This is a genomic window from Mesorhizobium sp. USDA 3734, from assembly GCF_056279665.1.
Map to the genome: position 1 here is coordinate 4110094 of NZ_JBWCCW010000001.1, position 461373 is coordinate 4571466.

Below are 461373 nucleotides of genomic sequence, written 5' to 3' on the forward strand. Positions count from 1 at the left end.
TAGCCCGACCAGGTGAAATATTGCAGCTTGTCGCCGGCGAAAGCGACGGTCGACGACAGCGCTAGCGCGAACGCCGTCAATCCAACGCAAACAGTCTTTGCAGAGATCGATTTCAGGTCGAATGCCATTGCAGTTCTCCTCTCTTGGTTTGTTTTGGTTGTGATGGATCGGCGGGCGCCGGCGCGGACAGGCCGCGATGGCGCAGGATTTCGGCAGCTGCCGCGATGACGAAGGACACCGCCAGGATCGTCGTGCCCAGCGCCATGACCGTCGGCAGCGATCTCGGGAACCTGAGCTGGCTCCAGATGTAGAGCGGCAGTGTCGGCTCGGTGCCGGCCAGGAAGAAGACGACGATGAATTCGTCGAAGGAGATCAGGAAGGCCAGCATGAAGGCCGAAACGATGGCAGGCAGGCTGAGCGGCAGCATGACCCGCCGGAAGGTCGTCCAGTCGGAGGCACCGAGATCGAGAGCCGCCTCGCGAATGGTTTTCGGAATGGCGGCGAAGCGGCTGCGCATGATCACCACGGTCGTCGGCAGCGCCACCAATATGTGGCCGAGAACGATGGCGATGCGCGATGGACCGAGACCGATGAGGTTGATGAGGATGAGCAACGATATGCCGACGATCACGCCTGGGATCAGGATCGGCAGTCGGGCTATGGCGCTGATGGTGGCGGCCAGCGGCGAGCGGCCATAGAGGTCCATGTAGGACACGGTGATGCCGCAGAGCGTTGCGCCAGTGGCGGCAATGACACCGATGACGAGGCTGTTCAAGAGCGCACTGGTCAGCGCCGAATTGCCGAACAAGGTCGCGTACCATTGCAAGGTAAAGCCTTGCAGCGGAAACGCTGCCTGGATCGAGTTGTTGAAGGAAAACAGCGGGATCAGCAGGACCGGCAGATAGAGAAAGACCAGATAGGCAATAACGTAGGCGCCAAGCCAGCCGCCGCCTCGCTGTGTGTGCCGCCCCTCGCTCATGTGCGGCTGCCAAATCTGCGGTCGGCAAAGCGCGCGACCAGCACGACGCACAGGATGACCAGCATCACGGCGACGGAGAGTGCAGCCCCAAACGGCCAGTCATTGGCCTTGCCGAACTCAGCCTGGATCAGTGTGCCGATCATGGTGCTGGCCGGACCGCCGACGAGAGCCGGCGTGACATAGTCGCCGACCGTCGGCACGAAGACGACGAGGGCTGCCGCCAGCACGCCCGGCATCGAATTGGGCAGCACGACACGGCGAAAAGAGGTGAATGGCCGCGCGCCGAGATCGGAAGCGGCCTCGACCAGCGATTTCGGGATCGTGTCCAGCGCCACATAGATCGGCAGGATGGCGAACGGCGCATAGGCGTGCGCCAGCGTGACGACAACGGCGGCCGGCGTGTTGAGAAAGGCCAGTGTCGGCTCGGACCAGATGCCACTTTCGATCAGCGCCGAGTTCAGCACGCCATTATAGGCAAGCACGATCTTCCAGGCGAAGACGCGCAAGAGATAGCTGGTCCAGAACGGCAGCGTCACCAGGAACAGCAATAGCCCGCGCCGCCGGCCGGCGTGGAAGGCAAGGTAGTAGGCGACGGGATAGGCAGTAACGACCGTGGCCAGCGTGACCAGGGCGGCGATAATCAGCGAGCGCAGCGTCACCGTCCAGTACAGCGGATCGGACACCACAGTTGCGAAGTTCGCCACGGTGAAACCGGCGCCGAGCAGCGAACCGTCATTGCCGCGGAAGGCGAGGAAAAGCACGAGGCCAAGCGCAAACAGGATCAGCAGCAAGGTGACCAGCGCGCCCGGCAGCAGCATGGCAAACCGGAAGCCCTGAGAAGACCGGGCCTCTGGTGCTGATGCTGCAACTAGGGTCGACATCGACCTGCCTATCGAATTTTGAAATTTACTTAGATTTTTTCATATTCATGAAACTGTCAAGCGGAATCCCCAATCGGGTCCATTGACAGGAATCGCCCTGGTCAGCGCTCCAGCGCATCGAGCAGGCGATACCAGGCGATGGTCGCGGCGACGCCGACCTGGCGGAAGGCGTGAAACGGGATCGGCCGGATTGGCGAGACCGGGAAAGGCAATTGCCTGGCGTCGCCACCTTGGAGGTAGCCGGCGATGCGCTCGCCAAGCGCGGTCATCAGGCCGACACCGCGACCCTGGCAACCGACCACGGCCAGCAGGCCCTGCTCCGGCTCGTGGACGTGCGGCAGGTGGTCCGGTGTCATCGCCACCCGGCCGAACCAGCGCTTCTCGATGGTGACACCGGACAGCGAGGGATAGAGCCGTACCAGCGCACGCTCGAGATGCGCCCAGTCGCCAGCGCTCGTCGGCAACGCCATGCGGCCCCGTCCGCCGAGCACCAGCCGGCCGTCGGCACTCTTGCGGTAGTAGACGAGGATGCGACGGGAGTCCGACACCGCCTGCCCTTCCGGCAGGATCGTGGCCGACAGATAGGACGGCAGCGGCGCTGTGGCGATCTGAAAGGAATGTAGCGGCACGATCGTCTGGGCGAGACCAGGGACCAGACCATCCGTATAGGCGTTGGTCGCCAGCACGACTGCTTTTGCCTGCAATTCCGGGCCGTTTTCGGTCGAAATTCGCCAAATGCCGGCGGCATTGGTGAGCCGCACGACTTTTTGGCGCTCGGCTATCCTCACCCCAGCCGCGGCCGCGACACGGGCGAGTTCCGACGTGTAGGCGAGCGGATCGATGACACCAGCGCGGCGGTCGAGCCAGCCGCCGAGATAGCCCTGCGCACCGGTCCTGGCTGCGATCTCCGCCGCGCTCAAAAGCCTGACATCGGCGCCCCGCGCCCGCCATTGCCGGTCACGGGCCGCCGCCGCCTTCAGCGCGGCCTCGGTGTGCGCCGCCTGGATCCAGCCATTGCGAACGAACGGAACCGCCAGCTTCTCGTCGCGGATCAGTTCGAACACGGCATCGGCGGTCGAGGCGGCGAAATTGACGAGCGCCTCGCCGCGTTCCGGACCAAAATGCTCCAGCAGCCATTCCGGGTCATATTTCAGGCCGGGAATGACCTGCCCGCCATTCAGGCCCGATGCGCCACGGCCGATCTCGCCGGCCTCCAGCACCTGCACCGACATGCCAAGCCGGGCGGCATGCAAAGCCGTCGACAGACCCATGATGCCGCCGCCAACGATGACGACATCCGCCTTTTCACCGCTGGGAAAAAGCGATTGAAACCTGGAAGCTGCCTGCGGCTTGTGCCAGATCGGATCGGAGAATGGTCCGGGCAAGGGTCACCTGAATGCGCTGCATCGAATGAAAATTCTAGTGATAATTTCACAATTTTGAAAGAGCGTTTCAGTTTTCGGTTGTGGACTGCGGCCACAGACCATCGAGCAGAGACCATCGAAGAGCTGGAATCCCGATCGCCAGCGACGGGATAGACCTTTGACAGGAATCCGGTGAAAGTGCCGCGCCGATCCGACCAGCTCAATTTGTAGATCATTCAGAGGACCTAACGCCATGACGAACCCGACTCATCTGCCCAGTGATGGCCTTTTTGTCGGTCGCGTCAGCAGCGCCTCCCATCCCTTGGTGGTCACGGTCCGCGACGGCGCGGTTTTTGACATCACGTCGCGTACGGCACCGACTGTGCGTGACATCTGCGAGATGCCGGATCCTGCCGGCCATGTCCGCTCGGCCAAGGGCAAACCGATCGGATCGCTCGATGACATCGCCGCCAACAGTTTTGAGACCAGGCGCGATCCGGCGAAACCGTATCTGCTCTCCCCGATCGACCTGCAGGCGGTCAAGGCGTCGGGCGTCACTTTCGTCGTCAGCCTGCTGGAACGGGTCATCGAGGAACAGGCGCGCGGTTCGGCTGAAAAAGCCGACGCCATCCGCGCCGACATTGCCGGACTGATCGGCCACGATCTGTCGAAGCTGAAACCCGGTTCGCCCGAAGCGATGGAGATCAAGGCCAAGCTCATCGCGCGCGGCGCCTGGTCGCAATATCTGGAAGTGGGCATCGGCCCCGATGCCGAGATCTTCACCAAATGCCAGCCGATGGCCTCGGTCGGCTTCGGCGCCGATGTCGGCCTGCACCCGGTGTCGACCTGGAACAATCCGGAGCCCGAGATCGCCATGATCGCCGCCTCAAGCGGCAGGATCGTCGGCGCGACCATCGGCAATGACGTCAATCTGCGCGACGTCGAAGGGCGTTCGGCGCTGCTGCTCGGCAAGGCCAAGGACAACAATGCCTCGGCCGCCCTCGGTCCCTTTATCCGGCTGTTCGACGACACATTCTCGATCGACGATGTGAAGCGGGCCGTCGTGCGCCTGAAGGTCGAGGGCGAGGACGGGTTTTCGCTGGAGGGCGCAAGCTCGATGGCCGAGATCAGCCGCTCGCCGGAAGAACTGGTTGCCGCGGCCATGGGGCCGCACCACCAGTATCCGGAAGGGCTGGCGCTCTATCTCGGCACCATGTTCGTGCCTTCCAAGGATCGCGGCGAGAAGGGCAAGGGCTTCACCCACAAGGTCGGCGACATCGTCACCATCTCGTCGGAAAAATTCGGTGCGCTGGTCAACCGGGTGCGGCTGTCGCCCGACTGCCCGCCCTGGACCTACGGCGCCAGCCATCTGATGCGAGAGCTGGCCAAGGCCGATCTGATCTAGGGTTTGCCGATATTCAGGTGATGCCGGTCTGCGAATAGCAGTTTCCTGCGCTTCCGGTACTCGCGTACCCGAACGTACGCTCCGTTCCGGTTCTTGGAACCCACTATTCTCGACTCGGCCTGACCTGAATCTCAACAAACCCTATCCGCCCTCGCCTGGAAGGGATCGCCATCAACACAATTTTATGCGAAAGCCGGGTGACTAAGGACGCAATCCGCTCCAAGATCGCGGCGCGGTCGGGGGGCCGTCCGTATGTCCGATTCGCCGATACTGTTCGTGCGCAATGCTGCCAAGCGCTTTGGCGGCACGGTCGTGCTCGAAGACATGAACCTTGTGGTCGAGCGCGGCTCGATCCACGCGGTGGTTGGCGAAAGCGGCGCCGGCAAATCGACGCTGATCAAGGTGCTGGCGGGCATCGTCCGGCCGGACAGCGGCACCATCGAGTTTGACGGCAAGAAGGCGACGATCAGCAGCCCCAATACGGCGCGAAAGCTGGGCATCGGCGTCGTCCTGCAGCAGGCCGGGCTGTTTCCGGAGCGCCCGGTGTTGGCCAATCTGTTCGTCAACCGCGAACCGTTGCATAACGGACTGATCTCGCGGCGCGAAATGGAGGCGCGCAGCCGTGACCTGCTGCGCCAGCTTGGTCTCACTGTTGATGTCCACGCCCCGCTCGGCGAGCTTGGGCCGGGTGAGCGACAACTCATCGCGATTGCCCGCGCGCTGCTGGAAAACCCGAGACTGCTCATCCTCGACGATCCTCATTCGGCGCTCGACCGGCGTCAGACAGATCGGCTGTTCGCCGTGCTGCGAGGCCTGAAAGCCAAGGGCATGAGCATGCTCTACGCCTCGAACCGGCTGGAGGATGCGCTGGCCATCGCCGACCAGCTGACGGTCATCCGCAACGGCCGTGACGTGCTGTCAAAGGCGCGGCAGGAGCTGACGACATCGGAGGAAGCGATGATCGGCCAGTTGCGCCAGTCGCTGTTTCCGCTGCCGCTCAGGGCCATGCCGACGCTTGCCGGCACGCTGCGGCCGCAGCTCGCGGTTTCTGGGCTCGGCGGCGGCAAACTGAACGAGGTCAGCTTCACGGCGCGCGCGGGCGAGATCGTCGGCCTTGCCGGGCTTGCCGGCTCCGGCGTGTCGGAGGTGCTTGCCCTGTTGTTCGGAGCGAAAAAGGCGCGCGCGGGCAGAGTACGCTTCCCGGACGGGGACGGGTTGCCGAAAACCCGCACGGAAGCGGCGGGGCGCAACGTCTGCATGATTTCAGGTGAGCGCGGCAACGGGCTGATGCAACACAAGTCCATTGCCTTCAATCTGGCGAACGTCGTCGTCGGTGCACGCGACTGGGGGTCGCGCTGGTATTCACCCGTGATGGCGCTCGGTCGCGCCGCGCGGCAGATCGAGGCGCTGCGCATCAGGTCCGCTCCGGAGGCGCCGGCGGGCTCGCTTTCGGCCGGCGGCCAGCAGAAGGTGATCATCGCCAAATGGCTGGAAATCGGCCCGCAAGTGGTGCTGCTCGATGAGCCGGCGCGCGGCGTCGATATCGGCAGCAAGCAGGAGATCTATGCGTTGATCCGGCAGATGGCGGCCAGCGGCTGCATCGTTCTGCTGCATTCGAGGGAATTGTCCGAGCTGACCGGCTTGAGCGATCGCATCCTTGCCTTCCACCAGGGCCGGCTTGCGGGCGAGATCGCCGGCGCCGACATGGATGGCGGGAGGCTGCTGCAGCTGATTGCGGCGGGCGAGGCAGAGGGTGAAGGCCGACAGACCAAGCTGGAGAGCGTTGCATGAGCAGAGCCGATATCGCATTGCCCTTGGCCGGATCGGCGAACCGTAGGCCGGGGCGTCGCATTCGCCTGCCGGCTGAGACCGGTGCCGCCGTCGGGCTCGCCGTCCTGGTCGGGCTGCTCGGCTGGCTCCAGCCTTCCTTCTTCGATCCGGCCAATCTGTCGTCGCTGCTGGGGCAAGCCGCCCTGCCCGGACTGTTGGCGATCGGCATGGTGTTCGTGCTCACCATGCGCGACATCGACCTTTCGGCCGGCGCGGTGTTCCATCTCGCGGCGGCTGCCGCAGCCCTTTTGATGGTTGCCGGCATCGACCCCTGGCTTGCCGCCCTGGCCGGGATCGTGCTCGGCGCAGGCCTCGGCCTCATCAATGGGCTGCTGGCGATCACGCTGCGCCTGCCGGCCATGGTGGTGACGCTCGGCACCTGGTGGATGATCCAGGGCCTCTCGCTGGTGGCCGGCAAGGGACAGACGATAGCACCGCCGGCCGTTGACAGCGGCTTCTTCACGACGCTGTCGGGCAAGGCCTTCGCGGTGGTGCCGGCGGCCTGCATCGTTTTCGTCGTGCTGGCCTTGGCGATGCACGTCGTGCTCCACCGCACGCGCTTTGGCTACCGGGTGCAGGCCGTCGGCAGCAATCGACAAGCCGCTGCCTATGCCGGCATTCCGACGTCCAAGGTGCGACTGCAGACGCTCGTGCTGATGGGCGCGATGGCGGGGCTCGCCGGCGTGATCCATGTCGGCGCCAACGGCGCCATCGCCCCCGGCGACGGCAGCAGCTTCATGCTGCTGGCAATCGCGGCGGCCATCGTCGGCGGCACATCGCTTTCGGGAGGGCATGGCAGCGTCATTGGCGCGGCGATCGGCATCCTGCTTGTCCAGGTGATCCTGAGCGCAATGAGCTTGCTTGGCGTCGATGCCGCATGGAGCACCCTCGCCACCGGCGCCCTGACCGTGCTCGCGCTGGCGGTCGACCGGCTGTTCAGGCTGTGGCGCAACCGGCGCGCCGGACACGGCGAAGACGATCCGCTCGGCTGAGCCCTGACACCAATTATCCGACAGTCGGAAAATCACCTGAACTGATGCAATCTGATGGGAGCGTTGATGGCGCCCTGTCAGACGACAACTACATCTGCAGATGGAGGCTTGCCATCCGCCGAAAAAGGGAATGCTCTGACGCATTCAACCGGCGCTGGCAAAAGACGCAATCCGGCGGTCGCCGGAACACAAGGGACGGATTCGGAACTGACCATCTACAAACGGGAGGAAATCAAATGCTGACACGGCTAAGATTCGTTCTATACGGCCTGTTGGTGGCGCTGATGGTGATACCAGCAGCGGCACAGGCCAAGACGTTCTACTGGATTTCGCATGGCGGTCCGGCCGACCCGGTCTGGACCTACTTCCTGGCCGGCGCCAAGCAGTGGGCCAAGGACACCGGCAACACCGTCAACACCTCGTTCCACAATGGCGATGTGGCCTCGCAGCAGGAAGCGGTTCGCGCCGCGCTCTCCGCCAAGGCCGATGGCATCGTCACCACGAGCCCCGATCCGGGCAGCCTGATCGAGATCGTCAAGGAAGCGCGGGCGGCGAAAATCCCGATCATCAATTTCAACACGCCCGACCCGAAAGCCGACTTCAACGCCTATGTCGGCGGCGATAATGTCACCTTCGGCAAGCACTGGGCGCAGTATCTGGTCGACAAAGGCCTGGTGAAGAAGGGCGACTTCGTCTGGATGCCGGTCGAGATTCCAGGCGCCACCTACGGCGTGCAGGAAGAAGAAGGCATCAAGAGCGTCTTCGAGCCGCTCGGCGTCACCTATGAAATCACCGAAGCGACGCTCGACCAGGCCGAAGCCATCAACCGCATGGTCGACTACCTCACCGCCAACAAGGCCAAGGTCAAGGCGATCATCGGTCTCGGCGATCTGGTCACCGGCTCGATCAAGCGGGTGTTCGACCAGGCCGGCATCAAGGCGGGCGAAATCCCGGTCGTCGGTTGGGGCAACTCGCTCGACACCACCCAGGAAGTGCTGAACGGCTATGTCAATGCCGGCCAGTGGCAGGACCCGCAGGCGACCAGCTATGTCGCGCTTTCGCTGGCCAACATGGCGGCCAGCGGCATTCCTCCGGGCTTCAACGTGATCACCGGCGCGCTCTACGAAAAGGACACCGCGCAGGTCTACGACGACATCCTGTCCGGCAAGTAACATCCCAAGCTCAACAGTCGCGACCGCCCTGGCGGTCGCGACTGACCTTCCATTTTCGCCGAGCTCTTCGCACGCCAATGTGCAAGGCTCAGCCTTCCACTCATGTCGCGGATTGCCTGTGGAAAATCGTTCGCTCATCCAACGCCTGATCGCGCGGCCTGAATTCGGCCCCTTCGTGCTGCTCGTGGTCGAGATCGCCGTTTTCTGGGGCTTCAATCACGACTTCCTGTCGCCGCAGAACATCTCCAACACACTGGCCTTCACAGTCGAACTCGGCCTGATCGCGCTGGCGATGACGCTGCTGATGACGTCGGGCGAATTCGACCTCTCGGTCGGCTCGCTGTTCGGTTTCTCGCCGGTGCTGATGTGGACGCTGTTCAACAGCGGCCTCACTTCGCTTGAGGTCGGCTTTGTCGCAGCACTGCTGGTCGCCGCCCTCATCGGGCTGGTCAATGGCTGGTTCGTCACGCAGCTCAAGATCCCGTCCTTCCTGGTGACGCTAGGCATGCTGCTGGTGGTGCGCGGCACCGCGCTTTTCGTCACCGACGGTTTTCCGCAGCGCACCTGGAGCGCCGAAGGCAGCTGGCTGGCGGAGGCGCTGGTCGGCGACTTCTTCATCGGGCCGTTCCGCATCTACATGTCGCTGTTCTGGTTTATCGCCGCGGCGATCGCGCTTGGCTATGTGCTGACGCAAAGCCGCACCGGCAACTGGATCCAGGCGGCCGGCGGCAACCCCAGTGCGGCGCGCGCGCGCGGCGTCAATGTCAGCGGCGTCAAGATCGGCCTGTTCGTGCTGTCGTCGGTCATGGCCTCGCTTGCCGGCGTCATCTCTTCGCTGCGCACGTCCGCCGCCAACCCCAACAGCGGTACCGGCTACGAACTCGAGGTCATCGCCATGGTGGTGATCGGCGGCACCGCACTGACCGGTGGGCGCGGCACCATCATCGGCACCGTGCTCGGCATCCTGATCCTGCGCGTCATGCGCAACGGCATCGTGCTGATCGGCGTGCCCGGCCTTGCCTACAACATCTTCATCGGCGCGATCATCCTTGGCATGATGGCGCTGCATTCATGGCTGGAACGCCGGCATCAGGCGGGGACTTGAACCATGGCCGAGCCGCTGATCCGCATGCAGAACATCCGCAAGTCCTATGGCCGCGTGCAGGCGCTGGAGGATGCCAATTTCCACGTCAATGAGAGGGAGATCGTCGGCCTGCTCGGCGACAATGGCGCCGGCAAGTCAACGCTGATCAAGGTGCTTTCGGGGGCTGTTCCGCTAACCAGCGGCGACATCTTCATCCGCGGCAAGAAGGTGAGCCTGCGCAGCACCAGCGACGCCATCGCCCACGGCATCGAGACGATCTACCAGGACTCGGCCCTGGTCACGCAACTGTCGATCGCCCGCAATCTGTTCCTCGGGCGCGAGCCGATCAAGCCGCCGCGCTTCCTCAACCGGATGGACCAGGATGCCATGAACACGGTCGCCCGCGACCTGCTCAAGCAGGTCGGCATCTCGAAGAACATTCCGCCGACGACGCCGATCGGCTCGCTGTCGGGCGGCGAGCGCCAGGCGGTGGCGATCGCGCGCGCCATGCATTTCGACAGCGACCTGATCATCCTGGACGAGCCGACCAACAATCTCGGCGTCGCCGAGACACAGGGCGTGCTGAGCTTCGTGCGCAACGCCCGCGATTCCGGCCATTCCTGCATTTTCATCGCCCACAACATCCACCATGTCTTCCAGGTGGTCGACCGCATCGTCGTCATGCGGCGGGGCAAGGTGGTCGCCGACGATATCGACCCGAAGAAAACCAGCGTGGCGGAGGTCGAACGGATCATCACCGGCATGTCGGACAAGGAAATTCGCGATGCCATTGCCGATGGCAAGCCATCGCACTGAGAACAGGTGATGGGCGGCAATCATCCGTCACCTCAAATCGCATCGCTTGTCTGGCGCGGCATCGCATCGGCGCATAGGGTTGCGGCATGAAAGCCACCGTCTCGGATATCGCCCGCAGCTGCGGGCTGTCGACCGCAACGGTCGACAGGGTGCTCAACAACCGCGCGGGTGCGAGTGCGGCCAACCGACAGCGCGTCATGGAGGCAGCCAAGCAGCTCGGCTATCTGCCGGTCGCCGATCAGGTGACGCTGCCGTCGCGGCCCGCCCATCTTGAATTCCTGCTGCCGATCGGCAGCAACGCCTTCATGCGCGATCTCGCCGGGCATATCGAGGACTACGCCGCGCGCCTGCCGCTCGTCGCCTCGTGCCGGATCCACAACCTCGCCGGAATCTCGCCGAGCGCGCTGCAGAGCGCGGTCGAAAACCTGTCGCTCAGGGCCAATGGCGTCGGTGTCATCGCCGTCGATCATCCGCGCACGCGCAACATCCTGCGCGATATCGTCGACGCCGGCATGCGCCTGGTGACGCTGGTGTCCGATGTTCCGGCGGCGCCGCGATCGGCCTATGTCGGCATCGACAACCGGGTGGCGGGACGAACGGCGGCGCTGTTGATGGGACGCTTCCTTGGCGGCCGCACCGGCCATCTGGCGATGGTCGTCGGCTCGCGCTCCTATCGCGGCCACGAGGAACGCGAAATGGGTTTCCGCTCGGTGCTCAACGAGGAGTTCCCCAATCTGACGATCAGCAGCGCCGTCGAGATCAACGACGAGCCTGACGTCAGCTATGCCGAGACCATGAAGGCGCTGCACAACGAGCCGGAGCTGCTCGGCATCTATTGCGTCGGAGCCGGACACTCGGGCGTTGCAAGGGCGATCCGGGAAGCCAGGCCGAACCGCAAGCCGGTGTTCATCTGCCACGACTTGACCAAGGACACGCGGGGCCATCTCGTCGACGACCTGCTCGATGTCGTGATCGACCAGAATGCCCGGCTGATCGCGGAACAGTCGGTCATTCGCCTGCTCGGCTCGATTGCCTCCTCGGCGCCCTATCTGACGCGAAAGTTCATCGAGCCGCGCTTGATCTTCAGGGAAAACGTCCCGGTGCAGTAAGGCGGGGTGGCCTGGCAAAGCCTGTTTCCGGATTTGTAGGATAATTGATACGGCAAATCTGCACAGCAGCTATGCACAATTCATTGTTGCCGAATCATTGGGCAATTCGTAATTTCTGGTTGTCGGCCATCTACTCCTCCCAGATGCGATGCCGACGCTGAATGGGGTGCACCTCCTCCCGCGCCACATTCGAAATCGAGCCCGCTGCCACCTCCTCCCGGCAGCGGGCTTTTTTCGTTCAGCCATCGGAAATTTCAGTGCCGCCTGCGCGGGCGAGCGCTAGGCATCACCTCGGTCACAGATCGGTAAGCCGCCAACAGTCGTGGCGGATTTCAACCAGCAGCGGTGCCCCGGAAGGAAACGATCAGCCCTTCGGCCATGCGCACGAACTGCGTGCTCGGACCTTCGGCACCCACGGTCTGCACACTGACACGCGCGCCCTCGAACAACAGCGACAACGTATCGGCGAGCAGCTCGGCCTGACCAATGCCGGCATCTCGACATAGCGTCACAAGGCGCTGGCGCTGGACTTCCTTGAGCTCCTTGATCACCAGCCTGGCCGGATGGTCGGGCTCGGTCAGCTCAGCGGCGGCATTGGCCATGTCACAGCCACGGCCGTCAGCATTGAGCATGGCAGCCGCCTTGCGAACCCAGGCGTGCAGCTGTGCAAGCTTGTCACCAGGAAATTCGGCCTCGAATGCATCCCACATGGCGCCGGCCTTGGCCGCATTGGCGCGCAGGCATTCGATGACCAGCTCGTCCTTGGATTCGAAGTGACGATACAGCGTCATCTTGTTCGTGCCGGCAGCTTCGGTGATGGCGTCGACGCCGACGCCCTTGATGCCATGCTTGTGGAACATGTCACGCGCCGTCTCCAGGATTCGATCCCGGGGACGCGAGCGCTCCACGACGCCGTCTGTCATCATGATCTCCTTTCGTTTCCTAAAAACCACGGCCACCTCTTGACTAGGGTGTTACCGGTCTGTAACTATGCAAATGTTACTTACTGGTAACACCTATATCGCCTTCCGTCAATAACAAGGCCGTGAACTGGTCCTGCCAGATCGGAATGAGCGAAAAACTGCAATTCATGCGGCTCCGGCCGGTGAAGAGATGAAAAACGGTTCGCGAGCATGGGCTGCGAATCGACAGACAAGGAGCCGGCCAATGCCACAGCGCCGCGATCTTACCATAGATGAGGCCGTCCGGGATCCGATGATCCGGCTGGTCATGAAAGCAGATGGGGTCGACCCCCGCGCTTTCGAGAAGATGCTTCGCTCGCTTGCCGATGAGCAGCGTGGCGAGGTGCCGTTGCTGCGGTCACGGGAAGCCCCCCGTGACGGGCACGGCCAGTTGTCCAGGGTTGCCAGCGCCTTCGGGCGGGCAAGAGCAGCCGGGGAGGCTTGCGTCTCGTGGTAAACTTCTTCATCCACCGTCCGATCTTCGCCTCGGCGATCGCCATCATCATGGTGCTCGCCGGGACGATTTGTTATTTCCTGCTGCCCGTCTCGCAGTTTCCCGACATCACACCGCCGCAGGTCGTGGTCAGCGCCCATTATCCGGGTGCCAGCGCGCAAGTGGTGGCCGACACGGTGACGACACCGCTGGAGCAGCAGATCAACGGCGTGCAGGGCATGACCTACATGTCGTCGACGAGCTCCAATGACGGCTCCTCGACCATCACCATCACCTTCGATGTCGGTTATTCGCTGAGCACCGCTGCCGTCGACGTCCAGAACCGCGTCTCGCAGGCCGCCTCGTCGCTGCCGGCGATCGTCAACCAGGGCGGCGTGACGATCAAGAAGCAGAACCCGAATTTCGTCCTCATCGTCAACCTGACTTCGCCCGACAGTTCGGTCGATCCGGTGGCGCTGAGCAACCTTGCCTATCTGCAGGTGGTCGATCCGCTGAAGCGCTTGCCCGGCGTCGGCGACGTGCAGATCTTCGGCGAACGGCGCTATTCGATGCGCGTCTGGCTCGATCCCGACAAGCTCGCCAATCTCGGCATCACCGCGGTCGACGTGCAAAACGCCATCGCCGAGCAGAACGTCCAGGTGGCGGCCGGCAAGATCGGCCAGTCGCCGGCACCGGCCGGCACCGCCTTCGAAATGCAGGTCAACGCTGTCGGCCGGTTGAGTGATCCCAAGGAATTCGGCGACATCGTCGTGCGCGCCAACACGGACACCGGCTCGCTGGTCAGGCTACGCGACGTTGCCCGCATCGAGCTCGGCGCGCTGCAATATTCATCGTCGGCCTTCTTCGGCAAGGACCCGACCGTGGTGCTTGCCGTCTACCAGATGCCCGGCTCCAACGCGCTCGATCTGCAGCAGCGCGTCAAGGACAAGATGCAGGAGCTTTCGGGCCGTTTCCCGAAGGGCGTCGCCTATGCGATGCACTATGACACCACCCGCTTCGTGTCGGCGTCGATGCATGACGTGCTGATCACACTCGGCGAAGCGCTGGTGCTGGTCGTCGCCGTGGTGTTCATCTTCCTGCAGAGCTGGCGCACTACGATCATCCCGACCATCGCCATTCCGGTGTCGCTGGTGGCGACGCTGGTGGTCATGGAGATGCTCGGCTTCTCGCTCAACATGCTCTCCCTGCTCGGCATGGTGCTGGCCATCGGCCTGGTGGTCGACGACGCCATCGTCGTGGTCGAGAATGTCGAACGACAGCTGGAGGCCGGACTCAAGCCGCTTGCGGCGACCAAGGCCGCGATGGGCGAGGTCACCGGTCCGATCATCGCCACCACCGCCGTGCTGATGGCGGTGTTCGTGCCGGTCGCTTTCATTCCCGGCGTCTCCGGCAAGCTCTACAACCAGTTCGCGCTGACGGTGGCGATCTCCGTCGGCATCTCCGCCTTCAACTCATTGACGCTGAGCCCCGCGCTCAGCGCCGCCTTCCTGCGGCATCGCGGTGAGACGCAGTTCGCCCCGTTCCGCTGGTTCAACACCGGCTTCGACAAGCTGTCGCATGCCTATGCCAATGGCGTGCGCATTCTCATCCGCTTGCGCTGGATCATGCTTGGCCTGTTCGCGGCCGGACTGGTCGCCACCTACTTCGTCTGGCAGCGCCTGCCCTCGACCTTCCTTCCGGTCGAGGACCAGGGCTATTTCTTCGTCGTCATCCAGTTGCCCGACGGCGCGTCGCTGGAACGCACCGACGCGGTGGCGCAAAAGGCGCGCGACATCCTGCAGGCGACGCCCGGCGTCGACATCGTCGGCTCGATCAGCGGCCTGAACTTCCTGACCAGTGCCGCGCAGTCGAATTCGGCGGTCGAATTCGCCATCCTGAAGCCATGGGAGGAACGCGGTCCCGACCAGAGCGCCTCCAAGCTAGTCGCCGACGTGCGCGGCAAGCTGATGCAGATCCCGGAAGCCTTTGCGCTGAGCTTCGATCCGCCGTCGATCCCTGGTATCGGCACCACGGGCGGCTTCGAATTCGTCGTCGAGGATCTCACCGGTCGCGGCAGTTCAGCCCTCAACGATGCGACGCAAGCCGTGATCGCCGAGGCGCGCAAACAGCCGGAGATCAATCCGCAGCAGCTGTTCTCGCCGTTCTCGACCTCGACGCCGCAGTTCAACTACGATCTCGACCGCAGCAAGGCGAAACTGCTTGGCCTCAACCTGCCTGACGTGTTCAGCACGCTGCAGATCTATCTCGGCTCGCTCTACGTCAACGACTTCAACCTGTTTGGCCGCACCTTCCGGGTGACCATCCAGGCCGACAAGGATGCACGTGCGGGTGCCGCCGACATTTCGCGGCTCTATGTGCGCAACGCTTCCGGCGGCATGGTGCCGCTCTCGACGCTGGGCAAGCTCGTGCCCTTCGTCGGGCCTGAGACCGTGCCGCACTACAACAACAACGCCTCGGCCTCGATCAATGGCGGCGCCGCACCCGGCTTCTCCTCGGGCCAGGCGGTTGCCGCGATGGAACGAGCCGCTGCCACGGCGCTACCTAGGGATTTCGGTTTTGAATGGACCGGCATCACCTTCCAGGAGCTCAAGGCAGGCTCGATCGCGTCCGTCGTCTTCGGCCTCGCCATCGTCTTCGTCTTCCTGATCCTGGCGATGCAGTATGAAAGCTGGGCGATGCCGTTCATGGTGCTGCTGGCGGTGCCACTGGCCTTGTTCGGCGCCTTCGCGGCCTTGTTGCTGCGCGGCATGCAGATCGACGTCTACTCGCAGATTGGCTTCGTCATGCTGATCGGCCTGGCGGCGAAGAACGCGATCCTGATCGTCGAGTTCGCCCGGCGACGGCGCGAGGAAGGCCTCAGCATCGTCGACGCGGCGATGGAAGCGGCACGGCTCAGGCTACGGCCGATCCTGATGACGGCCTTCGCCTTCATCCTCGGCGTGCTGCCGCTGATGTTTGCGACCGGCGCCGGTGCGGCGAGCCGTCAATCGATCGGCACCACCGTGTTCGGCGGCATGGTCGCGGCGACCATCCTGTCGCTGGTCTTCGTGCCGGTCTTCTACGCGGTCATCGAACAGCTGCGCGAACGCCGCGGCCGCGACGAGCCGGCCTCTCAAGACAATGAACCAACGACTGAGCACGCTTTGCCGCCCCTGGCGGAAGCAGCCGAATAAGATTGGAGACTGATCATGCGTAAATGGAAAATCGCGTTGGGGACGGCTGTCGCGCTGGGTGCGATCTCGGTGGCCAGCGTCCACCTGCTCGACATGGGCAATCTCAGCCTCAATGCCGGCACGGCTGGTGCAGCACCCGCCCCGGCGGCATTCGTCATGCCGGTGCCGGTGGTCAGCGTCGTCAGGAAGACGATCCCGATCTACCTCGACTACGCCGCGCGGACAGAGCCGATCCGCAACATCACCTTGCAGGCCAGGATTCCCGGCTATCTGCAGGAGCAGAGCGCTGCTGACGGTGTCGATGTCCGGCAGGGCGACCTCCTCTACAAGATCTCCCCTGACGACTTCCAGGCGGCTCTCGACCAGGCGAAAGCCCAGGTGCAGCGCGACACGGCAACGCTCGACTATGCCCGTTCCAATCTCGGCCGCGGCACCGAGCTTGCCAAGAGCGGCTACCTCGCCAAGGACGGCTTCGACCAGCGCACCAGCACCTTGCGCGAAGCGCAGGCGTCACTGGCGGTCAACCAGGCCGCCGTTAGAACGGCCGAGCTCAATTTGAGCTATGCCGAAATCCGTGCCCCGTTTGGTGGACGCCTGGGCCGCAACCAGGCCTCGGTCGGAACACTGGTCAGCGTCGCCGGCACGGTGCTCAACACGCTGGTGCAGCTCGATCCGATCTACGTCACCTTCAATCCGAGCGAGACGGATCTGGCCGAGATCGAGCAAGCCCGTGCGAACGGCCCGATCGAGGTCGAAGTTCTGCTTCCTGGCCAGACCGAGGCCAGCCAGAAGGGCGAACTCACCTTCATCGACAATTCGGTCGACCGCTCGACTGGCACGATCACCGCGCGCGCCACGATCGGCAACGGCAAGTTCACGCTGCTGCCCGGCCAATATGTTCGTGTCCGGCTGCATGTGAGAGAGCAGGCTGACGCGCTGATGGTGCCGCAGACGGCGCTGGGCTCGAGCCAGCTCGGCAAATACCTCTTTGTCGTCGGCAAGGGCAACACGGTCGACCAGCGGCTGGTTTCGCTCGGACCGACGAGCGGCGATCAGATCGCCATCCTCAGCGGCGTCGCCGAAGGCGACCAAGTGATCACGGGCAATCTGCAGAAGATCGGCCCCGGAGCGCCTGTATCGCCGATACCGGAAAAGCCGGCCACCTGAACACCCCCGTCAGGACCCGGCTTCAGCGCGGCGCCCCGACCTTCCCACAGGTCGCGGGCGCCGCTCGACTGAGCAGCTCCACCAGACCGGCAACATCGGCGCGGTCGGCCTTGGCCGGCGGCATGAACGCGCAATAGGGATGGCCCAAGCGAACCGAGACGGAGGAGAGCGCGATCAAGCGGCCCGCCTCCAGATCGGCGCGCGCCATGACCCGCTGGCCAAGAGCGATGCCCAGACCCAGCCTCGCCGAGGCAATCGCCAGGCTGGACAGGCCGACACGCCGCCCGTGCGACGGGTCGGGCGAGCGACTGCCGCCGGAGGCCGCGAACCAGTCCGCCCAGGTCGGGTGCGATGCATAGTTCGGGCCCCAATTGGTGTGGATAAACTGGCTCTCATGCAGATCGGCCAGACCGGGATCGCCATTGCCGTGCCGGTGCCAGAATTCCGGCGCGCAGACCGGCAGCACGTCGTCATGGACGAGACGAACGAGTTTCAATCCGGGATAGTGATAGTCGCCATAGCTGATGCGCAGGTCGATGTTCTGGCGCATCAGATCGACCGGATCGTCCTCGACGCGGACGTCGATCGCCATCTGCGGAAAGGCATCGAGAAGTGCGGCCAGCCTCGGCGCCAGCCACAGTTCGGCCAGCGAGAATGGCACGCTGACGACCAGACGCGTCCGCACTCCTCCCTCCAGCATGCGCTGGCCTATGGCGGCGATGTCGCCCAAAGCCTTCGCGGTCTGCGGATAGATGGCGTGGCCGGCGTCTGTGAGCGCGATGCGGTTGCCGCTGCGCACGAACAATTGCTTGCCGAACCAGGTTTCGAGATTGCGTATCTGCTGGCTGACCGCCGCAGAGGATACGCCAAGTTCCGAGGCGGCCAAAGTGAAGCTACCGGCACGGGCGGCGACTTCAAAAGCCTTGATCGCATTCAGCGGTGGCAACCGTTCCACACCAGGCTCCATAAGTTTTTCTTGCTCAATCCTTATTATTTTCCGCGTTGAGAGAAAGATTTTTTTGCCGTCTCATAGGCTCGAAACCTCGGAGCCCATGATAATGAAAGACATCCTCGATCTCGACCGCTATCCGCTCGACCGCGAAGGCAGCGCCGAATGGCAGCGCCTTGTCGAACAATCCGTCGCCGCGCTCGAAGCCGACGGCATGTTCAATCTGGAAGGGTTTTTGCGTCCCGGCGTGGCCGAAAAAGCCGTGCGCGAAATCCAGCCGGTCATGGTCGCGCGCTCGCATGTACACAAGCGCATGCACAACATCTACTTCAAGCCGGACATTCCCGAGCTAGGGCCTGACCATCCGGCGCTGCGCAAGGTCGAGACAATCAGCCATACCGTCTGTGCCGACCAGATTCCGGACAGCGTCGTGCTCGCCATCTACGAATACGAGCCGCTGCTGCGCTTCCTGGCCGCAACGATGGGCAAGACCAGGCTGCATGTCATGCAGGATCCGCTGGCCCGCACCAACGTCATGGCCTATCGCGCCGGCGAAGCGCTGAACTGGCATTTCGACCGTTCGGAATTCACGACGACGCTGTTGTTGCAGGCAGCGGAGCGCGGCGGCGACCTCGAATACCGCACCGATCTGCGGTCTGACGACAATCCCAACTATGACGGCGTCGCCAGATTGCTTGAAGGGCGTGACCCCGATGCAAAGATCCTGCGTATGAAGCCCGGCACGCTGAATGTCTTCCGCGGCAAGAACACCGCGCATCGCGTCACCACCGTCGAAGGCGAGCGCGAGCGCATGATCGCGGTGTTTTCCTACTATGAGAAGCCCGGCGTGATGTTCAGCGCCGAGGAGCGCGTCGGCTTCTACGGCCGCGCGGCCTGAGGCTGAAGAGACAGCCATGCCAGCGGTCCCCGACCGGCCCCAAGAATCCGAAATTGACCTCTTGTTAGATTGTCGACAATCTGCTTGTCTTACTTTCGGTTTCCTTGGGAGTGGCCGAATGGGGAATGCGGATTTCAGTCCGATCGCGGACACGACGCGCCGCGCCGAGATCGTCGCGCTGCTGCGGCGCGCGATCCTGACTGGCCAGTTGCAACCAGGACAGAAGCTCAACGAGCTGCGGATTTCCGAGCAGATGCGGGTCAGCCGCGCGCCGCTGCGCGAGGCGATGCGCGAGCTGGTCCAGGAAGGCATCCTGACCAGCATTCCCTATGCCGGCACCTTCGTCATCGATGTCACCGCCAAGGACATCGACGATGCCTATTCGCTCAACCAGGTGCTGGACGAGTTCGCCATCGAACGGACTTGGCCACAGCGCGACCAGCGTTTCTTCGATGAACTTGACCGGCGCCACGAAGCGGTGAAGCAGGCGACCCGCAACCTCGACACCACCCGCCAGATCGAAACGGCGCTGCAGCTGCACGGCCTGATCTATGAATGGGCCGACAATTCGGTGCTGCTGGAGACCTGGCAGCGGTTGACCAGCCGGTTGCAGATGTATTTCGCGCTACACCAGCATGCGCGCAACGAACCGGTGCCGGCCGAAGACGTGCACGAGACCTATGTGCGGCTGCTGAAGGGCAAGGACATGCGCGCCGCCCAACGACATGCCCGAGAGCATATCCACCTCGACTTCGAACAGCTGCTTTCATACGCGCGCGGCCTCGAACAGCGCCCGTCGAAAGGCGTCTGACCCGTTCCTCACCACCGCAGACAATGGACAGACCGTGCAGATCGAGACCATCAAAGCCTACCATGTCGTGCAGCCCTTCGTGGACGGGCCCTATCGCATGTCGAAGGGGCGCGAGGCCGAAGCCTTCGACGCAGTCATCGTGTCGATCACCTCCGACAGCGGCCTCACCGGGTGGGGCGAAATGGCGCCGCTCGGCAACTTTTACTCGGCCGCCTTCCCGTCCGGCACCCGCGCCGGCGTGCCGGAAATAGCACCGCACCTCATCGGCCACGATCCGCGCGGGCTGGCCAGCATCGGCCGGCTGATGGACACGGTGTTCAAGGGTCATCCCTACATCAAGTCGGCGCTCGACATGGCCTGCTGGGATCTCGCGGCACGAGCCGCCGACGTGCCGCTGGTCACGCTGCTGGGCGGCAAGGAAAGCGACACCGCCGAGCTCTACAAGGTCGTCACCCATGGCAGCGTCGACGCCATGGCCGCGCTGGCCAAGCGCATCGTCAAGGACGGCTTTCACCGGCTGCAGGTCAAGGTCGGCGGCAATGTCCATGACGACATCGAACGCGTCACCGCGGTCGCCGCCTCGGTGCCTAAAGGCACTGTCATCTTCTGTGATGCCAATGCCGGCTGGACACCCTACCAAGCGCGCCAGTTCGCCGACGCCACACGCGCCATCGACTACACGTTCGAGCAGCCCTGCACGACGATCGACGAGAACATGTCGGTGCGCCGCATGCTCGACAAGCCGATGGTGCTCGACGAATCCGTCACCTCGCTCGAGGAAATGCTGGAAATCCATCGCCGGGGCGCGGCCGACGGGCTGACGCTAAAAATCTCGCGGCTGGGCGGCGTGACCAAGACCCGGCAGATCCGCGATGTTGCCGTCGATTTGGGCTTCATGATCACGGTCGAGGACACCGGCGGCGCCGAGATCGACACGGCGGCGATGGCGCATCTGTCGCTGTCGACACCGGAAGAGCGCCGGCTGCACGCCATCGCCTTCCATGAATGGGTGACGGTGCGCACGGCGTCGAACATGCCACCGGTCACCGGCAGCCGCATGGGCATTCCCGACGGGCCGGGCCTCGGCATCGATGTCGTTCCTGAACTGCTGGGCAAACCTTTCTTCGAGATCGGCCGCTGAGATGAAAATCCGCAGCATCAAAGCCACGCCGATCAATCTGCGCCTCGAGGCGCCTTACGCCTGGGTGTTCGGCGAACTCGACGGTTTTTCGCCGACCATCGTCGAGGTCGAGACCGAGGACGGCTTGATCGGCCTTGGCGAAGCGCCGACGCCGGCGGCGGCCGCGATCATCAATGATGTCCTGGCGCCAAGGCTGGCCGGCCGCGATGCCTTCGACATCGCCGGCGCCGAGAACGTCTGCCTGCCCTACTGGACCGGCGTGCAGTCGATCAACGACCGCACCCGCATCATGGCTTTCGGCGCCATCGAGATGGCGTTGTGGGATCTGCGCGGCAAGGCGTGGAACCAGCCGCTCTATCAGCTGCTCGGCGGGGCCGCGCGCAAGGACATCCCCTTCACCGACTATTTTTCGTTGCGTGGCGATGGACCGGATGTGAAGGGCGAGACGACGCCGGAAGAAGTCGCCGATTATTGCGTCGAACTGCATGAGACGCACGGAACGACCTTCTTCGAAGGCAAATTCTCGACCGAAGACCCGAAAATCTCGCTCAGGATGGTCGAGCTGATCCGCCGCAAACTCGGCGACGATGCCATGATCCGCATCGATTCCAACCAGGCCTATTCACTCAGCACCGCGCGGCGGCTGGCGCGGCCGCTGGAGGATCTCGGCGTGCGCAACTGGGAGGATCCGGTGGCGACCATCGAGGAGATGCGCGAATTGCGGCGCCATTGCTCGATCCCATTCTCGACCCACAACATCGACATTGCGCGCGCCATGGAAACCAAGGTGCCGGACGCTTTCGTCGGCAACCCGACGACGCATGGCGGCATCGGCCGGCTGCTGCGTTTCGTCGGCGCCTGCGAGCACGCCGGCATCGATTTCTGGTGCTACAGCGGCGACAGCGGCATTGGCAGTGCTGCCTATCTGCATCTGTGCGCGGCACTCGGCTGGATCAGGGAGCCGAACCAGTCGCTGTTTCGCATGCTGCCGATGGATGTCACCGAGGAAGGACCATTCTCCCCAAAGAACAATTTCGTTCGCGTGCCGGAAGGTCCCGGCCTTGGCGTCACCTTGTCGCGGGAGAACCTCGCCGCCTGTCACAGAGACTTTACCGAGAAAGGACCGTGCAACAAGTATCATGACCCGGCAAAGCCCGGAACCTATCGCCGTTTGCCGCTGAACTAGATGACGGCAAGCGGCCAAGACAAGTGGCCAAGAAACGAGAAGCCAGCCGCCACGACTTCAGTCGGGAAGGTCGGACAGGACGATAGAAGCAGTGCAGCCAACGATCCGGCGCGTCCACGCCACGACTGGATGGACCGGACAAAACCGCATGCTAAAGTTCCGGTCGACAGACCTCTCTGGCGGCCGGAAAATGGAGCAATCCACGAAATTTCGTCAACCATAAGAAATAGGGGAAAGGGTAAAAACCCATGAGCAAGAACTACAGCATTCTCGACCTGATCCGGCGCAATCGCACGCCGCTTGAAAATCACCTGATCGACGGCCTTGTCGACGGTCGTGTCAGCCGCCGCGACTTCGTGCGCCACGGCAGCCTGCTTGGCCTGTCACTGCCGCTGCTGGGCCGGATCGGCATGGCAGCCGGCCTCGGCGGCATGCCGTCGCTGGCGCGCGCCCAGGGCGCACCCGGCGCCACCATCCGTGTCGCCAGCAGCGTGCCGGCAGCGACGATCGACCCGGTCACCATCGCTGACGCAGGCGGTCTGCTGGTCATGCAGCAGGTTGCCGAGTTCCTGTGCGTCGACGGCCCCGATCTGGTGCTGCAGCCGGCACTTGCCGAAAGCTGGAAGCCGAACGACACCGGCACGGTGTGGACTTTCAAGCTGCGCAAGGGCGTAAAATTCCACAGCGGCGGCGAGATGAAGGCCGACGACGTCGTGGCCAGCATCGACCGCCTTGCCGATCCGGCAAACTCGTCCAACGCGCTGTCGGTGTTCACCGGCATCCTGCAGAAGGGCGCTTCAAAGAAAGTCGACGACTACACGGTGGAATTCCACCTCGACGCGCCGAACGGCAACTTCCCCTACATGCTGTCGTCCGACAACTACAATGCCGTCATCATCCCGGCGAGCTACAAGGGCGACTACGAGAAAAGCTTCGACGGCACCGGACCGTTCAGAATAGAGAAATACACGGCAAAGGTCGGTGCATCCTTCGTCCGCAATGAGGACTATTGGGGGCCGAAGGCATTGCCTGAGCGCACCGAGTTCACCTTCTTCACCGACACGCAGCCGCAGATCCTGGCGCTGCAGGGCGGACAGGTCGACATCATCAACCAGCTGCCGGTGCTGGCCGGCGTCGCACTGCTCAACGATCCGAACATCGACATCATCAGCCTGAAGTCGTCGGCCCATCAGCAACTGCACATGCGCTGCGACGAAGGCCCGTTGAAGGATGCGCGCGTGCGTCGTGCCATTGCGCTCTGCCTCGATCGCGACAAGCTGGCCGCCGGCCTGATGAAAGGACGCTCCGCACTGGGCAATGACAGCCCGTTCGCCGCCGTCTACCCTTCGACCGATACGAGCGTGCCGCAACGCAAGCAGGACATCGCCCAGGCCAAGCAGCTCATGGAAGCAGCCGGCCTTGGCCAGGGCTTCAAGATAACGCTGACCACCGAGCGCTATCTGGAAATCCCCGAATACGCCCAGCTCATCCAGAACTGGGTCAAGGAGATCGGCGTCGAGCTCGACCTCAACATCCTCGACCAGGGCGGCTATTACGGCGACGCGGTGTTCGGCAAATCGAACTGGCTGGATTCGGTGATGGGCATCACCGATTACGGCCACCGCGGCGTGCCGAACGTCTATCTCGCGGCACCGCTGAAGAGCGAAGGCACCTGGAACGCGGCACACTTCAAGAACAAGGACTACGACGCGCTGGCGACCAGCTACATCGCCGCCCTCGACCTCGAGGCGCAGAAGGCCGACGCCGGCAAGATCCAGAAGCTGCTGCTCGAGGAAACGCCTGTCATCTTCGGCTATTTCTACGACTATCTGACAGCGACGGCGAAGGGCGTGGCCGGCGTGCAGCCGACCGCGATGTCGCAGCTGTTCCTCGACAAGGCATCGAAGGCCTGAGCTAACTCGTTGTTGGAGCATGATCTTTTCCGAAAACCGGTACCCACTTTTCGGGATCATGCTCAGAAGGGAAAGCCAATCCTCTAACAGCCAGCTCCCGCATGGGGGCTGGCTCCACAAGGAGTCATAGCCATTCTCTCCTTCCTTGTCCGGCGTGTGTCGCTGTCGCTCGTCACGCTGTTCCTGCTCAGCATCATGGTGTTCCTGGGTGGCCAGGTGCTGCCCGGCAATGTCGGGCGCGCCATATTGGGGCCGTTCGCCGACCAGCGCGCGGTCGATGCGCTCAATCACACACTCGGCGTCGACCGCCCGCTGCTGACCCAGTACTGGGGCTGGATCTCCAACTTCGTCCAGGGCGACATGGGCACGTCCTACATCTTCCGCTCGCCGGTCGCGCCCTTCGTCATCGATGCGCTCGGCAATTCGATGAAGCTGGCGGCGGTCGCCTTCGTGCTGGTGGTGCCGATCGGCATCCTCGGCGGCGTCGTTGCCGCACTCAACCTCAACCGCCCGCTCGATCGCATCATCAGCCTTGGCGGCCTGTCGGTGACCGTGCTGCCCGAGTTCGTCACCGGCATCATCCTGATCCTGATCTTCGGTGTGTGGCTGCGCTGGCTGCCGATATCGGCCGCATGGCCGCGTAACGCCGGCTTCTTCACGCAGCTCTACTACCTGATCCTGCCTTCGCTGCCGCTGTTCCTGGTGCTGTTCGGCTACATCGCCCGCATGGCGCGCTCCGGCATGATCGAGGCGCTCGATTCCGACTACACGCGAACGGCCGTGCTGAAGGGCCTGCCGTGGCGTACGGTGATCTGGCGGCATGTGCTGCGCAACGCGCTGTTGCCGACCATCACCGTCATCGCGACGCAGACCGGCTATCTCATCGGCGGCCTCGTGGTCATCGAAACGCTGTTTCGCTACCAGGGCATCGGCTCGCTGATCTTCACCGCGGCGCGCGGCAAGGATTTCCCGATGCTGGAATCCGGCATTCTCACCATCGGCATCGTCTATGCCGTGGCCACCCTTGTCGCCGACTTCCTCTATTCCGTGCTCAATCCGCGCATCCGGCTGGGGTCAGACCAATGAGCGCTGTCCAAACCAGCTCCCCGACACCAGACGACACGCGTAAGCGCGGCCCGCTGGCCGAGGTCTTTTTCTCCCTGCTGCGCTCGCGAACGTTCCTTGTCGGTTTCGCCATCGTGCTGTTCTGGGTTGCCTGTGCGCTGTTCGGTGAACATTTCGCGCCCTACGACCCGCTCGCCGACGACATCATCAATGCGCTCGCGCCGCCTTCGGCCGAACACTGGTTCGGTACCGACCAGATCGGCCGCGACGTCTTCTCGCGCGTCATTGTCGGGTCGCGCGACATCCTCACCGTCGCACCGCTGGCGACCTTGCTGGCGACGGTGGCCGGCACGGCGCTCGGCCTCATCACCGGCTATTTTCGTGGTCTCGTCGACGATGTCGTCAGCCGCATCCTCGAAGCCTTCATGGCGATCCCGGTGGTCATCGTCGCGCTGCTGGCAATCGTGGCGCTCGGCACCTCCAAGACGACGGTCATCGTCGTCATCGGCCTGAGCTTCGCGCCGATCATCGCGCGCACCGTGCGCTCGGCCGTGCTGGCCGAGCGCGAACTCGACTATGTCGCCGCCGCACAGCTCAGGCATGAAAGTGCGCTGCATACGATGTTCGTCGAGATCCTGCCCAACGTCATCCCGCCGATCCTGGTCGAAACCACCGTGCGGCTCGGCTATGCCATCTTTGCCGTCGCCACGCTCTCCTTCATGGGTTTTGGCATCCAGCCGCCGTCACCCGACTGGGGGCTGTCGATCTCCAACAATTACGGCATGATCGGCGGTGGCTTCTGGTGGACGGTGCTGTTCGATGCGCTCGCCATCGCCTCGCTGGTGATCGGCGTCAACCTGGTGGCCGACGGCGTTCACGGAGCGCTCAATGACTAGTTCCGCGACCAAATCCGCCAAGGCCAAAAACGCGCTCGAACTCACCGATCTGTCGGTCGCCTACCGCGTCACTGGGCGCAACCGCGCGGTGCTGCGCAACCTCAGCCTCACCATCGGCCAGGGCGAGGCCTACGGGCTGGTCGGCGAATCCGGCTGCGGCAAATCCACCGTGGCGCTCACCGTCGTGCGCTATCTGCCGCGCAACGGCTCGATCACTGGCGGCGCCATCTCGCTCGATGGCCAGGACGTCATGAAGCTGGATGCCGAAGCACTCAGACGCGCCCGTGCCGAAAGCGTCTCCATGGTCTACCAGGACCCGGGCAAGGCGCTGAACCCGTCGATCCGCATCGGCCGCCAGTTGACCGAGATTTTTGAACTCGGCGGCGTCTCGGGACAGGCGGCTACCGACCGGGCGATCGCCATGTTGAACCGGGTGCGCATCTCCGATCCGGTCAGCGTCATGCAGCGCTATCCGCACCAGCTTTCCGGCGGCATGCAGCAACGCGTGGCGATCGCCATGGCGCTGGCCAACGATCCCTCGATGCTGATCCTCGACGAGCCGACGACCGGCCTCGATGCGACTGTCGAGGCCGAGGTGCTCGACCTGATCGCGCAACTGCGGCAAGAACTGTCGGCCTCGATCCTGTTCATCAGCCACAACCTCGCTGTCGTCTCCAACATGTGCGACCGGGTCGGCGTGCTCTATGCCGGCATGCTGGTGGAGGAAGGGCCGACGGATGTCGTGTTCAACGATCCGCGCCATCCCTATACCGTAGCCTTGCTGCGCTGCCTGCCGCGCGGTGGCCAACGCAAGGATCAGGGCCGCCTCGACACCATCCCGGGTTTTCTGCCCGGCATTGGAGCTGACATCAAGGGCTGCGCCTTCGCCGACCGCTGCGCGCTCGCCGACGATCGCTGCCGCAGCGAATTGCCGCCGCTCTACGATCTGAGTGACGAGCGCGGAAAACGCCTGTCGCGCTGCTTCCATCATGACAAGGCGCAGGCGCTGCCGCGCGCGACACCGAGCGATGTGGCGCCTGCACCAAAGACGACAGCCGCACCGGTGCTGCGGGTCGCCGGGCTGAACAAGACCTATGCCAGCCATGGCCATGCACTGCGCGCCGTCAAGGACGTGTCGCTTGATCTCAGGCCCGGCGAGACGCTTGGGCTGGTTGGCGAGTCCGGCAGCGGCAAGACGACCTTCGCCAGGCTGCTGCTCGGCCTGGTGCCGCCTGACGCGGGCGGTACCATCGAGCTCGAGGGCAAGGCCGTGGCGCCCAGGCTGGAGAACCGCAGCGACGACCAGATCAAGGCGATGCAGATCGTCTTCCAGAATCCGGACTCCGCACTCAACCGCTCGCATTCGATCCGCCACCTGATCGGCCGCGCGTTGAAGCGGCTGGCTGGCCTCTCCGGCAAGGCGCTGGAGGCCCGTCTCAACGACCTCGTCCGCTCGGTGCGGCTTACCGACCGGCATCTTGCCGTCAAGCCACGCCAGCTCTCCGGCGGCCTGAAGCAGCGCGTCGCCATCGCGCGCGCCTTCGCCGGCGACCCACGCATCGTGGTGTGCGACGAGCCGACCTCGGCGCTCGACGTCTCGGTGCAGGCGGCCATCCTCAACCTGCTCGCCGACCTGCAGTCGAAGGAAGACGTCAGCTACATCTTCATCTCGCACGACCTTGCCGTGGTGCGTTACCTCTCCGACAAGATCGCCGTGCTCTATCTCGGCCGCATCATGGAGCTCGGACCGTCGGAAGACGTCTTTTCCGGGCCGCATCACCCTTATACCGAAGCGCTGCTGTCGGCCGTGCCCAAGCTCGACCAGACCGAGACGGCGCGCATTCGTCTCGACGGCGAAATCCCCAGCGCCACCAACCCGCCGTCGGGCTGCGTGTTCCACACGCGCTGCCCGCGCAAGATCGGTGCGATCTGCGAACAGCAGGAGCCGCCACTCAGCGAGGCTCAGCCCGGTCATTCCATCCGATGCCACATTCCTTACGCCGAACTGGCCAAGCTGCAGAGGGCGGCCGTGACCGAGCCGGCATAGCGAGCATCGCTGTCGTTCGATGGCGTCGAAATCCCGAAGGAAGCCACGGCCGCGTCGAGCGGTTATTTCTGAGCATCGATGCCGCTTGCGCGCGGGCGCTTGATCGAAGCACGGCTCAGCGCATACCCTCCCTGAGGCAGGGAGGGCTATCGATGGATCTTTTCAAGCTGGACGGCGATGTCGCGCTGGTCACCGGCGCCGGCAGCGGCATCGGCCAGGCAATCGCGATCGGATTGGCCGAGGCAGGCGCCGACGTCGCCTGTTTTGGCCATGCGTCGAAGGGTGGGCTGGACGAAACCGCCCACCGGATCACGGCGCTCGGCCGCAAGGCGCTGGTGCTGACCGGCACGGTGACGTCGCAGAGCGATCTCGCGGCGGCGGTCGATCGCGTCGAGGCGGAACTCGGTGCCCTGACCGTCGCCGTCAACAATGCCGGCATTGCCGGCTCAGAGCCCGCCGAGACGATGCCGCTGGAAACATGGCAGAAGGTGCACGAAGTCAATGTCGCCGGCGTGTTCCTGTCCTGCCAGGCCGAAGCGCGCAAGATGCTGGCGCGGCGCAAGGGCTCGATCATCAACATCGCCTCGATGTCGGGCACTATCGTCAACCGGGGCCTGACCCAGGCGCACTACAACTCTTCGAAGGCCGCCGTCATCCATATGTCGAAGAGCCTCGCCATGGAGTGGGCCGATCGCGGACTGCGCATCAATGTCGTCAGCCCGGGCTACACGCTGACACCGATGAACAGGCGACCTGAGGTGGCCGAAGAGGTGAAGATCTTCAAGCGCGACACGCCGATGGGACGCATGGCGGCGCCGGAGGAGATGGTCGGGCCGACGGTGTTCCTGGCCAGCCGCGCATCGAGTTTCGTCACCGGCCTCGACCTGATCGTCGATGGCGGCTACGTCTGCTGGTAAGGGCTCAACTTCGCCTGCAGTTTGAATATATGCGTCCCGCGAGGCGTTAGACATTGCGCGGCATGAACCTTGGTATATATAATTTCATCTCATGAAACGGCCTTGGCGAGATGGGGCTTGGGCGAGATGGGGCTTGCCGGTCGACAGCCGAGAATATGGGACCTTGATGGCTCGCACCTTGCAGGGCGCCGCAGGACTGGCAATTGATCCGCAGATGACCGCGCCCGCAGCGGTCTGTCGGCAGCCATGACACTGACACTCCAGTCCTATTCCATCATCACCGAAATTGAGCACCATCTTGCCCGCGCTGGCCAAAGCCGGGGTAACAATTTGGCGCCGACGGCCTTGCGCAAAGACCAGCCTTTCCAACACAATCAAGAAAAGCCGCAAGAAGGGAACGAACGATTATTTTCACAGCTTGAAGGAGAACAAGCATGTCATTTCGCAGCCAGATTTCGAAACTGTCGATGGGCGCCGTCGCGCTCGCGACGTTAAGCCTGCTGACACCATCCGCCCAAGCCGCCGCACCGGAATCCAACGATCCGATCAAAATCGCGCTGTTCGACTGGACCAGCGTCAATCTGAACGCCAAGATCCTCGGCGGCATCCTGGAAAAACTCGGCTATACCGTCGAATATCCTACCGCCGACTACCTCTCCAGCCTCACCACGGGTCTCACCAATGGCGATCTCGATGTCGGCCTGGAGTTCTGGGACACGACCGCCGGCGAAGCCATGAAGGCCTCCGATGCGACCGGCCAGACCGAACGGCTGGGCAAGCTCGGACCCAAGGCCAAGGAAGAATGGTGGTTTCCCGAATACATGAAGGAAAAGTGCCCGGGCCTGCCCAATTGGGAAGCGTTGAAAGACCCGAAATGCGCCGAAGCATTTTCGACGGCTGAGACGGCACCGAAGGGGCGCTACCTCGGTGGCCCGGTGACCTGGGAAGGTTTTGACGACGAGCGCGTCGAGGCGCTGAAACTGCCCTTCACCGTCATCCATGCCGGCACCGATGCGGCGATGTTCGCCGAGCTGGACTCGGCCTACCAGCGCAAAGCGCCGATCATGCTGTGGATCTACTCGCCGCACTGGGCGCCGGCCAAATACAAGGGCGAGTGGGTTGAATTCCCCGAATACACGCCCGAGTGCTACAACGACCCGAAATGGGGCGTGAACCCCGATGCCAAATATGATTGCGGCAAGCCGCATGGCGAGATCTGGAAGTACTCCTGGTCCGGCATGAAGGACAAATGGCCGGTCGCCTACAAGGTGGCGAAGGCCTACACGATCGACACCGACGAACTCAACAAGATGAGCGGCGAGATCGATCTCGGCGGCAAGACGCCGGAAGACGTCGCAGCCGCCTGGATCGCCGCCCATGAGGCCGACTGGAAAGCCTGGGCGCAGTGATCGTTCCAACTGGAAAAATGAGACCCGGCTGCATGATCAGCCGGGCCTCACTTCTTGATGCTCCAGAAGGACGTTTGAATGACGGACAAGACTGACCAGGAGCCAAACGCGGCGGGCGCGCCAAAAGATGCCCGCCCGATAAAGCTCGCCTGCCGCAATGTCTGGAAGCTGTTCGGATCGAACGCGGCCCGTTTCATCCGCGAACGCGACGGCAAGGCCAGCATGGCCGAAGTCACCGCTGCCGGACTGGTCGGCGCGGTGCGCGCCGTCGACCTCGAAATCCGCCAGGGCGAGATCTTCATCATCATGGGCCTATCGGGCTCCGGCAAATCGACACTGGTGCGCTGCATGTCCAGGCTGGTCGAGCCGACACATGGCAAGGTCGAATTCGAGGGCAATGACCTCCTGAAAATCTCGGATGCAGCCCTCATCGAATTGCGGCGACACCGCATGGGCATGGTGTTCCAGAATTTTGCGCTTCTGCCGCATCTCAATGTGCTGGAGAACATCGCCTTCCCGCTCAGCATCCAGGGGCAGGACCGGTCGACGCGGGAAGCACGAGCCGGCGAGGTGATCGAGCTTGTCGGCCTGCGCGGCCGCGAGCACTTTTATCCGCGCGAGCTGTCCGGCGGCCAGCAGCAGCGTGTCGGCATCGCCCGCAGCCTGGCGACAAAACCGGAAATCTGGTTCCTCGACGAACCGTTCTCGGCGCTCGACCCGCTGATCCGCCGCGAGATGCAGGACGAGCTGATGCGGCTGCAAACCATGCTGCACAAGACCATCGTCTTCATCACCCATGATTTCGACGAGGCGATCCGGCTGGCCGACCGCATCGCCATCATGAAGGACGGCGAGGTTATCCAGATCGGCACGCCGGAGGAGCTGGTGGTCAATCCGGCGACCGACTATGTCGCCGAGTTCACCCGCGACGTCGACCGCGCCAAGGTGATTTCGGCGCGCAGCCTGATGCGCGCCTGCGACGGCTCGGAGCATGGCGGAACGGTTGCGCCCGAGGCCAAGATATCGAGCTTTTCCGCCAGCATCGTTTCGGCCAACAAGCCGTTCGCGGTGGTCAACGGCACCGGCAAGCCGATCGGCGAGGTGACGCCGCAAGCGGTGATCGATCTGCTGGCCGGCATCGATCGCTCAAGGGCCGGCGGATGACGGTGACCGCAAGCGCCAGCGAGCAGAGGTCGCGGCCGATTCAGATCTGGCTGCTGATCTGGGCGTTCGCGCTTGCCGCCGTGCTTGTCGTTTTCCTGCTGCAGGACAGGCTGCCCTGGGCGGTCAACTATCCGGCCAGCGCCGTCGTGCCGGTCGCCGACTGGGTCAGCGCGCTGATGCGCTGGATCAAGTCGAACCTGTCGTGGCTGACCCGCTCGATCACCGCGGTGCTCGGCGTGCCGCTCGACTTCGCGCTCAATCTCTTGGCCAAGAATTTCAAGATCGGTCACGGCACTGATGCCTATGTCCTGCCGCGCGTGTCCTGGGTCGGCGTCTGCGCTGCCGCCTTCCTCGCCGGACATGCCGTTGGCGGCAGAAAACTCAGCCTGCTGGTCGGTGGCTGTTTCCTCTACATCGCCCTGTTCGGCCAATGGACCAGCGCCATGCTGACGCTCGGGCTGATCTCCATCGCGGTGCCTTTCTGCATCGTCACCGGGCTGTTCGCCGGCATCTGGGCATGGCGCAAGCCCTGGGCGGAAAGGCTCATTGTCTCCCCTGCCCTTGACCTGATGCAGACGATCCCGACCTTCGCCTATCTGATCCCGATGCTGCTGCTGTTCGGCAACAGCCCGGTCTCGGCGATGATCGCAACCGCCATTTTCGCCACCCCGCCGATGGTGCGGGCGACGATGCTGGGCCTGTCGCGGGTGCCGTCGGAGATCGACGATTTCAGCGAAATGGCCGGTTGCACGGCGCGGCAGAAACTGTGGCGGGTGCTCTTACCCTCGGCGCGGCCGACACTGATGGTCGGCGTCAACCAGGTCATCATGCTGGCGCTGAACATGGTCATCATCGCCTCGATGATCGGTGCCGGTGGCCTCGGCTACGATGTGCTTCTGGCGCTGCGCGCGCTGAAGGTGGGCGAGGCGATGGAAGCCGGCCTCGCCATCGTGGCGCTCGCCATCGCGCTCGACCGGCTGAGCCAGGCCATCGCGCACAAGCAGGCAAAGGGCCATGTCCATCGGGAGACGAGCCCGAGCCTCTGGCGGCGTTACCCCAATCTGACGCTGGCCATCGCCATCCTTGTCGTCACCACGCTGCTCGGCCTGTTCGTTCCCGCCTTCGCGGCGGTGCCGAAAGCGATCACCTTCACCACGGCGCCACTGTGGAAGGCGGCGGTGAACTGGGTGACGATCAACTTCTTCGACACGATCGAGGCCTTTCGCGTGGCGCTCATCCTGAATCTGCTGAACCCGCTGCGCGCCTTTTGCGAGGGCTTTCCGTGGCTGGGCGCCGTCTTCCTGCTCGGTCTTGCCGGCTATCAGCTCTCCGGCCTGCGGCTGGCGATATTGGTCGCCGCACTGACCGCCTTCTGCGCCGCCACCGGCCTGTGGGAAAAGACCATGGCGACCGTCTATCTCTGCGGTATCTCGGCCTTCATCGCCTGCCTGATCGGCATCCCCATCGGCCTGATGGCCGCGCGCAGTGACCGCTTCGAGAAGATCGTCACGCCGGTCATCGACACGCTGCAGGTGCTGCCGTCCTTCTGCTTCATCATCCCGGTGGTGATGCTGTTCCGTGTCGGCGACGTCACCGCGATGATCGCAACGATAGCCTTCGCCGTGGTGCCGGCGATCCGTTACACCAATCACGGCGTCAGGCAGGTGCCTCCGGCGCTGATCGAGGCGGCCAAGGTGTCGGGCTGCACGCCGCGCCAGACCTTCTTTCGCGTTCAACTGCCGCTGGCGCTGCCGGAGATCATGCTTGGCGTCAACCAGACGATCCTGATGGCGCTGGCGATGATCATCATATGCGCCATGGTCGGCACCCGCGATCTCGGCCAGGAAGTGTTCATCGCGCTGTCCAAGGCCGATTCCGGCCGTGGCATCGTCGCCGGTCTGGCCATCGCCTTCATCGGCATCGTCGCCGACCGGCTGTTCAGCGCCTGGACGGCGAAGGCCAGGGCAAGGCTCGGGTAGGATTCTGCCGCCCCAACACAGGAGAGAAGTGATGACAGGCCGGACAGCTCGCTGCACCTGTGGTCAATTGCAGATCCGATGTCCGCAAGAGCCGGCCAAGGTCTCGCTTTGCCATTGCCTGGACTGTCAGCGGCGGACCGGCAGTCCGTTCGGGATCGCCGCTTTCTTTGCCGCCGCCGCGATCGAGATCAGCGGCTCGTTCCAGACATACCAACGCGATTCCGACAGCGGTTTTCCCGTCACCTTCCATTTCTGCGGAACGTGCGGCTCGACGGTCTTTTGGTATCCGTCACGGAGACCCGCAGCTGTGGCCGTTGCCGTCGGCTGTTTCGCAGACCCGTCATTCCCGGCGCCGACGCAGTCTGTCTACGGCAAGAGTCGCCACGGCTGGGTCGCGGCGCCGGCCTGACGGCAAGCCAACCCGTTATTCCGCCGCGACGCCCTTCACCTCGAGATAGCTCTCCATCGAATCGTCAAGCGCCTGCAGCCACGGCGTATGATGCAGCGGCGCCATGGTGCCGGTCATCAGCGAGCGGTAGGCGTGGTCGCGGAAGCTCATAATGTCTTCGCCCTTGTGGTGCTCCCACTCCATGAAGGTCTGGTTGACCGCCTCGACGTCGAAACCGGGATAGTCAGTCTGGTCCATCAATTCCTTGGTGTAGTCGCCCTGGAACCAGATCATCTGCTCGGCGTCTTCAAGCGTCTCCTCGCGCGCGCGCCATTTCGCGCCGTGCGCGGCCATCGCCTCGGCCGAGGGCAGCTTGATGCGACCCATGATGACGTCGCGCGCGAACCAGGCCTGCGCGTCGAACATGTTGAAGGTGTAGAACTGGTCCTGCATGCCGATATAGGAGAGCTGCGGGTTCTTCTCCCAGACGACGCCTTCATAGAGGTCGAGCGGCCACATGCGGTTGGCGGTCTTGAGCTTCAAATCTTCGGTGAGGAACGGGAAGGAATGCAGATAGCCGGTGCACAGGATGATGGCGTCGACATCCTTGGTGGTGCCATCCTTGAAATGCGCGGTCTTGCCGACGACCTTCTGCAGCAGCGGCACCTCTTTCCAATTGTCAGGCCATTTGAAGCCCATCGGCTTCGAGCGGTAGCTGGAGGTGATCGATTTGGCGCCGTACTTGTAGCATTGCGAGCCGATGTCCTCGGCCGAATAGGAGCGGCCGATGATCAGGATATCCTTGCCCTTGAATTCCATCGCGTCGCGGAAATCATGGCTGTGCAGGATGCGGCCGTTGAAGGTCGAAAAACCTTCGAAATAGGGCACGTTGGGCACCGAGAAATGGCCGGAAGCGACGACGACATTGTCGAACTCTTCGGAGTAGGTGACGTCGTTGGTGCGGTCATGCGCGGTGACTGTGAATTTCTTCGTCTCGTCCGAAAACGTCACCATGCGCACCGGGCTGTTGAAGCGCACCCATTTGCGCACGCCTGACTTTTCGACGCGGCCCTTGATGTAGTCCCACAGAACGGCGCGCGGCGGATAGGAGCCGATCGGCCGGCCGAAATGCTCCTCGAAGGTGTAGTCGGCGAATTCCAGACATTCCTTCGGTCCGTTGGACCAGAGGTAGCGATACATCGAGCCGTGCACCGGGTCGCCATGCTCGTCGAGGCCAGTGCGCCATGTGTAGTTCCACAGGCCACCCCAGTCCGACTGCTTTTCGAAGCAGACGATCTCGGGAATGTCGGCGCCCTTGTCGGCCGCCGACTTGAAGGCCCTGAGCTGTGCCAGGCCGGACGGGCCGGCTCCGATGACGGCAACGCGACTTTTCATGGCAGGCCTCCCGATCTGAATTCGACTTTATGTTTTGACGCAACTCCGGACGGAAAACCGTTTCACACTTTTCCTGGAATTGCTCTTACGAAACAAATTTCACTCACAGGGACAGTAATTGGCCCTTTCGTGCTGTCAACAGTCCGGTGCTGAAACTAGGTTCCGCCGCGGTGGATTTCCTGCGAAAAACCAGACGCGGCCAAACGCCGGATCGAGCGCATGCGCTTTCAGGCGACTTGCCGTCGCAGTTGCGCTGCTGTATCGGCACCTGACATGTTCACCTAGAGTGAAATAAATCTGCAGGAGTGCCGGGGGCGACATGGCGAAGAAAACTTCCGATTCCAAGGCTGGTCCCGCGGCCGCGAAAGCCAAGCCGCTGCCAAAGGTCTCGGCCGACGGGAAAACCATCCGCGCGCCGCTGACGCAGAACCCGCATGCCATTCGCGACACCCGCGAAAAAGTGCTGGAGGTGGCGATCGGCCGCGAGGTGCGCGCCTTCCGCAAGAAGCTCGGCATCACCGTCGCCGACCTGGCGGTCGCCACCGACATTTCGCTGGGCATGCTGTCGAAGATCGAGAACGGTATCACCTCGCCGTCGCTGACCACCTTGCAAGCGTTGTCACGCGCGCTCGGCGTTCCCGTCACCGCCTTCTTCCGCCGTTTCGAGGAAGAGCGCAGCGCCGTCTTCGTCAAGGCCGGCCAAGGTCTCGATGTCGAGCGCCGCGGCACCCGCGCCGGCCATCAGTACAATCTGCTCGGCCATATCGGCTCCAACACCAGCGGCGTCGTTGTCGAACCCTATCTGATCACGCTGACCGAGGATTCCGATGTGTTTCCGACCTTCCAGCATGAGGGCATGGAGTTCCTCTACATGCTCGAAGGCGAGGTCGTTTACCGGCACGGCAGCAACCTCTACCCGATGAAGCCCGGCGACAGCCTGTTCTTCGACGCCGACGCGCCGCATGGGCCGGAACAATTGACGAAACTGCCGATGCGCTATCTCTCGATCATCTGCTATCCGCAGAGCGCGAGTTAGTCCGGCCCAAAGCCTGGACTCGTCGGGCTCCCGTCATCGAGCTTCGACAGCCACTCGACCAATGCCGGGCGATAACGCGTCAGGCCCTTGTAGTTGGCGAGTTCGTCGGGCAGGTCGCGGATGACGCGATGCAGGCGCCGTGCCCATTTCGGCTGCGTCACCAGCTCGTCCATCTTGATCAGATAGCAGCGGATCGGGAAGACGATGCCGTTAGAGCGCGGCAGCCGCCAGAAGCTCTGCAGCTCGACCCTCAGATGCACCTTGTCGCCGACATTCTCCGGCGTCACCGTCGCCCGATCCGGGCCCCATTTGTGGTAGTTCTCCGGGCTGGTGTCGAGGCGCGGGTTGATGGTCATCGTCCAGTTCAGCCGCCGCGCCGGCTTGCCTTGCTGGATGTTGGTGAGGAATTTCAGCGCCCTGACGAAAATCCCCTTCTCATGCGCCAACGGCACCGGCGCGTGCCATTCGAAGAAGTTCATGCCGATGTCGAAGTCGAGCGACCAGTCGGCCTGGGTGGTGACCATGCCGGCATCCATCCACAGATTGCCGTCGCGCTGGTCGAGGATACAGAAGTCGCCCTGGCTCTGGCGGGTAATGTATTCCATCGGCCCGTAAGGCAGCGTCGAGGTGTCGCCGAAGGTGAAAGTGTCGTCGATGCCGAGCGGCCGGTTGATCCAGCGCCAGCGATCGCCGTCGCGGGTCAGCGTGAAATGCTCGGGATAGCCAAGCGCCTGCTGTTCCATCAAAAGCTCGAGCAGGTCCCAGCCGGCCAGCGTCATGTGCGGCAGCGACTGGCAGCGCAGCGGATCCTCGGCCAGCACCAGCGCGCGGTCCTGCATCTCGGCGACGTAGTGCTCGTCGACGTCGATCAGGTTTTCCAGCACGCTGCCCTTCGGCCCGACTACATGCGGCTCGATGTTGACCGCATACATGTAGGCGTCTTCGTGGAACGGGAACGGAAACCGCCTGATGTGCTCCGGGCTGTTCTTGAAGGTGAAGTCGTCGCGGAACGTTTCCTTGCGAAAGGTGATGCCCATGATTTTCTCCTACCGTTCCAGGACCAGCGACCGGCCCTCGAAGCGCGACACGCACGGCATGATCTTGCAGCCGGAGCGATGGTCTTCCTCGCTTAGCCAGTGGTCGTTGTGGATGAACTTGCCATCGTATGAGATGACGTTGGTTTCGCACTGACCGCAGACACCGCCGCGGCAGAGATAGGGAGGATCGACGCCGGCCGCCTCGATCGCTTCCAGCAGGCTCTGCTGTTCGCCGACGCGGATCCCCTTGCCACTGACGGCAAGCGTCACGTCGAACGGCAGCCCGGGCTGGGGTGCCGCGAAATGCTCGAAATGCACGGTTTCCGCCGGCCAGCCCAAGGCGGCCGCGCGATCGCGCACCCAGTTGATCATGCCGGCCGGGCCGCAGACATAGAGATGCGTGCCGAGCGGCTGCGTCGACAGCAACCGGTCGAGTTCGATGCGCTCGTCAAGGTCGTCGTGATAGAGCCTGACCCGGCGGTCGTAGCGCTCGCGCAGCACATCGGCATAGGTGCCGAGCGACGCAGTTCGGCAGGTGTAGTGCAGTTCGAAATTGCCGCCTTCGGCCGCCAGCTGCGCGGTCTGCGCCATGAACGGCGTGATGCCGATGCCGCCGGCCAGCATCAGGTGCTTTTTGGCGCGCAGGTCGAGCGAGAACAGATTGACCGGATAGCTGACCACCATCTCCATGCCGGGCTTGACGCTCCGGTGCATGAACAGCGAGCCGCCACGGCCGACATCGTCGCGGCGCACGGAGATCGTGTATTCGCGCGTGTCGAGCGGCGAGCCCATCAGCGAATAGGGATTGAGCCGGGTCCGCTCGCCGTCGCGCATCTCGACCACGACATGGGCGCCGCCGGAAAAAGTCGGCAAAAGCTCACCATCACGGCGGCGGAAATGGAAGCGGGTGACCAGATCGTTGACCGGGACGACATCGCTGACCACGACATCGAGTTTTGTCGTGCCGGTGCTCATCGAAAAACCTCCTCCATCGGAGGGACCTCCGAGCGGTCTTCCGCATTGATGCAGACGCCCTGGAAAGCGGCGATGCGCCTGGAATAGTGATCGCGCACCAGAAGCAGCAGGCCGCAATGAGCACAGGTCGCCGGCTGCGTCGTCACATTCTCGGTGATGCCCTTGCAGTGGACGCATTGCATGCGCCGCGCCAGCGAGCCACGATGCTCGGTCTGGATCGAGGTATGGTCGATGCCGGCTTCAAGCGCCACCTGCATCGCCTGGCCGATCAGGCCTTCGGTGCCCGAGAGATAGAGGCGCAAGCCCATATGCGCGTTGGCCAGTGTCTGCCTGAGCCGCGGTAGCAGGCTGGCGAAGGACGGCGCCTGGTGGAACTGTGCCGGCTTCAGTGCTTCGAGGGCGACGGCATGTTTGCCGTCAGGCCCAGGAATGAAGACGATTTCGGCGTCGTCGAGAAACCCGGGCGGCGCCCTCCCGGCCATCTCCGCTATTGCCAGCGCCCCTTCCGCATCCGCGATGAAAAGATGATGCTTGCCGGGTTGCGGAGACAAGGTTCCGTAAACGGGCCGGCTGATGATGCTTTTGGCTGCCATTTAAGTCTTCGTGCCTCGAACCCCTCGCCGGTGACTATGCCTCAACCTTTCGCCGTGCGCTTGGTCTTCTTGGGGTCGTCGAATGGCAATGGCTGGGCGGTGGCCTTGATGGCACCACTCTTGTTGCGGATTTCGAGCTTGGTGTCCTTGACCGCGCAGTCGACGTCGAGCCGGGCGATGCCCATCGATTTCTTGACCAGCGGCGAATACATGGCGCAGGTCACCACGCCGACTTGTCTGCCGTCGCGATAGACCGGAGCGCCCTCATCGGCCGGCTCCTTGCCGTCGAGCAGAACACCATAGATCTTGAAGCGTTCCTTGCCTTTCAGGCGGTAATGCTCCTCGGCGCCCCGGAAACCCGTCTTGCCGGGGCTGACGGTGAAGTCGAGGCCGAGTTCCCACAGCGTGTCGCCGGGGCCTTCATTGTTGAACGGGTATTTCTGCGAATTGTCGTAGGGGTAGAAAAGCAGATAACTTTCGACGCGCAGCATGTCGAGCGTGGTGAAGCGGCATGGAATGATGCCGGCGCTCTTGCCCTCGTCGAGGATCCTGTCCCAGATCGTGCCGGCGTCCTGGCCGCGGCAGAAGATCTCGTAGCCACGCTCGCCGGTATAGCCGGTTCGCGAGATCATGACGGGCAAGCCGAACAGCTGGGTCTGCATGTGATGGAAATAGTTGAGGTCGCGAATACCCGGCACGTGCTTGGCCAGATAGTCGACGGCTGTCGGACCCTGCAGCGAAAGATCGTGCAGATTGTCGTCGAAGCGCAGCGAGACATCACGCCCCATCGCTGCCCGCTGCAACTCCTCGTGGCCGGTGCCCGAACCATGCACGACCATCCAGGAATTCGGCCCGGTGCGGTAGAGGATGCAGTCGTCGGTGAATTTTCCCGCCTCGTTCAGCATGCAGGCATAGGCCGACTTGCCGGGGTAGATCTTTTCGACATCGCGCGTCGTCGCCAGGTCGATCAGGTGTGAGGCATGCGGCCCTGATATGTGGACCTTCTTGAGGCCGGAGACGTCCATCAGGCCGGCCTTGGTGCGGATGGCGATATACTCCTCGTCGGCATCCTTGTCGTAGGTCCAGGCGGTTCCCATGCCGCTCCAGTCTTCGAGCTTCGAACCGAGCGCGCGATGGCGATCCGCCAGGGTCGAAAATCTCCAGGATGCCGTCATCCGCTCGTCCTCCGTTTCGAAAATTCTCTAGCTGTTCCCTGCCCCCTGCGCAGCGGCGGGAGCTTTGGCCGAATATTGAACGTAAACCTCCGGGCGCCGCAATACCCATAAGCAATTAATTTCATTGTCAGGCAAAATCCCTCGCGCGAAGCAAACGGTTAACCCGACGTAAATCGCGCTTGACAATTGCGGAATTCGGACTGAATTTATGAAAAAAATTTCACTCTCTTGAAAGAGGGCAGCGGGCGGCCAATTCGGGGTCGAGCGTTGGAAAAAGGGGAAAACCGATGTCAGACATGCAGCAGCGCATCGAAGCGCTGTACCGTTCCGATGTGCGCGGATCCGCGCTCCTGATCGTCTGCCTGTGGGCGACGATCCTCTTCGTCCTCCTCATGACATGGCCCTACATCCCGCACGGCGGCATCAAGGCCGTGGTCGCGATCGCCGCCGCCGCCGTGCTGATCTTCAACACCGCGGCGATCCTGGCGATGGTCAAGCACTACAAGGAAGACAAGGAATTCATCTACGGGCTCGACATCAAGAACGCCGACGCGTTCCGCAACCGCAAGTCCTGAGGGGTAGAAGAGATGTCCCGCTACACGCCACCGGAGCAGAGCAAGGCCGGGCAGATATTCGATATCGTCGTCGTCGTGGTCGCCATTTTCGTGGCGCTGTGGCTGCCGCTCAAGATGGGCCTCGCCGGTGCGGCGAAATCCATCGACGCGCTCGACGCCAAGACCTGGGAAGCGCTTGGCCAGAACCCGACCATGGCCTCGATCTGGGAAAAGCTCGGCTACACGCCCGAGACCGCGCACGACATCATCCAGAACCGCTTCCATTATGTCATCGACTGGCCGACGCTGATCATCATGGCTGCGGTGCTGATCGGCTATTTCGTCTTCCTGTTTCGCGCATCCGACCGCGAATATCGCGACGTCATCAACGAAAAATTCGACGACAAATAAGAGTTTTGACGACAAGTAATCTGGGGACACGATCATGTGGGTGGCACTCTCTTACGCATGCTGGGGCATCTCGATCGTGCTCGCTTTGTGGATGCTCTACGACTGGTTCAAGGTCGACACGACCTTCTCCGAAGAGGTGCTGACCTCGTCGCGCGAAGGCGAGCTTGAAGCCGTTTCCGAAAAACACCGGATCTGAGTGGGGATTGAACAATGACGGTCACACTTGAACCGGCAATTCACGGGGACAGGGTTTCACTTCTCCGCGTGCTTGGCCCCGCCCATGTCTGGGCACTCGGCGTCGGCATCGTTCTCGTCGGCGAATTCACCGGCTGGAATTTTGCCGCCGACAAGGGCGGCGCGCTGGCAGCACTTATCGTCTGCTGGGTCGTCGGATTGCTCTACACCTCGGTCGCGATGATCGATTCCGAGGTCACATCGACCGTCGCCGCCGCCGGCGGCCAATATGCGCAGGCCAAGCACATTGTCGGACCGCTGATGGCGTTCAATGTCGCGCTGTTCCTGGTCTTTGCCTACACCATGCTCGAAGTGTCCGACGCCATCCTGCTCGGCGACACCATCGTGGCCAAGGCGGGGGTCGAGGGGCTCACCCACAACTCCTTCATCGCCGCCACCATCGTCGTGCTGGCGTGGCTGAACTATCGCGGCGTGCTGATGACGCTCAACGTCAACTTCGTCATCACCGCAATCGCCTATATCTCGATCGTCATCCTGTTCTTTTCGGTAAGCCCGTGGACGCAAGGCGCGGTGCTGAAGCTGAACGAGCTGGTTACTCCCGGCAACGCGCTCCCCTATGGCTGGATCGGCGTCATCGCCGCCTTCCAGTTCGGCATCTGGTACTATCTCGGCATCGAGGGCACCACGCAGGCCGCCGAGGAAGTGCGCTCGCCGGCGCGTTCGCTGCCTTACGGCACCATGGCCGGCATGATCACGCTTTTGATCGCCGCCGCCATGACCTGGTATGTCTGCGCCTCGATGATGCCGTGGGAATATCTGGGCATCACCTATTACCCGCTGTGGGACGCGGGCAAGCTGACCGGCAGCCCGTTGCTCGAGAACCTGCTGTTCGTCGCCACGCTGCTTGCCGCACTGGCCTCGGCCAATGGCTGCATCAACGACGCGGCGCGCGCATGGTTTTCGCTCGGCCGTGACCGCTATCTGCCGACCTGGTTCTCGGCGGTGCATCCGAAATATCGCACGCCCTATCGTTCGATCCTGTTCCTGCTGCCGATCGCGCTGGCCTTCGCCTTCATCGCCGACCTCAACCAGGCGATCACCTTCTCGATCCTGTCGGGTGTGCTGCAATACACGTTCATGAGCATCAACATCATCATGTTCCGCAAGAAGTGGCCGCTCGGCTCGATCCGCCGCGGCTACACGCACCCCTTCCATCCGATCCCGGCCATCGTGCTGTTTTGCCTGTGCGTGGTGACCTTCTTCGCCATCTTCCTCGGCTTCGGCTCGCAGCTGATCGCCATGGTCGCCTTCTATTTCCTGATCTCGCTGTGGTTCCATTTCTATCGCTACAAATTCGTGCGGCGCGGCGACCAGTTCACCATGCCGTGGCCGAAGCCGCAGGGCTATTGATGGGAGTGGGCCCGTCCGGATCCCGGGCGGGCCTGGCATGAGAAAATGTCCGAGGTGACATCAGCACTGCTTGCCGGGGCCATTGTCCTGGCTCTCGTCCTCCACCTTGCCTGGCAGGCGCGTGCCAGTCGCAACAGGGCATCGACGGCGCTCGCCTTCGAGCAGGACCGCATCCGCACAGTCATCGCCGACGCTGCCAATGTTTCGGACGGCACCGCCGGCGTCATCACCTGGGAAGGATCCTGGAACAGCCAACGCGTCCAGGTGCGCACCATCGTCGACACGCTGGCGACGCGGAAACTGCCGGCGCGCTGGCTCAGTGTTTCCCTCACCGAAGAGGTCGCGGTGCCAGCGACGTTCGACATGATGATGCGGCCGGGCTCGCCGACGACCTTCTCCAATTTCGATCACCTTGAGCATACGCTGCCCAAGGCCCCAGGATTTCCCGCCGAGGCGGTGCTGCGTACCGACCGCAGGGCGGCGCGCTTTCCACAAGGCCTCATCGCCAGCCATATCGAGATCTTCTCCGAGGGGCGCGCCAAGGAACTGCTGATCACGCCCAAGGGTATACGTATCGTCTGGCTGCTGGCCGAAGCCGAGCGGGCGCGCTATGGCGTGTTCCGGCAAGCCGAATTTGGCGACGCCACACTCGATCCCGCGCTGATCGAAAGACTGCTGGTGTCGGTGTCGGCGCTTCGCGACGCGATCAACAAAAGCGAACGGCAGGCCGCATGACCAATTCCGCCACTGCACCCACTCCCCCCGGCCCGTATCTGGTTCTCGGCGCGGCAATCGTGCTGCCGGCAAGCGGGCACGTCATTCTGGGCGTGCCGGTGCGCGGCCTGCAGTTCCTTTTCTTCATGGTGATCCTGGCATGGGTCACAGCCAAGATCGCGCCGCCGGACGCCAGCTTTGTCGGTCGTCACGCCGGCGGCTTCCTGATCTATGCCTTGTCGATCCTCGACGCTTACAAGATCGCCCGCATCCGCACCGCCAAATGGGTTCACAATGCCCAGCGAGACGGCGATAGTGCACAGAGCGGCATTGGGCCGCATACGTAACTAGAGGAAAAATTTTTTCATATGATTGAATTTATGGGACTCATTCGATACATCATCTCTTAGCTACAAACGATCTCTTAGCTTACAAATGCCGGGAGGCTGACATGTGTGGAATTGTCGGACTGTTTTTGAAAGACAAGTCGCTGGAACCCCAGCTTGGTGCGATGCTGTCGCAGATGCTGATCTCGCTCAGCGATCGCGGTCCCGACAGCGCCGGCATCGCCATTTATGGCGCGCCCTCCAAAAATGAGGCCAAGATCACCATCCAGTCGGCCAAGCCCGACCGCGATTTCCGCGGCCTCGAGGCGGAACTCGCCAAGGCCATCGGCACGCCGGTGACGATCGCGGTGAAATCCACCCATGCGGTCGTCAGGACCACGCCCGCCAAGATCGACGAGGCGCGCGAAACCATCCAGGCGCTGCGCCCCGACATCCGCATCATGGGTGCCGGCGACGTGGTCGAGATCTACAAGGAAGTCGGCCTGCCCGAGGCTGTCGTCGATCGCTTCGATGTCCGCAAGATGACCGGCACGCATGGCATCGGCCACACCCGCATGGCAACGGAATCGGCGGTGACGACGATGGGCGCGCATCCGTTCTCGACCGGCGCCGACCAGTGCCTGGTGCACAATGGTTCGCTCTCCAACCACAACAATGTCCGCCGCGAGCTGATCCGCGAGGGCATGAAATTCGAGACCGAGAACGACACCGAGGTCGCAGCTGCCTATCTCTCGTCGCAGATGGCGCATGGCAGGAATCTCGGCGAGGCGCTGGAAGGCACGCTCTCCGACCTCGACGGCTTCTTCACCTTCGTCGTCGGCACCAAGAACGGTTTTGGCGTGGTGCGCGATCCGATCGCCTGCAAACCCGCCGTGATGGCCGAAACCGACCAGTATGTCGCCTTCGGCTCGGAATATCGCGCGCTGACCAAATTGCCCGGCATAGACAATGCGAGGGTCTGGGAACCCGAACCCGCAACCGTCTATTTCTGGGAGCATTGAGTTCATGCCGGCAACCAAGCTTTCAAAGACTGCGGCGCACGACCACGCCTCGCGCATCTTCGACCTCGATGTATCGTCGCTGCGCGAGCTCAACCAGGCATTGCACAATCTCGCTCCCGGCTCGAACGAAACGGCATGGGAAGTGCTGCACCCGAAAGGCAGTCATTCGGTCGCCGTCGGTGTCGATCAGCCCATTACAATCGATGTGCGCGGCAGCGTCGGCTACTACTGCGGCGGCATGAATTCCGGCAGCACGATCACCGTGCATGGCTCGGCGGGCCCAGGCGTCGGCGAGAACATGATGTCGGGCTCGATCACCATCAAAGGCGACGCCAGCCAATATGCCGGCGCCACCGGCAAGGGCGGCCTGCTGGTCATCGAAGGCAACGCCTCGTCGCGCTGCGGCATTTCGATGAAGGGCATCGACATCGTCGTTCATGGCAATATCGGCCACATGTCGGCCTTCATGGCGCAGTCCGGCAATCTGGTGGTGCTGGGCGATGCGGGAGACGCGCTGGGCGATTCCATCTACGAGGCGCGGCTGTTCGTGCGCGGCAAGGTCGACAGCCTCGGCGCCGACTGCATAGCCAAGGAGATGCGGGCCGAGCATCTGGACTTGCTGCAAGGCCTGCTCGACCGCGCCGGCGTCACCGGCGTCAAGCCGTCGGAGTTCAAGCGTTACGGCTCGGCGCGCACCCTCTACAATTTCAATATCGACAACGCCGACGCGTATTGAGGCAGCATGACCTACAGGAACCCGCCGACGACGCCGCGCAAATCCGCGACCTTCGACGACTATACGCTCTCCGAGATCCGCCGTGCCGCGGCGACCGGCATCTATGACATCCGTGGCGCCGGCGCCAAGCGCAAGCTGCCGCATTTCGATGACCTGTTGTTCCTCGGCGCCTCGATCTCGCGTTACCCGCTCGAAGGCTATCGCGAGCGCTGCGACACCAGCGTCGTGCTGGGCTCTCGCCATGCCAAGAAGCCGATCGAACTGAAGATCCCGATCACCATCGCCGGCATGAGCTTCGGCTCGCTGTCAGGCCCCGCCAAGGAGGCGCTCGGGCGTGGCGCTACCCTGTCGGGCACCTCGACCACGACGGGCGACGGCGGCATGACCGAGGAAGAACGCGGCCATTCCAAGCAGCTGGTCTATCAGTATCTGCCGTCGCGCTATGGCATGAATCCACGCGATTTGCGCCGGGCCGATGCGATCGAGGTTGTCGTCGGCCAGGGCGCCAAGCCCGGCGGCGGCGGCATGCTGCTTGGCCAGAAGATTTCCGACCGTGTCGCCGAAATGCGCACATTGCCGAAGGGCATCGACCAGCGTTCGGCCTCGCGTCACCCCGACTGGACCGGACCCGACGATCTCGAGATCAAGATCCTCGAACTGCGCGAGATCACCGATTGGGAGAAGCCGATCTACGTCAAGGTCGGCGGCGCGCGTCCCTACTATGACACGGCGCTTGCGGTGAAGGCCGGCGCCGATGTCGTCGTGGTCGACGGCATGCAGGGCGGCACCGCGGCAACCCAGGAAGTGTTCATCGAAAATGTCGGTATGCCGACGCTTGCCTGCATCAGGCCGGCAGTGCAGGCGCTGCAAGACTTGGGCATGCACCGCAAGGTGCAGCTGATCGTCTCCGGCGGCATCCGCAACGGCGCCGATGTCGCCAAGGCGCTGGCGCTCGGCGTCGACGCGGTCTCGATCGGCACGGCTGCCCTTGTCGCGCTCGGTGACAACGATCCGCGCTGGGAGGCGGAGTATAACGAGCTCGGCACCACGGCCGGCGCCTATGACGACTGGCATGAGGGACGCGATCCCGCCGGCATCACCACGCAGGACCCCGAACTGATGAAGCGGGTCGACCCAGTAGCCGCCGGACGCCGGCTGGCGAACTACCTCAAGGTGATGACGCTTGAGGCTCAAACGATCGCCCGCGCGTGCGGCAAGAACAGCCTGCACAATCTCGAACCCGAGGACCTCGTCGCGCTGACGATCGAGGCAGCCGCCATGGCCGGCGTGCCGCTGGCCGGCACCAACTGGATACCGGGAAAGAACGGCTTCTAATCAACGAAGGGCCGAAGCCCGCACGCTCTGGGGCCAACAATCGACAAAAAAATGGGGAACTTCCGTGACAGCTGATCTTGCAGAATTCGCAAGGGCGAAAAACGTCAAATATTTCATGATTTCCTACACTGACCTGTTCAGTGGCCAGCGTGCCAAGCTGGTGCCGGCACAGGCGATCGCCGACATGCAGAAGGACGGCGCCGGCTTTGCCGGCTTCGCCACCTGGCTGGACCTGACGCCGGCACATCCCGACATGCTGGCGGTGCCGGATCCGGCTTCGGTGATCCAGCTACCGTGGAAGCCGGAAGTGGCCTGGGTCGCCGCCAACTGCATCATGGACGACAAGGAGGTCGATCAGGCGCCGCGCAACACGCTGAAGCGACTGATCGCGGAGGCCGCCAGCGACGGCATGCATGTCAAGACCGGCGTCGAGGCCGAGTTTTTCCTGATCTCGCCCGACGGCAAGACGATTTCCGACGAATACGACACGGCCTCAAAGCCCTGCTACGACCAGCAAGCGGTGATGCGGCGCTACGACGTCATCGCCGAGATCTGCGACCACATGCTGGCGCTCGGCTGGGGCGCCTATCAGAACGACCACGAGGACGCCAACGGCCAGTTCGAAATGAACTGGGCCTTCGACGACGCGCTGGCGACCGCAGACAAGCACTCGTTCTTCAAGTTCATGGTCAAGTCGATCGCAGAGAAGCATGGCCTGCGCGCGACCTTCATGCCTAAACCCTTCCAGGGCCTGACCGGCAATGGCTGTCATGCCCATATCTCGGTCTGGGACAAGGCCGGCAAGACCAACGTCTTCGCCGACAATGCGATGGAGCTTGGCCTGTCGGCCAAGGGCAGGAATTTCCTCGGCGGCATCATGAAGCATGCCTCCGCGCTGGCCGCGATCACCAACCCGACGGTGAATTCCTACAAGCGCATCAACGCACCGCGCACTATTTCCGGCGCGACCTGGGCGCCGAACACGGTGACCTGGACCGGCAACAACCGCACCCACATGGTGCGCGTGCCCGGCCCCGGCCGCTTCGAACTGCGCCTGCCGGATGGTGCTGCCAACCCGTACCTCCTGCAGGCGGTCATCATCGCGGCCGGCCTCGACGGCATCCGCTCGAAGGCCGATCCCGGCAAGCGCTACGACATCGACATGTACCAGCACGGCCATACGGTGAAGGGCGCACCGAAGCTGCCGCTCAACCTGCTCGACGCCTTGCGCGAGTTCGACAAGGACAAATCGCTCAAGGCGGCGCTGGGTGAGGAATTCTCGTCGGCCTACCTAAAGCTGAAGCACCAGGAATGGAATTCCTATGCTTCGCACTTCACGCAATGGGAGCGCGACCACACGCTGGACATTTAGTCGACCCAGCGACGCGAGCGACCTCGGAATGAACTGATGAAATATTCAATCTTCTCGCTCGCTCGCGCCGCCCTTTCCGGCCACAAGAACTGGCAACGCACCTGGCGCGATGCCACGCCGAAGGACCGCTACGACGTGGTGATCATCGGCGGCGGCGGCCACGGCCTGGCCACCGCCTGGTTCCTCGCCAGCGAGTACGGCATCAAGAATGTCGCCGTGCTCGAAAAAGGTTGGATCGGCTCCGGCAATGCCGGTCGCAACACCACCATCATCCGCTCCAATTATGGTCTTCCCGGCAACACTGGCTTCTACGAATTGTCGATGAAGCTGTGGGAAAGGATGGAGCAGGACCTCAACTACAACACGATGGTCAGCCAGCGCGGCGTCATCAATCTCTACCATTCCGACGCGCAGCGCGACGCCTATGCCCGGCGCGGCAACACCATGCGCATCAACGGCATCGACGCCGAACTGCTCGACCTCGCCGCGGTCAGGAAGATGATACCGTTCCTGAACTTCGACAACGCGCGCTTTCCCGTGCAAGGCGGGCTGTTGCAGCGACGCGGCGGCACGGCGCGGCACGATGCCGTAGTCTGGGGCTACGCGCACGCAGCGAGCGAACTCGGCGTCGACATCATTCAGAATTGCGAAGTCACCGGTTTTGTCAGAGACGCCAATGGCAAGGTGACCGGCGTCGAGACCTCGCGCGGCAAGATCGGCGCCGGCAAGGTCGGCATGGCGGTTGCCGGCTCCTCGTCGCGCGTGGCGGCGATGGCCGGCCTGCGCCTGCCGATCGAAAGCCATGTGCTGCAGGCCTTCGTCTCCGAGGCGATCAAGCCGCTCATTCCCGGTGTCATGACCTTCGGCGCCGGCCATTTCTATGTCAGCCAGTCGGACAAGGGCGGGCTGGTCTTCGGCGGCGACATAGACGGCTACAATTCCTACGCCCAGCGCGGCAACATGCCTGTAATGGAGGACGTCTGCGAGGGCGGCATGGCGCTGATGCCGATGATCGGCCGTGTGCGCCTGCTGCGCCAGTGGGGCGGCATCATGGACATGTCGATGGACGGCTCGCCGATCATCGACAAAACGCCGGTCGACGGGCTCTATATCAACGCCGGCTGGTGCTATGGCGGCTTCAAGGCGACACCAGGCTCCGGCTTTGTCTTTGCCCACCTTCTGGCGCGCGATGAATCGCACGAAGAGGCCGCACGGTTCCGCCTCGACCGGTTCCGGCGCGGTGCGATGATCGACGAAAAGGGCCAGGGCGCCCAACCGAACCTGCATTGAAGGCGGTCTAGAACAGCATGCGTATTGTCTGTCCCTTCTGCGGCGAACGCGAACTCGGCGAGTTCACCTATCTCGGCGATGCCAAACCGGTGCGGCCCGAGGCCGATGCCTCGGAAGACGAGGTCTTCGACTATGTCTATCTGCGCGACAATGTCGCCGGCGAGACCAGCGAATACTGGTACCATGGCGGCGGCTGCCGGGCCTGGCTGAAGGTCAGCCGTCATACGGTTACGCACGAGATTTCGTGGGTCGAACCGGCGGCGGGCGCTGGCGCCGCGAAGGTTGGTGCGTGATGGCCGCCACGCAGACACACCGGCTCGGCAATGGCGGTCTGATCGACCGTTCGGTGCCGCTGAACTTCCGTTTCGACGGCAAGGCCTTCTCCGGTTTCCAGGGCGACACGCTGGCCTCGGCGCTGATCGCCAATGGCGTCAAGCTGGTCGGCCGTTCGTTCAAATACCATCGCCCGCGCGGCATCCTGACATCAGGTTCGGAAGAACCCAACGCGCTGGTCGAGCTGCGCACGGGCGCAAGGCGCGAGCCGAACACCAAGGCGACGACGGCAGAGCTCTATGAAGGGTTGGAGGCCGCCAGCCAGAACCGCTGGCCGTCGCTGCGCCACGACGTGATGTCGGTCAACCAGTTGTTCGCGCCGATCTTCGTCGCCGGCTTCTACTACAAGACCTTCATGTGGCCGGCGAAATTCTGGGAAGCTATCTACGAACCGGCGATCCGCCGCGCCGCCGGCCTTGGCCGTGCCGCCGGCGTTGCCGATCCCGACCACTACGACAAGGCCTGGGCGCATTGCGATGTGCTGATCGCCGGTTCAGGCCCGACCGGTCTGGCCGCGGCATTGGCGGCCGGACGCTCTGGCGCCCGCGTCATCCTGTGCGAGGAAGATTTCACGCTCGGTGGCCGTCTGCTGTCGGACGGCGGCACCATAGACGGCCTGCCGGCAGCCGCATGGCTTTCGAAGACGTTGGACGAACTCGCAGCAATGCCCGACGTCCGCATCATGACCCGCACGACGCTGTTCGGCGTCTATGATGGCGGCACCTATGGCGCGATCGAGCGGGTCAACGACCATTTGCCCTCACCGCCCGAGCACCAGGTGCGTCAGCGGCTGTGGCGGATCGTGGCGAAGCGCTGCGTCGTCGCGGCCGGCGCCATCGAACGGCCGATCGTCTTTGCCGGCAACGACACGCCCGGCGTGATGATGGCCTCCGCCATGCGGACCTATGTCGCGCGCTATGCGGCGACACTGGCAAAGCGGATCGCGCTGTTCACCAACAATGAGGATGGCTGGCGCACGGTCGAGACGGCACTCAGTGCCGGCTTGCAGATCGCGGCGGTCATCGATGCACGGCCTGACGTATCGCCGGCGCATCGTTCGCTGGCCTCCAAGGGCGGCTTCCCGGTGCTGCACGGTTCCGTCAGCGGTGTCGATGGCGGCAAGGACGGCGTCAGGAAAATCGCGGTGTCGCTGACCGGCGGCGCACGCGCCGAAGTCGAAGCCGACGGGCTTGCCGTTTCCGGTGGCTGGAATCCGGCAGTCGGATTGACCTCCTTCCATCGCGGCCGACCGAGATGGCGCGACGATATCGCCGCCTTCGTGCCGGACGGCGCGCCTCCCGGTATGGTTGCCGCGGGTGCCGCCAATGGCGATTTCGGGCTTGGCGCCTGCCTGAGCCAGGGATTTGCCGCCGGCGCGGCAGCGGCACGTGACGCGAGGCACAACGACAAGGCGGGCATCGCACCTGTCGCCGACGACGAGGCTTTTTCGCTGACGCCACTCTGGCATGTCGCCGGCAAGGGAAAAGCCTTTGTCGACTACCAGCACGATGTCACCGCCTCCGACATCGAACTGGCGCAGCGCGAGGGCTTTGAATCGGTCGAGCACCTGAAGCGCTACACGACGCTCGGTATGGCGACCGACCAGGGCAAGACCTCGAATGTCGCCGGCCTCGCCATCATGGCTGCGGTCAGCGGCCGGTCGATCCCGGAGACCGGCACGACGATCTACCGGCCTCCTTACGTGCCCGTCGCCATCGGCGCCTTCGCCGGTCATCATCGCGACGAGACTTTCCATGCGACGCGGCTGACGCCGTCGCATCACTGGGCCGTGGAGCAAGGTGCAGTTTTTGTCGACACCGGTCTGTGGAAGCGGGCGCAGTGGTATCCGCGCGCCGGCGAGAAGGACTGGCTGGAATCGGTCACCCGCGAGGTCAAGGCGGTGCGCGGCGGCGTCGGCTTCTGCGATGTCTCGACGCTCGGCAAGATCGACGTGCACGGCCCGGATGCCGGTGCCTTCCTCGACCGCGTCTACATCAACACCTTCTCCAATCTTGCGGTGGGCAAGGCGCGCTACGGGTTGATGCTGCGCGAGGACGGCATCGTCTATGACGATGGCACGACATCACGGCTGGCCGAAGATCATTATTTCCTGACCACCACCACGGCCAAGGCCGGGCTGGTGATGCAGCATCTCGAATTCTGCCGCCAGGTGTTGTTCCCGGAACTCGACGTGCAGCTGACCTCGGTTTCGGATCAGTGGGCGCAATTCTCGATTGCCGGCCCGAAAACGCGAGACCTGCTCAGGGAAATCGTCGACCCGGCGGAAGACCTGTCGAACGAAGGCTTTCCGTTCATGGGCGCGCGCGAAGTCCGCTTGCGCGGCGGCCTCAAGGCGCGGCTGTTCCGCATCTCGTTCTCAGGCGAGATGGCCTTCGAGATTTCGGTGCCGGCCCGCTTTGGCGATGCCATGGCGCGCAATCTGATGCTGGCCGGCGCGCCGTTCGGCGTGACGCCCTACGGCACCGAGGCGCTCGGCGTCATGCGCGTCGAAAAGGGCCACATCGCCGGACCGGAACTGAACGGCACGACGACGGCGGCCGATCTTGGTCTGGGCAAGATGATGTCGACCAAGAAGGATTACATCGGCCGCGTCATGGCTGGTCGCGAAGCACTGGTCGCCCCGGACCGGCAGGTCGTCGTCGGCATCAAACCGGCCGACAAGGCACGCCGGTTGCGCTCCGGCGCACACATCATTCCGAAGGGCCAGACACCCGGCCCAGGCAATGACCAGGGCTACGTCACCTCGGTCTGCTTCTCGCCGACGTTGGATCAATGGATCGGGCTCGCGCTTGTCGAACACGGGCGCGAACGCATCGGCGAGATCGTGCGTGCGCATGATCCGCTGCGCGGCGAAGACTATGATGTCGAGCTGTGCAATCCCGTCTTCTATGATCCGGATGGAGGGCGCCAGCGTGGCTGAGTTTTCCTGGGCCCCTCGCAGTCCGCTCGAGCATGCGCTTGCCGCCGGCGCGCATGGTGCACGCGGCGTCGAGGCCGGCGTTTCGCTGACCGAGATCCGCAATTTCGACCTGATCCAGGTGATGGCGCGGCGCGGCAAAGGGGTCGAACTGGCGAAAGCGGCCAAGGCCCGTTTCGGCGTGGCGCCACCGGATGCACCGAAAGCGATCCAGGCCTCGGATGCCACATTGATCTGGTCAGGGCCCGATCAGTTTTTCGTGCTGTCGAAAAGCGGCAAGCACACGATGCAAACGCTTGCGCCGGCATTGTCCGGTCACGCCTCGCTGTCGGATCAGTCGCATGCGCGCGTCCTGATCAACATCTCCGGCGCCAAGGCGCGGACGATGCTCGCCAAGCTGTCGTCGATCGATCTGCATGCGGGAGCGTTCCCGATCGGCGCTGCTGCCGCGACGTTGATGGACCACACCAGCGTCACGCTCTGGCGCGGGAATGATCGGCCGGGTGGCCTGGCGGTGTTCAATCTGCTGGTGTTTGCGACGTTTGCCGAAAGCCTTTGGCATACGATGCTCGACTCGGCTGCGGAATATGGAGTTGCTATCAGCCACTCTGAGGAACTGGCGTAGAATTTTGCCAATGCCGGCAACGCGCTGCATGGCACCTCCGCCTTGCCAAACGCGATCGCACTGCTATTCTTGCTGCTAAAATAATTTCACGTACAGGCAAACTTGTTTCTCTAACCGCAAGGCTGAGATGAGCCAGTCGCCCTACCCCGCAATTGCAGCCGGACCACCGCGCCCGAGCCTCATCCTGAGGCCCGGCCAGATCGCGCTGCCACCGGGCATGGAGCGTTATACGATCCAGGGCAATGGCGCGCTGCTCATCGAGATCGAAGCCGGCGACACGATCACCGTGCGCAATGTCGAGGGTGGCCAGGCCTGCGAACTTCTGGCCTGGGACAAGACCGGCGCGACCGACCCCGGCATTTTTGGGGAAACATCGAACAGCAACGCAGCCGGCATCAAGACGCTGTTGGTTGAGGGCGACGACAGTCTCGCATCCCTGCGGGGCGGGCTCGCGCGCCGTCAGGTGCAACTCGATCAGGCCAAGGCGGTGCGCGTGTTCGGCGGGGCGACGCCGGCCGGCACCGAACAGGCCTTCACGATTGCGCGCGATGGCTCGATGGTCATCGCCGCCCCTGGTGGGCCGATGCTGGTCGACGGTCACGACACGGCAACGCCCCTCACCGTCATCGTCCGCCGCGCCACGATCCGTCCGGCGGCGAAATCGCAGCTGGCCGACCCGCTCGCCGATCCGGTGCTCGATTTGCGCGTCCATTCAGCGACGGCGGAATCCTATTTCGTCAAGGCGGGCGATTATCTGCAGATCATCGATGTCGACGGCCGCCAGTGCACCGACTTCCAGTGCTTTTCGGCGCGCAAGCTCGACAAGGGCCGCGATCATCCGCTCGACGTGACGACGACCCGCACGCTGATGGGGTCGAGCTATCCAATGCCCGGCCTGCATTCGAAATATTACGACCAGGACATGGAGCCGCTGGTCGAGGTGGTGCAGGACACATGCGGCCGGCACGACGCGTTCGCGCTCGCCTGCGCGGCGAAATATTACGACGACATCGGCTATCCCGGCCACACCAACTGCTCGGAAAATTTCAACCGTGCGCTGGCCGACAAGGGCGTCACGCCCCGCGCCGGCTGGATGGCGATCAACTTCTTCTTCAACACCGCGATCGACGCGCATGGCGTCATGGTGTCCGACGAGCCATGGTCACGGCCGGGTGACTATGTCCTGTTGCGCGCGCTCACCGACATTGTCAGCGTTTCCTCCGCCTGCCCCGACGACACGACGCCGGCCAATGGCTGGAACCCGACCGACATCCATGTGCGGACCTATTCCGGCCAGCACAAATTCTCGCGAGCGATCGCCAGACGCATGACGCCTGATTCGGAACCGAAGATGACCCGCGAGACCTCATTTCATTCGACCTTTGCCAAGCACACCCGCAACTTCGTCGAGTACAAGGGTTATTGGCTGGCTAATTCCTTCGCCAAGGACGGGCCGATCGCCGAATACTGGGCCTGCCGGCAGGACGCGGTCATTATGGACCTGTCGCCGCTCCGCAAATTCGAGGTCACCGGCCCGGATTCCGAGGCGCTGCTGCAGTACACGCTGACCCGCGACGTCAAGAAGCTTGGCGTCGGCCAGGTGGTCTATTCGGCCATGTGCTACGAGCATGGCGGCATGATCGACGACGGCACGCTGCTGCGGCTGGGCAAGGACAATTTCCGCTGGGTCGGCGGCGATGATCTGTCGGGCGAATGGCTGCGCGAGACGGCGACGAAACTCGGCCTCAACGTGCTCGTGCGTTCCTCCACCGACCAGATGCACAATGTCGCCGTGCAGGGGCCGAAGAGCCGCGACATCCTCAGGGAAGTGATCTGGACCTCGCCGCTGCAGCCGTCGATCGACGAACTCGAATGGTTCCGTTTCGCCGTCGCCCGCATCGGCGGCGGCAACGGCATTCCGGTCGTCGTCTCGCGCACCGGCTATACAGGCGAACTCGGCTACGAGATCTGGTGCCATCCGCGCGACGCCGAAAAAGTGTTCGACGCCATCTGGGAAGCCGGCCAGCCGCATGGGCTGAAGCCAATGGGGCTGCAGGCGCTCGACATGGTGCGCATCGAGGCCGGGCTGATCTTCGCCGGTTACGAATTCTCCGACCAGACCGACCCGTTCGAGGCCGGCATCGGCTTCACCGTGCCGCTAAAGAGCAAGACCGACGATTTCATCGGCCGCGAAGCGCTGATCCGCCGCAAGGAGCACCCGCAGACAAAGCTGGTCGGCCTCGAGATCGACGCCAATGTCGCTGTCGGCCATGGTGACTGCGTGCATGTCGGCCGCGCCCAGATCGGCGTGGTCACCTCGAGCACGCGCTCGCCAGTGCTGAACAAGAACATCGCGCTGGCCAGACTCGACGTCACCCATTCGGCCATTGGCACCGAGGTCGAGATCGGCAAGCTCGACGGCCATGCCAAGCGACTGCCGGCGCGCGTCGTTGCCTTTGCGCATTACGATCCGCAGAAGACCAAACCGCGCTCCTGACGGCCACTTTCGCGACGAACAGACCGGTCGGTCGATGACGTCGCCGAGTGTGTGAGTCCGCGTGCTCACAAGCGTGATGTGCACGGCTTCACAAAACGCTTGACCTGAAAGCGCGCCGGATCAATCTTCACTGTTAAGAAAAAAATGCGACTGAGTGGAAACACCGGCAGCCGCGCAAAGCATGCGTCGATGATGAAGCCTCGCGAAGTCGCGGCCGTCACGAACGGGGAACATCAAAATGGGGAACAAAGACACATGAGCACAATTGCGACTGCACTGGAGCAGCCGGCGGAAAGCAAGCTGCACCGGAATATCGACTGGCGCGGCGCCTTCTGGGTGGCGAGCGGCGTGCCTGCCCTCGTCCTGTTTTCGATCGGCGGCATTGCCGGCACGACCGGCACGCTGGCCTTCGGGATCTGGATCGCCTCCATGATCATGGGCTTCCTGCAATCCTTCACCTATGCCGAAATCGCCGGCCTGTTTCCGAACAAGTCGGGCGGCGCCTCGATCTACGGCGCCACCGCCTGGCTGCGCTATTCCAAGTTCATCGCGCCGCTGTCGGTGTGGTGCAACTGGTTCGCCTGGTCGCCGGTGCTGTCGCTCGGCTGCTCGATCGCCGCCGCCTATATCCTCAACGCATTGGCGCCGGTGCCGCTGTTCATCGATGCCTCGCCGGATGTCGTCGCCTATATAGCCGCGCATGCCGGCACCAGTGCCGCCGACGCCATCACGGCGGTGACTGCCGCCGCAACGCCGGCGATCCGCAACTGGACGCTTTACAGCCACACGCTGGGACCGGTCTCCTTCACATTCAACGCGACCTTCTTCATCGGCGCGGTGCTGATGCTGATCATCTTCGCCATCCAGCATCGCGGCATCCTAGGCACGGCCAATGTGCAGAAATATATCGGCCTGCTGGTCATCATCCCGATGCTGATCGTCGGCGTCGTGCCGATCGTCACCGGCCAGATCAACTGGGCGAATTTCTCGCCGCTGGTGCCGCTGGCTGCAGCCTATGCGCCTGAGCCCGGTGCCTGGAACATTGCCGGCTGGACACTGGTGCTTGGCGGCATGTTCATCGCAGCGTGGTCGACCTACGGCTTCGAGACTGCCGTCTGCTATACGTCCGAGTTCAAGAACCCCGGCACCGACACGTTCAAGGCGATCTTCTATTCCGGCCTTCTGTGCATGCTGCTGTTCATCCTGGTGCCGTTCACCTTCCAGGGCGTGCTCGGCCTGAACGGCATGCTGGCGACACCGATCGTCGACGGCTCCGGCGTCGCCGATGCCTTGGCCGGCATGGTCGGCGGTGGCGCACTGATCCACAGCCTGTTGGTGATGCTGATGATCCTGGCCTTGGTGCTGTGCATCATGACGGCGATGGCCGGTTCCTCGCGCACGCTCTACCAGGGCTCGGTCGATGGCTGGTTGCCGCGCTATCTCAGCCATGTCAACGAACATGGCGCACCTACGCGGGCAATGTGGACCGATCTGGTCTTCAACCTGATCGTGCTGGCCATCGCCTCGGCCGACGCGACGAGCTTCTTCTTCATCCTCGCCGTGTCGAACTGCGGCTACATCATCTTCAACTTCCTCAACCTCAATGCCGGCTGGATCCACCGCATCGACAATGGCCATATCGCGCGGCCGTGGAAGGCGCCGAGCTGGCTGCTCGGGATCGGAGCGATCTTCGCTTATGTCAATGCGATCTTCATGGGCGCCGGCGCCAAGGTGTGGAACCCGATGGCGCTGTGGGCCGGCCTGATCACGGCGGCACTGATCATCCCGGTGTTCTGCTTCCGCCACTATATCCAGGACAAGGGAAAGTTCCCCGACCATATGCTGGCCGACCTCGGCATGGCAGGCGCCGACCTCTCGGTCAAAAAGGCGGGCATGCTGCCCTATCTGACGCTGGTCGCCGGCGTGGTGGTGATGCTGCTCGCCAACTGGTATTTTGTCATCTGACGTATTCTTGAAATGTCGGCAGGCTGAGACCCGCAACAGAAAAGACAATCGGCCGGTCGAGATTCGACCGGCCGATATCGTTCATTCAGCAGCCAGAGCGAGTTGGGGCCTTTCGGCTTCTTCGCTTGATGCCACATCGTCTTCCTTCTCGACGACCTTCTTGGGCTCCCGGCCGAAGAACAGGGCATAGCCCGCCGGCAGCACCAGGATGGTCAGTATGGTGGCGACGACGATGCCGCCCATCATGGCGTAGGCGAGCGGCCCCCAGAACACGGCGCGCGAGATCGGGATCAGGGCCAGCACGGCCGTCATCGCCGTCAGCACGATCGGCCGGAACCGGCGCACAGCCGAGCCGATGATCGCTTCGGAGCGTTCCATGCCCTTGGCAATGTCCTGATCGATCTGGTCGACCAGGATGATCGAGTTGCGCATGATGATGCCCAGCAACGCGATGACGCCGAGAATGGCGACGAAACCGAACGGCGCGCCGCTGATCAAAAGGGCCGCGGCAGCACCGATGATGCCGAGCGGACCGGTCGCCAGCACCAGCATCGCCTTGCCGAAATGCTGCAGCTGGATCATCAGGAGCACGACGATGATGGCCAGCATGATCGGCGCCTTGGCGGCGATCGAAGCCTGGCTTTCCGCCGAATCCTCCGCACCGCCCTGGATCTCGACCTTGTAGCCGGGCGCCAGCCCGTCACGCAGGCCCTGCATGTCCTTGTAAAGCTTGGTGACGACGTCGTTGGATTGCACGCCGTCGGGCAGAGTTGCCCGCACGCTGATCGTCGGCAAGCGGTCGCGGCGCCACTCGATGCCTTGCTCCAGCACCGGGACAACCTTGGCCACTTGCGACAGCGGCACGAAGCCGCCGAAGTCGGTCGGGATATAGACAGAGTCGACCGAGGACAGCAGGCTGCGGCTGGCATCCGGCTCGCGGGCGACGATGGACACCGTCTCCTCGCCGTCGCGGAAGTCGTCGAGCGGGGCGCCGGACATCGATGCCTGCAGCATCTGGCGGATGCGCTGCGAGGTGACGCCGAGCGCGCGGGCGCGATCCTGGTCGATAACCAGTTTCATCGCCGGCACGGGTTCGAGCCAATCGTCATGCACGGCGCCAAGCAGCGGATCCTCGCGGAACTTCGCCTTCACCTGGTCGGCAATGCGGCGCACCTCCTGCCGATCCGGCCCCATGACGCGCATCTGCACCGGCCAGCCGGTCGGCGGACCGAGGAACAGGCGGTCAACCTTGGCGCGGATCGACGGGAAGTCTTGCGCCAGGACGGTGCGCAATTTGACGATCAGCCGCTCGCGGGCCGGTTCGTCATTGGCCATGACGAGCAGCTGGGCGAAATTGGGATTGCGCAGCTGCTGGTCGAGCGGCAGGAAGAAGCGCGGCGCGCCTTCGCCGATATAGGTGGCGATGAAACGCTTGTCCTTGTCATCCATCATCTTGTTTTCAAGCGCCTTGGCCTGCGCCTCGACTTCCTTGATGCTGGTGCCTTCCGGCAGCCAGAGGTCGACGAGGATTTCCGGCCGCGACGATTGCGGGGAAAAAGTTCTGCGGGATGAACTGGAACGCCCACAGGCTGGTACCAAAGGTGACCAGCGTCATCACCAGGACGATGATGCGATGGCGCACCGCCCAGCCCACCGTAGCGCGAAGCCGGCGGTAGAAGCGCGTGTCGAAGACATCATGATGGCTACCGGCATGCTTGCGCTGCTTGAGGATCATATTGCCGAGCCATGGCGTGAAATAGACCGCGACGAACCACGAGACGATCAGCGCGATGCCGACGACGTAGAACAGCGTGCGGACATATTCGCCGGCCGTGGACGCCGCGAAGCCGACCGGAATGAAGCCGGCGGTGGTGATCAGCGTGCCGGTCAGCATCGGGAAGGCGGTCGAGGAATAGGCGAAGCTCGCCGCCTCGACCTTGACCAGCCCCTCCTCCAGCTTGCGCTCCATCATCTCGACGACGATCATGGCGTCGTCGACAAGCAGGCCGAGCGCGATGATCAGCGCGCCGAGCGAGATGCGCTGCAGATCGATGCCGATCTCGTACATGATGGCAAAGGTGGCGGCGAGCACCAGCGGAATGGCGATGGCGATGACCAGGCCGGAACGCCAGCCGATCGACAGGAACGAGACGACGAGCACGATCAGCAGCGCTTCGCCGAGCGCATGCATGAATTCGGCGACCGCATCCGTGACGACGCCCGGCTGGTCGGAAATCTGGTCGACCGAAACGCCATAGGGCAGCGTCTCCTCGAAGCGCTTGTAGGTGGCCTCGACGTCCTTGCCGACATCGGTGACCTTGAAGCCCTTGGCCATGACGACACCAAGCTGCACGCTGTCGTGGCCGTTGAAGCGGTATTTGCGCTGGAACGGATCTTCAAGCCCCGATGTCACCGTGGCGATGTCGCCCAGCCTTGTGACCTGGCCGCCGGCGCGCAGGCGCAGGTTCCTGATGTCCTCGACCTTGCTGACATCGCCCTCGACGGAAATGCGCACCGAATTGGTACCGGTGTCGACGGAGCCGGCCGGATCGACATTGTTCTGTCCCTTGATCGCGTTCTGCAGATCGGTCAGCGTCAGGCCGCGTTCGGCGAGCGCCTTGGACGAGACGTCGATATAGAGCTTTTCCGGCTGGTCGCCGATGATGACCGCCTTCTCGACGCCCGGCGTCGTCAAAAGCATGTCGCGTGCCTGGATGGCGAATTTCTTCAGCTCGGGATAGCTGAAGCCATCGCCGCTGATCGAATGCAGGGTGATGAAGGTGTCGCCGAACTCATCGTTGAAATACGGGCCGAGCAGGCCTTGTGGCAGGTCGCCCTGGATATCGCCGACCTTCTTGCGCACCTGGTAGAAGGCGTCCGTGACTTCGGCGGCGTTGGTGTCGCCCTTGATCTGCACCGTGATGATGGCGCTGCCGGCGCGGGTGAAGGAGCGCACGAAGTCGAGATGCGGCGTCTCCTGCAACTTGCGCTCGATCTTGTTGACGACCTGGTCTTCCATCTCCTTGATCGAGGAGCCGGGCCAGATCGCCTGGACGACCATAACCCGGAAGGTGAAATCGGGATCTTCCTTCTGGCCCATGCGCATCAAGCCGAGCGCGCCGGAAATGATGATCAGACCGAACAGGAACCGCGCAATGGACGGATGGCCGATCGCCCAGCGCGACAGGTTGAAGGGCCGCTTTTCTTCCGTGGAATTGGTCATCAGTGGTCGTCCACTTCGTTTGATCGTCAGCGCGCCGATGCCAATGTCCTGGCGCGGAACAAAATCGAGGTCCGGTAGTGGCTTCCGGGCGGCAAGGCTCTCCGAACGGAGAAACGCTCATCGCGGTGGGACGCGAAAATCGATGTGGGGGTTACATCAATCGAGCGCCTCGGTTTGGGCGCTTGCCGCCCGGAAACCAGCGGCTGCGGGAACGCGCAGCCGGTTGTCTGTCGTCAGCGCACCTGCTTGGCGTCGCCGTCTGCCGCGGATGCGGACTGCAGTGCCGCATCGCCGGCGAGTTTCACCTTCAGATTCTCGGTCATGAACTGCGTGCCGGCAGCGACCACGACGTCGCCGGGCTTCAGTCCCTCGGCAACACGCACGCCATCGGCGGCGAACGCAGCGACCTTGACCGGACGGGCATGAACGGTGTCGGCGCCGCGATCGACGGTCCAGACGATCGACTGCTTGCCTTGCTCGGCCAGTGCGCTCAGCGGGATCGACACCAGCTGCCGCTCATTGGCCGCCGAGGCTTCGATGCTGGCGGTCATGCCGAGAAGCACGCGCGGATCGTTGGGCAGGCTGACGCGGACCGCAAAGGTGCGCGACTGCGGATCGGCGCTGCCGGCGACCTCACGGACCTTACCGTCGAGCGCCAGGGCGTCGTCGGACCAGAAGCCCGCCTTGACGATCTTGCCCGGCTTGAATTCGGCGATCTCCATCTCCGGCACGGCGATCAGCACTTCCTTTTCACCGTCGACGGCAACGGTGACCACCGGCGCGCCGGAGCCGACAACCTGGCCGACATCGGCGCTGACCGCGGTGACGATGCCGTCCCTGTCGGCCTTGAGATCGGTATAGCCGACCTGGTTCCTGGCCTGGGCAAGCGCCGAGCGAGCGGAATCGCGGGTGGCGACAGCCTGATCGTAGCTCAGGGTCGCCTGCTCGAGCTGCGATTTCGGCGCGAACTTCTTGTCAAACAGCTGCTCGGCGCGCTTGCGGGATAGCTCTGATGTCTCGACCTGCCGATCGGCGGCATCAAGTGACGCCTGCGCACTCTTGACCGACAGGTCGTAATCGATGGGATCGATGCGGGCGAGCACATCGCCCGAGGCCACATGCTGACCGATGTCGACGAGGCGCTCGGTGATCTTGCCGTTGACGCGGAAAGCCAGTGCGCTTTCGGTGCGGGCGCGCACCGAGCCGGAATAGGAGAGCGTGCGGGTGTCATGCGCCTGGGCGATCTCGACGACCTTGACCGGGCGGATGATGTCCTTGACTTCGGCTTTCTCTTGGCTGCAGCTCGCAAGCCCGAGCGCGGCGACCATCAGGCCGGCAACCGGCAGCTTGCGGAGGATGGAACTGGACAAAGACATATTGGTACTCCCGACTGGAGATAAACGGTCGACACCGGCGTTCGGCGGCTATTACTTCAGAGCTCTGATCGCATAGTCGATCAGATCGTCGGGCATCGCCCGGTTGGTCTTGGCAAGGCATTGCGCCACCATCTGCGGATGGCACAGGATGACGGTCGCGGCGCCGAAGCAGCGCGACGCGATCACCGGATCCTGCTCCCTGAACTCACCGGCCTCGATGCCGTCGCGGATCACTTCCGCAAACAGGTCGTGAATGCTGTCGACATGCTTGTCGATCACGCCCCAGTCGCGTTCGAGGGCGACGATGACCATCTCGTGGACCTTCTGGTCGTCGAGCATGACCTCCATCGTCATCTTGTATTGCGCATGCACGTAGCGCCGAAGCCGCTCCTCGGCGCTGATCGGCAAATGGGTAATCTCGTAGGCCATCTTGTAGCTGGCGCCGAGCATCCGGCCGCAGACGGCCTGGTGGATTTCCACCTTGGAGGCGAAGAAACGATAGATGTTGGCTGGCGACATGCCGAGTTCACGGGCAATGTCGGCGACATTGGTCTTGCCGTAGCCATAGTGCCGGAACAGGCGCTCGGCGCAGTCGAGAATGCGCGTCACATTTTCCTGTCGGGCGACGTCGGCGACTATGTTGGCGGCTTCGGACATGATCCTCTGTCAACTTACGAGTGACGAATTTCGATTTTCATCAGTCGTAAATCGAAATGAGCGGCCTGTCAATGCGGATTCTGTGTACGCGTACGATTGGTGACAGATGGTGACAGAGAGGGCCTGCTGTCGGCCACCACGCGCTTCGTCATCCTAGGGCGAAGCAAGGAGCGGAGCGACGCGGCGCAGACCCTAGGATCCATGCCGCGACGTCGGTCAAAGAGTGTGACGGATCAATATGTTACGCCCGTCCGCGACCGGTCATCGATAGCAAGGCATTCTCGACTGCCGGAGCACGGCCGCAAGGTCACGGCGTGGATCCTAGGGTTTCCGCGACGTCGCTTCGCGACTGCTCCACCCTAGACTAGGATGACGAGTCGCGGAGGCTTTGCCTAACCGCAAAAGTCGTAACTAAAGGAGAGCAGCGACGAGGCCTAAGCCCCCTTCGCCATTTCCCGCAGCCGGAACTTCTGGATCTTGCCGGTCGAGGTCTTCGGGATTTCGGCGAAGATCACCGCCTTCGGCACCTTGAAGCGGGCGAGCAACCCCCGGCAGTGCTCGATGATCTCGGCCTCGGTCGCGGCCTTGCCGGGCTTCAGCTCGACATAGGCGACGGGCACCTCGCCCCATTTATCGTCGGGCCTGGCGACGACGCCGCAAGAGGCAACGGACGGGTGCTTGTAGAGCGCGTCCTCAACCTCGATCGAAGAAATGTTCTCGCCGCCCGAGATGATGATGTCCTTGGAGCGGTCCTTGAGCTGGATGTAGCCGTCGGGGTGCATGACGCCGAGATCGCCGGAATGGAACCAGCCGCCGGCAAAGGCCTCGTCGCTCGCCTTGCGGTTCTTCAAGTAGCCTTTCATGACGATGTTGCCACGGAACATGACCTCGCCAATGGTCTCGCCGTCGGCCGGTGTCGTCCGCATCGTCTCGGGATCCATGACGGTCAGGCCTTCGAGCGCCGCATAGCGCACGCCCTGGCGCGCCTTCTTGGCGCTGCGTTCGCCCTTTTCGAGATCGTCCCAGGCGCTATGCCATTCGTTGACGACCGCCGGGCCGTAAGTCTCGGTCAGGCCGTAGAGATGGGTGACTGCAAATCCGGCATCCGCCATACCCGACAGTACCGCTTCCGGTGGGGGTGCTGCGGCCGTGTTGAAGGTGACCGTCTGTGGAAATGCGCGCTTGTCCTCCTCCCCAGCATTGATCAGCACCGACATGACGACCGGCGCACCGCACAGATGGGTGACGCCGTGATCGGCAATCGCATCATAGATCGGCTTCGGCCGCACCCAGCGCAGGCAGACATGGGTGCCGGCCTGGACGGCGAGCGTCCATGGAAAGCACCAGCCATTGCAGTGGAACATCGGCAGCGTCCACAGATAGACCGCGTGCTTGGCCATGCCGGCATGGATGGTGTTGGTGTAGGCCATCAGCGCAGCACCGCGATGGTGGTAGACGACGCCCTTCGGATTGCCTGTCGTTCCGGACGTGTAATTGAGCGAAATGGCGTCCCATTCGTCGTCGGGCATCGACCAGGTGAAATCCTCGTCGCCGCCAGCAACAAACGCCTCATAGTCCAGAGTGCCAATCCGCTCGCCTTTCGGATAGGGCGCGTCAGCGGCGTATTCGGGATCGTCATAGTCGATGACCAGCGGCTTCACCTTGGCCAGTTCCAGGGCCTGCTTGACGACGCCCGCAAACTCGCGGTCGACGATCAGCACCTTGGTCTCGGCATGATCGAGCTGAAAGGCGACGACCGCCGCATCGAGGCGGGTGTTGAGCGAATGCAGCACCGCCTTGGTCATCGGCACGGCGAAATGCGCCTCCAGCATCGGCGGCGTGTTGGACAGCATGACGGTGACGGTGTCGCCCTTGCCGATGCCGCGCCTGTTGAGTGCCGAGGCAAACTTCAGCGACCGCCGCCAGAAGGTGCGATAGTCGATGCGCTGGCGGCCATGGATGATGGCGATCTGGTCGGGATAGGTCTTTGCTGCGCGCTCCAGATAGGTGAGCGGCGTCAGCGGCTGATGGTTGGCCGCGTTCTTGTCGAGATCCTGTTCGTAAGGATTGCCCATCCCATGCTCCCCGCGTTTTTCTTTTAGACCTTCTAATCACAGGCTCGGGCCGCGTCACCATCAACGATGCCACGATAGAGCCCATTTGGCACAATGATGATCCAGATTCGCTGGACGGAAGGGTATCGCATACCCCTTGCCCGGTTTGACTTTTGTCGAGAGCCGTGAATAATGTCAGCCGAGGAGACGGCATGGCGATCCGACCGGCAGAACAGCTCATCCACAAGGCCGCCTGGCTCTATTACGCCCATGGCCTGCGGCAGGACCAAGTGGCGAGCCAGCTTAACATTTCCCGTGCCTCGGTCGCCATGTATCTGCGCAAGGCGCGCGAGACCGGCATCGTCAACATCTCGACCTCGACCCAGCTTTTCACCGACGATGTGCTGGCGCGCAAGCTCGAGGATGCGTTGGGCCTCGACGCCGTCTGGATCGCGCCGGAAAACGACCATATCGCCGACCCGTCGACGGAAATCGCCGTGCTGGCGGCAAGCGTCTTTCTCGAGCTGGTCAAGAAGGGCGACCGCATCGGCGTCGCCTGGGGCCGCACCGTCTACATGATCGCCGACATCATGTCCTATGCCGACCTGCAGGATGTCACGGTGGTGCAGCTCTGCGGCAATCTTGGCGCGCCCTATTCCTACCGCCCCGACCAGTGCACGATGGAGATCGCGCGGCGGCTCAACGCCAAGGGGCTCAACTTCTACGCGCCGCTGGTGCTGTCGACGGAAGAGCTAGCGCGGGCGCTGCGTGCCGAGCCGGTGATCCGGGAGCAATTGTCGGGCGTGCGCGACTGCGATCTGGCGCTGTACTCGGTCGGCGCGGTCGACGCCGACAGCCATCTGGTCAAATGCGGCGCGCTCACTCCTGACGAAATGGCTGGCCTGCGCAGCCGAGGCGCAGCCGGCGTCATTGCCGGGCAGATCATCGACGCCGAGGGCAAGGTGCTCGACTGCAGTTATAACCGCCGGGTGATCTCCGCCGAGCTTGCCTCGCTGCGCGCCATCGCCAGGCGGCTGATGGTGGTGCAGGAGGACAGCAAGTTCGAACCGTTGCTCGCGGCGATCGCGGGCGGCCTTTGCACGCATCTTGTGGTCGGCGCGCGCATGGCGCAGCGACTCCTGGACCATGCGGCTGCCACGACGGAAAACGCCTCCTAGGAAACCACCATCTCCGCCGTCGGCGCATTGTCATCAAAGCGTCGCGGCATTCCTGTTTCACCATCAAAGACAGCAACCGGACGAAGCGAACATGAAGAATTTGTGGAATGACGATGCAGCCGAAAAGCTCGTTGCCGACTATGCGAAAAAGGGTGTCGGCCGGGACCTGGCGCTGCGCGTCTACACGACCCGGCTGCTGGGCGGCGAACCACGGCTGGTCCTGCATGGCGGTGGCAACACCTCGTGCAAGACGACGGCGACCGATCTTGTCGGCGACCAATGGGACGTGCTGTGCGTCAAGGGCAGCGGCTGGGACATGGGCGTCATCGAGCCGCAGGGCCTGCCGGCGGTCAAGCTCAAGCCGCTGCTCAAGGCGCGCGCGCTGAACAAACTGGCCGACGAGGACATGGTCGCGCTGCAACGCGTCAACCTCATCGATCCGTCATCACCCAACCCTTCGGTCGAGACCCTGCTGCATGCCTTCCTGCCGCATAAATTCGTCGACCACACGCACTCGACCGCCATCCTCGCCATCGTCGACCAGGAAGACTCGAAGCCGCTGGTGAAGACGGTGTTCGGCAGCAAGATGGGTTACGTGCCCTACATCATGCCCGGCTTCGACCTCGCCAAGGCGGCCGCCGATATCTTCGACGCCGATCCTGATGTCGAAGGCCTGATCCTCGACAAGCATGGCATCTTCACCTTCGGCGCCGACGCGAAACAGGCCTACGACCGGATGATCCATTATGTGAATGTCGCCGAAGACTACATTGCCAAGCACGGCAAGCCTCAGGCTGCAAAGGCAACCTTGCCGGCAAGGCTCGCGACACCCGCGTCCATAGCGCCGTCGCTGCGCGGCGCCGTTGCCGTGGCGCGCGGCGAAGGCCGCTTCGACCGCATGATCAGCGACTTCCGCACTTCGCCGGCAATCGTCGATTTCATCAATTCATCCGAGATTGCCGACTTTGCCGGACGCGGCGTGTCGACACCCGATCTGTCTATCCGCATCAAGACCGGGCCGATGGCACTGCCGGCGCCCGATGCCGACAAGGCCGGCGACTACAGATCCGTGATCAAGAGCCATGTCGACGCCTTCGCCAAGGATTACCGTGCCTATTTCGAGACCAATGATGCGCTCGACGACGTCAAGCGCACCATGCTCGACCAGATGCCAAGGCTGACTCTGGTGCCCGGCCTCGGCATGTTCGGCCACGGCCGCACGCTGAAGGACGCGAAGATCGCGTCGGACGTCGGCGAGATGTGGATCGAGGCGGTGCGCGGCGCCGAGGCGGTCGGCCGTTTCCATCCGCTCTCCAAGGCCGACCTGTTCCCGCTGGAATATTGGTCGCTCGAACAGGCCAAGCTCGCCTCCAACAAGCCGAAGCCGCTGACCGGCCAGGTGGTGCTGATCACCGGCGGCGCCGGCGCGATCGGTGCGGCGACGGCAAAACTGTTCGCCGACAATGGCGCCCATGCCGTCGTCGTCGATCTCGACGCCGAAAAGGCTGCCGAGGCCGCCAAGAAAGCCGGCAACAATTCGATCGGTGTCGCCGCCGACATCACCGACCCGGCACAGGTGCGTGCCGCCTTCGACAAAGCGGTCGCCGTGTTCGGCGGCGTCGACATCCTGGTGTCCAATGCGGGCGCCGCGTGGGAAGGCCGGATCGGCGAACTCGACGACGCGCTTCTGCGCAAAAGCTTCGAGCTCAACTTCTTCGCCCACCAGTCGGTGGCGCAGAATGCCGTGCGCATCATGCTCGAACAGGGCACCGGCGGCGTGCTCCTTTTCAACACCTCCAAGCAGGCGGTCAACCCTGGCCCGAAATTCGGCGCCTATGGCGTGCCGAAAGCGGCGACGCTGTTCCTCTCCAGGCAATACGCGCTCGACTATGGCGCGCATGGCATCCGCTCCAACGCCGTCAACGCCGACCGCATCCGCTCAGGGCTTCTGACCGACGCCATGATCGCCAGCCGTTCGGGTGCGCGCGGCGTGTCGGAGAAGGACTACATGTCCGGCAATCTGCTCGGCCAGGAAGTGACCGCGCAGGACGTGGCGCAGGCGTTCCTGCATCATGCACTGGCCGACCGGACCACCGCCGATGTGACGACGGTCGATGGCGGCAATATCGCGGCAGCGCTGCGGTAGAACTTTGCCTTGTGATCCCCTGCCGAATGGCGGGGGATTAAGACATGGATGCCAGAATCCTAACAAATATTGTTAGTTCTTGTGAAGTGTGATATAGAATCGGCATGAAAGCCGAACCGATGCGAACCCTCACCATCTCGCTCACCGCGAAGCAGAGTGCTCGCCTGCAAAGCGCCATCGAAGGCGGAGCATATGCCTCCAACAGCGAGATTGTCCGCGACGCTCTTCGCCTGTGGGAGCAGCGCGAGGAATTGCGTGTCCTGGAGCTCGAGCACCTGAAACGCGCCTATGCTGACGGCATGGCCAGCGGCAAGCCGGTGGAAATCGAACCCGCCGAGTTTCTACGCAGTCTGAAGGCAGAACGCCGCGCCCGTGGCTAGATATCGGCTACATCGCGCCTCGCAGGATTTGCGGGATATCTGGCACACAATCGCAATCGACAACGAAAAGGCAGCGGACAAGCTGCTATGCGCATTTTTGACAAGCTGGACCTGGCGGCGCAGCACCCCAAGATGGGCACGGCCCGACCGGAGTTGAGCGTGACGGCCCGTGTGCTCATCGAAGGCCGCTATATCGTCATTTACGAACCGCAGTCTGACGGCGTCCTGGTCGTGGCGATTGTCCACGGGATGCGCGATCCGGAGCATTGGCTGTAAACAGAGGCTTCGGGAGGAGACTTCAAATTTGAAAAGAGCGGCCCGAGAGCCGCTCCTTTCCTTCGTCTTCAGCTGAAACCTACTTCGCGTTCGGGTTCGGCATCCAGGCCGGCATCGCGACATCGGCATGGGCGAACTGCGGCAGCTTGGCCGACAGGTCCTCCATGTTCTTGATGTCCTTGTCGATGAGGTCCTTCTGGGTGATCAGCGTCGGCGGCACGACGACGTTGTGGCCGGGATCCTCACCGGCCAGCAACTGCGCCAGCGCACGCACCGAGACCTGGCCGACGACGGCCGGGTTGGTCGCGGCGGTCGCTGCCCAAGCGCTGTCGGGCTCGCGCATCGCTGATATATCGGACGTCGAGATGTCGGCCGAATAGATCTTGATGCCCTTGTTGAGGCCGGCTTCGTCGACGGCGATCTTCACGCCCTTGGCGAATTCGTCATAGGGAGCGAACATCACCTTGATGTCGGGATGCGCCGACAGCACCGAACGCGCCTGGTTGGCGACGGAGTTGGCGATCGGATTGTCGAGCGTGCCGAACATCGCGACTTCCTTGATGCCGGCATATTTCTTCTTGACGTCGACCCAGGTCTCGTTGCGGCGGTCGAGCGGCGCGATGCCGGCGACATAGACGTAGCCCGCATTCCAGCTCTCGCCATTGTCCTTGACCGCCTGCTCGAGCGCCAGGCGCGCCAAGTCGCGGTCGGACTGTTCGACCTGCGGGATCTTGGGGTTTTCGACATTGACGTCGAAGGCCACCACCTTGATGCCGGCATCGACCGCACGCTGGGCGGCGTCCTTCATCGATTCCGTCAGGCCGTGCTGGATGATGATGCCCTGCACGCCGAGCGCGATGGCCTGGTCGACCATGTCGGACTGAAGGGCGGCATCCTGGCGGCTGTCGAGGACGCGCAGGTCGATACCGAGCGCCTTCGACTGTGCCTCGACGCCCGAGAGATAGGCCTGGAAGAAATCGCCGGTCGAGAGATAACGCACCAGCGCGATCTTGACGCCAGGCTTGTCGAAAGGCGCCGGCTTGTCCGCGGCCAGCGCCGGGAACTGCATCAGCATGGTTGCGCCGGCCAGTCCGAGCGCCACCTTCCCTAGAAGTCTTCTTGTAATGCTCACCTTGTTTTCCTCCACTCTTGTTGAACCCAAAATCCTGTTCCGGTCGAAAGCTACCTCCTGCCCCTGCCCGAAAGCGCAAAGGTGAAGACAAGGGCGACGACCAGAACCACGCCCTTGACGAAATCCTGCGTGTAGTAAGGCGCGTTCATCATCGTCAGGCCTTGCAGCAAGATGCCGACGAACAGCGCGCCGATGGCGGTGCCGAAGGCGTTCGGCTTGGCAGCACCTAGCACCGCGTAGCCGATCAGCGCCGCGGCAACCGCATCGAGCAGCAGATTATTACCCGAGGCGATGTCGCCGCGTCCAAGCCGGGCAGCGAGCAAAATGCCGCCGATCGAGGCAAAAACTCCTGAAATAACATAAGCCCAGATCTTGTATGCCTTGACAGGCGCGCCGGCGAGTTCGGCGGCGCGCTCATTGCTGCCGACCGCGTACATCATGCGGCCGAAGCGGGTGTATTCGAGGAAGAACCAGATCAGCACGGCGAGCACGAGCAGCACGACGACCGACACCGGAATGAGGTTCGGGATGAAGAAGTCGAAGCGGTGGCGACCGAGCGCCAGGAAGGCATCGCTGAACTTGCCATTGGCGACCGAACCGTCCGGCATGGTCATGCCGGTGGCGATCGAACGGCCTTCGGTCGGAATGCGCTGCAGGCCGACGAGCAGAAACATCATGCCGAGCGTCGCCAGCAGATCGGGCACGCGCATATAGACGATCAGCCAGCCGTTGATCAGACCGACAATGGCGCCGATCAGCAGGCAAGCGACCACCGCGACAAGGGCGTTCTGCTCCAGCACCACCATGACATAGGCCGCCGCCATCATGGCCGATGTGGCGACCGAGCCGATCGACAGATCGAAGCCGCCGACGACAAGCGTGGCGGTGACGCCGAGCGCCAGCACGCCGGTGATGGCGACCGACTGGAAGATGAAAACGGCACTTTGCGGCGAAACGAAACCGTCGGCAGCGATCGAGAAATAAGCGACGAGCCCGAACAAGAGCACAATGAACCCGTAGCGGATGGCGTGGTCGCGCAGCGTCATTCAGCGCCCCCTCGCACCGCTGCCGTCTTTACCCAACTCGAACCCATGCTCTCTCCATTCCAATTCCTGTTGTCCGCGCGCTTCAGGCCGCGCTGTGCAACGGTCCGCCGGCGACCTCGGCCAGCAGACGATCGAGATCGACTTCGGCGTTGCGGTGCTCGCCGACGATGGTCTGCTCCGACATGACCAGGATGCGGTCGGCAGTCTCCAGCGCCTCGTCGAGCTCGGTGACGAACAACAGCGTGGCGCGACCGTTTGCACTCGCCCTGAGCTTGGCGGCGATGTCGCGCCGGGCCGAAATGTCGACGCCCTGAAACGGTTCATCCAGAATGAACAGCCTTGCGTCCTGGGCCATCCAGCGGGCCACCATCACCTTCTGCTGGTTGCCGCCGGACAGCTCCGACATGTCGTCCTTCTCGGAACGGCAGACGATGCCCAGTTCCTCGATCTGCCGCCGGGCCGTAATGCGTTCGAGGCGGCGCTTGAGCACGCCTAGATTCGACATCCGCTTCAGGAATGGCAGGCTGACATTGCGCTCGATGTTGAAGCCACCGATGATGCCGTTCTCGCCGCGGTCCTTGGCGACGAGGAACACGCCGGCGGCGATCGCCTCGCCCGTCGAATTCGGTGCATAAGGCTTGCCGTTCATCGTCATGGTGCCGGCGAGCGGCTTGCGCACGCCAAACAGGGTCTCGGCAAGCGCCGTCTTGCCGACGCCGACGAGGCCGGTGATGGCAACGACCTCGCCGTCGCCGAGCGTCAGCGAGATCGGCCGGGCGCCTGGTGCTATACGCAGGCCGTCTATCTTGATGACAGCATTGGCCGAGTCCCTGACAATGATCTGTTCCAGATGGATCTTGCGGCCGAGCATGGCGTTGACCGCGCCTTCATGGTCGAGCGGCTTCTTGTCGAAAATGCCTGAGATGATCCCGTCTCGCATCGAGATGATCCGATCGGCAAGCCGCCTGATGTCCGACATGCGATGCGAGATGTAGAGGATCGCCACGCCTTGCTCGCGCAGCCTGTCGATCAGCGCAAACAGCCGATCAGCCTCGGTGCTGGAGAGCGATGAAGTCGGCTCGTCAAGGATCAGCACCTTCGGTTGGTGCGCCAGCGCGCGGGCAATCGCCACCATCTGGCGATCGGCCAGCGAAAGATCGCTCACCCGCGCCTTCAAATCGATGGCCAGCCCCATGCGGTCGGCGACCGCCTTGGCCTCCCGGCGTACGCGTATTGGATTGAACAAGGTCGGCGCGCCGCTGCCGCTCAGCCGGTCCAGCGTCAGGTTGGTGGCGACGTCGAGATCGGCGACGACACCATCATTGATGTTCTGGTGCACGGTGACGACGCCGGCGCGGATCGCCTCGGCCGGGGTTTTCGGTGCAAAATCCTGGTCGGCGAGCGCCATAGTGCCGCCGCCGCGCTCATAGACGCCAGAGATGATCTTGACGAGGGTGGATTTGCCGGCGCCGTTGGCGCCCATCAGCACAGTCACTTCACCGGCATGCAGTTCCAGCGAGACGCCGCCAAGCACCTCGTTATGGCCAAAGGATTTCCTCAGTCCCTCTACGCGGAACACGGCATTGCCGACCATGCGTTCCTCCCTGACATGACGCTATGGGCTGCATCGGCAATTGTCAACACGATTGACAATTGCCAGACCGCTTCCTAGCTTGGCCCGGCCGCCATGCCTCCGTTATGTTCGGAGCGCATATGCGGGAGGATGACGATGACTGAAAAATTGCCGTTCGAAGCCCTGTCGGTCGAGACTCTGGCTGCCCGCCTTGGCGGCAACGAGGCGCTATGCGCGAAGATCGGCAAGGACACTGGCGCCTGGAAGGTCCGCGAGGTCGGTGACGGCAATCTCAACCTGGTGTTCATCGTGGAGGGTGCCAGCGGTGCGGCGGTGGTCAAGCAGGCCCTGCCCTATGTCCGCCTGGTCGGCGACAGCTGGCCGCTGCCCTTGAAGCGGTCCTTCTTCGAATATCACGCGCTGACAAGGCAAGAAGCGCGCGCGCCGGGCTCGGTGCCGGCGATCCATTACTTCGATGAAGGCCAGGCGCTGATCATCATGGAATATCTGGCGCCGCCGCACATCATCCTGCGCCGCGCCCTGATCGAAGGCCGGCAATTACCGAACATTGCCCAGGATATCGGCCTGTTCATGGCCCGCACGCTGTTTCGCGGCTCCGACCTGCACATGGCGGCCAAGGACCGCAAGGCCGATCTGGCGCTGTTCGCCGACAATGTCGAGCTTTGCGACATCACCGAAAGCCTGGTGTTCTCCGATCCCTATTTCGATGCCAAGATGAACCGGCATACCTCACCGCAGCTCGACGGCCTCGTCGCCGAACTGCGTGCCGACCGCGACCTCAAGGTCGAGGCGCAGCGGCTGAAGCACATCTTCGCCGCCAATGCCGAAACGTTGCTGCATGGCGACCTGCATTCCGGCTCGATCATGGTCACCGACACGGAGACCCGGATGATCGATCCGGAATTCGCCTTCTACGGCCCGATGGCCTTCGATGTCGGCATGCTGCTCGCCAATTTCTGGATGTCGTTCTTCTCGCAGCGCGGACATGAGCAGAAGGGCAAGCGCGACGCCATGCGCGCCTATCTGCTCGGGGTCACCAAAGAGACGTGGTCGGTGTTCCGCGCCGAGTTCTCGCATCTGTGGCGCACCGAACGCACCGGCATGCTTTACCAAAAGAGCCTTTTCGAGGATCAGGGCGACAGGTTGGGCGCGGAACAGGCGCTCGACCATGTTCTGCACCAGATCTGGACCGACCTGCTAGGCTTTGCCGGCATCGAGGTCCACCGGCGCATCCTCGGCCTCGCCCACAATGCCGATTTCGAGACCATTGCCGACGAGGATCTGCGCGCCAGTTGTGAGGCAAAGGCGATGAAATTCGGCCGCCATCTCGCCGTCAACCGGCGCCAGATCCACAGCATCGACGAGGTCAACCAACTGGCCGCGCTGATCGAACAGGAGAGCAGCATTTGAACGTCGGCGACCGCCACTATCGCACCATCTGGCTGAGCGACGACGGGCGTTCGGTTGAGATCATCGACCAGCGCTGGCTGCCGCATGATTTCCGCATCGAGACAATCGGCAGCGTTGCCGGCATCGCCACCGCCATCCGCGACATGTGGGTGCGCGGCGCGCCGCTGATCGGCGTCACCGCTGCCTATGGTGTCGCCATGCAGATGGCTGACGATCCGTCGGATGCAGCGCTCGACGCCGTGTGGGAGACCCTGCACGAAACGCGTCCGACCGCGATCAATCTGCGCTGGGCGCTGGATGAGATGCGGCGCTTCCTGCGGCCCCTGCCAACGGAACAACGCGCCTCAGCCGCCTATCGGCGCGCCGGCGAGATCGCCGATGAGGATGTCGGCCTCAACCGCGCCATCGGCGAGAACGGTCTCGCCATCATCAAGGCGATCGCGGCACGCAAGCAGAAGGGCGAGCCGGTCAACATCCTCACCCACTGCAATGCCGGTTGGCTGGCGACCGTCGACTACGGCACCGCCACCGCGCCTATCTATCTGGCGACGGAGGCCGGAATTCCGGTCCACGTCTATGTCGATGAAACACGGCCGCGCAACCAGGGCGCACAGCTGACCGCTTGGGAAATGGCCGAGCACGGCGTGCCGCACACGCTGATCGTCGACAACGCCGGCGGCCACCTGATGCAGCGTGGCGAGATCGACATGGTCATTGTCGGCACCGACCGCACCACCGCCGACGGCGATGTCTGCAACAAGATCGGCACCTATCTGAAGGCGCTTGCCGCCGCTGACAATGACGTGCCGTTCTATGTCGCATTGCCGTCACCGACCATCGACTGGACGGTGCATGACGGGCTGGCCGAAATCCCGATCGAGCAGCGCTCGGCCGACGAGGTCTCGCTGGTCTGGGGCAAGACAGCCGCCGGTGAGATTGCCCAGGTGCGCATTTCGCCGGAGACGACGCCCGCGGCAAACCCTGCCTTCGATGTGACGCCGGCGCGGCTGGTGACCGGCCTGATCACCGAACGCGGCGTCGCCAAGGCATCGCGCGAGGGCCTGAAGGCGATGTTTCCCGAACGAGCGTAGCGCGCTTCTAATACAGAGGCTCGTAATACAGAGGCTCGGCCATATGCTTGGGCGTCGGCCATGTCTCGGTGATGCCGGGCTGCACCGGCCGCTCTAGATAGGTCGATAAAACCACATAGCTGCGCGTCGAGGTGACGCCCGGCGTCTCGTAAAGGCGCGCCAGCAGCCCTTCGAGTGCCCTGGTGTCTTCCGTGCGGACCTTCAGCAGCATGCAGGTATCGCCGGCGACGGTATGGATCTCCTCGACTTCGGGATATTGCGAGACCGCCATCAGTTCCGGCGTCTTTCCCCAGCCCCTGGTGTCGATATGGACAAAGGCAAGCAAGGGCTTTTTCACCGCTCGGGGATCGATGATGGCGACTGTATTGCGGATGGCGCCGCTGCGCCGGAGCCGTTTGACCCGCTCATGCGCTGCCGGTGGCGACAAGCCCACGCGATCGCCGAGTTCTGCATAGCTGATCGTGGCGTCATCGACCAGGACGCCTAATATTCTTCGGTCTGTCGCGTCGAGATCGCGGGCCGCAGGCCTGTTCTGCGGAATACCATCTGTTTCTTCATCCATAGCGAAATTCCTGGTTCTCCGCAGAATAGAATACGGCCATTATGCTGATATGTCGAACATTGATCAAGTTGCACCATTGACTGTCCGAGCGCCGATCCCGGCGCTTGCCTACCTGCTGACGGGCTGCATCGCCGTCATTGGCTCGAACTCGCTCGTGCTGGGTCCGATCGCACCTGCCGTGGCCTTGTCGTTCGGCACCAGCGTGCCGGCCGTCATGATTGCGGCGGCCGCGTTCGGCCTGGGCACCTCCGCAAGCGCCCTGTTCCTGGCCCGCTACATCGACCGGCTCGGCGCACGCCGGATGCTGCAGGGCGCCTTGCTGTTGCTGGCGATAGCGCTGGTCGCAAGTGCCGCGGCACCCACAGTGATCATGCTGGTCGCGGCACAGCTGCTCGCCGGTATCGCTGCCGGCATCGCCATGCCCGCGATCTATGCCAGCGCGGCAGGCATCGCGCCGCCCGGTCGTGAAAGCGGCACCATCGGCGTCGTGCTGACCGGATGGACGCTCAGCATGGTGGCCGGCGTCTCGCTGTCGGCCGTGCTTGCCGATCTCGTGCATTGGCGCGCCGTCTTTGCCGCGGTCGCGCTACTGGCAATGCTTGCGTTGACCGGCCTCGCACTGTCGTCGCTGAGCGACGTCAGGAAGAGCGGCCCAGCGCCAACGCCACTAGACGCGCTCGGCATTCCCGGTATCGTCCCGCTTCTCATTGCCTGCGCCGCCTTCATGACCGCCTTCTACGGTGTCTATGGCTATCTCGGCGACCATCTTCATGTCGGGCTAGGAGAGCCGGTCAGCGCCAATGGCCTGGCGGCCCTTGCCTATGGCGTGGGTTTTGGCATGGCAGCACTGCTTGACGGTGTCATCGACCGGATTGGCGCGCGCCGCGTCATGCCCTTTGCCTATCTTCTTGTCGCCGCCGTCTATGTCGCGATTGCCGCGACGAGCAACAGCTTCAGCCTGATCCTGGCCACGGTGGCGATCTGGGGACTGGCCAATCATTTCGGATTGAACGTCCTGGTGATGCGCCTGTCGGCGCTCGATCCGTCGCGGCGTGGCACAATCATGGGCTTGAACAGCGCGGTGACCTATCTGGCGGTCTTTGTCGGCACCACCAGCTTCGGGCCGCTTTATTCAACCTTCGGCTTTGCTGTCTGCGCGATGGTTGCAGCACTGCTCATGCTGATCGCCGCATCGGCGGCGGCGTGGCGCACGACCTAAAGCGCATCGCGTGGAAACGGATCATGCGACGCGCTTTAGGTTTTTTTATGCATGTCGTCCCTTCAACCGAGGTCACCTTGGGCGGCATCCATCAGAGGGACATCAGGGCTCTCGGCGCGCTCTTGAGAGCCGCCTAGTCGAGTACGAAAGTGGAATGGATTCTTGCGTTCAGATGTGCGCGATAGCCCTCACAGCGCAGCCCTTGTCAGTTCCTCACTTTTCGCCCAAAGCTGCTTAGCTCTGGTGGCGTCGAGCGCATATGACCTTACGCCGTCTGCAAACGGGTTGGGCGTGTCATCGATTGGCGCGACCGCGCAATCTTCGAGATAGTGTCCGCCGATTTCGTCACTGTTAGCCACGACCGCGGCCCAGACCGTCGTTGCGGCTGCCTGTGGGATTTCTTTCAGTTCCGGTGGAGGAAGACCCGCTTCGGCGCGAGCTTTGCCTACGGTCTCGAAAAGACCCTGCAAGTTCTCCCGTGAGAGATGGCGCGGTAGGTCCGTGAGACTATTCCCGGGCATCACCGAGACAGCCCGGATGCCGCGATCGCGATGCCGCTTATCGAATTCCGCCGCGAAGAGAGAGGTGGCCGTTTTCGATCGACCATAGGCAACCCATGGGTCGTATACCTGTCGCTCGAAATTCGGATCGTCCAGATCGACATCAGCGACGCGATGAGCCTGCGACGACAGCATAACCAGGCGCCCGTTATCGGCGAGCAGCGGCTCGATCCGATTGATCAAGGCAAAATGACCAAGATGGTTCGTCCCGAACTGGACCTCGAAGCCATCGATCGTCCGACCGAACGGAGTTGCCATCACGCCAGCATTGGCGATGATAGCGTCGAACGGCTGGCCGTTAAGCAGTTCATCCGCACAGGCGCGAACGCTTTGCAAGGATGCCAGATCGAGCTCGATCAACTCCAGGCTGCCACCTGCTTGCGACCCGGCGTCACGGGCCGGAGCAATGGCCGGCTCGGCTTTAGCGAGGTTCCTGACCGCGCCGACGACGCTAGCGCCGTGAGAGACCAGTGAGCGGGCGGTTTCGAGCCCAATGCCCGACGATGCGCCCGTTACGAGAAACCGCTTTCCCCCGAGGTCGACGCCGGAAAGCACCTCGTCAGCTGTCGATTTTGCACCAAACTTATCGGTCATCTCTCTTCCTTCTGGGCGTGTAGGAGCTTTGATCTTCTTCGGCCTAATCTTCACGCTCAGATTCCGAGACCACCGGCAACATCGATGGATTCACCGGTGATGTAGCCCGCATGTGGTCCGGCGAGGAAGCAAACGATCTCCGCCACCTCTTCAAGGGTTGCAATGCGACGGATCGGATGCAGGTCCATGATGGCTTCACGGTCCGGAAGCTCACCGGCGACTTCAGAGGCCATGTCCGTGGGCATGATGCCCGGTTGCAAGACATTGACAGTGATGTTGCGGGGGCCGAGGTCGCGGGCGATACCCTTCGCGTATCCGGCGAGCGCCGCCTTCGTTCCGGCGTAGTCGGCGACCCCCTTGAAAGGCACGTAGGAGCCCAGCAAAGAGCCGATGAAGATGATGCGGCCACCGTCCGTCAGTTTGGACGCCGCCGCGCGAGTATTGGCGATCGAGCCCATGACATTGACTTGCCACTGTCGATTGTAGGCCTCTCCATCAAGGCCGGGATCGTCCACCAACTGACCCTGAATTGCGATGCCGGCATTGTTCACGAGGATGTCGAGCTTACCGAATTCAGCAATCACCAAGTCGATCAATGACTTGCCGGAAGTAAGGTCGGCTTGGTCGCTCTTTACCGCAATAGCGCGAACACCCTTTGCCTTGAGCTTCGCCACGACGGCTTCGGCTTTCTCGGCCGAGGCCGCGTAGCTGATCGCAACGTCTGCTCCATGATCGGCAAACGCTTCCGCCGTGGCGGCGCCAAGCCCGCGCGAGCCGCCCGTAATGAGCACGACCTTGCCCTTCAATATGTTCGACATGAGAAGTCCTTTCCGTGGGAGAATTATTTTTCATAACGTACGTTACTATAACGATTGGTATGAAATGTGGACATGGGCTGTCAAGTGGTTTAGTAATGCGCATTATGGAAAAATGGCTGAGTTGATCTGATGGGACGCCATCGCGAATTTGACGTGGAGAAGGTGCTCGACGCGGCGCTGTGTGTGTTCTGGCGCAAGGGCTACGAGGGTGCTTCCTACGCTGACCTGACTGAGGCTGCAGGCGTTGAGAGGCCCGCCCTCTATTCTGCCTTTGGCAACAAGGAAGCGCTCTTCCGCCAAGCCCTGGCTCGCTATACCGAGCGATACCTGGGTTACATTCCAGAGGCGCTTCAGCTACCCACGGCGCGCCAGGTTGCTGCGCACATTCTGTACAATGCAGCCGACCTCAATACGCGTTATCCCGACCATACTGGATGTCTCGGTATCAATGGGGCCGTGGCGGGATCGGATGAAGCGGAACCTGTACGACACGCGTTGATAGATTTTCGCGCGGCTGCCCAGGCGCAGATTCGTGATCGCTTCGACCGGGCGAAAGCCGAGGGCGACTTACCGGAGACGGCAAAATCCGAAGCGCTTGCCGCATTCGTGATGGCTGTCACGCACGGCATGGCGGTACAAGCCAAAGCCGGCTTTAGCCGCGACATGCTGGAAGCTGTTGCCGAGCAAGCGCTTTCCACATGGCCGACCGATCGCTCCACATTCTCCGGTACGTCATCCTGAACCTAGGTGGGAAGCGCTGGCCGTCGTCGCTGCCTCCACGCCCGGTGCTTGCGCTTTGAAGTCCGCAGTGCATTGCTCCGACAAACGTATCCTGGCCTGATTGACAGACTGTATCGACCAACGCCCATGCACGTGGTTGACAGCAGCACCCTGCCCTTCCATACAAAGCCGTTAATGTTCTCAGGGCGGGGTGAGAGTCCCCACCGGCGGTAAGGGCACCTTAGGTGCGCATGATACCTTTCCGAAAGCCGATTCCGGTTTTCGGGTCATGCGGCAGGCCCAAGCCCGCGAGCGCTTTCCGGCAAAATCGGAAAGGTCAGCAGATCCGGTGTGATTCCGGAGCCGACGGTTACAGTCCGGATGGAAGAGAACGAAACGGAATCCGGCCCGCTTTTTGCGGGCCTAATCCGTATCGTGCGTCCTGATTCTGGTTCGAAACGGAAGGATGGACCCATGAATCAGCATTCCCAGAAAGACTACGAAACGACCCGCATCGCCGTTATCAGGGCGCGCTGGCACGCCGATATCGTCGACCAATGCGTACAGGCCTTCGAGGCGGAACTGGCCGATATCGGAGGCGAGCGTTTCACCGTCGATGTCTTCGACGTGCCGGGCGCCTACGAGATCCCGCTGCATGCCAAGACCCTGGCCCAGACCGGCCGCTATGCCGCGATCCTCGGCACGGCCTTTGTCGTCAATGGCGGCATCTACCGGCATGAGTTTGTCGCCAGCGCGGTGATCGACGGCATGATGAACGTGCAGCTGTCGACCGGCGTGCCGGTGCTGTCGGCGGTGCTCACCCCGCACAACTACCATGACAGCGCCGAGCACCACCGCTTCTTCTTCGAGCACTTCACCGTCAAGGGCAAGGAGGCGGCCAACGCCTGCGTGCAGATCCTGGCGGCGCGGGAGTTAATCGCGGCGTAAGGTCGTCAAACGGGCCGGATTTCAGCCCTGCAACAAGAATTGCAATCGAGAAGGCCTGTGAAGGTTGCGATTGGCTCGAAATCCAGCCAGAAGCATCAAGGGCCGACCGCTAACCGGCCGGCCCGCGACGTTGCGCTTGAAACCAGATACGGGAGACTATTGGGTGGCTCGCATAACACTGAGACAATTGCTCGACCACGCCGCCGAATACGGCTACGGCGTACCCGCTTTCAACATGAACAATATGGAACAGGGCCTTGCCATCATGGAGGCCGCCGAGGAGACCAAGTCGCCGGTCATCCTGCAGGCAAGCCGCGGCGCGCGCGCCTATGCCAATGACGTCGTGCTGGCCAAGCTGATCGACGCGCTGGTCGAAATCCATCCCGACATTCCGGTCTGCATGCATCTCGACCACGGCAACAACGAAGCCACTTGCGTCACCGCAATCCAGTACGGCTTCACCTCCGTCATGATGGACGGGTCGCTGAAGGAAGACGGCAAGACCCCTGCCGACTACGCCTACAATTCCGGCATCACCAAGCGCGTCGTCGACATGGCGCATTGGGGCGGCGTGTCGGTCGAAGGCGAGATCGGCGTGCTCGGCTCGCTGGAGAGCGGCGGCGGCGAGCAGGAAGACGGCCACGGCGTCGAAGGCGCGATCAGCCACGACCAGTTGCTGACCGATCCCGAACAGGCGGTGGAGTTCGTCAAGGACACCCATGTCGATGCGCTGGCCGTGGCCATGGGCACCAGCCATGGCGCCTACAAATTCTCGCGCAAGCCGGACGGAGCGGTGCTGGCCATGAACGTCATCGAGGAGATCCACCGCCGCCTGCCCAACATGCATCTGGTCATGCATGGCTCGTCCTCGGTGCCGGAGGATCTGCAGGAGATCATCAACAAATATGGCGGCCAGATGAAGCCGACCTGGGGCGTGCCCGTCGAGGAAATCCAGCGCGGCATCAAGCACGGCGTGCGCAAGATCAACATCGACACCGACAACCGCATGGCGCTGACCGGCGCCATCCGCAAGGTGCTGACCGAAAATCCGAGCGAGTTCGACCCGCGCAAATACCTGACGCCGGCGATGGCGGCGATGCGCAAGCTCTGCAAGGAGCGCTTCGAACAGTTCGGCACCGCCGGCAACGCGCAGAAGATCAAGCCGTTGCCGGTCGCCGAAATGGCCAAGCGCTACAAGTCAGGCAGTCTCGACCCGAAATTTGGATGAACTGAACGCTTGAGGGCAGGAGCGCGACGGCGCTCTGCCCTTTTGCCAGATCCTACTGAAGCGTGCGCGCTGGCGGCTGGCCGGCGTGGTCGCGGGCGATGCCGGCATCGCCATCCTCTGCTCCAAACGCACGGTCAAGCCCCGTCGCCACCACCGAGACCCTGAAGCGGCCTTCCATGTTCTTGTCGAAGATCGCGCCGACGATGATGTCGGCATCCTCGTAGACTTCTTCGCGGATGCGGGTGGCGGCCTCGTCGACCTCGAACAGGGTCATGTCCCTGCCGCCCGATATCGAAACCAGCACGCCCTTGGCGCCTTTCATCGACACTTCGTCCAGCAACGGATTGGCGATCGCGGCTTCCGCCGCCTTCATCGCCCGGCCCTCGCCGGACGCTTCGCCGGTGCCCATCATGGCGCGGCCCATGTCGCGCATCACCGATTTCACATCGGCGAAGTCGAGATTGATCAGGCCTTCCTTGACGATGAGATCGGTGATGCAGCTAACGCCGGAATAGAGTACGCGGTCGGCGATGACGAACGCATCGGCGAAAGTGGTCTTGGCATCGGCGATCCTGAACAGGTTCTGGTTCGGGATGACGATCACCGTGTCGGCGCTCTCGCGCAGCCGCTCGATGCCCTCTTCGGCCATCTGCATGCGGCGCCTGCCCTCGAAGGCGAAAGGCTTGGTGACGACGCCAACCGTCAGGATGCCAGCCTTGCGCGCCGCCTGGGCGATGATCGGCGCAGCACCGGTTCCCGTGCCGCCGCCCATGCCGGCGGTGACGAAACACATATGCGTGCCGGCCAGGTGATCCATGATCTCATCGAGCGATTCCTCGGCCGCGGCGCGGCCGATCTCGGGAAGCGATCCGGCGCCCAGCCCTTCGGTGACGTGCGCGCCAAGCTGGATCAGCCGCGTCGCCTTCGACATGGTCAGCGCCTGCGCGTCGGTGTTGGCGGCAATGAACTCGGTGCCCTGAAGCTGCTCCGCGATCATGTTGTTGACGGCATTGCCGCCGCCGCCCCCAACGCCGATAACGGTGATCTTGGGTCTCATCTCGGAGATTTCGGGCTTCTTGAACTCGGCCATGCCTGTTTCTCCTTCGCCAAATTGCGCGCGCTTCACGACCCACCCGCAGACTGCCTTGGGGACATTGCAATCGAGCGGCATGACGCGAATCAGTCCGTTGCGATGGGTACCCCAAAAAGCCAGAGAGCGGCCAGAGGTGCAAGTGCGCGCAAGGTCAAGATTTGTGATGACGGTTTTGCACAGCGTGGCTCGGGCGCTGCGAGCGCCAGATTTGACCGCAGCGAGCTCGCCGCTCCCGCCGATAGCGACTGCGCGATGGTTTACCGGCTCGTGCTTGGCTTTCCGCCCTCCAGCCTCTATGTTGCGATCGCAGATCGCGCAATTGGTTTTGAAATGCCTCCCGACATCCCAGCTAGTGACTTGAAAAAATAAGGAAAAGCCTTGGCGACAGCCAGGTCTGTTTTCGAAAACTCACAAGCTATCTTTACCAGGGACAGTGCAGCCGATCAGGCTTGCGGGACCTTCAAAAACCAGAGGTTAGAAATTGAGCGATGCAATTGCGGACGTTTTGAACTGGCTTGAAAGCAGAACCGACATCCAGAGCCTGAGGGCCGCGGTGTGCGACCTCAACGGCATCATGCGTGGCAAGCGCATACCGGTCGAGCAGGCAAGGAAGGCGCTGGAAGGCAAGTTGCGCATGCCTTATTCGCTGATCGGGCTCGATATCTGGGGCGAGGACATCGAAGGCAACACGCTGGTTTTCTCGACCGGCGATGCCGATGGGCTTTGCCAATGGACGGGGCGCGGCATTCTGCCGGTCGCGTGGACGGCGCATCCGACGGCGCTCATCCCGCTCTGGCTCGCCGACGAAAACGGCGCGCCCTATCTCGGCGACCCGCGACGGGCGCTGGCCCGCATCCTCGATCGCTACAAGGCCTTGGGCCTGACTCCGGTCGCGGCGACGGAACTCGAATTCTACCTCGTCGATCCGCAGTCGCAGCGGCCGGTCGGTCCTGTCTCGCCGGTGACCGGGCGCCGTCTCGATTCCGACGCAGCGCTGTCGATCGACGAAATCGATGATTTCGAATCCTTCATCCATGACGTCTATGAGGCCTGCCGGACGCAAGACATTCCCGTCGACACGGCCATCGCCGAGAACGGCGTCGGTCAGTTCGAGATCAATCTGAACCATGTCGCGGACGCCTTGCGGGCGGCCGACGATGCGGTGCTGTTCAAGCGCACGGTGAAGGGCATTGCCCGCAAGCACGGTTTTGCCGCCTGTTTCATGGCCAAGCCCTATGGCGACCGGGCCGGCAATGGCTTTCACGTCCATTTCAGCCTGGTCGACGGCGAAGGGCGCAATGTCTTCGATGACGGCACCGATCAAGGCTCGGAGATCATGCGTCATGCGGTCGGCGGCCTGCTTGCGGCAATGGCCGAGAGCACGCTGGTGTTCGCACCACATTTCAATTCGTACCGCAGGCTGCGCCCAAGATCCTACGCACCGACCGCGGTCGCCTGGGGCTATGAGAACCGCATGGTCGCGATCCGCATTCCCGGCGGGCCGAGCGGCGCGCGCCGTATCGAGCATCGCGTTTCGGGTGCGGACGCCAATCCCTATCTGGTGCTTGCGGCCATATTGGGCGCCGCACTGACCGGCATTGAAAGACAGTTGTCGCCAGGGGATCCGATCGGCAGCGATGCCCAGGGCCTTCCGCCGGCAAAGCTGCCGCCGGACTGGGCGTCGGCGATCGCTGCCTTTGAAAGCGGGACGCATGTGGCGGAGATCTTTCCGGCAATCCTGCGCGACTCTTTCGTTGCCTGCAAACGGCAAGAGCTGAACACGTTCGCGCTCAATGTCAGCGATTTCGAGATCGAGACATACCTCGAAAGCGTTTAGGCCAACCGGCGCCTGATCATCGCCAACAGGGCGATGGCCGGGCCGGCAAAACAGTTCCGACCACATCACGCACTGGAGCCACGGCACCCGATCGTTTCTTCCTGGCCGCCTGCCGTGGCAAAGCGGGCCGGTTTGACATGACATAAAACTTGATAATTTTCATCATGAATATATGTTGCGGGACGATCGACACCACGAGGAAACAGGGTTTGAGCTTCGTCCCGCGCATGGAGAGCCGCATTCAGGGTTTTGCCGTCATCGGCGACCTGAAATGGCATGTCTGGGATGGCGTGGTCGCCGACCTCTGGGATGTTTCATGCGGCAACAGGGCCGAAGGCTATTATGTCTCTCCCGACCCCCGGCTGTTCGTTGCGCTCGATGTGGACGGCGACGGCGCCTTCTTCGTCGAAGGCGCCAAGGGCGAATTGCGCCGCCACGACAAGGCCTTCTCCATGGCCTACATACCGGCCGGCGTGCCAATCCGCGGCCGGGTCGAGGGACTGCGGCGGATCCGGCATCTCGACCTGCATTTCGAGGCGGCGACGCTGATGCGCCGCTTCGGCCGCAGCCTCGATCTTGAAGCCTTGCAGATGTCGCGTTTCCAGTTTCGCGACGACCGCGTCGCCATGCTTGCCGGCCTGATCGCCGCCGAGTGCGGCAGCGACCAGCCTTTGCATGACCTCTATGGCGAGGGCCTGCTCAACGCCCTGTTTGCAAGCCTGTTCCAGATCGACAAGCCTGATACCGCCAGGCGTCGGTCGCCGCTGTCGCGCCGCAAGCTACGGCTGGTCACGGATTACATCGATGCGCATTGCCTGGACAGGATCCGCCTCTCCGACCTCGCAGCACTGACCGGCCTGTCCGAAACCGCGATGAGCCACGCCTTCAAGGCTGCGACAGGCGTGCCGCCCGCATCGCTGGCAGATGCAGGCTCGAGTCGACAGGGCGAAGGCGATGATGGCGCGTGACGCCGCATCGCTCGGCGACATCGCCGAGGCGACCGGCTTTTTCGACCAGGCGCATCTGACACGCGTGTTCAAGTCGGTCGTTGGAGTGACGCCCGGCGCATGGGCGAAGAGCGCCCAGTGACATTTCCGCAACATGGCGTCGCGATGTCCCTCGTTTGGACAAGAATGGACAAACCGCCCAATTCCATCCAATGACCCGCAGATAAGTTGAGATAAATGATCAGGTATCTCAATATCGACAGGCGGGAACTTTCCTAATGAGCAAAATTTACCGGGTGAAAGCGCTTCTGGCGGCCAGTGTCGCCGCAGCCGCGATGTTCCCGACGATGGCCGCGTTCGCGCAGGCTGTGCAAACCAGCACCCAGCTTGAACCGGTTGTGGTCGAGGGCGAAGCCGGCGACAGCGCGACCGGACCGGTCAAGGGTGTCGTCGCCAAGAAGACCAAGACCGGCTCCAAGACGGCGACCGAGATCAAGGACATCCCGCAATCCATCTCGGTGGTCGGCCGGCAGGAGATCGACGACCAGGGCGCGCAGAAAGCCGACGAAGCACTACGCTACACCGCCGGCGTCTTCGCGCAGCCCTTCGGCCCGGATAGCGACACCAACTGGCTGTTCATCCGCGGTTTCCAGGCGACGGCCACTGGCACCTACATGGATGGGTTGCAGCTGTTCAGCTACGGCTTCGGCGGCTTCTATGTCGACAGCTTCGGGCTGGAGCGCATCGAAGTGCTGAAGGGGCCTGCCTCGGTGCTCTATGGCGGCAGCAATCCCGGCGGTCTGGTCAACTATGTCAGCAAGCGGCCGGAGTTCGAACGCAAGCGCTATGTCGAAACCGGCGTCAACGACGCCGGCAATGTCTATCTCGGCTTCGACATTGGCGACGTGGCCAAGGATGGCGCGGTCAGCTACCGGATGACGGGCAAGGTCGCCGGTGGCGACACCTACAGCGACCTGCAGAACGGCTGGTGCGGCTTCATCTCGCCAAGCATCACCTGGAAGCCGGACGAAGCAACCACGCTGACCATTCTGGCCAACTACAGCCACATCGACGAGAACCACAATGGCGGCAGCTTCCTGCCCTACGATGGCACCGTGGTCGATCACGTTGTCGGCGGCGTGAACTACGGCCGCATCGACCCGGATGCGAATTTCACCGAACCGAGCATCGACCTCTACAAGCGCGAACAGGGCTCCATTGGCTATGAGTTCGAGCACGAGTTCGACAATGATTGGACCGTTCGCTCCAACGCCCGCTTCACCGCTGCGGATATCAATGAGGTCAGCGTCTATCCGAACGGCTGGTCACTCGTCGGAGGGCCTACCGATCTAGCCCGGATAAATTTCGACCATGACACCACGGCCAAGACCTTCCTTGTCGACAACCAGATTGAAGGCAAGGTGGTGACCGGCCCCATCGAACATACGATCCTTGCTGGCGTCGATTTCAAATATTACAACATCGACCAGGTACAGTCCTCTGGCCTTTACGATCCCAACTATGACAACCCCATTGACGCCTTTCATCCGGTGTACGGCTCACCGCTGACCCCACGCGTCAGCTACCTCAACCAGAACCTGACGCAGAAGCAGCTTGGCTTCTATGCGCAGGATCAGCTGCGCTTCGGCGATGGCTGGCTGGTGACGTTGAACGGCCGCTACGATCGTGGCTGGCTCGACGCCGACAACGGCCCGACATACTACTCAGCGAGTTCCAGCTCACAGAGCAGCACCGTCGGAGACTTCTCCGGGCGCGCCGGCCTGGCCTACGAATTCGCCAACGGCGTAACCCCCTATGCCAGCATCGCCACTTTCTTCAATCCGATCATCGGCACCGACGCCAACGGCAATCTGTTCAAGCCGGAGGAAGGCACGCAATATGAGGTCGGCGTGAAATACGCACCGACCTTTGTCGATGGACTGTTCACCCTGTCGCTGTTTGACCTGACGCGTCAGAACGTCCCTTCAAATGTTACTCTCTTCACGCAGATGCAGACCGGCGAAGTGCGCTCGCGCGGTGTTGAACTCGAAGGCAAGGTGAACGTGACCGACGATTTCCGAGTCACGGGTGCATTCACAGCCTACGACATAGACATCACCAAGGACGCCAACCCGGCACTCATCGGCAAGACGCCCTTCATCGTACCCGAGGTTATGGCCTCCGCCTCGGTCGACTACACGTTCCGCGGCGGCTGGTACGACGGCATCTCGATCGGCGGCGGTTTGCGGTATCTCGGCTCCTCATGGGCAGACAATGCCAACACTGCGAAGGTGCCTGCGGTTACGCTGGCCGATCTGAAGCTCGGCTACGAAAAGGAGAACTGGGGTATCGATCTCAACATCACCAACCTCTTCGACAAGACCTATGTGTCGAGCTGCCAGACGACGCTGACCTGTTCCTATGGTGAAGGCCGTTCGTTCAAGCTTAAGGCGCATACGACTTGGTAGCCGCGAGCCAAATCCGCCAGCGATGATCCACCTGCCCAACAGACGGCAGGTGCTTGCGCTGGCGGCCACAGCTTTGCTGCCATCCGCCGCCGCCAGAGCTGCGGCAATACGTGTTGCCGCGATCGACTGGGGTATGCTGGAGACCTTGCTGGCGCTTGGCATCGCGCCGGTGGCGGCGACCGAACTGATCCAGTTCCGCAAGATCGCGGTCGAGCCGGCCATCCCCCAACCGGTGACCGATCTCGGGCTGCGCGGCGCGCCCAATTACGAACTGCTGCGCATCGTCGCACCGGATCTCATCGTCATCTCCAATTTCTACGAATACCAGCGCCCGATGCTCGAGCGCATCGCGCCGGTGTTTGCGCAGACGGTCTATGAGGCCGGTGTGCCGCCTTATGCGCTCGCCGAGGCAGCGACGCTGGCCTTGGGCGAAAAGCTTGGACCGCAGGCCGAGGCGAAGCGCTATGTGGATGATACGGCTGAGGAAATCGCGCGGCTTCGTGTCACCTTGCCGGCGTCCTCCGGGCGACCTATCTTCGCCATCAGCCTTGGTGATAGCAGGCATTTCCGCGCTTTCGGTCGCGATTCCATGTTCGGCGATGTGCTCACGCGTCTCGGCCTGGTCAATGCATGGACCGACGAGACAAGCTACAGTGCGGCAGCGCCAGTGGGGCTGGAGGCGCTGGCGCGCGTGCCCGAGGCATCGATCCTGATCGTCTCGCCGCTGCCGGCGGATGTTGGGCGCTCGCTTCCGACAAACGCCTTGTGGAACGCCCTGCCGGCCGTGCGCGCGAACCGCGTCGCGGTGCTGGAGCCGGTCAACCATTTCGGCTGCCTCCCATCCGCACGCCGCTTCGCACGGCTGGCCACGGCGGCACTTGCTGGACAGACCCATGGCTGAGCGCACAATCGATCGTCGCGCCATATCTGGGGCCACACTGTCGCCAATCGCCCTGTGGAGCTTCCTGGCGGCGATGGCAACACTTCTGTTTGCATGGCGGGTCGGCATGCAGTGGCCGGCCGCACTGCCGGGCGACGGCATTAACCTCGATCGTGTCATCCTGCTCTACAGCACGCTGCCGCGCGCCGCAGTGGCCGTGCTGGCGGGTGCTGTGCTCGGCCTGTCTGGCCTGCTCTTGCAGCATGTGCTGCGCAATCCGCTGGCCGAGCCATCGACGCTCGGCATTTCGGCCGGCGCGCAACTGGCCATGACGATCGCCTCGCTATACGCGCCATTTCTGATGGAGCGAGCGCAGGGACTGGTCGCCTTTGCCGGTGGCACCACGGCAGTGCTGCTGGTGCTGGCGCTGACCTGGCGGCGCGGGTTGGAGCCGGTGTCCGTCGTGCTCGCCGGCATGATGGTGGCGCTGACCGCGAGTTCCGTCAGTGCCGCCCTGATCCTCGCCAATGGTGAGTATCTGTTCTCGCTGTTCATCTGGGGCGGTGGTTCGCTGGTCCAGCAGGATTGGGGGCCGACCATCGCGCTGACGGTTCGACTGGCGGCCGGCGCCGTTGCGGCGCTGATGCTGCTGCGGCCGCTGACCGTCCTTGGCCTCGACGACGCCTCGGCGCGCGGCCTGGGCGTCGCCCGTCACTCAAGCCGCTTTCTCATCATCGCGCTTGCCGTGTGGATGGCGACGACTGTCGCGGCCGAGGTTGGCGTCATCGGTTTCATTGGCCTTGCCGCGCCAGCACTTGCCTCGCTTTCCGGCGCACGCACCTTGCGGCAAAAGCTGATCGCCGCGCCGCTGATCGGCGCCGTGCTGCTGTGGCTGACGGACGGGCTGGTGCAGCTCGCCGCCGGTTCCGGCGGAGAGCGCATTCCGACGGGTGCCGGCACCGCACTTCTAGGCGGCCCGCTGCTGCTGTGGCTGTTGCCCAGGCTGCGCCTGTTCGAATGGCCGCATCTCGTGGCCAATGGCACTGCACCGCGCAAGGCCAGCCGACCCTGGCTCATTATCCTGCTGCTGCTTGCAGTGACACTTGTCGCCGCCGCCGTGGCGCTCATCGTTGGGCGTGGCCCGACGGGCTGGTCGGTCGCCAGCGGTGACGTGCTGAACGACCTCGCCGCCTGGCGCGCGCCACGGATCGGCGTGGCGGCAGCCGCCGGTGCCATGCTGGCGGCAGCCGGCGTCGTCATCCAGCGGGTCACCGGCAACCCGTTGGCGAGCCCCGAAGTGCTTGGCGTCGGCACCGGTGCCGGTGCCGGGCTGACCGCCGTGCTGATGGTCAGCGCCACGGCCGATCTCGGCTGGCAACTCGCCGGCTCCGCCTTGGGCTCACTGGCGGCGTTGATTGCCATGCTCGCCCTTGCCGCACGAGCGAAATTTGGCGCCGAGCGGTTGCTGCTTGCCGGCATCGCCATGAGTGCGCTGAGCAGTGCGGCGATCACCGCGACGATCGCCATGGGCAACGCGCAGTCCTATCTCCTGCTGCGCTGGCTGAGCGGCTCGACCGGCCAGGCAACCCCCCTGGATGCAGGACTAGCACTCGCCTGTCTGTTGCCGCTGACGCTGCCGCTGTTTCTCGCCGCCCGCTGGCTCGACATCCTGCCGCTCGGACCCGACAGCGCGCGCGGGCTGGGCATTCCGGTCGCCGGCGGACGGCTGATGTTGATCATTGTCGCCGCGATGCTGACAGCGCTCGCCGCCATGGTCGTTGGCCCATTGAGCTTCGTCGGCCTGATCGGACCGCACCTTGCCCGGCTGGTGGGATTTTCCCGCGCACGCGTCCACCTTGCTGGCGCAATGCTTTTGGGCGCCTTGCTGATGATCGTATCGGACTGGCTGTCGCGCATGGCGGCCTTTCCCTACGAACTGCCGGCCGGCCTGTTCGCCTCGCTGCTTGGCGGACCGTATCTCGTCTACCTGCTTGCCAGGGGCGTGCCGCGCCAAGGCTGACGGTCTCGAACTATCAGCACCGCTCGGCCTTCAGCAGCAAGACCGCCGCTTCATACGGCTGGGCCAGTGCGACCGAGCTGGCGCGTATCGATCGGTCATGTCCCCGCGGCCGCGATACGGTCGGCAGGCCTCGGGCTTCTTGCGCACCGAAACCCAATCGGGTCAGACAGGCTCGCGCCAAGGCCGCATTGCTGTCGATGACGACCAATCCATTCACATCGGCGAGGCTGGCGGCGGCCACCGACAGTTCGGTGCAGCCGAGAAGGGCGGCATCAGCGCCAGCCGCTTGCGCGATGTCGAGCGCACGCTCGGTTTCGACCGCCGCATCCGCGATCGAACCAGCCTTGACGAAGCTGATTGCGCTGTCGACGCGCTCCTGAAACTCGGTGTTCGCGGGAAGGCAGAGCTCAAATCCCGCCGCCGACATCCTGTCCTGATAGAAGCCGGAGACCAGCGTGCCCTGGGTGGCGAGAATTGCAGCCCGACCCCGTTCCAGGCTACGACGCGTTTCCGCTACCACTGCGTCGCCGATATGGATGATCTCCGCGTGCGAATTCGCTGCCAGTTGATCGTACCAATGATGGGCGGTGTTGCACGGCATCGCGATACAGGCAACGCCGAGCGCATTGAGCGTCGAGACCGCGGCTTTCAGGGGCGCCAGCGGTCCGTCATGGCCGGCGAGGATCGCTTCGGTCCTGTCGGGTAGCTGCGGTACGCTGAGGATGACGGCAGGCACATGTTCGTTGTCCCGGAACGCCTGGGTCATTCGGGTCAGCTTGAAGTAAAAGTCAGCCGATGCAAGCGGCCCGAGGCCGCCGACAATGCCGAGCTGGGGACGGATGCTGTCGTCGATCATCGCACGGGCTCGGGTTCGAGCTGTCCCGAGACGGTTTCAGGTTGCGTCGCCTCCCTGTGGCTGGGAGCGATCATTGCCGTACTCGCCGCGACGGTGCAAACGCTGGCCAGCGTCATGAACGTGTCCACGGCCGCATCCACCGCGACGAACAGGGCGAACGCCGCCTCGAAGGGAAGCTTCAGGTAGCCGCACACGATGGACATCTGGGACAGGATGAGCAGGCTGCCCATGCCGCCGGTGGTGAGCGCGAGAAGCGCTGAGATGATGCCGACGAGCAAGAGGTCCGGGACTGCAAGCGGATGACCGTAGAGCTGAGCGATGAACAGCGCACCCGAAGTGTAGAGCAGCGCCGGGCCCGTCCGCAGCAATGCCGCCTGCAGCGGCACGAGCAGTTCGACGACCACCAGGCTGAACCTCAGGCGCTCGGTCAACAGGTTGATGACCCACGGCAGCGAGGCGACCGTGGAGCGTGTGGTGATGGCCACCATGAGAAGCGGCTGGCAGGTCTTGATCGTCGTCCAGTAGCTTCGTCGCGACCTGATGGCGATAATGGCAAAGGCGCCGGCAACGAATGTGAGGCAGGAAAGACCCATCACCAGCAGGTAGCCGCCCATCAGCGTGAGCGGCTTGGTTCCGGTCGACGCCGTCTGGTCCGCGATCAGGATGAAGGTTGCAAAGGGCAATCCCCAGATGAACCAGTTGGTGAGCACCGTGCAGGCCCGGTAGACCGCGTTGAGCGCCTGAGTGAGGCTCATCGACGAGGGCTGCGGAATCTTCCCCATTGCCAGCCCGAAAAGCAGGCAGAACAGCAGGACCTGGATGGTCTGGCCCGAGGCCAGCGCATTGAAGACATTGTTCGGCACGAGGTCGAGCAGGATCGAATGCCCGCCATTTGGGTCGCCATTGGAGGGCGGCGGCTGGAACGGGAAGGCGAGATCGGTGGATACGCTACCCTGGGAATTGATGAACTCGCCAAGCTCAATGCGCGACTGCGGGTTTTCGATCTGACCCGGCTGCAGGATCAGCGAATATGTGCCGCTCACCAGCACGCTCAGAAACGACACGACCAGCACGGCCATACCCACCTTGCCCAGGTAACGGACCGATTTCGGGTCCTGGACCATCGCCGTGATGGAGAAGATGACCGATGAGACCAGGTAGGGCAGAACGACCATCTTGAGGAAATTCAGGTAGAGCTGTGCGACAGGGCTGATCGCATGGGCAAACCCTGGATAGTAGAGGCCGCACAGGATCCCTGCCGCAATCATCGCCATCGTCGTCACGGGCGAGCGCAATATGCGCCTTGCCACCAGGCGCCAATCGAAAGGCAGGGGTCCGGCTACGTCGGAGATGGCCATCGTCAGGCTTTGCTCCCCAGGCGATAGCGGGCGATGATCTCGTCGGTGCTGAGAACCTGCTGACCCCGCGCGAGATCGAGATACAGGTCGACAAAGGCCGCGAGATGCGGATCGTCGGGCCGCACGCCGATTGCGATCGTGTCGACCTTGTCCGTCAGCGTGATCGAGCGCGCGACGACCGTCATCGACGGATCGTCGACCATCAGCTTCTTGATCTCGAAATCATCGCGATAGGCCATGTCGATCGTCCCGTTTCGGATCGCATCGACAATCAAATCCCAGCTCGCCAGGCGGTGGATTTGCGCGTGCGGGAAGGTTGTGGCCGCATAGGTGGCGAATGAAGAGCCCTCGATCACGCCGAGATCGCCCGAGAAATCGCGGATGATCTGTTCAGGCGGTTTGCCCTGCGCAATACGTGCCAGGCTGAGGCGGTTGGCGATCAGCCCCTGGCGCAGCATGGCGTAGGGCCGGGAATAGACGATAGATCGACCGCGCTGAAGCGTCCGGCTGAGCTTGCCAATCGCCAGGTCCGCCTGACCGGAACTTACCTGTTTCACCATGCCGTCGAACGTTGTGGCGGATCGGTCGAACACCGGCTCGACACCAAGCGCCGTAGCGATGCCGTGGGCCAGTTCCATGTCTATGCCATTGTCGCCCGATCCGTCGGCCGGGAAGAACGGATTGGAGGCGAAGCCCGGCATTGCGATGCGCAGCGCATTGCCGCTCGCAATAGGCTTTGGGGCGTTCTCCGCCTGCTCTCCTGGAGTGTTGGCCGCCCAGGCTTGCGAGATCAGCAACCCGCCGCTTCCGGCCGCAAGCAGCGTACGACGAGTAACCGACATGCGCCTTCTCAATTGGCCCAGGAAAGCCAGCAACATGCACAACCGAAGTTAAACAAACGTATATATTACACTATGCTTTTTTATATATTGGATAGACAGCATATCATTGCGAAATATGAGCATCTCCTAACGTATAGAAGTGGCGGAAGGATTGCGTTGCTTCCCCTGGGCGATTCGCTGGATCGTCAAAACGTCTCGACCCAGGGCCGCAGCTCAAGTTCCGAGCTCCAGGCGCTGCGATGCTGGCGATGGGTCGCGAGATAGGCCTCGGCGATAGCGTCCGGTGACAGGCGGCGGTCCGGCTGGTTAGGATCGACTGCCTGTCCGGGCGGCTCGATCTGGCCGTCGATGATGAAGTGGGCGACATGGATGTTCTTCGGGGCGAGTTCGCGGGCCATGGACTGCGCCAGGCCGCGCAGGCCGAATTTCGGCATGGCGAAGCCGGCCGAGCCGGAAAATCCCTTCACACTCGCGCTGGCGCCGGTGAACAGGATCGAGCCGGAACCTCGGACAAGCAGCCGGCGCGCCGCCTGCTGGCTGACCAGGAAGCCGCCATAAGCGCCGACCAGCAACGCCTGTTTGACCGCTTCGGCATCGAGTTCGGCGATCGGGCCGCGCGTGCGCCCGCTGGCGTTGAACACCGCAAGCGCCAACGGACCGGCCTTGTCGGCGGCATCGAACAGCCTGGCGACGGACGCAGCGTCGGCGACATCCGTCTCGACGGCCAGCGCACCGGTCTCGTCGACCAGGGCGCTCAGCTTCTCTACGTTGCGGGCGGCCAGAACCACGCGAAAGCCTTCCCGGGTGAGAAGGCGCGCAAGCGACGCGCTCAAGCCGGCGCCCGCGCCTGCAATGACGGCCACATCGGATGTCATGATTTTTGTCTCCTTGCGGATTTCGGCGGAAGCGTCGCCAGATCAGGCAGGGTCGCGCTTTCGCGGGTGACAGGCAAGAGATGGCTTTGCCGTAGTCGCCGAGCCAGACGGTCGTGGAACCGGCGTGCGCGGTCCAGTATCGCCTCTGGCGCTACGACGACCGTTCCGCCTTCAGCACCGAGACCGCCACTTCGCTGTTGTGGACATACTCGTTGGCATCCGGCTGCTTCTGCACCAGCAGGATGAACAACAGGTCGGTCAGCGTCAGTTGCGCGTCGCGCGCGGTGATGGAGGAGGATCGCGCACGCTCTTCGTCGGCGATGGTGTAGAGGCAGATGTCGGCCACCCGGCTCAGCGGATTGTCGTGCAGGCCGGTGACGGCGATCACCATCGTGCCGCGCTTGCGGGCAAGCTCCGCGATACGCAAGGTCTCGATGCTGGCGCCGGAATAGGAGAGCGCGAACAGCACGTCGCCGGGCCCGAGCGTCGAGACATTGGCCATCTGGATGTGGCTGTCGCTGTCATGCAGGACATTGCGGCCGAGCTTCATCAGCTTGTAGGAGAAATCGCGCGCCACGAGCGAGGAGGCGCCGACGCCGACCAGATGGATGCGGCGCGCGTTGTCCAGCAGTTCCAATGTCCTGGAGATGATGCGCTCGCTGTTGGCCTCGGCGGTCCGCTGCATCGACAGAAGCTTGCTGCCGATCAGCTTCTTCAGAATGACCTGGTAGTTGTCGCCGACCTCGATCGAGCCATGAATCACGCCGGCCGGCACCTGCCATTCCTGCGCCTTGGCCTCGCTGACGGCGAGCTTGAGCTCCTGATAGCTGGCATAGCCGAGCTTCTGGCTGAACTTGACGACGCTCGACTGGCTGCGACCGATCTCGGCTGCCAGAGCCGCCGTCGACAGGCGCAGCATCTGATCAGGATTGTCGACGATGTACTGGCCGATCTCACGATCGCCAGGCGCCATGCCGTCGAGTTTCGCATTGATCCTGTTCAGGACGGACACGGGATTTCCTCGCGCTTTTAGCTGCTGGGCCAAGGAATAAAATATTCCAATTCCGATTGACAGCCAAGAACGTAGAATTAATTCTCGAACTGGACCGGGCCAAAATCCGGGATTCGGATCAGCATCTCCAGAGAGAGCCGCCCGAGTGTGGCCGGCTTTTCGTCGCACAAGGTTTCAGCCCATGGACAGATTGCGGATCGTCGGCGGACAAAGACTGGAAGGCGCGGTCACCATATCCGGCGCCAAGAATGCCGCCCTGCCGCAGATAGCGGCCGCCCTGCTCAGCCCCTACCCGCTCGAACTGACCAATCTGCCAGATGTGACCGACGTCGAAAACATGCTCGGCGTGGTGCGGTTGCACGGTGCCGAAGTGACGCGGTCGGCGCATGCCGCGACGATCGACACCAGCGCCGCCGTTTCCAAGGAGACGTCCTACGACACGGTCAGAAAGATGCGGGCGACGGTGCTCGTTCTGGCGCCGCTGCTGGCGCGGTTCGGCCATGCCAGGGTTTCGCTGCCGGGCGGCTGCGCGATCGGCGCGCGGCCGGTCGACATGCATGTCGCGGCACTCGCGGCACTGGGCGCCAGGATCGCCATCGAGAACGGTTCGATCGTCGCCTCTGCCCCGAACGGGCTGACCGGCACGCGCATCGTCTTGAGCTCGCCATCGGTCGGCGCGACGGAAACCGCCATAATGGCGGCGACCACGGCCAAGGGCGAAACCGAGATCCTCAACGCGGCGCGTGAGCCGGAAGTGGCGGATCTCGCCGCTTGCCTCAACGCCATGGGTGCCGGCATCGAGGGCGCCGGCACGCACCGCATCCTGATTGCCGGCGATACGAGCTGGCATGCCGCCAGGCACGACATCATCCCGGACCGGATCGAGGCCGGCACCTATGCCATCGCCGCGGCGATCACCGGCGGCCAGCTCGAGCTGACCCATGCCCGGCTCGAGCACATGGCCTCGGTGGTGCAACTGCTGGAGGCCACCGGCGTCAGCGTCTGGCCCGGTGACCGCGGGCTCATCGTCTCGCGCGACCGGCCGCTCAGGGCCGTCGACCTCACGACGGAACCCTATCCCGGTTTTCCGACCGACCTGCAGGCGCAGTTCATGGCGCTTATGTGTTGTGCTGACGGCGCCTCGCTGCTGCGTGAAACCATCTTCGAGAACCGTTTCATGCATGTTCCCGAACTGATTCGGCTCGGCGCCAACATCAAGCTGCAAGGCACCACGGCGCTGGTGCGTGGCGGCGAGAAACTGCATGGCGCGCCAGTGATGGCCACCGACCTGCGCGCATCGGTGTCACTGGTGCTGGCGGCGTTGGTCGCCAAGGGCGAGACGACCATCAACCGGGTCTATCACCTCGACCGTGGCTATGAACAACTGGACCGCAAGCTGCGCCTGTGCGGCGCCGACATAGAGCGGCTGAGCGCATGAACGGCGGCGCGGATTATTTTCTCGGCGTCGACGGCGGCGGTACCGGTTGCCGGGCACGGATCGAGGACGCCCAGGGAAACGTGCTGGGACAAGGCCTGTCGGGTCCGGCGACAACGCGGCTCGGTATCGACGCCGCCTGGGCATCGGTCGCAAAAGCGTTTGGCACGGCGATCGAGGAAGCAGGTTTTGGATCGGCGGAGATCGCTCGTATCCACACCGGCATCGGCCTTGCCGGCATCGGCCGCAAGGGTGCGCTGGAGGCATTGCGGGCGGTCGTGCATCCGTTCGCCAGCATCGATTTCGTCAGCGACGGCGTCGGCGCCTGCCTGGGCGCGCATTCCGGCCAGGACGGCGCCATCGTCATCGCCGGAACGGGCTCGATCGGCCTTGGCTTTGTCGACGGCCGCGACCTGCGTGTCGGCGGCTACGGCTTTCCAATCTCCGACGAGGGCAGCGGCGCCGACCTTGGCCTGAAAGCCGTGCAACTGGCGTTGCGCGCCCATGATGGCCGGCATGAGCGGACAGCACTTCTGGCGGAGATGATGCAGCGCTTCGAGGGTGACCCGATGGAAGCGGTCGCCTGGATGGACCGCGCCAGTGCCACCGACTATGCCGCGCTCGCGCCGATGGTGATGCGCCATGCCGACCAAGGCGATCCGGCCGGACGGCGCATCGTGCAAAGCGCGGCCGAGCAAGTCGATACGCTGGTGCGGGTGCTGTTCGAAAAAGGCGCGCCCCGAGTGACCTTGCTAGGCGGCCTCGCCAGTCCGCTAGAACCCTGGCTCTCCCCCGATGTCCGGCGCCGGCTTAAGCCCGCTGACGGCGATGCCGTCTCCGGAGCGATCATTCTTGCCAAAAGGTCCCTCGACGGTCGGTAGCGCCTTATCGGAGAAGGAATAAAATATTCCAAATACCTGTTGACGGTATGAATATCCAATTCTAAAAAGTTAACGAAAGAAAACAGGGTAGCGACCTCGGACCCTTTGGTCCGTGTGTTAGCGCGCCGGTCGGCGGGCCATGCTCTTCCGGCTGTGCCGCATGGTTTTTGAAAGCACTGAAATGACTGAACAAGGGTTGATGTCCGAGCTGGACCGGCTGGTTTCCGAGGGCCGGAACCCGAGGACGATGGACATCGACCTGCTGCCGACGATCGATGTCCTGCGCAAGATCAACGATGAGGACAAGGCTGTCCCGGCGGCCGTCGAAAAGGTCCTGAAGGTCCTGCCGGACATCGCTGCCGCAGTGGACCGGATCGTGCTGGCCTTCCAGAAAGGCGCGCGGCTTGTCTATATGGGCGCCGGCAAGGTCCTGCCGGACATCGCTGCCGCAGTGGACCGGATCGTGCTGGCCTTCCAGAAAGGCGCGCGGCTTGTCTATATGGGCGCCGGCACCAGCGGGCGGCTTGGGGTTCTCGATGCATCGGAGTGTCCGCCCACTTTCGGCGTGCCCGAAGGCATGGTCGTCGGCCTGATCGCCGGCGGTCCCGATGCGCTGGTGCGGTCGACGGAAGGCGCCGAGGACGATCCGAAAATGGGCGCCAGGGCATTGCAGGAGATCGGGCTCACATCGGACGATGTGGTGGTCGGCATCGCGGTCAGCGGCCGCACGCCCTATGTCATCGGCGGGCTGAACTATGCCAAGCAGGTGGGCGCAACGACGGTTGCCCTGTCCTGCAATCCGGCGTCGACCATTGCCGGCATCGCCGACATTGCCATCTCGCCGGTCGTCGGCCCGGAAGTGCTTACCGGCTCGACCCGGTTGAAATCGGGAACCGCGCAGAAGCTGGTGCTCAACATGCTGACCACCGCCTCGATGATCCGCATCGGCAAGAGCTATGAGAATCTGATGGTCGATCTTAATCCGTCCAACAAGAAGCTGGTCGCCAGGGCGATCCGGATCGTCATGCAGACGACCGGCTGTCCCGCACAGCAGGCAAAACAGGTGCTCGGCCAGACCGGCAATGACGTGAAACTGGCGATCCTGGTGACGATCACCGGCATGGGGGTCGAGGAGGCGCGCGCAGCTCTCGGCAAGGCCGGAGGCTTCCTGCGCAAGGCAATCAGCGATACGACGGGCTGAAGCCCGGATGAGCAAGACGGCTAGAGCCGCTTTAGACAAGACGGCGTGAAGCCGCATAGACTGGGCCGATACTCCAAAGCGCGTGTGTCTTGGAAGCGGTCGGCGGAAACTGCAAGGCATCAAGTCAAATCAAAATGGGAGACGACAATGGCAAAGCACCTCACAAGAACACTGCTGTCGGGTATCACGCTGGCCGCGATGCTCGGCTTGGCTGTAGTTTCAACGCAGGCGAATGCGGCAACGCTGCACATGGCCTGGTCGCAGGACGCCACCGGGCTTGACCCGCACAAGCAGACGGCGTTTTCGTCGCTGCGGCTCTTGGAGCTGATCTATGAGCCACTGGTGCGGGTCGATGCCAGCCTGCAGATCATCCCGGCCATCGCCACCTCCTGGGAGTTTTCCAAGGACGGCAAGGCACTGACCTTCAAGCTCGATCCCAAGGCGAAATTCCAGGACGGCGCTGCCGTGACCTCGGCCGACGTCAAGGCATCGTTCGAGCGCATCCTCGACGAGAAGACGGGTGCTGCTGCCCGCGCCAACTTCCTGTCGATCGCCAGCATCGACACGCCGGATGCGGCGACCGTCGTGTTCCATCTGTCGCAGCCCGATGCGCCGATCCTGACGGCGATGAGCGACGTCAACGCGGCCATCGTCCCGGCAAGCGAAATCAAGGCCGGCTCGATCGGCACCAAGGCGGTTGGCTCCGGTCCCTTCAAGCTCGACAAATGGGACCCCAACGCCAAGGAAGTTCTGAGCGCCAACAAGGACTGGGCCGGCGGCGCGACCGGCGTCGACGGCATCGAGATCAGCGTGCTGCCGGACGAAGCGGCGATCCTCGCCGCCATGCGCACCAAGCAAATCGATTTCGCGCTGCTCAACGACCCGCTGGTCGCCACGCTGGTGCCGAAGGAGGCCAGCCTGCAGCTGAACCGCGTGCCGGTGCTGGCCTATCACGTGCTGCAGCTCAATCCGTCGCGCAAGCCGATGACCGAACTGAAGGTGCGTCAGGCCATCTCCTGCGCCATCGACCGGCAGGAAGTGCTCGACACCGCTTCGCTCGGCGAAGGCAAGGTCACCGGACCGCTGACCATCCCGGCGCTCGCGACCGACCCCAGCCAACTGTTCTGCTACAAGCGCGACGTCGAAAAAGCCAAGAAGCTGATGACTGAAGCCGGCTACGCCGACGGCTTTTCGGCGACCGTGATCGGCGCCACCGGCGAGCCGCCGACGGCGGCGGCGGAAGCCCAGGTCGTCCAGTCGCAACTCGCCGAAATCGGTGTCAAGCTCGACATCAAGATGATGGAGCTCAACGTCTATGTCGACGCCTGGCTGAAGGGCGATTTCGACATGGCGATCGCGCTCAATGGCGGCCGCGCCGACCCCTACACAATGTACAACCGCTACTGGACCAAGGCGGGCAACCTGCAGAAGGTGGCGAACTACATCGACGACACGCTCGACAGCCAGATGCAGCAGGGCCGTGCCGAGACCGACCCGGCGAAACGCAAGGTGATCTTCGCCGAGTTCGAGAAACACCTCGCGGAAATGTCGCCGTGGATCTGGCTCTACACCTCCTACAGCTATACGGCCCAGCAGAAGAACATCGCCGGGTTCGTGCCGACACCGACGGGCACGCTGTTCAGCCTGAGCAAGGTTACCATCCAGCAGTAGCCGCCGCAGGCTCTAGAGATAGAGCATGATGTCTGGACAAACGGGTATCCGTTTGTCCGAGAAAACCGCTTCACACTTTTCGGCATCACGCTCTAGACGAGAGGACTTCTTCGCGTGAACTATCTGATACGACGACTGGCTACGTTTCCTCTCGTCCTGCTTGGCGTGTCCATCCTGGTCTTCGTGGCGATCCGGATGGTGCCGGGGGATTCGATCACGGCGATGCTGGGCACCGAAGCCGGGCTGCTCACCCCGGCACAGCGTGACTCGCTCGCTGCCTATTTCGGCATCGACCAGCCCTGGTTCATCCAGTACTGGCGCTGGATCGGCGGTATCCTGCACGGCAATCTCGGCATTTCGGTCACCTATGGCCGGCCGGTGCTCGACGTCATCCTCGAGCGCTTTCCACTGACCCTCGAACTGGCCGTGCTGTCGATGATCATCGCGCTTGCCGTCGGCATGCCTGCCGGAATCTTTGCCGCCACGCACAATGAGAAACTGTCCGATCTGGGCGTACGCATCGTCGCGATGATCGGCCAGTCGACGCCGAGCTTCGTGCTTGGACTGCTGATCATCTACACACTGTCGGCCGGCTTCGGCGTGCTGCCGGCGATGGGCGAATTCGCGCCGCTCTGGCAGGATCCCTTGCGCAATCTCAGCCAGATGATCCTGCCCGCGATCACACTCGGCTTTGCCTTCGCGGCTTCGGTCACCCGCATATCGCGCTCGGCCATGCTCGACGTGTTGAGCGACGATTATGTCCGCACCGCGCGCAGCAAGGGCGCCTCGGCGCGCAGCGTCATCTGGCGACATGCCCTGCCCAACGCGCTGATCCCGGTCGTGACACTGAGCGGTATCGAGTTCGGCTATCTGCTGGGCGGCGCCGTCATCGTCGAGCAGATCTACGCCCTGCCCGGCCTTGGCCGCATGGTGCTCGACGCGATCCTGCAGCGCGACTACGCGCTGGTGCAGGGCAGCGTTCTGTTCATTGCCTTCAATTTCATGATCGTCAATCTCCTGGTCGACCTCGCCTATGTCGCGCTCGATCCGCGCATCCGGCTGGGAGAGGGCTGATGCGCATCCTGCGCGCCATCTTCAGCCACGGCAGCGGCCGCATCGGCGGCGTCATCGTCGGTGTCTATCTCGTGGTCGCCATCCTCGGCATGCTGGGGCTGACGCCGCACAACCCGATCACGCAATTCCGGGTCGACCGGCTGCATGCGCCCAACGGCGCCTACTGGATGGGCACCGACCTGTTCGGCCGTGACGTGGCCAGCCGGCTGATGGCGGGAATCGGCCAGTCATTTACGGTTGCCTTCTTCTCGGTCGCCTTCGCAACGCTTGCCGGCACCGTGCTCGGGCTGGCCGCAGCGTGGCTCGGCCGCCGCTGGGACGGCGTCGTGATGCGGATCATGGATGTGCTGCTGGCCTTCCCGGCAATCCTTTTGGCGCTGCTCATCGTCACCGTTGCCGGGCCGGGCACGTGGACCAGCATCGTTGCCATCGGCATCGTCTACACCCCGATCTTCACCCGCGTGGTGCGCGGCCCTGCTCTGTCGCTCAAGGCACGCGAATTCGTCGACGCCGCGCTCACTTTCGGCAGCAGTTCGAGCTACATCGTGACGCGCCACCTGCTGCTCAATCTGGTGGCGCCGTTGACCGTTCAGGTGACGCTGGCGCTGGCGTGGTCGCTTTTGACCGAAGCCGGTCTGAGCTTCCTTGGCCTTGGGACACAGCCGCCCGCCGCCTCGCTCGGCCTGATGCTGAGCGACAGCCGCAATTTGATGGAGACGGCGCCGTGGCTGATGATATTTCCGGGTCTGGCGATCATGATCAGCATCCTCGGCTTCAACCTGCTTGGCGACGCCTTGCGCGACATCCTCGACCCTAGGATGCGGAGGGCGCCGGCATGAGCCCGCTGCTGTCCGTCAGCGACCTGCGCGTCGGCTTCGGCCGCAATCCTCAAGCCAACGAAGTGGTGCGCGGCATAAGCTTCGACCTCGCCGATGGCGAAACACTTGCCATCGTTGGCGAGAGCGGCTCGGGCAAGTCCGTCACCGCGCTGTCGATCAACCGTCTCATCGATTTTGGCGGCGGGCGCATCACCGGCGGCGCCATGAAGCTGAAACGCGCCGATGGCAGCCTCTTCGACCTGATGACCGCGACCGAGGCGCAGCTGACCGGCGTTCGCGGCGCCGAGATCGGCATGATCTTCCAGGAGCCGATGACCTCGCTCAATCCGGTGCTGACCATCGGTTCGCAGATCGAGGAATCGTTCCGGCTGCATCGTGGGCTGACCGGAAGACAAGCCACGGCAGCGGCCAAGGATGCGCTCGACCGCGTCCGCATCCCCGATGCCGCGCGGCGGCTGAAATACGCGCCCAACCAGCTGTCGGGCGGCATGCTGCAACGGGTGATGATCGCCATTGCGCTCGCCTGCAATCCGCGCCTGCTCATCGCCGACGAGCCGACGACGGCGCTCGACGTGACTGTGCAGGCGCAGATCATGGCGCTGCTGGCCGAGCTGAAGCGGGAAACCGGCATGTCGATGATCTTCATCACGCATGACATCGGCCTGGTTGCTGGCATCGCCGACAAGGTGATGGTGATGCAGAACGGGCAGGCCGTGGAACAGGGCGAACTCAACCAGATCCTCGACAATCCGCAGCACCCCTACACGCAGCATCTGCTGCAGGACGTGCCGCATTTCACCAATGGCGGCACGACGCGCTCGGACGGACGGCGCGACAAGGACGCGGGCACGGAACCGGCCTTGAAGGTCGACGATCTCGTCGTGCGATTTCCCCTGAAGAGCAGTTTCTTCAGTCGTGCCACGGGCGCGGTGCATGCCGTCGACGGCGTCGACTTCGACCTGATGCCGGGCGAGACGTTGGCCATCGTCGGCGAAAGCGGTTCGGGCAAATCCACCACCGCGCGCGCCGTGCTGGGGCTGGTGCGGTCGACGCGCGGCAGCTTCACAGTTGGCGCTCGAAAGGCTTCAGCCGAGCAGAGCGCCCTGCCCGTGCAGATGGTGTTCCAGAACCCCTATGCTTCGCTCAACCCGAGGCTCAGCATCGAGAGCATCCTGGCCGAACCGGTGATCGCCACCGGCGGCCGCGTGGATGCCGGAACGCGGGTCAGGATGGCGAGCCTGCTGGAGCGCGTCGGCCTGCCGAAAAGCAGTCTGGAGCGCTATCCCCATGAATTCTCGGGCGGCCAGCGGCAGAGGCTGTGCATTGCGCGTGCGCTGATGCTGAACCCGTCAGTCGTGGTTCTGGATGAGGCGGTGTCCGCGCTCGATGTCTCTGTGCAGGCGAAAGTGCTGGAACTGCTGGTCGACCTGCAGCGCGAGTTTGGGCTGGCCTATCTGTTCATCTCGCATGACATGGCGGTCGTCGAGCGGATCGCCCACCGCATCGCCGTCATCTATGCCGGCCAGATCGTCGAGATCGGCGACGCGACCTCGGTGCTGTCGAAGCCGAAGCATTCCTATACGAAGAAGCTGATCGCCGCCGTTCCGACCATCGACCGCCGCCACGAGCATTTCGAACTCGATACGCGCCAGGTTCCCTCGCTGGTGCGCCCGCAAGGGTTTGAGCCGGCTCCGGCGAAATGGGAGCAGTTTGGGCGTGATCATATGGCGAGGGCGGAAGGGTGATGGCCTTGGGATATCCGAGGTTGGCGGGACAGCACCCCCCTCTGTCCTGCCGGACATCTCCCCCGCAAGGGGGGAGATCGGATGTCGCCACGGCTTTCGCCAATCTCCAATGTTGGAAGGTTGGCGAGACATCAACGCTGCCAATCTCCCCCCTTGCGGGGGAGATGTCCGGCAGGACAGAGGGGGGTGCGAAGGATCGCTGCCTTTCAGATGGAGGCCGGCATTGAGCGACCTCCCCCAACTCTTCGACCGTGCATTCCAGCCGCTGGAAGCCGCCGTAGTCACCAAGCGCATACCCGGCGGCGTGCTCGGCATCATCGACAAAAATGGCGACCGCATCGTCAGGTCGATCGGCTCGGCGCAACTCGTGCCTAAGCTGCGGCCCATGCAGGACAACACCTGGTTCGACCTGGCATCCCTAACCAAGGTTATCTTCACCACACCGCGCATCCTGGCGCTGGCGGAAGACGGCGTCATCGATCTCGATGCGCCGCTGGTCTCGGTGCTACCGGACCTTCGCCAGTATGATGCGGACGCCTGGGAGCGGAAGGTGATGTTTCGCCAGTGTCTCGGCCACCAGACGCCGTTTCCAGCCGTCGAGCCGATCTACACTTACGGGCGAGACCCCGAATTGCTGCGCGCCTTCATCCTGCAGCGCGAATGGCGGGCCCGCGACCCGGTCTATTCCGACATCAACTTCATCCTGCTCGGCTTTGCGCTGGAGCGGCTGTCGGGAAAGACGATCCGGGACATGGATCCCGGCCCCGGCTTTGCCTGGTCAACGGAGCCCGATGTCGCCGCAGCGACAGAGGACTGCACCTGGCGGCACCGCGTGTTGTCCGGCGAAGTCCACGACGACAATTGCTCGGCGCTGCAAGGTGCCGGGCATGCCGGCCTGTTCGGAACGGCGGCCTCGGTGCTCGATTTCGCGCAAGGGCTGCTGGATGGCACTGGCGCATCCGAGCGTTCCATCGCGCTGATGCGCGCGCCCTTGTCCGCCACCCGCACCCATGGCTGGGAACGCCCCTACGAGGGCTGGTCAGGCGGGACGCTGTGCAGCCCGGGAACCATTGGCCATACCGGTTTTACGGGCACCGGGCTGTGGATCGACTTCGACAGCGGCAAGGCCTGGACCTTGCTCACCAACAGGATCCATCCGACACGTCATTTCGACAGCGGAATCGTCGCCCTTCGCCAAGCGGTTGGCGATCTCATGAATGGAGCTCAATGATGGAACCAATCTGGGCCGTCGGCCTGATGACCGGCACCGTGCTTGACGGCAATATCGACGTCGCGCTGATCAAGACCGATGGCGAGCGCATCGACGATTTCGGCACCTATCGGCTGATGCCCTATCCCCCGTCGATCCGCACCCTGCTGGAAGAGACGCTGACGGAGGCACGGGCCTGGAATTTTGTCGGGCCGGAGCCGGCGATTTTTCGCACCGCGGAGGAAGCCCTGACGCGTGCGCAGTCGGCGGCGGTCAGGGAGTTGGTCGAAGCCTATGGGATGACGATGGCAGATATCGGCGTCGTCGGCTTTCACGGCCAGACCGTGCTGCATCGCGCGCCGCAGGTCGGACGTCTCGGCCAGACCCGGCAGCTCGGCGACGGCGAACTGATGCACACCCTTTTGGGCACCAAGGTCGCCTATGATTTTCGTTCGGCCGACATGCGCGCCGGCGGGCAAGGCGCGCCCTTGGCCGCCGCCTATCACACCGCGCTGATGCGCAGCGCCGGCGCCAGTGGCGAGGTGGCGGTGCTCAATCTCGGTGGCGTCGCCAACATCACCTGGTGGGACGGCGCCGACAATGTCGTTGCCTTCGACACCGGCCCCGCCAACGCGCCGCTGAACGATTTCATCAAGTCGAAGGGACTTGGCGAAATGGACCGCGACGGCGCGCTCGGCCGGGCGGGCACGGTCGACGAGGCCCGGCTCGCCAAGCTGTTGCAGCACCCCTATCTGAGCAAAGCCTATCCCAAATCGCTGGACCGTTTCGACTTCGGTGCCGCGATGGCGGATGGCCTGGACACCGAGGATGGCGCGGCCCTGCTCACCGCCTTCACCGCAGCCGCTGTCGGCAAGGCGCTCGACCTCTTACCAAGCCGGCCGAAGAAACTGGTCGTCAGCGGTGGCGGCCGTCACAACCCGACAATGATGGCAATGCTGGCCAGCCGCGCCGGCGTCGAGGTGGTGCAGGCCGAAAGCCTCGGCTGGAGCGGCGACGCGGTCGAGGCGGAGTGTTTTGCCTTCCTCGCGGTTCGCGTGCTGCGCGGCCTGCCGATCAGTTTTCCAAGCACCACCGGCGCACCGCAGCCAATGCGCGGCGGAAAACTCGCTGGCTGATCAAGTTCACAGTTTCTTTTGCAGGAAGATGCGGCTGCGGCCGACTGGGAAATCGGCCAGCGTGCCGAAGGGCTGATAACCCTGTCGCTGATAGACCTTGGCGGCGCTCGGATTGAAGGTATCGATCCAAGCATTGTTGCAGCCGCGTGCCGTCGCTTCCTGTTCGGCGGCATCGAGCATCTTGCCGGCCATATGCTGGCCGCGCAGCCGCTCATCGACCCACAGCCATTGCACGTAAAGCCAGCCCCAGGCGGTGTAGCCCGAAATGCCGGCAACGACCGCGCCGTGCTCGTCGCGCACGAACACGGCAAGCGCCTTCCTTTCGGAGGCGCCGACATCGCCGTCGTTGAACGCCGCAAGCCGTTCACCGAGAAAGGCAAGTTCTTCAGGCAGGGGATTCGCTGTCGTTTCAAGTGTCGTGTTCATGGATCTCCGAGATGGGCAGCTGGATGCGAGCCAAGCGTTACGAAGAGCAGCGCGCTTACGCAACGTCTATTTCTGGCCCCGAAATGGTTGCGTATCCGAGTCGCCGCCATTGCGAAATTCGGACGCGGCAATGCCGTAGCGCTTGAGCTTGTCGTAGAAGGTCTTGCGCGGCACGCCGAGCGCGTCGATGGCGCTGCGCACATCGCCGCCATGGTCGCGCAGCGCATCGCGGATGAGTTGCGCCTCATAGTGGCCGACCCGTTCGGGCAGTGTTGCTTCTGGCTCCGGCAATTTTGCGGACACCGCCCTCACCTCATCCTCCAGTCCGAGACCGAGCGCGACGCGATCGGCAAAATGGGCGAGTTCGCGCACATTGCCCGGCCAGGCATGCGACTGGAGATGATCGCTGACCGCCGCATTCACCTTCGCGACAGGCCGCCCGAACCGTTCCGCCGCCTTGCCGAGGAAATGCCCGAACAGCATCGGGATGTCGCCGCGCCGTTCGCGCAAGGGCGGTATGCGCAGCGTCACGACGTTGAGGCGAAAATACAGATCCTCGCGAAAATCGCCGCGCTCGTCTGGCCGGCCGAGATCGACCTTGGTCGCCGCGACGACCCTGAGGTCGATGCGCCTGATATCGTTCGAGCCAAGCGGGGTGAGGCTGCGCGTTTCGAGCACCCGCAGCAGCTTGACCTGCAGCGCCGGCGGCATGGATTCGATCTCGTCGAGAAACAGCGTGCCGCCGCTGGAATGCTCGATGCTGCCGATGCGCCGCCGCTGCGCGCCGGTGAACGCGCCCGCCTCGTGGCCGAACAGTTCGCTTTCTATGACGGTCTCCGGCAGCGCGCCGCAATTCAGCGCCACGAAAGGTTTTGCGCGGCGCCGGCCCCATCTGTGCAGGAGGTCCGCCACTACTTCCTTGCCGGTTCCCGTTTCTCCCTCGACCAGCACGTCGACATCCATGTCGGCGATCTGGCGCAAGGTCTCGCGCAGCCTTCTGATGGCAGGAGCCTCGCCGATCAGCGGCAGGCCATCGGCGGCCAGTGACGCGGCTTCGCGCAGGCGGCGGTTCTCCATCACCAGACGCCGTTTCTCCGATGCCCGTTTCAGTGCCTCGACGAGGCGATCGCCGGCGTAGGGCTTCGGGATGAAATCGTAGACGCCGTCCTTGAGCGCCGCCACCGCGAGATCGACATCGCCATGGCCGGTGACCAGGATCACCGGTATGTCGGGGTCGATCGCCTTGACGCGATCGAACAGCTGCAGCCCATTCATGCCTGGCATGCGGATGTCGCTGACGACCACGCCTTCGAAATTCCTGTCGACGACGGCAAGTGCTGCCTCGGCGGCGTCGAGTGCGGACACGGTGAAGCCAGCAAGTTCGAGCAATTGCGTGGTGGCGTGAAGCAGGTCCGCGTCGTCTTCGACGAGTGCGACCAGCCCTGATCCCTGCGTCATTCTATTCGCCTCAGATCGATGGTGAAGGAGGCGCCACTGGCGCTGCCGGGGGCACTGGCCCTGCCGGGATCGAGACGCAGCGTACCGCCCAACTCCTGGGCGATCTCCTGCGAGATCACCAGCCCGAGACCGAGCCCCTTCTCCTTGGTGGTCTGGAACGGCATGAACAGATTGCCGGCCGCCTCCGGGCCGAGGCCGGGGCCGTTGTCGCGCACCGAAATCAGCACCCTGTCGTCGCGCTCGGCAAGTTCGATCTCGATGCGGGGATCGGGCTGGTCCTTCATGGCGTCCAGCGCATTCTGCAGCAAATTGACCAGGATCTGCTCCAGCCGGATGCGGCTGGCCATGACCGCCGGCGACGCGCTGCCGCGCGGCTTGACGATGGTCACGCCGGAATCGCGGATACGCCCCGACAGCAGCGACAGCGCACCGTCGATCGCCTCGCGCACCGGCAGCGGCGAGGCGGCGACGCCTGGCCGGCGGGCGAAAGTGCGCAAGGTGCTGGTGATCGCGCCGATACGCTCGGTCATCGAAACGATCGACGTCAGATTGCCACTGGCCGGCTCGGTCTTGCCGCTGTCGAGAAAGCGGCCGGCATTCTCGGCATAGGTGCGGATCGCGGCGACCGGCTGGTTGATCTCATGCGCCACGCCGGCGGCGATCTGGCCGAGGATGGACAGCCGGTTGGCCTGGGCGAGATCGTCGCGCAGCCGGCGGACCTTGGCTTCGGCATTCTCGCGCTCGGCAATTTCGCCTGCAAGTGCGGTGTTGGAGCGCGTCAGCTCGGCCGTTCGCGTGCTGACCCTGCTCTCCAGCTCGGCATTCATCCGCGCCAGCGCCTCTTGTCGCAACCGGCGTGTGCGGCGGCGGCGGGTGAGCACGTAGGCAAGCAGGCCCGTCAGCAGCAGGCCGAGCAGCGTCGTCAGCTGCGCCGTGTTGGCGGCGGAGGAGAGAGTGGCGTCGGCGGGCGTGAGCAGCCAGAGGTGCCAGCCGGGAACCGCGCCGGGCAGATCCTGCACCACTTCGACGAACTGGCGCGATCTTCCGGCGCTGTCGATCGTCGCCAGACCGTCGCCAGTGCCGCGCCGCAACGGCAGCGGTTGGAAGGCAGCATCGGCCAACTGCAGTTGCTCGTGGGCAGCGGCGGCATCTTCGGCGGAGAGCGGCGCCAGTGCATGAAACCGCCATTCGGGCTGGCTGGTGGCCAGCACCACGCCGCGTTCGTCGGTGACGAAAACAAGGAACCCGCTGGAGCGCCAATTGGCTTCGACGCCGTCGAGTTCGACCTTCAGCACCACGACGCCAAGCGGCTTGCCGTTATCGTCGACGCGGCTCGAAAGATAAAGTCCCGGCCGGCCGCTGATCGTACCGAGCCCGTACTGGCTGGCGGCGCCCTTCGCCATTGCCTCGTTGAAGTAATGGCGAAAGTTATAGTCGATGCCGACAAAGCTCGTCGGCTCGCCGGCATTGCTGGCTGATATCGCGATGCCGGCCGTGTCGATGACATAGATGGCGGACGCCGAGGCGTCTCCGGCAATCGCCTTGAGCTTGTCGTTGAGGGCCGCTTCTTGCATCTTTCCGGCCCGGCGCAGAGCGCCGCGCACAGCATCGTCGCGGGCCAACACCAAGGGAACCAGGCGCTGCTTTTCGATTTCGCCGGTCAGCGTTCCCGCCGCCAGCGGCAGAGCGGCAAGCGCTGTGTCGCGCAGATTGTCGGCAGCCTGGCCGGAGGCGATGCGCCCGGCAATGGCGATCGCGCCGGCCAGGAAGGCAAGGGCGACGACCACGACGAGCCAGCGGCCATTGCGCAGCCGGGCCACTGCCTCGCGCAGCAACTCACGCCCGGCAAAACCCTGGGATTCGCTATCGGTGCCTGCCTGCAGCGTCTGCCCTCTCCTTTTTTGCTCGCAGCCTTGCGGCCAGTGTAATGCGAAAATCCGCCCAGGCAAACGCTGCCTGTGCGGAAATCCGCACAGGCATTGCCTGCATTGCCTCAAAGAAAGCCGGAAATGCCGGGATTCCAGCCTTTCCCCGATCTGGCACAGCCCTTGCAAAAATCCTGGCTAGCGGCGTGCGACCGGAGCGCCGCGATGGGAGAAGTCACGCAGGGCGGTGCATTTCCGCCCCATCCGGCAGGGAGAGTTCGATGCACATCGCAGACCAATCAGGCGCGTCTTCCGCGCAGCGCAAGCCTTTCTATGCCCAACTCTACGTGCAGGTGCTCGTCGCGATCACCGTCGGCATCCTGCTCGGCCATTTCTATCCGTCCGTCGGCGAGAGCATGAAGCCGCTCGGCGACGCCTTCATCAAGCTGGTCAAGATGATCATCGCCCCGGTCATCTTCCTGACCGTGACGACGGGCATTGCCGGCATGAGCGACCTGCAGAAGGTCGGGCGTGTCGCCGGCAAGGCGATGCTCTACTTCCTCACCTTCTCGACGCTGGCGCTGATCATCGGCCTTGTCGTCGCCAATGTCGTGCAGCCGGGCGCCGGCTTCAACATCGACCCGGCAACACTCGACGCCTCGACCGTCAACACCTACGCCGCCAAGGCGCATGACCAGTCGGTCACCGGCTTCCTGATGAACATCATTCCCTCGACCATCGTTGGCGCCTTCGCCGACGGCGACATCCTGCAGGTGCTGTTCTTCTCGGTGCTGTTCGGCATTGCGCTTGCGCTGGTTGGCGACAAGGGTACGCCCGTCCTCAACTTCCTGCAGGCGCTGACGACACCGATCTTCAAGCTGGTCAGCGTGCTGATGAAGGCAGCCCCCATCGGTGCTTTCGGTGCCATGGCCTTCACCATCGGCAAATACGGCATCGGCGCGGTCATCAACCTCGCCATGCTGGTCGGCACCTTCTACGTGACGTCGTTTCTGTTCGTGTTCGTCGTGCTGGGTGCTGTCTGCCGCTACAACGGCTTCTCGATCCTGTCCTTGATCCGCTACATCAAGGAAGAGCTGCTGCTGGTGCTGGGCACCTCCTCGTCTGAAGCCGCCCTGCCCTCGCTGATGGAAAAGATGGAGAAGGCCGGCGCCAAGCGCTCGGTGGTCGGTCTGGTCATCCCGACCGGCTATTCCTTCAACCTCGACGGCACCAACATCTACATGACGCTGGCGGCGCTGTTCATCGCGCAGGCGACCAACATCCATTTGTCGATCGGCGACCAGATCCTGCTGCTGCTGGTTGCCATGCTCTCGTCCAAAGGCGCCGCCGGCATCACCGGAGCGGGCTTCATCACGCTTGCGGCCACGCTGTCGGTGGTTCCGGCGGTTCCCGTTGCCGGCATGGCGCTGATCCTCGGCGTCGACCGCTTCATGTCGGAGTGCCGGGCGCTGACCAATTTCGTCGGCAATGCCGTCGCCACGCTGGTGGTGGCGCGCTGGGAAGGTGAACTCGACGAGGCAAAGCTGGCGAGAGCCCTGGCGGGCACTGCCGACGACAGCCTGCCGGCGGACGTCGTTCCCGCCGAGTAATCAGCGCGGTTCAATTCCCAATGCCAACGGCCGGAGGCTTGCTGCTTCCGGCCGTTGTCGTACAGGTCAAATCGATGTCAGGCAGTACGGGCTTTGACCAAAGGCGCCAGCGCCTTGCCGTCGGCTGCAAAGAGATGGCAGCGGGACGGATCGGCTTGCAGCGCTATAGGGCTGTGCAGCGGGGTCATATCCGTGCCTTCGGTCTGCACGACGAGCCTTGTCTTCTCGCCGATGTCGGCATGCAGGATGGTCAGGCCGCCGAGCCGTTCGGCCAGCACCGCCTGGCCCTTGAACGGGCCCGCATCTCCGATGCGGATATGTTCCGGCCTTATGCCGAGCAGCAGCTCGCTGTTGGGCGCAAGCGCGCCTGCCTCGGCCGGAACGACCACGCTGGATCCGCCCGGCAGGGCGACCGAGACGCCCTCCGCGTTGGCCGAGAGAACCCGCACCGGCAGCATGTTCATCTTGGGCGAGCCGATGAAGCCGGCGACGAAGACATTGGCCGGCCTGGCGTAGAGATCGAGCGGCGTGCCGACCTGCTCGATGGTGCCGGCATTGAGGACGACGATCTTGTCGGCCATGGTCATCGCCTCGGTCTGGTCGTGCGTGACATAGACGATAGTGGCGGCAAGCCGTTCGTGCAGTTGCATCAGCTCCAGCCGCATGTTGACGCGCAGTGCCGCATCGAGGTTCGACAGCGGCTCGTCGAACAGGAAGACTTTCGGCTGGCGCACGATGGCGCGGCCGATGGCGACGCGCTGGCGCTGGCCGCCGGACAGTTCCTTCGGCCGCCGCTCGAGCAGATGTGACAGCTGCAGCACCTCGGCAGCCGCCTTGACCTTGGCGTCGCGCTCGGCAACCGGCAGGCCGGCGATCTTCAGCGCGAAGCCCATATTGTCGGCGACCGTCATATGCGGATAGAGCGCATAGGACTGGAACACCATGGCGAGGCCGCGTTCCGAAGGGTCGACCTCGTTGATGCGCGCGCCGTCAAGCATGAGCTCGCCGGATGTGATCTTCTCGAGGCCGGCGATCATGCGCAGCAACGTCGACTTCCCGCAGCCGGACGGGCCGACGAAGACGACGAACTCGCGGTCGCCGACATCGAGGTCGACGCCCTTGATCACCTCGGCATTGCCGTAGGACTTGCGCACGCCGCGCAGCTTGAGCTCAGCCATTGAAGTCCCTCCTCGTATCCGGATATGTGCTTGGGCCGACAGGCATGCGGGCGGCAATCGTGCCGACATCATCGAACAGGACGAGGCTGGCGGCGCCGACCAGCCCGGCATGGCGGCCGAGCTGGGCCTGGACGACCGGCACGTCGCGATAGGCGCGCATGGCCCGCTGCCTGATGGTCGCCTCGATGGTCGGCAGCATCAGGTCGAGCCCATTGGCAATGCCGCCACCGACGACCAGCACATCGGGCGAATAGAGATGCAAGAGGTTGGTGAAGCCGACGCCCAGCCAGCGCGCTTCCTCGTCCAGCAAGGCCGAGGCAAGACCGTCCTGCAGCCGTGCCGCCTCAACGACATGGCGGCCGGTCACCTCCGTGTCCACTGAGAGGCGCCGCAAGGTCGAGCCGTCGCCGGCGGCCGTGGCGGCGGTGGCGCGGCGACCGAGCGCTGTTCCCGAGGCGATGGCCTCGAAGCAGCCGACAACACCGCACATGCAGCGTTCGCCTTCATTGGTGATCGTCATGTGGCCGATCTCGGCGGCAAGGCCGCGGCGGCCATGCAGGATGCGCCCGTCGACGACGACGCCACCACCGATGCCGGTGGAAACCGTGACGAAGACCAGCGAGCGAGCGCCGTGACCGGCGCCGAAACGCCATTCGCCGAGCGCCGCGGCATTGGCATCGTTCTCCAGCCGCACCGGCAGGCCGAGCCGCCGCTCGAGGATGTCGGCAAGCGGCACGTCCAGCCAACCGGCGAGTGTCGGCGGGCCGACGGCAATGCCGGCCAGCGGATCGAGCGGGCCCGGCGCGCCGACACCAACGCCGACAACGGCGAGCGCCGGCGCCTCGGCATGGACGGTCGCCGCCAGCGCCTCGATCTGGCCGATCACCACATCGGGGCCGGCCTGCGCCTGCGTCGGAACCGCCGCGAATGCCAGGATCTTGCCGTCGCGGTCGACCAGGGCGGCGCGAAGCTCCGTCCCGCCAAGATCGATCGCAAGGGCGGCTTCTATTGTCATGCCGCGACCTTCAACCCGTGCAGCCAGCCGATGCGGCCGGCGAGATCCTTGTCGCCGAAGGCGAGCGAACCGAGAACCACCGTTTCGGCACCGGCAGCACGCAGCAATGGCACGGTCTCGTGGCGGATGCCGCCGTCGGCGGCAAGAACCACCTGCGCCTCGCGGCCGGCCTTTCTCAGGATGGCGCGGGCAGCGCCCAGCCTGTCGCAGGCCTTGTCCGACAGGCTCTGACCCTTGACGCCGATTGCGGTTCCCAGAAGCGTAACGAACGCGACCTCCGGGACGAAAGGCGTCACCGCCTCGACCGGCGTTTCCAGCCTGAGCACGATTCCGGCCTCGGCGCCGAGCTCGCGGGCCTGCCGAACGGCGCGCAACCCCGCTTCACCATTCTCGGCATGGACGCTGATCATGTCGGCGCCGGCTTCGATGAACTGGCGCGTCTGCGCCTCGACGATTGCTTCATCGACCATCAGATGGACATGGATGGGCTTGGCCGTCAGCCCGGCGATGCGGGCGACGAGATCGGGGAAGAACAGGAAGGACGGCGCGAAATGCCCGTCGGCCACATCGATGTGATGAAGGTCGACATAGGTCTCGATACGCCTGAGATCGCTCTCGAAATTGGCGAGATTGGCCGACCACAGCGAGAATTCGGCGATCATGCGATCGCGCGGCAATGCGGCGATGGCGGCCGGGCCTGAGAGAGGTTTCGAGATCATGACTGGTCCTGGTTGTTGAAACGATCTTTGAGAAAGCTGCCGATGGCGGCGCGGATCTCGGCGAAATGCCGATCCTTGTCGGTGGCCTTCGGCGTCACCTCGACAAAGGCAGCGTCGGGGATGGCGTCTGCGAGGCTGTGAGCAGTCGCCAGCGGGTGGACGAGATCGATGCCGCTGCCGATGACGAGCGTCGGGATTGCAAGGGCGGCGGCCTCGGCCTGTGTCACGCCAGGCCCATCCTCTGCGATCGACTGCATCACCTCGGCGAAGACGGCCGCGTTGTCGCGCGCGAAGAAGCCAAGCAGGGAAGCAAGATTGTCCGGCGCTTCGGTACGAAAGCGTGTGGCAATCGCGGAAGCCGCGAAGATATCCCGCGCTTCATCCAGTGGACGGCCGCGAATGAGCTCCGCCACTTCCACGTAAGGGCGCATGTTTTGCGGCGCCGCATCGAAAGCCCAGGCAGGACGAACAAGCACCAAGCCCAGGATGCGATCCGGGTGCCGAGCGGCAAGCTGCAAGGCGATGGCCGCGCCCATCGAGATGCCGCCTGCGACGAAGCGGTCGAGGCCGGCCGCATCGGCGGCGGCCAGCACATCATCGGCGAACATCGCGATCGAAAAGGGCCTTGTCGTGCCGGCGCCAGAGCCGCCCTGCGCGCGGCATTCGACGGTCAGCCGGCGGTAAGACGGGCCATCGGGAAAGTTTTGCGCGACCTGCGCTGCGTCACCGCCGAGGCCATGCTGGAAGATGACGGGAAGCCTGCCCTGCCCTGTGTCCAAGACACGAAGCGCTGCATCGTCGCGAAGCAGGATCGCCGGCGCGGCGCCCATCAGAGCAGCCCTCGCAGAAAGGCGGCGACGCCGGGAGCTTCATCGGCGGACAGGCCGTGGGTGACGAGCGGGCCGTCGAAGCCCGCTGCCTTCAGCCGCGCGACGAAATCCGGAAAATCGACGACGCCTTGCCCTGACGTGGCAAAGCGGCCGTCAGCATGGCGGTCCTTGGCGTGCGCCATGGCGATGTGGCCGGCGGCCTCGTCGATCGCGGCGGCAACAATGGCGCGCGCCTCGCCAGGCGTCGCGTGTTCGAACAGGTTTGCCGGATCAAGGACGATCTTCAGATGCTTCGATCCCATCTCGGCGATCAGCCTGGTCGCGTCCCTGGCCGAGGTGACGATGTTGGCCTGCTCGGGCTCGATGCCGAGATCGACGCCGGCGCCTTCGGCCAGCGCCAACGCCTTCGCCATCTCGGCGGCCATGTCGGACCAGGCGGCCGGCGTGGCATTGTCGGGGTGATATGCCCACTGATCGGCGGCGTTGCGCGACCCGGTGCAGAGTGTGACCAGCGGGATGTCCAGGGCAGCAGCCGCCTCAATGACGACGGCCAGGCGCCGAAGGCCATCGTCGCGGACGACCTTTCCGGGATGCGCCATGTTGTAGGTGCCCGACAGTGCTGCAAGTGAAACGCCGGTCGATTGCGCGGCGGCACGGATGGCTGAAACGGCTGCATCAGGCACGGCATCCGGCATCGACGGCAGGCCGGCGCAGGCGAGATTGAACTGCGTCGTCTCATAGCCCGCCTGCTTAACCGCAGCCAGCACGGCGGCCGGGTCGGTGCCCGCAAAAGTCTTGGCGAAGATGCCGAGACGCATCACACCGCCCCCGAAACCGAGGCGAGTTCGACCCGCTCGCCCGTCTCGACCGAACGCGCGATGGCGACCATGGCGCGGATCGAGGCTATGCCGTCCTCGACATTGGCGCCGCGCATCGGCGCGCCCTCCAGCACCGTTTGGGCAAGACCTTCCAGCTGGCGGCGGAAGAAATGGCCATCGGCGCCGAGCGGCTTGTGGGCCTTCGCGGTCTTCTCGTGAAAGATCTCGACCTCGCTGGCGCGGAAGTACCAGGGGTTGAAGGTTTTCGCGATGACGGAGCCATTCTCGCCATAGAGCTGAAAACCTTCGTGCCAGTCCATGCGGACGGCGACGGTCAGGTCGAGATGGCCGAGCGCGCCGCTGGCGAATTCGGTCTCGACGAACCAGCAATAGGCGCCGAATTTCTCATTGAGCCGGGCGCGCACGGCGACGATATCGCCGCATAGAAATCGCGCCGTATCGACGAGATGCGAGCCATGCGCCAGCATGAAGTATTGCCTGAGATCGGCCTTCGGATTTCCCGCCGGCTTCTTCGCGAGCTTGCTGGTGACAGGCAGCGGCTGCACGGCATCGGTGTTGGTGTAGCGGTGGGTGGAATCGCAATACCACGCCTTCAGCGCCAGCACCTCGCCGATCTCGTCGCGGACGAAATCGCGCGCGGCCTCCAGCGCCGGATCGAAGCGCTTCATGTGGCCGACCTGCAGGACCTTGCCCGAGCGCCTGACCGCCTGCGCCAGCGCCTCGCCTTCCTCGACCGAGGTGCCGATCGGCTTTTCGCACAGAACATGCTTGCCGGCGTCGAGCGCCTTGATCGACATCGGCACGTGATAGGCATCCGAGGTGGCAACGATCACCGCTTCCAGCTCGGGATCGGCGAGCATGGCGTCATAGTCGGCGTACATCTTCTCCGGCTCGTAGGTGGCGCCCATGCGGGCGAGCAGATCGGGTGCCGCGTCGCAGATGGCGTAGAGGTCGGCATTGCCGGCCTTCACGCAGGATTCCAGATGCGCGAACTGCGCGATGGGGCCGCAGCCGAGCACGCCGACCCTGAGGCGTCTGTCCTGTTTCTTGATCATCGTCTCGTCTTCAGGCGCCGTAGCTGCGCATTGATTGGCGGTTGGTCTTGACCGCGCCTGCGGGATCGGCGGCGGCCGTTTCGGATTCCTCCTCCAGTACCAGCCAGCCGTTGAAGCGTGGCGCGGTGCCGGCGATCTCGATGACCGCAGGGGTGTCGCAGACGCCCTTGCCGAGCATGGCCCAGGTGCCGTTGGCATCGACGTCCTTCAAGTGGATGTAGCGGATGCGGTCACGGTGGGTGCGCAGGGTGTCAGCCATATCCTTGTGGCCGCGCAGGATATGGCCGGTATCCGGCACCCAGCCGACCAGGTCGGGGTCGAGCAAGGCAAAGATCGTGTCGTAGTCGGCGCGGTCGAACAGCAGCGTGTTGTGGTGCGAACTCGGATGCACCGCCACCTCGACGCCGGCCTTGCGGCCGAGTTCGCCGGCCTTGTTGTAGAACTCCGCCGCGATCTGGAATTTGTCGTCGCGCGGGCCATCAGAAACGACCGTCGCCGAACCTATCGACACCAGCGCGCCGGGAAATGCGGAGGCGAAATCGATCCAGCGCTGCGCCGCATCGAGGTCGGCGCCGATCTCCTCCTTCAACGTGAAGCCGCTCTTCGAGCCGAAGGCGAACGAGACAAGAGTAAGGCCCGATGACTTCAGTGCCGCGGCGAATTGCGACGGCCTGTCGGCATAGCGGCCGATCATGGCGTCCGTGATCTCGATGCCGGCATAGCCGCCATCGGCAATCGCCTTCAACAGATCGTCGGGGCCGCCGGTCCAGGCCTTGCCGAGCATTTCCCAGGTGAAGGTCTGGCAGCCGACCTTGAGCTTCGTGTTCGTCATGTCGTTCATTCCTTGACGCCGCCCTGGGTCAGTCCTTCGATGATGTGGCGCTGGAAGAACAGCACCAGAAGGATGAGCGGCACGGTCACCACGGCGGAGGCCGCGGCGATGTCGCCCCAGGGGACGTAATAGAGGTTGGTGAAGTTGGCGATGCCGACCGGGATCGTCTGCCGGTCGATGTTGGAGGTGAAGGCGAGCGCGAACAAGAATTCGTTCCACGCGGTGATGAAGGCGAGCAGGCCTGTGGTCACCAGACTGGGCAGCGACATCGGCAGGATGATGCGCCAGAGCAGGCCCGGAATGCTGACGCCGTCCATGCGCGCCGCCTCGTCGATCTCGCGCGGCAGCGTCTCGAAATAGCCGAACAGCACCCACGTCACCAGCGGCAGGCCGAGCGCCAGATAGGTGATGATCAGCGCAGTGTAGGTATCGAGCAGGCCGAGATTGGTGGCGACCAGATAGAGCGGTCCAACCAGCGCGATCTGCGGGAACATCGACACCGACAGGATGACCATGAGAATGCCGAAGCGGCCCTTGATGTTGAGCCGCGACAGCGCGAAGGCCGCGAGCGACCCGACGAACAGGCACAGGAAGGTGGTGGCCAGCGAAACCACCAGCGAGTTCCAGACATAGCGGTGAAGCTGCTTCTCGACGAAGGCGTTGTAATAGTGCTCCAGCGTGAAGGGATGCGGGATCAGCGACGGCGAGCCCGACGTCAACGCCTTGTCGAGCTGAAACGAGGTCGAGAACTGCCAGAGGAACGGACCGCCCGACCAGACGAGGATCAGCGCGGCGCCGGCATAGATGAAGAACGTCTGCAGCGGTGAGCGCGTGTCGTTCATCCCGCCCTCCTGATCTGGCGAACGAGATACAGGCAGAACACCAGCGCGATGAGCCCCTCCGTGACAAACATCGCCGTAGAAACGGCGGAGCCGTAGCCGAACTGCAGGGTCGAGAAGAGCACCTTGTAGGACAGCGTCGACAGCGTTTCGGTCGAGTCGGCCGGGCCGCCCCCGGTTAGCACATAGACGAGGTCGAAGACGCGGAAGGCGTCGAGCGCGCGGAACAGGCCGGCGATCAGCAAAGTCGGCATCAGCAGCGGCAGGCGGATATGCCAGAAGGTGATCCAGCCCTTGGCGCCATCCATGCGCGCCGCCTCGATCAGCGAATTGGGAACGGTCTGCAATCCAGTCAGAAGCAGCAGCGCCATGAACGGCGTCGTCTTCCAGACGTCGGCGATGATGATGGTGATCATCGCCGTGTCGGTGGAGCCGTACCAGTTGACGTTCTGGTCGATCAGCCCGGCATGCAGGAGGATGTAGTTGATGATGCCGTTCTGGCCGTCGAACAGCCAGCCGAACATTTTCGAGGTGACGACGGTGGGCATCGCCCACGGCACCAGCATGGCCGCGCGGACGAGCCCGCGCCCCTTGAAGGCTTCGCACAGGATGAGCGCCATGCCGAGCCCGATCACGGTCTCCAGCACCGTCGAGGCGGCGGTGAACCACATCGTGTGCCACCAGGCGTTCCAGAACTGTGGATCGCCCCACAGCTCGACATAGTTGGAGAAGCCGGTGAAATCCTGCTCCTGCGTGATCAACGAGGTGTTGGTCAGCGACAAATAGAGGCCGTTGACGATCGGGTAGAAGGAGACTGACGCCAGCGAGACAAAGGCCGGCGTCAGCAGGAGCAAGGCCCACATCGCGCTGGAAAGCGCCCTGCGCCGCGGTCGGCCAATACTGGGGACAGTGGCCGCCGCGGACATGGGTTAGCCGACGATCTTGTCGATTTGCGCGGCGAGTGCGTCCATCTCGGCCTGGACGTTGCCCGAAACCAGCGCCTTGGAGATGCCGGACTGCAAGGCCAGCGTCACCTTGGCGTATTCGGGCGTGATCGGCCGCGCCGTGGCGCCGGTGAACACTTTTTCGAGGCTGGCCATGAACGGCTGTTCCTTCTTGATCTGCGCATCCTGGAACAGCGCGGGCCTCGTCGGCGCGAGGCCGAAGTTCAGCGCGATGCGGTGCTGGGTCTCGGTCGACGACAGCCAGGTCAAGAGTTCGATCGCGGCTTCGCGCTGCTTCGAGTTGGCATTGACGCCGAGCTGGTAGCCGCCGAGGCAGGCCGAGCTCTTGCCGCCGGGGAATGACGGCAGGGGTGCTACGCCAACCTTGTCGACCACCTGGGAAGCCTTGGCATCCTGGGCGATCGGATAGACATAGGACCAGTTGCGCATGAACATCCCCTTGCCCGAGGTAAAGGGCTGGCGCGACGGTTCCTCGTCCCAGGACAACACGTCCTGCGGGCTGATCTTGCTGGTGGCGATGGTGTCGTGCAGGAACTGGATTGCCTCCACCGCGCCCTTCTGGTTGATCAGCGAAGACTTGCCGTCGGGCGCCAGGATCGCGCCGTTGTTGGAGGTGATGATCTCGACCGCGTCGCAGACCAGAACCTCGGCCTGCTTGCCCTGCCAGAGATAGCCGAAATCGATATCGCCGGCCTTCTGCGCGGCAGCCGCAATGGTCGCCATGTCGGCCCAGGTTTCCGGCACCTTGCCGCCATGCTTTTCCAGCACGTCCTTGCGGTAATAGAACATGCCCGAATCCATGAACCAGGGAAGGGCCGTGAGCTTGCCGCCATAGGTACAGGCATTGAGCGTTCCGGTGAAGTAGGCGCTGCGCTTGTCGGCCGGGAAATACTCGTCCAGCGGCAGGGCCCATCCGGCGGCGGCAAAGCCGGCGATCCAGATCACGTCCTGGCTGAAGACGTCGGGCGTGCCGGTGCGGCGGGCGAGTTGCTGCACCAGGCCCTGGTAGACCTCGGTCGAGGAGCTCGGCGGCGGCAGTTCGATGTTCTTGACCAGGACGCGGTCCTGCGATTCGTTGAAGGCCTTGATCAGGTCGCCGAAGGTCTCCTTGCCGAAGAAGGCGGCGCTGGCGAAGCTGATTTCGGCGCGCGACTGGGCGCGAGCACGCCCAATGCCAAGAGATGTCCCTGCCCCGAACGCCGCCGCGCCGAGAAGGCCAGCGGAACTAATGAGAAATTGCCGGCGATCGGCGATCGTCACATGACCCACAGGCTTAGGTGCGGCGGCCGGCCGTTTTTTCATGTCTGTCATTTTCTCCTCCTGGGGCTGGCAGCCTCCCGATATCGCGCCAGCATTTTCGCATGTTGTATAAAAATTTTACGCGCGTCAATATTTAAAATGTTGTATAGCCCTTTGGGAAAGCGATCCGTTACCTCTGGGCGGATCCGGCAGACCATGACCGCGTCGGGAGGTACGATCGAAAATGCACGGAAAAACAAAGACGAAACTCGGAATCGGCGTCATCGGATGCGGCAACATCTCGATGACTTACCTGCGCAATGCCGCCCTCTTCGGCGGCATCGAATTGCGCGCCTGCGCCGATATCTCGGCCGACATGGCGGCGGTGCGGGCAAAGGAATATGGCATAAGGGCGCTCGGCGTCGATGCGCTGCTGGCCGATCCCGAAATCGATCTTGTCCTCAACCTGACCATTCCGGCGGCGCATTTCGACATTTCGTTTGCCGCGCTTTCGGCGGGCAAGCACGTCTTCACCGAAAAGCCGCTTGCGACCTCGGCCGCCGATGGACGGCGCCTGGTCAACGAGGCGCGGTCGCGCGGCCTGCTGCTCGGCTCGGCGCCCGATACTTTCCTTGGAGCTGCCGGACGCCGCGCCCGCCGGCTGATGGACGAGGGCGCCATCGGCCGCCCGGTTACCGGCACCGCCTTCATGATGGGCCGCGGCATGGAGCACTGGCATCCCAACCCGCAATTCTACTACCAGCCGGGCGGTGGGCCGGTGTTCGACATGGGTCCCTATTATCTGACCATGCTGGTCAATCTGCTCGGTCCGGTCGAGCGCGTCATGGCGATGGCGACACGCGGCCAGGAGGAACGGCTGATATCAGCCGACGGGCCATTCAAGAACACCACATTCAAGGTCGGCACGCCGACCAACGTGCTGTCGCTGCTCGAGTTCCGCTCCGGCGCGACCGTCACCTTCGGCGCCTCGTGGGATGTCTTTCGCCACTCCAACCATCCGATCGAACTGCATGGCACGGAGGGATCGCTGCGCCTGCCCGACCCCGACACGTTCGGCGGCACCGTGTCGCTGTCCGAACGCGGCACCGAGTGGAAGGATTTCGCCAGCGAAGGCGACCTCTACGGCGCCCGCAACTGGCCCTATGTCGCGCCAGACCGCGCCAACTACCGCATGCTCGGCGTCGCCGATCTGGTGCGCTCGCTTCAAACCGGCAACGCGCCCCGCGCCTCCGGCAGCCTTGCGCTGCATGTGCTGGAGATCATGGAGGCGATCCTGCGCTCCGGTGAAACACAGGGCTCGGTCGCCGTCTCGGGCGATGTCGTCCAGCCGACCCTGCTGACCGAGGAAGAGGCAGGCGACCTGCTGGCCTGAGGTATGATCATGACGCTCGATCCGGATGCGCTGCGCGTCCTCGAAATCGGTCGTGCAGCCGGCAGCGAGCCGTTCGAGAACGGCAGCGTGGCGGCGGCGCGCGCCGCCTACAACGCCTCGTTCCCGACGCTGCAGGGCGAGCACGAGCCGACTGCTGCGACCTCAGAACAACAGATCGACGGCCCGAACGGACCTGTTGCGCTGCGCATCCATCGCGGCATCGGCGCGCCACAAAGCGGGGCGCCGGCGCTGCTCTATCTGCATGGTGGCGGCTGGGTCATCGGCAATCTCGATTCGCATGACGAGATCTGCCGCCTGATGGCCAATCTCGGTGGCGCCGTCATTGTCTGTCCCGATTATCGCCTGGCGCCGGAACACAAATTTCCCGCCGGGCTGGAGGATTGCGTGGCGACGCTCCGCTTCATGGCGGAGAACGCCGCCGATCTCGGCATCGACCAGACCCGCATCGCTGTCGCCGGCGACAGTGCTGGCGGCAATCTCGCCGCCGTGCTGGCGCTGCTTGCCCGCGATGGGCTGGCTCCAGCGCTTGCCGCGCAGATCCTGATCTATCCCAACACCGATGCGCGGCAGACATCGGACAGCTACCGGCGTTTCGGCGACGGCTTCGGCCTCACCGCAACCACCATGGCATGGTTCCGCGACCACTATGTGCGAACGCCCGACGACATCATGGACTGGCGCGTCTCGCCCTTGCTGGCGCCTGATCTTGCCGGCGTCGCGCCGGCATACGTCGCGCTTGCCAGCTGTGACATCCTCGCCGACGAAGCGGCCGCCTATGCGGCCCGCCTGCAAGCCGCGGGCGTGCCTGTGATCCTGCGGCAATGGCCAGGCCAGATTCATGGCTTCGTCTCGATGGGACGCCATATCGCCGCTGCCCGGCAAGCCGTGGCCGAGGCGGTGGCTGCCTGGCGCCACTTCGAGGGATCGACGCCGACCGGTTAGGCCGACTGACGCATCACCAGGGTGGCGCCGAGCTTGACGGTGCGCGCCAGGCCCTGCTTTGGCGGATCGGCCTCGTCCAGCAGAGCCAGCAGGATCTCGACGCTGCGCCCGGCCATGGCGGTGAAATCCTGCGCCATGGTGGTCAGCGCCGGACAGGTGTAGCGGCTCAGCGGATGATCGTCATGCGCCGCAACGCGCAGATCGCAATCGGGCTTGCGGCCGACCTTGAGGCCGCGCGAGTACGCTGCCGCCATCACGCCAAAGGCTAGACGATCATTGGCGCACAGGATGGTGCGGCCAGGCAAGGTGCCGGCCTCCAGCATTTTTTCCGTCTGCTCGTAGCCGATGCGTTCGAAGTCCCAGGTGTAATCGCGCGCGGCTTCGATGACGACCGGCTTGAAACCGGCGGTCTCCATCGCGGCGATGTAGCTTTCCTGGCGTTCGCCTGAGTTGTGGTTGACATGCGGAATGTCGAGATAGGCCGGCGGCTCGCCCGAGCGGCAGAGATAGTCGACGATGGTCGACACGCTCTGCCGGTTGTCGTTGCCGACGAACGGCGTATCGCCCTCGATATAGGTGTCGAAATAGACGATCGGAATGTCTTGCCCGAGCTTGTCGAAGACGCTGCGGTCGGAAGCCAGGCCGAGCGGAGCAATGATCGCGCCGGCGACCTTCAGTGACAGCAGCGTCCTGACCGACTCCGCTTCCAGCTTCGGCGAGCCATGCGACGAGATGACGATCGGCCAGTAGCCTTCGTCGCGGCAACGAAATTCGATGCGGCTGACCATCTCGGCGTAGAACGGATCGGTAATCGTCGGCACGACGATGCCGATGTTGCGGGTGCGCTTGCGGTTGAGATTGCGGGCGAAAAGGTTCGGCTGATAGTCCGAGGAGCGCAGCGCGGCTTCGATGCGCGCCCGCGTCGCCGGCTTCACGCTCGCCGGATCGTCGAAATATTTGGACAGCGTCGGCCGTGACACGCCACATGCCTGGGCGAAGTCATCCATCGTGCGGTGCGTCTTCTCCGCCATCGATATTTCAGGTCCCCTTGCCCATTCGCCTGCCGGGCCGATCCGACCGTAACAGTCATGCGGCCGTTGCCCGGGAGCGGCAATGCGTGAGCGAACTTATTCAGTCAAATTTTCGCAGTTCTCAATACAACGCAAAAACATTACGTACGTCAAATTATTTATTGACGCCCTGAAATCGACGGAAGCGCTGATGCAAGCGCTCGGCGTGGCGCCGTCAACACCGGGCTGGTAATGGCCGGCGCAACGCTTGCCGTGCTGCCGCCGCTGCTGCTGTTCGTCTTCCTGCAGCGCTTTTTCGTCGATTCCATCGTCGGCTCGGCGATCAAGGGATAGGCTGCAGAAGCTTGCCGCCCGGCCCACGGCCCTGCTTGCCAAATGCCGCCATGCCGCCCATACACGGCTTGGGCAATCGCCCACCGAGGTTGTGGTCCGCCTCTCCTTCGATTTTGCCAGGGATACTGTCCAATGTCCGCGACGCCGTGGTCAAAACCGTGACGGATCACTCCACGCCATCGCTCGCCAGCCTGGGCTGGACGGAATTTTTTGGCGACCAGCTCGAGCCCGGCGAAGCCAATCTTATCCCGACGCGGATCGCCACGGTCCATCGCGACCGCCTGACCGGTCTGTCCCAGGCAGGCCCGATCGATCTGACGCTGACGGCGCAGGCGAACACCGGCGACTATGCCGTCGGCGACTGGGTGCTGGTCTATGGGCATGACCACCTTGTGCAGCGCCGCCTGACCCGCAAGACGGTGCTGGAACGCCGCACCCAGGGCGGCAGGGTGCCGCAGCTTGCCGCGGCCAATGTCGACACGCTGTTCATCGTCACCTCGTGCAATGCCGACTTCAATCCCGCCCGGCTCGAGCGCTATCTGGCGCTGGCCAACGAGGCCGGAACGACGCCGGTGATCCTGCTGACCAAGGCCGATACAGCCGAAGACGCCGAGGCGTACCAAAGGCAGGCCGCCGCGCTGCAGCGTGGATTGGCGGTCGTGATGCTGAACCCCCGCACATCGGATGCCGCAACCGTCTTGGCTGCCTGGTGCGGTGCCGGCCAGACGGTGGCGCTGATCGGCTCCTCGGGCGTCGGCAAGTCGACGCTGGTCAACACGCTGGCCGGATCGGCGCAGCAATCGCCGCAACAGACCGGGGACATTCGCGAGCACGATTCCAAGGGACGCCACACCACCACGTCGCGATCCCTGCACGCCATTGCCGGCGGCGGCTGGGTGATCGATACGCCGGGAATGCGGACGCTGCAGGTCAGCGACGTCGCCTCCGGCATCGACACGCTGTTTGCCGAAATCACCGAGCTCGCGCCGCTGTGCAAATTCCGCGATTGCACCCATGTGCATGAGCCGGGCTGCGCGGTGCAGGCTGCCTTGAAGGCCGGGACGCTCGATCCCGAGCGCCTTGCCCGCTGGCGCAAGCTGTCCGACGAAAACCAGCACAACACGCCGGTTCAGAGCGGACCTCGCGGAGCCAAGTCGCCTGGCGGTCGCGGAAAGAGGCGTTGAGCGGCCGAGGCTGAGCTGGCTTCAGAGGCGCGCCGTACCGAAAATGCGATCCCAGAATGCCGACGTTACACCGAAATTGGCCGCTTCGTCGATGTGATGATGCACGGCATGGCGGCGCTTGAGCGTGTAGAGATAGCTGGGATGCGTGGGATGCCAATGATGAATCATGTGGTGAACGCTGATGTACCAGAGATATCCCAGCATCAGCCCGCAGCTTACCGCGCTCGCGGTTGCGAAGTCCGAGACCACCCAAACGGGCACAAACGCGACCAGGGCATGCACCCCGAGGCTGAGCCAGGTCGGCGTGCCTACCGAACTGCGCTCCTCGACATGGTGACGATCATGCAGGTCCTTGATGTAGGGGATGTGGTGAAGGACGAACCTGTGCAGCAGGTATTCGGTCAGCGTCCAGACCCCGAGACAGGCGAGGACCGTGCCTATCCAGCCTGGCGCACTCTCTTCGCCGGCCTCGAGCAACCCGGCCACTGCCAGCACGGCGATCACCAGCGGATACACCACGAAGTCGCTATAGTAGCCAATAAGACCGAGTTGCATCGTCACCTAGCCTTCGTGCCGCCAAATAAGCGATGGTATCAGATTGCCGGACTCGCGCGTGAGGTGCAATGCAGACGCGCCTGACATAGCGTCGCAATCCCTTGGTGCAAGGTTTGCGTCAACGATTCAAGGACCATCGGCAGGCTGCCGGCTTCGCAGACGGACGTATAAAATGGCAAAACGCAGTGCGGGATTGCTGATCTATCGCCGCAGCGACGACGATCTCAGGGTGTTGCTGGTTCACCCGGGCGGACCGTTCTGGGCGAAGAAGGACGATGGTGCGTGGTCGATCCCAAAGGGCCTTGTCGGCGACAACGAGGACGAGTTGACGGCAGCGCAACGCGAGACCGGGGAAGAACTCGGCGTCAAGGTCGATGGCTCCTTCGAGCGTCTCGGCGACTACAGGCAACCGGGCGGCAAGATCGTCTCGGCCTGGTCTGTCGAGGCGACCATCGACATCGATGTGGCCGCCATCAGGAGCAACAGCTTCACCATGGAATGGCCGCCACGGTCTGGATCCCTGAAGGACTTCCCGGAGGTCGACAGAGCAGGCTGGTTCACCTTACTCGAGGCCGAAGTGAAGATCCTCAAGGGGCAGCGGCCGATGCTTTTGGATTTTGCCAGGCAGCAAGGCGCCGGATGATCCGCAGCCCTCAGTAGGGCAGGCCGACATAGTTTTCGGCAAGCGCGGTCGATGCGGCACGCGACTGCACGAGGTAGTCGAGCTCGGCCTCCTGGATGCGCTGGCCGAAGTCGCCGGTATCCGGGAAACGGTGCAGCATCGTCGTCATCCACCAGGAAAAGCGCACCGCCTTCCAGACCCGTGCCAACGCCTTTTGCGAATAGCAATCAATGCCAGCCATGGTTTTGTCGCCGTAGAAGTCGCGCAAACCTGCGAAGAGATAGCGCACGTCGCTGGCGGCGAGGTTGAGGCCCTTGGCGCCGGTCGGCGGCACGATGTGGGCGGCGTCGCCGACCAGGAAAAGCCTGCTGAAGCGCATTGGCTCCGCAACGAAGGAGCGCAGCGGCGCGATCGATTTCTCGAAAGATGGGCCGGTGACGACGCTTGCGGCGGTCTGCTGCGGCAAGCGGCGGCGCAACTCGTCCCAGAAGCGGTCGTCGGACCACGCCTCGACGCGATCGTCCTGCGGGCATTGCACATAGTAGCGGCTGCGGTGCGTCGAGCGCATCGAGCACAGCGCAAAACCCCGCTCATGATTGGCGTAGACCAGTTCGTGATCGGCCGGCGGCACTTCAGCCAGCACGCCGAGCCAGCCGAACGGATACTGCCGCTCGAAGGTCTTCAGCGCACGCTCGGGCACCGATTTGCGGCTGACGCCGTGATAGCCGTCGCAGCCCGCAATGAAGTCGCATTCGACCCGATGCGTGACCCCATCCCGGTCATAGGTGGCGAAAGGCGCGTCGCCATCGAAATCGTGCAGCGCGACATTTGCCGCCTCGTAGATCGTGGTCAGTCCTGCGGCGTCGCGCTTGTCCATCAAATCGTGCGTCACCTCGGTCTGGCCGTAGACGGTGACATGCTTGCCGCCGGTGAGTGCGGTAAGGTCGATGCGGTGCAGGCGTCCGTCAAAGGCTAGCGAGATGCCGGAATGCGGCAGCCCTTCGGCATGCAGCCGTGCCGCCGCGCCGGCCTGTTCCAACAGTTCGACCGTGCCTTGTTCGAGCACCCCTGCCCGCACGCGACCAAGCACATGGTCGCGGCTTGCGCGTTCGAGAATGACCGTCTCGACGCCGATGCCGGCCAGAAGCTGCCCAAGCAGCAGGCCGGACGGTCCGGACCCGACGATGACGATTTGCGTGCGCATCAGCGCCCCAGACTTTCGACCTGTCCGGCCAGTTCGGCGGCAAGGCGCAGCGACGCGGCCGTTGCAACGACCATCTGCGGCAGCAGCAGCCATTCCAGCGTCCAGGCCGCGCCCGAGCGCTCCTGCTCATGCACGAGCGCCTGATGCATGCCGGAAAGCTGAGTGGCGTTGAAGCGGGCAAGCGCCACCAGTGCTTCGGCCTTCACCGGATTCTGCTTGTGCGGCATGGCCGACGAGGCGCCGCCACCGGAAAGCTCGATCTCGGTTCCCCCCTGCGCCATCAGCGCGATGTCCTGGCCAAACTTGCCGAGGCTGCCGGTCACTAGAGACATCAGGCCGGCAAAGTCGGCGAGTGCATCACGCTGGTTCTGCCATTGCGGGGCGTCGGCAAGATCGAGCTTTGCCGCGAGGGCCGCGCGCACCGCCGGGCCTTTGTCGCCTAGTTTTTCCAGTGTGCCAGCGGCACCGCCGAACTGCACCACCAGCAGGCGCCTCGATTGTTCGGACAATCTTTCCTGGTGCCGTTGCAGCGGCGCCCGCCAAGCTGTTACGCGATCCGCAACTTTGATCGGGATCGCCGGCTGCATGCGCGTCATTCCGGTCAGCACCCTGCCTCCGAAGCGCTCTTCGAGTGAGGCGAGGCGTATGACGGTTTCGGTCAGGAGCAGATCGAGATGCTCGACGACGGATTTCAGCCGAAGCATCAGGCAGGTGTCTATGACATCCTGACTGGTCGCGCCGAAATGCACTTTCGCGCCATGCGGTTCGCCGATAGCCGCCCTGATCTGGCGCACCAGTTCCGGCACCATGACGCCGTCCTTGGCGACACCAGCCCGCAGCAAGGCGGTGTCGGGCCGGAATGTGGCAAGTGTGGCCACGATCGCTGCGGCAACATCCTTGGTGATGATCCCGTTTTCAGCCTCCGCCTCCGCCAGCGCACGCTCGAAGGCCAGCATCGCCTCGATCTCCGCCTCGACGGAAAAATGCCGGCTGGCTTCCTCGTCGCCGAGAAGGGCGGAGAGCAGTGGATGGTCGAAGGGCGATACGGTCATGTCCTGCTCCTCCTGACCATCAGCTGTCGAAGAAGACCGTTTCCTTCTCCCCCTGGAGATGGACGTCGAAGACGTAGGTGTCGCCCTGGCGCTCGGCGATCAGCGTCGGCACGCGAACGCGGTGCTCTATGCGCGCCAGGATCGCATCCTCGGCATTGGCCTTTTCCTCGTCGGAGAAATAGAGCCGTGTGTGCAGGCCGAGATTGATGCCGCGCGCGACGATCCAGAGCGTGATGTGCGGCGCCATCAGGCTTCCATCCCTGAACGGCACGCGGCCCGGCTTGATCGTCTCGAACGTGCACAGGCCGGTGTCCATGTCGGTCGGGCAACGTCCCCAGCCGAAGAAATTCGGATCGGCGGCGCCGCGCAGTTCGGCCGGCGAATTGTAGAGCCCCTCGGCATCCGCTTGCCAGATCTCGATCAGCGCGTCCTTGAGCGGCGTGCCCGTGCCGTCGAGCACCCGGATGCGCAAGCCGATGCGCTCACCCTTGGTCTTGTCGTTGACCATGGTGGCGCCAAGATCACTGGGATAGACGCCACCGATGCCGCAGAAATTGGGCGTCAGTCCGATATGGACGTAGGGTCCCGCGGTCTGCGAGGGGCTTTCCCTGAGCCGGTCGAGCAATTGAGCCATCAATTGCCCTCCAGCCTGTTTTCGAACAGCGATGCGCGGCGGCCACGCAGAACGATGTCGAACTTGTAGGCGCGCGCGTCGAAGGGGATCGTCGCCTGCATGTCGAGTGTGGCGATCAGCGTCTCGATCGCTGCCTTGTCGGGGATGCCGCGCACGATCGGGCATTGCCAGATCAGCGGGTCACCCTCGAAATACATCTGCGTGATCAGCCGCTGTGCGAAGCCGTGGCCAAAGACCGAGAAATGGATATGCGAAGGCCGCCAGTCGTTGGGCCCGTTCGGCCAGGGATAGGGACCGGGCTTGACGGTGCGAAAGACATAGCCGCCATCCTCGCCTGATATTGCGCGGCCGCAGCCACCGAAATTCGGGTCGAGCGGCGCCAAATAGCCGTCCTTCTTGTGGCGGTAGCGGCCGCCGGCATTGGCCTGCCAGAATTCGAGCAGCGCACCGGGCACGCCAACGCCGCGTTCGTCGAGCACCCGCCCATAGACGATGATACGCTCGCCGATGGCGCTCTCGCCGGGTCTGGCGAAATTGTGGATCAGGTCGGCGTCGAGTTCGCCGAGCATGGCGTGGCCGAAGACAGGGCCTGCAATCTCCGACAGCGTGTTGTCGAACGACAACGGCGCCTTCTGCGGCGAACGCAGCACGGAGGTCTTGTAGTTCGGCGTCAGAACAGGCGGATGCCAGGTCCGGTCGCGCTGGAAGAAGGCGCCGGTCTCGGGTCTCCGGTTCGAGCCGGATTTAGCGGGCATTCTGGTTTCCGTCCATTTCCGAAAACACGTCCTTGGCGATCTTGAAGGCGCGGTTGGCGGCCGGCACGCCGGCATAGATGGCGACATGCAGGAACGCTTCGCAGATATCGTCGCGCGAAGCACCGGTGTTGACGGTGGCGCGCACATGCATGGCGACCTCCTCATCATGGCCGAGTGCGGCCAGCAGCGCCAGCGTGACGATCGAACGCTCACGCTTGGTGAAGCCCGGCCGCGCCCACACGGTTCCCCAAGCCGACTCGGTGATCAGTTCCTGGAAAGGCTGGTCGAAATCCGTCGCGGCGACCTCGGCTCGGTCGACATGCCGGTCGCCGAGCACGGAGCGCCGCACCGCGAGGCCGGTGCGATATCTGGCTGCGTTGCCGGGGACTTCATCCATGGGTTTCTGCTCCAGGGGCAAGCGATGCGATAAAATCGCGGATCAGGGCGATCAGCGCTTCAGGCTGTTCGACGCACGGAATGTGTCCGGCGTCGCGGATGATCTCGAAGCGCGCGCCGGGGATCAACTCGGCAAGCGAGCGGACAAGATCGGGAGGCGTCGAGCCATCCTGGTCGCCGGCGATGCAGAGCGTCGGCACCGCGATGCGGCGCGCGCTGTCGGTGAAATCCGCATCGCGAACGGCCGCGCAAGTCCCGATGTAACCTGCGAGCGCTTGCCTGGTCATCATGTTCCAATAGCCGTCCAGCTCGGCCAGACGCGTCGCGTGGAAGGCGGGCGTGAACCACACTTTGAGCACGCCATCCGCAATGGCCTGGATACCCTTGCTTTCGACCGTCGCGATGCGTGTGTTCCAGCTCTCTGTCGTGCCGATCTTGTGGGCCGTGTCGCACAGGATCATGGCCTCTACGATATCGGGGCGCCTGCGATAGAAGCCTTGGGCGATCAGGCCACCGACCGACAGTCCGCACAGCACGACCTTCTCCAACCCGAAATGATCGATGAGCGCCGAGAGATCGTCGACATGATCGTCGATCGACCTGATGTCGCCGATATCGGACAGCCCATGACCGCGCTTGTCGTAGACCAGAAGCGGCATTTCACCATCAAGCGCCGAGACAATTTCGTCCCAGATCCGAAAGTCGGTGCCGAGTGAATTGATGAATATGATCGGGCGCGCATTGCCGGTCGCCTTGATGTGGCGATGGTGCAGCGTGATGCCGCCGATGGTGACGAATGGCACGATTTCGGTCCTCCATCTCCACATTGCACAAGGCGTTTGGTTCGGTAAAATGATATTTTGCGCCGTTTCATTAACTCAGGGGTTATCAAATCCATGTCCGAGAGCCGCATCCGGTTCCGTCACCTGCAGGCATTCCTGGAAGTTGCGCGGCAAGGAAGCGTGGCGCGAGCGGCTGACCTGCTGCATGTCAGCCCACCGGCGGTGACCAAGACATTGCGCGAACTGGAGGAGGCACTGGGTGTTGCGGTGGTCGAACGCGACGGCCGCGGCATCAGGCTGACGCGTATCGGCGAAATCTTCCTTCGCCATGCCGGCACGGCGATCACGGCACTCAGGCAAGGCGTCGATTCCGTCCGCCAGGACGGCGCGGTCAACCGGCACCCGATCCGCATCGGCGCGCTGCCGACGGTGTCGGCGCGGGTGATGCCGCTCGCCATGACCTTGTTCCTCAAGGAGGGCACTGGTGCGGCGATCAAGATCGTCACCGGCGAGAATGCGGTGCTTCTCGAACAGTTGCGCACCGGCGCACTCGATCTCGTCGTCGGACGGCTGGCGGCGCCTGAAAACATGACCGGCTTCTTCTTCGAGCACCTCTATTCCGAACCCGTGCTGTTCGTGGTGCGAGCGGGACATCCGCTGCTCGATCCGGGACAGGATGTGTTCGCACGGCTCGACGAATTCCCGATGCTGATGCCGACACGGGAATCGGTCATCCGCCCCTTCGTCGATCGCCTGTTCATCACGAACGGCATGACCGCGCCGGCAACCGAGATCGAAACCGTCTCGGACTCCTTCGGCCGCGCCTTCCTGCGGCAAAGCAATGCTGTCTGGATCATTTCGGCCGGCGTCGTTGCCAACGAGCTCGGCAGCGGCGCCTTCGTCGCCTTGCCGGTCAACACCGAGGAAACCAAGGGGCCGGTCGGCCTGACGATGCGGACGGACACTGCGCCCTCGCCGGCCTTTTCCATCCTGCTGCAGACCATCCGCGAAGCGGCAAGCCAAGGCAGCTGACGCCTGAGAATGTCTGAAATTTGCTAACCCAGGGGTTAACGAAACACCACAAAATATCATTTTACCGAACCAAATCGCTGGTGCACTGTGGCGACCGAGGAGCACAGAGGGAGGAACGCATGACCCACGCTATAGGCAGCAAATCCAGTATTCGCGGCATTTCCCGGCGCCAGTTCATCGCCACATCGATCGCTGGTGGCGCGGCTCTCACGCTTGGCGGCCGCGGCGCCTTTGCCCAGGCTGGCGACACGCTCAAGATCGGCTTCGTCAGCCCGCGCACCGGGCCGCTCGCCGGCTTCGGCCAGACCGACGGCTATGTGCTCGACCTGGCCCGTAAGGCACTGGCCGGCGGTCTCGACATCGGCGGCAAGAAATACAGCGTCGAGATCCTCGACCAGGACACACAGTCCGATCCGTCACGTGCTGGCCAGCTGGCCAAGGACCTGATCAATAACCAGGCCATCGACCTGATGCTGGCGGTGTCGACACCGGAGGTGATCAACCCGGTGGCCGATGCCTGCGAAGCCGCCGGCGTGCCGTGCCTGTCGACCGTCATGCCGTGGGAAGCCTGGTATTTCGGCCGTGGCGCGAAGCCCGGCGCGCCCTCGCCGTTCAAATGGACCTATCATTTCGGCTTCGGCGTCGGCGAGTTCTTCAAAACCTACATCTCGCAATGGAACCTGATCGAGACCAACAAGAAGGTCGGCGTCATGTATCCGAACGATGCCGACGGCAACGCCATCCGCGCCAATCTGGCGCCGCTGCTGGCCAAGCAAGGTTTTACCATTGTCGATCCCGGCGCCTATGAAACCGGCACCACCGACTATTCCTCGCAGATCGCGCTGTTCAAGCAGGAAGGCGTCGAGATCTTCAACTCGTTCCCGATCCCGCCGGATTTCGCAGCCTTTTGGCGTCAGGCGGCACAGCAAGGGCTGATCAAGCAGATCAAGATCTGCCAGGTCGCCAAGACCGGTCTGTTCCCGTCCGACATCGAAGCGCTCGGCGATCTCGGCGTGAAGATTTCGAGCGCCGCCTACTGGCACAAGGCCTTCCCCTACAAGTCGCCGCTGACCGGCGTTTCAGGCACCGAACTGGCCGACGGCTACGAGGCGGCGAGCGGCAAGCAGTGGACGCAGCAGCTCGGCGCCTCGATGTCCTTGCTCGACGCCGGCTTCGAGGCATTGAAGTCGAGCAGCGATGCCAAGGACAAGGCGGCGGTGGCCAAGGCGCTCAGCACGCTCAAGACCGAGACCATGGTCGGCAAGGTCGACTTCACCAGCGGCCCGGTGGCCAATGTCTCGCCAGGCCCCATCATCGGCACGCAGTGGGTGGCCGCGAAGGAAGGCAGCAAGTTCCCGCTCGATTACGTCGTGACCGAGAACGCAACCGATCCGAAAGTGCCCGTCGAGGCCAAGCTTCTGCCTTACAACGGCTGATGGACCGCTGACGAGGATCGCCTGGTGACCCATCCGCAACAACAGGCTGTTCTCACCGCCGCCGGCATCCACAAGCGTTTCGGCGCGCTTGCGGTGCTGGATGCCGTCGATTTCAGCATGGAAGCAGATGAAGCGGTCGGCATTGTCGGCCCGAACGGCGCCGGCAAGACCACGCTGCTCAGCGTGCTTGCCGGGGCTTTTCCACCAAGCTCAGGTACGGTCCGCTTCAAGGGCGGCGACGTGACGTCCCTGCCGGCGACACAACGCTGCAGGCTCGGCTTGGTGCGTACGCACCAGGTGCCGAAACCGTTCAGCGGCATGACCACCTTCGAGAATGTCTTCGTCGCCGCGTCGCATGGCGCCGGCCTTGGCCGCGACGAGGCCTATGAGGAGGCGCTCGGCTCGCTGAAACTGTGCGGCATGCTCGGCGTTGCCAACCGGCGCGCCGAAACGCTCGGCCTGCTCGACCGCAAGCGGCTGGAACTGGCGCGCGCGCTTGCCGCAAGGCCGACGCTGCTGTTGCTGGACGAGATCGGCGGCGGGCTGACCGATGGCGAAGCCGGCGAACTGGTCGATACGATCAAGGAATTGCGCCGGCGCAAGATCGGCATCGTCTGGATCGAGCACATCGTCCACATTCTCCTGCAAGTGGCCGAGCGGCTGATCTGCATGGATGCCGGCAAGATCATTGCCGACGGCGATCCGCAAACGGTAATGGCCGACCCCGAAGTCGTGCGCGCCTATCTCGGCGGGGGCCCGAAATGAGCCTGCTTTCGGTCGAGAACCTGGTTGTCCGGCATGGCCTGCTGCAAGCGGTGCGCGGCGTCAGCTTCACGATCGAGCGCGGCGAAACGCTGGCGCTGGTCGGTGCCAACGGCGCCGGCAAGACGACGCTGCTGAGGGCAATCGCCGGCGCGCACCAGCCGGCGGCCGGACGCGTGCTGCTCAGCGGTGCCGATCTCACCGACATGCCATCGCACAAGCGTGTCGGCATGGGCATCGCGCTGGTGCCGGAGGGGCGAAAACTGTTCGTGCAGATGACGGTCGAGGAGAACCTTCTGCTCGGCAAGACCGCCGGCCGGCCGGGCGACTGGAGCGTCGACAAGGTGCTCGAGATGTTCCCCAATCTGAAGCCACGCCGCCACGCCAAGACGGGCCATCTATCAGGCGGCGAGCAGCAGGCGACGGCGATCGGCCGCGCGCTGATGAGCAATCCGGACGTGCTGCTGCTCGACGAGGTCTCGCTCGGCCTGTCGCCGCTGATCGTCGACCGCGTCTACTCCGCCCTGCAAGGGCTGATCGCCTCCGGCACGACCATCATTCTGGTCGAGCAGGACCTCAACCGCGCGCTCGCGGTTTCCGACAGGGTTATCTGCATGCTCGAAGGGCGTGTCGCGCTCGAAGGACCGAGCAAACAGGTTTCGCGCGAGGATGTGACGAAGGCCTATTTCGGCCTGCACCGGAAGAGCCCCGGGAACGTTCCCGCATGAGCAACCAGATCATCCAGGGCATCCTTCTCGGCGGCTACTACGCGCTGATTGCCTGCGGCCTGTCCTTCATGTTTTCGGTGATGCGCATCATCAACCTCGCCCATGGCAGCCTTGCCGTGTTCGCCGCCTTTGCGCTGTGGTGGCTGGCCTCGCGGTTCCATGTCTCGCCCTTTGTCGGCCTGCTCATCGTCCTGCCGTTGATGGCAGCGATCGGCTGGGCGCTGCAGCGTTTCCTGCTCGAACGCAGCGCGCGCGGCGGAGCGCTGCTGCCGATCCTGACCACATTCGGCCTGGCCATCGTCATCGACAATCTGTTGTTCGAGCAGTTCGGCGCCGACACGCGTTCACTGGCGCCCTATATCGGCAGCCTCTCCTATGATTCCTGGGAATGGCCGGGCAGCATCTATGTCGGCAAGCTCGCCGTGATCATGTTCGCCAGCGCCGTCATCCTGCTGGGCGGGCTGCAATTGTTCCTCACCCGCACAACACTTGGCCGCTCGATCCGCGCCACCTCGGAAGACCCTGATACCGCAGGCCTGGTCGGGGTCGATGCGCGCCGCGCCAATGCGATCGCCGCTGCCATCGCCATGGTCACGGTCGGCCTTGCCGGCGCGTTCCTCGGCATGCGCGCCACCTTCGATCCCTATGCCGGCGCGCCGCAACTGCTGTTCGCTTTCGAGGCGGCGGTAATCGGCGGCGCCGGGTCGCTGTGGGGAACGCTGATCGGCGGCATCGTGCTGGCGCTTGCCCAGACGCTCGGCGCGCAAGTGCATCCGCAAGGCTTTCTGATCGGCGGCCATGTCGCGTTCCTGATCGTGCTGTTCATTCGGCTCTCCACTTCGGGCCTCGGCCTGCGCGGCCTGCTGCGCTTGCCCACGAGGAAGCCAACATGAGCGCCTTTTCGACCTCCCCCGTCATCGAGCGCGGCACGGCGACGTCGCGCATCACCGCGATTGCGGTGGCTGTCATCATCGCGTTGCTGGCGATCGCGCCGCACTTCCTGTCGGCCGGCGCTGTCGACCGGATGACGGCTTTGTTCATCTATGTGATCCTGGCGGCGATGTGGAACGCACTGGCCGGCTTCGGCGGCTTGGTCTCGGTCGGCCAGCAGGTATTCTTCGGGCTCGGCGCCTATTTCGCCATCCGGCTGGCCGATGCCGGCCTCAACCCGTTCCTCGCGCTCTTCGCCTCTGGAATTATCGTTGGCGCCGTCTCCTGGCCGCTCTCGCTGTTCATGCTGCGGCTGAGGAATGGCGAGTTCGCCATCGGCATGTGGGTGATCGCGGCGCTGACGCATCTTCTGGTCAATCTCGACCGGCTGGTGCAGGGCGAAACCGGCACATCGCTGATCTCGCTCAATGTCTACGACGCGGGCGCCAGGCGGGCAGCGATCTACTGGCTGGCGCTGGCGTCGATGACCGCCCTGCTCGCCATCCTGTTTGGCCTGCTGCGCGGCAGCACCGGTGCGGCAATCCGGGCGATCCGCGACAATGAGGATGCCGCTGCCTCGGTCGGTGTGCGCGTCACCGGCACCAAGCGGCTGTTGTTCGTGCTTGCCGCCTTCGGCATCGGCATTGCCGGGGCGCTGTGGCTGGCGACCTCGATCACCTTCCAGCCCAAGACCTATTTCAACGTGCAGTGGACCGCCTACATGATCTTCATGGTGCTGGTCGGCGGCATCGGCACGTTCGAGGGCGCCATTCTGGGCGCGCTGGTGTTCTTCCTCATCGAGACATGGTTCGGCGGTACTGGCGTCTGGTATCTGGTCGGGCTCGGCGCCACCGCCGTGCTGTTTTCGCTTTTCCTGCCGCGCGGCCTGTGGGGGACGATCGAGGAACGTTTTGGGCTCCGCCTGCTGCCGGTCGGCTACCGCGTCAGGTTCCCTTCAGCCGCCGCCGATGGCGATGCAATGCCTTCGCCACAGCAAGCCACAACACATCGGGAGAAGGCATGACCATGCTTTTCGGCAAGACGATCCTTATCACCGGTGTCGCCTCCGGCATCGGTGCTCGCACGGCGGAACTCGCCGGCCAGCTTGGCGCCGACGTGATCGGCGTCGATGTGCGTGAGCCGGCGGCAGTGGTCGGCAGTTTCGTCAAGGCCGATATCTCGTCGAAGGCCGGTGTCGACGAGCTGATCGCCCGCCTGCCGCAGCGCCTCGACGCGCTCTGCAACGTCGCCGGCCTCTCCGGCAACACCGGCGCGGCGTCGACGCTGGCCGTCAATTTCTTCGGGCTGCGGGCGCTGTCGGAAGGCCTGGCGCCAAGACTTCGCGAAGGCGGCGCCATCGTCAACGTCGCGTCGATTGCCGGCTATGGTTGGCGCGCCAATCTCAACCGCGCCGCCTCGATGGTCAGCATCGAAGGTTTCCCCGATGTTGCCGACGTGGTCTGCACGCACGCGGTCAGGAACGAGGAAGGCTATCCCGTCTCCAAGGAGTTGCTGCTGTTGTGGACCTTCCGCGCGGCGCATCAGGAGCTGTTCAAACGCCGTGGCATCCGCGTCAATGCGGTGAGCCCCGGGCCGGTCGAGACACCGATCCTGAAACAGTTCCGAACCGTGCTTGGCGACGCCCGTGTCGACAGCGACATTGCCAGGGTTGGGCGCGCCGGCACGTCGGGCGATATCGCACCGGTGGTGCTGTTCCTGTGTTCGGACGGAGCGCGCTGGGTCAACGGCGCCAACGTGCCGGTCGACGGCGGCCTCGAAGCATCGATCAATGCCGAGATGTTCGGCTTCTAATCAAGAAGCTCCAGTCGGGGCGATGGAGACTACAATGGATATCGGACTTCTGATCGACGGCGACAAACGGGATGCGTCCGGCTCGGCCTCCTACGACCGCATGGACCCGTTCACCGGCAAGCTGGCGACACGCGCCGCCGCAGCCAGCATCGCTGATGCCAATGCCGCGATCGAAGCCGCGGCGGCCGCCTTCCCGGCCTGGTCGAAGACCGGGCCTGGCGAGCGCCGCGCTCTGCTGTCGAAGGCGGCGGATGTGATGGCCTCCAAGGTCGGCGAGTTCACCAGGCTGATGATGGAAGAGACAGGTGCCACCGGTCCCTGGGCCGGCTTCAACGTCATGCTGGCGGCCAACATGCTGCGCGAGGCGGCGGCGATGACGACGCAGATCTCGGGCGAGATCATCCCCTCCGACAAGCCGGGTACGCTGGCCATGGCAATCCGCCAGCCTGCCGGTGTCTGCCTCGGCATCGCGCCTTGGAATGCGCCGGTCATTCTCGGTACCCGCGCCATCGCAATGCCGATCGCCTGCGGCAACACCGTGGTGCTGAAAGCATCCGAAATGTGCCCCGGCACGCATCGGCTGATTGGCCAGGTGCTGGTCGAGGCTGGGTTGCCAAAGGGCGTGATCAATGTCGTCACCACGACCCCAAGGACGCCGCCGGTATTGTCGAGGCGCTGGTCGCGCATCCGTCGGTCAAGCGTGTCAACTTCACCGGCTCGACCAAGGTCGGCAGGATCATCGCCGAACTCGCCGTACGGCATCTGAAGCCGGCGCTGCTCGAGCTCGGCGGCAAGGCGCCGCTGCTGGTGCTGGACGATGCCGACATCGACGCGGCGGTCAACGCCGCCACCTTCGGCGCCTTCATGCATCAGGGCCAGATCTGCATGTCGACCGAGCGGCTGATCGTCGACGAAAAGATCGCCGACGAGTTCGTCTCCAAGCTGGCGGCCAGGGCCTCGAAACTGCCGGCCGGCGATCCGCGCGGCCATGTCGTGCTCGGTTCGCTGATCAGCAGCCAGGCGGCCGACAAGATGGAGGAACTGGTTGCAGATGCCGTCGCCAAGGGTGCCAAGCTGGTAGCCGGCGGCAAGCGTACCGGCACCGTGGTCGAGGCGACTTTGCTCGACCATGTCACGCCGGCGATGCGCGTCTACGCCGAAGAGTCCTTTGGGCCGGTCAAGCCGATCATCCGCGTCAAGGGCGAAGACGAGGCCGTGCGTGTCGCCAACGACACCGAATACGGGCTGTCGTCAGCCGTGTTCAGCCGCGACATCAAGCGCGCGTTTGCCGTCGCCGCGCGCATCGAAGCCGGCATCTGCCACATCAATGGCCCGACCGTCGGCGACGAAGCGCAGATGCCGTTCGGCGGCGTCAAGGGTTCGGGCTATGGCCGCTTCGGCGGCAAGGCCTCGATCGCCGAGTTCACCGATTTGCGCTGGGTGACGATCGAGGATCCCGGCCAGCATTATCCGTTCTGAGCCGGCCTAGCATTGGGCGGTTCGACTTGGGCGATTAGATCGCCTGCGAAGGCGTGAAGCGAACGCTTGCGGATCGCATCTGCCCGGGTGCCAGCAGGATGCAGCCGGTGTCGATGCCCGTGTCACCCCTGCGGTTGAAGGCATCGGTGATGTTGCTGACCGGCTCGGCGCAGAAGAACGGCTCGCCGGGCGGTGTGTAGAGCACGAGGAAATCGAGCGGGGCCTCGGCCTCGATGTCCAGCTGCCGCCCATGCTCCGGCCAGGAGATCCGAGCGCGGCGCGCCCATCCTGTGAAGACCGTGTCGAAGTCCGCCTCTGACACGTCGAAGCCCGTGGTCGGGTTGGCGCCAGCGGGCGGCAGGACGTGCCGGGTGGGCAGGATTTCCGCATCGGTCTCCCACATGCCGGAAACTCGCGCCTGGACATGCGTCCACGGTGTCGACGGGAAATAGGGATGCAGCCCGAAGCCGGCCGGCATCGGCGTGTCCGAGAGGTTGCGCAGCGAAAGGGCAATGATCAGCCGGCCATCGACCAGCGAGATCGCTTGCTTTGCTTCATAGCTCCACGGCCAGGAATCGGCGGCATGGCGATAGGATAGGACGGTGGTGCTGGCTTCGTGCCGCACGACCGTCCATGGCCGACGCCAGCCATGGCCATGCTCATGGTGCGGATCGTCGGAGCTGATCGGCAGTTCGACGGTACGGCCGGCGAGTGCGAAGCGGCCGTCCCTTATGCGGTTGGAATAGGGAACCAGCGGGAAGCAGGCCATGGCGCCGGCATCGCGGCTGTCGATCGCCGCCGGATCCGCGGGGCGCAGCCAATCCACGACGGATCCGTTTTGCCGCCAGCGATAAGACGCCAGCGCGCCGCCGGCGGCAGGGGCAATCTCTACAGTCGCAATGCCGTCGCTGATCGAGACCAGCTCTTGATGCTGCTCGGCAACGGCAGCGGAATTCTTTGTCATCGGCACTCCCCCATCCCTTGACTCCAATCGCAACGCCTATAAGACATATCATATGAATAGTATGAAGAATAAGAAATCTTTCAGCACGGCGCGAACGTCGAGGATTGCGGTGGCGGTCGCCAGCGGCTCCACCGCTCTGCATGCGACCGTCGTCGAGCAGATCGGGTTGCGCATCGTGCAAGGCGATTTCCTGCCCGGCGAGGCGCTGCCCAATGCCGACGATTCCAGCGAGATGCTGGGGGTCAGCCGCACGGTGCTGCGCGAGGCGATCAAGGTTCTGGCCGGCAAGGGGCTTGTCGAATCGCGGCCGAAGACCGGCACAAGGGTGCGTCCCCGCTCCGACTGGAATTTCCTCGATCCGGACGTCCTGTCGTGGCGCTACGCCAGCGGTGTCAGCGCCGACGATGTCCGGGCGCTGTTCGAGCTGCGCCGGGCCATCGAGCCGATGTCGGCCGCGCTCGCCGCCAAGCGCGCCACACCGGCACAGATTGCCGAAATCAATGCCGCGCTGGCCGAAATGGAAGCCGTGGTCGACGACGGCGACCGCTTCGCCAAACCTGACCTCTTGTTCCATCAGACCATCCTGCGCATGACCGGCAACGAGCTGATCGGCTCGCTGGCGGCACTGGTCGAAACCGCGCTGGTGATGAGCTTTCGCCTCTCCAACGACAATCCGGACGGGCAGCGCCATTCTTTGCCGCTGCATCGGGAAGTGGCCGAGAAGATTGCATCCGGCGACGCGGCAGGCGCGCAAAAGGCGCTGCTGGTGCTCATCGACAATGCCGAGGAAGACGTGCGCCGCAGCGTCGAGAACCGCAACAAGCGCCGCCAGGATCGGGAACAGACATCGTGACCGACACCAAACGCAAACTGCGGTCCGAGGCCTGGTTCGGCGGCGAAGGCAAGAACGCCTTCATGCACCGCAGCTGGATGAAGAACCAGGGCATCCCCGCCGACGCTTTCGACGGCCGCCCGGTGATCGGCATCTGCAACACCTGGTCGGAACTGACCCCATGCAATGCCCACCTGCGCGCGCTGGCCGATCACGTCAAACGCGGCGTCTATGAGGCCGGCGGCTTGCCGCTCGAATTCCCCGTGATGTCGCTGGGCGAGAGCAACATGCGCCCCACCGCCATGCTGTTTCGCAATCTGGTCAGCATGGATGTCGAAGAGTCCATCCGCGGCAATCCGATCGACGGCGTCATCCTGCTGGTCGGTTGCGACAAGACCACGCCGGCGCTGCTGATGGGGGCTGCGTCGTGCAATCTGCCGACCATCGCTGTTTCCGGCGGGCCGATGCTCAACGGCAAGTTCCGCGGGCAGGATATCGGTTCTGGCACGCATGTCTGGAAATTCGCCGAGGAAGTGAAGGCCGGCCGGATGTCTGTCGCCGACTTCCTCGCCGCAGAGCAGGGCCAGAGCCGGTCGGCGGGCAGCTGCATGACGATGGGGACAGCTTCGACCATGGCCAGCATGGTCGAAGCGCTCGGCATCGGCATGCCGGACAATGCCGCGATCCCGGCGGTGGATTCGCGCCGTGGCGTACTCGCCCAGATGGCCGGACGCCAGATCGTTGATCTCGTCCGCAGGGACGTTACGATCGCGCAGATCCTCACCAGGCAAGCGTTCGAGAACGCCATTCGCGTCAATGGCGCGATCGGCGGCTCGACCAACGCGGTGCTGCATCTGATCGCCATCGCCAACCGGATCGGTGTCGATCTCAGCCTCGAGGACTGGGACCGCCTTGGCCGTGACGTTCCAACCATTGTCGATTTGATGCCGTCGGGCCGGTTCCTGATGGAAGATTTCTACTACGCCGGGGGGCTAGCTGCGGTCATGGCGTCGCTTGATGAAGTGGGGCTTCTTCATCGCGACGCCATGACCGTCAGCGCCAAGACCATCGGTGAATTGATCGATGGCGCGCCCAACTACAACAGCGAGGTGATCCGGCCGCTGAGCCAGCCGCTGACCAAGGAAGGCGGCATCTCGATCCTGCGCGGCAATTTGGCGCCTGACGGGGCGGTCATCAAGCCGTCCGCGGCAACGCCCGAACTGATGCAGCATCGCGGCAAGGCGGTGGTGTTCGAGAACATCGAGCACTACTACGCCCGCATCGACGATCCGGAGCTGGACATCGACGCCTCCTCGGTGATGGTGCTCAAGAATTGCGGGCCGCGCGGTTATCCCGGAATGGCCGAGGTCGGCAACATGCCGCTGCCGGCGAAACTGCTGAAGCAAGGCGTCTCCGACATGGTGCGCATTTCGGACGCGCGCATGAGCGGCACCGCCTATGGCACCGTGGTGCTGCATGTGGCGCCGGAAGCAGCCGCGGGTGGCGCCCTGGCGCTGGTGCGCGACGGCGATCTTATCGAGCTCGACGTCGCCGGCCGCCGGCTGGAACTTTTGGTATCGGATGAGGAGCTGGCAATCCGCCGGCGTGACTGGAAGCCGCCGGCGCCACCGGAAGGCGGCTATCAGAGCCTTTATGTCGAGCGCGTTCTGCAGGCCGACAGGGGTTGCGATTTCGACTTTCTCGTCGGCCGGCGCGATGCCGGCATTCCTCGGCATTCGCACTAGAGAGGCGCGCGATGACGGATGAAATCGGCAGCTACGCGGCCTACCCCAGCCTCAAGGGCCGCAGCGTCTTCATAACCGGCGGCGGCAGCGGCATCGGCGAAAGCCTGGTGCGCCATTTCTGCGCGCAAGGCAGCCGCGTCGCCTTCGTCGACATGGCCGAGGAGCCTTCACGGCGTCTGGTCGACGCGATCGCGTCCGAGGGACATGCCGCACCGCTGTTCATTCCCTGCGACCTGCGCAACGTCGAAGAGTTGCAGGCGGCAACCGTCCAGGCGATGCAGCACAACGGCCCGATCCAGGCGCTGTGCAACAATGCCGGCAATGACGACCGTCACCAGACCAAGGATGTGACGGTTGCCTATTGGGACGACCGCATGGCGGTCAATCTGCGCCACCAGTTCTTCGCGGCGCAGGCGGTGCGTCCGCAGATGAGCACGCTGGGCGGCGGCTCGATCATCAATTTCGGCTCCATCACCTGGATGGTCGGCGATCCGGATTGCCCGGCCTATGTCACTGCGAAAGCCGCTGTTTACGGCATGACGCGGGCGCTGGCCCGCGAGCTTGGGCCAGAGCGCATCCGCGTCAACTGCATGGTGCCGGGCTGGGTGATGACCGAGCGCCAGATGCGCCTGTGGCTGAACCCGGCCGGCGAACGCCAGATCGCGGAAAGGCAGTGCCTGCCCGACCGGCTGCAACCCTCCGATATCGCGCGCATGGCGCTGTTCCTCGCCGCCGACGACAGCCGCATGTGCACGAGCCAGCAGTTCATCGTCGATGCGGGCTGGGTGTGACCCGTACGGCTTCAAAGGAAGAAGGTTAGTTCATGCGTCTTGTTCAGTTCAGAATGGCCGACGGCAGCAGACGGGTCGGCCGTGTCTCGGATGACGGCAATCATCTGCACCCGCTGGAAAAGACCAGCAGCGTGCTGGAGCTGGCCGAAGCGGCAATCGCCGAGGGCACGTCGATCGCAGCGCTGGTCGAGAAGCGGGCGGGCGCTGCAACGATCGACTACGACCAGCTGTTGCGCGATGGCCGCGTGCTCGCCCCGGTCGACCACCCGGAACCGGCGCGCTTCCTGGTCACCGGCACGGGCCTGACCCATACTGGAAGTGCCGCTGCGCGCAACCAGATGCATGTTCTGACCCATGGCGACGGTGCCGACGAATCCGATTCCTTGAAAATCTTCCGCATGGGGCTGGAGGGCGGCAAGCCTGGCGCTGGCAAGATCGGCATCCAGCCGGAGTGGTTCTTCAAGGGTGTCGGCACCTGCGTTGTGCCGCCCGGCGCGCCGCTGCCCATGCCGGCATTCGCGAAAGCCGGTGCAGAGGAAGCCGAGATCGTGGGGCTTTATGTCAATGGGCCGGACGGCCATCCCTATCGCATCGGCTATGCGCTCGGAAACGAATATTCCGACCACGTGACAGAGGGCGAGAACTATCTCTACCTCGCCCATTCCAAGCTACGTTCCTGCTCGATCGGGCCGGAACTGCTGATCGGCGACCTGCCCGACGAAGTGCGCGGCCATTCGCGCATCCTGCGCGACGGCACTGTCATCTGGGAGCAGGAATTCCTGTCGGGCGAAGCGCACATGTCGCACTCGATCGCCAATCTCGAACACTTCCATTTCCGCTACCCGATGCACCGCAGGGCGGGCGACCTGCATGCCTATTTCTTCGGCGCGGCGGTGATGAGCTACGCCTCCGGCATCAAGACGGCTTCCGGCGACGAATATGAAATCCAGGCACAGACATTCGGCAAGCCACTGCGCAACCGGATGGTGTCGGTGCCGGACGAGGGACTGGTCGCTGTCACCCAGCTGTGACGGCGAAGGTCCGGAAACTGCGGTCCACCAGAATGACAATGGGAGATTGAAAATGGGACTGAAAAAACTGTTTCTGAGAATGGCAACGATCGGGCTCGGCATCGGCCTGATGACGTCGGCGGCGCTCGCCGCGAACCTGCGGGTTCTGGCCTGGGACGGCTACGCCGATGCCGACTGGGTCAAGGACTTCACCGCTGCAACCGGCATCGGCGTCGATGTCGTCTTCATCGGCAGCGACGACGAGATCTGGGCCAAGATCAAGGGCAGCGAAGGCCAGGACTTCGACGTCTTCGCCGTCAACACCGCCCAGCTGCAGCGCTACATCAAGGCCGACCTGGTGTCGCCGATCGACGTGACGAAGCTCGCCAACCAGAAGGAAGTGCTGCCTCGCTTCCGCGATCTGACGGCGGTCAGCGGCGTCACCAAGGACGGCAAAGTCTACGGCATTCCGTTCTGCTTCGACTCCATCGGCCTGATCTACGACACCGACAAGGTCAAGCCGGCGCCGACCTCGATGTCGGTTCTGTGGGACCCGGCCTACAAGGGCAAGGTTCTGGCGTACGACAATGGCGAGCATAATTTCTCGTTCACCGCGCTGACGCTCGGCTACAAGGACCCCTTCAACCTCAATGAAGAGCAGATGGCGGCGGTCAAGGCCAAGCTGGTCGAACTCAAGCGCAACGTGCTGAGCTTCTACACCACCGCCGACGAGGCGCAGCAGATCTATCAGAACAATGATGTGGCCCTGATCTGGGCCAATTACGGCCAGCAGCAGGTCAAGGCGCTGCAGAAGATCGGCGCCCATGTCGCCTACGTCAACCCAAGCGAGGGCGCGCTTGCCTGGCTCGACAACTGGGTCATCTCCAAGGGTGTCCGCGACAATGCGGCGGCCGAGAAATGGATCGACTTCATGCTGAGCAAGAAGGTCAGCGGCGCGCTTTCCGAGCGCACCGGCTTCGGCAACACCGTGACGGAAACCGGCAGCGCCGGCGGCAACGACAAGCTGGTCTGGCTCAACAATGTCGAGGACCCGCTCAAACGTTCGGACATGTGGAACGAGGTCAAGGCGACGCCCTGATCTTTCCGCTCTATGCCTTCGAAGGACCGGCGGTCCGGAGGTTCCGGACCGCCGAAGCGTATGCGAGAGTATTTCATGAACCAGAACACCGACCTGCTGACGCTGCGGTCCGTCTCGAAATCCTACGGCACGGTCCCCGTGCTGCACGACATCGACCTGTCGATCCGGGACGGTGAGTTCCTTACCGTTCTTGGACCATCCGGCTCCGGCAAGACCACGGTGTTGCGGCTGATCGGCGGACTGGAGCCGCTGACGTCGGGCGAGATCCGCCTTGATGGGCAAGACATCAGCCGGATGCCGATCAACCGGCGGCCGTTCAACACCGTGTTCCAGGACTATGCGCTGTTCCCGCACCTGACCGTTTCCGGCAATGTCGGCTACGGGCTTTCGGTTCGCCATATCCAGCGCAAGGAAATCGCGCGCCGTGTCGCGGAGGCGCTGGACCTGGTTCAGCTCGGGCGTTTCGCCGACCGCTTTCCGGCACAGCTCTCCGGCGGCCAGCGCCAGCGCGTCGCGCTCGCCCGTGCGCTGATCTGCCAGCCACGCCTGATCCTGCTCGACGAGCCGCTGGCGGCGCTCGACCTCGAACTGCGCCGGCAGATGCAGGTGTTCCTGAAATCCATCCAGCGCGAAATCAAGACCACCTTCCTGTTCGTCACCCATGACCAGGAAGAAGCCATCGGCATGGCCGATCGGATCTGCGTCATGGAGGCCGGCCATATCCGCCAGCTCGGCACGCCGCACGACCTTTACTACAAGCCGAATTGCGAATTCGTCGCCCGTTTCTTCGGCGAGAACAATCTGGTGGCCGGGAAACTCGGACCAGTCCAGGGCGAGCTGCGATCGATCGAGACGGCGCTCGGGCGCCTCATCTGCTCGATCAGCGACCAGCCGCATTTGAAGGCCGCAGCGGACGGTGCCAGCGCTTACGCTGCATTCCGCCCCGAGGCCTTGCATCTTGCGGACACAAAGGACACCGACAACCGTTTTTCCGGCACCATCTCCGACATGGCGTTTGCCGGCTCGTCGACCGTCGCCACCATAGCAGCAGGCACCGACAATGCCGCGCAACGCTTGCGGCTGCGCGTGCCGAGCCGGGTCGACGGCAGCGCGCTCAAATCCGGCGAGACTGTATCGCTTTCGTTTGCGCCGCATGAAGGCCATCTGGTGCTGGCATGAGCGAAGCCGGATCGACACAGCCTGCGGAAAGACGGCTGTCGCTGCTGGTGACAGTGCTGGCGTTTGCCTTGCCGGTGGTCTTCGTCCTGGTGCCGCTGGTGATCTTCCTCGGCTACAGCTTCTTCAGCGTCGACCAAGGCACGATCGTCTACGGCTTGTCGCTGGGCAACTATGTCAGGTTCTTCACCGATCCGATCTTTCTCCCGGTGTTCTGGAACACCATCGTGCTGTGCGTCTCGGTGGCCATCATCTGCATCCTGCTTGCCTATCCCGCCGCCTACTTCCTGACGACGCTGAAAGGGCGCTGGCGTTATGCCTTGCTGATGTTGCTGCTGGTGCCGCTGCTGATGAGCTACGTCATCAAGATCTATGCGATCCGCAGCATCCTCGGCCTCAACGGCTTCCTGAACAAGGCACTGGTGGCGCTCGGCATCCTGCAGGAGCCGTCGACACTTTTCGTGTTCAACATGAACGCCATCCTGCTGACGCTGACCCTGCTCCTGATCCCCTTCGCCATCCTGCCGATCTTCCTGTCGCTGGAGCGGATTCCGCAGGTGCTGCTGCGTGCGTCCGACGATCTCGGCGCGAGCGGCTTGCAGACCTTCCTGCGCATCACCTTGCCGCTCAGCCTGCCCGGCGTCGCCTCGGCGGCGAGCTTCGTCTTCGTGCTGGCGATCGGCGATTTCCTGACACCGCAGATGGTCGGCGGGATCAGCGGCTTTACCTTCGGCCGCATCCTCTACAGCCAGTTCGGCACGGCCTATAACTGGCCGTTCGGCGCGGCGCTGTCGGTGGCGCTGGCGGCCGTGGTGATCGCGGCAATCCTCATCGGCGAACGCTTCGGGCGCAATCGGGGGACTTCGGTATGAGCGCCCTGCCCCGACTGTCCACCATCTTTCTGGCCGCGATCACGACTCTGGTCGCAGTGCTGCTCTACAGCCCGCTCTTCGTGCCGATCGTGTCGTCGTTCTTCACCATTTCGCGCGGCAATGTCGACTGGTCGTCGCCGACCCTTGCGACCTATGTCGCGCTGGCCAAAAATCACGACATATTGGCCGCCTTGCGCACCACGCTGATCGTCGGTGTCTGCACTGTCATCCTGTCGGTGGTCAGCGGAACGCTGCTGGCGCTCTACTATCACGGGCGCCGTTCCGGACGGTCTTTCCTGCAGTTCATCATCTTCCTGCCATTCCTGATGCCGCCGATCATCAGCGGCCTGGCGCTGCTGATCTTCTTTCGCGAAATCGGCCTCGAACGCTCGCTGCTGACGGTCGTTATCGGCCATACGGTTTTCGTGCTGGCGATCGTCTACCGCACAGTGCTGATGCGGCTGCAGTCGATGAGCCGCACACTGGTCGAAGCATCCTACGATCTCGGCGCCTCGGGCTGGCAGACGTTCTGGCGCATCATCCTGCCGAACCTGTCGAGCGCCATGGTTGGCGGCGCCATCCTGGCCTTCGCGCTGTCGTTCGACGAGACGATGATCACCATCCTCGTCACCGGCACCCAGAGTACGCTGCCGGTCAGGCTCTGGGCGATGATGCGGCTTGGTTTCTCACCCGACATCAATGCGTTGGTGGCACTGATCCTGATGTTCACCGTGCTGCTCTGCGTGCTTGCCGCCCGCTTTCTCATCCCCAGGCAAGTCGCGACGGAACGGACCTGAGCAACGGGCAATTATCATCGGGAGAAGGCGGTTGGGTTGAGGTCGAAGACCCGTCCCGGATTGAGGATGTTTCTGGGGTCAAGGGCTGTCTTCAGCCGCCGCATCGTGGCGATTTCGGCGTCGCTGCGGACCAGATGCAGCCACTTCTTCTTGTCGAGGCCGATGCCGTGTTCGGCCGAAACACCACCTCCAGCCGCGGCCACGCCGCGATAGACGATGTCATATGCCGCCGCCGTATCGACCGTGCGGACCTGGTAATGCAGATTGCCGTCGCCGAGATGGCCGAAGACATAGATGTCGGCGCCGGGATCAACGGCATGAATGGCGATATCCGCTTCCCGCAGGAATGCTCCCATGCGCGCCAACGGAATGCTGATGTCGACGCCGATCAGACCCTTGATCGAAAACAGGACGCGATTGGCGTCCTCCCGCACGTCCCAGAGAGCACGGAATTCGCGCGGCGACTGCGAGACGACCACATCGTCGACGACACCGTCTTCGACCGCCTGCATCAACACTTCGGCGAAGCGCTCGCCGTCGCGTTCGGGCTCGTTGCCCTGGATCTCGGCCAGCACATAGACGGGCGAGCCGGCCGGCAGCGGCGCCGGCATGGCCATGCTGGCGACCATGAGGTCATAGAGCGGTGCGAAGTTAACCTCATAGGCGGACAGGAGGGGCCCGAGCTTTTGCCGCAGCAGCCCAAGCAGCGCGATTGCCGCATCGAGCGAAGAGAGAGCGCAAAAGGCGTTGACCTCGGACGCCGGCTTGGGATGCAGCCTGAGCGCGGCGCGGGTGACGACGCCGAGCGTTCCTTCCGTGCCGATGAAGAGCTGGCTGAGGTCGTAGCCGGAATTGTCCTTGGGCAGGCCCTTGAGTGACGTCAGCACGCTGCCATCGGCAAGCACGGCTTCCAGCCCCAGAACCTGAGCGCGGTACATGCCGTAGCGCAGCACACGGATGCCGCCGGCATTGGTGGCGACATTGCCGCCGATCGTCGCTGAGCCCCGTGCGCCGATATCGACGCCGAACATCAGCCCGGCGCTGTCGGCTGCCTCCTGCACCGCCTGCAATGTCGCGCCCGCTTCGGCGACGATGCTGGCAGCCTGGCGATCCGGAACGGCAAGGCCGGTCATGCGCTCCAGCGACAGCACCACCTCGCCCGGCTGCACACGCGCTGCGCCTGCCAGGCTGGTGCGTCCGCCCTGCACGACAACCGGCTGGCCGAGATCGCTGCATGCGGCCAGTGCCACCGCCACGCTCTGGGTGTCTCGCGGGCGCAGCACCGCTTCGGGAAGCGCGCCCAGCTTGCCGTCGGGATCGTCGCGATAGCGCTGGCCCACCTCCGGACCGGCGAGCACGCCGCCCGCACCCAGCCTATTGTCGAGAGCGGATAGGAGCTGTTGGATTTCAGGCGACATCGGCCGATCCTATCCATGATCGCCTGCCGGTCAAACGCTCGTCCACGCAAAGCGACGTCGTCCGTGTCCGTGGCAATGCAAAACAGGACAACCGTCCGGTATCGACCACGATGGGACCGTGATCGATACCGGAGAGTAAGTTGTCTTACTGAAGTTTCGCCTGCAGGGCGTTGACGTCGTCGGTGGTCATTTCACCGTCGGTCGCCACCTTGCCGTCGACGATCTTCCAGAGGCGGAACGGGCCGGTGATGTCGCCATATTTGTCGAAGGCGACCGGGCCGATGACGCCTTCGTAGCGGATCGGCTTGCCATCCTTGATCAGGCCGAGCGCCTTGGCGAACTCTTCCTTGCCGGCAAAGATCGGCGTGCCGGCCGGATCGACGGCCTTGTACATCGCGTCCTTGATCTTGGCCGGATCCTCCGAACCGGCAATGGCAATGGCCAGACCAACGATCGCGCCGGCATCATAGGAACGGTCGGCTGCCGGATTGGTCGGCTCGATGCCGGAGAATTCCTTGTAGTTCTTGGTGAAATACTCCGTCGAGGCCGTCGGGCTGGTGCCGGACGACGTGCCGTAGGCTTCCTTCAGATAATCGGCACCGACGGACTCGATGAAATCAGGGCTGTTCATGCCGTCATTGAGCAGGAATTTCTGCACGCCGCCCTGCGAGATCCAGGTGCGGGCAACCGTGGCGCCGTCGACCGGCGTGCTGACGAGATAGAGCCCGTCCGGCTCGCCGGCCATCGCCGCCGTGACTTCCGAGGCATAGCTCGACTGCTTCTCGTTGTAAGGCGTATCGGAGACGATGGTGCCGCCGAGCGCTTTGTAGGCACGCGAGAATTCGGCCACCATGTTGACGCCGAAATCGTTGTTGACGTGGATGATCGACAGCTTCTTGAAGCCCTTGTCGACGGCATATTTGGCCGCGGCGACGCCCTGCAGCGCATCCGACGTGATGGTGCGGAAGAAGATGCCGTTGGTCTTGCCGTCGCGGCCGAGCGCGGTCAGCGTCGGCGAGGACGAAGCCGGCGAGACCTGGACGATCTTGGCCGGTGCCGTGACCGAGGTCAGGATCGGGATCGACACCGAGGAGATGATGCCGCCGATGATGACCGGCACCTTCTTGACCTGAACCAGCTGGGTGGCGGCGTCGACGGCAATGTTGCCCTGGCTCTGGCTGTCGCGCGTGTCGGTGACGAGATCGCAGCCGCGCACACCGCCGGCATCGTTGATGTCGCGGAAGGCCATCTCGACCGACTTGGCGCCGGCCTGACCGTATTCGCCGGCCGGGCCGGTCAGCTCCATGACGAGGCCGACGGTGATCTTGCAATCGGCGGCTTGCGCAGCACCCGCCATCGTGACGAGGGCGAGCGCGGTGGTGAGTTGGAGTATCGTCTTTGTCATTGTTGTTCCCCTTTCGTTACTCAACTGTATTTGATCTCTGGAGCCTGTTTCAGCGTTCCGGCACCTGCAGCCAGGTTTCATGCAGATGTCGCCATTCGACGCCGTTAGGCGCCGATGAACTGGTGGTGAAGACGGCGCTCGACTGGCGGCGGCTGTGCTTGCCTGCGCGCAGCTGCGCTTCGACATAAAGGACGACGATGGTATCGGCGTCCTGCCAGCCGGGCCGGATGTCCTCGATCGAAATGGCAAAACCGTCGTCGCAAGAGGCGCGGCTTGAGCGGACATGGTCGACGACCGCTTCGCGACCGAGGACCTGCCCGTCCGGTGCTACCATGCTGAGGTCTTTGCCCATGGCGCGTTCGAAGCGGCCGAAGTCCACCGTATTGGCTCGTGCGGCGACGAACCAATCGACGAAGAAGCGGTGCAGGTCGATGATTTCGGCGCTGGCGCGCGAAAACAGGGAGGGCTCGCCGCTCATTTCTTCCCCGCATTGAGGTTGTAATGCATGATCGAGCCGTGGCGGCCGTGACGGTCGCGCTCCAGCGTGTAGACGTCGCCTTCGAGACCGGTGCCTTGCGCGATGGCGGCCGCAATCCGTGCCCGGTCTTCGGCATTGAGCGCAACGTCCATGATCTTTGCATTGGCCAGCGCATGCGCCTGATTGCGGGCGCCGACGATGACGGCCGCCACTTGCGGCTGCTCCAGCACCCAGGCGCTGGCGATGGTGGCGATGTCGACGCCGTGGCGGTCGCCAACGGCCTTCAGCGCCTGAAGCAAGTGCTGAAACAGGTCCCAGCCGCCGAAATCATCGATGATCAGCTTGTATTTGACCAGCGAGCGGTTTTCGAGCGGCGTGGCGGGCTCGGCCGCACCGAGCCATTTGTCGCTGAGGAAGCCGCCGGCCACCGAGCCGTAGCAGAGGAAGCTGACGCCGTTTTTCGCGGCGAGGTCCGCCAGGCTGTTGCCGGGCCGCTGGTCGAGCACGGAATATTGCAGCTGCTGGCTGACAAGCGGGATGCCCGCCGCCAGAATTTCGGCCAGCCGCGGCGTGTCGAAATTGGTGGTGCCGAGATTGCGCACCTTGCCTTCCAGCCTAAGCTCGTTGAGCCAGCCCATCGCATCGACATAGCGCGGCTGGTCATAATCCCACCAATGGAACTGCACGAGATCGAGCCGCTCGGTCTTCAGCCGCCGCAGCGACTGATCGACGATGCCCCTGATGTAGTCGCGGCTGATGCTGGCCAGCCGTTCGAGGTCGGGCACCAGCTTGGTGTGCACCTTCATCCGGGCGGCGACGTCGAGGCCGCGCTCGCTGGCCAGCCGCAGACGCGCGGCGCCGATGAGCTCCTCGACACCGGTGTAGATGTCGGCGCAATCATAGGTCCAGATGCCGGCGTCGAAAGTGGCGATCAGATCGGCCACCGCTTGGCTGCGGTCGATGGCGCCGTGGCCGCCGGCCAGCTGCCAGCCGCCGCGAATGACGCGCGAGATGGTGTAGCCGGGGCCGAGGTCGAAGGTCTTGGCGGTCATGTCAGGTCATCCTCCTTCGGCAGCGGCACCGCCGTGGTCTCGGCGTGGCTGAACCGCCGCTTGGCCAGCCTGACGATCCGGAGCCGGCTGGCGCAATTGGGATCGGGACAAGCGATCTCGGCGTCCGAGGTCATCCAGTCGTTCGGGTGGGTCGGGCGCTGCTTGGCCGCCAGCAGCGGCAACACGGCGGCGAGCGAATAGATCGAAAACCCCTGCCCTGCCGGCATCGACAGCATCTCGCCCTTGAGCTCGAAATAGTCGCCGGCCTTGGCGCCGCAGTAGATCGGTTTGCCCTCGGGGATGACCGCCTCGACCCGAAGATCGAACAGTTCGAAACTGTCGTCGGCCATTTCAGACCTCCACCAGGGTGAAGGTGACATCGCAGGCGCCATTGCGGCGGATGACGCCACATGCAGCAGCGAACTGATCGCGCTCCCCGGCACGCACCTGCGCCACCACGCTGCCGGCCAGCCAGCCGATCGGGAACAACAGCCGCGCGCCCTGCCCGTAATAGAGGCCGATGTCGAAGATCGCATTGGGATTGCCGCCCCACATGCGTGGCGGCACATAGGACAGCACGATGTCGCCCGGCTGCGGGTTCAGCGTTGCGTTCTCGGCCGGCAGCGGTTTTGCATAGGCCTGGCCCTCGAGGTCGGCTGATGGAACCGGACAGGAAATCTCCGGCCCCGTCCACATCGCGTGGATGCCCGGAACAACGCGTGGCGTACCGAGATAGGCCAAGAGGAAGGCAGCGTTTTCCGGTGCCTTCTCGGGCAGCAGCAGTGCCGTAACGGAAAGCTGCGAGCGCGGCTCGGTGATCCTGATGGCGGTCATGTCTGGTCTTTCGCGGCGGCGGCCTGCAGCTTGCTGCGCAGGAAGGTGAAGGGGCGGCTGATGTCGGCGACCAGTGATTCACGCGCGGCCTGCGCATCTTGTGTGGACAGCGCCGTGACGATGCGGCGGTGATACTGGGCGGTGTCGACCTCGCCGGCTTCCGAGAAGGCATAGATGGCGACACGAATGCAGGGGCCCGATTGCAGCCACAGGCTCTCGATCATCGGGATCAGCACCGCCGAACCGCAGGAGCGGTAGATCTCGAAGTGAAAACTCTGGTTGAGCGTCACCTCGCGATCGACGTCCTTCTTGTGTTTCAGCGCCCGCATCTCGTCCCATTCGCCGAGAATGGTTTCGATGGTGGCGATCTGGCGGGGGGCCATGCGGGCGGCGGCCAGCGCGATCGCCTCGCCCTCGATCAGGATGCGAGCCCGCAGGAGATCATCGAGGCGTTCCAGCGTGATCGGCGGCACCCGCACCGAACGGTTGGGCAGCGCCTCCAGCGCCTTTTCCGTGATCAGCCGGCCGAGCGCCTCGCGCACCGGCATAGTCGAGGTGACCAGCGCATCGGCCAAGCCACGGATGGTCAGCACTTGGCTTGGTTCGAACAGGCCGCCAATCAGGGCGCGGCGCAGTTCGGAGTAGACGCGGTCCTGCACCGTTTCGCGGCCGACCGGCGCAAGCTGGGCCGCGATCGCCTCGTTGTTCTTTTCGATGGCAGCCTTTTGCATGGAATTCCGTTCTTGGCCGGTTTTCGGCTTGCGGAGGAAATTAAAGCCGAATAGCGTGATCAAAGCAAGTGTGATCACAAATCAATAATCAGGAGGCGGCAACGATCGTCTTCGGCCAGAGGGTTTGATGAGCGAGGCAACCAAACGGCAAGGGGAAACCCGCGCGCCGGTTCTGACGGCAAGAAATGTCGTCAGGCGGTTCGGCGGCCTTGTCGCGGTCAACGATGTCTCGTTTGACGTCAAGGCGGGTGAAATCCTCGGCCTGATCGGCCCCAACGGCGCCGGCAAGACAACGATGTTCGATCTGCTCGCCGGAAGCATCCTGCCGACCAGCGGCGATATCCTTCTCAACGGCACGCCTGTCTCGGGCGAAGCCGCACATCTGCGCATTGGTCGAGGCCTTGGCCGCACCTTCCAGATCCCGCGGCCGCTGCCCAATCTGACGCTGATCGAAAACATCATGCTGGCGGCACAGGGCCAGGCCGGCGAAAAGCTGCTCGCCAACTTCGTCACGCCATGGCGGGTGGCGGCGCAGGAAAAAGCCGCCAGGACAAAGGCGCTCGACCTTTTGGAACTGGTCACCCTCACCCACCTCGCGCATGAGCCGGCGCGCGTGCTTTCCGGCGGCCAGCGCAAGCTGCTCGAACTCGCCCGCGTCATGATGGCCGATCCGGCGATCATCCTGCTCGACGAACCGGCGGCGGGCGTCAACGCAACGCTGCTCGAAGTCATCATCGACCGCATCCGCGACATCAACGCGCGCGGCATCACCTTCCTCCTGATCGAGCACAACATCGACATGGTGACGCGGCTCTGTCATCGCGTCCTCGTCATGGCGAGCGGCCAGCTGCTCAGCGAAGGCACGGCCGAAGAGGTCGCCCGCGACCCGCGCGTCATCGAGGCCTATCTCGGAGGCACGGCATGAGCGAGACCGTCCTCGATGTCCGCGACCTCGAAGCCGGTTACGAGCCCGGCGTGCCGATCGTGCGCGGCGCCTCGATCACCGTCAAAAAGGGTGAGATCGTGGTCGTGCTGGGCCCCAACGGCGCCGGCAAATCGAGCTTCATCAAGGCGATCGCCGGTCTCGTCCCGATTACCGGCGGCAGGGTGTTTCTGGACGGCAAGGACATCACCGCCGCCCCTGCGCACACCATGGTGCGGCTTGGGCTGGCCTTCGTACCGCAGACCGAGAACATCTTCCCGCTGATGTCGGTCGAGGACAATTTGAAAGTTGCCTGCGGCATCCTCGAGCGGCGCGAAATCCCTGCCCGCATCGAGGAGATGTATGCCGCCTTCCCAGACCTCGTGCGCCAGCGCCGCACCGCCGCCGGCAATTTGTCGGGCGGGCAGCGGCAGATGCTCGCCGTCGCGCGGGCCCTGATCGTCCACCCCAAGGTGCTGGTGCTGGACGAGCCATCGGCCGGCCTGTCGCCGAAATTCGTCTCGATGGTGTTCGAGATGCTGGCCGGCATCCGCAAGTCCGGCGTCACCATCCTGCTGGTCGAACAGAATGCCAAGGCAGCACTCGCCATCGGCGATCGCGCCTATGTGCTGGTCGAAGGCAAGGACCGGCACGAGGGCATCGCCGCCGAACTGTGGAACGACCCGGTGGTCGCTGAACTCTATCTCGGTCAGCGCCCGCTTGGCGCAGAGAAGACGGGGCACGCCGGCAAAGGAGGCACGGCATGAGCCTGCAATTTGTCGTCGACGGATTGCTGACCGGTTCGATGATCGGCCTCGGCGCCATCGGCGTGACGCTCACCTATTCGATCCTGCGCTTCTCGAACTTTGCCCATGGTGACTTCATGGCCTGGGGCACTTACGCGACGCTGGCCGTCGTCAGCGCCATCGGCGCAACATTCGGCAAGGTGGCGCCAATCGCACCCCTGTCCTTCGGCTGGCCGCTCATTGTTGCCCTGGTCGTCGGCATGGCCTTCACCGCCCTCTTGGCGCTGCTGCTCGATAAGGTGCTGTTCGCGCGGCTGCGCTCGCAAGGCCAGGCGATCATCGTGGTGATGGCGAGCTTCGGCGCCTCGATGGCGCTGAGAAGCCTGCTCGAATTCACCTTCACCTCGCGGCCGACCTATTTCAGCCGGGCGATCCAGATCGCAATGCCGGTCGGCTTCGGCATCCGCATCACGCCCGACCAGATCGCCCTTTTGTTGCTGACCGCGGTGCTGGTGCTTGGCGTGCATCTGTTGATGACGCGCACACAGACCGGCCGCTCGATGCAGGCTTTGAGCCAAAACGCGGCGCTGGCCCGCATCGTCGGCATCGACGTCGCCAGCGTGGTGCGCGTCACCTGGGTCATTGGCGGCGCGCTGGCCTGCGTCGCCGGCGTGATGATCGGCATCCTGATGCAGATCCGCCCGTTCATGGGCTTCGACATGCTGCTGCCGATGTTCGCCGCCGCCATTCTCGGCGGCATCGGCAGCATCCCCGGCGCCGTGCTCGGCGGCCTGATCATCGGGCTGGCCGAAGCCGGTGCCGTGCAGTTGATCGGCGCCGAATGGCGCGCCGCCGTCTCCTTCATCATCCTGATGGCGGTGCTGTTCGTGCGGCCGATCGGCCTGTTTGGTGTGAGGGAACGCTGATGGACCTGCTCGGCTACGGCGCCTTCTTCCTGACCACCGCGCTGATCTTTTCGCTGGTCACACTGGGGCTCAACCTGCAATGGGGCCTGACCGGCCTGTTCAATGTCGGCCTCGCCGGCTTCGTTGCCATCGGTGCCTACACCTCCGCGCTGCTGACCACACCGGACGATGCCGCGCGGCTGGGCGGCTTTGGCCTGCCGATCCTTGTCGGCTGGCTCGGCGCCATGGTCGTCGGCGGCATCGCCGCGGCGCTTACCGGCGTGGCAACGCTGCGGCTGAGATCCGACTATCTGGCGATCACCACTTTCGGTGTCGCCGTTGTCGTGCAACTGGTCGCGCTCAATGCGCAGAAGCTGACGGGGGGCCCATTCGGCATCGGCTTCATCCCGCGACCCTTCGGCAGCCTCGCCGAGACGCCGCTGCTGTTCAACCTGTCCAACCTTGCCGTGGTTTCGGTGGTGACGCTGATCGCCTATCTCGCTCTGGAGCATCTGTCGCGCAGCCCGTGGGGACGTGTCTTGAAGGCGCTGCGGGAGGATGAGCGGGCGGCGATATCGCTGGGCAAGAGCGCGCGTTTCTATCGCGTCCAGGCCTTTGCCGTCGGCGGCGCCATCATGGCGCTGGCCGGCGCGCTGCAGGCGCATTTCACCGGCTTCATCGCGCCGGACAATTATTTACCGATCCTGACCTTCCAGGTCTGGGTGATGCTGATCGTCGGCGGCTCGGGCAGCAATCTCGGCGCCGTTATCGGCAGCATCCTGGTCTGGGCGATATGGGCCGGATCGGGCACGCTGACCAGCATCCTGTTCCCACCGGAGCAGCAGGCGCGCGCCGCCGCGCTGCAGATCGCCGCCATCGGCGTCATGCTCTGCGTCATCCTGCTGATCCGGCCGAACGGCCTGTTCGGCGACAGGCCGCGGCGGTCATGGTTCGGCAAGCGGGCGAAGGTGACCAAGAGCAACTCCGCCTCATGAATGCCGTGGTCCAGCAGGAAGCGCAGGGCGCTTCGCTCTGGCATGCGGTCAGCCGCAACCGCCGCGAGCGGCCGGCTCTGCAAGGCGGGCTCGATGTCGACCTGGCCATCGTCGGCGGCGGCTTTTCCGGCCTTTCAACCGCGCTGCACGCGGCGGGGAAAGGCCTTTCCGTCGCCGTTCTCGAAGCCGAATTCATCGCCTGCGGCGCGACCGGCAGGAATGCCGGCTTCGTCGTGCCGAACTTCGCCAAGATGGATCCGGTCGACATACTGGCCCACCTCGGACCTTCGCGCGGCGAAAGGCTGATCGATTTCGCCGCCGGCAGCGCCGATCTGGTTTTCCGCCTGATCCGCCAGCACGGCATCGACTGCGACGCGGTGCAGAACGGATGGATCCAGCCGGCGCATTCGCCTGCCGCCTTCGAGAAGGTCAAGTCACGTGCCGGGCAATGGGCACAGCGTGGCCGGCCTGCAGTCACATTGGATCGGCAGGAAATCGAGGCACTGACGGGCGTGCCAAGCTATGTCGGCGGCTGGATGGATCGTTCCGGCGGCGTGCTCAATCCGGTCGCCTATGCGCGCGGGCTCGCTGATGCAGCGGAGAAGGCCGGCGCGAAGATCTTCGAGCAGACGCGCGTCACCTCGGTTGATCGCATGGCCGATGGTTGGATGCTGAAAACGCCATCTGGCTTAGTACGCGCCGGCAAGGTGCTGATCGCCACCAACGCCTATGGCTGGTCTCTCAATCCGTCATTGCAGCGAACCTATTTCCCGCTGAAAGTCTTCCAGGTCGCGACAGCGCCATTGCCTCGTGAAGTCCGCAGCCGGTTGCTTCCCGGCGGGCAAGGTGTCGGCGACACCAGGCGCAATCTCTTCACCTTCCGCTTCGACGCCGAAAACCGGCTGATCAGCGGCGGCATGCACATCCTTGGCGCCGGTGCCGATGCGCGCGTACCGCAGACGATCTGGCGAAGGCTTGGCCGGCATCTCGGTCTGCCTGACTTGCCGCCGCTTGCCTACAGTTGGTCGGGAATGGCCGCGGTCGAACCGGATTTCCTGCCGCACCTGATCGACCTCGGGCCGAACCTGATCGCGGGTCGTGCCTGCAACGGTCGCGGCATCGCCATGACCACGGCGATGGGCAAGGTGCTGGCAGACTGGGCCTCTGGAACCGACGCCCGCGACCTGCCGCTGCCCTTTACGGCGCCGGCGCCGATCCCGTTCCATGCCGTGCTGCGGCATGCCCCCAACCTGCTGCTGGGCTGGAGCATGCTGCGCGACCGGCTGGACGGGACGAGCTAGGGTCGGCTACCTGACGGCGTCCAGGTTCGCCGACAGCACGGCGGCCGCCACGGCGATATCCTCTTCTATGAAAATCCGTACGGTGGGACCGCTGCGTTGCTCCAGTGCGGCGACAATCTTGCGATGCGCGTCGTTCGACTGCGGGACGTAGCGATCGGCCTGCATCAGCAGCTTGAGATAGGGCCCGACCCGCCCCCAGAGGTCGCGGATCATGTTGAGCAGGATCGGCGCACCGGCATGCTGGTAGATGGCGAAGTGGAATGCCTCGTTCAACGAGAGATAGGCCCTGGCGTCGCCGGCCTCGATGGCACGCTGCATGCCGGCGAGCGTCGCCTGGATGTTAACGAGCCCGCTCTCCGTCATCCGCGACGCCGCCATCTCGCCGGCCAGTCCCTCGACGGCGATGCGGATGCGCGTCAGCTCCTCGAAGGCAGGCGCGGACAGCAAGGGCACGATGACCGAGCGGTTGTTCTGCATCTCGAGCAGCCGTTCGGCGACAAGCCGCTGCAGCGCCTCGCGGATCGGTGTCGTCGAGATGCCGAACGTCTCGGCGAGCTTGCGGATGACCAGTGTCTGGCCCGGGCTGAAGCCACCGGAAATCAACTCCTGCTTGAGCGCGCCATAGGCGCGGTCATTCAGGGTCTGATGTTCGAGCTTCAGCATGCGCGGTCCGCTCCGATCACCAGTTCGACAGCGCGCGATCGAGCGTCTCAGCCAGTTGCTCGGCATTGTCCCTGGCAAACGGCAGTGGCGGCCTGATCTTCAGCACATTGCCGCGCGGACCGCAGGACGAGATCAGTACGCCGTCCTCGCGCATGGCTTCGACGACCGCCGATGTCTTGGTGGCGGCCAGCGCCTCGTCGCCATCCGCCGTCAACTCGACGCCGAAATAGAGGCCATTGTGCCTGACATCGGCGACCGCGCCATGCCGGCTCTGCAGGGTGCGCAGCAGATCAGCCGTATAGGCACCGACATTGCGCGCATTCTCGATCAGTCCTTCGCCCTCGATCACCTCCAGCACGGCGAGGCCGACGGCGGCCGCGACCGGATTGCCGCCGAATGTGTTGAAGTAGCCGGTGTTCGAACCGAAGGACGCGACAAGCTGCGGCCGCACGAGCACGGCCCCCATCGGATGCCCATCGCCGATCGGCTTGCCCATGGTGACGATATCCGGCTCGATGCCATAATTGGCGAATCCCCACATGCCCTGGCCGAGCCGGCCGAAGCCGGACTGGACCTCATCGGCAATGATGATGCCGCCGGCCTTTTTCACATGGTCCGCCGCCTCACGCATCACCGCCGCGTCGGGAAAGAAGATGCCGTCGCTGGAAAAGGCCGAGTCGAGAAGCAGCGCTGCCGGCCGGGTGTTTTTTGCGCGCATGTCCTTGATGGCAGCCGCGACATTCCTGGCGAAATCATGCGCAGCCCGGCCATGGTCGCGGAACGTGTCCGGCGCCGCCACAGTCCGGTGCTGCGCCGGCACGCCCTTTGCCCCGACCGCCGCCGGCGAAAGCTGCGCCGTTGCGATCGTGGCGCCGTGATAGGCGAAGTCGGTGATGATCACGCCGGTGCCGCCGCTGGAATGCTGGGCGATGCGGATGGCGAGGTCGTTGGCCTCGCTGCCGGTGCAGGTGAACATGGCGTGGCCGAGATGGGCCGGAACGGTGCCGAGAAGTTTCTCCGCGTAGTCGAGGATGATCTCGCTGAGATAGCGTGTGTGGGTGTTGAGCGTAGCGGCCTGCCCCGACAGCGCCTCGACGACGCGCGGATGGCAGTGCCCGACCGAGGCAACATTGTTGTAGGCGTCGAGGAACTTGCGGCCCTGTGCATCGTAGAGCCAGACACCGCTGCCTCGCACCAGATGGATGGGGTTGCGATAAAAGGCGCGGTAGGTCGGCCCGAGCAGCCTGCTGCGGCGTTCAAGCAGCGCGCGCTCCGATGCCGCGTCGGCATTTGCAGGGTAAGGCGAGGACTGGGACACGAGCATCTACTCCGGATTGGAATGGTCGAGAAAATAGCGGCTGGCATCTGCGGACGACAGGCCGTCCAGCCGTTCGAGTGAGGCCCAGACCTCGGTGGCGAGGCGCAGCACATAGTCGCGCTTGGCCGGAAAGCGCTCGGCCTGCCAGCTGGCGATGTTGACGATGAGCGCAAGGCGGGCACGGATCAGATCGAAAAGAATGCCGATCTCTTCGGCCTCCAATGGCTGCACCGATTGATAGCCGGCGACAAAGCGCGCGGCCGGCGCCAGCGGATGGCCTTGCGCCGGCCAGCGATAGACGGCGCCAATGGCCAGGTCGCAGATCAGCGGCGAATGGATCATGTCGCCGAAATCGAGAATGCCGCTGACGATCTCCGGCCGCGACGCATCCATCACCACATTGTAGGAGTTCATGTCGTTGTGGACGATCTGCGCGCGCAGCTTCGGAATGACCGGCGCCGCATGTTCCTCGAAGGAGTCGATCGCGCGTTCGACCATCGCTCGCCGGCCAACGTCAGTGATATGCGCCATCATCGGCCGTGTCTTGGCGACCTTGCGGATGTCCCAGAGCAGGTCGCTGCCGGCGGCCGGGTGGAAGAAGCCGCGCAGCGCCCGACCGAGGCGGGCGAGGAAGACGCCGAGATTGCGATCCTGCGCCGCTGACGCAGGCGAGCGCGACAGCAACTGGCCCGGCAGATAGGTGACCAGCCGGATGATGCGTGTTTCCGAACCCGCGACGCTGACCGTGAATTGCGCCTCCCCCTCAAGGCTCTTGCACACCGAGGGAACCGGCAAGGTGGGATCGACCGAAAGGATGTGGTCGAGCGCCTTGTTCTGGAAGTCGGTGAAGCCGGCCTCTTCCGCCGGATGGGAAATCTTGAGGACGAACTCGCCATCGCCGTCCGTCTGGATATGGAAGTTGTGGTCGCGCTCGCCAGGCAGCGGGCGCGCGCTGCCGGTCAGCCCGTAGTGCCGGCGCAGGATGGCAAGCGCGTCGCTCGCCGACACATCCGGTGCGTTCTCGGCGAGTGTTTCGCCGAACGCATCGGGGACGGCCGCATTCATGGCTTCGCCTCGATAGGTTCGAGGCCGCACCAGTCGGCGATGAACAGAGCGATCGTCTGGGTGACCTTGCGCACCGAGTCGAGATCGACGGCCTCGTCATAGCCATGCGGCATGCGGCAGATCGGGCCATAGACGATCGCCGGCGTGTCGGCATAGAGGCCGAAGAACCGTGCATCGGTTGTCGCCGAGGTGACGTGTTCCGTCAGCGGCTCGCCCCAGACGGCGACATGGCTGCGGCGCAGCACGGCTTCCATCTCGTCGGCGCCCTCCAGCACATAGCCCTCGGCCATGAAGCCGTTGTAGGTGAGGGTCGGCGGGCGATTGGCCAGGAACGGATCGGCGCGCGCCGCATCGGCGATGCATGCCTCGAGTTCGGCCCTGGCGTCCTCCAGCTTCTGGCCGGGATAGGTGGCGACGCGCATTTCGAAGACACAGCGCGCCGGAACGCTCGATGTCCACTCGCCGCCTTCGATCTTGCCGAGGTTGAAGCGGATCGGATGCGGATGATCGTGGAAATGCTTGTCATCGACCTTGCGCGCGTTCCAGACGATTTCGAGCTGCTTCAGTGCCTGGATGATGACGAATGCCTTTTCGATGGCGTTGGCGCCGGCCGAGAAAGCGCCCGACGCATGCTGCGGATCGCCGTCGACCTCCACCCGGAACCAGATCGGCCCGACCTGTGCGCGCATCAACCTCGGCTCCAGCGGTTCGGGAATGAAAGCGGCGTCGGCGCGGTAGCCGCGCTGCAGGCAGGCGAGCGCGCCATTGCCGGTGCACTCCTCTTCGACCACCGACTGGAGGTAGACGTTCGCGGCCGGCTGATAGCCGAGACTGCGCAACGCAGCCAGAGCATAGAGGCAGGCGGACAGGCCGGCCTTCATGTCGCCGGCGCCACGGCCATGCATCCAGCCATCCTCGATCACCGGATCGTAGGGATCGCTCACCCAGCGGTCGAGTGGCCCTGTCGGCACGACATCGATATGGCCGTTGAGGATCAGCGAGCGGCCGGTCGCGTTTCGCGGCGTGTGCGTGGCAACGACATTGAAGGCGTCATCATAAGAAACCACCACAGGTGAAAAGCCGGGCAGGTCGCGAATCGCATCGACATCCACGTGCCACATGTCGACTGCATAGCCATCAGCCTCGTAAGCAGCCGCCATGAACGATTGTGCGGCGTGTTCCTCGCCGCGCTGGGAGGGGAAGCGCACGAGGTCTTGCAGAAACGCGACCTGTTGCGCGAAGCCGTCATCGACCGCGCTGAGAATGGCCTCGTCCGCAATCCGCTCAGGCATCATATTTCACTTTCATCTGGATGGTGTATCATATCTCATATGCCATTCCTGTGAAATGCAAGAGGCATATGGGCCGAAACGTCAGGCCAGAGCTTGCCGTTCGATGCCGCCACGCCGCTGGGGAGTTGGCATCGGATGCAGCAAGCCGATACTGCTGTCTGGACAGACATGACGAGGAATGCGTTGACCAGCGAAGACACGATGCCGGCCGAAATCACCGATCTCGCCACTGGCTACCGGCGCCTGCCGGCGGGCAAGCTCGCCAATGCGGTGACCTGGATGGAGGCGCGCGCGCCGCAGCCCGGTCTCGCGCAACCCCTGGCGATGACCCGGATCACCACGCCCGACTGCGCTTCCTATCGGGCGGTCTTCCTCGAGATCGGCGCGCCCTGGCTGTGGGATCGCGTTTCCGAAATGTCCGATGCCGAGATCGCGGCGCATTTTGCCGACCCGCGCCAGCATCTCTACCACGGCCATGACGAAACCGGCGCCCATCTCGGCATGGTCGAATTTTTCGTCGCCGACAGCAACGAGATCGAGATCACCTATTTCGGCCTGTTTCCGTCCTTGACTGGGCGCGGTTTCGGCAAGCGGCTGATGGCTGGCGCACTGGATCTCGCATGGCGCCTCGACCCGGGCCGCATCTGGTTGCATACGAGTAGCTTCGATCATCACAGCGTCATCGGTTTTTACAGTGCCTGCGGGTTTGTGCCCTTCGCGACCGGATTTGAGATTGTCGACGATCCCCGGATCAAGGGTACCTTGCCGCGCGATGCCGCACCGCAGATTCCCCTGATCGAAGCGGAGTGGAGCAATGGCAAGGGAGCCTCGCTCTCCCCGGAGAACCGACAGGTTGCGCGGACCTAGATGAGAACAGCTCCACAATCCGTCAGCCAAACGTCGCCGCACCATCGACGATGGGTGCGCCGCGAGACCATTCTGTCGACGCTTGAGCGCCATATCGACACGCGCATCGTGCTGTTTGCCGCGCCGGCCGGCTTCGGCAAATCGACGACGATGGCGCAATGGGCTGCGGAAGTCGCGCGTCACGGCCGGCTGACCGCATGGCTGTCCTGCGAGATAACAGACAATGACGAGGGCGCCTTCCTGTCGCATCTGGTGGGCGCGCTACGCCATCTGGTCCAGAGCCCGGCAGAACTCGATCTTGCCTTCCAGTCGAGCCCCATCCCGCAGCTCGATGTCGTGCTCGCGGCACTTGTTCCGGGCCTCGCGGCGCGAGAGGCTGACATCACCCTGTTCTTCGACGACTACCATGCCATCGAGGCGACGACGGTGAGGCGGTTCATGGAGCGCCTGACCCGGCAGGCGCCGGCAAACGTCGCCTTCGTCATCGGCTCGCGCAGCCTGCCAGACCTGCAGCTTGGCAAGCTCAGGGTGCTGGGCGACGTTTTCGAAATCGGCCCCGACGATCTGCGTTTCGCCTCGTCCGAAGCCGAGGCGTTCTTCAACGAGAAACTGGGCCTGAGCGTCAGCAGCGGCACGGTGGAAACCTTGTGCTCGCGCACCGAAGGGTGGGCCGCCGGCCTGCAACTGGCCTCGCTGTCGCTAAGTGCCGCGAATGCACCAGAAACCGTCATCGGCAATTTTACCGGCGCCAACCGCAACGTCGCCGACTTCCTGATGGGCGAAGTGTTCCTGGAATTGCCGCCGGCAATCGCGAAGTTCCTGCTCTACAGCTCGATCTTCGAACGCTTCAGCGCCGAGGCCTGTCGGGCGGTGATGCGGGCGCCGGATGCCGAGGCGGCGATCACGGAGATCGAGACCCGCAACCTGTTCCTCGTGCCGCTCGATGAAGAACGGCGCTGGTTCCGCTATCATCATCTGTTCCGCGATTTCCTCAGCCGCGAAATGGAACGGCGCGAACCGGAGATGATCGCGCCGCTGCATCTGGCGGCCGCCGAATGGTTCGGCGAGCGCAAGATGCTGACCGAGGCGATCGGGCACGCACTGGCCGCCGGCGACCAGGCCCGTGCGGCGGTGTTCGTCGAAAACAACGCGCTCGACCTCATCGCCCAGTGCCAGCTTCTTTACGTGCGCCAGTTGCTGGCACTGCTGCCGAGAAAATTGATCGACCAGCGCATCCGGCTGCAGCTCGTCGTGCTGTGGCTGGCGGTGCACAGCAGCCAACCCGAGATTGCCCAACAGACGCTGAGCAATGCGCGCAAGCTGGTCGAGACCGGGCCGACCGACAGCCATGACCCAGGCACCATGACCGGAACCACGATCGAGGCCGAGCTCGTGGTTCTCGCCGCTGCCGTCCACAGCACGCTGGAGCAGTTCGATCAGGCGCGCGACACAGCCCTTGCGGCCCTGCGCGTCATCGCGCCCGATGCCTGGTTCATGGAGGGCGCGACCGCCAACGTCATTGGCTACAATCTCTATGCGCTGGGCGACCTCGAAGGCGCGCGCGCCGCGATCGATGCGGCGCGACGGGCGCATGAACGAAGCGGCAGCCTGCTCGGCGTCACCATCGCCAATTGCTACATGGCCGTTGTCGAGCGTTCGGCGGGCCGCCTGCCCGCCGCCGAGCGGCTGCTGCGCAACGCCATCATCGAGGCCAGGGCGCGGATCGGTGCAAACTCCTATGCCGAGGCCCTGGCCGGAACGCTACTTGCCGAGCTTGCCTACGAGACCAATGCGTCGGGCGAGGCGCTGACGCTGGTCGAGAATCTCGGACCGCAGATCGAAGGCGCGGCGGTCATCGTCTATCCCTTGGCCAGCGTGCCGACTTATGCCCGCGTGCTGCAGCTGACCGGTCGCACCGAAGCGGCGCTGGATATGCTGGAGCGCGTCTATCAACGCGTGCGCGGCACGGTGTATCGCCGCCTGGCATCGATGATCATGCATGATCGCATACGTGTGCTGCTCGACCAGAACCGTAATGCCGAGGCGCGCGCGCTGCTGGCCGAGCATCGTGAGGAAGAGACCGAGGCTTCGATGGTCATCACCACCGCCAACGAGTTCGAGTTCTTCGCCGAGGGCCGCTTGCTGACCGCCGAGAAATCCTATGCCGATGCCGCGCGGGTTTTCGACGCGCTGCTGGAGCGAACGAGAACCAGCGGGCGCATGCGCCGCCATATATTGGCGCTGATCCTGCGCGCCAAGGCAGCCAGCGCTGCCCACGATCAACGCGAGGCCGACCGCACTCTGCTCGACGCGCTGCGCCTCGCACAACCCTCTGGCTTCATCCGTTCCTTCGTCGACGAGGGAAGGTCTGTCGTCGAAGGGTTGATGCGGCTGCGTGCGGCTCAAGCGAAGACCGATCCCGCGCTGTCAGCCTATGCGACGCGCATCATCGATGCCGCGCAGACAATACCCGTGGCGACACGCAAGCTGGCCGCACCAGCCGCTGAGAAGGAACAGCTCACCCAGCGCGAGGCCGAGTTGCTGCGCTATCTCGCCGAGGGCATGTCCAATCGCGATATCGCCTTGGCGCTGTCGGTGAGCGAAACTACGGTGAAATGGCATCTGAAGAACATTTTCGGCAAGCTGGCGGTGACCAATCGGGTCCAGGCGGTGCGCGCGGCGCAAGGGTCCGCAGGCGCCCATACCCCTCCGAAAGGAGGGGCATAGATAACAGGCACAACCCCTCTTTCGGGTCGGGCCACATGATCGTTAGCCTGCTAGCGTCACCTGGTTTTCAGAGGACGCTGCGCATGGCGACAGGCTACGTTTTTCACGAACAGCTGATGTGGCATGACACCGGCTCCAGCGCCGACATGATGCCGCCCGGCCGTTTCGTGGAACCCGGCCGCCATCTGGAATCGCCCGGCTCGAAGCGCCGGCTGAACAATTTGATCCAGGTCAGTGGCCTGTCGCGCCATCTGGTGCCGATCATCCCCGAGCCGGTCTCGGTCGAAGACCTGCTGCGCGTGCACACGCAACGCCATGTCGACGACATCCGCATGCTCAGCGAGCGCGGCTCCGGTTTCGCCGGGCCACAGGCGCCGATCGGTCTCAACAGTTTCGACATCGCGCTGCTGTCGGCCGGCACCACCTATGCCGCCATGCGCGCCGTGCTGACCGGCCGCGTCGACAATGCCTACGCGCTGGCGCGGCCGCCGGGACACCATGCCGAACCCGACCAGGCGATGGGCAACTGCCTGTTCTCCAACATCGGCGTCTCCGTGCGCCGGCTGCAGCATGAAGGCCTGCTTGGCCGCGCGGCGATAGTCGACTGGGATGTGCATCACGGCAACGGCACCGAGACGGTGTTCTATTCCGACCCGTCGGTGCTGACCATTTCCGTGCATCAGGACAATCTCTATCCGACCGGGCGCGGTGCGCTGGCCGACAACGGCAAAGATGCTGGCGAAGGCTACAACATCAACATCCCGTTGCCGGCCGGTAGCGGGACCGGCGCCTATGAAGCGACCTTCGACCGCGTCGTCGCCCCGGCGCTGCGCGCCTACAGGCCAGATCTCGTCATCGTCGCCTCCGGCTTCGATGCGTCCGGCTTCGATCCGCTCGGCCGCATGATGCTCAACAGCGAATGCTTCCGGCGGCTCGCCGCGCGCATGGTGGCGTTGGCCGCCGAGACCTCGCAGGGGCGTCTGATCATGACCCATGAGGGCGGCTACTCCGAAGGCTATGTGCCGTTCTGCGGCCATGCCGTCATCGAGACGCTGGCCAATCATCGCACCGAAGTGGTCGACCCGCTGTCGGAGCATATCGACGAATGGGCCGGGCAGGATCTGCAGCCGCACCAGGCCGCGGTGATCGATGCCGCAGAGGGGCTGCTCGCCGGCCTGCGGCAACGCCTCGCCAGCGCGGCCTGACGCGATGGATTTTCTCATCACCACGCTCCTCAATGCGCTAACCCTGATCAGCATCCTGATGCTGGTCGGGCTCGGGCTGGCGATCAGCTTCGGGCTGATGAACGTCACCAATTTGGCGCATGGCGAGTTCGTCACCGTCGGCGCCTTTGCGGTCTATTTCGTCCAGAGCATGGGTGGCTCTTTCTGGCTGGGGCTGGCCGCGGCGCCCGTCGCCGGCGCGGTGGTCGGCTCCATCCTCGAATTCGCCATCATCCGCCATCTCTATTCCAGGCCGGTCTCGACGGTGCTTGCCACCTGGGGCGTCAGCCTGATCCTGCAGCAAGGGCTGGAACTGACCTTCGGCCTCGGCGCCAAGCCGGTGACGCCGCCGATCGAAGGCACGCTCGATCTCTTCTTCACCGTCTACCCAGCCTACCGGCTTATCCTGATCGGCATCGCCATGCTGACCCTGCTCGGCGTCATCCTGCTGATCAGCCGCACCTCCTTCGGGCTCGACATCCGCACCGTCATCCAGAACCGCGAAATGGCCGAGGGCGTCGGCATCAACACGCGGCGCACCTACGCCATCGCCTTCACCTTCGGCGCGGCCATCGCCGGTCTTGCCGGCGGACTGGTCGCGCCGCTGGCGATCGTGCTGCCGCAGATGGGGGTGAACTATCTCGCCAACGCCTTCTTCGTCGTCATTGTCGGCGGCGTCGGCTCGATCGGCGGCCTTGTCGCCGGCAGCGTCTTCGTCGGCGGGCTGACCAGCATCCTCAACTACCAGATATCGCCGTCGCTGGCGCAGGCGATCGTGCTGCTGGCGGCCATCGTCGCTGTCCGTCTGCGGCCCAACGGCCTGTTCAACGGGGCATCGCGATGATCGCCCGTGACCGCAACTGGCTGCTGATCTTTGCCGTCTGCGTGGCGCTCGCGGTCGTCTATCCCCTCTTCGCCGACGGCTATCAGCTGACGGTGATCCGCGATGCGCTGATCTTCGGCCTGTTCGCCGCAAGCCTCGACTTCTTCTGGGGCCGCACCGGAATCCTGTGTTTCGGCCACGCCGCCTTTTTCGGCATCGGCGGCTACATCATGGCGCTGATCACGCTCAACGACGCTATCCCGTTCGCCAGCCTGCTCGGCCTTGCCGGCGCGGTCACTGGTGCTGCTTTCGTCGCCGCGATCATCGGCTACTTCCTGTTCTTTGGCGGCATCCGTGGCAGCTACTTCACCATCGTCACGCTGGCCATGGGCGTCATCTGCCAGCAGGCCGCCGTCTCCTGGAGCTCGGTCACCGGCGGCGACAGCGGCCTGATCGGCATCCCGCCGATCGCGTTCGATCTTGGCGGGCTGCATGTCGATCTGAGCCAGGACCTGCCCAGCTACATCTTCGTCTCGGCCATCGTCGCGGTGACCGTGCTGGCGCTGTGGTCGATCAGCCGTGGCCGCTGGGGCACGGTGCTGACCGCCATCCAGGACAATGAAGTCCGGGCGGCAGCGCTCGGCCACAATGCGCCGTTGCGGCTGCTCGTGACCTTCGTCCTGTCGGCGGCGATCGCCGGACTTGCCGGCGCGCTCTATGTCTGCATGGCAGGGCTGGTGGCGCCCGATCTGTCCGGACTGCTGCTGTCGACGGAAGTCATCGTCTGGGTGGCGGTCGGCGGGCGCGGCACGCTGCTTGGGCCGGTGCTCGGCGCCATCTTCATCCAGCGCGCGCAGCAGACGATCAGCAGCTTCAACCCGAGCCTGTGGCCGCTATTGCTCGGCTGCGTCTTCGTCATCATCGTCTTCGTCCTGCCGGACGGCATCCTGTCGATCTACGCGCGGCTGAAAGGCCTGTTCAAAGGCGGGAGCCGCGCGCAATGAGCGACATCCTGCTCCAGGCCGAAAATGTCGGCATCCGCTTTGGCGGGCTGCAGGCGCTGGAAGCCTTGAACCTCACCGTGCGCGACAAGGAACTTTGCTGCATCATCGGGCCGAACGGCGCCGGCAAGAGCACCTTCCTTAATGTGCTGACCGGCACGCTGCGCCCGACCAGCGGCAGCGTGCGCTTCCTCGGCCACGACATAGCCGGCCTGCCGCTGCATCGCATCGCCCGGCTCGGCATCGCCCGCAAGTTCCAGATCCCGTCCGTCTTCCCGAACCTCTCGGTGGAAGACAATCTGAAGGTCGCTCGGTGGGGCGCGCCCTCGCCTGTGCGCCCGATTGGCGAATTGCTGGAACTGGTCGCGCTGACCAAACGCGCCGCCACGCTGGCGGGCGAACTCGCGCACGGCCAGAAGCAATGGCTGGAGATCGGCATGGCGCTGGCGATCGAACCGAGGCTTCTCTTGCTGGACGAGCCGACCGCCGGCATGACGCCGCAGGAAACGCTGGCGACGGCTGAGATGCTGTTGCGGCTCAAGGGCGAGTTCTCGATCGTCGCGGTCGAGCACGACATCCGCTTCGTGCGGGCGCTGAACTGCGAGACGCTGGTGCTGCATCAGGGACGCCGGCTGCGCAGCGGTCCTTTCCATGACATCGAGACCGACGAGATGGTCCGCGATGTCTATCTGGGGAGGCGCTGACCATGCTGCGGACACTTGCCGTCTCGGCCGGCTACGGCCTGCTCCCGGTGCTGAACGGCATCGACCTCAGCGTCGCGCCCGGCGAAGTCGTCGGCTTGCTCGGCCGCAACGGCGCCGGCAAGACGACGCTGCTGCGCGTCATCGCCGGGGCCTTGCGGGCTAGCGGTGGTGCGGTGGTTCTCGGCGATCAGGACCTTACCAATGCGCCGGCCTACCGCCGCGCGCGGGCAGGCATCGCGCATGTGCCGCAGGGCCGCGGCATCTTCAACCAACTGACGGTGCGGCAGAACCTGGAAGTCGGCACCCGTGCCGCCAAAGACCGTGGCGACGGCGGCGTTCCAGCCGACATCTTCGGTTATTTTCCGATCCTGCGCGAACGCGAAGCGCAGGTCGCCGGCACGCTTTCGGGCGGCCAGCAGCAGATGCTGGCGATCGGCCGCGCATTGTGCGGCCTGCCGTCGGTGCTGCTGCTCGACGAGCCCTCGGAAGGCATCCAGCCGAACATCGTACAGTCGATCGCCGAGCTGGTGCCGCGCATCGCCCGCGAGCGCGGCATCGCGATTGTTCTTGTCGAGCAGAATCTCGATTTGGTTCTCAAGGCATCGGACCGCTGCCTGGTGATGGAGAAGGGCAGGATCGTCCATGAAGGCACGCCGGAGGCGTTCGCCGACGAGACCCTGCTGAAGGACCTGTTGGCTTTGTAAGGCGTGCATGGGGCGCGCCTGGGACTGGAAGGGAACACAACAATGATAAGCAGAAGAACTGTTTTGACATCAGGTGGCGCTGCCGCCGCTTTCGCCATGGTTGGCGCGCCGTCGATCCTGCGCGCCGCCGACACCGTCAAGGTCGGCCTGTCGATCCCGATCACCGGGCTGCAGGCGATCCTCGGCGAGACGCTGCTGAATTGCTACAAGCTCGCCGCCGCCGAGCTCAACGCCGCCAACGGTATTGGCGGGCGCCAGGTCGAGCTCATCGTCGAAGACAACCAGACCACGACCAAGGGCTCCATCGACAAGGCGCGCAAGCTTATCAACGAAGACAAGGTCGACGTGATCATGGGCACGATCATTTCGCCCGAGCGGAGTGCTACGCTGTCGGTGACCTCGAAGGCCAAGAAGCTGTTCTTCTACCCGACCAATTTCGAAGGCGGCGAATGCAATCGCTACTTCGTCGCCACTGGCCCGATCCCGATGCAGCAGGTCGATCCGATGATGCCGTGGGTGGCCGAGACCCTCGGCAAGACCATCTATGTCATGGCCTCGGACTATGCCTGGCCGCAGAAGATGACCGAGGCGATCACGGCGGCCTATGAAAAGGCCGGAGGCAAGATCATCGGCGCCGATTACTATCCGTTCGGAACCACCGATTTCGGTCCGGCCTTCCAGAAGATCAAGTCGCTGAAGCCCGATGTCGTCTGGTCGATGGTGGTCGGCAACGACGCCGTCACCCAGCTCAAGCAGTATCGCAGCTTCGACATCAAGCAGCCGCTGATCGCGCCGCTCGACGAGGTCTTCAACAAGGACGCGTTGCCGCCCGGCGTGGCGGCCGAGACCTACGCACCGCAGCCCTACTGGATGGCGCTCGACAACCCGGTCAACAAGAAGTTCATCTCGAGCTTCCGTGAGAAGTTCGGCCAGGAGAAGATGGTCAACGGCATCGGCGAGGCCGGCTACAACGGCCTGCATCTCTACGCGCTGGCCGCCGAAAAGGCCGGATCGCTGAAGGACGACGATGTGCTGGCCGCACTGCCGACGATCGAGTTCGACGCGCCGCAAGGCAAGATCCGGGTCGACGCCACCAACAACCACACGCTGTGCCATTCCTATGTCGGCAAGGCGGCGGCCGACGGCATCGGCTATGAGATCGTCAAGGATTTCGGCACCATCGCCCCGGTAACACCCTACTGCAAGGTCTAGGGGCTTCGGCACCAGTTCCAGGCAATCCTGACGGCGGCATTGTTGCCGCCGTCAGGATGCCTGGGGCGCTGGGAGCCGCTCGCGCAACTCATCGACAAGCACCCTGATGTTCTCGGAATAATCGATGGGCACGACGACGAGATGCACGCCACCGCCGGTGAAGGCCTGTTCCAGCGCTGGCCGCAATTCGGCGATCGCGCCAACTCTGGTCCCCTTGGCGCCATAGGCCTCGGCGTATTTCACGAAGTCGGGATTGCCGAAGGTCATGCCGAAATCCGGAAACTCGTCGACCGCCTGCTTCCAGCGTATCATGCCGTAGGCGTGGTCCTCGAGCAGCAAGACGACGAGATTGAGCTTGAGCCTGACGGCGGTCTCCAATTCCTGGCTGTTCATCATGAAGCCGCCATCGCCGCAGATGGCCATGACACGGCGCTGCGGATAGAGCAGTGCCGCCATCATCGCCGACGGCAGGCCCGCGCCCATGGTGGCCAGCGCATTGTCGAGCAGGATCGTGTTTGCCATGCGGGTCCGGTAGTTGCGCGCGAACCAGATCTTGTACATGCCGTTGTCGAGGGCGAGGATCCCGTCGGCCGGCATCACGGCGCGCACGTCATGCACGATGCGCTGCGGGGTGAAGCGATCTTCGGTGGCGCGCGCGGCGATCCTGTTCAAAATACCTTCACGCAGCGGCAGCAAAGCCTGCGCATTGGGGATGTTGCCCTCGATGCGGTCCGCCAGCAGCTTGAGCGAAGGGCCGAGGTCGCCGACAATCTCGGCTTGCGGGAAATAGACCTGCTCGACATCAGCTGACTGGTAACCGACATGGATGACCTTCGGTCCGTTGGCGCCCATGATGAAGGGCGGTTTCTCGACCGTGTCGTGGCCGATGGTGATGATCAGATCGGCCTGCTCTATGGCCTCGTGCACATAGTCGCGCTCCGAAAGTGCCGCCGTTCCCATGTAGAGCTCGGTTCCGCCAGGCACGGTGCCTTTGCCCATCTGCGTGGTGAAGTAGGGAATTTGCGTGCGCAACACGAACTGCGCGAGATCGGAGGTCGAGCGCGGCCGCGACGCCGCCGCGCCGAACATCAACAGCGGACGCTTGGCTTCCATGATCATACGGGCGGCGCGATCAAGCGCGCCCGGGCTGGCCAGCGGCAGTTCGACCGGGTGCGTCGGTACGAGCGCGACCGCTTCGCAGTCTGCCGCTGCGATGTCTTCCGGCAGCTCCAGATGCACGGGGCCTGGACGCTCTTCCTGGGCGACGCGAAAGGCCTCGCGCACCAGCGACGGGATCATCTTCGGCGAGACGATCTGGCGCGACAGCTTGGTCAGCGGCTTCATCGCCGCGACGATGTCGACGATCTGGAAGCGCGCCTGCCGGGATGACAGGATGCCCTTCTGGCCGGTGATCATGATCATCGGCATCGCTCCGAGCAGCGCATAGGCCGAACCGGTCGAAAGATTGAGCGCGCCTGGCCCAAGCGTGGTGATGCACACACCCGGCTTGCCGGTGAGCCTGCCATAGGTGGCGGCCATGAAGGCGGCTGCCTGCTCGTGGCGGGTCAGGATCAGCTGGATCGAGGAGCGGCGGATGGATTCGACGATATCAAGATTTTCTTCGCCCGGAATGCCGAAAATCCGTTCGACCCCTTCGTTCTCGAGGGCCGCGACGAACAAATCCGAACCTTTGGTCATGACCACCTCTCCTGCAACATTCCGTCGGCCACCTTCATATGGCATCGGAACGCGACGCCTCAAAGAGGCGTCTTCAGCCGCAGGTCAGAGCCGCGTATTGCAGCTCGCCGCTTTCGGCGATGCGAAAAGCTCCTTCGGCGCGGACCACTGGCTGAGCGGCGCGCCGCGGGTGCCGGTGATCAGAGATCGCAGTTCCGACAGATAGGTCTGCACGAAGAACGAGGTCTGGCTTTCCAGCGGCGTGTAGGGTCCCGGCCGGTAGGCGCGCGACATGATGCCGTCGGCATTGTCCTCGGTGATCTTCTTGTCCTGCACCGTAGTGACGTCCCACATCCAGCTGATCGCATCGGCGTCGATGTCGCCGTCGGCATCCTTGTCGACAAGCCAGGTCAGGATGACATCGGTTTCCGTGGCGTTGCGCGGTATCATCTGGAACAGCGTGACATAGTCATTGGCAGCACTTGCAAACGACAGGCGCCCGAGGCGGAAGCCGCTTTCGCCGCCATCATAGGCGTGACGACCGCCCATCAGGCACGAGACCCCCTCACCCGTATTGGACAGCGTGTTGCGGCCGGAGCCGATCGGCTTGCGGTGCATGGCAAACGGCATCGTGTCGAGGTCGCCGGCCTGCCACGCGCCCTTGTGGAACTCGGCATCGCCGATGACGCTGTGCCAGGCCTCGATTTCGTTCTGCCACTCGACCGCCTTGTCGGCGTCGCGGGTCGCGGTCACTTTGACATGGCCGTTGACGCGGTAATATTCGGGATGAGCCGGCCGGCAGTGATAGCATTCGAGGAAGTTCTCGAGCACCAGCTTCCAGTTCGCCCTGGTCAGATAATTCTTGCGCGCGACGATGCGCGCACGGTCGAGGCCGTTTTCGCGCAAGCCGCCCGTCAGCCCGTCCGCGACAGGCTGGATGTCGGGCAGCGAATTGGCATCGAGGCCGCAGAACACGAGCCCGCCGAAACTCTTGCAGGGCACGCGATGCAGTCCCAGTGTTTCCGGATCGACGCTTGCCGGTAGATCCTGCCGTGACTTCAGTTCGCCGGTCAGCCTGAACGACCAGGCATGATAGGGGCAGACCAGAAGCTTGCCGCGACCGTCCTTGGCGCAGAGCCGCGAGCCGCGATGGGTGCAGACATTGTAGTAGGCCGCGATGTCGTCCTCGGCGTCACCGAAGCGCACGACGATGATCTCCTCGTCGAACAGCTGGCGCACGATGTAGCGGCCCTTTTCAGGCACCTCGCTGGCATGGGCGACAAGCATCCATTGGCGGGGAAACCACAAGTCCCGTTCCAGTGCGAAGATCGCCGGGTCCGCATAGAAGGCCTGTTCCAGCGACCAGTCCGGACGTTGCCGGTCGATCAGCCTGACGGTCTCGCTTCTGTCGATAGGCTGGCTGTTCGGTGTGTAGGCCTGCACGGCAAACACCTTTCTGCTCGCTGGCGTTAGGATGATGTTTCGATAGAGTGTGCGATGCGGAAAGGCTTGCGGCAAATACAGAAATGGTAGACCTTCATATCGAAAAGGCATGAAGGTAGATACAGGTCCGGATCGTGAAAACCCTCAAGACATCGCTTCCCTTGCTGAACGCAATGGTCGTCTTCGAGGCAGCCGCCAGGCATGGCGGGCTGACGCTGGCCGCGCAGGAGCTCAACATCGCACAATCGGCGGTCAGCAGGCATGTCGCCAATCTCGAGCGCCAGCTGTCGGTCGAGCTGTTCACGCGAAAAGGCAACCGCGTCGCTGTCACCGGGGCCGGCAACACGCTGGCCGAAGCGATCCGCGAGGGTCTCAGCACCATCAGGCAAGCGGTCGAGGATTTGACCGCGCACGACAGCGATACATTCGTGGTCGGCTGCAGCCACGACTTGGCGCAGGCATGGCTGATGCCGCGCTTCGGCCTCATCACATCGCAAATTGCCGATGGCCGGGTGCTGCTGCAGACATCCACCGACTACAGGGATTTCGACCAGCCTGAAGTGGCATTGTCGATCCGTTTCGGCGAAGCCGGGCAATGGCCCGAGTTCGTAACCGAAAGACTGCTCGACGGTGAATGGTTCCCGGTCTGCGCGCCGGCGTTCCTGGCGCGATATCCGGCGCTCGCCTCGGAAGAGCCCGAGGCTTTCATGGCCGTGCCGCTGCTGCATCAGGTGACGCCGCCGGGCGCGATCGACAGTTGGCAATCGTGGATCGGAACCGACCGGAAACTCGATGGACCTCGGTTCACCAGCTACATGTCGATGATGCACGAAACCATCGCCGGGCGCGGCGCGGCACTCGCCTGGGCGGGGTTTGCCGACGAGCATCTGCGTCGCGGCCAGCTCGTCCGGCTGGCTAAGACCTCGCGTCGCCACGCCGGCTCCTTCCACATCGTCATGAGGAAGAATGCCGGCCCGGTGGTCAGGGCGGTGGCGCAGGCGCTGCTGGCCAGCGTCGGCGACAGCTGACAAGTCAGCGTCTGGGACAGCTCCGATCAGGCCTCGCGGCCAAATCGCGACGCCTCATGACGCGCGCCCCAGGCCGGCATGGCGGCTTCGATCTCGGCTTCCGATTTGAAGGCATCGGATGCGTAGCGGTCGACACGAAACCGCTCGGCGGAAACGAACGGGGTCTGCCCGAGGACCAATTCGCAGGAGAGCCGGCCAAGACCCGGTCCATGGGTGACGCCGCTCTCATTGTCGCCGCCGACAACCACAACGTTGTCGCTGCCAGGGACCTTGCCGACGACAAGGCCGTTGTCAGGGGTGTAGCACGGCACACCTTGCGCCCAGCTCGCGATCGTCGAACCGCGCAGCGGCGGGAACACCGTCTGCAGCTCGGCAAGCTCCTGCTCGGAGGTCTCCTGCATCAGCTCGAGATTGTGCGGCTGGCCGGGTTCGATTTCGCTGTCGTTCGTCTTGTACAGGGGTTTGTAGTGCCGGCCGGTTCCCCACATGACAGCGCCGAACGTTTCGCGCAGCCACAGCCGCAACTCACGGCACTGGACGGTGGGAATGGTCGACGGCAGGCCGCGATCGTCGGTGACGATGCGCGTCGCGACGACGCGCAGCAGCGGCAACTGCCAGCCAAGGCCTGATATGACCTGGTTGTTCCAGGCGCCGGCGGCAACGATGACACCGTCAGCCTCAAGGCTGCCCTGGTCGGTCTCGATCGTCACCCGGTCGCCGGCATCACGGACGGCCGTGACGCGTGTGCTGCTGCGGAAGATGCCACCGAGCTCGCTGATCTGGCCGGTCAGCACCCCCATCGCCAGCTTGGTGTCGAGCTGGATGCCATGCGGATTGTAGGCTGCCGAATGGACCCGCGCCGGATCGATGAGACCCTGCATCTTCTGCCCGATCCGCGCGGCGTTCAGGTCCTGCATTTCCGGCGGCGCATAGGGAGAGTCCAGCACCGGGCGGACAAAACGCTCGCGCCCGTCCTCGGTCAGCGCCATGATCAAGGTGCCGTTCGGCCGATAACCGATCTCGACGCCGACCTCGTGCAGCCGGCGATAGAAATCGAGGCCATATTGCTGCAGCTGAAGGCCTTCTTCGCCAAGCGGAATCATGCCGGCGGACCAATGGGAGACGAAGCCCGCACCGGCGCTGGTGGTTGCAGCGCCCGGCTGACCCGCATCGATGACGGTCACCTGGCGCACACCGGACCGCAGCAGATGGAAAGCCGCGCTGCAGCCGATGATACCGCCGCCGATCACGGCGATATGCTTGTTATCACCCCTGCCATGGCTGCCGTTTGAACTCATCCCTGGTCTCCCTTTGCTGATGATCCGGCCGCACCGGCTGAACCGACATGCCTTTCCAGCCACCACAGAATGCGGGCGGCGCTGTCGATATATTCGGGGTAGCCACGCAGGCTGTGTCCGGCATTCGGATAGATGACGAGCGCGCTCGGCGCCCCCGATCTCAGCGCCGCGAAATGGCATTCCTCGGCCTGGCCGGGCGGTGTGCTCTTGTCGATGGCGCCGGCCATGATCAATGTCGGCACGATCTTCTTCTGTTTGTGGAAGGCAGGGCTTCGCGAAAAATAGTCGCCACCGGATTCCCACGGCGATGTCGTCAGCATGATCTCGTCGAATTCGGGGATCTGCGATGTCCGGTGCTGGCTATACCAGTCGCCGACCGGAGAGATCGGTATCGCCGCTGCGAAACGGTCACTTTGCGACGGCAGCCATGCCGACATGAAGCCGCCATAGCTGGTACCCGTCACGGCGACGCACGCGGGATCCACCAGGCCCCGCTCGATCAACGCGTCGACGCCACTAATGATATCCTGCGCGTCGGCGCCGCCCATGTCGCCCTTCACCGCGCGGGCAAAATCGTCGCCACGCCCGGCGCTGCCTCTGGGGTTCGGGAAGAGCACCGTCCAGCCGCGGCTGGCGAGAATGGCGCCGGCGCGCGACCGGCCAAGCCAGCGGTTGCGGTGCGCGGAGACCGGGCCGCCATGGACATCGACCAGCAGCGGCGTCGGGCCGGCGACCGCCCGTGGCCGCACCAGCCAACCCTGGATCTTCAGCCCGTCCGGCGCCGTCCATTCGATCGGCTCGATCGTGCCGCACGGTGCCGTGGCGCCGGCGGCACCTTGTGCTGCCAGCGAGGCCAGTTCGACAATCGTGCCGTCGGTCGCTTCGGCCAGGAACGGCGCGCGCGACCAGGATTCGGCGATGAACAGCGAGCCCTTGTCACCGATCGGACTGGACGCGGGCACCCACTCGCCATGGGTGAGTTCACGCGACGCCCAATGTTGCGTGGCAACCGACCGCCCAAGCGAGAAATCTCCGCTTGCCGTCTCGGCACCGCGCGCGCCGGCGAAATGGATCGTCGTCGTCGAGCGCCATTCGATCGACGTCACATCGATGCCCAGCGTGTCCGCCATCGCAACGTCGCCCGTCGTCACGTCGAGAATGGAAAGCAGGCCCGAAACCAGTCCGCGATCGCTGCAGAAGGCCTGCACGAACGCGACCTTGTCGCCGCTCGGGTTGCCTCTGACACAGCCGATCTGGTCCCGCGGCGTGTGAACGATCCGTGCCTCACCCGAGCCGGCATCGACCAATGCCAGCCGCGCCCTGTACCAGCTGCCTTCGCTGTGATCGTCACTGACCAGTGCCGCGATGCTGTCCTTGCCGGACCAGCTTGCTTCCCAGACATTCAACGGCGGCGCCGTGAGCTGGCGCGCAGCGCCCTCAAGATCCCATATCCACAGGGTGCGCCACAAATCCTCGCCTTCACCGAGCCGCACCTCGGGCAGCCAGGCCTCGGCTTCAGCGGGCTGCTTCTGGGCATAGCCGCCATGGATGCCGGCAAGGTCTGCGGCAGCGCCGGCAACCACGAGAAGAAGGCTTTTGCCGTCCGGCGACCAGTCGATCTGCTCGATGCGCCCACGCAAGGCGACGCTCGCGACAACGGCGCCGCCTGATCTCGTCTCGATCAGGTCCGTTGCGGGACCGTCACCCTGGCAGGCGAATGCCAGCAGTCTGCCGTCGGGCGACAAGCGGATCTGGCGCGCTTCCCTGTCGCTGAGGCGCTTGATCGCGCCACTGCCGCGCTCGACCTGGTAGAGCCTGCTGCTGGTTCCGCCCTCGATCGGTCCTTCGAAACTCTGGCCGAGAAAATAAAGCTGTCCAGCACCCTGATGACCACACAGCGAGCGGCCGCTGAAGACATGTCCGGGTGCGCCCAGAAGATCGCTGTAGAACCTGTGGACGGCTTCGAATTCCACTGACGAGCGAAAATCCCGTTGCATCGGATACCCTCACAAGGATGCGTTCAGGACCCGTCGCGCATCCATTCGCTGGAGCCGCGCCGCATTGTCCAAATGGCAGCGACGGCGACCATACAGGCTCATTCCGGACTGTCTAGACACATGTGTCTGTGGCCTGATACTTGATGCGCACTGCATCTGGATCACACGTCCGGAACGCCGCCTGATCCGGCCTTCCGTCGTATTGGTGTTGCCGAGAGAGCGAGGAAAAAGTGAACGTTTCGACTGCCGCCCAGGCCATTTTCGACAGTGAAATCATATGGGATGCGCATTCCGGCTTCATGCCGGACCCGGCAGCGGACCTGAACAATCTTCGGATCTGGCATGACGCCGGCATCAACTATCTGTCGATCGATGTCGGCTTCGACCTGTTGCCCTGGGAGCAGACAGTGCGGACGCTCGCAAATTTCCGCCACTGGATCCTTGCCAATCCTCAGCACTACACGCTGGTCTCCTCCGTCGCGGAAATCCGCAAGGCCAAGCTCGAGGGCAAACTGGCGATCACCTTCGACATCGAGGGCATGAACGCGCTCGATGGCCGCATCGAGATGGTGGAGTTCTATCACCATCTGGGCGTGCGCCAGATCCTGTTTGCCTACAACAGGAACAACCTGGCTGGCGGCGGTTGCCACGATGTCGAGACCAGCCTGACGGCGTTCGGCCGCCAGGTCATCGACGAGATGAACCGTCTCGGCATGTTCGTCGACGTCACCCACACCGGCTACCGCACCTCGATGGAGGTGATGGAGTACTCCAACAGGCCGGTCATCTTCTCGCACTCCAACGCCAAGGCCCTGTGCGGCCATGGCCGCAACATCACCGACGAGCAGATAAAGGCCTGCGCGCGCACCGGCGGTATTGTTGCGATCGTCGGGCTCAATCGTTTCCTGGGAGAAGGACGGACGGACTCGGACAGGCTGGCCGACCACATCGAATATCTCGTCGATCTGGTTGGCCCAAATCATGTCGGCATCGGACTGGACTACGCCTTTCCGGTTGACGTCAAAGGCATCGACCGCATCATTTCCGACAATCCGCAATTCTGGCCCAAGACCGAATATCCGGAAGGGGCGACGACCTATTCGGCTCCGGGTCAGATGCGCGAACTGACCGACGTACTTCTGCGCCGCGGTCAGTCCGAGCAGGCCGTGCGCGATGTCTTGGGCGGCAATTTCATGCGCCTGGCGGCTGAAATCTGGAAGTGATCGGCCGCGGAGAGGTGCATCTCCGCTCCAGCTCTTGATCCAAGTACCACCGAATGGCGGGCCAGGCCGCACCGTGTGGGCGATCACATTTCGCCCACCTGCTTGCCCAAGTCGACGCGCCGGCGGGGTCGGAACAGATGTCGAGATTTTCCGCAAGATCGTCCGTATCCAAGATTCGGACGTGCCGGCAAAATTTTCGCTAGACATACGTGTCTATTATTAGCAGTTTTAGCTGACCGACACATTCGGCCCGGCTTGGAGAATGGCCAGCGGCTCGAAAAACAAGACAAAACAGCAGAGGGGTAGAGCATGTCCATTCTAGCCAACACCAGGGTTTCCCGCCGCAGCCTGCTTGCCGGAGCCGGCGCTTTCGGCCTCGCCTCAATGGTCAATCCAAAAATTTCCTGGTCGAGCGACGGTCCGATCCTGAAGGTGCGCTCCTACGCCGACATCCAGACGCTCGACCCTTGCTTCCGACTGGCGGCGCCTGAAGGCGACATCACCAGCGTCATCTTCGCCGGCCTCGTCGTCACCACGCCGGGCGACAGCTGGGGCTGGCGGCCGATGGCGGCGGAAACGATCAAGCAGCTCGATCCGCTGACCGTCGCCTTCCAGCTGCGCGACAATATCGGCTTCACCGATGGCTACGGCCAGATGACGGCCGAAGACGTCAAGTTTTCGATCGAACGCATCGCCGACCCCGCCAACAAGAGCCCCTACTCCGGCGATTGGGCAACGCTCAAGGAAGTCGAAGTAAAGGACAAGCTGTCGGGGCTGATCCACCTGAAGCAGGCCTTCGCGCCGCTGTGGACGTCGACCTTGCCAACGCCGTCCGGCACCATTCTGTCGAAGCGCGCCATCACCGAGCTCGGTGGCAAGATGGGCGTCAAGCCGGTGGCCCAATCGGGGCCCTACATCCTGAAGGAATGGCTGCCCAAGCAGCGCACCGTGCTGGTCCGCAATCCCGACTGGAAGTACGAGCAAGGCGCCTTCGCGGAGATCCACATCCATCCGATCGAGGACGAGAAGACCGCCGAACTCGGCTATGAGGCGGGCGACCTCGACTACACCTGGACCGCGGTGTCCTCCATCTCGCGGCTGAAGCAGACGCCGCCGCCAAAGACGACGGTGGTGGAGAAGCCTTCGCTGGCCTTTGTCTGGCTCGGCATGAACCAGGATGTCGCGCCTTTCAACAATCCCAACATGCGACGTGCGGTGCAGTACGCCGTGGATCGCAAGGCAGTGGTCGACGCCGCCTATTTCGGCGCAGCCGCCACCGCCACCGGCATCATCGCGCCCGGCCTGCCCGGCCATCGCGAGAAGAACCTTTTCGATTTCGATCCGGACCGCGCCCGCGACATGATCGCCAAGGAGGGATTGGCCGGCACGACGATCACGATCGACATCCTCAACAAGACCGAGCGCCTGACCGCAGCGCAGGTCGTGCAGTCGAACCTGCAGGATGTCGGCCTCACTGTGGAGATCAAGCAGAATGACAGCGGCACCTTCTGGACGCTTGGCGCCAAGGAAGGCGACTATTGGAAGAAGCTGCAGATGATCATCAGCCGTTTTTCCATGCAGCCGGACCCGAGCTGGGCGACTGCCTGGTTCACCCGCGACCAGATCGGCGTCTGGAACTGGGAGCGTTTTTCCAGCGAGGAGTTCGACAAGCTCAATGCCGAAGGCATGGTCGAGCTCGACGCGGCAAAACGCGATGTCATCTACAAGAAGCTCCAGGATCTGATGGAGGAAAACGGCAACTACGTTTTCCTGACGCATGAGGTCACCGGCATCATGAATCGAGACACGCTGGTCGCCGGCCTGAAGCCGAACGGCGAACCCGTGTTCACCGATTTCAAACCGGCATGATATCGGCGGGCGGGGCTCGTCCCCGCCAAAGATCGTCCGGCAGGTACCGAAAATGATCCGCTACGCCCTCACGCGTCTGTGGCTTGGCGCCATCATCATCAGCGTCGCCATGATGATGATGTTCGCCATGGTTTACCTCATTCCCGGCGACCCGGCCTCCGTTGCGCTGGGCCCGCGCGCGACGCCGGAGATGATGGAGGCGCTGCGCGTGCGCATGGGCCTCGACCAGCCGGTGTGGCGGCAGTTCCTGCATTTCTACGGATCGGTCCTGCGCGGCGATCTCGGCACCGAGGTCCTGTCGAACCGGCCGGTGCTGGACGTGGTGATGGAACAGCTTCCGTTCACGCTGGCGCTGGTGGTCGGCGGCATCACCTGGTCGGTGGCGCTCGGCATTCCGCTTGGCTGCATCGCGGCGGTGCGGCGCGGCGGCTTTGTCGATCAGGTGATCGGGGTGCTGTCGGTGGCGATGATCGCGGTGCCGTCCTTCGTCGTCGCCATCTATTCGCTGTTGGTGTTTGCGGTCGCCCTGCAATGGCTGCCGGCGATCGGCGCCGGCGAACCGGGCGACCTCGCCAGCCGGCTCCAGCACCTCATCCTGCCGTCGCTGGCGGTCGGCCTTGGCTGGATCGGCTACATCTCGCGCATGGTGCGCGCCTCGATGCTGGAGACGCTGGAAGCCAGCCATATCCGCACCGCGCGCGCCTTCGGCCTGACCGAAAACCGGATCGTCTACATCTACGCGCTGCGCATCGCCGTGCTGCCGACGATCACCCTGCTCGGCGTCGGCATCGGCCACATGCTGTCGTCTTCCGTCTTCGCCGAAATCGTCTTCGCCCGCCCCGGCATCGGCAAGCTGGTCTATGAGGCGATCTCGGTGCGCAACTACCCCATCGTCTCGGGAGCCGTGCTGGTCACCACGGTCTTCTTCGTCCTCGTCAATGTAGCGGCCGACATCCTGGTCGGCCTATTGGATCCCCGTGTCAGATCAAGTTTCAACTGAGCTGTCTTCCGCAAGCAGCCGTCTCGGCATGATATGGCGCACCGTGCGCCGCATCATGCGCGAGCCGCTCGGCGCCGTCGGCCTGACACTGGTGACGGTGGTGGTGCTGTCGGCGGTCTTCGCCAGCCTCCTGACCAGCTATGCGCCGAGCAAGATATCACCGGCCGAACGCTTCGCTTCACCAAGCCTCCTGCATCTGCTCGGCACCGACCATCTCGGCCGTGATCTTCTGACCCGCGTGCTGTATGGTGGGCGCGTCGCGCTTTTGATAGCGCTCGGCGCGACAGCGGTGTCGCTGGTTGTCGGCGTCGTGCTGGGGCTGATCGCCGGTTATGGGCCGCGCTGGCTCGACAATGTGCTGCTGCTGATCTTCGACGCCGTGAAGAGCTTTCCCACCGTCATGCTGGCGCTGACCCTGGTCACCCTGTTCGGTCCCTCGCTCTATGCGGTGGTGCTGGTGGTGATCCTGGTCAATGTGCCGGGTTATGCGCGCATCATCCGAACGCAGACGCTGGTGCTGAAGTCAGCCGAACATGTCATGGCGGCGCGCTCGATGGGCGCCAGCGCCGGCCGCATCCTGCGTGTCCATATCCTGCCCAACATCATCGGCCCGATCCTGATCCTGATATCGATGGACATTCCCGTGGTGGTGGCGATCGAAGCCGGGATGAGCTTCCTCGGGCTTGGTGTGCGGCCACCGACACCAAGCTGGGGCGCAATCCTCAATGACGGCTTCGCCAACATCCGCGATTCCTATTGGATCGTGATTGCCGGCGGCCTGCCGATCGTGCTGACCACGCTCGGCTTCACCTTCTTCGGCGAGACGCTGCGCGACCTCTTCGATCCCCGGCTGAAGGGACGGTCATGACGGTTCTCGAGGTCAAGAATCTGAGCGTCGCCTTCCACACCGAGAGCGGCCGGCTGGAGGCGCTGAAGCAGGTGAGCTTTTCCGTGCCGGCCAACCGCAGCGTCGGTGTGGTCGGCGAATCCGGTTGCGGGAAATCGACGCTCATCAATGCCATTCTCGGCCTGCTCGCCGATAATGGTGAAATCACATCGGGCGAGATCATCTTCGAGGGCGACAAGGACCTGGCCCTGCTCGACCCGACCGCGATGCGCGGCCTGCGTGGGCTCAGGATCGCCACCGTGTTCCAGGATCCGATGGGCGCGCTCAACCCGGTGCTTTCGGTGGGGCGGCAGATGCGCGACATCCAGTATCGCTCGGGTCTGTCGAAGCGGGACAAGGATGCGCGCTCGGTCGCCATGCTGCGCATGGTCCGCATTCCCGATCCGGAAAGCCGGCTGACACAGTTCCCACACGAATTCTCCGGCGGCATGAAGCAGCGCATCGCCATCGCCATGGCGCTGATGATGGAGCCGGCGCTGCTGATTGCCGACGAGCCGACGACGGCGCTCGATGCGACGCTGGAAGTCGCCACCATCGAACTGCTCAAGGATCTGCAGCGCGACATCGGCTGCTCGGTGCTGTTCATCTCGCACCATCTGGGCGTGATCGCGGAACTCTGCGACGAGATGATCGTGATGTATGCCGGCGAGGTGGTGGAGAGCGGCACGACCCGCGAGATCTTCCACGACGCGCGTCATCCCTACACGCAGAAGCTGCTGGCCTGCGATCCCGCCCGGCTGTCGCAGCGTGTGCCCCGCCTGCCGACCATTGCCGGGACCTTGCCGGACCTGCGCCATCGGCCGAGCGGTTGCGTTTTCCAGCCGCGCTGCGATCGCGCCGACGCCCAATGCCTGACCGTGCCTCCCAGTGCTGTCATCGGTGGATCGCATATTGCCCGTTGCTGGCATGCGGATATTCCTCTGGGAGGGATGCACGTATGAGCTCCGACGACCTGCTCCGCGTCAGCGATCTGCGTGTCTCGTTCCGGGTCGGCGGCCTGTCCGCCAGGCTTGCCGGGCAGGCCACTGAAATCGAAGCGGTCTCCGGCGTCAGCTTCACGCTTCAACGAGGCAGCACCTTCGCGCTGGTCGGCGAATCCGGCTCGGGCAAGACGACGCTGGCGCGCACGCTCAACGGTCTTCAGCCCGTAAGGGCAGGCACGATCCAGTTCGAGGGGCAGGAACTGCAAGGCTTGTCCAACGCCGCCCTGAAGCCAGTGCGGCGGCGCATGCCGATGATGTTCCAAGATCCGGTTGGGTCGCTGTCGCCGCGGCTCAGCGTGCGGTCGCTGCTGTCGGAGCCTTTCGTCATTCACGGCCTGTCGGATCGCGATCTGAGCGCCGAAGTCACACGGCTTCTTGCGCTGGTCGGGCTGCCGCGCGATTTCGCCGACCGCTACCCGCACCAGCTTTCCGGTGGCCAGGCGCGCCGCGTCGGCGTGGCGCGGGCGATCGCGCTGGACCCGGTGCTGGTCGTCGCCGACGAGCCGACCGCCGGCCTCGACGTCTCCGTGCAGGGAGAGGTGCTGAACCTGCTCAACGATCTGCGCGACCGCATGGGCCTGTCGATGCTGATCATCACCCACAACCTGCATGTCGTGCGCCAGATCGCCGACCGTATGGCGGTGATGTATCTCGGACGCTTCGTCGAGCAGGGCGAAACCGAGGCGATCTTCCGCGCCCCGCACCATCCCTATACGGCAGCACTTCTGTCCGCCAATCCCGAGCCGGACCCAGATCGGGTTCACCAGCGCATCACGCTGCCGGCTGACGTTCCGTCCTTGCTGGCGCGCCCTTCAGGCTGCGAATTTCACACACGCTGCCCGCAGGCCCAGGGCCGTTGCGCGGTGGATGTCCCCGTCCCGGTCACAGTCGGCAACAGCCGCCTGACCTGCCATTTCCCGCTGAACACATAAGGATCGTCATCGGCACAAGTGTCGGCCGGGGCGTTGAGAGGAGCCACCATGCAAGATATCCGCGTCGTCACCGATTTCCCACGAAAGGTCCGCGAGATCGAGAACCTGTGGATTCCGATGCCTGACGGCGTCAAGCTGGCGGCGCGTGTCTGGCTGCCGGAAGACGCGGAGGCTGATCCGGTGCCGTCGATCCTCGAATACCTGCCCTATCGCAAGCGCGACGGAACGGTGGAACGCGATGCGCTGACGCACCCCTATTTCGCCGGTCACGGCTATGCCGGCGTGCGGGTCGACATGCGCGGCTCGGGCGACAGCGAGGGGCTGTGCAAGGGTGAGTACCTGAAGCAGGAGCAGGATGACTGCGTGGCGGTCATCGAATGGCTGGCCCGGCAATCCTGGTGCTCGGGAAGCGTCGGCATGATCGGCATCAGCTGGGGCGGCTTCAACGGGCTGCAGGTCGCCGCCCGCCGCCCGCCGGCGCTCAAAGCCGTCGTTTCGCTGTGCTCGACCGACGACCGCTATAATGACGACGTGCATTATCTGGGCGGCGCCATGATGTGCGACAATCTGATGTGGGGAACCACCGCCTGGGCGATCGCCATGACGCCGCCCGATCCGCTGATCGTCGGTGATCGCTGGCGCGATCTCTGGGAGCAACGGCTGAACGGCAACGGCATCTGGATGCAGGACTGGTTCGAACACCAGCGCCGCGACGATTTCTACAAGCACGGCTCGATCTGCGAGGATTATTCCGATGTCGAAATCCCGGTCTATGCCGTCGGCGGCTGGGCCGACGGCTATCCCAATCCGATCTTCCGGATGCTGGAGAAGTTGAGCGGCCCTCGCAAGGGGCTGATTGGGCCCTGGGGCCACAAATATCCGCACTTCGCCATGCCAGGGCCGCGCATCGGTTTCCTGCAGGAGTGCCTGCGCTGGTGGGATCAGTATCTCAAGGGCATCGACACCGGCATTGCCGACGAGCCGATGCTGCGCGCCTGGATTCAGGATTCCGCACGGCCGGCGGCGATCTATGACGAGCGGCCCGGCCGCTGGGTGGCGGAACCGTCGTGGCCGGGACCTGGCGTCGGCGAAAAGGTGCTGAACCTTGCGCCACACGTCCTGAGCGAGGCCAGGGGCGAAGACGCGATCCTGGAGATTTCGTCGCCGCAGACGGCCGGCCTGTCTTCCGGCGCCTGGTGCGGTTATGGCGTCATGCCGACCTTGCCGGTCGACCAGCGCACGGAAGAAGGCAATGCCCTGATCTTCGAGACCGCGCCCTTGACCGAAGCGGTCGAGATCCTTGGCTTCCCCGAATTCGAAGTCAGGCTCTCCTCCGACAAGCCCGTCGCACTTCTGTCCGCCACGCTGTCCCAGGTGTTTCCGGAAGGTGCTGCCTCGCGCATCAGCTACGGCATTCTCAACTTGACCCATCGCAACGATGATCTGGACATCGAGCCGATGGTGCCGGGCCAGGCTGAAACCGTCCGCATCAAGCTGCGCTGTTGCGGGCAGCGTTTCGAGGTAGGCCAGCGTATCCGCCTAGCGCTGGCGACATCGCACTGGCCGATTGTCTTCCCTACCGCCGAGCAGGCGACGCTGTCGATCCATTGCGGCGACAGCCGGCTGATCCTGCCGGTGCGCGCGCCACAGAAGCTGGACGACACGCTGGGGGCCTTCCTGGGACCGGAAAGCGCCAGGCCGATGGAGCAGGAGGTTCTGGTCAAGGGCGACGGCTTCCAGCGCTCGGTGTCGACGGACCAGGTCACCGGCGAGACCGTCTATCAGGTGGTCAATGATGGCGGCACGGTGCTACATCCGCATACCGGGATGGTTCTTTCGGCGAGGCATGTTGACCGGTTCACCATCCACCCCGACGATCCGAACTCGGCGGTTGGCACCTGCACCTGGGAAAAATCCTATGGCCGTGGCGACTGGCAGGCGCGGCTTTCGGTGAAGGCGACGGTAAGGGCACTGCGAACAGTCTGGCGGATCGAGACCCACATCACCGCCCATGATGGCGATGAACTGATCGTCGACCGCAGCGAGCTCAAGGAGTACCCGCGCGATCTCAACTGAGAGGCGGCTGCGGGCTGGCGATCAAAGCCCGCGATGGCAAACAAATCATTCTTGCGGGCAATATCACTCTTGAAGGCGCGGCACTGCATTCCTAACTGTCTGGTGCGGGCCGGGCCCCTCTGACTGTCGCTTTTGGCGACTGTGATGTCGGACCGCTTTAACGGGCCCGTTTCCATCCTTTCGGTCAAGCGGGCTTATTCCTTTCGGTTCGGAGCCCACATGACATCTTCCCTCCTTGGTATGGTTTGCCCCTCCTGCCGCGTCGCTCTCGTGATGAGCGAACGCCAAGGTATCGAGATCGATTATTGTCCCCAGTGCCGCGGCGTCTGGCTTGATCGAGGCGAACTCGACAAGATCATCGAGCGTTCCGGAAGGGAGGCTTCGCCCGCACCGCAGCCGCAGCCGGCAGTGTTCTCCCAGCCGCAACCTGGCCATGGCCGCGATGACGATTATTCCCGCTCGCAGGGTCACCGCTATCCAAAGCGGAAGAAATCATTCTTCGAAGAGTTGTTCGATTGACCGCATGACGCCCGGCACCCGTGCCGGCGTTTGCTGAAAATTCCCGAAAACCACATCGATAAAGGTCATCCCCGATGATGTCTCGCACAAGTCGATTCGCAGCCCTCTTTGCAGGACTGTTCCTCGCGTTCTCCATGGTCGCGATGGATCATGCCGAGGCCCGTCGCGGCGGCAGTTTCGGCAGTCGCGGAACGCGTACGTTCCAGTCGGCGCCGCCGACCAGAACCGCGCCAGCGCCGACCGCTCCGGTCGAGCGTTCGATGACGCCCAACACCGGCGTGAACAACGCTGCCCGGCAGCCGCAGGCCGGCCTGCAGAGGCCCGGCTTCATGAGCGGCTTCGGTGGAACAATGATGCGCGGCCTGCTGCTCGGCGGCCTGATCGGCCTGCTCGTGGGCCAAGGCTTCGGCGGTCTGGCCGGCATGTTCGGTTTCCTGCTTCAGGCGCTGCTCATCGGTGGCGCAATCATGCTGGCTATCAGGTTCTTTCGCTCGCAATCGGCGCGTGGTCCTGCCCCGGCGCTCGCCGGTGCCGGCAATGCCCAGGCTTCGCGATTTGAGAACCGCGCGACGGCACAGCAGCAGACTGCGCGCCCTTTCACGATTCCCGGTTTCGGCGGCGGTTCGGGCGGAGGCTCTCCGGCCGCCGCCTCTGAGGAGATCACGCTGGCCCAGACCGACCTCGACGCATTCCAGCAGCTGTTGACCGATGTCCAGGAAGCATTCGGGCGCGAAGACCATGCCGCTCTGCGCCGGGCGGTGACACCCGAAATGGTGTCCTATCTGTCCGAGGAACTGGCCGACAACGCCCAGAAAGGTCTCAGGAACGAGGTAACGGACATCACTTTGCTGCAGGCCGACGTCGCGGAAAGCTGGCGCGAGGATGACCGCGACTACGCCACGGCCGCGTTGCGCTACGAGTCTCGTGACGTGACGCGCGAACGGGCCAGCGGCAAGGTCGTCGCGGGCGACGAGGACCATCCGACAGAGACGACCGAGCTGTGGACATTCGTGCGTGAGAATGGATCGAACTGGAAGCTCTCTGCAATACAACAGGCTTGAGGCCCGGCCGGTTTTGTCCGAGGCTTCGATGCGGAGTTGCGATCGTTCAGCGCACGATCCTGACGCACATTGGCGTGCCGATCTCGATGGCGCGCCCGGTGTCGGTCAGCATGCCGCTGTCGGCGTCGCGGGCGAAGATCGAGATGCGGTCGGCATTCTGGTTGGCCGAGAACAGATGGCCGCCTGACGGCGTCAGCGCCAGATTGCGCGGCGTCGCACCGCCGCAAGGGACATAGCCGACGAGGCTCAGCGCGCCGGTCTGCTGGTCGACGGCCATGATGACGACGCTGTCATGGCCACGGTTGGAGCCGTAGACAAAACGGCCATCCGGCGCGATCTGGATATCGGCGCAATGATTGCTGTCGCGCGCCTCGGCCGGCACCGCTGGCTTGGCGTCGATGATCGAGAGCTTGCCGCTGGCTTCGTCTAGCGCCATCGAGACGATGGTCGAATCCAACTCGTTCATGACGAAGACGAAGCGTCCGTTAGGATGCAGTGCGAGATGACGGGGACCGGCGCCGGGTGGCAAGGCGGATTCGGCTGATTTGGCCAGATTGCCGTCGCGCTCGATGCGGTAGGACACCAGCCGATCGATTCCGAGGTCGGCGACGATAGCCATGCCGCCGGTAATGGTTTCGGTGACGCTGTGCGCATGCGAGCGTTCCTGACGCGCTGCATTCGGGCCGGAGCCGGAATGCGATACGCTGGCGAGCGGCGCCGACAGCGCTGCGTTGTTGTCGAAGCCATAGACAGCCACCGCGCGATCCGGACCGCCCTCGCCCATGCCGTAATTGGCAACCAGCAACTTCGTCCCGTCACGGGTAATGGTGTTGTGGGCGGTGATGCTGCCCAGCGACGGCTGCTTGTTCAGATAAATGAGCGCACCCGAGGCACGATCGAAGCTGTAGGCGGAGACGGTGCCCTCGCGCCAGGTGAAGACTTCCGAATTGGCATAGACATGCGAGCCGTCCGGCGTCACCGACAGGAATGTCGGATTGTCGACGTCATTGGTCTCGGCCAGTTTTCGTGTTTCCAACGTCGCCTCGTCAAAGCTGTAGACGCCGAGACCGACACCCCGCGCGCCCTGAAAATAGGGCGCCTCGCGGTTCAGGCTGCCGACAAAGACCAGACAGGCGTTGTGCATGATTTCCTCCCCTGCCCGCCTGCGCTTCGGCGCGCGGGAGCAGTCAAAATTTCGCCTGTTCACGCTTGCAACGCAACCCCATATGTGAAAATACTATTTACAAAAGAAGATTGACGGGAGGGAACGTTTTGCATTTCGACGCCTTGATGCGTTTTCCGACGGCTGCGGCGTGCCCCCTTCAGGACTGGCGGAGCCGGCCATGAACGATTTCGCGCCTACCGTCGGCGTTGCCTCGACGCATCCAAAAAACATGCCCGAGGACCATGCCGCGCTGCCGGTGTGGAACGCCGAGAACTGGTTCTACGAGGATTGGCCGGTCGGCCAGAAAATCCGCTCATTGCGCCGCACGATGGCGGAAGGCGACAGCCACCTTTTCAACACGCTGGTGCTCGACATCCACCCCTATGTGCAGGACCAGATGTTTGCCGAGAGCGAAGGGATTTTCGGCAAGCGGCTGATTGCCGGCGCCTTCGTCTTTTCGGCTGGCCTGGGGCTGGTCGCCACCAACTGCGTCAACGCCTTTTCCTACGGCTACGACAAGCTGCGTTTCATAAAGCCTGTCTTCATTGGCGACACGATCTATTCGATCCGCTCCAACCTCGACAAGAAGCCCCGCTACAAGGAAATGGGGCTGATCCGCGCCAGCTACGAGGTGTTCAAGGGTGAAGGCGAGCTCGTTCTCTATTGCGAGCATCTGCAGACGGTGAAGTACCGCAACCCGGCCGACTTCGTCGGCAAGACGGAGAAATAGCATGCCGGCAGCAGCCGAATTGCCGCTCGCCGGTCTCGTCGTCGTCGACATGAGCCAGTTCCTGTCCGGGCCCTATTGCTCGCTCAGGCTGCTCGATCTCGGCGCCCGCGTCATCAAGGTCGAGCGTCCGGATGGCGGCGACCTGTCGCGCCGGCTCTATCTCAGCGACACCGAGATCGGCGGCGATTCCACCATCTTCCATGCCATCAACCGGGCCAAGGAAAGTCTCGCGATCGACCTCAAGAACGAGGCGGATCTTGCGGTGCTGCGCGGCCTTCTGGCCAAGGCCGACGTGCTGATCCAGAATTTCCGGCCGGGCGTCATCGAACGGCTCGGCCTGGACTACGATGCCGTCCGCAAGATCAACCCGAGGCTCGTCTATGCCTCGATCAGCGGCTATGGCGAGGACGGTCCTTGGGTCAAGCGGCCGGGCCAGGATCTGCTGGCGCAGGCGCGCTCCGGCGTGATGTGGCTGAACGGCGACGAAGACCAGGGGCCGGTGCCGTTCGGCCTCGCCATCGGCGACATGCTGGCGGGTGCGGCCTGCGCGCAGGGCATCCTCGCGGCGCTGGTGCGGCGCGGCATCACCGGCCAGGGAAGCCATATCGAAACCAGCTTGCTGGAGGCGCTGGTCGATTTCCAGTTCGAGGTGCTGACGACGCATCTCAATGACGGCCGCCGCCTGCCCCGGCGCTCCAAATTCCGCAGTGCGCATGCCTATCTGTCGGCGCCTTACGGCGTCTACCCGGCCAAGGACGGCTATCTCGCCATCGCCATGACGCCGATCCCCAAGCTGGCCGATCTGCTGTCGCTCAGCGAACTCGCACCCTATCGCGATAAGCCTGCGTCATGGTTCACCGCGCGCGACGACATCAAGGCGATCATCGCACAAAGGATCGCCACCAAAACCATCGACGAATGGCTTGATATCCTCGAGCCCGCCGACATCTGGTGCGCCAAGGTGCTGACCTGGCCGGAAATGCTGGCAAGCGAAGGCTTCCAGTCGCTCGACATGCTGCAGACGGTGACGCGCGAGGACGACGTCTCGATCCTCACCACCAGTTCGCCGCTTCGGGTCGATGGGATCAGAGCCAAGGTCGATCGGGCGGCACCGCGCATCGGCGAGCACAGTGCGGCAATCCGCGAGGAGTTCGGCCTGTGAGCGTGCCCACACTCAAGGGCATGACCTGGAGCCATCCGCGTGGCTATGATCCGATGGTCGCGTGCTCGGCGCTGTGGCAGCAGAAGACCGGCATTGCCGTCGAATGGGACAAGCGCTCGCTGCAGGATTTCGAATCCTTCCCGGTCGAGGAACTGGCGCGCGCCTATGATCTCATCGTCATGGACCATCCGCATGTCGGCCAGATCACGGCGGAGGGTTGTCTCGAGCCTCTCGACGTCAACGGCCGCGGGACAGAGCTCGCCGCGCTCGCCTCAGGCAGCGTCGGCCAATCCTATCCGAGCTACAACTGGCAAGGTCGGCAGTGGGCGTTCCCGATCGATGCGGCCAGCCAAGTCCAGGCATGGCGGCCGGACGCGCTCGAGGCGCCGCCTGCGCGTTGGAGCGAGGTGCTCGATCTCGCCCGACAAGGCCGCGTGCTGTTGCCGTTGCGGCCGCCCCATGTGCTGATGGTGTTCTACACGCTGGCCGGCAATCTCGGACATCCCTGCGCAACCGATCCGTCCCAAGACCTCATTGATCTTGGACCCGGTAATAAAGTGTTTGAGACGATGCGCGAGATCGCCGCGCTGGTCGAACCTGCGTGTTTCGAGATGGATCCGATTGCCGTCTCGGAGCGCATGGCAGAGGCCGACTCCAGGATCGTCTGCGCGCCACTGATCTATGGCTATGTCTCCTATGCGGCGGCTGGTTTTCGTCTGAACCGGCTGGCTTTTGCGGACATTCCGGTCATCGGCTCCGGCGGTCCAGCCGGTTCGGCGCTCGGCGGCACCGGCATAGCCGTATCAGCCTTTTCCGGGGCCAGAGATGCCGCGATCGACTTCGCCTATTGGGTGGCCAGCGGCGATGTCCAGCGCGGGCCCTATGCCACAGCCGGCGGCCAGCCCGGCCATGCCGCAGCCTGGGAGGACCAGACCGTCAATGCGGCGACCGGCAATTTCTACCGGGACACACGCGCAACGCTGGAAGGGGCATGGGTGCGGCCACGCCATGACGGCTACATGGCGTTCCAGCAGGCGGCGTCCGACCGTATCCTTTCCGGCATGACCTCCCGGCACAAAGCCGCCGAGGTCGTTGCCGATCTCAATCGCCTGTTCCGGGACAGTTCTCCCGCACAGGTGTCCGGCGCTGCCGGTGGAGGAGCCTGAACGAAACCGAACGGAGGAGATCAAGATGACAAGAATGATAAGCGGCCTTATGGCCGCAACCGCGTTTGTATCCATCGCAACCGTTGCCCATGCCCAGGATGTGCAAGGCGTCATCGGCGGACTGCCGACCGAACTCAAGGCGCAGTATGACGGCGCGCCGCAGAAGGTGTTGCCTTCGGCCTGGGACAATTTCACCGCGCCACCGAAGCCGTGGAAATGGTGCCACTCTGAATCCTACCAGGGCAACCCGTGGCGGGTCACGGTGACCAAGGAGCTGAAGCGCCTTGTCGACGGGCTGATCGCAGACGGAACGGTGTCCAGCTTCGAGGTGTCGGATTCCAACAACGACGCCAGCCAGCAGATCAACCAGATCCGCGCCTTCATCGACAAGAAATGCTCGATCATCACCTCTATCCCTGGCTCGGCGACGGCGCTTGACGATGCGATCGACGCAGCCGCCAAGGCCGGCATTCCGTTCATCACCGCGGCCGGTTCGGTGACCAGCCCGAACGCCATCAATGTCGATTCCAACTATGCGCGCTGGGGCTATGACATGATGACGGCGATAGGCAAGGCGCAGCCGGACGGCGCCAGCATCCTTCTCGTCGAAGGCATTGCCGGCCACCCGATCGTGGTCCAGGAACGGCAAGGCGCGGACAAGGCGCTGGCCGAAAATCCGAAGCTGAAGATCTCGCGCAACGTCAACGGCAACTGGACGGCCAATGTCACCAAGACGGTGGTGCTGCAGGCGATCGCCACCAACCCGGCGCCGATCGATGCGGTGTGGACGACAGGCAGCGAAAGCCGTGTCGTCGCCGAAGCCTTCGCGGAAGCTGGCCGGCCGGCGCCATTGATCACCGGTTCGATCACGGGTGACGCATTGGGCTACTGGAAGGCCAACCCCGACAAGTACCGCTTCGAGGGCCATGCCGTTCTGCCGCACTGGACCGCCGAGACGCTGTTTCGTGTCGGCGAGCGCATGCTCGACGGCCAGAAGCCGAAGCTGAACACGCTGCTGATCCCGATCCCGCCGGTGCACAGCACCGATCTCGGCGCATGGTACAAGGACTGCATGACGACGGATGCCGTCTCGATCTTCCCGATCCCGCCGAAAGATCCGATGCCGGAGGAATGGCTCGATGCCTATTTCTCGAACCCGGCGCCGACCAAGGGCTGGGATTATTCGAAGGTGCCAGACGCCTGCGCAAAGTGACGCCTGCGCGACCTACTCTCTCAGCAAGCCGGTTCCCTTCGCGGAGCCGGCTCGCCAGCATCGAAACACGACATGCTTGAAATCAAGAACATATCCAAACGCTATGGCGAGACGGTCGCGCTTGCGGACGCCTCGATCGCGTTCCGGGCGGGAACCATCCATACCATTCTGGGCGAGAACGGTTCGGGCAAGAGCACCATGGTCAAGCTGTTGTCCGGCATCGTCCAGCCGGACAGCGGCGCGATCCTGCTGCAAGGCAAGCCGTTTTCAGGCGCCAGCCCGTCGGCGTTCCAGGCGCAAGGTTTCGCCACGGTTTTCCAGGAGGTGCTGATCGCGCCGGACCGCAGCGTGACGGACAACATCCTGCTCGGCCTCGACGGACTGGTCCAGCGCGTCGTTCCCCGCAATGAGCGCAGTGACAGGGCCGCCGCCGCACTGAAACGCTTCGCCGTCACCGAAGTGTCTCTCGACATGCCAGCCGGCCTGTTGCCGCTCGCAGCACAACAGCTTGTCGTTCTCGCGCGTGCGACCGTGCGCAACCCAAAGATCCTGATCCTCGATGAGGTCACCGCCGCGCTCGACTTCGCCGATCGCGAATCCGTGTTTTCCCTGATGCGCGCGCTGGCCGGCGAAGGTTGCCTCATCCTGTTCATCACCCATCGCATGGACGAGGTGATGTCGCTTTCGGATCGCATCTCGATCCTGCGTGGCGGTAGCGTTGTGCGCACCGAGGAGCGTGGCGCCTCGACGCCGGCTGAATTGCTGAAGGCCATGGCGCCACGCACCGCAGCGGAACTGGCACATGGCTGACCGCGCTGCCCTCACCGTTCGCGATCTCGTCATCGCGCCCGGCGCCAGCCCGATCACGCAGGCGATCGCTCCAGGCGAGATCGTCGGCCTTGCCGGCCTCGATGGTCATGGCCAGGAGCTGTTCCTCAAGATGCTCGCCGGCCTGGCGTCGCCGTATGGGGGCTCGATCGTGCTGGACTTGGCCGGTGAGCCCCGCAAAATCACCGGCTTGCGCAAGGCCGTCTCCAGCGGCATCGCCTACCTGCCGCGCGACCGGCGTGCGAACGGCATTTTTCCGACGCAGTCGGTGCTCGACAATTTCGCCGTCTCGACACTGTCGCGCGATACGCGGCTTGGGCTGATCAGCCCGGCGGCGCGCAAGGCGCGCTACGACATCTACCGCGAAAGATTGTCGATCGTAGCACCCCGACCCGATGCGCCGATCACCACCCTGTCGGGCGGCAACCAGCAGAAGGTGCTGCTGGCACGCGCGCTGGCCCTCGAGCCTGCGATCCTGCTCCTCAACGACCCGACGCGCGGCGTCGACGTGGCGACGCGGCATGTTCTTTACGATGTCTTTCGCGGGCTGGCGGCCGAGGGTATGGGGCTCGTCATTCTGTCCAGCGAGATCGAGGAGATTCTGCTTCTGTGCCAGCGCGTGCTGGTGTTTCGCGAAAATGAAGTCGCGGCTGAAATCACGGGCGAGGCGTTGACCACCGGCAGCGTGATCACTGCCATGTTCGGACGTGCGGCATGAGCCCTGTCGCGCGTCTCCTGTCTCTCGGGCGAAATGTCGGCTTCGCGGTCGTGCTTCTGGTCGTGCTGCTTGCGGTCAATCTCGCCCTCAGCCCAGGACGGTTCCAGCCGGGCTCGTGGGGCGCGCTGGTCGGACTGGCCGCACCCTTGATCGGTGCGGCCATCGCTTCGACGCCGGTGATCCTCGCCGGTCGCGGTGGCATCGACATTTCGGTCGGACCGCTGATGGGCTTCGTCAACGCTTTTGCCATCCAGGTGCTGTTCCTCGGCGCCGGCATCTCATCGCCCCTGGTGCTGGTACCGGCAGCATTGCTGGTCGGCGCACTGGTCGGCGCCGTGAACGGGTTTCTGGCGACTGTCGTGCGCATCCAGCCGATCGTCGCCACGCTCGGCACCTATCTGATCCTCACCGGTGTGACGCTGACGATCCTGCCGGCACCAATTGGCCCGGCGCCGGCCTGGCTCAAGGCACTGTCCGGTCCGCTGTCGATGCTGCCGCTGGCATTGATGTTCATTGCCTGGTGGTTGGTGCGGCGTACGCCATACTACGACCAGCTGATGGCGGTCGGCAGCGACGACCGGGCCGCCTACACCGCCGGCGTCGATGTCACGCGCGTGCGCTTCATCGCCTATGTCATGACCGGCCTTTTCAGCGGATGTGCCGGGCTGATGCTGACCGCGCTGATCGGCTCCGCCGACCCCAACATCGGGCCGACCTACACGCTGATTGCGATTGCCGCCGTCGCGCTCGGCGGTGTCAGCCTGGCCGGCGGCCGTGGCGGCGTCGCCGGCGCCGCCATTGGCGCCGTCGACATCTTCCTGCTGCAGAGCGTGCTGACGACGTTCAACGTCTCGACCTTCGTGCTGCAGATCGCCTATGGCGCCATACTGGTGCTGGCGGTGATGCTGACCGCGCTTCAGGAACGTCTTGCCATGAGAGGTCGCTGACATGGTTTTGCGCCAAAACCTCTTCGCGACAACCAACGCTCGCGTCGTCGGCGCCTTCTGCGTCGCCGCCCTTCTGCATCTCGCCGGCACGGTCCTCATTCCCGGCTATTCGGCGCCGTTTGCGATACGCGCCATGCTGGTGCTCGCCTCGCTGCTCGCCGTCGCCTCGATCGGCCAGACGCTGGTCGTCATCATGGGCGGCATCGACCTGTCGATCCCCTTCGTCATCGGCTTTTCCAATGTCGTGGCGGCACAGCTCTACGGCGATGGCTGGAATTTTGTCCTGGTCTGCGGCCTCGTCGGGGTGCTGGCGATCATCATCGGGGGGCTGAACGGGCTGATCTCGCGCAGCCTCGACATTCAGCCGCTGATCGTCACGCTCGGCATCGGCATGGTGGTGCAAGGGCTGGTGCTGTTGTGGACGGCAGGCTTCCCGTCGGGCTCCGCGCCGCAAGCGGTCTCCAGCTTCGTTTCGATCGGCGGATCGGCCGGACCGCTGCCGGTTCCGTGGCTGGTGCCGAGCCTGGTCGTGCTTGCCGCCCTCGTCGTCCTGGTGCTGGAGCGAACGCCCTATGGCCGCCGGCTCTATGCGCTCGGCAGCAATCCGGGTGCCGCACCGCTGGCGCTGATCGACCCGGTTCGCATGTGGGTGATCACCTATGCGGCAAGCGCCTTCTTCGCCGCCGTGGCAGGTGTGCTGCTGCTCGGCTTCACCGGTTCGGCCTATGGCGATGTCGGCCAGCCCTATCTGTTCCAGACCATCGCGGCGGTCGTAGTAGGAGGCGCAGCACTTGTCGGCGGACGCGGCAGCTATCTCGGCACGATCGCCGGCGTGCTGGTGCTGACCGAAATCAACACGCTGCTGATCGGCCTCGGCTTCCAGCCGTCCGCGGTGCAGGCCGCGCTCGGCTTCATCATCGTGCTGCTGGTCTCGCTCTACGGCCGCGAGCGGCACGTCTCGACGACGATCTGACGCGACGGTCAGACCCGCTTAGTCGAGTCGCCACAGCTTGCGCGCATTCGCGGATAGCAGCCCGTCGCGTTCCGCAATGCTGCAACCGGCAAGCAGCGCATGGGTCGCCGCCACCCAAGTCGACAGGCCGCCGCCAAGCGTGCAGACCGGCCAGTCGCTGCCCCAGATGACACGGTCCCATCCGAACGCACCGATTGTGTGTTCGACATAGGGCCGCAGCGTCTCGGCCGTCCAGCTGCCGGGATCGGCATAGGCGACGACACCGGAAATCTTGGCCACCACATTCGGCCGCCGCGCGATCTCGCTCATGTGTTCGCGCCACGGATGTTCGCTGTTGCCCTTGATGTCGGGCACACCGCAATGGTCGAGGACGAACGTCACGTCAGGCGCCAGGTCGGCCAGCGCGATCGCCTTGGGGATCTGGGGCGGCAGCACGACGAGATCGAAGGTTAGGCCGGTGCCGCCAAGCCGCTTGATGTTGCCCCGAAACAGCGCGCCTTCCGAGAGCTCGTCGGGCACGACATGGAGGACGCGGCGGAAGCCTTTGACGAATGGGTTTGCTCGCTGCGTTTCGAGATAGGCGGGAAAATCCGCTTCTTCAGGGCGGCAGGACGCGATCACTCCGGCCAGCATGCTGCCGGGCTGCCGTGACAGCCCTTGGATGCGAGCGGTCTCGGCCTCGATGTCGGCCGGATCGACATCGACCTCCATGTGCAGCACGCGCTCGACGCCGACACGCTGCGCCTCCACGGCGTAGTCCTCATAGGAGAAATCGCGGTTGAGCGCCGGCACGCCGGCGAGCCAGGGGTAGCGCAGGGCCGAGCGATCGATGAGATGCAGATGGGTGTCGATGATCATGGCTGGCTCCTCCTCCGGGCTTTTTCAAATCATCTCACGGAGGAATTCTTCATTCAAATAAGAATTTATGCCGATGAGCCGACTGCGGAGCCGGCGAGGTGCGACAGCTTTTCAGCCGTGACCAGCAGCAGTTCGATCGTCCTTGTGATGTCGGGCGCCGAAGGTGCGTTGACGACGGTGATGTAGGGTATCGACAGCGCGGCGATCGCCTTGCCATCGGAACTGCGCACCGGGGCGGAGAGGTTGAAGACGCCGGCGGTCTGCATCGAGGCCATCATCTCGTAACCGCGGTCGCGGATCTGGTCGAGACGGGTGAAGAACTCGGCCGATTGCGCCGTCTTGTCGGTGCTGCGGACGTGTTCCGATATCATCATCTGCCGCTCTTCCGGGGAGCGAAAGGCGAGCAGCACATGCCCCGAACCCGTGTCGAACAGGCTGATATGCGAGCCTACCCGGATCGAAATGCCCCAGTAGTTCGGCGCCTCCTGCTGACCGATGACGACGGCGGAACCGCGATCAAAAACAACGAGTTGGTTCGCCTGCTGCGAGGTCTCGGCAAGCTCGCGCATCAGCGGCGTCGCGTAGGAAACCAGCCGCCGCACCGGAGCATGCAATTGCGCCAGGCCAAACAGCTTGAGCGTCAGCGAATAGCGGTCGCCGTCGAGCCTGGTGACGTAGCCGCGCCGCACCAGCCGGTCGAGCATGCGGTAGAATTCGTTGGGGCTGCGGTCGAGTTTCTTGGCGATTTCGGCCTGCGTCAGGCCGCCGTCAACGCCGGCCAGCAGTTCGAGGATATCGAGCCCCTTGTCGAGCGCCGGCGCGCGATAGCGCTCGTCTTCGCTGTCGTCCATGGCCCATCCCTCCAGTGAATTTCACCCTTCATATACGCAGGAACAAGCCTGGCGGAAACAAATTTCGCCTTGACGTACCCATGAATGTTTTGTTTGTATATGAATGTAGCACTTCTTGTCATCAGACGAGTTGCGGTCGCCGCTGAGGCGCACCAAGGGAGGATACCAATGAACAGACTGCTTTCCGGCGTGTCCGCCGGCGTATTGATGCTTGCGTCAGGTGCAGGCGCTGCCCTTGCCGGCGACCTGCCCGGCAAGTTCGAAGGCGTGACCGTCGACGTGAAGCTGATCGGCGGCCAGCAATATGAAAAACTCTACGAGCGCATTCCCGAATGGGAGAAGGCGACCGGCGCCAAGGTCAACATCCTGACCAAGAAGAACGGCTTCGACATCGACAAGGAGCTCAAGTCCGACATTGCCTCGGGCAGCACCAACTGGTGCGTCGGCTGGAACCATTCGTCCTTCGCGCCGCAATATACGGGCCTCTACACCGACCTGAGCAAATTGCTGCCCAAGGCGGAGATCGACGCCTTCGTGCCGTCGACCATCAAGTCGGCGACCATCGACGGCAAGCTGGAGATGCTGCCGCGCGCGCAGTTCGACGTTTCGGCGCTCTACTACCAGAAGAGCCTCTACGAGAACGCCGACAACAAGACCAAGTTCAAGGCGAAATACGGCTATGATCTGGTGCCGCCAGACACCTGGAAGGAAGTCACCGACCAGGCCGAGTTCTTCGCCAACCCGCCCAATTTCTACGGCACGCAGTTCGCAGGCAAGGAAGAGGCGATCAACGGCCGCTTCTACGAGATGGTCGTCGCCGAGGGCGGCGAGTATCTCGACAAGGACGGCAAGCCGGTCTTCAACTCCGAGGCCGGCATCCGGGCGCTCGACTGGTTCGTCAACCTCTACAAGGCCAAGGCCGTGCCGGCCGGCACCACCAACTATTTGTGGGACGATCTCGGCCAGGGCTTTGCTTCCGGCACCGTCGCCATCAACCTCGACTGGCCGGGCTGGGCAGGCTTCTTCAACGACCCGAAGTCGTCCAAGGTCGCCGGCAATGTCGGCGTGAAAGTCGCACCCAAGGGCTCGTCTGGCAAGCGCACCGGCTGGTCCGGCTTCCATGGCTTCTCGGTGACCGAGAACTGCCCGAACAAGGAGGCCGCGGCTTCCCTGGTGTGGTGGCTGACCAACGAGGACAGCCAGAAGCTCGAGGCCGCCGCAGGTCCATTGCCGACCCGCACCGCGGTCTGGGACTGGGACCTGAAGCAGGCCGAAAACGATCCCTACAAGAAGGAGGTTCTTACCGCCTTCCAGGAAGAGGCCAAGCACGCCTTTGCCGTGCCGCAGACGCCTGAATGGATCGAGATCTCGAACGCCGTCTATCCCGAGTTGCAGGCGGCGATCCTCGGCGACAAGACCTCGAAGCAGGCACTGGATGAAGCCGCCGCCAAGGCGACGCAAATCCTCCAGGACGCCGGCAAGCTTTAGTAACGGCTCCCAAGGCCGCCTCCCCCATAGGAGATATGGGGGAGGCGATCGCGTCGCGCGATGCTCAGCGGTTTACGCCGCTCCTTCGTCCCCGTTTCCTGCACCGCCGTCCATGCAAACACCTCAAGGATTCCGATGAAGGGCTTCAAGCCATCCGCGCCATTCCTGCTGCTGCTCCCGGCCATGATCGTGCTGGCGGCGGTTGTCGTCGTGCCGCTGCTGTTGTCCCTCTACTCCAGCTTCACCCCGTTCCGCCTGACGCGGCCCGAAACGTTCTACGTCTTCATCGGCATCCGGAACTATCTTTCGATCCTGTCCAACACCGATTTCTGGTGGGCCTTCGGTCGCACGGTCCTGCTGCTGACCATCGCGCTCAATCTTGAAATGCTGCTCGGCCTCGGCCTCGCCATGCTGGTCGAGAAGGCGACGCGCGGCCAGCGCATCCTGCGCACGCTGATGATGTTTCCGATGATGTTCTCGCCGATCCTCGTCGGCTTCCAGTTCAAATTCATGTTCAACGACAATATCGGCCTGGTGAACAATGCCTTGCAGTCGCTCGGCATCACGCAGGACGCCATACCGTGGCTGATCGAAGGCCATCTCGCCTTCATCGCCATTTCGATCGCCGAGATCTGGTCGTCGACGGCGATCTTCGCCATCCTGATCCTCGCCGGTCTGCTCGCCATGCCCAAGGAGCCGATCGAGGCGGCGCGGGTCGACGGCTGCACGCCGTGGCAGACGTTCCGCTATGTGACGTGGCCGTTCGTCATGCCCTTCGCCTACATCGCCATGACCATCCGCTCGCTCGACGTCGCGCGCGCCTATGACATCGTCAAAATCATGACCGATGGCGGACCGGCGGGCCGCACGGAACTGCTATGGACCCTGGTGGCCCGTACCGCCTACAGCGACGGGCGCATGGGCATGGCCAATGCCATGGCCTATTTCTCGATCCTGCTGTCGATCGCCTTCACCGTCTACTTCTTCAACAAGCTCGCCGCGGCGCGCACGCAGATCGGTGCGGAGTGGTGATGGACGAGAATTCTTCCGCCCGCCTGAAGCGCCGGCTGCTTGGCGTCGTCTACCGCATCGGCCTGTTCCTGGCGATGCTGACGATCTGCCTGCCGGGTCTCTGGATCGTCATCTCGTCGCTGCGGCCGACCGTCGAGATCATGGCCAAACCGCCCGTGTGGATCCCACAGGAGATTTCATTCGACGCCTATGTCGCGATGTTCAGCGGTATCGGCAAGGGCGGCATCCCTGTCATCGAATATTTCCGCAACTCGCTGATCATTTCGGTGACCTCGACGGTGATCGCGGTCGCCATCGGCATGGCCGGCGGCTACGCTTTCGCGCGCTATCGCTTCCGCGGCAAATCCAGCGTCTTCCTTGGCCTGATGCTGACGCGCACGGTGCCCGGCATCGCGCTCTCGCTGCCGCTGTTCTTCCTCTACGTCCGGCTCGGCATCATCGACACGCATTTCGGACTGATCCTTGCCTATGTCGCGCTCAACGTGCCGTTCACGATCTGGCTGATCGACGGCTTCTTCCGCCAGGTGCCCAAGGACCTTGCGGAAGCAGCGCAGATCGACGGCTGCACGCGCTGGCAGGCTTTCTGGCAGGTCGAGTTTCCGCTTGCCGGACCGGGCATCGCGTCAGCCGCGATCTTCGCCTTCCTGACTTGCTGGAATGAGTTCGCGCTGGCCTCGCAACTGACGCGTTCGGTAAGCGCCAAGACGCTGCCAGTCGGCCTGCTCGATTACACCGCCGAGTTCACCATCGACTGGCGCGGCATGTGCGCGCTCGCCGTGGTGATGATCATTCCGGCGCTCACCCTCACCTACATCGTCCAGAAACACCTTGTCGGCGGCCTGACCTCCGGCGCGGTGAAAGGCTGATCCCATGGCAACCGTTACCCTCACCAAGCTGACCAAGCGCTACGGCAATATCGGGATCGTGCATGGCATCGATCTCGACATTGCCGACCGCGAGTTCATCGCGCTGGTCGGCCCGTCCGGCTGCGGCAAATCGACGACGCTGCGCATGATTGCCGGGCTGGAAGAGATCAGCGCCGGCTCGATCGAGATCGGCGGGCGCGTCGTCAACGACCTGCCGCCACGCTCGCGCAACATCTCGATGGTGTTCCAATCCTACGCGCTCTATCCGCACATGACGGTGCGCGAGAATCTCGGCTTCTCCCTGAAGATCGCGGGTGCGGCCAAGGAGGACATGGAGCGCCGCGTCGCCGAAGCCTCGGCCATCCTCGGCCTTGACACGCTGCTGGATCGCCGTCCGTCGCAACTCTCCGGCGGCCAGCGCCAGCGCGTCGCCATGGGCCGCGCCATCGTGCGCGACCCCGATGTGTTCCTGTTCGACGAGCCGCTTTCCAACCTCGACGCCAAGTTGCGCACGCAGATGCGCACCGAGATCAAGAAGCTGCATGCCAAGGTGCAGTCGACGGTGATCTACGTCACCCATGACCAGGTCGAAGCGATGACGCTGGCCGACCGCATCGTCATCATGCGCGACGGCCACATCGAACAGGTCGGCACGCCCGACGAGGTTTTCCGGCGGCCGGCGACACGCTTCGTTGCAGGTTTCATCGGCTCGCCGCCGATGAACCTGCACGAGGCGACGATCGATGACGGCCAGATGGTTTTCGCCAGTGGCGAAAAGCTGCCGCTGCCCGGCCAGTTCAAGGCCAATGTCGCCACCGGCGACAAGGTCGTGTTCGGATTGCGGCCGGACGACATCTATCCGACCGGACACGGCATCAGTTCCGGGGGTGCTGCCGATGTCCATCAGATCGAACTGCCGATCACGGTTACCGAACCGCTCGGCAACGAGACGCTGGTGTTCGTCGAATTCAACCGCGAAGACTGGGTGACACGCATGCTGAACCCGAGGCCATTGAGGCCGGGCGAGCGCATCGCCATGAGCCTCGACATGTCGCAGGCGCATCTGTTTGCCACTGAGACCGGAAAGACGCTGCGGAGCTGATCGACATGGCCAAAATCGAGAAAGTCGACCTTTGCATGGTGGACCTTGTGCCCAAGGTCAAGCGCACCGACGCGATCCAGAGCTTCGTCAGCCAGGAAACACCGATCGTCACGATCACCGATTCCGACGGCGCGGTCGGCACGGGCTACAGCTACACGATCGGCACCGGTGGTTCGTCGGTGATGCGGCTGTTGTCCGACCATCTGGTGCCGCGCCTGATCGGCTGCGACCCCGACATGATCGAGGCGATCTGGCACGATCTCGAATTCGCCACGCATGCCACCACGATCGGAGCGATCACGGCCATCGCCATCGCCGCGATCGATACCGCGCTGTGGGATCTGCGGGCGAAAAAGCAGAACCTGCCGCTGTGGAAGCTGGCCGGCGGCGCCAAGGACCGCTGCCCGCTCTACACGACCGAAGGCGGCTGGCTGCACATCGAGACGCAGGCGCTGGTCGACGACGCGCTGGCCGCCAAGGCGAAGGGCTTTCGCGGCTCGAAGGTGAAGATCGGCAGGCCGCACGGTTCGGAAGATCTTGCGCGCCTGTCGGCGGTGCGCAAGGCGGTCGGCGACGGCTACGAGATCATGACCGATGCCAATCAGGGTTTCTCGGTCGACGAAGCGATCCGGCGCGCCGCCAGGCTGCGCGAACTCGACCTCGCCTGGATCGAGGAGCCGCTGCCGGCCGACGATATCGACGGGCATGTGCGATTGTCGAACTCGACGCCGACGCCGATCGCCATCGGCGAGTCGCTCTACTCCATCCGGCATTTCCGCGAATATATGCAGAAGGGCGCCTGCTCGATCGTGCAGGTCGATGTCGGCCGCATCGGCGGTATCACGCCCTGGCTCAAGATTGCGCACGCGGCAGAGGCCTTCGACATTCCGGTCTGCCCGCATTTCCTTATGGAACTGCATGTCAGCCTGACCTGCGCTGTTCAGAACGGTAGATATGTCGAGTACATTCCGCAACTCGACCAGTTGACCGGCAAGCACATGCGCATCGAGGATGGGCAAGCGCTGGCGCCCGACGAACCGGGCATCGGCATCGACTGGGACTGGGACGCGGTCAAGGCCATGAGCATCGCCGAATTCACCACGGCGATCACCAGATAGGAGACGGGCATGCAGCGGATGGGAATGGTTCTGGGGTTGAAGCCGGAAAAGGTCGAGGAGTATGTCCGCCTGCATGCCGCCGTCTGGCCCGACGTGCTGACCATGATCTCGGCCTGCAACATCAAGAACTATTCCATCTACCTGAAGCGACCGGAGAACCTGCTGTTCAGCACCTTTGAATACCACGGCACCGACTACGTGGCAGACATGGCTAAGATGGCGGCCGATCCGAAAACACAGGAGTGGTGGGCAGTCTGCATGCCTTGCCAGGAGCCGCTGGCGACACGCAAGGAAGGCGAATGGTGGGCTGAGATGGACGAGGTCTTCCATCATGACTGAAGGCGGTTTCGACCCTGCCTTGCTCGTCCAGTCATGGCCCAAACCCTCCAAGCCCCGGCCGATCGTCACTTTCGGCGCCGGATCGATCGTCGGCGACGCACATTTCCCGGCCTACCGGAAGGCCGGCTTTCCCGTAGCCGGCCTCTACGACCCCGACCACGCCAGAGCTGAAAAACTGGCCAAGCAATGGGACGTGACAGCCTTTCGCTCCGCGGAGGAGGCTGCCGCCGTCGAGGGTGCGATCTTCGACCTCGCGACGCCGCCCTCGCGTCATGCCGATGTGCTGAAATCCTTGCCCGATGGCGCCGTAGCGCTCATCCAGAAGCCGATGGGCAGCAACCTTGCCGAGGCGACCACGATCCTCGAAATCTGCCGCGCCAGGAAGCTGCACGCGGCGGTGAACTTCCAGTTGCGCTTCGCGCCGATGATGCTGGCGCTCAAGGATGCCATCGCCAAGGGCTGGCTCGGCGAGATCGTCGACTTCGACGCCTGGCTGGCGCTGGCGACGCCGTGGGAGCTGTGGGAATTCCTGCTCAAGGCGCCGCGCGTCGAGATCGCCATGCATTCTATCCACTATCTCGATCTGATCCGGCAGTTGCTCGGCGACCCGCAAGGCGTTCACGCCAAGACGCTCGGTCACCCCAACCATGCCGTGGCGCAGACGCGCACCAGCGCCATTCTCGACTATGGCGACACCGTGCGCTGCGCCCTGTCGATCAACCACGACCACAAGTTCGGCCGTCGGCACCAGGCCTGCGAGTTCCGCATCTGCGGCACCGAGGGCGCCGCCTATCTCAAGCTTGGCCTCAATCTCGACTATCCCACAGGCGAGCCGGATATTCTGGAGATCCATCCGAAAGGCGGGACGGACTGGATCGCCGTGCCCTTGGCCGGCGAGTGGTTTCCCGATGCCTTCGTAGGCCGCATGGCCAATGTCCAACGTTTCGCGGCCGGAGAAGATGCTACGCTGATAAGCCCCGTCGAGGATGCGTGGAGCACGATGGCGCTGGTCGAGGCGGCCTATCAATCGAGTGCGGCACCGGCGACGCCGATCGCAGAAAGACCCTGATGGAACAGATCACCTATTTCGAAGACTACGAGATCGGCTCTTCGCGCCTTACCAGCGGCCGCACCATCACTGAGACCGACTTTATCGTCCATGCCGGCCATACTGGTGATTTCTTTCCGCACCACATGGACGCCGAATACATGAAGACGACGCCGTTCGGCCAGCGCATCGCCCACGGCACGCTGGTGTTCTCGGTCGGCATCGGGCTGACGGCAAGCATCGTCAACCCCGTCGCGTTTTCCTATGGCTACGACCGGCTGCGCTTCATCAAGCCTGTGTTCATCGGCGACACGATCCGCACACGCACCACCATCGCGGCCAAGGAGGACGATCCCAAGCGGCCGGGTTCAGGACGGGTGATCGAGCGCTGTGAGGTGATCAACCAGCGCGGTGAAGTCGTGCTGGCGGCCGACCACATCTACATCGTCGAACGCAGGCCGGCGCAGGGCTGAAGCCCATCGCAATGCCCATGAGCCACGCCGTCAGGATTTTCGCGACAGGCCATCTTCCCTGATCGCGCTGACCAGCGTCTCGCTTCCTTCGCGAAGATGCCGCCTCAGAATGCCTATGGCCTTGTCGCCGTCGCGCCGCCGACAGGCGGCCAGCAGGTTGCGGTGCTCCGTCTGCGAGCGGTTGCGATAGTCCAGGTTCGACAGCAGGATGCGGACGTAGCGATCCGCCGCATTGTGGTGCGCCTCGATCAGACCAAGCAATCGATGGTTGCCGCAGGCGTCGTAGAGAGCCAGATGAAAGGCGCGGTTCAGTGCCCCCCACCGGCCGACATTGCGCTCCGCGTCGATCTGATCCAGCACCTGTTCCGCCTCGTCGAGCTTTGCGCCGGCGAGGCTGGGTACCGAGAGCCGGAGCGCCTCGCTTTCGAGCAGCTCACGCAGCGCGTAGATTTCACTGATCTCGGCGCTGTCCATCCGGGCGACCTGCGCGCCCTTTGTCGGATGGATGGAAACGATACCCTCGGCTTCCAGCTGGCGAAGGGCATCGCGAATGGGCATCCGGCTGAAGCCGAACTGCTCGGCCAGCTCGTCCTGGCGCAGCGGAGTGCCTGCCTTGATGGTTCCATTGGCAATCGCCTCGCGCAGGACATTCGCGACCTGCTCGGCCACGGTCCGCGGCCCCTGCATCACGCTTTCCGCAAATCCTCGCAATCGATGCTCCCGTTAACGTGGTACCAGCGTAACTGAAGACTCCCCGTGTGGATATAAGTATGCCCGTATACGCACACATCGAGCATCATTTTCGCGACTTGCCCGACCGAACGTGGCCGCTGACCTGCACGCCGTCCTCGGCACGCAAATACAGGAAGCCGGGGATGGACAGCAGCGGGATGACCGCGGTGAGCAGGAACACCTGATGAAAGCGTTCCGGTGTCACGATGTGGGTTTCTCCTGCAACCAGGCCCAGCACCATGGCGGCGATCGAAACGCCCAGGGAAACGCTGAGCTGCTGCAGGACGCCGCCTAGGCTGGTGGCGCGGCTGAGCTTGTCGGCCGGCAGGTCGGCGTAAGACAGCGTGTTGGAGGTCATGAACTGCGCCAAACGGATGATCCCGAACACAAAGACGTAAAGGCCGATCATCCAGTGCGGCGTATCGGCCTCGATCAAGGCGAAGCCCGCCACGGCGGCGGAGCCGACGAGCGCGCTGCCGATCAGCACCACATTGAAGCCGAAGCACCGCAACAGCGGCGACAGCAGCGGCCGGATAAGCAAGGCGCCGAAGCTGCCGACGAATGTCAGTGAGCCCGATGTGACCGGGCTCATGCCGAAGCCGACCTGCAACATCAGCGGCAACAGGAAAGGTACGCCATTGAGGCCGACGCGGCACAGGCCGCCGGCCAGCGTGCCGACCCAGAACGAACGAAATCGAAACAGCGTCAGATCGACTGCGGGTGCGACGACGCGGCGTGCATAGCGCCCGAAGGCGAGCAGCAGCAGCACCGCCGCGGCCAGCACCAGCACCGTTGCCGAAACGGGGACGATCGGCCGGCCGATGCTTTCCAATCCGAACTGCAGCAGGGCCACGCCGCAGCCCACCATCAGGAATCCGGCGAAGTCGAAGCGTTGCACCGCTTCCTCGCGAAAATCGTCGACGAAGCGCAGCGCCGCCAGAATGCCAAGGCAGCCGAAAGGCACGTTGACGTAGAATATCCAGCGCCACGATGCATAAGTGGTCAACAGGCCGCCAAGCAGCGGCCCGATGACAGGCCCCATGATGGCGGGCAAGGTCATGTAGGTCATGGCGGTGATCAGCCCGCTGCGCGGAAAGCTGCGCAGCAGGATCAGCCGGCCGACCGGCGTCATCATGGCGCCGCCCAGCCCCTGCAAAGCGCGCATCGCCAGCAGCATGCCGAAACTGTTGGCCATGCCGCAAAGCGCCGAACCAAGGGTGAAGGTGAAAAGTGCCAGCGCGAACACTCTTCGTGCGCCGAACTTGTCGGCGAACCAGCCGCTGACTGGAATGAACACGGCCAGCGTCAGAATGTAGGTGGTGATCGCCAGGTTCAGCCTGACCGGTGTCGTGTCGAGGCTGCGCGCGATGGCCGGGATCGCGGTGGTGATGATCGTGGAATCGAGCTGCTCCATCAGAAAGGCGATGGCGACGATGATCGGAATAATCAGTCTCAGCCTCGGGTCGCGCTCGGTGGCAAATTGAGGCTGTTCCAATGCTGTGGCCAATTCCGTCATGCGGCGGCTGCTCTATCCCAAAGGCAGGATCGCCTTCTATGCGGCAAGCCAGCCGAGGCCTGATCACACGCGTGTCTTATGGTCCGACAAATAGGCAAGCGGTAGTCATTTCCTCTGTGATGGAAGTCAACAAATTTTGACTGCCAGTCCGGCGGAGAGGAGATCGGCAAAGTCAGCGGCGATCGGCGTCCGAACTGCCGTCGCCTGAAGGTGCATTTGCGTTTCAGCGAACGCCCGTCCCGATTTCGTGAAGGAACGTGTCGAGCAAGAGGCCGTTTTGTTCCCCATCTATGTCTCGCATGTACAGGAGGCATCCTCATGAAAAGGCAAATAGGAATCATCGGTTCCATCGTATTGGCGTTGGCCACGAGCGCGATCCCGTTTACCACCTTCGCTGATGCCGCGGTCGTCAGGCACCATAGTGTCCACCACGCCGCGGCCCATCACGGCAGCGCGCATCGGCACGCTGTGCGCGGCGGATACGGACACCGTGGCGATTGGATTGGCGGCGGTTGGACCGGCGACGATTGGGTTGGCGATGAAGGCTGGATAGACGGCTACTACAATGGTTACGGCAGCTATAACGGTTACGCCGGCGACTATTGCGGAACCATCCAGTGGACGCTCGACCTCTGCGGCCCCCATGGTCCGTGATCCCTGATCCGACCGCAGCCTTCCGACCGCCCCGCACAGCCGATCCGGATGTTTCGGGGCGGCTGCCCTGTCACTCAACTCCGCGCTGGCCTTGGAACTGCCGCCACACACGCTTGCGGCTTGACGGCGCTGCGAAGTTCGGCCACTTGTCGACTAGTATACAAGTGGTGAGTTCATGCTTGAAGTTCTCGTTCGCGCGCCGCAGTCGCTGGAAGTCCGGCAGGGTGGTGCCATGCCCGAGCCCGGCGCCGGCGAAGTGGTCGTTCACGTCAGCCGTGCCGGCATCTGCGGCTCGGACATTCACATCCTGCACGGCTCCAATCCGTTCGCCGTCTATCCACGTATCATCGGCCATGAATTCGCCGGCACCGTAACCGCGCTCGGACGCGATGTGACCGGCATTGCGGCGGGAGACCGCGTGGTGGTCGATCCCGTGGTGTCGTGCGGCCACTGCTATCCCTGCCGGGTCGGCCGCTCCAATGTCTGCGCCAACCTCGAAGTGATGGGCGTTCACCGCGATGGCGGTTTTCGCGCCTTCGTGGCGGTGCCGGCGGCAAACGCCATACCGGTTCCGGCCAACATGCCGTTTGGACTTGCGGCACTGGCCGAGCCGTTTTCCATCGCCGCCAATGTGCTTGATCGTACCGGCTGCGGCCCCGAAGACACGGTGCTGATCTATGGTGCCGGCACGGTCGGCGTCACCGTGCTGCAGGTCGCCAAGCTCAAGGGTGCCCGCTGCATCGTGGCCGATATCGATGAAGCGCGCCTCGAGCGAGCGCTTCGCTTCGGCGCCGACAGGTTGATCCACTCCGTCCGCGATCCGGTGCCGGCCGCGGTGCACGGCGAAAATGACGGTCTTGGCCCGACGCTGGTCATCGACGGCGCCGGTATTCCGGCCCTTCTGGACGAGGCTTGCCGTCTGGCCAGCCCGGCGGGCCGCATCGGCCTGCTCGGTTTTTCGGATGCCCCGTCCAATCTCAGCCAGCAGGAAGTCGTGCGCAAGGAACTGACCATTGTCGGCTCGCGCCTGAACCGCAGGCTGTTGCCGCGCGTCGTCGAATGGCTGGCCGACAAGCGGCTCGACCCGCAAGGCATGATCACGCAGGTGTTCGCGGCGACGGAAGCGCGTGCCGCCTTCGACCTGATCGAGAAGGAACCCCAGCGCACGCTCAAGGTCCAGTTGGACTTCTCATGAGCCGGAGTCAGCCCTCGATCAGCGCGATTGCGCGCAGCGGCGATCCGGTGCCGCCTTCGATCGCCAGCGGCAAGCTGATCAGGAAGCACAGCGGCGGCACTTCACCAAGCCGGGCGAAATTCTCACCGACCAGGATGCCGGCTGAAAGCAGCGTATTGTGCGCCGGGAAATCCTCGCTGCCGAAACAATCGATCGACAGGCAATCCGAACCGGCGATGCGCACGCCGCGCTCGACCAGCAATTGGCTCGCTTGCCGCGACAGGCCGGGCCAGTCGGCAAGAAACGCTGCCGGATCGTCCCAGAATCGGTCCCAGCCGAAATGGAAGAACACGGCGTCCCCGTGCCGTATGCGGCCATGTTCGGCCTCGAAAGCGAAAACGTGCTCCGGCTCGACCGCTTGCCGGGGCTGGCAGCCACGCGCATCGATCGTCACCATGCGGCCGAAGAAGCGTTCGACGGGAATATCCGAGATGGCGGCGCCGCGGCGGACGAAATGGACCGGCGCGTCGAAATGCGTGCCGGTGTGCTCGCTCATGGCCAGCGCGTGGTTGCAGGCGACGTCGCCGCGATCGTAGGATTCCACCATCTCCTGGCAGTAATGCGGATGCGTCGGCCACACCGGCATGCCCGGCTTCATCGGATGCGTCAGGTCGACGAAGGAAACCGCCTTGGTTTCGAACAGGTCGGCGAGGGTGTCGATGGCGGATGTCATCTGACGCGCGGCCTCGGCACGAGAGCGACGATCAGGATGATCAGCGCGCCGGTCAGAAGGAAGCGCACGCCGGCCTGTATGCCAAAAGTGTTGAGCATGGTGGACATCAGGTTGAAGAACAATGCGGCCCCCCATATGCCGATGGCATTGGCCTGTCCACCGGCGACGCTGGTTCCGCCAAGCACGACCACGGCGATCGATTCCATCAGATAGGCATCGCCCATGTTGAGTGCTGCCCCGCCGCTGAAGCCGGCAAGCAGGAAGCCGGCAAGTGCCGCGGCCGTGCCGCACAGCACATAGGCCATCAGCCGCACCCGGGCGACGTTGATGCCGGCAAGCCGCGCCGCCGGTTCGCTCTGGCCGGTGGCCAGCAATTGCCGGCCCCAGACCGTGCGTTTGAGGGCAAACATCGCAACGAGGGTCAGCGCCATCACGACTATAGGCATGATTTGCGCGCCGCCCAGGCTTAGCGAGGTGAATCGAGAAAGGCCGGCCGGCGGCTTCAGCGTCGCCTGGCCGCCGAGATTGAAGGCAAGCGACTGGAAGACGAAGCTCCAGGCAAGTGTGGCGATGATCGGCGGCAGCCTGAGCGCGACGATGGCAAGGAAGTTCGCGGCACCCGCGACGGCGCCGACAGCAAGTGCGGCAGCGAGGCCGGGCAGCAGCATGCCGTCGGACCCTTGCATGACCGTCATCGACACATAGGCGGCCAGCGTCAGCACGGATGGTACCGACAGGTCGATGTTGCCCGGCCCGGAGGCGACGACGAACATCTGCCCGGTTCCCACCACGACGCTGAAAGCCCCGAAGGCGAGCGCGCCCGAGAACGTGGCGCCGGCGCTGCCGATACCCGAATAGGCTGATGTCGCCACCCACATTGCAAGCGCAACGATGAAGCCGTAGGTCCACGGCGCGAGGCTCAATCTTCTGGTCATCGCGCCCGCTCCGACAAAAGCACGCGCCCGGCCAGCACGAGAAACAGGATGACACCCTGGGCGCCGATCTGCCATGTCGGCGGCACCTGCAGGAAGGACAGCAGCGAGCCCGCGAGCGACAGCGTCAGCGCACCGATCACCGTGCCGACCGGCGAGACGACGCCGCCGGTAAAAGCGCCGCCGCCGAGGATCACCGCGCCGACGCCGAGCAGCGTATAGGCCGGCGCGACATTGGCGTCGCCCGATGTGGTGAGGCCGGTGAGCGTCAGCCCGGCCAGACAGGCGAGCAGGCCGGCGGCGGCATAAACCGCGACGCGGATGCCGATAACGGACCAGCCGGCACGCTCGACGGCGCGCGGATTGCCGCCGGCGCCGCGCAACACCACGCCATAGGAGGAGCGCGATATGACGAGATGGCCGGCGAGCGCCGCCAATGCCGCCAGCCAGATCGACAGCGGCATCAAAGGCGGCTGCCAGCTCATGAACGCGGCAAGCCATACCGGCGCCGAGCCACCCGGCGCCGGCAGCAGGATGACGGCGATGCCGAGCCAGATGAAGGACATGCCCAGCGTCACGATGATCGACGGCAGTTGCCGTGAATGGATGAGCAGGCCGAAGCCTGCATAGGCGGCGATCAGGACCAGGTAGCACAGCGCCGCGAGCGCCGGCGCATCCCTGAGATAGAGCGCGGTGATGCAGGTGATCAGCCCGACAAAGGCGCCATTCGAAAGATCGATGTCGCCCAGCATGATCACCATCATCTGCGCCAGCGCGGCGAACACCAGCGGCACCGAGAGCTTGAACAACAGGTGGAAGCCGAAATAGCTCATCGCCGCCGGGCGGATGCTGAAGATGATGGCCAGCATGACCAGCAGCGCGATAGCCGGCAGGCCGACCTGCAAGGCATTGAGCAAGGCCGGGCGCGCCGTGGAGGAGGATCGGCCGGGAACACGGGCAACGGCGTCAGACATGCTCGCCTCCGAAAGAGGCCTGCAGGATGCGACCGGTCTCGATGGCGTCGCCTTCCAGCCTGGTCGCGGCGCGACCCTCGCGAAAGACATAGATGCGCTCGCAATTGGTCAGCTCTTCGAGCTCGGTCGTGTACCAGACGAAGGAACGTCCGTTCTCGGCCTCGGCGCGGATCAGCCGGTAGACCTCCTGCTTGGTGCCGACATCGACGCCGCGCATCGGATCGTCAAGGAAGATCACTTGCGCGTCCGACGCCAGAGCGCGGGCGAACAGCACCTTCTGCTGGTTGCCGCCGGACAGCGACAGGATCGGCGTGTCGATCGAAGGCGCCTTGACCTTGAGCCGTTCCGACCAGGTCTCGGCCAGCTTGCGTGCGGCACCGCTTGAAATCATGCCGCCCCGCGTCAGCGCATTCAGGCTGCGGATGGTCAGATTGTCGGCGATCGACCACAGCGAGAACACGCCTTCCGAGCCGCGGTCGCCGGCGACATAGGCGCCCGGCAAGGCCTCGCGCTGCCGGCGCGCGGCATAAAACATCGCGCGCAGCCGCTCGCGCTGGCCGTGGCCGTCGAGCCCGGCGAAGCCGATGATCTCGCCCTTGCCGACTTCGATGGTCAGATCGGTGGTGTCGCAGCCGGCATGCCGGATCACCGGGGCTTGTACCGAGGCCGCCTTGCCGGCGGAGCGGTCGCGCGGTCGTTCGATGCTGCCCATCAGCTCGACCAGTGCGGCGCGTGACAAGCCGGCGGTCGGCCGCTCGGCGACGACCTTGCCGTCGACCATGACGACGGTGCGGTCGCAGACGGCGAGGATCTCGTTCAGGCGATGTGTGATCAGGATGCAGGCGATGCCGCGCGCTGCCGCGCGGCGGATATGAGCGAGCAATTGTTCCGTCGCCTCGTGACCGAGCGCCGAGGTCGGCTCGTCGAGAATGACGGCGCGCAACCTGATGCCGGTCTGCGTGAAGGCACGCGCGATCTCGACCATCTGTCGCTCGCCGATCGGCAGGTCGGCGACTTTCCTGTCGAGATCGATGCCGTGGCCGGGGAATATCTCGTCCAGCACCGGGCCGATCACCTGGCGCGCGCGCCGCCGCCAGCCCACTCCGCGCAAAGGCCTGTGCACGATGCGGGTGTTTTCCGCTGATGTCAGGTTGGCGCAGAGAGACAGTTCCTGGAAGATGCAGCGCAGTCCGGTCTGCTGGGCGCTGGCCGCACTCCATGCGCCGATCTCACGCCCCCCGAGGCGAAAACTGCCGCTGCTGCGTTCGACCGTGCCGGCAAGCACGTTCATCAGTGTCGACTTGCCAGCACCATTGTGACCGACGAGGCCGACGACCTCGCCGGGTTTCAGATGAAAATCCACGCCGCCCAGGGCATGCACGGCATCATAGTGCTTGCGGACATCGCGCACCTCGATGAGCAGGCTGTCGGCATCGCCTGTCTCTGCTGCGTCCTTTTTGGGCGGCGTGGGATCGTTCATCATTCAGCCATGCTGCTCATTTCGGCGCGGGAACGCCCGGCAGAGGCTCCTTCTTTACGTTGGCGTCGATGATCTTGGCCACCAGCTCCTGCGGATATTCGGCATTGACGACGCCGCCCTCGGGAACCGTCTTCAGCCAGGCATCGAGGTCGGGCTGGTTGATCTGCAAGAGCGGCACCTCGACGAATTTCGGCACCTGCTTGCCGGCCAGGATCTGCTGCGCGACCCAGAATGCGACCTGCGAGACGCTTGGCGTCGCACCCAGCGAGAAGGTCTGGTAGCCGCTGGCGTCATGCTCCTGCTTCCACAGCGCCAGTTCGTCCTGGCGGTTGCCCATGATGATGATCGGCAGCGGCCGGTTGGCGGCCTTGAAGGCCTGCGCGGCACCATAGCCGTCGCCGCCCTGCGTCAGCACGGCATCGACCTGCGGCAGCGACGGCAGGATGCCCGACACTTCCTTTTGCGCCACGGTCGCCGTCCACTGGCCATAGACCTCGCCAACAGCCTTGTAGCTGGCATGCGCCTTCATCGCCTTCTCGACGCCTTCATGCAGGCGCTTGTCGAAGCCATCGCCGGCCATGCCGCGGATTTCGAGGATGTTGGCCGGCTTGTCGCCGAGCTTGCTGGAGATGAAATCCAGTTCGGCCTTGGCATAGGAATCGAGGTTGTAGTCGACGACATAGGCACAAGGCTCGGTGACGCCGCTGGCGAAGGCGACGACAGTGATGCCGGCATTGCAGGCATCCTTGATGGCGCCGTTGAGTGCAGTGTCGGAGCCGGCAAGCACGATGATCGCGTCATAGCCCTGGAGGATCAGGTTCTCGATCTGGCTCGCCTGCTCGGTCACCGAATTGTTCGAGCTGACGACGGCGGTGGCGGCGACCTGTTTGTCGGCCACGGCCTTGGCGCCCATCTCCTCGAAGCTTTTGATCATCACCTGGCGGAAGGAATTGCCGGCGTAGGAATTGCTGAAGGCGATCTTCTTGGCCGACGTGTCGCCCTTGGCGACGCCGTCGTCGGCGCGTGTCGTGGCAAGGGTCGTGCAGGAAAGCAGCGCCGCGATAAGGAAGGCTCTGCCAGCTGTTCTGGTTCTGCTCATTTCGTTCTCCTCCTGTTGAAAGTCATAGCGTCCTCCCACCGACCATTTCGAACGAAAAATTTCACCCCAGCCCGAGATCGGGCACGGCATCGTTCAAATGGTCGGCGAAATTCGTGTTGGGCAGCAGCGGATACCAGCCCGGACGGCCAGGATCGCGGTCGTAGGCATAGCCGCCCAGCGAGCGGTAGAGCTCGGCATAGGTTGCGAGCTTGTCGCGATCGAGTTCGACACCGAGGCCCGGCGCCTCCGGCACGGCGATCGCACCGTCCTCGTAACGCATCTTGCCGCCGACGATGATGTCGTCGGCAAGATGGTGGTAGTGCGCATCGGCGGTGAAGACGAGGTTGGGCAGCACAGCGCCAAGATGCAGCATGGTGGCGAGCTGGATGCCGAGCTCGCCTGAGGAATGCACCGCGATGCCGAGCCCGAACGTGTCGCAGATCTGCGCGGCGCGCACGCAGGCGCGGATGCCGCCCCAGAAGGTGGTGTCGAGCAGGATCACGTCGACGGCAGGGTCGCGCACATTGGTGGCGAGCTGTTCGAAATCGATGACGATGGTGTTGGTGGCCAGCGGGATGGAAAGCTTTTCGCGCAGCCGGCGCATGCCGGCAAGGCCCCAGGTCGGGTCCTCGAAATAGTCGTTCCTGAGGTCCGAGATGGCCTGGCCGAAACGCAACGCCTCTTCGACGGACAGGGCCGCATTCGGGTCGTAGCGCAGCGTGTCGGCAGGGAATTCCGCGGCGAGCGCCCTGAAGCACTCAAGTTCGTAATCGGGATGAAACACACCGGCCTTGAGCTTGTGGGCGGAAAAACCATGCTCGGCCTTGAGCGCGCGGGCATGATCGAGCAATTGATCGATGGTGCGGACCTCGCCCTTGCCGCTGCGGCGGTCGGCATAGCGGAAGAACAGATAGGAGGCGAAGCCGATCCGGTCGCGCACGCGCCCGCCAAGCAATTGATAGACCGGCACGCCGAGCTTCTTGCCGATGATGTCGAGGCAAGCGAATTCCAGCGCTGCGTGGAGCTGCGTGCGGTTGTTGTAGAGCGACGCCGTCGGATTGCAGATGGCGTAGCGCATGCGGTTGAGATCGAAAGGGTCGTGGCCGACGAGGTAGGGCTTCAATCCGGCGAAGGCCAGCTCGGCGCCCGCGCCGCCGCCGCCCATTTCGCCAAGGCCGAGAATGCCTTCGTCTGTCTCGACCTCGACCACGGTGCGGACAAAGCGCCCCCAATGCGCCCCGTTGCTGTGCCGCAATGCTGCTTCCAGCGGAACGGTGACGGTGGTCGCCTTGATGTCCGTGATCTTCATGCCGGCTCCTCTCCCCTGGCCGAGTGGCGTCATACACACTACCATGGTAGTATGTCAATGCTGCCTCGATCTTGCTTGCCGCTTGAGTTGCGGCCTGCGCAGTGTCATGACCGGAGCAGTGCAGTGCCATTCACAGCAACGGATTCGTCATGGGGACCAAGCTTTCGGGGGCGACCAGGTTGTCAGGCAATGCTGCCAGGCTGAAGAACGCCGGTCAGCGTGAACCGTCGCGGGTACTGGAGCCAGTCAACAACCGCATGCCGATCTCGCCGCAGATCTACGAGCGCCTGCGCCGCGCCATCACGACGCTGGCAATGTTGCCGTCGGAAGCGTTGAGCGAACAGGATCTCGCCCAGCAGCTCGGTGTCAGCCGCACGCCCGTGCGCGAGGCGCTGATCCGGCTCGCGGATGAAGGGCTGATCGACATCCTGCCGCAGCGCGGCAGCTTCGTCGCGCCGATCCGGCTGAGCGACGTCGAGGAAGCGCAGTTCATTCGCGAGGCGCTCGAAGTCTCCGTCGTGCAGAAGCTGGCCGGCCACGGCTCGAGCACCTTCATCGCGGCAGGCAGGGTGAACCTTGCCCAGCAGGCCAAGGCAGTGGCCGAGGGCGACCGCGAGCTGTTCCTCGAGCTCGACGAGGGCTTCCATCGCAGCCTGTGCGAAGAGGCCGGCCTGCCCAAGAGCTGGCGGGTGATCCAGGTGGTCAAGCTGCAGATGGACCGTGTGCGCTATCTGAGCCTGCCCGAGCCCGGCCACCTCGAAACGCTGCTCGCCCAGCATGTGGCGATCTTCGAGGCCGTGGAAACCGGTGAGGCAAAACAGGCAGGCGCGCGCATGGCCGCGCATCTGCGCGAAGTGCTGCGCACGGTGCAGCGGCTCAACGTCGCCCGCCCGGATCTCTTTGGCCAATAGTCTCGGTCAGAACTTCGCCGTCAGCGAACCGTAGAAGGTGCGCCCGGGTCCCGGCTCCGTCACCAGTCCAAGCGGATCGATATAATATCTGTCGAACAGGTTTTCGATGCGGGCGGTCGCGGTCAGGTTTTCGGTCAGCTTGAAGTCGGCGAAGACGTCGACCAGCGTGTAGGGATCCCACTTGACCTGCGTGATGAACTGGCTGAGCCCCTGGCTGGTGACCTGGCCGTGGCCGATGGCGCGTGGTCCGACATAGGAAACCCGGCCGCCGACCGTCAGCCTATCCTCGAACAGCTTCTGCATCAGCGTCAGGTCGACCGAATATTTCGGCGGCACCTGGTTGGTCGCGTAGTCGCCGTACATCGACTTGGCGTCGCAGACACCAGCGGTCTGGCAGAACTCGACATTGAGATAGTAGCTCGCCGACAGCTCGGCGGAGAAGTCGCCTCTCTCGTAACGGCCGGACAGTTCCAGGCCAGAGAATTTGGCGCGGTCGATATTGTAGACCTGCATCCCGTACCATGTGTAGCCATCGCCCTGGAACGCCCGGAACGATCGCGCGATATAGTCCTTCACGTCCCAGTTGAAGTAACCGAATTTGAGCATGCCGGTGTCATCGTCGGCGAGCAGCCCATCGCGGCGCAGATTGACGCCGGCCTCCCAGTTGCTTGACCGCTCCGGGCCGAGGTTCGGATTGGGAATGATGGTGAAAGCCGAGACCGATTCAAACAGGCTCGGAAAGCGCACGGCATTGGAGTAGTTCACATAGAACTGCGTCCCGTCGAATGGCTCCACGGTGACACCGAGGGACGGGCTGAAACCGCCGTCGCTGCGGTCGGGCCTGGAATTGAGCTGATCGGGGCTGTTGGCCTCCGTGCGCCGGTCATGCGACCAGAACTGCGAATAGCGCAGGCCGGCATTGAGCGTGAGCCAGTCCAGCGGCTTGTAGGCCATCTTGGCATAGCCCGCCGCCTCCTGCCGTTCAGCGTCGCGCAAATTGAGCCAGCCCTCGATCTTGTCGGTGAACTCGCTGGGGCTGGTATCCTCGTTGCGATAGGTCAGGCCGTAGGTGAAATCCAGCGGCCCGTAATCGGTGATGAATTTGGACTTGTTGGAGATCTCCCCGCCCCACATCACCGTGTCGGAGCCGGTGCGGAAATCCTTGGACAGGCCGAGCGTTTCCGGGTTCGTGCCATAGGCATTGCGCAGCGGATTGCGCAGTTCGAGGTTGGTCGCCCAGATATTGGCGGTGAGATCGAGGAGATCGTTTCCTTCCGGATTGAGGCGGTAGCGCAGCGTGCCGCTGTCAACCTTAGTGCCGGTGGTCTGCGCCTGCTGGGTCGCCTGTCCGGTGGTGCTGGCGAGCGCCGAGGCCAACCGATCGCCGGCCTCGCTGCGGAAGCCGGTATAGCCGAGTTGAAGGCTCTGGCCGTCGCCGAAGCGCCACGTGCCCTTGGTGATCCAAGACTGGGTCTGCAATTGCGTGTTGAGCACCTCCTCGCCGGCGCGGTAGTTCGCAATCCCCTCGTTTACGACATAGTCCCTGTAGAGAAGATACGATGGGCATACACCGCTCACATAGCAGTACGGCTGAGGACCTGTACTGACGGGATTGGCATGGGGGCCGTACTTGCCGGCGTGGTAGTTGCCCCGATCGCGATAGGCATAGCCGGCGAGAAAATCGAAGTCCTCCTGCTCGACGGCCGCGACGATACTGGCCGAGCCCTGCATGGGCGTCAGAAAGCCTGGCCGATCCAATCCGGTCCCAGAGGGCGCGATTACTCCGTAACCCGAATTTGGATCATTTGTGGAGCCGACCGGGTTGCTGATGAGATAGCCGGCCTTGTTGCCGGGTTGAGGCGTGCTGGTATTCGAGCCAAAGCCGCCTTTTAGCCGCACCCCGAATGTCTTGCCCTCCTCGACAATGTCGGATGGGTTCAAGGTCCTCATCGCGACGGTACCAGCAATGCCATAGGAAGCGGCATCGGAGCCCTTGGTGATGTCGACCCCACCCAGAAGGTCGGGATCGACGAAAGACCGGTTCGAGATGCCCTGGTAGCCCTGATAGACCTGCAACGAGTTTTCCGCCCCGTCGACGGTGACGTTGACGCGGCCCATGCCTTGCATGCCACGGATGTTCACGTCGATGGTCCCGGCGCCGTTGCGGGCCTCGCCTGACATCACGCCGGGCGTGCCGCGAAAAATGTCGGCCGGACTCGATCCGCGAAATCGCTCGATGGTTTCGCCCGATATGTAGGATGTCGGCGCCGCCGTCCGGTAAGGCTCTTCGGCCGGACTGCCGCCGCCAGCGACGACGGTGATCGGATCAAGCACCGTCGAACCGTCAGCAGTCGCCGCAGCCGGCGCGTGCGCCGCGGCGACGCGGTCGCTGATGGTCACCGTGGTGGCACCGGTGAAGGAATAGGTCAGGCCCGACCCCCGAAGGATTTGCGCCAGTGCGGCACCCGGCGCGACCGCGCCGGAGACGCCAGGCGAGCGCTTGCCCGTAGCAACCTCCGGCAGATAGGTGACCTGCAGCCTGGCCTGCCTGCCGAACGCGGCCAGCGCACTGGAAAGCGGGCCAGCCGGAATGCTGAAAGCTGCCTGCGCCGACTGCGCATGCGCGGCCCCCTGCATGGCGACCATCGCCATCCCTCCCGCCGATGACAGCAGGGCCGCGATCAGCAGCCTTCTTCCAAGTCCCCGTGTCGGAAAATTCTGCCCCAGCCCCATGGCCCAGCCACTCCATTTTCATTCTGTTTGGGAGGGAAGGCCTGTTTGGCGGCGGCTGACGGCAACCCCTGTGAGATGAAACGAACGGAGCTCTCGAATTTTCTCCCCTTGGCCGCAATTTTCTCAGATGGTCGAAATGACCGTCAGCCAAGGCGATATCTGCCGCACCTTGCCATTGTGCGGCTGGACGACCGCCTCGAGGGCGGCGAGCGGGTTGCCGAGGTCGAAGACGCCGCTGATGCGCCCCGCGCCAAGCCCGGGATCGGCGATCACCACGCGGCCGGCCTGCCAGCGCGCGATCCTGGCGACCACCGAAGACACCGTCTCGCGTTCGGCAACGATCAGTCCGTCGCGCCACGCCGCGACCTGCCCGGCCTCCCGCGTTCCGCGCTCTACAGCGAGCGTACGGTCGTCGAGCGCCAACCATTCGCCGCCCTTGAGCCGCTGCGCCCGCTCCAGCGGTGGTCCAGGCATCGCCACCTCGACCAAGCCGTGGGCAACCGACACCGTCAGCAATCCGGCATCCCTGCTGACATCGAAGGCGGTCCCGAGCGCCGTTGATGTGAGATTCTCCACCAGCACCTGAAAGGGCCGCGCGGCGTCCGCCTCGACCTCGAAGAAGGCCATGCCGGCCAGCAGTTCGACCCGTCGCATCGCCGGTGTGAAATCGCTGCGCATGGCACTGTCCGGACCGAGCGTGACGATGCTGCCGTCGGACAGGGTGATGCGGCGCAATTCCGCTGTCGAGGTGATGTGGTCGGCCTTCAAGCGCAGCAACAGATCCGGCCCGTAGAGGGCTCCGGTGCCGAGCACGGCGAGACCGGCAAGGCCCGTGAGAATGATCTTGCGCCGCGACACGCCGTCACCTGGCCGCTCGGCCTTGCGGCGGCCTTCGAACACCTTGCCGGCCATGCCGTGGATTTCGGCGATTTCGACCCAGGTCGCTTCATGCTTCGGACTGCGGGCGCGCCAGCGCTGGATCAACTCGCGCGTGACCGGATTGGCGGGCTCGTTCTGCAGGCGGATAACGAGATCGGCCGCCGCCTCGAAGAGCCTGTCATCGTCGCTCATGTCTTCAGTCATGCATCCGAAATCCCATGGAGCCTGCTCCCGACGGGAGCCATTCCTGCCTCACACCAATTGAAACGAACAGAAGCTGACAATTTTCTCCTGCCACAGGCGTCCGGGCGACAGGCATTACGGCGTATCGCCGTTGAGGCGCGCGCGCAGGTGCTGGTAGGCGCGGCGGATCAGCGTCCACGTCCGCGACGTCGAGAGCCCAAGCTCGATGGCGACTTCGCTCATCGTCTTCTCGCCCAGCCGGTGCATTTCGAAGGCATGGCGTGTCCGCTCCGGAAGTTCCAGCAACGCGTTCTCGATGATCGCGAGCCGTTGCCGGTCATAGACGACTGTTTCAGGCGACGGCGAATTGTCGGCGATCCGCTGAAACTCCTCGTCAGGCAAATTCACGTGCTCGACAATCCGCTCACGCCGCTGAAGATCGACCGACAGGTTGCGGGCGATCCGCCAGAGATAGGCCCGCGGATTGTCGTCCGACCCGTTTGGTGTCGCCGTCATCACCCGCACGAACGTATCCTGCGTGAGGTCGGCTGCCGTCTCGGGAGTGTGACCGCGGCGGCGCAGGAAACGGTCAATCTCACGTGCATGTCTGACGAAGAGACCGTGGAGATCCCACCTCATGGAGTCCCCGCAACGGACGATCGAGGCGAAGCCCCGTCACAGTTCAACGCAGGTCGAGCAGGCCCGCAGAAGAGCCAGATGGGAATGTGAGGAGAGCAAGCAGAGGTCATTGAAATTACGCGACAGCCGTGAGTTGACCCTGCATGTCGTCACCATGCGCAAGTCGTCGATCGCCTTTCCTATGGCCTCTAAATTTCTCCTGCAATGGCAACGGGTTAGTTTGATTTTTCAGGCAGCGCCTTCAAATCCGCGAGTGCCCAGCAAATAGATGACTATTTTTATCATGTTTTTCACGATGATAAGTCTGCCGAGGGCCAGCCGCGAGCCGGTTGCAGGCTGTTCGAACTCGCCTGAATTTCTCCGGATGTGTTGCCCAAATGCCGCAGGCGGCAATGGGGTCTAGGCAAGCTCTTGCCTCGCGACTGCCGCTTACATTGTCCGCATGCCCGGCAATCAGGGTGATGACCTGATGCGGCTGTTCGTCGACGACGAAATGGCCGCTGTCTTCACTAGCCCGAGCCTGAGGCTTCCGGGTGGCGGTGGACCTTTCACACGGCGCCGCCCCTGCTACTTCTCACGCGAGCCACTCCTTCACCGCCGGGCGGGCGCCTTTGTAAGCCGCCGCAGAAAGCGATCACGAATACCATTCCATCGAGGTGGCGGTCGCAACAACAGGCGATGCGTGGCAACGTCATTGCTGACACTTGCCTATTTGGTATGCTGGTATAATGTGTACCTGACATAGCGTGTCTCTGGAGGTTACGCTGTGCTCGTGTGGGCAAGCCAAGCCGATCGTGTTTTTGGGAGGAAATACCAGCCCTACCTCTTGCAGTCGATCGCCGCAGTGGTGCTCGCGGAACACTGATCTTCGGCGGCTCGGCAACCGCTGTCGGCACCCTGTTCGCCAGCATCCTTTTGATCTTGATCGTCACCACGATGCAGATCATCGGCCTGTCTCCGGGCGCCCAGGACATCGTGCAGGGCATCGTCGTCATCTTCGTGCTCGCGCTTGCCGGACGACAGGCGATGACGCGGCGAAAGCCGGCCGAGCCGACAGGCGGCGACGGCGACCCCGCAGTGCCGGCGGGAGACCGGCAGTCATGACCTGCACCGCATTCGCCATTATCGGATTGCCAAAATCTGGTAGTGTGATTATACCAGTTGATAAGTTGACGACGGGCGATGCCGTCGGCTGAAATCAGGAGTATGACCAGATGACAACGATTGCGCTGTTCGGTGCCGGCGGAAAAATGGGCTACCGCCTGTCGACCAATTTTCGCGGATCGCCCTACACGATACACCATGTCGAGGTCAGCGATGCCGGCCGCGAACGGCTGAAGACCGGACTGGGTTTCGATACGGTCAGCGCCGACGAGGCGCTCAAGGGTGCCGATGTGGTGATCCTGGCCGTTCCGGACACGCATATCGGCAAGGTGGCGACCAGCATCGAGAGCAAGCTGGCGCCTGGCACGATGGTGGTGGTGCTCGACGCGGCAGCACCCTTCGCCGGCCACCTGCCGAAGCGGCCGGACCTCACCTATTTCGTCACCCACCCCTGCCATCCGCCGATCTTCAATGACGAAACAGACATGGCCGCCAAGAAGGACTATTTCGGTGGCGTCAAGGCCAAGCAGCATATGGTCAGCGCCCTGATGCAGGGACCGGAAGAGGATTACGCCAAGGGCGAGGCGATCGCGAAAATCATCTGGGCGCCGGTCATGCGTTCGCACCGCGTCACGGTCGACCAGATGGCGCTGCTGGAGCCCGGCCTTTCGGAGACGGTGTGCGCCTCGCTGCTGGTGGTCATGAAGGAAGCCGTCGACGAGGTGGTGGCACGCGGCGTCGACAAACAGGCGGCGCTCGACTTCCTGCTCGGCCATATGAACGTGCTCGGCGCCGTCATCTTCGGCGAGACCAAGGGTGTTTTCTCGGACGCCTGCAACAAGGCGATCGAATTCGGCAAGCCGGTGTTGATGCGTGACGACTGGAAACGCGTGTTCGAACCAGAAGAGATCGCCGCCAGCATTCAGCGCATCACCTGAAACACGACAGGCGCTTGTCGCAGCGCCTTGATGCGTCGGCGTACCGTTGCCGACGCTCGGTTTTCGCCGCTCATCAGGTACATATCACCTGAATTTGTGGTTGACTCATCATACCAGTTGGCTTAGCTGTTCATGGCTCGGATCGACAGGGTTTCGCAGGGAGTTCGAAACCTGGGCGAATGGAGGATGGCTGGGGAGCAACGATCCATGGAGGGGAAGCCGGCAAACGGCTCTTTAGCCCGAAAGCGATCCGTCGCCCGCGCCGCCTGACAAATTCGGATGCCGATAGAAGCCTTGGTTGACCAAGGCAATTTTTCAAACGGGAGGACTTCATGAAACTCACACGCAGAATGACGCTTGCGGCTTTCGCCGGCATGCTGGCGCTTGGCACGGCCGTGCCCGCCTACGCGGCGGATCTCATCGCCATCATCACACCCTCGCACGACAATCCGTTCTTCAAGGCGGAAGCCGTCGGCGCCGAAGCCAAGGCCAAGGAACTCGGTTACGAGGCGCTGGTGCTGGTCCATGACGACGACGCCAACAAGCAGTCCGAGCTGATCGACACCGCGATCGGCCGCGGCGCCAAGGCGATCATCCTCGACAATGCTGGCGCCGACGCCACCGTCGCCGCCGTACAGAAGGCCAAGGACGCAGGTATTCCGTCCTTCCTGATCGACCGCGAGATCAACGCCACCGGCGTCGCCGTCGCGCAGATCGTCTCCAACAACTACCAGGGCGCCCAGCTCGGCGCGCAGGAGTTCGTCAAGCTGATGGGCGAGAAGGGCAATTTCGTCGAGCTGGTTGGCAAGGAATCCGACACCAATGCCGGCATTCGCTCCAAGGGGTATCACGACGTCATCGACGACTATCCGGACCTTAAGATGGTTGCTCAGCAGTCAGCCAACTGGAGCCAGACGGAAGCCTATTCCAAGATGGAATCGATCCTGCAGGCCAACCCCGACATCAAGGGCGTGATCTCCGGCAACGACACGATGGCGATGGGCGCCTATGCGGCACTTGCCGCGGCGAACCGCAAGGACGTCATCGTCGTCGGCTTCGACGGATCGAACGATGTGCGCGACTCCATCACGTCGGGCGGCATCAAGGCAACCGTGCTGCAGCCCGCCTTCGCGCAGGCGCAGATGGCGGTCGAGCAGGCCAACGACTTCATCAAGAACAAGAAGTCGCCGGCCAAGGAAAAGCAGCTGATGGACTGCGTTCTGGTCAATGGCGACAATGCCGCCAAGCTGGAGACCTTCGCGCTGACGAACTGAGCCCGCGCGCGATGAATAGCGAGGGGCGAACCCTAGGGTCGCCCCTCGCCGCCATTTTCCGTGGGCCGCCCACGATGCTGAACAACAGGCTGCCATGCTGAACACCAAGCCGAACTGGCCGATCCTTGCCGTGATGGTCGGCATCAGCCTGACCGCCTGCAAGATCCTGCCGACGAAATCGGGAGGCGGCGACAACGCTCCCGCCTTCAATCCGGACAAGATGGTCGAAGAGATATGGGCGGCAAAGGTCCTGCCCTATCTCCAGCAGAAAGCCGGACCGTTTCCAGAGGTTCACGCGTTGGCAACGACCGATGCCGCTTCTGCCGGCACCAAATATGGCAATCCGAACAAGCAGGCGAACTCGCCGTGGACCTTCGCGGTTCGCCTGGAAGGCAAGATCGTCGCGGCGAACACGCAGTCCCGCGCGGCGACGATCGACCTCGATGTCGACGGCGACGGCAAGGCCGATGCGCGGGTGCAGATCGGACCGGCGGTGCGCGGTACCGCGCTGCGCGACAGCCTGGATTTCATCCAGTTCAACGACTTCACCAACCAGATCGACTTCGCCCAGTTCGGCAAGGCGTTCAACAGCTACGTCGACAAGACGGTGCTGTCCAAGCTGCCGCGCGAGGCGCTGGAAGGCCGCAGCGCCAAGGTGCTGGGTGCCTATACGCTGGGCAGTGGCCAGGACCTGCCGCTGGTGACGCCGGCGGAGGCAGAGATCGGGCCGAAGCCATGAGTGCTGCCGCAGAGCGGGACATTATCCTCAAGCTGGAGGACGTCTCCAAGGTCTATTCCGGTACCGTCGCGGTCAAGCGCGCCAATTTCGAGGTGCGCAAGGGCGCGGTCAACGTGCTGGTCGGCGAAAACGGTGCCGGCAAGTCGACGCTGATGAAGATCATCGCCGGTGTCGAACGACCGACAGCCGGCCGCATCCTGCTGGAAGGCGAAGAGGTTTCCTTCTCGTCGTCCGGCGATGCAGTGAACCGTGGCATCGGCATGGTGTTCCAGGAGCTGAACCTGTTCGGCAACATGAGCGTCGCCGAGAATATCTTCGCCACCCGGGAGATCACCAACCGCTTCGGCAAGATCGACCGCAAGCAACAGGAAACCCGCGCGGCGGAATTTCTGGAACGCCTGCAAGCCGGCATCCGGCCCGACATGCTGGTCGAGGATCTGCGCATCGGCCAGCAGCAGTTGGTCGAGATCGCCAAGGCGGTCTCGCTCGACGCACGCATCCTGATCATGGACGAGCCTACCTCCGCGCTGAGCGCGGCGGAAGTCGAGATCCTGTTCAAGGTGATCGCCGACCTCAAGGCACGCGGCGTGGCCATCGTCTACATCTCGCACCGGCTGGAGGAGCTGATCCGCATCGGCGACTACATCACCGTGCTGCGCGACGGTCGCATTACCGGCCAGGAAGAGATGAAAAACGTCGACACGCAGTGGATCGTTCGCCAGATGATCGGCTCCGACGCCAAGGACTTCGCCAAGGCCGACGGCCATCTTCCGGGCGAAGAGATCTTCCGGGCCGAGGAGATCTGCCTGCCACGCGCCACCGGCGGGCTTGCCGTCGACCATGTCTCGCTGTCGCTGCGCGCCGGCGAGATCCTCGGCATCTACGGCCTGATGGGCGCCGGCCGCAGCGAACTGTTCGACTGCATCATGGGCCGCCACGGCCATTCGACGGGCGCGATCTTCATTGGCGGCATAAAGGTCAAGGAGCGCGACACGACGCGGCGCATCCGGCGCGGCCTGGCGCTGATCCCCGAGGACCGTCAGCGTGAAGGGCTGGTGTCGATCCTCTCGGTCGCCAGCAATCTGACGCTGGCCAGCCTGTCGCGCTTTGCGCGCCTGTTCCATATCCGTGGCGCCGACGAAAGGCAGGCGGTGACACAGATGGTGCGGGAACTGGCGATCAAGGTCGCCGACCCGGCGCAGGAAGCGTCGTCGCTGTCGGGCGGCAACCAGCAGAAGGTGGTGATCGGCAAGGCGCTGCTCACCGAACCCAAGGTGCTGTTGATGGACGAGCCCAGCCGAGGCATCGACGTCGGCGCCAAGGCAGACGTCTTCCGCACCATGCGCAAACTGTCCCGCGACGGATTGGGGATTTTGTTCGCCACTTCGGACCTCGATGAGGTGATGGCGCTGTCCGACCGCATCGCGGTGATGAGCAACGGAAAACTGACCGGCATGTTCGATCGCGCCGAGGCGACAGAGGCGGCACTCGTGGCCGCGTCGGCGCTTGGCCACGGACCGGCCCCACACACGGAGAGCACCGCCCATGACTGACATCCCAGCCAAGGCGGCCGCTCCCTCCGCTTCCAGCGGCTCCATGCTGCTGACGCTGATGAAGCTCAGGACGTTCATCGCGCTCATCGCCGTCCTGATCTTCTTCTCGATCGCTGCGCCGAATTTCCTGTCGACCGCCAATCTCATCCTGATGTCGAAACATGTGGCGCTTAATGCGTTCCTGGCGATGGGCATGACCTTCGTCATCATCACCGGCGGCATCGACCTTTCGGTCGGTTCGATCGTCGGCCTGTGCGGTATGGTGGCCGGCTATCTCGTGCTCAACGGTATCGACCTGCAGATCGGCTACACCCTCTATTTCAACGTCTTCGAGATCGCGCTGATCACGCTGGCGGTTGGCATATTGATCGGCGCTGTCAACGGATTGCTGATCACCAGGCTGAACGTCGCGCCGTTCATCGCCACGCTCGGCGTGCTCTATGTCGCGCGCGGCCTGGCGCTGCTGTCGTCGGATGGCCGCACCTTCCCCAACCTTGTCGGCAAGCCGGAACTGGGCACCACCGGCTTCGGCTTCCTCGGTGCCGGCCGGCTGCTTGGCCTGCCGGTGGCGATCTGGATCCTGATCGTCGTTGCCCTAGGGGCCGCCTATCTCGCCAAGTACACGCCGCTCGGCCGCCACATCTTCGCCGTCGGCGGCAATGAACGGGCGTCGCGGATTTCGGGCGTCCGTGTCAACATGGTGAAGATGTTCGTCTATATGTTCTCCGGTTTCTGCGCGGCGATCGTCGGCCTGATCATCTCGTCCGAGCTGATGGCCTCGCATCCGGCGACGGGCGAGAGCTTCGAGCTCAACGCCATCGCGGCGGCCGTGCTCGGCGGCACCTCGATGTCGGGCGGTCGCGGCACGATCGGCGGCACCATCGTCGGCGCCTTCGTCATAGGCATTCTTTCGGACGGGTTGGTGATGATGGGTGTGAGTTCGTTCTGGCAAATGGTGATCAAGGGCCTCGTCATCATCGTCGCCGTCGTCGTCGACCAGGCACAGCGCCGGCTGCAAAGCCGCGTGACACTGATGCAGATGGCAAAGGCGGGCTGATCATGGCGGAGTTGCGGGGAGCCCTGATCGGCTGCGGCTTCTTTGCCATTAACCAGATGCATGCCTGGCGCGACATAGCGGGCGCCTCGATCGTCGCCATCTGCGACCGCGATCCGGAACGGCTCAGGGTCGTCGGCGACCAGTTCGGTATTGCGAAGCGCTACGCCGACGCTGCGGAACTTTTTGCCGGCGAAAGCCTGGATTTCGTCGACATCGCCACCACCGCGCCCAGCCATCGTCCGCTTGTCGAAATGGCGGCCGCCCATCGTGTTCCGGTGATCTGCCAAAAGCCGTTCGCGCCGACGCTCGCCGACGCCAAGGCGATGGTCGGGGCCTGCGCGAAAGCCGGCGTGCCGCTGATGGTGCATGAGAATTTTCGCTGGCAGTCGCCGATCCAAGCGGTGCGCGCCGTGCTCGACAGCGGCGAGATCGGCACACCTTTCTTCGGGCGCATCTCCTTCCGCTCCGCCTATGACGTGTTTTCCGGCCAGCCCTATCTGGCGACGGGAAAGCGTTTCATCATCGAGGACCTCGGCATCCACATCCTCGACATCGCCCGCTTCCTGCTGGGCGACGTGTCTGTCATCACCACGCGAACGGTGCGCATCAACCCCGGCATCTCAGGCGAGGACGTGGCGACGATGCTGATGGATCACAACAGCGGGGCCACCTCGGTGGTCGATTGCAGCTACGCGACGAAGCTCGCCACCGAGCCGTTTCCCGAAACGCTGATCGAGATCGACGGCAGTGAAGGCACGATCCGGCTGGCGCAGGGATACCGGCTGACCGTCACCGGCAAGAGCGGCACGGCCGTCGCCGACGTTTCGCCGCCGCTGCTGCCATGGGCGTCGCGGCCCTGGCACAACATCCAGGAAAGCGTAGTCGCCATCCAGCAGCACTGGGTCGACTGCCTGGCAAGGGAGATCGAACCGGCGACCTCGGGCGCCGACAACCTCAAGACGTTCGCGCTGGTCGAGGCCGCCTATGCCGGTGCCGCGAGCCGTCAACCGGTGCAACTCGACGCCTTGCTGAAATGACGGCCGACGCGTTCCTCCTCTACGGCACGCGTGCGGTCGAGGCCGAGCCGGCCAGGCTCAGCGCAGGCGCGCTCAGCGCCGACTTCGTCAACGGCAATCTGCGCACCATCCGCCATGGCGGCACCGAAGTGCTGCGCGCTATCGCCTATATCGTCAGGGACCGCGACTGGGGCACTTACGAGCCAGCGTTGACGGACCTGATCATCGACCAGGGTGCCGACGCATTTTCGGTCAGCTATTCGGCAAGCTGCCTGGCCCCCGATGGAAGCCGGCTCGGCTTCCGCGCCACCATCAAAGGCTCCGCCAACGGCCGTCTGGTCTTCGACGTCAGCGCCCTCCCCGAGAGCGATTTCGAAACCAACCGCTGCGGCTTCTGCATCCTGCACCCCATCGCCGACCTCGCCGGCAGCCCGGTCACGGTGGAGCATACGGACGGCAGTATCATCGCGACGAAACTTCCCGAACTGATCGACCCCTGGCAGCCTTTCAAGGATATCCGCGCCATCACCCATCAGGTTCGGCCTGGCGTCACCGCCGAATGCCGGATGGAAGGCGACGTGTTCGAAATGGAAGACCAGCGCAACTGGTCGGATGCATCCTACAAGACCTATGTGCGCCCGTTGGCGCTGCCATGGCCCTATGTGCTGCCTGCCGGCCAACCCCTGCGCCAGACGATCAGCCTGCGCATCACTGGTGAAGGTAAAGCCCCGATTGCCGCCTTGGCCAGCGAACCGGTCCGCGTTGAACTCGGCGAGGCCGGATCAAGGCTGCCCGATGTCGGCGTGGTCATCTATCCCGAGGATGTCGAGACGGCGCTGGCGAACCTCCCGATGCTGTCGGCGCTCGGCCCACAACAGCTGCTGTTTCACTACGATGCGACGCGTGGCCATGGGCTCGACGCTTTGCGCGCTTTCGCCCGGCTCGCAACTGCCTACCCAGCTGAGACGACCCTCGAATGCGTCGTTGCCTGCGCCGGCGATCTCGACGCCGAGCTGTCGGCCGTCGCCGAAATGGTGCGCCAGGCCGGACTAAAACTATCGGCCATTGCGGTCTCGCCTTCGGTCGACCGGCAGTCGACGCCTCCGGGCAGCGCGTGGCCGGACTGCCCGCCGCTCGAAGAGGTCTATGCGGCGGCGCGGCGCGCCTTCCCCGACATCCGCCTCGGCGGCGGCATGTTCAGCTATTTCACCGAACTCAACCGCAAGCGCGTGCCCGCAGACCAGCTCGATTTCGTCACCCATTGCACCTGCCCGATCGTGCACGCCGCCGACGATCTCAGCATCATGCAATCGCTGGAGGCGCTGCCTTTCATCACCCAATCGGCACGGGCGATCTTCGGGGCAAAACCCTACCGGATCGGACCGTCGACGATTGCCATGCGCCAGAACCCCTATGGCGGCGCGACCAAGCCCAATCCCGGGGGACAGCGCATCGCCATGGCCGACAGCGATCCTCGCCATGCCGGCCTGTTCGCGGCGGCATGGGCGATCGGCTATGCCGCGCGCGTCGCGCCCGCCGGACTGGAACAGCTCACGCTCTCCAGCTTCACCGGACCGTTCGGCGTGCTGGCGTCATCCGGAGAACCCGTCGCGGAAGGATCGCCAAGGCCGATCTTCCAGGGGATCAAGGGGCTCTGCGAATTGGCTGGGCTTGCGCATGTGGCGGCAAGAACGAGCGATGAAACCAAGGTGCTGGCGCTGGCTGGGCGCTCCGCCTTGGGCAAGACCGTCGTTTGGCTGGCGAACCTGACGGCTGACGACGTGCAGGTCGACATTTCAGCTTTTGGCCGGGACCATCTCGTGATGATGCCCTACGGGATCGTTCGGATCGGCTGAAGTTACTTTTCGGAATTCATCACGTATAGGGCGCGCGAGCGTTCGAGATGCTTGATCATCGCCTTCTCGGCGCCGTCGGCATCCTTCTTCTCGATGCGGCCGATGATCTCTTCGTGCTCGGTGAGCGTGAACTTTTCCTTGCCGGTCCAGATCAGCATTTCGGTGTGGTATTCCTTGAGCCAGCCCAACATCGCCTCACTGACGGCGACATAGATCGGGTTGCCGGAGATCGCGGCAATCTGGGTATGGAATTTCATGTCGGCGGAGATGAAGGCTTCGGAGTCGCCCCGGAAGCCCCGTTGTTCGGCAACGGTTGCCCGCAGCCGCTGCACATCCTCGGCGGTGGCCTTTTCGGCGGCTTCCCTGACCATGCCGCGTTCGAAGAAGATGCGCGCTGTCTTCAGGTGCTCGAGCGTGTCCTTCGACGACGACAGGATGATCTTGGCGGCGCCATCGACCTGCTTGATGATCGACTTTGCGGTGAGCTGCAGCACCTTAGCGCGTTCGCCGTGCGAGATCGCGACGAGGCCCATATTGCTCAGTGCCTGCATCGCCTCGCGGATCGCCGGCCTGCCGACCTCGAAGCGCTCCATCAGCTCGCGCTCCGACGGCATGTCGTCGCCCGGCATCAGCTCACCACTGGTGATCAGGCGCTTCAGCCGCAAGAAGACCTCATCGGAAAGCTTGCGCCGGACAATCGGTTCCGAACGGTTCATCGTCGCGAATCACTCCCTTGACCCGGCCCTATCTAACACTGCCGCCACATTTCCTGGAAATTGCCGTCTGTCGATCTGCCTAAAACTTCCAGCCGGATATGCCTTGCAATACTTATGTACTCATTATACCAGATTTGGAACATCGGTGAACCTTTTTCGAACGCCACGGCCAGACCATGATCATCCTCACCTATCGCATCGAAACGCCTGGAAGCATCGAAGCGCTGGCGGCCAAGATCGCCAGCGACCAGTCGACCGGCACCTTCGTCGCGCTGCCCGGCGAGACCGAGGAGCTGAAGGCCCGGGTGGCGGCGCGCGTGCTGGCGATCCGGCCCCTGCCCGACGCCGAGCGGCCGTCGCTTCCCGATGACGGCGAGGGGCCGTTCAAGCGCGCAGACGTCGACATCGCCTTTCCGTTCGATGCCATCGGCACCGACCTTTCGGCGCTGATGACGATCGCCATTGGCGGCACCTATTCGATCAAGGGCCTCACCGGTATTCGAATCGTCGACATGAAGCTGCCGGAGGATTTTCGCGGCGCACATCCCGGCCCACAGTTCGGTGTCGCCGGCAGCCGCCGGCTGACCGGTGTGACTGACCGCCCGATCATCGGCACGATCGTCAAGCCGGCGCTGGGCTTGAGGCCACATGAGACGGCGGCAATGGTGGCGGAACTGATCGCCGCCGGCGTTGATTTCATCAAGGACGACGAGAAGCTGATGAGCCCGGCCTATTCGCCGCTGGCCGAGCGGGTGAAGGCGATCATGCCGCTCATCCACGACCACGAGCAGAAGACCGGCAAGAAGGTGATGTATGCCTTCGGCATCTCGCATGCCGACCCGGAGGAGATGATGCGCAACCACGATCTGGTGGCGAAGGCCGGCGGCAATTGCGCTGTCATCAACATCAATTCGATCGGGTTCGGCGGTATCGCGTTCCTGAGAAAGCGCTCCAGTCTGGTTCTGCACGCTCATCGTAACGGCTGGGACATCCTCACCCGCCACCCGGGCCTCGGCATGGACTTCAAGGTCTGGCAGCAGTTCTGGCGGCTGCTCGGCGTCGACCAGTTCCAGATCAACGGCATCGCCTCGAAATACTGGGAGCCTGACGACTCTTTCGTCGAATCCTTCAAGGCGGTGACGACACCGATCTTTTCTCCTGAGGACTGCGCGTTGCCGGTGGCGGGCTCCGGCCAGTGGGGCGGGCAGGCACCGGAAACCTACCAGCGGACCGGCCGGACGGTCGATCTTCTCTATCTCTGCGGCGGCGGCATCGTCAGCCATCCGGACGGGCCTGGCGCCGGCGTGCGCGCCGTGCAGCAGGCCTGGCAAGCGGCGGTCGACGGCATTCCGCTGGCGGACTTCGCCCTGAGCCATCCCGAACTGGCGCGGTCGATCGAAAAATTCGGCGACGGCAAGGCAGCCTGAAGCCATGCAGGATCTGCTTCTCAGCTACTACGGCGATGACCTGACCGGGTCGACCGATGTCATGGAGGCGCTTGAGCTCGGCGGCGTGCCGACGGTGCTGTTCATGCGCCGGCCGGACGAGGCCTTGCTGTCGCGATTCGCGCATTGCCGGGCGATCGGACTGGCCGGGACCAGCCGCAGCGAGACGCCGCAGTGGATGGACACGAATCTGCGCGAAGCCTTCGCCTGGCTGAAAACCTTCAACGCCGCGATCTGCCACTACAAGGTCTGCTCGACCTTCGATTCCAGCCCGATGATCGGCAGCATCGGCCGGGCCATCGAGATCGGCCGCTCGGTGTTCGCGCAGGACAGCGTGCCGCTGCTGGTCGGCGCGCCGCAGCTCAAGCGCTACACCGCTTTCGGCCATCTGTTCGCCGCCTATCGCGACCAATATTTTCGCATCGACCGCCACCCGGTGATGAGCCGCCACCCGACGACGCCGATGGATGAATCCGATCTGCTGATCCATTTGTCGCGGCAGACGACGCTGAGCTCCGGGCTGGTCGACCTTGCGACGCTGCAGTCCGCGTCGCGGTCGGCGGCATTCGATCGCCTGACCGGAAGCGGCACCGCCATCGTGCTTGTCGATGTCGACAATCCGGAAACGCAGGCTCTGGCCGGCAAGGAGCTGTGGCGCATTCGCAAGCCGGGCCGTTCCTTTGTCGTCGGCTCGTCGGGGGTCGAGTATGCGTTGCTGGCCGAATGGGCGTCGAACGACATCGTCAGCGCTGGGCCAGGTTTCACGCCGCCGGGGGCTGCCGACCGGATAGCCGTCGTTTCGGGCAGTTGCTCGCCAACCACCGAACGGCAGATCCGGAATGCCCTGACCGACGGCTTCGACGGTATCGAGGTCGATCCCGTCGACCTGGTTTCGCAGGCCTCACAGCAAGCGATCGCGCGCGCAATGGCAAGCGGCCGCGCCAGTCTGCAAGCCGGGCGCAGCGTCATCCTCTACACCGCGCTTGGCCCCACCGCCGACAGGGGCGCCGAAATCGACCGGCAGGAAGGCGCCCGCCACAGACTTGGCCGCGGCCTTGGAGAAATCCTTCGAGCGCTGACGATCGAACAGAGCCTGCGGCGCGTGGTCATTGCCGGCGGCGACACGTCGAGCCATGCACTCGGCGAGATGGGCGTCGATGCCCTGACAATCCGCATGCCGCTGCCCGCTTCGCCGGGTTCGCCGCTCTGCGTTGCCCATTCGCGCGTCAAGGAGATCGACGGACTGGAGGTTGCGCTCAAGGGCGGCCAGGTCGGAACCGATCGCTATTTCTCAGCCATCCGCGATGGCCTCGGCGGTTGAAACAGCCGATGGCTGGATCAGGTGCACTTCGATGCGCGAAATGCTCCTTGCCGGGTGGAAATCCCGGTAACACCCGGTATTATCTGCGAAAATACCGAAGTCGGGAGGATGCCGGGTGCAGACCAAGAAGATCATCAACGACGGCAACCGCGCCGTCGACGAGATGCTGGAAGGCATTCTCGCCGCGCATCCCCGCCATCTCAAAAGTGTGGACGGCAGTCCACGCTCCATCATCGCCCGCGACGGACCGCGCCAGGGCAAGGTGGGCCTCGTGATCGGCGGCGGCTCGGGCCATGAGCCGAGCTTTCTCGGCTTCGTCGGCAAGGGGTTGGCTGACGCGGCGGCCATCGGCAATGTCTTTGCCTCGCCGCCGCCAGATCCGATCCTTGAATGCGCCAAGGCGGTCAGCGGTGGCGCCGGCGTGCTCTTCATGTACGGCAACTATGCCGGCGACGTGATGAATTTCGACATGGCCGCCGAGATGGCTGCCATGGACGACATCGAGGTGCGCACGGTGCTGAGCACCGACGATGTCGCCTCGGCACCGCGCGACCAGATGCACAAGAGACGTGGCGTCGCCGGCAATTTCTTCATCTTCAAGGCGGCCGGTGCCGCCTGCGACCGGATGCTGTCCTTCGACGAATGCGAGCGCATCGCTGGCAAGGCCAACGACCATACTTTCACCATGGGCGTGGCGCTCTCGCCCTGCTCGCTGCCGCAGACCCGCCGGCCGAATTTCGAGATCGGGCCGGACGAGATGGAGATCGGCATGGGCATCCATGGCGAGCCTGGCATCGCGCGCGAAAAGTTGAAAACAGCCGACGAGATCACCGACGAGATGCTGGACAGGATCCTCGGCGAGATGGCGCCGGCGCGCGGCGACAAGGTCGCGGTGCTCGTCAATTCGCTCGGCTCGACGCCGCTGATGGAACTCTACATCATGAACCGGCGGGTGAAGCAGAGGCTCGACGACATCGGTGTGTCCATCCAAGCAAGCTGGGTCGGCAATTACTGCACCTCGCTCGAAATGGCCGGGGCCTCGATTACTTTGCATCGGCTGGACGGCGAGTTGCAGACGATGCTGGACCACCCTTGCGACTGCGCCATGTTTCGCGCCGGCTAAACCTGCTCCTCGTCAAGGGACATAACATGACGACCATCGACACCGCCCGCCTTGTTGCGATGTTCGCAGCGATCGCAACCGCCATGTCCGCCGACAGGGACCGACTATGCGCGCTTGACGGGGTTATCGGCGACGCCGACCACGGCATTGCGATGGAGCTTGGATTTTCCGCGGCACGCGATGCGGTAGCCGCACTGGACACCGGGGCGACCGATCCGACCACTTTGCTGAACACGGCGGCAAAGTCGTTCCTGAATGCCGTCGGCGCCTCCTCGGGTCCGCTTTATGCCACCGCGTTCATGCGCGGCGCGGCAGCCGTCAAGGGCAAGACAACGCTTGACGACGCGGACGTCGTCGCCCTGTTCCAGGCCATGGCCAAGGGCATTCAGGATCGTGGCAAGGCAGAGCCAGGCGAAAAGACGATGATCGATGCATGGGTCCCGGCTGCGCAAGCGGCGGGCGAAGCGCTGGCCTCCGGCAAGGATCTGGCGGGCAGTCTTGAGGCTGCTGCGCAGGCGGCAGAGGCAGGCGCGGAAGCGACCAAGGCGATGGTCGCCACCAAGGGCCGGGCCTCCCGCCTCGGCGAACGCTCGCTTGGCCACATGGACCCAGGTGCTGCATCCGCCGTCACCGTGATCGAGGCGATGCGGATCGCCTTGACTGACTGATCAGGACCTTCCGCGCCCTCAGCGCTTGGCGTCGAGCTTGTCGACGGCTTGCACGTTTGCGGCGGAGGGGCCATTCGGATCGAACTCGGAGGCCAGCCAAGCATCGGCGATCGATTTCGCCAGTTCCGGGCCGATGACGCGGGCGCCCATGGTGATGATCTGGGCGTTGTTGGACTTGGCGGCGCGCTCGGCGGAATAGGTATCGTGGGTCAACGCGGCACGAATGCCCGGCACCTTGTTGGCGGAGATGCTGACGCCAATGCCGGTGCCGCAAAACAGGATGGCCCGGTCGTAGTTGCCATCCAGGATTTCGTGGCCTACTGCGGCGGCGATGTCGGCGTAGAATCCGGCCTGGCTGAGATCAACGACCTGCAGCTCCGGCTTGGTGGCGAGATGCTTGGCGATGACGTCGAGCAGCGGCTTGCCGGCGCTGTCGGCTCCGAGTGCGATCTTCATGATGATGAACTCCTTTTCTTTCGTGTCGTAGCAGTCAACGCGCGATGGCGGCCGATGCCTTTTTCAGAATGTCGATATAGCCTTCCGCTTGCCACGCCGAGCGGCCGATGAACAGGCCGTCGACATGCGGCTGGCCGATCAGCTCGGCCGCATTGCCGGGATTGACGCTGCCGCCGTAAAGCACAGGCGGAGCAATCGGCAGCCGGTCGGCGGCAACCTGCTTGATCAGCGCCTGCTGCTTGTCGGCATAGTCGGCGCTGGCGGGAATGCCCTTCTCGCCGATCGCCCAGACCGGCTCGTAGGCAAAGAGGATTTCTGCCTTCAGTTGATCGCCGCTCAGCTCTTGCAGCGCGCCGAGAACCTGTGCCGTCAACACCGCCTCGGCGCGGCCGGATTCACGCTCAGCCAGCGTCTCGCCGACGCAGATCAGCGGCACGAAACCGTGCCTGACCGCGGCCGCCGTTTTCAATCCCACAGTCGCATTCGTTTCGCCGAAATGCTCGCGGCGCTCGCTGTGACCGAGTTCGATCACATCCAGCCCACAGTCTTTCAACATCACTGGCGAAATCTCGCCCGTCCAGGCGCCGGCATCGGCCCAATGCATGTTCTGGGCACCGACTTTCACGCGGGTGTTGGCCAGCGCCGCCTTGACCTGGCGCGCCGCGGTGAACGGCGGAATGACGAAGGGCTGTATCGCCTGATCGAAGTCAGGCACGAAGGCCGTCAACGCATCGGCGAAGTGCAGCGCCTCCGCCAGCGTCTTGTTCATCTTCCAGCTCGTGCCGACCCAGTATGGGGCCATTCTTTTTTCTCCTTCGATACCTTTGTGGCCGACATCGGCGCCGGCTTTCGGGCGACGTATTCGCTCAGGCTCGAGACTTGAGGCTGTCGCGGCCGCTGTCGACGTAAGGTGCCCAGAAATCCACCGACTCGCGGATCATCTCGACAACCTGATGGTCGACTGGTTCCCTCTCCCTGAAGGAAAGTTCAAGGCAAATCTCATTGTCGGTTCCGCCGCCCTGCCGAACCGCATCCAGCAGCTTTTGCGGAAGTATGCGGCCATCCTTGTTGTAGGCAGCCGTGAACGGCCAGTGCCCGCCCTTGTTCATGGAAGACTGCTTGATGTGGATGATCGGCGATTGCAATGGAAACGCTTTCGCCCAGGCATAGGGATCGGTATCGGCAGGATCGGGTGAGGTCACGTCGCCATGGTCGATGTCGACCATCATCTTCATCGGGATAGGCAGCTTGGCCGCATCGATGGCACCCTGCAATTCAACGCAGCTTTCGATCGTGTGGCCGAACTCGCGGCCCACCGACATCGGCTCCCAGAACAGATAGGACATGCCCGCCGCCTTGGCGTGCTCGGCCACCTCGCGCCAGCATTCGAGCGCGATGTCGAGAAGCGCCGCCCGCCGTTGCGGATCGTCAAAGTCCTTGTAGGTGAATATGGCGAACTGTGTGCCCATGCGTGACGCGCCGAGTTCGGCGGAAATGTCGGCGAAGGTCTTGAACCAGTCGACATAATAGCGCCGGACCTCCGCGTCCGGGTGGCCGAAATGATTGAGCCGACCATAGGGCCCGGTCATGCCGGAGGTGATCCTGACACCGGTCCGCGCCAGGGCGCTGTTGAACAGACGAAGGAATTTGGCAATCGTCGGTGCCGGCCAGCCCGGATTGACGAATTCGTGCGTCAGCTGCACGTCGCGGATGCCTATGCCGTAGGCGATCGCGTCGATCAAATCGTCCGGATCGGCGAAGCGGTTGACCAGTGGATTGGTGTTGAGGGAAAGGGTGAAGGCCATCAGTCTGCCGCCGCCATGATGTGACCGAACCAGTCTTCGAATGCCTGCCGCTCGGCTGCATTGAGATGCAGGCCATGTTTGGTGCGGCGTTCCAGTATATCGGCTGATGTGCCGGCCCATTCGGTCTCGACCAGGAACTTTGCCTCCCGTTCATACAGATCGGGCCCGAAGCGGCGGCCGAGATCGGCTTCGCCATGCGTGCCAGCGAGCAATTGCCTGGCACGGGTGCCGTAGCTTCGAGCGTAGTGCTTCACCAGCGACGGGCTGAGCCATGAAAACTCGGAATGCAGATCGCTCAGGAACTGCTCGAAGTCCGCATTGGGAAGGTCGCCGCCCGGCAAGGGAATTTTGGCCGTCCAGGCTTTCTTCATCGTCGGAAAGAACGGCTGGATCCTTTCCAGTGCATGTTCCGACAGCTTGCGGAAGGTGGTGATCTTGCCACCGAACACCGAAAGCAGCGGCGCGTTGCCATTGGAGGCGTCGAGTTCGAAAATATAGTCGCGCGTCACCGCGCTCGGATTGTCGGCATTGTCGTCATAGAGCGGACGCACGCCGGAGAAACTGTAGACCACGTCCTGTGGCGTCAGCTGTCGCTTGAAATAGCGATTGACCACCTTGATCAGGTAGTCGACTTCGCTAGCCTCAGCCGCTACTTCCTCGGGCCTGCCTTCGTAGGGAATGTCGGTCGTGCCGATCAGCGCCAGATCGTTCTCGTAGGGGTTGACGAAGATCACCCGCTTGTCGTTGTTCTGGATGAGATAGGCCTGCCGCCCCTCCCAGAATTTGGGCACGACGATATGGCTGCCTTTCACCAGACGAACATTGCGGGTGGAATTCTGCCCGGCAACGCGGCTGACAATGTCGTTGACCCACGGCCCGGCCGCGTTGACCAGCGCCCGCGCGCGGACTTTCGTGACAGCGCCCGTGCGGCCGTCCTGCATGTCGATCGACCACAATCCGTCTTCGCGCCGGGCCGCGATACAGGCGGTGCGCGTGAGCACTCTGGCGCCGCGCTGCCTGGCGTCCAGGGCGTTGAGCAGCACCAGGCGCGCATCATCGACCCAGCAGTCGGAATATTCGAAGCCGCGCTTGAATTCGTCCTTGATCGGCGCGCCTTCGGGCGCAGTCCCGAGGTTCAGCGTTCTGGTCCCCGGCAGCCGCTTGCGGCCACCAAGGTGGTCGTAGAGAAACAGCCCAAGCCGGACCAGCCATGCCGGCCTGTCCTGCGGGCTGTGCGGAAGAACGAAGCGCATCGGCCAGATGATGTGCGGCGCCGCCTCGAGCAGCACCTCGCGTTCGATCAGCGCTTCGCGAACCAGCCGGAATTCATAATATTCGAGGTAGCGCAGGCCGCCATGCACCAGCTTGCCGGAACGCGAGCTGGTGCCTTGAGCGAGATCGTCCTTTTCGCACAGGATGACGGACAGCCCGCGACCTGCCGCATCACGCGCTATGCCGGCCCCATTGACGCCGCCGCCGATCACGAAGAGATCGACGACATCTGTTGTTTTGCTCAAGATCTTGCTCCTGTGCGGTGCGCCATGCCCTTCCACACCGGCCGAAGCGCCTGACGCGCCGCAACGAAGGAGGGGAAGAGCGCATCGTAGGTTTGCGACAGCGCCTCGTCATAGGCATCGCAGTCGCCGAGAAGCGGTGTCACCCACTCGGCGGCGCAGTCTTGCATGGAGCCATAGACGCCGAGCCCGACCGCGGCCATCATCGCGGCGCCCGCCGCGCCGGCTTCCTGGCGGCTGCTGGTGCGCACCTGCGCCCGGGTCGCCGCTGCAATGATGCGGCGCAGAGACGGGCTGCGCGCGGCGCCGCCCGACAGGCGGATTTCGCTCGGCACGGCGCCCATCGCCTGGTAGCAATCACGCGCCGCGAAGGCCAACCCTTCGAGGACGGCGCGTGCCAGATCGCCAAAGCCGTGCTTGACCGAAAGGCCGATGAAGCCAGCGCGTGCATCAGGGTCGACGAATGGCCCTCTTTCGCCGGCCAGCGATATGTAAGGCTGGTAAATCAGCGATCCTGGCTCCGATGCTTCCACCCAGACATCGAGTGCTTTCAGCAACTCGTCATGAGAAGGTTTGCCGCCAGCCGTTGCGAGCACGTCGCGCGCAAGGCCCAGCAGCCAGTCTATGTTGAGCGTTGCCGCCATATTGGACTGCAATTGTGCAAAGCCACTGGGAATAGGCATGGCGATCGTGTAGCCGGAGCCATCGCCGTTCAGCACGACATCGTCGGGAGTGGCGGCAAAGCGCGTGTGTATGCCGGTCGAGCCGATGACCGTGCAGCCGACATTGCCTGAGGGATCATAGAGGCCGGCTCCGAGAGCCGTCATGACCATATCCACGTAGCCCAGCACAACCGGCGTGCCTTCGAGCAGCCCTGTCTCTGCCGCCGCCGATCGCGACAGCGGATGATGGTCGGTGGTGCCTTCGAGCATGGGCGGCAAAAGGCGGCGATGCGTCGTCAGATCCAGGATGTCGAGGGCTTCGTCGGAATAGGTGCGCGACCGAAAATCGCCGAAGGTGAAGGTTCCCTCGGAGGGATCCGTTGCGCGTTCGGCCGTCATCTTGAAGTAGAGCCAATCCTTGCAATGCAGCGCGGTCGCCGCCCGCTCCAGCAAGTCCGGATTGTTCCTTTTCATGAAGGCAAGCTGGGCGCCCTGCTGGCAGGAATTCAGCCCCGTGCCGGTCAGCTCGAACCGCCTGCGATCCCGGGGATCGGCGCGCATCTCGTCGACCAGATGTCCGGCGCGGGCGTCGAGCCACAGCCAGGCGCGCGAGACAGGCAGGCCGTCGCCATCGATCAGCCAGGTTCCGTCGCCCTGCCCGGTGATGGCAACCGCCGCGGTTCGTTGCGCGAGGTCGGGGATTTTGGCCGCGAGATCGCGAACGGTCCGCGCCATATCGCGCCATGTCTGGTCGAGGTCCTGCTCGGCGCCGCCGCCTTCCAGCGTGGCGAAGCTGTTGGGCACGGATGTCATGGCGAGCTGCCGCCCGGACAGATCGAAAGCGACCGATTTGATCACCGACGTTCCCGCGTCGATGCCGATCAGCAGGTCTTTCATGCCGCAAATTCCGGTTGGTTAAGAAGACAGGTCACGAAGGCAGTCTTTGTCATCTCGTAGAAGAGGCAGGGAGTGTCCGCAAGGACACCCCCTGTGCAGGTTTCATTCAGACAGCACGAAGGGTGCGGTGTACTTGTCGACATTGTCCTTGGTGATGAGAAGGCAATCGAACAGCTGCTTCTCGGTCGCCGCACCGGTGGCGCCCGTCTTGATGAACGAGTCTGCCTGCTGCACGGCCTTGGCCGAGAAGATGGCGACCGGCTGCAGCACGGTGTACTGCAGTTCACCCGACTTGATCGCCGCAACCGCATCCGGGGAGCCGTCGAAGCCGCCGACCTTGATACCGGCAAGCTTGCCGGCTTCCTTCAGCGCCGCAACCGCGCCGAGAGCCATTTCGTCATTACCGCTGATCACGGCGATGATGTCTGGATTGGCCTGCAGCATGCTCTGCATCTTGTCGTGGCCCTGGGTACGATCCCAGTTGGCGACCTGCGAAGCAGCCTTTTCGAGATCCGGATACTGGCTCAGCACAGTCGCGTAACCGTTCGAGCGCGTGGCGGCGTTGTTGTCCGACGGGGCACCGAGCAGTTCGACATACTTGCCCTTTTCACCGACTGCCTGCACCCACTGCTGGGCACCGAGAGCGGCACCCTGCGCGTTGTTGGAGACGAGCTGCCCCTTGGCGAGGCCTTCCTGGTTGATCTCGGCATTGACGAGGAAAACCGGGATGTTGGCGGCAATCGCCTTCTTCACCGCGCCGACAGAGCCGTCGGCGTTGGCCGGGTCGAGGATGATCGCCACCGACTTGTTGGTGATGGCGGTGTCGATCAGGTTGCTTTCCGTGTTGGTGTCGCCCTTGTGGGCGCCGACATTGGCCGTGTAGCCGAGTTTTTCGGCCTCAGCCTTGGCAACATTGCCTTCCGTCAGCCAATACGGGTTGGCCGGATCGTTGACGATGATCGAGATCAGGCCCGCGGCCGACGCGGCGGCCGTGAACCCGACGACCATCGCGGCGGCAAGCAGACTTTTCAGCATGGTTTTCATGTACATTCCTCCAATGATTACGCGGTGTTGCTGCCAGTCACCTGGCAGTCTTCCCTTGGGCAGGATTGGCCGTTTCGGCCTTCCCCCGTTTCTGAGAAGTCGGTTGGCCACCTGTCGCGCTTGGGAGCTTGCTGCGGCGGCGATACTGAACGGCATTGAGCAGCACGGCGAGCACGATGACCGCGCCGGTGAACACTGTTTGCCAGTAGGATGAGATACCGATGATCACCAGACCATCGGACAGGAAGCCGATGACGAAGGCACCGAGCAGGGTTCCGCGGATGTTGCCGCGCCCGCCGGTCAGCGCCGCGCCGCCGATAACGACGGCCGCGATGGCCGTCAGTTCGTAAGTGGTGCCGGCGGTCGGTCCGGCCGAGGTCAGCTGCGAGGACAGGATCAGGCCGGCAATGGCGGCGCAGATGCCCGACAGCACATAGACGGAAACCTGCACCGTCTTGACCGGAACACCGGAGAGTTCGGCCGCGCGCTCATTGCCGCCCGAGGCGTAGAGCCAGCGCCCAAAGGCGGTGCGGTTCAGGACGATGCTGCCGATAAACGCGATGACCGCGAGAACCACCACGCCGGTCGGCACGCCGAACAGCCGGTTGAAGCCAAGCGCATCGAAGCCGGTGTTTCCCAACTCCGGCTTGCCGCCGAGATTGTTGTAAGTCAGGCCGCTGGTCATCAGCAGCGCCAGGCCGCGCGCCATGTACATGACGCCGAGCGTCGCCACGAAGGCTGGAACCTTGAAGCGCGCGATGAGCACGCCGTTGATCAGCCCGACGCCGGCGCCCAGCATGCAGGCAATCACCGCGACCACCCAGACCGGCGGATAGAGAACGACGCCCAGCCAGGTCAGCGTCACGCCTTGCATAAGGAAGCCGGCAACAACGCCGGCCAAGCCCAGCGTCGACCCCACCGACAGATCGATGCCGCCATTGAGGATGACGAGAAGCATGCCGACCGCGAGAATTCCGAAGATGGCGACATGCGAGGCCATGGTCAGGAAATTCGCCACCGAGAGGTAGTAGGGAGACAGGATCGAAAAGACGATGATGATGACGATCAGGGCAAAGAAAGCCCGGCCCTCGAGCAGCAGCTTGGCGAGATCGAAGCCTTCGCTCGCGCTTGGACTGGACTGTTTTCTGGCCTGGCTGACGTCGGTCATGGTCTGGGCTCCGAAATTCCTGGTGATCAGGCGACCACGGCTTCGCCGGAGGCGGCCATGATCTGCTCTTTGGTGGCGTTGGCGCCGAATTCGGCTGAAATCCTGCCGCGCCGCATGACGACGATGCGGTGGGCAATGCTGAGGCATTCGTTGACCTCAGAGGTCGAGAAGACGACCGCCAGCCCCTGCGCGGCGCGTTCGCTCAGCAAGCGGAAGACCTCGGCCTTGGCACCGACATCGATGCCGCGGCTCGGCTCGTCGAGGAGGATAACTTTTGGGTTGGTCGTCAGCATCTTGCCGATGACCACCTTCTGCTGATTGCCGCCCGACAACGATCCGATCATGGCGTTGCCGCCGGCGGTCTTGATGGTCACCTTGCGGATCGAATCCTCGACCAGCCCACGCTCCCTGGAGCGGGACAGAAACAGTCCCTTGGCGAACGCCTCGATGCTGGCAAGCGAAAGATTGCGGCCGACGGTCATGGTCTGCACCAGCCCGTCGCGCTGGCGGTCCTCGGGTACGAGCACAAGCCCTCTGGCGATGCGCTGGGCAATGCTCAGTCCCGAGACGTCCTCGCCTTCCAGAAGGGCGCGGCCGCCCGCCATCGGCACCCGTCCGGCGACGGCTTCCAGCAACTCCGTGCGCCCGGCGCCCATCAGCCCGTAGATGCAGACGATCTCGCCTGCCCGCACGTCCAGCGACAGGTGATCGACGACGGCATAACCTGAGCCCGAAGTGTCGACGACGCTGACATCCTCGATCGACAGGGCGACCTCGCCGAATGCATGGCCGGTCGGCGGCGAGCCGAGATCGAAATTCTCGCCGACCATGTTGCGGACGATCCACTCGAGATCGATGTCCCTGGCTTCGGCCGTTGCCGTTATCGCGCCGTCGCGCAGGACAACGGCGTAGTCGGTGATCTGCAGGGCTTCTTCGAGGTGATGTGAAATGTAGACGATGGAGACGCCGCGGCTGGTCAGATCGCGGATCACCTTGAACAGCACCTCCACCTCTGTCGCGCTGAGCGCCGAGGTTGGTTCGTCCATGATCAGGATACGGGAATCGACCGACAGCGCCCGCGCGATCTCGACGATCTGCTGTTGCCCCAGGCGCAGATCCTCGACCAGGGTCATCGGGTCGATGTCCTCTTCGAGATCGGCCATCAGCGCGCGCGCCTGGCGCGACTCCTCGGCGAAGTCGAGGCCGGTCCTGGTGCGCAGTTCGCGGCCCATGAAGATGTTGTCGCGAACACTGAGATTCGGCGCCAGGCTGAGTTCCTGGTGGATGATCGAGATGCCGCGATCGCGCGCATCCGAGGATGAGGAAAAACTGACGAGGTTGCCGTCGAGCACGATGTCGCCGGATGTCGGCGTGACCACACCGGACAGGATCTTCATCAGCGTCGACTTGCCGGCGCCATTCTCTCCGAACAGCGTGGTGACCTTGCCGCGATGGATGTCAAAATTGACGCCCTTGAGCGCATGAACGCCGCCATACGACATGACGATGTTGCGCGCCGAAAGCACGGCGTCGCCGGTCACAGGTCCGGTGTCAGCAGCCAGGTTCATTTGACCTCCAGCCTCACGGGAGTGACGAGCCAGCTCTTCGGGTTGACCAGCTTGAACGCGCCGACCACCGATATGGTCTTGCCGGTCAAGGCGCTCGTATCGATCTTGGCCAGGACTTCCTTCTTCATCTCGTTGTTCAGCGCGGAACCGGCGTCCTGGTATTCGATCTGGTTGGTGAACTGGCCAAATGTGATCTTGCCGGTGGCGTCGCGCAGCTCGGTTCCGTTGATCGCCGGCCCGGTCTGCACGCGGATCATCAACGTATCCGGCACGCCGTCGACTGCGACCTTGTAGATGCCCGATTTTCCTTCGCCGACGACGCCGCTGAACTTGACCGAGATGACCGGTCCAACGCCCGCAGGCACGCCGTATTCCTTTTCTGCCGTTGCCCTGTCCTTGGCGATCGCCGTCGCCACCGTCACCGCGTCGGCGGCGCGTGCCTCGACATCGGCCTGCACCTTGGGAAATTCCGCCTTGCCGTAGTCGGCGGCGGAAAAAACGGCACTGCGGACATCGCCGGCGGAGCCGATCCTGACCACCTTGGTGTCGAGCGCCATGGCGCCGAGCAGGATGACGACCGCGGCGCAGGCAAGTGCCCGACGCAGGCCGGGCGAAGCCGGCCTGGTCGATGCGGTGGCGGCCTTCGCGCTCATGACGCAACCGCCAGCAAAGCTGATCTGCGCTTGTCACGCATTTGACGATCCTCCGTTCACATGGCGCTTCGCACCATTGGATTGGTTCTGTTCGACAAGGGCACGGGCGGTGGACTCGTCAGTGATCAGGCCGCTCAGATAACGGCTTTCGAGCACTGCCTTGATGGCACGCACTTTGATCTTGCCGCCGGCGACAGCGACGATTCGGCGGCCCTTCAACTGGTCCCGCGGAAGCGCCAAGATTCTTTCCGACAGCGCCGTTTCCACCGGGCGCCCCTTGTCGTCGAAGAAGTGGGCGAGCAGCTCGCCGACACCGCCATCGCGTTTGACCTCATCGATTTCGGAATGTTCGATCATACCGGTAGCGACCAGCGAAGCTTCCCGCTCGGCGGTCCCTATGCCGACGAACATCAGGTCGGACCGGCTCGCCAGGTCGAAGACATCGCTGATGCCGCGCTGTCCCAGCAGCACCTCACGATCCTCGGCGGTGTTGGCGACGAAAGGCACCGGCATCACATAGGCCTGCGCGCCGGTCCGCTCGGCCAGACGATGCATGACGTCGTGCGGGTTGGCCGCAAATTTACGTGTCACACCACCAAGCAGCGAGACGAAACGGATATGGGCGGCGGCAGTGCGCGTCAGATATTCGACGCTTGCCGCTAGGGTGCGGCCGTGGCCGACGCCGATCAGCATATCCTCGCCGCGATCGATCTCGCGCTTCAGAAACTGCGCGCCGGCGATGCCAAGCGCCTTCAACGGCAATTCGTCCTGATCGAGATCAGGAACGACCTCGCAATAATCGAGCCCGTAAGCATCGATCAGCCGCTGCTCGAGGTCGATGCATTCGCCGACGTCGCCGTCGATGATCACTCTGACCAGGCCATCCTGGGTGGCCCGCGTGATGAGCCGATGCGCCTTGAGGCTGGTCAGGCCAAGCCGCTTGGCCACCTGGGCCTGTGTGAGACCCCCGGCATAGTGAAGCCAAGCCGCGCGCGTGGCGAGGCTGGATTCATGGTCACGGTTAGCGGTTCCGCCGGATTTCAAGCCATCTCCTCCCCGAGATGATATTATTATCTTTGTGTGCAAAAATTTTCACATCCCTGCATCGCTGTCAATCCCTCGCTGGATTTGGCGCATGCGCCTGCGGGGAATTCACAGGCCTCGCCTCTTCCAGAAACGCCGGTCTGCCAGCGTTTCGGCAGGCAACATCGACCTATTAGGAGGTAAGCATGTTATTCGATCATACTGTGATGTTAATTTAACGTCAATCTGTGTTATTTCATGGTGACGCCAGCGGAATTGCGCTGATCATCGCCATCCTATTTTTCATCAAGTATTTGTTTTTGATAGATAATATTGATCGTAAGAAAAATCCCAATCTGCCTGTGAGTTGGGTGACTTGTGGATGCGTGCATCCATGAGCAAACCGATCGAATTGCCTTGGGAAGAGCATCGGCGACGGACTGATCAGTCCAACCGCATCAGGTTCCGGCTCTCGAGCTCCACAATTGCGGCCTCGACTTCCTCTGCAAGACGCCCAGCGCTCCAGCCCAGCGCCCGTCCGGCAATGGCCGCAATCTCCTGCAGGTCCCGGCCTGTCAGGGAGCCTGATATCGCCAGGGTGCTGCGGCGCATGACGATGTCAGCCAGATGTTCGACGAACTCGTTGCGGACGATATAGTCAATTTCCGACCAGCTGTAGCTTTCTGAATCCGGCAGCCGACCCTCATCGCCCGACCCATGCCTGGCGATCTGCGTGGCTCTGGTGCCATATCGCGATAGCAGCTCGTCGAGACGCCGTTCCTCAGCGCCCGTCTCCGAGTGAGCCAGCGCCAGCCAGGCTGCTCGCGCTGCCGCATCGGCGGGGAAATCCCTGCCGCCGCCGATCGGCATCATTTGCGTCGTCACCTTGCGGCTGCGCTGCAGGCGGCCGAGCACGGTGTCGGCGACTTCCTCGGCAAAGCCGCGAAACGTCGTCCATTTGCCACCAACCAGCGAGATGACCGCGAAAGGCCTGTTCCGGTCCGGCTCGGCTATCGGGGCTGAGTGATCGCGGCTGATCAGCCCGGGCAGCGATGCATCCGAAGCCGGCAGCGGCCTGATGCCGCTATAGGCATAGACGATCTGGTTGCGCTCGAACGCCATTCCCGGCAACAGCGTCCGTACGCTGTCCAGCAAATATTCGACTTCGTCAGGCTCGCAGCGCACCGCGTCGGGATTGTCGGCCTTGATGTCGGTGGAGCCGACCAGCGCCAGGCCGAGATAGTCGTAGACAAGGCAGATACGGCCGTCATCGGCCTCGAAATAAAGCATGCGCCCGGCAAGGCTTTTGACCAGTTCGTCGTGTTTCAACAGGATGTGCGAGCCCTTGGTGCCGCCGATCATCTTCGACGGCCCGCCTAGCAAATCGTTGACATCGTCGATCCACGGACCGGCGGCATTGACCACCAGCTTCGGCCGCACCGAAAAGGCCGCGCCGTTTCCCGGCTGGAAGGTCAGCACGCCATTGGCGGACTTCACCAGCGCCGTGTAGTTCGCGCTGGCCGAGGCCGCATTTGCCTGCAGCCCGTCGAGGATCAGTTCCAGCACCAGCCTTTCGGGGTGGCTTATCTTGGCGTCGTAATAGGTGCCGGTGGCGACGATCGAGGGATTGAGCGCCGGCATCTCACTGAGCGCCTGGCGCCGCCCGACCATGCGGTGGCGCGGCATGACCTGGTTTCGCGAGCCATAGAAATCATAGATCATCAGGCCGATCTTGATAAGGATGGCGCCGCGGCTGCGCGGCGCGCTGGTCGAGCCGAACAGCGTCCGCAGCGCCGCCAGCATGCCCTTGCTCCAGGAGAAGATCGGGATGACGGTCGGCAGCGGGCTGACATAGTGCGGCGCGTTCTTCAAAAGCAGATTGCGTTCAAGCGTCGACTGCGCGACCAGCCCGAACTCGCCGGTTTCGAGATATTTCAGGCCGCCGTGAATGAGCCGCGACGGTGCGGCACTGGTGCCGGAGCCGAAATCCGCCTTGTCGACGATCAGGCAGCTGACGCCTTGCGCGCACAGATCGCGAAACAGCCCCGCTCCGTTGATGCCGGCGCCAAGGATGGCGACGTCGACCCCGCCGGTCCCGGCCATGGCGGCCAAACGCCCGGCGGGGTTTTCCGCAAATGTTCCTTCAGCCAGGCTCATGGCGCTTTCGTCTTGACGATGCGCAGCTTCACGCCGGCCCGTTCGAGGGCTTGCGCCCGCGCATCGCCCAGGCCTTCGGTCGCCAGCACGACGTCGAAGCTGGTCAGATCGTCGAAGACATGCAGCGCGATCCTGTCGAACTTGGCATGGTCGATCAGAAGGATGCGCTTGACCGATGCGGCCATCATGGCCTGCTTGACCCGCACGACATTGGGATCCTGGATGAAGGCCGTGGTTCCGGTGATGGCCGAAGCCGAACAGATCAGCACATTGGCGCGCAGCTGCGCCACGGCGTTCTCGCAGACGATACCGATATAGGCGTTGTAGGTGTTGTGGTACTGGCCGCCGAGACAGATGAAGTCGAGTTCGTCGACATTGGTCAGCAGGGACGCCGTCGCCACGGAGTTGGTGATGACGGTCAGCGGCTTGACGTCGAGCAGCAGCGTAGCGACGGCATTGGCCGTCGAGGAATCGTCCAGCATCACCACCTGGCCGGCTTCGACATAATCGAGTGCTGCCCGCGCCAGCGCATCCTTCTCGGCCCGATTGACCGTCACCCGGTAGCGGAAAGCGCTTTCATAGAGGCCGGAAGGCTGAACCGTCACCGCACCGTGCAGCTTGCGCAGCACGCCCTGCTGCGCCAGCCGGTCGATGTGCCGGTGGATGGTCATGCGCGATACGCCGAAATGCTCGACCAGATCGTCGATGCGCACCTGGCCGAGCTTGATCACATAGTCGGCGATCTCTTCGCGTCGTTCGTCGGCCTTGATCATGCGCCTCCTCCAGTGTCTTGCCGCGCCAGCTTCTCGATCTCAGGCCAATGCGGTTCGAGCGCACCGGCTATGCGGCCATAGAGGGAAAAGCGCTCGTTGAACACGGCACTTGAGGCCGGCACAGGCTCGTATTGGCGTGCCGTCATGCCGGCCTGCCTGGCGCCCTGTTGCGGCGTCGCGAAGATGCCGACCGCGGCACCCGCGCAAAGGGCAGCACCAAAGGCCGCGGCCTCGTCGGTCGAGGTGACGGTGACCGGGGCATTCAGCACGTCGGCAAACATCTGGACGAAGGCCGGATTGCGCGAGCCGCCGCCGGTCAGGCGGATCTCGCTGATAGCAAAGCCCTCGCGCAAGGCTTCAACATGGGTGCGGTGATTGAAGGCTATGCCCTCCAGAACCGCCTTCAGCATATCGCCGCGGGTATGCCAGCCGTGCAGGCCGACAAAGCTGCCGCTGGCGACATCGCCAAAAGGGGAGCCGAACAGATAGGGATGAAACAGGATGGTCGAGGGCTTCTTCAGCGCTGCGTCGATCTCTGTTGCCAGAAACTCGTGGATCGAGCCGCCATCGACCGATGTCTTTTCCTGCTCCGAGCGGCAGAACGTGTCGAGAAACCAGTCATAATTCGCGGTCGAGGCCGGCGAGATCGCCATGTTGTTCCAGAGGCCTGCGTCGATGGCGTTGCGGCAGAACCAGCGCGGATCGACGCGCGGCTCTGACGAAACGACTTCGTTGATGGAATAGGTCCCGGCGACGATGGCGAGCACGCCCTCCTCATGGCCGCCCATGCCAAGCGCGGAGGCGGTCACGTCATGCAGTCCGCACGCGACCGGCGTTCCCTTGGCCAGGCCGGTCATTTCGGCGGCCTCGGCGGTGACGTGGCCGACGATCTCGGCGGAGTGCGCCATCGGCGGCAGCGCGTCGAACAGATCGTCCAGTCCGAAGATGCGCATCGCTTCCGGCGCGAAGGCCTGCGTGCGGAAATCCGTGAATGAGGTGCTGGCCTCGGTACGGTCGGTGCCGATCGTGCCCGACAGGCAAAAGCGCAGCCAGTCCTTGCAGGCCAGTATATGCCCGATGCGCCCATAGCGGTCGGGTTGGTTCTTCCTGATCCAGGCCAGCAGCGCCGACGGCGCCGAGACATGCGGCGCCTGGCCGGTGCGCGCCAACGCGTCTTCGAAGACCCGGTCCGCCGACCATCGTTCGACAATCTCGCCAGCGCGGCTGTCGAGCGACAGGATCCCGGGGCCTAGCGGCCGACGATCCTTGTCGAGCAAATAGAGACCGTCGCCATGCGCGGTCGCCGCCACCGCCCTGATGTCGTCCGCCGGGCGGCCACACAGCGCGATCGCTTCCTTGATTGCGTCGGCGGTCGCTTGCCAGAGACCGGCCATGTCGCGCTCCACCCAGCGCGCATGGGGCATCGATTGCGGGACCCGCCGACGCGCCACGGACAACTGCGTGCCATCGGCATCGAAGATCACCGCCTTGGTGACCGTGAGACCGTTATCGATTCCGAGCAGACTGGGCATGGTCACCGCCTCTTTCAGCGACTGGCGATGCGCACTGCAAGGCAATCCTGCAGGCTGGGACAGGGGCGACAGACATAGCGACGATCGACGAGCAGTGGTGATACAAAAGCAGTGGGTACCTTGCGGATCAAACGAACCATATCTTCATGTTAATTTAACGTCAAGATATGCGACAACTCTGTTGGCATCGATAAAATTTGGCTATCACTAGGAAACGGCTTTCTATCAAAATAACTGATTTTATTGATTTTTTTTTCGATTAAAATATCCCATTCAGATCGTTCATTCGGTCTGCGAGCACCATAGAACCGAAAGGCGCCGCGATGTTTTGGCGCTTGGCCATCGTCAGGGTAGACCAATCAGCTTGATGCCGGGAAGCAAAAGTCAGGCAGCCTTCGGACGGTGTCGGAAGCGGGCCCGAGAGCCGAGGGCGGCTTCGCAGATGCCCCCTGCTTCCCGTCAAAAGTCAGTTGCGCCTGTGAAAGTGGCTGAGGAGGTATAGGGCCCTCTAGAGTTGAGACTCGATCGGAAGACAGCGAACCAAAGTCGCCACGATACGGCGAAAAATTCCCGCTTCGGGTTCGTGGGTATAGTTCTGGAGTCTGCCTTCGTCGCACCCATGCCAGTGCAGCACATTGTTTTTCAGTTCGAGCCGATAGCTCGCTTCCGGCGATATCTCTGACTGGAAGCGGTGCCGCAGTTCAGCGACCATCTTCTCATCTTCGAAAAGCACGCCCATTTCCGAGTTCAAAGATACAGACCGCGGATCAAAATTGAAGGAGCCGACGAAGCCCGTCTTGTCGTCAATGCTGAAAGCCTTGGTGTGCAGACTGGCGCCCTTGGACCCGAATACTGAGATCTTCGGTTGCCGGCTGAAGGGTTGAAGCTCGAAAAGTTTGACGCCGTTCCTGAGCAATCGCTTGCGATAGTTCGCATAACCTCCATGCACCGCCGCGACATCCGTGGCTGCTAGGGAATTGGTCAGAACCGCGACGTCCACACCGTTGCCGACAAGGTCCGACAGGATCGCGCACCCCCTTTTGCCGGGAATGAAATAGGGCGAGACGATTTCCAGGCAAATGCGCGCCGACTGAATAATGGGGAGCAATTCCTTCATCAGCCAACTGCGACGTCTCCAGCCACGAACCTTCTCTGGGGGGTCGGAAATCACCCGAACGCGTTCCACCCAATGGACGTCGTTGCTGGCCGCGATGAACTCTGCGATGGACCCTCGATCACCAATTCCCTTCATGAGCGTTGACTCTGTACCGGCTTCGCTTCCTCCAAATAGATTGGCGCTGGTAATCTGCGTGGCCGAGCCGAGCTCAGCAATTGGCTTTGCGTCCTCGCAATTCCAAAAGGCCTCGAATATTTGGGCGGTTTGCGGCACGGCGGGACCTAGCATCAGCACGTCGAGGTCGCGGAAATTGGTTTCTGCCGCATCAAAATAGGCATCGCCAACGTTGCGCCCGCCGACGATGGCGAGGTTGTCGTCCGCGATCCACGCCTTGTTGTGCATTCTGCGAGTCAGTGCAAAAAGCCGCAGGAGAACTTCTATACTGCGCGCAATGCCGCGTGATCTGACGCCGCTCGGGTTGAACAGCTTCAGTTCGATATTTGGGTGGCTGCTCAACGCTAGATACGCAGAATCGCTCGTCCGCGGGTTGACATCATCGAGGAGCATTCGCACGTGAACACCCCGCTGAGCGGCGCGGAAAACTTCCTGCAGAAGCAGGCGCCCGGTGTGGTCGTCATGCCAGAGGTAGTACATGAGGTCGAGAGTGCGAACCGCGCTTCGTGCCGCCAAAACGCGCGCGGCGAAGGCATCATAGTTGTCCGAGATGAGCAGCAAGCCGCTCTTTCCTAACTTGGTATTGTCGTCCTTTGCTTGGGCGATGGAGACATCCATAAATTGGCTACCTGTTGACGGCGATCGAAAGCCGCCCTTGCTTAAAAAGCAAGAACCTCCGAGGGGCGATCTGGTTGCAAGGAAGCCTCCGGAGATCCTGGCAACATTCGCCTGGAGCTACTCAAAGGAATAGGTGAAGCCCTCCTTGGAGGCGCCAACCGTCACCTTCGTCATCTTTTCGCCCTCGAGCGACCGGTTCAGCACGCCGCGGCTCAATTCCGGCAGAAGCGTATTGGTCAAAATGGCATCGATCATCCGCCCGCCCGATTCGATCTCGGTGCAGCGGGCCTTGACCAGGTCCATGACGCCATCGCCGATCACCAATTCCGCATCGTTGGTCGCGCGCAGCCGGCGAGCGATCTTGGCGAACTGGTGGTGGGTGATCGCTTCGATCATCGAATCCGAGAGCGGATAGTAAGGAATGGTCACCACCCGGCCGAGAAAGGCCGCGGGGAAGACCTTTAGCAACGGGCTGCGCAGCGCGGTGTCGAGATCGTCGAGCCCTGCCCGCAGCGTGCCGTTCCTGGTCCGATCCATGATGACTTCGGAGCCGACATTCGAGGTGAGCAGGATCAGCGTGTTCTTGAAGTCGATCCTGCGGCCCTCGCTGTCGTCCATCATCCCCTTGTCGAAGACCTGAAAGAAGATTTCGTGCACGTCCGGATGCGCCTTCTCGACCTCGTCGAGCAGGATCACCGAATAGGGCTTGCGGCGGACCGCCTCGGTCAGGATGCCGCCCTTGCCGTAGCCGACATATCCAGGCGGCGCCCCCTTCAAGGTCGAGACGGTGTGCGCCTCCTGGAACTCGGACATGTTGATCGAGATCAGGTTCTGCTCGCCGCCGTAGAGCGTCTCGGCCAAGGCCAATGCGGTTTCGGTCTTGCCGACTCCCGAGGGGCCGCAGAGCAGGAACACGCCCACCGGCTTTTCCGGCGCGCCGAGCCCGGCGCGGCTGGTCTGCACGCGTTTGGCGATCATCTCCATCGCGTGATCCTGCCCGACCACGCGCTCGGACAAAGTAGCGGCGAGCTTGAGCGCCTTCTCGGTCTGGCTGGACAACATCCGTCCGGTGGGGATGCCGGTCCAGTCCTGAACGACCGCCGCCACGGCGTTGCGGTCGACCGACGGCAGAATCAGCGGCGTCTCGCCTTGCGCCTCGGCCAGTTCGGCCATCAGTTCGCGCAGCCGGGTGAGATCGGCGGTCGGATCGGGTGGAGGGGCATCGGTCGCCGCCGGTGCCTCCACATCGGCCTTGGTCGGTTTGGTCTTGGCCGGTTTGGTCTTGGGCGTTTCGCTCTTGGGCGGCAGAGCCTCAACTGCGTCCACACCTACCGTTTCGCTATTGGTCTCCGGCGCCTCCACCGCATCGAGGGGTACGCCTTCGCCGCGCAGCCTGGCGCGCAGTTCGAGTATTTCGGCAACGAGTGCCTTTTCCCGATCCCAACGCTGCTGCGCGGCGGCCAGCTTAACTTCGGTTTCGGCTAGCCCGGTGTCGACCCGCGCCTGGCGGTCAGTCACCTCGATACCGATAGCAGCCTCGCGGCCGATGATGCCGCGCTCGACCTCCAGCGCCTGGCGGCGGCGCATGATGTCCTCGACCTCGGCCGGCGTGGCGTGCTGCGATATGGCGACACGGGCGCAAGCGGTGTCGAGAAGGCTCACCGCCTTGTCAGGCAGTTGCCGCGCCGGGATGTAGCGATGCGACAGGCCGACCGCAGCCTCGATCGCCTCATCCAGTATCTGCACCTTGTGGTGCTGCTCCAGAACACCGGCCACCCCGCGCAACATCAGAACGGCCACCGCCTCCGAAGGCTCGTCGATCTTGACCACCTGGAAACGGCGGGTCAGGGCCGGATCTTTCTCGATGTGCTGCTTGTACTCGGCCCAGGTCGTTGCCGCGATCGTGCGCAGTTCACCACGCGCCAGCGCCGGCTTCAAGAGATTGGCCGCGTCGCCGGTTCCAGCCGCGCCGCCGGCGCCAATCAAGGTGTGGGCCTCATCGATGAACAGGATGACCGGCGTTTCGGACGATTGAACCTCATCGATGACCGCCTTCAGCCGCTTTTCGAACTCACCCTTCACGCTTGCCCCCGCCTGCATCAATCCGACATCGAGCATGCGCACACTGACCCCTTGCAGTGTGGGCGGCACGTCGTCCGCGGCGATGCGCAAGGCAAAGCCCTCGACCACCGCGGTCTTGCCGACCCCAGCCTCACCGGTCAGGATCGGGTTGTTTTGCCGGCGTCGCATCAGGATATCGACGATTTGCCTGATCTCCGGATCGCGGCCGACGACCGGATCGATCTTGCCGTCGCGGGCGCGCTGGGTCAGGTCGGTGGCGTATTTCGCCAGCGCCGAATCCCCGCCCGGAGGCCGCTTCGGCGTTTCGGCTGCGGCAACCGCTATGCCTGCGCCGGCTTCGAGCGAGCCCTCCATCACATCGGCGAACCGCGCGATGACCGAGGCGGCGTCGATCTTGTCAAACTCGCCGCTGATCTTGGACAGCAGGCCTTCCAGTACCGGCGTCTTCAGGCAGGCAAGGAGAATATGGGCGCTGCGGACTTCCTCGACGCCGAACTCGAGCGTCGCCAGGTTCCAGGCTTCCTGGATGGCATGGAAGATATGGTCGGAAAATTCCTCGATCGACGTTGCACCGTAGGGCAGCTTGTCGACGGCGCGGGTCATATCGGCCGTGAGCCGGCTCGCATCCACGCCCGCATCGGCGATTATCATTTGCACATCCGAACGGTCGGAAAGCACCAGCTGCTCGATGAAGTGGACGAGTTCGACGTAAGGATTACCGCGCAGTTTGGCGGTGTCGGCTGCGGCCTTGAAGGCGCGCACACCGACAGGATTGAGCTTGCCGACCAGTTCCTTGCGTTTGAAGGTCTGCGATGACCGGCGCTGTTCCATCGAACGTGCTCCTGCAATCTGCCAGTCGATAACCTGCCACATAAGCCGTCACTTGACAAAGCGCGTGGTGGACAGCGCTCCTTCCAATTGTGGAGAGTGCCTCACCACCGGATGCAAACAACCACGGAATTGTCCGCCTCCGTGTAACGCATTTCACATACAGGGTCGGCAATCTGGCCAAGGGTTTCGACACCCAAGACGCGGCCTGGTCAGCTTTCGTTAATTTTTTGAGCAGTGCTTGAATTGTGGTAAAGTACAACCGTGTGATACCGTAGGGTCACATACGGTTTAAGGGCCGATTTCTGGGGGTTGGTGTGATTGATGTCGCACTCTGGCTTGCTCCGCTCGACGGTGGAAATCCGTCAGGGGAGGATTTGCGCAACGACCCGGCTTTTCATGAGCTGGAGCGCCTGACGGAACCTGAGATCAAGGTCGTCCACGACGGCCAAAACAAACCCGCCTCGCAAAGCACCATTCCGGTCGACTGGCCTGCGGTTCTGGCTAAGGCGGAGGAATTGCGCGCGCATGGCCGGGATCTACGCCTGCTTGTCGTCGTCACGCGCGCGCTGGCCAATGAAGAAGGACTGGCCGGGCTCGCGCAGGGGCTGACCCTTATCGCGCAGACCTTCGATCAGCATTGGGAGACCCTGCATCCGGCACTGCGGCCCAACGCTTCGCCACGCGATGCCGCCTTGCGCCGTATCAACGCGCTGCTCGACCTCCAGAATGGTCAGGAGGGGTTGTTGGCGAACTTGCGGCAAATGACGTTCTTTGCGCCGCGTGCAATCGGCCCGATTCAGGGCAAGGATCTGGAAAAGGGTGCGCTCGACGACCGTGTCATGCTCCAGGAAGCCGCCTCGGGATTGAATGCGGCAGAAAAGGCCGCATTGGTCAGTGCGCACGGACAATTGTTGAACCGGGTGCGTGCCGGATGTGCGGCACAGATGGATCAAGCCAAGGCAGAGATGGTCTTGCTCGTCGCCGACGCCCGGGCAGCGATCGCGGCCCTTGATTCGGTCGAGACCGCTCTCAACGCCCGTCTCGAGGGCGGCACCGCTCCTGTTCCGGAATTGAAACGGTTTCTGCAGCGTTTGCTGACGACCCTCGAACGGAATTCGGCAGCGGGCGCCGTGGCGAATGGCGCGGCCAAGCCGCCCACGCTGGCAGAACCGGCAACGCCTGCTCGAAACGGTCATGGAGCCGATACTATGGCAAATGCGGCAAGCTACGCGGACTCGAGCACGGAGCTTCCCGACCGGATTTCCTCGCGCGACGACGTGGTGAAATGCCTCGACCTCGTCGTCGCCTTCTATGACCGCACCGAACCGTCGAGCCCTATACCGCACCTGGCGCGGCGTGTGCGCCGGATGGTGCATATGGATTTCGTTGAACTGATGGAAGATCTCGCCCCGTCGGGATTGAAGGAATTCCGGCTCCTTGCCGGCGTTCCCGATGTCAAGAAGACGGCTCAGAAGGATGAAAGGTAACAACACATGCCAGCCGAAAGCAAAGCGAAGGTCATCGAACGAAACCGCGCGCCGCGGGTGCAGATCGCCTACGACGTGGAAACCTACGGCAGCCCGACGACGATCGAACTGCCGTTCGTCATGGGCGTGATGGCCGACCTTTCCGGTGCTTCGCAAACCAAGGAAGCGTCAAAGTCGGTGCTGGACCGCTCCTTTGTCGAGACCGACGCGAACCGTTTCCCCAAGTTCATGGAGGCGCTCGGACCCCGCGTCAAAGCCCGCGTGAAGAATACGCTGCCGCAGGCCGAAGGCCAGGAGCGCGACAAGGAACTGGCGCTCGATCTTACATTTTCCAGGATGGGCGATTTCGCCCCGGACAAGATTGCCGAGCAAGTTCCGCAACTGGCCGAGATCCTCAAGATGCGTCGCCAGCTCGAGGAGCTGCTTGGCTTCATGGATGGCCGCGTCGACGCCGAAAAACGCATCGCGCAACTTCTGAACAACGAACCGCTTCTTGGCAAGATCGCCAGCCAGGCACTGGCCGACGACGACAAGGCAGGGGAGTAAATCATGGCCGAACAGCAAAAGACCGCCGCCGTCGCCGCCGAGGCCGAAGCCATAGACCTTGGAGAATTCAGCGGGCTCCTCGAGAAGGATTTCAAGGTCAAGAAGGACGACAGCGAGAAGCTGCAGCAGCTCGTGCGCAATCTCGCACTCGCGGCACAGTCCCGTTCCGATACCACCACCATCTCGTCCAATGCGATCAAGTCGATCAAGTCGCTGATCGCGGGCATCGACAAGATGCTGACGACACAGGTCAACGAGATCCTGCACGCGCCCGAAGTGCGCGAAATGGAAGGCACATGGCGCGGCCTTTGGTATCTCATCAACAACACCGAGACGGATCAGAAGCTGAAGATCCGGGTGATGAACATCTCCAAGGAGCAACTGGCCGACACGCTCGAAGACTATGAAGGCCAGATGTGGGACCAGAGCCCGATCTTCAAGAAAGTCTATACGGACGAGTATTCGATGCTTGGCGGCGAGCCGATCGGCTGCGTGATTGGCGCCTACGAATTCTCGAACCACCCGCGCGACGTCGGTCTGCTGCGCAACATCTCCGGCATCTGTGCTTCGGCGCACACGCCGTTTATCGCAGCCGCCTCGCCGCGCCTGTTCCGCATGGACAGCTGGCAGGAATTGCCGAACCCGCAAGATCTGCAGCAGATCGTCTCCAACCCGGCCTATGCCTCGTGGCAGTCGCTGCGCGAGAGCGAGGACGCGCGCTACATCGGCTTGACCATGCCGCGCGTTCTGGCGCGGCTGCCATATGGCACGGATACCGTTCCGGTGAAGGGCTTCACCTTCGAGGAAGAGGTGCAGGGCGATCACAACAAATATGTCTGGATGAACGCCGCCTTCCCGATGGGCGTGAACATAAACCGCAGCCACAAGCTCTATGGCTGGGGCACGCAGATCCGCGGCGTCGAGAATGGCGGCACGGTCCTCAACCTGCCGGTACACAGCTTCCCGACCGACGACGGGTCGATCGCGATGAAATGTCCGACGGAAGTCGCCATCGACGACCGACGCGAAGCGGAACTGGCCAAGCTTGGTCTGATGCCGATCCTGCATCGAAAGAATACCGATCTCGCGGCCTTCATCGGCGCACACTCACTGCAGGACGACGAGACGCGGGCGGGACGGCTGGTCGACCCCGACGCGCAGTCCAATGAGCGGCTGAGCGCCAACCTGCCCTATCTCTTCCCGGTCTCGCGCTTTGCGCATTACCTCAAGGCCATCGCGCGCGACAAGGTCGGCTCGTTCAAAGAGCGCTCCGACATGCAGATCTGGCTGACCGAATGGATCAACCGATACGTGCTGGCCAACCCGGCCTTTGCCGACGACAAGGCGCGCGCCAAGCGCCCGCTTGCCGCGGCCGAGGTTCAGGTGGACAGCGTCGAGGGGCGGCCGGGCTACTACAACGCCCGCTTCTATCTGCGCCCGCATTACCAGCTCGAAGGCATCAATGCCTCGCTCCGACTGGTGTCGGAACTGCCGTCCGTGAAGACTTGATTTACAGCAACACCATCTTGGTTTTTTGAAAGCGGTGGAGAAAGACAATGCCCACAGGTACGAAGATTGATGGCTTTCTGAAAGTTCCGGATATCAAGGGCCCAAGCGCTCGAGACGGCCACGAGGATGAAATCGAAATCCACGGGGTCGATTACAAGATAGTCGCGCCATACGATCCGAATTCGCTCTCGCGCCGCGGCCGCGTCTCCTTGGGCATGATCAAGTTCACCAAGCACTACGACAAGTCGTCGCCCTATTTGAAGAAAGCACTGTTCGAGAACAAGGCGCTGGACGAAGTGGTGTTCTCGGCACGCCGGACCATCGACGGCGAGACCAAGGATTACCTGGTCGTCACGCTGACCGACGCCTCGATCATGGAATACGACATGTCGCAGGCCGAGGATGAGGAAGACCTGATCGAGGAAGAGGTCAGCTTCGCCTACAAGAAGATCAAGTTCGTCTATGACGGCAATGACGAAATCGAAATGGATGTCTATGTCGGCAAGTGAGGGCCGGCTGCCCGACGCGGACAAGCTGCAGGTTACCGCTGGTTCGCGAGCAAAACGCGAAGCGGTCCAGCCCTCTCTCTGGGACCGCCTCGTAAACGACCTGCCGGGCATGACCTCCGAGATAGACGGGCTGCGCCAGGCCTTGCAGGACGAGCTCGGCGCGGACCGGCTGGAGAGCCTGGCTGCGGGCAGCGCGCGGCTCATCGATGCCGATGCGGAGTTGACGGCCGATCAGAAGCGGCGCCTGCACCGCCTGGCCTTTCAGACCCAGCACCGCGCGGAGATGGAAAGCCGCGGCGTGGTCGTGTCGGCCCGCGTGCTCCGGGAGGCCGTGCGGCGCGACATCGAGGCCCTGTTCAACACCGAGCGTTTCGAGGCTGTCCCGCTTCTTTCCGATCTCGAAAGCGAGCAGGCAGCGGACAACCCGCCGTCGCTCGCCGATTTCCCGGAGGTGCGCCGAAGCGTGATCAACTACGGCGTACCCTCCTTCTCGGGCCGTTCCTCCCGCGACTTTGATCGCGAGGCGCTGGCGCGCGAGATCCGCTCGGTGCTTGCAACGTTCGAGCCACGCCTCAAGGAAAGTACGACGAAGGTCACGGTGACGCTTGGTGACAAGAGCGTGGGTTTGAAGATCGAGATTGACGCGGTGCTGATCATGACGCCGACGCCGGAACGCATGCGCCTGCGCACCACGATCAATCTCGATAACGGCTTGGCGCGGACCGAATTTAGGGAGGCCTGAGATGGATCGGGTCTTCGTGGAATATTACGAGGAGGAACTGACCCATATCCGTGCGCTGGCGGCGGAATTCGCCGACCTGCATCCGGCGGTGGCGCGCAATCTCTCGCTCGACACGGTGCCGTGTCCGGATCCGTATGTCGAGCGGTTGCTTGACGGCGTCGCTTTCCTGGCGGCGCGCACCCGGCTGAAAGTCGATGCCGAACGCTCGCGGTTTTCACGCAGCGTGCTGGATGTCCTTTATCCCGATCTCGTCACGCCGGCGCCGGCAACGGCGATGGTGGTGCTGAAACCCGGCCAGCAGGTCCAGACGATGGTTGCCGGCCATGTCGTCAAGCGCAACACCCGGCTGGTCTCCGGTCTGCAGCCCGGCCTTTCGACGCGCTGCACCTTCACCACCGCCCAGGACATCACGCTGTGGCCGATAGCGGTCACTTCGGTAAGTTATTTTCAAGATCGCAGCGCGCTGGCGGCGGCGGGCATAGTGCCGATCGGCGGTGTGGCCGGCGAGGCGGCGCTCCGCATCGTGCTGGCCCGAACCGGAAAAGGCAGGCTCGACGAACTGTCGCTCGACCGGCTTGATCTCTACTTTGCCGGGCGCACCAAGGCGCCCCTGCTGTTCGACGCGATCTTCGGCGCTTGCTCGGCCGTTGGCGCACGCGCGGAAGGCAAAACCAATCCCCTGTCGCCCTTGCCGGAACCCGAAATGATCGGCATCAGCGACGACGAGTCGCTGATGCCTCGTACCCGTCCGACATTCGAGGGGTACCGTCTGCTGCGCGAATATTTCATGATGCCCGAGCGCTTTCACTATGCGCGGGTTTCCGGGCTGCAGCCCGTCGTGCGCCGATGCACGGCCGGGCTCGAGATCATCTTCATGTTCAGGCGTCCAGTGCCCGAGCTTGCCGATTTGACACAGGCCGATTTCGAGCTTTTCGCAACGCCGATCATCAATCTCTTCGAGCGTGAGTGCAACGTCATCGAGCTTGATCCGCGCAGGACGCGCCAGGTTCTGCATGCCGACCGAACGCGGGCGCGCGACTTCGAAATCTATCGGGTGATCCGCGTGGAGGATGCCGACACCGGGGGCAGCGATGCTGAAATTCCGGAGCTCTTCAGCCTGGGTCAGAATCGTGGCAGCGGCTGGGTCTACTCCACCGAGCGGCGCCCCCGTCGCGCGACGGAAGACGAGCGGCGCGACGGGCTGACCCGCACCTCCTACGCGGGGGACGATGTTTTCCTGGCAATTTCACGTCCGGTGGAAAGCCCGGCTAACCGGTCGTTGAAGCGTGTCGACATCGTGGCGCTTTGTACCAATCGCGATCTGCCGATCCTCGATGACAATCCCACCTTGACGCTGGAGGCCGGCGACCCGGTCGAAACGGTGCGGCTTCTCGGTGCGTTGCGTCCGCCTCGCCCGGCCATCCCGGCGGCGCTGCCTTTGGGCGCTGCGGGCGAATCGCGCGCCGACAATCTCGCCTGGCGGCTGGTGGCGCAACTGGCGCTCAACTTTCTCAGCCTTGCCAAGGAAGGCCGCGGCGTCGATCCGCTGCACGCGCTGCTTGATCTTTATGCCGACCGGGGAGATCCGAGCCTTGCCCGCAACGTGCATTCGATCGTTCGCATCGACTCGCGGTCGGTCATCGAACGGCTGCAGATCGACGGACCGATGTGCTTCGGACGCGGCACGGAAGTGACATTGCATGTCGACCAGTCGGTCCTGGCAGGGCAAAGCACATTGCTGCTTTCGGCCTTGCTGGCGCGGCTTTTTGCCCGTCATGCCGGAATAAACGGCTTTGTGCGAACCCGCACACGGCTGCTGCAGAAGCAGGAGGATGTGCCATGGCCGATGACGCCCGGCAATCGCTACCTGATCTAGACACATTCGACCCGAACCAGGCCGAGGCGCTGTCCGAGACGTTCGACTTCTTCGAGCTGTTGCGCCGGCTCGAACGGAAGGGCGGGCTGTTCGGCTATTCCGGCCCGCCGGAACGCGAGCCGGCAAGGCTCGGACAGCATGTGCGTCTCAGCTTTTCGGCCAGGGACGTGGTTGAATTCCGCGAAGCCAAGGACAAGGCTCCGGCCAGGGTCACGGTTGCAAATCTCGGCCTGATGGGACCCGAAGGTCCGCTGCCGCTGCATCTGACACGCTGGGTGCTCGATCGTCTGTCGCAGCGCTGGTTCACCGGCGCCGATGCCCGGCAGACCAGCGACACGACATTCTTGGACTTCGTCAACATTCTGCAGCACCGCATGATCGCCCTGTATTATCGGGCATGGGCGGATGCGCATCCGGCTGTACAGGTCGAACGCGCGGTCGGTGGGCGTGTTCGCGCCATGCTTGAAGCCATGGCGGGAATAGGCCTTCCGGGCACCCAGAACATCGATCTCGATGCGGTGAAGCTTCGCCAGGCAGCTTCGCTCGCCAGCCAGGTCGACGGCCCGGAACGGCTGACGCTGTTCCTGGCGGAAGCGTTCAAGGTGCCGGTTCAGATCAAGGAGTTCATCGCCGCCTGGATAACCATCCCAGCCGGGCTCCAGACCCGCCTAGCAAAAGCCTATGCTGGGCTCGGCCGGGGGGCGACGATCGGCCCGCGCGTTTTTAACCGCCAAAGCAGGATCGAACTCCGTGTCGGCCCGCTGGGGTACGAGGACTTCAAGTCGTTCCTGCCCGGTGGCCGGAGACTCAAACTGTTCAAGCAAGCCGTTCGCGACATGGTCGGGGAATCGCTCGACGTCGATCTGCGCATCGTGCTTGCGCGTGAAGCGGTGCCGCCGCCCTGTATCGGAGCGGTACAGCTCGGCCGGACCGCCTGGCTTGCGCGGCCCGCTGAAAGGGGCGATGCTGACGACATGCGGCTGCGCACGATCGTCGGATGGCGGCCGGAAATGGCGGGGGTCGCGGCATGAGCCTGCTGCTGACGCTGGAGCAAGGGCCACGCACCCAGGCGGTACGGCAGACCCGGCTGGACGAGGGCGAGCTGGTGATCGGCCGCAGCGTCGACGCAGGCTGGCAGATCGACGATCCCGACATGTTCGTTTCGCGGGCTCATTGCAGGATCTCGGGCGGGCGAGATGGATATTTCGTCACCGATACATCAAGCAGTGGATTGTTCATAAACGACTCCGACAGCCCGCTCGGCGCCGGCAAGTCGACACGCCTTCAAAGCGGCATGCGGCTAAGACTGGGCGACTACGTCGTCTATGTCGATCTGCAGACGCCAAGCGCCCAAGCACCCGCAGCCGGCCAGCCGGTTCCGGAACGCCTACCACCGACATCCCGAGCGCCGGTGAGCATCGGCCGCGACGACTTCTTTTCCGCCACGGTCGAAGAAGAGCCGCGACGGCCACGTCCAGCGGATCTGCCGAACCCGTTCGAACAGCCGGTTCCAGGCGCGTTCGAGCGTGCCTCCGGCCAGCGCAGTTCGCCTGCTTTCGATGACCCGTTCAGCCTCGATCCGGTCTCAACGCCTGTGTCGAAAAATGCCGCTCCTTACCTCGAACCGGGTGGCACGGCGAATCAGGCGGACCCATTCGGCCTCGACCCCGTGCCGTCCGCCAGCCGCGGAGCCGAACCCGCTCATCGAAAGCCGTCCGATTTCAATGATGATTTTGGTTTCGGATCAGCCGCGGCGCCCGGTTCGGCAAACGGCACCGGCTCGGCCGGACAGCGCGAGCGCGTCGCCCAACGACCACAATCCGCCAATCCCTGGGATTTGCCTGCGCAAGCGGCTGACGTCCCGCCGCCAGCGCGGACAGGCGCCGCTGCCAAACCCGCCCGCCTGCCGGCTGCGGCGCAGCTGGGGGACATGGCGCTTCGTTCCGCATTCCTGCACGGCATGGGTGTCGAGGAGGCCGATTTCCCCGGGCGCGACAGCATTGCGGAAATGGAGAAGTTTGGCCGCGAATATCGGCTTATGATGGAAGGCCTGATGCAGCTTCTGCGCAAGCGGGCCGAGGAAAAGGGAAACGCGCGCGTCGCCCAGACCGTGGTCGGGGCTTCCGAAGTCAATCCGCTCAAGTTTCTGCCGACGGTCGACGACGCCATCGTCACGCTTCTCGCCGAGCGCAGCCCCGGATTTCTCGCCGGCGAAGCGGCAATCGCGGATGCGGTTCGCGATCTCGCACAACATCATGTGCGCGCCTGGCGCGGCGTACAGGGCGCCTTGCGGCGGATGATTGACCGTTTTGACCCGGCAGCGATCGAGGAAGAGCTGAAATCCAATTCCGCGATCGGCACCCTGCTTTCGGGCGGGCGCGGCGCCAAGCTGTGGGAGCTTTACCAGAAACGCCACCGTGACATCGCCGAGAGCGCGGAAAAAAGCTTCCTGGGTGAAATCGGCGCTGATTTTCGGGATGCATATGAGGAGGAGTGAGACATGATCGATCGACGCGAATTCGTCATTGCCTTGGGTGCAACCGGGCTGCTTACGGCTTGCCAGAGCGGTCCGCCAAAACCATCCGTGATCACCGTCAACGTGACTGGGGGGGCCGGCATGAACCCGGGACCAGGCGGCGGCGACCGGCCTGTGACGGTCCTCGTGATGCGGCTGCGCAGCACCGGCAAGTTCAATTCCGCCGACTACTTTGCCCTGCAGGGGGATGCCGGCTCCGCGTTGGCAGGCGATCTTATCGGGTCAGACCAGATCGCCGTCGGGCCGGGAAAATCCGCGTCCAAGACCTTCACCGTCGAGCCGGATGCGACGGCACTGGGCTTCGTTGCACTGATCCGCGAGCCTACTGGCAGGAACTGGCGGACGACCAAGTCGGTATCATCGGGATCAAAGTTCACAGTCAACGTCACGCTTGGCAGCGGCGGCATTTCCGCCTAGCGGCCAGGGCAAGGGGAGCTCAATGCAGAGAGTAGTGGCATGAGCGATGCAAACAGGGTGCTGTGGTCCGAAGGGCTTTTCCTCCGGACCCAGCATTTCCAGCAGCAGGATCGCTTTTTCGAGGCGACGGTGCGCGGCGCGTTGCAGGCTGGGCAGTTGCATACGTTCGGCTTTCAGCAACTGACGCTGGATCAGGCATTGCTGGAGGCCGGCCAGATCTCGATCCTGTCGGCACGGGGCATCTTTCCGGACGGCACACCTTTCTCCATTCCAGACTTGATGGACGCGCCGCGACCACTGCTGGTCACCCCAGACACGGGCGCCGGGCCGGTGCTGGTTGCCTTGCCGCTGGAGCCTCCGGGCGGTGTCGGTTTCGATCCGGCACACGCCGCCGCCTCGGGAGCTCGCTATCACGGGCGGATCGTTTCGGTGCGAGACGCTGTCCAGGGCGGTTCAGACCCTGAAGAAATCGAGATCGCCCGTCCGCAGGCGCTGCTGCTTGCACCCGGCAAGTCGATCGGTGGCTACACAGCCTTGCCGATAGCCGACCTCAAGGGCGTTCGAGCCGATGGCGGCGTCTCCGTGGACGAGGCCTTCCTGCCGCCGACACTGATCACCGGCGCGGTTGCGTGGTATCGGCAATTGCTTCTGGAGGTTGTCACGGGCCTCGACCAGATCGCCGAGGCGCATGGCAAGATGGTGATGGGCGGGCCTGGGCGCAGCGTCGAAGATCTGCTGATGCTCAATCTCGCCAATGCCGCGCGTCCGCGGCTGGCCCACATGCTGGCGCAGGATGTCTTCCATCCGGCCGAGCTCTACCTGGAACTTGCCGGGCTCGCCGGTTCGATGGCGACCTACGGATCGAGCGCGCGGCGGCTGGGCGAGTTGCCCGCCTACGATCACATGGCGCCAGGCCCCGCCTATTCGGCGCTGGCGGATGCGCTGCGCTCGCTCATCCTCAGCCTGCGTTACATCGAGCCGAAATCGCGTGCGCTGCCTGTCATGCGGCATTCGACCAATGTCTGGAAAATCCGCATCGACAACCCGAAGCTGCTGGTGGCCAGCCGGATCGTCATCCGGGTTGGTTCGGAGCTGTCGGAGGACGCGCTGCGCAAGATCTTCGTCAATCAGGCGACTGTCGGCTCGGCCGATCAGTTCGAGGGCCTGTGGAAATCGCGGTTACCCGGCATTCCGCTGAAACCGCTTCATTCCCAGCCGCGCGAGATCCCTTACGATGGCGATCGGCTGTGTCTCGAGCTTGACCAGAAAAGCGAGCACTGGGCGTCGCTGCTCGATGCTCCCGGCTTCGTCATCGGCGTTTCGGGTGTGTTGCCAAGCGAGCCGCAGGTGGACTGCTATTCGGTGAACAGGTGAGATCATGAGCCGCGATGATCCGTTCGGACTGTCGGACGATCGCGAACGCACCCGCATACGATTGACCGGCGCGCCGATGCCGCGACCCATGGCGCCACTCTTGCCGGGCGCGGCGGTAAAGCGGTCTCGCACCCACCCGAACGCGCTTGTCAACGCATTCGCGCCCTTGCTCGAATTCGCTCCCGAGCTTGAAAGCGCGCTGCCGCCGGAGAATCCGGAAGCGTTGCGCACCCGATTGCTCGAAGAACTGGTGCGGGCACGCGACATGGCAATGTCGACGGGGTCCTCGATGGAGCGGGCCGACCAGGCGGCCTGGGTCGTGGCTGCGTTGCTCGACGATCTGGCTTTGAACACGCCATGGGGCGGGGCCAGCGCCTGGCCGCGGCAGCCGCTTGTGGTCATGCTGCGCGGCGACGTCGATGCCGGAACGCAGTTCTTCACGCGTCTCGACGAACTGGAACGCCATCCCAACCGCGATCGCGAATTGCTGGAACTGCAGTATGATTGCATGGCGCTCGGCTTCCGCGGCAAATATCGCGTGCCTGGGCGGTCAGGCGACCGCTCGCTCAATGCCGTTCGCGTGGCGGCGGCACGCTTCCTGCGCGATGCCGACGCCGAAGGCGCGCCACTGTCGCCAAACTGGAAGGGCGTGATCGCATCCGACGAGCCGCAGCGCTTCATCGTTCCGATCTGGGTCATGGCGCTCGGTGCGGCGGTTGTTGCCACGGCAATCCATATCGGGCTCTCGATGGGACTGAGCAGCCAGGCGGTCGAGCTTTCCGCACTTGTGCGCACCTTGCCGCCGCCTGCACGCGGCGACATCAGCCGTACGTCGCCTAAGGTCGAGGCCCCGCCACCGGAGAAAGTGGATTTTGCACTGTTGCCGGAATTTCAGGCCGGAGCCCCGGCCGACCTCAGATCCGCCCTCAGCGGGACCGAGAGCGTTTCGCTGGCCAAGCTGATCATCCAGGCCTCCAACCCCGAACTGTTCCAGTCGTCGCGGCCACAACTGACCGAAGGCTTCGAGCCTCTGATCGGTTCGATCGCCAAGGTGATCCTTGCCAATCAGGAGCTGATCGGAAACATCACGGTGATCGGTCATACGGACGGCGTTCCTCTGCAGAAGACCAATCCGCTGTCGACCAACCAGCGACTGTCCGAGGCTCGCGCCCAGACGATTGCCGACATGCTGGTCCAGAACGGAGTGCCACAAGACCGCATCCGATCCGAGGGCCGCGCGGCCACCGATCCTGTTGCCAGCGACAGCACGCGCCAGGGGCGAGCCTTGAACCGCCGCGTCGAGGTGCTTGTCGAAAAGAGGCTGTGAGATGTTCATCCTGCGCTTCCTCTGGGCGGTTCTGACATCGCGATGGCTGTGGACGCTGATCGGCATCACGCTGCTCTCCCTGGTCATCTGGGTGTTCGGCCCGATCGTCAGGGTCGGCCCCTACGAACCGTTCGCCTCCGAAAATGTGCGCATCGTCATCATCGCGCTGCTGGTCATCTTCTGGCTGATCTGGCTGATCGTTGCCCAGCGCCGGGCGATCCGCGCCAACCGCATGTTCGTCGCCGAGATTGCCGCGCCTGCGGTGGAAAAGCCGCTGAGCCCCGGCGAAGAAAACGTCGCTGCCGTGGGTGCCAAGTTCGCCGAGGTGATGGCCGAACTGAAGCGCCGCAAGCTGGGCGGACGCAAGTTTCTGCGCGAGATGCCCTGGTATGTGATCGTCGGGCCGCCGGCCACCGGCAAGACCACGGCCTTGCGGCAGTCCGGATTGAATTTTCCGATCGACCTCACGGACGATTTGCAAGGGGTCGGAGGCACGCGCAACTGCGACTGGTTCTTTTCCGAGAACGCGGTTCTGATCGACACCGCCGGCCGCTATGTGCAGCAGGAGAGCCAACCCGACGTCGACGCGGCGGAATGGCTGGGCTTCCTCGACCTTTTGAAGAAGCATCGCGGCCGCCGCGCCCTCAACGGCGTGATCGTCGCGCTTTCGATCGATGTGCTTTCGGAGGGCGACGAAGCCATCAAGGCGCACGGCCGCAAGATCCGCCGCCGGTTGGCCGAGCTCAACGAGCGGCTCGAAATCCGCCTTCCGGTCTATCTGATGCTGACCAAGGCCGATCTCATCAAGGGTTTCGAAGCCTTCTTTGGCGGCCTGTCCACCGCCTCGCGCGAGCAGGTCTGGGGAACGACCTTCGCGCTCGATGCGCGTGTGGATGGCAAGACCATCGAACGCGAAATTTCGACGCTGGCGACGGAACTCGAGCGGCGGCTGGTGCCGCGCCTGGAGGATGAGGAGAAACTTCCCGCTCGTGCCGAGATCTTCCGGTTTCCTGCCCAACTCGCAAGCCTGTCCGAACCGATCCAGATGCTGGTCGAGGCGATGTTCGGCGAAAGCCGGTATGAAGAGGCTGCGTGGCTGCGCGGCCTCTATCTGACGTCGGCTACCCAGGAAGGGGCACCCATCGACCGGCTGACTGCGGCGCTGTCGTCGTCCTTCGGTCTTCCGCCACGGCGGGCCCTGCCCGCACCAAGGGTCGAGAAACGCAGCTTCTTCCTGAAGAACCTGCTCACCGACGTCATCTTTAGGGAAGCAGGCCTCGGTACGTTCGACCCGCTGGCGCAACGCCGCCGCGCCTGGATCTGGCGGGGTGCCGCGGCTGCCTGCGCCACAGCGGGCTTGTTGGCCAGTGCGGTGTTTGCCTGGTCCTACTACGACAACCGCAATGCGATCTCGGCCCAGGCAAGCCAGTTCGAAGCGCTGCAGACACCGCTGACCTCGGCTGCCGCAAACCCGGCATCGGTGCAGCAGCCTGCCATCGACGGCGCGCTCGAGGCGATGGACGCGGTCGCAAATGCCCGGACGGCACCGCCGGGTGCTGTCCAGGATCTGCTGGGGCCATCGGCCTCGGCGGAACTGGTGCGGGCTCAGACCGACACGTATGATCACGCCCTGCGCAACGTGCTCGAGCCGCACATGGTGGCTCTTCTCGAGGCTACCATGTGGCGGCAGATCCGCGATCCGGATTTCATGCTCGGCGCTCTCAAGACCTATCGCATGATGACGGGTCTGTCGCAGATGGATCCCGACTACGCCCAGAACTGGTGGGTGAACAGCCTGCCCGAATTCGCGGCCGCGGCACCATTTCCAACCGCCGATGCCGAAGAACATCAGCTTGCCGCCATCCGCCGGATGACGGTCGACGAAAGCTATATCGAGCCCGACCAGGCGCTGGTCGCGGAAGCACTGAAAACGGTATGCACGATTTCATTGCCGGCGCGTGCCTACAAGCAGTTGCTGGCCGATCCGGAGGTGGCCGGCCTCAAGGAATGGATCCCTGCCAATTTCGCCGGCCCCAACGGGGGCAAGGTGTTTGCGCGGCGTTCCGACAAGACACTTCGCGTCGGCATTTCCGGAGCATTCACCTATTCCGGTTTCCATGACGCCATTCTCGACCGGATCGAGGATGTGGCAGCACAAGCGGCGCTGGATCGAGCGGTCTTCGCTGGGGGCTGCTCCGAGAACTCCGAGACGTCGGTGTCGGCGCTGTCCGAGGATATCCTGAAGCTCTATTACGACGACTATATCGCACAGTGGGACAGCTTCCTGCGCGATATGAGGCTGGCGCCGTTGAGCGACCTCAATATCGCCAGCGAGAATCTGAAGGATCTTTCCAGCGCCGATTCAGCACTGAAACGCCTGCTCACTGCGGTCGTCCAGGAAACCGAGCTTACCCGGTCCGATGAAGCGCCGGCCGACGACAAGGCGGCGGCCAAGGGCGGCTCGAAACTGCTCGGCAAACTCGGCAAGCTCGGCAAGATCGTCAAAACGGGGGCAAAGCTGCTTCCGCGTGCGGGCTCAGCTGACGAGGTGGATCTTACCGGCAACCTGGTGGCGGAACACTTCAAGCCGCTCAAAGGTGCTATTGCCGAGGTCGACGGCCAGCCCCCAGCACTCGACGCCGCGGTGGTGGCTCTGACGGCGCTGTCCAACGTGTTGCAGACGGTCACGGCCAATCCCGACCCCCAGGATGCCATCAAGAAGCAAGGCGGCCTTGCCGAACTGACGGGGGCGGTCGCCAGGCAGGCACAGATCCTGCCGGACCCTATCAACAGCTGGCTGGGCGGGATCGCCGGCGACACCAGCAATTTGACTCAGAAGGCGGTCACTTCGGAACTCAACGCCATCTGGCGCGCCGACATACTGCCTTTCTGCCAGGCAGCGCTGAACGACCGCTATCCATTCAGTCCGGAAAGTGCGGTGGACGTCAATGTCCGCGACTTCGCCCGCCTGTTCGGGCCGGCGGGCCTGATCGATGCCTTCATCAACGACCATTTGATCAGCTATGTAGACACCGCCAGCCAGCCGTGGAAATGGCGTGCCGACTTTGGCCTCGATCCTTCGGCGCTGGCGGCGTTCGAGCAGGCCAGGCGGATACGCGACGATCTCTTTCCCGGGGGTACCGGACCGGTGATGAGCTTCACGCTCGAACCGAAGGACCTTTCTCCGAACGTCACGCGCGTGACGCTCAATCTCGATGGCCAGACCCTCGTCTACTTCAACAACGCGACGCGGCCGCAACCGATGACCTGGCCCGGCAAGGATGGCACCGGGGTCATCTCGCTCGCCTTCCAGCCCATCGATGGTTCGCCTGAAATCATGCTCAACGAGACCGGCAGCTGGGCGTGGCTGAGGATGCTGCGCAGCGGCCGATTCACCGGGACCTCGCTGTCGGATGTCTACAGCCTTCGCCTGGGGACGAAAGGCATGTACGCCGATTTCGAGCTCAAGGCCGCCAGCGTCGAAAACCCCTACAACCTGCAGATGTTCAAGAAATTCTCATGTCCACCGCAGATATGAACCTGCCCGGCTTTTACGGCAAAATGCCCGCCACCGGCGATTTCGTGACGCGGCGGCTGACGGGCGACTTTGTTCGCGGCTGGGACCGCTGGCTGGCGCAGCATCTCGTCCCGCTGTTCGGCTCGGAATTCTGGCCCAGCACAACCGCGCTGCGCTTCCTGGCTGGCCCGGCTTCCTTCGGCGCATCGGTGGGCATCATTGTGCAGAGCGCCGACAGGGTTGGCCGGCAGTTCCCCCTGAGCGTCGTCGCCCAACTTGCTGAAGCCCCGGTTCGGCTGGCTGATGCCGAGGCGTGGTTCTCCAGGATCGAAGAGGCGGCCATCGCCGCCCAACACGGCGAGCTGACGCCGGACGAACTGGATGCCGCGCTCGCCGGACTGCCGGTGCCGCCCGTCGAGCCGGACGACGAGGTCATCAGCGGCATGGTGATGTGGACGGCCCGTTCCGACATTTTCGACATCGATCCGCAATCGCCGCAAGCGACACTGGAACAAGTTCTAACTGCCAGTTGGGAAGCCCGGTCGATGCAGGGGCAAATCTGATGTTCGTCAGCCATAACACGACACCGTTTCTCGCCGAGACTTTTCCTTACCAGGACAAGCATTGCGTGAAATTTTGTGTTGTCGTGATCCGGGCCACGTACGACGTCGATGAACAAGGCAACTGCACGCCCAGCAAGGAACAGTCGCCTTTCGTCTACGCCGACACCCATTATGGCGATCCGGAAGTCACTTCCATTCGCGTCGAGACCGACTTTGCCCCTGTCAAACCGAAATGCGAGGTTCTGCTCGACGCCATGGCGGTCGCTCCGAAAGGGAGGCAGGCGGAAGCTATCGAAGTGCGCCTGGTTGGGCCGGGATTGGACAAGCGCGCGGTGGTCACCGGCCAAAGACGCTGGTTCAGAGGTGGGCTCGGCATCCAAGCATCACGGCCGCACCCTTTCATCTCAACGCCGCTGGCATGGCACCTCGCGTTCGGCGGCACCGACCGAACCGATCCTGATCCCGCCAAGCATCGCAGCGACGCCGTCAACCCGATCGGAAGCGGTTACCTTGTCGGCCAGAGCAACATTGACGGCACACCGCTGCCCTGTGTCGAGCACCCGCAATCGCGGATGCACATCTGGAACGACCGGCCCAAGCCGATCGGCTTCGGTCCTGTGCCACGCTTTGCCAAGGAACGAGCGCGCTATGCCGGCACCTATGACAAGCATTGGATGGACAATGTGCTGCCCTTCCTGCCGCAGGATTTCGACGACCGCTACTTCCAGGCGGCCCCCCAGGATCAGTGGCTCGACAAGCTTTCCGAAGGCATGATCTTCGGCTGCTTGGGCATGAACGAGAGCGGCAAGTTCAAGGTGAAGCTGCCGGCGATGTCGGTTCCGGTGCGGTTCATGTTCGTCGACAGGACCGAGCACAAGCTGGCGGCGCCAGATACCCTGACCATCCTGCCGCACGAGGCGAGGATCGTTCTGGTCGGACGGGTAAGCACGAAGCTGCCGCGGAAGTTTGTGAAATTGCAACAGGTCCAAGTGGGTAGCGAACCGAAACCGAAAAGCCCCAAGCCACACTACGCCGGATTGAAGGAGGCTGTGGCGGCCCTGGCCGGGATACGCAAGAAAACAACATGACTACGGTTACCTGCATCAGCCTCGTATGCCCGGTCGGCTATACACCGGCAAGTGCTGCGGCGGCGATGCGGGCGAGCATCTCGGTGTTCGAGGAATTGTCGTATCGGGACAGCAACGGCCAGCCGATTCGCGGTGCCATGGTCGACGCTATCCCAGTTGAGAAGCACGGCCGTAGCCGTCTTCAGGCATTGACCCGGCTCGCTGTTGAACAGATCGATGAAAAGGCTGCGGCCTTGCTTCCGTGGGGCGAGATGCCGTTCATCCTGTGCACACGCGACGCCGACATGCCCGGCGCCCGCATCAACGGGATTCTGGCGGGGCTTGCGGTTCCGGGCGGGAGGCCATTGGTGGGGTCGCGCACATTCCAAGTCGCCCATGGCCACATTTCGGCTTTTGTCGCGATGGAACAGGCTCGCAGGCTGGTGAATAAGGGGGATGCAGAGGCTTGCATCATCATGGCGATCGACAGCCTGATCGACGCGCGCTCGCTCAACTGGCTGGACAGCCAGATGCGACTGAGGACGAGCGACGTGACGGATGGCCTCATCCCCGGCGAAGCGGCCTGCATTCTAGTCGTTAGCAAACGCCTGATCGTTGACGGATCCTTGCGGTTGCGCGGATTGGGCCTCGCCATCGAGAAGGCAACAGCGAGCAACGAGGAACCGTTCCGGGCGGATGGCCTCAGCGCGGCACTAAAAGCCGCACTTGGCGAAGCAGGCGTGCAGATGCACGAAGTTGCTTTCCGCCTCAGCGATGTCGGGGGCGAATCCTACGCATTCGAGGAACTGGTGCTGGCGCAGATGCGCAACATGCGCAAGACGCGTCCGGAACAGCCCGTGTGGCACGCGGCGGACTGCATGGGCGATTGCGGATTGGCGACTGGCATGATCCAGTTCGCCTGGGCGGAGCAGGCCTTCAGACGCGGCTATGCGCTGGGTGATCTCGCCGCGTTGCACGGCAGTTCGATGTCGTTCGGCGGTCGCGCGGCCGCTGTGGTCTCGGCTGAGGACCTTAGATGACTAAGAACGTCTTTGCCGGAAAGTGGGAAATCGCCGCCGAAAACGGTATGAACAAGTCGATCGCGCGGTTCCCCGACGTTTGTATGTCGCCGCCTTCGCCGCCCGCGGGACCGATCCCAGTCCCTTATCCAAACACCTCGTTCTCGAATACACTCAAGTCGGGTTCGTCGACGGTGAAGATCGGCGGCAAGGGCGCGGCGCTCGCCCAGAAATCCTACTATCAGGAGTCCGTCCTGGGAAACGAGGCTGCAACGCGCACATTCGGGGCGGCGGTCATCACGCATCAGATCACTGGCAAGACGTTCTTCCAGGCATGGTGCATGGATGTGAAATTTGAGGGCAAGAACGTCTGCCGGCATCTCGATCTGACAACAAGCAATCATGCTTCAGACCCTCCATCTACTCCCCCCGCTCCCGCCGCCTGAAACGCAGACCTTCGCGGAATCCGAGGATTTGTGGAAAGAGGGCAAATGCCCCTGCTGCCACGAGGCATTGCACGAGTGGCAGAAGGATGAGAACGACAAGCCCTTCCCTTTGATGAAGGAAAAAGACTTCTGGGAGGCGAGGGCCAAAGAACTGACAACCGACAAGGCCCGCGATCGCTTCAAGAAGGCGCTGGATTTGATGCTGCCTGCAAAAGACAAGGCTCGGGCGGCAAGCGCGGCGGGCGGTGATGGCTGTCCAAACGTTCACAAGACGGAAGATGGGCCCTGCGCTCTCTACTTTGACGTGCCTCGCGGTGCTAAATCCAAATACACCAGCCCGCGAAGCGGAACACGTGTGGAAAGACAGGCGAAAAGCGGGCGAAATCATTTCGACGACAACGGACTGAAGGATATCGCCGTGAAAAAATGGACAGAGGCGAACACGAAGCCAGGTCAACCCCCACCTGATTTCAAAGGCAAGACGATGCATCACAAGACGCCGATGATGGCAGGCGGGTGCGCAACAGCAAACAACGTACTGCCTGACCAATATTTGAAAGCTTCCCCCAAGGAGTGTCAGGACATCGAAGCTTGGCAGAAGACCCTCGAACAATTGACGACGGCCTAGGATGGCTCAGGCACCGATCAGCCCCCGCGCCTATGACGGGTTTTATGTGGACTCATCCCTGGGCGACGAGTTCGATCCAGTTTCCGCGGCGCATAGCGAGGATCCCTGGACGGTCTACTTGGCTGTCCTGAGAGCTTGCAAGTCCGGGAATTTCGCCGGGCTCGGCCGGCTTCCCGCCCTGATGACGAAGACGGAGGGATATTTCTTCTGGCGGGCGACCACCGAGATCATCGGCTATGCGGGCAATTGGAAAGCAATCTCCGGCGCTTTCTCGTACTTCAAGTCGCGAATCTCGAATTCCGATTTCCAATACTTCTTTGCCTCGGCATTGGGCGCATCCTGCAATCTCAAGGCGGTGACGCCGCTGCTGCAACTTCATCAGGAGGCCGAAGATGAAGAGTCGCGGCACCAGATTGAGAACCACCTTTCCTACCTCATGGAGGGGGACGACGGGCCGGTGTGGGACGGCGCCTCGCAGACACTTGACATACCAGACGATGACGATCAGCCGCTGCGGTTCATCGTCGATCGTGTGTCGTACTTCGACGTGGTCCAGAAAGCTTTCCGCAATGTCCGCGATAGTGTGCCGTCGGAAGCCACGCCCGTCTATGAAGGCAAGATATATGATGTGGTTCAACTCGCACAAAGGTTGCTCGACCGATTGCGATCCGATGATCGGCAATTTGGTCGCATCAACCGTGAGCGAGTCGCCTTCGAGGCTGCCACCGGGCTCGACACACGCTCGTTCTATACAGAGAACGGTACGCTTTTGCGCTTGCCTGCGGCGGCAATCGTCGAGGGCTTTCTGGACAGCGACGACGTCAGCCGATTCCGTCCGGGACAGCGCTATTTCTTCGGTCATCCGATTCCGGAGTGACGCTTCCTATTGAGGGCCGTTGTTCGCCGGTCCAAGCGCGTTCAATCCCGCCCATTCCGACACCTTTTCCGCCAGCGACAAAGTGACGATTCTGTCCGCGAAGAATGTCGCGAACGACTTGCCCAAATCGGGTGGATCCCCCGTGAACAGCTTGCTCTCCTGGCGAGCCTCCGGAAAGAGTTCCAGGAAAGAGGCCGTGGCGGCCAACGCAAGCGGCGGTTCCTTCATCCGCTCCACGAGCCAGCCCAGCACCGACCTGTCACCAAGCATCCCGATGCCGCGCACGGCGATGGGAGCGGTAGAGGGCGACTTCATCAGCCCGCCCATCCACGCACGGACGTCCTTGTCCGGTCCGGCCTTGACCAGCGCGCGCATCGCGACCATGGCGTCGGGTCCGGCGGCGGTTGCGATTTTCCTCAGCTCCTGGCGCGTCAGATCGCCTGACCCCAGTTCGACGAGTGCCCATGAGGCCCATAGCCGGACGCGTTCATCCCCGTGATCGAGCGCAGATTGGACATCCCGCCCCAGATCGAAACGTCGAAGTTGACCTGCGAGACGAATAGCGGCGGCACGCACCCTTGAATCGTTGTCGTTGACCAGCCGGGTCAAAGTCGCGCCCGGGTCGACATTGTGCACGATACACGACGAGACGGCGAGGAAGCGGGTGAAGGCATCCTGGCCACCGATCCACTCGCGCACAAAAGGCCCGATCGCCGCCGGCTTGTGCCACGCAAGCGCGCCGACCAAGCCTTTGGCATCATCGGCCGTCAGGCTCCCGAACTCGACCGCTTGTGCCACCTTCCCGCCATCAGCCAGTTCCAACGCCATCCATGCGAAGGCGAACAGCTCGCCTTTCTCCGGAAAATTCTCGTGCTGCGCGATCAGAAATGGCCATGCAGCAGTGCCCGCGATGCGCAGGCCGTCGAGGTTTGTCTCCAGCCGCTCGTCGATTTCGGCTATGACCTTGGCATCCGGGGGATCCTCGGCGGACCAGCTGTCACGCTGCGCCCACAGGAAGGCGACGAGTTCCGCATGCTGACGCACGACCTCCGCCGCGATGCGGACCGGGCGTGGCCCCTCTGTCTTCGACGAGGTTCGCATCAGTTCAGGTTGATCGAGCCGCCGCGAATGCGCTGCGCACCACTGGCGTGGCTGGTGATGTGAGCGCCACGTATGGTGATGCGGCCGTCTGCCTCCATCAGGATCGTCGCCTTGCCGCATCGCAGTTCCAGGCGATCCTCGGCGGTGATCTGCACGCACTGTCCATCCCGGATCACCTGCGGAGCCGCCTTAGCGCGGTTGGGCTCGACGATCCGGCCGACAATCAGAGGCCGGCGCGGGTCACCTTCCTGAAACAGCAAGGCCACCTCACAGCCGATCATGTCCGACGACAATTCGCACAGGCTGCGCGCTGGCAACGCCGTCTTCTCCGGGTTGCCGGGAAAAACGACCAACGGGGACTCGTCCCCGAATCCCAGGAAGGCGCCGATCACCACGCCGTCGATCTTGTCCCTGACCTTGCTCATCGTCGCCCTCAATTCTCGTTGATCTTCGAGCCTTTGATGATCACATCGCTCGACGCCTTGATATTGATCGTGCCCGAGCCCTTCACGGTAATATCCTTGCCCTCGATGATGATCGTGCCGTCTTTCTTCATCACGATCTGCGCGCTTCCGGACTTCAGCGTGATGGACTCCTTGGCGTCGAGCGTGAAGTTCTTGCCAACGTCGATGACTCCGCTTTCGCCGACGTCGATCTTGCTGCCTTTGGCGATCTTGAGCATGTGCCCGCCGCCGACGTCAGTGCTGTCGTTGGATTTGATGTTGGCCATGCGTGAGGCGCCTACATCGGTGGCTTGCGACGCGGCGATGGCGACGGTCTGCCCGGCACCAATGCTGATGCTCTGATCGGCGCCGATGGTCCAGGTATCGCTCGTCCCTATGCTGTGAGTCTGGCTGATTCCCACACTCACCGAGCGCGTCGCCCCGATGGTGTTGGTCTGCACCGCTCCAACGGTCCTCGTCTCCGCGGCACCGACGGTATCGACGCGCGCCGCGCCAACGGTGACCGTCTGAACCAGGCCCACGGTCTGCGAATGATTGGCGTCGATATTCTCCGTCGAGTTCGACACGACATGGATCGTCTCGTTGGCCATGACCGTCAGGGACCGGTTCTTGCCCACCGTCTCGGTGTCGTTGTTGCCGATATTGGTGGTCTGGTCGACGCCGACCTTGACCGTCTTGTTGTTGCCGACGTCCTCGTCGAGGTTGTGGCCGACGGAATGCTTGGCGTCGTGGTCGATGCGGTCCGACTGATCGTGCTGCACCAGCTTGGTACGGTCATGCTTGATCAGAAGGTTGTGATCCTTCTGCGCCTGGAAGTTGACCAGTTCGGAGCCGGCCTTGTCCTCGAACATCAGCTCGTTGTAGCCGCCGCCACCGAGCGAGGAGTTCGACTTCCAGCCAGACTGGGTGGCGCTGCCCGGCAGGCCGTAGGGCGGCATCTGCGAGGCATTGTAGACCCGGCCGGTGATGATCGGCAGGTCAGGGTCGCCTTCGATGAAGTCGACGATCACCTCCTGGCCAATGCGCGGTATCTGGATGAAGCCCCAGCCGCTGCCGGCCCAGGTCTGCGAGACCCGCACGAAACAGGAGCTGTTCTCGTCCTTCTTGCCCAGGCGGTCCCAGTGGAACTGCACCTTCACCCGGGCGTATTTGTCGGTGAATATTTCCTGGCCTGACGGGCCGACCACCGTTGCCGTCTGGGGGCCACGCATGATCGGCCGTGGCGTTATGCGCGGCGGACGATAGGGCAAGGCGGTCGGCGCCACGCCCAGGATCACCTTGAAGTTCTCGCTGTCGACGTCGGCATGGCTTCTGTATCCCGGATCGAACAGCCTGTATTCGGCACTGACCACCAGATACTCCTGGTTCTGGTCTTCGCGCGGAAAGCCATCCAGCTTGAACGTGCAGCCCGAAAAAAGGCCGCGCACGGTGCCGACCGCGGCGATGCGCTGGTGGACGGCCTGAATTTCCTCGCGCCGGATCGCGGCAAGGTTATCGCCCCGGCCGACTTCGAGATGCGCGCCGGGCTGGCGATAGTTTTCGCCGGCGGCCAGTTTGTGACTGAACGGCTGGGCCGACTTGGCCATAAGGTCGGCGCCCGGCTTCTTGAAATCATAGTCGGTGTGGGCATAGGCGCCCGGGCGCACCGAACTGCCCGGTATCCATTCGGTGATGTATTCGACATCGCGCCGGGAGCCCTGCCCTTCAAAGTGATACGGCACTTTCTCGTAGCCCGGCGCCGGCTTCAGCTTGCTCATCGCATCGGTCAGGACAAGCGTGTGTTTGCCCTCGTCATGCTCGAAAAAATACAGGATGCCTTCATGCTCGAGCAGCCGCTGGACGAAATCCAGATCGGTCTCGTCATATTGCACGCAGTATTCGCGCGGAGGGTAGGATCCCTGCAGGCGCAGATCGAATTCCGCCGTGCTGTATTTCTTGAAAACGTCCTTGACGATGTCGACGACGCTCTTGTTCTGGAAAATACGGCAATCCGTGGTGTTGCCGAGGAACCAGAGCCACGGCCTGACGACCGCTTCGTAGTAGGCCAATCGATCCTCGATGCGGGTCAGGCGAAACTCGGACACAAGGCCGCTGAACCAACGTTTCGGATCGGATTCGCCTTCGACCGAAACCACGCCCCCCAGCATTTTCAACGGATCGATATCGGGGCTGGGGCTGACGAACCCGACCGTATAGGCCAAACAACGGCTGATCTCATCGCGACCGACAAGATGCGTGAAGGTCAACAGCTCGGCGCCAACAGGTGTCTGCACAACCGTGGCACGTTCGTTCGGCATGGGTCGTGCCCCTCCTGGACGCGGCCGCTAGCGTGTTGGATTTAAAGTTCCTGCTCTATTAACAAGATCACGCTCAGAAACTTTTCGATCCGCCACACAAGGCCATGTTGAGCCTACCACATGTTGTCCAGCAGACCAAAGAGGACGGGGGCGACTGAACCCTGCCCTGTCAATGCATTGGCTCGAAACGCTACTGTCCTGTTGTACCCGCAAACTGCTAGTATGTGGAGTATCGGTCAGCGTTCGACGGCGATCCTGGATGTACATCAGTCTGCAAATCAACAGTATCGACTCCTTGCCCGCTGATATCCCGACCGGCTACGCGGCGCGTGATCGCGGCTTCGAAATCGGACGCGAGGCTTGTGACTGGACCTTGCCGGACCCGGACAAGTTCATCTCAGGCCGGCATTGCGAGGTCCGCTACGAGGCAGGCGCGTTCTGGTTGCACGATGTCTCACGCAACGGAACCTACATCAACGGATCCAGCCAGCGCATGACCGGCCCGCATCGGCTGAGCCATGGCGACCGGGTGCTGATCGGCCGCTATGTCCTCTTCGTATCGATCGACAACGAGCGGTCCACGAAAGGTCATCCCAGCCACAGTTCGACACAACGAGAAATGCCGGCAGCGACAGGCCGGCCGCTGGAATTCGCCGCCGAGCCGTTCTCCACTCCATCGGAGCAACAGTCCGGGCAGCGGTTTCCGGCTCGGGCGTTCTCATCGCAACCGCCTCTCCCTTCGACCGGAGACGAAGTGCTACGGGAAATCGCGATCGCGGCCGGCATCTCGCCGGAATTGCTTCAATCGCGCGACCCGCATGAAGTTGCCGCCGAAATCGGCGCGGTCCTGCGGACGGTGGTCGAGGAGCTGAGCATGCTTTTGAAAGCCCGCGCGGCCGCGAAAATGCTGGCCAAGAGCACACAGAGAACGATGATCAGCGCCGCCGACAACAATCCCCTGAAGTTCGTTCCGGGAACCGACGACATCCTCGAAATCATGTTCGCCCGGCGCAGAGCCGGCTATCTTGATGCCAGGCGCAGCATCGAAGATGCATTCCGCGATCTCAAGACGCACGAATTCGCCACCTACGCCGCCATGCAAGCCGCGCTGTCGCGGCTGCTTGACGACCTGTCGCCCGAGGCGATCGGAAGGAAACTCCCCCCGACGTCGTTCTCGTCGAAGAAAAGCCAGGCTTGGGACGCTTTTGTCGCGACCTGGAGAACCATGGAGGAAGCCCACGAGAACGGCATGCTGGACATATTCCTGGCCTATTTCAGCGAAGCCTATGCCAAGGCCGACAAGCAAAAATAGACCGGCCCAAAGGGGATGCGAGGCTGAAGTCGACGAAGAAAACCTCTTCGGTGCGCGGCATCCGGTTCCAATCGAGAGTTTCTGCGATTACGATCACATACGACACTTCGCTAAGCGGGTAAGGCTGATCGACCTGGGGGTCTGCGGCAAATGTCATCTTTCGGCGGGATAGTAAGATATAGCCGACCTTCCTCCGGACAATGCCAGGGTCGGCAGAGATTGCATTTCCTCCACCTGACGAGAAAACGTTTTGCACCTGCCTCGCCCAGTCGCGGGCACACCGCCTGCACGGACGATCGGCCATGAGTTCGAAAGACGATCCTTTCGGCCCGGCGGGCAAGACCGTCATTCGCGCCCCTCCACGGCGTGAGCGAAAACCGGCTCCGATCCCTCAGGAGCCCGTCGCGGATGGCGGGCAACCCTCGCAGATCAAGGATTCGACCGTGTTCGATCCCGGCGTCGGCCGGCATACACCGCCGGGCTGGATATCCGGGACCGTGATTTATCAAGGTGCTCCTTCCGGCGCGGCAGGAGGCGTCGCTTCCGCGGCGGCGCCGGCTCTACGGCAGGAGACCCTGCTCAATGTCACGGACAGTGTCAGATACTCCGCGGCAAACCCGATCCTTGCCGCGGCCGCACCGTTACTGATGCTGTTCGGCCAACTCAGGCTTATCGCCGTCGAGAGGCAAGCCGGGCCGTTGGCCGAACATGTCACCGAGGCGATTGATCGATTCGACAGGACACTGGAGAAATCAGGTGTTGCCGAAGAGGATGCACGGATTGCGAAATTCGTCCTCTGCGAAACCGCCGACGATCTCATCGGCAACCTGCCTTGGCCACGGAAAGACGCTTGGGCGCAGCACAGTATGCTGTCGCAGTTCTTTCACGTCGAGCCCAGCGGCACAGGCTTCTTCGAAGCGCTGAACAAGGTCCTGGCCAGTCCCGAAGCGCACTACGATCTGCTCGAACTGATGCATGTCTGCCTGTCGCTGGGGTTCGAGGGCCAGTACCGGGGCCTGACGCGCGAAGACAGCAATCTCGAACGCGTTCGGCGCGACGTCTACGAAACGCTTCGCTACTTCAAGGCACGCGCGGACGCGGACATCTCGCCCCGCTGGCAGGGCTTGGCGTCAACCATGACGCAATCGTCGACACGCGTGCCGCTCTGGGTCGTCGCTGCAGCGGCGTCGGCGCTACTGACTGCTGCATTCTTTGCGCTGCGGGTCTTCATTACCAACGAAGGCGACGCCACCGCCGCTGAATTGCTTGCGCTCGCCCCATCGACGCCGGTCGCCATCGAACGGGCCAGCGTGGCGCGGTTGGCGGAGCCGGCGAAAGTCGTCCTACCCGTCTCCACAACCACGCAGATCGATCGCATCCGCTCGGCACTGGCCAAGGAAGTCGAAGGCGGCGGGCTGACCATCGGCACGAAGGGCGACTTCATCGTGGTCGAAATCAACAATCTCCTGCTGTTCCAGTCCGGCAGGGCCGAGGCGAAGCCGGAGTTCCAGCCCATTGCCGCCGATATCGCCGCGGCCCTGGAACCCGAGCGCGGGCCAATCAGGATCGTCGGCCATACAGACAATGTGAAGCCGCGAAAATCGAGCCCGTTCAAGTCCAACTTCGATCTTTCCGTCGCCAGGGCGAGGGCCGTGGAAACCATGATGGCACCGAAGTTCAGCGATCCTTCGCGACTGACCGTCGACGGCAAGGGTGAGGATGAGCCAATCGCCGACAATGCGACGCCGGAAGGCCGCACCAAGAACCGCCGTGTCGATGTGATGATCGCCAAGGAGGAAACATTGTGAGCACGGCCAGCCGGAAGCGACCATGACGCGTTGGCTGCTGCGGATATTCAGCATGATCGCGCTGGCCGGTCTCGCGGCGGCAGTGTGGTTTGCCGGCCCCTTGGTCCGCTTCGCCGATACCCGTCCTCTCGGACCTGCCTGGCTGCGCGCCACTATCATCGGTGTGATCGTGGCGGCCGTGGCGCTCTTCTATGGATTGCGTTTCTGGCAGATGCGCAAGGCGCAAAAGGCGCTGGAGACCGCCGTTGCCCGCAACGACGACAGGGATGACGACTCGCAGGTGCTCGAGGCGCGCATGAACGAGGCGATCGCCGCGCTCAGACGGTCGAGCGGCAAGCGCAACTTCCTCTATGAGATCCCCTGGTACATCATCATCGGCCCGCCCGGCGCAGGCAAGACAACGGCACTGGTCAATTCGGGCCTGAATTTCCCGCTGGCCGGTTCAGGCGATGCCCAGCCGGTAGCCGGTGTTGGCGGAACACGCGCCTGCGACTGGTGGTTCACGGATCAGGCCGTGCTGATCGACACCGCCGGACGCTACACGACGCAGGATTCCAATACCGAGAGCGACAGCAAGAGCTGGCTCGCCTTCCTGTCGCTGCTCAAGAAATACCGCACGCGGCAGCCAATAAACGGCGTCATCCTGGCGATCAGCCTTGCCGATCTCATCGGCCTCGACGATCAGCAGCTTGACGCTCATGTCGTCGAGATACGCAGTCGCCTCCGGGAAATCCACGAGACGCTGAAAATCCAGTTTCCGGTGTATCTGCTTTTCACCAAGGCCGATCTTGTCGTCGGATTCATGGACTATTTCGGCGCTTTCGACGAGCCGCGCCGGCGCAAGGTCTGGGGCGCGACATTCCAGACCAGCGATCGCACCAAGAACATGGCCGCCGAGGCACCGGCGGAATTCGATGCACTGGCAAGACGCCTGGCCGAGGAGATGCCTGACCGCCTTCAGGAAGAGGCTGACCCGGTCGCGCGCATATCCGTCTTTGGCTTCCCGGCGCAGTTTGGCGCGCTGAGGGGCAGAATTACGAATTTTATCGCCGGCCTGTTCGATCCTGGCCGCAGCCAGGTGAATGTCAGCCTGCGTGGGCTCTATTTCTCGTCAGGCACGCAAGAGGGGACGCCGATCGATCAGGTGCTGGGCGCGCTCGGCCGCAGCTTCGGCAGCAATTCCCGCGCCCATCTTTCCGGAAGCGGCAAAAGCTTCTTCTTGCATGATCTGCTGACGGGCGTCATTTTTGCCGAATCCGGATGGGTTTCGTATGACAAATCAGCCGTAAGACGTGCGGCGATCGCCAGATTCGGCGGCCTTGGCGCCATCGCGTTGATCGCGGCGGCGGCGCTCGGCACCCTGGCCCTGAGCTTCACGGCCAACCGGTCGCTGATCGCCTCCACCACGCAGGCCATGAGCCAGTATCGCGCGACGGCGGACGCGCTGCTCAAAAGCACCGAGGTCACCGATGTCGACCTCGAAAACGTCATTGGCCCGCTCGACCAGTTGCGCAATCTGCCGGCTGGATTCGAGACCAGTGACGTGCCGACACCGATCGAGGAGACGTTCGGTCTCGGCCAGCGGGAGAGACTTCTTTCGGCATCCAAGACCGCTTACCGGCAAGCCCTGGAACGAATGTTCCGATCGCGCCTGCTGATCCAGGCCGAGCGGACGATCCAGGCCAAGATGGCTGATCCCGCCGCGCTCTACGAACCGTTGAAAATCTATCTGATGCTTGGCGGCAAGGCGCCGAAGGTCGACGACGCGTTGATCGTTTCCTGGATGAAGCAGGATTGGGAGCAGAACCGGTATCCAGGTGAAAATAACCGCGAAGGACGCGAGCAGCTCGAAAAGCACCTGCGAGCCATGCTTGCGTTGGACGATGCCTACGATCCGGTTTTCGAACTCAACCAGCCGCTCGTCGAAGCCGCTCAACGCTCGCTCGGGCGCATGAGTCTTGCCGACCGTGCCTCCGCCTTGGTCAAATCCGCGGTATACGCGGCAGGGCTGGATGATTTTTCTGTTTCCCTGAAAAGCGGCCCGGAAGCGCAGTTGCTGTTAGAGCGTGTCGATGGCGGCGATCTGTCGGGCCTTCGTGTTCCCGGCCTCTATACCTATGCCGGCTTCAACAGCTTCTATCTCGGGCAACTCTCGCGCATTGCCCAGACGCTCGTCGACGACCAGTGGGTCCTCGGTGGCGGCGGCGAGCAAGGCGGCATCGACCAGGAGTTGCCCAAGCTCGGCCCCGAACTTCTCGATCGCTATGGGAAGGAGTTCGCCACCGCATGGAACAGCGTTCTCGACGGCTTGAAGTTCAAAGCGATGCTGAAGGACAAGCCGCACTATATCGCGCTTTCCGCCGTCGCCTCGCCAACCTCGCCGATCGAACAGCTGTTTACGGCGATCGCCGACGAAACAGCTCTGACGCGGGCCGCGGGTTCCGGCAAAAACCAAGGCACCGGGGTTGAAGGCGGCACTGTTCAAGGCCAGTCACAGGACGCCGCGAACATGGCCAAGGGTCTGGCTCGCATCGGCATTCATATCGCTACCGGAAAATCGCAAAGCCGTGCCGGCACGGGATCCGCAAACGCGGAAAACCCCGGGGCCAACATCGAAGCACAATTCAGGTCGTTCCAGGCCCTGGTGAGCGGTCCTGCCGGACACCGCCCGATCGATGCCTTGACCCAGAATTTCCGCGATATCTACCAGAGCCTGCAACTGGTGACCGACGTTCCCTCCCAGACAGAACGTGTCAACGCAAACCTGCAGCTCCAGATAGCCACCCTTCGCGCCAATGTCTCGCGACTGCCCAGGCAACTCGGCCGGATGGTCAATGCGACGGCGGACGAGTTTGAAGGCAACGTCACCGAGACCTCGGTGGCGAATTTGAACCAGATGCTCGACCAGACGGTCACACAGCCCTGCGAGGCGGCGGTCAACGGCCGCTATCCTTTCTCCGGCAATGGCACCGAGGACATTGCGATGGCGGATTTCGCGAAACTGTTCGCTCCGGGCGGGCTGATGGACCGGTTCTTCGCACAGAACCTTGCATCGCTGATCGACATGAGCGGTCAGGACTGGAGCTGGAAACAGGATGCGCGCTTCGGGCGCGACCTGTCGAAATCGACGCTGAAAGACTTCCAGCTGGCGGCCGAAATCCGCAGCGCCTTTTTCCCCCAGGGCGGTTCGGTGCCCTCGGTCAGCGTCACCTTCACGCCGTTCTCGCTGCATGGCGATGCCGATGCGGCGGTGCTCGATGTCGACGGCCAGACCGTCCAGAGCAACCAGGCGGGCAACGCGCCAAGCACCGTGACCTGGCCGAGCGGCACGGCCTCCGGGTCCGCCAGCCTGAGCCTGACGCCGGAAATGCCAGGCCGCGAATCCACCATCAAGTTCGAGGGGCCGTGGGCGCTGAAGCGGCTGCTGGACAAGGCGACCGTCACCGGCAGCGACAGCAATGTTGAAGCGCGCTTCGTGATCGGCGGGCGCGACGTCACCTATACGATCCAGACTGGTGCAGGCCCCAGCCCCTTCTTCCTTTCCGCACTTTCCGGATTCAGCTGTCCGAAGGCGTTTTGAGATGGGCTTCGAGCTTTTCAATACGGTGGCCCCCTGCCTGCGCCTCAGGCGCCCGGACCTTAATTTCGATACTCCAATGTTCGAGCCTGTGGCAAAGTGGCTCGAGCGAGTGCCCAGGAGTGCACCGCAGAGGACGCTTAAGAAGCGCTTGGTGGCAAGTTGAGCGATGTCGCCCTTCCCTTTGACAGTTTCGGCGTGAGCCACAAAGGCTGTGTGCGCGAGCACAATGAGGACAACTATCTGCTCGAGCCACGAACCGGCCTCTGGGTGGTGGCCGACGGAATGGGCGGGCATGAGGCCGGAGAGGTCGCCTCAGCCGCCATTGTCGACCATCTGGCCACGATCGGTATCGCAAGCTCCGCACCGGATCTGCGGGCGCGCTTCGAGGACAGGCTGAGCCGAGCCAATGCCGAGATCCGCGGCATATCGGAATCTCGCGGCATAACCATCGGTTCCACGGTCGCCGCCCTGTTGGCGATGGACGGACGGTTTGCCTGCCTGTGGGCGGGCGACAGCCGGATTTATCTGATCCGCAACGCCTCGATCTCGCAGATTTCGAAAGACCACACCGAAGTGCAGGAACTCCTCGATCGAGGCATGATCAGTGCGGCCGAGGCGCTCACCTGGCCACGCCGCAATGTCATCACGCATGCGGTCGGCGTCAGCGACGAATTCGTCATCGATTTCCAACAGGGTGAACTGATGCCAGGGGACATTTTTGTGTTGAGCACCGATGGGCTGACGGCGCATGTCACCGACGCGGAGATCGAGGCCGCTGTCGTGTCGGCGACACCTCAGGCGGCGTGCGAAAATCTGCTGGAGACGGTGCTGAAGCGAGGCGGAACAGACAATGTCACCATCGTGCTGGTGAAGATCAAAAAAGGGCGCAACGGACAAACGCTCCACCCTGATTTGTCCGGAGCGGAGGGCCGAGGCTGATGAGCGCCGACGACAAGACGCGAATATCGCCACAGGTGGCCAATACCGCAGTAGGCACGCAGCTCAGCGGCATCTACGAACTTGATGAGCGGATCGCGTTCGGCGGCATGGGCGAGGTCTATCGTGGCCACAACATCCAGACCGGAGACCACGTCGCGATCAAGATCGTCCTGCCCGAGTTTGCCCGTGACCAGACGATCCTGTCCTTGTTCCGCAAGGAGGCCTCGATCCTCAACCATCTGTCGCATGATGCGGTCGTGCGATACCACGTTTTCACCATCGATCCCGGGATCGGCCGCCCCTACCTTGCCATGGAATTCGTCGACGGCGAGTCGCTGTACGACATCATGCGACGTGGCCCGACGCCGACGGAAGAGGTGCGCAAGCTCTGCCATCGCCTCGCATCCGGCCTGAGCGCCGTGCATCAAGCGGGAGCAATCCATCGCGACCTCTCGCCGGACAATATCATCCTGCCAGGGGGCCGGGTCGACCGCGCAAAGATCATCGATTTCGGTATAGCGCGATCAGCAACCGTAGGCGGGGAGACACTGATCGGCGGAAAGTTCGCAGGAAAATACAACTACGTTTCGCCCGAACAGCTCGGGCTGTACAGCGGCGACGTCAGTGAACAGTCCGACATCTACAGCCTTGGCCTGGTGCTGGCTGCAGCTCTACGCGGGAAGCCGATCGACATGAGCGGATCGCAGTTCGAGATCATCGAAAAGCGGCGGGCCGTGCCTGATCTCTCCGACATCGACGACGATTTCCGTGGCATTGTCGAAGCCATGCTGCAACCGGATCCGCAAGACCGGCCGGTCAGCATGGCTGATATCGCCAGGATGACGCGTGGCGAAGACGAAGGAACAACGCCGCCGACGTCCATCACACCCCGCAACCGGCCGGCTTTGCCACCAGCCGGGCAAACCCTTGCTCCTGATCCCAAGGGCCAGCATCAGCCATCCAATGTCGGGGGACACAACGCGCCGACGGCAACGGGTTCGGGCGAGCAGCGCTTCGTTCCGCATGTCCGGCCCGCGCATTTGTCCGAACCGCGGCCTTCGCCGGTCGCCGGATCTCCACGCGCGGTCGCGGCGGATATGCCCAAGAAATCCACAAAGACCCGAACCATCGCCATCGCTGCCTTGGCGGCACTGGCTGTCGCCTCAGGCGCGGGCCTGTATGTGAGCGGCTTCATGACGCCGGCGACGCCGACTGCCGGCAAGACATCGCTGTCCGCGCCCGAACCATCAAAGCCTGCACCGAAAACGTCAAAGCCGACCTCCACCGACAAAGTCGCGAACGCCGCGGAGCCGGCAAAGCCAGCTCCGCCCGCGCAGCCTCAGCCCAGCCTACCGCCGGCTGAAAACCAGCCAGACGCCGCGGCGGCTCAAAATACGCAGCCGGCCAAGCCTGCCGAAGTCCTTTCGCAGACCGAGGAACCCGCGAAACCGCCGGCAATGGAAGCGCAAGCGCAAACGCAAACAGAGGCGAGCCCGCCGCCGGCTGGAAGCCAGGCAGATGCCAAGCCAGTGCAAACGCCTGAGCCCGCGAAGCCCACTGTCCCCGCGCAAACCGAGGACCCCCCGAAGTCATCGGCAACGGAGGAGCCGCAGTCGTCCGAAAAGACACCGCCGACCCAGCCAGAGGTTGTGGAGAGCCCAAAGCCCGAACCAGAACCACAGATCAGCCAGCCGGCAGCGCCCAAGGTGGCCGCGCCCGCGCCCAACCCCACTGTAAGCCAGACGGATGTCGCGAACACCGAGAGCCAAAAGACCGAGCCACCGGCAGCCAAACAACCGGACCAACCTGTCGTTGCGTTGAACGTGCCCAAACCGGCGGTTCCCCCGGCCGTCGACGACATCGCGCAACGAGTCTCCTGGGTTCGCGACTTCGGCGGCGGCGACTGTTTCTATGCGACCATGAATTCGACAACCGACACGGCCGCCGCGATCGAAGGATTTGGAACGGCGGTCCAGCCATTCGAACGGATGCTGGGCGATTTCCAGGCAAGATTCCATGTCGAGCCGGACATCAGCGTCCGCCTCATTGAGCCGAGCCAATGCGAAGTCACCAATTTTCTGCGCTTCCTGGAGCAGACCGCGGCCGACAAACCGCAGCTTGTCCTCGACCGGACATCGGTGCCGAACGGTACGCCGATCAGCGGCACGCTGGTGACGCGTGGCGGGCTCATTTCCAGCGTACTGCTGATCGATCACAAGGGCATGGTGTTCAATCTCGACGACCGCATCGTCGCACAATCGGACAAGGCTACCTTCAGCATCCCGATTGGCCTCGGCGCCGCCGACAAGGCCGCCGGAAAGGCTGTGCCGCAGATCATAATGGTGATCACGGGCCCTCAGGATATTCAGGCGGCTGCGTTCTCCACGCCGACGCCAGCCTCGGTGCTGCTCCCCAAAATTCTCGAGGAAATCGAGACCGACGGATCTCAGTTCTCAGCCACTGCCAAGTATTTCCGGCTCGGCGGATAGCATGGGCGCCCGATGGAACGCTGCTCGTGTTTGCCTCACTCGTCCGCCGACCTGCCCATGAAGCAGCGTGATCCGGTTCGAGCCCTGCTTGCCCTTACGGGCCGCATGAAGCTTGCGGTCATCTTGGGCGCGGCGCTGCTGGCCGTGCTGTCATCCAGTGAAGCGCGAGCCGAATTCACGGTCTGCAATCAGACACTCGACGTCGTCAATCTCGCAGTCGGTCAGAAGATCGACAATGCGGACCAGACCGACGGCTGGTGGACGATCGGCGCAAATCAATGCGTGAACGTCATCCGCGAGGAACTGACGAACCGCTACATCTACATCTATGCCACGGACGTGTTTGGCCATGCGATCCTCACCGGATCGACGGAGATGTGTATCGAGCGACGACGTTTCTCGATCCGCGGCATCGACGAATGCTGGCAGCGCGGCCATATCGCGGCGCAATTTCTCGAAATCGATACGCTTGAACAGGTGCGGTGGACGTTCTTCCTGACCGGAAGCAGCCAGTGACGCACAGTATCGACACGAGCTTCAGGCAAAAGAAGGAGGCGCGCCTTGCGCTTCGCAGACGCAAGCTCTGGCGCCGGCTGCTTGCCGGTCTTGCCGCGATTGTCGTGCTGTCGATCGCCGTGGGCTTCTACCTTACCGCGGACTATTGGTCGTTCGGCGACGAAGACGAAGAACTCCACGCGGTCGAAGGGGTGGACGACGTGCCGGCCGATGCATCGGTCTATGTGCCTGCCATCATCGACCTTGCCGGGGATCCGATGTGGATTACCCTTGCACCCGACGCCGACACCACGTCGAAGGGCCATTCGATCGCGAGGCCGGCGGATCTCGATCAGGCCGGCGTTTCTCCGCAGATCGAAATCCTGTCGGATGTGATGCTCAGCGCCAGCGAGAAATTCATGACGACAATACCGTCGACGCAGGAGGATTTCGCATTCTTCCAGGCGCAACGGCAGACCGCCCCGCCGCCGTCCAACGATCTGCAGGACGATCTTCAGCCACCGGCGGGGGACCTGCAGAACGATCTTCAGCCATCGCCTGCTCCCAACGAGGCTCCAGCGGCGGGACAGCAGATGGGCACCGACGATCCCGAAGCCGGCTGGGGTGAAACAATCGATGCCGGCGAGGCAGCCCTCCCCGCATTCCAGAAGACACAGATCGAAAACAACACCAGTGTCGCAACCGTTACGAATGAGTATCAGCGGTTCGAGGCGACGGAAGACTCGTTCGTGAAAATCCTCAACGACCGCAGCCTGGACAGCGTTGCGCTCGATGCGCATTTCTCCGCCGAGGACGCCAGGCTGGCGGGCGAAGCTCTGAAGGCGCTTTTCAACCGGGAAGGCCTGGAACCGGGTTATGTCGTCGCCATGCGCGGTTTCAGGCCGACGCGCGAGACGACAACAATGTCGCTCATGCAGGTGTCGATCTACGCCAAGAACGTCTTTGTCGGCACGCTGACGCGCAACGCCGCGGGCGCGTTCGTATCAGGTGTCGATCCCTGGGTCCGCGAAGATCTGTTCAACTATTCGGGCGCACCGGAGGAAGGCACGCACAAGCGGCAGTATCGCCTGCTCGATGCAATCTATTCGACGGCGGCGCGCAACAAAGTTCCGACCGGGGTGATCGGCGAAGCGATCATGTACCTGTCGAGAGGACAGGATCTGGACGCCTTCGCCAGCGAGGACCAGCGCCTTGTCCTGATCTATTCGCAAACGCCGCGCGGCAAGAGCGAGACCGACGGCCGCGTGCTGTATGTCGGTGTGCAAGGTACTGAAAAGAGCCTCGAATGCTTCGTTTTCCAGCAGAGCGACGGTCAGTTTGCGTGCGTGACCGGCGACGATCAGGTTCGTTCGCTGACGGTCACCAACGGCATGGTCACGCCAGTCAACGGGGTCATGACGTCCACCTTCGGCCCACGCAAGCACCCAATTCTGGGCGTGGTTCGCATCCACAAGGGCGTCGATTGGGCAGCCCCCGTGGGTACGCCGATCGCAGCCGCCTTCGACGGCGAGATCATCTTCCAGGGCGACGGCGGCGGTTACGGCAACCTGGTGAAGATTGCTCATCCCAACGGACGCGAGACGCGCTACGCACACATGCAAAAATTCGCAATCGCTAGCGGTGTCGGCACAAAGGTGAAGGCCGGTGACATCATTGGCTATATCGGCACCACCGGCCTGTCGACCGGACCGCATCTGCATTTCGAACTCTATCAGAATGGCGAGGCGATCGATCCGCTGGGGACGGTCACCGCCGCGGTCGCCATCTATGATACTGGCAATTCTGGCAATTCCGGCGATGTCGCTGTCGAAACGCTGACCGACCGTATCGTTCACGTCGAAAGTGGTGGCAGCGCCCGCGCCAAGAACCCGAATTCATCAGCAACCGGCGCTGGCCAGTTCATCACAAAAACCTGGATCCGGATGATGAACACCTACCGCCCTGAACTGGCAAGAACGCTGTCGACGGCCGACCTGCTCGCTCTGCGCTACGACGCCACGATCTCGCGCGAGATGGTGCGAAATCTGGCACGGGAAGGCGAAGCCTATCTTCGGGCACGCGGCCATCAAATCACAGCCGGCCGGCTCTATCTCTGCCATTTCCTGGGCATGGAAGGCGCCCATCAGGTGCTGTCGGCGTCGGGTTCGGCCCAATTGAGCGCCGTGCTCGGGTCCGCCGTCATTCAAGCCAACCCCTTTCTCACGGGCAAGACCGCCGGCTATGTCGTGGATTGGGCAGAAAGGAAAATGGGCCAGAAGGTTGCTCGAGTAGCGACCGACGCCGGCCAGCAGACAACCAGCACGACGGAAATCCGCCAGACATCGCCGGAGTTCGAAAAATACAAGCAAGCCGTCACGGCCGTCATAAGCTCGCTTCAGAATACGCTTTGAACTGCCCTCGCGGTTTATGAGCTGCCATCGGACCATTGGTGCTCCTGCTGCAAAGTGTTATTATAGGTGACTTTTTTCGGGCCCTTTGTGAACCAAGACTGTGGTCGAGATCACATACGCCCAAGAGCCATTTTTGGCATAAGCGACCGTGTCGCTGACGAAATTTAGCATGCGCAGACATCAACAATGCGCCCTGATGGGCGGAGGGCTGGTCCATGAAAGCGTTCATCGTCTTTCTGAGCGGATTTCTCCTTTTTGTCCTTGCCGCGTTCAGCGCCGAGGCAGCCGCGCCCGACGCCAAGCGCGTCGCACTGGTCATCGGCAACAGCAAATATGTTCATGCCGTCGCCTTGCCCAACCCCGCCAACGACGCGCACCTCATCGCATCCACGCTGCGCAATGCCGGCTTCGAGGTGATCGAGGGGATGGATCAGGACAATGCCGGCATGCACAGTCTCATCAGCCGGTTCACGGAGCAGTCCTACGACGCCGACCTCGCCGTCATCTTTTATGCCGGGCACGGCATGCAGGTCGACGGCAAGAATTTTCTGATACCGGTCGACGCCGAGTTGACGTCGCCGGCCTATCTCAAGACCCGCACCATTCAGGTCGACGACTTCCTGGCGGCGCTGCCGCCAGATCCGGCGGTGGGCGTCATCATCCTCGATGCCTGCCGCGACAATCCGCTCGCCAGGACGCTGGCCGCCTCGCTGCCGAAGTCGCGCTCGTTGGGCTCCGGTCTGGCGCCGATCGAAGCAAAATCGGAGGGCGTAGGCACAGGCGGCATCCTGATCGCCTATGCAACCGATCCGGGCGCCATCGCTTTCGATGGCAACGGCGTCAACAGCCCGTACTCCACGGCGCTCGCCAGGCACCTGACCGAACCCGGCATTGAGATCCAGAGCGCGCTGACGCGCGTGCGCGGCGAAGTGACCGAGACGACACAAGGTCGCCAGAGGCCCTGGCACAACGCGTCGCTGGGGCGAGAGGTCTTCATGGGAAGACCCGTTGAGATGGCGGCGCCTGCGGCAAAGCCTGCCGATGCCGCGGCGGCAACCGTTCCCGCTCCGGTCGCTGGTGACGCGCCTTCCTGGGAAGTCGAGCAGCGGCTCTGGGATGAAGCCTCCAAGCGCAACTCGGTGCCGTTCTACGAGGCTTATCTCGACCAGTTCCCAAACGGCCGCTTCGCCACGGTGGCGCGGCTGAGCATTGATGAATTGAACGATCCGAAAGCCCAGAACCGGCAGGTCGCGGCACTCGATACGGACCAGGCGAACGCCAGTTCCGGCTCCGCGGTGCGCACCTCGGTCGGCGTCCCGGACGAGGTGAAGCAGACACCGGGCACCGAATTGACGGAAAGTGCCATTGGCCTCGACCGCCAGGGTCGCATCGACCTGCAGTTGCGCATCGAAGCGTTGGGCAACGAGCTTGGCCGCGTCGACGGAAACATAGGCCCACAGACCCGTCAGGCGATCGGCATCTGGCAAGCGAAGAACGGCCTGCCGCAGACCACCTATCTGACACGCGAGCAACTTGCATTCCTCGTGATCCAGACAGATCCGATGATGGAAGCCGTGCGCGCCAGATATGCTGCCGATCAAGCCCGTGCGACGCAGCCGAAAAAGCAGGTGGTACAGAAGGTCCGCACGCAGAGACCGGTGGCGCAGAAACCCCGCAAACAAAAGCAGGTCGTTCAGAAGCGGCGCAACCGCGAGACCGTGGTGCGGCAGGATGATGATCTTCCGCCACCCCGGGACAATAACGACTTCCTCACCAAGGCGCTGATCTTCGGCACCGGTGTGGCTGTGGGCGGCGTGCTCAAGAACTGACCGCCGGCGTTCCAAGCCTGTTAGACCTGTCCTTGCCAGTTCCTGTCGCCGTTCGTCGCCGAACAGCTGCGCAGTTTTTGGCGGCGCCAGCAGCGCGCGCTATTGCGTCTTTATCCGCATTTCCACCCGGCGGTTGACGGGATCGTACGGGTTGGGGCTGCGCGGATTCTTCTCCCCCATGCCGATCGCGTTGATGCGGGCAGCCTCGATACCGCTGGCCGTCAGGAAGGCTGCCACCGATTGCGCCCGCCGTTGCGACAGGCCTTCATTGTAGTGCACCGTGCCGGTGGCGTCGGTGAAACCTTCGACGACGAAGTTGAATGTGCTCAACCGGCTGTCCTTCAGCGCCTTGGCGAACTCGCCGAGTTCAGCGCGCGCAGTGGTGTCCAGTTCGGCCGAATCCAACCCGAAATTGATCAGCATATCGAGGCTGGATTTTTCTCCCGGCGCGTCTTTCGCCTTGCTCTTGCTTTTGCACTCCTCCTCGGTGCCGACACAAATTCCCCGCGACTTGCCGAGGTCGGCCGCTCCGGTAAAAAACTTCACGATGTCTTCTGATTTCTGAACAGGGTCGGCGGAAGCGTGGGTCGAGAAAAACACGACCGCCAACACAAAGGCTGAACTGCCCCACTGCATAGCGGTTACTCCTGCTTGAGCATCCGATTTCGATGGATGCGATCATACCAAACTCCGGGGCAATTGTCTGTCGATAAACGCCAGGGGATACGACGGTTCCGGCAGTTGTTGCAGCGTCACCGGTTGAGGCTTGACCAGCGCCGCGCCTGGGGCTTGAGTGGCCAAAGCTCCTCGATGAAAGCGTGGCGGTCATGGCCAACGGGCTTCGATTCAAAACTGCACGGGATCTCTTCATGGCTTGTCCCTCTATTGCCCAGGACATGAGCACCCTTCCAACCGAACGACACTCGATCGAGTTTTGCCGCGACCTCCTAGCCGGGCGCGTTCCCGAGGAGGCGATCACGTTTTGTGCCTACCTGCTTCCCGATCGGGCAGCGGTCTGGTGGGCGCATGAATGCCTGAGCCATCTGAGCGAGTTGCTCGATGGGACTGATCACGAGTTGCTCGCCTATGTTCGCGACTGGGTCGGTGAACCGGACAGCCCCCACCATCGCGCCGCGGTGAGCCAGGCGGAGGCAACGCCGCCGACAACGCCGGGCGCCTGGATTGCCCTGGCGGCGGGATGGCGTGACAATGGTTCTGTTGCTGGCGGATCTGTTGCCGGCCCAGACGCGCGATCGGCCTTGCCGCCGTTTCCTGCTGCCCATGCAGTCAATGCCGGTGTTCTGGCCGGGCTGGCGCGTGTCGCTCTCGCGGACCGCTTTGCCGTTCTTTCCGCGTTTGTCGAAATGGGCATCCAGATGGCCGAGATCGAGGCGCCGCGCCAATCGGCGGATACCTACTAGAGCATCCATTCCGACAGAAACCGGACGGATGCCATCATCGTCCTGCCTTACTTGCAGCCACCTTGAGCCCATTTGGCAAGCGCCACCTTGAAGCGTGTTCCCAGCGGATGCTGCAGGCGCAAGACAGAGGCATCGTTGGCGGCAAAATTTTTCGCCTGCTCGCACAGCCGTGCCTCGTCCCATTCATGGCAGCCGTCGCAGTGTTTGTCCTCCCACACCGATTTGTCCAATCCCTCCACCGGGCTGAACAGGGGCTTGCCCTTGATCAGCTGGGCGATGCTCTTGCCGTCGATTGCCGGATCGCCGAAATCGATCGGATGGTCGAAAAAGATCGGGGCGTCCGAGGCCAGCCTGGGGATCTTCTGACGCAGCACATCGAGCGCAAGCTGATCGTCACTTTGGCCCGATGCGCCTGCAGCGCCGGTGTTGCTTGCGTCGGAACCGCCTTCGGTCGGAGGTTCGCTCGCCTCGCCCACGATCAATGGCGCGTTGAGATCGACCTTGTGCAGAACGACCTCCGAGGTCAGCGAAACGTTGATCCAGGGACGCTGCTTGCCGGCGGTTGCCTTGAAGACGTCGCTGGTGACCCTGTTCATGGCCTCGGTGATGGAGATGTTGGTTGAGCCGATACGCTTGAGGAGCGCCGAGGTGAAAGGCGAATGTTCGCCCGACCCGTCATAGGCGAGTTGATTGGGACTGGCGGCGAAGGCGACGAGCGTGCCGGCGCCACCATTCTCTATCGGGATTTCGGCAAGGCCGCTGCTTACGCCGTTGACGCCCGCGGTCTTGGCCAGCACCTCCGCGAGTGGATTGTCGCGACATGCGTCGAGAAACACCAGCCTAACGCTGGTCTCACGCGACATCTGGCGCAGAACGAAATCAACCGACACGGCCTCGACGTCGAGAGAGGTTTCGTCCTCCAGCGCGGCATCGACCGGAAGCAGATAGTTCTTGCCCGAAACCTGCAACCCATGACCGGCGTAGAAGAACAGCGCGATGTCGGCACCGCGCACCTGTTTTGCGAACCGAGCGATCGTCGCCTGGGTCTGCGGCTTGGTCTGGTCGAAGCCGGAAATCACCTCGAAGTCGAGCTTCTTCAAGCGCTCGGCCATGGCCCGGGCGTCGCGGACCGGATTGGCGAGCGGCGCCGCGTGCTGGTACTGGGAATTGCCGAGGACAAGTGCTACGCGGCGCTCGGCACTGGCAGCCGTCAACGTCAAAAGCAAGGCGAGCGTCGCAAACCCGGCGGCGCGAAACAGGTCACCGCAACGGGCAATCAGATCGGACCTCACCACAACCTCAGAGCTTGGTGGCGGAAAACTCGATCCGCCGATTGAGCGCCTTTGTTCTTGGGCGTATCGTTGGCGGCAACCGGCCGCTCCTCGCCGTAGCCGGTCGCTGTGATCTGCGTGCGAGGAATGCCCGCGGCAACAATGGCGTCGGCAACCGCCTGGGCCCGCCGCTCCGACAGCTGCTTGTTTGCCTCCGGCGATCCATCGGAATCGGTATAGCCCGAGACCTCGACCTTCAGGCCTGGGCATTTGCCGACGACACCTTCGACCTCCGTCAGCAACGGGCGGCTCTTCGCATCGAGCCGCGCGCTGGCCGGCCGGAAGTAGATGGCGCCGGTGCGTGAGAGCACGGCAAACCTGTTCAGGCATTCCTCATCGCTGAAGTTCGCCTTGGCGGCGTCGGTGGCCACGGGGCCCACATCGGCCGAAGTCGCCGCGGCGGTCTGGGTGGCGGCTGGCTTGCTGCCATCGGCGGTGAAGACGAAATCGAACGACACCGACGCGGTGGGCACGATGTTGGTCACATTGGCCGCCTGCTGGAGTTTGTCGACGTTCGGCAGCAGGCCGAAATCCTCGACATGGACAGCCACCGGAGCCTCCGAAGCGACCGACACCATGGTATCGCTGATCATGGTGACGACGATGCTGGCCTCGAGGTCCTTGTCGACGCCGTGCAGATTGAGACGGAAAGGCAAAGTCGACTTCACCCTGCGCTTTGTCGCGAGATCGGCGAATGCGGCGGGATCCACCTTGGCCGTCAGCTCGGCCGTCGGGTACTTGAATGTCTCGAAGAACAAGAAGCGCATGCGGACATTGCGCAGGTCGACGCCGGTATCGACCGAATTGAGGTCGAATGTGACCTTGGCATCACCCGCCGAGCTGAGCGTGCCGGTGATGTTCCTGATCTTGTTTGTCTCGACGATCGTGTTCTTCTTCACCGACTGGTAGGTGATGACTGAAGCTGTGGGATCAAGCGTCCAGTTCGGCGCGGCGTTGGCGGCTTGCGACCCGAGCAGCAGCAAGCCTGAAAGCGCGACGATCACGCCTAGACCTCGTGTGGCGGGGCCTTTCAGCCTCGTCTTCCACCAGAATGCGACGACTTCGAACATGGAACGCCCCTGCCCAGGACCACCGTATCGACACGACACCTGGCGGGAGCATAGAGCACTTGCGACTGGTTGGCGAGCAGGTGCAGCCGGTCGTCGCGAAAGCGTGAAATTCCGCTCTATTGGTATTTTTAGAAAGGTGCCTAGCTCAGCTCATCTGCGCGCCGGCACACCGTCGACTACTATCGTTGCTCATCACCAACCGCCTCCGCCTCCGCTTCCACCGTTGCCCCCACCCAAAGGAGCGACCACAGGTGGTGGCGGTTCGTCTTCGACAGGCTTGATCACTTTCTCAGCGGTCACTTTCTTGGCGACAACTTTCTTGGGTTTGTGGACCTTAGACCCGGTCGTAGTTCGAACAACCTTGGGCGAAGGCGCCGCCGCCATCGGCGCCGGCTCAGGTTTGGGTATCAAGGAGGTGCACCCCATCAGCACCGCAAGAACGCTGAAGAGAGTGGTTGCGATGGCTGCCTGCTTTAATGTCCTGCGCACCATAACCTCCTTGTGGATCAGAACAGATCTCTACGCGGATTGGCTTGCTCCCAGACCGCTCTGGCGGCGTTGACCAGTTGCGTGTCGACAGAACCACTCGCCGGAGTCTTCGACTTGAGTTCCCCACGCAGTTGCTTCAGTGCCGCGCCTTTTGCCTTTGCCCCGAATTTCGCTAGTGTGTTCTTCGCGCTCGGAATCTCGTTGCGCAGATCGAGCGCGACCGCAAAGGCAAGGTAGCGCACGGCTATAGCCTGGTCGGCCTTATCGCCCTTCTGCATCTCGAGCGCCGCGCGATCATACGCGCCGGATTGGTCGCCCCGCGTGGTCGCTAACTCGAACAAGCGCTGCGCCTCATCAAGGTTCTGTCCCACGCCGACACCGTCCCGGTACATGCGTCCGAGGCTGGCCGGGGCATACGGTTGGCCGAGGTCCATGGACTTCTGGAAAAGTGCCTGCGACTGCTTTGGATCCTTCTCAACCCCGGTGCCAGTGAGGTAATTGCGGCCGAGAAGGTTCATCGAATACATGTCCTGCCGCTCCACGCCGGCCTTGAGGAACGCGACTGCTCGCGCCGGATCGGCGGGCACGCCGTTGCGGCCTTCCGTGAAGATCGCGGCGAGATCGTTCATGGCATAAGTATGCCCCATCGCCGCTCCCTTGAGCAGCAGGTCCAGGCCCTTGGCGGTATCGCGTTGGACGCCGAGGCCATTGAACAAGGCGCGCCCCCATGCGGTCATCCCGTATGGGTCGCCTTTGTTGGACGCCACAGAATAGAAGTCGTTTGCCTTCTTGGGATCGACAGCCATTCCTATCCCGGACGACGCGATATAGCCGAGTTCGAAAACGGCACGGACGTGGCCCCTGTCGGCCGCCTCCTGAATGGCTTTCTTTGCCTGATCGACCTTGCCGGTCGCCAGCAGCGCCCGGCCGAGTTCGTAGCGGAAGCGGGCGACGTCCGGATAGGCCTTCACCGCCGCCTCGCAGGCCGTCACGGCCGCCGCGCCGATTTCATTGGGCAGCAGGCCGGGGACCACGCCTTGCAGATCGAGAGGCTCGCCAGCGGCCTGGTCGCAAGGATCGACGCTTGGTGACAGCTTCATCGTGGCGGGCTTGGAGGAACTGCTGTCCGCGCGGATTTCAAAGCCGACCTCGACCGGTTCGGCGGCCCCGATCTGGGGTTCATAGCGCAAGTTGTCGACCTCATCCGCCATCAGGCTCGACTCTGGCGCCAGGGCACGATCCGGCAAGGACAGCGTTCCGGTTGCCGGATAGCTCGCGAGTTTCAGGCTGACCGCGGGATCCTTTGTCGGGAAGTCCAGCTTCAGCGGAACCGGACCGACACCGACCGGGACGCTGATCTGTCGGTTTTCGATCGCCTCGGCGGCGCCGGTGATGTGGATGCCCCGCTCCAGCACCTGCTGTTTCTGCTCGCTCTCGAGCGAGGCCACAATCTGTTCGCCCTCGGCGCCCTGGCCGCTCTTGACACGAAACACCATGATGCCCTGGGCTTCGCCACCCCAATTGTCGTGCGTGGCGTAGGCCAGCATGTCCACCTCTTCCGTCGCACCGGCCCCCTTGGGCACATCCAGCTTCAGGCGCGGCAGGTCCTTGCCCTGGATCTGCTGGCCCACCGCAACAGCCTTGCCGTCCAGCAGCAGGCGTCCGAGCGCAGGAGGCCTTTCGATGCTGACGGTGATTGATCCGCCATCGACATCGACCGGTTCCGGCAAGTCCAGGGCAACAGGCCCAACCCCCGACGGCACGACCTTCTCCAGAACCGGCGGCAATGAGGGCCGGCTGGTGCGGCGCATCAGGACAACCTCGTCGATGAGCGAGGAGTTTTCCCACGGAACCTGCTTGCCGTCAGTGGCCTCGACCACATCGCGGCGCACCGCGGCCATGACCGTGCGTATCTCCTGGTTCGGCGCCAGCGCGCGACGAGAGAATGCGGATGAAAACGGGCTGAGGTCTCCCGCTCCATCATAGGCGACCGCTCCTGGCTCGGTGGCAAAGGCGATCAGCGTGTTCAAGGAGCTTTTGACCTGCGCAAGGCCGGTGTTGCCCGCCGTGATCAGTTGGTCCCTCAGCCAATAATCCTTGCGCGGAAACGGATTGTTGCGACAGGCATCGAGGATGATCACCTGGATCTTCGATTTCGCGCGCAACTGCTGGAGGACATCGTCCAGCTTGACCGCCTGGACCTCTATGTCGGCCGCATTCTTCAGCGAGGCATCCACGGGGATCAGGAAATTCTCGCCACCGATCTGGAAGCCGTGACCTGAATAGTAGACGACGGACAGATCGGCGCCGTCCGCCGCCGCGAGGTAGTTGCGGAACTGTTCCTCGAACTGCAGCTTTGTGAGATCCTTGGCGACGAACACTTCGAAACCAGCCAACCGAAACGTCTTGGATACGTCCTCGGCATCCTTGTCAGGATTCTTGAGAGCGGGGATTTCCCGGTACTGGGAATTGCCGATCACCAGGGCGACCCGTCGATCGGCCGACGCATCGAAGGTCGTGAAGGCCGCTACGAGGAAGACCGCGATGAATCCGCAAAGTCGGAGCATGGCAACTGTTTCAACCGTCGCTACCTGATGACCACAAGCTCCCAGGTTGCGGTATCAAGGTCTGTTAAAGAGCTCACAATCCGCCGAGACAGGAACAAAAAGAAAAACCGTCGCGACAGCAGGCACTTTCCCCATCCGATTGGGGTCTAAATTACCTCAGAGCCGACCCATCCGCAATGAGTGTCAAACTGCAGCGGCGTGGCTTTCTGGATCCGACGCACCCGCCAGGCCTTAATCCAGCGTCGGCGCCGCCGAAGAGTGAAACGCGGATCCAGAGGCGACCTCAGTGGCGTCCACTCGAACCCCGTGTAGCAGCCAGTTGCTACCATCGGTACAAATCTTAGTGCTACCTGATGTGAATGGCGAACTTCACAGGGACGGTGTAGGGTTCGCAGCAAGAAGAACTGAGCCGAACTCCCGGCGCCAAGCGAATCTGGGAGGATTCATGGTCGAAATCATCTCCAAGCGGGATGGCCCGCGGCGCGAGGACATGCAGGTCAAAAGACTGATCGAGCAGAACCGCTCGACCATCGTTCGCCTTGCCGACCAGATCAGCGGCGGCGGCTATTCGGCTTCCAGGAAGCCACGCCAGCAACCCAAGGCGGAAGGCCTGATCATCCATGTTGGCGGTAGCGCGGCAAGCGTGGCCGAAGCGCGCCCGTCCATCCGCGTCACCATGAACGGCCGTGTGATCTCCAAGGATCAGAACACCGGCCGCCAGCTTCATCACATCGGCGATGTCCGCGACCGGAATGGGGAACAGATCTTCGTCCTGGCAACTAAGCAGAACGGCTTTTTCTCACCGGTCGACGAAACCGTAGTCGAGGCGCTTGCCGAACTGGACGGGACCCACCTGACCGCGACCTATAGCGAAGAACAGCTTGCCGCCGACATCGGCGCGAAACTCGGCATCGACTGACCCCGGCACTGGGCGTCGCTGAGCACGCCCAATCCGCGACAGCATACAGAAATGGCATACCTCAAAGGTACTGTGATGACTGAATGAGACACGCGAACGGCCCTGATCAGATGAAGACCAATGCTCTTCCAGCGCGTGCGTCGATGGCCGCCGGACAATTGGTTCTGGACAACATCGACTATGACGAGCGCGCCACCATGCGCGCTTGGGAAAGTTTTCTGGCCGACGAGCCGAAGGGCGCCCGCGATCCGGTCCATGTCCGCTCGCTGATCCACGATTCCTGGTATCGCAGCGCCAGCGGCGGCATCAACGCGCAAGGCATCGAAGCGCCGCTGAGCAGCGATCGTGACGAGATCGAATATCTGACCCGTGCCAACGCCGAGCTGCTTTCGGCGGCGCGGCGATCGTTTGCCTCCCTTGGCCAGTTGCTGGAAGGGACGGGAGCGATGCTGGTGCTCGCCGACAGCGATGGCGTGCTGATCGACGCGATCGGCGACAAGAAGACCTTGCATGATGGCATGGACATTCATCTGGGTATCGGCGGCAAATGGAACGAGGACGCCGTCGGCACCAACGGCATCGGCACGGCGCTGTGGACCGGCGAACCGATTTTCGTCCACGCCGCCGAACATTTCTGCGCCGGTATCAAATCCTGGACCTGCGCCGGTGCGCCGATCCGCGATCCCCTGGACGGCAAGATCATCGGCGTTGTCGACCTGTCAGGCTATTCGCCGATCTTCCGGCCGCACAACACGGCGCTCGTCGCCGCCACCGCCAGGCAGATTGAAAAGGCACTCGCCGAGCAGCAGCAGGAGCAGCGCACGCGCCTGCTCGAGGCCTTCATTTCCTCGGCACCCAGCTACCGCCGGAAAGACGGGTTGGTGATCGTCGATCATCGTGGCCGCGCGATCTTCTGCAACAATGTGCCCAATGGCGACACCACGGAGATGACGGACGGCCCTATGGAACCTGGGCGTGGTCGTTGGCTGATGAACCTGCCGGCCTCCGGCTCGGACACCGATCTCGCCAACGCACTGCCGGCGCATCTGCGATCCTGCCATGTCACGCCGCTGAAGCTTGATGGCGATCTTCGTGGCGCGGCTCTGGTGTTTCCCTCGGTGCCGGCCGTCTCGAGCATGACGGTGATCCGCCGGGAGGAGAACAAGCACCTGCGGACAGCCGCGGCGATGATCGTCGGCGAAAGCGAAAAATTGCTGGCCGCCGTCGATGTCGCCTCCCGGGTGGCCGGGTCGAAGGGCGTCACCTCGTTGCTGATCGAAGGCGAAACCGGCGTCGGAAAGGAGTTGTTCGCGCGGCTTGTCCATGCCGGCAGCCGGCGCACCGAAAACGACCCGTTCATCGCCATGAACTGCGGTGCAATCACCAAGGAGCTGTTCGGCAGCGAATTGTTCGGCCATGTCGCCGGCGCCTTCACCGGCGCTTCGCGTGACGGCAAGCCGGGCATCTTCGAACTCGCCAATGGCGGCGTGCTCAGCCTGGACGAAATCGGCGAGTTGCCGCTCGAAATCCAGCCCTTCCTGTTGCGTGTCCTCGAAGAGCGCGTGGTCCACCGTATCGGCGACTCGAGAGGTCGGCCGGTGGACGTGCGACTGGTCGCCTCGACCAATCGCGACCTCAAGCAGGAAGTCGCGGCCGGGCGCTTCCGCAGCGATCTCTACTACCGCATCGGTGCGGTCTCGATCCATGTCCCGGCTTTGCGCGATCGCGGCGACGACGTGTTGTTGCTGATCGAGCATTTCAATCGTCAGATCGCCAAACTGGCTGGCAATGATCCGCTGGAGTTTTCAAACGAAGCGCTCGATGCGCTGCTGGCCTATCGCTGGCCGGGCAATGTGCGCGAACTGAAGAACCTGGTCGAGCGCCTGCATATACTGGCGCGCGGCAGCACGATCGACCTGCAGGATCTTCCGGGCGAAATCAGCGCGGGCAGTCGCAACACCGTGGCCCTACATGGCGACCACCCCACAGCCATGCTCGAAGCACCGGTATGCTCCTTCGAGGATGCGGAACGCCAGGCGATCAAGAATGCGCTTGTCGCGGAGGGCGGCAATCTCAGCAAGGTTGCACTGAGGCTCGGCATTTCACGGCCGACGCTCTATCGCAAGCTCGGCCAATACGGCATCCGGCGCGGCTTCCTCTGACACGCGGCACAAAAGAAACCCATGGCATTTGCGCCATGGGGTTGGGGAATTGTAGCCGATAGATCGGACTCCGCCGGGAATACGGTCCGGATGCGTCAGGGCACGATGACGCCGCGGCCGGTGAACCGGCGGTTCTTGAAATCGTCGAGGGCTGTGTTGATGCTAGCGAGATTGTATTCCGTGTAGTGCATCTTCACCTTGCCGTCGGCGTTGAGCTCCATCAGTTCGACAAGCTCGGTGAAATTGCCGACCAGGCTGCCGCCGATGTTGATCTCCTCGATGACCAGATGCGCGGTCGGCACGTTGATGTTGCCGCCATAGCCGACGACGAACAGTTGGCCGCCCTTGCGCACCATCTTCCAGCAGATGTTCTCGACACCGAGTTCGCCGACGAAGTCGATCACCACATGGGCGCCGCCGCCGGTGATCTGAGCGACCTCCTCGATGACATTTGGCCCGCCATCGAGCACGAAGTCGGCGCCCAGATCCCTGGCCAGGACTTGCGCCGCCGGTTCGCGGTCGACGGCGATGATACGGCAGCCCGAGATCGCGTGCAGCGATTGCAGCGCGATATGGCCAAGCCCGCCTATACCGAGCAGCACGCAATAACTGCCTGGCCGCAACAGCTTGGCGGCGCGTTTGGCGGCGCGGTAGGCGGTGATGCCGGCATCGGCCAACGGCGCCACCTCGATCGGCGTTATGTTGGCGTTCAGCTTGATCAGCGAACGCTCGCTGGTGATGAAATACTCGGCGAAGCCGCCATTCATGCCAAGGCCGGGGAATTGGCCGTTGTCGCAATACATGTCCTCGCCATGGCGGCAGTTGAGGCAGATGCCGCAGGAGCGGAAGGGATGGCAGATCACGGCGTCACCGCGCTTGACCGACCTGACACCGCTGCCGACTTCCTCGACCCAGCCGGCATTCTCGTGGCCCATGATGTAAGGCAACAGCGTGCCTTCGGGATCCATGGTCGGCTTCCACACACCCTCGATGATGTGCAGGTCGGTGCGGCAAAGGCCGGCGGCGCCCACCCGCACGATCACCTCGTCGGGAGCGGTGATCGTCGGCGCCTTGACCTCCTCGATCTTGAGCTGGACGTTCATCTTCGGGTCATATTCGTAGAGTCTGGCAGCTTTCATCGTCGTATCCCTTTCAACGTCGAAATCGTTCCGTTGGAATTGTCGCCTCAGGCGCGGCCGAGCCTTTCGGAGCCGCCGCCACGCGCGGGTCCGGCCGTCGGATCCTCATCCTCGGCAAGATCGCCAATCAGCGTTTCGGTGGTCAGAATCAGGGTCGCCACCGAAGCCGCGTTGGCGAGCGCGGTGTAGGTGACGCGGACCGGATCGATGATCCCTGCCTCGAACATGTTCTGATATGCGCCGGTCGATGCGTTGTAGCCGTAGCCGCCATTGATGCGGGTGACCTCGGTCACCACCGCTTCGGGATCGGCGCCGGCATTGGCGGCGATGCGCCACAGCGGCCGCGACAGAACCGAGCGCACGAGGAGCACGCCCTCGGCGACATCGCCATCGACGCTGGCCGCCACCTTGTCGAGCAGCGGCGCGATCTGGGCGAGCGCCGAGCCACCGCCGGCGACCACGCCCTCTTCGGACGCGGCGCGCACCGCGTTCAAGGAATCCTCGATCAGCTGGATGGTCCGCTTCTGCTCGACCGGCGTGACGCCACCGGCATAGAGGATCGCTGTGCCGCCGGAGAGCTTGGCCAGGCGCTCGCGCAGCTTGTCCTGGTCGATGTTCGGTGGCGAGGCTTCATACTGCCGCTGCACCTGGGCACGGCGCGAGGCGATTGCCGTATGGTCGCCGCCGCCACGAATGATCGAGGTGTAGGACGAACTGGTCTTCACCCGGTCTGCCGTGCCGAGATCCTCGGCGGTGATATCCTCCAGCCGGCCGCCGAGATCGCGCGCGATCACCTTGCCGCCGGTGATGATGGCCAGATCCTCCATCATCGCCTTGCGCCAGTGGCCATATTCCGGCGGGTGTACGACGAGGTATCGTCCCGGTCCCTGCTTGCCGAGCAGCGTCACCACCACTTCCGGCGACATTTCCTCCGACACGACCAGCAGCGGCCGGCCATCCTCATCGGCAATGCGGCGAACCGCATCGAGCTGCCCGGGTTCCTTGATCTTGAGGTCGGTCATCAGGATGTAGGGCCGTTCGAGCACGGCCTCCATCTTCTCCTGATCGGTCACCATGTGATGCGAGAGGTAGCCGCGTTCGAAGGACATGCCCTCGACGACATCGAGCGTGGTCTCGGTGGTGACGCTGAAGTCGGTGGTGATGACGCCTTCGGCGCCCACCCGCTGATGCGCTTCAGCCACCAATGCGCCAAGTTTTGTGTTGGTCGCGGCGATGTTGGCGACCGACGCCAGGATGCCGTTGCCCTTGGCCGGCCTGGCCGAAGACTTGAGTGCCGCCACCACCGCCGCCACAGCGAGGTCGATGCCTTTGCACAGATCGACGGATTTCACGCCGCGGTCATTCGCCTCGACGCCGCCCTGGATGAGCGCGTTGGCGAGCACGATGGCCGTCGTGGTGCCGTCGCCGGCGATCTCGTTGGTCTGCATCGACACTTCGCGGACGACTTGCGCGCCCATGTTTTCGAAACGGTCGTGCAGCTCGATCTCGGAGGCGATGCTGACACCGTCGCGGGTCACCATCGGCGTGCCGATCGGCCGGTCGATCATGGCGTTCATGCCCTTGGGGCCGAGCGTTGGCTCGACAGCGGCTGCAAGCCGGAAGACGCCACGGGCGAGAGCCCGGCGGGCCTCGGAATTGTGAAGCATTATCTTGGGCATGATTCCTCCTTCCGCCTTACGGGCGGGTTGTTGGTTAGGGGCCTCGTGCGAGGGAGGCCGTTGCTGTCGGCTCTGCTTCAGGCGTTCGGTGCGGGCCCGGCCGGCACGCGATCCAGAATGAAATCGACCAGCGTTGGTTCGCCGTCGACCACATCCAGTTCCTTGTATCTGGTCTGCTTGAGCCCCCGGCACAGCGCGCCGTTGAACTCCATGTTGATGCGCACACCACGCAGCTCGGCGAGATGGGCACTGAGTGCGGCCGGCGGGATTTTTTGCCCTTCCCATGTCACGAACACAGGATCATCCGCCCGGCGACCGGGAAACCGTTCGAGCATGGCCGCCCGGTACCTCGGCTGCTGTTTGGCCGCCTCGCCCGGTTCGAACCGCGCGACGTCGTATGCCGGCAGGTCCATGCCGAGGATTTCGCGATCGGTCAGGCCGTGCGCCTTGAGGCCGCGCAGGACCGCCTCCTGGCGCCGCTTGAATGCCTTCATCGCGAAGGTTTCACGCAGCGCGCCGAGATCCTGATCCTCGGCAAGCACGGCGAAGATGTCGCCGAAGCTCTTGCCTTCTGCCATGCCGCGATTGACCTCTTCGGCGAACATGTGGTCGTGCAGCTTGACGCGATAGGCAGGCTTCCAGGAGAGCTGGTCGAGTGCCTTGCGGACGCCGTCCAGCATCAGGAACGCGAAGTTGGGCGAGCACCAGTAGGTCGGCAGGCGGAAGTCGATCTCCACACTGCCATCGCCAGTCACCGCGGCCCGCTCGACGAAGCCCATCTCGGTGACGGGTTCGTCGAGTTCCGGGTCGTTGACCTCACCAAGGCGCCGCCAGAGTTCCTTCTGGCAGTCGCCGGAAATGCTGGCGGTTGCCATGGCTCCTACTCCGCCGCAATGCTGAAGGGCGAGCTGGCAAGCGCCTTCTTCTTGGCTTCGATGTCGATGTTGTAGAGACGCGCGGCGTTGAGGCCGAGGATCTTCTCCTTGATCTCGTCGGTTAGCTGCACACCCCGCTCAGTGGCGATATCCTGCGGGATCTGGTAGGCCCAGAATTTCTCGACCAGCCAGCGCGGCGTCCAGATCGCATAGTCGGAGCCGAACAGGATCTTCTCCGGCCCGAGCCAGAACAGCAGTTCGGCGATGACCTCGCCGAAATAACGCGGACGCGCGTGGATGAAGGGCAGTGCCACCGCCAAGCCGCCATAGACATTGGTTTCCTGCGTCGCGATCCAGCAGAAATCGTCGAGACGCGGCAGGCCGCAATGCTCGATGATCCAGTTGAGGCCCTGGAAATCCGTCGCTGCGTGATCAACGTCATGGACGTCGAACGCATCCTTTGAGAGCGGCAGGATGGTCGGGCCCTTGTGAACATGGATGTTCCTGATGCCGAGCTTGTCGCAGAGTTCGAAGCATTTGTAGGCATCGGGATCGGTGAGCTTCCAGCCCTTGGAAGCGCCGTTCCATTCGGCCGTGTACATCTTCACGCCCTTGACGTCGTAGGTCTCCTTGAGGAAGTGGATGTACTCAAGCGCCTTCTCGCCGTCGCGCGGATCGAAGGCGCCGTTGACGATGAACCGCTCCGGATACCGCTTGGCCACCTCGGCGTTGCGCTCGATCGTGTTGAAGCCGTTCTTGTAGAAGTCCTTGAGATAGGTCGACTGGACGATCGCCACATCATCGGGCCCGTCGATGAACAGGTCGCGATAGAGGTCGTCGGCACTGTATTTCTCGAACTTGCTCTTCTCCCACAGCTGGTCCTTCGGGCTCAAGCCCGTGTGATAGGCATAGAAGCACTCGATGAACTGCTTGCCGTGGATGTTCTTCTGGTTTTCCGGGCTGCCGTCCCAGAAATGGGTGTGGCCGTCGACCACGAAAATGTCCTTGCCTTCCGGTGTTCTGTACATGGTTGCCTCCGCAGCAATCGCGTTGATCGGTTCGGCGCGCCGCACCCGGCGGCGCACCGGATTTTCGTGGCGCCTATTCGATGTATTCGAACATCTCGTCCATGTTGCCGAACAGGATCACGGTGTTGTCGTCGACGCGAACCATGCGGCCGTAATGGGTGGAGGTGTTGACCTCGAAGGTCTCGGCCGAAATCTCGCGGCCGAGATACTCGCCGATCGCGTCCATCTTGAAGATCAGCTTGCCGTCACCGTCGATACGGATCAGTGCCGGCTGGTAGGTGATGGTCACCCCCGGCTTCTGGCCCATGAATTCGGCGATGGCCCTGGCCTCGACCGAGTCGTTCATGGTGACGCCGCACTGATGCGAAATCGTCTGCTCGAAGGTGATGTCCTTCATCGCCTTGAAGATGTTGGAATGTGTTGCGTCGCGTGCTGATAGTGACATGACGATTTCTCCTGTTTCAGCGCTTGAGGCCGAGTTCGCCGAGGATCTGGCCAATCCGCTCTTCGGATTTGGCGCGAACGTCAGTGAAAGCGACCGGCTTGGAATGCGGCATCGACCAGATCGGCTGCAGGCCGGCGGCTGCCTTGTCGGCGAGCGCGCCGTGTTTCTTGACCCAGCCCTGGAAGAGCTTCTTGTTGGCGGGGCCATGCTTCTCGTCATTGGCGAGGAGATGCATGAGGTCGATCGTGTTGGCGAGGTTGCGCTCATAGTCGGCCTCGGCCGCCGAGATCACCGCCGGGGTGATGAAGTCATGGTTGGCGGCGGCGATCTGCATCAGGAACCCGGAGCGGAACACTTCGCCCACCAGCGGCTCGAAGACGATGTTGATGGCGAAATACTGCTCGAGATAGTCGGTCGCGCCCATGATGGTCTCGACCGCCTCGCGCGTGCCTTGCCAGTTCTTGTCCTCGAGCCAGGCTTTCTTGCCGAGCTCGTCGTCCCAGTCGGGCAGGTCCATGCCGATCTCGGCAAGGTAGAGGGTGATGTCCTGGGCAAGCCTGAGCTTGTAGGACGAGTTGGTCAGCGTCGCGTTGTTGATCATCTGGGTGTAGCCGTAACGTTGCGCCTGCATCAGCGACGTGCCGAGCCCGAATTCCGCGTGTTTCCAGGCGCCGAGCTGCGTCTGCAGGATCTTTACCCAGGCCTTGTCGAAGGTCTTCGGGGTGCCCGACTTGCGCGCGTTGTTGATGACGCTCTGCACCATCGTCTCGATCTTCGACTGGCGCTGGTAGTGCGTACGCTCCCACTCCTGGTCGGGGGCGCGGAAGGCATGCCAGTTGGAGCTCTGCGCGGCGGTGTTCTGCTTGACATAAGCGCCCTTGCCGTCGGCGAAGGAGATGATCCAGTCCTGGATCAGATAGCGTTCCGGGTCCGGCTGGACGTCGACCGTCATGTCCTCGTAGTGAGTGGCGCGCTGGCCTTTCGGGTCGAAATACCGGTATTTCCGGCTGTCGGAGTCGGCGAAGATTGCCGCGCCGGCGGCTCCTGATCCGACTGAACTCGAGGTTGCAGGCATAGTCTCTCTCCCTTGTTGCAGTTGTGGTTGGCTGTGCGTGGCCGCCCTCAATGGGCCGGCGTTGCACCTGCCGATGTGGTGAACTTGTCGAAGAAGATCCGCTCCGTTTCGAAGCCATTCATGAACAGGACCGGCTGCAGCGCATCGATCATCGGCGGCGGGCCACAGGCATGGACATCGCCCTGCCCGTCGACCGCCAGTTGCTTGAGCACGGCGTCGACACTCTGGTGCACGAAGCCACGTTCGCCTTGCCATTCGGCGTCGTCATTGGCGTGCGACAGCACGGGAATGAAGGTGACGTCGGAATGATTGCCGACCAGCTCGGCGATCCTGTCGAGATAGAACAGGTCGTTGCGGGTACGGGCGCCGTAGAAGAAATAGACCGGACGTTTCTCGCCGCTCTTCAGGTGATCGTTGAGGATCGACCAGATCGGCGACATGCCTGAGCCGGCGCCGACCAGGATCAAGGGTCCTTGCCGTTCGTCGCGGCGGAAGCAGGTTCCATAGGGTCCGACGACGGTGACTTCGGCTCCGGCCTTGATTCCTCCGGAATCGAGTTCTCCCGAGAACTTTCCCTCAGGGTATTTTTTGATGATGAAGGAGAGTTTTTCGGTTTGGTCCGGCGTATTTGCCATGGAGAACGAGCGCGTAATCGTCTCCCCTTTTTGCGTGGTAACCGTGATGTCGACATATTGCCCCGCCCAGAACTTCATTGGGGAGCCGAGTTCGATCTCGATGCCGCGAATGTCGTGGGTCAGCTGCTCGATGCGAGCAATCCGGCCTTTGTACGTCTTCACGGCGATCGCTTTCGCCAAAATCTCCTCGTCATAGTTGAGAAGCTCGACTTCCAGGTCGGAGAAGGCGATGCAGCGGCACAACAGGACGTGCCCGCTCTCCTTCTCCATGTCGTTCAGCGCGAAGGTCGAGTATTTCAGCATGTCGACTTCGCCTTCGAGCAACACGCTTTTGCAGGCCGAGCATTGCCCTTCCTTACAGCCGTGCGGCAGGGCGATGCCCTGGCGGAACGCGGCGTTGAGCACCGTTTCGCCATGCTCGACGTCGAATTCGACGCCGACCGGGCTGAGCCTGACCGTGTGGGTTTCCGACATACGGACCTCCAGTGAAAGGAAGGGGCGGGACGAACCCGCCCCCCTTTGGCCTGATCAGTTGCAGGGGTTGATGGTGAAGCCCTTGGCGTACTCCGCCAGATGCTTCTCGCGGTCCGCGGGCGACATGGCACGCAGCGCATTGAGCGGCGATCCGAGCGTGTTGCCGCGCACGTCGTCGAGCGTCCACATCTCCTTGTCGTCGAAGCGCAGATGCGGCTGTGGAACCAGCGTCTTGCCGTCGGAACGGACGAAGTTCAGGTCCTTGATCGCATCGGCCAGATCCCAGCCGTCATAGAGCGTTTCCCACTCGCGCTTGCCGCTGAAGCGGCCCATCGCGGGTGTCGGCCGGCCCTGATACTCGTCGGCGAAGGCGACCGTTGCGGTCCACTTGTCGAGTTCGTGGGCGAAGGTATGGAGCTGGCCGTCGATCTCGCCGACCACCATGTCCTCGCGGATCAGGCAGGGAACGAGGCAGGACCAGCAGCGGTGCGGGTAGACGTAGCCGACGTCGCTGTTGAACAGCAGTACCTTCTCGCCCTTGTGGCTGAGCTTGGCATACCATTTCCAGAAATCGCCGAACTCGGCATACCAGCCTGGATATTTGTGCTCGAACCACTCGAAGTCCTTGTCGGTCTGGGCTTCGATGCGCCAGAAATTGACCGGCCAGCCAACCGCGAAGAACTGCCCGACCTTGTGGACGTAGTTCTTCTTGGTGATGCGCTCCCAGGCCGCCTGGACGTCGTCGTGATGGACCTTGATGCCGTATTTTTCGAGCGGCAGCATGTAGGTGCGATAGTAGTCCTCATAGATCCAGCGGTGCCACATTTCCGCGTAGGACTCCTTGTTCTTGTCGCGGTTGGTGGTGCCGTATTCGATGAAGGTGCCGATGGCAGCATCGACGATGGCGTGGTTCTGCCAGAAGGCGTAGCGCAGGTCACGCTCGAGCAAGAGGTGGTTTTCCGGCTCTTTGAGCGCCGCCATGAGCAGCGAGTGGCCATTGCCGATATGCCGGCTCTCGTCGGACTGCACCGACAGGAACACCGTCGGCAGCGCGTAGTCGCCGTTGCGGGCGGCCTCCGAAGGCATGGCGACGAACAGCGTGTTGGTGAAGGCGGTCTCGGCCACAACGGTCAGGTACATGCAGGCGGCGGTCATCGTGTCGCCGGTGATGAAGCCTTCGGCGAACTGCCGGCCGATGGTCGTGGCGTAGCATTTTCCGAAGGCTTCCTCGGTAATGTCGAAGCCGGCCGGATCGATGTAGTTCTCCATGTACCATTTCTTCAAATTCATCTGGATCGTCGAGTGACGAAACTCGTCGATCATCTGCATCGTGAAGCCGGTTCTGAGTTCCTCACCGGGCGCGATGCGGGCGACCATCGCCATCGAGCGGGCAGCCGAGATTTCCGGGAAAGGGATGATGGCCAGGAAGAGCTTCATCCACTCGACCCAACGCGGCTCGACGTTGCGGAACATGTCGCCGCGCAGCGCCGCATCGAGCGCACCGTAGACGCGGTTGTCCTTTTCTTCCTGCATCGGGAAATACGACCGCAGAACCTGCTTCATCGGGTCACGCGGCGTCTTGTTGATCTTGTAGTCGGTCGGAAACGTCATCGCTTCCTGGACGTAGGAAGGATTCCAGCCCAGATCGGCAATCTTCTTAGTTGCCTCGCCGACGGAGATTCCGCGCTGCGAGGTAATCTTGTTGAGCGTCAGAGACGTCATGGTCATAAGCCTCCACCAGGTTTGAGCCGCAGGTCCCTTGACCCCGGCATGAAGCGGCACACAGCACCGCAGTGAGAGTGCGAGCGGCACGACAAAGGGTTGCGCATCAAGGCGCGACTCATGGTCCGGCCGTTCAAGTGGATCGCGGCAAAGGTTTCGAGGTGTTTTGGCAGAGACCCGCGGCGCCAACCGCATGTGCGATGGGCGTATCGAAGCGGTCTCTGCTTCCTCCGTTCCTTCGTTCTTTTGGCACCGCGTCAAAAGCGCGATGGGCTTCTTGTATGAATGTACAAAGCAAGCGCCGTGCCAATTTGAAAATAGCGCCCACGGCTGGGGCTCAAAACAAAATCGCTGCTCTTGCAACACATGAGCATACGGCCAACTGTAACGTTCTTTTACAGTCGTAACGTGCGCTTGTAATATTTATCGTCTATTCGCAACTGCAATATGTTTAGTTAGCATTCGCAGCAAACACGAAAACAAATATCATCTATTCAATTCTACGTCTTTCTCTACTATTTGAAGGCCCGCCCATGGGCGGGCCTCCCGCTGGAGAGAGACAATGCCGAGCGATAGAGACAGTCGGGGACCGCCCGAGCCAATGTCCAGCCAGGCCGACGGTGTCACCGGCGATCTTGTCAGGCTGATGCCCCGCGATCTGGTCTTTGTCATGCGCTTCATGGGCGAGAGCCAACATCGCCTGCAAAGCCACTTCCAGGACTTCATCCGGGCCGAGCTTGCCGCCGGCGGCGTCACCACGGAAACGCATCCGATGATCCATCTGTTCATCGAAAACCACGCGATCCTGTTGCGGGACTTCGTGTTTTCCGGCGTTTCGCTGACGCGCCAGTTCCGCGTCGACGAGATCGAGCGCCTCACCGGCGACACGACATCGATGATCCGCGTCGACATCTGGGATCAGCTCAAGAGCCACATCGAGACGGCCGAAAAACAGTTCCAGTCGCAGGCCGGCACGTTGCCAAAATTGCTGTCGGCCTTCGAAAAACCACCCGGGCCTTGGGGGAGCAAAAAATGACAGGAGGATCCGATATCGCCAGGCGTGACGCGCTGCTCGCCCGCCGGCTCGACCTGGTCGCCAGCGTCTCCGCGCTCACCGCCGAGGCGCTGCGGCTCAATCAGAAGCGCGCCGGCATCGAGATGGATGTGCTGCGCCTGGAGCTGGAAATCGGCAGAAGCGGCGCCAGCGAGCAACTGGTGCGGGACTTGCATGAGGCAGAGCAGAGTGCAGCGGCGGTTCTGCAGGCATGCACGGCGTGCGAGGACCGCATCATAGCTGCGGAAGGCGATGTCGAGGACGTTGATCGCCGGCTTGCGGCGACGGCCAACAAGGACTGACGGGAGAGACGGCATGAATCAGCAGACAATGCAGAACCTGACCTTGTTCGACCTTCTGGCGCGGAGCTGGCGTCGCCCGTCGGCAATCGCCGATCTGCGCTTCAGCACCGACGGTTCGGCTGTTGCCTTCACCTGTGTGGATGGAACCATCGCCATTGCCACGGTCGCGGATCACGAGCCGCCTGAAACGCGTATCAGGGTGAGCAACGATCTCGGGCAGACGACGATCCGCCCAAGGGAAAAGCCACCCGTTCCGCTGATCGCAACGGCGGCATTCGGAGATGGCGATGTCCCGCTCGCCGCCTATGCGCATTCCGGCTTTCTGGTCGGCACCGCCGGCGGTGAAGTGCTGCATCTGGCCGCCGACGGTGAAGCAGCGGATCCCTTGGTCCGGATCGACGGACCGATCGTCGCCATCGACCACAGCGCCAGGACGGACATGACAGCCATAAGCAACGGGCATGATGTCTTCCTGTCACGCGGCCAAGGCGGGGCAGTGCAACTGAAACAGACCGTGACATCATCCATGGACGCCCTTGCCTTCTCACCTGGCGGGCGTCGCCTCGCCTGCGGCTTGGATGAGGGACTATCGATCTGGTCTGTCGAAGACGACGCCGTCTTGATACGCGATGTCTCTTTTCCAGCGCGCCCGGTGTCGATCCGCTGGAGCGGCGACGGCACCTGGCTGGCCTGCGGGCTCGAAACCGGAGGCCTTGCCCTGGTCAGCATGGCCGACGGCCGCGCTGACATCGTCACGGGATTTCCATCGCCGGTGCGGACCGTGTGCTGGAGCGAGCCGGCGAATGTGTTGTTTGCCCCGGGCGCCTTTCGGATTGCCGGCTGGTCGATGACCGCGCCGCCGGTTGGCGGCGAAACCTCCGGCGCGCTGGAGACGGGTCGTGCCGGGCTGGTGCTGGTCGAAACGGTGGCGGCGCATCCGCAGAAGAAACTCATTGCGGCGGGTTACGCCAACGGCCGGATCACCATCGCCCAGATCGGCGCCCGCGACGAACTCCTCGTCAGGCCTTTGGGCAGCGCGGTCACCGCGCTTGCCTGGTCCGGCGACGGACGGCATCTGGCGGTGGGCGCCGTCGACGGCACTGCCGCGATCGTCACCTTTCCAGCTCAGATGTTCAAATAACGGACACAGTCCGGATGAAACAGGAGGATAGAATGCAGACCGAACTCACCGCAGAGGACGAGAGCAAGGACGAATTCTTCGAACGGTTGGCCAAACTGTCGGAAGAGATGGTGGCCAGGCACGGCAAGGATTTCAGCATGGGCGCATTGGTGCTCGCCGCCCGCTGGATCGCCGAAAACCGCGTCGGCAAGCTGAAGACGAACTGAACCAACGAGATTGTCCATCTTCGGGCAACGGGGGCGAATGAGCAGCGCGGCGCGACCGGCGCTATGCGCCGGCTGTTGCATCAGACAATCTTTTGGCGTGCCATCTCAGATGGTCGTCCATGAAACTGGAAATGAAGAAATACGAGTGGTCGTAACCGTCCTGCATTCGCAGTGTCAGCGGAATGCCGGCCTTGGCGCAGGCCGCTTCCAGAAGCCAGGGCCTCAGCCCATCATTCAGAAATCCGTCCGACGTTCCCTGATCGATGAGAAACCCCGGAAAACGGTGTCCATCCTCGATGAGTGAGGTGGCGTCGTAGCTCCGCCATGAGGCCTCGTCCTTGCCGAGATATTTTTCGAAGGCCGGCCTCGACCAGCCGGCGGTGGCCGGCTGCACGATCGGCGCAAACGCCGAACAGCTTTTGAAGCGTTCCGGGTTTTTCAGCGCAATCGTCAGCGCCCCATGGCCACCCATCGAATGGCCAAAGATCGCCTGACGCCTCATGTCGGTCGGAAACTCCTGCGCGATCAGGGCCGGCAGTTCCTTGGTGATGTAAGAGTACATGCGATAGTTCTTCGCGTAAGGCTCCTGCGTCGCATCGACGTAGAAGCCGGCGCCACTGCCAAACTGCCAATTGTCCTTCTCGTCAGGAATATCGGTGCCGCGCGGACTGGTGTCGGGACAGACGACGACCAGGCCAAGCTCCGAGGCCATCCGCCTGTACTCGCCCTTGTCCACCACATTGGCATGGGTGCAGGTGAGGCCGGAGAGGTACCACACCACGGGACAAGGCGTTTCACGGGCCTGCGGCGGCACGAAAACGGCAAAATTCATGTCGCAGGCGCAGGCCTCCGAAGCATGGGAATAGACGCCCTGCACGCCGCCATGCGACTTGGCAGCGGAGATAACCTTCATCTGTTCTGACATGTGCTTTTTCTCCGCCAATTTCAAACGCCAACCACGGGTGGGTGTCTACGCCATCGGTTGGGATCGCGGCAACCCTGGTGGTCGACCGGCGGCGCGACAGCCAACGCTCACTTTGCTGGCGTCGGACGCACTCGAATTGACCTGGCGTCCCGGCGTCTGGCCATTACAATTTGGAACGCCCCGAAGCCGGAAAAGTGCTGATGCTAACCACCGTCACTTTTCGCTCGGCGGAGTGCAAGACGAAAGTGCGTCCCGATTGGACCGGTAGTGCGACAGAGCAGGACGACTTCCAACTGTCGAGCCTTAGCGCATGTGTTGGATACACTTGGACGCAATCATCCGACCAATGGGAATGGCCGAAGTCGCCGCCGGTGACGGAGCGTTTCCAACGTGCAGGGTGCGCGGCGTCTGCGTGAACAGGAAATCGTGCACGGCCTCGCCAGATGCCGTAACCGCTTGGGCACGGATGCCGGCCGGGTAAGGCGTCAGGTCCGCGAGTTCAAGCGTCGGACAGTATTTCCTGCACTCTTCCAGATAGCCACGCTTCGAAAGCGAATTGGCGAGCTCGTGCGCCGCATGGCGCCGATGCCGCATCACAAGCTTCCAGAATCCCGGAAAACCTATCATGTCGGCCGCGTCGCGGGCGTTGATGGAGAATTTCGGATAGCCCTCCCGGGACAGGCCGAGCACCGCATTGGGACCGAGCGTCACCGATCCATCGATCATGCGCGTGAGATGGATTCCGAGGAACGGCAGGTCGGGGTCCGGCACCGGATAGATGAGATGGCTGACAATCCGGTTGAGCCTTGGCGGCAGGCGGAAATATTCGCCCCGAAACGGCACGATCCGGTAGGAAATATCCGCGCCTGCCATGCGCGCCAGCCGATCGGACTGGAGCCCGGCGCAGCAGACGAGTTGTCGCGCCTGCCAGCTCACGCCCTTGGAGCCGATCTCGACGACAGAGCCGGTCTCCTTGATCCGGGTCACCGTTTCGCCGAAATGGATGGTCGCGCCGGCGGCCTGCAGAAGCGACAGCATTTTCCGGCAGATGTCCCGGTAGTCGACGATCGCCGTCTCCGGGCTGAGCAAGGCGCCGATGCCGGCAATTTGCGGCTCCAGTTCCCTTAGCTCGGATTCTCCCACCCGCCGCAAATTGAGTCCGTTCGAAATTGCCCGCTCATGGAGCGCGTCGGCGCGGGTCATCTCAAGCGCGTTGGTCGCGACGATCAGCTTGCCGCAGGTGTCGTAGCGGATCGCATGCTCGTCGCAGAACTCCTTGGTCGCGCGTGCCCCCTCGATGCAAAGCCGCGCTTTGAGACTGCCCGGCACATAGTAGATGCCGGCGTGGATGACGCCGCTGTTGTGCCCCGTCTGATGCTTGCCGACCGTATCCTCCTTCTCGAGCAGAAGCAGGCTGGCCCGCGGGCGAAGCGCCAGCAATTCCCTGGCCGTCGCAAGTCCGACGATGCCGCCGCCGATCACGCAGAAGTCGTAGGTCAATCAAACCTCCCGTTCGATTCAGCTTCCCTCGGGCCGCGGTCCAAGAGATTGGTGACGATCAGCAGCCCTTCCGCCAGCCGCACGGCGGTCGCATCGCATACTCCACGGGATCTCCACATCACAACCTGTCACCGAATTAGCCTTTGACCGCTCCAGCGGTCATGGATCCCGATATCTGCCGATACATCACAAGACCCAGCAATGCCGGCGGCAAGGCGCCCAGCATCATGACCGCGGAAGCGGTTCCCCATTGTACGCCACCGCCGCTCGCAGCGAAAAAGAAGGACGCGCCGACCGTCATCGGGACGGCACGACTGGTTGTCAGCATGAGGCCGAAGAGGAATTCGTTCCAGGCGGTGATGAAGCCGAAGATGAAGGTCGTGACGAGCGCCGGGCGGATCACCGGCCGGACGATCATCATCATCACCTGCAAGGAACTTGCGCCATCGACTTTCGCCGCCTCGTCGAGTTCGGCCGGCACATCGGAAATCGCGTTCACCAGGATGACGAGTGCAAGCGGCGCGTTGACGATCGTCAGGATGAGCCCGAGCCCGATCCGCGTATCGAGCAGACCCAGCCACTGGTACATCATGTAAAGCGGGATCGCGAAGATGATCAGCGGCACGGCGCGAAGGTTGATGACGATCGGCAGGACCAAGCGCTTTCCCGATTCGCTGCGCGCGATCGCATAGGCGGCCGGGAACGCGAGCACGATCGCAAGGCCGGTTCCGATCAACGCTGCCACGGTGCTGTTGAGCAGATAGGCATAGATGTTGAAGCGGCTGGTCTGCGTCAGGACCTCCAGATAGTTGTCGAGCGTCGGCTGGCTGATCCACAAACCCGGGTTCGTCGAAAGCTCGCGCTGGCTTTTGAGCGATGTGATCAACGTCACGACAATGGGGAAATTCATCGCCAGCACGGCGATGGCGAAAACGATCCAGCGCAGTGCCTTCACCATCGTCAACCCTTCCTGCGGCCGGCAAGCCGGTTAAGGCCGTGGAGAACGATGAACGACGCCAGAAACAGGACAACCGAAGCGGCGACCGCCTTGCCGATAGCCCCTTCCTTGAAGAAGGCCTGGTAGATGTAGATCGACAAGGAGGTTGTCGAGCCGCCAGCGCCACTGCCGGTCAGCGCGTAGACATTGTCGAACACCCGGAAACCGTCGATGAAACGGATGAAAAACGCGATGACCAGCGTCGGCTTCATCAATGGCAGGTCGATCCAGCGGACGATCTCAAGCGGTGATGCGCCGTCGAGCGAGGAGGCTTCGCGCAGGTCGAGCGGTATGGCCGAATAGGCCATGTAGAAGAGCAGGAAGGCGAAAGGCGTCCATTGCAGCGTTTCCACGACGACAAGGGTGCGGAAAGCATTGTTCATGTCGAGGAAGGCCGGGCTGTCGCCGAACCATTCGAAGAGATAGTAGGGGACGGGACCTGCGAATTCATGCAGCACCAGCCGGTACATGAGACCGACCATGGCCGGCGCGACCATCAGCGGCAGCATCAACGGCGCCATCAGGACTGGTCGCTTGCCCAGAAGCGGCGCCAGGAAGATGGCAAGGAAAAGACCGATCAGACATTCCGCTGATGCGGTAAGAATACCGAAGCGCAGAGAGAACCAGGCCGAGCTCCAGAATTCGCGGTCGTTCAACACCGCGACATAGTTGCTGAAACCACTCAACACCGGACTGCGCAGCGTCTCGAATGTGACGGTCGAAACGGAATAGATCAGATTGACGATCGCCGGAAAGCCGAGGAACAGAAGCAGGAAGCCGACCAGCGGCGTCAGATACATCCTGCCTTCGGCACGTGTCACAAGGGCCATGTCGATCCGCCAAACGCGCCGGACACCGAGCCTCGACCCGGCGTCCGGCAAATGGTTCATTTCTTGAGAAGGTCCTGCATGCCCGCCTTGGTGTGGGCGAGCGCATCCTCAAGGCTCTGCTGGCCGGACCAGTAGCCGGTGAACTCCTTTGCCTGCAGCTCATAGACCGGGAGCGCACTCGCGGACGTCGCCCCGGTCATGACATAGCCGTACTTGCTGGCGAATTCGCCGAGCTTGACGAGGTCGGGACGTTCCTTCGCAACCTTGGCGACGACGTCGGGAGACAATGCCGGCGAACCGCCGCTGCGCGCATAGAGCAGGGCCGCATCCTCGGTGGCAAGCCACTTCAGGAACTTGACGGCGCCTTCCTTGTTCTTGGCGTTCTTGTTGAGGCCCAAGCCAAGGCCGTGGATATGATCGGCGCGTCCGTCGGGACCTGCCGGCGGCGCGACGATCCCGGTCACCTCGGCGACGGCCGGGGATTTTTCAGTGCTGGTCAGATCCGCCGCCGCGGCATTCCACTGCAGCGCTGTCGCGGCCTGACCGGATGCGAAGGCCGCGTTGGTTTCCGCGTATTCGTAGCTCAGCGAATCCTTGGGCGATGAGCCGGCATCATAGAGCTTCTTGTAGAGTTCGAGGCCCGTCTTGTAGGCATTGGAATCCACCGTGACGTTGCCGTCCTTGTCCATCCAGTCGCCGCCATAGGAGCGCGGCAGCGACTGGAAGACCATCATGTTGAACAGCAGGTTCTTCATCTGCAGGACCGTGCCGTAGCGCACCGGGCTGTCGGGGTTCACCTGCTTGGTGAAGTAGAGGGCGGTGGCTGCCCAGTCGTCCCAGGTCCAGCTGTCCGGATCCTTGGGCTGCAGCGGCTTGCCGAGATATTTCTGGGCGATTTCACCATAAGTCTTCTTGGCAGCGTCATCCTTCATCAGGGCGTCTATGAGATCCTTGCGATAGTACATGAAGTGCAGCGAAAGGTCGGTCGACACGCCATATTGCTTGCCGTCGAACTGCATCGTCTTGAGAACGGATTCGCCGAAAACCTTGGCCGCGTCCGCGCCAAGATCGACCGGTTCCATGTAAGGCGCGTAGCGACCGAGCGAGTAGGTGGCGACGAGATTCACGTCGAAGGCACTGGATCCGGCCGCCATGTCGGCCTGCAGCTTGTCGTAAAAGCCTTCGCGGTTGAAGAACAGCAACTCCACCTTGTCGGCATCGCTTGCCTGCTTGTTATAGGTTTCCACGGTTGCCCGCAGTGCGGTTTCCTCGGAGCCGCCGGGCCAGCCGAGCACGGTCACCGTTGCGTTGGCAAAGGTCGGCAAAGCCGTCCCCGCAAGGAGGGTGGCCATAAGCGCAAAAGACGTCCTGTTCAGTTTCATGATCGTTCCCTTCTTTTTTGATGATTTTTGCATGGCATGACTGCGCGGCGCCGTTACCTTGCCCATTCGGCAAGGTCGGCCACGCCGATGACGCCGGCATGGCCTGCGAGCTTTGCCGCAACGAGATCGGAGGAAAGGCGCAGTGGAACGTCGCCCAGATGCGCGCGCACCCGGTCGAGATAACCCTCGGCAAGACCGATACTGCCGCCGATGACGATCGATTTCGGATCGAACATCATCTGAATGTCCCGGCACAAGGTCGCGACCCGCGAGGCGCTCCGCGAGACGATGGCGTCGGCCCAGGCCTCGCCCTTCAGCGCACGCCGGAACACATCGACGGCATCGGCCTTGAAGCCGGCCTTGAAGGCTTGCGAAGCGATCCAACGGCCGGAGGTGCTGTCTTCGAGCGGGGCCCGGTCTTCAGACAGGCCACGGATCAGACCGAAGTGACCGGCAAGCCCGGACAGCAATCGGCCGTTGCAAACGATGCCGCCGCCAATTCCGGTCGAGATGGTCAGAAAGACGATGTCACGACCTTGCCCGGCGCCGAATTTGTATTCGCCCCAGGCGGCTGCCTGGGCATCGTTGAACGCACAGACCGGCTTGCCGAAAACAGCGGATGCCCTTTCGACCAGCGGGTAGCCGTCGGGAATGCCGAGGGTTGCCGGATTCAATGCCGACCAGCGTCCGTCCTGCACCAGTCCGGTCACCGCAACGCCGATACGACTGAAGCGGCCCGACCAGGCCGACACGCTTTGCGCCAGGGATGCAAGCCAGGCATCGGGCCCAGCCTCTCGCGCGGTCGGCACGATCATGTCCTCGATCACCTTGCCGCCGCTGACCAGCGCGGCCATGGTCTTGGTTCCCCCGATGTCGATGCCCAGGACGGTTGGGCCCAGGACGGTTGGGCCAAGTGCGGTTTGCGCGCCTCTCGCCGCATAGGCGTCGGAAATCGCCTGGTGGAACCATGAGGTGACATGCTCGGTACGGGTGATCGCCGAGCCGACAACCACGGCACAGGCGCCGGCGCGCGCGGCGGCAGCCGCCTGCTCCGGCGACCGGATACGCCCTTCGGCGATGACGTACGGGGTCAAGGTTCGCATTTGAGCGATGAGGGCGATATCCGGATCCTCCGGCTCCGGCCCGCCGACATAGCCGGACAGCGTCGTGCCGACGAAATCGACACCCGCGGCAAGGGCCCGGCGCGCATCGTCAAGGCAAGAGCAATCGGCCATGGTCAGCTTGTTCCGGGCCTTGACGGCTTTCACAAGCGCTTCGACCGGAACGGGACGGACACGGTCCGTCGCATCGAAAGCGATGATATCGGCGCCCGCCTCGGCCAAGGCCTCGACATCGGCCAGATAGGGTGTGATGCGCACGGGGCTGTCAGAGAGATCGCGCTTGACGATACCGATGATCGGCGCGCGGACGGCCAGGCGGGCGGCTGCGACATAGGGCACGGATTCGATACGCAGGGCCTTGGCTCCCGCTTCAAGAGCGGCCTTGGCAAAGCCCGTCACGAATTGCGCACTGTCCATCGGGCCGCCGGGAACCGGCTGGCAGGACACGATGAGACTGTTGGCGATATCTTCTCGCTGCACGTCAGGCACTCCCCTGTCGCCATCACGATAAATGGAAAATACCAGATTACAACCAGTTCATAACTGGTATTACCTTTGCAGCTCGAAGACGAAATCGTAGACGTCGCCCTTGTAGCGTGTTTCGCAGTATTCCACGATCTGTCCGTCGGCGAGAAAGCAGCGGCGCTCGGTCATAAGCAGCGGTGCGCCCGCCTCGCAATGAAGGTGTTTTGCATCCTCCAGCGACGCGCCGCGCGAGCGCATGCGCTGGATTGCCCTCTGAGGCAGGAAGCCGCGTGCATCAAGCGCTTCATAGAGGGAATCCTGAACCATCTCGGGCGAAGGAAGGAAGCGAACCGGCACGGCCGAGACCTCGACGGCGATTGGCGCGCCATCGGCTGTCCGCACACGACGCATGCGAACCACATTGGTATTGCCCGCAATACCCAGGGCCATCATTTCGGCTGGGGATGGGCGGCTTATCTGCTTGGAAAGCCATAGACATCCAGGCTTCAGGCCACGCGCTAGGATATCTTCCGAAAAGCTCGTCAGCGTCGAAAGCGATTTTTCGACCCGCGACCCGATCTCGGTTTTGGAACCATGTCGACGATTGAGCTGCCCTTCCTCTTCGAGCAACGCCAGAGCTTTTCTCACAGTGACACGCGAGATCGACAGGGCTTCCGCCAGAACCCGCTCGCCCGGCAGAACCGCGCCGGCCTTCAATGCATTGGAACGGATCGCTGCCTCGATCGCCGATTTCAACCGTCTGTAAAGCGGCACATCGGACGCTGTCGCTTCCATTTCCCGACTGACAAGCCCGATCAGGCTCACGGTTGTCATTGCCCTTCCTCCCGCGCGAGAAGCACCCAGGATCAAAACATTCCTGACTGGACCTATACTGGTATTATCTAACCAGCGCAAACGGCCCGCTGACCGGGCTTCATCCGCGCCCTCAGCACCTCACGATCCCTCAGCGAACCCGCGGTGACAGCTTCATGGAGATGCGATCGCAGGCAGCGCGCAGGACCTCCAGAGTATAGGCATGCCGGCTTTCACGCGTATGGCGATTGATATAGGCGACGATAATGGAGGCGACGGCGCTGCCGTCCGGTCCGATGACCGGACAGCAGATATCGGTGATCCCGACGAAATCACGGCTCTCGCGCATCCAGTAGCCGTCCGCGCGGATGATACGAAGCTGCTTTTCCAGCGCGTCACGATCCAGCGGCACCGGGGAATGCGCCGCACATTCATCGATCATCCGCGCCGCGACCTTTGGCGGCTGGAAGGCAAGAATCACATGGCCGGAGGTCGCATCGGTGGCCAGGCGGCCGTATCCGAGGCGCAGCGTGAACGCCATGTCCTCGCCGCCGGGGACGGCCGCGGTCACGACGGTCAAGCCGTGATTGAAGACGACAAGGTGCGGCGACTGATTTGAGTCCCCGGCAATCTGCGTCAGCTCGGGCATGGCGGCGGACATGAGATCCTGGGCACTCGGCGTGTGCAGCCCCAGCTTGAAAAGCTTGTCGGTCAATGAATAGGCGTCGGTCTCGGCGTTGCGCTCGATATATTGACGCTCCTGCAGCGCGATCAGCATCCGGAAAATCTCGTTCTTCGAACGGCCGAGGCCTTCCGCGATCTCTTTCATCGTCAGGGGCGCCCGCGCCTCCGCCAGCAGTTCCAGGACATCGAGGCCCTTGGTCAGCGCCGGGGCCGAATAGGTCGGTTTGCTACTCTCTTTTGCGTCATCTGCCATTCGAAGAATCCCCGGTGGTCCACGCACGATAAAGACAAGAAATCGGAATTGCCATTGGTTTTATATCCAAACTTGACACCATATATAAAACTGACATGATGCTCGGGATGATGAATTTCGAGGCCGAACCGATGACCGTACCGAGACCTGCAAACACTGCGCGCGCGACCATCGCCCCCCGGAACAACAGTGTTTACACGTCGGTCGACTTCGATCGCGAGGGCAAGCAGATCGGTTTCTTTCATGTGCCTCAATCGCCGCACGACGATGCCTGGGGCACGGTCCGCGTTCCGCTCGCCGTCATCAAGAACGGCGACGGTCCGACGGTCCTGATCGAGGGTGGCAACCACGGCGATGAATATGAGGGTCCGATCGCGCTCGGCGAGCTTCTGCGCGAGATCGATCCACGGGATATTGCCGGACGCATCATCGCGATCCCGGCCATCAACATTCGCGCTGTCGAGGCCGGCACCCGCACCTCCCCGGTCGACGGGTTGAATTTCAACCGCAGGTTTCCAGGCGATTTCAACGGCACGCTGACAAGTCAGATCGCGGCCTATGTGCATGACATCCTGTTTCCGAAGGCCGACTACTTCCTGGATCTCCATTCCGGCGGTTCGTCCCTGATGATCCTGCCGAGCGCGATCATCGAGCCCTCCCCGACCGCGCAGGGGCATCGCAAGAACATCAAGGCGACGCTCGCCTTCGGGGCGCCGACCGTTGTCATGGTCGACAATCTCGGTGAGACCCGGACCTCGACCGCGTCCGCCAACCAACAAGGGCTGATCGTCATCGGCAGTGAGATGGCCGGCGGCGGCCTTGTCAGTCAGGATGCGCTGGCCATCTGCCGCAGGGGCATCCGCAATGTGCTGAAACACGCAGGCGTCCTGAAAGGCGCGCCTGACATTGCCCCTGGTGCCAACGCACGCGTGCTCAAGGTGCCCGGAAGCGAAGGCTATCTGCTTTCCGAGGAGGACGGTGTCTTCGAGCCCTTGAGCCCGCTCGGCAGTGCCGTCCGCAAGGGCGACCTTGCCGGACGTATTCACTTCCTCCACACGCCGTCGCGCGCGCCCATCGATCTCCTTCACCCCATCGACGGCATCGTTTTCGCCAAGCGTCAGCCCGGCCGCGTGCGTCCGGGGAATTGCTGCTTCGTGCTTGCCAACGAATATCCGGAGGCACTGACCGATGGGCCATGAGGACATCATGGCGGCTGCCCGGCGCATTGCCCCCTTCATACGGCGCACCCCGGTCGTCAAGCTCGACCATGCCACGGGCGCAAATCTTCAAAATGATGTCTATTTGAAACTCGAATGCCTCCAGGTGAGCGGCTCCTTCAAGATCCGGGGCGCCACGAACCGGGTGAAAACGCTCGAGCCGAGCCGGATCGAAAACGGACTGGTCGCCGCATCCGGCGGCAATCATGGCCTGGCCACCGCCTATGTGGCTGCCCAGGCCGGCGTTCCCGCCATCATCTTCCTGCCGAGCAATGCAAGCCAGTTGAAGGCGGAAAAGCTGCGCAAATGGGGTGCTGACGTTCGCTTCGAAGGCAAGGTCTGGGATGACGCGCATGAGGCGGCATTGGCCGAGGCAAAGGCACGCGGCGCCTTCTACATGCATCCCTTCGCCGATGCGCAGATCGTGTCCGGTCAGGGAACCGTGGCGCTGGAGATGGTCGACCAGATTCCCGATGCGGACATCTACATCGTCGCGATCGGCGGTGGCGGCCTCATCAGCGGCATGTCCGAAGTCCTGAAGCACGCCAAACCCGACGCCAGGATCATTGGTGTCGAGCCGACCGGTTCACCAACCCTTCACGCCTCCCTGGCTGCCGGCCGTGTCGTTCGCTTGCCCGAGATAACGACGAAGGTGGCGACCATGGCCTGCGGCCGCACGGACGAAAGCATCTACGAGATCGTCGCCAAGCACGTCGACGACATCGTCCTTGTCGAGGATGCGGACATGCAGAAGGCCGCTGAATTGCTCTGGTTCGAATTCGGCATCGCCGCCGACCTCAGCGGCGCGGCATCGCTGGCCGCGTTGATGAGCGGAGCCTTCAAGCCGCCGCGCGGCGCCCGCATCGCGGGGCTTGTCTGCGGTGCCGGCGTCGAAGGCCTGAACGGCTGAGGTTGAGAAAGGCCGGTCCACGGAGGACACGGGCCTGACATGGATACGGCACGAGTGCCGCGGAATACCGCCGGAATGCCTGTCGCTGGGACGGTCGTCGTGCGGGACATGAAAAAGAGGCGAAGAATCGCCCTGTCGCAACAAGAGGAGAACTGAAACATGCGCATTTCCTTGAAAGCATCCATTGCTCTGCTCGCACTCGCCATCGCAACGCCCTCGCTTGCCGCGGAAAAGGTTCTGGGGCTTGCGGCAATCGACCTGCAGAATTCCTTCTTCGTCCGCATGAAAGAAGCGGGCGACGTGGCAGCCGCTGACTATGGGGTGAAATCCACCTGGCAGAGCGCCGAGGGCAGCCTGGAAAAACAGGTCAGCATCATCGAGAATTTCATCAATCAGGGCGTCAGCGCGATCCTGATCGATCCGATCGACAAGAATGCGGTCATTCCGGTCATCCAGAAAGCCACTGCTGCCGGCATTCCGGTGATCACCATGGGCAACAAGGTCGAGGCCGGCTCGAACTACTCGACGCTCTATCCGGACTACGACAACATGTCGATGGTTGCCCGCGCGCTCGGCAAGTCGCTTGGCGGCAAGGGCGAAGTCGCCCTGCTCGTCGGTTCGCGTGGCAACTTCGTGTCCGACACGCGTGAAAAGGGCTTCGTCGAAACCCTGAAAAAGGAGTTTCCGGACATCAAGGTCGTAGGCATCGAGCCGACCGGCTGGGACGCAGCCAAGGCAACGAATGCTGCCCAGACCTGGCTCACCACCTATCCAGATCTGAAGGCCATCGGCTGCATCTCCGACAGCCTTTGCCTGGCAGCCGATTCCGTTGCCAGTTCCATGGGAACCCAGCTGCTCTACGGCGGCTATGACGGCGACGCCGAGATGAAGCCGCTTATCGACGACGGCAAGATGGTGATGGACGTGCTGACCGGCGCCTATCGTGTCGGCTATTGGAACATCGCCGTTGCCGCTCGCCTGGCCAACGGCGAAAAGTTGCCGCAGGATCTCTTCATGCCGACCTATTTCGTGACCTCGGATGCCACGGCGGCGAAGCTCAAGGCGGATGGCCTCACCTTCGACTACATCAACACCGACAAAGAGGCGGTGGAAGCAAAGAACTATACCGAGCAACTCGGTCCCAAGGTTCCGGCGACCGCCATGACCTTGGCAAAGTAACAGCCTAAAGCGGCTCAAGCGCCGGATGACGTATCATCCGGCGTCCCCTTTTCCTGACGATCGCCGTCGCCGCTTCCGCGGTGACCGCGCATGATGCTCGATAAGAGGACCGACCCATGTTCCAGTCCTGGACCTCTCCGTTTCTGCGGCGCAACGAACCGGTTCTCATAGCGGTGCTGCTGGTCGCCATCGCCGTCTTCGGCTGGATCGATCCGCGCTTTCTGTCGACCGGCAATCTTGTCAGCATCGCGCAGCAGAGTGCGGTCATCGCCCTCATCTCTTTTGCCATGACGGCCGTGATCATCGCGCGCGGCATCGATATTTCCGTTGGCAGCAACCTCGCCTGTTCCGGCATCGCCGCGGGTCTTGCCTACACGGCAACCGGCTCGGCGAGCTTGAGCCTTCTCGCCGCGATCGGTGGCGGTGCCGCGATAGGTCTGCTCAATGGAGCGCTGATCGGCTTTGCCGGGATCTCCCCCTTCATCGCGACGCTCGCCACCATGGCGTTTGCGCGCGGCCTGGCGCTCAGTCTCTCCGGCGCATCCAGCATCGCGGTCGCCGATCCGATCCTGCTTTTCGCGGGACGCGAGACAATCGGCCTCCTGCCGGTCTCCGTCATCATCGCCGCCATCTGCCTGGGCCTCTGGTGGTTCGTGCTCAATCGCACCGTGTATGGGCGTTGGATCTATGCGATCGGAGGCAATGCGGGAGCAGCGCGGGCCTCTCTGGTTCCCGTCGACCGCGTGCGCATCTCCGTCTACCTGATTGCCGGCGCGACAGCCGGGCTCGGCGCGATCCTCACCATCGGCCGCCTCGGTTCGGCACAGCCGCTTGCCGGCACCGGGCTTGAATTTACAGCCATTACAGCCGCGATCATCGGCGGCACGAAACTGTCCGGCGGCCGGGGCTCCATCTGGGGAACGGCGATCGGTGCGCTGCTGCTGGGCGTCATCAACACCGGCCTGTCCTTCTTGCAGGTGCCGCAAATCCTGATCTATTTCGTGACCGCGAGCCTCATTCTGGTGGCTGTTCTCACCAGCCAGCCGCAGAGTGTCGCCGCCCTGTTCAAGACCAGTGGCCGCAAGTCCATCCCCTCGCCCCGCAACAGCGCCGCAACACCGGTCGGCAAACACAGCATCGCCTTGCGCGGCGTCGGCAAGTCTTTTCCGGGCGTCAAGGCACTCGACGGTGTCAGCTTTGCCATCTCGGCTGGCGAGGTGGTGGGACTTGCCGGCGAGAACGGGGCCGGGAAATCAACGCTGGTGAAATGCATCTCCGGCCTGCATCACCCGGACGAGGGAGAGATCGTCATCGACGGCAACGCCGTCCAGTTCCACTCCCCCAGCGACGCCAAGGGCATCAGCGTCATCCATCAGCATTTCAGCCTTTCGCCGGACCTGACGGTGGCGGAGAATCTTTTCATCGGCCGCGAACCGCACACCCGCCTGGGATTTCTCGACCGGGCCCGGATGCGGCGCGATGCGAAAGCCATCATGGACGAGCTGTCACTCGATATCGACATTGCCGCGGAGCTGCGAACGCTTTCCGTCGGGCGCCAGCAGATGGTGGAAATTGCCCGTGCCGTTCTGTCCGATGCCTGGTTCTTCATCATGGACGAGCCGACCAGCGCGCTCTCCAACCGCGAACGCGACCAGCTCTACGACCTGATCGCCAGACTGAGAGCCCGCGGCGCCGGCATCCTCTATATCTCCCACAAGATGGAAGAGATCTTCAGCCAGTGCGACCGTGTGGTCGTTCTGCGCGACGGGCGCTTCATCGGCGAGCGCCAGACCCGCCAGACCAACGAGGCCGAGATCGTCTCGATGATGGTGGGGCGCGATGTCGGCGACATCTTCCCCTATCTCGAAGCGCAAGTTGGCGAAACCGCTATCGAAATCAGCAACATCTCCAACGGCAAGCTCTTGAGGTCGGCCACGCTCAGCGTGTGCAGGGGCGAAATCGTCGCGCTCGCCGGACTGATGGGCAGCGGCCGCTCCGAGGTGCTCAGGCTGATTGCCGGCCTCGAAACCATGCACAGCGGCACGATCAGAATTTTCGGCGGGCAGCAGACTGGCGGCGATACCAAGGCCGCCAATCGCGCTGGCATCGTCTACATACCGGAAGACCGGCATCTGGAAGGCTTCGTCGGCACGATGTCGATCAGGGACAACCTGTCTCTCGCCTGGATTCGCGACAACAGTTACTTCGGCCTGCTGAGACCTCGCCGCATCCTGGCTCTCGCGCGCGATCTCATCGGTTCCCTTGGGGTGCGGCCGGCCCAGCCCGACAAGATGACCATCGAGCTTTCGGGCGGCAATCAGCAGAAGGTCGTCATCGGCAAATGGCTTGCCACCAGACCGAAGATCATCCTGCTCGACGAGCCGACGCGCGGCGTCGATGTCGGGGCAAAGTCCGAACTCCATCACCTGATCGCAAAATTGAAGGCCGAGGGCGCGGCAATCCTCATGGTGTCGAGCGAGTTGCCCGAAGTTCTCGGCGTTGCCGACCGTATCGTCGTCATGCGCGAAGGCCACTCTGTCGGCACGCTGGCGCGTGGGGCGACGGAAGAAGACGTGATGACGCTGGCCTTCGGTGACAGCAAAATCACGGTACCAGCCAGCACGCCCCGGCCAGTGCTCAGCCTTGTACCGCACCTATAGGGGGAACCGTTGAACAAGCTGAAGATCGCCATCGTCGGTGCCGGTTACATGGGCCTCCTGCATGCGCAGGTGGTTGCCGCCAGCCCTATCGCGAAACTGTCGGCATTCGTTGATCCGAATGCTGCCACGGGAAGCAAGGCCGCATCCGATTTCGGTGCCCGGCACTTCCGCGATGCCGCCACCGCGATGGCCGCGAATGCCGCCGACGCCTATATCGTGGCGGCACCCGACACGCTGCATGAAGACGTCTGCCGCACGCTGCTCGATGCCGGAAAGCCGGTGCTGCTCGAAAAGCCGATGGCCCACAAACTTTCGGCCGCCAAGGCGATCGCCAAAGCAGCTGAAAGAGGCGGCGCGCGCCTGTTGGTCGGCCACATCCTGCGGTTCGACCCGCGCTATTGCGAAGCCGCGGCAGCGGTAAAATCCGGGCGGATCGGCGAGCCGATCCACGGCAGCAGCGGCCGTTTTACCAATCGCGAAGTCGGTCTTCGCATGAATGGAAATTCGAGCGTCTGCTTCTACCTCGGCGTACACGACGTGGATGCGCTGCAGTGGATCTCGGGTTCGGACATCATCGCCGTCTACTCCCGCCCGGTCGCCAAGCTCATGCCTTCGCTCGGGGTTCAATCGGAAGATGCGATCTTCTCCACCGTCGAGCTGTCGAACGGAATGAGCGGACAGCTCTACTTCGGCTGGACGCTGCCACCGACCGTTCCGACCGGCATCTGGGCACGCACGGAAATTATCGGCACCGAGGGCATGATCGACCTCGACGTGCGCGACCACGGTCTGCGCATCCTGTCGCGGGGACAGTGGTCGCAACCCGACGCCCTACACTGGCCGACCGTCAATGGCCGTATCACCGGGGATCTCTTCGAGGAGGTCCACCATTTCATTTCGGCGGTTCGCGACGACACCCCCTTCGTGATGCCGGTCGGCGATGCCCTGCGCGCCGTTGCCGTCAACGATGCAATCCTGCGCAGCGTCAAGTCAGGCCTGCGCGAACCGGTCGAAGACTGGCACATCTGATGAGAGAACCGTCATGACCCGCCAACAGAACATCTGGTGCAGGCGCTTTCTCAATCTCTCACCGTTGATCCTGCTGGTCATCCTGCTGGCGATCTTCGCGCTCATCGACGCCCGCATCGTTTCGACTGCCAGCCTCATCAACATCGTCGCACAGGCGACCCCGATCGCCATCCTGGCGCTTGGCGCCCTGATCGTTCTGCTGACGGCGGGCATCGATCTGTCCGCCGGCGTCGGCGTCGCCTTCTGTGCCGTCTTCATCGCCAGCCTGATCGACGGCGGCGCCGGCCTGCCGCTTGCCCTTCTTGTCGGCCTTGCCGTGATGGTCGTGATCGGCCTCGCAAACGGCGCCGTTATTGCACTGTTGAAAATACCGCCCTTCGTGACGACGCTGGCCACAATGGTCGCGCTGCAGGGCGCAACGCTTGCCGTTGCCTCCAAAGGCGTCCTGATGCTGAAGGATCCTACGCTCCGCGCCGTCGGCATCGAGCGCAGCTTCGGCATTCCCAACGTCATCTTCGCAACACTCCTGATCATCGCCGTAGCAGCCGTCCTGATGCGGCACAGCCGTTTCGGGCTGCGTACCTATGCGCTCGGGTCGGATGCCGGAGCCGCGGAGCTTGCCGGCATCCCGGTAAGGAAACACACGATCCTCGTCTATTGCGCCTCCAGCATCTTCGTCTTCCTGACGGCTGTGATCATGATCAGCCGGGTACCGGTCGTGACGCCCAACATCGGCGGTACCTCGCTGCTTCTGGACGCGATCGCCGCTGCCGTGCTTGGCGGCACCAGTATCTTCGGCGGCAGGGGAACTGTGTGGGGCGCGGTCGTCGGCGCCTTGATCGTCAGCCTGCTGACGACGGCGCTTCGCGTCTTCGGCACGGATCCTTCCAGCCTCGAACTGTACAAAGGTGCAATCATCATGGTCGCGCTGCTCGCCGATTCCGGCATGACCTACGCCAAGGCCCGGCTTGTCGAGGCCGCACGATGACAAACACAGTTTCCGCATTTCAGATGCCGCCGACGTCCAGCTTCGCCCTGATGACGTCTCCGGAAACAAAGCAATACGCCGCCGCCGGCGCGCACAAACCCGTCGTCATCCTGCCGCTCGGCGCCGTCGAGCAACATGGCCCGCATCTGCCGCTCGGCGTCGATTGCTGGCTCGCGGAAGCGGTTGCTCTCGCCGCGGCGGAAGGACAGGCCTCCATCCGCGTTGCCGAACCTTTCGCCTATGGCTCGTCCGAGCATCATCGCTCCTTCTCCGGCACGATGAGCCTCAGTCCGCAGACCTTCATCGCCGTCCTCGTCGATCTCTGCAGCTGCCTTGCCGAAGACGGCTATTTGCCGGTCATGCTGAACGGCCATGGCGGAAACCGCGCCGCCATCCAGGTGGCGATCACCACCCTTGGCCAGCGCGGCATCGTCACGGCGGGGTTCTCGTATTTCGATCTCATCGCCGACGTGGCGGCGCAAGCTCTGCCCGACATCGCCACGGGCACCGGTCACGCTTGCGCGCTTGAAACATCCTTGATGATGCATGTGCTTGGCGACAGCGTTCGCCGCGATCTCATCCCGCAAGGCGGCACCCCGCCATCCTGGCCGGATCCTCACCTTTACGCCGCGCCTGCCGTCACCGTCTGGCGTCGCTTCGAAGCCATCCGCGACAACGGCGTCATCGGCACGCCATCGGAGGCGAGCGCGGCGGCCGGCAGCAGACTTTTCATCGCAGCCGTGGAGCGCAGCCGCGCCGCCATTTTGAACATCCAATCCGAATTCGGCCAAAGGAACGCATGATGACAGTCCATTTCAAATCTTCTCTCGAAGGTCCCAACCTGCGCGGCATGGCGATCGTCTCGGAGCCGGAGGCAGCCGCCCGCATCGGCATCAACCGCATCGGCGGCGAGTGGATTGCCGGCAGCTCCGGCAAATTCCTGAAAATCGACAGTCCTTCGACGGGCGAGCATCTCGGCTATCTCTCACTTTCCACCCGCGCCGATGTCGGTCGCGCGGTGAAAGCAGCCGAGGGCGCACGCGAGGCCATGCGCAAGATGGGAACCTTCGCGCGCGCTCAGCTATGCATGCGCATCGCCGACGCGATCGACAGGCGCGCCGAGGAGCTTGCGCGCCTGCTCTGCCTGGAACAGGGTAAGCCCTTCCACAGCGAGGCAAAGGCCGAAGCCTCGGCAGCAGCTCTCGGTTTCCGCAATGCGGCAGAGCAGATGAAGTGGCTGGAGACGGCGGCGTTTCCGCTTGCCGATGCCAACAAGCGCGCCTTCAGCTTCCTGCAGCCGAAGGGCGTCTTTGCCATCATCACGCCGTGGAATTTCCCGCTCGCCCTGCCCTGCCTGTATTATCTCGGACCGGCCGTCGCAACAGGCAACACCGTCGTCTGGGTGCCGGCGCCGACGACGTCGCTGATTGCGACGGTGCTTGTCGAATGCTTCATCGAGGCGGGCCTGCCGGATGGTGTCATCAATCTCGTTCTGGGTGATGGTGCGGAGGTGGGCGACGAGGCGGTCGTTCATCCGGGCACCCATGCCATCGGCTTCACCGGCAGTTCCGCCACCGGCGCGACGATCGCCCGGCGTGGCGCCGGCAAACCGCTTCTGCTCGAAATGGGCGGCAACGGTCCAACCATCGTCCTGGCCGATGCCGATATCGACATGGCCGCTGCCCAGGTGGGAGCCGGCTGCTTTGCCAATGCCGGACAGATCTGCACGGCCACCGAACGCGTGCTGGTGCATAAATCCATCCATGACCGTTTCATCGAAGGTCTCGTGAAAGCGGCTTCGAAGGTAAAAATGGGCGACCCTTTCGATCCCGCGACCACGATGGGTCCGATCAACAATGCGGTGGCCGTCGACAAGGTGCTCAGCCACATCGCGGACGCCCGTGCACGCGGCGCCGATATCGTCACCGGCGGCAATGTGGCATCAGGTTTTGCAACCAATCTCTATTTCGAGCCCTCGATCGTCACAGGACTGACCCGGGAAAGCCTGCTCAATGTCGAGGAATCCTTCGGGCCGATTGCACCCGTGCTGACCTTCGAGACCGACGAGGAGGCGATGGAACTTGCGGCGTCCAGCCCCTACGGCCTGTCGGCCGCGGTCTTCACCAGCACCATCAAGAACGCGTTTGCCTTTGCTGAAAGCCTGAAGGTAGGCATCGTCAACATCAACGAGATGAGCTGCTATTGGGAGCCGCACATCCCTGCCGGCGGCGCCGCCGGGACGCAGAGCGGCCTCGGTCGTACCGGGGGGCGGCACACGCTGATGGAAATGTGCGACCTGAAGACGATCACCGTGGATATCACCCGCTGACATCCAAGGCCCGCGCCTTATGCGCGGGCCTGCCTCGCGACCGTATGCCGTCCGGCGGCGAGCTATCAGATGGACCGGCGCAGCCTGTCGGCCATTTTCTCGCCAATCATGATCGAGGTGAGGTTGGTGTTTGCCTGGCAATCGAGCGGCATGATCGACGCATCGATAACCCGCAGCCCTTCAAAACCGTAGACCCGGCATTCCGGATCGACCACGGCCTCGCCGGGCCGTCCCATGCAACAGCCGCCGATCCCATGCTGTGCGTCGGAAGCCTGCGCCAGCAGGAAATTATCGACCTCCTCGTCGCTTGCCGTTTCGAGCCACGACAAAGGCAGATCGGAATCCCCCAGCAGGACGCGCTCGGCGATCGCCTGGATCGGCGCCTGCCGGGCAATCTCGCCAAGGTGGCGATAGGCGATACGCATGCGTTGAAGATCCATTGGATCGTCCAGCATGTTCTCTTCCACGATCGGCTGGTCGAAGGGATTGGCGGAGCGCAGTTGCACGGTGCCGCGGCTCTTGGCTTCCATCAGGATCAGATTGACCATGGCCTCGCCGAACTGGGCGCTGTCGGATTCCACGCCGATACCGCCATGGTTCATGGCGACGTAGAGAATGTCGTCGCGCTCGGCACCTGGCACGCCCGAACTCATCCTTACACAGCAGTTGGTATGCCGCGCATCGACATCGGTCGCCTTGAATTCAGGCTTCAGCTTCAGTTCGATACGGCAATAAGGATGGTCGAAGAAACTTTCGCCAACCGGCAGGTCGGCAAGCACCTCGATGTCCTTCCGGTTCAAGAGAGCCGCCGGGCCGATGCCCGAGCGCTGCAGGATGACCGGAGAGTGGATGGCGCCGGCCGAGAGGATGACCAGCGGCGCCTCGAATTTGCGAACCTGACCGGCCACGATGGCCAAAACGCCGATCGCCGTCTTGCCATCGAAAAGGACCTTGTCCACCGTCGCCTGTCCGATGATGGTGAGGTTCGGCCGGTCGCGGGCAGCTTCCAGATAGCCGTCATTGACCGACACGCGCTTACTGTCTCGACTGTTGATCGGATAGGTGCAAGCCCCTTCGGCGTCCGGAGCATTGAGATCATCATGCCAGGGATGGCCGAGAGTCATCGCGCTTTGGCGCATGGCCTTGTCGACATTCCCCCAGCTTTCGACGGGCGCGCGGTAGATTGGAATCGGGCCATCGCTGCCGTGAAAATTGGCCGCGATCGGGTCATCCTCGAGGCGGCAGAAGAAGGGCAGCACGTCGGCTCCCGACCAGCCCTTGCATCCGATTTCCTCCCAGCGGTCGAAGGCATGGAGCACGCCGCGAATGGCAATCTGCCCATTGACGGAAGTCGAACCGCCAAGCCCCTTGCCGCGCCAGTAGACCCGATGCTCCTGCCGCTTCGTGCGGCGAGCCATCAGGTCGGGATACATGTACTGTTGCTGAAAATGATCGGGAAGCAGCAGGTTGAAGGGATTTGGACTCGCCATCTCGGCAGGTTGCTCGCCGCTCCGGTAGTCCGGCCCCGCTTCCAGCAAAAGCACGGTCGTGGCCGCATCTTCGGTTAGCCGGGCGGCAAGAACAGCCCCGGCTGCGCCGGCTCCGACAACGATGACATCAAAGGGCATGCCGCACTCCCCGGATCCGACCAATGCACGGCTGGCTTGACCGCGACATCATGTTGATTTCACTTTGTGCACCAACCTGCCGGCATTCAGGCTCGGCGACGGACGCCGGAACCGATTACCTTAGCCGCCATTGCACGACGGCAAGATCACCATGATTTGTTTTATATGTAAATATGATTTTGTATATGAACCCGCCAGAAATGCTCCTTTGTCTGTCCACCCCGTGAGAAGATCGATGTGCCGCCGAACCCTTGAATCGCCGGATCGGACCCGAACCAGGAAACCGACTACGGCTGGGCCAAACGCGCCGGCGAAAGATCCCTTTCGGATAGTCCATTCGCGAGCAGGTCGGCAGGCAGGCATCCCGAAACAATCAGGTCGGCTGCGGCACGGCCAAGGGCCGGGGCCATCATGATTCCATAACCGCCCTGGCCTGCGAGCCAGAAGAAGTCGGGCGTCGCGGCGTCATAGCCCAGCACGGGCGCCTGGTCGGCGACGAAGGAGCGCAGACCCGCCCAGCTCTTTGCGATATGGCTGACGGTCGCCAGCGTCTCGCGCTGCAGCCAATCGACCAGCACTGCCACGTCCCATTCGTCAGGCTGGACATCTTGCGGTTCAATCGGCGTCTGGTCGCCCGGTGATGCCATGATCCTGCCGGCGTCCGGCTTGATGTAGGCATCGGCGGCGACGTAGTCGACGGCAGGCATTTTGGCGATGTCCAGCCTTGGAGGTCCGTCGACGATGATTGCGGTGCGCCGCTTCGCCACCAGCCCGATCGGGCCAGCGCCGGCCATGTCGCCGATCTCTCCAGCCCAGGCACCTGCCGCGTTGACGACAATTCGCCCTTTCACCGAGAAATCTCCGGCTGAAGCCTTCCAGAGGCCGTCGCGGCGATCCAGTTTCGTGATGCGCTTGCCGCAAAGGACAAGCCCGCCGCGGCGCCTGATGCCGCGCAGGAAGCCCTGGTGGAGGGAGGCGACATCGATGTCCATGACGCCGCTCTCAAAGGCCGACGCCGCGACGCGTTCGCGGCGAAGCAACGGTGCCAAGGAGAGAGTGCCAGCCGCATCCAGTTTCCGGATTTCGTATCCCTCCGTCGACAGATCGAGGATCGGCGCCAGCAGGTCTTCCTCGCCGGGAGCGGCCACCGTCAACATGCCGCGTTGGGTCAAAAGCGGCCTGTCACAGAATTCGGCTGGCGGGTTCAGGAAGAAAGCCTGGCTTGTCTTGTTGATGCGTCGAACCGTGGCGACGCCATAGTTGGGCGTGAAGAGCGCGGCCGACCTTCCGGTACTGTGGTAGCCGGGCGTCGCTTCGGCCTCGATGAGCGCGACTGTCCCCAGGGCTGCGAGTTCATAGGCCGCGGCTGAGCCCGAGATGCCCGCGCCGATGACAAGATAGTCGTAGTCCATGACGGCCCGGCCTTTGGCTTGCGTCTCTATCCAGGTGCCGTGGCACGCCGGACGGACGATCCTCCGCTATCCGCTTTTTTCAGGCGGTTCGATCCGGCGCTCTGTCGCCGCCGGCGCACAAGAGTGCAGTTCCCATAAAAATGCAAGAAAACAAAAATCTATTGACACCATGTAATATTTATAACTTTGTAGCCGGCGGAGGAGAATTGCGCATGATCGGTTCGGTTCGCCAAAGGCTGTCGGATTGCTTGGGCAGCGCGTCCAAGGCAGACAAGGCGATTGCGAGTTTCATGCTCGCCCAGCTGAACAGTCTCGCCTTTGAGACCGCCGGCAGCATCGCGAGCAAGGTGGAGGTCAGCGAACCGACCGTCGGACGGTTCTGTCGCTCCATCGGCTACACCAGCTTCAAGGATCTGAAGGATCATCTCAAACAGGATCTGGGCGACCGGCCGTGGCTGATCAGCGACCGGCTACGCGATTTGCAGCGCCGAACGCTTGCCGGAGAGGACCAGCTGGCACGCGGGCTGCAGCTCGAAATAGCAGGCCTGGTTGCCGTCTATGAGCTTGCCCACACGCCGGAATGGAAGCGTGTCGTCAAGCGCCTTGCCACGACACCCGCCATCTTCGTCTCCGGTTTCCAGACCGAGCGCGGTGTGGCACAGACCTTCGTCAATCAGCTGCAGTATCTGCGCGACCGCGTCCATCTTCTCGATCTGGCCGGCGGCAATTTCAGCGAACTTCTGGCCTCCGACAGCAAGCAGTCCTGCCTCGTCCTCTTCGAGGCCAAGCGCTACTCGCGCATGGCGCGCCTGCTTGCGCAGGAGGCGCGAGGGCTCGGCATACCGACCACCCTGATCACCGACGCCTTCTGCGACTGGGGTCGCGAACTGGTCGACGAGATGTTCGTGGTGCCGACGGAATTCAATCTGTTCTGGGAATCGACCGCCCAGATGGCGAGCCTGACAAACCTGCTCGTCAACGGCGTGTTCATCGAGCTTGGCCCCGAGGTGGAGCAGCGCATGAATGAGGTGTCGCGCCTCTACAGCCGCTTCACCGGGTATGTCGGCGACCCGACCGGGCCCTCGATGGGAGACTAATCCGAGACCTACCGCAGCCCATAACCATAACAACAGGGAACAATGACATGCGTACCATGACCAAGGCGTTTCTTCTCTCAGGTTCGGCGCTTCTATCCGCCGGACTTTTCATGACCAGCCTGCCATCGGCGGCAATGGCCCAGGAAGCGACTTTCGCGCTTCCGGCCGGCGAACTGGGCGCGACCTCGTACAATCCGATCACCTCCAGCAACCTCAATTCCGCGACGTCGCTGATCTACGATCGGCTGATCGAGCAGGATGCCGATCAGTCGTTCCACCCGCATCTGGCCACGTCATGGCAGGAAAGTCCTGACGGCATGACCTGGGAGTTCAAGCTGCATCCGGGCGTCAAATTCCATGACGGCGAGCCCTTCAACGCCGAGACGATCGCAGCCTGGATCCCGACTTTCGCCGGCACGGAAAATGCCTTCATGGTCGAGGCAATCGACAAGGTCGTGGTCGTCGATCCGCTGACCGTCAAATTCGTCATGAAGCGCCCGGAGCCGAACATGCTGTACAACCTCGCCAGTTCCTTCATGGGCGTGCCCAGCCCCAAATCCTACAAGGCGCTGGGTAAGGACTACGGCGTCACCACCGCTGTCGGCACGGGACCATTCAAGCTGGAAAGCTTCTCGATAGGGCTCGAGACCGTTTTGGTCCGCAATGACGATTACGCCTGGGATTCGGACCTGTCGGTAAACCAGGGCGCGGCGAAGATCGCCAAGATCACCTTCCGCGAGATTCCCGACCAGTCGACCGCATTCCTCGAATTGAAGACCGGCGGCGTCGATGTGCTGCTCGGCGTGCCCACCGATTTCCTGTCGATCATCAAGAGCGAAAAAGCCGCCACCATCATCACGATGCCGGGAACCGGCATCAATTACATGCCGATCAATACGTCGGTAGCGCCGTTCACCGACATCAAGGTCCGCCAGGCCACAGCCCTGGCGATCAACCAGAAAGCCATCCTCGACAGCGTCTATGCCGGCGTCGGCCAGGAAGCACACAACTTCCTGATCAGCTCACTTCCTGAATCCCAGGTGAAGCCTGGTCTCGACGTCAGTTTCGACCTGGCCAAGGCCAATGCGCTGCTCGATGAGGCCGGATGGAAAAGGGCCGACGACGGCGTTCGCGCCAAAGACGGCCAACCCCTGAAGGTGAAGCTCTTCACGCAAAACGATACGGAGTTCAAACGGCTTACCCAGGTCGTGCAGGCACAGCTCAAGGATATCGGCATGGATGCCGAGATCACCGTGCTCGATTCCAGCACGATCCGCGACGAGTACAAGAAGAACAACCATCAGCTCGCCGTGCGAGGCTACGACTGGAACAACGCCGACATCCTCGACTGGTTCTTCAGCGGCGCTCGGCTCGGCTACCCGAACATCTCGATGTGGAAAGACGCCAAATCCGACGAACTGAACAAAACCGCCATGACCAACTCGAAGACTTCAGCCGAGCGGATCGCGAATTTCAGGACCTATCACGAATATCTTCTGTCCCAGTTCCTGTTCGTGCCGATCTACCAACCGGCAACCAACATCGCCTTCAACCCCAAGACGGTGAGTGTGCCGGAAAAGGTGCGCGGCCCGCGTTTCCGGTCGCAGACCATCATGGACATGCAGGTCCTGCAGTAATCAGCGCTGCCGGCGCTTGACCAACAGTGAAGCGCCGGAGGAGCCGGGATGATCATCAAATACACACTGCAACGTCTGCTGATGCTCATTCCGGTGTCCCTGTCGATTTCGGTCGTAATCTTCCTGGTCGTTCATCTTCTGCCGGGCGATCCGATCGACAACCTCATGCGCGTCGGCTCGTCTCCGGAGGACCGGCTCGCAATGACCGTGAAATACGGGCTCGACCGGACGCTGGTCGAGCAATACCTGCTGTGGATCAGGAGCATCCTGAGCGGGGATTTCGGCGAGGCAATCGTACTGCGCCGCCCGGTTTCGGCCCTGATCTGGCAGAACCTGCCCTACAGCCTGACCCTTGGCGCCCTCGCCTTCGCCTTCTCTTCGATCGTCGGCATGATCGCCGGCACCATCTCCGCGGTTGCCAAGAACCCGGTCGTGGAACAGGTGGTGAAGGCTTTCATCCTGCTCGGTTCGACGGTACCCAGCTTCTGGCTGGCGCTGCTGATGATCCTGCTGTTTTCGGTAACGCTCGGCTGGTTTCCAGTCTCCGGCGCCAAGACCTGGACGGCTCTTGTCTTGCCGGTCCTCACGATCGGTTTCGGCGGTATCGCGCTGGTGGCCCGTGTCACCCGCGTGGCGCTGGTCGAGATCGCACGCCAGGATTTCGTCACGCTTTTGCACGCGAAGGGGCTGTCCCGCTCGACCATCCTGTTTCGCCATCTGCTGCCGCACGCCTTTCTGCCGGTCGTCACGATCCTGGCCCTGCGCATTGGCTGGATCCTCGGCGGCGCTGTCACCGTCGAATTCGTTTTCGGCCGGCCCGGCCTCGGCAGCCTGCTTATCCGTGCGCTCGGTCAGCGTGATTATCCCGTCGTCCAGGGATGCCTGCTCATGCTGGCGCTTGCCGTGATGCTCGGAACGCTGATCGGCGACGTCGCCCAGGCTGCGCTGGACCCTCGTGTCAGGGAAGCCACCACATGAACGCATTGGCTCAATCCGGCGTTGGCCGCGCCTTCGCCACGCGACTCGGCCTGTTTTCGGGCGGCTATATCCTGATCCTGCTGGCGGTCGCGCTAACCGCGCCATGGATCACGCCCTTCGATGTCACCATCCAGGATCTGGCCAACAGCAACGCCGCGCCGGGTTGGCCGCATCTGATGGGCACCGATGAATTCGGCCGCGACGTCCTCTCGCGCGTCATGTACGGCGCGCGCACCTCGCTGTCGGTCAGCGCAACAGCCATCGGTTTCTCGATGATCGTCGGGATGGCGCTCGGCGCCGCCGCCGGCTATTTCGGTGGCCTGTTCGAACGCGCCGTGATGACGGTCGTCGATCTGACATGGTCTTTTCCCGACATCCTGATCGCACTCATGCTGGTGGCGATCATCGGCCCCGGCCTGTCCAGCACGATGTTCGCCATCGCCGTCGCCTACCTGGCGCAGTTCACCCGGCTGACCCGGGCGCAAATCGTCCAGCTGAAGCGCGAGACATTCATTGAGGCAACCATCAACCTGGGTGCCACGCCCGCCCACATCCTGTCGCGTCACCTGCTGCCGAATGCCGTTGCGCCGGTCATCGTGGTCGGCATGCTCGCCATCGGCGACGGTATCATCCTGGAGGCGACGCTCGGCTTCTTCGGCCTTGGCGCGCAGCCGCCCACGCCAAGCTGGGGTGCCATGATGAGCAGCGGCACCGCGCAGCTTTTCCTGGCACCCTGGGTCATCATCTTTCCCGGTCTCGTCGTTGCCGTAACCGTGATTGCCATCAACCTGTTCGGCGATGCGTTGATCCGGGCACTCGACATCCGCGAACGGCTGCGCGGAACATGAGCACGATCCTGAAAGTGGAAGCTCTGCGCGTTGCGATCGGCGCGCTCACGCCATTGTCCAGCGTATCTTTTTCGCTCGAGAAAGGTGAGACGCTTGGACTGGTTGGCGAATCCGGATCGGGAAAATCGTTGACCGCCATGGCCATCATGGGGCTGCTGCCGCTGATCGGCGGGCGCATCACCGGCGGCTCGGTGGTCTTTGACGGCGGCGATTTGACCGCTTTGCCTGAACCGGCCTACCGGAAACTGCGCGGTGGCCGCATTGGCCTGATCACGCAGAATCCGATGACGTCGCTCGATCCTCTGAAAAAGGTCGGACCGCAGATCGATGTCGTGGCACGGCTGCATCTTGGCCTGGACAGATCGGCCGCGCGCAACCGCACCGTCGAACTGCTGGGCGAATTGCGGATTCCGGAACCGGCTTCCATCTATCACCTTTACCCGCACCAATTGTCCGGCGGCATGAAGCAGCGCATCGTCATCGCCATGGCGCTTGCCGCCGACCCTGACCTGCTGATCGCCGACGAACCGACCACGGCGCTGGACGTCACCGTCCAGGCGCAGATCATCCGCTTGCTGAGCGACCTGATCCGCGACCGCGGCCTGAGCATGGTGCTGATTACACACGATATGAGCGTTGTTGCCCAGGCTTGCGACAAGGTCGTGGTGATGTATGCCGGGACCGCGGTCGAATACGGAACGGTCGCGGCGATTTTCGATGATCCGCGCCATCCCTATACAAAGGCCCTGATCGGCTGCATCCCGCGCGGATTGGCGGGCGCACAGCGCTTGAAGGGCATCGAGGGTACCGTCCCAAGCGTCGCCCACTATCCGCAGGGTTGCCGCTTTCACCCGCGCTGCCCGCGCGCCGAGGCAATCTGCGCTGCGGTGTCACCACCTTTCATTGCCAGCCGCGATGGCGCCGCCGCATGCCATTTTGCCGGAGCGGTCGGATGAGCGCGTTTCTGGACGTCAGCAGCCTGTCCAAACGATACAGCAGCAAAAGCGGCCTGTTCGGCGCGGCCCGCTCGATGTACGCGGTCAACGACGTGTCGTTCCAGATGACGAAGGGCCGGGTTGTCGGCGTCGTCGGTGAATCTGGCTGTGGAAAATCCACGCTCGCGCGCCTCATCCTGCGCCTGATCGAACCATCGAGCGGTGCGGTCCGTTTCGATGGGCTGGATTTGCTGAAGCAGCGCCCGCGCGAGATGCGCCGCCTGCGCGCACGCATGCAGATGGTGTTCCAGGACCCCTATTCGGCGATCGACCCCCGCTACACCGTTGCCGATGCGGTGATGGAGCCGTTCCAGATCCAGGGGGTACGCCTTTCGTCAGCCGCGAGAACCGAGATGATCGGCGGATTGCTGACCATGGTCGGGCTCAACCCTCAGACCGCATCGAGCTACCCGCATCAGCTGTCGGGCGGCCAGAAGCAGCGCATCGGCATCGCCCGTGCGCTTGCGCTGAAGCCCGCGCTTCTGGTGCTGGACGAGCCGACGGCCTCGCTGGACGTCTCGATCCAGGCCCAGATCGTTGGTCTGCTCGAACGGCTGCAGGAAGAAATGGGCCTGACCTACCTGTTCATTTCCCATGACCTCGCGCTGGTAAAATATTTCTGCGACGAAGTGCTGGTGATGTATCTCGGTCGCGTCGTCGAGGCGTTGCCCGATACCGACGCACCGGCGCGCCATCCCTATACCAGAACGCTGCTCGACAGCACGTTCCAGCCTGATCCGAAGCTGCGCCGCCGCATCCAGCCGCTAGCTGGAGAGGTGCCGAGCCCGTTCGATCTTGGACCGGGCTGCGCCTTCGCGGCGCGCTGTCCACGGGCGAGCGAACGCTGCCGGGTGGAAACACCGCTTCTGGCCGCGTCCGGAGGAGGCCACGCCGTAGCCTGCCACCATCCGGACTGATCCACGCGCCGAGTTGCCGCCCCTTTGCGGCTGCCGCGCCCGAATCCATGCATCCCTGGAGTAACCTATGACCTTTAAAGTCCTGACCGCGGAAATCTATCACGAGACCAACACGTTCAGCCGTCATCCGACCGACGAGCAGGCGTTCCGCGACCGCTATTTTCTGACGGGAGCGGAAGCCATTGCCCAGCGGGGCGACGCCAACACCGAGCTTGCCGGTTTCCTCGATGTGGCGCGTGCCCGCGACTGGCAGGTCGAGCATGTGCTGAGTTCCGCCGCCGGTCCAAGCGGCAGGGTCACCCGCGCTGCGTTCGACTGGCTATGCGAGCCATTGATCGCTATCGCGACATCAGGACATTTCGACGGGATTCTGCTTGGACTGCACGGCGCCATGGTTCCCGACTTTTGCGAGGACGGCGAAGGTGAACTGCTTCAACGCCTGCGTGCCGTCGTCGGCCAGGCCGTGCCGATTGCCATTACGCTTGACCCGCACGCCAATGTCAGCCGGCGGATGTGCGAGCTCGCCGATATCATCGTCGCCTTCAAGACCTATCCGCATGTCGACATGCGTGAGATCGGCCGGCAGGCCGGTGAAATCCTGCAGCGCACGATGGCCGGCGAGATCAAGCCGCGCACGATCCGCGCCAGGCGACCCATGCTCGAGGAGGTCAATGGCGGGCGCACCGACATCGGTCCGATGCTCGAGCGGCTTGCATCCGCACGGACCTACGAAGCACAAGCCGACGTGTTTGCCGTCAGTATCAATGGCGGCTTCGCCAGCGCCGATATTGCCGAGGTCGGGCCGACCGTTCTGGTCACCGGCCAAGGCGATTTCGATGCGCACCAGGCGTTCGCCGAAACGATCGCCGACGATATCTGGGAGAGACGCCACGAGGTGCTGAACGCGTATATCAGCGTCGAAACGGCGGCAGCCGTCGCCGTGGCACACAAGTCAGACGAGGGCCCGCTTGTCATAGCCGATTATGCCGACAATCCCGGCGGTGGCGGCTATGGCGACGCGACCAGTCTGCTGAAGGCCCTGCTCGAAGCAGGCGTGACCGACGCCTGCTTCGGTCCGATGGTCGATGGCGAGGCTGCGGCGGCCTTGCATGGGTCGGCCGTTGGAGAACGCATCGGGATCGCGCTTGGCGGCAAGACCGACACCCGCTTCGGTGGCGGTCCGCTTGAGCTTGATGCCGAAATCGTGGCGCTGAGCGATGGCCACTTCGTCGGCGACGGGCCGATGATCGGCGGTCTTCCCGGCAATTTCGGAAGGAGCGCGGTGCTGCGCGTCGACGGCATCGAAATCCTGGTCGTGACCATCGCCCAGCAGATGCTGGACCTCCAGCAGTTCAGGGCATTCGGCATCGACCCGGCGGCAAAGCGGGTGGTCGCATTGAAGTCCATGCAGCACTTCCGTGCCGCGTTCGCGCCGATTGCCGGCAAGATCATCGTCTGCGACAGTGGCGCGCTTTGTACGCCTCACTACGAGCGAATGCCGTACCGGAATGTACCGCGGCCGATCTTTCCACTCGATCGGGGATGACGGCATGCGCTTGCTCGGGACTCTTCGGGGTGATCTCATCCACAAGATGCCCGGCTATAACACCGGGCATCTCCAGAAATGATCCCTGGATCGCGAGTTCTTACTTTTCGAAATAGGTGGGTTTTCCGTCCTCGCCTTTCTTCCATTCATAGATGACGTAGTCCGGACGCGTCGGGTCGCCCTTGGCGTCGTAGCCAAATTCGCCGATGGCGGTCTTGAACGGACCGTTCGCTTTGATGGCGTCAGCTACCTTCGTCGCGTCGTCAGCGGAGCCGGTTTTGGCGATTGCGGCGGCCAGAACCTGGACCGCGGCGTAAGAGTACAGCGTATAGGCTTCCGGCTCGAAGCCGGCAGCGCGGAATCTCTCGACGATACCCTTGGCGGCCGGGTTCTTGCGTGGATCCGGGCCGAAGGTGTTGAGTGTGCCGATCACGGCGTCCCCGGCGATCGCGGCGAGTTCGTTCGACACCATGCCGTCGCCTGAGAAGAGCGTTGCCTTCAGACCCTGATCAGCCGACTGGCGCATGATCAGGCCGGCCTCGGTGTGCAAGCCGCCGAAGTAGATCAGTGTAACGCCGGCCTCCTTCATTTTGGCGATCAGCGCCGAAAAGTCCTTGTCTCCGATATTGATACCTTCATAGAGCACTTCCTTGACCCCGTTGGCGTTCAACACGCCTTTCGTTACATCGACGAGTCCCTGCCCGTAGGGCGTCTTGTCGTGGACAATGGCAATCTTGGCATCCTTGAAGTTTGCCGCAATGTAGCCGCCGGCCACCTTGCCCTGCTGGTCGTCTCGGCCGCAGGTGCGGAACGTGTTCCACAGGCCGCGCTCGGTGAGCTGTGGGTTGGTTGACGCGGGACTGATCTCGAGCACACCGTTCTCCGCATAGACTTCCGATGCCGGGATCGAGACGCCCGAGTTGAAGTGGCCGACCACGAACTTGACCCCGTCGCCGACGAATTTGTTGGCGACCGAGATACCCTGTTTCGGGTCGGAGACATCGTCCCCGACCTCGATCTTGATCTGCTGGCCGAGGATGCCGCCGGCGGCATTGATATCGGCGGCCGCCTGTTCGGCACCTTTTTGGAACTGCGCACCAAAGGCGGCGTTCGGTCCGGTAATCGGGCCGGCAACGCCGATCAGAATGTCGGCGAAGGCGTTGCCGCCGAACGCGACCAGCGCAGTCATGGCAAGCGCGGGCAAGAGTGCTTTTTTCATGTGATGACTCCCATTAGCATCGTGGGCGGTGGTTGATGCTTCATGCGATACCCACGTCTGGCGCATGAAGCTGACGGATCGGGATCAGCGCCGCTGCTGTTCATTGTCTGCGACGCCAATAGCTCTCCGGGTCGTTCAAGACATGAGTTCCACCGCCAGGGCAGTGGCTTCGCCGCCACCGATGCAGACGGATGCGATCCCTCGTCGCAGACGATGTTTTCGGAGGGCCGAAACCAGTGTGACGATGATCCGGGCGCCCGAAGCGCCGATGGGATGGCCGAGCGCACACGCGCCGCCATGGGCATTCACTTTATCCGGTGGCAGATCGAGTTCGCGCATCGCTGCCATGGGCACCACCGCGAAAGCCTCGTTGATCTCAAAGAGATCAACATCCTTGAGGTCCCAATTGATCCTGTCGCGGAGCTTTCGGATCGCGCCGATAGGCGCGGTCGTGAAAAGATTGGCGGCCTGCGCGTGCGTGGCATGACCATGGATTGCCGCAAGCGGGGTAAGACCCCTTTTGTCAGCCTGCGAACGGCGCATGAGGACGAGTGCTGCCGCGCCGTCCGAGATCGACGAAGAATTCGCCGCCGTTACCGTGCCGCCCTCTCGGAAGGCAGGTTTCAACAACGGAATCTTGTCTATCCGAGCTTTTCCTGGCTGCTCGTCCTCGCCGACGACCCGCCCGTCCTTGCCCTCTGTGACCGTGACCGGAACAATCTCTTCGAGGAAGCTGCCGCAGGCGATGGCCTTGCGTACCTTCTCGAGAGAGCCGAGGGCAAACGCATCCTGGGCGTCGCGGGTAAATTGGTAGGCCTCGGCGCAATCTTCGGCAAAGGTTCCCATGAGGCGCCCTTTGTCATAGGCATCCTCCAGGCCATCGAGGAACATATGGTCGATGATCTTGTTGTGTCCCATGCGATAGCCGGGGCGCGCACGGTCGAGCAGATAAGGCGCATTGGTCATGCTCTCCATGCCGCCTGCGACGACCACGGCACCGGCCCCCGCCGTAATCAGGTCGTGGGCAAGCATGACCGACATCATGCCGGACCCGCACATCTTGTTTACGGTCGTGGCGCCAACGCCCAACGGCAGGCCTGCTTCAAGGGTTGCCTGACGCGCAGGTGCCTGCCCCTGCCCCGCGGTCAGAACGCATCCAAGCAGAACCTCATCAACGAGATCCATTTTGACGCCGGACCGCTCCAAGGCCGCGCGGACGGCGGCCGCGCCCAGTCTTACGGCGCTAACGTCCTTGAAGTTCCCTTGGAAGGCGCCAATCGGTGTCCTTGCGATCCCGACGATCACCACTGGATCATGAGTGCTCACCTGTCTCCCAGTCATGGCTGGATCGCTCGGATGACCGTGTCGACGACCTCATGGAGTCCACTCGCCTGGAAGGACAGGCGGTTGCCAGATCCGACATTGCTGGTCATGGCAATGGTCAGCCGGCTTTCCGGGTCGTGCTGCATGACGCAGACGTAGCCAGGGATGCTGCCCTGATGACCGTAGAACGGGCGGCCGTCATAGCTGCTCTGGAACAGGCCGGCGCCGGTCTCGCGCATGCGGGTGCCAGGGAAGGAAGCCGGCACACGAGAGCCAGACATCTCCTCGAACCAAGGTGGCGAAATCACCTTGCCCGCGAACAAGCCGCGCATGAAGGCGACAAGATCGCTGGGAGTGGAGACCATATCGCCAAGGCCATATGCGGCTGAATAGGGAAAGGTATCGGACGAATCCTGCAATGCTTCCGAATAGGGCAACACCCCATCCATGCGCCACATCTCACCCCCCGAGGCGATGTCCTTGGCAGCGCCAGCGGGCGGCGGTGGACGATGGTAGTAGCCCCGCACCAACCGTTCGGCCGGATAGGACCAGGTGTCGTGCAATCCCAGGGGATCGAGCACGGCCTGGCGAACATAGGCGCCGAGGGATTGGCCGGTGACCTGTTCGATCAGCAGGCCCGCCAAAACATAGCCGGTGTTGTTGTAGACGGCCGGACCGCCGGGCGCCTTCCGCACGCCAGCCTTGAATGCCATGTCGATCAGCTCGGCGGGTATCCAGACCCGGCTCGGGTCCATTGGTATGTCGTATTCGAATTCCGGCAGGCCACTGCGATGATTGACCAGTTGCCGCACCGAAATCTGTTCCCCGCCAGGAAGGTCGGGGAACCAGTGCGAGATGGGTCCGCCGAGGTCGATCTTGCTGTCCTCGGCCAACCGGACGAGCGCGGCCACGACGAAGGTCTTGGTGCAGCTCCCGATCTTGAAGAGCCGGTCCGCGGTGACGGGCGTGCCATCGCGGCGATCCGCCACCCCGGCCGTCACGACTTTTGCAGACCTGTCCCAGATGGCGAAGGCAAGCGAGACACCCACCGCGCCCCGGTCGATATAGTCCGCAAGCAAGCGGCCGATCTCATCCACTTTTCCGGTCATCCGCGTGTCCTACTCAGCGATGTCGACGCGGGCGAAATTCTGGCGGCCGAACGGATCCATCACATAGTTCAGCACGCTTTTGCGCACCGGGACCGACACGACGGAATGCGCGATCGGCACGCCGGGAACCTCGATCTTCACGATCTTCTGCGCGTGGCGATATATCTCGGCGCGCTTGGCGGGATCGGCCTCGACGCGGCCTTGCTGCAACGGCTTTTCGAAATCCGGGTTGCACCAACGCGAGCGGTTGGAGCCGCCGGCGACACCTTCGCAGCTCAGCATGTAGCTGAGCAGGTTGTCGGGATCGCCGTTGTCGCTGCTGCCACCGAGCAGGAAACTGTCGTGTTCGCCGGCGGAGGTGCGCTTGAGATACTCGCCCCACTCGTACGAGACGATGTCGGACTTCACGCCGACCGCGGCCCAATCGGCCTGAATCATCTCGGCCATGCGCCGGGCATTGGGATTGTAAGGCCGTGAGACCGGCATCGCCCAGAGGCTGATCGACAGGCCGCTTTCATAGCCAGCTTCCTTCAGTAAATTCTTCGCGCCTTCGGGGTCGTAGTCGATGGCGGCATCCTTGATGGCGCCGAGCTGCGTCGGTGGCACCATGCTGCCGGCCAACCTGCCGGTACCCTGGTAGACCGCCTCAACGATCGCCTTGCGGTCAATGGCCTTGGCAAGCGCGGTGCGCACCCTCACATCGTCGAACGGCTCGTGCTCGACGTTGAAGCCGAGAACGCCAACGTTCTGCCCCTCGATCTGGTGGACGTCGATGTCGGGATCGCCCTTCAATTCAGCGACCGAGGATGGCGGCGGCAATGCGGCGACCTGGCATTCATTGGCCTTCAGCCGCTCGACCCGCGTCGTCGGCTCTGGCGTGATGGCGAAGACCAGCGTGTCGATCTTGGGCGGACCGCCCCAATAATCCTGGTTGGCGGCGTAGCGGATCTGGTTGTCGGCAACATAGGCTTGAAGCACGAACGGGCCGGTGCCGACCGGCTCCCTGTCGATCAGTTCCGGCGTGCCGGCGGCGACCATCTTCTCGGTCTGCTCCAGCGACAGGATCGACATGGCGTCGAGCGCGATGCCGGACAGGAAGGTCACGTTGGGAGCGTTCAAGGTGAAGCGTACTGTGTAGTCGTCGATCTTCTCGAGCGCGCCGATCATCGAGCCGAGGCCGGCCGCGGCGAACATCTCATAAGAACCGTTGCCGAGCTTGTGGTAGGGATTGTTCGGGTCCCGCTGGCGGTTGAAGGTGTAAAGGACGTCGTCGGCGCTGAAGTTGCGCGTCGGCGTGAAATGCGCACTCGAATGGAACTTGACGCCGTGGCGCAGGTGGAACGTGTAGGTCTTGCCGTCCGGCGAGACCTCCCAGCTATCGGCCAGCGCAGGCCCGATCTCGGTGGAGCCCGGCTTGAACTCGACCAGCCGGTTGAAGATGGTCTTGGCCGCCGCATCCATGGTGGAATCGGCGGTGCTGGTCATCGGAGTGAAGGTTTCGGGGCTGGCCTCCGAGCAGTAGACAAGCGTCTTTGCCGACACTTGTCCTGCCGCGAGGACCGACGATGCAAGGATGGCAACACACATGAGGGACAAGGGCTTCATCTCAAGAACTCTCCCGTTTGGGTTTCGGGTCATCGGCTGCGAAACGCAGGGCCGTTGACCCACATCGAAATTTCAGCCGCCGACCGCCAGGACGACGAGGCCATCGCCACTCAGCGCGGCGCCATGCGCAGCGCGCCGTCGAGGCGGATGACCTCGCCATTCAGCATCGTGTTTTCGCAGATGTGCTTCACCAGGCTGGCGTATTCATCGGGACGGCCAAGACGCGGCGGAAACGGCACGCTCGCGCCGAGAGCATCCCGGACTTCCTGCGACATGGCGGCCATCATCGGTGTTTCAAAGATGCCGGGTGCTATGGTGGCCACGCGCACTCCATAGCGAGCGAGTTCCCGTGCCACAGGAAGCGTGAGCGCGGCGATGCCACCCTTTGAGGCGGCATAGGCTGCCTGGCCTATCTGTCCGTCGAACGCTGCAATAGAGGCGGTGTTGACAATAACCCCGCGCTCGCCGCCGGCGTCGGGCTCTCCCTTCACGATCCGGTCGGCGACAAGCCGCAACATGTTGAAAGTGCCGACAAGATTGACGGCAATCGTGCGCGCAAAGCTTTCGAGGCTGTGAAGCTTGTCCCGCCCCAGGACCTTTTCACCCGGCGCGATACCCGCGCAATTCACCAGTCCGTGGATGCGCCCAAACGTCTTCGTGGCAAGATCCACCGCGGCGATGCCGTCGGCTTCGCTGGTGACGTCGGCACGGTGAAAGCGCACAGCGCTGCCCAGTTCCGCGGCGACTTTTTCGCCGGCCGCGGCGTTTAAATCGATGGCAAGAACGTTCGCGCCCTCGGCCGCGAACATGCGCGCGACCGCTGCTCCCAACCCGGAGCCAGCGCCGGTGACCAGAAAGACTTTATCCTTGATCCGCATTGTCCATGTCCGGGCGAGCGTTCCTCGCCCGAACATGTTGCAACGGAGCCAGGTGGCATACGATGACCGGGGCGCTCAGATTTGGTGATCGATTTTGCAATGTTTGCCGTTCAATGCGCGCTGTGCTCGCGGCCCCGCCGACGTTGCGGGCGCGCGGTCCTGTGCAGTGAGCCTCGATGCGGCCTCTCGGCGAAACGACGCGGGGCTTTTGCCGGTCCATTTGTGAAATGCCCGATGAAAGGCACTTGGTTCGGAAAAACCGATATCGGCCGATAAGTCGGCCACGCTTCGGCTGCCGCCAAGCAGGGCTTCCATCGCCAAGGCTCTGCGCATTTCATCCTTGATGGAACGATAGGTCTGCCCCTCTGATTGCAGTCGGCGGCGCAAGGTCGGCGCTTGCATGCGCATGCCCGCAGCGAGGCTCTCGAAACTCGGCCAAGCGGATGGGACCGTGGTGTGAAGACGTCCACGAATGGCGGCGGAAAGCCCTGCATCATGGCGATAACGCACCAGAATGTTGGCTGGCGCCTGGCGCAGAAATTCCCGCAATGCGCCCGCATCCCTGATAGTCGGCAGCTTCAGAAAGTCGGCGTCGAAGACAAGCCGGCTCTCCGGCTGATCGAACCGCACCGGTGCGCCGAAAAACAGGCGGTAGTCGGTTCCCGCGGGTGGCGCTGGGCATTTGAAATCGACCCAGCGGATCGGAAGGCGCCGGCCCACCAGCCAGCAGTTCACGCCATGGACGATGATCCAGAATGTACGATAGGCAAAGGCAGACCGCAGCGGACCGGCATCCTTCAAGGTGACCTCGGCAAGCCCATCCCTGACAACCAGTTCGCCATGAGGATCGTCAAGGACCACACGCAGGAAACGCAGGCCTCGCCGCAACGCATGCTCCAGCGTTTCGGTCGTCAGGAGCGCATGGCATAGCAGCGCAAAACTGCCCGCCCGCATCGGCCGGGCTCCTTCGCCGAAGAATTCGTCATCCATGGTCTCGGCCACGGCATGCCAAAGGGCGCCGTATTGCTGCGCGGAGATCGGTTCGGAAATGACTGGCGGCAGCCCCACCCGCGCCAGCAGCGGCTCGACCGGCACGTTGTGGCGGCGAAGGCATTCAAGCGTATCGTCCATAAAACAGGGAGCGATCATCCGACGTTCCATCGCTTGAAACTCCCCGGTGCTAGCGCTGTCCCCGATCGAACGTGGCAGCGCTCACACCTCGTTGCCGCAAGGTGTTCCTGGCGACTTTTTCCGTCGGAGTTCGCGGCAGTGGGATATCGGTAATCTCGATGTAGCGCGGCACCATATGGCGAGGCGCGAGTTGCCTGAAGTGGTCGAGCAGATCGGCTGGCTCCAGGGTGGCCCCTGCCCTCCGCTGCGCCACAACCATGATGTCCTCTTCCGTGAATTCCGACGGAATTCCGAAAGCGGCACTCTCAACGATGTCGGGGTGTTTCTCGGCGACGGTTTCCACCTCGTAGGCGGAAATGTTCTCGCCCCGACGCCGGATTGCCTCGTTGAGGCGATGCTTGAAATAGAGCCAGCCGTCTTCATCCATGACGCCTGCATCGCCGGAATGATACCAAAGGTTCCTGAGCGTCTGCACCGTCTTCGCGTCTGCCCTGTAGTAGCCGGAGAACATGCTCCAACTCTTGTTGGGACGCGACACGATCTCGCCCACGGTGCCGGGTGGAACGCGCCTGTCCGCCTCGTCGACGATCGCCACTTCCCAGTCCGGATGAGGGCGGCCGCAGGAACCCGGTCTCGTTTCGTCTACCGTGTCCAACGTCACAAAACTGGTTTCCGTCTGCCCGTAGCCCGTTACCAGTCTCATATCGAAGCGGCGCTCGAATGCTTCCCTGTCGGGAACCATGGGAATGCATTGGCACACCTTGATGGGGTTGCTGCTGTCGTTGTCCGACTGCGGCGCGCGCATGAGGATGACGGCCATGGCGCCCAACAGATTTGTCGCCGTGGCGCCACTCGCGCGAACCTGATTCCAGAATCTTGAAGCGCTGAAACTGTCGACCAGCGTTGCTGGCGTGCCGTAGATCAAGGGCAGAAACACGCCGAACATCTGGGCGTCGGTGTGAAACAGCGGCAACGCCGAGAAATAGCTGTCGCTGGTCGTGTAACCCAGATTGGATGCCATTGCCGCTGCCCAGGAATAGCAATGATGGTGGGACATCAATGCGCCCTTGGCGGGACCGGTCGTACCCGATGTGTACAGGATAGCCATCGGATCGGAATAATGGACGTCGACCAGATCGAAATCCGGCTGCGGCGCCAGGCATTCCTCAAAACGGACAATCCGGCCGATCCTGATGCCTGCCGCCCGCGCTTCCCCCGGATCAACTCCCACGAGGATGAGCGTCCGCACATTGGGCAGCTGATCCTGGACCTTTGCAAGCTCCACGAGTGCATTGGCGTCCGCGGCGAGCACTTCCGCCCCGCAATTGTTCAGGTTGTGACAGAGCAAGTCCCCTTTTAGCCCGGGATTGCTCGGCACCTCGATCGCACCCAGATTTGATGTTGCGAACCACATCGCAACGAGTTCGAAGCAATTCGGCAGCAACATCGCCACGCGATCCGATCGGCCGACACCGAGCTTGCGCAGGCCAACCGCCAGCCTGCTGGAGATGTGCAGCATGTCCTCGAAGCTTGCGGAACGTCCGCAAACTTCGATGAATGCCTTGCTGCCTAGCCTCTCGGCCTGCCTCAACAGGATCCTGGGCAGTACCCGATCCGCGATGTCGTCTTCGTGCTTGCCGGGAATGTAGGCGGGAGATGAGACGTCAAGCATCGTCATGGGAGCGGTCAAAACTCTTTTGCTCGGGCCTGGGCCTCTGGGGACAGAAATCCGCTGACCGTGGCCTTGGTCTCAAGGCTCATTGCCTCGGCAAGGGACGAGTGAAAGCCCTCGTTGATGGCGTGCTTGATGTCGGATACGGCGCCAGCGGGGCGCTCCGAGATATTCAAGGCGAGTTTTCTTGCTTCGTCGAGCAATTCGGCTTCCGGGACCAGCTTCCACGCGATACCGACTTCGACCGCCTTCCTGGCGTCGTGACGCTCGCCGAGGATCATCAGTTCCTTGGCAACCTGCGGCCCGACCTGCTTGGTCAACAGCGCCGTCACGCCGCCGGTCACGAAAAGCCCATAGCTGACCTCGGGAAAGAACCAGCGGGTGTTGTCGGCGAACAGCCGAAAATCGCAGTTGATGGCCCATTCGAGGGCGCCGCCAACGCACCAGCCGTGCACCGCCGCGATGACAATCTTCCTGGACTGCATGATCCGCAGGGTGATGTTCTGAATGGCCTCGACCCAGGCTTGCGTCGCTGCCTCGGACGTGGTCTGCGCATCAAGGTCCTTGAGGTCGTCCCCGGAACAGAAAGCTCGTCCTTCGCCGTGGAGAATGACGACACGGATGGCTTCATCCGCCTCGGCTCGTGCAAGCGCTTCGGCGAGTTCATCGACAAGCTGCCTGTTCATGGCGTTGAGTCGTTCCGGCCGGTTCAGCTTGACCCAGGCGATTGCCCCGTCGTTTCTGGAAATGACTGCTTGCGTCATGGTGTCCTCCTCAGACGATCATCGGTTCGGCGTAGGAACCCCAGACATCCCGCAGCGCGCTGCAAATCTCGCCCAGCGTCGCTCTTGCCTTCACAAGCTCGATGGTCTTCGGCAGCAGGTTGATGTCGTTGGACCCGGCCTGTTGGGCGAGCTCTTTCAAAAGATGTCGAACGTGATCGTTGTTCCGGTTGGCGCGGACCTCATTCAAACGGTCGATCTGCAACTGGGTGCATTCATCGTCGTAGGGATGGATGTGGACCTCGGCGGAACCGCTCGCCTCATCGACATACCGGTTGACGCCGACCGAGATTTTTTCGCCCGTATCGATCTTCTTGAAGGTCGCGTAAGCGGAGTCGGCCAGCTTCTGCTGGAACCAGCCTTCCTCGACCAGCTTGATGGCGCCGCCGCGCTCATTCACCTCGTCCAGCACTTTCCAGATTTCGGTTTCCATGTCGCTCGTCAGGCGCTCTACGAAGTACGAGCCGCCGAGCGGATCGATCACGGATGTCACATTGATTTCTTCGCGGATGATCTGCTGGGTGCGGATGGCCAGTTTCATCGCCTCTTCAGTCGGAATGGCAAAGGCCTCGTCGAGACCGTTCGTGTGCATGCTCTGGCATCCGCCCAGCACGGCACCGAGCGCCTGGATGGCGGTTCGCATGAGATTGTTGTGGTGCTCGACCTTGGTAAGGCTCATCGCCGCGGTCTGTACATGCACCCGCAGCCGCATGGATTCCGGCTTCCTGGCCTTGAACCGCTCGGACATGATCTTGGCATAGACGCGCCGGGCCGCCCTGAACTTGCAGATCTGTTCGAAGAAATCCTGGTGGCTGATGAAGAAGAACGACAGCCTGGGGGCGAAGTCGTCGATATCCATGCCGGCATCGATGACCTCTTCGCAATAGGCGATGGTGAAGGCCATGATGAACGCGATCTCCTGGAGCGCATTCCCGCCGACGTCGGACAGGTGATAGCCGCTCAGGCTGATCGGATTGATCTTCGGCGTCGTCTTGGCACAGTGCATGATCAGATCGCGCAGCAACCTGACCGCGGGTCGCACCGGATAGATCCATTCCTTCTGGGCGACATATTCCTTCAGCGGGTCCGCCTGCAGCGTCCCGGTCAGCTTGTGCAGGTCATAGCCGCGCTGTTCGGCGACGACGACGAACATCGCATAGATCACCCAGGCCGAGGGGTTGATGGTCAGGGAGACCGAGATCTTTTCAAGGTCGATGCCGTCGAAGAGGCGGTCGACATCGTCCACCGTGTCGATTGCGACGCCAACACGCCCCACTTCGCCGAACGCCATCGGATTGTCGGAATCCAGGCCAAGCAGCGTCGGCAGATCGAAATCGGTCGAGAGTCCGGTCTGACCCGTCTGGATCATGTATTTGTAGCGCTGGTTGGTGGCCTCCGGATTGCCGAAGCCCGCAACCTGCCTGATGGTCCACGGCCGCCCACGATACATCGTCGGATAGGCGCCCCGCGTGAAGGGATAGGCGCCCGGAAAACCCAGGTCGCTTGCGGGGATATCGGCGACGTCGGCCGCAGTGTAAATCCGCTTCAGCGCAATCCCGCATTCCGTTTCGTATACCGGCTTTTCCTCGGGCCTGCTCTTCAAGGCAGCCGCAAGTTCCCCGCCTTCCCACTCGGCCTGCTTTTCCCTGACGTCTTCGATTGCCTGCTCCGAGAACAGATTCATGCTACCCGCGCCTCGCTGTCCCAACCCAACAAGCGGTGGGCGGCGACGAGCGGGTCCTCGTCCCTGTTCACCACTGCCTGAATGTGCTTCTCCATTTCCTCGACGTCCTCATTGAACTTGAGCTGGAACAGGTGCCTGGCGGTGCCAAGTATCCGCGTTCTGCACATGCTGCGCTGGCGCTCCGCCAGCTCGCCGCTTTCCTGCAGATGGGCCCAGTGCTGGCCGATAGCGTCTTTCAGTTCGCCGATGCGTTCGCCTGAAACTGAACTGACCGGAAGAACTGGGGGATTCCAGCCCGCGCTTGCCTTGACCGTTCCGAGGGCCATCATGCCCTTCAAGGCTGAAACCGTGGCCGAAGCCTCCGGTTTGTCGCATTTGCTGACGGCGTGTATGTCGGCGATTTCCAGGATGCCTGCCTTAATCGCCTGGATGTCGTCGCCGAGCCCCGGGGCAGACAGAACCACGATCGTGTGCGCCGCCGTCACCACTTCCACCTCGTCCTGGCCGACGCCGACGGTTTCGATGATGATTGGCGAGTACCCCGCCGCGTCCAGAATATCGACCGCCTGAAGGGTCGAACGGGCCAGGCCGCCAAGATGGCCGCGCGTTGCCATGCTCCGGACGAAGGCCTGGCAGGACTGCGCCGCATCGTTCATCCGCACCCGGTCGCCCAGAATGGCGCCGCCGGAAAACGGGCTGCTCGGATCCACTGCAATCACCCCGACCTTGTATCCGTCCGACGCGAAGGCCTTGATGAGCGAAGAGACCAGGGTGGATTTGCCAGCGCCCGGCACACCGGTGATGCCAACGATATGCGCCTTCCCGGTGTGTCTGTAGATCTCCGCCAAGGCATCCGAGGCCTCCGCATATCCGCCTTCGGCGCGCGAAATCATCCTGGCAATGGCCGGAACGCTGCCAGCCAGGATGCCGGACAGAAGCTCGATCGAGGGTATGTAGGCAGCGCGCTTCGCCTGTCTCGAAGAGGTGTATGCGTTCATATGCGACCACGGGCTGCGATCAGGTTCCTGATCGTCGTGACAATCAGATCGGCCCGTGCCTCCTGCGGAACGATGGCATCGACGCCGCTTTCCGACAAAGCGGCATAGTCCTGCTCGGGAATCACGCCGCCCGCGACAACGAAAATATGCTCGGCCTTTTGCTCCCGCAGGCAACGTCCCAATTCTCGAAACAGCGGGACATGAGAGCCCGACAGAAGACTGACCCCGATAACATCGACGTCTTCCTGTATTGCTGCGTTGACGACCTCATTGGGCGATTTGTAGAGACCGGTGTACACGACCTCCATGCCGGCATCGCGGAGGATACGGGCGACGATCTTGGCCCCGCGGTCATGGCCATCGAGCCCGAGTTTGGCGACAAGCACCCGAATGGTGCCAGGCAATTGCACTTCGGCATCCGCGCCGGGATTGGAGTCCTTGTCTACCGTGCTCGTTTCGGTCATGGGTCCGAGCGCCTTCACTCTGCGGCGATGCCGGAAAGGCCCGCGGCGGCGGCAAGCCCGGCTTCGATCGACTCGGAAATGATCCTCAAGCCGAGGTCCAATTCCTCCTCGGAGATCGTCAAGGGAGGAGCTATGCGAAACACTCCGCCCATTCCGGGAAGCTTGACGATGTTCATGCTCAGGCCGCGTCTGAACGCTTCAGCCGCAATTCTGGCGCCAAGCTCGTGGTCCGGGTCTCTGCGCTCACCGTTCTTGACGATCTCGACCCCGAGCATGAGGCCACGGCCACGCACGTCACCGACGCATTCGTATCGCTGCTTCAGTCCCGACAGTCCGTCGAACAATCTCGCTCCGAGATGACTTGCCCGTTCGACGAGTTTCTCTTCTTCGACCACATCGAGCACCGCGAGGCCTACAGCCGCCGGCAGTGGGTCGGAAACATGCGTGGTGTAGAACAGGAAACCCCTGTCGTGCGCCGTCTCTTCAATTTCAGCGGTTGTCATGACAGCCGCCAGGGGAAGGCCCGCGCCGATGGTCTTGGAGAGGGTCAGTATGTCCGGGGTGACGCCGTCCTTTTGAAAGGCGAACATATCGCCAGTGCGGCCGATACCGGTCTGTGCCTCGTCCAGGATAAGCAGCATTCCACGCTCGCGGCATTTCTGCTGCAACGCTGCCAGATAGCCTGGCGGCAGTTCGAGCATGCCGCCGCTCGACAGGATCGGCTCGGCGACGAAGGCCGCCAGGTTTCCTGTCGACTGGCTGTCGATGAGATCAAACGCATCGTTGAGTTCAGTGAGCCAGTCGAGAGATCCGTCGGCATTCTTGAAGCGCGGCCGGAAACTGTTGGGCGCGGGGATTGCGAGCGATCCGACCGCCGCGGGTCCATACCCCTTGCGACCGGCGCTGTACGTCGCCGACGCCGCGGCTCCCGTCATGCCGTGCCAGCTCTTCGAGAAGGCAACGATCTCGTGCTTGCCGGTCACCAGCTTCGCCATCCGGATGGCCGCTTCGTTCGACTCGGCGCCGGTCGAAAGCAACAGCGCCCTGTCTAGGCCAGGCGCCAGCGCCGCAAGACGTTGCGCAAGCTCGACGACCGGACGCGACAGCATGCCGCTGAAAAGATGCGCGACCCTTTCGACTTGCCGGCTGACCGTCGAAACGATCTTGGGGTGAGCATGCCCGAGCAGTGCGCTCATCTGTCCAGACGTGAAGTCGAGGATGGCCCTGTCGTCCGCATCGTAGACGAATGAGCCCGCAGCGCGCTCGATGATGGCAGGTTCAAAGGTGCCGCCATATCGTATGAGGTGCTTCTGCGCCGAAGCCCAAAACCCGCTATCCAAGTTCTTTGACATCTCATAGCCCCGCTAAAGCGTTCAACAGGACAATTAGCGGCTGGCATGGGTGCAGTAAAATTGATAGTAATCGGATTCAGATATCAACGGAATTGATATGCAGGCTCCACTTGATCTCAGACTGCTGGCAACATTCGTTCGTGCGGCCCACTCGGGAACCCTCAGTGCGACAGCGGTACAGGTCGGACGTACGCAGTCGGCGGTGACCATGCAGATACAAAGGCTTGAGGAAGCTCTCGGCCAAAGTCTGTTTCATCGAAGCGGCAGCGGGGTCCGCCTCACCGGGAGCGGAGAGCGCTTCCTGGCCTATGCCGAGCGCATTCTCAAAATCCATGACGAAGCGATTTCGGCGCTCTCGGACAAGGGCTTGCATGGTTCGATGATTTTCGGCAGCCCCGAAGACTATTTGAGCGCGTTCTTCCCCGCACTCTTGAAGAGCTTCGGAACCAGATACCCCGATGTCGAGATCAAGGTCGTTTCGGCGCCGACAGTTGAATTGCGAACGCTTCTGCACTCGCGCCAGATCGACCTGGCGCTTGTTTCGACTCCGAACCCAAGCGACGCGCAGGATGTCGTGCGGACAGAACCGCTCGTATGGGTGGGCAGCAAGCCGACCCTGGAGCTTCACGATTTTGGCGACACCGTGCCGATGGCATTGCCGGCGTCAAACGCCATGGACCACAAGGCAGCCTGCGAGGCCATGGCCCGCGCCGGGATACGCTACAAAATATCATATGCAAGCAATAGCCTTGCCGGACTGATTGCGGTCGCGCGGTCCGGTCTGGCGATAAGCGTCATGACCCAGGAGGCCGTCCCATCCGACCTCTATATTCTGAACACGCCTTTTCCCAAATTGCCCCGCCTTGGAATCCTGATCGCTTTTGCCGAATCCGAACGATCGCCCGCGGTAGAGGCATTTGCCAATCACATCCGGAGCGTTCTTCCATCCCTCTGAGCCCGTCGATCCACACGTGTCACCCGCACGCAGCCAACCTGTAGCGGATGCCCAGAAGCTCGCGACGGTTGCAGTTGTCGTCACGGCTATTGATTTGTCCGGATACGGAAGGATTTCAGTTGATCAAACCAGCCTTGGGCGCGCAAACCGCCAGCCAACTTGGAGCCATGCATTCTTTTCGCACACTCATTCAGGATAAGTTGTCGGTTTCCAAATGTGGGTGGAAATGATGTCCCGCAGTTCCGTGCGCACCGCACGGAAGAGTGGACGAAAGTTCGAGGACATCGGTCGCTGCGACGAGGTCGCGAGGATCAGCTGTCGGGTAATCGGCGGGTCGAATGGCCAGACCTCGATGCGGCCAGCTTCAACAAGGAGATGGACGGAAGCATAGGGCAGAACCGTATAGCCAGTGCCCTCCTCGACCAGAAGCAAGGTTGAAGGCATTGCCTCCAGCTCCATCTCGACACGCGGATAGATGCCATGCTCCGCCAGGGTGTTGTCGATAAGCCGCCGCAGCCCGTGCGGGCGGCTGGGCAGGATCATCGGCAGCTCGGCGAAGATGTTGAGGCCGACCGGCCCGCGCGGCAGCACGCGCTCGGACAAGACCGGTCCAATCAGAAACAGCTCGTCATCGGCCAGCGGTTCGGTCAGCACGGAAGGATGGTTCGGCGAATTGTAGAGCACGGCGGCATCGATGCGGCCGGCAATCAGCCATTCCAGGATGTGGCCGCTGAAGCCTTCGATCACCTGCAGCGCAACATTGGGAAACTCGTTCTTGATCTTCTTGACCAGCGGCACCGTCAGCACGGTGCCGACCGAAGGCGGCACGGCCAGCACCAACCTCCCCTTCGGCGAGGATTTGAGGTTCGAGACCGCATTCTGCGCCAGCCGCATCCGCTCGACGATCTCGTCGGCATGGGCCTTCAGAAGCACGCCCGCCTCGGTCAGCACGACACCGCGGCCGTTGCGATAAAACAGCTCGACGCCAAGCTCCTCCTCCAGCCCGCGAATATGGCGCGTGACCATCGGCTGGGTGACGTTGAGGTCGAGCGCGGCCTTCGAGAAGCTGCCCGCCGCACCGACGGCGATGAATACCTGTAGCTGCTTCGTGTCCAACTCTCACCCTAACCATCCGCTGCCGCAGCGCTTCCGGGCCGACCCCGTGGTATCCGTGTTCACGCGCCGAACGGATACTTCAGGCCTCGGACATTCAGGAACACTGCATAGACCGACGTTGTCGCCGTGATGAACAGCCGATTGTTGCGCGGCCCGCCAAAGGCCAGGTTCGCGACCATTTCCGGAACCTGAATCTTTCCGATGAGCACACCTTCGGGCGTGTGGCACTGCACGCCATCCCAGGCACTGATCCAGAGATTGCCCGCAACATCAACGCGAAAACCATCCGGAATGCCAGGCGATATGTCAGCGAAGACACGCGAATTTACCAGTTTGTCACCGTCAACGTCAAACTGCCTCACATGATGCGGAGCGCTGCGGTCGGTGAGGAAACCGGAATCGGAGATATAGAGGCGCTTCTCGTCGGGCGAGAAGGCGAGCCCGTTGGGCATCGAGAAATCATCGGCAACGACAGTGATCGCTCCCGATAGCGGATCGATCCTGTAGACGCGGCAGCCCGGCTGCTCCTGCAGGCCCTTGCGCCCGACATAGTCCGAAATGATCCCGTAATTGGGGTCGGTGAACCAGATGCTGCCGTCGGACTTCACGACCACATCGTTCGGCGAGTTCAACGGCTTGCCGTCGAAGGAGGAGGCCAGCACGGTGATCGCGCCGTCCCACTCGGTGCGCACGACGCGACGCTCCCCCTGCATGCAGGTGACCAGCCTTCCGTTCCGGTCGCGTGTGTTGCCATTCGGGTTGGAGACGTGACCTCGAAACAGCGAAACCGCCCCTGTCTCCTCGTCCCAGCGCAGCATCCGGTCGTTGGGAATATCGCTCCAGATCAGCGCGCGAAGGTCGGCGAAATAGACCGGTCCCTCCGCCCAGCGATTTCCCGTATGGATCGTTTCCAGGAATGCGACCGGATCGATCAAATCCCCGAACCGCGCGTCGATCGTCTCGTAGCAGGACATCGACCGCCTCGCCTATGGCAGCCGGATCGCGACGGTCTTGGTCTCGGTGTAGAGCTGGAGCGCCTGCTCGCCAAGTTCGCGCCCCCAACCCGACTGCTTGAAACCGCCGAACGGCATGGTGACGTCATTGAAGTTGTGGCAATTCACCCAGACCGTGCCGGATTTGATCTTCGCGGCCAGCCGATGCGCGGCGCTCAGATTGTTGGTCCAGATCGATGCGGCAAGGCCATATTCCGTGTCGTTGGCATCCTTGGCGAGTTTGTCCAGATCCTCGTCGTCAAAGGGCATCGCGCAAGCCACCGGCCCGAATATCTCTTCGCGGATCACCGACATGTCCGGCCGTGTCATGGAAATGACCGTCGGCTTGACGAAATAGCCGACGTCGCCGGCGCGCGCGCCGCCGGTGACGATTTCAGCACCGTCGCTCCTGCCTTCCGAGATCAGCCTGGTGATGCGTTCCATCTGCTGCTGTGAGACGACAGGCCCGAGCTCGGTTGAGGGATCAAGCCCCGCGCCGAGCTTCAGCTTTTCGGCGCGCGCCGCGATCCCGGACATGACCTTGTCGTAGATCTTCTTGTGAACGAAGAAACGCGTTCCCGCGCCGCAGCTCTGGCCGGCATTGAAGAATGCCGCGCTCGAGGCCCCTGCCACCGCCATATCGATATCGGCATCGCCCAGCACGATGGTTGGCGCCTTGCCGCCGAGTTCCAGGCTGACCTTCTTGAGATTGCCGGTCGCGGCGCGCGCGATCAACCGGCCGACTTCGGTCGAACCGGTAAAAGCCACCTTGTCGATATTGGGATGGGCCGCCATCGCCGCGCCAACCGTTTCGCCAAAGCCGGTCAGGATGTTGACCACGCCTTCCGGAAAGCCTGCGTCCTGGACCAGCTTGCCGAAGTAGAGCGCTCCGAGCGGCGTCTGCTCGGCTGGCTTGAGCACGATGGTGCAGCCGGCCGCCAGTGCCGGCGCCACCTTCCAGGCGAGCATGCTGAGCGGGAAGTTCCACGGGATGATCTGGCCGACGACGCCGACCGGCTCGCGGCGGGTGTAGGCATGCCAGTCACCCGGCGCGTTGATGGTCATGGTCTCGCCATTGATCTTGGTGGCCCACCCCGCATAGTAACGGAACGTCTCGGCCGTGAACGGCACCTCGCCGTTGCGGGAATCGCCGATCGGCTTGCCGCTCTCATAGGAATTGAGCGTTGCCAGCATATCGACATTGGCATCGATCAGATCGGCGAGTTTCCAGATCAGCCTGGCGCGCTCGGCCGGCACCATTTTAGACCATGGACCATCGATCGCGGTCCGCGCGGCCTTGACCGCCAGATCGACATCGGCGCCGTCGCCGGCCGGCACCTGCGCGATGACCCGGCCGTTCGAGGGGTCGATGACGTCGAGCGACTGTCCGGAGGCCGCCGGCAGCCATGCGCTGCCGATCAGCATCGCGTGCCTGCCGCCAACGAACGCCGTCACCTTGGGATCGAGTGGCGGCACGGCATCGAAACGTATGTTCATGGTTTCCTCCCGAAGGGTCTCTTCGATCAGCGCTGGACGAACGGCGCGGGAATGGAATTCCCGGCATCGATCCAGATGCTCTTTTCCTGAAGATATTCGTAGATGGCGGTCTGGCCGTTCTCCCGGCCGATGCCCGACTGCTTGTAGCCGCCGAAAGGCGAGAGATAGCTGGTGGCACGGTACATGTTGACCCAGACGCTGCCAGCCTCAAGCCGCTCGGGCAGGCGGATTGCGCGGCCGAGATCCTGCGTCCACATCCCGGCCGCGAGCCCGTAGATAGTGTCGTTGGCGATGGCCACCGCCTCGTCCTCATCCTCGAAGGGAATGACCGACAGCACCGGTCCGAAGACCTCTTCCTGGGCGATGCGCATGGACTGCTTCACGTTGCCGAAGATCGTCGGCTCCACGAACCAGCCGTCGGCAATCGATTTGTCCTCGGGTATCTTGCCGCCGAGCAATTGCGCGGCGCCCTCACCGTTGGCGATGCCAATGTAGTCGAGCACTTTCGCGCGCTGCGGCAGGGTGGTGATCGGACCGACCTGGGTCTCGGGATCGAGCGGATCGCCAATCCTCGCGGTCTTTGCGAAGGCGACCAGCTTCTCCGTCACCTGGTCGTAGACGGAGCGTTGCACAAGCGCGCGCGAGCCAGCGATGCAGGTCTGCCCCGTCGCGGCGAATATCCCGGAAACGAGGCCGGGAATGGCGGCATCCATCTTGGCGTCGGCGAAAACGATGTTGGCCGATTTACCGCCGAGTTCGAGCGTGACCTTCTTGAGCCCGCCAGCGGCAGCCTGATAGACGCGGCGGCCGGTTGCATCACCACCGGTGAACGCCACTTTCGCGACATCGGGATGCGTGACGAGGCGGTCGCCGATTTCATGACCGAAGCCGGTGACGATGTTGACGACGCCCTTGGGAAAGCCCGCTTTCTCGAAAAGCCGGCCGAAGAACAATGCCGACACCGACGAGAATTCCGACGGTTTCCAGACGATCGTGTTACCGGCCGCGAGCGCTGGAGCAAGCTTCCACGTCGCCAGCATCAAGGGCGAGTTCCACGGTGTGATCGCGGCCACAACCCCGAGCGGCTCGCGGCGCGTGTAGTTGAACACGCCCGGCTTGTCGATCGGGATCACACGCCCCTCGATCTTGTCGGCAAGGCCGCCAAAGAAGCGGAACCATTGCGGAATGTATTTGCACTGCATCCGCATTTCGTTGATCAGCTTGCCGTTGTCGCGGGTTTCGAGAACGGCCAGGTTTTCGGCCTCCTCCGCCACAAGGTCGGCAAAGCGCGTCATGATCTGCCCACGCGCGCTTGGGGTCATCGTCCGCCACTCGCCGCGGAACGCGGCCGCGGCTGCCTGAACGGCCGCATCGACATCGGCTACGCCGGCGCGAGGAACGAGCGCCCAAGCCTTGCCGGTGAAGGGATCGAAGGATTCGAAATAGTCCCCCGACTGCGCGGCGGCCGAGCGGCCGCCGATCAGCATCGAGAGCTTTTCCGTGGCCAGCGGCGGACGGGTTGTCATGCTCCGACTTCCTGCATGGCTTCGCGCGCCACCCGGAAGGAATCGACGCCTGCAGGCACGCCGGCATAGATCACGACCTGTAGAAGGACTTCGCGGATTTCGTCTTTGGTCACACCGTTGGTCAGCGCGCCTTTCACATGCATCTTCAGCTCGTGCGGACGATTGAGCGCGGAAAGCATGGCGAGGTTCAGCATGCTGCGGGTCTTCTTGTCGAGCGTGTCGCGGCCCCAGACAGCGCCCCAGCAATATTCCGTCACGAGTTCCTGCAGCGGACGATTGAAATCGTCGGCGCTGGCGAAGGATTTCTCGACGAATTCGGCGCCCAGAACCGATTTGCGGATTTCAAAACCCTTGTCGAACACGTCTTTGCCCATTGGATGGTCCTTTCCAGTTGCTTGGGGAGATCAAAGGCCGGGGGTCGGCCGATATTTGCGGCCACGCGCGACCACCTGGCCGAGCGAGCCATTGGTCAGGTAGATTTGCGTCGCCTTGGAATCGTAGGGGACGTTCTCCTGGCCGGGGTAGCCGATGAGCTCGCGCACGTGCGGGCTCATATAGTAGGTGGCGATGGCAATGGTTGTGATCGCCGAGAAGGCTTCGCCATCCTCCTTGTTGAGGCTTTCCAGGCGAGCTTCGGCGCCGGTGGCCGGATCGACCGCGATGCCGCGCGCAAAGCCCGTCTTCAGATCAACACGAAAATCCAGGGACTTCTCGACATCGGCATAACTGCAGACGTCGCTGAACTTCGGCATCTTGCCATGCGCGGGGATCAGGAAGTCCGCGAGTGCAAGGAAGGCGTTCTCGTTCGACATGTCAGGCCACCTTCTGGTTGCGGCGCTCGGCGATCATGCGGCGCGTGTTGCGCAGCGCGACGGCCATGATGGTCGCCGTCGGGTTGGTGGCGCCCGAGGTCGGGAACGTCGAGGCATCCATGACGTAGAGGTTCGGTACGTCGTGGCAGGCGCCCCATTGGTCGACGACCGAGCGCCTTGGATCGTCTCCCATGACGGTGGTGCCGATGAGATGCCAGCCCGATTCGCGCACCGGTGTCGAAACCAGCGTCTCGACGGCGCCGGCGGCGCGCACCGATTCCAGGCAGCGGTCGATGTTGAACTTGAGCAGCCGGTTGGAGTTCTCGTTGACCTTGTAGACGATCTGCGGCGCCGGCAGGCCATCGGAATCCACCAGATCCTTCGACAGCACCACCTGGTTGCTCTCCTCCGGAAGATCCTCGCCGACAATGCCCCAGATCAGCGAGTGGCCGAAGCGGCGCGCGACATTTTCATGCAGGTTGGCACCCCAGAAATCCTGGAACCGGCCGCTTTCGGCGACATAGACCTTGGAACCGGTCGCGCCGGATACGCCGACCGGTCCGCCCGACGGCATGCAGTTCCATTTCGAGCCGCGGACAAAGCCGCGGCTTTCGTCGGTCTCGTAGAATTCCAGCGAATAGACCTGCTGACCGAAGGGACCGCGCCAGGAATCGAGCGGGTCCTGGTAGGAAGCAAGTACGCTTGCGAAGGGATGCATCATCAGCCGCTTGCCGACCATGCCGGACGAGTTGGCGAGGCCGTCCGGAGTTCTGGACCCTCCCGACATCAGCAGCAACCGGGGCGTGCCGACGCCATTGGCGCACAGGATGACCACCTTGGCGCGCTGGCGCCGGTCGCGCCCGTTCGCGTCGACATAGACGACACCGGTCGCCAGCCCCTGCTCGTTGGTCTCGATTTCTTTCACGCGGGCGCGAGTGACGAGCCGAGCGCCGGCTTTCAGGGCCAGGGGCCAATGCGACCGGTCGGTCGTGGATTTCGCGCCCTCCGGACAGCCGGTAAGACAGGTTCCGCGGCGCACGCACGGATTGAGTTCGCCGAACTTCTCCGACGGGATGGCATTGCTGCCGGGCCACCAGTGCCAGCCCATCTTCTCCATGCCCAGCGCACCGCGCTGACCAACCGAGCCCATAGGCAGCGCCGGAAAGGGATAGGCCCCGCGCGGCGGATAGGCCGGATCACCAGCGAGACCGGAGACGCCCACCTCGCGTTCGATCTCGAGTTGGTAGGGCAGCAGGTCTTCATAGGTGAACGGCCAATCCTCGGCCACGCCATCCATCGACCGCACGCGGAAGTCGGACGGCAGGAAATGCATCCACTGTGCGCCGTAGAGCGTCGCGCTGCCACCGACGCCGGCAAACATCAGCGGGTTGATGTCCGTCGTCGAGGTGTCGACGGGATAGTCGTTGGGATTGTCGCGGACGTTGGGATTGGGATGCCAGAGCTTGGTGCTGACAAGCTCGTGCTCGGGACGCGCGCCGGTATAGTCGGCATAGTCCGGCCATTCGCCCTGCTCGAGCACGACGACGGAAATGCCGGCGCGCGCCAGATGAAGTGCGGCGACCGAGCCGGATGGGCCGGCCCCGACGATCACGACATCCACTTCCTCGTCGCGCCTTGCCCGTGCACCGCAATCCGCCAGAACTTCAACGGTCATTCTCTTCCTCCATTGGGATCCAGCGACAGCATCGGATCAGGCGAGCCGCGTCCGGTAGAACGCCGCCGCGCCGATGATGATGACACCCTTGATGATGAGCTGCATCTCGATCGGAAATCCGAGCAGCAGCACGAGATTGTTGATCACCACCAGAACGGCCACGCCAAGCAGCGCCGCAAAGATGTTGCCGCGCCCGCCGGTAAGCGCGACCCCGCCCATCACGGCGGCGACGATGGAGTCCAGTTCGTAGCCTTGGCCGACCCAGTTCGAAACGGTGCCGACATAGCCGAGCAGGAACAGCCCGCCTATTCCCGCGCAGACCGAGCAGATGACGTAGCACAGGATGACCACGCGATCGGGCGCGACACCGTTGAGGAACGCGGCCTTCGGATTGCTTCCGACCATGAAGATCTCGCGGCCGAGGCGTGACCGGTGCAGCACGATGCCGAACGCGATTGCCAGAAATGCCAGGGTGATCAGATTGACGGGCACGCCAAGAATCCGTCCGGAGGCCAGAAAACCCATACCCGGCGGCAAGGTGCTGATCGGCGCCCCGCCCGTGTAGGCGAAACGAATGCCCTGCAGGATGATCATCATCGCCAGTGTCGCGAGAAACGGGCTGACATTGCGCTTGGCGACGAGCCAGCCATTCACCAGGCCCACCACGGCCGACAGGGCGATCGCGGCGATGAAGATCATCGGAATCGCTTCATTGGTCGTGGCTTTGAAAGCGGTCGCCAGAACGGCCACCGTCGCCATCAGCGAGGCCACGGACAGGTCCAATCCGCGCACCAGGATGACAAAGGTCTGGCCGATGACGACCATGCCAAGCGGCGCCGCGATCGTCAGCACATTGACCAGATTCGCCGGCCGCAGAAAGGTCGGTGAAGCGAGAGCCGCAACGGTCATCAGCACGACCAGGAAGATCATCAATCCGTAGCGCTCGAAGACAGAAGCCATGGAAATGCTTTGCGATCGCGGCATTGGGGTATCGAGAGGCGCCATCGTTACCTCCGCCTTGTGGTGTGGACGCCGACCGCGATGATGATGATGAGACCCTGGATGACCCACTGGTAGTAGGACGAGACATTGACGAAGTTCAGCAGGCTGTTGAGCATGGTGACGAGCAGCACGCCGAGGAAAGTACCAAGCACGCCGCCTCTGCCGCCGGCCAGAATGGTGCCTCCGACCACGACTGGCGTCACCGACTGCAGCGTCAGCGCGGCGCCGATGCGCGGGTCGCCAACGCCGGTGCGGGCGGTCAGGAAAATCGCTGCTATACCGGCGCACAGGCCCGACAACGCGTAGGCAAGCACCACGATACGATCGACCGGCAACCCGTTCAGCCGCGCCGCCTCCCGATCGCCGCCGACGAAGTAGATGCTGCGGCCCGTGCGCGTGCGCTGCAGCCAAAGCCCGGCGAGCGCGAAAAACACGACGAGCACGACGGCGCTGAACGGAATGCCGCCGACCTTTGCATAGGCAATATCCGCGAAGGCGCGCGGCACGGAGCCGCCGGGCTCCTTGCGGTACATCAGCGTTGCGCCGAAGATGATCGAGGACATGCCGAGCGTGACGATCAGGGGATGGACGCGCAGTACGACCGTCAGCAACCCGTTGAGCGCTCCGACGGCAGTGGCGGCGACCAATGCCAGCGGCAGTGCAAGCCAGACCAGATCTGGGCGCCATTCGAGGAAATTCGCCAGAAAGACGGTGAGCGCACCGACCAGCGAACCGATCGCCAGATCGATGCCACCCATCAGCACGACGAACGTCTGGCCCAGGCTGACCATGCCCAGCACGATGAGTTGCTGGAACAGATTACCGATGTTGCGCCACGTCAGGAATCGATCGGACAAGAAGCCGCCGGCGACGGCAAGCAGCACCAGCAGCACTGCCACGATCAGATAGGAGAGCAGCAACCGGTTGCGGCGAAGATCCACCGTGATCGTACTCATCCGACCGGCTCCGCACGCTGATCCATTTCCGCCTCGCGGTGCCCGACAGATCGCACGGCGAGATCCATGATCGCCTCCTCGCCGAGTGCATCGCCTTTGATTTCGCCGACGACGTAGCCCTGCGCCATCACGAAGACCCTGTCGGAGAGACCGACGATTTCAGGCAATTCTGAGCTGATCATCAGCACGCCGACGCCAGAATCCGCCAGCCGGCGCACGATGCGGTAAATCTCCACCTTGGCCCCGATATCAACCCCGCGCGTCGGTTCGTCGAGGATAAGCAGCCTGCTGGCGATCCGCGACCAGCGGCTGAACAGCACCTTCTGCTGGTTTCCACCAGAGAGATTGCCGATCTTCACGTCGGGCGACGGCGTCGCGACCGAAAAGTCCTGGATCTGCCGCATCGCCACAGCACGTTCCTGCTTCCGGTCGATCAGGCCATGTTTCGTTATGCCGTCGAGGTCGGGCGCAACGATATTGGCGGAAATCGGCAGGCCAAGAAACAGGCCATCGTCCTTGCGGCTCTCGGTCAGAAAACCGAGCCCATGGCCTATCGAAGCCTTGGGAAGCCTTGTCTCAAATGGCTTGCCATCGAATTCGATCACCCCGCTCTCGACGGCGCGCGTGCCGAAGATAGCCTCGGCGACCTCCGTGCGCCCCGAACCGACCATGCCGGCCACGCCGACGATTTCGCCAACCTTGACATTGAGGCTGACGTCGCGGACGCGCGGACCGGCCTTGAGATTGCGAACGGTGAGCACATCCGGGCCGCCCGCCGGTGCCGTACGCCGCGGCGGATAGATCTGGCTGAGCCGGCGACCAACCATTCGGGTGATCATCTCTTCACGCGTGAGCGCGCTTACCGGGCTCGTGCCGACGAGTTGGCCGTCCTTGAGGATCGTCACCGTGTCGGCGATCTCGAAGATCTCCTCAAGCCGATGGGAGACATAGACGATGCCGACGCCTTCGTTGCGCAGCCTGCGCATGTTCTCGAACAAAAGATCGACCTCGCGGCCAGCGATGACCGCTGTCGGTTCGTCCAGGATGAGAAGCCGCACCTTGCCGACCAGGGCTTTCGCGATCTCGACCATTTGCTGATCGGCAAGCGGCAATTCGTCGATCTTGGCGTGGGTTGGAATATCGACGCCGAGTTGCGCGAGGATTTCAGCGGCGCGGACGTGGCGGGCGCGGTTCGAAATGAGACCAAACATGCCGCGGGGCTGCGTATCGACCAGAATGTTCTCGGCAACGGAAAGCTCGGGAAAAAGCGCGAGCTCTTGATGGATCACGTGGATGCCGGCAGCGCGTGCTTCCTTCGGCGACTGCCAGGAAACCGGCTTGCCGAGATAGGTCATGGCCCCGGAATTCGGTTTGGTCACGCCGCCCATGACGCGGATCAGCGTCGACTTGCCCGCGCCATTTTCGCCGAGAAGGGCATGAATCTCGCCTGGCCGCACGGCGAAATCGACCTTGTCCAGGGGTTTGACTCCAGGATAGTCCTTCTCGATCTGGCTGAGTTCAATAACAGACGCTGACATATCCCGGTGCTCGAACTGTTCAATGCACGTCCGGTGCGCGCCCAGGATGGGCGCACACCGGGTCGCTTGGGAAGCTTACTTCGGATAGTCGGGATTGAATGTGCTCGGATTATAGCCGGCGGGTAGCCCGTTGCTAGGCGACAGATCGCCAGGATCGCTCATGCTGACATGGTCGAGCAGATGCCTGTCGCCCTTGACCGAGATCGTATCCGCACCCGGCGAGGTGACGACCTGGAAGCTCACCTCCACCTTGTCCGGGACCGAGATGCCCTTGAGCACGTCGAGCGCGGTCTCGATGCCGGTGATGCCCATCGACGTCGGATAGTCGATGCCGACCATCTTGATGTTGTGCTGGTTGGCCAGCTGATACATTCGAGCAACGTCGCCGCCGGTCATCGGTGGAAACTCGCCGTCCTTGTAGCCGGCGTCAAGAAACGCTTCGATCGCGCCATAGCCCTGAAGCGCACTGTCGGCCAGGACGCCGTTGATGGCCTTGCCGTGCTTCTGGATCAGCGCGGCCATCACCGATTTGCCGGTTGCCGGATTCCAGTCGCAATACTGCTTCTCCAGCACCTTGATGTCGGGAAATTTCGAGAACACTTCCTCGTTCGCCTTGATGCGGATTTCCGCGACGCTCGACCCGGCGATGCCGGGCAGCATCACGATGTTGCCCTTGCCGCCCAGCGTCTCACACAACCACTGCGCCTCGAGACGGCCCAGTGCCCAGTCGGATGCCGTGACGTAGGTGATGTAGTTGGCCGGCGTCTTCACCTTGCGATCGACCATGACAACGGGAATGCCTTGTTCGGTTGCGCGGCCGACGACGGAATCGAGCGCGTCCTCGGTCGAGGCCGCAATGAGCAAAATGTCGACACCCTGGCTGATCAGATCCTGGATATCCGCGATCTGCTTGGAAGGGTCATCATTGGCGTCGGTGACGAGAAGATGGGCGATCTCGTCGCGATGCTGGCCGGCGGACCAGAGGACGCCATGCTGGAAGGCGACGCGCCAGGCATTCGAAATCGAAGCATTGGAGAACCCGATCGTATACGGACCCGCCTTCTTCCATTTTGAGGTGTCGACCATCGTGTTGGCATTGGGGTTCCACATCCAGGTGCGCGGCGCGCCATAGTAGCCGGGCTTCGTCTCCGGCTCCGAAGCGACGGCTGCGCTGGTCTGGGCGAGTTGGATGGCCGGTGCGGCGGCCATGGCTGCCGCGACGGCCGGCATGCCCCGGATGAAGCTCTTACGCGAAATCTTGTGGTCTAGTATGCTCTTTATTGACATTGGTTCCTCCTCCTGAACGCTCGACAGAGCGCCTAAACCTCTCCTCAGATATTCGTGCACACGAGACAGTATAAACAAACAATAGATGTTTATATCCCGGGCAAATCGCACGACTATTTTCCTGACAACCTCCAATTCAGGAAAATTCGATTGAAAGCGATTTGACGCAAATTAGCAGTCGATTACCCACGATCGTCAATCTGCCGTCTTGTAATAGCTGCTATTACCTTTTTGGCCATTGGGAGCGACGAAGAATACGACTTATCTAGCAGCCGGTGCCGGGCGCTTGAGGTGCGTTCTGTCGGAGGAGAGGCCGTGAATATTCTTGTTGTCTTGCGCATGATCCCGGATTCCGCGGGCGAGCTGCAGCTCGCCGAGGACGGGCGCAGCATCGATCGGGAATGGCTGGATTTCCAGCTCAACGATTTCGACGATCATGCCCTCGAGGAAGCAATCCTGCTCAAGGAAGCCGGCGGTGCGAAGGTGACGGCGGTGGCCATTGGCGAAGGCGCCAACCGTGTCCTGCAGATGGCTGCCGCGCGCGGCGCCGACGACGTCGTGGCGCTTCAATCCGAGGAGGACGCGATGATCACCTCACGTGAGATCGCGGCTTCCATCGCGGCGATGGCGCGGGCAAAGTCGGCCGACCTGGTTCTGTGCGGCGTTCAGTCGAGCGAGGATGTCTTCGGCCAGCTCGCGCCCTATGTCGGCGCGCTGCTCGACTGGCCGCATGTGTCGGGAACCAACCGTATCGTTGCGAACGGCGCCGTGCTTCGGGTCACGCAAGAGCGCGGCGCGGGTGTCGCCGTCACCTATGAATTGGCCACGCCGGCGGTGCTGGGCGTTCAGACAGCGTCGAAGGCACCACGCTACGTCTCCGGCAGCAAGCTTCGCGAGGCGTCCAAGACCCCGATCGGCCGCGCCGCGCCAGAAGCCTCCGGTTTCAAGCGATCTGCCGAGATCATCACTTTGCGTCTGCCGGCCCAGGGCGGTTCCGGCGAGAACCTCGGCGGCAATGCGGAGACTGTCGCGGATCGCCTGGTCACCATCCTGACAGCCAAAGGCCTGGCGAGGAAGTAAACCATGAAATTGATTGCCTGCACGGAAAGCCGTTCCAGCAAGATCGAAACCTTTTCGCTCGAAATGATCGCCGCGGCGCGTTCGCTCGCCAAGGCAGGAGACGAGGTCGTCGCTTTTTTCGCCGGCCGTGATGCCGAAGCCGCGTCCGCTTCGTTCGGCGCAGCCAACCGCCTGATCGCGGCCTGCGCGGCGGCATCGGATCTCATTCCGGCCGAGACCTATGCACGACTTCTGCGCGACGTCATCGCCGCCGAGAGCCCGGACCTCGTGCTGGTGCCCTATTCAGCGAACGGTCTGGACGTGGCGGCGGAAATCGCGGCAAGAACCGGCTGGCCGCTCATCTCCTATATCAATGAAATCAAGCGGGACGGCGAAAGCCTGACGGTCGTCGCACAAATGTATGGCGGCAAGATCCTGGCCGAATGCACGGTCCAGCTGCCTGCGGTGCTAATGGTCAATTTGGGTGCCTTCGCGGAGGCGGCAGCTGGCGCGATCGATGCCGCGAGGGTGCAGTTGGTCGATGCCGAACCCGTGCTCGGCGGCGGCAAGGTGAAGATGGTGGCCATCGACGTGCCGGATTATGCCGATGTCGATCTGGCCACAGCCGAGCGGATCGTGTGCGTGGGTCGCGGCATCGGCGACGAGGCAAGCATCGACCTTGCGCGAAATCTGGCGACGATGCTGGGGGCGGAGATCGCCGGCAGCCGTCCTGTCGTCGACAATGGCTGGCTGCCTAAGCTGCGCCAGGTCGGCAAATCCGGCCAAAAGGTGAAGCCGAAGCTTTATCTGGCGCTCGGCGTGTCCGGTGCGCCCGAACATCTCGAAGGCATGTCGCAGGCCGACCTCATCATTGCCGTCAACACCGATCCGAAGGCCCCCATCTTCAATGTCGCGCATTACGGCGCGACCTGTGACCTGTTCGATCTCGTCGCCAATCTGAGCGACAGGCTGCGGGCCGGCTCTGGCCGTTGAGATGGCATCGACCCTGCCACTCTGGATCCTGGTCATCACAGCACTCGCGTTGACGGCCTGGCGCTCGCGCCGTTACGCGTTTGCTCTTGCCAATGCACCGGCAGCGGCCCGCTTCGACCGCCCCATGCTGCGTCTCCAGGGCGTGATGATCGCCATCGGCATGCACCGGAAAATGCTCCGCAAGCCGCTTGCTGGCGTGCTCCACGCAATAATCTTCATTTCGTTCTTCGTGCTGTTCACCGCCACGATCGATGCCTTCGGCTCGCGGCTGTTTCCCGGGTTCTCACTCGCGCCCATCGGGGGCGAAACCTGGATTGCCGCACTGCAGGACATCTTTTCGGTGCTGATGCTGGTCGGCGTCGTACTTGCACTCTATCAGCGCTACGTGCTGCGGCCTGCCCGCTTCGAGGGCTCGAGCGGCAGTGATGCGGCAATCATCTATGTGTTGATCGTCCTGATCGTGGCGTCCCTGCTGCTTGAGGCGGCGGCGCGCATAGTCGGTGGCGCCGACGGCTCGTGGCGGCCGGTCGCGTCGGCGCTGGCAGGACTGCTCGATCGTGCTGGCATGTCGGCACATGCGGGCGAAGAACTGTTCTACTGGGTTCACATCGGCGCCATTCTGGCATTCCTTGTCTATATCCCCGGTTCGAAGCACCGGCACATGTTCCTTGCCGCGCCCAACATCTACTTCCGCAGCCTCGAACCGCGCGGCCTGGCGCCCGCAATCCCGGAAGCGCGTGAGGCTCCAGGCGTCGACAGCCTGGGGCAGTTCGACTGGAAACAGCAGCTCGACCTTCTATCCTGCACCGAATGCGGCCGTTGCCAGGCGGTCTGTCCAGCCTATGCGGCCGGTCTGCCGCTCAGCCCGAAGTTGCTGATCACCGACATGCGCGACGCGCTTGCCGCGGGATCATCGGCGGTCCCGCTGGTGGGCGGCGTGATCTCCGAGGAGACGCTTTGGGCCTGCACCACCTGCCGTGCCTGCATGGAGGCATGCCCGGTCGAGATCGAGCATCTGCCCAAGATCATCGACATGCGCCGTCATCTGGTCGACGAAGGCCGTGTCAGCCCCGGTCTGCAGGAGGCGCTATCGAACCTGACCCGTCTCGGCAATTCCATGGGCAAGCCTTCCAAGATGCGGGCGCGCTGGACCAGGGAGCTCGGCTTTCCGGTCAAGGACGCGCGCGAGGAACCCGTCGACGTTCTGTGGTTCGTCGGAGACTACGCCTCCTACGATCCGCGCGTTCAGGAAATCACCCGCAAGGTTGCCGAACTGCTGACCGCGGCCGGTGTCGACTTCGGCATCCTCTTCGATGCCGAGCGCAACAGCGGCAACGACGTGCGGCGTGCCGGCGAAGAAGGTCTGTTCGAGACGCTCGCGCAATCCAACATCGATGAAATCAAGGCGTGCAGCTTCAACCGGATCATGACCACCGATCCGCATAGCCTGAATGCGCTGAAGAACGACTATCAGCATTTCGGCGCGGCGTTCGAGGTGCTGCACTATACGGCGCTGCTGGCGGAACTCATCGCGGCGGGAAAACTCGACCTGCATGTCGCCGACGGCGCAAGGGTCACCTATCACGATCCCTGCTATCTTGGACGCTACAATGGCGGCTTCGATGCGCCGCGCGAGCTGATCCGCGCCGCCGGCTACACGCTTCATGACATGCCGCGCTGCCGCGAGAATTCCTTTTGCTGCGGCGCCGGCGGCGGCCGCATCTGGCAAGGCGACGACGGCGTGACCGAGCGGCCGAGCGAGAACCGCATCCGCGAAGCGCTGAGCCTGGGCGACGTCGCCTATTTCGTCGTCGCCTGCCCGAAGGACAAGGTGATGTACACCGCCGCAATCGATGCGCTCGGCGTGGCCGACAGATTGAAGGTCGTGGACATAGCGGAACTTCTCGTGCCGCGCACAGGCCCGGCGCTCGAAATGCTCCCAGTGGAAACGACCTGACGGAATGCGATCCAGGAGATCGAGACCAAGCACCATGGGCAATAGGCCCCGACGAAGGAGAGAGCGATCATGTCGACCCTGAAAATCGGCTTTGTTGGCATCGGAAAAATGGGCACGCCGATGGCGACCCGTCTCATCAAGGCCGGCTACGAAGTGACCGTCTACGACGTCGACAGCAAAGCCGTTGCGGAGTTGACCAATGCGGGCGCGAAAGCCGCCGCCGGTGCGCGCGATGTTGCCGATGTTGCCGAGATCGTCTTTGCCAGCCTGCCCAGCCCGCAGATCCTGGAAAAGGTCGTGCTCGGCGAAGGCGGCATCGCCGAGGGCAAGGCGGTTCGCATCTTCGTCGACATCTCGACGACAGGTCCGCGAATGGCCGCCAAGGTTGCCGAAGGCCTTTCAGCCAGGAGCATCGCCATGATCGACGCGCCCGTCAGTGGAGGACTGAAGGGCGCGCGCAACGGCACGCTTGCCGTCATGGTGTCGGGGCCGAAGGCTGCCTTCGAAACGGCAAGGCCGGTGATCGAGAATTTCGGCCGGATATTCTTCATGGGTGAGGTTCAGGGCTCCGCCCAGACCATGAAGCTTGCCAACAACCTGCTTGCGGCGGCAGCACTTGCGATCTCCTCCGAAGCGGTCGTGATGGGCGTCAAGGCGGGCCTCGATCCCAAGGTGATGATCGACGTCATCAACGCCTCGAGCGGCCGCAACAGCGCCACCGAGGACAAGTTCCCCAAATCCGTCCTGCCGCGCACCTTCGATTTCGGTTTCGCCACAGGCCTGTCCTTCAAGGATGTGCGGCTGTGCGTGGATGAGGCGGAGGCGATGGGCGTGCCAATGGTGGTGGGCAGTGCCGTGCGCCAGTTGCTGAGCGTAACGAACCAGCTCTACGGGCCGGATTCCGATTTTACCTGTATGGTCAAGACGGTTGAGACATGGGCGCATGTGGAGGTCGGCTCAGCCCAGACCACAGATGTCGCCAAAGCGAGCTGATCATGGGTGACTCCGAACGATATGAAATCCATGCCGTTCGCTACGGCCATTTCGAACGCCGCTCGGGTGAGAATTTCCTCGGTGGGGACACACATGATGTTCCGATGCCGCTCGACTACTTCGTCTGGGCGATCGTTGGGGAGAAGCGCACCTTCATCGTCGACACCGGTTTCGACAAACCGACCGGCGACAAACGCGGACGCAGTGTCGTCAGGCCCGTCGATGCCGGCTTGGCGGCAATCGGCATCAACCACGCCGATGTCAGCGACGTGATCATCTCCCACATGCATTACGACCATTGCGGGAACCATCACCTGTTCCCGAACGCGACCTTTCACCTGCAGGATGCGGAGATGGAGTTCGCGACCGGCCGCTGCATGTGCCACCACGCCATGCGCCATCCCTTCGAGGCCGAAGACGTCACCACCATGGTGCGGCGCGTCTTTGCCGGAAAGGTTTGCTTCCACAACCCGGAGTCGCGGATCGCGCCCGGCATCACCCTCCACAAGGTTGGCGGCCACTCGCGCGGATTGCAGGTGGTGCGGGTGGAAACCGCCAACGGCGCGGTCGTGATCGCGTCCGACGCAGCCCATTTTTACGCCAATATGGAACGCCAGAAGCCGTTTCCCGTCTTCGATCGGCTGAGCGATGTCATCTTTGGCGTGGAGCGTATGAAACAACTCGCCAGTTCCCCGGCTCACATCGTGCCAGGTCATGACCCGCTGGTTCTCAAGCGCTTCGCGCGCACCCACCAGGATGTCGAAGACATCGTAAGTCTTGCCCATCCTTTGCCCTGAGCGTCGGTCCTGAAGGATAGCGCGCGACAGCGGCCGGCTTCGGCTGCGGTGACCCGCGCCTCATTACGAAGAACTCGAGAGCGCCGCAAACAGCAACGCGGACGTGTCACGCACGATTGTGGCTAAGCCCATAGGCGTGCGCGGGTAGTCGAAAGTCCGTGTGAACTACCTCATAGTTCAACGCGACACGAAGCGTATCTTCATTAGCATAGTTGCATATTTTGCCACACAGGAGGAAAGCAGTGGCTCGTCCACAGCGCGACATGCGCGGTTATCTGACCGGCTACGGCGGTTCTTTGCCAACCCGAGTTGAGGTGTTTGAGGCCGAGGGCGAATGGTTCGTGCGCGTTATCGAACGCGACGAGGAGCGCACCTACTCTTTTGTGCTGAAATCTTTTGCCATGGCTTTCGCGGAAAACCAAAGGATCCACATAAAGCCTCCCACGATCGTGCGGCTGGAGCGCAACCCGTCTCTCCTGTTCGCACATGCCAGATTCACGGCGGCAAATGATCGATTCTAGGATGTCGCGAGACGCGGAGCCCGCCTGAACCCCTTCCGCGATCACGCCATAACCCAGCGGTGTCAAATAGGTCATATTGGCAGCTGGCGGACCCCAACCCGCCCGGCCGGCGCCTTCCCCAGCCAGCCCCCCGCCCAACAGGCGCCGGCCATCTCCCAGCGAAAACGAGTTAAATATTGCCAGCCGGTCGGACCGGAGGCGACGATCGATGCGCAGCCGCCTGCCGCGGTTAAATGGTGTGTCGGCCGAAGTTGCGCGGATCGGTTTGGAGGAGGCCCTAGAGCTTCAGCAGTTCGCCTGCATCTTTGTAACGAGGTCTCGTATCTCCATGGACGCTCTTCCTGGGACGGCTGCTCAGTCATGCCTTCAAATCCAACGATGCCGACTTCTGCATCGGGGCCATCTCACCTCTTTGCAACGGCGGCGGCCAAGCCTCTCGATACGGGCGCGCTTGGCACCATTAACCACTTACACCGACGGCAAGCAGCCAAAAACGAGACGGCGCGTTGAGCTGTATGGAAAATCACCAACACAGATTCTACTGCCAAATCGAAGCCGCCGGAACGTGGGGCGTCTGGGACCGCATCGCTAGCCGACCAGCTCGGCTTGGTGGCGGCGAACTGGTCCGTTGCACATCGCAGCGAGCTGAAGCCGCCAGAGGCGTTCTGGCGAGGATCTACGATAGTCGTATGGATGCGATTAGCGTTCGCGCATCAGCGGCTGGATGGCTGCTAAACGGCTCGACGTCGCAGTGAGTACACCTTTCGGGTATCCCTTCATGCCGATGCGCCCTGGCTCTTGCATTAGAGTGGGCGCATATTTCGAGCCAGCCAGCACGGCGCTCCTCTAGCTAAACTGGTCAGGCCCAGCGGCCGCCGATGCAAAAGTCCCCCGTACGACCCTGAACCGCTGGGCCGCCTAGAGCTTGGCGATCGGCTTAAGCGCTTTGATCCGCACCTATCGCGGAGCACCAGTGCCGCGCCATCGGCACCGCATCCAAATCACGCCTGCATCTGGGTTTTGGCAAGTGCGCGCCCTTCGGTTCGCCCGCCAAGGCACGCTAATTGCTGTCGGAAGCACGGTCCAATACGAAGGGCTGGCACCTTAATCAATCTGACACTCCATAAAGAAGCCCGCCGCCTGCGGTATTTTTGCTGATTGCAACGTTACGCACGGGTCACCTAACGCGGTTGCCGGGCACGTCTTGAGACGGCCCTTCGAGGCCGCGCCATCTGTCTGCAGCCTCTGTGGCCTGGTTCACAGACCGCGATGAGTTTTCAGGCAAATATGTGACCTGGCGGAACCGGCCACCTTCAACCGGCCCGCCGCCGGCACGGACATTCCGGCATGCACGGCATCAAACGCATCACGCTGTGGATGCTCGACCTTGGTCAGTAGTGGTCAACCAATACTGATTCATTTGAATTTTGGCGGAGCCGTTTCGAACGGAAATTTTCGGTTGGTACGGCAGCATTGTGAGTGCAAGGATTTCGATCACGCAATCATGTCCGCCACTACCGTCTGCACGCTCTAGGCCTCCCTCCAGCCATGCGTGCAGACGGCTTTCCACAAACAAGGAGACGAGGGAGAGATCATTCGCGGCTGGGTCTTCTTGTATAGCCGTTGGTTGAGCCGATCGGCCGCGATTCAAGCTGGGCGTTGGGGTGAAGAGGGGGATCGGTTTTCCGATCCCCTTCCTTTTGACAAGCGGGCAACGCTCAGAATCACATTAGCTTTGATCGATCACGCTGTTGCCGTACAGTCATCCCGTCACGACAACATCGGGAAGAGCCGTCATGCCAACCGCCAGCGCGAACGCCAGACAGGATCTGCCGCGCCTGGCGCGGATCGATCCTCGCCAATTCGACCTTCTGTTCAGTGGCTGCAAGCTCGAGCGCTACGCTGCCGGTCAGCATCTGTTCGTCCAGGAAGACGCTGCCGACCGCATCTATGGTGTGATGAGCGGCACGGTGGAGATCTCGATCTATTCGCCTGGCGGCCAGAAGCTGGTGGCCAATATTGAGCTGTCGCGCAGCTTGGTCGGAGAGATCGGAGCACTTGACGGACACCCACGCACGGCCACCGCGATCTGTCTTACCGCATGCGAACTGGTTTCACTCAGCCGAACACAACTGTTTGATCGAATTGAGAAAAACTCATCCCTGGCGCGCGCCATGATCGAACTTTTGTGCACGCGGCTGCGTTGGGTGAGCGGTGAGCTCGGTGATCAGGCCTTTTTCGGCATTGAAGCGAGGCTGGCTAAACGACTGGTCTTTCTAGGCAGCGTCCTGGCCGATGGCGCAGGCTGGATACCGATCTCGCAGTCAGAGCTGGGCGAGTTCCTTGGCGCCACTCGCGAGTCGGTCAACAAGACGCTCAACGACTGGCGCAACCGGCAGATCATCGCCATCAAGCGCGGCGGCCTGCGCATAGTCGACGCCGGCGCGCTTCGCCATATCGCCGAATCGCAGGACGACGACTGACGGTGCCAGCAGCCGAGGCGCCTAAGACTCAGAGCCGCGAAATCAGAAAGCGCAGTGCTGACTTGCTTGGCATGAAGAAATAGCCGCCTCCGCGAGTGGTAACGAATTGCGGGATGCCTTTCAGCACCGTGACCTTTTCCCAGGATGGTATGGTGAACCTGCCGGCGCCATCGCGCGAACCAATCGTGGGGTCTTTTTCAGCAACAAGCCCCTGGAATGAAGTCGACGACACCCAGGTCTGCTGGATGAATTCATACTGTCGCTCGATATCCGTATTGAGGCACATGAAGAGCAGTCCCTTCTCGACCTTGCCGCCCTTCTTGTCCTGTTTCTCGTAGCTGCGGCCCACCCGGATGATCCGGTGGCGCTTGCCGATCCTGATCTGTGTTTCCCGGTCCTCGCCCAGTGAATCGCGGGGATTAGACCGCCGAACATGAGCGCCAAGCGGGCAGCGGTGCCCCTGGGGATCCTCGACGCCAAAGGCGAAATCATTGTCGGCACTGCGACCCGGACGGCCGTCGGGATTACGCACCAGCGAGGTGCCGTCGGGCCACCGGCCAAGCATCTTGGCGGCGACCCAACGCGGTGTAATGGCTGGGTCGTCGGTTTCGCTGGCCGCCTGAACGGCCGCCGCCTTGCAATAGTCGTTGAAGATGTCGACGTGCTGCTCGAACTGACGCACGACGAGGAAGGTGCCGTTGCGGCCGAAGTCGCGCGGCGGCGGCGGCAGCCCCGGTATCTGCCGGTTGCGGCGTACCGCCGACAGGATGCCGGTCCGATCGAGCGACGCCTCGACGGAGGGCGACGCCGGATAGAAACCGTGCTCGTCGCGATAGCCGAACAGAAACTCACCCGGCGCGACAAGATGCATGGGTGCGGTACCGATGTTGGCGCGGGCGGTTCCCCTGACGATCGGTTGCGAGACGCCATCGACGAAGCCAAAATGTTCGACCGCGCGTTTGCCGTTACGCTTTATCGCCAGCGGCAGTTCCGAAACGAGGTTCATGCCTGCGGCCGTCATCTTTCCCTTCACGGCACCGATCTCCGTTTTCAACTTCTCCGGACTTTCGGCATAGCAGACCACCACCACGTCAACAGGCTTTTGCGGCGAACCCCACTGCCACTTGTCGGGCACGCTTTCGCCGAGATCGTCGAGAATGCGGCTGCGCTCGGGATTGCCCATGCCGTGGCGAAACGCGACCGGGAATGTGTCCAGCGGCTTGTCGTCGATACCACCGTCCAGTCCGAGACGGCGAAGCCCATCGGGACCGAACGCAATGGTCATCGCTCGCGCCGACGGCACGCCGTCGCCGAAGCTGGTCTGCTCGATGATGAACTCCAGCCAGGTCTTGCGCCTGGCCCTGGAAAGGTTGTCGGGTACGGCGATCGCCAGCATATGGGCATGCTCCAGCGATCCGAACGGGCCGAAGAACAAGGACTGGATCTCTCCGGTTTCCAATTGTTCGACGGGCAACGGCGAGGACGCAGCGAGGCTGGCGGCCTCCGCCTTCCTGGCCTGCGGGCGCGGCAACGATCCGAACAGGCTCAACCAGTCACGCGCCTCATTGCCCGTTGCGGTGGCGATGCCGCGCCTGATCCTGGAATTGGCGCGGATGCGCGTCGTGTTGAGACCAGGGTAGGCCGAATACCAGAACAGGGTCGGGACCTGCTGCCGGCGCGCCCAGCGCTTGAAACGGTCACCATCGCGTGCGCCATCCAAGAAGAGCCAGCGCGTGCGCGGATAGCCTTCAGTGTTGCTCCATACGCCGGTCAGGCCGGCAGCGGCCTTGGCGATGAAATCCTCGAGATAGCTTTCCCAGCTGCCACCATAGTTGGAGAAGAACATCAGCCTGTTGGTGCCGGGCAACAGCACCCAGCGGGCGAAGTGGATGGTGTTGATGGTGGCAAGGAACCCCGGCTTGAAGACCTTCTGTGCCGATATCGAGATCAGATAGAACGACAGCCTGAGCGCCAGCCTGCGCAACGTTCCAACCTTCATCGTCGAGATCGCCGTCAGATGGTTCTGCGCTTGTCCAGGCTGGTCCTCGTGGACCAGAATCTTGTCGAGGGCGCCGAGGTCGACCGGCGTGCTGTGCGGGCGATCAATGTCTTCGATGCGCCGCAAGGCGAGAAAGCACAGGCCGAGAATCAGGGCTGCCAGCGCCAGAATTCCAAGCACGGTCAGCAAAAGCGCGGTGCCGGCTATGGCAATGGTGCCGAAAGTCACCCCTGGCGGATCGCCGAACACCAGCACATAGGTCATCCGCCAGCAGGCAAGCACCAGTACGGTGACAGTGGCCAGCACGGCCGGCGCCAGCAGCGTCGTCGTTATGGCTTGCCACCATTTTCCGGGCGGCCGTTCGAGCAGGCTTTCGGCAGGCTCGAATGCCCAGCCGAACTTTCCCAGGGACCGGACATGCCGGCGGGCTTCGCCAAGCGCGGCAGCCGCCCCGCCATGGGTGGCGCCCGGCTGCTCGACCACGGGCCGAATGGCATCAGCAAGTTCGGCTTCGGCCAGGATGCGCTGCACCGAATGGCCCGGTGTGCCGGAAAAGACCAGTCCGGCGTTGCTGCCGAAAGACGGGGATATCTCGACGTTGTGCTTGCGCAGGAACATGTCGAGCGTGTCTTCATCGCGAAGCTCACACACGTCCTTGAAGATCGGCCGCAGCTTGTGACCGATGGCATGCGTAATGGCGTCGATGACGTCTTCGGTGCTGCCGTCGCCGGATATCTCCAGAACAAGCGCTCCTTCCCCATCAGCGGAGGCATTGTCCACCTCGCCAGTTGGAACTACAGCCAGGCTCGCGAAATGGATGGTGCCGGCGGTATTGAGCGCAGCACGGATCTCGTCGCTGGCCGGGTTGCCGAACCCGGCGACCTTGTCGCGGATGCCATCCAGTGACGCGGGCCGGGTGATCGGGCACACCACCGTGACCATAGAATGGGTGACCGTGCGGCAAAGAGCGGGCCGCTCGAAATCGACCTTGAGGCCGTCGGGGTACGCGCCGACATGCGTCATCCTGCCGGCTTTGCCGCGCGCACGTCGAACATTGTTCTTCTGAAACAGGGCGCGAAGACTCTCGCCAATCTGGATCCTGGCGATTTCGGCGCCAATGCATTGATGAATGCCGTAGCCGAAGACCAGGTAATCGCGATGCGGGCGCGAGGTGTCGAAGTGATTGGGTCTCTGCACCGCCTCAGGATCGAACATCGCCGACAACGTTGCCGGCATGACCACCGTTCCGGCCTTCACCAGACGCTCGCGGCGCGTGCCCCTGGCGATGGTTGCGTCGCGCACGGTGTAGCGCCAGGGGCCAATCCAGATCGGCTTGAAGCGCATGGCTTCCAGAATAGCCTTGTCCAGTTCGCCGGTGTCGTTGCTGGCCAAGGCTGCATCGATGGCCTGCCGCGCATCACGGCGGGACAGGATCACGTCGAGGCAGTTGCTGCCGGCGAGCACATTGGTTGGAACAAAGCCGGCGATCATGCCAAGCATGATCGAATGAATGTCGGGAAGCGACAGGCGGTCCTGATCCAGCAGGCGGACCAGCCTTGGCAGCGGCCGCTCATCCTTGGCCCCACTCTCCCGGATCGCGTCGATGGAGCGGTCGATTACCTTGATCAACCGGTCGCCGGCAACCACCGCAAGCTGCCGCGTGACCGGGCTCGCCGTTGGATCCGAAAAGAACAGCGCGCTCAACGCCATGGCCCAATCGGCAAACTCGGATTCGTCGTCGATCTCGAGGCCGAAGTAATCGCGGCAGATGCGCACCGGAACGATCTTCATAAGATCCGCGACCGCGTCGAAGCCGGGGCTGGCGCGTGTCATTATTTCTTGTGAATGCCGCGCGGCGATCGGCCTGACCAAGGCCTCGATTTCTGCCGGGGGGAAAGCGCTCAGCACCGACGATTTCATGCGCCGGTAGTCTGCGCCGTCCTGCATGCCGAGAATGAAGTTCGATCCGCGCGCCAGTTCGGTCATCTCCGGCCCGTATGGCGTCTCGAATTCATCCCCGCGCTCCAATATGTCGCGAACGTCGGCGTTCCTGGTCACGAGCAGGAAATTGCCTATGGCGAGATTGGGCCAAAACCGGCGCAGCAGCGCCAGCGCCCAGCGCGGATCATTGAAGAGAAAGCCAGCTATGCGAGACGCGATGCCCTTGGAGCGGAGGCGTCCCAGGTCGAATGGCGGCATTTCAGACAGCGGACGCTGGCTTTTCTGTCCTGCCCGGATGGCATCGAAATACTTTATCCTGATCATGCGCGGTCTGGCCCCCCGGCTGTCCACGTCATTGCGATGCCGGCTACCCAAGGCCTAGGTTTGCAGCCGTCTCGCGTATGTGAATGTTTTCACAGTTGTCGGTGTTCCGCTACCTCGATTACGCACGGTTCGCCGCGCGTCATTTAGCCAGTTCGAAATTGGCGATGAGAAATTCGTTTGCCGCCTTGTCGGCGAACGGTATCCAGCGAACCCTTTGCTCCGAAAAATCCGGATGTCTGGTCATGAATATGGCCAGCTCCCGCATAGCCTCCTGCATGCGCCCGCTTCTCGTCAAGGCGCCGATCTTCAGGAAGCGGGAATAGAAATAGCCGGGCGACAGATCGAGCGATCGCTCAGCGGTGGAGATCGCGGATGGCCAATCCTCGACGAAACTGTAAGCGGCGGCCAATTCCCCCAGATTGTGGAACCGGTAGAGGTCGAAGGGGCTCAGCCGCTCCGCATCGGCAAAGAACGGTATCGCGCCTATGGCATCGCCAAGCAACAGGCGCGCACTGCCCATCGCCGAGCGCGCAAAGGCGAAGCTCGGATTGATGTGGAGCGCTTCCTCTAGATGATCGACCGCCGATCCGGGTCGTCCCCTCATGATGTCGATAACGCCGAGATGAGCGTGCGGGCGGGCATCCAGGCTGTCCATCAGCAAGGCCTTGCGCGCATACTGCTGGACCTTGTCCAGATCGTCGCCGTCGCCGAACCGCAGCCAGGCCCGCCAGAAATACCACCATGCCAGTTCGTTCAGCACCGCGCTCGAGTTCGGATCGTCCCGGTAGGCCTTTTCGAAGAACTCCAGTGCGATTTCCGTGTCGCCGCGGGTGCGCCGGTTCATATGCCAGCGTCCGCGCCGCACCAATTGCCATGTTTCCAGACTTTCCCACGGCACTTGGAAGGTCCGCGCTTGTTCGGCCCGGTCGACCTCCTTGTCGAGGATCGAAACGATCTCGGCGCCGATCTGGTCGCGCAGACTGAAGATGTCGACGAGGTTGCGATCGAAGCGCTGCGACCAAACCAATCGCCCGTTTGAGACGTCGGCAAGCGAGGTGCTCAGACGGATCTGCCCGCCATTGCGCATCAGCGTGCCGCTGACGATGTAGCGCGCACCAAGAGCGTTGCCGATTACCCGTGTTCCCAAAGTGTCATCGCGAAACTGGAAACTGGAGCTCTTGGCGATCACCGAGAGCCATCTGCTGTTGGAAAGACCGTAGATGATGTCTTCGGCTATGCCGTCGGCCATGTAGCCGACGTCGGCCTCGCTTCCATCGCCCTGGAATGGTAGCACGGCGATCGCGGGCGGACCTTTCGACGACAGCTTCTGCTGACCATTGACGGGAGGCATGGCCGAAACCAACGACGCCGGCGACGCCCCGCTGCCAATGCGCCCCGCGATCAGAACGCGCACCGGCAGCGCGATGTTCTTCAGCATGAATTCGCCAAGATCGGTGAACTCGGCCGCGGTCTTGTCCTTCACATGGTGCCAGGTCGTTTCCGAGACGGCGAGACCATCGTGCGGCGCGAACTCTTGTATCCTGGCTGCGATGTTGACGTCGTCACCATAGAGCCGGCCTTCGCGGACGATGACGTCACCGGTGTTGATGCCAGCGCGAAAGGGCATGCGCATGGCTTCGTCGACCGATGAGTTGAGCGCGACAATGCGGTCCTGAAAATCGAACGCCGCGCGCAGCGCCTCGATCGGGTTGCCGAATTCGGCCATAATGCTATCGCCGGCGTCGCCGAAAGTACGGCCGCCGAAGGTGCTGCAGCTCTCGGCTATGATGTCGCGCCGTTCCTCGAAGGCAGCGACGGCCGATTCATCGTCAAGACCCATCAGCCGCGAGAATCCCACGGCATCGATAGAAACGATCGTCGCCAGCTGACGGGTGTAGTTCCGTTCAGCCATGTTCGAGCCCCGGCCCTTCTGGTCTCTGCTCCAGCACAGGCGACCACCCGCTCCTGAACCTTCGCCGCGTTGCTGGAGGAGTCTTCCTGGCAGATGCCCCGCGCCGATCTCGCCCTGTCATGTCGGGAACTCTAACAGTGCCCCGGCAAAAGCTCTACCACGATCGACTAATAGATCGCAGGCCGCCTGCATCGCTCCACGCTTGACCGCCGGTTTGGATCAGGTGTCAGGCGTCATGCCGGGAAAGCCAGGCCGGCGATTGATGACTGGAGTCGAAACGGAAAGTGCGCGGCCCTATGTTGTGTGCGCGCGAGCTGACAGGATTTGCAGGATGTCATCGATCGATTCTGAACGCTCAAATCGAGAAGCGACGATCGCCGAGCTTAGAACATTGCGCGAGCCAAGCAAAGATTTGTGCCCAGAAGAGGGAGGATAGGTCGCGCCAACTGGCAATCACGACTGGCCCGGGGTCCGACATCGAAGTGACCGATACTCATGCCGCGGAGGCTCACGACGCTTCATGGCCCGCGGAACTGCTGCCAGGCCCGCGGCCCCTTCGGTTATCTGGGTGATTTTCTGAATGATGCCAAGATCACAAGAATAGTAAATTGTCTGTTGGTGGCGCCTGGTGGAGACCAGTTGGTATTTGCGCAGCTTGCTCAGATGTTGAGACAGGGCACTTTTGCTGAGTCCGACTCGCGCAGCCAGTTCGCCTACCGAAATTTCACCTTCTGTCAAATGGCTCAGAATCAGAAGTCTCCTCTCATTGCCTAGAAGCGACAGAAGTGCAGCTACCGGCTGTGCATAGCTAATGAATCTCGCCGGATTCAGAGAGTTCGCCTGCAGAACGTTGATACGATGCATTCGCCTGGCGGAAAACTCTTCGCGATTGTGCTGCATTCGACTTGGCCCGTTGTCTGGCCAAGCGCCAACGCTGGTCCCAGAGCGCGTCGCTTGAACCCGTTAGAAAGCGGCGCGCCTTACCAAATTGGATCGCATCAGTCAGGCGCTGCCGGATTCAAAACTAGTTGCCGGAACCGCGCCCGCTGTCGCCACCTTTGCCGCCGCTGTCGCCACCTTTGCCGCCGTTGTCGCCGCTCTTGCCGCCGTTGTCGCCGCTCTTGCCGCCGTCGTCGCCGGTCTTGCCGCCGTCGTCGCCGGTCTTGCCGCCGTTGTCGCCGGTCTTGCCGCCGTTATCGCCGGTCTTGCCGCCATCGTCGCCGGTCTTGCCGCCATTATCGCCGCCTTTGCCACCGGGATCGCCGCCACCGCTCGGATCATCTCCACCGCCAGGACCGTTGTTGTCGCCAGAACGTGCAAGCGTGGTTGCGATGAGCGAGGTGGTGATAGGCGGGCATTGCTCGATTTGGTCTGAGGAAAGGATACTCCTGCGATTTATCGCGATACAACACCGCGCATAGTTGGCATCGGTAAGTGGTTGACACTGAGCTGCTGTCAACCGCGGCCTAATACTCTCCTGTGCTTGCGTATAACTCACCCAATTTGCAGCTATAAGCGCAGATGAAATGAGTAAAACTGAGTGGGCCCTGCCCTTCCAAGCCATATGTCGCAGCATTTCTTCCTCCAACGGAAAACGCACCCGGCCCCAAACCAAAGCGCTATCAACCAATTTCCACAGTTTGGTAACATATTGTTATGTATATTTTCGGCAAATACCTTTTTAAGGATTGATTTACCTTATTGTGCGAGGCTTGTTGGCAGCTTGACAGCCAAAAGGAGACGGTACGTGATGCGTTTCGCTACGCTTGTTGCGGTAGCCATGGTGGTAACTGGTTGCAGTGAAACCATGCAGGCAACCAAAACCAGTGCGGTGATGGTCACAAAGGGGTATGCATTCCCACCGCCGGCCGCTCGTGTTTTCTGCGCCGGCCACCCAAGACTCTGCAACACCAATGGGCAGGTCAAGCTGGTGACGCTGACACCGGCACGTAAGGCCGAACTCGAAGCCGTGAACACCTCCGTCAACCGTCGGATCGCGGAGCGTAGTGACCTCGTCACGACAGGCAGTTCCGACGATTGGCGCGTACCGACCAAACAGGGCGATTGCGAGGATATTGCGATTCTGAAAAAGAGCGAGCTTTTGAAGCGCGGATGGCCGGCTTCAGCATTGCTTCTAACGGTCGCGACGCTCGGCGGTGAGGGTCACACCGTGCTCACGGTTCGAACCGACAAGGGAGACTTGATCCTGGATAACCGCGGCAGTGTCATCAGGGATTGGTCACGCACTTCATACCATTATTTTGCCCGCCAATCGCAGTCCGCCAACGGGAAGTGGGTGCGGATCAGTTCTTGAGCTTTCGGTACAATTTCGACCCCAACCGATGCATGTCGACCAAAAGAGCGCGGGGTTTGGGATAAATGACTCGAGGTGAGTCGACTGGATTCGTTCCAACGCGACGCACTTCAGACCCCGGACCGGCCTATATTCCCGAGCCTCTATACCGGGTGGCTTCCATCCAGAATGCGAGCGCAATTGCTGGAGACCGTCCTTTCACTTCAAAATCTTGCCCCCTATAGCTTCCTGCCGCAATCCACACTGTCTTTGAACGCTGGTAGATCGTGATGCCCCGTGCGCGCGCCCGAGCGCACAGGTCCGCGTCATTGTGAGACATTTTCCAGCCCCGTTGCCCATCAACCCTACTAGAACGATTGTGGTGAAGCAGTTCTTCCCCACAAAAAGCCCCGCTGCCGGAGCGATGGGCCTTCACAGCGGTGGGCGGTATTCAGCCCCTGTGCACCGGGCTGCTTCCATCAGACGCCAGCGAACACCCCAGATCGCGTGCGCCATCACTTCTGGCAGTCTCAGGCCAAGACTCTCCTTTTGGATTAGCTGACGCGGCACGTCTGCCCTTTCGGATGAATGCATTCATTTTCTATATATTTGATAGAGTTAAGTCCGTTATCAACGGAGGCAGAAATGACCAAACCTCATTTCAGGAAACTGCTCGGCGCACTGGTCGCCACATCTGTCCAGTTCGGCACGCTCGGTTTCGCGTTTGCCGATACCACCATTCTCAACGTGTCCTACGATCCGACACGCGAGCTCTACAAGGCCTATGACGAAGCTTTCGTCGCCCACTGGAAGGCCGAGACCGGCGAGACGGTCACCGTCCAGCAGTCGCATGGCGGATCGGGCGCCCAGGCCCGCGCCGTGATCGATGGCCTCGATGCCGATGTGGTGACGCTGGCACTTGAAGGCGACATCAATGCGATCGTCTCGAAATCGAAGAAGATCAATCCCGACTGGCGCAAGAAATTCGAGAACAATTCGGCGCCTTACACATCGACCATCATCTTCCTCGTGCGCAAGGGCAATCCCAAGGGCATCCACGACTGGGGCGATCTCGTCAAGGACGGCGTCCAGGTGATCACGCCCAATCCCAAGACCTCCGGCGGCGCGCGCTGGAACTATCTCGCCGCCTGGGCTTACGCCAACGCCAATGACGGCGGCGACGAGGCCAAGAACAAGGAATTCGTCGGCAAGCTCTACGCCAATGCTCCGGTGCTCGACACCGGCGCGCGCGGCTCGACCGTGACCTTCGCGCAAAAGGGCATCGGCGACGTGCTGATCGGCTGGGAAAACGATGCCTATCTGGCACTCGACGAATTCGGCGCCGACAATTTCGACATCGTCTACCCGCCGACATCGATCCTGGCCGAGCCGCCGGTGGCGATTGTCGACGCCAATGTCGACGCCAAGGGCACGCGCAAGGTCGCCGAAGCCTATCTGGGCTGGCTCTATTCCAAGGAAGCGCAGACCATCATCGCCAAGAACCACTATCGTCCGGCCAAGCCCGAACTGGTGGCTCCGGCGGATCTGCCCAAAACACCTGAAATCAAGCTGATCTCCATCGACGATCCGCTTTTTGGCGGCTGGAAGAAGGCACAGCCTTATCATTTCGGCGATGGTGGTATATTCGACCAGATCTACAAGCCTCAATAGACCCTGCTGGAGGGAACAGGAGAAGCTTCCAAAATGGCTTCTCCACCCCCGATGCCCTGGCTGTCGGTTTTATCAACATAATGGTGACCCGATTGTAACGTGGGATTGGCCCCGGACCGAGAACGAGGGAGTGCCAGCGTCTGCACACCTCCAGACTTCTCGGTCTCGCGGGAGAAACCGTATGGCTGGCGAACAACAACCGGACGACAAGCTTAGTCGCCTTCTTGCCTCAGGCTGGTCCATCGTGGGCTATTCGACGACAATGATGGCCGCCGGAACAATGACCCATTCAGTCCTGCTGCAAAAAGAACACGTCCTGATCTCGGCAACCGTCGTGGCTGAAGGCGATCACGAGATCGGGCGTGCCTTCACGATGCTGGCTCCGGCTCCGGATGTGAAGAGGCGTCGAGCTTGAAGCCGACGCAATGACAGGCTCAATTCAGGCCGCACGTTTGGTCGGCTTTAGCCGCTCAGGCTTTTCCGAAACGCCTTTCTTGCAGTTCGCAAGCGCAAGCTTGCGGTTCTGGATCGCAATCGGCGACGCCGGAAACAGCGTCCAGCGTCCGGGGCGGAACGCCACCCGGCTTTTCTGGGCTGCGGGGTGACCGACCGGCAGTTCGATTTCGACCCGCCGGCGCTCGCCGCCGATCTCAAGCTCGACCCGGCGCGTGCCGGCGACGCGGCGGCTGGCGGTCACCGTGCCGGCGATGCAGCCGCTGCAGCCGTCGTCCGGCAATTCGACATCGTGCGGGCGGAAGTAGAGCGTCGCATCGCCCGAGGGCTCGTTGGGCGCGGCAAGCCCGATCGGACGGTCGGCGAGCCAGATCTCGCCATTCTCGACCTTGACGGGAAGCGAGCTCGATTCACCGATGAAGCCGTAGACGAAGGGCGAGTTCGGCGTGTCGTAGATGTCGTCGGCGGTGCCGACCTGCTCGATGCGGCCCTGGCTCATGACAACGACGCGGTCGGCAAGCTCCAGCGCCTCTTCCTGGTCGTGGGTGACGAAGACGGTGGTGTGGCCGGTGGCGTCATGGATTTCGCGCAGCCAGCGGCGCAATTCCCGGCGCACCTGCGCGTCAAGCGCGCCGAACGGCTCGTCGAGCAGCAGCACCTTGGGTTCGATGGCCATGGCGCGCGCCAGCGCCACGCGCTGCCGCTGGCCGCCGGAAAGCTGCGCCGGATAGCGCTTCTCCAGCCCCGACAGCTGGACAAGGTCGAGAAGCTCGGAGGCGCGGCGGCGGATCTCCTGCGCCGGCGGGCGCGACGGCCCGTGCCGGACCTTCAGGCCAAAGCCGATATTGTCGGCCACCGTCATGTGCCGGAACAGCGCATAATGCTGGAAGACAAAGCCGACATTGCGATCCTGGATCGACTTGTGCGAGGCGTCCTCGTCGCCGAAGAAGATGTTTCCCCGCGTCGGCCGCTCCAGTCCGGCGATCAGCCTGAGCAGCGTCGTCTTGCCGGAGCCGGACGGCCCCAGCAACGCGATCAGCTCGCCCGACTTGATATCGAGCGACACATCGTGGAGGGCCGGAAACCGGTCGAACTCCTTGCGCACGTTGGCAACGCGAACTTCCATCGACAGAACCTTTTTATTTGATGCATGTCGTTATCCCAAAACCGCCAGGCACTTTTGGGCAACATGCATTAATGCCCGCGCGCGGCGGCGATCTCGGCGCCGTAACGCATCTCGAGAAGTGTTTTCAAGACCAGCGTGACGAGCGCCAGGCCCGCAAGCAATGAAGCGACGGCGAAGGCGCCGACGGCGTTGTACTCGTTGTAGAGGATCTCGACATGCAGCGGCATGGTGTTGGTCAGGCCGCGTATGTGGCCCGACACCACCGACACCGCGCCGAACTCGCCCATGGCCCGCGCATTGCACAAAAGCACGCCGTAGAGCAGCCCCCATTTGACGTTGGGCAAGGTCACGAACCAGAAGGTCTGCCAGCCATTGGCGCCAAGCGAGAGCGCTGCCTCCTCGTCGCCATTGCCCTGTTCCTGCATCAGCGGGATCAACTCGCGGGCGACGAAGGGGAAGGTGACGAAGACGGTGGCCAGCACGATGCCCGGCACGGCAAACAGGATGACGATGCCATGCGCTTTCAGCCAGCCGCCAAGCAGCCCCTGGGCGCCGAACAAAAGCACATAGACGAGGCCCGATATGACCGGCGAGACCGAGAAGGGCAGGTCGATCAGCGTGGTCAGGAAGGCCTTGCCCTTGAACTCGAACTTGGCGATCGCCCAGGCGGCGGAGATGCCGAAGACAATGTTGAGCGGCACCGAGATCGCCGCCACCAGCAGCGTCAGCCGGATCGCCGAGCGCGTGTCGGCATCACTCAGCGACTGCGTATAGGCACTGACGCCTTTTGCCAGCGCTTCGTGGAAGACGATGATCAGCGGCAGCAGCAGGAAGATGCCAAGGAAAGCGAAGACGATGGCCATCAGCACGGCCTGCGCCGGCCGGCTCTCGGTCACCGCCGCCGAGCGGCTCTCGTGATGCGGTGCGTAGGATTTGATCTCGGGATCAGCCATAGCGCTTGCGGCTCCATGACTGTGCGAGATTGACGATCAAAAGCATCAGGAACGACAAGAACAGCATGATCGCCGCGATCGCGGTCGCGGCCGGATAATTGTACTCCTCCAGCCGGATGACGATCAGAAGCGGCGCGATCTCGGATTTGTAGGGCAAATTGCCGGCAATGAAGATGACCGAGCCGTATTCGCCGACGCCGCGCGCAAAGGCCAGCGAAAAGCCGGTGGTGATGGCCGGCGCCAGGCCCGGAAACAGGATGCGGGTGATGATCTGGAAGCGGCTGGCGCCAAGCGTGGCGGCGGCTTCCTCCACCTCCTTGTCGATCTCCTCCATGATCGGCTGCACGGTGCGCACGACGAAGGGCAGGCCGATGAAGATCAGCGCGATGACGATGCCGAGCGGCGTGTAGGCGACCTTGATGCCAAGCGGCATCAGCAATTTTCCGATCCAGCCGTTCGGCGCATAGAGCGTGGTCAGCGCAATGCCGGCCACCGCCGTCGGCAGCGCGAAGGGCAGGTCGACCATGGCATCGACGATGCGGCGGCCGGGAAAGCGGTAACGCACCAGCACCCAGGCGACCAGCGTGCCGAAGACGACGTTGACGGCGGCCGCGATGAAGGCGGTGCCGAAGCTGATTTCAAGCGCGTTGACGGTGCGACGGTCGGTTGCGATCGACCAGAACTCGGGCCAGCCCAAGGCGGCCGAGCGCCAGATCAGCCCCGACAGCGGGATGAGGATGATAAGGGTGAGGTAGGCAAGCGAGAAGCCGAGCGTCAATCCGAAACCCGGAATGACACTCGGCTGTCTGAACCGCCACCCAGCCTGCGCGGGTGCTGTGGTCGCGAATGTTGCGGTCATCGCGTTCAGGGGAGTCCCTCCCACTCAACCAAGCTTGCCTCCGCTATGAGGCAAAGAGGTCTGAGTGCGCAAGTTGGTTGAACGATCCCACCCACTACGTCTATTCGCTCAGTGGAATTTCGTCCTTCGTCGCCACTCGGGAATTACACGGTCGTAAAGCTACCACTTAGAGGGCGGGCATTGGATCAGGTCGGGTAAGCACCCTCCCCGAAATGATGAGGTCGCCTTATTTTCAATCGGCTCATACTCCGCCGCTGGAACAAAGTGCATGCACATGCATGTGCTATGTCCCGAGAAATGTCCTGCCGTGGACCTCACCATGCTCGATATGCGGCGCTCCGCTGTCGAATGTCAGCGTGAAAGCCAACAGGCAGATGCAGCCGAAAGTAGAGCCATCCCCAACAGAATAGGTGTGATGAGTCTCAATAGCATCTCGTGCAATACCCTTGGAGGAGTTCTGCGTAGGACCAAACCAACGTAACAATAAGATGCTGGCTGGATATCGATCGGGGAGTAGACGAAATGGAGACCATTTCAAAAGAGCTGATGAAACTGGCCGAACACATCCGTCCGGCGCGCGAAGCGTTCGCAGAAGCGGATAAGAGGAGGATCGAATCCGCCTTGGAGGCGGGGCGGCTTCTCTGTCAGGCCAAGAATGACTGCCCACATCAGCAATGGCTGGCTTTCCTGACATTGGCTGATATCTATGAGCGACAGGCTCAAGAATTGATGCACCTGGCCCGCGCGGGATTGACGGCACACGTCGTTTCGCAAATTGGGGGCATTGATGCGGCACTGGCCTATCTGGTGAAGGCAAGATTGCCCGAGCCAGGCGAATGCCTGACAGTGGGACGGATAGGCTGGCCTGAAAAGAACACGCCCTTTGCCATCATCAAGCCCAACGCCGCCCATCCTGGTTACTACGACGTGGCGATTGCCGACATGTGGGCCAATCCCGCAACAGTTTTCTGTTCTACGAAGCCGCTAAAGGGGGGAAGTGTACGGCTTGCCGACGGGTCGTTCTTCGACAACCTCTGGCGTATCGTCGATAGGGAATTGGATGTACCGCATTCGCAGCGCGAATTCCAAATGATGCCGGCGGATCTGTTCTCCCAGGATGGAGCTTTCCTCTTCGCAAAACCAGCTATCGCCGCAGGTCGTGGTTCGAAGACAAACCGGGCGCCCAATTACGCGCTTTGATTTCGTTGCCTGAGCCGCGCCTGACGGCAGGTCTCCATTGTGACCACCGGAAATGAGGGGACAGCTACAACCAATACAGCCAAAGCGGAGAGAGCGATGGAAAGTCACCGTGCCAAGGTCGGCGCTCTGTGCTTGGCCCTAATGATGGTTTCGGAACACTCCGCTGCGCAGTCCCAGTTGAGTCAAACAGAAATTTATCAAGCCCAGGCGAGGCTATTCGAGAGTAATTTCCTGACTCGCATTCCGGATGGCAAGATTGGTCAGCGGACATTGGACGCTTTAAGAGCCTGGCAACGACAAACGAAGCGGCCGCAGACCGGAGAATTGACGAAGAAAGAGTTCGATCAGTTGATGCGGTTTGATCCTGGCAAACACGCTTGGGAAGCGATCTCCGGATCAATAGACGGGACCTGGATTGCGGTTTGGGGACATCGCTCTGGGGTAGAAGCAGCCAAAAAGGCTTTGGCGGGATGCCAGAAGAAGTCGTCTCGGCCCGACGATTGTTCGTACGTGTCCAATTCCGTCGATCGGAGCGGCCCAGGGTGGTCAGCTGCTGTCTTTTGCGAGCAGCGAGGTCTGTTTCGAAGGAAAGGGCAGATGTTCCTGCACAATGGCTTGAGCCGGAAAGCAGCCATAGACCAAGCGCTTGCCGCTGCATCAACCGCGAAGTTCCGCTCGTCTCAATGCACTCTCGTAAAGGCACTGGACGGAAACGGACGACAGTGAACCCATTCCAATAGCGTTTGCCAACGGGCGCCGAAGGCAACCGATCCTTCGCCGGCGTTTTGGCAAGGAGGTATCGCTCGGGTCTAATCCCGTGGGAAGGCTATCAACATTTAGAGTAGTTAAATGGCGCCGGCTGAGGTTTTCAGAACGCGGCGGGTCTCGGAAGAGGTAATGCCATGTCCGATTTCGCGCTCCAATTTCTCGATCGCTGCTGGCTTAATCGCACAAAATCATCATCAGAGTGGCGAGATCATGCGCATTGCGGTTGTTGGCTCAGGTTACGTCGGTCTGGTGTCTGGGGCATGCTTGGCTGACTTTGGTCACAAAGTCGTCTGCATCGACAAGGCAGAGGCAAAAATTGTCGATCTTCAAGCTGGAAGAATGCCGATTTACGAGCCAGGTCTCGAAGACCTTGTCTGCAAGAACTCCGCGACAGGGCAGCTCGCCTTCAGCACCGAGCTTGGGCCAGCAGTCGCAGACGCGGATGTGGTGTTCATTGCTGTAGGAACGCCCTCAAGGCGAGGCGACGGTCATGCCGACCTATCCTATATCTACGAGGCGGCGCGGGAAATCGCGGCTGCGGTTCGCGGTTTCACGGTGGTCTGTGTCAAATCCACGGTGCCAGTTGGGACCGGAGATGAAGTCGAACGGATTATTCGCAGCTGCAACCCGGCGGCAGATGTAGCCGTTGTATCGAACCCGGAATTCCTTCGCGAAGGGGCAGCCATCGACGACTTCAAACGTCCCGACAGGATCGTTATCGGTCTACCTTCGGATGAACGCAGCCGCGAAGTGATGGCGGAAGTCTACCGGCCACTCTATCTCAACCAAGCGCCGATCATGTTCACCGGGCGTCGCACGTCAGAACTGATAAAGTACGCGGCCAATGCCTTCCTGGCGCTCAAGATCACATTCATCAACGAGATTGCGGATCTTTGCGAGAACGTAGGTGCGAACGTGCAGGAGGTGGCGCGAGGCATCGGGCTGGACAACCGCATCGGCTCGAAATTCCTGCATGCGGGCCCAGGCTATGGGGGATCCTGTTTTCCGAAGGATACGCTGGCTCTCGTCAAGACGGCGCAAGACAGCGGCGCGCCGCTAAGGCTGGTCGAAACGACAGTCGCCGTGAACGACCAGCGAAAACGCACCATGGCCCGCAGGATCGTGCTCGCCTGCGGCGGCAATGTGCGAGCAAAAACGATAGCCGTACTGGGTCTCACATTCAAACCCAACACGGATGATGTCCGTGACGCGCCTTCCCTCTCGATCATCCAGGCTTTGATCGATTTTGGGGCGTTTGTCCGGGTGTACGACCCTGAAGGGATGGACCAGGCCAAGCTCATGCTTGGCGCCAGCGTCGACTATGCGAGTGGCGTGTACGAATGCGCCAAGGGCGCCGATGCCTTGGTGATTGTCACCGAGTGGAACCAGTTTCGCGCTCTCGATTTTGAACGGCTGTCGCGCTGCATGTCGAAGCAGGTTGTAGTCGACCTTCGTAACATCTACAGGCGCGAAGAGGTCTGCAAGCATGGTTTTGAGTACGTGAACATCGGCGAAGGCGTGACAGCGGAGAGATCTGCTTTCGCAGCGGCCGCCGAATGAGGTATTTCATCACCGGAACCGCCGGATTTATCGGATTTCATCTGGCGCGCCGGTTGCTGGACGACGGTCACTCCGTGACCGGCTTCGACGGCATGACGCCGTACTACGACGTTGCCTTGAAGCAATCCCGAAATGCCTTGCTTCAGCGATACGACACCTTTCGCTTCCACATCGGACAGCTCGAAAACATGGACGCGCTCCGGCGGGCGGCAGACTCGGCCATGCCCGATGTGATTGTCCATCTGGCCGCGCAGGCCGGCGTGCGGTACTCGATCGACAATCCGCGAAGCTACACCGACAGCAATCTGGTCGGTTCCTTCAACGTCCTTGAACTTGCCCGTGACCTGAAGCCAGGACATCTGCTGCTTGCTTCCACCAGCTCGGTCTACGGCGCGAATGAAACAATCCCGTTCGTTGAGACCGACAAGGCCGATTGGCCACTAACGTTCTACGCGGCCACCAAGAAGGCGGCAGAGGCGATGTCACACTCGTATTCGCATCTTTTCCAGATTCCAACGACATCCTTCCGGTTCTTCACCGTGTATGGCCCCTGGGGCCGACCCGACATGGCGCTCTTCAAGTTCGTCGACGCCATCCAGAACGAGCGTCCAATTGAAGTCTATGGCGAAGGCTTGATGAAACGCGATTTCACCTATGTCGATGATCTTGTTGAAGCCATTGTTCGGCTCATCGGATGCGTGCCCGTGGCCGGCCGGCCGGTGTCTGGCACAGGTGTCGTCGATACGCTGTCACCCGTGGCGCCCTGGCGTGTGGTCAATATAGGCGTCGGCCAGCCGGTGGAGCTGTTGTCTTTCATCGAGACAATCGAGAATTGCCTCGGCAAACGTGCCATCCGCAAGATCTTGCCGATGCAATCAGGCGACATGCCGGCGACTTATGCTGATCCACGTCTCCTGGAGACCCTTACAGGCTTTCGCCCCGAGACCAGCATCCAGGACGGGGTGGCTGCCTTCGTACGCTGGTATCTGCAAGAACGACCCTCATCGCGGCCGACAATCGCCGCCTGAGCATTCCTTCGTTCAAATACGGCCAAATAAACAGCTGAAGCGGCAGATACCTTCCAAGCGGACCATGGAACAGAGCGGGCCAGCATGGCCCTCTCTCAGGCCGACACCAGCTTGGCGTGTACCTTGGGCCTGGCGCCGCGCCAGGATGTAACCTCAATGGTCGCTCCGTCGCCGCAAAGCACGGCAAAACCGCTGTCAGTATGCGCCTGGACCTGGCCGGTCAGCCCTATGTAGCGCCCTCGTTCCGCAAACATACGTGCCTTGTCGACGACGATTTTGCTGCCCTCGCCTACAGTGAAGGCACCTGGATAGGGATCGCCGACAGCGCGGACAAAACGAAGAATGGTCTCAGCCGGCTGCGTCCAGTCTATCGATCCGTCATCCGCCGAGCGCTTGGCGCAGTAGCTGGCGAGAGAGTCGTCCTGCGCAACGCCGACGCCGTTGTCGCGGGCGATCGCTGACACAACGAGGGGTGTCATTTCCCGCAGGGCCTGCTTGTGCTTTTCGTACAGCGAACGCGCGGTCTCGTCCTGCGCCACGGCAAAAAGCTTCTGCAGGACAACCGGGCCACTGTCGACGCCTTCATCAAGCCGAAAGAATGTCGATCCAGTTTCCTTTTCGTTCGCGATGATCGTCCAAGGGATCACCCCCCTGCCTCGAAAGCGCGGCAATGGTGCCGGATGGAAGCCCACCGACCCAAGGCGGGCGACCGAACGAAATTCGACTCGGCAGATCTGCGACCAACCGATCACCAGCGTCAAATCGGGGCGACCTTGTTCGAGCCAGGCGACTGTATCAGGCGCGTTGATGTTCTTGGTCAGATGGACCGAGGCTCCCGCGGCGCGCGCCGGACCCGACAAATCGACAAAATCGGAATGGCGTGTGGAGGCGTCGGCCGCAAGGGTGACAAGCAGCGACGGGGTCATGCCCGCTTCGACGAGAGCGTCGAAAGCAACCCGGGATCCTTCCACCGCACCGACAAAGGCTATGCGCATCAATTCGAACTCCAGCTTAGGTGCCGCAAGCGACAGCGAGACGCTGACCTTTTCTATTGTTCGGTTCAATTCTACGCCCAAGTCCACCTTTAGAGGTAATCGATCGTCTTCGATGCATCCCAAATGTGCAGTTCTTCCGAGCGGCAGAAAGCTGGATAGTTAGTGGATCGGGGCTGTGGGATTGGAACGGTCGATGGATGGCGTCGGCTTGGCACTTTTGGATCGTGATGCCGTTGCGGCTGAACATCCGCGCGCCGACTCGCGCCGGCCGCATGTGTTGATCGTGCTGCCTGGACTGGGCGCCGGTGGCACCGAACATGTCGTCAATGTCCTCGCCAACCAGTGGGCTGCAAGAGGCTGGCTGGTGACTCTGGTCACATTCGAGGCACCGGGGCCCCCGCCCTACTACCATTTCGATCCCGCGGTCAGGATCGTGCGATTGGGATTGCCGCAGGTGAAAAGGTCCAGAACAAGGGCAATTGTTGCAGGCGTGCGTCGGATACTTCTTCTGCGTCGAACGCTCAAGATATTGGCTCCGGATGTGACCCTGAGCTTTCTCACGCGTACGAACGTGATGTCGCTGGCGGCAAGTCGAGGGCTCGGCCTCAACGTTGTGGTTTCGGAGCGCAACAATCCTGCTCTGCAGGACGTAGGCCCGATCTGGCGGTTTCTTCGGGCCAAGCTTTATCCATCCGCCTTCGGATTGGTCACCATGACCAACGGAGCGCTGAACTACTTCAGCCCTGCCATGCGCAGGCGAAGCTGGGTTATCCCCAACCCGGTCGATCTTCCCGCAGTCGATCTTCCCGCAACAGGCAGACCGTGCCGGGGCGGCAACGTACTTGTGGCTGTCGGCAGGCTGGTCCCGCAGAAAGGTTTCGACCTTCTGCTAAGGGCATTCGCCAGTGTCCGCCGCGATTTCCCCGAATGGAAGTTGGTCATCTGGGGCGAGGGTCCCGATCGTGCCGAGTTGGAGGCCGAGCGGGATCGCCTGGGCCTGCACGGTTGCGTTGAAATGCCGGGGATAACCAGCCAGCCCGGCATCTGGGTGGAGACCGCCGACGCCTTTGTACTTTCGTCCCGCTACGAAGGTTGGGGCATTGTGCTGCTGGAGGCCATGGCGGCCGGCCTGCCCGTCATATCCTTCGACTGTCAGTGGGGACCTCGGGAGATGGTCGATGACGAGAAGGACGGACTTCTGGTCGAAGACGGAAATGTCGATGCGCTCGCGGCGGGCCTGCGACGACTGCTTGGCGATGAAAAACTCCGCAAGAGACTGGGCGCGGCCGCAGGGGTGAGTGCTGCCAGGTTCACGCCCCAATATGTGATGCATAACTGGGACCAAGTCATTCATGCCGCCCTGGCGGCACGCGACAATGAAGAGCTTTTGCCATGCTGACCACCCATCCCATGCTGACCACCCATCGCGCTTTGCGCAAAGTGGAAACACGCATCAAGATGACCTGGGCTGCCTCCGGGGCAGATGCGTTCCTGGTTTCCTATCCGAAGTCGGGGCGAACCTGGTTCAGGCATATCCTGGCGGATTACTTCAGCCGGACGGCTCACGATGGAAATGTCGATCTCTTCCGCATGTTCGGTGTTCTTCCAAACTTCGACCTTGATCCCGAACGCGGGATTCCTGCTTTTCGTTACGCGGAACAGCGCCCTCAGGTGCCGCTTATCCTCGTTTCGCACCTTGGCTACCGACAAATGCTGTTCTTGCACCGGCCGGTCATTTTCATGGTTCGCGATCCGCGCGACGTGGTCGTGTCGGCGTACTTCCACGCAACACGCCACAAGCATCGCTTCGAAGGCGATATGGATGCGTTCATCTACGATTATCATCAAGGCCTGCCAGCCCTTATCATGCACCTGAACAGCTGGGCGAAAGGCCTGACGCATCACCGGCATGAAGTCTTGAGCTATGAAGAACTGACCGACGACCCGGTCGGCACGTCCTCGCGTATTTTGCGATTTCTGGGGCATGCCCCATCTGTGCCAGACCTCGAGGGGGCTATCGAAGCTTCTCGTTTTGAAGCGATGCGCGAACATGAGGTGGCGGGGGGCCTGCCGGCGCATTCATACGATCGAGGGGATGCGGAAAGCCGTCGCATGCGTCGTGGGAAGGTCGGTGGCTTTGCCGACTATCTCAGTGACACGCAAATTGAACTGATCGAGCGGACCTGCTCGGAGTGGTTGACCCCGGCTGCCAAGGAGTTGCTTTGCCGCGGCGGAACCCGTTTCTCGCGTTACAATTAAAGGCCTGCCATCGAGTTCAGCTCTGTGGTGCATCGTGCGCTCAGCGCCGGTGACAGAAGCTATCGAAGGCAGATGCGTGGCCAGACCCGGCACGTGAACTCCTTACCGCTAATGGGCTAGGCCATCAGTCGTAGCACTGATCAGATCTTGACTGATTGAGGTTGCAACAGAGCCAAACTTGGTTGTGGCAGGTTCTTCTTTTCCGCCGATGATGAACGCCGTCAGCAGTGCTCTGGCGTGAATTCAGGATTTGTGTTGCTCCGCAACGACGGAGTGTGGGGTGAGCTTGGCAACGATTGCGATGACCAGAGGACTGACCAGACGTGTGATCGAGGCCCTCAAACGCAGGAGCGCTGGCCGCACGCGCCTGGCCAACATCGCGCACCTTGTGACTGGCAATTTCCTCGGTTCATTGCTCGGGCTTGTGGCCTTCGCGCTTTCGGCGCGAGCCCTTGGCGTGGCGAACTATGGCCAGCTTGCATTGATCATCGCGTTCACGCGGGTCGTCGAGCGCGTTGTCAGTTTCCAGTCCTGGCAGCCAATTATCAAATATGCGGCGGGCCTGAACGCGTCCTCGGACCGCGACGCGCTGCGCATGCTCATGAAATTTGGCCTGCTTATCGATGTTGGCGCCGCCGTTGGCGCCTGGATCGTCGCCATGGGCGCAGCACTTCTCGTCGCGCCATTTTTCGGTTGGTCCGTGGAGATCGTGCAACTTCTTGTTCTGTATTCCAGCGTCCTGCTGTTCCAGATCTCAGGCGTCCCGGTCGCGGTGCAGCGCATGGCCGGCAACTTCCGCCTCCTCGCCTACGGGCAGCTGCTCAATGCGGTTTTGCGGGTATTGCTGTGCCTTCTCGGGGTGCTGCTTAACGCTGATCTGGCCTATTTCACCGCGGTTTGGGCAGGAACGCAGATACTCGGGTCGCTGACACTCTTGACGTTGACGATGCGGGCGCTGCACAGACAGGGCGTCCGAAATATCCTGCGCGCGCCTCTGGCCGGAATCACAAGCCGCTTCCCGGGCATCTGGAATTTCGCCTGGTCTTCAAACATCTCGCTTACATTGCGCGTGAGTGCGCAGGAACTCGATACGCTGCTGGTCGGATTGCTCGCCGACCCGGCTTCAGCGGGCTTGTACCAAATCGCCAAGCGCATAGGACGCGTCGGCCAGCAGGTCGGTCCCCAGGTGCAGAATGTCCTCTATCCTGATGTGGCCCGCCTTTGGGCGCAGGGAAGCGTCAGAAAATTCAAACGGGCGATCTTTCAAGCCGAAGCCATGCTGCTCGGCTTTGGCATCCTTTGCATATTGATTGTCGCAGCGTTCGTTCGGCCGCTGCTCAACTGGACCGCAGGGCCTGATTTTCTCGGCGCGGCCAACCTCGTGATCGTGCAGATGGTGGCGGTCGCGTTCGTGCTTTCGGGCTCCGCTGCCCGCTCCGCACTGCTGGCCATGGGAAAACAACGCGAGGTGTTGCGAATTGTTGTCGTTGCGACAGCCGCCTTCCACGTGACGGCACTTCTGCTCATCCCGCGGATCGGCGCGATGGGCGGCAACATCGCCCACATCGTGCTGGGCATATTGTGGACCGCAGGCTTGGCGTTTTCATTGAAACAAGCGTTGAAGACCACCCAGCCCGACAGGCAGACACGGCCAGTGGACTGCCTCGATCAGGCAAGTCTTTCCCCCTCAAAGGCAATTTAGATGACCCTTGCACCCCAAGCCCTAGCCACCGTGCCCATAGCGCCGCGACGTCCCGGTCCCTCATCGCCGTCCCTTACTCATCTGCAGCGGCTCGAGGCTGAATCAATCCATATCATTCGAGAAGTGGCAGCCGAATTGCGTAACCCTGTGATGCTGTATTCCGTGGGCAAGGACTCGGCGGTGATGTTGCATCTCGCGATGAAGGCCTTCCATCCATCGCCACTGCCGTTTCCCCTGCTCCACATCGATACCACCTGGAAGTTCAAGGAGATGATCCGCTTCCGCGATGAAACCGTTGCGCGGCTTGGTTTGAATCTGCTGGTGCGTCGCAACGAAGCCGGTCTTGCCGAGGGCATCACACCGTTTACGCACAGCTCATCGATCTACACGCAGATCATGAAGACGGAGGCGTTGAAATCGGCACTATCCTCGTTTGGCTTCGATGCCGCTTTTGGCGGGGCGCGGCGCGATGAAGAAAAAAGCCGCGCGAAAGAGCGGGTCTTTTCGCTTCGCACGGAGAACCATGGCTGGGATCCGAAGAACCAGCGTCCGGAGTTGTGGAACCTCTATAATGGCCGGCTGAAGCCCGGAGAATCCGTTCGCGTCTTCCCGCTCTCGAATTGGACCGAAACCGACATCTGGCAATACATCATGAGGGAGAAAATCCCCATCGTGTCGCTCTACTTTGCCGCAGAGCGCCCGGTGGTGGAGCGCGACGGACAGTGGATCATGGTGGACGACGATCGTCTGCCGCTACGCCCGGGTGAAGTGCCCGAAATGCGTTCGGTCCGCTTTCGCACTCTTGGTTGCTATCCACTGACCGCGGCCACCGAAAGCACGGCCGCGACTCTTCCCGAAGTGCTCCAGGAAATGCTTGCCACTCGGACTTCCGAGCGATCGGGCCGCCTGATTGATCATGACGAGGCGGCGTCAATGGAAAAGAAAAAGCGTGAGGGGTACTTCTGATGCTGGGTTCTGCTCAAACCGCGGACCTCGAAGCTTCCTTGGAGCGCGAGACCACTTCGCAGTACCTTCATGCCCATGAGCGGAAAAGCCTGTTGCGGTTTCTCACTTGCGGCAGTGTGGACGACGGCAAGTCGACACTGATCGGCAGGTTGCTTTACGACACCCAGCTGCTGATGGAAGATCAACTCGCGGCCCTTGCGGTTGATTCACGGCGACACGGCACGACTGGCGACGATCTCGACTTCGCGCTTCTGGTCGACGGCCTCGCCAGTGAGCGCGAACAAGGCATTACGATCGATGTGGCCTATCGCTTCTTCGCCACCGAGCAGCGCAAGTTCATCGTCGCCGACACACCCGGCCATGAGCAATACACCCGCAACATGGCCACCGGCGCATCCAACGCCGACCTCGCGGTCATTCTTGTCGATGCACGGCAGGGAATCCTCACTCAGACCCGCCGGCATTCCTTCATCGTTTCCCTGCTCGGAATCCGGCATGTCGTTCTTGCGATCAACAAGATCGACCTGATTGGCTATTCGCAAGCCGTGTTCGATCAGATCGAGGCGTCCTATCGAAGTTTTGCGGAACCGCTCGGCTTCGCTTCGTTGCAGGCCATCCCCTTGTCTGCCCGGTATGGCGACAATGTGCGTTCCAGAAGCGCGAAACTCCCCTGGTATCAAGGCCCGACACTCATCGAGTATCTGGAGTCTATCGAGGTGGAGAGTGACCGCCGTGAGGCCCCGTTCCGCATGCCGGTGCAATGGGTCAATCGTCCCAATCTCGATTTTCGCGGATTTGCCGGCACAATCGCAGCCGGGGTGGTGAGACCAGGAGACCGCGTGGCGGTGGCGCGCTCAGGCGTCACAACCTTGGTGAAGCGAATTGTCACCTCTGATGGAGACCTGCCAGAGGCAGGTGCCGGCGAGGCGATCACGCTGACGCTCGAAGACGAGATTGACGTCTCCCGCGGCGATGTTCTGGCAGCCGCGGCCGAGCGACCGGAAGTCTCCGACCAGTTTGCGGCGCATGTGCTCTGGATGCATGACGAGCCATTGATCCCCGGCCGCCCCTATCTGATCAAGCTTGCCACCAGCGTCGTTGGTGCAAGCATCACGCAGATAAAACACAGGCTGGATATCAATAATTTTGCAAAGCTCGCCACGAAAACTCTTGAAAAGAATGAGGTCGGCTTCATCAATCTGATGACACAGGCGCCGCTTGCTTTCGATCCCTACTCCCGGGTGCATGAAACTGGTGCGTTCATCATCATCGACCGAATGACCAATCACACGGTTGGTGCCGGCATGATCGACTTCAGTCTGCGCAGGGCAAGCAACATTCACTGGCAGGCGCTGGACGTGGACATGAACGCGCGAGCGATCGCCAAAGGCCAACAGCCGGCGGTGCTGTGGTTCACGGGCCTCTCAGGTGCCGGCAAGTCGACGATCGCAAATCTCGTGGAGAAGCGCCTTCACGCAATCGGCAAGCACACATATCTTCTGGATGGCGATAATGTTCGCCACGGCCTGAACAGGGACCTCGGCTTTACTGACGCTGATCGCGTCGAGAACATTCGTCGTGTGGCTGAGGCCGCCAGGCTGATGGTCGATGCGGGGTTGATTGCGCTGGCCTCTTTCATTTCACCATTCCGGGCGGAACGCCGGATGGCGCGCGACCTCTTTGCCGAAGGGCAGTTTATCGAGATCTTTGTCGATACGCCGCTGGAGGTGGCGGAAGATCGTGACCCGAAGGGTCTTTATCAGCGCGCCCGAAACGGGCTGATCCAGAATTTCACTGGCATTGGCAGTCCCTATGAGCGCCCCGAGGCTCCTCACATCACGATCACTCCAGATCTGAGCGCCGAGCAGGCTGCGGAACTGATCGTCAGCTATCTCGACCGCGGCAGCTATCTTGGAAACGCAACCGGGTAGTGGGCGATGAGTGATGGGACTGGCCGAGAGCCGATACGGGTTTGCTTTCCATTTGTTGGTGACGATGTCGGCGGAAGCCACATCTCGGCACTTAAGCTCGTCCAGAATCTCGACACCTCAAGGGTCATTCCGGTTTTGGTGCTGCAAGAAACCATGGGGCCGCTCGCAGCGTTTCTGACACGGGAGAGCCAACCCTTCATGGGCTTACCTCCTTTGACTACATTGCCCGCGAAAGGAACAACCTTGGGCGGTGTCGCCACCTATTTGACCAGCACGCTACCGCAGTTGAGCCGTTTTATCAGAGAGCAGAGGTTCGACATCATTCATACCAATGATGGGAGAACGCATATCAACTGGGGCATTGCGGCACGGTTTGCGGGCGCCCGACTGGTTTGGCATCATCGCGGCGATCCCGATGCAAAGGGTGCCAATATTCTTGGGCCGTTAATTGCGGATCGCATGGTGACAGTGTCGCGATTCTCGCGCCCGAAGCATCCGATCCGATCCTTCAATGGGCGCCTCAGCGTTATCCATAGTCCCTTCGATCACCCATCGGTCGTTCCTGACAGGGCCGCGGCCAAAGCCACGCTTCTGAAAGAGCTCGGCCTCGCACCAGGCACACGCGTCCTCAGTTTCATCGGCGGTCTGATCGAACGAAAGCGGCCACTTCTCTTCATCAGCATCATTGAACGTTTCCTACGCGAGCATCCGCAAATCCCGATCGTCGGTTGCGTGTTCGGCAACTCGCCGGCAGGTTGGCCTGATCTTGAATCGGCCGCTCGCACGCTTTGCGTCGAGCGCGGGCTGGATAAAGCCGTGCGTTTCATGGGTTTTCGTAGCCCTATCGAGCCGTTCCTGGCGGCAACGGATGTTCTGGTCGTTCCCGCGATAGGGGAGCCTTTTGGAAGAACGCTGATCGAAGCGATGTTTCTTGGTACGCCGGTGGTTGCGACCGATCATGGCGGAAACCCTGAGGCCATAGAGAATGGGCGGACAGGGTTTCTGGTCGCTCCGGAAGACACCAAAGCTTTCATGGAGCCGCTGCGGCGGTTGCTCTCGGACCCGCCACTGTGGGCACGCATCAGCCAGGCAGCCAGGCAGCAAGCCTGCTTTTCCTATGGCACGCAGCAACACGTCGAAAGGGTCATGGAAGTGTACTGGGAAGCCCTCAGCGTCCCGGCAACGGCCAGGTTGGCGTGCAGTACGATAGGTGAAAAGTGATCGAAGAGGGTTCGACAGTGCAGGCAGAGGATATCGACTTCCTAATTATCGGCGCCGCAAAATGTGCCACGACCTGGCTGCAGCAGTCGCTGCAGGCCGATCCGGCTGTCAGCATGCCGGACCCGGAGTTGCACTACTTCAGTCGCCACTACGATCGTGGCGACGACTGGTACTTCCGCCAGTTTGACAAAACCCGTCCTGGACAGCTCGTCGGCGAAAAATCGAACTCCTACCTGGATACGCCGTCGGCACCACAACGGGTTCACCGACTGCTCCCTCATGTCAGATTGATCGTGCAGCTTCGCAATCCGGTCGAACGTGCATACTCGGACTACTGCATGCTCTTCCGCCGCGGCGAAGTGGACCGCGACATAGACTCTTACCTTGACGTGCGCAGGGATAGACCCGGGCGTTTTCTCGCCGGCGGCCTCTACTGCGCACAGTTGCAGGCCTATTTGGATCTCTATCCAAAGGATCGGCTGCTTGTCCTGTTTTTCGAGGAAACGGTCGCAAGGCCCCTCGAGCAGTTGAGCAGGGTTAGGGAGTTTTTAGACCTCCCCGCGAGCGAATTTGCTTTGCCTGTGGCCAAGAAGGTGAAGGACCGCAGCGAAGCTATGGTTGGGCCGCAACTGCGCAAGATGATGAGACCATTGAAACCCCTTGTTCGCCCCTTCCGGAACAGTTCGCTCTTCGGGGCAGCACGGGGTGCCCTGGCTGGAAGGATTGCTTATCCACCCTTCACCGCAAAGCTGCGATCCCAGCTCGTTGATTTTTATGCAACCGATGTCGAGCAACTTGGCACACTGGTGCAGCGGGACCTGTCCGGCTGGCTGGTCCAGACTGGCGGAAGTACCTCTTTGGATTAACTCGGCAAAGTCCCGTTTGCGGTTCTGATAGGTATTCCATGCACAAAAGCATGTGTTGCGTCAAAAGCGGGCAAAGTGCTCCATGGCAACCATAACATCGTAGCCTCAGGTCCGAACAATTGCAGGCCAACCTGTTCTTCATTGAACAGGGACTGGCAGGCATGGATTTATGTCTACGAGTTCAAACAGCCGCGTATCTTGACGCGCCCTCTTGGAGCGCGGCGGCTAAGCTTTGTCGAGGGTCCTAGGATGAGCCAGTTAGATCAGCCATTTGCGGCAGTCGGTCCACTCGGAGGCCAATCCCTTTTAATGGCCACTGCAATCGCTCTCGGCCGTCTTGTCAGCAAACCGCGCACAATTGTTCATGTTCTGTCGTACTTGCGTCGACGGGTGATCGGGCGCGCCAAGGCCGTTGGCAAGAATCTTCATCTCTACGTCTTCGATCTGGCGATGGCGCTCGCGGCCCTGTCGTTTGCTTCATTCATGCGACTGGGCCTTGACGGAGATGTCACCAGTCCGGAAAGCTATCATTCGCTGCTTTTCGCACTCCCCTGTTTCCTGCTCACATGCGCCGTGGTCTTCCCGGTGACATGTCTCTACACCCGCAACTGGCGATATGCATCCGTCGGCGACATGCTCGGTATCGTTCGCGCGGTAATAGTCGCATCGCTCGCCTTCGTGTTTGTGATGTTTGTGGCGACACGGCTCGATTCGATTCCGCGCTCGGTGATGGCGATCGAGGTTCTGTTGCTCGTGCCGCTGCTCATCTCAGTTCGAATCCGTTCCAAGCTCCTTGAAGTGAGCCGCTTTGGCCCGGCCGCGAGCAGGGCAAAGAATGGACGCGACATGGTCCCTGTCCTGCTGATCGGTGCAGGCGATGCGGCTGATCTTTATATTCGCGCGCTGCAGCGGGACCCGGATGCACGCCATTGGCCGGTCGGCCTGCTGGAAAAAGGTGCGGCCACCGAGGGCTATTTTCTGCGTGGCGTGCCGATCTTGGGCGACATCGCTGATTTCGACGCGGTGATTAACGACCTGGAGGGTCGCGGCATCAAGCCCCGGCACGTGATCTTCACTGAACGAGTACCTGGTCTCGTTGACCCAGCGCTCGAAGCGCTGATCGACCGGGCCGAACGTCTGGGCATCGCTGTCTCTCGCCCTGCCCCCGTCCTGGAACTGCGCAATCCCAAACACGAGAGTCGCTTTGAATTGCGCCCGATCGAACTCACCGACCTGCTGGAAAGGCCGCAGGCGGTGCTTGATAAGGGTGCGTTGTCGCGAATGATCGGAAACAGTCGCATCGTTGTGACCGGCGCCGGCGGCTCCATCGGCGGCGAACTTACACAGCAGATTGCCGCGCTTGGTCCGGCCGAAGTGATCCTGATCGATAACAGCGAATACAATTTATACGCCATCGATCTGGAGTTGGCGGAGAAATTTCCGAATGTGCGCCGGAAGCCATATATCTGTGACGTGCGCGACCCTGTTCGCCTGGGCGAGATCTTCCAACGGCATGGTGTCGACCTGGTCTTCCATGCGGCGGCGCTCAAACATGTGCCGATGGTCGAACTGAATCCCTGTGAGGGCATTCTTACCAATGTCATCGGGACAATGAACGTCGCAGAGGCGGCGCGCCTTTGCGGTGCAAAGGCAATGGTTCAGATATCCACGGACAAAGTTGTGAACACGACCAACGTCATGGGCGCCACCAAGCGCCTGGCCGAACTCTATTGCCAGTCCCTGGACCTCGCTTTTGTCGCCAGCGACACCCCTTCCCGCTTCATGACTGTTCGTTTCGGCAATGTCCTGGGTTCAAGTGGGTCGCTGATCCCGCTGTTCAAGCGCCAACTCGCCCATGGCGGTCCGCTGACCGTAACCGATATGGAGATGAAGCGCTTCTTCATGACGATAAGGGAGGCGGTTGAGCTCACCTTGCAGGCATCGGCCCATGGTCTGGAGAAAAGACTAGGACAGGGCGAAATCTTCGTTCTCGACATGGGAGCGCCAATCAAGATCATCGACATGGCGCGCCGCATGATCAAGCTCGCGGGGTTTCGGCCAGATGAAGACATCAAGATCAAGATTGTGGGATGCCGGCCTGGAGAAAAGCTGTTCGAGGAACTTTTCGACGAAAGAGAAAGACGTGTCGACGTCCCGATTTCCGGGGTCTTGGGTGCCGTGCCCAATCCGGTGCCGCTTGACACGCTTCGCAAGGCATTTTCGCAATTGCGCCGCCTGGCGAGAGCTGGCGACACTGGGGGTGTGCTAAGCCTTGTTGCCGAACTGCTCCCCAGTTACCGCAGAGAAGAAGCAAGGCCTTCGGCCACGTCAGCGCCATTCGTGCCTCATGTGATAGTCGGTTCGGCCAAGGCGACCACGCCTCCACGCGAGGCGGCCGCTTGATGCCGGTGGGGGCGCTGCGGTGCTAAAACATCTTGCCCCGGCTCTGTTTGTAGCGCTGTCGTGCGGCACTGCACTGGCCGGCGGATCTCAACCGACCGTGGTCGAGGCACGAGGCGCGATCGAGCGCGCGGGTGCCTACTTCCGTGATCACCTCGGTGTGGCAGGAACCTATGTATGGAAATATTCGCTTGATGGCCAAAAGAGGGTGGGCGAAGGCGGAGCCGTGCCGGCAAGCATCGGCTGGGTGCAGCCGCCCGGCACGCCTGCGGTCGGAGCTGCCTTCCTGCGCATTTTCGAGGTTACCGGCGACAAGCAATGGCTTCAGTCCGCCCAGCTTGTGGCAACGGCCCTGGTCAGGACGCAGCTGGAGTCCGGCGGATGGTTTTACAAGATCGAGACCGACCCGCAAAAGGCGGCGACATGGTGCTACCGCGTACTGAAGGTGGGCGGGGACGCCTGTCACGATATCAAGGACAATCCATATCGCAACGAGACTGTACTCGACGACAACAACACACAGAGCGTGCTGAATTTCCTGATGTGGTTCGACCGGGCGAGCGGCGGTTCGGATCCGGATGTCCGGCCCTGCATCGACAAGGCGCTTCACCGATTGATGCGGGTGCAGTACCGAAATGGGGCTTTTCCAGTCTTCTTCAAGGGAGCAGCACCAGGTGCGGATGTAGAGATAGCCGCCAAGGCAAGTATTCCGGCCAGTTGGTCGCACGAATGGCAGAAGCCTGATCGTCCGCCCTACTTCATCGTCAATGACAATCTTCCTCGCGATATGGGTCGCCTTTTTCTCAATGCGTACCGCACGTATGGTGATCCCGCATATCTCAAGGCGGCGGAGAAGGTCGGTGATTTTCTCCTTGCGGCTCAGCTGCCCGCGCCACAACAGGGCTGGGCTCAGGGTTATGATCGTTCCATGCAGCCGGTATGGGGTCGCAAGTTCGAGCCGCCAGCCGTCGTCTCGCGCGAAACCGCTGGCAATATCGACTACCTGATCGAGTTGAACGAACAAAACAAGGATGCGCGGTTGCTTGACGCGGCGGTGTCCGCGGCCACGTGGTTGCAGGCGGCGCGCCTGCCCGACGGTCGATGGGCACGTTTTTATGAACTCAACACCAACCGGCCGCTTTACATTGATGATGACGGCCAGGTGACCTTCGACGACAAGAACCTCCTGAAACACTACGGCATGAAAACTGGGGCCGAAATCGAGCCAGTGTTCGGTCGGCTGGAACTCGCCAGGCGCGGCTTGTCGGTTGCCCATCAGCAGCTGTGGATCAGTGCCGCGGATGAGTTGAGCATCGGCGAACTGAGTTCGAAGGTGGGTCAACTCATCAACAGTCAGGACGCCCAGGGACGCTGGGTCGAGGGCCGGTTTGTCGAGGGAAAGGACTTTGTCGACGGCGTGTTCGCTCTCGCTCGCTTTATCTCCTCGGAAACGTCAGAATCGGGATCGGGGAAGTAGGTTCCGCACACGCTCTTGCCATGGGTCTTCCGGCCGCCGAGGGGGCATGCCAGGTGGTGTGCCTAGATCGGTCTGCGTTGGAGCGACCGCAAACGCCCCCGCTGGGAGCGGGCGCCGCGAAGGAAGCGTGCGACCGTTCTTGGAACTGGACCCTCGCGCAAGATCGCAACACTGGGCGCTATCCCAAGCATGAGAGGCACAACAAAAAAACGACTGTAAAGATGCGGCAGCGCATTGGCCAACGCCGCGAAGAGGAGGACCGTCGCCAGCGTACAAATGGCGGATACTCTTCCTTCGCGGAGCCGGGCAGCGAGCATGCCAATGACTATGCCGGCTACCAGCAGGAGCAGAAAGCCGATCAACCCAGGCAGCCCTGCCTCGACCCATATCAAAAGATAGACGTTGTGGACCGGAGCATGCAACTCGCTGAAATGTCGATACTGGTCAGCACCGATGCCAAGCAGCGAACTGCTGTCCGCTTTGCCGATGGCCTCATGGATAAGCCGCATACGGTCAGCAAACGTACCAGCCTCATCAATGTCGCCATTCTGCAACGCGTTCAGCACACGGCGCTGGAAGATGGGTGGCAGGAAGTCGCGGCCCCATGTAACGATGATAAAGAACGTGGCGAGCGACGACACGGTCAACATGATGATACGACGCCACGAGCCTGTCATGACAACGAAGACGGTGAGCGCGAAGACAAGGCCAATCAGGCCCGTGTTGGAGCCCGTCAGAACAATACCATACGCAAAGAGCGGCACTCCGATCCAGGCCCAGCGAGGCCGCGCGCACCCCGAAGCGACCAGCCACAACAGCAGGGGAACCGCCAGTGCAATCAGCGTCGCGCACTCGTTTTCACGTTCGACCCAGCCGATAAAACGGCCATTGCCGCTGGTCAGGTTTGTGCCTTGTTGCTTGAGGATGTCGATGACCAGTATGCCATGCAGGCACATCAAGCCGATCGAGCAGATAAGCGCCTTTATGAGGAGAACCGTTTCGCTCCAGGGCCTCGATGCCAGCATGAAGGCCAGGAGAAAGTAGGCATAAAGATATTGTGCAGAAATGATGAACCCTCGCTGCGGATCACCATGGATCAGGCTGCTGAGCAGCAGCATGCCACAAAGGAGTGCCACCCCGACGTTCCACAGAAGCGTCCCGGCCCCCAAGGGGGCTGGCGAAAAGGATTTCCCCAGCACCATTGCCAAAACCGCCGCCAGAGCGAAGGCATCGCTGGCGGTGAAGTAGAATGTGTCGACGCGAAGGATGTTGCAGGGCGTCAGGAAGACGGAGGCCGCAGCCAACCAGAGCCCGATCTTTTCGGTCGCCCTTGGCAACGACGCTGCAGCCGGCCTGCGGTCGGGCTTTGCCCAATACCCGCGAGGGACTCCGGCGTGATTCATCGTCACTCCTGAAACCTACTTGAGTTCTTTTCACCGCCATCATGGACATGCAGTTCGGTGCATCTGCCAAGATAGGCCCCCGGCCACTGACGCTATCCTTTCGGATAATTCCCGTTGCTGCGACTAAGCCTCTTGAGCGCGCTGGCGTCCGTGCAACCGTGCTAAAAACCTGTCGCTTGGATTGGGTTTCGAACTGGCTTGAAGACCGGTGAGAACGACGAACAAACCTCAGGGGCGCGATCGGTGAGCTTGGTAGACGAAAACAGCGTATGGAACCGGCTGGGACCATTCCTTCAAGAGCCGCTCGAGCCCGTGGAAGAACGGACTTTCGGCGCGCGCGAACTTTACAGTCTTTTCCGTAGACGCCTCCTCTTGATCGTTGCGATCGTCATTGCTGGCACCGCATTGGCACTCATCGCCTCAGTGGAGCTTCCCAAGACATATACGGCTCGTTCCATGATCGTTGTCGAAACCGACGACCCCAATCCTCTCGACACTACGCAGGCGCAGCCGAACCAGCAGCCTGACAAGTCGCGGATGGACACCGAGGCGGATTTGATCACCTCTCGCGTGTTTGCCAGCCTGGTCGTCGACAGGCTCGACCTCATCAAGGATCCGGACTTCAACACCTACCTGCCGCCAGCAGTTGCAGGTGGAACTTCAATCCTCTCGATACCGCAAAAGATCTTGGCGCTGGTCGCCGGCGCCAATGCACAGGATGCGTCTCTGCCGCCCCAGAATGTTCAACAGGATCGAGCGATTTCGTCGTATCTGGCAAGCCTGTCAGTCGATCGCTCCGGCGAAAGCGCGGCGATGACGATCTCGTTCTTCAACGACGACGCAGCAACCGCGGCCGGGATAGCCAACGCAACGGCCAGACTGTTCGTGGAATGGTCTCGTGACAACAAGCGGCAGGACATCAAGGACGCCGTCGGCTTTTTGAGACAGCAGTCGACCGAGCTTGCGTCGCGGATTGCTGCGATAGAAGGCCAGATCGCCAAATATGCGAGAGAACATGGCGTATCCAGCGATCCGCGCGATGATCTGCTGCGCGCCTCGATCCAGCAGGCTAACGAACAACTCAGCACCGCCAGAGGTGAATACACGCAAGCGCAGGCGCGCCTCGCCCAGGTCAAGCTGGCGGCCAAGACCGGCGACGCGGGCGCCGACGTCGATCCTCTCCTCTCATCGGACTTCCTGACCTCCCTGCGCAACGACGAAGCGACGGCGATGAGGGATCGCGCGCAACTGGCCGGCAACTACGGTCGAAATCACCCTCTGGTCCAAGAGGCCGATGCAAAAGTGGCTGCCGTCCGTGCGATGATTTCTCAAGAGATGCTGCGAACGATTGCAATTCTGGAAAATGACGTGCGCGTTGACGAGGGCCGGGTGGACCAACTCACCAGGACCTTGGAGGCTTCCAACGAGGAACTGCGGCAACGGAGCCTGGCTGAGGCCAAGCTTCGTGAACTGAACAACAATCTGACGACTGAGCAGAAGCTCTACGACCTCGTGTCCGGTAAACTTGGCAGTCTCGATCCGTTTTCGGAAGCGGTCGAGCCCGGCGTGCGAACCGTCTCCATGGCGGAGATCCCGACCAGCCCTTCCTTTCCCAAGCTTCGTTTGATGCTTGCGGGCGGTTTCGCCGCATCGCTGGTCCTGGCTTTGATTCTAGTGCTGACACTTGAAAGCATGGATGTTCGGATACGCGATTTGCGACGGGCATCGAAGCTGATCCGTGCCCCCCTGCTGGCGTCGATCCCGCGATTGCCCCGGAAGTTCCTGCGCCCCGCCCTGCCCCCTCTCGAAACCCTGTTGTCAAAACCACGGTCGGCTTTTTCCGACGCTTTCCGATCGCTTTACAGTGCCTGCACCAGGATGAACGGCGGGCGGGGCAAACATGTTGTTCTGGTCACCTCCGGCCTGCCCCAGGAAGGCAAGACAACGACAGCCATGGGCCTTGCCATGGCCGCTGGAATGGACGGCGCCTTGACTGCGCTGATCGATCTGGATCTGCGAACCCGCAACCTCCACACCTCCATGGGGCTTGGCTCCGCCAGCAAAACACTCGATGACTATTTGCGTGGGGATTGCCGTCTGGCGGAAATCGTTCAGACGCTGTCTGAAATTCCGCAGCTCGATGTGATGGCGCCGGCGGCCGACGACCAGACTTCGCCGGAATTCCTCAACTCCAGCCAGCTTGCCAAATTGCTGGAAGCGTTCCGGCTCGAGTACGACGTGGTGATCATCGACGCACCGCCTATGCTCGTTCTGGAGGACGCAGTCAGGATTGCTGCCTCTGTGGACACTGTGGTGGTCGTGGCTGCGTGCGACAGCACAACGCAAGAGGCTCTGTCCCAGGTTGTCGAGCGTCTACGGTTCACCGGCGGCCCATCGATCGGCTGGGTGTTCAACCGGGTGGACCCATTCCAACAGGCTCATGGTGCATTCCGGAAAGCCTATCTGAGACGGCAGCAGATCCGGCGCTATTTCCCCGTTTGACTGTCGGTGAGGGCCCCGACCGACTATAGTCCCATCGCCTCGAGCAGGGTATGGTTTACCTTGTGAACGTCGAAGCGTTCTTCCGCAAGTTTTCTTGAGTTGGCGCCCATTTTCACGGCGAGATCCTCATCTTCAAGAAAGGCTCGCTGCGCCGAGGCCAGAGCCTCCACATCTCGCGGCTCGACCTGAAAACCGTTCTCCCCGTCGATGACCGTTTCTTGGCAGCCAGGTGCGTTGGTCGTAATTATCGGCCGCCCCGTCGACAAGGCCTCCAGCGCGCTGCGAGGAATGCCCTCGCGATAGTAGGAAGGCAGTACAAACACCGTGGATGCGGTCAGATAGGGGCTGACATCGTGCGTTTCGCCGAGATACTCCACGGCTCCTTCCCTGGTCCACTGGTCCATTTCGGCTTTCGATATGGAGAGAGGACTGGGATCGAATGGCCCGAGAATCTGGAAACGCGCGGCACGGTGCTTGGTCTTCAGGATGCGTGCAGCGGCGGCAAACTCGGCAATCCCCTTTTCGCGAAGCAAGCGGGCAATCAGAAGGAAGACGGGAGGCCCCGGCGGTGGACGGCTGGCGGCAAACAGCGTCAGATCGACCCCGGAACCTGCAACCCTGATCACCGGCGTCTTCGCAGAAACCATCCCATGGCGCCGGATGTCGGAAGCGTCGGCTTCGTTGTAGGCGAAAACAGCTTCGCAACCGATCAGGGCCGAGCGGTAGAGAGCAATGCTCAACCGGCGCAGAACAGTTGCGCGCAGTCCGGTGACGCTGCCGCTGAATATGAAGCCGAACCCTGTAAAGAGTGCGAACCGCCGAGGTACTCCTGCAAGTCGGGCCGCCAGTCCACCATAGATGATAGGCTTCATCGTGTACGGCAGGACGATGTCCGGAGCCAGGCGGCGCATTAGCCCGTAGAGCGCCTTGAGCGTTTGCAGATCTGCCAGCGGATTGGTGCCCGTCCTGGCCATTGGAATCTGTTGGAAATTCACGCCAATCGCGCCCAGCTTGGCGATGGCTTGTTCGTCATTGTCGGGGGCGAGTGCGGTGACCTCGTGCCCGGCGGTGACCATGGCTTTCAACAATTCGAGGCGAAAATTGACAAGCGAACGCGTCAGACTGGCGATGACGACGATCCGCTTGCCGCGCATCGCACCATCCCCAGCAGCAGGAAAATGATCTCTTCCATTCGCATGCACAACACCCACCAGTCGCTCCTATCGGCCCAAGATATGGCGACGACACCCCAGAGCTGTTCCGTAGAGTTCCAGGTGCCGATCGACGTAAAGCGACAGCGAGAAGTTCTCCATGACCCTGCGACGCGCCTGTTGGCCCAGAGCGCGGCGCTCGGCCGGTTGAAGGCCGACAAGCCTGATCAGCCCGGCGGCCAGTGCACCACTATCTCCCGGTGGGACGACCACTCCGCTGTCACCGACCAGCCAACCGGAGTCGCCGACCGCCGTGACCACCGCCGGCACGCCACTTGCCATCGCCTCGCCGACGGCAAGGGAAAAAGCCTCGCCCCAGGCTGAACAAAGCGCGTAGACATCGAAGCCCGGCATGAGGTCGGCAACGTCACTGCGGATGCCCGCCGTTGTAATCCGGTCGTCTATGCCGAGCTCACGGGCAGCGACCCGCACCGGGCCGTCGACATGCCCCTCCCCGATAAACACGCCCTGAACATCGTACCCCTGCGCCAGGACACGGCTGATGGCCCGGACCAGGCTGATCTGGTCTTTCATGGGATGAAACCGTGCCACATGGCCGATGATCAGCCGCCCGGCCGGCAAGCCGAACAGATGGCGCAGTTTCGCACCGGCGTCGGCCGAGGGAGAGAATTGATCACAATCCGTGCCATTCGGGATAACCACCCTGCGACGCGGATCAAAGCCCAGACGCTCGTGATCGTCGGCGGCCACGCGTGAGCAATACGAGATCGCGCTGGCGCGGCCCGACAGACGCGCCGAGAGCCGGATCAGATGGCGCGTCAACGGCTTCTCGTCGGCGAGATCACGAACTGTGTGATGGATGCTCCAGATTACCGGCGAGAAATTGAGCCCCAGCACCGAGCCGAGCGTTGCCGCGATGTTGCCGTGATACATCCATCCATGAAGAAGATCAGGGGCGGCCCTGCTTATCGAGCGCGTCAGCCGAAAGACATCGCGCGGCCGCGGTCTTTCCGTCATGCTGAGCGACACGAGCCCGGATTTTGTATGCTCCACCTGTGCGGCCAACGGCCCAGGTGAAAGCAGCGACAGAACCGAAGACGAGAAGCGGTTTTGGTCGACCTGGCCAAGAAAGCGGGCAAGCATGACCTGGGCGCCGCCCACGTCGAGACTGGTGATTGTGTGCAGAACACTTGTGTGCACGAAAAGCTTCCCAGTTGCCTGCGGCGCCCGCCACGAGGAAGCGTTCGATCGGCCGACAGTATCCAGCCGCACCATACGTTGGTTGCGGTCGACATCCAGTTAGCCAAATTGGGTGGGCACGAGACCGAAGGTTATCACTGCTCCACCAAAGGTATGACTCATGGTCCTCGCGCAGGTGTCGCTAGGGTCTTCACAGGAAATTTCTGTGGTGGGCTTCCATGGCGTCTTGTTGCAATGCGGCGCGGAGCGGGCGATCGATAGGCGCCTGGGTCGGCATCCTCGTGAAGGCGTTGGGGCCTGCAGCGATTGCGGTTCCCGCGATTGCAATGATCCTGGCTTGCCAGAGTGCTGCCTGGGCGGCGGCGAACGATGACTACAAGCTCTCGGTCGGTGATGTGGTGTCGTTCGACTTCATCGACGATTCGCTTCCTGCCGAACAGCTGACAGTGGCCAGCGATGGCGCGGTCAACATTCCGCTGATCGGCAGCTTCGAAGTTGGCGGCCTGACGGTGCCCGACGCCTTGAATCATATCCGTAAGGCGTTCATCGATCGTGAGTTCTTCAATGACCCGCATATAGCCCTGGCGGTGGTCAGCTTCCGTCCAATTTTCGTCCTTGGGGACGTCAAGGCGCCGGGCTCGTTTCCTTACCAGCCAGCACTGACTGTGGAGCAGGCGGTGGCGCTTGCCGGCGGCCAATCGACCGGCGGAGCCACTGCCGAGGACCGCGTCGTGACGCGCGCCCGGTTGCGCGGAACGCTCGACGAAAGCGTGGTCCAGATCGCCAAGGAAGCAATCGCTGCCGCGCGCATCAAGGCCCAGTTGGCAAACAGCGACAAGATTTCGGAACTGGATATGCCTGCCAAGGTCAAGGGCCTCATGAACGCCAATCTGATCGCAACGCTGCTTCCGACCGAACAGCGCATCCTTGAGACAGATCAACACGCGCTGACCACACGTCGCAAGCAGCTCTCGGCGGGGATCGACGAAGTGAATGTCGCCCTCGCCAATATTCAACAGCTTTCGGAGATACAGAAGACCGTGATCGCTTCGTCGCAAGCCGATCTCGAGCGCGTCAGGGCCCTCAACAAAAAAGGTCTGGTCACGCTTACAGACCTCTCGAACGCCGAGCGCGAGGCGACCACGCAGCAATCCCATCTGCTTGAAATCTACAATCAGGCGTCGACCGTGCGCCGAGAATTGAGCCAGTTGCAGCGCGACCTTGATGACGCCACACAGACCTGGACGCACACCGCGCTGACTGACCTCCAAGCCCACAACTCTGAAATCGAACGGCTGATCGCAGTTCGCGAGTCGACCGAGGAGCAGATCCTGCTGCTGAGCTCACTGGCCTCGGAGCAGACACGGACCAACAACACCATCGCGTTCACTTACCAGATCCGCCGTAAACTGAATGGCCAGACCGCCACCAAGGTGGCGACCCTCGACGATGCGGTTGCGGCCGGCGATACGATCTTGGTGTCGATAAACCGCCTGGACAATGCCCTGGACCTAGCAAGCCGTCTGGACGCTCCTTTGGCGGTTCCCCCTTCCGTCCAGGTCGGACCGTCGCAATGATCGGCCTCAGCAACCCGATCGCTCGCACCACCGAGTGGACTGCTCGAGTGCCGATCGGCCGGGCGATGCCCAGCAGGATCGCCTCTATAGTGCTTTTGGTTCTCAGCCTGCCGCTATGGATCGTGGCCGCCGCGGTTGTCTGGGTGAGTGTGGGCCGTCCACTATTCTTCCGGCAGATTCGCAGCGGGCTGGGAACTCGCCCCTTTATGATCTGCAAGTTTCGTACGATGCTCGAGAGGCGAGATGCAGATGGCGCGCTGCTCCCTGACGCTTTGCGTGAGACGCCCGCCACCCGGTTGATGCGCGCCATCCGTATCGATGAGCTGCCTCAACTTCTCTCCATAGCCACAGGCGACATGGCGTTCATAGGACCGCGCCCGCTGCTCCCGGCCACCGTCGCCGAGTTCGGCGAGCTGGGGCGCATTCGCAGTACGGTCCGGCCCGGCTTGTCTGGCTGGGCACAGGTGAACGGCAACACTCGCCTCACCAACAGCGAAAAGCTGGCGCTTGACCTCTGGTATGTGCGCAACCGCAGCCTGTGGCTCGATCTGCGGATACTGGTTCTAACCGTCCAAGTGGCCCTGTTGGGCGAACGCGTCGACCGCCGCCATGTCGATCACGCTCTGAAGGCGATGCCCGCCGGGACGGTTCGGTCATGAGCCCGGCCCTTGGTCGACTCCTGGTGATCGCGCCGCATCCTGACGATGAGGTTCTGGGGTGTGGCGGCACGATAGCCCGGGTCGCCGCGGAAGGCGGGGAAGTCCATGTTGCCGTGGTTACGCGAGGCTGCCCACCTGCCTTCACCGAGGAGATGACGCAACGGGTTCGCTGCGAGGCAAAGACGGCCCATGCCTGTTTAGGCGTGCGACAGACGCATTGGCTCGATCTGCCTGCCGCGCAGATTGCCCAGACACCACACTCGACCGTCAACGCGGCGCTGCAAGCTCTGCTGCAGGAGGTCAAGCCGGACACGTTGCTTATCCCCTTCGTCGGGGATGTTCATATGGATCATCAACTGATCTTCCTGTCGTCGCTGGTTGCGGCTCGTCCCACCCAGTCCCACTACGCACGGACGATCATGGCCTACGAGACCGTGTCCGAGACGAACTGGAATGCACCCTATGTCACGCCGAGCTTCGTGCCGAATGTCTTCCTGGACATCGAAGCGACACTCGAGCGCAAACTCGAAGCTGCGTCGATGTTCGGTTCGCAGATGAAGAATTTCCCGCACGAGCGTTCGATCGAAACATTACGGGCGCTGGCGATTGTCAGGGGCACCGCTGTCCATCTGAGGGCGGCCGAGGCCTTTGTCCTCCTGAGAAATGTCATGTGAATTCTAGCTGGAGTGTTCCAAGATGAAACGCTGGCCGATTTACGATGAAGAACAGATAGCCGACGTTGTGGATGTCCTGCGGTCTGGCCGGGTGAACGCCTGGACCGGCGACCATGTGAAGACCTTCGAACGAGCCTACGCGCGCAGCCTCGGCCGACGCCATGCGGTGGCGCTGGCCAATGGCTCCCTCGCGCTCGACCTTGCAATGAAGATCCTCCATATCGGCGCCGGCGACGAGGTGATCGTAACGCCCCGCAGTTTCGTTGCATCGGCCGCTTGCGTCATGTTTGCCGGTGCAACACCTGTCTTCGCGGATGTCGACCCGACATCGGGCAATCTTTCCGCTGAAACGATCGCGCCGAAGATAACGGCGAGAACAAGGGCGGTCATTGTCGTCCATATCGCCGGATGGCCGTGCGACATGGCGCCAATCATGGAACTTGCAAAGCGCAGCGGCATCAAGGTCATCGAGGATTGCGCACAGGCGCATGGAGCCGAATACAACGGACGACCGATCGGCTCCTTCGGTGACATCGCGGCGTTTTCGTTCTGCCAGGACAAGATCATCACGACGGGTGGCGAGGGCGGACTTGTCGCGATGGACGACAGGAAATTGTGGCTCGCCGCGTGGAGCCTGAAGGACCACGGCAAGAACTACAATGTGGTCTTTGCCCCTCATCGGCCGACCGGGTTCCGCTGGTTGCATGACAGCGTCGGCACGAACTGGCGCATGACGTCCATCCAGGCCGTGCTTGGTCTGCGGCAGCTCGAACGTCTGCCAGACTGGGTTCGTCAACGCGAGCGCAACGCCAACATCTGGATAAGGACGCTTGCCGATTTGCCGATGCTACACACGCCCCGGCTCGATCCGGCTCACAGGCATGCCTGGTACCGATGCTATTTCTATGTCAAGCCGGAGATGTTGTCTTCGGGATGGTCGCGGGACGAGCTGATTGCGGCCGTCAATGCGGCAGGCGTTCCATGCTTCTCGGGTAGCTGCTCCGAGATTTATCTGGAGCATGCCTTCGCGGATGCCGGGGTGGCGCCGCCCGAACGACTGCCAGTCGCGCGGCAGCTGGGTGAAACGAGCATCGCGTTCCTGGTCGACCCGTCCTGGACGATGGAGGAGACTACGGCGGCGGCGACGGCGACGCGCTCCATCCTTGTTACGGCTTCGCGCCAGCTCGAGGCGGCTTGATGAACGAGCTTGCGATCAGGAAAGATGGAGACATTCCAGCGTCTTCTTTTGGAGAGCTGAAATTGGTGCCGTCTTCAGCACTACAGAACCTTACCCTCCCCCAAGCAGAAAGGACGCTGCTCGGGTTCGAATTGCCGACTGTGGCCCGACTTTATCAGCAGATGATCCTCATCCGGCTCGTAGAGGAGCGCCTGCTCGAGCTTTTTTCCCAAGGTCTCCTGTTCGGCACGACGCACACATCCATTGGACAGGAAGCCAATGCCGTGGGGGTGGTCAACGCTCTTGACCGGGATCGCGACATTGTCTGGAGCAACCACCGCTGCCACGGTCATTTCATTGCCTATTCGGGTGAGGTCGAAGGCCTGATCGCCGAGATCATGGGGCGTGTAACAGGCATTTGCGGAGGGCGCGGCGGTAGTCAGCATCTGTGTTTCCGCAACTTCCACTCGAATGGTATCCAAGGAGGCATAGCGCCCGTGGCGGTTGGCTGCGCGCTGGCACGAAAGGATGAGGGCGCCGTGGCAGTGGTTTTCCTGGGCGATGGTACGATGGGCGAGGGAGCGGTTTACGAGAGCTTGAACCTCGCTTCGGTTTTTGGTGCCCCCGTGCTTTTTGTGGTCGAGGATAACGAAATCGCCCAAACAACCCCAAAGAATCTCACCGTTTCCGGTTCGATCATCGCCAGGGCCGAACCTTTCGGTATCCGCACGTTCGCTTACGACGGCAATGATCCAGTCGAAATATGTGAGCTTGCCCAAGAGGCGGTAGACTATATCCGCGCCGAATCCCGCCCGTGCTGGCTCTATTTGCGCACCGAACGGATTGGCCCCCACAGCAAGGGCGATGACACCCGGCCGGCCTTGCGGCTTGAACAGGCTCGAGCCCGGGATCCCATCCCTCCGATGCGCCGGCGCGTTGCGCATTTCGAGGAGATCGACGCCTTTTGTCGATCTGCCGTGGACCGCGCAGTCGAATCCGCAGCCGCGGCTGCCCTGGCGAGAGGCTGACCCATGCGCGTCGTCGAATCGATCAATCGTGCGCTACACGATCTTATGGAAGCCGATCTGCGCCTGGTAATCCTGGGGGAGGACATCCTCGATCCCTACGGCGGTGCATTCAAAGTCACCAAGGGCCTCTCTTCGGCCTATCAGGATCGTGTCTGGACCACGCCGATCAGCGAGGGCGGCATTGTAGGCATGGCGGCGGGCATGGCTCTCAAGGGCAGGCCTGTCATCGTCGAACTCATGTTCGGCGATTTCATCGCCCTTGCTGCCGACCAGATCATCAACCACGCAGCCAAGTTCCGTTGGATGTACAACGATCAGGTTGAGGTGCCCATCACTATCCGCGCTCCCATGGGTGGACGGCGCGGCTACGGGCCGACGCACTCGCAAAGTCTGGAAAAGCATTTTTGCGGCGTGCCCGGTCTCACCGTGTTTGCAACGCATGAGTATGCGGATCCGGGTGCTCTGCTACATCGAGCCCTCGCGTCTAGGTCCCCTCACCTGATAATCGAAAACAAGGTCATGTATTCGAGACCCGTGCTCGGTGCAGGGGCCCTTCCACGTCCGACGGATTCGGACGTCGTGATCCTGACATATGGGGGTTGCGTCGAGCACGCGGTTGCGGCCGCAAACAAGCTCGCTGAAGAGGAGGAAATTGCGACCACCGTGGTGGCCGTTGAACAGCTCTCGCCCTTTCCTGGCGTGGACGTCCTAAGCCAGGTCGGCCGCTGCAGCCGCGTTCTCGCCGTGGAGGAAGGCTCTCCCGGCTGGGGCTTCGCGTCCGAATGCGCACGCGCTCTGATCGGTCGGGTCAAGCACTTCAGCGCATTGGCCGGGCCAGACCACCCCATTCCCTCGAGCCGCGAATGGGAGGATGATCTGCTGCCAGGCGTGGACGCCATCCAGGCGGCCTGCATCGATCTGTTCAAGAAGGGCTAAGCTTTCATGAGTGTGCTTGTCGAAGCCCCGCGGGTTAACGCCAACGAGGACAATCTTCAGCTGATCGAGATCAGGGTCGTGCCGGGTGAGAGCGTAGAGCAAGGAGCTATTCTCTTTGTCCTTGAGACCACGAAGGCTGCCGTCGAGGTTGAGGCCCCCCAGGCAGGGGTTATCGGCCGGCTCGACGTCAAGATCGGCGATTTCGTCGCTGTCGGCTCAACGCTGTGCGAAATCGCCGACGAAAATGCGAATGCCGAATCCGGAACGGCCAGCCCGGCCAGTGTCGCGGTCAACGAGATCGCGATAACGGCCAAGGCCCGCAAGGCCGCGTCCGAGCTCGGGGTCGATCTTGCGGATGTCAGTCCCTCCAACGGCCGCATCGGCGAAGCCGAGGTGCGCGCGGCGGCCAGCCGCCGATCCGAGGTCATAGCCGCAGGATCGGACGGGGTGCAGTCCGTCGTTCCTTCCGCGTCCACGCGGCGGGCTGTCATCATCGGCGGCGGCGGCCACGCCGCCTGTTTGATCGATGCTCTCGATGGGTCCGGATACGACATCCTCGGTTGCACCGATCAGGCTCTGCCCGTTGGCCACCAGGTCTGCGGTGGCATTTCGGTGATCGGTACGGAAGAGAGCCTGGAGCGTCTGCTCGCCGAAGGCGCGCGCTACGCCTTCATCGGCATCGGGGGAGCCCAGTCAAGCGAGGCGAGGCGGGCAATGTTTGAACGCGCCTCGGCCATGGGCTTCGTTCTGCCGCCCGTGATCCATCCATCCGCGATCGTCTCCAAGGCGGCCAGGATCGGACATGGCTGCCATATTCTGGCCGGCGCGAGCATCGGTCCGCGCTGTACGATCGGCAACAACGTCATCGTCAATCAGGGGAGTATCGTCTGCCACGACAGCATCGTGCAGGACAATGCACACCTGACTCCGGGCGCCATCCTCGCCGGCGCGGTGAGCGTCGGAGCCATGACTGTCGTGGGAATGGGCGCAACGGTGCTGCTGGGCGTCCAGATCGGCTCCGGCTGCCTGATCCACAATGGCGCGCACATCAGCGCAAATGTCGGAGACGATACGATCGTTGACGCTCAGGGCCGCCGACATCTCCGCTAAGGCGATTTCAAGGAAAGTAGTGTGAAACGGCTTTCTGCGTTTCCGTTCAAATGCGACGCGCTTTGGAGCCTTGTTGGAACTTCAGGCGCCTTGTCGCAAAGCTCTTGCAAGCAACGGCACGAGTGTCTCGGAACCAGGGATGCTAAGGTGGTGGCTGTCAAAATACAGCAGTTTTCCGCCCATCATGACAACACACCGTTCCTGCGGACAAAGTGCCTGCGTTGGATAAACACGAACGAGCCCCGGATGTTGGCCCAGCCTGTCCAGAACGCCAAATGCAATCTGCTGCCGCTCCCGGTAGAGGCGCTCTGACACGTTGAAGCCAGACAGGTCATGTCCCTGCGCTACGAGTCGAGCTGCCGTGGAGGGGACATCATAACCCACCTCTGGGACCGGATAGACGATGATCACGTTCTTGCCGGCTTCGAGGAGCCGACGCACACTTTTTCTCAGAGATATTTCGAATGCCTGGCGCGCCTCGTTTGAGAAGCGGTCGAATTGAACGCCCTTGCGATCCTGCAACTGGGGAAGATCGCCGTTGCGTTCTGCCGGTCCAAGTTCGACCGCACGACCCTCCAGGTAGAGAGACCACCTGGCAGCGATTATGACGGTCTTCAGCTCTGGGCGGCTGAGGACGTATTTGAGCCGTAGATCGTTTCCCTGGATGCACGCTCCGTCAGTTCCGACCCCAAGCAGAGGGGGACAGCGGGGAGTGGCGCCGTAGACCGTGCTTGCGCCATTTGCAGCCAACTCGGACATCGCACCGAACAGAGCTCCGGCGTGCGAATCCCCCCACAGGAAGATGCGGGCATTTTCAGAGGTGCCTATTGTACAGGGAGACTTTGCCGCAAGCTGAAGCAACACGTTTGCGCATTTATCCGCTTCAGGGTTGGCAGAGAAAGCATAGCTGGACAACACATTCACGTCCTTGGAGAAGCGCGTCGGCCAGCCGTTATCATGATAGATTACAGCACCGGTTATCACCACGGCGACGATGGCCAAAGTACCTCCAGCCAAGACGGACACGGGGCGGCTTACTCGCGACGGCACCCGCAGCGGCCGCTCAATGTATCGCCAGGACAGGAGCGCCAGCGTGAACGAGACAGTCACCAGGCCAACAGACTGAAGCGAACTCAGCTCATCGATCGCCAGGTAACTACCCAGAACAATCAGCGGCCAATGCCAAAGATACAGGGAGTAGCTTATCAGACCCACGCCGACGAACGGCTTTGTCGAAATCAGTCGCGTGACCCAGCAGTTCGCCTCACGTCCTCCGTGAACGACAAGGGCAGCGCCGATGCACGGAAGGAGCGCCGTGATACCAGGGAATGAAGTCGTCTCGGAATAACCCAGCACGGCAGCAGCGATCAGGAGGAGTCCCGCCCAGGTCGCCACCTCACCCTGCCAGCGCTTGGTGAGACGTGGGAATGCTTCGAGCGCCATGAGGCTGCCCAACAGAAGCTCCCACGCCCTAAATGGAGTCAGGTAAAAAGCAGCAGCATCATCGTACTGCATCACCACGATAGTTGCGATGAACGAAATTCCTGCCAGGCTCGCAATGAGACTACGAACATTGCTGGTTCCCAGGCGCCAGATTGAGACAAGGAATATCGGAAACAGGATGTAGAACTGCTCTTCCACCGCCAGGGACCAGGTGTGGATGAGTGGCTGGTCGTAGGTTTCTCCGTCAAAATAGCCCGTCTTCAGCCAAAATCCGATGTTGGACGAGAACAGAGCCGTCGCGACGGAGTTGCGACCGAAGCGTCTGAAGTCATCGGGCAAGAAGATGAAGGCGCATGCCAGCGTACAGACCGCCAGCATGGCGAACAACGCGGGAAAAATGCGGCGTATACGCCGCTCGTAAAAATGCCAAACCGAGAACTCGCCTGCCTGCAGATCTCTGGCGATCAATTGTGTTATCAGGTAACCAGAGATGACAAAGAAAATGTCGACACCGACATACCCGCCGCTGACATTGGTGAAACCGGCGTGAAACAGCACAACCGACACGACAGCGATGGCGCGTAAACCATCGATGTCGGCGCGATAGGTTGGAGCCGCCAATGCTGTATGGTGCGATGCTGGCCACGAGGGTTTTCGACAGTCCAACATCACGCCGGCAGCGAGGCTGGGCCGATGAGCTTGATAGCGTGACATACCGATGCTGTATAAAGGCACTCTCGCACCGCTGTCCGCCCGCAATAGGAGGTAACCTGCGGCTAAATCGGACTACGCCGTGGGCCCTGCGAGCATGATCGAAATGGCTTCTGAAACAACAGCGAGGCGCGGAGGTCCGGAGGCTTTTCCCGGGCGGAGCGGTTCGACGTAGCGACTTGCGGCCGTTTTGGCGTCCTGGCAGCCGAAAAGCCCGCCAATTCTGATCCGATGCAGGTCAAGCTCCGCCCCGCTGCGGTTCAGCGCTCGCCTGCGGCGAAGACGACCTCCGTTAATGTCGCCGATCCCGCAACGCGGCTGCTTGATCATCGGGTGGAGTTTTCCCGCGGCAGCCCACTACTTTTGGGCAAGGGTGTCCTTCGAATTCCTGAGCATTGCAAAATCTGGATCGGTGTAGGTTGGAATGGTCTGCGGGGTCCAATTTGAAGGCTCAAATGGCTGTTGCGCATCCCCATCCTCTGAATTCATCTGACGCACCGCACGTCCTGCGCGACGCATCCGTGAAACCAGTTTCCGACAAGTCATTCAATGTGGCTGCGCACGGGCTTCGCGGTGTTGCTTCGCTGATGGTGTTCTTCGCGCATCTCCTAGGGGGCACGGCGGAGCACATCTACGCCTCGAATTTGGCCTATGTCGCCGCCATTGGGCCCTTCTGGAATTTCGGCACTTTCGGGGTGTGCCTTTTCTTCGCCATCAGTGGCTTCGTTATCCTTCCGAGTGCGCTGCACTACAGTCCGCGTGAGTTCGCTGCCCGGCGGTTCCTGCGCGTCTATCCGCTGTTCTTCGTTCTCAGTGTGCTTTACGTGGCGCTGAACGCCGCAACGAACCTCTATCCCGATACCAACAATCTCACCGCAATCCTCGCGGGGCTGACGTTCCTGAATCTTTTCTCCCACACAGAGCAGCTGACGCCGAATGCCTGGAGCCTGACCTTCGAGGTCTGGTTCTATGTGTTTACCGGCGCCTTCGTGTTCCTCGCGATTCATCGCCCCAGCAAGCTCGGCATCGCCGTTTTGAGTCTGCTTGCGGCGTTCTTTATCGCCAGATACCCGATTGCCTTGTATTTCGTCGCGGGCGGGCTGATCCGACTCGCCTACGATCGATATGATTGGGTGCGTGTTGGCCACCATCGGCTCGCCGAGAGCGCGGCCCTGGCAACGTGTGTCCTTCTGTCCGCCCGCGGCCACTACGATTATCACTGGTCCGATTTCCAGAATGCCGAAGTGCCAGTGCTGGTCGCCGCGACAGCGCTGTACTTCTGCCTTGCGGTGTCGCGAAACAGCTTGACGACGCTGGTTCTCGGCAATCGGCTTCTTCGCTACTTCGGAACGGTCAGCTACAGCCTGTACCTGGTGCATCCCTATACCTATTTTCTGACGCGCTCGATCTTCTCGCACGCCCACCTGTTCACCGCCAACGTCGTCATCTCGATGGGCGCCTTCATTGTCGCGGCGAGCGCGATCACGTGGATACTCACGCATTTCGCGAACCGCACCCTGGAGCTATGGCCCTATGAGTTCGTCTATCGTCAGAAGATCTACCGCTCGACATCGCAGCCGAATGCTGTTCGGTCGTGGCTTGGCCTAGGGACCAAAAGATTCGCATGGCCGCGAGGGTAACGCCGTCGCGCGCAGTCCATGGCTTGAAAGCACGGCTGATTAATCGTCAGACTTGGACAGCAAATCCGTCAACCGGGACAAATCGGGCACATAAAGCTCCTTTGCGCGGCGCAGCACTATCCCGACACTCTGCAGGTAGCTGAGTTCGCGGGCTACGGCTTCGCGATGCGTGCCGATGCGATTGGCCAGATCCGTATGCGTGGGAATAGGAGAAATCATAGCCGAACCGTCGTTGTCGATATGTTCGACACATAGGCGCAGCAACTCGCTATGCACGCGCGATCGAACGCTGAGCGTCGAGAGTTCGACGATATGCTCGACAAGCGCATGCTGGCGTTCGACCAACATCTGGACGATGGCCTGAAGCGCCTCGGGATCGTTCTTGACTATATCCAGGAAGGCCCGATTTCCGATGGAGGCGATGGTGCATGGTCCCGCGGCTTCAATCGAATAAGGCACCACGAGAAGATCGCCGCTTAACGCCACTCCATTGACGAGTGATCCCTGGTGCGCTGACGGGAGCCAGACTATCTTGCCTGTACGGGTATAGACAGGGAAGCGAAGTTCGCCCGTCAAAAGAAAAAAAACTCGATCGACCCTTTCACCGGCCGGGATCAAGACATCACCGTCTTCAAGATGGAACCAATGACAGCGGCGGTTCATCTCGGCCAGCGTGGACGGACGAACAGCGTGGAAATGCTCGATATCGCTCAAATCCGGACTTTGTGACGTGCTTCTATCGGCTGTGGGAGTGGTCTCCCTCTCCGTCTGCGAAGCCGAAAATCGATCGGGCGGTTGTTTCAACTCTTCTTGCCCCCTGCAAAATGTCGAGGCGTAAGCAGACCCTCTAGATTGAGGGCCTGATGACGCCAACCGGCATCGTTGCCGCGGGCAAAAAACCTATCACTTCTTGACCGAGGCGGCAGCCATGCCTCAATTCCGTATGCTGATACCATCATAAGGCGTTGTGTTAAGGATATAGGCTACCTCGGTACGGTTTCTCGCGCGAAGCTTTTTCATGACATTGCGAATGTGCACCTTAACCGTGCTTTCGCACATATTGAGTTCGTATGCGATCACCTTGTTGGCCTTGCCTCGACGCAACGCTTCGATCACCGCCATCTGGCGCGACGTGAAGACATTGTCGCCCTGCGGCTGCTTGGCTGGTTGGCTGTCCTTGATGGCCTGGCCCGAATTCAAGAGCACACTCGGCGGTATGAAAGTCCCTCCTGCCGCGACAAGCTGAATCGCCTTTGCCGCAACCTGCAGGCTGACACTCGTTGGAATGTAACCGCGCGTGCCGCTTTCCATTGCCTTGAGGACATCGTCAAAGCTTTCGATATCCGAAAGCATCACGATTCCCAAAGACGGTCTGGTTGCCCTGAGATGGGCAATCCGTGATAGATGGTAGTCTGCTTGAGAGTTCGACCACATGACGCACAGCAAGACGGTCGAAACACACTCGGTCTCTTCTTGGCTGGCGGCGTCGAACGCTTCGACGGTGGGATAGCGCTGGATGCGAAATGATGGCTCGATGAGCTCGAGGCTTCTGGCGAAGCAGTCGCACATCAGCGGCCTATCATCGATAATTGCTATCTCCATCTCCTCCCGCAAGGAGGCAGATCCGATATGATTGACATTGGCAACAGGTGAATAAGGAGCCAGATCGATTTTGACCGGCTGATCGGTATTAGACAGAATTGTCATGGCTTATCCCCAACCCAAAGGTTCAACTCAACACCAGCGGAATTCACCCCAACGGAGAATCCGCCTTAGAAGACCCACCTCCTTAATGCATTAGTAATAACTTGCGGATTCATGAGGCGGTGTGACAAAACGCACAGCATGAATATAATCGCATTTTTTTGAGAGGATTAGATCCGAGGCGGGGCAGATATCGTTGTACCGAGCCTGCCTCCACCAAAAGGTGTACGCTCGACGAAAAGGATGTCTTGTCGCGCCGGATGCTGCCTATAACCAATTGCAAACAGGGATTTCACATGACTTCAATTTTAAATCTTCAAACGTTCGCACCAATCTCCAAAGTATATCAAGTAAACTTGCAATTATTTCATTGTTAACCGAAAGTGCATCTTTGGCAGCATGCTCATTCCGACCGTCAAGCCACGAGTGGCCTGACGCGCGAAGCCTCCAAGCGCGGCCCTCATCAATTGGGTTGCGCCAACCTGGAATTGATCTTTACTCGAGCCATCGCTGAAGGTGCCGGCCCAACTTAATGGCAAGCGCAACAATCGTCAGAGTGGGCATATCATTCCCCCCCGTGGGGAAGACGGAGCTCCCGGCGATGAAAAGGTTCGCGAGGCCGTGCACCTGGCACGTGGCATCCACTACCCCGGTCCGCGGGTCGTTGCTCATCCTCGTTGTACCCATGTGGTGCCTAACCCATCGGTATGGGATATCCTCCCCGTAGGCAGCGGTCTCGTGGATGCGAGCTTGGACGTCGCTTCTGTGGCCCAGCAGCCGCATCTCGTCAGTGATAATTGTCTGCACGCGCTCAAGAGTGCGCCGAACAAGAGGTCCCACCCTCCATTCCAGCTTCACGCGCGGGAGATTGAATTCGTCAAGTCTTGTATCAAGCGTAACCCGGCTTTCCGGGTCCGGCTCCTGTTCGAGGATAGTGTCAAAGTGAAAGTGCCCCGCACCCCGGCGTGAGTGCCCGATGCGCTCGATAGCTGATGCGATCGATCCTGCGGGATGCCGAAGGATGGTGCGGCCACTCCTGATAAGGTCGCGATGCAGGCGCCCCTTCCGCAGCCAGAAAGCAAGATAATGCAACGCTTCGGAACCATCCAAATCGCTGGCGCAAGGTCCCGGCTTGATCCACGTCCGGGAGCCCAGAAGGCGTTCACTTTCCCGAATCTCCGGGCGCAGTGCCAGTCCGAACGCAGCGGTCACGTCACGGTGTTTTGCCTGTGACAGATAGGGCCTGCGAGCCTCAGCGGATGGCACGTGAAAGGCTATGGCGGTGTCAGGACGGCAGATCTGCAGGCTACCCCATTTTACGCGGGGATGCTCCATGAAATAGCGGCCAACGAGGTCATGCTCGTTGCCTATCCCATTCGGCATCTGTTGGTTTGAAACCAAGAGCAGGCGCGCGTTTTCGATCCCGCCGCAGGCCAGCACAAATGATCGTGCTTCGATCCGGAAACGCCTGTCTGGCGTACTGGCCACCTCGATGGAGCGAACCCATCTTCCGGATGTGTCGGTGTCTAACCGCAAGGCAGTGGCGTGCAGGACAACACGCACATTTTTCGCCGTTTGCAGCCTGGCGCGCAGTGTCGCCCCCAAATCCGGGATGGGACTGAGAAAGCATCGTTCGGAAAAGAGCGGCCCATTCATAGGCAGGGCTGGGGAGTCCGGCCATTCGGCTTGCAAATCCTCGATGCCCAACAAACCGGCCGCTGTTTCATAGTCAGGGAGAAGCGAGTTACGGTCGACGGGCCATCCGCTCATCGGAATCCAGGATCGAGCCTCGAAATCGACGTGGTCCAGCATCTTGCACCACCCGCCCCACCCAGCTCTGCCTGTACTGCCGCCAAACTGGCGGATACGGCAAAGGTCGAGCGCCTCGTAGGGTCTGCCTACAGAGCGGCCGCGCGACAGTCTTTGGCGCCCGTGTTCGTATGTCAGCCCGCCGCTCTCGATCACGCATACACGATGTCGCGTTCCTTCAAACTGTGAAGCCAATGCCAAGCCGGCTGCGCCCGCGCCCACGATGCACAGATCTGCCTCCAGGCACGTACCTTGGGGAATGCTATCGCAATCCTCTATCATGGCGGCATAGATCGCGAGCAGGCAGCCGTCGCGGCAAGATCACCCGAACAGCGCAAGGGAGAACTGACGTTGAATGGCCGCAGAGCAATGCGGTCAGGTTCGTGAGGTCTGATCACTGGCGATCCGTTGTCCAAGCCTGATCCTTTTTGCCGCTTGCGAACGCAGCGCGGTGAAATTCGGCGCCACCAACGGGTAGTCTGGTGGCAAACCCCATTTCCTGCGATAATCGGCCGGGGTCATTCCAATCGAGGTCAGATACCGCTTCAATGATTTCATCCTGCGCCCATCCTCCAGGCTGATGATGAAATCCGGGGTCACCGATTTGCTGACTGGCACGGCGGGAATGAGCTTCGGTTTGGGTTTTTCCGCACCGCCCGCGAGGGCCTGCAAAGTGCGGCCGACATTCTGGACCAGATCCACCAGATCAGAACGCGACGCTCTGTTCCTGCTGACAAAGGCCGAAACAATCTTGACAGTTGATTCCAGGTGATCGACGGGGTCAGGGTCCATGGATCCGCTCTCGGCTGACGATGGTTATCGTCCGTGGCCAAATGCGGAGCACGTTTTGGATCACTCGTTTGCCGAACTATCCAACATCAAATCGGGAGCATATGCTCCTGATCCTCCCCGCGTTTGGAACCCTTCAATGGCATCTGCAGGTGCCATTTCTGTCAATTGCCCTTGGTGGTGCTGAATCCATCCAAAAGTGGTAACCGATCGGGATGGCCGAGGCGCACCCGTCGTTGGCGCCGCAGCTCTTCGCACCTCGTTTGTTGCGCGTTTTCTTGAAGATCGCCGACATCAACGCGCCTTCTACACGACGGTAATTGAAATATGCCGGATATATTTGAGCCTCCTCGGGCACCGCTCCTTCTAATTTCCGCTGACTGCTGCACAAGTACGATAGCGCTATGATACCGTTTGATTTTTTATTACTTAATAAAACCGATGTTTATACATACATAACCTCATATCACACTGTCACCAAATGTGTCTTATCCAAACATGATTTTTGATAACCTTTCCTGGAGAATCCGATTATTGATTGCGTGGGGAGCTCGGATATCAGGAGACGATATGACCACTAAAGTTACAACTACGGCAAAGTTGCTGGTGGGGGCATTCTTTGCTCTGGGAACGGTCGGAATTTCTAATGCCGTAGCCATCGGAGAGTCCGGCGTCCAGGTAAGCTCGTCCGGCGAGACGGGCGCCAAGGCTGGAGGCGCCGGCGAAACCGGTGGCAAGGCTGGAGGCGCCGGCGAGACTGGCGGCAAAGCCGGCGGCGCTGGCGAAACCGGTGGCAAGGCTGGAGGCGCTGGCGAGACTGGCGGCAAAGCCGGCGGCGCTGGCGAGACCGGTGGCAAGGCTGGAGGCGCTGGCGAGACCGGAGGCGCTACCCTTAGCACTGCGTCAAGCGAGGCTGGAGGCACTGGCGAAGCCGGTGGCAAGGCTGGTGGCGCCGGAGAGACTGGCGGCAAAGCCGGCGGCGCTGGGGAGACCGGCGGCAAAGCCGGCGGCGCTGGGGAGACCGGCGGCAAGGCTGGCGGCGAAGGCGGCAAGGGCGGCGGTGCTGGCGAGAGCGGCGGCAAGGCCGGAGGCGAAGGCGGCAAGAGCGGCGGCACCGACTAGACCGGCAACGCCTGAGACTATCGGATGTCGTTAAGTGGGTTGTTCACTTACCGGCATCCGCTAGTCCAACAACCAGCGTCATCATCTCGGCCGGTCATTGGAAATATCAGGCTCGCCGCCGGCACAGCCGATGCAGTCAGATAAAATTGGAAAGGCTGCGCATCGAGAGATCAAAATGCCAGTTTCCGTACTACGCGCAAATACCGTCCTGTCAGTGTCACCAGTCCGAACCAGTATAACGCGCGGCCTCCTTCCACAAAGCGAGCGCGATCGTTGGCGAACGAGCTTTCACCTCAAAATCATGACCTCTGTATTTTCCAGCCGCGATCCACACTGTCTTTGAGCGCTGATAAACAGTGACGCCCAGAGAGCTGGCGACAGTTCGCCACTGGTCGTTACCCCCATGCATTGTAGCCCCGTCGCCATGCAACTGCACATAACAACGACAATGCCAGACCAGAGTTGCACGGAATGTGAGGACTTTAACACTTGCTCATCGGCTGCCATGCCGGTTTTGCCAACACCCTGTCGATCTCGCCCCCCCGCTTGGCGCAAGCAAACTCCTGGAACGAGGGGTAAGCGTCGAACCCTGCCAACGCGGAAAGCGCGAAAAACAGCAAGCCGCCAAGGGACACGAACGGCCTTCACCTCTGCCCAAAGGTTTAGCCGAAACGTCCAAAAGCCTATCTGGGATCAATACGGCTACGGCGATACCGTTCACTGATGATCTGCGTGCAACGGCAGCCACTTCGCCTGGTATGCGACGCTTGATCGCCCGCCGTACCAACATGCGGCGGGCAATTTTCTTTGGATGGCGCCCATGCCTGCACCGCTCCACAAGCCACTTCGCGCAGTCACCAGAAGATGGTCCACCGTGTCGGATGATCGCGCGTAGGTAGGGTCTTGTTATGCGAGCACTGTCGCGAAGGACGTTTGCGCAGGGAGTTCTGTTAGGCCTCTCGCACTGGCTCGGCGTTTGCAAGTCGGCTGACGCGCACCATCAGCCAGGCGATGGTGTAACGTTGGTGTCGGAAGGCAGACCCGTCGTCACTCTGGTCACCCCAGATACGCCAAACGACTCTGTCCACTACGCTGAGGTGGAACTTCGCTGGCACATTGAAAAGGCCACCGGCTTCCAACCTGCCACAGTGACCGAGAGCAAGGTGACGTCGGCTAGTCTCGGCAAAACCCACATCTTTCTGGGCGATACCCAGTTTGCCCGAAAGGCCGGAGTCGATTTCGACGCCTTAGGGCCGGAGTCGTGCGCAATTCGCACCGTCGGCCGCCACCTGTGTATCGCAGGGCACGACACGAGCGGCAGTCCCGTTGATGTCAACACGTCCGCGGGAACGCTCTTCGGCGTCTACGAACTTCTCGATCGCTACTTCGCGGTTCGGTGGCTATGGCCAGGCGAACTGGGAACGTTTGTTCCAAAAGCAGAGTCCGTGGTCGTTCCTCTTCAAGATTGCGTCGTAACGCCTCGATTCATGCAGCGTCACGTGCGCACGGGCGCTGGCTTGAGGGCCAAAGATCATCCCGAGATGGGCTTCACCACGGCGGCGGCTGAAGACTACATGAACGCTCAGACTACATTTCTGCGTCGCAACCGCATGGGTCGCCGCATCCCGGCGAAGTACGGCCATGCCTTCGTCAACTGGTGGCGGCAGTATGGCGCTGAGCATCCAGAATGGTTCCAGCTGGTCAACGGCAAACGAGGACCCTCATGGCTGGGTGGGCGCTTCTCAATGTGCATTTCCAATCCGGGTCTGCACGAAGAGATTGTCTCGCAGTGGCGTCAGCATGGAGGCGATCGCCCGGGGCATCTTCCGACCTTCGTCAACGCTGTTGAGAATGACGTCCCTGGCCAATGCGAATGCGATGTGTGCAAGGCGCTGGATGGTCCCGAGCCGCCGAACTATCGAAAATTCATTCCGTCGAAGTCGAAGCTTGCCAGCAAGCCTTTCGTATCCGACCGATATGCACGTTCATGGCAAGCCATCCAGCAGACCGCTGCGAAATACAATTCAAACTCGGTTGTCGTGGGCTACGCCTATATGAACTACTTCGCCGCTCCGACATCGGGCGTAAAATTGGGCCCGAACATCATGGTCGGATTTTGCCCGTCATCCTGGTTCTATCCCCGAAGTGGCGACGAGCAAGACTGGATAAAGGCCCAGTGGCGCGGTTGGGCGGACACACAAGCTAAACTTTTCATGCGGGCGAACTATTTTCTGGACGGATATTGTATGCCGCACATATTTTCGACCCAGTTCGCCGACGAGTTTCAGAGCGCCGCGAACAACGGAATGGTCGGAACCGATTTCGATTCGCTGACAGGTCATTGGGCGACACAAGGCCCAAACCTTTACCTGTTGCTGCGTTTGCAGATCCGTCCCGATGTGCCTGCCGATTCCCTCCTGTCCGAATATTACTCTGCCTTCGGCCCAGCGGCGGCTGACGTGAGGAAGTACTTTGATTTCTGGGAGGCGTATACGTCGGATGGGCGCGCCCGGCTGCATGACACCTTTGAGGCTCTTGGGGCTTCGCGTTGGCGAAGCTGGGCGAAAGCGGCGCATGCCATCTATCCAGAGGAGAGTTTTGCGCCAGCCGAAGCATTGCTCGACAGAGCAGCCTCCTCTGCAAACGGCGATCAGGAGGCATCCATGCGGGTGCAGTTCCTTCGATTGGGATTGCAGCACGCGAAGTTATGCTCATTGGCCGCCGCCAAGCTCACGCTCGGCAATCCAGAATCCAGCCCCGAGAGAGGCCGGGCGGAATTGCAGGCGCTGTTGGCATTTCGTCGAGCGCACGAGCGCATGTGGATATCCAACTTGAATCACTGCGCGTGGGTCGAAAGCACGAGCTGGACGCTTCCAGGCGTGGCAGTTCAATCGCAGGATCCCGATCCAGAATGATCTTCGTCAGCGAATGGAAGCAGTGAGCAAAGCTTCTCGCCGGGCCGTTAGTCACCGCATGCACGTTGCAAGGCGACGGACTCCCGCGTGCGCGTTGAACGCACCCGCCAGCATACACGCCGGCAAGGTGCGCTCTTTAGTCTTTAGTCATTTGCAAGGTCGACAGGGCGGATCAGTTGCCCTTGCTGCCCTTGCTGCCACCTTCTCCAGCGCCGCCGGACTTGCCTCCGGACTCACCGGCTCCGCCAGCCTTGCCGCCGGTTTCGCCAGCGCCGCCGGCCTTGCCGGGTTCTGCAGCACGACCCGCCTTGCCGGGCTCTGCAGCGCGCCCTGCCTTGCCGGGTTCGGCGGCGCTACCTGCCTTGCCGGCTTCCACAGATTTAATTTTGGTCGAAGACTCTGCAAAGCTGGTCGTCGAGACCGATGCAACAGATGCAGCAAGAGAAATTGCGGTAAGAATACGTATGATCATGATAATCCTCCATAACAGGGTGACGCTCAGCCCCTGGGAACCTTGTCGTTTATTTTTTCCGGAAGATCGAGTCTTGTTTGAAGATGAGGCTGGCGGCATGTTTTATAATTGGTGAAATCAATTTCTGATCAAAATTTACTCATCTCTCCTTCAAAACAGGAGCATTAGAAGTTTCTTGGATATCTGCATAGAACTTGCGAATCGACGCGACAGGCGACAACAGTCGCCTGAATTAGCGGCAGCGGTGGGCGGTCTAACATGCGCAGCGACTAAGTAGAAAGTGACATATCTATTTACAATTGTCGGGCGTTCAATCGCCAGCACGATCTGACTGTTCATTGGTTCTTGACGCCAGTCTGACAAATCCCAAAGTTCAGATGCAACCATTTGTTAACCATCTGACAATGTTGCTTCCAGCATCCCGGAGACGTGATCGCTGTTCAGGCGTCTGTCATTGCGAGGCGCTAGATCCGTTGACCTGTGTACCGAGCGGCTTCCATCCACAATGCGAGTGCGATCGCAGGAGAGCGCGCTTTAACCTCAAAATGGCGGCCCCGGTGACTCCCCGTAGCTACCCACACTGTTTTTGAACGTTGATAGATCGAGACGCCAAGAGCATTCGCCCGATAGAAAATCTCTTCGTGATCGCGATGCATTTGCTCTGGCCTTTGGCTCCTCAAATTGCCGGCAACGGTGCTCGTTCATTGGCAGACGATCCCCTGGTCTACGTTCATATTGGGCCGTTGTCGTTTGCATTTGACATAGATGCTGGCTTTGTATGAATCCGACGTCGCGTCCGAAGAGCCCCATGCGACTGCTTGCCGAACCACTTTTGGCTTGTTGATGGGGAGCTACCAACCAACCCCACAACTGGACGTTCCATGGGACTTCAGTCCATGGGACTTCAGTCTTATTTGCGATGTTGCTAATATATCTATAGATTGATCGACGCGGGGACACCCAATCCAACCCGCATGGCCGGTGTGGCGCAAAGCAAAGCTGTCCAACGCAGCAAGCCGCGCCGGCCATTCGTTTCGACAAGACCCAGCCCCTCTGCCGCTTGTTGACCTTCGTCGGCCAGAACCAACCTTGTTGCGCTGATGCTAATATAGGCGTAATCTGCGTGGTGCGGAGAGGAACCCCAAGCTCCCGCCGCAGTGGCCGGCACAGGCGGCAAGGTGTCCCCTTCTCAGGCAGCCTTGCCGGTCATCTCGCTACGGCTGGCGCCAAGAGCCATTTCCGACCAGACGCGACCACTTTCGTCATCTGACACAAGGCAAAGGCCTTTTTGTCTATGGTGGATACCTGACCATGCTGTGGTCGACACACAACCGAAACGGAGCAGTCCGATCATTCATTCCGTGATGTTGGAGACGGCGCAAAGGTTATCAAGATTAGGGAGGCCTAATATGGATATGCAGCTTTCTTATACAGAGACAGCATCGGCTACAGAGATAGCATCGGCCCAAGGCTGGGAAATGGGTCGAAATGGCGCAGAATTGTATGCCTGGGCGAATGCACGGGGCATCACGATTTACCAACGTTCAAAGACGGTATGGATCGCGGCAGGAAGGTATCGGGGCCGCAATTTTGAAGTTAAGGGACGTTCGCCAGCGATTGCGCTCGCATTGTGGATGGAGGGCGCTCAGTACACAGGTCAACGGTTTTACTTGGTGCACTGAGACGCCAATTGCCATGAGTTGCGCCACCTCGCGGACTCGCGGATGGCCGCGCCTCCTGGCGCAACCAACCCATCCCCCGCTCGTTAGCCCTATGCTGGTTGATCCCAGCACACTCCAAACTCTGGCCCGCCTTTTCCCAGGCGGGCTCTTTTTGCGGTATGGCGAGGAGCCACTACGAGAAAGACATATGAGACGCCGGTCCTGACGAGCGCGGGAAGCATTCAAAAACCACTGCTGTTCCCCCGTCATCGACAGTCTTTTGGCTTTGGTTACACGAAACCAAGGTCCACGGCCGGGCCTCTTGTGCCTGTGGACAGAAAGAGCCGTTGGCCCGCTTATTTGTCTAAACGAAGATGACGATTCCCTCGGACCGGCAATGTCCGCGGTCGCCCAGGGCTAAAGACGTAGACCGCCGATGGATCTGGACGGTGTGCAGGGTAGCCGTAACCGAACGACGGTTCGTCCTCCGATCTGACATCGCCCCTCCAAGCCGGATCGAAGACAGGGACCAGACCGAGCAGCATGGCGGCCTCGGATATGAACTTTGCCATCCTTGCATCCTCTACCTGGTACCCCGGCAGCGCGAATCTGATCTCCGCGACAATCGCGTTGGTCGACACCACGGCGCCTCGCCGTCGCCGGACGAGGCTGCCAAGGATATAAGATTGAAGGGTCGGGTCCACCGTCCCCAAAGGGTCAACAAAAGTGCCCATGACCGTCACTCCATGCCGAGCGCGTTACAATCCAATTCAGAATGCGGGGGTCGATCTCGTCCAATTCGGTAAGTTCTAGCGCGAGAAGTCTGGCGTGTTGGCGCCTATTTCTTCCCGAGATTCGTCTTTCCACGACGGATTTTCTGGAGGCGTTCCGCGCGGCCTCGCAATCGAAGGCCGTCATCCTGTATTGGTCTGCTGCCATTTCAGCCTCCGCGTAATGGCGGGAGCACCTGAGTTGGCTTCCAATCACCCGTATGCCTAGAACGGCGGGTGACGCTGACATTGTACGCTTTCGTACACTCACATGCGAGTCATTTATACTGAAACCGCCCTAGTATTCACCCCAGTCGGGCCTAACATCTTGATCCTGCGCAGGAACATTTATTCGATCGGCATCCAAGGTCAGTTAGCCAAGGGAGGCTTTCATGCCCCAAGGCCGCGTCGACAGAGAGAGGTTGGAGCGAGCCGATCGCGAGTCTAAACTTGCTATCGAGGCAGAGCGCCAAGTTCGTGACGCCAAGTCAATGCGGCTGCGCAAGTTGGGCGCGGGCAATCTGCTCCGTCTCAAATTTGCCAGCACTATGTGCTCGATGGCCGGCGCTAGGCGAGTAGGGGGAACTCGGTGGTCTCAACACATTTGTTAATCAACGCCAAGGAGGCAGCTGATTTCCTTGCGGTGATGGGCAGCCCGCCCCGGCTGTTGATCATTGCCCATTTGCTCAATGGGGAGACCCCTGTGAATGTCCTCGTCAAAAGGACGAATATCAGCCAGTCATCGCTTTCACAGCATCTGGCCAAGCTCCGGTCGCTCGGCCTGGTAGACACCCGCCGGGACAGCCAGTGGATCTACTATTCCTGCAAATCGAACGCGGTGCGGGAACTTTTTTCCACGCTGGAGGCATTGTATGGCGAGGGTGGCGTTACAAAGCGAGGGCGTTCGGTCATCACTGCGGTGTCGTAGCGAGTAAGGGAACCTATCGTATCAAGTAAGGTTCTTTGTCCTGCTTGGCCCCTCGACCAAGCACCACACCCAAAACCCGCCACTGCTTCCTCAGCGGCCGGCTTTCAATTGTCGGTTTTATATGATGACTCGGCTCGTCATCGAGGCGGAGCGAGAAAATCGGCACACCAAGACAGGAGGCGGGTACTTACCGGGCGGCCCAGCGGCTGGAGTCGTAGGGGGACTAGCATCGGCGACCGCTGGGCCTGGCCAGTCTAGCTAGAGGAGTGCTGTGCTGGCTGGGTCGAAGCATGCGCTCAGCCCAATGTAAGGGCCAGAGCGCATCGGCATGAAGGCTATCGCCGAAAGGCGTACTCTGCGGCAGCAGAATAGTCCCAGCAACTCAGCGCTGCTTCCAGGCCGGTAGACGATGGCATGAAGGGCTATCGTCACCGCAGCCAGGCGGTCTTCTGGCTCGCCGGTGTCGTTGGCGGACTTTGTGTAGGGTAGGCCCCGGGGCAATTCTGCAGGTTGGCTCAGTGCTTCAAAATCTGACTGAGAAACAGCTTGGTTCGCGCATGTTGGGGATTGCCGAAGAAGCTGTCCGGCCTGCCTTCCTCGACGATCTGACCGGCGTCCATGAAGATCACGCGGTCGGCCACCGCGCGCGCAAAGCCCATTTCATGGGTGACGCAAACCATCGTCATGCCGTCGCGCGCAAGCCCGGTCATGGTGTCCAGCACTTCCGACACCATTTCGGGGTCGAGCGCGGATGTCGGCTCGTCGAACAGCATCACCGCCGGCTTCATGCACAGGCTTCGTGCAATGGCGACGCGTTGCTGTTGGCCGCCGGACAGCTGGACCGGGAATTTGTTCGCCTGTTCGGGGATGCGCACCCGTTCCAGGAACTGGAGGGCGGTCTTGCGTGCTTCCACTGCCGAAACGCCCTTGACCCACATAGGCCCCGCCATGCAGTTCATCAGCACGGTCATGTGCGGAAACAGATTGAAGTGCTGGAAGACCATGCCGACATTGCTGCGCACGTCGGCGACGTTCTTCATCTTCGGGTGAAGATGGATGCCGTTTACGCTGATGTTGCCTTCCTGATGCGCTTCGAGGCGATTGAAGCAGCGGATCAGCGTCGACTTGCCCGAACCGGACGGCCCGCAGATGACGATGCGCTCGCCCTTGTGGACCGTCAGATTGATGTCCTTCAGCGCATGAAATTTGCCGTACCATTTGGATACGGCCTGGGCTTGGATGATCGGCTCAGCACTCATCGCACCTTGCTCCTGGCGTAGTGCCGTTCGATGCGGGACTGGATCAGCTCGAGGCAGATCGACAGCATCCAGTAGATGACCGAAGCCGAGATCAGCATCTCCATGTGCTGGAATGTCTTCTGGCCGAGCGTGCGGGCAAGAAACATCAGTTCCCAGACGCCAATCACCGAAACCAGCGAACTGTCCTTGAGCATGGAGATGAACTGGTTGCCCGTCGGCGGAATGATCACCGGAAGCGCCTGCGGCAGGATGATCCTACGCATGGTCAGCGAAAAGCCGAAGCCCATGGAGCGCGACGCCTCCCACTGACCCCTGTCGATGCTCTGGATGCCCGATCTGAAAATCTCGGTCATGTAGGCGCCGTAGCACAGCGACAACGCCAGAATGCCGGCCGGGACGGCGCCGACCACGAAGCCAAGCTGCGGCAGACCAAGATAGATCAGATAGACTTGCATCAGCAGCGGCAGGCCGCGGAAGAACGAGGTGTAGAAGCTGGCGATGGCATAAGCGAAGCCGTTGGTGGAGAGCTTGGCCACGGCACCCAGGATGGCGATCAAGGAGGCGATGATGATCGAAATCGCTGAAACGTAGAGCGTCGTGACAACGCCCTGGGAGATCAGGAACGGCAGCTTTTGCCAGATGAAGGGCAGGCTGAGATGAAAGGTCTCGAAGAAGGCCAGAAAGAGCAGCAGCAGCTCAGCCCAGACGATGGCGACCTGGACGCGCAGCGAGGCGAAGCCGATCAGCACGACATTGAAGATAAAGAGAAGCGCTATAATGAAGGCAATGGCAAACCTGCCATAGAGACCGCTCTGGGACGGCTCGCCGATGACCGGGCGCATCAATTCGCCAAAGCCTGTGGACGTCAGATTGAAGGCGAGGAAGATCGCGAAGACGACGCCGAACATCGTCGCGATGAACCACGGCTTGTGCACGAGAATTTCGGCTTCGACGGTATCCGGATAGAGCATCGTCTTCCCCTCGGGTGGTTGGCGGCCCGCCACGACAGGCCGCCAGCGAAAGTCGAGACTATTTTACGATGGAATAATCGACCCCGTACCACTTCTTGGAGAGCTTACCGAGCGTGCCGTCGTCTTTCATGGCCTTCACCGCATCGGCGATCTTGGCCGAGAATTCAGGGTCGCCGTGTTCGATGGCGACCGCCAGCGGCTCGTAAAACACCGGATCGCCGATCTGCTTGATCGGATAGCCGGCCTTCATCGCATCGAGGATGCTGGGCAGCGACGACACGACAGCGTCGAGCCGAACGCCATCACCGATCCGCAGATCGTCGAAAGCAGTGGTGGAGTTCTCGTAGGAATGCACCTCCTTGGGATTGAGCTTGTATTCGAAGGGCGGCGCGCCCGCCGCGTCCAGTGTCAGATCCTTCTTGGCATAGGCCTCGAAAGTCGACGTCGTCGTCGCGCCGACAATTTTGCCGTCCAGATCGCTCAACGATGTGGCCTTGCTGTCCTTGTGAACGGCAACAGCGGCGGGGGTGTAGTAATAGACAGCGGGAAAATCGAAAATCTCGGCCCGCTTCTTGGTCGGCGTCATCGAGCCGACATGCATGTCCCAGCGGCCGACCCAATTGCCGGCCGTGATGATGTCCCAGCCCGGCGTCACGAACTCGACCTTGACCCCGATGCGCTTGCCGATTTCCTTGGCCACGTCGACGTCGAAGCCGTCCAGCTCGTTGTTGGAGTTGAGGAAGGACTGGGGCGCCCAATTGGCATCGGTGGCGACCTTGAGAGTGCCGGCCGCCGCGACGCGGTCCAGCACCGCTCCAGCATAGGCAGGAAGCGTTGCCAGGGCAAAAGCCAGCGAAGCCGCCAGCGTGGTCAGTCTGAGAGATGTTTTCATATGATCAGTTCCCCTTTGTTGTCGTTTTCTAATTTAGAGATGAGCCGGGCGACGCCGTCTTCCGGCGAGCCAGAGGAGGTTTTTCGTGGCGGTTGCTCGGAAGGATGGTAAGCCGGCCCTGGTCTTCGAACTGGTCTTACGGCCAGGATACAGATCCGTTGTTGCACTCATCGGGCATCCGCTTTCATCTCGTCGTGCACCGCGCGGGCAAGCCGGAAGGCCTCTACGCCGGCTGGAATGATCGCGCGGTCGACATGATCGTCACCGAGAGCCGCAAGCCAGACCTCCCCGCCGGCTTTCTGCAACGCTTTATCCATGGCTGGTTACCCCATCTGTTCTGCGTGTTCGGTCAGGAAATCCGTCATAAGGCCGGCAACCTGCGCTGGCGCCTCGACCAGGATCGAATGCCGCAATCCGGGCAGGATCTCGAGCCGCGAACCACGGATCTGGTCGTGCATGTGACGCGCCATGCGCGGGTTGGACCCCTCGTCGTCCTCGCCGGTGACGATCAGCGTCGGCGACCTGATCTGGTCGAGGATGCCGCCGAAATCGGTCTCGGCCAGCACCCGGTAGGCGGCGGCGTAGCATGCCGGATCGTTTTCGGCATCGCGCCGGCGCAGCTCGGCAATCACATCCGGATTGCGCTTCTGGAAATCCTCGGTCAGCCAGCGCGACAGCGACGCGGCATGATGTGTGCTCGGCTGGCTGGCGGTGAGCGCGGCAAGACGACCCAGAACCGCCTGGCGTTCCTCTGGCGAGCGCCCGGCGACGGTTGCCAGCAGCACGAGCCGGCGCAGCCGTTCGGGATGGGTCAGTGCCAGGCGCTGGGCGATCAGGCCGCCGAGCGAGAAGCCGGCGAGATGAAAGCTTGCGAAGCCTACATGATCGGCCAAGGCCACCGTGTCATCGACGAAGTCGTCGATCTCGTAGCGGCCCTTGATGCGCGCCGAGCGGCCGTGGCCACGAAGATCTGACGTCAGGACCGTGAACTGATCCGGCAGGCGAGCGACGACCCCGCTCCATGCTTCCAGATAAGAGCCGACGCCATGGATGCAGACCAGCTTCTGCGGCCCGTTTCCGTCGACACGGTAGTTGAGCGTGACGTCGCCGTGGACGAAGGAACCGGCCGCCATTGCCATCAACGCCCCACCGCAACAGGCTTGGCGCGATCTCGCGCCGCAAAATGCGGCATGACCTCGTCGACGAACAGCCGGATCGTCTTTTTCTGCAGCTCGAATGGCAGATTGAAGGTGAGCCCAAGGCAGTATTGATCGACGCCGGCGGCTTCGTAGTCCTCGAGCTTCTCGATGATCTCGTCGGGCGTGCCGAACATCAGGTTCTTGCGGATGCTCTCCGGGTTGTAATTGTCCTTGCCCTTGACGCTTTCGTAAGGGACGGCTTCCGGAAAACCGTTCTTCACCGTACCGATGTTCTGGAACAGGTTCTCGAAGGCGCGCCCGTAGTCGATGGCGTGGCGGACCGCGACTTCCCATTCCTCCGGCCTCTCATAGACACAGGTCCGGCGCTGCATCATCAGGCGCGGACGCGGCACTTCCGGATGGTCGGCGACCGCTTTGCGAAATTTTTCGCCAAGGACAGTGATCTCGGCGGCCGGTGCGGAAAGCGGCGTCGACAGGATGTTGGCGCCGATGCCAACAGCCCAGTCGAACGTGCCGGGATCGCGCGCCGCCACCCAGATCGGCGGATGCGGCTTCTGCAGCGGCTTGGGCACGCCGGCGGCAAGTGGAAAATTCCAGTAGTGGCCCTCATGCGCATAGTCCTCGGCCCACAATTTCTTCACCGCCGGCACCAGTTCCTTCAGATAGGCGACGCCCTCCTGCTGCGGCATGCCTTCGGCCATGCGATCGAATTCATACTGGTAGGACCCGCGCGCGATGCCGAACTCCAGCCGGCCGCCGGTCAAATGGTCGCAAAGTGCTGCTTCGCCGGCCAGCCGGATCGGGCTCCAGTACGGCGCCACGAGCGTCGAGGTGCCAAGCCTGATCTGCTGGGTGTGCTGCGCCAGCCAGGTCAGCGTCATCAGCGGGTTGGGCGAGATGGTGCATTCGATCGTGTGATGCTCGGCTGTCCACAACGTCTCGAAGCCGCCCTCATCGGCCATTCCAGCCAGCTCGAGCAGATTGTTCTTCACCGTCGCCATCGATGTCTCCGGCGAGAACCGCTCCATGGTCAGCGAAACTGCAAATTTCATTTTCTTGTCCCGTTTGAGGTTTCGGCTTGGATGGAACTCAGCGCAGGCGAATGACGAACGGGTCCTGCATTGCCCCTGAATAATCGATGACCACATTCTTCAGCCGCGAGAATTCCTGCATCACGTCAAAGCCGCCACGGCGGCCGTAGCCGCTTTCCTTGAAGCCGCCATTCGCCGACATGAAGGAGGAGGCACGATAGGTATTGATCCAGACGGTTCCGGCATCGATGTTGCGGGCGAAACGCAACGCGCGGTCGATGTCCTTGGTCCAGATACCGGAAGCCAGCCCATAGCGCGTGTCGTTGGCAAGTGCTGTCATCTCCTCTTCCGACGAGAACGGGATGACGCCGACGACCGGTCCGAAAATCTCGTCCTGCATGAACTCCATGTCGTTGCGGGCATCGACCATGACGGTCGGTTCGAAATACCAGCCACCGGCAAGGTCGGCCGATTGCGGCCGCCGGCCGCCGGCCGCGATCCTGGCGCCTTGCCTAACGCCTGACGCTACATAGGCTTCGACCTTGGCAAGCTGCGCCGAGAGCGCCAGCGGTCCGATGTCGGTATCGTCATTCATGGGATGGCCGACCTTGACCCTCCGGGTGCGCTCGGCCAGCGCGTCCACGAACCGGTCATAGGCGCTCGCCTCGACGAAGCAGCGCGAACCGGCGACGCAGCTCTGGCCTGCCGCCGCGAATATGCCCGACACGACGCCGTTGACGGCATGTTCGATGTCGACGTCGGCGAAGACGACGTGAGGTGATTTGCCGCCAAGCTCCATCTGACAGGGAACCAGGTTCGCCGCCGCATTTGCGGCAATGCGCCGGCCGGTGGCCGTGCTGCCGGTGAAGACAATCTTGGCGACACCGGGGTGACGTGTCAGCGCTTCGCCAGCGCTGGCGCCGGTGCCTGTCACGACATTGACGACGCCCGAGGGAAAGCCGGCTTCCATGATCAGCTCGGCCAGAGCCAACGTCGAGGCAGTGGCATGCTCGGAAGGCTTGATGACGACGGTGTTGCCGAGCGCAAGACAAGGCGCCAGCGTTCCCGTCAGAAGCATCAGCGGCGAATTCCAGGGCGTGATCATGCCAACCACGCCAAGCGGCTCGCGCAGGTTGAAATTGAGCATGTCGAGCTTGTTGACGGGTATCGTGTCGCCCAAAAGCTTGTCGGCCATGCCGGCGAAATAGCTGTAGGAATCCGGCATGGCGCGCATCTGCGCCCGCATTTCCTTGATCAGCTTGCCATTGTCGCGCGTCTCTATCAGCGCCAGTTCGTCGGCATGGTCCAGCACGAGTTGCGCCAGCCGCTGCACAAGCTTGCCGCGATCAGTCTGGGTCATCCGGCGCCAGGCCGGATCGGCAAAAGCCGCCCCCGCGGCGGTCACGGCGGCGTCGACATCGGATGCGTCGGCCTCGGCCAGCTCGTACCAGGCTTCGCCGGTCGTCGGGTCATAGCTCGGAATGTACTGGCCGCTTTTGGGAGCGACGAAGCTGCCGCCGATGAAAGGCAACTGGCGCGAATTCTCGAGTGATTTGACTGATGTTTTCATGGCTTTTCCTGTTCGGCGTCCTGGGGGCCTTGCGACCATGGCTGTGAGGCGCCTTCGATCCTGGCCAGGCGGCCGCCATCGCCCGAATCCATGTAGATGCTGAAGGAGGCGTCGCGCCGCTCGCGGCTGTAGCGGCGCAGCAGCGCGCGGATCTCGCCGGCTGGAATGTCTTCGTATGGAAGGTCCGCGAGGGGAAAGAACCGGAACCCCGCAGGCATGGTGAAGGCGGCCGAGGTGCCGGAGAGACGGGCCCGGTAAATGAGGTAGCCCGGATCGCTGTCGGCGACATCGAAGACGGAATAGAGAAACGTCTCGTCCGGCAGCAACGTCAGTGCGTCGCCGCCTTCGAGCTTCAGCTCTTTTTCCGCTTTCCGGCTCTTGGCGCTGGGAAGCACCCAGCCGCCCTTGCCGTCGGAGCGCAGCAGGATGTTTCCGTCCGCTTCGATGAGGTAGCCGACGATCATGGAGTGGGAGGCAAGCCAGCCCGGCGGCAGCGGATCCTTCACCGATGCATAGCGGCCCCGGCAAAAGCCGAGCGGCGCCGAGGGGCTGGTGCCGAATGCCTGCACCGCGCCGATCAGCACGATATGATCGCCTGCATCGACGCGGTTGTGCACGGTGCAGTCGAACCAGGTCAGGCACTCATTGAGGATCGGCGCGCCGGTGTGGACGCGGTCATGGCTGACGGACCCGAACTTGTCGTGAGCCTTTGACGCAAAGACTGCCGAAACCTCGGTCTGCCCCTCATGCAGCAGGTTGACGGCGAAGCAATCGGACGCGTTGAACGCAGCAAAGCTCGCTGCCGCCTTGCCGACGCAAACCAGAAGCAGCGGCGGATCGAGCGAGACCGAGGTGAAGGAGTTCGCCGTCATGCCGCGCGGCGTGCCATCGCCGTCACGCGTGGTGATAACCGTAACGCCGGTCACGAAGGTTCCGAAAGCCCTTCTGAGGGCGATCGGATCGATCGTCGGTTGCGGGGTCGTCAGCATCTGGCCTCGTGTTCCCTTTCGGATTGCACGAAACGTTAGCCGCTCGTTCGGGCCTGTTCTTCCTCCTCTTGAGAGGAACAGGCGGCGGCTGCACTGCTGTGTTTGCGAGCAAGACGGCAAAGGCGGAATCCGGCCAGCAAGGGTCGTGTTCCCAATCGGAAACTGTCCGCTCGGCGGGAGGCTGGACCGGTGCTATTCTTTCGTGGAGCCGCTGTTATCGATGACCTCGCGCAGACGGATGGCGAGTTCAAAAGCAAAGCGCCTCTCGGGCGTATCGAGATTGACGCCGAACAGTTCCTGGATGCGCGCGAGCCGGTATCGCAAGGTGGTCACGTGCAGGCCCATTGCGTCGGCACAGGCCTGGCTGCGGCATCCCTCGCGGAGATAGGAGAACAGCGTCCCCATATAGGGTGTCCCGTGCCGACGGTCGTGGTCGGCGATCGCACCGACGCTGTCCTGCACAAAACCGCGAACGTCCTCGACGTCGGCGGCCGCGACCAGCATCGGTAGTGGACCGAAATCCTGGCCGGCAAACACGCCGGTGCGGCCGAATGAGCGGCCGATGCGGATCATGCGCCGGCAGCGGTCCCACGCCGCCGGATAGTCAGAGAGCTTTGTGCAGAGACCGGACAGGACAACGAACGGCTCCTGGCCGAAATAGCGCCCCAGTTCCTCGGCGATCTTGCCCAGCAGTTTGTTGACACGCTCCTTGTCGTCGCCCAGTTCGGGCGGGATCAGGCAGACAAGGCCGTTGTCGACGACGATGATGCCCGCGGCGACCGAACTCTGCTGCAACAGCCGGATCACGGCATGATGCGGATCGACCGAACGTCCGGCGCCGCTTTGCGCGGCTCCAGGCAGGTCGATGACGATCATGTGCTGCGCTGACGCGAGACCGATGCCAAGCCGCTGCGCCCGCTGCATCACGTCGGCGGCGTCGTGCCAACGCTGCTCGACGACCTCCATGAACAGCTCCGTCAGCGTGCGCGTTTCGAAACGGAAGCGGATGAAACTGCGCATCATCTGAACGCTGAGCGCGAATTTGGCGCTGTCGAGCAAGAGTAGGTCGAGCTGGCTGAAGGGCTCTTGCATGGTGAAGATAACCAGGGCGCCAACAGCTTCCGCGTCGACGCTCAGCGGTTCGATTTTCGCGGCGACACGCAGACGGCGCGTACCGTCGTCGAGAAAGAAAGTGTGGGCCTCATTCTGCGGCCGATCCACCGCCAGCCGCGCAACCTTCATCATCTGCCGGTGCAAGGTCGTGTTGGCAGCGAGCTGCCAGGCCGCATCGTCGAAATGCTTCTCGCTCGGCGAGCGGCTGGCAACGATCAGGTTGGCCGTGAAATCGACCACCACCACCGGGTTAGGGACCAGCGCGCTGATCTTGCCGGCAAGCGAGGAAACCGAGCTCTCCGCCAGCGCCTGCTGCAGCAACGAGGTATGGGCCTGCAGGGCCTTTTCAAGCCGTTCCGCCGCGCGCTTCTCCTCACGCAGCTTGTGCTGTTTCTCGACCGCGATCTCACCGAGATGGACGATCATGCCAATGAAGGCGAGATCGTCGGTGGTAACCTCCATGATTTCGCGCGAGACGACGCTGAGCACCATCGGCCGGCCGGCCTCGTCGACGCAACTCATCGGCATCACCAGAACGCTGCGGTAGTCCCGTTCGAAAGCCTCTTTGCGATAGCCGGAGAACTCCTCCGAAACACGGGCATCGCGAATATAGACCGGCTCGTTACGCTGCAGGGCGATGATCGACGGGCTGGTTGCGAGCTCCCAGCGATCGGGCAGCGGACGCTGGATCAATGTCGGATCGTGACGAACGATGACGTAGGCATGGCCATGTGGCGCGTCGATGCTCATGATCGAGCCCATTGTCCATTTGGCATGTCGGCAGGCCGCCAACACCAGATCGCGCAGCACCGTGCTGAGGTCGCCGCCGGAATTGATCAGGCTGGCGGCATCCCGCAAGGACAGGATTTGCGACTGGTGGTCCACTTTTCAATTCCTGTTGGCCGAACTGTTCCTGCTGGCGCATCGAAGGCCGATATAAGCAATTCACAGCCTCGCGAAGCTACACGGCTTCCGACAGCGAGACATCCAGATTTTCCTCCGAAGCAGAGGAAGACGCATGACCAACCCCTCCCCTAGCCTGATGCCGGAATTCTGTACAGGAAAGGCCGTTGGAGCGAATGGAAATCAGGAAGATCTGCACCTTCATCGAGGAGGTTCTGACAGAAGGCGGCAAGGCAGCTGGCAAGCCGGTCACATCAATCGTCGTCGCGGCGGTATTGAAGAACCCGTGGGCGGGGCGGGCCTTCGTCGAAAACCTTCGCCCCGAAATCCTGGACGTCGC

General features: G+C 62.6%; 391 protein-coding genes, 3 pseudogenes and 1 riboswitch (2 of these 395 cut by a window edge). Of the genes and pseudogenes, 226 read left to right on the forward strand and 168 right to left on the reverse strand.

The features are described from left to right. From ACZ89F_RS20180 to ACZ89F_RS20195, 4 genes are all read right to left on the reverse strand, one after another. Window positions 1-128, reverse strand: the beginning of a protein-coding gene (locus ACZ89F_RS20180) for an ABC transporter substrate-binding protein (RefSeq protein ID WP_476093763.1). It extends 943 nt beyond the left edge of the window; 128 of the gene's 1071 nt are visible here — the first part of the coding sequence; it begins with the start codon at window positions 126-128; the stop codon falls past the left edge of the window. Next, window positions 113-979 carry an ABC transporter permease gene (locus tag ACZ89F_RS20185; protein WP_476093764.1) on the reverse strand — a complete coding sequence of 289 codons (867 nt, stop codon included), beginning with the start codon at window positions 977-979 and terminating at the stop codon, window positions 113-115. Before ACZ89F_RS20185 ends, ACZ89F_RS20180 begins: the two co-directional genes overlap by 16 nt. Beyond that, the gene (locus ACZ89F_RS20190) at window positions 976-1860 is read right to left on the reverse strand and encodes an ABC transporter permease (RefSeq protein WP_476093765.1); all 885 of its coding nucleotides are present in this window, start codon (window positions 1858-1860) and stop codon (window positions 976-978) included. The genes ACZ89F_RS20185 and ACZ89F_RS20190 overlap by 4 nt, the downstream gene beginning before the upstream one ends. Before the next feature lie 101 nt (window positions 1861-1961). After that, window positions 1962-3245 (reverse strand): NAD(P)/FAD-dependent oxidoreductase, encoded by a 1284-nt coding sequence (locus ACZ89F_RS20195; RefSeq protein ID WP_476093766.1) that lies wholly within the window; start codon window positions 3243-3245, stop codon window positions 1962-1964. A gap of 232 nt (window positions 3246-3477) precedes the next feature. On the opposite strand from ACZ89F_RS20195, the gene ACZ89F_RS20200 reads away from it, so the two are divergent. The 7 genes from ACZ89F_RS20200 (at window position 3478) to ACZ89F_RS20230 (ending at window position 11632) form a co-directional block, all read left to right on the forward strand. Further along, entirely contained in the window at window positions 3478-4629 is a 1152-nt protein-coding gene (locus ACZ89F_RS20200) for a fumarylacetoacetate hydrolase family protein (RefSeq protein ID WP_476093767.1), read from the forward strand. Between the two features lie 252 nt (window positions 4630-4881). Beyond that, complete coding sequence (locus ACZ89F_RS20205; protein WP_476093768.1) at window positions 4882-6420, forward strand: sugar ABC transporter ATP-binding protein; 1539 nt, start codon at window positions 4882-4884, stop codon at window positions 6418-6420. After that, complete coding sequence (locus ACZ89F_RS20210) at window positions 6417-7451, forward strand: ABC transporter permease (RefSeq protein ID WP_476093769.1); 1035 nt, start codon at window positions 6417-6419, stop codon at window positions 7449-7451. The genes ACZ89F_RS20205 and ACZ89F_RS20210 overlap by 4 nt, the downstream gene beginning before the upstream one ends. A gap of 236 nt (window positions 7452-7687) precedes the next feature. Next, window positions 7688-8623: a substrate-binding domain-containing protein gene (locus tag ACZ89F_RS20215; RefSeq protein WP_476093770.1), complete on the forward strand. Its 936-nt coding sequence runs from the start codon at window positions 7688-7690 to the stop codon at window positions 8621-8623. Window positions 8624-8741: 118 nt separating this feature from the next. Next, entirely contained in the window at window positions 8742-9728 is a 987-nt protein-coding gene (locus ACZ89F_RS20220) for an ABC transporter permease (protein WP_476093771.1), read from the forward strand. A 3-nt stretch (window positions 9729-9731) separates the two neighbouring features. Beyond that, window positions 9732-10523: an ATP-binding cassette domain-containing protein gene (locus ACZ89F_RS20225; RefSeq protein ID WP_183444640.1), complete on the forward strand. Its 792-nt coding sequence runs from the start codon at window positions 9732-9734 to the stop codon at window positions 10521-10523. Between the two features lie 86 nt (window positions 10524-10609). Further along, window positions 10610-11632, forward strand: coding sequence for a LacI family DNA-binding transcriptional regulator (locus ACZ89F_RS20230; protein ID WP_476093772.1), 1023 nt, complete (start codon window positions 10610-10612; stop codon window positions 11630-11632). 332 nt (window positions 11633-11964) lie between these two features. Here the strand turns inward: ACZ89F_RS20230 and ACZ89F_RS20235 are convergent, their stop codons facing one another. Further along, a complete protein-coding gene (locus ACZ89F_RS20235; protein WP_476093773.1) occupies window positions 11965-12555 on the reverse strand; it encodes a TetR/AcrR family transcriptional regulator in 591 nt (196 codons plus the stop codon). A 244-nt stretch (window positions 12556-12799) separates the two neighbouring features. Here ACZ89F_RS20235 and ACZ89F_RS20240 point away from each other — a divergent pair, with 244 nt between their 5' ends. The 3 genes from ACZ89F_RS20240 to ACZ89F_RS20250 are packed head-to-tail and all read left to right on the forward strand — an operon-like array spanning window position 12800 to window position 17388. Beyond that, on the forward strand, window positions 12800-13051 hold the full coding sequence (locus ACZ89F_RS20240) for a hypothetical protein (protein WP_476093774.1): 252 nt from the start codon (window positions 12800-12802) through the stop codon (window positions 13049-13051). Further along, window positions 13045-16221, forward strand: a complete 3177-nt coding sequence (locus ACZ89F_RS20245) for an efflux RND transporter permease subunit (RefSeq protein WP_476093775.1) — start codon at window positions 13045-13047, stop codon at window positions 16219-16221. Before ACZ89F_RS20240 ends, ACZ89F_RS20245 begins: the two co-directional genes overlap by 7 nt. 15 nt (window positions 16222-16236) lie before the next feature. Next, on the forward strand, window positions 16237-17388 hold the full coding sequence (locus ACZ89F_RS20250) for an efflux RND transporter periplasmic adaptor subunit (RefSeq protein ID WP_476093776.1): 1152 nt from the start codon (window positions 16237-16239) through the stop codon (window positions 17386-17388). Window positions 17389-17410: 22 nt separating this feature from the next. Here the strand turns inward: ACZ89F_RS20250 and ACZ89F_RS20255 are convergent, their stop codons facing one another. Then, window positions 17411-18343 carry a LysR substrate-binding domain-containing protein gene (locus ACZ89F_RS20255; RefSeq protein WP_476093777.1) on the reverse strand — a complete coding sequence of 311 codons (933 nt, stop codon included), beginning with the start codon at window positions 18341-18343 and terminating at the stop codon, window positions 17411-17413. A gap of 103 nt (window positions 18344-18446) precedes the next feature. On the opposite strand from ACZ89F_RS20255, the gene ACZ89F_RS20260 reads away from it, so the two are divergent. The 13 genes from ACZ89F_RS20260 to ACZ89F_RS20320 all read left to right on the forward strand — a co-directional run bounded on the left by ACZ89F_RS20260 (window position 18447) and on the right by ACZ89F_RS20320 (window position 34172). Next, on the forward strand, window positions 18447-19235 hold the full coding sequence (locus ACZ89F_RS20260; protein ID WP_476093778.1) for a HalD/BesD family halogenase: 789 nt from the start codon (window positions 18447-18449) through the stop codon (window positions 19233-19235). Between the two features lie 118 nt (window positions 19236-19353). Further along, window positions 19354-20046 (forward strand): GntR family transcriptional regulator, encoded by a 693-nt coding sequence (locus ACZ89F_RS20265; RefSeq protein WP_476093779.1) that lies wholly within the window; start codon window positions 19354-19356, stop codon window positions 20044-20046. 34 nt (window positions 20047-20080) lie between these two features. Further along, a complete protein-coding gene (locus ACZ89F_RS20270; RefSeq protein WP_476093780.1) occupies window positions 20081-21187 on the forward strand; it encodes a mandelate racemase/muconate lactonizing enzyme family protein in 1107 nt (368 codons plus the stop codon). Window position 21188: 1 nt separating this feature from the next. Beyond that, on the forward strand, window positions 21189-22373 hold the full coding sequence (locus tag ACZ89F_RS20275; protein ID WP_476093781.1) for a mandelate racemase/muconate lactonizing enzyme family protein: 1185 nt from the start codon (window positions 21189-21191) through the stop codon (window positions 22371-22373). Between the two features lie 248 nt (window positions 22374-22621). Then, a complete protein-coding gene (locus ACZ89F_RS20280; RefSeq protein ID WP_476093782.1) occupies window positions 22622-24286 on the forward strand; it encodes an ABC transporter substrate-binding protein in 1665 nt (554 codons plus the stop codon). A gap of 132 nt (window positions 24287-24418) precedes the next feature. Next, complete coding sequence (locus ACZ89F_RS20285; protein WP_136621544.1) at window positions 24419-25372, forward strand: ABC transporter permease; 954 nt, start codon at window positions 24419-24421, stop codon at window positions 25370-25372. Further along, window positions 25369-26247, forward strand: coding sequence for an ABC transporter permease (locus ACZ89F_RS20290; protein WP_476093783.1), 879 nt, complete (start codon window positions 25369-25371; stop codon window positions 26245-26247). The genes ACZ89F_RS20285 and ACZ89F_RS20290 overlap by 4 nt, the downstream gene beginning before the upstream one ends. Next, window positions 26240-28294: a dipeptide ABC transporter ATP-binding protein gene (locus ACZ89F_RS20295; protein WP_476093784.1), complete on the forward strand. Its 2055-nt coding sequence runs from the start codon at window positions 26240-26242 to the stop codon at window positions 28292-28294. Before ACZ89F_RS20290 ends, ACZ89F_RS20295 begins: the two co-directional genes overlap by 8 nt. A 152-nt stretch (window positions 28295-28446) precedes the next feature. Beyond that, on the forward strand, window positions 28447-29211 hold the full coding sequence (locus ACZ89F_RS20300; RefSeq protein ID WP_476093785.1) for an SDR family oxidoreductase: 765 nt from the start codon (window positions 28447-28449) through the stop codon (window positions 29209-29211). 434 nt (window positions 29212-29645) lie between these two features. After that, entirely contained in the window at window positions 29646-30620 is a 975-nt protein-coding gene (locus ACZ89F_RS20305; protein ID WP_136621551.1) for an ABC transporter substrate-binding protein, read from the forward strand. Between the two features lie 78 nt (window positions 30621-30698). Next, entirely contained in the window at window positions 30699-31784 is a 1086-nt protein-coding gene (locus ACZ89F_RS20310; RefSeq protein WP_476093786.1) for a quaternary amine ABC transporter ATP-binding protein, read from the forward strand. Beyond that, complete coding sequence (locus ACZ89F_RS20315) at window positions 31781-33763, forward strand: ABC transporter permease (RefSeq protein WP_476093787.1); 1983 nt, start codon at window positions 31781-31783, stop codon at window positions 33761-33763. Before ACZ89F_RS20310 ends, ACZ89F_RS20315 begins: the two co-directional genes overlap by 4 nt. A gap of 31 nt (window positions 33764-33794) precedes the next feature. Beyond that, window positions 33795-34172, forward strand: coding sequence for a GFA family protein (locus ACZ89F_RS20320; protein WP_476093788.1), 378 nt, complete (start codon window positions 33795-33797; stop codon window positions 34170-34172). A 15-nt stretch (window positions 34173-34187) separates the two neighbouring features. Here the strand turns inward: ACZ89F_RS20320 and ACZ89F_RS20325 are convergent, their stop codons facing one another. Continuing rightward, a complete protein-coding gene (locus ACZ89F_RS20325; protein WP_476093789.1) occupies window positions 34188-35546 on the reverse strand; it encodes an NAD(P)-binding domain-containing protein in 1359 nt (452 codons plus the stop codon). A gap of 319 nt (window positions 35547-35865) precedes the next feature. Between ACZ89F_RS20325 and ACZ89F_RS20330 the strand changes: the two genes are divergently transcribed. Continuing rightward, window positions 35866-36582: a helix-turn-helix domain-containing protein gene (locus tag ACZ89F_RS20330; protein WP_476093790.1), complete on the forward strand. Its 717-nt coding sequence runs from the start codon at window positions 35866-35868 to the stop codon at window positions 36580-36582. Here the strand turns inward: ACZ89F_RS20330 and ACZ89F_RS20335 are convergent. Genes ACZ89F_RS20335 through ACZ89F_RS20350 form a run of 4 tightly spaced genes read right to left on the reverse strand, consistent with a single transcriptional unit; the run spans window position 36579 to window position 40362 of the window. Continuing rightward, window positions 36579-37619 (reverse strand): heme-dependent oxidative N-demethylase family protein, encoded by a 1041-nt coding sequence (locus tag ACZ89F_RS20335; RefSeq protein ID WP_352981642.1) that lies wholly within the window; start codon window positions 37617-37619, stop codon window positions 36579-36581. The two genes, ACZ89F_RS20330 and ACZ89F_RS20335, sit on opposite strands and share 4 nt — an antisense overlap. Window positions 37620-37628: 9 nt before the next feature. Continuing rightward, the gene (locus tag ACZ89F_RS20340) at window positions 37629-38594 is read right to left on the reverse strand and encodes a PDR/VanB family oxidoreductase (RefSeq protein ID WP_476093791.1); all 966 of its coding nucleotides are present in this window, start codon (window positions 38592-38594) and stop codon (window positions 37629-37631) included. Next, window positions 38591-39187 carry a dimethylamine monooxygenase subunit DmmA family protein gene (locus tag ACZ89F_RS20345; RefSeq protein WP_476093792.1) on the reverse strand — a complete coding sequence of 199 codons (597 nt, stop codon included), beginning with the start codon at window positions 39185-39187 and terminating at the stop codon, window positions 38591-38593. The genes ACZ89F_RS20340 and ACZ89F_RS20345 overlap by 4 nt, the downstream gene beginning before the upstream one ends. Window positions 39188-39228: 41 nt before the next feature. After that, window positions 39229-40362 (reverse strand): aminomethyl transferase family protein, encoded by a 1134-nt coding sequence (locus ACZ89F_RS20350; RefSeq protein ID WP_476093793.1) that lies wholly within the window; start codon window positions 40360-40362, stop codon window positions 39229-39231. A gap of 287 nt (window positions 40363-40649) precedes the next feature. Here ACZ89F_RS20350 and ACZ89F_RS20355 point away from each other — a divergent pair, with 287 nt between their 5' ends. From ACZ89F_RS20355 to ACZ89F_RS20430, 16 genes are all read left to right on the forward strand, one after another. After that, window positions 40650-40937 carry a hypothetical protein gene (locus ACZ89F_RS20355; RefSeq protein WP_056581339.1) on the forward strand — a complete coding sequence of 96 codons (288 nt, stop codon included), beginning with the start codon at window positions 40650-40652 and terminating at the stop codon, window positions 40935-40937. A 12-nt stretch (window positions 40938-40949) separates the two neighbouring features. After that, on the forward strand, window positions 40950-41327 hold the full coding sequence (locus tag ACZ89F_RS20360) for a hypothetical protein (RefSeq protein ID WP_111546925.1): 378 nt from the start codon (window positions 40950-40952) through the stop codon (window positions 41325-41327). Between the two features lie 34 nt (window positions 41328-41361). Next, complete coding sequence (locus ACZ89F_RS20365; RefSeq protein ID WP_292180450.1) at window positions 41362-41523, forward strand: hypothetical protein; 162 nt, start codon at window positions 41362-41364, stop codon at window positions 41521-41523. A gap of 14 nt (window positions 41524-41537) precedes the next feature. After that, entirely contained in the window at window positions 41538-42932 is a 1395-nt protein-coding gene (locus tag ACZ89F_RS20370; RefSeq protein WP_136621560.1) for an APC family permease, read from the forward strand. 45 nt (window positions 42933-42977) lie between these two features. After that, the gene (locus ACZ89F_RS20375) at window positions 42978-43667 is read left to right on the forward strand and encodes a hypothetical protein (RefSeq protein WP_476093794.1); all 690 of its coding nucleotides are present in this window, start codon (window positions 42978-42980) and stop codon (window positions 43665-43667) included. Next, window positions 43664-43993, forward strand: a complete 330-nt coding sequence (locus ACZ89F_RS20380) for a hypothetical protein (RefSeq protein ID WP_476093795.1) — start codon at window positions 43664-43666, stop codon at window positions 43991-43993. Before ACZ89F_RS20375 ends, ACZ89F_RS20380 begins: the two co-directional genes overlap by 4 nt. A 104-nt stretch (window positions 43994-44097) precedes the next feature. Beyond that, window positions 44098-44994 carry a class II glutamine amidotransferase gene (locus tag ACZ89F_RS20385; RefSeq protein ID WP_476093796.1) on the forward strand — a complete coding sequence of 299 codons (897 nt, stop codon included), beginning with the start codon at window positions 44098-44100 and terminating at the stop codon, window positions 44992-44994. 4 nt (window positions 44995-44998) lie between these two features. After that, a complete protein-coding gene (locus ACZ89F_RS20390) occupies window positions 44999-45730 on the forward strand; it encodes a GltB/FmdC/FwdC-like GXGXG domain-containing protein (RefSeq protein ID WP_476093797.1) in 732 nt (243 codons plus the stop codon). 6 nt (window positions 45731-45736) lie between these two features. Further along, on the forward strand, window positions 45737-47065 hold the full coding sequence (locus tag ACZ89F_RS20395; RefSeq protein ID WP_127255237.1) for an FMN-binding glutamate synthase family protein: 1329 nt from the start codon (window positions 45737-45739) through the stop codon (window positions 47063-47065). Window positions 47066-47129: 64 nt separating this feature from the next. Then, entirely contained in the window at window positions 47130-48437 is a 1308-nt protein-coding gene (gene glnT / locus ACZ89F_RS20400; RefSeq protein ID WP_476093798.1) for a type III glutamate--ammonia ligase, read from the forward strand. Window positions 48438-48473: 36 nt separating this feature from the next. After that, window positions 48474-49727 (forward strand): sarcosine oxidase subunit beta family protein, encoded by a 1254-nt coding sequence (locus ACZ89F_RS20405; RefSeq protein WP_476093799.1) that lies wholly within the window; start codon window positions 48474-48476, stop codon window positions 49725-49727. Window positions 49728-49744: 17 nt separating this feature from the next. Beyond that, entirely contained in the window at window positions 49745-50020 is a 276-nt protein-coding gene (locus tag ACZ89F_RS20410; protein WP_476093800.1) for a sarcosine oxidase subunit delta family protein, read from the forward strand. Then, a complete protein-coding gene (locus ACZ89F_RS20415; protein WP_476093801.1) occupies window positions 50020-53001 on the forward strand; it encodes a sarcosine oxidase subunit alpha in 2982 nt (993 codons plus the stop codon). The genes ACZ89F_RS20410 and ACZ89F_RS20415 overlap by 1 nt, the downstream gene beginning before the upstream one ends. After that, window positions 52994-53623: a sarcosine oxidase subunit gamma gene (locus tag ACZ89F_RS20420; protein WP_476093802.1), complete on the forward strand. Its 630-nt coding sequence runs from the start codon at window positions 52994-52996 to the stop codon at window positions 53621-53623. The genes ACZ89F_RS20415 and ACZ89F_RS20420 overlap by 8 nt, the downstream gene beginning before the upstream one ends. Window positions 53624-53750: 127 nt before the next feature. Beyond that, window positions 53751-56120 carry a DUF1989 domain-containing protein gene (locus ACZ89F_RS20425; protein ID WP_476093803.1) on the forward strand — a complete coding sequence of 790 codons (2370 nt, stop codon included), beginning with the start codon at window positions 53751-53753 and terminating at the stop codon, window positions 56118-56120. 255 nt (window positions 56121-56375) lie between these two features. Then, window positions 56376-58085, forward strand: coding sequence for an APC family permease (locus tag ACZ89F_RS20430; protein WP_476093804.1), 1710 nt, complete (start codon window positions 56376-56378; stop codon window positions 58083-58085). A gap of 81 nt (window positions 58086-58166) precedes the next feature. On the opposite strand, the pseudogene ACZ89F_RS20435 reads toward ACZ89F_RS20430, so the two are convergent. From ACZ89F_RS20435 to ACZ89F_RS20450, 4 genes and pseudogenes are all read right to left on the reverse strand, one after another. Next, window positions 58167-61308 (reverse strand): annotated as a pseudogene (locus ACZ89F_RS20435) (efflux RND transporter permease subunit). A 233-nt stretch (window positions 61309-61541) separates the two neighbouring features. Further along, on the reverse strand, window positions 61542-62684 hold the full coding sequence (locus tag ACZ89F_RS20440; RefSeq protein WP_476093805.1) for an efflux RND transporter periplasmic adaptor subunit: 1143 nt from the start codon (window positions 62682-62684) through the stop codon (window positions 61542-61544). A 51-nt stretch (window positions 62685-62735) separates the two neighbouring features. Continuing rightward, window positions 62736-63341 carry a TetR/AcrR family transcriptional regulator gene (locus ACZ89F_RS20445; RefSeq protein WP_476093806.1) on the reverse strand — a complete coding sequence of 202 codons (606 nt, stop codon included), beginning with the start codon at window positions 63339-63341 and terminating at the stop codon, window positions 62736-62738. Window positions 63342-63775: 434 nt separating this feature from the next. Then, window positions 63776-65416, reverse strand: a complete 1641-nt coding sequence (locus tag ACZ89F_RS20450; RefSeq protein ID WP_476093807.1) for an acyl-CoA synthetase — start codon at window positions 65414-65416, stop codon at window positions 63776-63778. A gap of 191 nt (window positions 65417-65607) precedes the next feature. On the opposite strand from ACZ89F_RS20450, the gene ACZ89F_RS20455 reads away from it, so the two are divergent. From ACZ89F_RS20455 to ACZ89F_RS20470, 4 genes are all read left to right on the forward strand, one after another. Beyond that, window positions 65608-66573, forward strand: coding sequence for a sugar-binding transcriptional regulator (locus ACZ89F_RS20455; RefSeq protein ID WP_476093808.1), 966 nt, complete (start codon window positions 65608-65610; stop codon window positions 66571-66573). Between the two features lie 91 nt (window positions 66574-66664). Next, window positions 66665-68719, forward strand: a complete 2055-nt coding sequence (locus ACZ89F_RS20460) for a bifunctional aldolase/short-chain dehydrogenase (RefSeq protein ID WP_476093809.1) — start codon at window positions 66665-66667, stop codon at window positions 68717-68719. A 104-nt stretch (window positions 68720-68823) separates the two neighbouring features. Then, the gene (locus ACZ89F_RS20465; protein ID WP_136620739.1) at window positions 68824-69099 is read left to right on the forward strand and encodes a ribbon-helix-helix domain-containing protein; all 276 of its coding nucleotides are present in this window, start codon (window positions 68824-68826) and stop codon (window positions 69097-69099) included. A gap of 39 nt (window positions 69100-69138) precedes the next feature. Then, window positions 69139-69375, forward strand: a complete 237-nt coding sequence (locus ACZ89F_RS20470) for a type II toxin-antitoxin system RelE/ParE family toxin (RefSeq protein ID WP_476097320.1) — start codon at window positions 69139-69141, stop codon at window positions 69373-69375. 79 nt (window positions 69376-69454) lie between these two features. Here ACZ89F_RS20470 and ACZ89F_RS20475 read toward each other — a convergent pair whose 3' ends face one another. The 3 genes from ACZ89F_RS20475 to ACZ89F_RS20485 all read right to left on the reverse strand — a co-directional run bounded on the left by ACZ89F_RS20475 (window position 69455) and on the right by ACZ89F_RS20485 (window position 73147). Further along, window positions 69455-70507 (reverse strand): substrate-binding domain-containing protein, encoded by a 1053-nt coding sequence (locus tag ACZ89F_RS20475; RefSeq protein WP_126068291.1) that lies wholly within the window; start codon window positions 70505-70507, stop codon window positions 69455-69457. A gap of 50 nt (window positions 70508-70557) precedes the next feature. Continuing rightward, window positions 70558-71553, reverse strand: coding sequence for an ABC transporter permease (locus tag ACZ89F_RS20480; protein ID WP_476093810.1), 996 nt, complete (start codon window positions 71551-71553; stop codon window positions 70558-70560). Window positions 71554-71635: 82 nt separating this feature from the next. Further along, window positions 71636-73147, reverse strand: a complete 1512-nt coding sequence (locus ACZ89F_RS20485) for a sugar ABC transporter ATP-binding protein (protein WP_476093811.1) — start codon at window positions 73145-73147, stop codon at window positions 71636-71638. 135 nt (window positions 73148-73282) lie between these two features. On the opposite strand from ACZ89F_RS20485, the gene mtnK reads away from it, so the two are divergent. Both mtnK and mtnA read left to right on the forward strand, forming a co-directional pair. Continuing rightward, entirely contained in the window at window positions 73283-74557 is a 1275-nt protein-coding gene (mtnK, locus tag ACZ89F_RS20490) for an S-methyl-5-thioribose kinase (protein WP_476093812.1), read from the forward strand. Beyond that, on the forward strand, window positions 74554-75648 hold the full coding sequence (mtnA, locus tag ACZ89F_RS20495) for an S-methyl-5-thioribose-1-phosphate isomerase (protein ID WP_476093813.1): 1095 nt from the start codon (window positions 74554-74556) through the stop codon (window positions 75646-75648). The genes mtnK and mtnA overlap by 4 nt, the downstream gene beginning before the upstream one ends. Window positions 75649-75655: 7 nt before the next feature. On the opposite strand, the gene ACZ89F_RS20500 is transcribed toward mtnA, so the two are convergent. Next, window positions 75656-76210 (reverse strand): Lrp/AsnC family transcriptional regulator, encoded by a 555-nt coding sequence (locus ACZ89F_RS20500; protein ID WP_476093814.1) that lies wholly within the window; start codon window positions 76208-76210, stop codon window positions 75656-75658. Between the two features lie 49 nt (window positions 76211-76259). On the opposite strand from ACZ89F_RS20500, the gene ACZ89F_RS20505 reads away from it, so the two are divergent. Further along, a complete protein-coding gene (locus tag ACZ89F_RS20505) occupies window positions 76260-77429 on the forward strand; it encodes an MFS transporter (protein ID WP_476093815.1) in 1170 nt (389 codons plus the stop codon). Between the two features lie 188 nt (window positions 77430-77617). On the opposite strand, the gene ACZ89F_RS20510 is transcribed toward ACZ89F_RS20505, so the two are convergent. Further along, window positions 77618-78583 (reverse strand): SDR family NAD(P)-dependent oxidoreductase, encoded by a 966-nt coding sequence (locus ACZ89F_RS20510; protein WP_476093816.1) that lies wholly within the window; start codon window positions 78581-78583, stop codon window positions 77618-77620. 56 nt (window positions 78584-78639) lie between these two features. Further along, a complete protein-coding gene (locus ACZ89F_RS20515; protein ID WP_476093817.1) occupies window positions 78640-79401 on the reverse strand; it encodes an SDR family NAD(P)-dependent oxidoreductase in 762 nt (253 codons plus the stop codon). A gap of 129 nt (window positions 79402-79530) precedes the next feature. Between ACZ89F_RS20515 and ACZ89F_RS20520 the strand changes: the two genes are divergently transcribed. The 3 genes from ACZ89F_RS20520 (at window position 79531) to fba (ending at window position 82297) form a co-directional block, all read left to right on the forward strand. Continuing rightward, window positions 79531-80142, forward strand: coding sequence for a TetR/AcrR family transcriptional regulator (locus ACZ89F_RS20520; protein ID WP_476093818.1), 612 nt, complete (start codon window positions 79531-79533; stop codon window positions 80140-80142). A gap of 172 nt (window positions 80143-80314) precedes the next feature. Next, a riboswitch (FMN riboswitch) is annotated at window positions 80315-80518 on the forward strand. A 77-nt stretch (window positions 80519-80595) separates the two neighbouring features. Then, window positions 80596-81069, forward strand: coding sequence for a 6,7-dimethyl-8-ribityllumazine synthase (locus tag ACZ89F_RS20525; protein ID WP_476093819.1), 474 nt, complete (start codon window positions 80596-80598; stop codon window positions 81067-81069). Window positions 81070-81232: 163 nt separating this feature from the next. Continuing rightward, complete coding sequence (gene fba / locus ACZ89F_RS20530) at window positions 81233-82297, forward strand: class II fructose-bisphosphate aldolase (RefSeq protein WP_013532928.1); 1065 nt, start codon at window positions 81233-81235, stop codon at window positions 82295-82297. A 52-nt stretch (window positions 82298-82349) separates the two neighbouring features. Here the strand turns inward: fba and ftsZ are convergent, their stop codons facing one another. Beyond that, window positions 82350-83387: a cell division protein FtsZ gene (ftsZ, locus tag ACZ89F_RS20535; RefSeq protein ID WP_476093820.1), complete on the reverse strand. Its 1038-nt coding sequence runs from the start codon at window positions 83385-83387 to the stop codon at window positions 82350-82352. 484 nt (window positions 83388-83871) lie between these two features. On the opposite strand from ftsZ, the gene ACZ89F_RS20540 reads away from it, so the two are divergent. From ACZ89F_RS20540 to fhuB, 6 genes are all read left to right on the forward strand, one after another. Further along, window positions 83872-85227, forward strand: coding sequence for a glutamine synthetase family protein (locus tag ACZ89F_RS20540; protein WP_476093821.1), 1356 nt, complete (start codon window positions 83872-83874; stop codon window positions 85225-85227). Window positions 85228-85436: 209 nt separating this feature from the next. Beyond that, on the forward strand, window positions 85437-86195 hold the full coding sequence (locus tag ACZ89F_RS20545; protein ID WP_476093822.1) for a helix-turn-helix domain-containing protein: 759 nt from the start codon (window positions 85437-85439) through the stop codon (window positions 86193-86195). After that, complete coding sequence (locus tag ACZ89F_RS20550) at window positions 86182-86316, forward strand: helix-turn-helix domain-containing protein (protein ID WP_476093823.1); 135 nt, start codon at window positions 86182-86184, stop codon at window positions 86314-86316. The genes ACZ89F_RS20545 and ACZ89F_RS20550 overlap by 14 nt, the downstream gene beginning before the upstream one ends. A gap of 136 nt (window positions 86317-86452) precedes the next feature. Then, window positions 86453-88642 carry a TonB-dependent siderophore receptor gene (locus ACZ89F_RS20555; protein ID WP_476093824.1) on the forward strand — a complete coding sequence of 730 codons (2190 nt, stop codon included), beginning with the start codon at window positions 86453-86455 and terminating at the stop codon, window positions 88640-88642. Window positions 88643-88664: 22 nt separating this feature from the next. Further along, window positions 88665-89543: an ABC transporter substrate-binding protein gene (locus ACZ89F_RS20560; RefSeq protein ID WP_476093825.1), complete on the forward strand. Its 879-nt coding sequence runs from the start codon at window positions 88665-88667 to the stop codon at window positions 89541-89543. Continuing rightward, window positions 89536-91542, forward strand: coding sequence for a Fe(3+)-hydroxamate ABC transporter permease FhuB (gene fhuB, locus ACZ89F_RS20565; protein ID WP_476093826.1), 2007 nt, complete (start codon window positions 89536-89538; stop codon window positions 91540-91542). The genes ACZ89F_RS20560 and fhuB overlap by 8 nt, the downstream gene beginning before the upstream one ends. 13 nt (window positions 91543-91555) lie before the next feature. Here the strand turns inward: fhuB and cuyB are convergent, their stop codons facing one another. From cuyB to ACZ89F_RS20590, 5 genes are all read right to left on the reverse strand, one after another. After that, on the reverse strand, window positions 91556-92398 hold the full coding sequence (gene cuyB, locus ACZ89F_RS20570) for a cysteate racemase (protein ID WP_476093827.1): 843 nt from the start codon (window positions 92396-92398) through the stop codon (window positions 91556-91558). Continuing rightward, the gene (locus ACZ89F_RS20575) at window positions 92395-93756 is read right to left on the reverse strand and encodes a dicarboxylate/amino acid:cation symporter (RefSeq protein WP_476093828.1); all 1362 of its coding nucleotides are present in this window, start codon (window positions 93754-93756) and stop codon (window positions 92395-92397) included. Before ACZ89F_RS20575 ends, cuyB begins: the two co-directional genes overlap by 4 nt. Window positions 93757-93758: 2 nt before the next feature. After that, window positions 93759-94598, reverse strand: a complete 840-nt coding sequence (locus tag ACZ89F_RS20580) for a substrate-binding periplasmic protein (protein WP_476093829.1) — start codon at window positions 94596-94598, stop codon at window positions 93759-93761. Between the two features lie 185 nt (window positions 94599-94783). Continuing rightward, a complete protein-coding gene (locus ACZ89F_RS20585) occupies window positions 94784-95473 on the reverse strand; it encodes an SDR family NAD(P)-dependent oxidoreductase (protein WP_476093830.1) in 690 nt (229 codons plus the stop codon). Between the two features lie 151 nt (window positions 95474-95624). Beyond that, window positions 95625-96485, reverse strand: coding sequence for a MurR/RpiR family transcriptional regulator (locus tag ACZ89F_RS20590; RefSeq protein WP_476093831.1), 861 nt, complete (start codon window positions 96483-96485; stop codon window positions 95625-95627). 181 nt (window positions 96486-96666) lie between these two features. Here ACZ89F_RS20590 and murA point away from each other — a divergent pair, with 181 nt between their 5' ends. From murA to ACZ89F_RS20635, 9 genes are all read left to right on the forward strand, one after another. Next, window positions 96667-97923: a UDP-N-acetylglucosamine 1-carboxyvinyltransferase gene (murA, locus tag ACZ89F_RS20595; RefSeq protein ID WP_476093832.1), complete on the forward strand. Its 1257-nt coding sequence runs from the start codon at window positions 96667-96669 to the stop codon at window positions 97921-97923. Further along, window positions 97920-98801 carry a glucosamine kinase nucleotide-binding domain-containing protein gene (locus tag ACZ89F_RS20600; protein WP_476093833.1) on the forward strand — a complete coding sequence of 294 codons (882 nt, stop codon included), beginning with the start codon at window positions 97920-97922 and terminating at the stop codon, window positions 98799-98801. Before murA ends, ACZ89F_RS20600 begins: the two co-directional genes overlap by 4 nt. A 181-nt stretch (window positions 98802-98982) precedes the next feature. After that, window positions 98983-100002, forward strand: a complete 1020-nt coding sequence (gene murQ / locus ACZ89F_RS20605; RefSeq protein ID WP_476093834.1) for an N-acetylmuramic acid 6-phosphate etherase — start codon at window positions 98983-98985, stop codon at window positions 100000-100002. Between the two features lie 147 nt (window positions 100003-100149). Further along, window positions 100150-101673, forward strand: coding sequence for an ABC transporter substrate-binding protein (locus ACZ89F_RS20610; RefSeq protein WP_476093835.1), 1524 nt, complete (start codon window positions 100150-100152; stop codon window positions 101671-101673). A gap of 114 nt (window positions 101674-101787) precedes the next feature. Continuing rightward, window positions 101788-102747 carry an ABC transporter permease gene (locus tag ACZ89F_RS20615; protein WP_476093836.1) on the forward strand — a complete coding sequence of 320 codons (960 nt, stop codon included), beginning with the start codon at window positions 101788-101790 and terminating at the stop codon, window positions 102745-102747. Beyond that, a complete protein-coding gene (locus ACZ89F_RS20620) occupies window positions 102747-103586 on the forward strand; it encodes an ABC transporter permease (RefSeq protein ID WP_476093837.1) in 840 nt (279 codons plus the stop codon). The genes ACZ89F_RS20615 and ACZ89F_RS20620 overlap by 1 nt, the downstream gene beginning before the upstream one ends. Beyond that, window positions 103583-105331 (forward strand): ABC transporter ATP-binding protein, encoded by a 1749-nt coding sequence (locus ACZ89F_RS20625; RefSeq protein ID WP_476093838.1) that lies wholly within the window; start codon window positions 103583-103585, stop codon window positions 105329-105331. The genes ACZ89F_RS20620 and ACZ89F_RS20625 overlap by 4 nt, the downstream gene beginning before the upstream one ends. 223 nt (window positions 105332-105554) lie before the next feature. Next, window positions 105555-106562 carry a serine hydrolase domain-containing protein gene (locus tag ACZ89F_RS20630; protein WP_476093839.1) on the forward strand — a complete coding sequence of 336 codons (1008 nt, stop codon included), beginning with the start codon at window positions 105555-105557 and terminating at the stop codon, window positions 106560-106562. Then, a complete protein-coding gene (locus tag ACZ89F_RS20635) occupies window positions 106562-107677 on the forward strand; it encodes an anhydro-N-acetylmuramic acid kinase (RefSeq protein ID WP_476093840.1) in 1116 nt (371 codons plus the stop codon). The genes ACZ89F_RS20630 and ACZ89F_RS20635 overlap by 1 nt, the downstream gene beginning before the upstream one ends. A gap of 6 nt (window positions 107678-107683) precedes the next feature. On the opposite strand, the gene ACZ89F_RS20640 is transcribed toward ACZ89F_RS20635, so the two are convergent. From ACZ89F_RS20640 to ACZ89F_RS20650, 3 genes are all read right to left on the reverse strand, one after another. Further along, a complete protein-coding gene (locus tag ACZ89F_RS20640) occupies window positions 107684-108103 on the reverse strand; it encodes a GNAT family N-acetyltransferase (protein WP_476093841.1) in 420 nt (139 codons plus the stop codon). 66 nt (window positions 108104-108169) lie between these two features. Further along, a complete protein-coding gene (locus tag ACZ89F_RS20645; protein WP_476093842.1) occupies window positions 108170-109561 on the reverse strand; it encodes a sigma-54-dependent transcriptional regulator in 1392 nt (463 codons plus the stop codon). After that, window positions 109558-111396 (reverse strand): sensor histidine kinase, encoded by a 1839-nt coding sequence (locus ACZ89F_RS20650; RefSeq protein WP_476093843.1) that lies wholly within the window; start codon window positions 111394-111396, stop codon window positions 109558-109560. The genes ACZ89F_RS20645 and ACZ89F_RS20650 overlap by 4 nt, the downstream gene beginning before the upstream one ends. Before the next feature lie 311 nt (window positions 111397-111707). Between ACZ89F_RS20650 and ACZ89F_RS20655 the strand changes: the two genes are divergently transcribed. Continuing rightward, on the forward strand, window positions 111708-113036 hold the full coding sequence (locus tag ACZ89F_RS20655; protein WP_476093844.1) for a dicarboxylate/amino acid:cation symporter: 1329 nt from the start codon (window positions 111708-111710) through the stop codon (window positions 113034-113036). Window positions 113037-113113: 77 nt separating this feature from the next. Here the strand turns inward: ACZ89F_RS20655 and ACZ89F_RS20660 are convergent, their stop codons facing one another. From ACZ89F_RS20660 to ACZ89F_RS20705, 10 genes are all read right to left on the reverse strand, one after another. Next, entirely contained in the window at window positions 113114-114214 is a 1101-nt protein-coding gene (locus ACZ89F_RS20660; RefSeq protein ID WP_476093845.1) for an ABC transporter ATP-binding protein, read from the reverse strand. Further along, window positions 114207-115229, reverse strand: a complete 1023-nt coding sequence (locus ACZ89F_RS20665) for an ROK family protein (protein WP_476093846.1) — start codon at window positions 115227-115229, stop codon at window positions 114207-114209. The genes ACZ89F_RS20660 and ACZ89F_RS20665 overlap by 8 nt, the downstream gene beginning before the upstream one ends. Then, complete coding sequence (locus ACZ89F_RS20670; protein WP_476093847.1) at window positions 115226-115948, reverse strand: ribulose-phosphate 3-epimerase; 723 nt, start codon at window positions 115946-115948, stop codon at window positions 115226-115228. The genes ACZ89F_RS20665 and ACZ89F_RS20670 overlap by 4 nt, the downstream gene beginning before the upstream one ends. Continuing rightward, complete coding sequence (locus tag ACZ89F_RS20675) at window positions 115945-116778, reverse strand: alpha/beta fold hydrolase (protein WP_476093848.1); 834 nt, start codon at window positions 116776-116778, stop codon at window positions 115945-115947. Before ACZ89F_RS20675 ends, ACZ89F_RS20670 begins: the two co-directional genes overlap by 4 nt. Further along, the gene (locus ACZ89F_RS20680) at window positions 116778-117596 is read right to left on the reverse strand and encodes a sugar phosphate isomerase/epimerase family protein (RefSeq protein WP_476093849.1); all 819 of its coding nucleotides are present in this window, start codon (window positions 117594-117596) and stop codon (window positions 116778-116780) included. Before ACZ89F_RS20680 ends, ACZ89F_RS20675 begins: the two co-directional genes overlap by 1 nt. Beyond that, on the reverse strand, window positions 117596-118672 hold the full coding sequence (locus ACZ89F_RS20685; protein WP_476093850.1) for a Gfo/Idh/MocA family protein: 1077 nt from the start codon (window positions 118670-118672) through the stop codon (window positions 117596-117598). The genes ACZ89F_RS20680 and ACZ89F_RS20685 overlap by 1 nt, the downstream gene beginning before the upstream one ends. A gap of 10 nt (window positions 118673-118682) precedes the next feature. Further along, on the reverse strand, window positions 118683-119504 hold the full coding sequence (locus ACZ89F_RS20690; protein WP_476093851.1) for a sugar phosphate isomerase/epimerase family protein: 822 nt from the start codon (window positions 119502-119504) through the stop codon (window positions 118683-118685). Window positions 119505-119509: 5 nt separating this feature from the next. Continuing rightward, the gene (locus tag ACZ89F_RS20695) at window positions 119510-120346 is read right to left on the reverse strand and encodes a carbohydrate ABC transporter permease (RefSeq protein ID WP_476093852.1); all 837 of its coding nucleotides are present in this window, start codon (window positions 120344-120346) and stop codon (window positions 119510-119512) included. Then, entirely contained in the window at window positions 120343-121206 is an 864-nt protein-coding gene (locus tag ACZ89F_RS20700) for a carbohydrate ABC transporter permease (RefSeq protein WP_476093853.1), read from the reverse strand. Before ACZ89F_RS20700 ends, ACZ89F_RS20695 begins: the two co-directional genes overlap by 4 nt. 66 nt (window positions 121207-121272) lie before the next feature. Next, window positions 121273-122619, reverse strand: a complete 1347-nt coding sequence (locus ACZ89F_RS20705; protein WP_476093854.1) for an ABC transporter substrate-binding protein — start codon at window positions 122617-122619, stop codon at window positions 121273-121275. 172 nt (window positions 122620-122791) lie between these two features. On the opposite strand from ACZ89F_RS20705, the gene ACZ89F_RS20710 reads away from it, so the two are divergent. Continuing rightward, window positions 122792-123940, forward strand: a complete 1149-nt coding sequence (locus tag ACZ89F_RS20710) for a Gfo/Idh/MocA family protein (RefSeq protein WP_476093855.1) — start codon at window positions 122792-122794, stop codon at window positions 123938-123940. A gap of 9 nt (window positions 123941-123949) precedes the next feature. Then, the gene (locus ACZ89F_RS20715; RefSeq protein ID WP_476093856.1) at window positions 123950-124903 is read left to right on the forward strand and encodes an alpha/beta hydrolase; all 954 of its coding nucleotides are present in this window, start codon (window positions 123950-123952) and stop codon (window positions 124901-124903) included. Here the strand turns inward: ACZ89F_RS20715 and ACZ89F_RS20720 are convergent. Continuing rightward, on the reverse strand, window positions 124900-125934 hold the full coding sequence (locus ACZ89F_RS20720) for a LacI family DNA-binding transcriptional regulator (protein WP_476093857.1): 1035 nt from the start codon (window positions 125932-125934) through the stop codon (window positions 124900-124902). The two genes, ACZ89F_RS20715 and ACZ89F_RS20720, sit on opposite strands and share 4 nt — an antisense overlap. Window positions 125935-126413: 479 nt before the next feature. Between ACZ89F_RS20720 and rsgA the strand changes: the two genes are divergently transcribed. After that, window positions 126414-127451 carry a ribosome small subunit-dependent GTPase A gene (rsgA, locus tag ACZ89F_RS20725; protein ID WP_476093858.1) on the forward strand — a complete coding sequence of 346 codons (1038 nt, stop codon included), beginning with the start codon at window positions 126414-126416 and terminating at the stop codon, window positions 127449-127451. Window positions 127452-127472: 21 nt separating this feature from the next. On the opposite strand, the gene ACZ89F_RS20730 is transcribed toward rsgA, so the two are convergent. After that, entirely contained in the window at window positions 127473-128006 is a 534-nt protein-coding gene (locus tag ACZ89F_RS20730; protein WP_476097321.1) for a sterol desaturase family protein, read from the reverse strand. Between the two features lie 172 nt (window positions 128007-128178). Between ACZ89F_RS20730 and ACZ89F_RS20735 the strand changes: the two genes are divergently transcribed. After that, the gene (locus tag ACZ89F_RS20735) at window positions 128179-128649 is read left to right on the forward strand and encodes an NUDIX hydrolase (RefSeq protein ID WP_476093859.1); all 471 of its coding nucleotides are present in this window, start codon (window positions 128179-128181) and stop codon (window positions 128647-128649) included. A 10-nt stretch (window positions 128650-128659) separates the two neighbouring features. Here ACZ89F_RS20735 and pobA read toward each other — a convergent pair whose 3' ends face one another. Genes pobA through pcaD form a run of 6 tightly spaced genes read right to left on the reverse strand, consistent with a single transcriptional unit; the run spans window position 128660 to window position 133472 of the window. Next, a complete protein-coding gene (pobA, locus tag ACZ89F_RS20740) occupies window positions 128660-129832 on the reverse strand; it encodes a 4-hydroxybenzoate 3-monooxygenase (RefSeq protein ID WP_476093860.1) in 1173 nt (390 codons plus the stop codon). Then, on the reverse strand, window positions 129832-130884 hold the full coding sequence (locus ACZ89F_RS20745; protein ID WP_476093861.1) for a 3-carboxy-cis,cis-muconate cycloisomerase: 1053 nt from the start codon (window positions 130882-130884) through the stop codon (window positions 129832-129834). Before ACZ89F_RS20745 ends, pobA begins: the two co-directional genes overlap by 1 nt. A 19-nt stretch (window positions 130885-130903) precedes the next feature. Then, window positions 130904-131518 carry a protocatechuate 3,4-dioxygenase subunit alpha gene (gene pcaG, locus ACZ89F_RS20750; protein ID WP_476093862.1) on the reverse strand — a complete coding sequence of 205 codons (615 nt, stop codon included), beginning with the start codon at window positions 131516-131518 and terminating at the stop codon, window positions 130904-130906. After that, window positions 131518-132273 (reverse strand): protocatechuate 3,4-dioxygenase subunit beta, encoded by a 756-nt coding sequence (pcaH, locus tag ACZ89F_RS20755; protein ID WP_476093863.1) that lies wholly within the window; start codon window positions 132271-132273, stop codon window positions 131518-131520. Before pcaH ends, pcaG begins: the two co-directional genes overlap by 1 nt. Further along, window positions 132263-132670, reverse strand: a complete 408-nt coding sequence (pcaC, locus tag ACZ89F_RS20760; protein WP_476093864.1) for a 4-carboxymuconolactone decarboxylase — start codon at window positions 132668-132670, stop codon at window positions 132263-132265. Before pcaC ends, pcaH begins: the two co-directional genes overlap by 11 nt. After that, window positions 132663-133472 carry a 3-oxoadipate enol-lactonase gene (gene pcaD / locus ACZ89F_RS20765; RefSeq protein ID WP_476093865.1) on the reverse strand — a complete coding sequence of 270 codons (810 nt, stop codon included), beginning with the start codon at window positions 133470-133472 and terminating at the stop codon, window positions 132663-132665. Before pcaD ends, pcaC begins: the two co-directional genes overlap by 8 nt. Before the next feature lie 93 nt (window positions 133473-133565). Here pcaD and pcaQ point away from each other — a divergent pair, with 93 nt between their 5' ends. From pcaQ to ACZ89F_RS20805, 8 genes and pseudogenes are all read left to right on the forward strand, one after another. Beyond that, window positions 133566-134483, forward strand: coding sequence for a pca operon transcription factor PcaQ (gene pcaQ, locus ACZ89F_RS20770; RefSeq protein ID WP_476093866.1), 918 nt, complete (start codon window positions 133566-133568; stop codon window positions 134481-134483). A 119-nt stretch (window positions 134484-134602) separates the two neighbouring features. Beyond that, entirely contained in the window at window positions 134603-135919 is a 1317-nt protein-coding gene (locus ACZ89F_RS20775) for an ABC transporter substrate-binding protein (protein WP_476093867.1), read from the forward strand. A 21-nt stretch (window positions 135920-135940) separates the two neighbouring features. Further along, window positions 135941-136684: an ABC transporter ATP-binding protein gene (locus tag ACZ89F_RS20780; protein ID WP_476097322.1), complete on the forward strand. Its 744-nt coding sequence runs from the start codon at window positions 135941-135943 to the stop codon at window positions 136682-136684. Continuing rightward, window positions 136681-137409: an ABC transporter ATP-binding protein gene (locus ACZ89F_RS20785; protein WP_476093868.1), complete on the forward strand. Its 729-nt coding sequence runs from the start codon at window positions 136681-136683 to the stop codon at window positions 137407-137409. The genes ACZ89F_RS20780 and ACZ89F_RS20785 overlap by 4 nt, the downstream gene beginning before the upstream one ends. Then, entirely contained in the window at window positions 137406-138302 is an 897-nt protein-coding gene (locus ACZ89F_RS20790; RefSeq protein WP_476093869.1) for a branched-chain amino acid ABC transporter permease, read from the forward strand. The genes ACZ89F_RS20785 and ACZ89F_RS20790 overlap by 4 nt, the downstream gene beginning before the upstream one ends. Next, window positions 138299-139363, forward strand: a complete 1065-nt coding sequence (locus tag ACZ89F_RS20795; protein WP_476093870.1) for a branched-chain amino acid ABC transporter permease — start codon at window positions 138299-138301, stop codon at window positions 139361-139363. The genes ACZ89F_RS20790 and ACZ89F_RS20795 overlap by 4 nt, the downstream gene beginning before the upstream one ends. Window positions 139364-139365: 2 nt before the next feature. Next, window positions 139366-140151 (forward strand): coniferyl-alcohol dehydrogenase, encoded by a 786-nt coding sequence (locus ACZ89F_RS20800; RefSeq protein WP_476097323.1) that lies wholly within the window; start codon window positions 139366-139368, stop codon window positions 140149-140151. A gap of 34 nt (window positions 140152-140185) precedes the next feature. Next, window positions 140186-141630 (forward strand): annotated as a pseudogene (locus ACZ89F_RS20805) (aldehyde dehydrogenase). 34 nt (window positions 141631-141664) lie between these two features. Here the strand turns inward: ACZ89F_RS20805 and ACZ89F_RS20810 are convergent. Continuing rightward, complete coding sequence (locus ACZ89F_RS20810; RefSeq protein WP_476093871.1) at window positions 141665-142594, reverse strand: aldose 1-epimerase; 930 nt, start codon at window positions 142592-142594, stop codon at window positions 141665-141667. Window positions 142595-142703: 109 nt separating this feature from the next. Between ACZ89F_RS20810 and ACZ89F_RS20815 the strand changes: the two genes are divergently transcribed. The 8 genes from ACZ89F_RS20815 (at window position 142704) to ACZ89F_RS20850 (ending at window position 150916) form a co-directional block, all read left to right on the forward strand. Next, entirely contained in the window at window positions 142704-143447 is a 744-nt protein-coding gene (locus tag ACZ89F_RS20815; RefSeq protein WP_126071050.1) for a FadR/GntR family transcriptional regulator, read from the forward strand. Continuing rightward, window positions 143444-145171 (forward strand): IlvD/Edd family dehydratase, encoded by a 1728-nt coding sequence (locus tag ACZ89F_RS20820; protein WP_476093872.1) that lies wholly within the window; start codon window positions 143444-143446, stop codon window positions 145169-145171. Before ACZ89F_RS20815 ends, ACZ89F_RS20820 begins: the two co-directional genes overlap by 4 nt. An 11-nt stretch (window positions 145172-145182) precedes the next feature. Continuing rightward, a complete protein-coding gene (locus tag ACZ89F_RS20825; RefSeq protein WP_476093873.1) occupies window positions 145183-145962 on the forward strand; it encodes an SDR family NAD(P)-dependent oxidoreductase in 780 nt (259 codons plus the stop codon). A gap of 32 nt (window positions 145963-145994) precedes the next feature. After that, on the forward strand, window positions 145995-146993 hold the full coding sequence (gene araD1 / locus ACZ89F_RS20830) for an AraD1 family protein (RefSeq protein WP_476093874.1): 999 nt from the start codon (window positions 145995-145997) through the stop codon (window positions 146991-146993). A gap of 52 nt (window positions 146994-147045) precedes the next feature. Further along, a complete protein-coding gene (locus ACZ89F_RS20835) occupies window positions 147046-148071 on the forward strand; it encodes an ABC transporter substrate-binding protein (RefSeq protein WP_183444762.1) in 1026 nt (341 codons plus the stop codon). Window positions 148072-148146: 75 nt separating this feature from the next. Next, entirely contained in the window at window positions 148147-149250 is a 1104-nt protein-coding gene (locus ACZ89F_RS20840; protein ID WP_476093875.1) for an ABC transporter ATP-binding protein, read from the forward strand. Continuing rightward, entirely contained in the window at window positions 149247-150119 is an 873-nt protein-coding gene (locus ACZ89F_RS20845) for an ABC transporter permease (RefSeq protein WP_476093876.1), read from the forward strand. The genes ACZ89F_RS20840 and ACZ89F_RS20845 overlap by 4 nt, the downstream gene beginning before the upstream one ends. Continuing rightward, window positions 150116-150916 carry an ABC transporter permease gene (locus ACZ89F_RS20850; protein WP_476093877.1) on the forward strand — a complete coding sequence of 267 codons (801 nt, stop codon included), beginning with the start codon at window positions 150116-150118 and terminating at the stop codon, window positions 150914-150916. Before ACZ89F_RS20845 ends, ACZ89F_RS20850 begins: the two co-directional genes overlap by 4 nt. A gap of 14 nt (window positions 150917-150930) precedes the next feature. On the opposite strand, the gene ACZ89F_RS20855 is transcribed toward ACZ89F_RS20850, so the two are convergent. The 7 genes from ACZ89F_RS20855 to ACZ89F_RS20885 form a co-directional block, all read right to left on the reverse strand. Beyond that, a complete protein-coding gene (locus ACZ89F_RS20855; protein WP_476093878.1) occupies window positions 150931-152334 on the reverse strand; it encodes an FAD-binding oxidoreductase in 1404 nt (467 codons plus the stop codon). A 145-nt stretch (window positions 152335-152479) separates the two neighbouring features. Further along, window positions 152480-153739 (reverse strand): ABC transporter substrate-binding protein, encoded by a 1260-nt coding sequence (locus ACZ89F_RS20860; RefSeq protein WP_476093879.1) that lies wholly within the window; start codon window positions 153737-153739, stop codon window positions 152480-152482. Window positions 153740-153788: 49 nt separating this feature from the next. Beyond that, a complete protein-coding gene (locus tag ACZ89F_RS20865) occupies window positions 153789-154217 on the reverse strand; it encodes a hypothetical protein (protein ID WP_476093880.1) in 429 nt (142 codons plus the stop codon). Beyond that, window positions 154214-155269, reverse strand: a complete 1056-nt coding sequence (locus ACZ89F_RS20870; protein WP_476093881.1) for an aldo/keto reductase — start codon at window positions 155267-155269, stop codon at window positions 154214-154216. Before ACZ89F_RS20870 ends, ACZ89F_RS20865 begins: the two co-directional genes overlap by 4 nt. After that, window positions 155266-155619: a TIGR04076 family protein gene (locus ACZ89F_RS20875; RefSeq protein WP_476093882.1), complete on the reverse strand. Its 354-nt coding sequence runs from the start codon at window positions 155617-155619 to the stop codon at window positions 155266-155268. Before ACZ89F_RS20875 ends, ACZ89F_RS20870 begins: the two co-directional genes overlap by 4 nt. A 1-nt stretch (window position 155620) precedes the next feature. After that, entirely contained in the window at window positions 155621-156103 is a 483-nt protein-coding gene (locus tag ACZ89F_RS20880) for a DUF3830 family protein (protein WP_476093883.1), read from the reverse strand. Next, window positions 156100-156834, reverse strand: a complete 735-nt coding sequence (locus ACZ89F_RS20885; RefSeq protein ID WP_476093884.1) for a GntR family transcriptional regulator — start codon at window positions 156832-156834, stop codon at window positions 156100-156102. Before ACZ89F_RS20885 ends, ACZ89F_RS20880 begins: the two co-directional genes overlap by 4 nt. 127 nt (window positions 156835-156961) lie before the next feature. Between ACZ89F_RS20885 and ACZ89F_RS20890 the strand changes: the two genes are divergently transcribed. Genes ACZ89F_RS20890 through ACZ89F_RS20910 form a run of 5 tightly spaced genes read left to right on the forward strand, consistent with a single transcriptional unit; the run spans window position 156962 to window position 161703 of the window. After that, entirely contained in the window at window positions 156962-157759 is a 798-nt protein-coding gene (locus ACZ89F_RS20890) for an ABC transporter ATP-binding protein (RefSeq protein WP_476093885.1), read from the forward strand. Further along, window positions 157756-158523, forward strand: coding sequence for a branched-chain amino acid ABC transporter ATP-binding protein (locus ACZ89F_RS20895; RefSeq protein WP_476093886.1), 768 nt, complete (start codon window positions 157756-157758; stop codon window positions 158521-158523). The genes ACZ89F_RS20890 and ACZ89F_RS20895 overlap by 4 nt, the downstream gene beginning before the upstream one ends. After that, window positions 158520-159428 (forward strand): branched-chain amino acid ABC transporter permease, encoded by a 909-nt coding sequence (locus ACZ89F_RS20900; RefSeq protein WP_476093887.1) that lies wholly within the window; start codon window positions 158520-158522, stop codon window positions 159426-159428. Before ACZ89F_RS20895 ends, ACZ89F_RS20900 begins: the two co-directional genes overlap by 4 nt. Further along, entirely contained in the window at window positions 159425-160402 is a 978-nt protein-coding gene (locus tag ACZ89F_RS20905) for a branched-chain amino acid ABC transporter permease (RefSeq protein WP_476097324.1), read from the forward strand. The genes ACZ89F_RS20900 and ACZ89F_RS20905 overlap by 4 nt, the downstream gene beginning before the upstream one ends. Next, window positions 160399-161703: an NAD(P)/FAD-dependent oxidoreductase gene (locus ACZ89F_RS20910; protein WP_476093888.1), complete on the forward strand. Its 1305-nt coding sequence runs from the start codon at window positions 160399-160401 to the stop codon at window positions 161701-161703. The genes ACZ89F_RS20905 and ACZ89F_RS20910 overlap by 4 nt, the downstream gene beginning before the upstream one ends. 6 nt (window positions 161704-161709) lie before the next feature. On the opposite strand, the gene ACZ89F_RS20915 is transcribed toward ACZ89F_RS20910, so the two are convergent. From ACZ89F_RS20915 to ACZ89F_RS20930, 4 genes are read right to left on the reverse strand one after another with little or no spacing between them, the layout of a single operon-like run. Continuing rightward, complete coding sequence (locus tag ACZ89F_RS20915) at window positions 161710-162366, reverse strand: GntR family transcriptional regulator (protein ID WP_476093889.1); 657 nt, start codon at window positions 162364-162366, stop codon at window positions 161710-161712. Between the two features lie 16 nt (window positions 162367-162382). After that, window positions 162383-163690 (reverse strand): aspartate aminotransferase family protein, encoded by a 1308-nt coding sequence (locus ACZ89F_RS20920; RefSeq protein WP_476093890.1) that lies wholly within the window; start codon window positions 163688-163690, stop codon window positions 162383-162385. Further along, the gene (locus tag ACZ89F_RS20925) at window positions 163691-164749 is read right to left on the reverse strand and encodes a phosphotransferase (protein WP_476093891.1); all 1059 of its coding nucleotides are present in this window, start codon (window positions 164747-164749) and stop codon (window positions 163691-163693) included. Next, window positions 164746-166041, reverse strand: coding sequence for an ArgE/DapE family deacylase (locus ACZ89F_RS20930; RefSeq protein WP_476093892.1), 1296 nt, complete (start codon window positions 166039-166041; stop codon window positions 164746-164748). The genes ACZ89F_RS20925 and ACZ89F_RS20930 overlap by 4 nt, the downstream gene beginning before the upstream one ends. A gap of 183 nt (window positions 166042-166224) precedes the next feature. Here ACZ89F_RS20930 and ACZ89F_RS20935 point away from each other — a divergent pair, with 183 nt between their 5' ends. The 8 genes from ACZ89F_RS20935 to ACZ89F_RS20970 all read left to right on the forward strand — a co-directional run bounded on the left by ACZ89F_RS20935 (window position 166225) and on the right by ACZ89F_RS20970 (window position 175302). Beyond that, complete coding sequence (locus tag ACZ89F_RS20935) at window positions 166225-166908, forward strand: GNAT family N-acetyltransferase (RefSeq protein WP_476093893.1); 684 nt, start codon at window positions 166225-166227, stop codon at window positions 166906-166908. Then, window positions 166909-169635, forward strand: a complete 2727-nt coding sequence (locus ACZ89F_RS20940; protein WP_476093894.1) for a winged helix-turn-helix domain-containing protein — start codon at window positions 166909-166911, stop codon at window positions 169633-169635. Window positions 169636-169718: 83 nt separating this feature from the next. Then, window positions 169719-170840, forward strand: coding sequence for a class II histone deacetylase (locus tag ACZ89F_RS20945; protein WP_476093895.1), 1122 nt, complete (start codon window positions 169719-169721; stop codon window positions 170838-170840). A 4-nt stretch (window positions 170841-170844) separates the two neighbouring features. Beyond that, window positions 170845-171702 (forward strand): urea ABC transporter permease subunit UrtB, encoded by an 858-nt coding sequence (gene urtB, locus ACZ89F_RS20950; RefSeq protein WP_476093896.1) that lies wholly within the window; start codon window positions 170845-170847, stop codon window positions 171700-171702. Then, window positions 171699-172685, forward strand: a complete 987-nt coding sequence (locus tag ACZ89F_RS20955; RefSeq protein ID WP_476093897.1) for a branched-chain amino acid ABC transporter permease — start codon at window positions 171699-171701, stop codon at window positions 172683-172685. Before urtB ends, ACZ89F_RS20955 begins: the two co-directional genes overlap by 4 nt. Further along, window positions 172682-173386, forward strand: a complete 705-nt coding sequence (locus ACZ89F_RS20960) for an ATP-binding cassette domain-containing protein (protein ID WP_476093898.1) — start codon at window positions 172682-172684, stop codon at window positions 173384-173386. The genes ACZ89F_RS20955 and ACZ89F_RS20960 overlap by 4 nt, the downstream gene beginning before the upstream one ends. Window positions 173387-173388: 2 nt before the next feature. Beyond that, complete coding sequence (locus ACZ89F_RS20965) at window positions 173389-174090, forward strand: ABC transporter ATP-binding protein (protein WP_476093899.1); 702 nt, start codon at window positions 173389-173391, stop codon at window positions 174088-174090. 42 nt (window positions 174091-174132) lie between these two features. Then, the gene (locus ACZ89F_RS20970) at window positions 174133-175302 is read left to right on the forward strand and encodes a substrate-binding protein (protein ID WP_476093900.1); all 1170 of its coding nucleotides are present in this window, start codon (window positions 174133-174135) and stop codon (window positions 175300-175302) included. Window positions 175303-175353: 51 nt separating this feature from the next. Here the strand turns inward: ACZ89F_RS20970 and ACZ89F_RS20975 are convergent, their stop codons facing one another. Further along, window positions 175354-177000, reverse strand: coding sequence for an acetolactate synthase large subunit (locus ACZ89F_RS20975; RefSeq protein WP_476093901.1), 1647 nt, complete (start codon window positions 176998-177000; stop codon window positions 175354-175356). Window positions 177001-177084: 84 nt separating this feature from the next. Beyond that, window positions 177085-178422: an aromatic ring-hydroxylating oxygenase subunit alpha gene (locus tag ACZ89F_RS20980; protein ID WP_476093902.1), complete on the reverse strand. Its 1338-nt coding sequence runs from the start codon at window positions 178420-178422 to the stop codon at window positions 177085-177087. A 134-nt stretch (window positions 178423-178556) separates the two neighbouring features. Between ACZ89F_RS20980 and ACZ89F_RS20985 the strand changes: the two genes are divergently transcribed. After that, window positions 178557-179450 (forward strand): LysR family transcriptional regulator, encoded by an 894-nt coding sequence (locus tag ACZ89F_RS20985; RefSeq protein ID WP_476093903.1) that lies wholly within the window; start codon window positions 178557-178559, stop codon window positions 179448-179450. A gap of 26 nt (window positions 179451-179476) precedes the next feature. Here ACZ89F_RS20985 and ACZ89F_RS20990 read toward each other — a convergent pair whose 3' ends face one another. After that, window positions 179477-180748 carry an NAD(P)/FAD-dependent oxidoreductase gene (locus ACZ89F_RS20990; RefSeq protein ID WP_476093904.1) on the reverse strand — a complete coding sequence of 424 codons (1272 nt, stop codon included), beginning with the start codon at window positions 180746-180748 and terminating at the stop codon, window positions 179477-179479. After that, a complete protein-coding gene (locus ACZ89F_RS20995) occupies window positions 180745-182721 on the reverse strand; it encodes a S9 family peptidase (protein WP_476093905.1) in 1977 nt (658 codons plus the stop codon). Before ACZ89F_RS20995 ends, ACZ89F_RS20990 begins: the two co-directional genes overlap by 4 nt. 254 nt (window positions 182722-182975) lie before the next feature. On the opposite strand from ACZ89F_RS20995, the gene ACZ89F_RS21000 reads away from it, so the two are divergent. From ACZ89F_RS21000 to ACZ89F_RS21040, 9 genes are all read left to right on the forward strand, one after another. After that, window positions 182976-183968: a dipeptidase gene (locus ACZ89F_RS21000; RefSeq protein WP_476093906.1), complete on the forward strand. Its 993-nt coding sequence runs from the start codon at window positions 182976-182978 to the stop codon at window positions 183966-183968. 309 nt (window positions 183969-184277) lie between these two features. After that, a complete protein-coding gene (locus tag ACZ89F_RS21005) occupies window positions 184278-185837 on the forward strand; it encodes an ABC transporter substrate-binding protein (RefSeq protein ID WP_476093907.1) in 1560 nt (519 codons plus the stop codon). A 52-nt stretch (window positions 185838-185889) separates the two neighbouring features. Further along, window positions 185890-186837 (forward strand): ABC transporter permease, encoded by a 948-nt coding sequence (locus ACZ89F_RS21010; RefSeq protein WP_476093908.1) that lies wholly within the window; start codon window positions 185890-185892, stop codon window positions 186835-186837. 28 nt (window positions 186838-186865) lie between these two features. Next, entirely contained in the window at window positions 186866-187705 is an 840-nt protein-coding gene (locus ACZ89F_RS21015; RefSeq protein WP_476093909.1) for an ABC transporter permease, read from the forward strand. Beyond that, window positions 187702-188685: an ABC transporter ATP-binding protein gene (locus tag ACZ89F_RS21020; RefSeq protein ID WP_476093910.1), complete on the forward strand. Its 984-nt coding sequence runs from the start codon at window positions 187702-187704 to the stop codon at window positions 188683-188685. Before ACZ89F_RS21015 ends, ACZ89F_RS21020 begins: the two co-directional genes overlap by 4 nt. After that, a complete protein-coding gene (locus ACZ89F_RS21025; protein WP_476093911.1) occupies window positions 188682-189659 on the forward strand; it encodes an ABC transporter ATP-binding protein in 978 nt (325 codons plus the stop codon). Before ACZ89F_RS21020 ends, ACZ89F_RS21025 begins: the two co-directional genes overlap by 4 nt. Before the next feature lie 48 nt (window positions 189660-189707). Continuing rightward, on the forward strand, window positions 189708-191735 hold the full coding sequence (locus ACZ89F_RS21030) for a CocE/NonD family hydrolase (RefSeq protein ID WP_476093912.1): 2028 nt from the start codon (window positions 189708-189710) through the stop codon (window positions 191733-191735). Between the two features lie 219 nt (window positions 191736-191954). Beyond that, window positions 191955-192254, forward strand: coding sequence for a TFIIB-type zinc ribbon-containing protein (locus ACZ89F_RS21035; RefSeq protein ID WP_476097325.1), 300 nt, complete (start codon window positions 191955-191957; stop codon window positions 192252-192254). A gap of 74 nt (window positions 192255-192328) precedes the next feature. Next, window positions 192329-193315: a Tim44 domain-containing protein gene (locus ACZ89F_RS21040; protein WP_476093913.1), complete on the forward strand. Its 987-nt coding sequence runs from the start codon at window positions 192329-192331 to the stop codon at window positions 193313-193315. 46 nt (window positions 193316-193361) lie between these two features. Here the strand turns inward: ACZ89F_RS21040 and ACZ89F_RS21045 are convergent, their stop codons facing one another. Beyond that, window positions 193362-194459: a lactonase family protein gene (locus ACZ89F_RS21045; protein ID WP_476093914.1), complete on the reverse strand. Its 1098-nt coding sequence runs from the start codon at window positions 194457-194459 to the stop codon at window positions 193362-193364. Window positions 194460-194658: 199 nt separating this feature from the next. Here ACZ89F_RS21045 and ACZ89F_RS21050 point away from each other — a divergent pair, with 199 nt between their 5' ends. From ACZ89F_RS21050 to ACZ89F_RS21085, 8 genes are all read left to right on the forward strand, one after another. Then, a complete protein-coding gene (locus tag ACZ89F_RS21050; RefSeq protein WP_115143819.1) occupies window positions 194659-195210 on the forward strand; it encodes a MaoC family dehydratase in 552 nt (183 codons plus the stop codon). 1 nt (window position 195211) lies between these two features. Continuing rightward, the gene (locus ACZ89F_RS21055) at window positions 195212-196372 is read left to right on the forward strand and encodes a CaiB/BaiF CoA transferase family protein (protein ID WP_476093915.1); all 1161 of its coding nucleotides are present in this window, start codon (window positions 195212-195214) and stop codon (window positions 196370-196372) included. Further along, window positions 196369-197538: an extracellular solute-binding protein gene (locus ACZ89F_RS21060; RefSeq protein WP_476093916.1), complete on the forward strand. Its 1170-nt coding sequence runs from the start codon at window positions 196369-196371 to the stop codon at window positions 197536-197538. The genes ACZ89F_RS21055 and ACZ89F_RS21060 overlap by 4 nt, the downstream gene beginning before the upstream one ends. 25 nt (window positions 197539-197563) lie before the next feature. Further along, on the forward strand, window positions 197564-198751 hold the full coding sequence (locus ACZ89F_RS21065) for an ABC transporter substrate-binding protein (protein ID WP_476093917.1): 1188 nt from the start codon (window positions 197564-197566) through the stop codon (window positions 198749-198751). A gap of 72 nt (window positions 198752-198823) precedes the next feature. Further along, window positions 198824-199561 (forward strand): ATP-binding cassette domain-containing protein, encoded by a 738-nt coding sequence (locus ACZ89F_RS21070; protein WP_476093918.1) that lies wholly within the window; start codon window positions 198824-198826, stop codon window positions 199559-199561. After that, window positions 199554-200297, forward strand: coding sequence for an ATP-binding cassette domain-containing protein (locus ACZ89F_RS21075; RefSeq protein WP_476093919.1), 744 nt, complete (start codon window positions 199554-199556; stop codon window positions 200295-200297). Before ACZ89F_RS21070 ends, ACZ89F_RS21075 begins: the two co-directional genes overlap by 8 nt. Continuing rightward, entirely contained in the window at window positions 200294-201244 is a 951-nt protein-coding gene (locus ACZ89F_RS21080) for an ABC transporter permease (RefSeq protein WP_476093920.1), read from the forward strand. Before ACZ89F_RS21075 ends, ACZ89F_RS21080 begins: the two co-directional genes overlap by 4 nt. 1 nt (window position 201245) lies before the next feature. Next, window positions 201246-202217, forward strand: coding sequence for an ABC transporter permease (locus ACZ89F_RS21085; RefSeq protein WP_476093921.1), 972 nt, complete (start codon window positions 201246-201248; stop codon window positions 202215-202217). A gap of 18 nt (window positions 202218-202235) precedes the next feature. Here the strand turns inward: ACZ89F_RS21085 and ACZ89F_RS21090 are convergent, their stop codons facing one another. Further along, a complete protein-coding gene (locus tag ACZ89F_RS21090; protein ID WP_476093922.1) occupies window positions 202236-203075 on the reverse strand; it encodes an amidohydrolase family protein in 840 nt (279 codons plus the stop codon). 65 nt (window positions 203076-203140) lie between these two features. Then, the gene (locus ACZ89F_RS21095; RefSeq protein ID WP_109661711.1) at window positions 203141-203926 is read right to left on the reverse strand and encodes an IclR family transcriptional regulator; all 786 of its coding nucleotides are present in this window, start codon (window positions 203924-203926) and stop codon (window positions 203141-203143) included. 168 nt (window positions 203927-204094) lie between these two features. On the opposite strand from ACZ89F_RS21095, the gene ACZ89F_RS21100 reads away from it, so the two are divergent. The 8 genes from ACZ89F_RS21100 (at window position 204095) to ACZ89F_RS21135 (ending at window position 211392) form a co-directional block, all read left to right on the forward strand. Then, a complete protein-coding gene (locus tag ACZ89F_RS21100; protein ID WP_183444804.1) occupies window positions 204095-205414 on the forward strand; it encodes an ABC transporter substrate-binding protein in 1320 nt (439 codons plus the stop codon). 135 nt (window positions 205415-205549) lie between these two features. Further along, on the forward strand, window positions 205550-206446 hold the full coding sequence (locus ACZ89F_RS21105) for a carbohydrate ABC transporter permease (RefSeq protein ID WP_023808865.1): 897 nt from the start codon (window positions 205550-205552) through the stop codon (window positions 206444-206446). After that, on the forward strand, window positions 206446-207312 hold the full coding sequence (locus ACZ89F_RS21110) for a carbohydrate ABC transporter permease (protein ID WP_107648637.1): 867 nt from the start codon (window positions 206446-206448) through the stop codon (window positions 207310-207312). The genes ACZ89F_RS21105 and ACZ89F_RS21110 overlap by 1 nt, the downstream gene beginning before the upstream one ends. Window positions 207313-207316: 4 nt before the next feature. Further along, window positions 207317-208414: an ABC transporter ATP-binding protein gene (locus ACZ89F_RS21115; protein WP_476093923.1), complete on the forward strand. Its 1098-nt coding sequence runs from the start codon at window positions 207317-207319 to the stop codon at window positions 208412-208414. A 5-nt stretch (window positions 208415-208419) separates the two neighbouring features. Continuing rightward, complete coding sequence (locus ACZ89F_RS21120; protein ID WP_476093924.1) at window positions 208420-209532, forward strand: mandelate racemase/muconate lactonizing enzyme family protein; 1113 nt, start codon at window positions 208420-208422, stop codon at window positions 209530-209532. A gap of 9 nt (window positions 209533-209541) precedes the next feature. Continuing rightward, entirely contained in the window at window positions 209542-209871 is a 330-nt protein-coding gene (locus ACZ89F_RS21125; RefSeq protein ID WP_476093925.1) for an L-rhamnose mutarotase, read from the forward strand. After that, a complete protein-coding gene (locus ACZ89F_RS21130) occupies window positions 209864-210940 on the forward strand; it encodes a Gfo/Idh/MocA family protein (RefSeq protein WP_476093926.1) in 1077 nt (358 codons plus the stop codon). Before ACZ89F_RS21125 ends, ACZ89F_RS21130 begins: the two co-directional genes overlap by 8 nt. Beyond that, on the forward strand, window positions 210937-211392 hold the full coding sequence (locus ACZ89F_RS21135) for a MaoC/PaaZ C-terminal domain-containing protein (RefSeq protein WP_476097326.1): 456 nt from the start codon (window positions 210937-210939) through the stop codon (window positions 211390-211392). The genes ACZ89F_RS21130 and ACZ89F_RS21135 overlap by 4 nt, the downstream gene beginning before the upstream one ends. 30 nt (window positions 211393-211422) lie before the next feature. Here ACZ89F_RS21135 and ACZ89F_RS21140 read toward each other — a convergent pair whose 3' ends face one another. Next, complete coding sequence (locus ACZ89F_RS21140; RefSeq protein WP_476093927.1) at window positions 211423-212061, reverse strand: GntR family transcriptional regulator; 639 nt, start codon at window positions 212059-212061, stop codon at window positions 211423-211425. A gap of 127 nt (window positions 212062-212188) precedes the next feature. Then, window positions 212189-213640: a DHA2 family efflux MFS transporter permease subunit gene (locus tag ACZ89F_RS21145; RefSeq protein ID WP_476093928.1), complete on the reverse strand. Its 1452-nt coding sequence runs from the start codon at window positions 213638-213640 to the stop codon at window positions 212189-212191. 318 nt (window positions 213641-213958) lie between these two features. On the opposite strand from ACZ89F_RS21145, the gene ACZ89F_RS21150 reads away from it, so the two are divergent. Both ACZ89F_RS21150 and ACZ89F_RS21155 read left to right on the forward strand, forming a co-directional pair. Further along, window positions 213959-214294, forward strand: coding sequence for a hypothetical protein (locus ACZ89F_RS21150; protein WP_476093929.1), 336 nt, complete (start codon window positions 213959-213961; stop codon window positions 214292-214294). A gap of 175 nt (window positions 214295-214469) precedes the next feature. Continuing rightward, the gene (locus tag ACZ89F_RS21155) at window positions 214470-215489 is read left to right on the forward strand and encodes a Zn-dependent oxidoreductase (protein WP_476093930.1); all 1020 of its coding nucleotides are present in this window, start codon (window positions 214470-214472) and stop codon (window positions 215487-215489) included. A 7-nt stretch (window positions 215490-215496) separates the two neighbouring features. Here the strand turns inward: ACZ89F_RS21155 and ACZ89F_RS21160 are convergent, their stop codons facing one another. The 6 genes from ACZ89F_RS21160 to ACZ89F_RS21185 all read right to left on the reverse strand — a co-directional run bounded on the left by ACZ89F_RS21160 (window position 215497) and on the right by ACZ89F_RS21185 (window position 221995). Further along, complete coding sequence (locus tag ACZ89F_RS21160) at window positions 215497-216201, reverse strand: cyclase family protein (RefSeq protein ID WP_476093931.1); 705 nt, start codon at window positions 216199-216201, stop codon at window positions 215497-215499. Continuing rightward, entirely contained in the window at window positions 216198-217136 is a 939-nt protein-coding gene (locus tag ACZ89F_RS21165) for an ABC transporter permease (protein ID WP_476093932.1), read from the reverse strand. The genes ACZ89F_RS21160 and ACZ89F_RS21165 overlap by 4 nt, the downstream gene beginning before the upstream one ends. Next, complete coding sequence (locus tag ACZ89F_RS21170) at window positions 217133-218107, reverse strand: ABC transporter permease (RefSeq protein WP_476093933.1); 975 nt, start codon at window positions 218105-218107, stop codon at window positions 217133-217135. The genes ACZ89F_RS21165 and ACZ89F_RS21170 overlap by 4 nt, the downstream gene beginning before the upstream one ends. Further along, window positions 218100-219590, reverse strand: coding sequence for a sugar ABC transporter ATP-binding protein (locus ACZ89F_RS21175; protein ID WP_476093934.1), 1491 nt, complete (start codon window positions 219588-219590; stop codon window positions 218100-218102). The genes ACZ89F_RS21170 and ACZ89F_RS21175 overlap by 8 nt, the downstream gene beginning before the upstream one ends. A 13-nt stretch (window positions 219591-219603) precedes the next feature. Then, on the reverse strand, window positions 219604-220686 hold the full coding sequence (locus tag ACZ89F_RS21180; RefSeq protein WP_476093935.1) for a substrate-binding domain-containing protein: 1083 nt from the start codon (window positions 220684-220686) through the stop codon (window positions 219604-219606). A 61-nt stretch (window positions 220687-220747) separates the two neighbouring features. Then, window positions 220748-221995, reverse strand: a complete 1248-nt coding sequence (locus ACZ89F_RS21185) for an enolase C-terminal domain-like protein (RefSeq protein ID WP_476093936.1) — start codon at window positions 221993-221995, stop codon at window positions 220748-220750. A 257-nt stretch (window positions 221996-222252) separates the two neighbouring features. On the opposite strand from ACZ89F_RS21185, the gene ACZ89F_RS21190 reads away from it, so the two are divergent. Beyond that, window positions 222253-222906 (forward strand): GntR family transcriptional regulator, encoded by a 654-nt coding sequence (locus ACZ89F_RS21190; protein WP_476093937.1) that lies wholly within the window; start codon window positions 222253-222255, stop codon window positions 222904-222906. Window positions 222907-222912: 6 nt separating this feature from the next. On the opposite strand, the gene ACZ89F_RS21195 is transcribed toward ACZ89F_RS21190, so the two are convergent. The 3 genes from ACZ89F_RS21195 to ACZ89F_RS21205 form a co-directional block, all read right to left on the reverse strand. Next, window positions 222913-225639 carry a TonB-dependent receptor gene (locus ACZ89F_RS21195; RefSeq protein ID WP_476093938.1) on the reverse strand — a complete coding sequence of 909 codons (2727 nt, stop codon included), beginning with the start codon at window positions 225637-225639 and terminating at the stop codon, window positions 222913-222915. Between the two features lie 123 nt (window positions 225640-225762). After that, the gene (locus tag ACZ89F_RS21200) at window positions 225763-226722 is read right to left on the reverse strand and encodes a FecR family protein (protein WP_476093939.1); all 960 of its coding nucleotides are present in this window, start codon (window positions 226720-226722) and stop codon (window positions 225763-225765) included. A gap of 114 nt (window positions 226723-226836) precedes the next feature. After that, a complete protein-coding gene (locus ACZ89F_RS21205) occupies window positions 226837-227340 on the reverse strand; it encodes an RNA polymerase sigma factor (RefSeq protein WP_476093940.1) in 504 nt (167 codons plus the stop codon). An 814-nt stretch (window positions 227341-228154) separates the two neighbouring features. Here ACZ89F_RS21205 and ACZ89F_RS21210 point away from each other — a divergent pair. The 8 genes and pseudogenes from ACZ89F_RS21210 to apnL form a co-directional block, all read left to right on the forward strand. After that, a pseudogene (locus ACZ89F_RS21210) lies at window positions 228155-228444 on the forward strand (ABC transporter permease); the annotation flags it as partial. 110 nt (window positions 228445-228554) lie between these two features. Further along, a complete protein-coding gene (locus ACZ89F_RS21215) occupies window positions 228555-229382 on the forward strand; it encodes a phosphogluconate dehydrogenase C-terminal domain-containing protein (RefSeq protein ID WP_476093941.1) in 828 nt (275 codons plus the stop codon). A gap of 332 nt (window positions 229383-229714) precedes the next feature. Then, complete coding sequence (locus ACZ89F_RS21220) at window positions 229715-230656, forward strand: D-ribose ABC transporter substrate-binding protein (RefSeq protein WP_024502459.1); 942 nt, start codon at window positions 229715-229717, stop codon at window positions 230654-230656. A 94-nt stretch (window positions 230657-230750) separates the two neighbouring features. Next, entirely contained in the window at window positions 230751-231395 is a 645-nt protein-coding gene (locus tag ACZ89F_RS21225; protein ID WP_476093942.1) for a DUF2291 family protein, read from the forward strand. Then, window positions 231392-232948 (forward strand): sugar ABC transporter ATP-binding protein, encoded by a 1557-nt coding sequence (locus ACZ89F_RS21230; protein ID WP_476093943.1) that lies wholly within the window; start codon window positions 231392-231394, stop codon window positions 232946-232948. Before ACZ89F_RS21225 ends, ACZ89F_RS21230 begins: the two co-directional genes overlap by 4 nt. Further along, complete coding sequence (locus tag ACZ89F_RS21235) at window positions 232941-234005, forward strand: ABC transporter permease (protein ID WP_476093944.1); 1065 nt, start codon at window positions 232941-232943, stop codon at window positions 234003-234005. Before ACZ89F_RS21230 ends, ACZ89F_RS21235 begins: the two co-directional genes overlap by 8 nt. Window positions 234006-234007: 2 nt before the next feature. Next, window positions 234008-235042 (forward strand): Gfo/Idh/MocA family protein, encoded by a 1035-nt coding sequence (locus ACZ89F_RS21240; RefSeq protein ID WP_476093945.1) that lies wholly within the window; start codon window positions 234008-234010, stop codon window positions 235040-235042. Next, window positions 235039-236877: a D-apionate lactonase gene (gene apnL, locus ACZ89F_RS21245; protein ID WP_476093946.1), complete on the forward strand. Its 1839-nt coding sequence runs from the start codon at window positions 235039-235041 to the stop codon at window positions 236875-236877. The genes ACZ89F_RS21240 and apnL overlap by 4 nt, the downstream gene beginning before the upstream one ends. Window positions 236878-236879: 2 nt before the next feature. On the opposite strand, the gene ACZ89F_RS21250 is transcribed toward apnL, so the two are convergent. After that, window positions 236880-237593: a transcriptional regulator NanR gene (locus ACZ89F_RS21250; RefSeq protein WP_023808899.1), complete on the reverse strand. Its 714-nt coding sequence runs from the start codon at window positions 237591-237593 to the stop codon at window positions 236880-236882. A 176-nt stretch (window positions 237594-237769) separates the two neighbouring features. On the opposite strand from ACZ89F_RS21250, the gene oiaX reads away from it, so the two are divergent. The 4 genes from oiaX (at window position 237770) to dhaL (ending at window position 242150) form a co-directional block, all read left to right on the forward strand. Further along, window positions 237770-239020 carry a 3-oxo-isoapionate-4-phosphate decarboxylase OiaX gene (gene oiaX / locus ACZ89F_RS21255; protein ID WP_476093947.1) on the forward strand — a complete coding sequence of 417 codons (1251 nt, stop codon included), beginning with the start codon at window positions 237770-237772 and terminating at the stop codon, window positions 239018-239020. 4 nt (window positions 239021-239024) lie between these two features. Then, entirely contained in the window at window positions 239025-240359 is a 1335-nt protein-coding gene (locus ACZ89F_RS21260) for a four-carbon acid sugar kinase family protein (protein WP_476093948.1), read from the forward strand. 115 nt (window positions 240360-240474) lie between these two features. Continuing rightward, window positions 240475-241482 (forward strand): dihydroxyacetone kinase subunit DhaK, encoded by a 1008-nt coding sequence (locus tag ACZ89F_RS21265; protein ID WP_476093949.1) that lies wholly within the window; start codon window positions 240475-240477, stop codon window positions 241480-241482. Window positions 241483-241508: 26 nt separating this feature from the next. Continuing rightward, window positions 241509-242150, forward strand: coding sequence for a dihydroxyacetone kinase subunit DhaL (gene dhaL / locus ACZ89F_RS21270; RefSeq protein ID WP_476093950.1), 642 nt, complete (start codon window positions 241509-241511; stop codon window positions 242148-242150). A gap of 18 nt (window positions 242151-242168) precedes the next feature. Here dhaL and derI read toward each other — a convergent pair whose 3' ends face one another. The 15 genes from derI to tssH all read right to left on the reverse strand — a co-directional run bounded on the left by derI (window position 242169) and on the right by tssH (window position 262224). Then, window positions 242169-242606 carry a D-erythrulose-4-phosphate isomerase gene (gene derI, locus ACZ89F_RS21275; RefSeq protein WP_027036231.1) on the reverse strand — a complete coding sequence of 146 codons (438 nt, stop codon included), beginning with the start codon at window positions 242604-242606 and terminating at the stop codon, window positions 242169-242171. Between the two features lie 34 nt (window positions 242607-242640). Further along, window positions 242641-243408, reverse strand: coding sequence for a triose-phosphate isomerase (locus tag ACZ89F_RS21280; protein WP_476093951.1), 768 nt, complete (start codon window positions 243406-243408; stop codon window positions 242641-242643). Window positions 243409-243472: 64 nt separating this feature from the next. Then, window positions 243473-244411, reverse strand: a complete 939-nt coding sequence (locus ACZ89F_RS21285; protein ID WP_476093952.1) for a sugar phosphate isomerase/epimerase family protein — start codon at window positions 244409-244411, stop codon at window positions 243473-243475. Next, window positions 244411-245928, reverse strand: coding sequence for a glycerol-3-phosphate dehydrogenase (locus ACZ89F_RS21290; protein ID WP_476093953.1), 1518 nt, complete (start codon window positions 245926-245928; stop codon window positions 244411-244413). The genes ACZ89F_RS21285 and ACZ89F_RS21290 overlap by 1 nt, the downstream gene beginning before the upstream one ends. Continuing rightward, on the reverse strand, window positions 245925-247484 hold the full coding sequence (locus tag ACZ89F_RS21295; protein WP_476093954.1) for an FGGY family carbohydrate kinase: 1560 nt from the start codon (window positions 247482-247484) through the stop codon (window positions 245925-245927). Before ACZ89F_RS21295 ends, ACZ89F_RS21290 begins: the two co-directional genes overlap by 4 nt. Window positions 247485-247586: 102 nt before the next feature. Next, window positions 247587-248528, reverse strand: a complete 942-nt coding sequence (locus ACZ89F_RS21300; protein ID WP_013533072.1) for a D-ribose ABC transporter substrate-binding protein — start codon at window positions 248526-248528, stop codon at window positions 247587-247589. 37 nt (window positions 248529-248565) lie between these two features. Next, window positions 248566-249696: an ABC transporter permease gene (locus ACZ89F_RS21305; RefSeq protein ID WP_476093955.1), complete on the reverse strand. Its 1131-nt coding sequence runs from the start codon at window positions 249694-249696 to the stop codon at window positions 248566-248568. 26 nt (window positions 249697-249722) lie between these two features. After that, window positions 249723-251264, reverse strand: coding sequence for a sugar ABC transporter ATP-binding protein (locus ACZ89F_RS21310; RefSeq protein ID WP_476093956.1), 1542 nt, complete (start codon window positions 251262-251264; stop codon window positions 249723-249725). After that, entirely contained in the window at window positions 251261-251917 is a 657-nt protein-coding gene (locus tag ACZ89F_RS21315) for a DUF2291 family protein (protein WP_476093957.1), read from the reverse strand. The genes ACZ89F_RS21310 and ACZ89F_RS21315 overlap by 4 nt, the downstream gene beginning before the upstream one ends. Before the next feature lie 33 nt (window positions 251918-251950). Next, window positions 251951-252961: a sugar-binding transcriptional regulator gene (locus ACZ89F_RS21320; protein ID WP_476093958.1), complete on the reverse strand. Its 1011-nt coding sequence runs from the start codon at window positions 252959-252961 to the stop codon at window positions 251951-251953. Between the two features lie 423 nt (window positions 252962-253384). Next, entirely contained in the window at window positions 253385-255043 is a 1659-nt protein-coding gene (locus ACZ89F_RS21325) for a glycerol-3-phosphate dehydrogenase/oxidase (RefSeq protein ID WP_476097327.1), read from the reverse strand. 50 nt (window positions 255044-255093) lie between these two features. Next, window positions 255094-255870 carry a DeoR/GlpR family DNA-binding transcription regulator gene (locus ACZ89F_RS21330; RefSeq protein ID WP_378978225.1) on the reverse strand — a complete coding sequence of 259 codons (777 nt, stop codon included), beginning with the start codon at window positions 255868-255870 and terminating at the stop codon, window positions 255094-255096. Continuing rightward, window positions 255867-257402: an FGGY-family carbohydrate kinase gene (locus tag ACZ89F_RS21335; RefSeq protein ID WP_476093959.1), complete on the reverse strand. Its 1536-nt coding sequence runs from the start codon at window positions 257400-257402 to the stop codon at window positions 255867-255869. The genes ACZ89F_RS21330 and ACZ89F_RS21335 overlap by 4 nt, the downstream gene beginning before the upstream one ends. A gap of 508 nt (window positions 257403-257910) precedes the next feature. Then, a complete protein-coding gene (locus tag ACZ89F_RS21340; RefSeq protein WP_476093960.1) occupies window positions 257911-259311 on the reverse strand; it encodes a phospholipase D family protein in 1401 nt (466 codons plus the stop codon). 117 nt (window positions 259312-259428) lie between these two features. Beyond that, a complete protein-coding gene (gene tssH / locus ACZ89F_RS21345) occupies window positions 259429-262224 on the reverse strand; it encodes a type VI secretion system ATPase TssH (RefSeq protein ID WP_476093961.1) in 2796 nt (931 codons plus the stop codon). Between the two features lie 314 nt (window positions 262225-262538). On the opposite strand from tssH, the gene tssA reads away from it, so the two are divergent. From tssA to ACZ89F_RS21435, 18 genes are all read left to right on the forward strand, one after another. Then, window positions 262539-263711, forward strand: coding sequence for a type VI secretion system protein TssA (gene tssA, locus ACZ89F_RS21350; RefSeq protein ID WP_476093962.1), 1173 nt, complete (start codon window positions 262539-262541; stop codon window positions 263709-263711). Window positions 263712-263717: 6 nt separating this feature from the next. Then, window positions 263718-264257: a type VI secretion system contractile sheath small subunit gene (gene tssB, locus ACZ89F_RS21355; RefSeq protein ID WP_476093963.1), complete on the forward strand. Its 540-nt coding sequence runs from the start codon at window positions 263718-263720 to the stop codon at window positions 264255-264257. A gap of 3 nt (window positions 264258-264260) precedes the next feature. After that, entirely contained in the window at window positions 264261-265766 is a 1506-nt protein-coding gene (tssC, locus tag ACZ89F_RS21360; RefSeq protein WP_027035515.1) for a type VI secretion system contractile sheath large subunit, read from the forward strand. A gap of 47 nt (window positions 265767-265813) precedes the next feature. Then, window positions 265814-266275, forward strand: coding sequence for an Hcp family type VI secretion system effector (locus ACZ89F_RS21365; protein WP_109661618.1), 462 nt, complete (start codon window positions 265814-265816; stop codon window positions 266273-266275). Beyond that, a complete protein-coding gene (tssE, locus tag ACZ89F_RS21370) occupies window positions 266262-267017 on the forward strand; it encodes a type VI secretion system baseplate subunit TssE (protein WP_476097328.1) in 756 nt (251 codons plus the stop codon). Before ACZ89F_RS21365 ends, tssE begins: the two co-directional genes overlap by 14 nt. 1 nt (window position 267018) lies before the next feature. Next, entirely contained in the window at window positions 267019-268893 is a 1875-nt protein-coding gene (gene tssF, locus ACZ89F_RS21375; protein WP_476093964.1) for a type VI secretion system baseplate subunit TssF, read from the forward strand. Then, on the forward strand, window positions 268857-269924 hold the full coding sequence (gene tssG, locus ACZ89F_RS21380; RefSeq protein WP_476093965.1) for a type VI secretion system baseplate subunit TssG: 1068 nt from the start codon (window positions 268857-268859) through the stop codon (window positions 269922-269924). Before tssF ends, tssG begins: the two co-directional genes overlap by 37 nt. Further along, the gene (gene tagH / locus ACZ89F_RS21385) at window positions 269921-271390 is read left to right on the forward strand and encodes a type VI secretion system-associated FHA domain protein TagH (protein ID WP_476093966.1); all 1470 of its coding nucleotides are present in this window, start codon (window positions 269921-269923) and stop codon (window positions 271388-271390) included. Before tssG ends, tagH (ACZ89F_RS21385) begins: the two co-directional genes overlap by 4 nt. A gap of 3 nt (window positions 271391-271393) precedes the next feature. Then, entirely contained in the window at window positions 271394-271846 is a 453-nt protein-coding gene (tssJ, locus tag ACZ89F_RS21390; protein ID WP_476093968.1) for a type VI secretion system lipoprotein TssJ, read from the forward strand. Window positions 271847-271885: 39 nt separating this feature from the next. Further along, window positions 271886-273220: a type VI secretion system baseplate subunit TssK gene (tssK, locus tag ACZ89F_RS21395; protein ID WP_476093970.1), complete on the forward strand. Its 1335-nt coding sequence runs from the start codon at window positions 271886-271888 to the stop codon at window positions 273218-273220. Window positions 273221-273224: 4 nt separating this feature from the next. Further along, the gene (gene icmH, locus ACZ89F_RS21400) at window positions 273225-274547 is read left to right on the forward strand and encodes a type IVB secretion system protein IcmH/DotU (RefSeq protein WP_476093972.1); all 1323 of its coding nucleotides are present in this window, start codon (window positions 273225-273227) and stop codon (window positions 274545-274547) included. 1 nt (window position 274548) lies between these two features. Then, on the forward strand, window positions 274549-278085 hold the full coding sequence (tssM, locus tag ACZ89F_RS21405) for a type VI secretion system membrane subunit TssM (RefSeq protein WP_476093974.1): 3537 nt from the start codon (window positions 274549-274551) through the stop codon (window positions 278083-278085). Then, window positions 278067-278627, forward strand: a complete 561-nt coding sequence (tagF, locus tag ACZ89F_RS21410) for a type VI secretion system-associated protein TagF (protein WP_476093976.1) — start codon at window positions 278067-278069, stop codon at window positions 278625-278627. Before tssM (ACZ89F_RS21405) ends, tagF begins: the two co-directional genes overlap by 19 nt. Further along, entirely contained in the window at window positions 278627-279715 is a 1089-nt protein-coding gene (locus ACZ89F_RS21415) for a DUF2169 family type VI secretion system accessory protein (RefSeq protein WP_476093978.1), read from the forward strand. The genes tagF and ACZ89F_RS21415 overlap by 1 nt, the downstream gene beginning before the upstream one ends. A gap of 137 nt (window positions 279716-279852) precedes the next feature. After that, window positions 279853-280734 carry a hypothetical protein gene (locus tag ACZ89F_RS21420; RefSeq protein WP_476093980.1) on the forward strand — a complete coding sequence of 294 codons (882 nt, stop codon included), beginning with the start codon at window positions 279853-279855 and terminating at the stop codon, window positions 280732-280734. Then, window positions 280731-281159: a DUF4150 domain-containing protein gene (locus ACZ89F_RS21425; RefSeq protein ID WP_476093982.1), complete on the forward strand. Its 429-nt coding sequence runs from the start codon at window positions 280731-280733 to the stop codon at window positions 281157-281159. The genes ACZ89F_RS21420 and ACZ89F_RS21425 overlap by 4 nt, the downstream gene beginning before the upstream one ends. Further along, complete coding sequence (locus ACZ89F_RS21430; protein ID WP_476093983.1) at window positions 281116-281787, forward strand: hypothetical protein; 672 nt, start codon at window positions 281116-281118, stop codon at window positions 281785-281787. Before ACZ89F_RS21425 ends, ACZ89F_RS21430 begins: the two co-directional genes overlap by 44 nt. A gap of 1 nt (window position 281788) precedes the next feature. Continuing rightward, on the forward strand, window positions 281789-282664 hold the full coding sequence (locus ACZ89F_RS21435; protein ID WP_476093985.1) for a hypothetical protein: 876 nt from the start codon (window positions 281789-281791) through the stop codon (window positions 282662-282664). Window positions 282665-282670: 6 nt separating this feature from the next. Here ACZ89F_RS21435 and ACZ89F_RS21440 read toward each other — a convergent pair whose 3' ends face one another. Genes ACZ89F_RS21440 through ACZ89F_RS21450 form a run of 3 tightly spaced genes read right to left on the reverse strand, consistent with a single transcriptional unit; the run spans window position 282671 to window position 286526 of the window. Then, entirely contained in the window at window positions 282671-283708 is a 1038-nt protein-coding gene (locus ACZ89F_RS21440; protein ID WP_476093987.1) for a HEAT repeat domain-containing protein, read from the reverse strand. A 56-nt stretch (window positions 283709-283764) separates the two neighbouring features. Next, complete coding sequence (locus tag ACZ89F_RS21445) at window positions 283765-284190, reverse strand: DUF6484 domain-containing protein (protein WP_476093989.1); 426 nt, start codon at window positions 284188-284190, stop codon at window positions 283765-283767. A gap of 8 nt (window positions 284191-284198) precedes the next feature. Next, window positions 284199-286526 (reverse strand): type VI secretion system Vgr family protein, encoded by a 2328-nt coding sequence (locus ACZ89F_RS21450; protein WP_476093991.1) that lies wholly within the window; start codon window positions 286524-286526, stop codon window positions 284199-284201. A gap of 259 nt (window positions 286527-286785) precedes the next feature. Between ACZ89F_RS21450 and tagH (ACZ89F_RS21455) the strand changes: the two genes are divergently transcribed. The 8 genes from tagH (ACZ89F_RS21455) (at window position 286786) to ACZ89F_RS21490 (ending at window position 301389) form a co-directional block, all read left to right on the forward strand. Next, complete coding sequence (gene tagH, locus ACZ89F_RS21455; RefSeq protein WP_476097329.1) at window positions 286786-287838, forward strand: type VI secretion system-associated FHA domain protein TagH; 1053 nt, start codon at window positions 286786-286788, stop codon at window positions 287836-287838. 302 nt (window positions 287839-288140) lie between these two features. Beyond that, window positions 288141-289646 carry a type VI secretion system protein TssL, long form gene (tssL, locus tag ACZ89F_RS21460; protein WP_476093992.1) on the forward strand — a complete coding sequence of 502 codons (1506 nt, stop codon included), beginning with the start codon at window positions 288141-288143 and terminating at the stop codon, window positions 289644-289646. Between the two features lie 22 nt (window positions 289647-289668). Further along, the gene (gene tssM, locus ACZ89F_RS21465; protein WP_476093994.1) at window positions 289669-293226 is read left to right on the forward strand and encodes a type VI secretion system membrane subunit TssM; all 3558 of its coding nucleotides are present in this window, start codon (window positions 289669-289671) and stop codon (window positions 293224-293226) included. 159 nt (window positions 293227-293385) lie between these two features. Further along, complete coding sequence (locus ACZ89F_RS21470; protein WP_476093996.1) at window positions 293386-294165, forward strand: PP2C family protein-serine/threonine phosphatase; 780 nt, start codon at window positions 293386-293388, stop codon at window positions 294163-294165. After that, window positions 294165-296654: a serine/threonine-protein kinase gene (locus tag ACZ89F_RS21475; RefSeq protein ID WP_476093998.1), complete on the forward strand. Its 2490-nt coding sequence runs from the start codon at window positions 294165-294167 to the stop codon at window positions 296652-296654. The genes ACZ89F_RS21470 and ACZ89F_RS21475 overlap by 1 nt, the downstream gene beginning before the upstream one ends. 123 nt (window positions 296655-296777) lie before the next feature. Next, window positions 296778-297170, forward strand: coding sequence for a DUF1036 domain-containing protein (locus tag ACZ89F_RS21480; protein ID WP_476094000.1), 393 nt, complete (start codon window positions 296778-296780; stop codon window positions 297168-297170). Next, window positions 297167-299560, forward strand: a complete 2394-nt coding sequence (locus ACZ89F_RS21485; RefSeq protein WP_476094002.1) for a M23 family metallopeptidase — start codon at window positions 297167-297169, stop codon at window positions 299558-299560. The genes ACZ89F_RS21480 and ACZ89F_RS21485 overlap by 4 nt, the downstream gene beginning before the upstream one ends. Window positions 299561-299775: 215 nt before the next feature. Beyond that, window positions 299776-301389, forward strand: a complete 1614-nt coding sequence (locus tag ACZ89F_RS21490; RefSeq protein ID WP_476094003.1) for a caspase family protein — start codon at window positions 299776-299778, stop codon at window positions 301387-301389. 99 nt (window positions 301390-301488) lie between these two features. Here ACZ89F_RS21490 and ACZ89F_RS21495 read toward each other — a convergent pair whose 3' ends face one another. Next, window positions 301489-302025 (reverse strand): OmpA family protein, encoded by a 537-nt coding sequence (locus ACZ89F_RS21495; protein WP_476094005.1) that lies wholly within the window; start codon window positions 302023-302025, stop codon window positions 301489-301491. A gap of 191 nt (window positions 302026-302216) precedes the next feature. On the opposite strand from ACZ89F_RS21495, the gene ACZ89F_RS21500 reads away from it, so the two are divergent. After that, window positions 302217-302810 (forward strand): DUF6931 family protein, encoded by a 594-nt coding sequence (locus tag ACZ89F_RS21500; protein ID WP_476094006.1) that lies wholly within the window; start codon window positions 302217-302219, stop codon window positions 302808-302810. A 47-nt stretch (window positions 302811-302857) separates the two neighbouring features. Here the strand turns inward: ACZ89F_RS21500 and ACZ89F_RS21505 are convergent, their stop codons facing one another. The 3 genes from ACZ89F_RS21505 to ACZ89F_RS21515 form a co-directional block, all read right to left on the reverse strand. Then, window positions 302858-304102, reverse strand: coding sequence for a caspase family protein (locus tag ACZ89F_RS21505; protein WP_476094008.1), 1245 nt, complete (start codon window positions 304100-304102; stop codon window positions 302858-302860). Continuing rightward, entirely contained in the window at window positions 304099-305211 is a 1113-nt protein-coding gene (locus tag ACZ89F_RS21510) for an OmpA family protein (RefSeq protein WP_476094010.1), read from the reverse strand. The genes ACZ89F_RS21505 and ACZ89F_RS21510 overlap by 4 nt, the downstream gene beginning before the upstream one ends. Before the next feature lie 506 nt (window positions 305212-305717). Continuing rightward, the gene (locus ACZ89F_RS21515) at window positions 305718-308267 is read right to left on the reverse strand and encodes a caspase family protein (RefSeq protein ID WP_476094012.1); all 2550 of its coding nucleotides are present in this window, start codon (window positions 308265-308267) and stop codon (window positions 305718-305720) included. A gap of 445 nt (window positions 308268-308712) precedes the next feature. Between ACZ89F_RS21515 and ACZ89F_RS21520 the strand changes: the two genes are divergently transcribed. Further along, the gene (locus ACZ89F_RS21520; RefSeq protein WP_476094014.1) at window positions 308713-309186 is read left to right on the forward strand and encodes a hypothetical protein; all 474 of its coding nucleotides are present in this window, start codon (window positions 308713-308715) and stop codon (window positions 309184-309186) included. Between the two features lie 83 nt (window positions 309187-309269). Beyond that, window positions 309270-311348: a sigma-54-dependent Fis family transcriptional regulator gene (locus ACZ89F_RS21525; protein ID WP_476094016.1), complete on the forward strand. Its 2079-nt coding sequence runs from the start codon at window positions 309270-309272 to the stop codon at window positions 311346-311348. A gap of 95 nt (window positions 311349-311443) precedes the next feature. Here ACZ89F_RS21525 and ACZ89F_RS21530 read toward each other — a convergent pair whose 3' ends face one another. The 8 genes from ACZ89F_RS21530 to ACZ89F_RS21565 all read right to left on the reverse strand — a co-directional run bounded on the left by ACZ89F_RS21530 (window position 311444) and on the right by ACZ89F_RS21565 (window position 320426). Continuing rightward, window positions 311444-312487 carry an NAD(P)-dependent alcohol dehydrogenase gene (locus ACZ89F_RS21530; protein WP_476094017.1) on the reverse strand — a complete coding sequence of 348 codons (1044 nt, stop codon included), beginning with the start codon at window positions 312485-312487 and terminating at the stop codon, window positions 311444-311446. Between the two features lie 47 nt (window positions 312488-312534). Beyond that, on the reverse strand, window positions 312535-314166 hold the full coding sequence (gene groEL / locus ACZ89F_RS21535; RefSeq protein ID WP_476094019.1) for a chaperonin GroEL: 1632 nt from the start codon (window positions 314164-314166) through the stop codon (window positions 312535-312537). A 77-nt stretch (window positions 314167-314243) separates the two neighbouring features. Beyond that, window positions 314244-315041 carry an iron-sulfur cluster assembly protein gene (locus ACZ89F_RS21540; protein WP_476094021.1) on the reverse strand — a complete coding sequence of 266 codons (798 nt, stop codon included), beginning with the start codon at window positions 315039-315041 and terminating at the stop codon, window positions 314244-314246. Between the two features lie 5 nt (window positions 315042-315046). Next, window positions 315047-316069, reverse strand: coding sequence for an amidohydrolase family protein (locus ACZ89F_RS21545; protein WP_476094022.1), 1023 nt, complete (start codon window positions 316067-316069; stop codon window positions 315047-315049). 73 nt (window positions 316070-316142) lie between these two features. After that, window positions 316143-316514 (reverse strand): MmoB/DmpM family protein, encoded by a 372-nt coding sequence (locus tag ACZ89F_RS21550; protein WP_027045792.1) that lies wholly within the window; start codon window positions 316512-316514, stop codon window positions 316143-316145. Between the two features lie 16 nt (window positions 316515-316530). Beyond that, window positions 316531-317589, reverse strand: a complete 1059-nt coding sequence (locus ACZ89F_RS21555; RefSeq protein ID WP_476094023.1) for an aromatic/alkene monooxygenase hydroxylase subunit beta — start codon at window positions 317587-317589, stop codon at window positions 316531-316533. 47 nt (window positions 317590-317636) lie between these two features. Beyond that, window positions 317637-318698 carry an NADH:ubiquinone reductase (Na(+)-transporting) subunit F gene (locus ACZ89F_RS21560; RefSeq protein WP_136619345.1) on the reverse strand — a complete coding sequence of 354 codons (1062 nt, stop codon included), beginning with the start codon at window positions 318696-318698 and terminating at the stop codon, window positions 317637-317639. A 54-nt stretch (window positions 318699-318752) separates the two neighbouring features. Next, window positions 318753-320426, reverse strand: a complete 1674-nt coding sequence (locus ACZ89F_RS21565; RefSeq protein ID WP_206077143.1) for an aromatic/alkene/methane monooxygenase hydroxylase/oxygenase subunit alpha — start codon at window positions 320424-320426, stop codon at window positions 318753-318755. Between the two features lie 556 nt (window positions 320427-320982). Here ACZ89F_RS21565 and ACZ89F_RS21570 point away from each other — a divergent pair. The 4 genes from ACZ89F_RS21570 to ACZ89F_RS21585 are packed head-to-tail and all read left to right on the forward strand — an operon-like array spanning window position 320983 to window position 323123. Further along, a complete protein-coding gene (locus tag ACZ89F_RS21570) occupies window positions 320983-321456 on the forward strand; it encodes a hypothetical protein (protein ID WP_476094025.1) in 474 nt (157 codons plus the stop codon). After that, window positions 321453-321776, forward strand: coding sequence for a hypothetical protein (locus tag ACZ89F_RS21575; protein ID WP_476094026.1), 324 nt, complete (start codon window positions 321453-321455; stop codon window positions 321774-321776). Before ACZ89F_RS21570 ends, ACZ89F_RS21575 begins: the two co-directional genes overlap by 4 nt. Window positions 321777-321789: 13 nt before the next feature. Continuing rightward, entirely contained in the window at window positions 321790-322917 is a 1128-nt protein-coding gene (locus ACZ89F_RS21580; RefSeq protein WP_476094028.1) for a WD40 repeat domain-containing protein, read from the forward strand. Window positions 322918-322949: 32 nt separating this feature from the next. Then, window positions 322950-323123 (forward strand): hypothetical protein, encoded by a 174-nt coding sequence (locus ACZ89F_RS21585; protein ID WP_167458684.1) that lies wholly within the window; start codon window positions 322950-322952, stop codon window positions 323121-323123. A 61-nt stretch (window positions 323124-323184) separates the two neighbouring features. On the opposite strand, the gene fghA is transcribed toward ACZ89F_RS21585, so the two are convergent. The 8 genes from fghA to ACZ89F_RS21625 all read right to left on the reverse strand — a co-directional run bounded on the left by fghA (window position 323185) and on the right by ACZ89F_RS21625 (window position 332093). Continuing rightward, window positions 323185-324048, reverse strand: a complete 864-nt coding sequence (fghA, locus tag ACZ89F_RS21590) for an S-formylglutathione hydrolase (RefSeq protein ID WP_476094030.1) — start codon at window positions 324046-324048, stop codon at window positions 323185-323187. A gap of 303 nt (window positions 324049-324351) precedes the next feature. Then, window positions 324352-325548 carry an L-2-hydroxyglutarate oxidase gene (lhgO, locus tag ACZ89F_RS21595; RefSeq protein WP_476094031.1) on the reverse strand — a complete coding sequence of 399 codons (1197 nt, stop codon included), beginning with the start codon at window positions 325546-325548 and terminating at the stop codon, window positions 324352-324354. 136 nt (window positions 325549-325684) lie between these two features. Beyond that, the gene (locus ACZ89F_RS21600) at window positions 325685-326506 is read right to left on the reverse strand and encodes a carbohydrate ABC transporter permease (RefSeq protein WP_476094033.1); all 822 of its coding nucleotides are present in this window, start codon (window positions 326504-326506) and stop codon (window positions 325685-325687) included. A 2-nt stretch (window positions 326507-326508) separates the two neighbouring features. Further along, window positions 326509-327375, reverse strand: a complete 867-nt coding sequence (locus ACZ89F_RS21605; RefSeq protein ID WP_476094034.1) for a carbohydrate ABC transporter permease — start codon at window positions 327373-327375, stop codon at window positions 326509-326511. Window positions 327376-327431: 56 nt separating this feature from the next. Next, window positions 327432-328757, reverse strand: a complete 1326-nt coding sequence (locus tag ACZ89F_RS21610; RefSeq protein ID WP_476094035.1) for an extracellular solute-binding protein — start codon at window positions 328755-328757, stop codon at window positions 327432-327434. A 53-nt stretch (window positions 328758-328810) separates the two neighbouring features. After that, window positions 328811-330358, reverse strand: a complete 1548-nt coding sequence (locus ACZ89F_RS21615; RefSeq protein ID WP_476094037.1) for a putative N-acetylmannosamine-6-phosphate 2-epimerase — start codon at window positions 330356-330358, stop codon at window positions 328811-328813. Window positions 330359-330427: 69 nt separating this feature from the next. Then, window positions 330428-331177, reverse strand: coding sequence for a GntR family transcriptional regulator (locus tag ACZ89F_RS21620; RefSeq protein WP_476094039.1), 750 nt, complete (start codon window positions 331175-331177; stop codon window positions 330428-330430). Window positions 331178-331307: 130 nt separating this feature from the next. Then, window positions 331308-332093 (reverse strand): IclR family transcriptional regulator, encoded by a 786-nt coding sequence (locus ACZ89F_RS21625; RefSeq protein WP_476094041.1) that lies wholly within the window; start codon window positions 332091-332093, stop codon window positions 331308-331310. 107 nt (window positions 332094-332200) lie between these two features. Here ACZ89F_RS21625 and ACZ89F_RS21630 point away from each other — a divergent pair, with 107 nt between their 5' ends. The 8 genes from ACZ89F_RS21630 (at window position 332201) to ACZ89F_RS21665 (ending at window position 342405) form a co-directional block, all read left to right on the forward strand. Beyond that, entirely contained in the window at window positions 332201-333292 is a 1092-nt protein-coding gene (locus ACZ89F_RS21630) for a succinylglutamate desuccinylase/aspartoacylase family protein (RefSeq protein WP_476094043.1), read from the forward strand. Continuing rightward, the gene (locus tag ACZ89F_RS21635) at window positions 333282-334220 is read left to right on the forward strand and encodes a threonine ammonia-lyase (protein ID WP_476094045.1); all 939 of its coding nucleotides are present in this window, start codon (window positions 333282-333284) and stop codon (window positions 334218-334220) included. Before ACZ89F_RS21630 ends, ACZ89F_RS21635 begins: the two co-directional genes overlap by 11 nt. Before the next feature lie 159 nt (window positions 334221-334379). Continuing rightward, on the forward strand, window positions 334380-335399 hold the full coding sequence (locus ACZ89F_RS21640) for a sugar ABC transporter substrate-binding protein (protein WP_476094047.1): 1020 nt from the start codon (window positions 334380-334382) through the stop codon (window positions 335397-335399). 116 nt (window positions 335400-335515) lie between these two features. After that, window positions 335516-338059: an ATP-binding cassette domain-containing protein gene (locus tag ACZ89F_RS21645; RefSeq protein WP_476094048.1), complete on the forward strand. Its 2544-nt coding sequence runs from the start codon at window positions 335516-335518 to the stop codon at window positions 338057-338059. Window positions 338060-338068: 9 nt separating this feature from the next. Further along, on the forward strand, window positions 338069-339088 hold the full coding sequence (locus ACZ89F_RS21650; protein ID WP_476094050.1) for a Gfo/Idh/MocA family protein: 1020 nt from the start codon (window positions 338069-338071) through the stop codon (window positions 339086-339088). Window positions 339089-339101: 13 nt separating this feature from the next. Beyond that, window positions 339102-340076, forward strand: a complete 975-nt coding sequence (locus tag ACZ89F_RS21655) for an ABC transporter permease (protein WP_476094052.1) — start codon at window positions 339102-339104, stop codon at window positions 340074-340076. After that, window positions 340073-340879, forward strand: a complete 807-nt coding sequence (locus ACZ89F_RS21660) for a creatininase family protein (protein ID WP_476094053.1) — start codon at window positions 340073-340075, stop codon at window positions 340877-340879. Before ACZ89F_RS21655 ends, ACZ89F_RS21660 begins: the two co-directional genes overlap by 4 nt. Further along, on the forward strand, window positions 340879-342405 hold the full coding sequence (locus ACZ89F_RS21665) for an aldehyde dehydrogenase family protein (RefSeq protein ID WP_476094055.1): 1527 nt from the start codon (window positions 340879-340881) through the stop codon (window positions 342403-342405). The genes ACZ89F_RS21660 and ACZ89F_RS21665 overlap by 1 nt, the downstream gene beginning before the upstream one ends. A gap of 65 nt (window positions 342406-342470) precedes the next feature. On the opposite strand, the gene ACZ89F_RS21670 is transcribed toward ACZ89F_RS21665, so the two are convergent. Next, window positions 342471-344033 carry a GMC family oxidoreductase gene (locus ACZ89F_RS21670; protein ID WP_476094056.1) on the reverse strand — a complete coding sequence of 521 codons (1563 nt, stop codon included), beginning with the start codon at window positions 344031-344033 and terminating at the stop codon, window positions 342471-342473. Between the two features lie 287 nt (window positions 344034-344320). Continuing rightward, on the reverse strand, window positions 344321-345445 hold the full coding sequence (locus ACZ89F_RS21675) for an NAD(P)/FAD-dependent oxidoreductase (RefSeq protein WP_476094058.1): 1125 nt from the start codon (window positions 345443-345445) through the stop codon (window positions 344321-344323). Window positions 345446-345657: 212 nt separating this feature from the next. On the opposite strand from ACZ89F_RS21675, the gene ACZ89F_RS21680 reads away from it, so the two are divergent. From ACZ89F_RS21680 to ACZ89F_RS21710, 7 genes are all read left to right on the forward strand, one after another. Continuing rightward, window positions 345658-346542: a MurR/RpiR family transcriptional regulator gene (locus ACZ89F_RS21680; RefSeq protein ID WP_109661539.1), complete on the forward strand. Its 885-nt coding sequence runs from the start codon at window positions 345658-345660 to the stop codon at window positions 346540-346542. A 47-nt stretch (window positions 346543-346589) separates the two neighbouring features. Continuing rightward, complete coding sequence (locus ACZ89F_RS21685) at window positions 346590-348179, forward strand: ABC transporter substrate-binding protein (RefSeq protein WP_476094060.1); 1590 nt, start codon at window positions 346590-346592, stop codon at window positions 348177-348179. Between the two features lie 48 nt (window positions 348180-348227). Continuing rightward, window positions 348228-349157 carry an ABC transporter permease gene (locus ACZ89F_RS21690; RefSeq protein WP_476094061.1) on the forward strand — a complete coding sequence of 310 codons (930 nt, stop codon included), beginning with the start codon at window positions 348228-348230 and terminating at the stop codon, window positions 349155-349157. Further along, complete coding sequence (locus ACZ89F_RS21695) at window positions 349154-350005, forward strand: ABC transporter permease (RefSeq protein ID WP_476094063.1); 852 nt, start codon at window positions 349154-349156, stop codon at window positions 350003-350005. Before ACZ89F_RS21690 ends, ACZ89F_RS21695 begins: the two co-directional genes overlap by 4 nt. Beyond that, the gene (locus ACZ89F_RS21700) at window positions 350002-350961 is read left to right on the forward strand and encodes an ABC transporter ATP-binding protein (RefSeq protein WP_476094065.1); all 960 of its coding nucleotides are present in this window, start codon (window positions 350002-350004) and stop codon (window positions 350959-350961) included. Before ACZ89F_RS21695 ends, ACZ89F_RS21700 begins: the two co-directional genes overlap by 4 nt. Next, on the forward strand, window positions 350958-351917 hold the full coding sequence (locus ACZ89F_RS21705; protein WP_476094066.1) for an ABC transporter ATP-binding protein: 960 nt from the start codon (window positions 350958-350960) through the stop codon (window positions 351915-351917). The genes ACZ89F_RS21700 and ACZ89F_RS21705 overlap by 4 nt, the downstream gene beginning before the upstream one ends. A gap of 67 nt (window positions 351918-351984) precedes the next feature. Then, window positions 351985-353463, forward strand: coding sequence for a M81 family metallopeptidase (locus tag ACZ89F_RS21710; protein ID WP_476094068.1), 1479 nt, complete (start codon window positions 351985-351987; stop codon window positions 353461-353463). A gap of 100 nt (window positions 353464-353563) precedes the next feature. On the opposite strand, the gene ACZ89F_RS21715 is transcribed toward ACZ89F_RS21710, so the two are convergent. The 12 genes from ACZ89F_RS21715 to ACZ89F_RS21770 all read right to left on the reverse strand — a co-directional run bounded on the left by ACZ89F_RS21715 (window position 353564) and on the right by ACZ89F_RS21770 (window position 367680). Further along, window positions 353564-354682 carry a branched-chain amino acid ABC transporter substrate-binding protein gene (locus ACZ89F_RS21715; protein ID WP_476094070.1) on the reverse strand — a complete coding sequence of 373 codons (1119 nt, stop codon included), beginning with the start codon at window positions 354680-354682 and terminating at the stop codon, window positions 353564-353566. A gap of 135 nt (window positions 354683-354817) precedes the next feature. Beyond that, a complete protein-coding gene (locus tag ACZ89F_RS21720; protein WP_476094071.1) occupies window positions 354818-356008 on the reverse strand; it encodes an acetyl-CoA C-acyltransferase in 1191 nt (396 codons plus the stop codon). Between the two features lie 11 nt (window positions 356009-356019). Further along, window positions 356020-357114, reverse strand: coding sequence for a serine hydrolase domain-containing protein (locus ACZ89F_RS21725; RefSeq protein WP_476094073.1), 1095 nt, complete (start codon window positions 357112-357114; stop codon window positions 356020-356022). A 9-nt stretch (window positions 357115-357123) separates the two neighbouring features. Continuing rightward, window positions 357124-358719 carry an ABC transporter substrate-binding protein gene (locus ACZ89F_RS21730; protein WP_476094074.1) on the reverse strand — a complete coding sequence of 532 codons (1596 nt, stop codon included), beginning with the start codon at window positions 358717-358719 and terminating at the stop codon, window positions 357124-357126. 110 nt (window positions 358720-358829) lie between these two features. Next, window positions 358830-359597, reverse strand: a complete 768-nt coding sequence (locus ACZ89F_RS21735; protein WP_476094075.1) for a 3-hydroxyacyl-CoA dehydrogenase — start codon at window positions 359595-359597, stop codon at window positions 358830-358832. A 75-nt stretch (window positions 359598-359672) separates the two neighbouring features. Beyond that, window positions 359673-360758 (reverse strand): AraC family transcriptional regulator, encoded by a 1086-nt coding sequence (locus ACZ89F_RS21740; RefSeq protein ID WP_476094077.1) that lies wholly within the window; start codon window positions 360756-360758, stop codon window positions 359673-359675. Window positions 360759-360777: 19 nt separating this feature from the next. Then, the gene (locus tag ACZ89F_RS21745) at window positions 360778-362406 is read right to left on the reverse strand and encodes an AMP-binding protein (RefSeq protein WP_476094078.1); all 1629 of its coding nucleotides are present in this window, start codon (window positions 362404-362406) and stop codon (window positions 360778-360780) included. Window positions 362407-362414: 8 nt separating this feature from the next. Continuing rightward, on the reverse strand, window positions 362415-363164 hold the full coding sequence (locus tag ACZ89F_RS21750; protein ID WP_476094080.1) for an enoyl-CoA hydratase/isomerase family protein: 750 nt from the start codon (window positions 363162-363164) through the stop codon (window positions 362415-362417). Between the two features lie 10 nt (window positions 363165-363174). Beyond that, window positions 363175-364866, reverse strand: coding sequence for a methylmalonyl-CoA mutase family protein (locus ACZ89F_RS21755; RefSeq protein WP_476094081.1), 1692 nt, complete (start codon window positions 364864-364866; stop codon window positions 363175-363177). Next, entirely contained in the window at window positions 364863-365864 is a 1002-nt protein-coding gene (meaB, locus tag ACZ89F_RS21760; protein ID WP_476094083.1) for a methylmalonyl Co-A mutase-associated GTPase MeaB, read from the reverse strand. The genes ACZ89F_RS21755 and meaB overlap by 4 nt, the downstream gene beginning before the upstream one ends. Continuing rightward, a complete protein-coding gene (locus ACZ89F_RS21765; RefSeq protein ID WP_476094084.1) occupies window positions 365861-366328 on the reverse strand; it encodes a cobalamin B12-binding domain-containing protein in 468 nt (155 codons plus the stop codon). Before ACZ89F_RS21765 ends, meaB begins: the two co-directional genes overlap by 4 nt. A 14-nt stretch (window positions 366329-366342) precedes the next feature. Further along, window positions 366343-367680, reverse strand: a complete 1338-nt coding sequence (locus tag ACZ89F_RS21770) for an aspartate aminotransferase family protein (protein WP_476094086.1) — start codon at window positions 367678-367680, stop codon at window positions 366343-366345. 97 nt (window positions 367681-367777) lie between these two features. On the opposite strand from ACZ89F_RS21770, the gene ACZ89F_RS21775 reads away from it, so the two are divergent. Next, window positions 367778-368635, forward strand: a complete 858-nt coding sequence (locus ACZ89F_RS21775; protein ID WP_476094087.1) for a LysR substrate-binding domain-containing protein — start codon at window positions 367778-367780, stop codon at window positions 368633-368635. A gap of 186 nt (window positions 368636-368821) precedes the next feature. Here ACZ89F_RS21775 and ACZ89F_RS21780 read toward each other — a convergent pair whose 3' ends face one another. The 11 genes from ACZ89F_RS21780 to ACZ89F_RS21830 all read right to left on the reverse strand — a co-directional run bounded on the left by ACZ89F_RS21780 (window position 368822) and on the right by ACZ89F_RS21830 (window position 381036). Beyond that, entirely contained in the window at window positions 368822-369751 is a 930-nt protein-coding gene (locus tag ACZ89F_RS21780) for a LysR family transcriptional regulator (RefSeq protein WP_183444942.1), read from the reverse strand. A 59-nt stretch (window positions 369752-369810) separates the two neighbouring features. Beyond that, window positions 369811-370725 (reverse strand): SMP-30/gluconolactonase/LRE family protein, encoded by a 915-nt coding sequence (locus ACZ89F_RS21785; RefSeq protein ID WP_476094088.1) that lies wholly within the window; start codon window positions 370723-370725, stop codon window positions 369811-369813. A gap of 12 nt (window positions 370726-370737) precedes the next feature. Further along, on the reverse strand, window positions 370738-372240 hold the full coding sequence (locus ACZ89F_RS21790) for an aldehyde dehydrogenase family protein (protein ID WP_476094090.1): 1503 nt from the start codon (window positions 372238-372240) through the stop codon (window positions 370738-370740). Window positions 372241-372266: 26 nt separating this feature from the next. After that, window positions 372267-373766: an aldehyde dehydrogenase gene (locus tag ACZ89F_RS21795; protein ID WP_476094091.1), complete on the reverse strand. Its 1500-nt coding sequence runs from the start codon at window positions 373764-373766 to the stop codon at window positions 372267-372269. Beyond that, window positions 373763-374140: a carboxymuconolactone decarboxylase family protein gene (locus ACZ89F_RS21800; protein ID WP_109661499.1), complete on the reverse strand. Its 378-nt coding sequence runs from the start codon at window positions 374138-374140 to the stop codon at window positions 373763-373765. Before ACZ89F_RS21800 ends, ACZ89F_RS21795 begins: the two co-directional genes overlap by 4 nt. Window positions 374141-374170: 30 nt before the next feature. Further along, window positions 374171-374578 carry a hypothetical protein gene (locus tag ACZ89F_RS21805; RefSeq protein WP_476094092.1) on the reverse strand — a complete coding sequence of 136 codons (408 nt, stop codon included), beginning with the start codon at window positions 374576-374578 and terminating at the stop codon, window positions 374171-374173. 1 nt (window position 374579) lies between these two features. Then, window positions 374580-376253, reverse strand: a complete 1674-nt coding sequence (locus tag ACZ89F_RS21810; protein ID WP_476094093.1) for a GMC family oxidoreductase — start codon at window positions 376251-376253, stop codon at window positions 374580-374582. 36 nt (window positions 376254-376289) lie between these two features. Continuing rightward, window positions 376290-377213: an ABC transporter permease gene (locus tag ACZ89F_RS21815; protein ID WP_476094094.1), complete on the reverse strand. Its 924-nt coding sequence runs from the start codon at window positions 377211-377213 to the stop codon at window positions 376290-376292. Window positions 377214-377260: 47 nt separating this feature from the next. Continuing rightward, window positions 377261-378211: an ABC transporter permease gene (locus tag ACZ89F_RS21820; RefSeq protein WP_476094095.1), complete on the reverse strand. Its 951-nt coding sequence runs from the start codon at window positions 378209-378211 to the stop codon at window positions 377261-377263. After that, window positions 378208-379749, reverse strand: a complete 1542-nt coding sequence (locus ACZ89F_RS21825) for a sugar ABC transporter ATP-binding protein (RefSeq protein WP_476094097.1) — start codon at window positions 379747-379749, stop codon at window positions 378208-378210. Before ACZ89F_RS21825 ends, ACZ89F_RS21820 begins: the two co-directional genes overlap by 4 nt. A gap of 75 nt (window positions 379750-379824) precedes the next feature. Continuing rightward, window positions 379825-381036: a substrate-binding domain-containing protein gene (locus ACZ89F_RS21830; RefSeq protein WP_126068084.1), complete on the reverse strand. Its 1212-nt coding sequence runs from the start codon at window positions 381034-381036 to the stop codon at window positions 379825-379827. Window positions 381037-381351: 315 nt separating this feature from the next. Between ACZ89F_RS21830 and ACZ89F_RS21835 the strand changes: the two genes are divergently transcribed. From ACZ89F_RS21835 to ACZ89F_RS21865, 7 genes are all read left to right on the forward strand, one after another. After that, window positions 381352-382116 (forward strand): electron transfer flavoprotein subunit beta/FixA family protein, encoded by a 765-nt coding sequence (locus ACZ89F_RS21835; protein WP_476094098.1) that lies wholly within the window; start codon window positions 381352-381354, stop codon window positions 382114-382116. Between the two features lie 3 nt (window positions 382117-382119). Then, complete coding sequence (locus tag ACZ89F_RS21840; RefSeq protein ID WP_476094100.1) at window positions 382120-383088, forward strand: electron transfer flavoprotein subunit alpha/FixB family protein; 969 nt, start codon at window positions 382120-382122, stop codon at window positions 383086-383088. A gap of 1 nt (window position 383089) precedes the next feature. After that, window positions 383090-385045 carry a heterodisulfide reductase-related iron-sulfur binding cluster gene (locus ACZ89F_RS21845; protein ID WP_476094101.1) on the forward strand — a complete coding sequence of 652 codons (1956 nt, stop codon included), beginning with the start codon at window positions 383090-383092 and terminating at the stop codon, window positions 385043-385045. Between the two features lie 69 nt (window positions 385046-385114). Beyond that, window positions 385115-386038, forward strand: coding sequence for an NAD(P)-dependent oxidoreductase (locus ACZ89F_RS21850; protein WP_476094102.1), 924 nt, complete (start codon window positions 385115-385117; stop codon window positions 386036-386038). Window positions 386039-386040: 2 nt separating this feature from the next. Next, the gene (locus ACZ89F_RS21855) at window positions 386041-386835 is read left to right on the forward strand and encodes an N-acyl homoserine lactonase family protein (RefSeq protein WP_476094103.1); all 795 of its coding nucleotides are present in this window, start codon (window positions 386041-386043) and stop codon (window positions 386833-386835) included. 242 nt (window positions 386836-387077) lie between these two features. After that, complete coding sequence (locus tag ACZ89F_RS21860; RefSeq protein ID WP_476094105.1) at window positions 387078-387356, forward strand: hypothetical protein; 279 nt, start codon at window positions 387078-387080, stop codon at window positions 387354-387356. Window positions 387357-389152: 1796 nt separating this feature from the next. Beyond that, on the forward strand, window positions 389153-389839 hold the full coding sequence (locus ACZ89F_RS21865) for a Crp/Fnr family transcriptional regulator (RefSeq protein ID WP_476094106.1): 687 nt from the start codon (window positions 389153-389155) through the stop codon (window positions 389837-389839). Between the two features lie 28 nt (window positions 389840-389867). Here ACZ89F_RS21865 and ACZ89F_RS21870 read toward each other — a convergent pair whose 3' ends face one another. The 4 genes from ACZ89F_RS21870 to ACZ89F_RS21885 form a co-directional block, all read right to left on the reverse strand. After that, window positions 389868-394103 carry a cytochrome P450 gene (locus tag ACZ89F_RS21870; protein WP_476094107.1) on the reverse strand — a complete coding sequence of 1412 codons (4236 nt, stop codon included), beginning with the start codon at window positions 394101-394103 and terminating at the stop codon, window positions 389868-389870. Between the two features lie 139 nt (window positions 394104-394242). Then, window positions 394243-396015: an adenylate/guanylate cyclase domain-containing protein gene (locus ACZ89F_RS21875; protein WP_476094109.1), complete on the reverse strand. Its 1773-nt coding sequence runs from the start codon at window positions 396013-396015 to the stop codon at window positions 394243-394245. 453 nt (window positions 396016-396468) lie between these two features. Next, window positions 396469-396915, reverse strand: a complete 447-nt coding sequence (locus tag ACZ89F_RS21880) for an ArsR/SmtB family transcription factor (RefSeq protein WP_476094112.1) — start codon at window positions 396913-396915, stop codon at window positions 396469-396471. Window positions 396916-397039: 124 nt separating this feature from the next. Beyond that, complete coding sequence (locus ACZ89F_RS21885; protein ID WP_476094113.1) at window positions 397040-397591, reverse strand: hypothetical protein; 552 nt, start codon at window positions 397589-397591, stop codon at window positions 397040-397042. 174 nt (window positions 397592-397765) lie between these two features. On the opposite strand from ACZ89F_RS21885, the gene ACZ89F_RS21890 reads away from it, so the two are divergent. The 3 genes from ACZ89F_RS21890 (at window position 397766) to ACZ89F_RS21900 (ending at window position 400394) form a co-directional block, all read left to right on the forward strand. Beyond that, window positions 397766-398329, forward strand: a complete 564-nt coding sequence (locus tag ACZ89F_RS21890; RefSeq protein ID WP_476097330.1) for a transglutaminase-like cysteine peptidase — start codon at window positions 397766-397768, stop codon at window positions 398327-398329. A gap of 624 nt (window positions 398330-398953) precedes the next feature. Next, window positions 398954-399979, forward strand: a complete 1026-nt coding sequence (locus ACZ89F_RS21895; RefSeq protein WP_476094114.1) for a sulfate ABC transporter substrate-binding protein — start codon at window positions 398954-398956, stop codon at window positions 399977-399979. Between the two features lie 181 nt (window positions 399980-400160). Continuing rightward, window positions 400161-400394, forward strand: coding sequence for a hypothetical protein (locus tag ACZ89F_RS21900; RefSeq protein ID WP_476094115.1), 234 nt, complete (start codon window positions 400161-400163; stop codon window positions 400392-400394). 24 nt (window positions 400395-400418) lie between these two features. Here ACZ89F_RS21900 and ACZ89F_RS21905 read toward each other — a convergent pair whose 3' ends face one another. From ACZ89F_RS21905 to cysT, 3 genes are all read right to left on the reverse strand, one after another. Further along, on the reverse strand, window positions 400419-401558 hold the full coding sequence (locus tag ACZ89F_RS21905; protein WP_476094117.1) for a sulfate/molybdate ABC transporter ATP-binding protein: 1140 nt from the start codon (window positions 401556-401558) through the stop codon (window positions 400419-400421). A 68-nt stretch (window positions 401559-401626) separates the two neighbouring features. After that, window positions 401627-402511: a sulfate ABC transporter permease subunit CysW gene (gene cysW, locus ACZ89F_RS21910; protein WP_476091540.1), complete on the reverse strand. Its 885-nt coding sequence runs from the start codon at window positions 402509-402511 to the stop codon at window positions 401627-401629. Continuing rightward, the gene (gene cysT, locus ACZ89F_RS21915; RefSeq protein ID WP_476094118.1) at window positions 402504-403370 is read right to left on the reverse strand and encodes a sulfate ABC transporter permease subunit CysT; all 867 of its coding nucleotides are present in this window, start codon (window positions 403368-403370) and stop codon (window positions 402504-402506) included. Before cysT ends, cysW begins: the two co-directional genes overlap by 8 nt. 522 nt (window positions 403371-403892) lie before the next feature. On the opposite strand from cysT, the gene ACZ89F_RS21920 reads away from it, so the two are divergent. The 4 genes from ACZ89F_RS21920 to ACZ89F_RS21935 all read left to right on the forward strand — a co-directional run bounded on the left by ACZ89F_RS21920 (window position 403893) and on the right by ACZ89F_RS21935 (window position 407926). Further along, window positions 403893-404570 (forward strand): hypothetical protein, encoded by a 678-nt coding sequence (locus ACZ89F_RS21920; RefSeq protein WP_476094120.1) that lies wholly within the window; start codon window positions 403893-403895, stop codon window positions 404568-404570. Window positions 404571-404666: 96 nt separating this feature from the next. Beyond that, on the forward strand, window positions 404667-405296 hold the full coding sequence (locus ACZ89F_RS21925) for a peptidoglycan-binding domain-containing protein (protein WP_476094121.1): 630 nt from the start codon (window positions 404667-404669) through the stop codon (window positions 405294-405296). 252 nt (window positions 405297-405548) lie between these two features. Further along, on the forward strand, window positions 405549-406898 hold the full coding sequence (locus ACZ89F_RS21930; RefSeq protein WP_476097331.1) for a UDP-glucose dehydrogenase family protein: 1350 nt from the start codon (window positions 405549-405551) through the stop codon (window positions 406896-406898). After that, window positions 406895-407926 (forward strand): NAD-dependent epimerase/dehydratase family protein, encoded by a 1032-nt coding sequence (locus ACZ89F_RS21935; RefSeq protein WP_476094123.1) that lies wholly within the window; start codon window positions 406895-406897, stop codon window positions 407924-407926. The genes ACZ89F_RS21930 and ACZ89F_RS21935 overlap by 4 nt, the downstream gene beginning before the upstream one ends. A 95-nt stretch (window positions 407927-408021) precedes the next feature. On the opposite strand, the gene ACZ89F_RS21940 is transcribed toward ACZ89F_RS21935, so the two are convergent. Further along, on the reverse strand, window positions 408022-408921 hold the full coding sequence (locus ACZ89F_RS21940; RefSeq protein ID WP_476097332.1) for a formyltransferase family protein: 900 nt from the start codon (window positions 408919-408921) through the stop codon (window positions 408022-408024). A 193-nt stretch (window positions 408922-409114) separates the two neighbouring features. Here ACZ89F_RS21940 and ACZ89F_RS21945 point away from each other — a divergent pair, with 193 nt between their 5' ends. From ACZ89F_RS21945 to ACZ89F_RS21985, 9 genes are all read left to right on the forward strand, one after another. Further along, on the forward strand, window positions 409115-410320 hold the full coding sequence (locus ACZ89F_RS21945; protein WP_476094124.1) for a glycosyltransferase family 4 protein: 1206 nt from the start codon (window positions 409115-409117) through the stop codon (window positions 410318-410320). Next, window positions 410314-411180: a sulfotransferase domain-containing protein gene (locus ACZ89F_RS21950; protein ID WP_476094125.1), complete on the forward strand. Its 867-nt coding sequence runs from the start codon at window positions 410314-410316 to the stop codon at window positions 411178-411180. Before ACZ89F_RS21945 ends, ACZ89F_RS21950 begins: the two co-directional genes overlap by 7 nt. Window positions 411181-411481: 301 nt before the next feature. Beyond that, on the forward strand, window positions 411482-412882 hold the full coding sequence (locus ACZ89F_RS21955; protein ID WP_476097333.1) for a lipopolysaccharide biosynthesis protein: 1401 nt from the start codon (window positions 411482-411484) through the stop codon (window positions 412880-412882). After that, complete coding sequence (cysD, locus tag ACZ89F_RS21960) at window positions 412883-413848, forward strand: sulfate adenylyltransferase subunit CysD (protein WP_476094127.1); 966 nt, start codon at window positions 412883-412885, stop codon at window positions 413846-413848. It abuts the gene before it with no gap. Then, window positions 413848-415779 (forward strand): sulfate adenylyltransferase subunit CysN, encoded by a 1932-nt coding sequence (gene cysN, locus ACZ89F_RS21965; protein ID WP_476094128.1) that lies wholly within the window; start codon window positions 413848-413850, stop codon window positions 415777-415779. The genes cysD and cysN overlap by 1 nt, the downstream gene beginning before the upstream one ends. A 6-nt stretch (window positions 415780-415785) precedes the next feature. Next, on the forward strand, window positions 415786-417000 hold the full coding sequence (locus ACZ89F_RS21970; protein ID WP_476094130.1) for a glycosyltransferase family 4 protein: 1215 nt from the start codon (window positions 415786-415788) through the stop codon (window positions 416998-417000). Between the two features lie 17 nt (window positions 417001-417017). Next, entirely contained in the window at window positions 417018-417866 is an 849-nt protein-coding gene (locus ACZ89F_RS21975; RefSeq protein ID WP_476097334.1) for a sulfotransferase family protein, read from the forward strand. A 309-nt stretch (window positions 417867-418175) separates the two neighbouring features. Continuing rightward, window positions 418176-420269, forward strand: a complete 2094-nt coding sequence (locus ACZ89F_RS21980; RefSeq protein ID WP_476094132.1) for a polysaccharide biosynthesis protein — start codon at window positions 418176-418178, stop codon at window positions 420267-420269. Between the two features lie 19 nt (window positions 420270-420288). Continuing rightward, window positions 420289-421743 carry a hypothetical protein gene (locus ACZ89F_RS21985; protein WP_476094134.1) on the forward strand — a complete coding sequence of 485 codons (1455 nt, stop codon included), beginning with the start codon at window positions 420289-420291 and terminating at the stop codon, window positions 421741-421743. A gap of 62 nt (window positions 421744-421805) precedes the next feature. On the opposite strand, the gene ACZ89F_RS21990 is transcribed toward ACZ89F_RS21985, so the two are convergent. Further along, window positions 421806-423146 (reverse strand): O-antigen ligase family protein, encoded by a 1341-nt coding sequence (locus ACZ89F_RS21990; protein ID WP_476094135.1) that lies wholly within the window; start codon window positions 423144-423146, stop codon window positions 421806-421808. Window positions 423147-423344: 198 nt separating this feature from the next. On the opposite strand from ACZ89F_RS21990, the gene ACZ89F_RS21995 reads away from it, so the two are divergent. Continuing rightward, window positions 423345-425648: a GumC family protein gene (locus ACZ89F_RS21995; RefSeq protein ID WP_476094137.1), complete on the forward strand. Its 2304-nt coding sequence runs from the start codon at window positions 423345-423347 to the stop codon at window positions 425646-425648. A 23-nt stretch (window positions 425649-425671) separates the two neighbouring features. On the opposite strand, the gene ACZ89F_RS22000 is transcribed toward ACZ89F_RS21995, so the two are convergent. Beyond that, window positions 425672-426802, reverse strand: a complete 1131-nt coding sequence (locus tag ACZ89F_RS22000; protein WP_476094139.1) for a glycosyltransferase family 4 protein — start codon at window positions 426800-426802, stop codon at window positions 425672-425674. 66 nt (window positions 426803-426868) lie between these two features. Beyond that, window positions 426869-427981, reverse strand: a complete 1113-nt coding sequence (locus ACZ89F_RS22005; protein WP_476094140.1) for a glycosyltransferase — start codon at window positions 427979-427981, stop codon at window positions 426869-426871. A 365-nt stretch (window positions 427982-428346) separates the two neighbouring features. Between ACZ89F_RS22005 and ACZ89F_RS22010 the strand changes: the two genes are divergently transcribed. The 7 genes from ACZ89F_RS22010 to ACZ89F_RS22040 are packed head-to-tail and all read left to right on the forward strand — an operon-like array spanning window position 428347 to window position 435181. Further along, a complete protein-coding gene (locus ACZ89F_RS22010) occupies window positions 428347-429597 on the forward strand; it encodes a polysaccharide biosynthesis/export family protein (protein ID WP_476094142.1) in 1251 nt (416 codons plus the stop codon). Continuing rightward, window positions 429594-430256 carry a sugar transferase gene (locus ACZ89F_RS22015; RefSeq protein ID WP_476094144.1) on the forward strand — a complete coding sequence of 221 codons (663 nt, stop codon included), beginning with the start codon at window positions 429594-429596 and terminating at the stop codon, window positions 430254-430256. The genes ACZ89F_RS22010 and ACZ89F_RS22015 overlap by 4 nt, the downstream gene beginning before the upstream one ends. After that, window positions 430253-430930 (forward strand): PIG-L deacetylase family protein, encoded by a 678-nt coding sequence (locus ACZ89F_RS22020; RefSeq protein WP_476094146.1) that lies wholly within the window; start codon window positions 430253-430255, stop codon window positions 430928-430930. Before ACZ89F_RS22015 ends, ACZ89F_RS22020 begins: the two co-directional genes overlap by 4 nt. Window positions 430931-430952: 22 nt before the next feature. Beyond that, entirely contained in the window at window positions 430953-432128 is a 1176-nt protein-coding gene (locus ACZ89F_RS22025) for a DegT/DnrJ/EryC1/StrS family aminotransferase (protein ID WP_476094148.1), read from the forward strand. Next, window positions 432128-433135, forward strand: coding sequence for a thiamine pyrophosphate-dependent dehydrogenase E1 component subunit alpha (locus ACZ89F_RS22030; protein ID WP_476094150.1), 1008 nt, complete (start codon window positions 432128-432130; stop codon window positions 433133-433135). Before ACZ89F_RS22025 ends, ACZ89F_RS22030 begins: the two co-directional genes overlap by 1 nt. A gap of 3 nt (window positions 433136-433138) precedes the next feature. Next, the gene (locus ACZ89F_RS22035; RefSeq protein WP_476094152.1) at window positions 433139-434071 is read left to right on the forward strand and encodes an alpha-ketoacid dehydrogenase subunit beta; all 933 of its coding nucleotides are present in this window, start codon (window positions 433139-433141) and stop codon (window positions 434069-434071) included. Window positions 434072-434077: 6 nt separating this feature from the next. Next, window positions 434078-435181 carry a NeuD/PglB/VioB family sugar acetyltransferase gene (locus ACZ89F_RS22040; protein ID WP_476094153.1) on the forward strand — a complete coding sequence of 368 codons (1104 nt, stop codon included), beginning with the start codon at window positions 434078-434080 and terminating at the stop codon, window positions 435179-435181. A gap of 81 nt (window positions 435182-435262) precedes the next feature. On the opposite strand, the gene ACZ89F_RS22045 is transcribed toward ACZ89F_RS22040, so the two are convergent. Then, on the reverse strand, window positions 435263-437245 hold the full coding sequence (locus tag ACZ89F_RS22045) for an acyltransferase family protein (protein WP_476094155.1): 1983 nt from the start codon (window positions 437243-437245) through the stop codon (window positions 435263-435265). Between the two features lie 545 nt (window positions 437246-437790). Between ACZ89F_RS22045 and ACZ89F_RS22050 the strand changes: the two genes are divergently transcribed. Then, window positions 437791-438975 (forward strand): acyltransferase family protein, encoded by a 1185-nt coding sequence (locus tag ACZ89F_RS22050; protein ID WP_476094157.1) that lies wholly within the window; start codon window positions 437791-437793, stop codon window positions 438973-438975. 39 nt (window positions 438976-439014) lie between these two features. Here the strand turns inward: ACZ89F_RS22050 and ACZ89F_RS22055 are convergent, their stop codons facing one another. The 4 genes from ACZ89F_RS22055 to ACZ89F_RS22070 form a co-directional block, all read right to left on the reverse strand. After that, window positions 439015-439689: a Crp/Fnr family transcriptional regulator gene (locus tag ACZ89F_RS22055; protein ID WP_476094159.1), complete on the reverse strand. Its 675-nt coding sequence runs from the start codon at window positions 439687-439689 to the stop codon at window positions 439015-439017. A 219-nt stretch (window positions 439690-439908) separates the two neighbouring features. Beyond that, window positions 439909-440682, reverse strand: a complete 774-nt coding sequence (locus ACZ89F_RS22060; RefSeq protein WP_476094160.1) for a LuxR C-terminal-related transcriptional regulator — start codon at window positions 440680-440682, stop codon at window positions 439909-439911. Between the two features lie 492 nt (window positions 440683-441174). Then, window positions 441175-442491 carry a GMC oxidoreductase gene (locus tag ACZ89F_RS22065; protein WP_476094162.1) on the reverse strand — a complete coding sequence of 439 codons (1317 nt, stop codon included), beginning with the start codon at window positions 442489-442491 and terminating at the stop codon, window positions 441175-441177. A 372-nt stretch (window positions 442492-442863) separates the two neighbouring features. Next, on the reverse strand, window positions 442864-443280 hold the full coding sequence (locus ACZ89F_RS22070) for a Ros/MucR family transcriptional regulator (protein WP_476094164.1): 417 nt from the start codon (window positions 443278-443280) through the stop codon (window positions 442864-442866). 567 nt (window positions 443281-443847) lie between these two features. Between ACZ89F_RS22070 and ACZ89F_RS22075 the strand changes: the two genes are divergently transcribed. Continuing rightward, window positions 443848-444399 (forward strand): hypothetical protein, encoded by a 552-nt coding sequence (locus ACZ89F_RS22075; RefSeq protein WP_476094165.1) that lies wholly within the window; start codon window positions 443848-443850, stop codon window positions 444397-444399. Between the two features lie 1025 nt (window positions 444400-445424). Beyond that, on the forward strand, window positions 445425-447314 hold the full coding sequence (locus ACZ89F_RS22080; RefSeq protein WP_476094167.1) for a DUF4838 domain-containing protein: 1890 nt from the start codon (window positions 445425-445427) through the stop codon (window positions 447312-447314). Between the two features lie 172 nt (window positions 447315-447486). On the opposite strand, the gene ACZ89F_RS22085 is transcribed toward ACZ89F_RS22080, so the two are convergent. Then, entirely contained in the window at window positions 447487-447786 is a 300-nt protein-coding gene (locus ACZ89F_RS22085) for a hypothetical protein (protein ID WP_476094169.1), read from the reverse strand. A 1409-nt stretch (window positions 447787-449195) separates the two neighbouring features. Between ACZ89F_RS22085 and ACZ89F_RS22090 the strand changes: the two genes are divergently transcribed. Together ACZ89F_RS22090 and ACZ89F_RS22095 are read left to right on the forward strand one after the other, a co-directional pair. Next, window positions 449196-449468: a hypothetical protein gene (locus ACZ89F_RS22090; RefSeq protein ID WP_476094171.1), complete on the forward strand. Its 273-nt coding sequence runs from the start codon at window positions 449196-449198 to the stop codon at window positions 449466-449468. 1338 nt (window positions 449469-450806) lie between these two features. After that, entirely contained in the window at window positions 450807-451145 is a 339-nt protein-coding gene (locus ACZ89F_RS22095) for an ArsR/SmtB family transcription factor (RefSeq protein ID WP_476094173.1), read from the forward strand. Window positions 451146-451660: 515 nt separating this feature from the next. Here ACZ89F_RS22095 and ACZ89F_RS22100 read toward each other — a convergent pair. From ACZ89F_RS22100 to ACZ89F_RS22140, 9 genes are all read right to left on the reverse strand, one after another. After that, window positions 451661-452404, reverse strand: coding sequence for an amino acid ABC transporter ATP-binding protein (locus tag ACZ89F_RS22100; RefSeq protein WP_476094175.1), 744 nt, complete (start codon window positions 452402-452404; stop codon window positions 451661-451663). Continuing rightward, window positions 452401-453375, reverse strand: a complete 975-nt coding sequence (locus tag ACZ89F_RS22105; RefSeq protein ID WP_476094177.1) for an amino acid ABC transporter permease — start codon at window positions 453373-453375, stop codon at window positions 452401-452403. The genes ACZ89F_RS22100 and ACZ89F_RS22105 overlap by 4 nt, the downstream gene beginning before the upstream one ends. A gap of 58 nt (window positions 453376-453433) precedes the next feature. Next, window positions 453434-454267 (reverse strand): transporter substrate-binding domain-containing protein, encoded by an 834-nt coding sequence (locus ACZ89F_RS22110; RefSeq protein WP_476094179.1) that lies wholly within the window; start codon window positions 454265-454267, stop codon window positions 453434-453436. A 167-nt stretch (window positions 454268-454434) separates the two neighbouring features. After that, window positions 454435-454584, reverse strand: a complete 150-nt coding sequence (locus ACZ89F_RS22115) for a hypothetical protein (protein WP_476094181.1) — start codon at window positions 454582-454584, stop codon at window positions 454435-454437. Between the two features lie 6 nt (window positions 454585-454590). Beyond that, window positions 454591-455400: an alpha/beta fold hydrolase gene (locus ACZ89F_RS22120; RefSeq protein WP_476097335.1), complete on the reverse strand. Its 810-nt coding sequence runs from the start codon at window positions 455398-455400 to the stop codon at window positions 454591-454593. A gap of 5 nt (window positions 455401-455405) precedes the next feature. Further along, window positions 455406-456479 carry an LLM class flavin-dependent oxidoreductase gene (locus ACZ89F_RS22125; RefSeq protein ID WP_476094182.1) on the reverse strand — a complete coding sequence of 358 codons (1074 nt, stop codon included), beginning with the start codon at window positions 456477-456479 and terminating at the stop codon, window positions 455406-455408. Between the two features lie 37 nt (window positions 456480-456516). Next, a complete protein-coding gene (locus ACZ89F_RS22130) occupies window positions 456517-458028 on the reverse strand; it encodes an aldehyde dehydrogenase (RefSeq protein WP_476094183.1) in 1512 nt (503 codons plus the stop codon). After that, on the reverse strand, window positions 458025-459017 hold the full coding sequence (locus ACZ89F_RS22135; RefSeq protein WP_476094185.1) for a flavin reductase: 993 nt from the start codon (window positions 459015-459017) through the stop codon (window positions 458025-458027). Before ACZ89F_RS22135 ends, ACZ89F_RS22130 begins: the two co-directional genes overlap by 4 nt. Window positions 459018-459209: 192 nt before the next feature. Then, window positions 459210-461015, reverse strand: a complete 1806-nt coding sequence (locus tag ACZ89F_RS22140; protein WP_476094187.1) for a helix-turn-helix domain-containing protein — start codon at window positions 461013-461015, stop codon at window positions 459210-459212. A 194-nt stretch (window positions 461016-461209) separates the two neighbouring features. Here ACZ89F_RS22140 and ACZ89F_RS22145 point away from each other — a divergent pair, with 194 nt between their 5' ends. Beyond that, window positions 461210-461373: the 5' end (the start) of an amino acid synthesis family protein gene (locus ACZ89F_RS22145; protein ID WP_476094189.1), read on the forward strand. It continues 415 nt past the right edge of the window; 164 of the gene's 579 nt are visible here — the first part of the coding sequence; its start codon is at window positions 461210-461212; its stop codon lies beyond the right edge, outside the window.

Coding starts and splice junctions, on each gene's coding strand:
- ACZ89F_RS20185 (WP_476093764.1), bottom strand. CDS start 979: ATGAGCGAGGGGCGGCACACACAGCGAGGCGGCGGCTGGCTTGGCGCC.
- ACZ89F_RS20190 (WP_476093765.1), bottom strand. CDS start 1,860: ATGTCGACCCTAGTTGCAGCATCAGCACCAGAGGCCCGGTCTTCTCAG.
- ACZ89F_RS20200 (WP_476093767.1), top strand. CDS start 3,478: ATGACGAACCCGACTCATCTGCCCAGTGATGGCCTTTTTGTCGGTCGC.
- ACZ89F_RS20205 (WP_476093768.1), top strand. CDS start 4,882: ATGTCCGATTCGCCGATACTGTTCGTGCGCAATGCTGCCAAGCGCTTT.
- ACZ89F_RS20210 (WP_476093769.1), top strand. CDS start 6,417: ATGAGCAGAGCCGATATCGCATTGCCCTTGGCCGGATCGGCGAACCGT.
- ACZ89F_RS20215 (WP_476093770.1), top strand. CDS start 7,688: ATGCTGACACGGCTAAGATTCGTTCTATACGGCCTGTTGGTGGCGCTG.
- ACZ89F_RS20225 (WP_183444640.1), top strand. CDS start 9,732: ATGGCCGAGCCGCTGATCCGCATGCAGAACATCCGCAAGTCCTATGGC.
- ACZ89F_RS20230 (WP_476093772.1), top strand. CDS start 10,610: ATGAAAGCCACCGTCTCGGATATCGCCCGCAGCTGCGGGCTGTCGACC.
- ACZ89F_RS20235 (WP_476093773.1), bottom strand. CDS start 12,555: ATGACAGACGGCGTCGTGGAGCGCTCGCGTCCCCGGGATCGAATCCTG.
- ACZ89F_RS20240 (WP_476093774.1), top strand. CDS start 12,800: ATGCCACAGCGCCGCGATCTTACCATAGATGAGGCCGTCCGGGATCCG.
- ACZ89F_RS20250 (WP_476093776.1), top strand. CDS start 16,237: ATGCGTAAATGGAAAATCGCGTTGGGGACGGCTGTCGCGCTGGGTGCG.
- ACZ89F_RS20260 (WP_476093778.1), top strand. CDS start 18,447: ATGAAAGACATCCTCGATCTCGACCGCTATCCGCTCGACCGCGAAGGC.
- ACZ89F_RS20265 (WP_476093779.1), top strand. CDS start 19,354: ATGGGGAATGCGGATTTCAGTCCGATCGCGGACACGACGCGCCGCGCC.
- ACZ89F_RS20275 (WP_476093781.1), top strand. CDS start 21,189: ATGAAAATCCGCAGCATCAAAGCCACGCCGATCAATCTGCGCCTCGAG.
- ACZ89F_RS20280 (WP_476093782.1), top strand. CDS start 22,622: ATGAGCAAGAACTACAGCATTCTCGACCTGATCCGGCGCAATCGCACG.
- ACZ89F_RS20290 (WP_476093783.1), top strand. CDS start 25,369: ATGAGCGCTGTCCAAACCAGCTCCCCGACACCAGACGACACGCGTAAG.
- ACZ89F_RS20295 (WP_476093784.1), top strand. CDS start 26,240: ATGACTAGTTCCGCGACCAAATCCGCCAAGGCCAAAAACGCGCTCGAA.
- ACZ89F_RS20300 (WP_476093785.1), top strand. CDS start 28,447: ATGGATCTTTTCAAGCTGGACGGCGATGTCGCGCTGGTCACCGGCGCC.
- ACZ89F_RS20305 (WP_136621551.1), top strand. CDS start 29,646: ATGTCATTTCGCAGCCAGATTTCGAAACTGTCGATGGGCGCCGTCGCG.
- ACZ89F_RS20310 (WP_476093786.1), top strand. CDS start 30,699: ATGACGGACAAGACTGACCAGGAGCCAAACGCGGCGGGCGCGCCAAAA.
- ACZ89F_RS20315 (WP_476093787.1), top strand. CDS start 31,781: ATGACGGTGACCGCAAGCGCCAGCGAGCAGAGGTCGCGGCCGATTCAG.
- ACZ89F_RS20320 (WP_476093788.1), top strand. CDS start 33,795: ATGACAGGCCGGACAGCTCGCTGCACCTGTGGTCAATTGCAGATCCGA.
- ACZ89F_RS20325 (WP_476093789.1), bottom strand. CDS start 35,546: ATGAAAAGTCGCGTTGCCGTCATCGGAGCCGGCCCGTCCGGCCTGGCA.
- ACZ89F_RS20330 (WP_476093790.1), top strand. CDS start 35,866: ATGGCGAAGAAAACTTCCGATTCCAAGGCTGGTCCCGCGGCCGCGAAA.
- ACZ89F_RS20335 (WP_352981642.1), bottom strand. CDS start 37,619: ATGGGCATCACCTTTCGCAAGGAAACGTTCCGCGACGACTTCACCTTC.
- ACZ89F_RS20340 (WP_476093791.1), bottom strand. CDS start 38,594: ATGAGCACCGGCACGACAAAACTCGATGTCGTGGTCAGCGATGTCGTC.
- ACZ89F_RS20345 (WP_476093792.1), bottom strand. CDS start 39,187: ATGGCAGCCAAAAGCATCATCAGCCGGCCCGTTTACGGAACCTTGTCT.
- ACZ89F_RS20350 (WP_476093793.1), bottom strand. CDS start 40,362: ATGACGGCATCCTGGAGATTTTCGACCCTGGCGGATCGCCATCGCGCG.
- ACZ89F_RS20355 (WP_056581339.1), top strand. CDS start 40,650: ATGTCAGACATGCAGCAGCGCATCGAAGCGCTGTACCGTTCCGATGTG.
- ACZ89F_RS20360 (WP_111546925.1), top strand. CDS start 40,950: ATGTCCCGCTACACGCCACCGGAGCAGAGCAAGGCCGGGCAGATATTC.
- ACZ89F_RS20365 (WP_292180450.1), top strand. CDS start 41,362: ATGTGGGTGGCACTCTCTTACGCATGCTGGGGCATCTCGATCGTGCTC.
- ACZ89F_RS20370 (WP_136621560.1), top strand. CDS start 41,538: ATGACGGTCACACTTGAACCGGCAATTCACGGGGACAGGGTTTCACTT.
- ACZ89F_RS20375 (WP_476093794.1), top strand. CDS start 42,978: ATGTCCGAGGTGACATCAGCACTGCTTGCCGGGGCCATTGTCCTGGCT.
- ACZ89F_RS20380 (WP_476093795.1), top strand. CDS start 43,664: ATGACCAATTCCGCCACTGCACCCACTCCCCCCGGCCCGTATCTGGTT.
- ACZ89F_RS20385 (WP_476093796.1), top strand. CDS start 44,098: ATGTGTGGAATTGTCGGACTGTTTTTGAAAGACAAGTCGCTGGAACCC.
- ACZ89F_RS20390 (WP_476093797.1), top strand. CDS start 44,999: ATGCCGGCAACCAAGCTTTCAAAGACTGCGGCGCACGACCACGCCTCG.
- ACZ89F_RS20395 (WP_127255237.1), top strand. CDS start 45,737: ATGACCTACAGGAACCCGCCGACGACGCCGCGCAAATCCGCGACCTTC.
- ACZ89F_RS20405 (WP_476093799.1), top strand. CDS start 48,474: ATGAAATATTCAATCTTCTCGCTCGCTCGCGCCGCCCTTTCCGGCCAC.
- ACZ89F_RS20410 (WP_476093800.1), top strand. CDS start 49,745: ATGCGTATTGTCTGTCCCTTCTGCGGCGAACGCGAACTCGGCGAGTTC.
- ACZ89F_RS20415 (WP_476093801.1), top strand. CDS start 50,020: ATGGCCGCCACGCAGACACACCGGCTCGGCAATGGCGGTCTGATCGAC.
- ACZ89F_RS20425 (WP_476093803.1), top strand. CDS start 53,751: ATGAGCCAGTCGCCCTACCCCGCAATTGCAGCCGGACCACCGCGCCCG.
- ACZ89F_RS20430 (WP_476093804.1), top strand. CDS start 56,376: ATGAGCACAATTGCGACTGCACTGGAGCAGCCGGCGGAAAGCAAGCTG.
- ACZ89F_RS20440 (WP_476093805.1), bottom strand. CDS start 62,684: ATGTCTTTGTCCAGTTCCATCCTCCGCAAGCTGCCGGTTGCCGGCCTG.
- ACZ89F_RS20445 (WP_476093806.1), bottom strand. CDS start 63,341: ATGTCCGAAGCCGCCAACATAGTCGCCGACGTCGCCCGACAGGAAAAT.
- ACZ89F_RS20450 (WP_476093807.1), bottom strand. CDS start 65,416: ATGGGCAATCCTTACGAACAGGATCTCGACAAGAACGCGGCCAACCAT.
- ACZ89F_RS20455 (WP_476093808.1), top strand. CDS start 65,608: ATGGCGATCCGACCGGCAGAACAGCTCATCCACAAGGCCGCCTGGCTC.
- ACZ89F_RS20460 (WP_476093809.1), top strand. CDS start 66,665: ATGAAGAATTTGTGGAATGACGATGCAGCCGAAAAGCTCGTTGCCGAC.
- ACZ89F_RS20465 (WP_136620739.1), top strand. CDS start 68,824: ATGAAAGCCGAACCGATGCGAACCCTCACCATCTCGCTCACCGCGAAG.
- ACZ89F_RS20480 (WP_476093810.1), bottom strand. CDS start 71,553: ATGACGCTGCGCGACCACGCCATCCGCTACGGGTTCATTGTGCTCTTG.
- ACZ89F_RS20485 (WP_476093811.1), bottom strand. CDS start 73,147: ATGGTCGGCAATGCCGTGTTCCGCGTAGAGGGACTGAGGAAATCCTTT.
- mtnK (WP_476093812.1), top strand. CDS start 73,283: ATGACTGAAAAATTGCCGTTCGAAGCCCTGTCGGTCGAGACTCTGGCT.
- ACZ89F_RS20500 (WP_476093814.1), bottom strand. CDS start 76,210: ATGGATGAAGAAACAGATGGTATTCCGCAGAACAGGCCTGCGGCCCGC.
- ACZ89F_RS20505 (WP_476093815.1), top strand. CDS start 76,260: ATGTCGAACATTGATCAAGTTGCACCATTGACTGTCCGAGCGCCGATC.
- ACZ89F_RS20510 (WP_476093816.1), bottom strand. CDS start 78,583: ATGACCGATAAGTTTGGTGCAAAATCGACAGCTGACGAGGTGCTTTCC.
- ACZ89F_RS20515 (WP_476093817.1), bottom strand. CDS start 79,401: ATGTCGAACATATTGAAGGGCAAGGTCGTGCTCATTACGGGCGGCTCG.
- ACZ89F_RS20520 (WP_476093818.1), top strand. CDS start 79,531: ATGGGACGCCATCGCGAATTTGACGTGGAGAAGGTGCTCGACGCGGCG.
- ACZ89F_RS20525 (WP_476093819.1), top strand. CDS start 80,596: ATGAATCAGCATTCCCAGAAAGACTACGAAACGACCCGCATCGCCGTT.
- ftsZ (WP_476093820.1), bottom strand. CDS start 83,387: ATGGCCGAGTTCAAGAAGCCCGAAATCTCCGAGATGAGACCCAAGATC.
- ACZ89F_RS20550 (WP_476093823.1), top strand. CDS start 86,182: ATGATGGCGCGTGACGCCGCATCGCTCGGCGACATCGCCGAGGCGACC.
- ACZ89F_RS20555 (WP_476093824.1), top strand. CDS start 86,453: ATGAGCAAAATTTACCGGGTGAAAGCGCTTCTGGCGGCCAGTGTCGCC.
- ACZ89F_RS20560 (WP_476093825.1), top strand. CDS start 88,665: ATGATCCACCTGCCCAACAGACGGCAGGTGCTTGCGCTGGCGGCCACA.
- fhuB (WP_476093826.1), top strand. CDS start 89,536: ATGGCTGAGCGCACAATCGATCGTCGCGCCATATCTGGGGCCACACTG.
- cuyB (WP_476093827.1), bottom strand. CDS start 92,398: ATGATCGACGACAGCATCCGTCCCCAGCTCGGCATTGTCGGCGGCCTC.
- ACZ89F_RS20575 (WP_476093828.1), bottom strand. CDS start 93,756: ATGGCCATCTCCGACGTAGCCGGACCCCTGCCTTTCGATTGGCGCCTG.
- ACZ89F_RS20580 (WP_476093829.1), bottom strand. CDS start 94,598: ATGTCGGTTACTCGTCGTACGCTGCTTGCGGCCGGAAGCGGCGGGTTG.
- ACZ89F_RS20585 (WP_476093830.1), bottom strand. CDS start 95,473: ATGACATCCGATGTGGCCGTCATTGCAGGCGCGGGCGCCGGCTTGAGC.
- murA (WP_476093832.1), top strand. CDS start 96,667: ATGGACAGATTGCGGATCGTCGGCGGACAAAGACTGGAAGGCGCGGTC.
- ACZ89F_RS20600 (WP_476093833.1), top strand. CDS start 97,920: ATGAACGGCGGCGCGGATTATTTTCTCGGCGTCGACGGCGGCGGTACC.
- murQ (WP_476093834.1), top strand. CDS start 98,983: ATGACTGAACAAGGGTTGATGTCCGAGCTGGACCGGCTGGTTTCCGAG.
- ACZ89F_RS20610 (WP_476093835.1), top strand. CDS start 100,150: ATGGCAAAGCACCTCACAAGAACACTGCTGTCGGGTATCACGCTGGCC.
- ACZ89F_RS20620 (WP_476093837.1), top strand. CDS start 102,747: ATGCGCATCCTGCGCGCCATCTTCAGCCACGGCAGCGGCCGCATCGGC.
- ACZ89F_RS20625 (WP_476093838.1), top strand. CDS start 103,583: ATGAGCCCGCTGCTGTCCGTCAGCGACCTGCGCGTCGGCTTCGGCCGC.
- ACZ89F_RS20635 (WP_476093840.1), top strand. CDS start 106,562: ATGGAACCAATCTGGGCCGTCGGCCTGATGACCGGCACCGTGCTTGAC.
- ACZ89F_RS20640 (WP_476093841.1), bottom strand. CDS start 108,103: ATGAACACGACACTTGAAACGACAGCGAATCCCCTGCCTGAAGAACTT.
- ACZ89F_RS20645 (WP_476093842.1), bottom strand. CDS start 109,561: ATGACGCAGGGATCAGGGCTGGTCGCACTCGTCGAAGACGACGCGGAC.
- ACZ89F_RS20655 (WP_476093844.1), top strand. CDS start 111,708: ATGCACATCGCAGACCAATCAGGCGCGTCTTCCGCGCAGCGCAAGCCT.
- ACZ89F_RS20660 (WP_476093845.1), bottom strand. CDS start 114,214: ATGGCTGAGCTCAAGCTGCGCGGCGTGCGCAAGTCCTACGGCAATGCC.
- ACZ89F_RS20665 (WP_476093846.1), bottom strand. CDS start 115,229: ATGACAATAGAAGCCGCCCTTGCGATCGATCTTGGCGGGACGGAGCTT.
- ACZ89F_RS20670 (WP_476093847.1), bottom strand. CDS start 115,948: ATGATCTCGAAACCTCTCTCAGGCCCGGCCGCCATCGCCGCATTGCCG.
- ACZ89F_RS20675 (WP_476093848.1), bottom strand. CDS start 116,778: ATGGGCGCCGCGCCGGCGATCCTGCTTCGCGACGATGCAGCGCTTCGT.
- ACZ89F_RS20680 (WP_476093849.1), bottom strand. CDS start 117,596: ATGCGTCTCGGCATCTTCGCCAAGACTTTTGCGGGCACCGACCCGGCC.
- ACZ89F_RS20685 (WP_476093850.1), bottom strand. CDS start 118,672: ATGATCAAGAAACAGGACAGACGCCTCAGGGTCGGCGTGCTCGGCTGC.
- ACZ89F_RS20690 (WP_476093851.1), bottom strand. CDS start 119,504: ATGACGAACACGAAGCTCAAGGTCGGCTGCCAGACCTTCACCTGGGAA.
- ACZ89F_RS20695 (WP_476093852.1), bottom strand. CDS start 120,346: ATGAACGACACGCGCTCACCGCTGCAGACGTTCTTCATCTATGCCGGC.
- ACZ89F_RS20700 (WP_476093853.1), bottom strand. CDS start 121,206: ATGTGGGCCTTGCTCCTGCTGACGCCGGCCTTTGTCTCGCTGGCGTCA.
- ACZ89F_RS20705 (WP_476093854.1), bottom strand. CDS start 122,619: ATGACAGACATGAAAAAACGGCCGGCCGCCGCACCTAAGCCTGTGGGT.
- ACZ89F_RS20710 (WP_476093855.1), top strand. CDS start 122,792: ATGCACGGAAAAACAAAGACGAAACTCGGAATCGGCGTCATCGGATGC.
- ACZ89F_RS20715 (WP_476093856.1), top strand. CDS start 123,950: ATGACGCTCGATCCGGATGCGCTGCGCGTCCTCGAAATCGGTCGTGCA.
- ACZ89F_RS20720 (WP_476093857.1), bottom strand. CDS start 125,934: ATGGCGGAGAAGACGCACCGCACGATGGATGACTTCGCCCAGGCATGT.
- ACZ89F_RS20730 (WP_476097321.1), bottom strand. CDS start 128,006: ATGCAACTCGGTCTTATTGGCTACTATAGCGACTTCGTGGTGTATCCG.
- ACZ89F_RS20735 (WP_476093859.1), top strand. CDS start 128,179: ATGGCAAAACGCAGTGCGGGATTGCTGATCTATCGCCGCAGCGACGAC.
- pobA (WP_476093860.1), bottom strand. CDS start 129,832: ATGCGCACGCAAATCGTCATCGTCGGGTCCGGACCGTCCGGCCTGCTG.
- ACZ89F_RS20745 (WP_476093861.1), bottom strand. CDS start 130,884: ATGACCGTATCGCCCTTCGACCATCCACTGCTCTCCGCCCTTCTCGGC.
- pcaG (WP_476093862.1), bottom strand. CDS start 131,518: ATGGCTCAATTGCTCGACCGGCTCAGGGAAAGCCCCTCGCAGACCGCG.
- pcaH (WP_476093863.1), bottom strand. CDS start 132,273: ATGCCCGCTAAATCCGGCTCGAACCGGAGACCCGAGACCGGCGCCTTC.
- pcaC (WP_476093864.1), bottom strand. CDS start 132,670: ATGGATGAAGTCCCCGGCAACGCAGCCAGATATCGCACCGGCCTCGCG.
- pcaQ (WP_476093866.1), top strand. CDS start 133,566: ATGTCCGAGAGCCGCATCCGGTTCCGTCACCTGCAGGCATTCCTGGAA.
- ACZ89F_RS20775 (WP_476093867.1), top strand. CDS start 134,603: ATGACCCACGCTATAGGCAGCAAATCCAGTATTCGCGGCATTTCCCGG.
- ACZ89F_RS20785 (WP_476093868.1), top strand. CDS start 136,681: ATGAGCCTGCTTTCGGTCGAGAACCTGGTTGTCCGGCATGGCCTGCTG.
- ACZ89F_RS20790 (WP_476093869.1), top strand. CDS start 137,406: ATGAGCAACCAGATCATCCAGGGCATCCTTCTCGGCGGCTACTACGCG.
- ACZ89F_RS20795 (WP_476093870.1), top strand. CDS start 138,299: ATGAGCGCCTTTTCGACCTCCCCCGTCATCGAGCGCGGCACGGCGACG.
- ACZ89F_RS20800 (WP_476097323.1), top strand. CDS start 139,366: ATGCTTTTCGGCAAGACGATCCTTATCACCGGTGTCGCCTCCGGCATC.
- ACZ89F_RS20810 (WP_476093871.1), bottom strand. CDS start 142,594: ATGACAAAGAATTCCGCTGCCGTTGCCGAGCAGCATCAAGAGCTGGTC.
- ACZ89F_RS20825 (WP_476093873.1), top strand. CDS start 145,183: ATGACGGATGAAATCGGCAGCTACGCGGCCTACCCCAGCCTCAAGGGC.
- araD1 (WP_476093874.1), top strand. CDS start 145,995: ATGCGTCTTGTTCAGTTCAGAATGGCCGACGGCAGCAGACGGGTCGGC.
- ACZ89F_RS20835 (WP_183444762.1), top strand. CDS start 147,046: ATGGGACTGAAAAAACTGTTTCTGAGAATGGCAACGATCGGGCTCGGC.
- ACZ89F_RS20840 (WP_476093875.1), top strand. CDS start 148,147: ATGAACCAGAACACCGACCTGCTGACGCTGCGGTCCGTCTCGAAATCC.
- ACZ89F_RS20845 (WP_476093876.1), top strand. CDS start 149,247: ATGAGCGAAGCCGGATCGACACAGCCTGCGGAAAGACGGCTGTCGCTG.
- ACZ89F_RS20850 (WP_476093877.1), top strand. CDS start 150,116: ATGAGCGCCCTGCCCCGACTGTCCACCATCTTTCTGGCCGCGATCACG.
- ACZ89F_RS20855 (WP_476093878.1), bottom strand. CDS start 152,334: ATGTCGCCTGAAATCCAACAGCTCCTATCCGCTCTCGACAATAGGCTG.
- ACZ89F_RS20860 (WP_476093879.1), bottom strand. CDS start 153,739: ATGACAAAGACGATACTCCAACTCACCACCGCGCTCGCCCTCGTCACG.
- ACZ89F_RS20865 (WP_476093880.1), bottom strand. CDS start 154,217: ATGAGCGGCGAGCCCTCCCTGTTTTCGCGCGCCAGCGCCGAAATCATC.
- ACZ89F_RS20870 (WP_476093881.1), bottom strand. CDS start 155,269: ATGACCGCCAAGACCTTCGACCTCGGCCCCGGCTACACCATCTCGCGC.
- ACZ89F_RS20875 (WP_476093882.1), bottom strand. CDS start 155,619: ATGGCCGACGACAGTTTCGAACTGTTCGATCTTCGGGTCGAGGCGGTC.
- ACZ89F_RS20880 (WP_476093883.1), bottom strand. CDS start 156,103: ATGACCGCCATCAGGATCACCGAGCCGCGCTCGCAGCTTTCCGTTACG.
- ACZ89F_RS20885 (WP_476093884.1), bottom strand. CDS start 156,834: ATGCAAAAGGCTGCCATCGAAAAGAACAACGAGGCGATCGCGGCCCAG.
- ACZ89F_RS20890 (WP_476093885.1), top strand. CDS start 156,962: ATGAGCGAGGCAACCAAACGGCAAGGGGAAACCCGCGCGCCGGTTCTG.
- ACZ89F_RS20895 (WP_476093886.1), top strand. CDS start 157,756: ATGAGCGAGACCGTCCTCGATGTCCGCGACCTCGAAGCCGGTTACGAG.
- ACZ89F_RS20900 (WP_476093887.1), top strand. CDS start 158,520: ATGAGCCTGCAATTTGTCGTCGACGGATTGCTGACCGGTTCGATGATC.
- ACZ89F_RS20910 (WP_476093888.1), top strand. CDS start 160,399: ATGAATGCCGTGGTCCAGCAGGAAGCGCAGGGCGCTTCGCTCTGGCAT.
- ACZ89F_RS20915 (WP_476093889.1), bottom strand. CDS start 162,366: ATGCTGAAGCTCGAACATCAGACCCTGAATGACCGCGCCTATGGCGCG.
- ACZ89F_RS20920 (WP_476093890.1), bottom strand. CDS start 163,690: ATGCTCGTGTCCCAGTCCTCGCCTTACCCTGCAAATGCCGACGCGGCA.
- ACZ89F_RS20925 (WP_476093891.1), bottom strand. CDS start 164,749: ATGAATGCGGCCGTCCCCGATGCGTTCGGCGAAACACTCGCCGAGAAC.
- ACZ89F_RS20930 (WP_476093892.1), bottom strand. CDS start 166,041: ATGCCTGAGCGGATTGCGGACGAGGCCATTCTCAGCGCGGTCGATGAC.
- ACZ89F_RS20940 (WP_476093894.1), top strand. CDS start 166,909: ATGAGAACAGCTCCACAATCCGTCAGCCAAACGTCGCCGCACCATCGA.
- ACZ89F_RS20945 (WP_476093895.1), top strand. CDS start 169,719: ATGGCGACAGGCTACGTTTTTCACGAACAGCTGATGTGGCATGACACC.
- urtB (WP_476093896.1), top strand. CDS start 170,845: ATGGATTTTCTCATCACCACGCTCCTCAATGCGCTAACCCTGATCAGC.
- ACZ89F_RS20955 (WP_476093897.1), top strand. CDS start 171,699: ATGATCGCCCGTGACCGCAACTGGCTGCTGATCTTTGCCGTCTGCGTG.
- ACZ89F_RS20960 (WP_476093898.1), top strand. CDS start 172,682: ATGAGCGACATCCTGCTCCAGGCCGAAAATGTCGGCATCCGCTTTGGC.
- ACZ89F_RS20965 (WP_476093899.1), top strand. CDS start 173,389: ATGCTGCGGACACTTGCCGTCTCGGCCGGCTACGGCCTGCTCCCGGTG.
- ACZ89F_RS20970 (WP_476093900.1), top strand. CDS start 174,133: ATGATAAGCAGAAGAACTGTTTTGACATCAGGTGGCGCTGCCGCCGCT.
- ACZ89F_RS20975 (WP_476093901.1), bottom strand. CDS start 177,000: ATGACCAAAGGTTCGGATTTGTTCGTCGCGGCCCTCGAGAACGAAGGG.
- ACZ89F_RS20990 (WP_476093904.1), bottom strand. CDS start 180,748: ATGAGTTCAAACGGCAGCCATGGCAGGGGTGATAACAAGCATATCGCC.
- ACZ89F_RS21005 (WP_476093907.1), top strand. CDS start 184,278: ATGTCCATTCTAGCCAACACCAGGGTTTCCCGCCGCAGCCTGCTTGCC.
- ACZ89F_RS21010 (WP_476093908.1), top strand. CDS start 185,890: ATGATCCGCTACGCCCTCACGCGTCTGTGGCTTGGCGCCATCATCATC.
- ACZ89F_RS21015 (WP_476093909.1), top strand. CDS start 186,866: ATGATATGGCGCACCGTGCGCCGCATCATGCGCGAGCCGCTCGGCGCC.
- ACZ89F_RS21020 (WP_476093910.1), top strand. CDS start 187,702: ATGACGGTTCTCGAGGTCAAGAATCTGAGCGTCGCCTTCCACACCGAG.
- ACZ89F_RS21025 (WP_476093911.1), top strand. CDS start 188,682: ATGAGCTCCGACGACCTGCTCCGCGTCAGCGATCTGCGTGTCTCGTTC.
- ACZ89F_RS21030 (WP_476093912.1), top strand. CDS start 189,708: ATGCAAGATATCCGCGTCGTCACCGATTTCCCACGAAAGGTCCGCGAG.
- ACZ89F_RS21035 (WP_476097325.1), top strand. CDS start 191,955: ATGACATCTTCCCTCCTTGGTATGGTTTGCCCCTCCTGCCGCGTCGCT.
- ACZ89F_RS21040 (WP_476093913.1), top strand. CDS start 192,329: ATGATGTCTCGCACAAGTCGATTCGCAGCCCTCTTTGCAGGACTGTTC.
- ACZ89F_RS21045 (WP_476093914.1), bottom strand. CDS start 194,459: ATGCACAACGCCTGTCTGGTCTTTGTCGGCAGCCTGAACCGCGAGGCG.
- ACZ89F_RS21050 (WP_115143819.1), top strand. CDS start 194,659: ATGAACGATTTCGCGCCTACCGTCGGCGTTGCCTCGACGCATCCAAAA.
- ACZ89F_RS21055 (WP_476093915.1), top strand. CDS start 195,212: ATGCCGGCAGCAGCCGAATTGCCGCTCGCCGGTCTCGTCGTCGTCGAC.
- ACZ89F_RS21065 (WP_476093917.1), top strand. CDS start 197,564: ATGACAAGAATGATAAGCGGCCTTATGGCCGCAACCGCGTTTGTATCC.
- ACZ89F_RS21070 (WP_476093918.1), top strand. CDS start 198,824: ATGCTTGAAATCAAGAACATATCCAAACGCTATGGCGAGACGGTCGCG.
- ACZ89F_RS21075 (WP_476093919.1), top strand. CDS start 199,554: ATGGCTGACCGCGCTGCCCTCACCGTTCGCGATCTCGTCATCGCGCCC.
- ACZ89F_RS21080 (WP_476093920.1), top strand. CDS start 200,294: ATGAGCCCTGTCGCGCGTCTCCTGTCTCTCGGGCGAAATGTCGGCTTC.
- ACZ89F_RS21085 (WP_476093921.1), top strand. CDS start 201,246: ATGGTTTTGCGCCAAAACCTCTTCGCGACAACCAACGCTCGCGTCGTC.
- ACZ89F_RS21090 (WP_476093922.1), bottom strand. CDS start 203,075: ATGATCATCGACACCCATCTGCATCTCATCGATCGCTCGGCCCTGCGC.
- ACZ89F_RS21095 (WP_109661711.1), bottom strand. CDS start 203,926: ATGGACGACAGCGAAGACGAGCGCTATCGCGCGCCGGCGCTCGACAAG.
- ACZ89F_RS21100 (WP_183444804.1), top strand. CDS start 204,095: ATGAACAGACTGCTTTCCGGCGTGTCCGCCGGCGTATTGATGCTTGCG.
- ACZ89F_RS21105 (WP_023808865.1), top strand. CDS start 205,550: ATGAAGGGCTTCAAGCCATCCGCGCCATTCCTGCTGCTGCTCCCGGCC.
- ACZ89F_RS21110 (WP_107648637.1), top strand. CDS start 206,446: ATGGACGAGAATTCTTCCGCCCGCCTGAAGCGCCGGCTGCTTGGCGTC.
- ACZ89F_RS21115 (WP_476093923.1), top strand. CDS start 207,317: ATGGCAACCGTTACCCTCACCAAGCTGACCAAGCGCTACGGCAATATC.
- ACZ89F_RS21120 (WP_476093924.1), top strand. CDS start 208,420: ATGGCCAAAATCGAGAAAGTCGACCTTTGCATGGTGGACCTTGTGCCC.
- ACZ89F_RS21125 (WP_476093925.1), top strand. CDS start 209,542: ATGCAGCGGATGGGAATGGTTCTGGGGTTGAAGCCGGAAAAGGTCGAG.
- ACZ89F_RS21130 (WP_476093926.1), top strand. CDS start 209,864: ATGACTGAAGGCGGTTTCGACCCTGCCTTGCTCGTCCAGTCATGGCCC.
- ACZ89F_RS21145 (WP_476093928.1), bottom strand. CDS start 213,640: ATGACGGAATTGGCCACAGCATTGGAACAGCCTCAATTTGCCACCGAG.
- ACZ89F_RS21150 (WP_476093929.1), top strand. CDS start 213,959: ATGAAAAGGCAAATAGGAATCATCGGTTCCATCGTATTGGCGTTGGCC.
- ACZ89F_RS21155 (WP_476093930.1), top strand. CDS start 214,470: ATGCTTGAAGTTCTCGTTCGCGCGCCGCAGTCGCTGGAAGTCCGGCAG.
- ACZ89F_RS21160 (WP_476093931.1), bottom strand. CDS start 216,201: ATGACATCCGCCATCGACACCCTCGCCGACCTGTTCGAAACCAAGGCG.
- ACZ89F_RS21165 (WP_476093932.1), bottom strand. CDS start 217,136: ATGACCAGAAGATTGAGCCTCGCGCCGTGGACCTACGGCTTCATCGTT.
- ACZ89F_RS21170 (WP_476093933.1), bottom strand. CDS start 218,107: ATGTCTGACGCCGTTGCCCGTGTTCCCGGCCGATCCTCCTCCACGGCG.
- ACZ89F_RS21175 (WP_476093934.1), bottom strand. CDS start 219,590: ATGATGAACGATCCCACGCCGCCCAAAAAGGACGCAGCAGAGACAGGC.
- ACZ89F_RS21180 (WP_476093935.1), bottom strand. CDS start 220,686: ATGAGCAGAACCAGAACAGCTGGCAGAGCCTTCCTTATCGCGGCGCTG.
- ACZ89F_RS21185 (WP_476093936.1), bottom strand. CDS start 221,995: ATGAAGATCACGGACATCAAGGCGACCACCGTCACCGTTCCGCTGGAA.
- ACZ89F_RS21190 (WP_476093937.1), top strand. CDS start 222,253: ATGCCGATCTCGCCGCAGATCTACGAGCGCCTGCGCCGCGCCATCACG.
- ACZ89F_RS21195 (WP_476093938.1), bottom strand. CDS start 225,639: ATGGGGCTGGGGCAGAATTTTCCGACACGGGGACTTGGAAGAAGGCTG.
- ACZ89F_RS21200 (WP_476093939.1), bottom strand. CDS start 226,722: ATGACTGAAGACATGAGCGACGATGACAGGCTCTTCGAGGCGGCGGCC.
- ACZ89F_RS21205 (WP_476093940.1), bottom strand. CDS start 227,340: ATGAGGTGGGATCTCCACGGTCTCTTCGTCAGACATGCACGTGAGATT.
- ACZ89F_RS21215 (WP_476093941.1), top strand. CDS start 228,555: ATGACAACGATTGCGCTGTTCGGTGCCGGCGGAAAAATGGGCTACCGC.
- ACZ89F_RS21220 (WP_024502459.1), top strand. CDS start 229,715: ATGAAACTCACACGCAGAATGACGCTTGCGGCTTTCGCCGGCATGCTG.
- ACZ89F_RS21225 (WP_476093942.1), top strand. CDS start 230,751: ATGCTGAACACCAAGCCGAACTGGCCGATCCTTGCCGTGATGGTCGGC.
- ACZ89F_RS21230 (WP_476093943.1), top strand. CDS start 231,392: ATGAGTGCTGCCGCAGAGCGGGACATTATCCTCAAGCTGGAGGACGTC.
- ACZ89F_RS21235 (WP_476093944.1), top strand. CDS start 232,941: ATGACTGACATCCCAGCCAAGGCGGCCGCTCCCTCCGCTTCCAGCGGC.
- ACZ89F_RS21240 (WP_476093945.1), top strand. CDS start 234,008: ATGGCGGAGTTGCGGGGAGCCCTGATCGGCTGCGGCTTCTTTGCCATT.
- apnL (WP_476093946.1), top strand. CDS start 235,039: ATGACGGCCGACGCGTTCCTCCTCTACGGCACGCGTGCGGTCGAGGCC.
- ACZ89F_RS21250 (WP_023808899.1), bottom strand. CDS start 237,593: ATGAACCGTTCGGAACCGATTGTCCGGCGCAAGCTTTCCGATGAGGTC.
- oiaX (WP_476093947.1), top strand. CDS start 237,770: ATGATCATCCTCACCTATCGCATCGAAACGCCTGGAAGCATCGAAGCG.
- ACZ89F_RS21260 (WP_476093948.1), top strand. CDS start 239,025: ATGCAGGATCTGCTTCTCAGCTACTACGGCGATGACCTGACCGGGTCG.
- dhaL (WP_476093950.1), top strand. CDS start 241,509: ATGACGACCATCGACACCGCCCGCCTTGTTGCGATGTTCGCAGCGATC.
- derI (WP_027036231.1), bottom strand. CDS start 242,606: ATGAAGATCGCACTCGGAGCCGACAGCGCCGGCAAGCCGCTGCTCGAC.
- ACZ89F_RS21280 (WP_476093951.1), bottom strand. CDS start 243,408: ATGGCCCCATACTGGGTCGGCACGAGCTGGAAGATGAACAAGACGCTG.
- ACZ89F_RS21285 (WP_476093952.1), bottom strand. CDS start 244,411: ATGGCCTTCACCCTTTCCCTCAACACCAATCCACTGGTCAACCGCTTC.
- ACZ89F_RS21295 (WP_476093954.1), bottom strand. CDS start 247,484: ATGAAAGACCTGCTGATCGGCATCGACGCGGGAACGTCGGTGATCAAA.
- ACZ89F_RS21300 (WP_013533072.1), bottom strand. CDS start 248,528: ATGAAAACCATGCTGAAAAGTCTGCTTGCCGCCGCGATGGTCGTCGGG.
- ACZ89F_RS21305 (WP_476093955.1), bottom strand. CDS start 249,696: ATGACCGACGTCAGCCAGGCCAGAAAACAGTCCAGTCCAAGCGCGAGC.
- ACZ89F_RS21310 (WP_476093956.1), bottom strand. CDS start 251,264: ATGAACCTGGCTGCTGACACCGGACCTGTGACCGGCGACGCCGTGCTT.
- ACZ89F_RS21315 (WP_476093957.1), bottom strand. CDS start 251,917: ATGAGCGCGAAGGCCGCCACCGCATCGACCAGGCCGGCTTCGCCCGGC.
- ACZ89F_RS21325 (WP_476097327.1), bottom strand. CDS start 255,043: ATGGCCGGGACCGGCGGGGTCGACGTCGCCATCCTTGGCGCCGGCATC.
- ACZ89F_RS21330 (WP_378978225.1), bottom strand. CDS start 255,870: ATGATCAAGGCCGACGAACGACGCGAAGAGATCGCCGACTATGTGATC.
- ACZ89F_RS21335 (WP_476093959.1), bottom strand. CDS start 257,402: ATGCCCAGTCTGCTCGGAATCGATAACGGTCTCACGGTCACCAAGGCG.
- ACZ89F_RS21340 (WP_476093960.1), bottom strand. CDS start 259,311: ATGGATGTCTCCATCGCCCAAGCAAAGGACGACAATACCAAGTTAGGA.
- tssH (WP_476093961.1), bottom strand. CDS start 262,224: ATGGAACAGCGCCGGTCATCGCAGACCTTCAAACGCAAGGAACTGGTC.
- tssB (WP_476093963.1), top strand. CDS start 263,718: ATGCCAGCCGAAAGCAAAGCGAAGGTCATCGAACGAAACCGCGCGCCG.
- tssC (WP_027035515.1), top strand. CDS start 264,261: ATGGCCGAACAGCAAAAGACCGCCGCCGTCGCCGCCGAGGCCGAAGCC.
- ACZ89F_RS21365 (WP_109661618.1), top strand. CDS start 265,814: ATGCCCACAGGTACGAAGATTGATGGCTTTCTGAAAGTTCCGGATATC.
- tssE (WP_476097328.1), top strand. CDS start 266,262: ATGTCGGCAAGTGAGGGCCGGCTGCCCGACGCGGACAAGCTGCAGGTT.
- tssF (WP_476093964.1), top strand. CDS start 267,019: ATGGATCGGGTCTTCGTGGAATATTACGAGGAGGAACTGACCCATATC.
- tssG (WP_476093965.1), top strand. CDS start 268,857: ATGGCCGATGACGCCCGGCAATCGCTACCTGATCTAGACACATTCGAC.
- tagH (WP_476093966.1), top strand. CDS start 269,921: ATGAGCCTGCTGCTGACGCTGGAGCAAGGGCCACGCACCCAGGCGGTA.
- tssJ (WP_476093968.1), top strand. CDS start 271,394: ATGATCGATCGACGCGAATTCGTCATTGCCTTGGGTGCAACCGGGCTG.
- tssK (WP_476093970.1), top strand. CDS start 271,886: ATGAGCGATGCAAACAGGGTGCTGTGGTCCGAAGGGCTTTTCCTCCGG.
- icmH (WP_476093972.1), top strand. CDS start 273,225: ATGAGCCGCGATGATCCGTTCGGACTGTCGGACGATCGCGAACGCACC.
- tssM (WP_476093974.1), top strand. CDS start 274,549: ATGTTCATCCTGCGCTTCCTCTGGGCGGTTCTGACATCGCGATGGCTG.
- tagF (WP_476093976.1), top strand. CDS start 278,067: ATGTCCACCGCAGATATGAACCTGCCCGGCTTTTACGGCAAAATGCCC.
- ACZ89F_RS21415 (WP_476093978.1), top strand. CDS start 278,627: ATGTTCGTCAGCCATAACACGACACCGTTTCTCGCCGAGACTTTTCCT.
- ACZ89F_RS21420 (WP_476093980.1), top strand. CDS start 279,853: ATGGTCGACGCTATCCCAGTTGAGAAGCACGGCCGTAGCCGTCTTCAG.
- ACZ89F_RS21425 (WP_476093982.1), top strand. CDS start 280,731: ATGACTAAGAACGTCTTTGCCGGAAAGTGGGAAATCGCCGCCGAAAAC.
- ACZ89F_RS21430 (WP_476093983.1), top strand. CDS start 281,116: ATGCTTCAGACCCTCCATCTACTCCCCCCGCTCCCGCCGCCTGAAACG.
- ACZ89F_RS21435 (WP_476093985.1), top strand. CDS start 281,789: ATGGCTCAGGCACCGATCAGCCCCCGCGCCTATGACGGGTTTTATGTG.
- ACZ89F_RS21445 (WP_476093989.1), bottom strand. CDS start 284,190: ATGAGCAAGGTCAGGGACAAGATCGACGGCGTGGTGATCGGCGCCTTC.
- ACZ89F_RS21450 (WP_476093991.1), bottom strand. CDS start 286,526: ATGCCGAACGAACGTGCCACGGTTGTGCAGACACCTGTTGGCGCCGAG.
- tagH (WP_476097329.1), top strand. CDS start 286,786: ATGTACATCAGTCTGCAAATCAACAGTATCGACTCCTTGCCCGCTGAT.
- tssL (WP_476093992.1), top strand. CDS start 288,141: ATGAGTTCGAAAGACGATCCTTTCGGCCCGGCGGGCAAGACCGTCATT.
- tssM (WP_476093994.1), top strand. CDS start 289,669: ATGACGCGTTGGCTGCTGCGGATATTCAGCATGATCGCGCTGGCCGGT.
- ACZ89F_RS21475 (WP_476093998.1), top strand. CDS start 294,165: ATGAGCGCCGACGACAAGACGCGAATATCGCCACAGGTGGCCAATACC.
- ACZ89F_RS21490 (WP_476094003.1), top strand. CDS start 299,776: ATGAAAGCGTTCATCGTCTTTCTGAGCGGATTTCTCCTTTTTGTCCTT.
- ACZ89F_RS21495 (WP_476094005.1), bottom strand. CDS start 302,025: ATGCAGTGGGGCAGTTCAGCCTTTGTGTTGGCGGTCGTGTTTTTCTCG.
- ACZ89F_RS21500 (WP_476094006.1), top strand. CDS start 302,217: ATGGCCAACGGGCTTCGATTCAAAACTGCACGGGATCTCTTCATGGCT.
- ACZ89F_RS21510 (WP_476094010.1), bottom strand. CDS start 305,211: ATGTTCGAAGTCGTCGCATTCTGGTGGAAGACGAGGCTGAAAGGCCCC.
- ACZ89F_RS21515 (WP_476094012.1), bottom strand. CDS start 308,267: ATGCTCCGACTTTGCGGATTCATCGCGGTCTTCCTCGTAGCGGCCTTC.
- ACZ89F_RS21520 (WP_476094014.1), top strand. CDS start 308,713: ATGGTCGAAATCATCTCCAAGCGGGATGGCCCGCGGCGCGAGGACATG.
- ACZ89F_RS21525 (WP_476094016.1), top strand. CDS start 309,270: ATGAGACACGCGAACGGCCCTGATCAGATGAAGACCAATGCTCTTCCA.
- ACZ89F_RS21530 (WP_476094017.1), bottom strand. CDS start 312,487: ATGAAAGCTGCCAGACTCTACGAATATGACCCGAAGATGAACGTCCAG.
- groEL (WP_476094019.1), bottom strand. CDS start 314,166: ATGCCCAAGATAATGCTTCACAATTCCGAGGCCCGCCGGGCTCTCGCC.
- ACZ89F_RS21540 (WP_476094021.1), bottom strand. CDS start 315,041: ATGGCAACCGCCAGCATTTCCGGCGACTGCCAGAAGGAACTCTGGCGG.
- ACZ89F_RS21545 (WP_476094022.1), bottom strand. CDS start 316,069: ATGTACAGAACACCGGAAGGCAAGGACATTTTCGTGGTCGACGGCCAC.
- ACZ89F_RS21550 (WP_027045792.1), bottom strand. CDS start 316,514: ATGTCACTATCAGCACGCGACGCAACACATTCCAACATCTTCAAGGCG.
- ACZ89F_RS21555 (WP_476094023.1), bottom strand. CDS start 317,589: ATGCCTGCAACCTCGAGTTCAGTCGGATCAGGAGCCGCCGGCGCGGCA.
- ACZ89F_RS21560 (WP_136619345.1), bottom strand. CDS start 318,698: ATGTCGGAAACCCACACGGTCAGGCTCAGCCCGGTCGGCGTCGAATTC.
- ACZ89F_RS21565 (WP_206077143.1), bottom strand. CDS start 320,426: ATGACCATGACGTCTCTGACGCTCAACAAGATTACCTCGCAGCGCGGA.
- ACZ89F_RS21570 (WP_476094025.1), top strand. CDS start 320,983: ATGCCGAGCGATAGAGACAGTCGGGGACCGCCCGAGCCAATGTCCAGC.
- ACZ89F_RS21575 (WP_476094026.1), top strand. CDS start 321,453: ATGACAGGAGGATCCGATATCGCCAGGCGTGACGCGCTGCTCGCCCGC.
- ACZ89F_RS21580 (WP_476094028.1), top strand. CDS start 321,790: ATGAATCAGCAGACAATGCAGAACCTGACCTTGTTCGACCTTCTGGCG.
- ACZ89F_RS21585 (WP_167458684.1), top strand. CDS start 322,950: ATGCAGACCGAACTCACCGCAGAGGACGAGAGCAAGGACGAATTCTTC.
- fghA (WP_476094030.1), bottom strand. CDS start 324,048: ATGTCAGAACAGATGAAGGTTATCTCCGCTGCCAAGTCGCATGGCGGC.
- ACZ89F_RS21600 (WP_476094033.1), bottom strand. CDS start 326,506: ATGGTGAAGGCACTGCGCTGGATCGTTTTCGCCATCGCCGTGCTGGCG.
- ACZ89F_RS21605 (WP_476094034.1), bottom strand. CDS start 327,375: ATGGCCCTTGTGACACGTGCCGAAGGCAGGATGTATCTGACGCCGCTG.
- ACZ89F_RS21610 (WP_476094035.1), bottom strand. CDS start 328,757: ATGAAACTGAACAGGACGTCTTTTGCGCTTATGGCCACCCTCCTTGCG.
- ACZ89F_RS21620 (WP_476094039.1), bottom strand. CDS start 331,177: ATGACAACCGTGAGCCTGATCGGGCTTGTCAGTCGGGAAATGGAAGCG.
- ACZ89F_RS21625 (WP_476094041.1), bottom strand. CDS start 332,093: ATGGCAGATGACGCAAAAGAGAGTAGCAAACCGACCTATTCGGCCCCG.
- ACZ89F_RS21630 (WP_476094043.1), top strand. CDS start 332,201: ATGATGAATTTCGAGGCCGAACCGATGACCGTACCGAGACCTGCAAAC.
- ACZ89F_RS21635 (WP_476094045.1), top strand. CDS start 333,282: ATGGGCCATGAGGACATCATGGCGGCTGCCCGGCGCATTGCCCCCTTC.
- ACZ89F_RS21640 (WP_476094047.1), top strand. CDS start 334,380: ATGCGCATTTCCTTGAAAGCATCCATTGCTCTGCTCGCACTCGCCATC.
- ACZ89F_RS21645 (WP_476094048.1), top strand. CDS start 335,516: ATGTTCCAGTCCTGGACCTCTCCGTTTCTGCGGCGCAACGAACCGGTT.
- ACZ89F_RS21655 (WP_476094052.1), top strand. CDS start 339,102: ATGACCCGCCAACAGAACATCTGGTGCAGGCGCTTTCTCAATCTCTCA.
- ACZ89F_RS21660 (WP_476094053.1), top strand. CDS start 340,073: ATGACAAACACAGTTTCCGCATTTCAGATGCCGCCGACGTCCAGCTTC.
- ACZ89F_RS21665 (WP_476094055.1), top strand. CDS start 340,879: ATGACAGTCCATTTCAAATCTTCTCTCGAAGGTCCCAACCTGCGCGGC.
- ACZ89F_RS21670 (WP_476094056.1), bottom strand. CDS start 344,033: ATGCCCTTTGATGTCATCGTTGTCGGAGCCGGCGCAGCCGGGGCTGTT.
- ACZ89F_RS21675 (WP_476094058.1), bottom strand. CDS start 345,445: ATGGACTACGACTATCTTGTCATCGGCGCGGGCATCTCGGGCTCAGCC.
- ACZ89F_RS21680 (WP_109661539.1), top strand. CDS start 345,658: ATGATCGGTTCGGTTCGCCAAAGGCTGTCGGATTGCTTGGGCAGCGCG.
- ACZ89F_RS21685 (WP_476094060.1), top strand. CDS start 346,590: ATGCGTACCATGACCAAGGCGTTTCTTCTCTCAGGTTCGGCGCTTCTA.
- ACZ89F_RS21690 (WP_476094061.1), top strand. CDS start 348,228: ATGATCATCAAATACACACTGCAACGTCTGCTGATGCTCATTCCGGTG.
- ACZ89F_RS21695 (WP_476094063.1), top strand. CDS start 349,154: ATGAACGCATTGGCTCAATCCGGCGTTGGCCGCGCCTTCGCCACGCGA.
- ACZ89F_RS21700 (WP_476094065.1), top strand. CDS start 350,002: ATGAGCACGATCCTGAAAGTGGAAGCTCTGCGCGTTGCGATCGGCGCG.
- ACZ89F_RS21705 (WP_476094066.1), top strand. CDS start 350,958: ATGAGCGCGTTTCTGGACGTCAGCAGCCTGTCCAAACGATACAGCAGC.
- ACZ89F_RS21710 (WP_476094068.1), top strand. CDS start 351,985: ATGACCTTTAAAGTCCTGACCGCGGAAATCTATCACGAGACCAACACG.
- ACZ89F_RS21715 (WP_476094070.1), bottom strand. CDS start 354,682: ATGAAAAAAGCACTCTTGCCCGCGCTTGCCATGACTGCGCTGGTCGCG.
- ACZ89F_RS21725 (WP_476094073.1), bottom strand. CDS start 357,114: ATGACCGGAAAAGTGGATGAGATCGGCCGCTTGCTTGCGGACTATATC.
- ACZ89F_RS21730 (WP_476094074.1), bottom strand. CDS start 358,719: ATGAAGCCCTTGTCCCTCATGTGTGTTGCCATCCTTGCATCGTCGGTC.
- ACZ89F_RS21735 (WP_476094075.1), bottom strand. CDS start 359,597: ATGCGGATCAAGGATAAAGTCTTTCTGGTCACCGGCGCTGGCTCCGGG.
- ACZ89F_RS21740 (WP_476094077.1), bottom strand. CDS start 360,758: ATGGAACGTCGGATGATCGCTCCCTGTTTTATGGACGATACGCTTGAA.
- ACZ89F_RS21745 (WP_476094078.1), bottom strand. CDS start 362,406: ATGACGATGCTTGACGTCTCATCTCCCGCCTACATTCCCGGCAAGCAC.
- ACZ89F_RS21750 (WP_476094080.1), bottom strand. CDS start 363,164: ATGACGCAAGCAGTCATTTCCAGAAACGACGGGGCAATCGCCTGGGTC.
- ACZ89F_RS21755 (WP_476094081.1), bottom strand. CDS start 364,866: ATGAATCTGTTCTCGGAGCAGGCAATCGAAGACGTCAGGGAAAAGCAG.
- meaB (WP_476094083.1), bottom strand. CDS start 365,864: ATGAACGCATACACCTCTTCGAGACAGGCGAAGCGCGCTGCCTACATA.
- ACZ89F_RS21765 (WP_476094084.1), bottom strand. CDS start 366,328: ATGACCGAAACGAGCACGGTAGACAAGGACTCCAATCCCGGCGCGGAT.
- ACZ89F_RS21770 (WP_476094086.1), bottom strand. CDS start 367,680: ATGTCAAAGAACTTGGATAGCGGGTTTTGGGCTTCGGCGCAGAAGCAC.
- ACZ89F_RS21775 (WP_476094087.1), top strand. CDS start 367,778: ATGCAGGCTCCACTTGATCTCAGACTGCTGGCAACATTCGTTCGTGCG.
- ACZ89F_RS21785 (WP_476094088.1), bottom strand. CDS start 370,725: ATGTCCTGCTACGAGACGATCGACGCGCGGTTCGGGGATTTGATCGAT.
- ACZ89F_RS21790 (WP_476094090.1), bottom strand. CDS start 372,240: ATGAACATACGTTTCGATGCCGTGCCGCCACTCGATCCCAAGGTGACG.
- ACZ89F_RS21795 (WP_476094091.1), bottom strand. CDS start 373,766: ATGACAACCCGTCCGCCGCTGGCCACGGAAAAGCTCTCGATGCTGATC.
- ACZ89F_RS21800 (WP_109661499.1), bottom strand. CDS start 374,140: ATGGGCAAAGACGTGTTCGACAAGGGTTTTGAAATCCGCAAATCGGTT.
- ACZ89F_RS21805 (WP_476094092.1), bottom strand. CDS start 374,578: ATGTCGAACGAGAACGCCTTCCTTGCACTCGCGGACTTCCTGATCCCC.
- ACZ89F_RS21810 (WP_476094093.1), bottom strand. CDS start 376,253: ATGACCGTTGAAGTTCTGGCGGATTGCGGTGCACGGGCAAGGCGCGAC.
- ACZ89F_RS21815 (WP_476094094.1), bottom strand. CDS start 377,213: ATGGCTTCTGTCTTCGAGCGCTACGGATTGATGATCTTCCTGGTCGTG.
- ACZ89F_RS21820 (WP_476094095.1), bottom strand. CDS start 378,211: ATGAGTACGATCACGGTGGATCTTCGCCGCAACCGGTTGCTGCTCTCC.
- ACZ89F_RS21825 (WP_476094097.1), bottom strand. CDS start 379,749: ATGTCAGCGTCTGTTATTGAACTCAGCCAGATCGAGAAGGACTATCCT.
- ACZ89F_RS21830 (WP_126068084.1), bottom strand. CDS start 381,036: ATGTCAATAAAGAGCATACTAGACCACAAGATTTCGCGTAAGAGCTTC.
- ACZ89F_RS21840 (WP_476094100.1), top strand. CDS start 382,120: ATGAAATTGATTGCCTGCACGGAAAGCCGTTCCAGCAAGATCGAAACC.
- ACZ89F_RS21845 (WP_476094101.1), top strand. CDS start 383,090: ATGGCATCGACCCTGCCACTCTGGATCCTGGTCATCACAGCACTCGCG.
- ACZ89F_RS21850 (WP_476094102.1), top strand. CDS start 385,115: ATGTCGACCCTGAAAATCGGCTTTGTTGGCATCGGAAAAATGGGCACG.
- ACZ89F_RS21855 (WP_476094103.1), top strand. CDS start 386,041: ATGGGTGACTCCGAACGATATGAAATCCATGCCGTTCGCTACGGCCAT.
- ACZ89F_RS21865 (WP_476094106.1), top strand. CDS start 389,153: ATGCCAACCGCCAGCGCGAACGCCAGACAGGATCTGCCGCGCCTGGCG.
- ACZ89F_RS21870 (WP_476094107.1), bottom strand. CDS start 394,103: ATGATCAGGATAAAGTATTTCGATGCCATCCGGGCAGGACAGAAAAGC.
- ACZ89F_RS21875 (WP_476094109.1), bottom strand. CDS start 396,015: ATGGCTGAACGGAACTACACCCGTCAGCTGGCGACGATCGTTTCTATC.
- ACZ89F_RS21880 (WP_476094112.1), bottom strand. CDS start 396,915: ATGCAGCACAATCGCGAAGAGTTTTCCGCCAGGCGAATGCATCGTATC.
- ACZ89F_RS21885 (WP_476094113.1), bottom strand. CDS start 397,591: ATGCTGCGACATATGGCTTGGAAGGGCAGGGCCCACTCAGTTTTACTC.
- ACZ89F_RS21890 (WP_476097330.1), top strand. CDS start 397,766: ATGCGTTTCGCTACGCTTGTTGCGGTAGCCATGGTGGTAACTGGTTGC.
- ACZ89F_RS21895 (WP_476094114.1), top strand. CDS start 398,954: ATGACCAAACCTCATTTCAGGAAACTGCTCGGCGCACTGGTCGCCACA.
- ACZ89F_RS21900 (WP_476094115.1), top strand. CDS start 400,161: ATGGCTGGCGAACAACAACCGGACGACAAGCTTAGTCGCCTTCTTGCC.
- ACZ89F_RS21905 (WP_476094117.1), bottom strand. CDS start 401,558: ATGGAAGTTCGCGTTGCCAACGTGCGCAAGGAGTTCGACCGGTTTCCG.
- cysW (WP_476091540.1), bottom strand. CDS start 402,511: ATGGCTGATCCCGAGATCAAATCCTACGCACCGCATCACGAGAGCCGC.
- cysT (WP_476094118.1), bottom strand. CDS start 403,370: ATGACCGCAACATTCGCGACCACAGCACCCGCGCAGGCTGGGTGGCGG.
- ACZ89F_RS21920 (WP_476094120.1), top strand. CDS start 403,893: ATGGAGACCATTTCAAAAGAGCTGATGAAACTGGCCGAACACATCCGT.
- ACZ89F_RS21925 (WP_476094121.1), top strand. CDS start 404,667: ATGGAAAGTCACCGTGCCAAGGTCGGCGCTCTGTGCTTGGCCCTAATG.
- ACZ89F_RS21930 (WP_476097331.1), top strand. CDS start 405,549: ATGCGCATTGCGGTTGTTGGCTCAGGTTACGTCGGTCTGGTGTCTGGG.
- ACZ89F_RS21935 (WP_476094123.1), top strand. CDS start 406,895: ATGAGGTATTTCATCACCGGAACCGCCGGATTTATCGGATTTCATCTG.
- ACZ89F_RS21940 (WP_476097332.1), bottom strand. CDS start 408,921: ATGCGCATAGCCTTTGTCGGTGCGGTGGAAGGATCCCGGGTTGCTTTC.
- ACZ89F_RS21945 (WP_476094124.1), top strand. CDS start 409,115: ATGGATGGCGTCGGCTTGGCACTTTTGGATCGTGATGCCGTTGCGGCT.
- ACZ89F_RS21950 (WP_476094125.1), top strand. CDS start 410,314: ATGCTGACCACCCATCCCATGCTGACCACCCATCGCGCTTTGCGCAAA.
- ACZ89F_RS21955 (WP_476097333.1), top strand. CDS start 411,482: ATGACCAGAGGACTGACCAGACGTGTGATCGAGGCCCTCAAACGCAGG.
- cysD (WP_476094127.1), top strand. CDS start 412,883: ATGACCCTTGCACCCCAAGCCCTAGCCACCGTGCCCATAGCGCCGCGA.
- cysN (WP_476094128.1), top strand. CDS start 413,848: ATGCTGGGTTCTGCTCAAACCGCGGACCTCGAAGCTTCCTTGGAGCGC.
- ACZ89F_RS21970 (WP_476094130.1), top strand. CDS start 415,786: ATGAGTGATGGGACTGGCCGAGAGCCGATACGGGTTTGCTTTCCATTT.
- ACZ89F_RS21980 (WP_476094132.1), top strand. CDS start 418,176: ATGGCCACTGCAATCGCTCTCGGCCGTCTTGTCAGCAAACCGCGCACA.
- ACZ89F_RS21990 (WP_476094135.1), bottom strand. CDS start 423,146: ATGAATCACGCCGGAGTCCCTCGCGGGTATTGGGCAAAGCCCGACCGC.
- ACZ89F_RS22000 (WP_476094139.1), bottom strand. CDS start 426,802: ATGCGCGGCAAGCGGATCGTCGTCATCGCCAGTCTGACGCGTTCGCTT.
- ACZ89F_RS22010 (WP_476094142.1), top strand. CDS start 428,347: ATGATCCTGGCTTGCCAGAGTGCTGCCTGGGCGGCGGCGAACGATGAC.
- ACZ89F_RS22015 (WP_476094144.1), top strand. CDS start 429,594: ATGATCGGCCTCAGCAACCCGATCGCTCGCACCACCGAGTGGACTGCT.
- ACZ89F_RS22020 (WP_476094146.1), top strand. CDS start 430,253: ATGAGCCCGGCCCTTGGTCGACTCCTGGTGATCGCGCCGCATCCTGAC.
- ACZ89F_RS22025 (WP_476094148.1), top strand. CDS start 430,953: ATGAAACGCTGGCCGATTTACGATGAAGAACAGATAGCCGACGTTGTG.
- ACZ89F_RS22030 (WP_476094150.1), top strand. CDS start 432,128: ATGAACGAGCTTGCGATCAGGAAAGATGGAGACATTCCAGCGTCTTCT.
- ACZ89F_RS22035 (WP_476094152.1), top strand. CDS start 433,139: ATGCGCGTCGTCGAATCGATCAATCGTGCGCTACACGATCTTATGGAA.
- ACZ89F_RS22040 (WP_476094153.1), top strand. CDS start 434,078: ATGAGTGTGCTTGTCGAAGCCCCGCGGGTTAACGCCAACGAGGACAAT.
- ACZ89F_RS22050 (WP_476094157.1), top strand. CDS start 437,791: ATGGCTGTTGCGCATCCCCATCCTCTGAATTCATCTGACGCACCGCAC.
- ACZ89F_RS22060 (WP_476094160.1), bottom strand. CDS start 440,682: ATGACAATTCTGTCTAATACCGATCAGCCGGTCAAAATCGATCTGGCT.
- ACZ89F_RS22065 (WP_476094162.1), bottom strand. CDS start 442,491: ATGCTGGACCACGTCGATTTCGAGGCTCGATCCTGGATTCCGATGAGC.
- ACZ89F_RS22070 (WP_476094164.1), bottom strand. CDS start 443,280: ATGGACCCTGACCCCGTCGATCACCTGGAATCAACTGTCAAGATTGTT.
- ACZ89F_RS22075 (WP_476094165.1), top strand. CDS start 443,848: ATGACCACTAAAGTTACAACTACGGCAAAGTTGCTGGTGGGGGCATTC.
- ACZ89F_RS22085 (WP_476094169.1), bottom strand. CDS start 447,786: ATGATCATACGTATTCTTACCGCAATTTCTCTTGCTGCATCTGTTGCA.
- ACZ89F_RS22090 (WP_476094171.1), top strand. CDS start 449,196: ATGGATATGCAGCTTTCTTATACAGAGACAGCATCGGCTACAGAGATA.
- ACZ89F_RS22100 (WP_476094175.1), bottom strand. CDS start 452,404: ATGAGTGCTGAGCCGATCATCCAAGCCCAGGCCGTATCCAAATGGTAC.
- ACZ89F_RS22105 (WP_476094177.1), bottom strand. CDS start 453,375: ATGCTCTATCCGGATACCGTCGAAGCCGAAATTCTCGTGCACAAGCCG.
- ACZ89F_RS22110 (WP_476094179.1), bottom strand. CDS start 454,267: ATGAAAACATCTCTCAGACTGACCACGCTGGCGGCTTCGCTGGCTTTT.
- ACZ89F_RS22115 (WP_476094181.1), bottom strand. CDS start 454,584: ATGGATAAAGCGTTGCAGAAAGCCGGCGGGGAGGTCTGGCTTGCGGCT.
- ACZ89F_RS22120 (WP_476097335.1), bottom strand. CDS start 455,400: ATGGCGGCCGGTTCCTTCGTCCACGGCGACGTCACGCTCAACTACCGT.
- ACZ89F_RS22125 (WP_476094182.1), bottom strand. CDS start 456,479: ATGAAATTTGCAGTTTCGCTGACCATGGAGCGGTTCTCGCCGGAGACA.
- ACZ89F_RS22130 (WP_476094183.1), bottom strand. CDS start 458,028: ATGAAAACATCAGTCAAATCACTCGAGAATTCGCGCCAGTTGCCTTTC.
- ACZ89F_RS22135 (WP_476094185.1), bottom strand. CDS start 459,017: ATGCTGACGACCCCGCAACCGACGATCGATCCGATCGCCCTCAGAAGG.